This is a genomic window from Hymenobacter seoulensis (assembly GCF_054780535.1).
Genome location: NZ_BAAGWD010000004.1, coordinates 112463 through 469514, shown reverse-complemented (window position 1 = coordinate 469514; position 357052 = coordinate 112463). Strand labels below are relative to the sequence as shown.

The following is a 357052-nucleotide window of genomic DNA, read 5'->3' as shown; positions in this document are numbered from 1 at the left end:
GGGGCTGAACCCCTGCCGCGTTCCGGTTTGGGAGTGCAAAAGTGCACGGTCGAAAGTTAACTTCCAAACCTACGTTCCATCTTTTTCGTTTAAGGCCACCTTACGCTTTACTCGTCCCTAATACTTCTACCACTTGATCAGGCAGTTACTATAGCTAATTATCTGCAGTCAAATCTCATTTTATTACTTCTGAAGTCAGTACCTCTGATAGTACAGGAGAGATGGTGCGTGGCTGTTGCAACTCATAGCGGTATACAGCTTTGCCCAGAGCAGCTAGAAAGGGCATTCCGACAGATTCGTATTCATATACTCCATCATTGATGATGTTGTCGCTGTTGACATACAAAACAGCGCTGAGCATGAATTCTGTGCTGTTTTGTGGGTCGGCGAAATAGGCTACATCGGCCAGGTACCCGTGCGACATGCCTACCACATTATATATAGAGAGGTTGGTTGATGTAGCACTCTTCGGGTTACGGCCATAATAGAGGTACTTCTTATACGCATCAAAGTAGCGAGGTGAGGTATAGAGAGTATAACCAGCGCTGTGGGGCGTATTCCGAAGGTAATAGCGGAGAAAGGCATAGTCATCGGGCGTAAGAGAGAAGCGCTTCTCTGGGCCTACAGACTCCGGGAAGAGAACAGCCTTGAGCATATCGGTGCTATTCTGCAGCGGTAGGTAGTTAGCCGTAGTGAAGTCATAGGGGCCTGGCACTATGCGCCCACCTGCTTGGTGGGCCTTTCCCTTCCGGATGGGACCTAGCGGAAATGAAAAGGGCTTTGAGTTTACGGCAGCAGGTTGCTGATAGCATATAAGGCTACTGGTCGGGTTCCGGAATTCTATGGGGTTGGTGTAGCGGTTAGCTCCTGTGTCGCAGGGAGCGAAACGGCGCACGATTCGAGCATCGGGATACCCTAGGAAGCTGAGGCGTTCATTGAGGGGCCGCTGGCCTAGAAACTCATACAGCCGGTTGTAGGCTTGGTTGTCGCTGACCAGCAACATCCGCTTGATATGATTACCGACGGTGTTTATTCGATCGGAGTCGGCGGACATGATGTAGGGTGCGGCCGTCTGGCATCGAAACGCTACCCCAGTAGCCATGGGCGAGCGGCGGGTAAGGCCAGGCCGACGTAGCGTATTTAGCTTTTCGAGGGCTAATGCGGCAACTGGCAGCTTAACTAAACTGGCCGGATTGAAGTACTGACGCGCATCGAGGCGGAAATCATGCTGCACGAAATGCGGCTGTTGCTGCGCATCGCGGTTGATTTGGGTATAGATGATTTGCAGCTCGTAGGTAGCGGCCCGCGTTGCTACTGGCAGAAGCTTTGGGTCGCTGCGAAGCAGGCTATCAAGCAAAGGGCTATTGGGAACCCGCCGATTGAGGGGAAGTGGATCTTGTGTCCGGAATCGTAGGCTGGTAAGACCAGTTCCGAGCAGTAGTGCCCCTAGCAAATACAGGAAGGCTTTTCGCTTCATACTAATAAGGTAGCAAAATCACCTCTCCCCTACCCTTTCTGCACGCGTGAAGTCTTTGTTACAAAAGGGTAGCTACTATTAGCTTGTGGTAGCCAACACCAACAATTACTCTTGTAGCAGGCTAGCGCGCTGGGCCAGCAATAGGTTAGAGTCATTCTGCCGCCAGTTGTAGCCGGTGCCGAAGGGAAGAGGCCGGGGTTTGCTCACTGAATCGAGGTAGGCTGTGGTGAGGGCAGGTTGATAGAACTTGGCGAACAAATTGATGGGGCGCTTATAGGTGCCGTAAAACGTAAACTGCCAATCGGTGGGCTGGAAGTACTTCATGGCAATACCCGAGTCATCTTGCAACACGTAGTTGCTGCGTTCCAGAATCAGGTTGCGGACTTTGCTGAAGTAAGGCTTGTGCATAAGATAAGTGGCCGACTTGACATAGGTAGTCAGGGGGCCGAGGTTGCGCACGTAGGTAAGCGCCGCTTCTTTGGTGGTGCCCAGCTTCCAGTCGCTGAGGTCGGCAGAGAAATATACCAGCTTCTTTTCCTGGCCTTCCTTGGTTTTTAGCTTCAGCTCAACCCCCGGAATCACTTTTGGGCCCGGCTTGCGAATGAGAGCCGTATCGGCATCGAGGATTTCGCCGGCCGGTGAGAGCTGCACGTAACGCACCGCGGCGACCTGATGGTTGGTGCGCGCCGCAAACAGCATTAGGAGTGGCAAGGCGCCATCTAGCTCCACTGATTTGAGGTTAACAGCCATATCATTGGTCCGGAAAAAGCTGAAGTTCAGCACCGACCAAAGGGAGCCTTTCAGTTCCGTGAACAGTTTCGGATTGGCCAGGGCTTCCTGAGACGGCAACGTGCCCACTGGTTCCAGCCCAATCAGCACATACGTACTGCTTTCCGGAAACATGGTGGTAGCATTCAGGAAATCAGGCCCACTGAACGGGTAGAAAATAACCGGACTAGCCTTCTGCACAGCGGCAAGCTCCGATTGCGCCCAGCTTTCAATTTTAGCGGTCCGGCTGCTATGGTAGGTAGTCCAGCTTTTATCCGCGTCGGTGGCGTACGCTTGCCAAGCGGGCTGGGCCGTAAGCTCCTGTACGCTTTTATGGCTGGAGGGGAGGCCGGCCAGGTACGCGGCTACCGCCTGGGTAGTGGACGTATCTGCCGCAACCTCGGCTTTGGGGGTTGGGGCAGGCGCGGTGCCTAGTGAATCTGTAGTGGCGGCTGGAGCGGTTGCCGCAGGCTTTTCAGTTTTTGTGGAAGACTCGGAGCAGGAGGCCAAGCAGGCAACCAGAACCGGCAACAGAAACCGGACAGCAGAAAAACGCATATCTATTCTAGAGTTGAGAAGAGGCGAAAGTAAGCACCTATCCGGATGATGCGAGTGCATCGGGCTGGTGGCAGCAGAATTCCGTGACTAGGGCATCGTTTCAAGCAAAGCCACTGAGCGACATCAAATGCAGAAAACCGGGCAACTATATACTAGGGTACCAACTGCCCTGAAGTGCGGCTACGCGGCTGCGCGAGGCCGTCGGAAAACGTACTGACTTACAAAATACACTACCAACCCCAACGCCAGCGTGCCCAAGCCATACAGCGTTTCGAGTGGCTTGTCTTGGGCAATAAACCGGAGCGTCCAGCCATTCAGCAGTAAAAACAGCAGAGGGGTGATGGGGTAGCCCCAGGCGCGGTAAGGGCGCGGCAGATCGGGCCGGCGTAAGCGCAGCACAAACAGTCCTAGCACCGTCAGGAATGTGAACAGGCTCAGCACAAATCCCGCGTACAGCAATACCTGCTCGAACGTAGCCGTCAGGATAAACACGAGGGTAAGTAACGTTTGAAAGATGGTGGCCCGCACCGGAATGCCCTTGGAGCTACGCTGTGCTAGGGGCCGCAGGGCCGGCAAGTCCTCGCCCATTACCTGCACAATACGTGGCCCCGCGAAAACCATGGAGCTGACTGTGGAGACGAGCAATACGGCTATGGCGCCGCCCATTAGCCGACCGGCCGCCGAGCCGAACAGCTCAGAAGCTACCACAAAGCCCACTTCTACCTGACCAGCCAGCTTAGGAAGAGGCGTTGAATATAGAAAGACGAAGTTGAGCGCTATATATAATAAGAGTACGATGGCCGTGCCCGTCAGCAGGATGCGTGGCAGGTTTTGTTGGGGCCGCGCCACCTCACCCGTGAGGTACACCGCTGCATTCCAGCCCGAGTAGGCATACGACACATACACCAACGAAACCGCAAAGGCAGGGCTGAGGAGCTGTTGCCAGTCGGAGGGGGCGTGGGGCAGAAAGGACAACGGTTGCGGAGTAGCTACCAGCAGCCCAGCCCCCACAAAGGCCACCAACACCACTACCTTAATACCGGTTATAAACACCTGCACCCGGCTTCCAACCAGCCGATTAGTTGAGTGCACCACAGCCAGCGCCACTACCACGGCAACCGACAATGCCGGCGCCGAAACAGTTGGCCACACACTCTGGGCATAGCGCCCCAGCGCCATAGCTGCTAGGGCTGTGGGAGCCGCAAACCCCACCGTAGCCGAAACCCACCCCGACAAAAACCCAACGGCCGGGTGGTAAATCTGGGAGAGGTAATGATACTCGCCACCCGAGCGGGGCATAGCAGCGGCCAGCTCGCCGTAGCTCAAAGCGCCGCACAACGCAATAAGGCCGCCAACAGCCCACAACATAAGCAGCGCAAAACCACTCTGAATGCTCACTACCTGAAATCCGAGGCTAGTGAAAACTCCTGTTCCCACCATATTGGCCACCACAATGGCAATGCCCGCCAGAACGCTGATTTTGTAGGTAGAAGCAGAATTTTGAGCCATGCGGAAGAGGTATTGAGGGCTAAAGATGCAGCTATTGCCTGCAATACTAGCCTTCCTCTCATGCAAAGAGCCTCACCAGGCAAAGCAAACCCATCAGATCTCTGACAGACCGCTCTTCCCGATAAGGCTCTTTCGCGGCCCTAGGCACGCCAGAAGCCGGAAGTGTTACTATAGGTGTTTACGCCTGCACCACTTTAGGGCGCTTATACAGCGGCACGGTGCTGCATGGCTCGCCATACATAATACTACTCGCAACAGGGAGTAGCTTTTGCATGATGGCCACATATGCGTAGGTAGGCACGGGTTTGTCGCCGCAGCCTTTTACTACCAGCTTAGCATCCTGATACTGCTCCGGGTCAATGGCAGCAATGGCTTCATGAAACAGCTCCTGCTCCAGCGCTTCTAGGCTACCAAAGGTGTACCGGTGGGCGTGGTTTTGCAGCTTACTGGCCAGCAGCATATAGGCCCAGGTGGGCACAATAGCATCTGCCGAGCAGATGATGGCCACGTTCTTGCCATCATACTGGCTCCAGTCGTGGGTTTTAATGAACTCGCGGAAATCCTTCTCACGCAGCATCAGGCCGTGGAATAAGTTTTCCTTGATGTCGTACACTACCCGCTCGCCCGGATGGATAAAATCCTCTAGGTTAAGTGTGGTAAGGGCGCTTTGGGCTACGCGGTTAACAAATTCTTCCATGATGAAGTAGCAGTAAAAAGCTTGGGGCGTAAAAGATGAGCAGACAAATCAATGCTCTAGCCCGCATGCATTAGGTTCTTGGTTTAGGAGTAGTTGTGTATACTTCCTTGAGGTAAAACGGCTCGTAGTACGCTACGCTGCGGAACTCCTGCCGCTTATACGCACCCAACGCCAGCGCACCTACTGATACGGCCGAAGGCTCAATACCAGCAAGAAAGCCCGCTTGAGCAGATGCGTTTACCAAAGGCTGAAACTTTGCCGCTCCGTTTCCAAAGAATAACACCGAGTGGTGGGCCAATTGTTCGGCCAGGGTGTGCTCATCTAAAAGCAGGGGCGTGGGAGCTAGCACTTCAGTGCTGTCGTGGCGGTAGAGGCCGGCGTATACTTCCATCCGGCGAGCATCCAGCATGGGGCAAAACAGAAACTGCTCTGGCCGCGCCGTAACGGCAGCTACTTGGTGGGCAAGACTTTGCAGCGTACTTACAGCTAGTAGCGGAATATCCAGCGCATAACACAAGCCTTTCGCGGCGGCAGCCCCAATGCGCAACCCCGTGTACGAGCCCGGCCCATCAGAAATAGCTACGGCTGCTAGGTCCGGTAGCGTATGCAAGCTGTTTTCGAGTAGCTGATGTACTAGCACGCTCAGGTGCGAAGAGTGCGACTTCTCCAGCCGCAACTCCGACTGGCCCACTAGTTTTCCGGTATCAATACGGTGCAGGGCAACGGAGCAGACAGGCGAAGACGTTTCGAGGGAAAGTAGCAGTGTGGGCATACAGCAAAGGTACGGCTGCCACGCAGAAGCTACTTTCTACTGCGTAATTTTCTCACTGCTGCTGCCTCCACACCTTATTCAAGCGTGGCTGAATAAACCACAAACCAATAGGCCAGAATAAGAACAATATCAGAGTGCCGAAATAAAATCCGAACTCAGGTTTGCGTTTTTTTTCAATAGCAACAAGAGATACGGCGAGAAACCAAGGTACATGTATCATGGCGAAGAAAAAGTAGAAACCGGGAAGTGCTTCTACACCTTGTGCATGATAAGTATGATTTCCCATCAGAATTGCTGAAGAAGCACAACTAACAGCAACCAGGAATATATTGATCAAAAACCACGTCAGGCTATATTCTATTTCACGCGGCATATGCGAAAACAGAGTATTACCCATTACAGCAAACCAAACGAAGTAAAGGCAGTAACCTATAGCACCGACTATCCCTGTAAGCAATGCGGAGTCCTCGATGGTGAAATTCGTCAAAAACAATGCTACCACTGTCATCAGGAAAACTTGCCAATGCTTCGCACGCAGTATAAAATCACTCATCTAAACCCAGGTTAAACAGAAAAAGCAGCCCGAAGATGAGGCTGCTTTCTCTGTTTTCAATACTAGGGGTCCTACTTACCGCCGGCGGTGCTGCGTTTCGCTTCCGGGCGCGTCTTGGCTTCTACAGTACCCGGCTTGAGCAAAGCGGCATAGCGCGATTGATCGTTGAGCACGTTCATGGCCATCAGGATGTTGGGGTCGTCATCGAAGCTAGCCTCTACGCTTCCCTTCTGGAAGTAATAGCGCGACACGATTTCCTGCTCCAGCAGCTCCTTAATTTCGGGCTTGAAGCGCATCAGGTCATTGGCCTTGTTAGTGGTTACCTTTTTACGCATGGCTTCCAGCTCAGCCTTTACATCGTCGTAGTGCTTTTCTTCCTTCACTTTCTTAGAGAGGTCGGCTAGCGCTTTTTCGGCGTCGGTGCTGTAGTTGATGTCTTTGCCTTTGAGGTAATCAACAAACTTCTGATAGTCGGCTTCCGTGAGCTTGAATTGCCGGGCAGCGGCAATGGTTGGGTGCTCAGCCCGGTACCGGGTAGCATAGTCGAAGAGGTAGCTCTTCTGCAAAATCACGCGAGTAACGTCGGCAATTTCCCGGTCCTGCACCTCTACGTCAGGTGCTACTCCTCCCCCATCGAATACAGTGCGGCCAGCCAACGTTTTGAAAGCCGTACGCAATGAGTCGGGCACTTTGCCTAGGGTGCCATCATCGGCGCGGTGCGTGTAATCTATTTCTTGAATGCAGCGTCCGCTCGGAATGTAATACTTAGCAGTAGTTACTTTCAGCTGGGAGTTGTAGCTCAGCGGACGGGTAGCCTGCACCAGGCCTTTCCCAAACGTCCGCTCTCCCACCAGCACGGCCCGGTCGTAGTCCTGTAGCACACCCGACACGATTTCAGAGGCAGAAGCAGAACGGTTGCTGGTGATAACCACCATCGGAATCTGGGTGTCCAAGGGAGCATCCAGAGCCTTATAAGTCTTATTCCAGTCCGAAACTTTGCCTTTGGTGCTCACGATATCCTTGCCCTTGTCCACGAACAGGTTGGAGATATTTACGGCTTCATTGAGCAGTCCGCCGGGGTTATCCCGAATATCAAACACCAGCTTTTTGGCGCCTTGCTCCTTGAGTTTGGCCACGGCCAGCCGTACTTCCTTGCCGGCATCTACCGTAAAGCCTGAGAGCTGAAAGTAGCCAATTTCGGGCGTCAGCATGCCGTAATAGGGCACATTATCTACCTGAATCTTGTCGCGGGTGATGTTGATTTCAACGGGCGCATCCTGGCCGTAGCGCGTTACCATCAGCTTTACCTGAGAGTTGGCCTGGCCTTTCAGCAGCTTGCTAATGTCGGCGTTGGTTTTTTTATCAACCGCAACGCCATTAATGCTCAGAATTTCGTCGCCGGGTAGCAGTCCGGCCTTCTGAGCAGGGTAGCCCTCATATGCCGATTGCACTACCGTGCGGCTGTTGCGCTTCACTACTACCGCGCCAATGCCGCCGTACTGCCCCGTCGTGAGCGTACGGAAATCCTCAATATCGTCTTCGGGAATGTAATTGGTGTAGGGGTCCAGCGACTTGAGCATCGCATCAATACCCGTCTTCACCATTTTTGCGGGCGGCACCTCGTCTACGTAATACGTATTCACTTCCTTGAACAGGGTAGCGAAAATGTCGAGGTTCTTGGCTATTTCGAAATACCGCTCATTATCACTAGCCGAGCGGAACGATACGAGTAGAGCAGCCCCACCTAGCAAGGCAGTAGCTACCAAAGATTTTTTGCGCATAAACGGGGCTGAAAGCAACTAAACGACCCTACAGTTTGCCTCGCTGCCGGGTTCCACTTTCAGGTGAACCTTCCGGACGACGAGCCATTTGTACCTAAGAACCGGCAGCTCGCTCAGGAGTTGCACCAGTCTCGGTGAGCAAACGCTCTAGCCCTGAAATTAATTTTTTTTCAACCAGCGTGAAAGGCTTTTTTTCCTTTCCGGAATAGATAATTGCCAACTGCCCAATACGGTGTCCACCGGCAGCTTCTACTAACCTATATTTATTTAGGCGATACGCCTCGCGCATCAGGCGCTTAAGATAATTGCGGTCAACGGCGCGCTTAAAACTACGCTTGCTGACGCTCACCAGCACCTGCGGCGGCGCGGTGCTGAACTCCGCTGCTGGTAGCCATACCAACCGCAGGGGGTATAAACCAAAAGAAGAACCCCGGCCGAAAAGCTCTTCAATAAGCTTTTTACGACACAGATGTTCTTCTTTCGGAAACGAGTAGGAGCGCGCCCCCAGCGTGGTGTTCATCGGCGGGAGCGGCGGCTGCACAGGCGCCGGCAGCGGCTTAGCGCTTATGACGACCTTCGTCGGATACGGTCAGGCGCTTGCGGCCTTTGGCACGACGACGAGCGATTACGCTACGGCCGTTAACGGTCTCCATACGCGAGCGAAAACCGTGCTTGTTGCGGCGCTTGCGCTGCGAGGGCTGAAAAGTACGTTTCATGATATTGTTAAGTGACTCAGTGACAGGTAAGGCCGGCAAAGGTAACTGTATGATTTGAAAAAGGCAATGCCTTGGGCGGCTTTTTATGGCCTAATGTGTTTCGGGTCACCGCAAATCGGCCCGCTGGCTTCGGTGCTTTTCTGCCTAATAACGTAGGGAAACCAACGGGCGCGCCCCCGCAAATTCGTAGCTTTACGTCAGGTTTACCGGCCTCTGCCGCCCCACGCTTCCATGATTCACTACCACGTTTCGTTTGAGAACCCGCTTACCTTCTACGTTCAGCTTCAAATGACCTTTGAAGTGGCTTCATCGGCCACAGAGGCGCTGGAACTACAGCTTCCGGCGTGGCGCCCAGGCCGCTATGAGCTTCAAAATTTTGCGCAGAAGCTGCAACATGTGGTGATTGAAGATGCGGCTACCGCGCAGCCCTTTAGTACCCGGAAGGTAACCAAGGACCGGTGGCAGGTAACGGGGGCAGCCGGGCGTACGGTGCGCGTGCGCTACAACTTCTACGCCCACCAAATGGACGCCGGCGGCTCGTGGCTGGATGAAACGCAACTATATCTGAACCCGGTGCAGGGCTTCATGTATGTGGAAGGCCGCCAGCAGGAAACCTGCCAACTGACGCTGGATTTGCCCGATGGCTGGCAGATTGCCTGCGGCCTGCCCCAAAGCGGACCCAACACGCTGCAGGCCCAAAGCTTCGACCACCTCGCTGACTCGCCGCTGATTGCCAGCCCTACACTGCAATACCGCAACTACGAGGTAAAGGGCCTGCCTTTCTACATCTGGATACAGGGCGAGTGCCCGGTTGACTGGGCGCAGCTGGTGCAGGATTTCCGGGCCTTCAGTGCCGAGCAGCTGGCCTTATTCGGCTCTTTTCCGGCCCAAGACTATCATTTTCTCAACCAAATTCTGCCCTACCCTCATTACCATGGCGTAGAGCACCTGAACTCAACAGTTATTACGCTAGGCCCCGCTGAGTTGCTCATGACGGAGGGGCTGTATAAGGAGTTGCTGGGTGTAAGCTGCCACGAACTGTTTCACGCCTGGAATATCAAAAGCATCCGGCCCGCCGAAATGCAGCCGTACGACTACGCCAGGGAAAACTACTTCCGGACGTGTTTCATTGCAGAAGGTATTACTACCTATTACGGCGAGTATCTGCTAGCCCGCGCGGGCGTGCGAACCGTCGACCAGTATTTTCAGGAGCTGAACACGGTGCTGCGCAAGCACTTTGATGACTATGGCCGCTACCACCTTTCTGTAGCTGATGCCAGCATGGACTTATGGCTAGATGGCTACAAGCCCGGCATTCCAGACCGGAAGGTGTCAGTGTATCATAAAGGAGCATTGGTAGCGCTGCTACTTGATTTGACATTGCGTCAGTTGTCCAACCACCAGCGCAGCCTTGATGATGTAATGCGCCGCCTCTGGGAGGAGTTTGGTCAAACTGGCATCGGGTACACTGAGGAAGATTATATCCGCATTGTGAACGAAATCGCCGGGCGCGACATGCAGGCGTATTTTGATAAGTTTATTTACGGCACAGCTCCGCTGGAAGAGCCCCTGAATCGGGTGCTGGGCTTTGTGGGCTGCCGGTTGCAGATAGAGGAAAATGCCTCGGCTTCGGAAGGTACATATGGCTTCCGCACCAATGTCAAGAATGAGCGGACGCAGGTGTTAAGCATTCTGCCTGACTCGCCGGCGGCCTTGAGCCTGACGGTTGATGATGAGATTGTAGCCGTGAATGGACGCCGGGTGGATATGAACCTGCACAACCTACTCAGCGACGGAGCCGACCAACACGAAATAACGGTGTTTCGCCAAAACCGGCTGGTAACGGTGCCGCTGGTAGCTGACCCGGGGCATCGGTTCTGGCAGAAGGTGACAGTAGAGAAATTGGCCGTTACTACTCCAGAGCAGCAAGCCAGCTTCCAGCAGTGGATCAAGCAGGACTTCTAGCCCTGCTGGCCTCATCTGCCTTTTCACGTTGCGCTCCGGTCTGGCCCGTTACTAGCCTTGCCTACACCACCAAGCCTCCTTCTCAACCCAGCCCAAATGAATACCCCCAGCGCCTGGTCAGGGCGAAATAAACAACCCCTGTGCTCGGAATTCCGCGTAAATTCATGAAGAGCGGAACTCTATTGCTGCATTTTCCTTTTCGTTCCCTGTCCACCAGACGTCACGCATTTCGAATCAAGCCTACCCTACTCATGTTTCGGTTTCGTACCGTGGCGGCCGTGTTGCCGCTGGTCGTGGCAATGCCAGCCTGTTCGCTGCGCATGCAGCCGGCTGAAAAGCCGCGGCCAAATATTGCGGTGCAGCCTTTGCCGGCGCCAAAACCTCCGCGCATCTACCGCCTTGAGCACCTAGACACCCTAGTGCAGCTGCCAGGCCGAGTGCTACGGATATATCCGGCGGCCCGGCCCGTATATGAAAAGCTGCCTAGCCCCACGTGGGTGCTATCCGACCCGGCATCGGCAGCGGAGGAAGAGTCGTTTCTGGATTTTGCGGCCGAAGAAAAGCGCCGCCTCATTAAGGCAGGCCCGCGGGTAGTACGCACCGGACGGGCTTTGCGCCTGCGCCCCACGGCCGCCGCAGAAGTGCGCCTCGTAAATAACCCCGTAGAAGACGAGCGCAATGTGGCTTTTGAGTACCTAGCTACACTGCCCGAAATAAAGCAGTGGCTTATCTCGGTGCACTTATACGAGGGTGGCTACTACCTGCTGGTAGACCAGCGGACTGGCCGCCGAACGCAGCTCATGGCCCCGCCCGTAATAGCGCCCGATGGCCAGCATTTTGTGTGCGGCAACTCCGATGTTCTGGCCCGTTTTGAGCCTAGTGGCCTGCAGCTATGGTCGATGGATGGGGGAATGCCCCACTTGCTATGGGAACGCCAAACCGAATGGGGCTGCACGCAACCTCGCTGGCTCGACAACAAAACCATCCTGTTTGAGCAAGACTTTTTCGATAAAGGCGATGTGGACACCCGGGTGGTACGGCTGAAGGTGGTTCCCTAGCCCTCATCTATTCCCAAACCTGTTGTACGTAAAAAAGCCCTCCCACTTGATGTGGAAGGGCTTTTTTGCTTTGTGCTTTATTTACTTCTGATTTTGCTGACTTGGATTCGGGTTGTGGCGGGGCTTGTTCGCCTGCGTGGTCCGCTCTTTTTCGCTGTCGCCGCCACCGGGGGCATTATTCCGGGTGTGGTTGCCCGCCTCATCGAGGCCGTTCTGGTTGCTGTTCTGAACCTGCGTGCCGCCGCTGTTAGAGTGGCTGCGGGTTTCCGGATCTACGGGCGCGGCGTTGGGTTGCATAGCGTCGGGGCCCTGAGGTGTATTCTGCTTTTTATCGGAAGGCTTGTTTTGCTGATCTTTCATGGCGGTGGGTGCTTAAGTGAAAAAATCTACTCACTTGTACCCGCTTGCCTACCACAAGGTTGCGAGAAGCTCCACCTTCCGCGCTGCGCCTTCCTAGGTCGTCTGTCTTCTCCAACCCATACCATACCTACGTGTATGGTTTAGCTTAGCCGTACCCAACACCAGCCAGCATATTGGCCAAAAAAAACCCTGACCGGTTTATGGTCAGGGTTTTATAAAAAGCCGGTTACTACTTATACGTTCTGTACGGCGGTGGCTGGAACCACAGCTACCAGATCAGCAAACTGCTGCTCGCGGGCCTCAATTTCTTCCTGTGACAAGTTCAGCAACCGCTCGGTGCCGAATTTCTCTACGCAGAAGGAAGCCATAGCCGAGCCGTGAATTACGGCGCGCTTCATGTTCTCAAAGCTGATGTCGTCGGTGGCGGCTAAGTGGCCGATGAAGCCACCCGCAAACGTGTCGCCGGCGCCGGTGGGGTCAAATACTTCTTCCAGGGGCAAGGCGGGCGCATAAAACACCTTATTCTTGTGGAACAGCAGGGCACCGTGCTCACCTTTTTTGATGATGAGGTACTTCGGCCCCATATCCATGATGATTTTAGCGGCTTTCACCAACGAATGCTGGCCGGAAAGCTGACGGGCTTCTTCATCGTTGATGCTAAGCACATCCACCATTTCAATGGTAGTTTTCAGCTCCTCCATGGCCACATCCATCCAGAAGTTCATCGTGTCCATCACGATAAGCTTGGGGCGGTTGATGAGGCGCTGAATCACGAGGCGCTGAATCTGGGGCGTGAGGTTGCCCAGCATCAGGTATTTGCAATCCTGGTAAGAGTCCGGGATGATCGGGTCGAAATCGGCCAGTACATTCAGCTCGGTTACTAGGGTCTCGCGCGAGTTCAAGTCGTTCGCATACTTACCCGACCAGAAAAACGACTTCTCCCCTTCCTTGATCTGCAGGCCTTCGGTATCAACGCCGTGCTCTTGCAGCAACAGAATATCAGACTGCGCAAAGTCGTCGCCGACTACTGCTACTACCTTCACAGGTTTCACGGAGTAGGAGGCCGACAGGCCAATGTACGTGGCCGCGCCACCAACAATCTTGTCGGTTTTGCCGAAGGGCGTTTCCAGGGCGTCGAACGCCACGGTTCCGATAACAACCAGACTCATAGGTCAGAGAGGTAAAAGGTGATTCATGCACTACACTGTTGCCGCTGCAACACCACAAATATCCAAATCCTTCCGGAAAGGCCGGAAAAAGAGCCTGACATGCAGCAATCAGCAAATAAAAAGGCCTCTACTGTGGAGCAGAGGCCTTCTTGATGGGTAAATAATGGGGCTCGAACCCACGACCTTCGGAATCACAATCCGACGCTCTAACCAGCTGAGCTATATCTACCATGTTGGGTATTGGAGTCACAAAAGTAGCGCCCAGCCGCTGATTTGCAAAAAAATGTGCGAGTTTTTTTGTGTTAGCGCTGTAAGTAGCTGGCACGCTGAGTTTCCTGCTTGCTAGCAACCGCACGCTGTTCTGCTAGCGTAGTTCTCCGCCTTGAATGGCTACCCGAACTGTGGTAACTTCCCTAGGTCCATTTTGTATTTGAACTTCCGCCGCCGGTATTCCCCGTACCTTTGTGGTTCGTAATACCCTTTTGTCATGTCCGATACGCCGCAGTCCGTTTCCTTTGCCGATTTTAAGCTCAACAAGCAACTCCTCACTGCCGTGGCAGAAGCGGGGTTTGAGCAGCCCACCCCTGTGCAGGAGCAGACGATTCCGCTGTTGCTGGCCGGCCATGATGTACTAGGCATCGCCCAGACCGGAACCGGCAAAACGGCCGCGTTCGGACTGCCCCTGCTCATGAAGGTGAAATACGCCCAGGGTATTCATCCGCGGGCCCTTATTCTGGCCCCCACGCGGGAGCTGGCCATGCAGCTAGAAGCCCATATCAAGAAGCTGGCCGTGTACACCGATCTGCGCATCTTCGCCATTTACGGTGGCCTGGGGCCCAAAACCCAGATTGAAACCATTGCCAAAGGCGTTGATATCCTGATTGCTACGCCGGGCCGACTGATGGAAATTTATCTGCGCGGCGACTTGGTGCTGAAAGAGCTCAAGACGTTGGTGCTGGATGAGGCCGATAAGATGATGGATATGGGCTTTATGCCCCAGATCCGGCGCATTTTGGAGGTAATTCCGCGCAAACGGCAGAACGTGCTGTTCTCGGCCACTATGCCCGATAAGGTGACTACCCTGAGCGAGGAGTTTCTGGAGTTTCCGGTGCGCGTGGAGGTAACGCCGGCCGCTACTTCGGCCCAGAACGTGAGCCAGACCTTGTACGAGGTTCCGAACCTGATTACCAAGATCAACCTACTGGAGTACCTGATGCTGGACTGGGACACGTTCCACCGCGTCATGATTTTCACGCGTACCAAGGAGCACGCCGATAACGTAGCCAGCTTCCTGCAGCGCAAAGCCCACGGTGAGGTGCGGGTTATTCATGGTAACAAAGGCCAGAACGTGCGCATCAACGCCATGGAAGCCTTCAAGACTGGTGAAATTCGCTTCCTGGTTTCTACCGACGTAGCGGCCCGTGGCATTGATGTGCCCCAGGTAAGCCACGTTATCAACTTCGACGTGCCGCTGGTGTATGACGACTATGTGCACCGCATTGGCCGCACGGGCCGGGCCCAGCACACGGGTGCGGCCATCACCTTCGCCAATGAGGCCGAAATGCACCACATGCAGCAAATTGAGGAACTGATTCGGCAGCCAATTCCGCTGCTGCCCTTGCCCCCGGAGGTAGTGGTAGTAAAAACCTCTTTCGATGAGCAACAGGGCATGGACCGGGAAAAGGACGAGCGCCGCAAGCGCGAAGACCCCAACTTCCAGGGCGCCTTCCATGAGCGCAAAGAGTGGATTAAGCCCGGCGTGACCATTGACAAGCGCACGGGCAAAGAGTTTATGGCCGGACCTAACCGCAGCAAGAAGGGTAGCAAAGCCAATCCGTCGAAAGGCAAAGCATCTTCGCACTCTTCTAAAGCTTTCCGCGCCGCTCAAGGCCGCGCCCGCAGCCGCCGGAGCAAGTAACCCATTCCAACAGTACAACGCCCTAGTAAAACCCGATGCCACGTGTAGGCAGGTTTTACTAGGGCGTTTTCGTGCTTAAATCGAAACGGTTCAGAAGCTATGGAGGCCTAGTGAAAGGCGCTTAGCGGTAGTGGTCGAAGATGGGGAGGTGGCTGAACTTGACGGCCAGCAGCGTGAAGGTGATGCCCCAAAGTGCCGCACTCCAGAGCATGTGCACCAGAATACGCCAGCGCGGTACGTGCAGCTGGGTGGCAATAACGGTACCTCCGATAGGACTGAACAGGATGGGTGTGAGAAAGGCAATGCCTACCATCCCGAAACGGCGGTAGATGCGCACAATGCCCCGGCTGCGACGGTTGAAAAGTGGCTTGCCCTTTTCTTCCCGCTTACGCCGCAAATGCAAGGCCCACACCCGCCCGATTCCGGAAATCAGAATTACCGTCGTCATCATGCCGGCTACTGAGAGACCCCAGATCAGGCCTATTGGCAAGCCCGCTGCTACGCCCGCAATGGGCGCGGCCACGAACTTGAACATGCCAATGGCGAAAACTGAAGCGTATTTGAGCAGGGCAGGCAGCACGATGAAAAGTCAGATAAACGAAACGCTAGTGCATGAACGCACCAGTAAGGCGAACAGGTTCAGAACAGCTGGTCCGTAAAAATCAGATGTTTAGGAAAAACAAGCAACTTGATTAGCTACGTAAGCCTAGTAACCCTACAGTTTGCTGCCGTATGACAGGTCACCGGCGTCGCCGAGGCCGGGCACAATGTAGGCTTGGTCGTTGAGGCCTTGGTCGATGGCGGCTACCCACAAGGTGGCTTCCGGCACTTCGCGCGTTACGTACTCCACGCCCTGCGGACTGGCAATAACGGCCGCTATATGTACTTGCCGGGGCGTGCCGAAGCGCAGCATGGCCCGGTACGTTTGCACCAACGACTTGCCCGAAGCCAGCATGGGATCTACCAGAATCAGGACGCGTTCATCCAGACTAGGGGCCGATAAGTAGTCAACCTGCACTTGTACTTGGGCGGTACCCTCGATGCGGTATGCGGCCGCAAATGCCGAAGGCGACTGATCAAAATAATTCAGAAAACCCTGGTGAAACGGCAGCCCGGCGCGCAGTACAGTGGCCAGCACCGGAAAATCGTGGAGCAGCTTGCCGCTCGACTCGCCCAGGGGCGTCCGCACGGTTTGGTCGGTATAGCTGAGCTGGGAGCTGATTTTGTAGGCAATGATTTCGCCGAGGCGCTGCAGGTTGCGCCGGAAGCGCAGCGAATCCTGCTGTACGGTCACGTCGCGCAGCTCCGCCAAAAAGTGGTTGGCAATAGACGGCTCAGCGCATACCTCGTGAACGCGGCTATAGTCAGCAGCGGTGGCAGATGGGTTAGTCGGGTTAGGAGTCAGCGCATCCATTTCAGATACCAGGGGCGTTTGGTGAAGGATAAGGCCACGTACGGAACGGGCGCGGCCCCGAAATTGGCGAAAAAACGAGCAATCGACGGTATCATTCCACCTTCAAAATCAAGAATACTCCCAGGGGTGCCGGCATAGCGCCAGATTAGGTGGTCGAGGAGCAGCAATGGGGCATGCATCTTTTTGCCCGCCACCGAAGCGCCCGCAAATAAGTAAATGACACCTCCGGCGTGCAGCACAAACACCGCCCCGGCCAGCAGCTTTTGGGTGCTAGGGTGGCGCACCTCAAGTATGCTGATGGCATTTCGCTGCTGAAGCGCAGCCACCAGGCGCCGCAGCTGTTGGTAATGACGACTCCTTAAGCCAGCCGCTTTTCCTGTCTGCTGCCGAAACAAGCTGATCAGATCATCCGCCTGCTGCGTTTCCGCAACCTGCAATGGCTGTGTTTGTCGTTGGTTTAAGCGCAAGCGGCGCCTGTAATCAGGCGTGTAGCCCGCCCACAACTCTGCATACTCAGGGCCCAGGCTAAGCTGATATGTTACTCGCTGGGCCGCGGCAAAACCGGCGGGCGGCGCTACTAGGGTGTTGGCCGAGTTCAACTGCAGAAACAGCCTAGTGAAATGCCCGGGCAGTAATGCTAAGTACTCTGAAAGGACCTTGTGTTGGCTTAGAGGGGTAGTAAATAGCCCCAGTTGCTGCGTAAAATGAGGCTGCACTACTTCTCGGCCCCAAAGGCGGCGCTTGATGGGCAGCGGTAATAGGGAGAGGTAGTGGCCTGTAGCGGTGTCCTGCTCCACCACGGCGTCCCAGCGGCCAGCCGTGGCCGCCAGCCACCACGAATACGCGTAGGGCACCTTTTGCTGGGCTTCGGCTACGCAGGCATCCCAGGCATCCAAATCAAGCTCATGGTGGCGAAGCAGGTGCAGCGGCATGCAGCAAAGGTAGAAGTGCGCTTCACCTTTTGATGCCCAGGCAACGCACCCGACCTGGCAACGCGCCACACCATAATTCATCAACCGGCGTTACTAGGCCACACGCCCCCGCAAAGCCCTTCAGTACAAGCGAACTGCGCCGGTAATGCTGGGAGTAGCACCTAATCTTGTGGCATCTGCGTAGGTTTGCCTACCCATGCGCCAGATTTGGCGTACACGGCTCTGCTTATGAGAAAATCCTACCTACTCACACTCTTACTATCGGGCCTGCTGGCTACTACTGCCGCGGCCCAAACTACCCCTACACCACCCGCCGACGGACTGGGCAACTGGCGCATATACAACGAGCCGCCAAAGCCAGAGTCAGCGCCTGAGCCCAAAACTACCATGGGCACCACCTTTGTGCCTTTGGATGCGGATGTCTATCGGCTGATCGACCGGTATGTGATCAAGCTCGGGCCCGATTCGCTGAGCGACCCACACACTTCCGTGAGGCCGTACACACGGGCCGCCGTGGCCCGGCTGGCCGAGCGCATTTTGCAGGACTCAGCCGCGGGCCTGTCGCGCCAGGATAGGTTTAACCTCCGCTACCTGCTGCGCGACAATTGGCACAATACGCAGCAGGCTACGGAAATCAACCAGCGCGAAAAGCCGATTCTGAAGTATTTCTATCAGCGTCCTTCCGACCTGTATAGCGTCGAGACGCCTGACTTCACGCTGCGCATAAACCCAGTACTCGGGCTGGGATTGGGCAATAATGATGGCTCTAAGAACTACACCTTCCTAAACACGCGCGGCGTACAGGTAGAAGGTACCATTGACGAGCGGCTGGGCTTCTATACCTTCTTGGCCGATAACCAGATGGCTGTACCGCTGTACGTACAGAACCGCATTGAGCGTGACTTGAATGTACCGCACGAAGGCTTCTGGAAGCCGTTTAAAAACCAAAGTGGCCAATACGACTTCCTGTCGGCGCGAGGCTACCTTACATATGCGGCCAGCAAGCACATCAGCCTGCAGTTCGGTCACGACCGCAACCAAATCGGGAACGGCTACCGCAGCCTGCTTCTGTCCGATTACTCAGCGCCCTACCTATTCCTGAAGGTGAACACGCGCGTCTGGAAGTTCCATTACCAGAACCTGTTCACCCAGATGGTGGCCGACGACCCCAGCCGTGATGATTCCTATGAGCGGAAATACATGGCCATGCATCACCTCAGCTTCGATGTTATGCCAAACCTGAATGTGGGCGTGTTCGAAAGTGTGATATTCAGCGGTTACAAGGAAGTAACCGATTATGTGGATCATGACCTTCTTCCAAACACAAAACCAGTAGCCCAAACTAGGCAGCGCCGGCGCGGTTTTGAGCTGCAATACCTAAACCCGGTTATCTTTTATCGGCACGTCGAGCAAGCAATCGGATCTGAGGACAATGCATTGCTAGGCCTTGATTTCAAGTGGAACATCAAGAACCGCGTGCAGCTCTACGGCCAGCTCATGCTAGATGAGTTTAGAATCAATGATATCCTCAGCGGTAAGGGCTCGTGGGCCAACAAACAGGCCTTCCAGCTGGGCGGTAAGTACGTGGATGCCGTCGGCATCAAAAACCTTGATCTTCAGGGCGAATTCAACTATATCCGTCCCTACCTCTACCAACACCAAGATAAGTACCGCAACTACCAGCACTACCAGCAGCCTATGGCTCACCCCATGGGTGCTAACCTCTGGGAGCTGATTGGCATTATGAGCTACCAGCCCCTACCCCGCCTGAACCTGGTAGCCAAGGGTTTCTTCATTAAGCAAGGCCTCGACCCCGAGGGTCAGAACTACGGCTCGAATGTGCTGCTGCCCTACACCAACCGCCCCCTCGATGCCAACGGCAACATCCGGGAAGATGGGTTTGTCATTGCCAGCGGCCCTACCTCCTACCTGTTCCACGGCGACCTGACGGGCAGCTGGCAGGCGGCGCACAACCTCTGGCTCGATGGCAAGGTGGTGTACCGTAACCGCACTCTGAATCAGGCGGTACCCTACTTCACAGAAAGCAGCGGCGTGCTGGCTTCCGTAGGGCTGCGCTGGAACATTGCCCAACGCCTCCACGAATTTTAACCCAAGAGTCTGCTGCCGTACTGCGCGCTACAGCACTAGGCTCCGCGACCCCTGCAACCGTTTAGGCGGCTTAGGAGCTTGCGGAGCCTAGTGCGTGTAAAGCAGTTGTTTTGAACTACCGGGAAAAGCAGTAACCTTCCGCCGCAGGTTTGTGCCACCAGCTGCCATCGGTCCCTGAACCCTCAACTGTACATAGGGCACCATTCTTTCATACCTTCTCGCTACCCCCTTATGCGTCATGAACCGGCTGCCGTGCTTCTGTATCGCCCAGTCAATCAACAGGAGTTAGATCTGATTGCGGCTTCAGGATGGCTGGAGTTTCCGCCGCGCCTGCCAGAGCAGCCATTCTTCTATCCAGTAATGAATGAGGCGTACGCCACGCAAATTGCCCGCGACTGGAACGTGCCTTATTACGGCGTGGGCTATGTGTTGCGGTTTGCCGTTGAGGCCGACTACGCTAGCCTGTTCCCGGTGCAGAACGTGGGTGGCCCGGTGCATGATGAATTATGGGTACCGGCTGAAGAACTAGCCGAATTTAACAAGCACATCATGGGGCAAATTGAGGTGGTAGGCGTTTTTAAATCAGAGTAAAAAACAAGACCAAGGCTACCGATAGAGCATAAAGGCCACGCATCAGGTACCGATGCGTGGCCTTTATGCTTGTTAGGGGGCTAGTAAATAAGCCCGTTTTAACGGGTTGCTGTGCTAGCCCGCCGGATGCCGTACCTTTGCGCCTTCCGATGAAGACCTACCTCCGCATTCTGCAATACGCCCGCCCGTGGGCTGTCTTTCTGCCGCAATACCTGCTGTATACGGTCCTGACTATCCTGTTCAGTATTGCCAACTTTACCCTCATCATTCCGCTGCTGAAGGTGCTGTTCGACAAAACGGATACCGTAAAGCTGCAAGCTCCCCCTCAATTGCCGGCATTCCAGCCAACAATTCAGTGGGTGACAGATACGTTTTACTATTTCTTCGCCGATGTCTTGAACGCGAAAGGCAAACTAGGAGCCTTGGCGTTTGTGTGCGTGGTAGTAGTTGTATCGGTGCTCTTGAGCAATGTATTTCGATACCTAAGTCTGCGGCTGCTAGCTCAGGTACGGTCTCGCGTTATCCGGAACCTGCGTCGCGACTTGTATCACCGCATTGTAGGGCTGCAACTAGGTTTCTTCAGCAACGAGCGGAAAGGTGACCTGATGTCGCGCTTTACCTCCGATGTACAGGAAGTGGAAACCTCAGTGGTCAATACCATGACGGCGGTTATCAAGGAGCCCCTGACCATTATTGCCTACTTCGCGGTCCTGTTTCACATTTCCGTACCCCTGACGCTGTTTACCTTGATTTTGCTCCCGATTTCGGGTGGCATTATTGCCACGGTAGCCAAGCGCCTGCGCACGCAGGCCAAGCAAAGCCAGAGTACCTTGGGCACTATGCTTTCCGTGATTGATGAGACCCTGGGCGGCATTCGGGTTATCAAGGCCTTTAATGCGCAAGACTACATCAAAGGCAAGTTTGAAGACCAGAACGACCAATACGCGCGCACTTCCCGCGCCATTGATAACACCCGCGACCTGGCCTCGCCCTTCTCGGAGTTTGCCGGCGTATCGGTAGTAGCGGGGTTGCTGTATTTCGGTGGCACCCTGATTTTGGGTGGGCAGTCGAACCTAACCGGCGAAACGTTTATCGGCTACGTGATTTTGTTTTCGCAGGTACTTACGCCAGCCAAAGCCCTGTCTGCCTCCTTTGGCAACATTCAGCGCGGACTGGTAGCCGGCGAGCGGGTGCTTAGCATTATTGATACCGAGCCCCTGATTCGAGACAAGCCCAACGCTAAAACACTCCCCCCCTTCGAGCACCAAATCGAGTTGCGCAACCTGCAGTTCGGCTACGGCGATACGCCCGTGCTCCAGGATATCAACCTAACCATCAGGAAAGGCAAAACCGTGGCACTGGTAGGGCCCAGTGGCGGCGGCAAAAGCACCCTCGCCGATTTACTACCCCGCTTCTACGATCCAACCGGCGGCCAGCTGCTTATTGATGGCCACGATGTGCGGGAGTGCACCATTCACTCCGTCCGCGACCAGATGGGCATTGTCACGCAGGAAAGCATTCTGTTTAATGATACCATCTTCAACAACATCCGCTTTAACACCGAGGCCACCGAAGCAGAAGTGATAGAGGCCGCCCGCATTGCCAATGCCCACGATTTTATTACGGCTACGCCGGAGGGCTACCACACCGTCATTGGGGACCGGGGCAGCCGGCTTTCGGGTGGGCAGCGGCAGCGTCTGAGCATAGCGCGCGCCATCTTGCGCAATCCGCCCATCCTGATTCTGGATGAGGCCACCTCCGCCCTCGATACGGAAAGCGAAAAACTGGTACAAGAAGCCCTGACTCGGCTGATGCAGAACCGCACCTCGCTCGTTATTGCCCACCGCCTGAGCACCGTACAGCATGCCGATGAGATTGTGGTGCTGCAGCACGGCCGCATTGTGGAGCGCGGTACCCATGAGCAGTTGCTCCGCAACGAGCGGGGCCTCTACAAACGCCTGAGCCTGATGCAGACGTCGAATGCGGCCCTGGTGTAGCTTGGCCGACGTTAGCACCTAGGGTAGCAAACCCTGCTACCCGCTGTAAGCTGAGTGGTAATTACCGCTTTCCCATATCCAAAACACTATATTTAGTCCACTTATCCGGCGCTATCGTATGAGTGCCTGACGAATTTTTCACCACAACCTGCTCTCATCATGCTTGCCCTCAAACGTCTGGTTACAATTTTGGTAATGGTATTCCTGTTGCTTGCGCTGCTGGTATTGCTGTTGCCATCCGTACGGAGCAGCTTTAGCAGCATGGCCGGCTCTGAGCAGGCATTATATTTCGGCTTGTTGCTGACGGCCGTAATACTGATGGCAGCTCAGCTGATTACTGAAAACCTGGATAGTGTGCTGCTGCGCCGCGAAGTAGCCCTTCGGGAGGCTAAAATCAACGAATTGAAAGCCCGCCTCTACGATTTTCAGATGGAGCAGCGCACGCCCTCTGATCGGGCCATGGGCGCCCCACGCACTGGCACCACTACCCTCCCCGATGGCTACGTTGCACCGGCTTCCAGCGTGCCCCCCACCGATGCTTCCGGCCAGCCGCTGACCTAATATTTTCTTTTGTATCGTGTCTTCTCTTTCGCTTACTGACCAAATTCAGGCCGAGTTAACCGAAGCTCAGGCTGTTCTGAACCGTTTTTTACAGAATCCGGCCAACCTGGAGGCCATTGCGCAGGCTGCCCGCCTCATGGCCGACTCCTTAAACCAGGGCGGAAAAATCTTGACCTGTGGTAATGGCGGCTCGCTCTGCGACGCCCAGCACTTTGCCGAGGAACTCACGGGCCGCTACCGCGAAAACCGGCGCGCCCTAGCCGCGCTGGCTCTCACCGAAGCCTCCCACATGAGCTGCGTAGCCAACGACTTCGGCTATGACCACGTGTTTGCCCGCTTCGTGGAAGGCCTAGGCCGCCCAGGCGACGTACTCCTGGCCATTAGCACCAGCGGCAACTCACCCAATATTCTGCTAGCTGCCGAAGCGGCCAAAACGGCCGGCATGAAAGTAGTAAGCTTAACCGGCAAGGATGGCGGCAAGCTCGCCTGCCTCAGCGACGTGGAAATCAGAGCCCCGCACAGCGGCTACGCCGATAGGATTCAGGAAATTCACATCAAAGCTATTCACATTATGATCATGCTCATTGAGCAGTTAGTCAAATAGCTTTCTTACGCTCTAAACGGCGCACAAAAGGCCTTTTCACGGAAAATCGGGTAGCCAACTTATCAGGCTCCCGGTTCCGGAAAAGGCCTTTTGTATAGCTGAACAGTAGGACAAAATAAAGAATACACCGTTCGAAGTGTGTAACTTCATCCCCTAGTTAGGGTATTTTGTTTCATTCTGATTCGGGCTTGCTGTTATGCTTACCAAAACCTTTGGCTCCGCAGTACAAGGAGTTAATGCGTATACTATTACCATTGAAGTTGTTGTATCACAGGGCACTGGCTTTTTTGTAGTAGGTCTGCCGGATAACGCCATCAAGGAAAGCCAGCAGCGAGTAGAGGCGGCTCTGAAATTTCGTGGCTATCGCATGCCCCGCACGAAGGTGGTAGTGAACATGGCCCCCGCCGACATCCGGAAGGAGGGCTCTGCCTACGACTTGCCCATTGCGATTGGCATCCTGCACGGCTCGCAGCAACTGACCACCGAGCGGCTCTCCGAGTATGTGCTGATGGGTGAACTCGCCCTCGACGGTGCTCTAAGACCCATCAGAGGCGTGCTGCCCATTGCCATCCAAGCCAGGAAAGAAGGGTTTAAGGGCTTTATTCTGCCCCGCGAAAACGCGCAGGAAGCAGCTATTGTGAATAACCTCGACGTGATTCCGGTAGATACCATGCAGGAAGCCGTTGATTTCCTGGAAGGCCGACTGGAGATAGACCCCGTGGTTATTGATACCCGCGACGTATTTCAGCACACAGCCAACCAATACGCCGCCGATTTTGCCGATGTGCAGGGCCAAGAAAACATCAAGCGGGCCTTGGAAATTGCCGCGGCCGGCGGTCATAACGTAATAATGATAGGCCCGCCGGGTGCAGGCAAGACCATGCTAGCCAAGCGTCTGCCGAGCATTTTGCCGGCCCTGAACATGCAGGAGGCGCTGGAAAGCACCAAAATTCACTCGGTGGCAGGCAAGTTGGGCGCTAATGCCTCGTTGCTGAATACGCGGCCCTTTCGGTCGCCGCACCATACTATTTCTGATGTAGCCTTGGTGGGTGGTGGCGGTAATCCGCAGCCCGGCGAAATCTCGCTGGCCCACAATGGCGTGCTATTTCTGGATGAGCTGCCGGAATTTAAGCGCACCGTGCTGGAAGTGATGCGCCAGCCCCTAGAAGAGCGCCGCGTAACTATATCCCGGGCCAAAGTCAGCATCGATTTTCCGGCCAACTTCATGCTTATTGCCAGCATGAACCCGTGCCCGTGTGGCTACTACAATCACCCCGAAAAAGAGTGCGTGTGCGGGCCGGGCGTGGTACAGCGCTACCTCAATAAAGTAAGCGGACCCCTCCTCGACCGGATTGACCTGCATGTGGAAGTGACGCCCGTAACGTTCGACCAAATGACGGAAACGCGCCGCTCCGAGGATAGCCGCACTATTCAGGAGCGCGTGGCTGAAGCTCGGCAGCGGCAAGCGGAGCGGTTCCGGGAGTTTCCGGAAATACACTCCAATGCCATGATGCCCTCCCAGATGGTGAAGGACATCTGCCGCATCGATCAGGCGGGCCTCACACTGCTGAAAACGGCCATGGAACGCCTCGGACTGTCGGCCCGCGCTTATGACCGCATCCTGAAAGTGGCGCGCACGATTGCCGACCTGGCCGATGCCGAGGATATTCAGCTACAGCACCTGGCCGAGGCCATCCAGTACCGCAGTCTAGATAGGGAAGGTTGGGCGGGCTAGCAGTAGTGAGCACCAACGGGTTTTGGGGGTTGAGAGGCCTAGTAAAACAGCCGCGGCACACACGGCCTATTTTGCCATCTTTGCAGCGCCATGTACAAAGCCCTGCTTAAACCGCTGTTTTTCCGGCTGGATGCTGAGAAAGCGCATCATCTGGTGTTCGATAACCTGAAACGCGCGCACCGCCTGCCAGGCTCAGCGGCCCTGTTTCGGACACTTTACGACTTTCAGCACCCTAGTCTGGAGCAGGATGTGTTTGGGTTGCGGTTCCGGAACCCGGTGGGCCTAGCCGCCGGCTTCGACAAAAACGCGGAACTCACCGATGAGCTGGCCGCGCTGGGCTTTGGGTTTGTGGAAATCGGGACGGTGACGCCGCGCCCGCAGCCGGGCAACCCCCAGCCGCGCCTGTTTCGGTTGCCGCAGGATGAGGCCCTAGTAAACCGCATGGGGTTTAATAACTACGGTGCCGAGGCCGCCGCTATCCTGCTCCGCCAGCGTCGCAACAAAGACCTGATTATTGGGGGCAACATTGGCAAAAACAAGGATACACCCAACGAGCTGGCCTCGCACGACTACGTTGCCTGCGTGGAAGCGCTGCACGAGGTGGTCGATTACTTCGTGGTGAATGTGTCGTCGCCGAATACGCCCAACCTGCGCCAGCTGCAGGAGCGCGAGCCACTGATTGAGCTGCTGCAGCAGGTGCAGGAACGTAACCAAACGCTGCCCACACCCCGGCCGCTGCTACTCAAAATTGCGCCAGACCTCACCGATACCCAACTCGACGATATCCTGCTCATCGCCCGAGAAACCTATCTCAGCGGCCTGGTAGCTACCAACACTACCATCAGCCGCAGCGGCCTCACAACACCCGAGGCGCAGGTAACCGCGCTAGGCGCGGGGGGCCTGAGCGGCAAGCCGCTGCGCCAGCGCGCCACAGAGGTAATTCGTTACCTCAGCCAGCGCAGCCGTGGTAATCTGCCCATCATTGGCGTGGGCGGCATTCACTCCGCCCAAGATGCCCGCGAAAAACTGGAAGCCGGAGCCAGTCTGGTACAGCTGTATTCGGGGTTCATCTACGAAGGCCCGGGGCTAGTAAAACGTATCAATCAGGCACTTGCTTCAGCTTGACAATGCCCCTAGCCCTAGTGTAGAGTAGAAGTGACATTCTTCACCTTCTACTCTACACTAGCATGGGCAAAGGAGATATCAAGACGAAACGAGGTAAGCGCAGCAATGGCAGCTTCGGCGTGCATCGCAAAAAGAAAAAAGCCGGGAAAGCGGCAACGCCCAAACCAACCGGTAAAAAGTAACTCTTCAGCCCCGAGCCTCACATAGGTTCGGGGCTTTTTATTGGTATGCCCTAGCCCCTCTCTGAGCTCAAACCAGCCGCTACTAGCCTACAGCCTCAGGCCAACCCGCCACTCAATTACATCGGCGGCGCCGCGGTGCACTTTCAGGTCCAAGTTGCCGAAAAGGCGTTCCGTGAAGTGGTATTTCAATCCTATCCGCTCGTAATAGAAGCTGTTAGACTTGTAGGGATTGTAGAGGTACACGCCTAGGTGCGATACTACCGACAACCGCCCAAACAGCAGCTCATGCCCAAAATAAGCACCCGCCTTTTTCACGTCGGGTAGTTGGTCGGAGGTGCGGGCCGTATCCTGGAGTTGGGCGAGCAGGCTCCGGTCGTAGAACCCCTCCAGGCCAGCCACTAGGGCACTTTTGCGGTTAACCCGGCGTCCAACGGCTAGCGTTACGGAATTGACAAGGTAACGCCGCAGGTCGCTTTCGTTGCGCTGCTTCCATCCTACCGTCGTGCTTAGGTTCAGGAAGGTGCGGCCTACATCGGTCGGCTCCGGTGTGGGCGCGGTATCCAAAGGCCGAAATGGACGCTGTTGGTGATAGTTCAGGCCTAGCAGCACCGTGGGCAGGTTAATCCCGAAGTTGGGCTTGGTGGTGGCCCCGTTGGAATAATGATTAAGCCCTAGCCCCAGCAGCAGCCCCACGTGTTGGGAAAGAGCTACATCATACTCCAGGCGGGTTTGCAGCGTAGCGTTCAGCCGCGAGCTGACGATGGTATTTTTGTGGTTGACCACTGGCTCGAAGCGCACCGGAAAATATCCTAGCCCCGTCCCGACGCGGAAGCTCACCTCCTGCCGCTGTGTGCGCCAAATAGCCTTGTTGATGTACACACTGGCCGTGTACGACTTGCCGAGCACCGGATTATGGTAGTCATAATACACCAGCGCCAGCCCCACTTTAGGGTAGCGGTACCAGGCGTGCCACGGTTCAGAGCCGTTGGTTTGCCGCTGCAGATTCAGCTCCAGCCCTGTGGGGTGCGACACGGCCAGGTGCTTGATGCTGGGCGTGTGCGCAATGATAAAGCTGCCCTGCGCATAGGCGCCCACCACAATGGGCCCCGGCGTTTCGGGCGCTTGGGCGCGGGCCGCATTAGTACCAAGAAAACTCCCCACTACCAGGGCACTAGCAGCCCAGCAGCATCGTCTATTTTGCATATCTCTCAGACAATCAGCCCGTCCCATTTTGCTACAGAGGCCCGCGGTGGTAACCAGAAACTTATCATAGCGTACTTACTTCAAAACACCTGACCCTGTGGACACTGGCGGAAACTGGGGCGTGGGCTCAAAGGTAAATCTTTCCGCTAACGCAACATTTCTGGCTCCAGCGCGCTAAGTATGCCTGCTTCCGTTACCCAATCGGAACCGAATGTATCTTTTCACTCCACCCGAGTAACTCAGAATTGTTATGAAAAAAATTGCAGCACTTACCCTTGCTTTGGCTTCGGCCGCTTCGCTTGCTCACGCTCAGGACGCCGGCGGCTTCCGTATTGGCCTGAAGGCTGGTGCCACTTACTCCAACATCTCCGGCGACAACGTTAACCAGATTACCGGCCCGAACTACAGCACCGACCTAGGCGACTACAAGCTGGGCTACAATGCCGGCGTAGGCCTCTCTATTCCGATCAGCAGCGACGGGTTCTTCTCGTTTGCTCCGGAGTTGCTCTACAACCGCAAAGGCTACGAAATTAAGTCGGAGCAGACGACTGGTTTGCCTTCCGGCGTATCAAAGGTAGAGCTGGAGCAGCAGCGCGTACTACACTACCTCGATGTACCACTGTTGGCTAAAATCAATGCTGGTGGCTTGTTCTTCGAACTGGGCCCGCAAGTAAGCTACCTCTTCGGCTCAAAAAATAAGCAGGAGAGCACCACCAAGTTCACCAACGGTGAAAAAGACAGAGTTGAAAGCAACGGCGGCTTCCGCGACTACACCGGTGTAAGCCGCGACGAGGCGTACAAGTCTGACCTTGCCCAGTTCGACCTCAGCGGCGTAGCCGGCGTTGGCTACATGACCGAAGGCGGCCTGAGCCTGAACCTGCGTTATGCCCGCGGCTTCAACTCCCTCATTGACAGCAAAGACCAGGACAACGAGCCGAAAGCGTTTAACAACGCCTACACGCTGCAAATCGGTTACCTGATTCCGACACGCTAGTCGGCTCCACGCGTGCCCGATGAATTACTAGCGGCCTTCCTTCCGGAAGGCCGCTTTTTTTCTACCTGGTTTATATGCCTTTGCCCCCACTCCTGCGTTTAAGGCGCTAACCTGGCACATTTTTCTCGGGCTGCTCCCGAGTCTGTATTTCTTCTTTCCTACCAATCTTTCTGCTCTCGTATGAAAAAGTCACTTTTCGCTGCTAGTGCTTTGCTGGCGGTTGTGTCGTTTGCCTCTTCGCAGGCGCTTGCGCAGGGTGTGCGCCTAGGCATCAAAGGGGGCGCAAACCTTTCCAACCTTTCCGGCGACCTGAACAACAAGGATGGCTACGACAACAAGCTAGGGTTTCATGGCGGTGTGATGCTGAACGCCGACGTAACCGGCGACGGCTTTTTCTCTATTCAGCCAGAGGTTCTGTTTTCGCAGAAAGGCTTCGATTACAATGAAAGCTCGGCTTTTGGCGTGTACAAAAACACGGGCAGCGTAACCTATAACTACATTGATGTACCGGTGCTGCTCAAAATAAACGCCGGCGGGCTGTTTTTTGAAGCGGGCCCACAGTACAGCTACCTGCTAAAGGTAAAAGACGAGTCGACGCGCACGCTTAATGGCAACATCATTGCCCGCACCTCCGGCGAGGCCGACCTTGACGATGTAAACCGCAACGAGATTGGCTACGCCGCCGGCCTAGGCTACCAATCAGAGATGGGGCTGCTGCTGGGCTTGCGCTACAACGGCAGCTTCACTGACTTCGCTAAAAACGACAGCTACCGCAACGGCGAGTTGGCCAACGCCCGCAATTCGGTGTTTCAACTGTCATTAGGCTACCTCATCCCTAGCAAGTAATACAGCACTAGCTGGCTTGTGTGGCCCGGCTCCTGTATTGGGGCTGGGCCACTTGCGTTCTATCTCATTAATGGTCAGCGGCAACTAGCTAACTGGCAGACTTGGAAGGCATGTTCGTCCGCTGTAAAGGCACTTTAAAAGGAAAATTTGGCACACTTTTCGATTTGAGCGGAGCTACGTGCACTCACTCTTTCCAACTAATTTCTGTTGCACTCATGAAAAAGCTTCCCCTCGTATTCGCCGCTGCTCTGGCAGCTACTTCTTTTTCGGCCGCTCATGCACAAGGTGTGCGGTTGGGTCTGCGCGCTGGTGCTAACTACTCTAACCTAGCCGGCAACATTCGCAACGAAAGCACTTACAACAACAAGGTTGGTTTCCTGGGCGGTGTGATGCTGAATGCCGACATCACCGGCGACGGTTTCTTCTCTATCCAGCCGGAGCTGCTATACTCGCAGAAAGGCTTCGATAACAAGCCCGACGAATACAGCCAAACGGTGGGTGGCCTCGGCTACACCTTCAAGCGCGAAGGCCAGGTAAACTATAATTACCTCGATTTGCCGGTACTGCTGAAGGTAAACACCGGCGGTTTTTATGTAGAAGCTGGCCCGCAAGTGTCGTACCTGCTCAGCTCCAACAACGAAACCAAAACTACCCGCACCAACACGGTTTCTGGCAAAGTAGAGACGTTTGAAGATCAGAATAAATCGGATGTGAGCGGCCTAAACCGCACCGAGTTGGGCTACGCCGCCGGCCTAGGCTACCAAGCCGACAACGGCCTGAGCCTGGGCCTACGCTACACCGGCGCCTTCAGCGACTTCGTAAAGAGCGACAACGGCTCCTACTTCAATGGCGACCTACAAAACGCTCGTCACTCCGCGTTCCAGCTTTCGCTCGGCTATCTGATTCCGAGCAAGTAACCTCCCTTTCTCTCCCTAAAAAGACCCGCTCTGGTTTAGAGCGGGTCTTTTTTATGCCGTTCACGTGCCCCATTGCATTTCCGTGTAGTTTCGCGTCTTCAACACACGCTACTGATTTTTCTTCTGTCTCTATGAAAAAGCTTCTTCTTTCAGCACTAGCCGTGGCAAGTCTGGCAAACGTAGCCGCCGCCCAAAATGTCCGTTTCGGAGTGAAAGCCGGAGCTAGCCTTACCAATCTGGAAGGCGACAATGCCGGACTGAATGGCAATAAATTTGGCTTTCATGGCGGACTGCTAACCAACATCGGTATTAATGATGCTTTTTCGGTGCAGCCTGAACTGCTGTACTCCCAAAAAGGCTCGAAGTACACGGTTAATGGCAATGATGTGATTAACCGCTTCAACTATGTTGACCTGCCGGTTATGTTCCGGGTAAATGCGGGCGGCTTATTCTTTGAGGCCGGCCCTCAGCTTGGCTTCCTAGCCTCTGCCAAACGGGAAATCGGCAGCACTTCTGTTGACATCAAGGACGGCTACAACACCATCGACTTTGGCTATGCGGCAGGCCTAGGCTATCAACTGTCGAGCGGCCCCGGCATTGGCCTGCGCTACAACGGCGGCCTGACGAATATTCCGCAGAAGAATACGGTTGGCAACGTGACTACTCAGGCCAAAATCCATAACACCGCATTTCAGCTGTATCTGAGCTACGTGTTGGGTAGGTAAGTGACCCTAGCGCATAAAAAGAGCGGCCTCCACTACCGGAGGCCGCTCTTTTTTATTGGTTTTGCTTGTGCTAGCCTTTCATGGCAGCCGCATAATTGCGGTAGAAATACGGAATGGTCTCAATGCCTTTCAGGAAGTTGAACACGCCGTAGTGTTCATTAGGCGAGTGGATGGCATCCGAATCGAGGCCGAAGCCGAGTAATACGGTATCCAGGCCCAGCTCCGATTTGAACATGGCTACAATCGGGATGGAGCCGCCGCCGCGAGTAGGAATGGGGCGCTTGCCGAAAGTGGTTTCCATAGCATCGGCGGCCGCTTTGTAGGCTACTGAATTAGTAGGCGTAACGACGGGCTCGCCGCCGTGGTGGGGCCGCACTACCACCGTTACACCGGCTGGTGCAATGCTGGTGAAGTGCTTCTGGAAGATTTCGGTGATTTCCTCGGAGGTCTGGTGCGGCACCAGGCGCATCGAGATTTTGGCGTAGGCTTTGGAGGCAATAACCGTTTTGGCGCCCTCGCCGGTGTAGCCGCCCCAAATGCCGTTCACATCCAGGGTAGGCCGAATGCCGATACGCTCCACGGTGGTGTAGCCTTCCTCGCCGTAGGTAGCGGGCAAACCGATGCTCTGTTTAAACTCCTCATCGGAGTGCGGCACGCGATTCAGCTCGGCGCGTTCTTCGGCGCTGAGCACGGCTACGTTGTCGTAGAAGGCGGGGATGGTGATGTGGTTGTTCTCATCGTGCAGGCTAGCAATCATCTTGCAGAGCACGTTGATGGGGTTTGCCACGGCACCGCCGTAGAGGCCAGAGTGCAGGTCGCGGTTGGGGCCGGTTACTTCCACCTCATGATAGCTCAAGCCGCGCAGGCCCACCTCAATGCTGGGCTGGTCGTTGGCGAGCATGCCAGTGTCCGAAATCAGAATGACGTCGGCCTTGAGCTTCTCCTTGTTTTCGCGCACGAAGATGGCCAGGTTGTTCGAGCCAATTTCCTCTTCGCCCTCAATCATCACCTTCACGTTGCAGGGCACGCCACCTTCTTGGTTCATCATCTCGAAGGCCTTCACGTGCATGTACACCTGGCCTTTATCATCGCAGGCGCCGCGGGCGTAAATCTTACCGTCTTTAATAACCGGCTCGAAAGGCCCCGACGTCCAAAGCTCATACGGGTCGGCGGGCTGCACGTCGTAGTGGCCGTACACGAGTACCGTGGGCAGGCTGGGGTCAATGATTTTCTCGCCGTATACGATGGGGTTGCCGGCCGTGGGGCATAGCTCCACATTCTCCAGGCCTACTTCCTGGAAACGGGCTTTGAGGTACTCGGCGGCACGCAGCACGTCGCCATGAAACTTAGGATCAGCAGAAACCGATGGAATACGGAGCCAGTCCATCAATTCATTCAGAAAACGTTCTTGGTTCTGTTCGAGGTAGGAAGCCATGCGGCGGTGGGGTTGGTTGGAAATGCGAGGGTAAAGGTAGCAGGGCCAGCCTAAAATAGCGCCTAAGCCTGTATTCCAACTGTGCGACTTTCAGCTATAGACTCTATAGAGGCTTCCAATTTCCTTTGGTGAAAAACACATTGCCGAACCTAGGCGACTCGAACACCAGATAGAAGTTACCGTTGTGCCGGTAAACCGTAGGGTTGGAAGCGAGAATATGGTGCGTTGGCTGCTTCATACTTACCACCAGCCGGTGTGAGCTGTACGGTTTTACAGTAGAGATAGTACCGTAATATGTCTGCACACTAGCACTTCCATCCATGACATGGAAAGCGATACGGTCGTTGCTGGTAATTTCGAAACGAAAGGTATTGAACTGCCAATCGGCCTGCTTTCCGGGAAATTTACTCCGGTCGATAATGTAGCTGCCATAATAGTCGGCCTTCTCTAGCTCATTGCTTGGCATGAGGGCCTGAGCTAGCCATGCCGTCCCGACCAAACCAAATACTCCGGCCCATACACCGCCTAGCAATTTTAGGAAAAAAGTCTTTTGAGTTAGAACAGCCAGCAGCACTAGCAAAGCTGAACCCGGCAATAGGATAAAGATGAAGAACATATTGAACCCGAAGCCCATAGGTTTGGCTCCGTCCAGAGCCTAGTGTGAACCAGCTGTTTGGATTCCGCATTTACTTCTTATCCCAGGGCATGGGCACGCGGCTTTCCGTGCCGGCGCGCAGGCGCCCGATGTTGGCGCGGTGCGTGTATACAAGGAGCGCGGCCAGCACAAACCCAAACCACAGCAGCAACGAGTTATCGGGCCGGAACTGAGGCACCAGTTGGAGCAGGGCAAACGCCACCCCGGCCGTCATGGAAGAAAGTGACACGTAGCGGCTGATAAGCAGCATGACGATAAACACTAGAATGCAGATACCTACTACCCCCGGCGCAATGGCCAGCATCATGCCCAGCACCGTTGCTACCCCTTTGCCGCCCCTGAACCCTGCCCAAACAGGGTAAATGTGTCCGACTACGGCCAACACTCCGCAGGCCAGCTGGTAGTACAAGAGCTGCTCAGGCAGAATAGCGCCCTGGTTGAGCATGATTTGCGCCAGCGACGTGGCGGCCCAGCCCTTCAGCACGTCTACGGCCATTACAAACGAGCCGGGCTTTTTACCCAGCACCCGAAAGGTGTTGGTAGCCCCCGAGTTGCCCGAGCCGTGCTCCCGAATATCAAGCCCAAAGAACAGACGCCCGACCCACAAGGCCGTTGGGATGGAGCCAATGAGGTAAGCGGCCACCAACAGGCCGAGCACTAGGGGGAGGTTCATGGAGAAAGGGCGGGTAGCGTTTTGTCGATATAGCAAAGATACGGGCCTAGCCTTCCGGCGTTCATAAAGTGCGGCAACAACCTGCTACACTTTAGGGCTCAACTGTACCTAGTAGCCAAGGCACCATACGAAAACTGCCCCGCCAGAAGCTGGCGGGGCAGGTAGGTTATTCGTCGGCGAAGGGGTCGTTGGCGTCCTTCTTCTTTTTCTTTTTGGATTCCTTTTTCGGTTCCTCAGCCGGAGCCGCTGCAGGTGGGGTGGCTTCTACCACTTCATCCTTTTTCTTCTTTTTCTTGCCATTGTCTTCCGCCGGAGCGTCAGCGGCCGGAGCGGTTTCTACTACCTCGTCTTTCTTCTTTTTCTTTTTGGTAGTAGGCTCTTCCTCGGCCGGAGGGGTAGCGCTAGGGTCCGACTGCAACGCCTCCTCTACTGGGTCCTTCTTCTTCTTTTTCTTCTTGGAGCCTTCTTCCATGAAGTCGAAGTTGCCGGAGCTGACGGGCTGCGTGGTGTTGATTTTACGCTTCGTCAAATCCTTGAGGTAGTCTTTGCGGAAGTGGTTAAGGAAGGTTTGCACTTCCATGTCGTCGCCGAGGTAGAAGCCATACTGGGTGGCCGTGTTGTAGTCGCCCTTGGCTTTCAGACCCACAATTTCATCGAAGGAGCCGTGCTGGGCCTTGGCCAGCAGCACATTGTTGGAGTACTTGAGGTAGTACCACGTCTGGGGCTCGGCCTCCAGGTACAGCTCCACGGCGTCGCCGGTGCTTTCCTTTTTGATTTCGATGTAGCCATCAATCAGGGCGTTGATGTCTTTCTTGCCTACGCTTACTAGGCCAATTTTACCCACCGAGTACCAGGCACGAAGCTTTTCATTCCAGCGCAGGTTCACTTGGCTGAGCACCACCGTGTGCAGGAACTTAGCCGACACCTTTTGCAGCGGCACATAGCCTCCTTTGCGGGCGCTGTATTCCTGCACCGTTTTGTTACCCACAAACTCAGCCATCTTATATAGCTGCGCCTGCGAGCCGGTCAGTGCTTCTGGGGCTCCTTTAGCGTTCGTAGCCAAGTCTTGGCCCATGGCCTCTACGGCTTTCTCCGGCAGGTTAATGTCGAAGGTCATGAAGGTATCCAGGTCGTAGAGGGCGCTATCGGGCTTGGCATAGCCTAGGCCAGCGGCCGTCAGGTTATAGTCCTTGTTGGAGTTGATCAGGTTGAGTTTACCCCGGAAGTTAAGCGCGCCGGTTGAGTCCGTGAGGGTCATCACCGAGCCCTCGTAGATATCCGGGTTGCTGGGGTCGTGCTGGCTGATAGTATACAGGCGCTTTTTCAAGTCGTAGCGCAGCATCCCGTCCACCGTGAATAGGTTCATGTCCGTTACGCCCGGCTTGGGCGCCACAAACAACGGGTACACCTTGCCCGTGCCTTCGGCCAAAAACAGGCCCGAGAGCATCGGCGTGCCATCATCAGACTTAGGCTCATTAAGCTTAATGCGGATGCCTTTGGGGTCAATGGTATCCTGCACGGCAAACCACTCCGAGGCCGTCGTCGACTTCACGAAGTTCAGCTTAGCCTGACCATCGAACGTAAAGCCTTTCTTCTGAGAGCTCATCTTCACGCCACCCCGATACGCAATGCGGGGCGCCAAGTGAAACTTATCGGTAGCCTGAATGCTGGCCACCGCCAAGGTAGGCGGCGAAACCGGCGCATCACCATCTGGGCCGCGCTTCAGCAGGCTTTTCACCCCGCCTTTAGCGGCTCCGGCTTTACCCAACGAGGCCGTTGCCGTCGCCATAGAGTCGACGTGGAAGTTGGCGAACTTGATGGCAAAGGAGTCGGCAGAGGCGTTCTTATAATTGTAAAGCGCATTGCCGGAGAAAGCCGTACGCGAGAGCACCCGGATTTCGCCTTTGTACAGGTTGTGGAACTTGCGCAGAGTGTCCATCACGATGCCGGCATTCTGGAAGCCCCGCATTTCGGCGTTGGGCAGAATGTACACTTTGCTCGAGTCGGGCATAATCCAGGCATCGGCGGAGGAAATGCGCGGCACACCACCAGCTACCAAACGGTAGCGGCTCAGGTCGTACTGGCCGGTAGCGGCCTGGAACTTCAGGCCGTTCTGCTCAGGCTTGGTGCTATAGAAGTAGGAGCGCGACGAATCGGCACCGGGGGCCACCCGCAGCTTCACGAACTTCTTCTTGAAGTCCCAGTTACCGCCCGACAGCGTAGTGCGGTACTGCGAGTACGGAAGGTCGATGCTGGATTTGTTGTCGCCTTCTTCTCTGGAAAAGTCGGTGTTGCCGGCCTTCAGATCATACGTAAACGACACGTTGTTCGCCGTAAGCGCCGGCTTGTTTACTTCTGCCGATTTAATGTTGAGCGTAGCCTTTTTACCTGTGTAGCGGGTAGGCTTAAAGGCGAACTGTGTAGAGCGAATAAACGACTGCGGACCATCTACGCGGCCGTCGCCGTAGAGGCCGCCAGGCGTGTAGGTCATGGTGCCTTTGAAGGCGTAGGTATTATCGTACACCTTAAAGCCTTCGCCCTGCGGCTGGGTGGTCAGGTACATCGAGTCCTGCTTCACGGCCCACTTCATCTGGTAGCCCGGCAGGAAGGTTACTTTGGCAAACTCAGTACCGTTGAGCGGACCCGGCAGGATGGTAGCGGTTTTGCCCACCGTTACCACTGAGTCCTTGTAGAAGATAAACTGGTCGCTGTTGAAGTCGCCGGTCAGGTACTTGATGTTGCCGATGCCCTGCAAGCCTCGGTTGCTCATGCTCACCTTGTTAAAGATGCGGCCTTTGCCCCCGTAGAGTGGGAAACCTTCCTTGGGCACGTTGTACACAAAACCCAGGGCGCCATCTTCCTGCATGCTCAGCTTGGTGTTGAAGTTTGGCATGATGCCGCCCGAAACGAAGGTACCCTTGAAGCCCACCGCAGCGCGGTTCTTATTATTCAAGGAGTCCAGTTTGAAGGGCGGAATATCGAAGTACATGGTGGTATCATAGGCGCCACCTAATACTTCCGGCTTATCGAAGTACACGTACGCGCCGGTACTAGCATCGAAGGTGGGGTAAGCCCCTAGCTTCTTCCGGCCCGACTTATTGTTGGGATGGTTGATGTAAAGCTTACCGGTCGAGGTCTTTTTCTTGTTGGTCAGGGTCCAGTCCACATCCTTGCGGGCTTTCATCACGGAGCCTTTCGAGCCCTTACCCTTCACAATGATGGAGTCAATCTTGGCCAGGTCAATAAAGAAACCGTCGTAGTCGAACTTGAACTCCTTGCCCTTGAATACAAAGGCCGAGGCCACTACCGTACCATTGAACAGTACGCCGCGGTTTTTCTGAATGCGGATAATGCTGGAGTCGGGCTTCACGAACACCGTGACGGAGTCATCGGAGAAGTTGAAGCGGTCCACCCCACGCACAATCAGGTCGTTGGTGTTCAGATCGAGGGTAGCGTTTTTGCCCGAGGGCGACAGGCTCTTGATGGCAATGTGGTCGTAGTCTTTTTTGCCCCGCGAAGAGTTCACGTAGTGCAGCGCTTTCGGCAGCAGCACCACTTGGTCGGTTTGCGGGTACCACGCTACGTACCCATCCTGGGCCAGGCCGGCCACCGCCGAGCGTACATTTTCGGGCTTTAACTTGCGGAACGTAGCTACCTCCTGAATGGTGAACAACCGCTTATTGCCGTTTTCCATGCTGTAGCCCACCACCATTTGTAGTGGGTGCAGCTTGTTGATGGCCTTAATTTGCTGGTAGCGCGTGTTGGTATAAAACTCCTTCGACTCGAAGTTGGCCGTAACCTGGTTTTTCGCCGTCAGGATAGAGAAATCGATGTAGGGCGTACGTACGGGCCAGGTCAGCAGCTCCGTCGAGACCTCCATTTGGTGGTAAGAGTCGTGGTAGGGCGTGGTTTTGTACAAGCCTTCCTCACGAGCGAGCTGGAGCAGATGCTTGGGCTTGTTATACTTGAACTTAACGCCTGGGTGCGTCAAGGAGTCCTGCTTATCCTGGAAGATGGTAACCGCTGCGTGGGCCGCCGTGATAACGGAGTCGCCGAGCATATACACCTGCGACGACGCCCGGAACTTGGGCTTGCCATCTACGTCTACGATAATACGCGACAAGGCTCCGTCCAGCGAAGCCGACAGCGCCCGCGTACCGGAAAGCGAGAAGCCCCCGAAGTAGCGGATGTTTTCGCCAATGTTCTTTACCCGCGCATCGTTGGTATTGGAAATAAAGCGAGGGTAGGGAGACTCCTTTACCCCGGGTTTGCGCTGCACGCTTTTAAAGGCCAACCAGCCCTGAATGGGCGCTTCGAGCACGGCAGGATAGGTCAGGGTAACGGGCTGAGCGGTGAATTCGGCTTTGGTTATGTCGAAATCATAGGTAGTGAGGGCGGCAGTAGCCGGATTGGTACCCACCTGCCAGGCAAATTCACCGCCGTAGCCGACGAAGCGGTTTCGCGATGCTACTACCGCGCCGCTGGTTCTGCGGATAAAAACGGAATCGGAGGAGGTTTTGAGCAGCAGATCAGCCTCTTTTAGCATGAGCACCGGCCCACGGGTGGGCGGCGTGGCGTAGCTGTTATAAGAGGGCGCGGGCTCAAAGGTTGCCTCCTCCTTTTTAGCACCAGCAGCCGTTCCCGACTTGGCTTTGGAGGTGCCCCAGCCATCGTCGTCGCCCCAACCACTATCCCAGCCTGCCGGCGCTTTTTTAGGCGAGGCTTTGGTGTTGAGCGGCTTGGTTTCGATGGTAGCGGGCGCCGGAGTAGGCGGTGCTGGCGGGGCCATAGAAGGCAGATCGGTTTCGTTGTAGGCGAAGCTGAACGTACCGCCTACCACCCGCAAGGTGCTATACCGGGAGCGATGCAGATACCGGGTTTCCAGGAAGTCGGCGGAGTTCATCAAGAACTTTTCCACGTCGGGCGCCTGCTCGCGCTCCAGCGCTTTGCCCACCACATTCAGTAACTCGGTGGTTTGCTGGTCGGAGAAGTTCTGCACCAGTACCCCAGCCGTAATGGCTTTGAAGAACGCTTCAAAATGGGGCTTAGCCTTGAACTTACGGGCCAGCATCCGCTGGCTGAGGGCCACAATCTGGCCTTGCTGGCTGGCCGTGAGCCGGTTGCTAGCCCACAGCTGCTGCAGGCGGCTGCCAGTAGCTTTTGCTGCTGCATTGTTGGTAGTAGCCATCATCGACTGCACATCTACCATAAACTGCTGGGGCTCTGTGCTGAGCTTACCCGTAAACCTGGGCAACGCCGGAGCAGCCGGAGCGGCACCCGCAGGTTGCTTCGTGGGCTGGGGCTTTTGCTGCGCCCAAACTGGGGCTCCAACGCCCAGTAGCAACGCGCAAACCCACCCAAAAACAGTATGCTTCATATCAAATTCGTCAAAGCCTGGTTAATCGCCTACAATTTCGGCAAATCCCCGCACATATTAGGCCGCTTTACGCACCGCCTCGCCACAATCATAAGGCAGCCTATTTTTGTACCATTCTGATCATCAGCGGCGTCTGGCTAATTTTCTTCCTAGGCTCGTCATTCAGATCATTCCTGCAAAACGACGCCGCCCAAACAACCTAGGTTGCTTGGGCGGCGCAGTGGGCACTTCACAGGAAATGGCTACCTAGGCGGGCTGCCGAAACACGGCCGAAACCCAATGATTTTGCACTAGGTGACTTTCATACGTAAACCCAGCTTTTTCCGCGGCGGCTTGAATCAGGGGCAAATCGTCTTCGTAAAAACCCGAGAACAGAATGGGGCCGCCGGGCTTCAAGTAGCGGGCGTAGGCACCCATATCCTCAAGCAGGACGTTGCGGTTGATGTTGGCCAGAATAATATCAAAGGGCTCCTCCCCTTCCAGGGCGGTCACGTCGCCGAGGCGGGCTTCCACTTTGTCCTGCACGTTATTTTCGGCGGCATTGTCGGCGGCGTTTTCAGCGGTCCAGGGCTCCACATCAATAGCCAGCACGTAGTTGGCGCCGAGGTGCACGGCCATAACGGCCAGAATACCGGTACCACAACCCATATCCAACACACGCTTGCCTTGGTGGTCGATGCCAAGTTGGTTGGTAATCATCAGGGCCGTGGTATCGTGGTGGCCGGTGCCGAAAGACATGCGCGGCATGATCACGATTTCGTATTCTAGATCGGGCCGCGCCTCGTGGAAGGGAGCCCGCACCGACACTTTATTGGCAATAACCAAGGGCTGGAAGTTCTTTTCCCACTCGGCATTCCAGTTCTGGCGGGTGATAACGCGGTGGCTGAACTCCAGCTCGCCGAGGCCCTCGTAGCGGCTCATCACCTCGGCCACGGCATCAGCGGAAAACTGGTCTTCATCGATGTAGGCGCAGAAACCTTCGTCGTTGTCTTCGAAAGTATTGTAGCCTACTTCGGCCAGCTCGGCCACTAAAATATCCGCCAACTCACGGGGCGCTTGCACGCGCAGCTCAACGTAATCCATCAGGAAGGGTAGTTAAATCCAAAAAACCGGACGAGCCGGGGCGCAAAGGTCGCAGGAAAACTTGGCGCTTGGATGCCCGGCCGTTTGAAGCAAAGGTGTATTAAAGTATCCTTATATAAATATTTACTTTATTTGCCGCCATCATCCTACTTTTCCTTAATCCTTCATCCCCTCTATGAAACACGCTTTTCGTTTGTTAGCTACTTCTGCCTGCGTGGCGACTCTTCTTTCTGCTTGCGGCTCCAAGGACGCCACCACCGCAGAAACCACTAGCACTAGTACTTCCGAAACAGCTTCCACTACTCCTGCCGTTACCACCGAAACCACACCCGCGGCTACCCCAGTTACTGAAACAGTTAGCACCACCGAAGCGGCCGCCTTTGATATAAACTCGGTGCCGGTGTCAAATGTGACCCTAGGTGCCTTTCCGTACCTAACCTCCTTGCAGGGCTACCGCACCCGCTACGACAGCGACAGCACCGGCTTTGACTTTGACCGGGTGTACATCTACGACGGCAAAAACATTGTGCCTGTGGAAGGCAAAGTGGTATTTCGTCAGTTCCGCCCCGTGGATTCCAAGAAGGCGGCTTCTGAACTCATGATATTGCGCAACTACGAAAACCTGGTGAAGAACCTAGGCGGCGTAAAAGTGTACTCGGGTGAAATTGACAAAGACGTGCTGAAGAAGTTCGGGGAGGCCGAATACGACAAGCACAGCGGCTCCCTGCGTTCTTACTTTAGCACCGACACCTACGTTATTCGGCAGAAAGACAAAGAGGTATGGGTGCAGGTGCAGGCCCACGATAATGACTATCGGTTAAGTGTAGTAGAGCGAGCCGCTATGCCCCAGCAGGCATCGGTTATGCCGGCCACTGAGCTAAAAAAAAACTAGATACAGAAGGCCATGTGGCCCTCTACGTGAACTTCGACACCGACAAAGCCACCATCCGGCCTGAGTCGGAGCCGACGGTGCTGGAGGTGCTGACCTTGTTGCAACAGTACCCGCAGCTACAGCTAGCCGTGCAGGGCCACACCGACAATGCCGGAACTCCGCAGCACAACCAGCAGCTCTCGGAGGCTCGGGCGTCGGCTGTGGTAGCTTCGCTTACTAGGGCCGGGATTGACAGCAAGCGCCTGCAAGCGGCCGGGTTTGGCCAAAGCAAACCCCTAGCTGATAATGTTACTGAGCAAGGCAAAGCCCAAAACCGTCGGGTAGAACTCGTGAAGCGGTAGTCCTTTCAAGACCACATATAAAAGCCTGTTCTGAGCTCAGAACAGGCTTTTATATGTGGTCTTGATTATAGGAGATAACGCTCATACCGGTTACTGCCTATTAGGCTCCTAGCGTGCGCCACAACTGGCGGCGTACAGGACCATCATTGCGCAGAATTTTTCGCACAGGTATCCAGGCGGTTAGCGCAATCAGGAGGGCTAGTGCGATGCGGGCCCACCACCACGGGAGCAAGTACAAGGCGCCCGCTGAGCTGAGGGTAAGCACGCTCATGAGCGACGAGGTATTGTTGCGCAGATTGGTAAAATCGATGTTTTTATGGATGGCTTTGGCTTTGTGCAGGCTGCTCCACAGCCCCAGTGACAAAAATGTGAGGGCCGACAGTGGCAGCAGGCCCAGCAGCTCCCACTTCTGGCGCGGAAACATAGTGAGCACTACCACCGCCGATAGCAGGCAATCCAGCAAGACCACGGGCACGGCCAGCCGCAGATACAGGCGCAGCAACCGGGGCGTTAGTCCCAGGCGGCTCAGCTCATTGGCCGTAATGGGCCACAAGTACCCAAACAGGTTATTGTTGACATACGTGAACCCGATTACCGGCATAAACGACACGTAAAACATGCCGGCCATCATGTCCGTGTGGCCTCGCATTGTCAGGATGCCGCAGCCTACCAGCAGTAGGGTTTTAAACACGAGCCCCATCAGGAGCGGCACCCAGGTTTTGCGCAGGTACGATTTGCCTTCCGGCGAGAAGCGGGCCAGCAACTGGCTATCAGAGTAGCCATCGGGGCGGCGCGTCAGGTTGCGGCTGCTGAAATACGGGCCGATACTACCCAGCGCAACCGCCCACAGCACTAGGGGCCCGGCTACGGCCAACCCTATCAGTCCGGGCACGCTGCCGGCCGGAACGGCCCCCAGGCTAGCACTAAGCCAACCAGCGGCCGCCACTAGGCACAGCCCATTCAGCAGCACCAGCACATGGCGCCATCGGCCCAGAGACAATAGCAGCCGCAGGTTAAAACTAGCCGTGGAGGCGCTGAGCAGTACGGCCAAACTAAGCCCCAAGGAAGGCCAGAAGCGCGGCGCGCCCAGCAACGCCACCACCAGAAACAACAGCAGCAACAGCCGCCGCAGGGTAATCAAGTCCAGCAGAAAAGCCGTCAGAACGCTAAGCCGCGCCGGTACCGGATAATGATCAGGGAACAGAGACTGCACCGGGCGGTACGTGGGCAGAAAGTCGACCAGCAGCGTGGTGAGAAACAGGGTACTGTTGAGCCCTGCCAGCATGGTCCGTATCTGACCAGCGTGATTGGGCTCGGTATGATTGAGCAGGTACGCCAGACCACATCCGTAGAGCACGCCTAGCGCCCCGATAAGCAGCCGAATTGCCTGCTCTCCTCCGGCATTCGGCCAAACGGTTTCCCGCAGCCGACGACCTAGTACATACGGCAGAAAATGGCCTAACGCGCCGCTGTGAGCCATGTCAGGTCTTGTTGGGTAGTGGTGGCCGGGTGCAGCAGGTGCAACAGGGCTTCGTTCAGGTACGTGGTGCGGCCCTGCACAAACTCATCCATAGTGCCCCAGTATTTCACCTCGCTTTCATCCAGAATCAGCAGATGAGTGGCAATTTTCTCAATATGCCCCAGGTTGTGCGACGAAATGAAGGTGAGGGCTTGGGCGCGGTAGCTACCTAGCAGCTCCAGCATGCGCTCCGCCGAAAACACATCAAGGCCATTGAGCGGCTCGTCCAGAATCAAGAGCTCAGGCCGGTGCAGCAGGCAAGAAACCACGGCTACTTTCTGCTTCATGCCTGTTGAAAAAGAGCTTAGTCGTTTGTGGCGTACGGTGTCAAACTCTTCCAGCAAATGGCGGAGCAGGCTTTCGATTCGGGGGGCGGCGTCGGGCAATTCGTAAATGCGGGCCACAAACTGCAGGTATTCTTCGGCGGTGAGTTGCTCTACCAGATGCCCTTGGTTTACTAGCGCCCCAATCCGGCGCTTTACTTTCACCGGGAAGGTTTCTCCTAGCGGCACCCCATCCAGCAGCATGCTACCTGAAGTAGGCAGAAGCGCATTGGTCAGCAGGTTAAATAAGGTGCTTTTGCCGGCCCCATTCCGCCCCAGCACTCCCACGCAATAGCCGGTGGAAGCGGTCAGGCTCAGGTTGCGCAGCACTGTTTTGGGCCCGAATGATTTGGTGAGCTCGTGTAAGGTTAACTCCATGTGCACTTCATCACGTACATAGCGCTGCCTGCTTCCAGGACTAGCCTTTCAGGTAGCAAGATAGGGTTTTACCTCGGCCGTAGGCTAGTAACTCAGCCCACAAAAAAGCCCTCCCGAGCACGCTCGAAAAGGCTGAACCAACACCTGAACGGCGCTAGTACGGAGCTACTGCCGGCGGCAGCCAGCGTGGGAGCGGACTTTGGTGTACTGAAAGGCGAAGTCGGCGAGGTTGCGGTTATCGGTGACGAAGAGCACGTAATCGGCGAAGTCGCGCGAGTCGGTCAGGGACCAGAGGCCTACTTTATCGGCGAAGAGCTTGTTGGTTTCCTGGTACACTAGCACATCAGCAAATGCTTCTTCGGTTTCCTGATACACAACCCCAAAGCATTGGCTGCGGCGCCGCGGATCTGTTTCCAGGTACACCGAGCCAAAAATCCGGCAGGGGTCCACGGAGACCACCGCAGCAGCGGCCAGTGGCACACGCGGAGCCGGCTGAAACGGATTCAGGGCCAGCATTCCGGCAGCAAGCAGGGTTGAGAACATGGGTAGGGGTAGCAACAAAGGATAAAAAGGGCCTGTCATCTGGCGGAAAGAAACGATCAGCCACGTGGGTAAGAGCTGCCATGGCAACTTTCGTTCCAGCGCGGCGAGGTTCTTTCTTCGTCAGATGACAGGCCCTTGGTACCTAGGCCCTGGTGAGGGCTAGAACGACTTGATGATGTCGGTGAAGTCGCGGGATTTCAGGGAGGCACCGCCAATGAGGCCACCGTCTACATCGGGCTGGCTGAACAGCTCGCGAGCGTTCTGCGCATTCGCTGAACCGCCGTACAGAATAGTAGTGTTCAGGGCCGCTTCGGCGTCGTAGGCGCGGGCAATCTGCTCCCGAATGAAGGCGTGCACCTCCTGGGCCTGGGCGCTGGTAGCGGTTTTGCCGGTGCCAATTGCCCAAATGGGTTCGTAGGCAATTACTACCTGATCAAACTCCTCGTTGGAGAGGTGAAACAACCCGTCTTTCAGCTGCTTGCTGATGTAGTTGAAGGTTTCGTCGGTCTCGCGGGTTTCCAGGCTCTCGCCCACGCAGAAAATGGGTTTCAGGCCAGCCGCCAAGGCAGCTTTCAACTTCTGGCTCAGCAGTTCATCGTCTTCACGGAAATACTGGCGGCGCTCTGAGTGGCCCAGAATCACGTACTCAGCCCCTACCGACTGCAGCATCTTGGCCGATACTTCGCCGGTGAACGCGCCGGATTCCTTCTGGTGGCAGTTTTGCGCGCCCAAGTGAATGCGGCCGCCTTCGGGCAGCTGCTTGCCAATGGCGGTCAGGAACGGGAAGGGCGGACACACCACTACCTCCACCTGGGAGCCAGTTACTTCGTCCTGCACCATGTTCACGATTTCGGAGATGAGCGCCTGACCGTCCTGGAGGGTAGTATTCATTTTCCAGTTGCCGGCCACAATATTCTTACGCATAGCGGAAAGGGTTGAGGTTGGGAGTTGGGGCGCAAGTTAGCAGGATGCACCGGGCTCATGCAGCTAGCCTAAAGTTTGTGGCGTTTCAGCGGTCAGTTGGGTTTGCCGTAGGCTGAGGGCTAGGCCGGCCCCGGCCACCAGCACAGCAGCACCTAATGCACTCCAGGCCAACAGCTGTGCATCAGCTATTCCCTTGCGCGCCACCCAGATGCCTAGTAAACCCCATGCCACCGCCGCCGGATACGCCAGCTCCCGAAAACGGTTAGTAACACCCAGCGCAATGAGGGTCGTAACTCCCACCAACACTGTGGCAATGGCCATGCCCGTAGCCGCGGAAACCTGCCAGAGCGTCCCCAGCGTGAGCGTAACATTCACAACGGTTGCCACCGAAATCCAGCCTAGGTACAGGCCAAACGGCACGGTGCTGTACCAGGGTGCCGCACCCTGTTGTACCAGCCGCCGGCTTCGGCCATACACGAGGGCTAGTCCGGCCAGAATCAGTAGCATCACCAGCATACTAGGCACCAGCAGCTCGTAAGCAAACACCACCAGCCACAGCCCCGTCAGCACGTTCACGAACACAAGCGGCTTAGCTACTGCATCGGGCAGCGGATTGCGGCGCTGGGCCGGCAGCAGCTGCCACACCGCGTAAGCCAGCAGGCTCAGAAAAATCAGGCCCCAAATACTGAAGGCGTAGCCAGCCGGTGTAAGCGGCGTCGGGTATTTATATGATACCTGCGCGTTGGTCTGCCCATTAAAAGGATAACGCTGCGAAACGTAGTTCAAGCCAATGTTGCCTACAATGGCCGCAGCAGCGGCCCAGCGCCATACACGGCTTGCAGATGAAACAGTATAGGCGGCAGAAGCAGCAGGTTGCGGGGCAGCGGAGTGCATAGGGAGAAAAAAAGCAGGTGAGTGTAGCGTACTTCTAGCACAACTGTACGCAGCGGTATGGGTTGCCGGTTACTGCTTACCTAGTATCGTCGCGGATGCCGTGCTGCCTGTAGCGGAAGTTCAAGGTAGCCGATATGCTGAACCGATGCCGTCCTACTTCCGCCAGCCGGTCGCCGCCAAACCGAAGGTTGTAGCCATACAGCAAGTTTACGAATCCGCCTGCCCCTACTCCCAGCGCCGGCGTCAGCACCAACTGGCCTTTGGTAAAGTTGGTGTAGTAGGCGGCCGATAGGTCGCCGCCCAAGGCCATAGCTCCAAACGAGTAACCGACTTTCGGGCCGATCAACAGCTTATCTTTTGTAAAGCGAAAATCAGTAGCTACGTACGGGCCGCCACTTGCCACGCCCAGCGCCTGCCACTGCACCCGGTGCCGAACTAGCCCGATTTCCAGCCACGACTTTGGTTGAAACGCACCACCCACCCGCACCACAGTACGCGGCGGCGCGTGGTAGCGGGCCCGTTGGTGGCTGGCCAATGAGTCGGGAGTTTGCGCCTGCAAGATGTTTGTTATCAATGCGCCGGCAGCCACCAGCCCCAGCACTCTGCGGATATGCATAAAAAAAGAGGCGCCCGTTACAGGGCGCCTCTAATCTAGAGGATAGTTTGCATACTAGGTCTTGCCGGAGGTGCAAATGAGCTTTGGCCTACTTGGCAGCCTAGTAGCTTACAGCTTTTCGGCCAGGAACCGCGCGGTGTGGTTGGTGTCTTTAAGCTTCACCATTTCTTCCGGCGTGCCCTCGAACAGCAGATGGCCGCCGTTGATACCGCCTTCAGGCCCCAAGTCAATTACCCAGTCGGCGCACTTGATGATATCCATGTTGTGCTCGATGATGAGGACCGAGTTGCCTTGCTCCACCAGCGCATTTAGGGCCGTCATCAGCTTATTGATGTCGTGGAAGTGCAGGCCGGTGCTGGGTTCGTCGAAAATGAACAGGATTTTATCGTTTTGCAGCGTGTTACCCTTGGTAAGGAACGAGGCCAGCTTCACGCGCTGGGCCTCGCCGCCGGAAAGCGTATTCGCCGACTGGCCTAGGCGGATGTAGCCTAGTCCTACATCGTCCAGAGGCTTGAGGCGCTCTACAATTTTGGGCTGGCCTTTGAAGAAGTCGATGCTGTCTTCAATGGTCATCTCCAGCACTTCGTTGATGCTTTTCTCCTGAAACTTCACGTCCAGAATATCCTGCTTGAACTTACGGCCCTCGCAGGCTTCGCAGGTCAGGTAGATATCGGCCATGAACTGCATTTCAATCTTGACCTGGCCTTCGCCCTGGCACACTTCGCAACGGCCGCCATCAATATTGAAGCTGAAGTGCGAGGGTTTGAAGCCGCGGGCTTTGGCTAGCTGCTGATCGGCGAACAGGGCTCGGATGGCATCGTAGGCCTTCACGTAGGTAACCGGGTTCGAGCGGCTGCTTTTGCCGATGGGGTTCTGGTCTACGAACTCCACGTGCGTTACCTGCCCGTTCACGCCCATCAGGCGGTCGAACTTGCCGGTCGCTTCGCCGGCCCCGCCACCCAGCTGCTTGAGCAAGGCCGGCGCCAGAATCCGCCGAATCAGCGTAGACTTGCCCGAGCCCGACACGCCCGTCACTACCGTCATCACGTTCAGCGGAAACTTCACCGATACGTTTTTGAGGTTGTTTTCGCGGGCGCCGGTCAGCTCCAGGGCGTTGCGCCAGGGGCGGCGGGTTTTCGGAACCACTACCTCCATTTTCCCGCTCAAGTACTGACCGGTATACGTGTCGGTGTCCTTTAGAATCTCCTCGTAAGTGCCCTGGAACATCAGGTTGCCGCCGCCGCTACCGGCCTCGGGGCCGATGTCGATGATCTGGTCGGCTTCTTCCATGATTTTCTCCTCGTGCTCCACCACAATCACGGTGTTGCCGAGTTGCTGCAAGGAGCGCAGCACGCCAATCAGCTGCTCCGCATCTTTGGGGTGCAGGCCAATGCTGGGCTCATCAAGAATATACATGGAGCCGACCAGGGCTGAACCTAGAGAGGTAGCGAGCGAAATCCGCTGGCTTTCACCGCCGGAAAGCGTGCTGCTCAGGCGGTTCAGGGTCAGGTAGCCCAGGCCCACCCGGTTTAGGTACTCTAGTCGGTTCGTGACTTCCGTTACCAGGCGCTCAGCTACCTTGGCTTCGTGCTCGGGCAGCTCCAACGTCTGGAAGAACTCCAAGGCCCGACTTACGGGTAGCAGTACGAGGTCCGTAATGCTCTGCTCCTGGATTTTGACGTACTGCGCATCCTTGCGGAGGCGCGTGCCCCGGCAGTCGGGGCAGGTGGTGCGGCCCCGGTAGCGGCTTTGCAGCACGCGGTACTGAATTTTGTGGGTCTGCGAGGCCACCCACTTGAAATAGGCGTCGAGGCCCTCGAAATACTTGTTACCTTTCCAGAGCAGCGTGCGCTCGGCTTCGCTTAGCTCGTTGTAGGGCCGGTGAATCGGGAAATCGAAGCGGATACCGTTTTTGAGCAAAGGCTTCAGCCACTCGCTTTGCTTGTCGGTGCGCCAGGGAGCAATAGCGCCCTCATACACCGTCATGCTTTTGTCCGGAATTACTAGGTCTTCGTCAATGCCCAACACCGAGCCGAAGCCTTCGCAGGTCTGGCAGGCACCATAGGGGTTGTTGAAGGAGAAGAAGTTAACGCTGGGCTCCTCGAACACCTCTCCGTCGAGCTCAAAGCGGTCGGAGAAGATGCGCGTTTCATTGTCGAGCTTTACAATGCAAGTGCCGTGGCCCTCGAAGAAGGCCGTTTGCACGGAGTCGGCGAGGCGGAACGTCAGGTCTTCGTCGCCGGGCTGAATGGCGGCGCGGTCAATCATGATGTGCACGTCGCCGGTTACTTCGGGCTGGCCTTCGGCAATGAGTTCCTCAATGAAGGCCGTTTCGCCGTTCACTACCACGCGGCTGTAGCCTTTCTGCAAAAGCAAATCCAGCTCCTTGCTCATGGGACGGCCATCGTCGGCGGGCAGCAGCGGCGAGAGCAGCATCACGCGCGTGCCTTCGGGCAAATGCATGAGGTAGTCCACCACGTCGGCCACGTTGTCTTTGCGCACTTGCTCGCCGCTGATGGGCGAATACGTGCGGCCTACGCGAGCGAAGAGCAACTTGAGGTAATCGTAAATTTCGGTGCTGGTGCCTACCGTAGAGCGGTTGTTCTTGATGCTAACCTTCTGCTCAATGGCAATGGCCGGCGAGATGCCCCGGATGTAGTCCACATCGGGCTTATCCATGCGGCCCAAAAACTGGCGAGCGTAGCTGCTGAGGCTCTCCACGTACATGCGCTGGCCTTCCGCATACAGCGTATCAAACGCCAACGACGACTTGCCGGAGCCCGACAAGCCCGTAACGACAATGAACTTGTTGCGTGGCAGCGCTACGCTGAGGTTTTTGAGGTTGTGAACCCTAGCGTTTTTTATCAGGATAAACTCGCGCGGGTCGAGCTGGTCAATCGGATCAGCCGCGGGGGCGGCTACTTGCAGAGCGGAATTGTCGGCCATAGGTCAGTAAACAGCCGCGGGCTAAGGTTTGGTTTCGTTTAGAGTAAGGCTGCCTAATTCGAGGCTACGAAGGTAGGACAATTAGCGCGAGCAGGGTGGATTGGCTACGTCAAAGGCCTAGTACAACCCAGCCCGATTCGCCACATCGTGTTGCTTACCCTCTGCTACGCAAGCACCGCCCGGAATGACTTGGCTTGTGGCATCTTTATCGCCCTGAAGAGGCTAGTGCGAGGCATTAGGTTTACTGCATTCCGCGCATAAAGGCCGCAATAGCCTGGCAGACTACGTGCACGTGATCCTCCCGCATACCCGGCCACAGTGGCAGGCTCAGGCAGGTCTGGGCTATTTCGGTGGCGATGGGGAAGGCACCAGTGGGAATCTGCAAGGCGGCGTAGGCATGCTGCTGGTGCGGCGGCACGGGATAATGGATGAGGGTGCCGATGCCTTTTTCGGTCAGATAGCGTTGCAGCGCATCCCGCTTTCTGGTGCGGATTACATACAGATGATAGACATGCGTGGCCCCGGGAGCTGTTGCCGGAAGTATAACCTCGGGAACGTCAGCCAAACGCGCATCGTACCACGCCGCAATCTGCTGGCGTTGCCGGGTCCAGTCGGACAAGTGGGGCAACTTCACGCTCAGCACAGCAGCCTGTAGCTCATCCAACCGCGAATTGTAGCCGATTACCTCGTTGTAATACTTGCGGTCAGAGCCGTAGTTACGCAGGGTGCGCAGCGTGGCGGCTAGCTGCTCGTCGTTGGTGGTTATAGCGCCGGCATCCCCTAGGGCGCCCAGGTTTTTGCCAGGATAAAAGCTAGTGCCATTCGCGTGGCCAAAGCTGCCGGTTGGCTGCCCATAGTAGGCCGCACCCTGGGCTTGCGCGTTGTCTTCTACCACCCATAAGTTATGCTGCTGTGCCAGTGCCATAAGCGGCTCCATCTCGCAGGCCTGCCCGTACAGATGCACCGGCATAATAGCCTTGGTGCGGGGCGTAATAGCTGCTTCAACCAGTTCCGGGTTGAGGTTATAGGTGGTCAGGCGAGGCTCTACTGGCACCGGCGTAGCCCCCAGATAGGACACGGCCAGCCAGGTAGCAATGTAAGTGTTCGACGGAACAAGCACCTCGTCTCCGGCCTGAATCCCCAGCGCTTTAAGTGCCAGAAACAAGGCATCGAGGCCATTGGCCACCCCAATGCAGTGCGTAGTACCGGAATATATGGCGTACTCGCGTTCAAACTGCTTTACTGCTTCTCCCAGCACATACCACTGCGAATCGTATACCCGCTCCATGGCCTGCAACACCTGCGCGCGTACCGCCTGGTTTTGAGGGCCAAAGGAAAGAAAGGGTATATTCATCTTATAGGGGGGCCAGATGCTAGCCCGCCGGAGCCGGGCAACCTACCTTTTGCGACGGAAAGCCTTTTTATTAAGCAAGGCCAGTGGCTTGGTAGGGTTAGGTTACGGGTGGGGTCATCTTCCGAAACTCCTCATACTGCCGAATGTAGTCGGCCTCCTCATACGGGCGAGAGGCCAGCACCAATTGTACCGCATTGCTGGAGTACTGCATGGTATGCCACACATAGGGTGGAATGTAGATACCTGTGCTAGGGTCTTCTAGCCGGAAAGTAGCTAGTTCGCCGCTCACCGTTTCGGTCATAACGATGATGCGCCCAGCCACGGCCACTAACACTTGGTGGGTATGATGGTGGGCATGCCGGCCGCGCACAATGCTTTCCGGCGTGTGATACGTCCAGAAAACGCGCTGCACTGCAAATGGAACTGCTTTCTGCTCTTCAACAACCGAAATAAACCCAACCTCCGGCTCGCCTATCTTCGGAAATTCTATGAGATGCGGACGGTTCATGGATTGGCGGTGGAAAGCACCCTAGTAGGCAAACGAAGGTAGGCAGTAAGTTTTTCTCTAATGCGCCCCGCAGCTACAATTACTAGGCCTTGTCTCGTGAGAAACCCACACATTGCTAGGGCAGTTGGGTTTGGGAAGGCCAAAGTAAGCGGGTAGTTATAACGCGCGAAACAAGCAGCCGGATAATCGCCAAATGGCGCTTACAAATTCTTAACATTGTAAGACGCCTGCTAACTATTCAAAAATGCCTGTCTCTAGCCCATTAGCTTCGCTTGTTACTGTTCTACAAACCGTACTTTCCAGCGCGAAGGGAAACACTGACTTATTACGCAAAAACGAAGCTGCCACCCGCGCCGCACTGATTGACCCTATCTTGCGCGCACTTGGCTGGGATACGGCCAACGTGCAAATGGTGGAGCCGGAAAAAACCATCGGTGGCGAGCTAGGGTGGATTACTTGCTCCATGATGCGGCTAAAAAACCTCGGCTGGTAGTAGAAGCCAAAAGCCTGGGTGCCAGCCTCGACAAGCACGGCTATGTAAGTAAAGTGTTGGGTTATGCGCTGGGCTTCAAGGTACAGACAGTGTTTATTACCGACGGACTGAACTGGCATTGTTACTCCAACCTGCACAAAGGCAACACGGAAGCCACCACTTTCACCCTCGCTCAAGACAACCTGCTTTATGCTGCTCTCCAACTAGTTCAGTGGCTGGATGCAGCGCACAGCGGTCATGGCCTAGGTAGTCCAGCAAGCCCAACAGCCCAACCTACGGCAACTCCCTTAGCCGTTCCAACAACTCAGAAACTGAAGCAGCCAGTTCTGCGGATTGAGAGACCTAGTGAATCTAGCAAGGAAGAGTTTGTAGAGTTGACGCAGATCAAAACACTACAGCTAAAATCAGATCAGAAGCCCAAGAAACTACGGCTTCCTGATGGCACAGTTGTTCCTCTCAAGACTTGGAAGGATATTTTGGTACACAGCAGCTTATTTGTCTTAGAGCATAATAAGCAAGTGGTGGTACCCTATTCTGATAAAGCAGGCAAGAAGAAGTTTCTGTTAGATTGGCACAAGCCTGCGGCAGGTATTGGTTACAAAGAAACTAGCCTGAATGGACAGGCACTATTCATCTACACCAATTATAGCGCTTCTGATTGCGTTTCAAACGCGCTGCACGCTTTAACCCTTGTTCCGGCTGCGCTTCAGAAAGTAAGCCCTGCAGTAAGTTTTTAACCGTCCATTTCCTCTACCGCGCCAGATACGGCGCCAGCGCCCGGGTCCAGATATCGTAGCCAGTGCGGGTCATGTGCAGGCCGTCTTCCAGATACAGCTCCGGGCGCGGCTTGCCGTTGGGGCCGAGCATGGGCGTACTCACATCCACGAAACGCAGGTGCTTAGGGTGCTGCTCAATATATTGTTGGATGAGGCGGTTGGCTTCCTGCATTTGCGGATACAGCGCCCACCGGGCCAGACTAGGCTTAATCGAAAGGAAAACCACCGGTGTCTGGCGCAGCTTCTTGTTTTGTCGCATTAGCTTCTCAAACGCCAGAAACGATGCATATACCTGTTGCGGGGTAGCACCAGCCGCAATATCGTTGTCGCCTTCATAGAGCACTACTTGGCGCGGCTGGTACGTTGTCACCAACTGCTCAAACAGCGCATTAGCATCAGGAAAGCGGGAGCCCCCAAAGCCGCGGTTCAGAACGGGCCGACCCGGGAAATCAGTGGCCAGCGTTTGCCACATCCGGATAGAGGAGCTGCCATAAAACAGGATGGGCTTTTTCGGCGGTGGCACTAGCTTATCCTGCCGCGTAAAGCCCGCCAATTCAGCGCTCCATTGAGCCGGGTTAGAGGCAGCGGGAGGACTAGTCTGGGCAAAGCCGCGCAGGCTTATCAGCAGTAGCAACAGCCCTATACTGGCGCGAAGCAGGCAAGTATATCGCATAAGAAATAGAACCTCAAAAAGCCATTAGATGACTATGTTCAGGCAAAGTAACAGTTCCGGCTCAGGAAGCACCACCAAAGAGGCTGCATGTATTGAGTACAGGCCAGTTGCTACATCCGCTTTCCTGTTCTGTTGGGGCTAGCGTAACTGTTTGCTAAAATATTCAACCAACTCTATATCATGGAGCCGGACAATGGTCTGGTTTTTTTCATGTTTTTTAGGCCGTAGCGTATCCTCTTTCGCCCTTCTTAAGTTAGAGGCAACACGGGCGCTGGTTTGTGTGCGCTAAGTTTAATATTTTCAGACTCCGCGGGGCTTTAAAGCGGTAGAATATCACTGTTGACTTTCATTTTATGAAGAAACGCATACCCTCGTTTTTACTGGTTTGGCTTTTGTGCTGTCTACCGTGCCTAGCGCTGGCAGCAGGAACGCCACCGCTTGTGCTGAACGGACAGTGGAAAGGCCCTTTAAAGGTACCTGGAGGGCAGCTCACGCTCATTATTACGGTGGTTCCGCTTTCCAACGGCTCGTATTATGCAGCCCTCGATGCGCCTCAGCAGCGCATTAGCCGCATGCCCGCCGAGGTAGAAATCAAAGGCCTCGACATCTCGATAAGTATAGAGCAGGCCGGCAGCCGCTTTGTAGGCAAGATCAAAAATAACGGCACCCAGTTTCAGGGTACCTGGACGCAGCCTGGCCTCAGCGCCCCGCTTACGCTCACGCGCATGGCGCCAACCAAAGCCGTAGCCAGCACCGAGAAGCCCCGTCTCACGCCGCCCTACCGCGAAGAAGAGGTGATGTTCACGAATCAGCAGGCCCAAATCCGGCTGGCTGGCACGCTTACCACCCCCGCCGGCCCAGGTCCTTTCCCGGCTATGGTGCTTCTCTCAGATAATGGCCCGCAAAACCGCGACGTAGAGCAGCAAGACTACCGCATGTTCGGGATGCTGGCCGACTACCTCACCCGGCGCGGTATTGCCGTACTGCGGTTTGATGACCGTGGCGTGGGCAAATCACAAGGCAACAACTCATCTACTACCGCTGAGCTGGTCGGCGATGCGCAGGCAGCCATGGTGTTTCTGCGCAACCGCCCGCTTATTGACCAGCGCTACATTGGCTTACTGGGACATGGCGAGGGCGCTAACGTAGCCCTATTGGCGGCCGCTGAGCCAGCGCCCACTACGCCAGCTTTTGTAGTGTCACTTTCAGGCTACGGCCTCACGGGCCGCGACGTGATTATGCGCCAGCAGTTGGAAATTATGCGCCTCATTGGTTCTAACCCCTCGCAGGTGAAAGCAGCACTGGAGCTACACAAGGAAATGGTGGAAATCATCCGTCAAACGCCTAACGACAATCAGGCCCGCGGCAAAGTAGCCGCTACGCTGCGCTTTAATAACACTGACCTAGACCCGCACATGGCCCGGGCCCGGGCCGTTCAACTCACCTCGCCCTGGTCGAGATACTTCCTTGATTTTGACCCTACTCGCACGTTGCCCGCAGTAAAATGCCCGGTGCTGTTGCTAAGTGGCTCCAATGATTTGCTGGTTGATCCGCGCCAGAACATCGGCCCGCTGAAAAAAGGGCTTAAGAACGCTAAAGTAAAATCGATGCGGTTATCAGGCGTGAATCACTGGTTCCAGCCTGAAATGAAAGACTGGCCACTCGTAAACGGCGAGCAGCAGCCCACGTTTTCGCCCAAAGCCCTGAATACAGTTCGCGAATGGGTATTTGATAACACCACCCAGCCGTTGCCGCTGCCTACCTCCGAAAAGCCGGCTCCTTCCTCTCGCTTCAGCCTGCGGAAAACCACTAAAACAGTGCAGGCCAGCCGCTAAAAAAAGGACCGATGAAGTAGCTTCATTGGTCCTTTTTTTAGCGGAGTTACTTCCACGGGAACCTGCGGGCCGGCATTCGGTTTGTAGCCTACTATGCCGCTTCTCTGCTCTGATCTGCACGACCTACTTTCCTTCGGGATGCTGAGCCGGCATACCCTGGATATAGTTCGGCATAAGCACGGGGCTAGTGAAGGCGAGCTGTTTTCGGCGCTGATGCAGGTGCTGCGCGAGCAGCGGGTGGCTACCGACCAGTTTGCCACTAGCCCTCGCTCGGGCTTCAACCCTTTGCGCTGCGGCCCCGATGAGCACGTGTGCCGGCACTGCGGCGAAATCCTGCGAAAACGGGACGCCATGAAGCACCTTTGGCAAGCTCATGACCTAATAGTGCGCCGCGCGCCCGAAACCCATTATACTGCCGATGTGCGCCTGGCTGCCCTGTACCAAGAAGCCCGAGCGGCCGGCACCGACCCACGGCCGTTGGTAGTAGCCTGGGAAGCCACCCAGCAGTTTGAAGCACGCTTTACACCGCTGCAGCAGTCGGGCTTGCGGCGCTACCTAGTGCGGCGCAGGGGGTACACTATTCTGGTAGTAGGGGCAGCCTCCCTCAACGGTGCTTACCTGCAGCACGACCTGAAGCAGGACAATCAACGACGCGGCTTTGCTAAGTGTTTGCGTGGTACGTTTTTGCTGGTGCCCATGCGAGCCTAGCAGAATGGCCTGGGCATTTGCCATAATTTGTGTATAAGTAGGCGGTTATCCACATAGTTATACACATTTGCTACTGGTTTCCGGTGTTTAGCTGAGCATTTCGTATCTAATGGGGCGGAGCTACGTAGGAAATCAACCGCCTACCTCCTCCATTTATGATGACTTTACCCCGCCTAGTATCGGCTTCTTCCCTACTGATTATGTTGGCAGCCTGCCAGGGCCGCGAGCAGCCTTTTGGTACTGGCTCAGAAAATACGGCCACCGATAAAGATGCGGGGGCTGCTACCCTGCCGCTAGCTGCTGTGTACGCCGATACCATGCCCTGCAACGACTGCCAGGGCATTGTAACGCGCCTTGTCTTAAAACCCGACAGCTTATATGAGCTGCAGGAAACATACCTAGGTCGCAATGAGCCAGCAAACTTCCGCCGGGGCCCTTGGCGGGTACGTGGCCAGGTGGTTACGCTGGAGCCCAGCGGTAATGCCTCGGTGCGCCGCTACACAGTCGAAGCTGATCAATCGTTGCGCCTGCTGGATGCCAATGGCGACCCCATGCCCGCTGATCAGTTAGACTATACCCTCGACCGGGCAGGCGACGGCAACTTAAACGAAGCCGGAACCCGCCGCGAGTTTACCGGCCGATACACTGCCGATGGTGCCGTATTTATTGAGTGCGGCTCTGATAAGCGCTACACTATTGCCCAGGCCGGAACCAGCCCTGACCTGATAAAGCAGTATGGTACTTCCCGTAAGAAAGCCGGGGAGCCCGTGTTTGTGCGGGTAAGCGCTACCCTCCGCAACGCAACCAACTCCTCCGCGGAAACGCTGGAAGTGGACAAAATCCTGGAGATGAAGCCCGACCCGATTTGCCCTCAGGCCCAGAAGCAGGCTTTCCAGAAATAAATACCCTAGTACAGGAGTCGGCCCCAACGAAACGCTATTTCGTTGGGGCCGACTCCTGTACTAGGGTATCAGAAAAGCTAAGCCGTCTGAGGCTTCGGCGTCAGGTCGAGATGGCGCAGTTTGTTAGCCCGCCACGAGGTTACGCCGACAACTACTAGGGTCATGGCGCCGCCAAACACTACCGAGTTAACCACACCCAACAACTTGGCCGCCGCCCCCGACTCGAAGGAGCCGATTTCGTTGGAGGAACCGATAAAGATGTTGTTTACGGCCGAAACGCGGCCTTTCATATGTTCGGGCGTGAAGGTGTGCAGCAGCGTGGAGCGTACAATAACCGACACGGAATCAAACACACCCGTCAGGAACAGCAATCCCAGCGACAGCCAGAAGCTAGTGGACAGCGCAAACCCAATAGTAGCCAAACCAAACCCCGCCACGGCCCACAGCAGCTTGCGGCCCGCCTGCCGGCGGATAGGGAAATACGTCAGGCCAATGGCCATCAGGACGGAGCCCACGGCGGGTGCGGCCCGCAGGTAGCCTAGTCCTTCGGGCCCAACCTCCAGAATTTTATCGGCGAAGATGGGCAGCAGGGCTACAGCACCCCCAAATAGCACGGCAAACAAATCCAAGGACAAGGCCGCTAGCACTAGCTGGTTGCCGAAGATAAACTGCACGCCGCTCAGCAGGCTTTCCTTAAGACCGAGCTTGTCGCCTTGCCGCTCCGGAAGCGGCCGGCCGGCTATGCTGGTGAATATGCCTAACGCCACCACCATTAGCACGGCATCTACGGCATAGGCCGTAGAGATACCGGCATCAACTTGGCTTTTACCGGCCAGGCCCACAATCAAGCCACCAATGGCGGGCCCAATTACCGATGAGGCTTGCCAGGTAGTACTGTTCCAGGTTATGGCGTTGGATAGCTTTTCCCGGTCGGGCAGCAACTGCGGCATAAACGAAAACAACGCCGGCCCCAGAAAACCACGAGCAATACCACTTACAAAGATGACTGCATACAGCGGCAGCGTGTAATACGCGTCCTTCTGCAGCAGCGCCAAGCCCGCTGGCCGGGAAAGCAGCCACAACGACACCGAACACAGCATCAAAACCGAAACGGCTGCCACCACAATGTTTTTGCGCCGCACTGAGTCGGCCACGTGCCCGGCATACAATGAAACCACAATGCTGGGAATGGCCTCGGCCAGCCCAATCAGGCCCAGTGCCAGCGGGTCGTTGGTGAGCTTGAACATCTGCCAGCTGACCACGACGCCCTGAATCTGGGTGGCCATAACCATGCAGGCCCGCGCTGAAATCAGGCGGCGGAAGTCGGGAATCCGGAGAGCGGCGTAGGGGTCGTGGCGAGGGGAAGCAGCGGAATCGGACATGGAACAGGATACGGAAAGAAAAAGAGCAGGCAGCGCAAAGGTAGCGGAGGCCGGCGGGCCCTAAAGCTCAGCAACCGTACTTTCGCGGGCTCCACTGTGTAAGCCCAACGCCCAATGCAGCTAATAGTTTAACGTTGCGGGTCTGCCCCCGAAACCATATTTGAGAAAGCCGCGGCTATAGGATGCTCGTACATAACTAGGCACCTTGCATAGCAGCTATTTCGTACAGCCAATACCTGTTAGCTGAGCACATCCCTCCTTTTTGCCTTTGCCTACTCGCCTATGCCTTCATCTGCCTCCAATAGTGCGCCTGATTATGTTGAGTTCCGGCACCGCGACGAGCTAGGAGTGCTAATGGGGCGCTGGCTTCGCCCGGTTACGGCGGCGGAGTTAACTCACAGCTATCAGGCAGCCTTATCGGCCGCTTTGCCCACTCGCACCCGCTACTGGCTGCTTGACCTGCGCGGCCGCGGGCCAGCCAGCGAAGACGACACCCATTGGGTTCTCACTGAGTTTGTCCCGACGCTTTCGGCGCAGCTTGGGGGACGCGCTTACTTGGCTTTTGTAGTAGCCGCCAGCCAGCTAGGCCCGGAAGAACAGGAAACCGGCTCGCCCATGGTACTGGATGAAACCGCCCACGTTCGGCTTTTTGCCGCCGAAGAACCAGCCTTGCGTTGGCTGAACGGCCGCCAGCATCATGATAGTGCGTAGAAGTTGCCAGCAGGTTTGTATCCTAGAGGCCACCTCTCTACGTACGTAGCAACGTTTCCTAAGCACCTACTTTTTCTCTGCCTACTTCCTATGTCATACGTTGTCTCCTATGCGCGCGCATTTGCCTTAGCGGGCGTTTTGTTGAGCGCTACAGCCATTTCGTCCTTAGCCCAAACTACTCCAGCCCCAGCTGCTGCTGCCCCGGCTGCTAAAATTGTTCCCCTGAAAGACGGTGCCTTCCGTCGCAACGGCAAGGTATTTCGGCTGCAGGCCGGGCAAGCCTCGCCCCTGTCGGCGCCCATGCGCTTTAGCAACGGGCTCACACTCCGGCCCGATGGCATCCTGATTAGCAAAAGCGGTACCCGCCAGCTGCTAGGCAATGGTAAAGCCGTAAACATGCAAGGCGACGTGGTTATTTACCGTGACGATATGATGTCGCCTCAGGCCATTGAGCGCTATGATGAGAAAACTACCGGCGCCAAGCCTACCGTAGTTGAAATTCCGGCGGCCGTTAACATGGCGGCCTTGAATACGGAATTGCAGCGCACCGCCCAGCGCCTCGAGCAGCTCCGGCAGCTTTCCAATCTGCTAGCTGAGCGCACCACGGCGGCCTCTACATCAGCCCCTAGTACCGTAACCGAGCAGCAAATCAAAGAGCTTAGCCAGCAACTCGCTCCTTAAGCACGATTTTTGCTAGTATCTTCCGAAAGCCTGCTATCATTTCATAAACCAGATGATAGTAGGCTTTTCTGCTTTCAAACGGCATTTCTGCAAGAAACACAACAACATAGTATTAGGTATTGGGTATGTACGATACTATGGTTTCAAAAAAATTTTGGCATTCGTGCAACTGAGGCATTGTGATTCGCGTGCCGGTTGTCTACATTTGGTTTAAGCGAGTACTTCATTTTTTCTTCATTCTCCTAGTTTTCACCGGCAACAGCACTCTATGGCCTAAAGCTCTACGTCCCCTAACACCGTAGTCTTTATGGAAACCATGCAGCCGAGCGATTCCGCTCTTATATCGCTATACATTGCCGGCCAGGAAGAAGCCTTTGCTCAATTGCTTGAGCGGCATAAGGCCCGTGTCTTCACCACCATCATGCTCATTGTGCGCGACGAAGACGTGGCCGAAGACCTGCTGCAGGATACTTTCATCAAGGCCATTCACACCATGAAGGGTGGCCGCTACAATGAAGAGGGGAAATTTTCGTCCTGGATTTGCCGTATTGCCCACAATCTGGCCATTGACTGCTTCCGGCGTGAAAAACGTAGTCCTTTATTGAATCTTGACACAACAAGTCATGCCTTCAATTCGTTGTCGTTGGCAGAAGAGGGGGCCGAAGCTGCGCTTACCCGTGAGGAAACTCATGCGCAGCTCCGGGAACTGATTCAGGAGCTGCCCGCGGCGCAGAAAGAAGTCCTGATCATGCGCCACTACGGCGACATGAGCTTTCAGGAAATAGCCGATGCAACGGGGGTCAGCATTAATACAGCGTTGGGGCGCATGCGCTACGCGCTGATTAACCTGCGGAAAAAAATGGCCGCACAACCCGTTTTCTATGATCAAAACCTTTACCCACGAGAAGCTGCTCCGGTACGTGTACAACGAATTGCCGGCTAAAGAACAGCAGGAGATTGAGCAGGTTCTGGCCCATGATGCTGACCTGGCTGCTACCTGCGCCGATCTGCTACTAGCTCAGCGTGCGCTCAATACCGTCAGGAGTACGCCTAGCAAGCAGGCTACCGATGCTATTTTGCAATACTCGCGCACCTTTCTGCCAGCGGGTAATTAGGAACACATATTTCGTTTGGCGAAGCGCCGCAGAGGTACCCATCTGGTAACTTTGCGGCGCTTTGTTTTTGCACCGGTTGAGGCGTCCTCCTTTTGCTGAGGCGGCAGCCCTCCCCCTTCAGATTGCTACTCCATGCGCAAGCCCGAGCGTTTTCGCCTCTTCCTCGATTACTTCACCACACACTTTCCGGAGCCGGAAACGGAGCTGGTATATTCGAACCCCTATGAACTAATTGTGGCCGTGGTGCTCAGTGCCCAGTGCACTGATAAGCGCGTAAACCAGGTAATGCCGGCACTGCTACAACAGTTTCCTACCCCCGAGCAGCTAGCCGCCGCCTCCGTGGAGGAGATTTTTCCCTTTATCCGTAGCGTATCTTACCCTAACAACAAGGCCAAGCACCTGGCCGGCTTGGGTCGCATGCTGGTGCAGGATTTCGGCGGGGAAGTACCTAGTACCATTGAGGAGCTGCAACGCCTTCCGGGCGTAGGCCGCAAAACGGCTAACGTGGTGGTTTCGGTGATTTATAACCAGCCCGCCATGGCTGTGGATACGCATGTATTCCGGGTTTCGCACCGTTTGGGCCTGGTGCCCCGCACGGCCACTACGCCTTTGGCTGTGGAAAAGGAGCTAGTGCGCTACACGCCGGAACATCTTATTCCGAAGGCGCACCACTGGCTTATTCTGCACGGCCGCTACATCTGTGTGGCGCGCCAGCCTAAGTGTGAAATCTGCCCCTTGAAAAGCTGGTGCAAGTACTACGCTGATGTGGTCATGAAGCAGGAAAATGCAGCTAGCAAACCCAAAAAGCGCCCTTCTGATTCAAATAGCCCCTTACTAGGCACAACTTAGTATATAAGTAGTTTAAACAGGTTTATAAAGAAAATGAACTAGTGCACAGCGGATTCCAGAGCTAGCTGAATGGTGGCGCCAATCTTTTTTCGGTCGAACTCAGTGGCTGCTACTTGGCGCCCAGCTTCACCGGCGGCCAGTAGTTGCTGAGGGTGTTGAAGCACTTCTGCTAAGCAATTGCTTAGTGCCTCGGCCTCACCAGCGGGCGAATACCAGCCGCATCCATACTGCTCCACCAATTTTCTAGTCCAACCGTTATTCGTGACGACCACGGGCGTGCCCACGGCCAGACTATCGTAAAACTTGGCCGGCGAATTGGCATCGAGTACCGGTAGGCCCAGAAACGACACGACGGACACATCAGCCAGTTTAAACCACGTGAACACGGCGTGGCGCGGTTGCGGCGCCACCACCCGGATTGCGGGGCAGCGCGCGGCTGCTTCGCGCAGCAAAGGCTCATCATAGCCCAGGCCCATAAACAGCCAAGTTACATCAGCTAAGCGGGATGCTAGCTGCTCTGCGGCGGCTACCAGCGTTGGGATGTCGTTGGCCCGCCCGAACGTACCCGCATACAGCACCACGCGGCGCCCTGCTAGGCCTTGTTCCTGCCGCAAGGCCGCCACAGCCTCGTTGGTAGCGCGGGCAGCCAGATCGAGGTCGGTACCGTTCAGGACGGTTGTCAGCTTGTGTTCTGCAATACCGAGTTGCTGCACATACGCTGTCATATCAGGCGAAAGGGGCAGGATGTGGCGGGCAGAGTGGTACAGGCTTTTCTCGAGTGCATACAGCCCGTGTTGCGCCAGTTTACTGGGCACGGCCCCCATAGCAATTGGGAAAGAAGGCCATAAATCCTGCACCTCAAACACCCAGGGCACCCGCCGCAGCCGCGCCACTTGAGCAGCGGCCCAGGCAGCCGTGAGCGGCGTACTGATGCCCCAAATAACGTCGGGCTTGTCAATCCGTAATCCTTCGCGCAAGGCATAGGCCGCATACTGCCCGAATGAAAGTACGCGGCGCGCTACCCCCATCTTGTTTTCATACCGCACCGCGGCGGCGCGCATTTCCACGCCAGCTGGCAGCCACGGAAACTCCTGCGTCAGGCGTTGCGGCTCCCACGTGCGGGTGGTAATAAGCGTTACGCGGTGGTGTTGCGCAATCTGGGCCAGCAACGAGTAGTGCCGACTGGTTGCTGGGCAGTCGGGGTTGGTGTGGTACTGGCTGAAGACGGCAATGTGCATAGGAAATTACCTGATCGGGAGCCGGTTGGGGAGCAAAATGGCCCTAGTGCCCGGGCACTTCAGGGGTTTGCGCTTGGCGCAGGCCTAGTAAAACGGGGCTAGTCGCCGAGGCGGCCGCGGTTTTTCTTGGGGCGGTAGTGCGAGTCGTTGAGGATGCGCTGCAGGTTTTTCTCGGCCATGAGCTGCTTGAGCGTGACATTCGGATGATCGGCCATGTACTTGCGCACAATCTGCCAGCCTACCCACGCCCCTACCCTGCCGGGGCAGGTTTTATCGATTTCCGGAATATTCGGCCGCTCACCAATGTATTTCTGAATGGTAAACGGGGCCGTGTTGTACAGCAGGTTCTTCTCCAGAAAATGCGCCCAAATTTTGCCTTCATTAAACACGACGCCAGCCATTTCCTTATCCGTGTAGCCGATCAGCAACGAGTCGGGGGTGCAGGGCAGCACCTTTTCGGCAAAGTACAACGACTTGCCGAACTGAATCATCTCGCCCAGCATGGTTTGGTTGGTGAGCTGCTTTTGGTTGTACTTGCTGCTGATGGCTAGCGCGGCCGTGGGCACGGCGTGGTCCTTGGTGTAGCGCCGCAGAATGTAGCCGGGCACGTTGGGCCGGTAGGCGGCTTTGGGGCCCACAAAAAAGTCGGTGCTGATAACCAACAGGCTGTCGTTCACAAACAAATCCTGGCTCAGGCCACTCACAAACGTTTTCACCGGCGGCACTTTAAACTCAGGGAAGTAGTAGCGAATGTGCTGAAACATGGGTTTCAGCTGCTGCTGTAGCTGCTCGGTCCGAAAGGTGGTGTCGGCCTGGGCGCCCAGCTTCTGCAGGCCCGCGTTGGTGGCCAGGCGCGCCAGTGTTGCTCCCAGCACGCTGGGCGGGTACTGCCCGCTTTGCAGAAACTGCCGGGCAAACAAGCCGTGTTCCCGCATAAAGCGCTCGGCATCGGCGGCGGTCTTTATCTGGAAGAAAGGCTTTTCGAGCCGCTCCACCGTTACGGGCGCTTCTACTTTTGCTATGGCCGGATCTATTTCACAGGTCTGTTGGCCCTTGTTACAGGCAGTCAGCCCGGCTCCAACAACCAATAAGGCCGCTACCAGGGTACGCATACGGGCAGTAATGTGCATCACGCTTTTATCTTTGAGGCGAAATTAGCCAAAACGAAACGGCGCACCGCCGTAGCTTCGTGTTTCTATTCACCGTAATTCCGCAATTGCCATGAAAAAAGCTCTGCTTGCCCTTTTGATCAGCGGTGCCACCATCGGCGCGGCCTCGGCCCAGGTTGAAATCGGCCTGAAAGTATCTCCGTCTATCACGCACCTGCGCGCCGACTCTCCTTCTGATTATGGTTTCCAGAACGAGAAGGCGAAGCTTGGCATTAGCGGCGGCCTGGTGGTCGACTACTTTTTCGGACAGAACTATGCCTTCAGCACTGGCCTGGAGCTAGCCGGCAAGGGCGGCACCGTCAGCTACTTCGACACGGACCTGGGTCAGCGCAGGAATATGAAAATCGGACTGCAGTACCTCCAGATTCCGGTTACGGTGAAGCTGTTCACCAACGACGTTGCCACCGATACCAAACTGTATTTCCAGCTGGGTGGCTCGCTTAACGGCGCCATCACGGGCCGGATAAATGGCGACAAGCGCTACATCGACCCCGCCACGTCCGAAGAAACCAAAGCCCTTAAGCACGTTATTATTCCGGATGTGGGTCTGCGCGCGGGCTTTGGCGTGGAGTACCAGCTAGGCCAAAGCACCAAAGTGCTGGCCGGTCTGAGCTACCACCGCGGCCTGCTCAACATTGATAACTATTTCGAGGATGAGCGTGGCTTCAAAGATGTAGAACTGAAAAACAGTGAGTTCGCGCTTGATCTGGGTATCAAGTTCTAAATTACTAGCCCTAGTAAGACGCAAAACCGCCCGTATGCACTTAGCACACGGGCGGTTTTGCTTGTATATGATATCCGTGGGGCAGAAACGGCGGTTTGGCTGGCTTTGAAGCCTAGTGTTTTACCAGCTCTCTTACATCACTGATCAGCAGGTTGGCTACCGGCTGCCGCTCCTCCAGCCAATGGAAAGCGCTGTACTGGCCGGGCGTCAGGATGCGCATCATGGCCAGCTCGTATTGCTTTGCTACGGGCATGGGGCCGGCCGCTACTAGGTTGTTTTGCTGCACCAACTCCAGTAGCGTAACGCGCCGAACTTCGCTGGCCTGTTTGCGCGTAAGGCGCAGCACATCGGTGAAAAAGCACGTCAGCTGCAGGGCGCGGTCGTTGAGTGGCTGCACGTACTGAGCCGGAATGCTTACCGCTTTGGCCGGCCGACGATGCGCATTTCGCTGGTACGGATGGGCCAGCGCGCTGGTAACAGTCAGAAACGAAACGAGGAGCAGAAACATCAACTTTTTCATGAGCGCAGGTGTGTGACAGTGGGTTAAACCAGATTGGCTTTGAAGACGAATCAAACCTAGTGTACCGTTGGGCTTGTCACTGGTTTATTATCTGAACACCGCCGTATCCTGAGCAGAGGCCTAGAAATTCTTTCTCAGTCATTCAATCTACTATGAAGCATACTTCGTAGGTCCTCACCTTTGTTTCCGTAGAGTTTATCTACAGCCGGCCCCTGTTCATCTAATAAATGTTGAGCTTGTTTCCTGTGGTAGCTAGGTTTATACCCGATTCCAGCCTCCAGGTCCTGTTTCAGGCAGGAAGAAAGCAGCATTGCCTCCACACCTCCCCTTGCTCGTATGCCCGCACCTATTGCCTGCGTCATTGTCGATGACAACGAAATCAACCGGCTCACCCTAGAACACATGGTGGAGCTTACACCTGAGCTAGAGCTAGTAGCCTCCTTGCCGGGCAGCCTAGAAGCGCTACAGTATTTCAGGCAGGGTGGGAAGGCCGACGTGCTGCTTCTTGATATTGAGATGCCTCATCTTTCGGGGCTGGAGCTGGCGCGCCTGCTGCCCGACCCGCAACCGGCCGTGATTATGGTAACCACGCACCGCGACTTCGCCGTGGATGCCTTCCAGTTGCGCGTTGATGACTACCTAGTAAAGCCAGTTGAATTTCCCCGATTCACCCAAGCTGTTCATCGGGTTCTGGAACGACGTTCGTCAGAGAATGTAACGGTGTCGGAACCGGAGCCCCTTAGCCCGGAGCTATTCGTGAAGGTTGGCTCGCGCATGCTCCGCCTCAACTTCGACGAGGTGCTGTTCATCGAGGCGCTTTCTACCTATTCCATTCTGGTTACTAAAACGCAGAAGCACATTGTGTACCTCACGCTCAAAGCCCTCGTCGAGCGCCTGCCGTTTGCGCATTTCGTGCGGGTGCACCGCAGCTACATCGTGAACACGCAGCGTATTGACAGCATTGAGGAAAACATGCTGGTGCTGGGCAGCTACGAGGTGCCCGTCGGGAAATCGTATCAGGAGGCGTTCTACCGCAGCTTGCCCGGCTTGTAGCCACGGCGGAGCCTAGTATTAGGTAAGCTCCCGGGGCAGCTCGGTCAGGGCTTGCTGAATGCAGCGCACAATCTCGGTCACTGCAGCCTGCCTGATGTGCGTATCCGCCTCCAGGCCCGCTGAATCCTGCTGCAACTGCTGCAGCGCATCCGCTACGCCCCGAACCCCCAGTGACTCTACGCCGGGCTTGATATGGTGAATCACAGCGTTTACGCGTACCCAATCGTGAGCCGCAGCCGCTTCTTCTAGCTGGCTTAGGCTTTCTGGAATGTGCGTCAGGAAGGAGCGAATGATTTTCTCAACGAAGGCGTGCCGACCGTGGGCCAGCGCTTGCAGCTTCGTGAGGTCGTAGCTGCTGCTAGGGGCGGCGTCCGCAACGGCGGGCTTCTGCAGTAGCTCAGTAATGCGGTTGTATAGCTCCTCTTCTTCAAAGGGCTTGGTCAGATACGCATCCATACCGGCTTCGAGGTAGCGCGTACTATCGGCCCGGAACGCATTGGCGGTAAGCGCCAGAATAGGCACATTGGCCCGGGTCGCGTCGGGCATGCGCCGGATAATGGCCGTTGCCTCCAGCCCGCTCATGCCCGGCATCTGAATATCCATCAGCACCACATCATAGGGGCGCTGCCGGAGCAGCTCTACACCTTTAGCGCCGTCTTCTGCTTCATCAACCAGCACCCCCCATTCATCCAGCAGCATCCGGGCCACGTCGCGGTTGATTTCGTTGTCCTCCACGAGCAGTGCCCGCCGGCCGCGCAGCTTTCCGGTATCGAAAGAAGGTGCCGCGGCAGCAGCCGGAGCCAGTGCCGCAGTGCGCGGCAGGGTGAGCACAAACCGGAACGTACTGCCACTGCCAAGGGTGCTTTCTACCTCTAGCTGGCCGCCTAACTGCTCTACAATAGCTTTGGAAATACTCAGGCCCAGGCCCGTCCCGCCGAAGCGGCGCGTGGTATCAGCGTATGCCTGTGTAAACCCTTCAAAAATACGGTCTTGCTGCTCTGTCGGGATACCAATACCGGTGTCGGAAACGCTAAACTCAATCGTGAGCGTTTGCTCAGTAGATGCTACCTGCCGGCTGATGACCGTGATGTGGCCGCCGGGCTCCGTGAACTTTATCGCATTGGCTACTAGATTGATTAACACCTGATTGATGCGATACGGATCGGTAATAACCCACGGCAACGGACATGACTCCCGCAGCGCGGTGCCTGACACTGTTATGCCTTTCTCAATGGCCTGCAGCACCAGCGGCTGCAGCGCTTCGCTCATCGAATCGCAGAGGTTGAAAGCGGCCTGCTCCAGCTCCAGCTTGCCCGAGGTAATCTTGGCCATATCCAGCACATCATTGATGATGTTGAGCAAGTGCTGGCCCGAGCTGCGGATAATGCGCACCAAGCCCTGCTGATGCGTATTAAGCGGCGTTTTGGTGAGTTGAGCGGCCATGCCCAGCACTCCGTTCATCGGCGTCCGGATTTCGTGGCTCATGTTGGCCAGGAAGTTTTCCCGGGCCCGCACAGCCGCCTCCGCTTCATCTTTGGCCCTGTTGAGTTCCTGCTCGGCCAGAATGCGCTTGGTTACATTCACCAGGTAAATGTTGGCGTACCCCTCTTCGCGGAAAGGCGCCACAAAGGCCGTATGAAAGCCCGCCCCTATCGAAATATCTACTTGCCAGGCCTGGTTGTGCTCCAGGGCCGTAGCGGCCAGCCGCTGGGTTTTAACAAGCAAACGGCTTTGATCTTCCTCCTCCAGGGACTGAAACAGCACATTGGTTGCCGTGTTCGTGTACAGGATTTGGCCGCTCTCGTCCAGCCGGAACATTGGATTCGGGTTCTGCCCCGAAATACTAGCCACGGAGCGCAGTTGCTCTGTAGCCCGGTGGTAGTCGGTGGTGTCCCGCATGCACACCAAGAAATTGGTAGTGGTTGAGTCTACCCCTTTCACGGGCATAAAGTCCCGTTCCAGCACGCGGCCGCTTTTCAGCTCAATAATCTCTTTATAAGCTGGCAGGCCTAGTTGGCGTACCTGCTTTATATTCTGCTCGTAATTAACCGGGTCGGCGGCCAGAGGAATCATTTCGGCAGCTAGGTTGCGCCAAGGCTGCCCTATCCAGCGGGTAGCCGGCAACGGCAGCTCCCAAAGGTTGCAGAACGGGTCGTTGATCAGCACGATACATCCTGCTTCATCGGTCAGCATGATGCCTTCCTGCAAGTGGTTCATGAGCTGGCCCAGGCGGCGCGCGGTAAGTTCTGCCTTGTAGGTTGCTTGTTGCAAGGCCGCCTCCAGTTCCTGAATACGCAGGTTGGCCTGCTCTATTTCTGAATACTGGTCGGACAAAGCAAAAGAAGGTGAAGTCATGAACGGAAAGCACGCGCTTCTCCGAAACTACAACCTAGGCGGACGAATGGACCTTGATTCTGGATGAATGCAGCTTTTTTCCCGGTCAATATTCGCTAGGCATCTGTGAACAGCAAACCGGTTCCGGCCGCTACCAGGCCTAGCAGATACCAAAAAGCCCACCCTGCTATCAGCAAAGTGGGCTTTTCTTCTATCAGGAGGAGTTTTCTCGCAGAAAAAATCCGTCAGTCAGTTATTTCCAATTCCCGGTCCTGCAACCGGCTCATGGCCGCCGCGGCCGAATGCAGCTCGATTTCCTCGCCGTATTCGTCCTCGATGCGGTATTCAGTGAGGCCCAGACTGGTGTCCTTCATCACCTTTACCCACTTATAATACTTCAGGTACCACTTCATCTGCCGGCTTACCAGGCCTTTGGTATAGTAAGCATGCAGGAAAGGATGCACCGAAAGCGTAATACCCGACTGGTTTTGGGCCACCAGCAGGTCGTCAATGCTGTTGTCGATTTCGTCCGTCACGAGGATGGAAGCTGAAATCTTGCCGGTTCCGCCGCAGGTAGGGCACACCTCGCCGGTAACAATGGCTTCGGCCGGCCGCACACGCTGCCGGGTAATCTGAAGCAAACCAAACTTGGTAATCGGCAGAATGGTATACCGGGCTTTGTCCAGCTTCATAATGCTGTGCACGGCATCTTCTACCTTTTTGCGGCTCTCGCCCGACTTCATATCAATGAAGTCGACAACGATAATACCGCCCATATCGCGCAGCCGAAGCTGGCGGGCCACCTCTCGGGCGGCGGCAAGGTTCACGTGCAGGGCCGTGGCCTCTTGGTCGCCTTCCTGGTTGCTCTTGTTGCCGGAGTTCACGTCGATGACGTGCAGGGCCTCCGTATGCTCAATAACAAGGTAACCACCTCCGGGCACCGTTACGGTTTTGCCAAACAGCGTTTTCAGCTGCTTTTCAATTCCCAGGTGCTCAAAGACTTTGGCCTTGCCGGAGTGCAGCTTCAGCAAACCCAACTTATCGGGCGCAATCTGCTGCAGGTAGCTGCGCATTTCCTCATACATCGGCGCCGAGTCCACGGTAATGGCATCGAACGACTCGTTGAGCATGTCGCGCAGCATGGAGGACGTGCGGCCTAGCTCGCCCAACACCTTATCGTTGGGTTTGCCGGTGCGCAGGTTCTGGAACAAGGTGTTCCATTTCTCCACCATGCTTTGCATATCCTTGTCGAGTTCAGCCACCTCGCGGCCTTCGGCCACAGTGCGGATGATCACGCCAAAATTATCGGGCTTAATGGAGGCAATCAGGCGCTTTAGCCGCTCCCGCTCCGTTTTGCTGACAATTTTTTTGGATACGCTGATGGTATTGGAAAAGGGCACCAACACCAGGTAACGGCCCGCCATAGAAATATCCGTGGACAGGCGCGGGCCCTTGGTAGAAATGGGCTCCTTTACAATCTGAACCAGCAGCTGCTGGCCCTTCTTGAGCGTGTTGTCGATCTTACCGACTTTGTCGAGCGTTCCGTCAAACTGGAAGGTTTTCAGGGGCCCAACGGTGATTTTCTGCGATTGTACGCCTTTGCCCCACTTGACCAGGGAAGGAAAATTTTCCCCTAGGTCGCCGTAGTGCAGAAAGGCGTCTTTTTGATACCCGATGTCAATGAACGCGGCGTTCAGACCGGGCATAACTTTCTTGACCGTGCCCAGGAAAATATCACCCACCGAATAGGCCGTATCGTTACGGTCGAAATGATATTCGATGAGGCGCTTGTCCTGTAGCAGGGCAATCCGTTCTCCGTCCTGAGTAGAATTAATGATTAATTCGTTACTCAATGGATTAAGCGGTTAGAATAGAATCTCTGGAAAAGAAGCCAGTTACTAGGTCTACTACCCCCCGAAACCCGCAAAGGGAAGCCAGCGCGAATGCGCTAGCTTCCCTTTCAAGCCACGGGGAAAGCAAACTTCTGGCCACTCTCAGAGAACCTAAGTGAGAGATAAGCGGATGGCTTTTCAGCATAGAAAAGCCCCGCCAGCAAACCCCGAAGGGGCTTACTTCTTCTTGTGACGGTTCTTGCGCAGACGCTTCTTCCGCTTGTGAGTGGCAATCTTATGACGCTTTCTCTTTTTACCGCAGGGCATGAGTTGAAGTGGTTAAGGGTTGTAAAAAAGTACTTAGTTCAGCTTTTGGAGTTGCTCATCCACGGAGGCCGCCAATGACGGGTCGGGGCTGATGCTCTTGGCCTTCAGGAAGGCCTTCCGGGCTTCTTCTTTGGCCCCGGTTTGGGCTAAAGAGACGCCAAGATAAAACTGTCCGTTGACGTTTTCGGCGTTGACCTTCGCCAATTCCCGGAAACGCTCTACGGCCTTGTCGTATTGATTGCTCTGAATAGCCAGTAAACCAAGGTTATACAGGGCTTTCTCGTTGCGAGGATCAGCTGCTAAAACTTCGCGCAGCAGCGTAATCCCCTGCACCGGATTGGTGCCGGCCATGTACGCCATGCCTAGATTGGTTTTAGCATCCAGGTTGTCGGGGTTGTTTTTCAACACCTTCGCGTACAGTTCCTGGCACTTGGCCCCTAGCAATTTCTGGCGCTCCTCAGTCGTAGCGAAGCTGTAGGCTTCAAAATATTCGTCAGCCGCACGCTTCCATGCTTGTTCACCAGGGCGTACCAGAGCAACCTGCTCAAAATAATACCCGGCGCTGTCGAACTTCTCTACTGCTTTGTACTTCGCTGCCAACTCCTGAGCCAGCCGAAGCTTGCCCTGTAAATCGACTCCGGAAGCGTTGAACTTCGCCAGCAAGGCGTTAATCTCGGTGCGCTGGGCAGCCGGCACGGTCATGTGTGGCTGCTCGGCAGTGGGCTCGTGGCTACCCGCCGGGTGCCCATGCTCATCTAGGCCGCTGCCGGCCGTAGAAGGAGCCGCAGCACCATTGTCGCGGGTAGCAGTACGGGCTGCCTGCGTGAGGTCTCCCTTGTCCTTTTTGGTTTGCACAAGTACTTTCGGCAGCACAAACAACCCAGCAATAAGCGCAACGGCTATAGCCAGAATCAGAAGTTGATGCTTAGAAGTGTTGTTGACCATCAGAAAAGGAAAAAAGCAGGCCGCCGGGCTTCCCTAACAGGAATTCCCAGCGGCTCGCCAGCAATATTACGACAACAGGTGGTTAAGCAGCCAGTTCTTTGATCTTCTTGCTGTTCTTGATCTTGCCAATGAAGGTCTTAGACGGCTTGAAGCTCGGGATGAAGTGCTCGTCGATGATGATCGACGTGTTTTTCGAAATGTTACGGGCTACTTTCTTCGCGCGCTTTTTGTTAACGAACGAGCCAAAGCCGCGCACATAGATGTTGTTGCCGTCGGCCATCGAATCCTTCACTACTTTGAAGAATGCTTCTACGGTTGCCGAAACGTCTGCCTTTTCAATGCCGGTCTTGTCGGCAATTTCGGCGATTACTTCTGCTTTAGTCACGCTGGTAAGTGTACTAGGGAGTGAAAAAAATTAGGTTGGCAAATTATGCCGTCCTCAAAACGTAAGCACTTGCTCGGTAAGAGTTTGCCTACGTTTTGAGGGGCACAAAGGTAGTCCCCTTTTTTGGTTTTACAAATGGTTTTCCTGCATTCCGATTGCGTTCCCCGGTTGCATCCAACTTATTCTTTCTCAAAGCCTTGACTTTCGTCTCAACTACTTCCTCAGCATCGTGGTTTGCTAATACTCTGCTCAGTTGGTATCCGCGGCACCGCCGCGACTTGCCTTGGCGCCACACTCGCAACCCATACGCCATCTGGCTGTCGGAGGTGATTCTGCAACAAACTCGAGTGAAACAGGGGCTCCCCTACTACCTCGATTTTATTTCCAGCTACCCCACGGTACAAGACCTGGCTGCTGCCCCGCAGGATGAGGTGCTCCGGCACTGGCAGGGCCTAGGCTACTACTCGCGAGCCCGCAACATGCACCACACCGCCCAGCAGGTGGTAGAGGAGTATGGCGGCCTGTTTCCGGGCTCTTATGCTGAGCTGTTAAAGCTACGCGGCGTGGGTCAATACACTGCGGCCGCCATAGCCTCGTTTGCCTATGATGAGCAGGTGGCCGTGCTAGATGGCAACGTGTTCCGGGTACTAGCCCGAGTCTTCGGGTTAACCCAGGATATTGCCGCGCCGGCTAGCCGCAAGGTATTTCAGCAGCTAGCCGACACCCTTATTCCGGCCGACCAGCCCGCCGAGTTTAACCAAGCCATTATGGAGTTTGGGGCCATTCAGTGCACACCGCTAAAGCCCGACTGCCTGTTTTGCCCGCTTCAGAGCCAATGCTACGCCTTCCAGCATGGCATGGTGCAGGAGCTGCCTGTGAAAAGCAAGGCCAAGGCGGCACGCACCCGCTACTTCCACTACTTGGTACTGCGCCACGCCGATACACTTTATATGCGCAAGCGTGGGCCTAAAGACATCTGGGAAGGCTTGTACGACTTTGTCCTGCACGAATCCGATTCGGCGGAGTTGCCTGCGCTGGCCGTGGTTGATGCCGTGCACTTACTAGGTGGTCAGTTTGCCGCAAGCCAGGTAGCAGAGCCTGTGCATAGCCTGCGCCATATCCTGAGCCATCAGAAGGTAGAAGCCAAGTTTCATCCGGTGGAACTGGCCGAGCCGTTGTCGGCGGAAGCGTTGATAACAGCGGGCGGATTGGCCCCGTACAAAACAGCCGAAATCGAAAGCTTACCAAAGCCTGTTTTGATAACTAACTATATTAGTAAAATAGGGTTTTAATTGCCAACAAATTTGGAATGTAAGAGGTTTATAGCTATATTTAAGCTAGTAAACCTCTCCTTTTTTTCAATTGCATTCCACTAACCATCAAGCATATGGCTGGCGTAAATAAAGTTATTCTAGTGGGCAACCTCGGCAAAGACCCGGAGGTTCGTCATCTGGAAGGGGGTAGCAGCGTGGCTCACTTCACCCTGGCTACCAACGAGTACTACAAAGACAAGCAGGGCAACCGCGTAGAGCGCACCGAGTGGCATAACATTGCCGCTTGGCGCGGGCTGGCCGAGCTGGCCGAAAAGTATCTGCGCAAAGGGCAGCAGGTTTACGTCGAAGGAAAAATCCGGACCCGTCAGTATCAAGACAAGGACAACCAAACGCGCTATATCACGGAAATCATAGCCGATGAAATATCGATGCTTGGCGGTCGGCCTCAGTCGGCGGAAGGCAGCGGCAGCCAACCTGCTGCGGCTACAGAAGCGCCTACTACCTTTCGGCAGGAACCAGAGCTAGACCAACTGCCGTTTTAACGGCAGCCGGCTCTCACTACCTTAAAGCCCCGGTTTTGCCGGGGCTTTTTTGTGTTTACTTTCCCAGCTAAAGGTGCAATTGTGCCCGGAAAGCGCTGAAAAGAGGCACGCGCGGACGCTGGTTTCTTAGTTACCTTTGATACTTCATTTGTTTTGCTTCGCATGGCCATTTCTCAACTGCTGCGCGCCGGAGGCGCGATGTTAAGCCTGCTGACCCTGGCCGCGGGGTGCACCTCTAGCCCTGATTTCACGCCCAAGCCGAAGGGGTATAATCGTATTGATTTGCCGCCGCATGCCTACCAGCAGCTGGCGCCCGGGCATCCGTACCGGTTTGAGTACTCGCGCTACGCCAAGGTGCTGCGCGACTCTTCGTACCTGGCGCAGCCGCACTGGATCAACGTGTACTACCCCACGCTGAAGGCCAATGTGCAAATCACCTACGCCAGCCTGGCCGGCAAGCCACAGCTCTACAACAAGATGCTGGAAGACGCCCGCAAGCTCACGAGCAAACACGAAATCAAAGCCACGGCTATCGACGAAACGATGCTGAAAACGCCCAACGGCATGCGCATCTCGGTGTTTGAGTTGCAGGGTGAAGTACCCAGCCAGTTCCAGTTTTATACCACCGATAGCACCAAGCATTTCTTCCGCGGCGCCCTGTATTTCCGTACTGCCACGGCCAACGACTCGTTGGCCCCCGTGATTGAGTATGTAAAGCAGGACATTGTGCAGATGCTGAATACCCTGAAATATCAATGAGTGATGAAGAATGAGCAATGAAGAATGGCCGGACGGTACAGTTCATTGCTCATTCCTCATTCTTCATGCTTCATTGATCTATGAGTACTTTCTTTCAGACCAAACTTGAATACCTGCGCGGAGTAGGCTTGCAGCGGGCCCAGCTGTTGCAGAAAGAGCTGGAACTGTTCACGTATGGCGACTTAATTCAGCGCTACCCATTTCGCTACCTCGATCGTACGCAGTTTTACAACATCTGCGACCTGCACGATGACCTACCCTATGTGCAGATTAAGGGCATTTTGCGCAACCGAGAGGTAGTAGGCGAGGGCCCTAAGAAGCGCATGGTGGCCAAGGTAGCCGATGCCAGCGGCGAGCTGGAAGTAGTGTGGTTTAAGGGCGTTAACTACCTAGAGAAAATCATCCGCAACCACCAGGAGTACATCGTATTCGGGAAACCTACGATGTTCAACGGGCGCCCCCAGATGGCCCACCCCGAGCTGGAGGAAGTAACGGAGCAGAAGACTGGCCAGAGCTACTTGCAGCCGGTGTACAACACCACTGAGAAGCTCAAGAACTACCATCGCGTCGATAGCAAAGCTATTGCCCGGATGGTTTCTGATCTGCTCAAGATTGCGCTGCCCCATGTGCATGAAAACCTGTCGCAGGACCTAATCCGGCAGTACGGACTCATGGACAAGGCTACTGCCTATCAGCAGATTCACTTTCCGCAAAGCACCGATTTGCTGCAGGCGGCTCGCTTTCGGCTTAAGTTCGAAGAGCTATTTTATGTGCAGCTGAAGCTGCTACGCCAGCGCGACCAGCGCAAGGTGGAGCTGGCAGGCCAGATCTTTAAGGAAGTGCCGACCCTAGTGCATTTCTATAAGAACGTGATGCCTTTCGATCTGACTGGCGCCCAGAAACGGGTTATTCACGATATCTACAAGGATTTCTGCGCTGGCAAGCAAATGAACCGCCTGCTGCAGGGCGACGTGGGCTCGGGCAAAACCATTGTGGCCTTCATCAGCATGCTCATGGCCGCCGATAACGGCGCGCAAAGCTGCCTGATGGCGCCCACTGAAATCCTCGCTGACCAGCACTACGTGGGTCTCAAGCAGTTTGCCGATTTGCTAGGTCTGAAAATTGGCAAACTCACGGGCAGCACCCGCACCGCTGAGCGCCGCGTGCTGCACGAGCAGCTTCGATCAGGCGAGATGCATATGCTAGTAGGCACGCACGCCCTGCTTGAGGATGTGGTACAGTTCCGGAACCTGGGCCTCACCATTATGGATGAGCAGCACCGGTTTGGCGTAGCGCAGCGCTCCAAGCTCTGGCAGAAAAACCCACACATCATTCCGCACGTGCTCGTGATGACCGCTACGCCTATTCCGCGCACGCTGGCCATGACGCTGTACGGCGACCTGGATGTGTCGGTAATTGATGAGCTACCGGCCGGCCGCAAACCCATCGTCACGGTGCACCGCTTTGATTCTAACCGCTTAAAGGTGTTCCAATTCCTGCGCGACCAAATTAAGCTGGGCCGCCAGGTGTACATCGTGTATCCGCTCATTGAGGAAAGCGAAGCCATGGCCGATTACAAAGACCTCATGGATGGCTACGAGAGCATTGCCCGCGCCTTTCCCGAGTTCCAGATCAGCATTGTGCATGGCCGCATGACGGCCGGCGAGAAAGACGCCGAAATGCAACGTTTCGTGAAAAACGAAACCCAGATTATGGTGGCTACCACCGTAATTGAGGTGGGCGTGAACGTACCCAACGCCTCCGTAATGGTGATTGAGAGCACCGAGCGGTTTGGCCTTTCGCAGCTGCACCAGCTGCGCGGCCGCGTGGGCCGGGGCGCCGACCAGAGTTATTGCATCCTGATGAGTGGTTATAAGCTCAGCAAAGACTCGCGCACCCGCATCGAGACAATGGTGCGCACCAACAACGGGTTTGAAATTGCCGACATCGACCTGAAACTGCGGGGTCCCGGCGACCTAATGGGCACCCAGCAAAGTGGCGTACTTGATCTGCTGATTGCCGACCTAGCCAAGGACGGGCGCATCCTGACGGAAAGCCGCGCCGCGGCGCAACAACTGCTGCAAGAGGATCCTAGCCTCGCTAAGCCCGAAAACCTACCTATTCGGCGCCACATTGAAAGCCTGCCTGCCACTGCTGTGAACTGGAGCCGCATCAGCTAGGCGCCTACACCCGACAAACCCTGGCTACGGCCAATGAAAAAACGAGGGCTAACCAACCAGCACTGCCGGTTGGCTAGCCCTCGCCATTTATAGAGGCAGGAGCATAAAAAAGGCGACTTCTAGAAAAGTCGCCTACTGCGGTGCTACTCTAATGTGGTACTAACGGTGGTGGGGGCAGTGGATTGCCAAAAGTGGCTGCCGCCGCCCTGTGTTACCTGCCGCTTAAGTGGCGGCTGGTTATGGAAAAATGAAGCACTACGAACTGGTATTTGCCAAATCGTTTTGGTAGCAGCGGCCTGAACAGAGGACTGCTCTCCCTGTTTAGTAAACTTACCAGCAACGATAAGTCCAATCATAAGAAACAAACGCAGTAAAGATTTCATAGCAACGTAGAAGGTTGAGAACGGCTCTGGGCCCTAACAAAATTAAAGCCAACTCTCCGGCGAGAGGGTAATTTCAGAGCAAAAAATGAGCATAAACTGCTTTATAGGGTTAACTAAATGAAAGGGGCAGCATCTACGGGAGAAGCATATAAAATTTATATTTTACTATACATCTCCTCCTAATAGCTGCGGTCCTTACCGGCAGTTTTATCTCACTTTTCGATTGCAAAGATCGGGAGAGCAATTAATACTATCGGCTTCTGCACGTTAAGAAAGGATGAATAGTTTTGCAGAAGCCCCAACGCAGCCTCCCTCCATCGTTTTGTGCAGACTCCTGCTGAAGTTGGATACCTTTGGAGAATGCATTTTTGGGTTTCGGCCTATTTGTTAACCTAACTGCTTTCTTCGTGCGTTTCTCCTTACTCCTTGCCACTGGAATAGCTCTGGTTGGCACGTTTACGAATCCGGTGCTGGCTCAACGCGTGAAGTCGAGCTCCTTTAGCTACCTCCCCGAGCAGACAGAAGATCGGTACAACCAGCGGGTAGCCACGAAAACTTTCCCGGTCTCGACGGGTGGCTTTATTATTCTGGCTCATAAATCACCGACGGAGTATGCCGTCGAACGCTATGATGCGGAACTGAAGCGCCTGTGGAGCACCTCCCTACCCCTGGCCGCCGGCGAGTCGGTAGATGGGTTTGCCCGTAGCAGCAGTCACGCCACCGTAGTCACGCATCTTACCACCGGAGCCGCGCAGCAGCTATCCGCCTATAGTATCGACCTAGGTAGCGGCCAGAAAACACCGGCTAAAAAGCTGCTTGATGCAGGGCTGCGCGACCGGCGCCCTGGCACGGCCTTCTCCCCCGACGGCACCAAGCTGATTGTGTGGCGTTACCTCAGCCGCGCCGAGCAAATCCGGGCTGTTGCCGCCACCATCTACGACGAAAACTTACTGAAGCTGAAAGACCGCTCCTTCGATTTTCACGACCAAGGCGCGTTATTCTCGACGACCATTCATGTGGGCAACGATGGCTCTCAGTTTGTAACGCTGGTGAGCGACGGCATGAAAAAGATGACCGTTCGCCGCTACCGCAACGACTCGCCTGAAGTAAAAGTGATGTCGGTTTCCGTAGGCGGTACATTCGGCGGCAAGGAGGTCAACGTATTCGACTCGCGCTTTGCCCTTCAATCCGACAATACACTCTATGCTGCTGCTATCTGCAACGAGCGCCTGAGTGGCCTGTACCACAGCCTGAAGGTGATTAAGTTTGATTTCACGGGCGAAGGCGACATGAAATTCGCCCCAGAGGTAAAGTTCACCCCCGAGTACCTGGCCGAAGTCAACAAAGCCACAGCTGCCACCGCCAAACGCCTGGAAGATGTATATCTGACTGATTTGCTGCTTACTGATGAAAAGCAGCTGGTAGTACTAGCGGAAAAGAAGTATGAGGAAGGCGGCGACAACTCTCCGGGCCACACCCGGGAGCTGCACTTATTCGGGTACAATGAGTTTCAGTCGCCTACGTGGCACACCATTATTGCCAAAGACCAGGTAGCACCCGCCACGGAAGGCTTCAGCAGCATCGGGTACCGCGCCACCATCACCGGATCAGAAATACAACTGGTTACCTGGGAAAAGCTCAAAAACAAATCCGACCTGTACCTGCGCCGGGTTAACGCCCTGACGGGGGTAGTACAGGCTCCCAAAGGATTGGGCCTGCACGTTGCATCGGATCAAAACCCCTCGTACGTGAAGGACTTCACCACGTGGCTGGACCCCAAGACACTTATCGGGGTTAGCCGACCTAGTAAAAAATCGGCGGCGCTGATGCTGAACAAGATTGTAATGAAGTAACGGCCTAGTAACGGTAACACTAGCCCTTATTTTCGCAGAAAGGCCGCCCCCAAACTGGGGGCGGCCTTTCCGTTTAATGGTGTTTGATCTATCGGCTTCCTTATGGAAAGATACCTAGCGACTGGTAGCTTACGCCAATCTTCTCGATAGCGCTGTAAAAAGCCGCCGTGCGCAGATCCGTAATGCCCTCTACCTCATCCATCACCTTCCGTATAGACTGATACGCCGTAATCATGGTGTCCTCTAGGCCAGAGCGCACGAGGTCGATTTCATCGGCGCCGTGCACGATTTGCTGGCGTTCTTCCGGCGAAATGGTCTTGCCCGTAGTCCGCTCAATGGTGGCTACCAGGCGGCGCATGGCGCCTTCTTCGGCCCGCTTGCCCATTCGGCCGAAGCGTACGTTGGACAGGTTTTTCAGCCACTCGAAGTACGATACTGTTACGCCGCCTGCGTTCAGGTACAGGTCGGGTAGAATGATGACACCTTTCTCGAGTAGAATTTTCTCGGCACCTTGCGTCGTAGGCCCGTTCGCACCTTCTGCAATAATTTTCGCCTTGATCTTGCCTGCGTTGCCTTCGTGAATCTGGTTTTCCAGCGCGGCCGGAATCAATACGTCGCACTCGTATTCCAGCAAGTCCAGTGACTCTGCAATATCCTTTGCGCCGGGAAATCCCAGCACGGAGCCTGTTTCCTGGCGATGCTTGAACACAGCGGCCACATCTAGGCCACTCTCGCTGTAGATACCACCTTCGCGCTCGGCAATACCGGTTATAATGCCGCCATCAGCCTGACAGAAGTGCGCGGCGTAGTACCCAACGTTACCTAACCCTTGTACAATAATACGCTTGTCGGCGACGCCACTGGTCAAGCCCACTTTTTTAAGCATCGGCTCATCTAGCAGCAACTCGCGAAGGCCATAGAACACGCCTAGGCCAGTTGCTTCGGTCCTGCCCCGAATGCCGCCCTGGCCTACCGGTTTGCCGGTTACACAGCCAAGAGCACTGGTATCGCCGTACTTGAAGGTCATATAGGTATCGGCAATCCAGGCCATTTCGCGGCCGCTGGTACCGTAGTCAGGAGCTGGCACATCCATACCGGGGCCAATCAAGTTCTTCTTGATCAGCTCTGTAGCATAGCGGCGCGTCACGCGCTCCAGAATGTTCACGGGAGTAGTGCGCGGGTTGATTTTCACGCCGCCTTTAGCTCCACCAAACGGCACATCTACTAGGGCACACTTGAAGGTCATGAGTGTGGCCAGGGCCATTACCTCCTCCTCATCTACATACACGCTGTAGCGGATGCCACCTTTGCTAGGCAGTTTGTGGTGGCTATGCTGCACCCGAATGCCCTCAAAAACCTGCACGTGGCCGTCTACTTCTACCGGAAAGTTGACCTTGTAAATGCTGTTGCAGGCCCTAATTTGGGCGATAATACCGGGGTCCAGTTTCGAGAAGCTTGCCGCGTGGTCGTAGAACCGCAGCACACTCTCATAAAAGTCTTTTCCCTGTACCTGTTCGTTAGCCATACCTAGTGGGAGTTGAAGGTGGAGTATCTGCTAGCAAACGGCGGATATAACTGCTGCGTTGTGTAAACGCAACAAAGCCGCTCCCAAGCATGGAAACGGCTTTGTTGAATTCAAGTACCTAGTGTATTTGGCTGCTAGGCCACCTCAGACCTAGTAGGTGTACTCGTTGGCGGCAATCAGGTGGTCGGCAATGCGACGACGGGCTTCCTTGGCGTTGTAGAGGTCTGCCTTGGTGAAGCGCTTCAGGCCCATAGCCAGCAGGCGCTGCTCGTCGCCCTCGGTCATGGTGCCGATGGCGTCTTTGCCGAACTTGTTTACCTGGTCTACGGTGTCGTAGAGGTACACGCGGGCAATGTCGATTTGCGTCGAAACTGCCTCTTCGCCTTTCACGCCGGCTTCTTTTTCCACGCGCAGAATGGTGCTCTCCGCGGTGTAGACCTTGATAGCCATGTCGGCAATGTTCATCAGTACTTCCTGCTCTTTAGCGAGCGAGTTCATGTACTTCTGCACAGCCGTGCCAGCTACCATCAGGATGGCCTTTTTCAGCTTGGCAATGGTCTTTTTCTCAGCAGCAAACAGGCCGGTTTCTTCTTCTAAGTTGAAGTCTGGAATAGCCATCAGCTCCTGCTGCACGGCTTGGGCGGGGCCCATTAGGTCCAACTCGCCTTTCATGGCCTTCTTCAGGATCATGTCGACGGCCAGCATGCGGTTGATTTCGTTCGTGCCCTCGAAGATGCGGTTGATGCGCGAATCCCGGTACGCACGGTCCATGGGGTAGTCGGCCGAGAAGCCGTAGCCACCATACACCTGCACGCCTTCATCCACCACGTAGTCAAGCACTTCGGAGCCTTCTACTTTCAGAATAGCGCACTCCACGGCAAACTCACGGGCAGCACCCAACAAGGCTTCGTTGTGGCTCTGGCCTTTGGCCAGCAACTCCTGCTCCATGCGGGCAATGTCCATACCGGCGCGGTAAATAGCCGACTCTACGGCATAAATACGCACGGCCTGCTGGGCCAGCTTGTACTTGATAGCGCCGAACTTGCTGATGGGCAGCTTGAACTGCACCCGCTCGTTGGCATACTTAATGCTCAGCGTAGAAGCCATTTTGGTAGCGCCCAAGCAAGCAGCGGCCAGCTTAATGCGGCCAATGTTCAGGATGTTGAAAGCAATGAGGTGGCCTTTGCCAATCTCACCCAACACAGCCGACTTCGGCACTTTCACATCCGACAGGAACACCTGACGAGTCGAAGAGCCTTTGATGCCCATCTTGTGCTCTTCGTTGCCGAGGCTCAGTCCGGGCGTGTTGCGCTCCACAATGAAGCCGGTGAACTTGTCGCCGTCAACCTGGGCAAACACAATGAATACGTCGGCGAAACCACCGTTCGTAATCCACATTTTCTGGCCGTTCAGCACATAGAACTCGCCGTCTTCGGTCGGAATGGCTTTGGTTTTAGCACCTAGTGCATCCGAGCCCGAACCTGGCTCCGTGAGGCAGTAGGCACCCATTAGCTCACCGCTGGTTAGGCCGGGCAGGTACTTGGCCTTCTGCTCCTCGTTGCCGAAGTACAGAATGGGCAGCATAGCAATACCCGTGTGGGCCGCGAAAGCAACCGGGAACGAGTGGCCACCACCTACGCCCTCGGTCACGCGCAGGGAGGTAGTGAAGTCCATGTCCAGTCCGCCGTACTGCTCCGGGATGCTTACCCCGAACAGGCCTAGCTGACCAGCTTTCTCCATCAGGCCGCGCATCAGGCCTTCTTCGTGGTTATCGAGGCGCTCCAGCAGGGGCTGCACTTCTTTTTCCACGAAGTCCAGAGCCGTCTGGTGCATCATGTTCTGCTCCTCCGAAAAATCGGCGGGGGTAAATACGTCCTGAGCGTCGGTTTCCTTGATGATGAACTCGCCGCCTTTCACAAGCTTGTTGGTTACTTCCATGACCGGGTGAGATGTTGGGGTTGGAAAAAAATCGATGTCGAAAAGAGAAAGAAGATGCTCGGCATACCTACTACTTGGCTGCCACTAGCCCCTTCAGTGTGGGATACCGAAAGATAGTAAATTATGTTATGCTTGCCGAGTACTTTCTGAAAAAGAAACCCCGAGTGCCGGGGTTCCTAATCTTTAGAAGCAGAACCGTTTACCTAAGTATCTGGTTCTGAAATCGGAGCATATTCGGTGGTCGGTGTCGTGGGCCAGTTGAGTTTTCCAGTGGAAAAACGCTGCCACGCTTTCCGGCGGCGCACGCCACCGACCCCCAAATACGCTACCGGCTTATTTCAGCAACTCATAGATGCCAGCTACGCCCTGGCCACCGCCCACGCAGGCGGTTACCATGCCGTACTTCTTGCCCTGCGCCCGCAGCTCGTGGAAGAGCTGAATGCTGAGTTTAGCACCGGAGCAGCCCAGTGGGTGGCCTAGGGCAATGGCGCCACCATTCACGTTTAGCTTGCTTTCGTCAATGTCCAGCTCGCGAGTAATGGCAATCGACTGCGATGCAAAGGCCTCGTTCAGTTCAAACAGGTCGATGTCCTGGAGCTTCATGCCTGCCTGGCGCAACGCCTTCGGAATAGCCTTGATCGGGCCCATGCCCATGATGCGCGGGTCGATACCTTCGGTAGCGTAGGTAATCATGCGGGCAATGGGCTCCAGGTTCAACTCCTTCACCATGCGCTCCGACATTACCAGTACGAAAGCTGCGCCGTCAGAAGTCTGCGACGAGTTACCAGCCGTAACAGAACCGTTAGCGGCAAACACCGGACGCAGTTTGGCTAGTGCCTCAATGGAGGTATCAGCCCGCGGGCCTTCGTCGGTATCTACTACGTAGGAGCGGTTTTTCTTCTTGCCGGTAGCCTGATCGAGGTAGGTTTCTTCTACTGTGATAGGCACAATCTGCTCCTTGAACTTGCCTTCCTGAATGGCTTTGATAGCCTTCTGGTGCGAGTTGTAAGCAAACAGGTCCTGGTCTTCGCGCGACACTTTATAGTCCTGCGCTACAGCTTCGGCCGTGAGGCCCATGCCGAGGTAGTAGTCGGGGTGCTGCTGCGCGAGCTTGTAGTTAGGCACCGTTTTCCAGCCAACGGTAGGCACCATGCTCATGCTCTCGGTGCCACCGGCCACGATGCAGTCGGCCATGCCTGCCGTGATTTTGCTGGCGGCCATAGCAATGGTTTCCACGCCGGAACCGCAATAGCGGTTCACGATGAGGCCCGATACGTTCATGGGCAGTGCCAGGAGCGAAATCAGACGGCCCATTTGCAGGCCTTGCTCTGCTTCCGGTACCGCGTTGCCTACCATCACATCGTCGATGCGCGTGGGGTCGAGGGCGGGCACGGAGGCTACCAGGTGCTTGATGACGTCGGCGGCGAGGTCATCGGGGCGGGTGAAGCGGAAACCGCCGCGGGTGGCTTTGCCAACGGCCGTGCGGTAACCAGCTACGATATATGCATTCATTGTAGTGAGTCTTGAAGAAAGTAGTGGGATTAGAGCTAATCTTGGCCTAGCTCCCCTCCTCAGCTGAGGAGGGGTTGGGGGTAGCTGATCAACCGTTGAACATCTATTCGAGATAGGTTCGTTCTAGGCCAGTCAACCACCCCTAACCCCTCGCCGCTTGATGCACGGAATCATCTGAGGAGGGGAACTAGTTTTTAGCTCTAGTTTCTCAAGGGTTTGCCAGTGGTCAAGATCGACTGGATACGCTCCAGCGTCTTCCGCTCACCGGTGAGGCTGAGGAAGGCTTCGCGCTCCAGGTCTAGCAGGTACTGCTCCGATACTTCAGTGGGGCTGCTCAGGTCGCCGCCGCACATGATGTAGGCCAGTTTGTTGGCAATCTTCACGTCGTGGTCGGAGATGTAGCGGCCTTCCTTCATGGCATGTACGCCCGTTAGGAACATGCCCAGGGCGCCTTTACCCTGCACCTTGATATTGGTTTTCTGTACCGGCTGGGTGTAGCCATCTTCCGCTAGCTCAATGGCAGCGGCTTTAGCTTGCGCGATGACGCGGTTGCTGTTTACCACTATCTCATCGCCACGGCGCAGGAAGCCCAGATCGAAAGCCTCAGCCGCGGAAGTCGAAACTTTGGCGGTGCTGATGGTCATGAAGCTGTTGCGAAGCAGGTTGTACTCGGGCTCCCCTTCTTCATACTTGGCCGCGGTGCGCAAGGTCATTTCCTTGGTGCCACCACCGCCAGGAATCAGGCCTACGCCAAATTCTACGAGGCCCATGTAGGTTTCAGCAGCTGCTACTACCCGGTCGCAGTGCAGGTTCAGCTCGCAGCCGCCGCCTAGGGCAAGGCCGTGCGGAGCACCGACTACGGGAATGCTGCTATAGCGCATTCGCATCATGGCCTGCTGGAACTGGGCAATCATCAGGTTCAGCTCGTCGTACTCTTGGTCTAACGCGAACATGTACACCAGGCCTAGGTTGGCACCAGCCGAGAAGTTCGGTGCGTCGTTACCGACTACCATGCCGCGGAAGTCCTTTTCGGCAATTTCCACGCCCTTCATAAGGCCCTGAATTACGTCGGAGCCCAGCGCATTCATCTTGCTGTGGAACTCTACGTTCAGGATACCGTCGCCGAGGTCGAGCACCGAAGCACCTGCGTTTTTCCAGATGACCTTACCCGTGGCGCGCAGGTTGTCGAGGATGATGAAGTTCTCAACGCCCGGAATGGCTTTGTAGGCCTTCGACTCGATGTCGTAGAATTGCTTCACACCCTGCTCGCTCACCTTGTAGAAAGTAGCGTTGCCAGCGGCCAGCATTTCCTGCACCCACGGCGCTACGGTTTTGCCTTCAGCTTGAGCCAGTTCCAATCCTTTCTGAACGCCTAGGGCATCCCAGGTTTCAAACGGACCCATTTCCCAGCCGAAACCAGCACGCAGGGCATCGTCAATCTTAAACAGGGAGTCGGTGATTTCCGGAATGCGGTTGCTCACGTAGGCAAACAGGCCGGCGAAGGTCTTGCGGTAGAAGTCAGCGGCTTTGTCTTTGCCGGCTACCAGCACCTTGAAGCGGTCGGCCAGTTTTTCAATTGGCTTCGTGCTTTCCAGCGTGGCAAACTTTACGCGGGCGCTGGGCTTGTATTCCATCGTATTCAGGTCGAGGGCCTGAATCTCCGATTTGCCGCCTTCGCCTTTTACTTTCTTGTAGAAGCCCTGGGCGGTTTTGTCGCCTAGCCACTTGTTCTCGGCCATCTTCTTGATGAAGTCGGGCAGTTGGAACACCGCTTTAGCTTCGTCGTTCGGCAGATTTTGGGCTAAGCCGTTGGCTACATTAATCATTGTATCCAGGCCTACCACATCGGAAGTCCGGAAGGTAGCCGACTTGGCGTGACCGATAACCGGACCAGTGAGCTTATCAACTTCTTCTACCGACAGGCCTAGCTGGCTCATCACCTGTACCACATCCATGATGGCGAAAACGCCCACGCGGTTAGCAATGAATGCGGGGGTGTCTTTGGCGAGTACGGTGGTTTTGCCCAGGTACAGGTCGCCGTAGTGCATCAGGAAATCCACTACCGACTGGTCCGTGTCTGGGGTCGGGATGATTTCGAGCAGCTTCAGGTAGCGCGGCGGGTTGAAGAAGTGGGTGCCGCAGAAGTATTTCTTGAAATCGTCGGAGCGGCCCTCCGTCATCATATGAATCGGGATGCCGCTGGTGTTGCTTGTAATCAGCGTGCCGGGCTTGCGGTATTGCTCCACGCGCTCAAACAGGCTCTTTTTGATATCAAGGCGCTCTACCACTACCTCAATCGTCCAGTCGCAGGTCGCAATGTCCTTGAGGTTGTCGTCGAAGTTACCGGTCTTAATGCGGCTAGCATCGGCCTTGCGGTACAGCGGCGACGGGTTAGCCGCCACGGCTGCCTGGAGGGAGCTGTTTACGATGCGGTTCTTCACCGCCGGGTTGTCCAGCTTGAGGCCTTTGGCTTCTTCGGCAGGTAGCAGCTCTTTCGGCGCGATGTCGAGCAGCAGTACTTGCACACCGATGTTGGCGAAGTGGCACGCAATGCGCGAGCCCATCACACCGGAGCCCAATACAGCTACTTTTTTGATGGTACGATTCATTCGTGGGGGAATGAGTGGGTGAGAAATGAAAGAATCAGAAAGGATAATACTGTTGCCAAACTACTCGTCATGCCGAGTTCTTGGCCGAAAGAAAGCCCCAGGTTTGGGGAAATCCGGAGCAGTAAATAGCCCCGAGCACTGGCCTAGGCCGGCGACTCGGAGCGCAAAGGTTTCAGCTTGAAATCGTCGTAGAGGGTTTTGCCCTCAATCATGCCGGTGATCTGGCCAACGACTTTGAAAAACACGTTCAGCTCGCTCTGCGGGATTTTCTCGCGCACCTTCAAATTGAAGTGGCGCACCGTTTGGCGGGATATTTCTTTGCCGCGCAGGCCTTCTTCCGTCAGGAAGATGCGCACTGAGCGTTTATCCTGAGTATCAGCTTGTTTATAGATTAGACCTTTCTCTTCCATGCTGCGTAGAATACGCGTTAGGGAGCGAGTTTCTAAGCCAAGCAAAGGCGCTATTTTGGTGGCAGGAGTACCGTTTTCCTGGTCGATGTTCAGCAGCACGAAGCCTATGCTCGTGGTGATGTCGTGCTTGGCCGCTTGCGTATTGTACATACGCGAAATGGCGTGCCAGGCAACTTTAATGTTATAATCGACGGTTTCTTCGGGTGTCATGGGTGAGGGCAGCAAGTCCGGTAAACATACAGAAATATGTTATGCTTGCATACTAAGTTAGGCAAAAAAAGTTTGTCTTTGCTGCTTGTGCCATCCTACTATACTGTTGTTCGTGTGCCTTCACTCATAGACACATGGTAGTACTACCTCTACTGAAATTTGATGATCTGGCTGCGTCAGAAAAGTCGTTTTGAATATTTAAACGGTCATGCTTGGTCTGGCGTCCGCGCAGCCGGAGCATCCCTACTTCCTCGTTATATCGTCGCTGGGCCCACTAACTAGTCAGCGTAACAACGATTCGGATTTGTTCAGCTTGACGTTCTAAAATTTTTAGCCCAAGCTTAAAAACCACACGAAAATCATTGGAGGCTTTCAGCTCTGATATAGGCTAGTAACACAAACGGCCCCACTGTAACAGCGGGGCCGTTGTATGAAAATCTTGAAAACTAGCGTACCGCATCCTGATTGTAGAGGCTCTCAATTACCGATTTATTATTCTCAGTAATGGCTTTGCGCTTCACTTTCATGGTAGGCGTCATTTCGCCGGTTTCCACGGTCCAGAGCTGAGGAAGCAGCACGATTTTCTTTACCTGTTCCCACTGGGCGAAGCTGCTGTTGTACTTGTTTACCAAGTCCTCGTACATCTTCACTACCTTCTCATTCTTAATCAACTCCTCGTTTGAGCAGTTGCAGTCCACATCGTTGCGCTTACACCAGCCTTTGAGGTCATCGAAGGACGGAATGACGAGCGCGGATGGAAACTTCTGGCCGTCGCCGACTACCATGCACTGCTCTACCAGAGGCGACTCTTTGAGTTTGCCTTCCAGCACCTGCGGGGCAATGTACTTACCGCCCGAGGTTTTGAACATCTCCTTCTTGCGATCGGTGATTTTCAGGAACTTGCCATCCACGATTTCTCCGATGTCGCCGGTGTGGAACCAGCCTTCGGAATCGAATTCCTTGGCCGTCAGTTCTGGCTTGTTGTAGTAACCCTTCATCACCGACTCCGACTTGGTCAGAATCTCGCCGTCCGGGGCAATTTTCACCTCGGTGTTGTCGATGATGGGGCCCACGGTGCCAATCATGTTGTTTTCGGGCTCGTAGCCGCCTACCGCAATTACCGGCGAGGTTTCAGTGAGGCCGTAGCCTTCCATCACCCGGATTCCGGCCGACCAGAACACCCGAGCTAGGCGTGGCTGCAGGGCGCCGCCGCCACTCACGATACAGCGCAGGTTGCCTCCCAGGGCCTCGCGCCACTTATTGAAGATGAGCTTATTCGCCAGGGCCAGCTGCGTGTTATAGAAGAAGCCGTGGTCTTTCTGGTTGTCATACTCCAGGCCCAAGTTGAGGGCCCAGAAAAACAGCTGCTTTTTTACGCCTTCCAGGGTGTGGCCTTTAGCTACAATTTTGTCGTACACCTTTTCCAAGAGGCGCGGCACGGTGGTGAAGATTTCGGGCTTCACTTCACGCAGGTTGTCGGCAATGGTTTCCATGCTCTCGGCGTAGTAAATGCTCACGCCGTTAATGAGGTACAGGTGCGTCACCATGCGCTCGAAGATGTGGCAGAGCGGCAGAAAGCTCAGGGCCTTGTCATCTTTGGTAACTGGTACGAAGCGCTGGGAGTTGCGGCAGTTGCTGAGCAGGTTGTTGTGTGTCAGCATTACGCCTTTGGGCTGGCCCGTGGTGCCGGAAGTATAAATCAAGGTAAGCAGGTCGTCGGGCTGTACGGCGGCTTTCAGCGGCTCCAGGTCGGCGGGGTTGCCTTTTTTTCCTAGGTCCAACAGCTCCTCAAAGTGTCGGGCACCTTCAATCTTATCGAAGGTGAACACGTTTTCCTGCGGAATATTCAGCCCTTGGGTGGCTTCGCGCACCTTGTCGAGCAGCTTGGCATCCGCCACGAAAATCGCCTTTACGCCCGCATCCGTGAAAATGTACTTATAATCCTCTACCGTGATGCTGGGGTACATGGGCACGCTGGTAGCCCCAAGCTGGGCAATACCAAAATCGGCGTACATCCACTCCGGGCGGTTCATGGAAATAATGGCCACCTTATCATCTTTCCCGATGCCCAGAGCGCGCAAGCCCAGGCTCACCTGGTTTACTTTTTCAACCACCGTATCGGTGCTGACAGGGGTATACTGGCCGTTTATTTTGGCAGCGAAGCAGTCGGGTTTATTGTACTTCTGCTGCAGCTGGGGCAGAATATCGAAGGTGCGACGAATGTCCATAGAGAGAGTGGGCACTGTGGTGGGTTGGCAACGTGAGAGGCGAAGATGTTCCTGCTAGGTCTCAGTAGAGAGCAAGCCGAACAGGAACGGCTGCTTAAATAACTACTTTTTTCGCAGGAAAGCACGTAGCGGGCCAAAACACGGTAGGGCTGTGCCGGGCTTTTGCGTAGCTTTGTCAGAGCCTGCTCCCTCTGTGCACGATGAATCTGGCCATCTTTTTTGATCCGCTTTCCGAAGAGCTGACCGGTCTGGCTACGGCCCCGACTACGCTGGCTGCCTACGTCACGCCTTTTCTGGATACGTTCCCGGACTGGCGCGCGGCTGATCTGGCCTTGATTGGGCTGGATGAATGGCGAGGAAGCGCCGCACCAGCTCCCGAGCAGCACGGCGCCGATACGGTGCGCCGCCGCTTTTATCAGCTCCAGAAGGGTACCGGCCCGGTGCGGTTGGTAGACCTAGGCAACCTGCGGCCCGGCCTGACCCTGGAAGACACGTACCAGCGCCTACGCGAAATTATTGCTGCCCTGCTCGACCAGAATACCGTGCCTATTCTGCTGGGCGGCTCCCACGACCTTGACTATGGGCAGTTCCTCGCTTACGAGACCTTAGACCGGGCCGTAAGCTTTGCCACCGTAGATGCGCGCGTAGACATGGCCGAAGTGGAGGGCTCACGGCCCGAAGACAGCCACTTGCGCCGTATGCTGCTGCACGAGCCGAGCTTCTTGTTCAACTTTGCGCAGTTGGCGCACCAGCAGTACCTAGTAGCCCCCGATGTGCTGGCGGCTCTGGAGAAACTGCACTTCGAAACTCTGCGCTTGGGTGCCATTCATGCTGATGTTCGCCAAGCCGAGCCGCTGCTGCGCCAGGCCGATTTTATAAGCTTTGATGTAGCTGCCCTGCGTTGGAACGATGCGCCGGCGTATTGGCCCGCTAACCCGTTTGGCCTGAGCAATGAAGAAGCGGCCCAGCTTGCTTGGTATGCCGGCCACAACGATACCCTGACTTCCTTTGGCCTCTACGGCTACCGTCCCAACCATGACCCGCACGGACTAGCTGCGGCCACCCTGGCCACCATGCTCTGGTATTTTGTGGAAGGCTATTATCATCGGCGGCAGGAAACCGATTTCCAGAGCCGCCGTTTCATGCGCTACGCCGTGGGTCTGCCCGGCACGCCGGCCAAGCTGGTATTCTACAAAAGCAAGCGCACCGAGAAGTGGTGGTTGGAAGTAGAAAGCCTCGCCGACAGCGACATAAAGCGCATTGTGCCCTGCAGCTACCAGGATTACTTGCGCGCCGCCCAGGGCGACTTACCCAACCGCTGGATTCTGACCCAGGCCTTACTAGGCTAGCCACAGGAGTAAGGCCGGTTTGCGAAGAACGATACCCTAGTACATGAGCCCGACGCCAGAGTTGCCTACCGAACCCCTGAAAACGTATACCAAAGCCCAACTGGCCTTGCGCAATGGCCAAGACCGGGACGAAATTTGGGTGAGCTACAAAGGCCTGATTTACGACGTAACCCGCTCCCGCCTCTGGAAGCGCGGCAACCACTACGAGCACTGGGCCGGCCAAGACCTGACGCAGGAACTGGAACGAGATGCCCCGCACACACCCAACGTTTTCGACAAATTCCCGGTTATCGGTCAGCTAGCGTAACGCAACGCCCTAGGCAGTTCAGGGGCCGTAAGCCGTATTAAGCATGCACTTGCTTCTGTGCCAGGCATCATCACTACCTCTCTTCATGAGCACAACTGAAAGTTCTTCCCATTTTCATAACCTCGAAACGCTTTCAACCCGTGAGCTGCTGGCTGGTATCAATAGTGTTGATCAGACCGTTCCGCTGGCTGTAGCCAAAGCCTTACCCCAAATTGAAGCGTTGGTGGAAGCTACCGTAGCCCGGCTCCGTGCAGGCGGGCGCTTATTCTACATTGGCGCGGGCACCAGTGGCCGCCTAGGAATTCTCGACGCTTCGGAGTGCCCACCTACCTTTGGCGTGCCGCAGGGGGTAGTGATTGGCCTGATTGCCGGCGGCGACACCGCTATTCGGAAGGCCGTAGAAAACGCTGAGGATGACGCCGAGCAAGCCTGGCTGGATCTGCAGCAACATGCCATTACTGCCCAGGATATTGTGGTGGGCATTGCTGCCTCGGGGCGCACACCCTACGTAATTGGAGGCCTCGAGCAAGCGCGCCGCCACGGCCTAGCCACTGGCTGTATTGTGTGCAATGCAGGCTCAGCCGTAGCTGCCGCCGCCGACTTTCCGGTGGAAGTAGTTACCGGCCCAGAATTCGTGACGGGAAGCACGCGCCTGAAGGCGGGCACGGCCCAAAAGCTGGTGCTGAACATGCTTACCACGGCTACCTTTATTCGGTTGGGCCGCGTGAAAGGCAACAAAATGGTAGATATGCAGCTCAGCAATGCCAAATTGGTAGACCGCGGCGAGCGTATGCTGATGGACGAGCTAGGCATCTCACAGCCCGAAGCCGCTACCTTGTTGCTGCAGCACGGCTCAGTACGAGCTGCCCTCGAGGCTCGGCAGTAAGCCAGTTAGTAGGTTCACGGCCGCAGGGTACCTAGCCGGTTAAGCTGCACCGTGAATTTCTATTCTACCGCTACTGGGAAACCCACTGCGTTTGTTCGGAGTTAAGGCAGAGAGTGAGGCACTACCCGCTTCACGCTGGTTCAGCACAAGCCCAGGCGTGTGCTTTATTTTTCTTCCTTATGCACACCATTGAGCCGCACTACGCCTGGCTGGAACAATATTCAGCCTCCGAAGACCCCCGCTCCCCCCTGTTTGAAGCCGAAAACAGCCTCGACAGCTATGTAAATACCATTTACGGCTACTACATCCATCCGCAGTGGGACAGCCTTGATTCCGAGACGCTGTTCCTGAAAATTCTGTTTGTGGATTATGACCAAGGCATTGCCATCATCGAATTTATCGGGGAGTGGAATGATGCCATCGAAAACGACATCATGCACCTCAAGCGCAACATCATTGATTTGATGACGCATGAGGGCATCCGCAAATTCATCCTGATCGGCGAAAACGTGTTCAACTTCCACGGTTCCGAAGACGACTACTACGAAGAGTGGTTTGAGGACGTGGAAGACGGCTGGATTGCGGCTGTCAACTTCCAGGAGCACGTCATTCGGGAAATGCGCCAGTATAACGTGGATACATACATCAATTTTGGCGGCCAGCTAGATGAGTTACCCTGGCGAACTTATCCGCCCCGCAAGCTCTTTGAGGTAGTTGATGGGATGTTGCAGCGGCGCCTAGGGTAATTTCAGCCGCCATGTGTTCCTAGCAATAAGGCATAAAAAAAGAGGCTCTCCATTGCGGAGAGCCTCTTTTTTACGTCTAAGACGCAGCTAGAATTACTGAGCTGGAGTCGTAGCGGGAGCTGGAGTAGCCTGGCTTGGGTTAGCGTCAGCTGCATCTTCCATTACGTCAGCCTTAGCGTCAGCCGAGTCACGAACTGCGTCAGCCTGCTCTTCCATAGCGTCAGCTTTCTGCTCACCAGCAGCTTCTACGTTGTCAGCAGTGTTTTCCTGAGCGTTTTCAGTTTTGCTGTCGCAAGAAGCGAAAGAGAACGAAACAGCAGCCAGGGCGAGGAACAATACCTTTTTCATGATGGGGAAATTAGAGAGTGTTGAAAAGTCGTTTTAAAAATCTGCTTCTCTCCAGGTTGAACAGAAGCTAGATTCACGACTTTATACTCAGCAGCTAAGAAGGTAACCCTGCTGAGCTTAATTTTTTTTCTGGTGTTTGCGTCTGCCCTTAAAACGCAACAGCCCGCTAGCCATAAAAGGCCAGCGGGCTGCAAACTGGGCGAAAGCCCGGCTATTTCTTCCGGAATACGATACCGATTGGTACCCCCGTGAAATCGAAGTTTTCACGCAGACGGTTTTCCAGATAGCGCGTGTAGCTTTCCTTCACGTACTGCGGCAGGTTGCAGAAGAACGCAAATACCGGGTTGTGGGTAGGCAGCTGCGTTACGTACTTAATGCGCACCAGCTTGCCCTTCTGAATGGGCGGCGGATACTTCTCAATTTCGCGCAGCATTACCTCGTTCAGCTCCGAAGTCGGGATTTTCTTGCGCTTGTTTTCGTACACCTGAATGGCCGTTTCAATGGCTTTGTGCACGCGCTGCTTGGTCAGCACCGAGGTGAAGATGATAGGCGGATAGCTGATAGGCGCAATCTTTTCGCGGATTTTGTCCTCGAACTCCTTGGCCGTGTTGGTTTGCTTGTCCTCAATCAGGTCCCACTTGTTGACCAGAATCACGATGCCCTTGCGGTTTTTGTCGGCCAGACCAATTATGTTCAGGTCTTGGGCTTCCAGGCCGCGGGTCGCGTCTACCATCACGATGCAGATATCCGACTCCTCTAGGGCCCGGATGGAGCGCAACACCGAGTAAAACTCAACGTCTTCGTGCACCTTGGTTTTGCGGCGCAAACCCGCCGTATCTACTAGGATGAATTCCTGACCAAAGGCATTGTAGCGCGCCTGGATAGAGTCGCGGGTAGTGCCGGCAATGTCCGTTACAATGCTGCGGTCAGTGCCGAGCAGCAGGTTTACAAACGACGATTTACCTACATTCGGGCGGCCTACTACCGCAATCTTCGGAATGCCCAGGTCGGGCTCTTCCACGCCTTCTTCCGGAAAGTGGCTGATGACGGCATCCAGCAGGTCGCCAGTGCCCGAGCCGCTCTGGGAGCTGATTGGATAGATTTCGCCGTCGCCGAGGCCTAGGGCATAAAATTCGCCAGACGCATGAGCGCGAGCGTTGGTATCGGCCTTATTGGCTACGATGTAGATAGGCTTTTTGCCCTGGTAGCGGCGCAGTACACTGGCAAACTCTTCGTCGAGCGAGTGCAAACCGGCGTCTACGTCCACCATAAACAACACTACATCGGCTTCCTCAATGGCCAGCTTTACCTGCTTGTTGATTTCACCTTCGAAGATGTCTTCGGAGTTGTGCACGTACCCACCCGTGTCGATAACGGTGTAGTACTTGCCGGTCCAGTCGCCGTAGCCGTAGTGCCGGTCGCGCGTTACGCCGGACTCATTGTCCATGATGGCTTTGCGCTGGCCTACGAGGCGGTTAAACAGGGTAGACTTGCCCACGTTGGGGCGGCCCACAATTGCAATGGTATTTTTCATGTGTCTGACTCCAGCCGCCGGCCCGACCAGTTTCGGCAGTGCCCGGAGTAGTTATGTGAAGTATGGTCGGAAGAGGTGAAATTGTGAAAGGTGAAGTGGTAAAATGAAGTTCAGCAGGCCTAAGAGACGCCGCTAGACTATGAATTCACAACTTCACCTTTCACAATTTCACTTATTGATTATAGCCGAAACGGCTCAGAGCTTTAGGATCAGTGCGCCAGTTTTCGTTGACTTTAACGTGGATTTCGAGAAACACTTTCTTCTGAAAGAACTTCTCCATTTCCTCGCGAGCCCAGGTGCCTACTTTCTTTAAAGCAGCGCCTTGCTGGCCAATGATGATTCCTTTCTGGCTAGCCCGCTCCACGTAGATAATGGAGCGCATCCGGATGATGTCTTCTTCTTCCTTGAACTCTTCAATTTCTACCTCACAGCTATAAGGCACTTCTTTCTTGTAGAGCTTGAAGATTTTCTCCCGAATCATTTCGGCGGCGAAGAAACGCTCCGGTTTGTCGGTAAGTTCATCTTTGGGGTAATACGGCGGATGCACCGGCAGGTAACCCAAAATCAGATCAAGCAACTCGCCGGTTCCGAACTTCTCCAACGCCGAAATGGGCAGTACGCGGGTAGCATTTGGCAAATGCTCACGCCAGTACTCCACCTTAGCCTCCACCTCGGCTTGGTCAGCCTGATCAATTTTGTTGACCAACAGCAGAATAGGCGTATCCACCATTTTGCGCAGGCGCTCAACCACCGGCTCCTCATCGTGCTTTTCGTAGATATCCGTCACGAACAGAATCACGTCGGCATCTTCCAGGGAGCTGTACACAAACGACATCATGGCGTTGTGCAGCTCGTATTTGGGCTGAATGATGCCGGGCGTATCGGAGTAGACCAGCTGAAAGTCGTCGCCGTTGAGGATGCCCAGAATGCGGTGGCGCGTGGTCTGGGCTTTGCTGGTAACGATGCTGAGCCGCTCGCCCATCAGGGCGTTCATCAGCGTCGACTTGCCCACGTTGGGTTTGCCGATAATGCTCACAAAGCCAGCGCGGTGCGGAGTAGGTTCGGGATTCACAGTATTTTCGAAATAAGTCTGCAAAGGTACCGCTTTACTACCAGATGGGCATTGTGTCAGATAAAATCAAGCAGGTAAGCGGGTTGAGTGCACGCCAGCAGGGCTTTTTGCCGATTGATAAGCTAGTGCGGCAGAAAAATACAGGCTTCTCTTCAAACCCTGAAGGCCCTACCTTTGTCTTCGGACGGACGACCGTTCTTTCTTCTATGCCCACTTCTTCTGCTTCGCAAGGCCGCATTGGCGTCCTGCTCGTGAATCTTGGTACTCCCGACTCGCCCCAGACCGGCGACGTGCGCCGCTACCTCAACGAATTCCTGACCGATGCCCGCGTAATTGATATGCCGGCGGCGGTGCGCTATCCGCTGTTTCAGGGCCTGATTGTGCCCTTACGAGCCCCCAAATCGGCCAAAATATATCAGCAGCTCTGGACGGAACGCGGCTCTCCCCTGCTCTACCACGGGCTTGATCTGCAGAAGCTAGTTCAGGAGAAATTGGGCAAAGACTACCTCGTGGCATTTGGCATGCGCTACCAGAACCCCAGCATTGAGAGTGCGCTGGAGGAACTGCGCGACGCGGCTGTGGACCGCATTATTGTACTACCCCTCTTCCCGCAGTATGCTTCGGCCAGCACCGGCTCGGTACAGGAAAAAGTAATGGAGTTGGTGAGCAAATGGTGGGTAGTGCCCAGCATCAGCTTTATCAGCAACTTTGTGGATGAGCCGGGCTTTGTGGGCACGTTTGCTACGCTGGCCAAAGAGGAAATGGCCAAGCACGACTACGACCACTTTGTGTTCAGCTACCATGGCATTCCGGAGCGGCACGTGCTGAAAGGCAGCCACAAAGGCTACTGCAAGCTGGGTAGCTGCTGCAACAGCTACAATAAGAACAACCGCTACTGCTACCGGGCGCAGTGCTTCGAGACCTCACGGCAGCTAGCAAAAGCCCTCAACCTGGCGCCAGAGCAGTACACCACCACCTTCCAAAGCCGCCTACAAAGCCGCCTCCGCGACCCGTGGCTACAGCCGTACACGGATGAGGTTATCAAAGAATTCCCTGCCAAAGGCATCAAAAGCGTGTTGGCCTTCTCTCCCGCTTTCGTGGCCGACTGCCTAGAGACGACTATTGAAGTAGGGGAAGAATTCAAGGAAATGTTTGAGGAAGCCGGTGGAGAGCACTGGCAGCTGGTTCCTTCCCTGAACTCACACCCGCAATGGGTAGATGCCGTAGCTGACATGATTCGGCGGAACTAACGAATAGCCTTTTCCACACAACACTAGCCCCGCTAGAGTCAGCAACTGCTTGACCTCCTAGCGGGGCTAGTGTTTTTATGGGAGAGGTGGTTGCTGCTGTTGCCTACCCTAGTCGGCGGCGTTGATAAAACGAGGCGTCGTCGTAGCCGGGCTGGTTATAGAAGTCGCGCTCTGGAGCCTCGGGCAGCGTTAAGTTGAGGGCACGCAGCATGGCCTGCTCATAGTCGCGGGTTATCTGAATCTCAACGTGCGGCGGGTATTCCAGCACCGTTTGAGAAGTAAGCGAGGGCACAAACACGTTGTCGCCCTCTTCATCCAAAGCCGCTACGCCAATGGGCAGCAGAATGTGCCGGTCGCGCTCATTGATGTGCAGGTTTTCCGAAAGCTCGATATCGAGGTAACGCACTTTCAGCGCCTCCACATCCACAATCAGCTCGAACACCTGCCCAAACTGCCGGCCGTCGGCGCCGCGCACCGACCAGCCGCGCACATCCGGGTTGCCGTCGGCCACTTCAAACTCTTTTAGATCGTTCAGGCGCCGCAGGTGCATACCTTGGGCGGAAGGAATTGGGTCAGTGAGAGGCTCCATTGCAGAGAAACTGAGTAGCAGGTTTAAGAGAAATAACGACCTAGCGAACCGGCAGTTCGTTGAGGCTGGAAACCAAGCGGGCGGCCCGCGTGAGGTAGTCGCGTAGCTGTTGCTGGTCTTCTGGAGTAGCAGAGCGGCCACTCAGGCTCGAGGCCTGTATGGTAAGCTGGTTGGCCTCGTTTTCCAGGGTAGGCGCCACTTTTTGCTGCATTGCCTGCAACAGGGCCGCACTGGCTACATACCCCGGCCGCAAGCTGGAGCCGGCTTCATCAATCCGGTTGGTAGCGCTGGTGAGGTCGTCGCGGCGAGTTGCAATGGCCGCATCTCGCAGGTCGTCGCGGTCGGCCAGGCTAACAAGGGTAGCAGTGAGCAAGCGTAAGCCTTCCCGGGCATACTGGGGTTGGCTGGCATCACCCTGGGCAAAGGTGGCCAAGGCCTCAGGAGTAGCCTGCGCAACCGGATCTGCGCTTTCGGCGGCCATATTCCCAACAGCATCAGCAGCAGGCTTCGGACCGGTTTCAGCACCTGTGGCACTATCAGGAGGAGTCGGAATGCCCGAGCCGGCCGGAGCGGGCACATCAGTAGGCGGCGCGTTTTCGGCCCGAAACAGAAAGTAGGCACCTACCCCAACCACTGCTAGTACCAGCAGAATCAGAAGCCAGGGGCTCGGAGAAGATTTTTTGCGTTGAATGTTGATGTCGGCCATAGTGCGCAGAGCAGAGTGTGGGCAATCCTTACGAATGCGGGCCAAAATACGATGCGCTCAGCCTTTATCTGTACAAATGCATTTCGTCTACTACGGTTTACCCACACCAGGGGCCTAGTACATTCTACCCGCAAGACCTGGACTCACGCCCAAGTATTAGCCCTACATCCGAGCGCAACCTCCCAAAAACAAATGGCCCGCTACCAGAAGCAGGGGGCCATTTGTGTGTATAAAAAGTCAGGCGAGTTATTAGATGCTAAGCGGTTCCTTGCGGTACATCTTGGCCAGTTGCTCCACGGCATAATCTACCTCCTCGGCTGTGTTGTACTTGCTCATCGAGAACCGAATTGTACCGCGGTCAGGGTCAGCATTGAGGGCGCTGAGTACGTGCGAGCCGGCATTGGCGCCGCTGGTACAGGCTGAGCCTCCTGATACCGACACCTTATTGATATCCAGGTTAAACAGCAGCATCTCATTCATTACAGACGGCGGCAGGCTTACGCTGAGCACGGTGTAGAGGCTTGTCTCGGCATCAGCAGAGGTGCCGTTAAACTGCACGTCCTCGATTTCGGCCCGCAGCTTCTGGATAAAGCGGTCTTTCAGCTCTTGAATATGGCGCTGGTGCTCTGCCATGCCACGGCAGGCAATTTCCAGGGCTTTAGCCAACCCAATGATGCCGTACACATTCTCGGTGCCCGCGCGCTGGTTGCGCTCTTGCGAGCCGCCATGAATCAGCGCATCCACCAGCAAGCCCGAGCGGCGGTACAGAAACCCTACCCCCTTCGGCCCATGAAACTTATGGCCCGAACCCACCAGAAAATGTGCTTTCAGCTGCTGCACATCATGCTGGTAATGCCCCATAGTCTGAACCGTATCAGTGTGGAACACGGCGTTGTGCCGCTCGCATATCTCACCAATGGTCTTGATATCGTTGAGATTCCCGATTTCGTTGTTGGCATGCATCAGGCTCACAAACGTGCGCGGGTTGGTAGCCAATAACTCCTCTAAGTGCTCCAAATCTAGCTGGCCTTTAGCGTCGTGCCGGAGGTAGCTAAGCTTGATGTCGCCGGCTTTTTCCAGCGCGTGCATGGTGTGCAGCACGGCATGGTGCTCCAGCGGCGAGGTTATGGCGTGTTTCAACCCTAGGGTTCTCACGCTTCCAAAAGCCGCATAGTTGTCGGCTTCTGTTCCGCAGGAGGTAAACACGATTTCGGCCGGCGCAGCATTAATCAGATGCGCAATAGTCTTGCGGGCGTTTTCAATAGCGGCGCGTACCTGTCGGCCGTGGCCATGAATGCTGCTGGGGTTGCCAAAATGGTCCCGCATAAAGGGCAGCATGGCGTCCAGCACTTCGGGGTCCAGCGGCGTGGTAGCGGCGTTATCGAAATACACGTTCATGAGCAAGGCAAAACGTAAGCAGTGGATAGTTGAAGGGAAGGCGCTACAAAAATACAGGATTCCAGCGGGGTAGCCGGAATCCTGTACGTTTACAAGTAAATACCAACCGCCCTTAATGCGGGAATCAGTCTTTATTGCGTGATAATTTCCTTGATGTCGCCAATGATTTTGTTCGCCAGATGGTCGGCCGTGGCGTTTGAGTCCGATTCGGCATAGATGCGGATAATCGGCTCCGTGTTCGACTTGCGCAGGTGCACCCACTCCTTATCAAACTCGATTTTCACCCCATCAATTGTATTGATAGGCTGCTTGGCATAACGTTCCTGCATTTGCACCAACACTTGGTCGGTGTTGATTTCGGGCGTTAGCTCAATCTTGTTTTTCGAGATGAAGTAGCTTGGGTACGAAGCCCGCAGGCGCGTCATGGTGAGACCAGTTTTGGCCAGATGGCTTAAAAACAGCGCAATGCCTACCAAGGAATCACGGCCGTAGTGTAGCTCAGGGTAGATAATACCGCCGTTGCCCTCCCCGCCGATTACGGCATTGGTTTCTTTCATTTTGTTCACCACGTTTACCTCACCTACAGCCGCAGCGGCGTAGCTGCCGCCTTGCTTCTCGGTTACGTCGCGCAGGGCACGGGTGCTGCTCAGGTTACTTACCGTGTTACCGCCGCCGTTTTGCTGCAACACATAGTCGGCTACAGCTACTAGGGTGTATTCTTCGCCAAACATTGTACCGTCCTCATTCACCAGAGCCAAGCGGTCCACATCGGGGTCTACTACTATACCTAGGTCGAAGCTGCCTTTTTCCAGCACGCGCGCTATGTCGCGGAGGTTTTCGGGCAGAGGCTCCGGGTTGTGCGCAAAGTCGCCGGTTGGCTCGCAGAAGAGCTTTTCAATTACTTCTACCCCTAACTGCTCAAGCAGCATCGGCACAGCAAAACCGCCCGTAGAGTTGACAGCATCTACTACTACTCGGAAGTTTTTGGCCTTAATAGCTGCCTTATCCACTAGCGGCAGCGCCAGTATAGCGTTGATGTGTTCTTGCAGGAACGTGTCATCGGTCGAGTACTTTCCTAGCTTCGTTACCGGAGCAAAGTCGAAAGCCTCAGAGTCGCCGAGAGCCAGCACGCGCTGCCCATCGGCATCAGAGATAAACTCGCCCTTATTGTTAAGGAGCTTAAGCGCATTCCACTGCTTAGGGTTATGCGAAGCCGTCAGTATAATGCCTCCGCCGGCATTTTTGGCGGGCACAGCCATTTCTACGGTTGGCGTGGTGCTAAGGCCTAGGTCGATTACATCAATACCTAGCCCCTGCAGCGTAGCCGAAACCAAACGGCTCACCATATCGCCGGAAAGGCGGGCATCGCGGCCGATGACAATTATATTGTTCTGCGTTTCTTGCAACACCCACGTACCGAAGGCGGCGGCATATTTGACCACATCAATGGGAGTCAGGCCTTGGCCCGCAGCCCCCCCGATTGTTCCGCGAATGCCCGAAATGGATTTAATCAGTGCCACAGTGCTGTCAGTATTTAGAGGTAAGCGAAAATCAAGTAAAGAGGGTGCAAAAGTAGGCAACTACCCCTGCTTTCCCTACGCGGAAATCAGAAGTCCGGACGTTAGCTCTGCGGCGTAGTGAGAAGGCCTTTGGAACAGAAAATAACCGCGCACTGTATATTTGACTGCATGGAAAACACTATTGACGCTCGCCGTACCGCACAATTGGAGGCATTCGGACGCCTGCTGGACGTGCTCAACCGCCTGCGGGCCGAATGCCCCTGGGACCGGAAACAAACCCTGGAAAGCCTGCGTCATCTCACCATTGAGGAAACATATGAGCTCAGTGATGCCATCATTCGCGGCGACCTTCCGGACCTGAAAAAAGAGCTCGGCGACGTAATGTTGCATCTCATCTTTTATGCAAAAATCGCCAGTGAGCAAGGCGCCTTTGACATTGCAGATGTGCTGAATGCCCAGTGTGAAAAGCTGATTTTTCGTCATCCGCACATTTATGGCGATGTAAAGGCCGATAGCGAAGAAGATGTGAAGCGTAACTGGGAGCAGCTGAAACTGCAGGAAAAGGGTAACTCCTCGGTACTAGGCGGCGTACCTACCTCGTTACCGGCCTTGGTGAAGGCCATGCGCATCCAAGAGAAAGCCCGCGGTGCTGGCTTTGATTGGGAAAAACCCGAGCAGGTATGGGAAAAAGTGCAGGAAGAGCTACAGGAATTTCAGCATGAGTTTGCGACTCCCCACCCCTCAGAAATAAATACGGAAAGAGCAGCCGAGGAATTTGGCGACCTTTTATTTTCCTTAATCAACTTCGCTCGGCATGCCGGCATTAACCCTGAAGAGGCCCTTGAACGTACTAACCGTAAGTTCATTAGCCGTTTCCAGTACCTTGAAACCCAAGCCACCCAGGACGGTCATCAACTTCATAACCTAACTTTAGCGCAGATGGACGTATACTGGGAGCAGGCTAAAAAACTAGCTGCTTCTGGAGTTGAAACCGGACAGCAGAAATAGCCTTTTTTTGTGTTGCAAATGGTTTTAGAGCGTTTAAACCCATTTTCTATTTGGCGGCACACATGTTTTTACTTAGGTTTGCCAAGGCTAGATATCCTTTTGGACTAGGCCCCGCACACGAGCAGACCCACGCTAAGTAGCCTTAACTGGCGGCGTGCGGGTGAGCGGGGCTTCTCTGTCTTCACGGTTATCTAGTCTACTAGTCCACATTTTTTACGTTCAACTTCAACCTTTCACCAACAACCCACTAATTCTCCGGAACAATGGAACAAAAGAATGCCATGAACAAGCCCGCGGCTCGGCCCGCCGCTGCTGCAGCGCCTAAGGGCGAAGCCAAGGGCGGTGGCTCGTCCCTGTTTGCCATTCTCGCCATCGTCTTGGCGTTTATCGTAAGCGTAATCATCTACAAATTCGTTTTAGGTGATGGCAGCCACTTCCAAGGCGGCAACAACGAAAACAACCCGGTATCGGGTGACTACTTTGGCGTAGTATACAAAGGTGGTCCTATCGTACCAGTGCTGATGACGATGTTCCTGTGCGTAATCATCTTCTCGATTGAGCGCGCCCTGACCATTAGCCGTGCTAAAGGCAGCAAAAGCATTGAGTCGTTCGTTCGCACGATCCGTCAGAAGCTGAATGTTAACGACATCACCGGTGCTATTGCCGTTTGCGACCAGCAGAAAGGCTCAGTAGCTAACGTAGTGAAAGCCGGTCTGGGCAAATACCAGGAGATGGCTCGTGAGCGTAACATGGAGAAAGACCAGAAGATCTTGGCCATCCAGAAGGAGATCGAAGAATCGACTGCTTTGGAACTGCCAATGCTGGAGAAAAACCTGGTTATCCTGTCCACGCTGGCGTCTATCGCTACACTGGTAGGTCTGCTCGGTACCGTATTCGGTATGATCAAGGCCTTCTCGGCTCTGGCACAAGGTGGTGCTCCTGACGCAGTAGGTCTGGCTAACGGTATCTCGGAAGCACTGATCAACACGGCTCTGGGTATCGGTACTTCGGCTCTGGCTATCGTAGCCTACAACTTCTTCACCAGCAAAATTGACGAGCTGACTTACAGCATCGACGAAGCTGGCTTCAGCATCATTCAGACCTTCGCTGCTCAGCACGGCGAAACCGAACACCACGCTGCTTAATTTTTAGTGCCTACAGCACTAAAATACAGCCACCTTCGTTTCTGAATTACGCTAACCAACTACACCAGCAATGCCTAAAGTAAAGCCTCATAGAACGTCGCCATCGTTGGACATGACCCCGATGGTTGACCTGGCCTTCCTGCTGGTGACTTTCTTCATGCTCACCACTAAGTTTGCCCCGGAAGAGGCAGTAGTGGTTGATACGCCTTCTTCTACCTCGGAAATTCGCCTGCCAGAGTCTCACGTAATTACCATTGCAGTAGACAAAGACAAGCGTGTATTCTTTGGTGTAGATGATGACGCTATCAAAGCAGACTTGCTGAAGCAGGTAGGAGCCAAATACGGCGTGAGTTTCACGGCGGCACAGGTTCAGGCCTTCAAAGGCGTTGCTTCGAGCTTCGGTACCCCTATTGAGAAACTGCCTGCTCTTTTGAGCCTAGACAGTGAACAGCGTAAACTGGTGAAGCAGGAAGGTGTTCCTGCTGACTCTACCAACAACCAGTTTATTGAATGGGTACAGACAGCTCAGCAGCTTAGCCGCAAGTCCGCCTATGGTAAGGCAGCGTACGTTGCTATTAAAGGCGACGGTAACGCAGACGTACCAACGGTGATGAAAGTCATTAAACTGATGCAGGAGAAGAACATTAACCGGTTCAACCTGATTACCGACCTCGAAACCAAACCGGTGGCCGGTAACTAACCCGCACAGACATGGCAGAAATACAACAACAAGCTGACTCCGGTAAAGGAGGTAAGAAGCGGGCCAAAAAAATGTCGACCAAAATCGACATGACCCCCATGGTTGATTTGGCCTTCCTGCTCCTCACCTTCTTCATGCTCACGACTACATTCAGCAAGCCTACCGTAATGGAAGTGGCTATGCCTGTGAAGCCGAAGCCTACTGATCCGGAGCCCCCAGCAATTAAGGCTTCGAATGCCCTAACCTTGCTGTTAGGTGAGAACAACAAGCTGTACTATTACGACGGCCTGCTGAGTAGCACTACCAAACCTGAACTAAAACTTTCCGGTTACGATGCCAATGGCATCCGGAAGGTGCTACTGCAGCGCAGAAGCAACAAGGATCTGGTGGTACTGATCAAGCCCGACGAAAAGTCCAACTACAAGAATATGGTCGATATTCTTGATGAGATGAACATCACCGAGACTAAAAAGTACGCGTTGGTGCCCATTGCCAAACCTGACCAAGAACTCATTAAATCTTCTGGATTATGATGGACAACGCACAGTTGGCCAATGCTTCCCTCGACGATATCGTCTTCGAGGGTCGCAACAAGGCCTATGGAGCCTACGTCATCCGGCGGGTATATGGTAAGCACGTAACCAGAGCAGTTCTTATCGCAATTGCCATCTTCGCTGTCATGATTGCTTTCCCTTTGGTGGCACGCATGATGAAGAAAGAAGAGGTGGTTGTTGATGATAAAATGCTCAAAGTAAACCAGCTTGAGGCTCCCCCGCTGGATGCTACCAAGCCGCCACCACCACCACCGCCGCCACCAGACGCACCGCCGCCACCACCGCCAAAGCTCTCCACGGTTAAATTTGTACCGCCCGTCATCAAAAAGGACGAAGAGGTACAGAAGCAGGAAGAAATTCCTGACCAAGAAGAGCTGAAGGATAAGGTTGTAGCAAACGAGACTGTGAAAGGCAACACCGACAACCCAGCAGACCTTGCTGGATTGGAACCCGGTGAAGGCACGAAAGCAGTTGAGGAGGTTGTAGAAACCAAGCCATACACGTACGTAGAACAGATGCCGGTATTCCCCGGTGGACAAGAAGCGCTACTGCAGTACATTGCCAAGAACATTAAGTATCCGGCAATGGCCCTGCGTAACCAAGTGGAAGGCCGCGTTTTTATCAAGTTTGTAGTAGGTCCTGACGGAGCGGTTACAAACGTGGAAGTGCAGAAAGGTATTGGTGCCGGTTGCGACGAAGAGTCGATGCGGGTAATCAAAAACCTACCTCGCTTCACTCCTGGTAAGCAGAATGGCCGTGCTGTATCAGTGTACTACACTGTTCCGGTAACCTTCGCTATCAAATAGTACGGTTAGCAACTCAGTTGCTACCATCTTAAACCCCGAATCGGATACTCTCTGGTTCGGGGTTTTGCTTTATATCCTTTTCGGCCCTAGTAATTCCTAGGTTCTTTCTTCTGATCAAGTAGGACCCGCTTAGAGGAAAAAAGGATGGTAGTAGCTGTGGCTTCTTTCTGTTATCTGCTTAAGGATAAAAAATATAGTCGGCGCGCATACTATCGCATTCCGATATAGCGTTTACTTGTTGAAAGCCGGCAGGAAATAAGGATAGAGGCGGAAGCAGGCTTGGAAATTAGGTACTGAATCGCATTCCGTTCACTTAATCCTATATCCCATGACCGCAGCCGCACACACCTCCCTCCCCTCTCTCGATGATATCGTTTTCGAGGGACGCAATAAGGCCTATGGAGCCTATGTATTGCGGAAAGTATATGGCCGTCATATTGTAACGGCGGTACTGATTTCAACTTCCTTAGCAGCTTTCCTGATAGCAGTGCCGTTGGCTATACAGCGGTTCTGGCCATCGGTTGTTGAGGCCGCTCCTTTGGTGGATTTAGGCGATGAGTCAGTTATTAAGCTGGAGGATGTAAGATTCGAGCAGCCAAAACCAGCAACTGCGGCGGCGTCTGCGGTAGCGCCTGCACCACGCCCTGCTACTCCAGTAAAGGTTGTACCCAATGATCAGGTGAAAGCAACGCCACCATCAACTGCACCTGAAACTACCGTCGATGGGCCCTCAATGGAAGGCCCAGTGGCCGCAGGGGATATGGAAGTTGGTGTGGGTGGTGGCAGCAGCCATGATACTGTTGAACTGCCTGCAGCACCTTCAGTAAACCAACCCTTTGTGCATGTAGAGGTGATGCCAGAATTTGCCGGTGGAGTAACTGCCTTAACAAAATACCTGCAACGTCAACTTCACTACCCCCCGCAAGCGCTTAAAGCGGGCGTAGAAGGCAAGGTTTACATTTCGTTTACGGTGAATGCCGATGGCAGCATTACCGATGTAGACGTGTTGAAGGGCTTGGGCTACGGCACTGATGAGGAAGCATCACGCGTGATTCGGCAGATGCCCGCCTGGAAACCTGGTTACCAGAACAATCATCCGGTTAGGGTACGTTACACGCTGCCTATCACCTTTCAGTATGAATAATTACTAAGTTCAAGCATCATTAACAGAGTGATTTTGCTTCGCAAAAACTGAAACACAACTGGCTTTAGACAGGCCAGTTGTGTTTCAGTTTTTGCATATAATTGCCCTAGCGAGCTATTCGAGGGAATTGAATAGATACAAATAGCACAACCTGTCTACCTACTTTCGCGTCATATATAAAAATCACTATTATGGCCTAGGAAGCCTAGATTTGGATGTAAATTGAGCCGATTCCAGAAAATCGAACAAAATTTCTGTGTTTTTGCGTTTAGTTTATAACCATCTGCTTTGAGTCTGCATGCTTGAACGACCTACTACTGAAGAACGGCTCGGGAACCGGAAGCCTTCTTCTCTGATCCGGTACTTTACCTTGATCATGTCGCTGCTGTACGCTGGCATAGGTGTTTATCTGTGGCTAGCCCCTGAAGGCGCCTTAAGCCTGCCCCTCACAGCCCGACGACTGCTGGCTACCGTCTTCGTATTTTATGGAATCATTAGATTTGTCCGCACATACCAGCAACATTTCAAAAAAAATCAGGATGCCGAGCTTTAAACAATGGGGAATCGGGACTTTGCTTGCAACCAGCGGCCTCGTGATGAGCTGCGGGAATAGCAACAATTCTGGTACCCAAGCTACTGACACGCCTACCAGTGGTAAGATCAGCATTGCGGTCGATGAGACGTTTGAGCCTATCCTGAAATCACAAGTCGACACCTTCCAAAAGCTTTATACCGGAGCCCAGGTACGGGCTGTGTACAAGCCGGAGATTGATGTCATACAGGCTTTCTTAGCCAGTGATAGTGTGCGGCTAGCTGTGGTAGCACGTGACCTAACTCCACAAGAGAAAAGCCGCTTAGAACGACTGAAGCTTGCTCCCCGCTCCCTGAAAATTGGGGTCGATGGGGTTGCCATTGTTGTGCACCCTAGCAACCCTGACTCTTTGCTGACAATAGCGCAGCTGAAGGGCATCTTCACGGGTCAGCAGCAGCAATGGTCTCAGTTGAATAGCAAGAATAAGACTGGGGACATTACGGTAGTGTTCGATAATAATAACTCCAGCACCGCTCGCTTTGTGTTGGATTCCGTTACCCGCGGGACTGCTCTGACTAACAGGGCCTTTGCATCCAAATCGAACCCTGCGCTACTAGATTACGTTGCTACTCATCCGAACGCTATTGGTGTAATTGGAGTGAACTGGATCAGTGACCAGGATGATGCCTCCGTACAGAAGTTTTTGAAGCGCGTCCGGGTAGTAGGTATCAGCCCCAAATCTTCGGGTTCTACTCCTGAAGATTACGTTCAGCCATATCAGGCTTATCTGGCTCAGAAAACATACCCTCTGCGCCGCGAATTATACGTTATCAGCCGAGAAGCGCGCGCCGGACTTGGCACCGGTTTTGCATCCTTCGTAGCAGGTAACAAAGGGCAGCTTATCATGCTGAAGTCAGGACTGATGCCGGCCACCGGCCAAGTCCGCCTCGTTGAAGTAAAGCCCCAGTAACCGTACTTTCCCTTTCCTAATACGCATTTCCACTAAACCTTTTGCTCATGAACCTCAAGCCCTGGAAGCTCACGCTCCTCGCTGCTTTGTCTGTTTCCGGCTCTGCCGCCCTTGCCCAAACTTCGGGTGCTCAAAAAGCCATTGAGTTGGAGCGTTACAGCGAAGCACGCGCTGCCCTACTCCGTCAGGGCCAGTCGAACGAAGCATCGTTTGAATTAGGCCGTTTGTATCAGCTGCGCGACATGCCTGATTCGGCTGCGTATTATTTTAATCGGGTCACGCTGGATAAAAAAGATCCGATGACCATGGTTGCCGCCGGGCGTGCTGCCTTGGCGCAAGGCAAAGCAGCCGAAGCTGAAATTCAGTTCGACAATGCTGTGAAAGCCTCGAAGGGCAAAGATGTGAAGGTGTTTACAATGATTGCTCAGGCCTATGCCGAGTCAGACATTAAGGACACTAGCAAAGCTTTGGCCTATGTAAGCGCTGGTGAAAAGCTGGCGAAAGGCAAGGACGATCCTGCGCTGATGATTGCGCGTGGCGACTTGTACCTGAAGTCGGAAACCGGCGGTGGTGAAGCTATGAACAGCTACGAGCGCGCTTCGCTTGCCGATCCAAACAATGCGCAGGCATATGTACGGAAAGGCCAACTGAACATGCGTGCCCGTACTTACAACGAAGCCAAAACCAATTTCGACAAGGCCATCAGCATTGATCCGAACTATGCTCCGGCTTACAATGCCTTGGCCGAGACCTACTACTTTGCTGGTCGCTACGATGACGCGTTGGCACAGTTTCAGAAGTATTCTTCCCTAGCAGAGAAATCTTCTACGACGGATGCCAAATACGCTTCGTTCCTCTATCTGACGAAGAAGTATCCTGAGGCACTGGTTGAGATTGAAAAGGTATTGGCTAAAGAGCCAAAGAACCTTACCATGAACCGTCTCAAAGCGTACACCCTGTACGAAACCGGCAAGAACGACGAGGCGCTGGCTGCTATGCAGCAATACATGCAGGCTGCTCAGGCTGAGAACAAAGTAATTACCGAAGACAACGTGTACTACGGTAAGATGCTCATCAAAGGCGGTAAGACCAGTGAAGGTGCTGCCATCATTAAGAAAGCAATTGACGCCGACCCCAAGAAGGCGCCTGAGTTGCAGAATGAGCTAGCCCAGGCTTACCTATCGGCCAAGGATTATCCTAATGCCATTATTGTTTACAAAGCCAAAATCAAGGCTAACAATGGTGCTGACCTCACGGATAAAGTATACCTAGGCCGGGCATATGAGATGAATGAGCAATTTGCTCAGGCTGATAGCCTATACGGCGTTGTTCTGACAGAGCGCCCAACGTATGTACCTGGCTACCAGATGCGTGCTCGTGCCAATGCCAACATCGATAAAGACTCGAAGAAAGGCTTGGCTAAGCCATACTACGAGAAATACATAGAAGTAGCAGGAGCCTCTGCGGATGCCGCTAAGTACAAGACTGGCCTGATTGAGGCCAACAAGTACCTTGGCTACTACTACTATCAGAAGGGTGATAAGACCTCTGCCCTGCCCTACTGGCAGCAGGCGCTGGCGCTGGATCCCAATGATCAGCAGGCTAAAACGGCCATTGCCGAGATTACAAAGCCTAAAGCTGCCCCTAAGGCTGCCGTCAAGCGCAAGTAGTTTTCAGCAGTAGTCTGATCAGAATTCAAAAGCCCCCTACTGTGGTAGGGGGCTTTTGCTGTTTTAAGGACCTAGGAAGCGTTACTCTTCGTTACTTGTGTACTTGTCCCATTCTGCTAGCACGGTTGCAAAATCGAGGGGTAATTCGGCTTCAAACTGCATGTGTTCGCGCGTGACGGGATGCTCAAACCCTAGGGACTTTGCATGTAGCGCCTGCCTAGGCATAAGGGCCAGCAATTTCTCTGCAAACGTCTTGTAAGCACCCGTGCGCTGGCCATACACAATCTTATCGCCGCCATACGTAGCATCACCAAACAAAGGGTGCCCAATATGCCTCATATGCACCCTGATCTGATGCGTACGTCCCGTTTCCAGATTACACTGGAGCAAGGCTACCTTACCAAAAGAGCGCAACACTTTATAGTGCGTTACGGCGTGCTTTCCATGGTCGCCTTCCGGGAAAACAGACTGCACCTTCCGGTCCTTCAAACTACGGCCTACGTTGCCACGAATAGTCCCGGTTTCTTCTTTGGGTACGCCCCACACTAACGCCAAATAGGTGCGCTCAATGGTATGATGGAAAAACTGGTTAGACAGATGGGTCATGGCCCACTCGGTTTTACCCACTACCAGCAGCCCGGAAGTATCCTTATCGATACGATGCACCAATCCTGGCCGTATTTCGCCATTGCGCCCTGTTGGCAGGTTCTGCAAGTGATGAGCTAGCCCATTAACTAATGTGCCATGCCAGTTACCAAACGCCGGGTGCACTACCAGGCCAGCCGGCTTATTCACAATGAGCAGTTCGGCATCCTCGTAGCGGATGTCCAAATCCATGGGCTCAGGCAATACCCGAAAGTCAATCGGCGGCTCAGGTAGCGTGACGGTAATAACATCAAACGGCTTAACGCGGTAGTTAGACTTTACGGGCTGGTCGTTTACTTGCACAGCCTCGGCTTTAATAGCCGCCTGAATACGGGTGCGCGACGTGCTATGCAGCCGATTCAGCAAGAATTTATCTAGCCGTAGCAGTACCTGGCGTTTGTCGGCACGGATGCGGTGGTGCTCATATAGCTCATCACCTTCATCCGTTTCTTCCTCCTCCGGCTCAGTGGGGTCAGAGGGTGGCAGGTAGGTAGGCAAATGTGCAGTAACTTCTTCTTCAGGCTCCAACATAAAGCACACAAAAGCAGCAAAGGTTAATTTTCAGGCTGACTAAGGCTGTAGCCACCAACGACCCTAGTCGGTCGCCAAGGCTGACAGGCGTCTATAAAACAGCAACAGCCGAGGCATAGGCCTCGGCTGTGCAGTGAATACGGGCAATGCCGCGTATATCAGATTACTTCTTGGTCTTCGTCTTGGTTTTTGAAGCAGCCGGAGCTGCGGAAGTAGCAGCCGGAGCGGAAGCCGCAGGCGTGCTGATTTTGGCAGCAGCTGCACCAGGCGTGATACCCATTTTCTTCAGCACCAGGTCCGACACGTCACCTTCTTTGGGACCGTGCAGCAACACTGGGCTAGCGCCATCAGAGTTCAGAATGTAGGTGTAGCCGTTTTCCTCAGCTACAGCATCAATGTTCTTCTGGAGCTTGTCCAGCGCTGGCTTCAGCAGTGCTTGCTGCTTTTGCTGCAAAGAGGTCTCTGCGTTCTGCTGAAACTCCTGAATTGACTGCTGCAAGTTCTGCAGTTCTTTCTGCTTATCGGCACGAACTGGGTCAGACATGGCCGTAGCACCTTTCTGGAAAGCATCAGCTTTCGTCTGGAACTCGCTGTATTTGGTATCGAGCTGGTTTTTAAGCTGAGCGCTGTAGTCTTTCAACTGCGACTCAATTTGCTTGCTCTCGGGCATCTGGCTCAGCACGTACTCCACGCTGGTGTACCCGATTTTCAGCGGTGCGGCCGTCTGGGCCATCGAAACCGTAGCCGTGGTGAAAGTAAGGGCGGCAGCAGCCAGCGCAACGCGGAATTTGTTCATGGTGGTCATCAAAAAGGGAAATATCAGAGAGTTAGATGCGCAAAGTTAGTTTTTTCGTGTTGCCGGACGCGTAGTAGTGCGGGTCGGCTGCTTGGTACGGGCAGGAGCAGGCTCATCGTCTACAGCAGCGCTTCCTGCAGGCGCCTGTGGGGTGGTCACCGTCCGGACAGCTCCTTTTTGGGCGGGCTGGTTACGGTCTTCGGAGGCCAAGCCTAACTCTTCCAACACAAACTCCGTGTAATCGTGCACAGGGTTAGTATAGAGCATGGTCAGGTCGCCGGACTTATCAAAGACGATGGCCAGTTGTTTTTTCTTAGCCACTTTTTCAATGGCTTCAAACACCTGATCCTGTACCGGCTTAGTTAGCTCCTGGCGCTTCTTAAAGAGCTGGCCTTCAAAGCCGAATATCTTGTTCTGATAATCCCGAATGTCCTGCTCCTTCTTCAGAATCTCATCCTGCCGCTTCTTCTTCATCGGCTCTGTAAGAACCACTTCTTCGGCCTGATAATTCCGGTAGAGCTTATCTAAGTCTTTTTTCTGACTCTCGATATCTTTTTGCCAGTTGCTGGAAAGCGTATTCAGTTCCTGTTGGGCTTGGGCATACGCAGGGAGCTTGCTCATCAGAAATTCTGAATCGACATAGCCGAACTTCTGCGCCAGCAGGGTTTGCGGCAAAAACACCCCTAGCAACAGCATGGCAGCTGCTACCCACGAAAACATCTTGTTCATAGTAAAAAAAGATGAAGTGCTGCCGGCCGCACCGCCGGGCTTAACGGAGCTGCTGACCAATGATAAAGTGGAATATGCCCTTCTGCTGGTTCTGACCGGTGCCAGGACCCGGCGGTATTTTGTCGAAGCCCCAGCCGTAATCAAAGCCTAGCAAACCGAATGCCGACATGAAAATACGGGCGCCTACACCAGCTGATCGGTACAGTTTATAAGGGTTGTAATTACTGTACGTTTCAAAGGAGTTGCCTGCCTCAGCGAAGCTAAGTACATACACCGTCGCGGCCGGGTTCAGGCTGACCGGATACCGCATTTCCAGCACAAACTTGTTGTACGCAACGCCACCCGTAGAAGACTGGCGAGAAGCCGGTAGCGAGTTGGGGTCATTGGGGTCAGCATAGCCACGCAGACCGATGTATTCAGTACCGGCTAGGAAGTTAGCAGAGCCGCCGTACCCTAGTCCGGAGCCGCCCAACTTAAAGCGTTCAAAAGGACCGATCTGGCGGCCGCCTCCGTAGCTGCCAATAAAGCCGAAGTGGGCGCGGGTATTCAACACCAGCTTGCCTACCACCGGCGAGAACCACGAGGCATCAAACATCCATTTGTGGAATTCAACCCACTCATTCACATTTGGGTGCGCCCCCGGAAATACAGAGTAAGGAGGCGTCAGGTTAACGCTCAAGGCCAACGATGAACCACGCCGCGTGAACGTTGGGTTGTCGATGCTGTTTCGGGCTAGGGTTGTGTTGAAGGTAATGTTGTTAGCATTACCCGTTCCGCCCGCGAAGAATGCCTCAAAGCCAGGGTACTTGTTGAGCTTATACTGCGTTACCGATAAGGCATTGCTCAGCGTGAAGTAGTCATCAGGCCACCGCAGACGACGGCCTAAGCTTACGCTACCTCCATTGGTTTTAAGGAAGCTTCCGGTAGACGCATCGAAGTTAGTACCGATGCGGTAGATGGTTTTGGTTAAACTCACCGACAGCGAGTTCGGCTTACGCCCACCCAGCCAGGGCTCCGTGAAGGAGAAGGAATAAGCTTGGTACTGCAAGCCGTTCGCTTGTACGTTCAGCGCCAGACGCTGTCCATCACCTGAGGGAACCGGCGTCCAGTTACGCAGCGTACCAGCTTTCCGCAGGGAGAAGTTGTTAAACACTAGGCCCACTGTACCGATAAAGCCGGCATATCCACCCCAGCCTCCAGAGAGAGTAATCTGGTCGGAGGGCTTTTCTTCAACGGTATAGTTGATATCCACCGTACCATCAGCCTGATTCGGCACGGGGTTCAACCCAATTTTTTCGGGGTCAAAATAGCCTAGCGTAGCAATTTCGCGCTGGCTACGGATCAGCTGTTCACGGCTGAATTTGTCGCCGGGCAACGTGTACAAGGCCCGCCGAACCACGTGGTCCGAGGTCTTGGTGTTACCTGCAATATTTACATCCTTAATACGAGCCTGCACACCCTCCGTCACGCGCATCTCAATATCAATTGAGTCGCCTTCGACTTTAGTTTCAACTGGTTCGATCTGGAAGAAGAGGTAGCCGTCGTTCATATAGAGCGAGGTTACGTCTTGGCCGGTCGGGTTATAGTTCAGGCGCTTATCCAGCGTTTCTTTACTATACACACTACCCTCCTTAATGCCCAGAACCGATGCCAGCGTGCGGTCATCGTAGAGGTAATTACCCTTCCAGCTGATGTTGCGGAAGTAATACTTGGGGCCCTCATCAATCTTAATGGTCAGGCGCAACGCATCACCAACCCGCTCCAGCGTATCCGACAACACAGTCGCGTCGCGGTAGCCTTCGCTGTTGTAGAAGTCGAGGAGCTTTTGCTTATCGTCAGAAAACTCCTTCGGCTGAAACTTACCGGAGTTGAAGAGCTTCGGAAACTTCTTTTCCTTCGTTTTCTTCAGTTTGCCCTTGAGCTTGCTGTCTGAATACGCGGAATTGCCTTCAAAGACGATGTCATTAATCTTGATCTTCGAGCCTTTGTCAACGTTGATGTTCAGGACAACGCTATTCGAAAGCGACGAATCCGGCAGCTGCGTAATATTGACCTTCGCGTCTAGGAAACCCTTATTGGTATAGAACTTCCGCACCTGCGAGCGAGTATTGCTCAGCAGCGCATCCGTCACCACTTTGCCCCGGATCAGCTTGATCTTGTTTTTCAGTTCATCAGCTTGGCCCTTGCCAATGCCCGAGAACTCAAATTTGGATAGCCGGGGCCGCTCCTTCAGATTAAAATCCAAGAAAATTCGCGTACCCTCGGTGCGGGCAATGCTTACGCTTACATCTCCCAATATGCCCTGATCCCAGAGCCGGCGGATAGCCTTACCAATTTCCTCCCCCGGAATGGTAATAGGGTCGCCTATTTTTAACCCAGTCAGGCCAATAAGCGTATTAGGATCCAGGTAGCGCGCACCACTGACCGTGACGCCGCCCAACGTATACCGTTGTGGTTGCTCACCAGCTGCCGTGGCAGGCTGCGTTTGCGCCAGAAGTGTGCCAACCGGAGCTGCCCCTAGAGTTAAGGCAAGAGCAGCGGCCGGAAGTATTTTATGGTAGGAAGAACTCATGTTCTGAGATTACGAAACGGTTAGCTGCTCACTGGTTTTTCCAAACCGACGCTCGCGCTGCTGATAGGCCCGCAAGGCGTCGTAGAAATGCTCCCGACGGAAATCAGGCCACAGCAGCTCTGTAATAAACAATTCAGTATAGGCCAGCTGCCACAGCAAAAAATTGCTGATGCGCTGTTCACCACTCGTCCGGATTAGCAAGGCTGGGTCCGGTATACCCGCGGTGGTAAGGAATCCAGCAATTGTCTGCTCCGTTATCTGCTCTGGCTGCAGACGACCGGCAGCCACCTCAACGGCCATGCGCTGCGAAGCCTGCGTCAGATCCCAGCGGCCACTGTAGCTCAAGGCTAATATCAGTGTGGTGCGGGTGCCACCTTTGGTAAGCTCAATGGCCTCCGCCAGCTCCTTTTGGCAAGATTTCGGTAGGTTTTCAATCTGCCCGATAGCCTGCAGCCGAATGCTGTTCTTGAGCAGTGTAGGCGTTTCCTGCCGAATGGTGTGCACCAAGAGTTGCATAAGTGCCATCACCTCGTGCGCCGGCCTCGACCAGTTCTCGGTGGAGAAGGCATATAAGGTTAGGTACTGCACACCTACCTCGGCGGCTGCCTCCACAGTTTCGCGCACCGCCGTAATGGCGCTTTGGTGCCCGAAAATGCGTAGGCCACCCTTCTGCTTGGCCCACCGGCCATTACCATCCATGATAACAGCTACGTGGGCAGGAATATTCTGGGAATCTATCTCGGACCGGACGGCCATTGGTACTTTTTGCGTAAAGAGGCCGCAAGTTACGCAAATGGTTGCATTCCCCTCTGCCTGATAATCAGTTGTGCTTGGCTGCTAAAATACGAACAGCCCTCCGCATTTAGTATGCGAAGGGCTGTGAACCGCTAAACAATCCGGCACTTCGTTTAGTAAAGGCGGCTAGTGCCGCCTTTACTACTCCTTCCTGCCCTTTTCCATATTCTTATCGGGGCAGCGAATTTTATAGAACGTGTACGAAACACTCACGCCGTTATAGAAATACCAGTCCTGATCGTGTGGATTACCACGTACCTCATCCTGGCTCCCAGACGATGGCAAGTCTTTCCCATAGCCATCCAACTTATCCGTGAATGTTTTCCTAGCCCCTGCTTCCAAGCCAAGGTTCCAATGCTTCGACAAAGCATACTTCAAGCCAAGGCCAGCAGGTATTGCTACCCCAAAATTTCCTTGGTACTCTCCTGAGTTACCGCCTTCTACTCCCATTTTGGTATGGGCATAAAATCCAGCCACTCCCACAAATACATACGGAGTAAGATGGACTTTGTCGTGCCGGTCGTGGTAGTCGAAGAAATTATACTCCATCACCCCCGACACTTCTAACAAGCTACCTTTCATATAGGAGTTCCGATAAGCAGCCAAAGGGGCTGGAGTACCGTTCACACCTTTCACAGTCTGGTCAGTAGCCCGCAGCATTCCGCCCGTTAGGCCTGCTCGCAGAGTTACCGGGGCGGAAATGTCTTTCCGATAGAAAGCCGTGAAGGCCGGGCGGTTGTTGCGGAATTGATACGAAGGAGACAACTCGCCTTTGTATGTGAGTCCGCCTAATCCTACGCCTATTTCGCTGGTATTTTGGGCGGTTGCGGTAGGGGCAAAAAAAACACTCCTCACCGGCAGCAAGCCGATCAGGAGTGTTTTGAAGAGAGTCGATTTGGTCATCAGACTGACTGTTGGTGAAATATAACAGCCAGTTGCTGCTGGCTATCGGAATTTGGGGCTTCTTACTCGCGGAGCGAGGATATAGTTTAGCGATACACCCAATGTAGTGTACCAATCTTTCTCATTGCTCTTACCACGCTGGTAGCCGCTCTGGTTTTCGCGGTTCCAAGTACCTGGGAAGTTACGAGTGATATCCCAGCCGAAGTACTGAGCATCACCAGCAGCTAAATCATTTCTCGAGCTAACGTAGTCGGTGCTTACATCGTCTAAGTAGTCAGTAAATGTTTTGCGGAAGCCTAGCTCCAAGCCAATGTCAAACTGACGGTTGAGCTTGTACCGGGCACCAGCGCCGAAAGGAATTACAAATTGACCCAGGCTATACGCGCTAGACTGACCTTCAGTACGCAATGGCTGAAGAGCAACATAGTCACCGCTGGCGTTCAAGCCCTTAGGATTGTGACGAATTACGCCTACACCACCAAACACGTATGGAACGAAATCAGGGCGTTTGATATAGTTGTTCCGGTTTTCGATCAGGTCGAAGATACCTGTAGCGGCAAACTCCAGAATGTCATTCCGGAAGTTCATGTTACGGTTGTAACGGAATTTTGCGTCACCATCGTTCTGATCAGCTGCTTTAGAGTCCTCGCCCGTGATGCGGCCGTATGACAAAGAAGCACGTGCAGAAACACGTGGAGTGAAACGACGGGTGAACGTTAGACCTAAGTTAGGACGGGTAGCACCGGCACGAAAGCTAGGAATGCTAGGTTTAGGTGTGATGTCGCCGAAGTAGTTCATGGCGTTCAGGCTCACACCTACGGAATTGTATTGCTTCCGCTTGCTGAACTGCTGCGCACTGGCCTCAGACGCCACCAGCGCAAGGACTAGTAACAGGGCAATAGTGTGGGTGAAGAGTTGCTTCATATTAAGCGAATGTTAAAAATATTGCGATTTCGGAGGCGAACAAAAGTGTATGGACACGGTCGCAGGTAGCGACAAAAGTAGCAGATGCCGTGAACTTTAAAAACAATTAATAGAAAAACCCTATGCTCAAACAGGTATCCCAGCAGGGTTCCGGCGGTCCAGGCCCCAGTTCAATTTGCTACGCAAGGTACTTAGGAAGTTAACATGATTAAGCTTTACTAGGCGAGCGTTAAAGTTTTCGCGGCGAACCGCAATCTGAATTCCGGCTTCTACTGTCATTGACCGCGAGTCGAGAGAAAGCAAGAAATTATTGCTTCTACCTTCAATCTCGAAGGAAATCACACTCCGGTCTGACACGATTAGGGGCCGCACGTTCAGATTGTGGGGACATACGGGAGCTATGATAAAATTGTTTGTTTGAGGCAGCATAACTGGTCCGCCACAGCTTAGCGAATAGCCCGTTGAACCTGTGGGTGTAGCCACAATCAGCCCATCGGCCCAGTAGGAATTCAAGTACTCGCCATCGATATAGGTGTGGACCACAATCATGGAAGAGGTATCCCGTTTCAGGATACTGAACTCATTGAGGCCGAAGTTGATACTACCAAATGTATCGGGATCGGTATCAACCCGGATTAGGCTTCGGTCTTCGAGTACAAAGTGCCCCTTGAACAGCGCATCAATGGCCGGCCCAATTTTGTCTGGAGAAATGGTAGCAAGAAATCCGAGACGCCCTGTATTGATGCCTAGGATGGGAATTTGCATGGCGCCCACATGCGTGACAGTGTCCAGTAGAGTCCCATCACCACCGATGCTGAGCACAAAGCGGGTACCTGCCAATGAGTCGCCGCGGCGGAAGGTGGTGATGCAGTCCGGTAGCTGTATATGCTGGCTTAAGTACTCATAAAAAGATTCTAGTATGCTTACCTCTGCCTGACGACGAATCAAATCGTCAATCATATCCTGCAGAAAAGCGGTTTGATGCTCGCTGAAAGGCTTACCCAGAATGGCAATTTTCATAACAAAAACGTAACCCGGCCAAAGCCGCGAGAAAGAACTCAGATGGGAAACTGAGTGCGAAAAAAGAAACCACCTTGTCGCTGAAGAGTCTGAGCGTACTCTAGGGTCAAGACCCAGTCGTAGTAAGTAACTAGGTGCAACGCTAGGCCTGCTGAAGCCAGCAACCGATTGGGAAGGCTGTTAGTCTCAATAACGATTGGCTGCCGGACGTAACCCATATCTACAAAAGTATTTAAATAAAATACCAGTGGTATGGTGTTGAACCGACGACTACGCAGGCCATTGATTTGCAGTTGGCCTACATCCAAGAGCCGGTACGTGAGCCCTTGTTGCAACAGCCCGAAGTGCTGTCCTTCCACCACATATCGGTCATAGCCGCGCACAAGTACATCGTAGCCAAAGGCCCTACTATCGAGGTACGAAAGCTGACGAGAAAAACGCATCTGCCCTAGTGCACCAACACTATAGTAGAAGGGGCCACCTAGGGCCATATACCGGGCGTACCGGCCACGCAGGGTGATAATATCTGGACTGCCGCTGGTTAAGAAAGTGCGGTATGAGAGCGTAGCCTGGGCAAACTGCCCGGTAAGGGGGTAAGCGAAGGTGTTGCGCTGATTTAAGGTGCTAGTAAGGCTGAAATCAAGGTACCGGCGCTGGGAGGCATGCAGAAAATACGTTGGATTATAGTACCGTACGGAATCCGATATTCGCTCCTGGTGGTAGGAAATATCTAGCGCCGTAAGGTGCTGCACTGTCCGGCGCCAGCGCAGGCCGGCCGTAGCATATTGCCGCTCAATAGGAAAATCATTCTCCTGGCGCAGGTTCCGAAGCTGGTCGTTGGCAGTAGTATAGTCGAGCGCGTGACTACGGTAGTAGGAATAGCCGCCCCCGAACCCAATACGCCGCTTTTGGCCGTAGCCGGGCGCTTCATAGAACAGCTCGTATTTGCGGTTGAAGCCTAGCTGCAAATTGGCCAGCAACTGCTCGTTGCGGCCCCGGAAGTTGCGGCGAACGAGGTGCAGGCCGTAATCTACGCGCTGCCACCGGTCGGGCCGGTCAAGCCAGGAGCGAAAGTTGCGGTCGGCCAGGGACAGGATAGGCACTGGGAATGTATACCAGCGCTCTTGCAGGCTGTAGAGGATAGTCAGCTCTCCGTTGCGACAAACCGCCTGGACGAGTACTTGATGAAAGAGCTGCAGATTGAACAGTCGCCGCCGGTTCAGCTCCAACCTGCGGGCAAGCGCCTCGGCTGGCATAGTGTCGCCTTCCCGGAAATCCAGCTCGGCCCGCAACACCGGCTCCTTGGTGACTTTGTTGCCTACAAACAGAATGCTGGCAACCCGCAGCGTGGTGTAGCCGAGGCACTGCACCTGCAGCAGGCTGTCAGTGGTGGCGCGGCGCACGGAGTCGGGGATTACTACCGCGCTGGTAGGAGGAAGTGGTAAGTTGGGGGGAGTTGACGCCGGAAACAGACCTAGCAGCAACGTCAGTAAGCAAATCAGCACTACAGCAACGGGCTCAAATGTTGAGGTAGCGCAACAAGGCGCTGTAGCGTTCTTGTTCGTCTTCGCCTACCTCCTCAGTACCGCTGAACTGCGCCGTAATAGAATAGCCAAACCGCTCCAGCGTGGCAATAATGCGGGTAATATTGGGCGTATTGAGTTTAAGCGTAAGGCGAATCCTATACGGATCATGCTCATCCTGCGCCACATGGGAGCTGATGATTTTGGCGTTGTTCTCTTCTACGTAACGGCTGATTTGGGTAAGCGAGTAGTCACGCTCCTCCATGGCCAGTACAATAATGCCTTGCTGATGGCTGGCAACGGGTACTTTCCCAAAAGCCGCCAGCGTATCACTAATGGTTACCACGCCCAGATATTCATGCTGGTCATCCAGGACGGGCACCAGCTGGATTTTATTTTGTACGGCCAGCTCGATAATGTTGTAGAAATGCTGGTCCCGCTGCACATGCACGTTACCATATTTCAGCGCCATCTTGCCTAGCTCCTGTTCGGTGGCTTCCTGGTCCAGCAGGTCGGCCTCAGTGATAAGGCCTAGGTACTGGCGGTTGTTGAGAACGGGCAGCTGGCTCACGTGAAACTCATCCAGCCAACGCGCCGCCTTCTCGGTTGAGTCGGTCGCTTTCAGCGGCGGAATCATTTGATTCAGTAGATCTTCGGCAATAATAGAGTTCATCAGAAACAGCCAGATAGCAGAGCGAAAGGAAGCCAGTGGGGCACTATAAGCGCCAGGACCAAAGGAAAGTTTTTCTGGTACTACTTACGTACTAACTAGCCGTAAGGGCGGCACCACTAGGTCAATAGTTGCACCCAACCGATGAAGGCCCAGTTTCGGCTGCCTTAGCTCTCAACCGGCAGGCTAGTGCGCACCAGAAACTGTTGGAGCAGGTGGTTGAACTCAGCGGGGCGCTCCATCATGGGTGCGTGCCCGCAGTGGTCCAGGAAACGCAGTTCCGAGCCGCGGATCAGGCGGTGAAACTCGTGCGCAACCATCGGGGGGGTGATAGTATCGTTCAGGCCCCACACCAGAAGCGTAGGTACCCGAATGTTGTGGAGCTCCTTGCTTAAGTTGTGCCGCTGGGCTGATCGCGCAATACTAATGATGCGCAGGCACTTGGCATTAGAATTCGTGACGCTGAACACTTCATCTACCAGCTCTTGGGTAGCTACTGCCGGATCATAAAAGGTGTAGGCTACGCGCTCCTGCACGTAGGCATAATTACCGCGCTTGGGGAAAGAGCCGCCCATGCTGTCTTCAAACAGGCCGCTGCTACCCGTAAGGACCAAGCGCGCTACCTTGGTTGGGTTGCGCAACGTGAATACAAGAGCAATATGCCCGCCCAAAGAGTTGCCCAATACCGTTGTAGCTTCGGAGAGGCCGATTTCTGCCAGGAAGTCTTCTACAAAGCCCACCAGGCCTGGCACGCCGGCCTTCAGCAACGGCATATCGTAAATAGGAAGCAGCGGGATGATGACGCGGTGGCTTGAGCTGAACTTCGCTACCACGTCGTGCCAGTTGCTGAGGGCCCCAAAAAGGCCATGCAGCAGCAGCAGCACCTCGCCGGTGCCTTCATCTACGTATTGAAATCCGTTTTTTTCCTTGATCTGCAACTCCATTGTCTCAGGATATAGTCAGACCGGTTGGGCTAGCCGGATCGGTCTGTGCAATGATACAATTCTTCACCCAATTGCCTAGCAATGCCAATCCATACGGAGTTAGCAGGGCTTCGGGGTGAAACTGCACGCCATATAGCGGCAGCGTGCGGTGACGAAGCGCCATTAGCTCGGCGGTGGCGTCGGCCGTAACCGCTAGGGCACTTAACGTGGGCGGCAGCTCTTTTAGCACAAGCGAGTGGTAGCGCGTAACCGGCATATGCGCCGGCAGCCCGGCCCACAACGCATCGGGCTCTGTCCAGCTTACTTCCGAGACTTTCCCGTGCATGGGCTTTGCACTGCGCACAAGGCTAGCCCCAAAAAACTCACCAAGCGCCTGATGACCAAGGCATACGCCCAGCATGGGCACCTGCCGATGATACCGCGCAATTACCGCTGGCATATTACCGGCGGCCGCCGGCGTGCCTGGCCCCGGCGACAGTACAATGGCATCAAACGGCTCCTGTTCCAGCTGCGGTAAGGCTACATCATTGCGCCGTACCAGCACTTCGCACCCGAGCTGCTGAAAGTAATCCAGCAGGTTATAGGTAAACGAATCGAAATTATCGAGCAGTAACAGACGCATAAGTGGTAGAGTAAGGCAGCCCAGAAACACGTCAGCAAGGCCAGCAAAGGCTTCCTCGCACTATTTCAGGCTTCTTGCCCTTGTCTAAAATACTTGCCGCAGCTTTTCCAGCAAGGTATCGGCAAAAGGCATTACGAAGCCGACAATGCTCAGAGCCACGGGCGTAGCCTCACGCACCACGGGCAGCACCTGTGACTCGGCCAGTAGCTGAGGCGAAATCAGCTGCAATCCCGCCATACCAATACCGTGTAGCAGCAAGCTCAGGCCAAGCACCCATTTCAATACGCCGCTTACGGCCCCGCCTATGCTATCCAAAACCCCTAGCGGTGTCAGGTGCACGGCTGTCCGGATAAAGTTACTGAGCAGATGCACGCCCCACACAATGGCCGCAAACACCAGCACGAACGCCACCAGCGGCAACATACCGAAGGCCTCGCCAACGTAATGGCGTACCAGCGGAATAGCATCATTCAGCAATACCAGCCCGCCTATTACCCCGAGCACAAAGGCCAGCAATGAGGCCACCTCCAGCACTAGTCCGCGGCGGTAACCTTTTACGGCACCAATACCGAGCGGAATTAGCAGGAGAATATCAAAAGCGGACATGCGTAATGCGGAAGAAAGCACCCAAGCCGGCGCCGTACGGGGTTTGCTGTTCGGTTTGCCCTAGGCCACCCAGACCATCAAACCCCATGCGACGCCGGCTGAGTTGTACGCTTTTAGAGGTTAGTGTTGTTGAGCAGGTTGTTGACGGCCTGCGAAATCTGGCGGCCATCGGCCTGGCCTGACAGCTCGCGGGCTGCTACCCCCATTACCTTGCCCAAGTCGGAAGGGCCGGTGGCACCTACGCGCTGGATAATGTCAACCAGCTTTTCTACCAAATCAGCCTCGGAAAGTTGCTGGGGCAGGTATTCTTCAATGATGGCAAGCTCTGCCAGCTCAATTTCCTCCAGATCGGAGCGGAACTGCTTCTGGTACATCTCGGCGGCCTCGCGGCGCTGCTTAGCCGATTTGGTCAGTAGTTTCAGCTCGGCCTCGCTGGTGAGGGCTGCGCCGTGCTGTCCTTCGGCAGTTTCGGCCAGCAGAATCTGGGATTTAATGCTGCGCAAAGCCGTCAGGCGTACTTTGTCTTTGGCCAGCATAGCCTTTTTTATATCGGCGTCGATGATTTCTTTCAGGACCATAGTCAGGAGGGATAATGAAGGTGCAAGATTACAGTTTTTTAAGGCAACAAGCCCCTTTCTCTACCCTCAGGCCAATGCCAAAGCCTGGCGGAAAGCAGCGGGCTGATCAACGTAAAGCGCCAACTGCCGCACCGGCCGGCTGATTCCGTACGGCCCGGCGGCCAGAAAAGGCTGCTCGAGAGTAAGCAATACGTTGGGCGGGGTAAGCAGCGGACCTGCCAAGTTAAGCAAGCCCACCGCTGGCTTCGGTGCATCTATGAGGGGTTGGCACGCTGTAATGGCAGAAGCCGGCAGGCGCACGAGCCAGAAAAATCCTGTCCGCAGCACTAGCTCCTGGTTTTCAGTAAACCGGATGGGCCGCAACCGCACGGCCCGGCTATGAGCCAGCAGCAACATCAGCCCATACAGGTGCAGCGCCAGCCCAATCCACGCGGCCGTGGGGCTCCAGCGCACCAGCAATACATGAGCGGCGCCCATTTCTGCCACTGACAGCAAGCCGACAGTAGCCATGGTGGCGGTGAAAGCCGACTCGCGGTACGAGGTAAACACGGTGTCGGGGGCATCTACTTCTGGCCGAGCACGCCAGCTCAGCAGTGCATAATAAAACAGGCTGATTTCCGACACGAAAACTCCCATGACCCGCCCAAACACGCTGCGGAAAGCCGTAGTAAGGTTGGCTACTACATCAATATCTGTAAGGCGAGCCGCCAGGTAAGCTTGGCGCAGGCGGCGCAGGTTTACTAGGGCCATAGCCAGAGCAAAGACCTCTACCCCTGCCAGCGCCCGCGAGGCCAAGTGCACATATTGCTGCTGCGGCACCGGAATCAGCCAGGTAGCTAGGGCCACCGCGGCCACAAACGCCCCTACCACCGACGTAGCCGGCAGCTGGTAGGGCCGCACCACCAACCAGTAGTACAACAGCGGCAACCCCAGCAGCACATCAGCGGAAACCGCCGCAGGCAGCAAGGGCCTACCAGTGAACTCAGGCCGTCGGATTACTAGCAACTCCACTCCTACCACCGCCAGCACCAGCAGGCAGAAGAACACAGCAGGGCGCCAACGAATAGTAGAGGTGATGGTCATGATGAAAAACTGAAAAGAGCGGCTGGTGGTTTAGGTGCGTATCTTTGACAATGTACCACCCCTCAGCCCGCCTTTCTAATGACGAAGCTTAGTGTAAACATAAATAAAATAGCCACCCTGCGGAATGCACGCGGCCATAACCGCCCCGATCTGCTGCAAGCCGCTCGCGACTGTGAGCGATTTGGAGCCCAAGGTATTACGGTGCATCCGCGGCCCGATGAGCGCCACATTCGCTACCAGGATGTGCGCGACCTGAAAAAGGTGGTGACCACGGAGCTGAACGTGGAAGGCAACCCCACGCCAGATTTCATGGATTTGGTGCGCGAGGTGCGACCCGAACAGGTTACGCTGGTGCCCGATGCCCCCGATGCCATTACCTCCAATGCCGGTTGGGACACCTCCAGGCACCAGGAGTACCTGCAGGATATAGTAAAGGAGCTGAAAGGATTGGGTGCTAGGGTCAGCATTTTCCTAGACCCCGTACCGGAACTGGTTCGGGCAGCCGCTAGCACCGGCACCGACCGGATTGAGTTGTACACGGAGGAATATGCCCGCCAGTTTCATGCCGGGCGCGAAGCGGCCATCCGGCCCTACCGCGAAGCCGCTGAGCTAGCGCAGCAGTTGGGCCTAGGCCTGAACGCTGGCCACGACCTCGACCTCGACAACCTAGCGTACCTGCACCAGAACTTACCTGGCTTGGCAGAGGTTAGCATCGGGCACGCCCTGATTTGTGATGCCCTGTACCTGGGGCTCGAGAATACCATTCAGCTGTATCGGCGGCAGCTGCAGTAAGGCGCTGGCTTCCCGGCCGCTTTCTTTCCTTTTTTCCTGACCGGGCCAACTGCCTTCCAGTCCTTTCCTTCTATGCCTCGTCTTTCCCTTCCTGACTTTCTGCAAGGTCCTTCTGATATTCCCATTCTGGATGTACGCGCTCCTGTTGAGTACGCCCAAGGGCATATCCCGGGGGCACTCAGCTTTCCGTTGTTTTCTGATGAGGAACGCGCCAGCATCGGAACCACCTACAAGCAAATAAGCCAGGACCGGGCCGTGCTGCTAGGCCTCGATTTTTTTGGGCCCCGCATGAGCCAGATGGTAAAGCAGGCCCAGAAGCTGGCCCCGCACAAACAAGTGCGCGTGCATTGCTGGCGCGGCGGTATGCGCAGCGGTGCCGTGCTGTGGCTGTTGGAGCTGGCTGGCTTTCAAGTGAACCTGCTCGATAAAGGCTACAAAGATTACCGCCATTGGGCCTTGGCACAGTTTGCCACAACTCGCCCGTTGTGGGTACTAGGCGGCCTTACTGGCTCGGGCAAGACAGATGTACTGCATGCCCTGGCCGCGCGCCAGCAACCTGTGCTGGATCTAGAAGGACTAGCCAGCCACAAAGGCTCTGCCTTTGGCAGCATTGGCCAGAGCGTCCAGCCTACGCAGGAGCAGTTTGAGAACAATTTGGCCCTAGTACTAGCGGCCTTGCCCGTAGCTGCGCCTGTTTGGGTAGAGGATGAAAGCCGCACCATTGGCAGCATTCATGTGCCGCCGCCGCTGTTTGCCCAGTTGCGGTCGGCCCCGCTGGTGGTGCTGGAAATTCCAAGAGAGCTTCGCGTGCGCAAGCTGGCCGAAGAATATGGCCGCCACGATCCGGCGGCCCTGGCTACTAGCGTGCTACGCATCCGCAAGCGCCTAGGCGGCTTGATAACCAAAGAGGCCCTAGCAGCTATTGGCGAAGACGACATGGAAAAGATGGTGAGCCTGGTGCTGGATTATTACGACAAAACGTACAGCCACGGCCTCGATGACCGCTCCGTAGTGCGCGTGCCCTCCACTACCTGCGACCCAGATGTGAATGCAGAGCTGGTGCTGGAGGCCGCAACCAAGGCCGGCTTGTCGGCTCTACCTCAGCCAGCCACGCATGGTTCCTAAGCTACGGGTAGCCCGGCCTACCAACAACTTGCAGGCGCTGCTCCGTTTTTACCGCGACGGGCTGGGCCTGACGGTACTCGGCTCCTTTACCAACCACGATGGCTTTGATGGCCTAATGCTGGGGCACCCGCAGGCGCCGTATCATCTGGAGTTTACTTCGCAGCGCGGCTATACGGCCGTTGGGGTGCCGTCGGCAGAGCACCTGCTGGTGTTTTACGTACCCGATGCCGATGAGTGGCTACTAGCCGTGAACCGAATGCGGGAAGCAGGCTTTGAGTCGGTTTCGGCTCACAATCCGTACTGGAATCAGCACGGAGTTACTTTTACTGACCCCGATGGCTACCGCGTGGTGCTTCAGCAAGCCGCCTGGGATTTCTAAACTTTTGCCTCTAGTTCTTATGTCTCTCGCTCCTGACCCCGCCACCGACCAGATTCGCCTTACCCAGTACAGCCACGGCGCCGGCTGCGGCTGCAAAATAGCGCCCAAAGTCCTGGATCAGATTCTGCACACCAGCATTCCGCAACCGCACGATGAGAAGCTACTGGTAGGCAACTCCTCCCGCGACGACGCGGCCGTGTACGATATTGGGGGCGGCCAGGCCCTGATCAGCACCACCGACTTTTTCATGCCCATCGTAGATGATGCCTACGATTTCGGGCGCATTGCCTCGGCCAACGCCATCAGCGACGTGTACGCTATGGGGGGGCGCCCCGTCATGGCCATTGCGGTGCTAGGTTGGCCCATTGATAAGCTGGCCCCGGAAGTAGCCCGCCGCGTAATTGAAGGCAGCCGCAGCATTTGCGCCGAAGCCGGTATTCCGCTGGCCGGCGGCCACAGCATTGACTCCCCAGAGCCCATTTTCGGGCTGGCCGTAACGGGCTTACTCGATATCCGCAACCTGAAGCAGAACGACACCGCCACCGCAGGCTGCGAGTTGTACCTAACCAAACCCCTAGGGGTCGGGATGCTCACAACCTCGCAGAAGCGCGGCATTCTGCGCCCCGAACACGAGCAGCTGGCGCCCGGCTACATGATGCAGCTCAACAAAATCGGGCAGGAACTGGGCCAGCTTAGCGCCGTGCGGGCCATGACCGATGTTACGGGATTTGGATTGCTTGGTCACCTTTCCGAGGTATGCGAGGGTAGTAACCTCACGGCTGAGGTCGAGTTCAGCAACGTCCCTCTGATTCAGGAAGCCGAAGAATACCGAGCCCAAAAAGCCATTCCGGGCGGTACGGTGCGCAACTGGGATTCGTATGGCCACAAGGTAGGCACCATCACCGATGAGCAGCGTCACTGGCTCTGCGACCCGCAAACTTCAGGCGGCTTGCTCGTTTGCGTAGATCCTGCTGGTCGCGCAGAAGTGCAGGCCGTTTTTGAAGCGCACGGCCTAGCCCTGGAATCATTTGGGCGGCTGCGCGAGCACCAGGCCGGTGAGCCCTGGATTCTGGTCCAGTAAGCCTTTCCAATGAAGTTGTTGCCATTCTTGCGGCCGCTGCTGGAAGCAGCGGCCGCCATTACCGTTATGGTTGTCAGCCTGCGCATTGTAACGGGCTTTTTCACCCGCAAAAGCCGGGTGTATCGGCCTACGTTTCTGCGGCAGTTTGCTTTGCTGTTCTGGCCGTTGCTGTGCCTGGGAGTGGGGCTGCCTTTCCTAGGGTCTTTCTTCTACGCAACCAGTTTGGCCAGCTTCGAGCTGGTATTACTTTCGGCCCTAGCCGCCGTGATACTAGGGTTTTCGATGCCCGCTTTCGTACTCCACAGCCAGTACTATGCGCGTAACCTGACTACTACCCTGGTCTTCGACCCCAAGCAGAACACCTTGGAGGTATATGAGGGCCGGGTACGCATCCCTTTCGCTAAAAGCGACTTAGTGCGGGTTGAGTACGTTACCTGCAAGTCGCCGAGGCTGTTTTGGAGCCATTATGAGTACCTGAAGCTGCATTTGCGTACGGGCGAAGTACTAACGCTTACGTCTCTTTTGACCAAGTTAGGTCCTGTAGCCGAGTTCCTGCGCAACACGCCCTTGGAGCATCGGCAACGGTGGTTTTGCTGGGCATAGGGGGTGCATTTGTAAGTATTTTAGGCTCAACGGCCTTTTCAACTCGTTGAACTGCTTATTTATCCTGTTCAGAAGGCACAAGTCTCCTCTATATTTGGTAATTACGCTTTCCATATTCCCAACCGCGTCCTTGTCTCTCTACCGTTGCTCTTATAAGCGCGGCTATCGCCTATTGCCTTTCCGTTGCTCATGCGACGTTTGTTGCTTGTCTGTTTGCTTGTCTGCTGCGCCTGGAAGGCAAGGGCGGCCCCCGAGGTCACGCCCGCTACCCTGCTGCGCCAACTAAAGACCCAGTCTGCCGATACCGGTCGGGTACGGCTCCTGACGGCGCTTTGCTATTTGCTGCACGATGACGCCCCCACCCGCGCCCTTATCTACGGCGAGGAAAGTGTGGCGCTGGCACGGCAGCTCCCCGACCAGAAAAGCCTCCTTCAAAGCCTGCTCACCCTTGCCAGCTGCTACGCCAACCTAGCCGATGGCCCACACGCCCTGCAATTGCAGCAGGAAGCCTTGCAGCTAGCCCGCCACCTGCAAAATACTGATGGAATTGTGCGCAGCTATACCGGCATGGGCGGCGTGCATCATGAGCGCAAGGACACAACGGCGGCCCTCCTGAATTACAAACGAGCCTTGGCACAAGTGTATCGGCCCGGAGTACAAGTGCGCACGCAGTTATTGCTGTTTGGCAACCTAGGCAGTCTGTACTTTTACCTAAAGCGTCATCAGGAAGGCCTGACGTACACAAGGCGAGCCTTGCAGTTGGCCCGCCGCAGTGGCGACCAAGTGGGCGAAACGCTATATATGGCTGATTTGGGGTCGTTTTATATGCGCATGAACCAGCTAGATACGGCCGAAGGCCTTATCCGTCAGGCCATAACCTTGGTAGAGCCGCTAAAAAGCCCCCGTTTCGAGGCCGGACACCTGGAGCTGTTGGCCACGGTGCTGGTGCTTCGAAATAAGCTAACCGAAGCCGAAGCACTAACCCACCGGGCCTTGCAGCTCGCGCGCCAAAGCAATTACCAAGAACTGGCTCTTGATGCCTATAACCTGCTGGCCGAAATCAACTTCACCCGTGGCCGGCATGAGCAGGCGTATAAGTGGCAGCTTCGGTTCCGAGACCTAAATGACAGCCTTAACAGCCGCTCCCGCCTGCAAACCCTCACGGCGCTGCAAACCCGCTACGAAACCGCAGACAAGGAAAATCAGATTAGGCGGCTGACGGAACGCAGCTTCGCCTCACAGCAACGCACCAGGGCGCTGTGGGGCGCTATTGCGGCTTTGTTGCTGGGGCTTGGCGGCATGGCGCTACTCTACGCCAAGCTGCGCCGTAGCCGGGCCGCGTTAGCCTCCAACCACCAAGCGCTGGAAGCAGCTACCCAGGAACTGCGGCAACTCTCGGCCTCCAAAGACCGCCTCTACGCCATTATTGCGCACGATTTGCGGGGCCCGGTTACTTCCTTTGCAGGCGTTACCGAGCTCATTGACTTTTACCTAAAGCAAGGCGACGAGCAGGGCTTGCGCCGCCTCCCCGACCTAGTGCGCCAGTCGGCTTACCAGCTCAACCACCTCCTGGACAACCTGCTGAGCTGGGCAGTAAGCCAGACCGGCGAACTGGCTTATTACCCTGAGCCACTGTTAGCGGCGGATCTGCTCAAGCAAACGGCTGAACTCTACTCTACTTCGGCCGAAGCCAAACAGCTTACCATTCAGCTGGCAGCAGATCCGAAGGCAGCCGTGTGGGCCGATGCGCACATGACCCAGACCATTCTGCGCAACATTGTAGGTAATGCCTTAAAGTTTACACCGCCAGGTGGCACCATCCGGCTTTGCGCCCACCCAGCACCTAGTGGCGGCGTTCAATTCCAGATAACGGATACGGGCACTGGCATGTCGCCGGAGCAGATAGAGCTGCTTCTCACGCCAGAGGCCGCTACACACCCGGCCCGCGGCCCCAGGTCCGGCACGGGCCTGGGCCTGATGCTGTGCCGGGCTTTTGTGCAGCGACAAGACGGAACCATGCGCATAGAAAGTACTCCCGGCCACGGCACTACCCTATCGGTAACGCTACCAGCGGCCCGGGCGTAAGGAACAAGGAGCGGCCTGAGCACCTAGGCCACGCAAGGCACTGAACCTGCCGGACAGAGCTTGCTAGGCCTAAACTTCCCATCTTTGCCCCCGTTATGCTGCAACTACACTTCCGCGAAATGGGGCAAGGCGCCCCACTGGTTATTCTCCACGGTCTGTTTGGTACGCTTGATAACTGGCAGACGCTGGCTCGCCGCTGGGCCGATGCTGGCTACCGCGTCATCATTGCCGACCTACGCAACCATGGCCGCTCGCCTCACGCACCCGAGCACACCTATCAGCTCATGAGTGAGGATGTGCTGGGGCTATTTAACGAGCTACAGCTGGGCTCCGATACCACGCTGTTGGGCCACAGCATGGGCGGCAAAGTAGCCATGCGCTTCGCTCTCGACCTTCCCCAGCGCCTGGGCAAATTAGTAGTCGTGGATATTGCCCCGCGCTTTTCCGATATGAACCATCAGGATGATATTCTGGCGGGCCTAAACGCGGTACCTCTGGCTACGCTTGAGAGTCGGCAACAAGCCGATGACGCCCTAGCCCAACACATCCGGCAGCCCGCCGTGCGGCAATTCCTGCTCAAAAACCTGTACCGCCGCGACGATAACAGCTTTGCCTGGCGCCCCAACCTGGCCGCTCTGACGGCCGAGATGGAAGATATTGGCGAGGAAATAACGGCCGAACAGCCTTTCCTGAAGCCTGCTCTTTTTATCCGGGGCGGCAAATCAGACTACATCACGGCAGAGGATAAGCTCTACAGTATCCCTACCCTGTTTCCTAACTCGCAGGTGGAAACCATAGTGGATGCCGGCCACTGGGTGCACGCCGAAAAGCCCGATGAAGTATTTGAATTGGTGCATGCCTTTGCCAGCCAGGGCTAACCTAGCACTACTTTTCTTCCTCCTTCCTTTGCATAACCCTCGCACTCCTTGAAAGGCACGCTTTACCTCATTCCCACCATTCTGGCCGATGACACGGCGGCGCAAGTGTTACCGCCACAAGTAGCTGGGCAGGTCGCGGGCCTGTCGTATTTTCTGGTAGAAAATGCCCGCACGGCCCGGCGCTTTATTAAAAGCGTGGCGCCGCAGCATGTCATTGAGGAGCTCCGTATCAGCGTCATTGATAAGGACAGCACCGAAGCTCAGATTCAGGCGGCACTGGAGCCGATCGTCAACGGCCAGAACGCGGGGGTAATTTCGGAAGCCGGCTGCCCCGGCATTGCTGATCCAGGGGCAGAGTTGGCGCGGCGCGCCCACCAGCTTGGGGTGCGGGTTGTGCCGCTAGTAGGACCTAGTAGCTTGCTGCTGGCACTGATGGCATCGGGCATGAATGGGCAAAGCTTTGCGTTTCATGGCTACCTACCCATTGAGCGGGCCAAACGTGTGGCAGCGCTGAAAAAGCTGGAGCAACAAGCTCTGCAGCAACACCAAACGCAACTGTTCATCGAGACGCCTTACCGCAACATGCAGTTGCTGGAAGACCTGCTTAGCACACTGCACGCAGGCACCCGCCTGTGCGTAGCGGCCAGCCTCACAGCCGAACATGAGTACATCCGGACTGATACGGTAGCCGGTTGGAAAAAGGCCCCGCTCCCGGAGCTGCACAAGCAACCTGCCGTGTTTCTACTCGGCAAGTAAGTACGTTATATCGGCATTAGGAATGTAGGGTCGGATGTTGGTAATTGCCTCATCCCCAAGCCCCCTCTCCTGCAGTGAGGCAACGTCTGATAGGCCCTGCCCCCATAATGACTGTGAGTGGTCGGATACACGTCAACTACATATACAGCCTATATGAAAGCAGGTATACTGGATGAAAACTCCTTTACTCAGGTTCGTATCTATTGTACCGCCCTCGTCCTGGTAGGGAGTTGGTCTCTGTTGGCGTGGAGTTATTTTCATGGCGGGGTGCCCAGCCATCATCTTCTCGCCGATAAAGACCTGCCTTCGGTTTCTAATTGGTGGGGCGGGCTCATAGTGCCGCTGCTAACCTGGTTGCTGCTGTATCGCCTGCATCAGCGGATTCGGCACTCCCAACAGCAGCATACGCAGCCCCTACCCTACCAGCGCCAGATAGTATACGGGTTCGTTGGCGCCTTACTCTTTGGGATTCTGATTTCTATCTTGTTTACGTTCAACTACACTGATCTAGCGGGGTATCTGCTGTTGACAATTTTCTTCCTCGCCTTCTTTTTCCCGCTGTATCGGGCTGAGTGTCTGCTAGGGTTTGTCCTAGGCATGACGTTTACCTTTGGCGGAGTGTTGCCAACGGGTATCGGCGCTATACTAGTGGTAATAAGCGCTGTGCTCTACCTGCTTGTACGACCTGCACTGCTATATACTGTCTCCACCCTTGCACGGGTCGCCTCATTCTCTAAATAGAGAAGTTTATAGCTGGCTAACAAACTGCTTACCTAGTTATTTTGGCAGGCATCTCGCCCTTGGCCTGCCTCCTATTCAGAGAGGAGAACCGGTCAGATCAAGTGCCTGAAACAGCTTATAGATACATTGAAAGCGGCGTCTATTGTTTGGCCCAGTGGACTAAACGATAGACGCCGCTTCTGACTAGCTACTAGCCTGTCTTACTTCATGATCTGGTACACCAGCAACGAAGATACGTAGGCCAGGCCTGTCATGTAGAATAGCTGAAGTAAGGGCCATTTCCAGCCTTTGGTTTCGCGGTAGGTGGCAGCTAGCGTGCTCATGCACTGCATGGCAAACACGTAGAATACCAGCAGTGAAAACGCTCTGGCTGGTGTAAAAAACGGATTTCCATCGGCGTCTTTTTCAGCTGCCAGCTTCTCCTGCACCGTCTGCTGATCGGCATCCTGGCCCACGCTGTAAATCGTGGACATAGTGCCCACAAACACCTCCCGCGCAGCAAACGAGGTTATCAGCGAGATGCCAATCTTCCAGTCGAAGCCCAACGGCCGGATAGCCGGCTCCAGCACGTGACCAAACATGCCAGCGTACGAGTTTTCTAGGCGCTCCGAAGCCACCCGAGATTCGGTTTGGGCGGCCGTGAGTCCTTGGGTGGTAGCAGTAGCTCGGGCCTGGGTTTCGGCTTTATCGAGGGCGCCGGGTGGGCCGTATGAAGCCAGAACCCACAGGATGATAGAAATGGCCAGAATAACTTTACCCGCCTGAAATACAAAGGCTTTCACCTTCTCCACGATGGTGATACCCACGTTTTTCCAGCGCGGCCAGCGGTACACCGGAAACTCCATAATAAAGTAGCTCCGCTCCGTAGTTTTCATCAGCAGCTTCATGGCCCACGCTGATAAAATAGCCGCAAAAAAGCCCAGCAGGTACAGCCCCATCAGGGCCACGCCGCGCAGGTTAAATACGCCTAGTACCGGTTCGTCGGGCACCACCAGCGCAATAAGCACCGTGTACACCGGAATGCGAGCGGAGCACGACATAAGCGGTGTAACGAAGATGGTAATGAGCCGGTCCTTGCGGTTTTCGATAGTACGGGCACTCATAATGGCCGGCACGGCACAGGCCACCCCCGAAATAAGCGGCACTATGCTTTTACCGTTCAGCCCGAACCGCCGCATAATGCGGTCCATCATGAAGGTAACCCGGGCCATGTAGCCAGTCTCCTCAAGCACCGCAATAAAGGCAAAGAGCAGGGCAATCTGCGGAATGAAGATAAGTACCCCGCCCAAGCCGGCCAGTACGCCTTCAGTAAGCAGGTTGATCAGCGGCCCATCAAAGTTGGTTTGGATGAGGCTGTTGATCCAAGCAACACCTTGGTCAATCAGCTCCATGGGGTAGCTGGCCCAGGCAAACACCGCCTGAAACATCAGGAACAGGACGCCGAAGAAAATGAGGTAGCCCCAGATCTTGTGCGTCAGCACCCGATCAAGCCGGTTGCTGTACGGCTCGTTTTTCTCTGTGCGGGTTACCGAGACACAGTTCAGCAGAATCTCGTTGATGCGCCCGTAGCGGTCAATGGTTTCTTGGGCCTGGCGCGCGGTAGGCTCAAAGCCATACTGCTCGGTCAGTTCCTGAATATACGCCCGGTCATCAGGCGACAGGAAACTGATATGGCGGTACTGGTGCGCGTAGTGCAGCGCCAGATAGTCGTTATGCAGGTTGAAGTAGTAGCGGATCTGCCGGATCATGGGCAGCAGCTCTTCGTCCGGCTGATAGAAATTAGCGGTGGGCGCATCCAGCGTCTGCGCCATCACAATTTTGAGGGCTGCAATGCCTACGCCTTTGCGCGCATTCATCGGAATGATAGGCACCCCCAACTCCTCTTGTAGCGCAGGCACGTCAATTTTTATTCCGTGCTGCTCAGCCACATCCATCATGTTCAGCGCCAGCACCGTGGGCAAGCCCATGTCGGCTAGCTGTGTAAACAGCAGCAAGTTACGCCGTAGGTTGCTGGCGTCAACGGTTACCACCACAAAGTCAGGATACTGGGAGCTGGTCTGGTCGTAGAACAGGTCCGTAATTACCTTTTCGTCGAGGCTTTTGGGGTAGAGCGAATATGTGCCGGGCAGGTCAATAATCTCAGCTCGGTGCTGCGAGGTGAGCTGGCTGATGCCCGTTTTGCGGTCGACGGTTACGCCCGGAAAGTTGCCGACCTTCTGGTTCAGGCCTGTCAGCTGGTTGAATAGCGAAGATTTGCCAGAGTTTGGATTGCCTACCAGCGCTATGCGCGTGAGGTCTCCTGGATGACGCTGAGCGACGCTTTCTAAACGGGCTACTGATACCCCCGCGCCGGCTCGGCCGGAAAGTAGTTGCCCGCCTGCCATGTACTCGTGTTATTTCAGAAGGATCGTCGCTGCTTCACTAACCCGCAACGATAAGGTGTAATCTGCCATGTCGCCTACCACTACCGTGATGGGGCAACCTAGTGGCGCACGGCTATTCAGGCGCACCTGCGTGCCCGGAATGCAACCCATTTCCAGCAGCTTAAGTGCCATCTCCGGATCTTTCAGGCAGCAAATAGTACCGCTTTCCCCCAACTGGAGGTCTTTCACGCTCCGGGGCGTGACCGATATGGGGGAAGGGGCAGATTGCTTGGACACGGGTGGGGTTATTTAGATTTACTTCAAACAAAGGTACCACCCTTTTATGTTTCAGCCAAAATTCGCAAACAGCGCTTTCGTTGTCTTACTCAACAGTTAAGTATTTGATTTGTAACTATTCCGAAATCAAATTGCATCATTATAAATATTCTGGGATGACTTGCTTGTGATGCCCATTTTCATTGTAATTTTGGCATATACATTAGTCTGCCTGCATATGCTCAAACGCGTACTCACCCTTATCTTCTCGGCTTTACTTCTGCCAGCACTGGTGTTTGCTCAGGAGAATAAAATATCGGGCCGGATCGTCGATGAAAAGACGAAAGAACCTATTCCGTTTGCCTCTATCGGGCTGAAGGAAGAGCAAACCGGTGCTCTAACCAACGAGTACGGCTACTTCCAGTTGGCCATGCCCGAGAAAAACCCTCAGGACTCCCTGATGGTTGTGGCACTCGGCTATTTCAAGAAAGCGGTTCTGATCAAGCCCGGCATTAAGGTGCAAGACATGATCATTGAAGTGCCCAAGCGTGCTATCGAGCTGAAAGAAGTTAAGATCCAGGGCGGCAAGGTGAAAGACCTGGCCTTGGGCTCGAAGTCGAATACGCCGGGTGAAGGTATGATTCAGGGTATGCCTGGCAGCCAGTATGCATTCTTCGTGAAGAATGACAAAGGCAAAAAGCTAGGCAACGTCCGCTCGGTGTCGTTCTACATTGGTGAGAACGGCTTCCCCCGGGAGCCTTTCCGCGTGCGCCTTTACAAAGCCGACGGTAACTACAACTCGCCGAACTCCGACTTGCTCACCGAAAACATTGTGGTTTCGGCCCCCAAAGGCGGAGAGTGGTACACCGTAGATCTGACCCAGTACAACATTGAAGCGCCGGTTGAAGGATTCTTCGTAGCCATGGAATGGATTGTGAGTGGTGACAAGTTCTACACCACCAACTTCATGGATAACTACACTCCCTACGGCCAGATTCTGCGACCCACGTTCGAATTCAAGGAAGCCCGTACCTGGAACTACACTATTGGCCGGGGCTGGAGCCTAATTACGCTTGCGAACAACGGCATGCGCTACAACGCCATGATCCGGGCAGAAGTAGACCAGATTAAAGACTAATCACAGATTCATCGGATTGTTCGGATACGGTTACGTAGCCTTACTGCTAACAAAAAGCCCGCTTAAACAATGGTTAAGCGGGCTTTTTGCTGTCAAGCAGGTTTACACCTCAGGGAGGCCTAGTGCATTCGATGCTACTTCATTGAACGCATTAGGCCTACAAACTACTTACGCACGGCAATTTCTACCCGGCGGTTTTCCTGGCGGCCGGCAGCAGTAGCATTAGAGGCAGCCGGAGCGCTTTCGCCCATGGGCTCGATGCTTACTTTATCGGCAGCTACTTGGCCGTTTTTCACCAACCAGTCTTTCACGGCGGCAGCACGCTTGGCGCTGAGTTCCCGGTTGTAGCTCTTGTCGCCGCGGGAGTCAGCGAATCCCATCACTTGCACCTCCTTGCCACGGTAGCGACGCGCAATAGATGCGCTGATTTCCGACAGAGCCCGCGTAGCGGTGGATTTGATTTCGGCTTTATCCGTGTCGAAAAGCACCTTTTCTTCGAGACCGTATACGTTGTAAGTGTCATCGCCTCGCACGCTCACTTCGGGCAGATCAATTTCTTCCAGCTTCACGTCGGCGAGCTTGGCTTTGGTCATGTCCCAGGCGCTGCTCACCGCAGCTCCGGCTTTATCGGCTGCGTTTTCGGTGGCATCGGCTACCGTCTGACCATCACGGGCTACCACAGCCGTATCGGCAGTGGCTTCCTGAAGCTGGTCTTTTTCTTCCGGCTTTTTCAAATCGGAGCAGGAGGCTAGCAGCGCAGTGGCCGCGAGCAGGGAAAACAGTTGCTTTTTCATAGGAATGGGGGAGTTGGTTGTGGGCAGAGGTACGAAGAATATCACGTAATGTTAATATCTGCCGCTTATTCTGCCACAAACACCCGCTTCACCCGCTCACTCACGTTGGTCAGCAGCTCGTAGGGAATGGTACCAATGCGGGTTGCCAGCTCCGTGAGGGGTAGTAGTTCACCAAACACCGTAGCAGCGTCGCCGGCCTGGGCCGCCGGGATGTTGGTTACATCTACCATGCACATATCCATGCACACATTGCCCACCAACGGCGCGCGCTGCCCCCGAATTATCACCTCTCCCACCCCATTGCCAAAGCGCCGGTCGTAGCCGTCGGCGTAGCCAATGGCCAGCGTGGCAATACGCCGCTCGTGGGTGGCAGCCTGCCCGCGCCGGCCATAGCCTACGGTAGCGCCGGCAGGCAATGTTTTGATTTGGGATATGGTGGTGCGCAACGTACTCACGGGCTTAAGGGCATCTTGTTCTTGGCCACTGGCTTCTACCCCATATAGCCCAATGCCGAGGCGCACCATATTATGCTGCGCCTCGGGAAAGCGCACAATGCCGGCGGAGTTAAGCGCATGTTGCAGGATGGGGTAGCCGAGGGTGGATTCCAGCTGCGGCGTCATGCGCTGAAAAGCGGCTAGCTGCTGGCGGGAAAAGTCGTTGTGCTGCGCTTCATCGGCGCCGGCTAAGTGCGTGAGGGCGCTGGCTACGCGCACTAGGGCCGCATTCTCGCGCAAGGTCTGGCACAGCTCCGGCAAATCTTCTTCCGCAAACCCTAGGCGCCGCATGCCCGTGTCAAGCTTCAGGTGGATAGCCGGCATAGCCTGCTGGCGGGCGGCAGCAAGGTAGTCGTGCAGGCGCTCAAAGGAGTAGATTTCCGGCTCCAGGTGGTACTGGCGCAGCTTCTGAAAGGCATCCGGCGAGGGGTTCATCACCATTATCGGCAGGCTGATGCCGTGTTGGCGCAGCTCTACGCCTTCGTCGGCATAGGCCACCGCCAGGTAGTCGACCCGATGAAACTGGAGCAGATTGGCGACCTCATAGGAGCCGCTACCGTAGGCAAAGGCTTTTACCATCACCATTAGCTTTACCTCAGGCTGCAGGCGGCGGCGGTAAAAGTTGAGGTTATGCACCAGCGCATCGAGGTTGACTTCCAGCACGGTACCGTGGATTTTCTGCTGAAACGCGGCTACAATTCGCTCGAAGCCATAACGACGTGCCCCTTTTACTAGGATGGTTTCGTGCCGAAACTGGTCGGGTTGGAAATCGGCCAGAAAAGCTTCAGTATTGGGGTAAAAGGACGTGGCAAGGCCAGTGAAACTAGCGGCAAACTGACTGATATCGGGGCCAATACCTATCAGGCGGTCGACGCCGTGGGCAGGCAGCAGGGCCGCCGTGCGGGCGTACAGCTCCGCCCCCGACAGGCCCGATTCCAGCACATCGGACAAAATAAGGGTACGGCGGCCGCGGCGGGGCTGGCGCGTGAGGGCATCGAGGGCGAGACGCAGGCCGGCCAGATCATTATTATAGGTGTCGTCGAGGACGTAGCAGTCGTTGAGAGCCTGCTTCATTTCCAGGCGCATGGCCACTGGCTGCAGGCGGTCGAGGCGGTGCTGAATTTCGGCGGGCGCTACTTGGCGCCATAGTAGTACGGCCAGGCCATGTAAGGCATTCTCCACCGAGGGCTCATCGGCAAACGGCAGCGTGAACGTAAACTCCTGCGGCCGGGGCCGTGCCCGCTCCACCCGCACTACCGTGCGCTCGGCGGAAGCATCGTGCACTATTACTAGTAAATCAGCCTCCTGGGCATCGTAACGGGCGCGCTGGCGCGTCCAGGCATACAGTGTGGTGCGCTGAGGGAGCAGTTGCTGACGAGCAGCGGCGTGGATCAGAGCATGGTCGGCGCAGTAGAAAAGCGTTTCGATGCCTTCGAACAGCCGCATTTTTTCGGTTACCTTCTCCATGTGAGAAGTAAAGCCGGCATCATGGGCGGTACCTAGGTTGGTGAAGATGCCGAGGGTAGGCTGAATGATGCGGGCCAGCTTTTCCATCTCGCCGGGCTCCGAAATGCCAGCTTCAAAAATGCCTAGGGTGTGCGTTTCGTTCAACTCCCACACGCTCAAGGGTACGCCTACCTGCGAGTTATAAGAGCGCGGACTTTTGCAGATCAGCTCATCGGGGCTTAGTAGCTGGGCCAGCCACTCCTTTACAATGGTTTTGCCATTGGAGCCTGTAATACCAAACACCGGCAGATGAAAACGGCGCCGATGATGGGCAGCTATGGATTGCAGAGCCGCCAGCGCATCGGGCACCACCAGAAAACCCGCTTCTGGAAAGGCACTTACCCCACCCGGAATACTACCTACCTCCGACACCACAAACAGCCGTACACCAGCCTGGTAAAGCTCCGGTAGGTAGCGGTGTCCGTCGTGCTGCGGGCCGCGCAGGGCAAAAAACACGCTGCCCGCGGGGGTAGATACCTGCCGACTGTCGAGGAGCAGGCGATGAACGGGGGCCGCCGACGCCGGCAGTTGAAGCAAGGTGCCGCCCGTGAGGGCAGCCAGATCAGAGAACTGAAGCATAGCAGGGCAAAGGTACGGCAGGAGGAAGCCACGGACACTAGGCCCCGCAGGACCGCAAACCGCTGAAGGCCGCGAATAGTACAAGCGAAGAAACAGCGGCGCGGTATCTTTGTGCAATTACTAGTACTCTTTCCGATTTTGAAACTTTCGCGTCATCACCTGGCCGCCCTAGCGGCTTTTCTTGTTTGGGGCTTTTTCCCGATTCCGTTACGCTGGCTGGCCGGCTACGCCAGCGGCCAGATTCTCTTTTTCCGCATTCTGCTTTCCCTGCTGCTGTTGGTACTCATTCATGGCCTAGGGCGCCGAGATGCCGTGCGGGCCTTGTGGGCCCAGTGGCAGGCAGCACCAGCCGCCGAACGGCGCGGGGTTGCGTTCAGCACGGGCCTGGGCGGCATATTGCTTACTTCTAACTGGCTGCTCTTTATCTATGTAGTCAACCAGGTAAGCGTGCAGGCCGGCTCCTTTGCCTATCTTATCTGCCCCATCCTGACGGCTTTGCTCGGCTTTGTCGTACTCAAAGAAACACTGCGCCCCAACCAATGGCTGGCTATTGGCCTCAGTGCCCTAAGCTGCGTGCTACTAGGGGTCGGCGAAGTTAAGACCCTCTTGATGAGCTTAGTGGTAGCATCCACGTATGCGGCGTACCTCATCAGTCAGCGGAGGTTGCAGGGCTATGATAGGCTAGTACTCCTGACGGCCCAACTCTTGCTGGCGGCGCTGCTTATTCTGCCCTTGGCGCCGCTGTTGGGCGCGGAACCTGTGGCAGGTTTTCAGGATACGCACCTGCTGCTGGTAGCAGGCTTGTTGAGCGCCGGCTTCACGGTGCTGCCGCTTTTTCTGAATTTATATGCCCTGAATGTGCTGCCTTCGGGCACGGTGGGTATCCTGATGTACCTGAACCCGGTGGTGAGCTTCGTGCTAGCGTTTCTGTATTTCGGGGAGCGGGCCACTACCATCCAAATGGCTGCCTATGGCGTTATCTTGCTGTCGGTGGTGCTGTATAATCTTTCGTTCCGGCGCCGGCCACAACCAATAAACGCCTAAAAACGGATACCTTCGGGCTGTCTGGCCGGGTTAAAAGCTCGGGGCAGATGGTTTTCCGACTTGTTTTAAGCCGAATGACAACTCCACTCCGTCCGGCCACTGCGCCGCTCTGGCGCCGGGTGCTTCCGCACCTGCTTGCCGTCCTATTTTTCTTGGTGCTGGCCGCCGTCTACTTCTCTCCCATCCTGTTTGATGGCAAAACGCTAGCCCAGCACGACATCGTGCAGTTTAACGGTGGTGCCCACGAAGCAGCTCAGTACCGGGAGCAAACTGGCCAGGAAGCCCTCTGGACGAACTCCATGTTCTCCGGCATGCCTACTTACCTGATCAGTACCCGCTTTCCCGGCGACCTGAGCATTTACCTGCACAAGCTCTTTACGCTGGGCCTGCCAGCAGTAGTAGCTAACCTGTTTCTGGCGTTGGTGTGCGGCTATGCCCTCTGCATTGCCCTAGGCCTCTCGCCGCTAGTAAGTGTGGTAGGCGCCGTAGCGTTGGGTTTCACTAGCTACAACCTTATTATTCTGGCGGCCGGCCACAATACCAAAAGCCTTTCATTGGCCTATGCACCGCTGGTGCTGGCGGGGTTGCTGGTCACGTTTCGGCGAAATAAGTGGCTGGGGACGGCACTCTTTGCCTTGGGACTGGCCATGAACGTGCGTTCCAATCACCTTCAGATAACTTATTACCTGCTGCTGTTGGTGCTGATTTTTGGGGTAGTAGAGTTGGTGTTTGCTTTCCGCGAAAAGCGCTTGCCCGACTTCTTTACCCGCACGGCCTTGCTGGCACTGGCAGCGGTGCTGGCGGTGGGCGTAAGCTTTGGCCGCCTGTACACAACGGTGGAATATGGCAAGTACAGCATCCGCGGCAAATCGGAGCTGACGACGCCGGCTCCCGCGTCGGCGGGCCAGCCCGCGGCTTCCTCCGATGATGTGGTGGGCTCGGGCCTTGATCGGGACTATGCCTTTGGCTGGAGCTACGGCGTGGGCGAAACCGCCACGTTGCTCATCCCGAACTTCTACGGCGGCGCTTCCCAGATGAAGCTCAGCGAAAACTCAGAAACCGGAAAGGCCCTGGCGGCCGCCGGCGTGCCACCCGTGCAGCTCACCGATTATCTGGCGCAGATGCCTACCTACTGGGGCGACCAACCCATTACCAGCGGTCCGGTGTACGTGGGCGCAGTGGTGTGCTTCCTGTTTGTGCTGGGCTTGCTGGTGGCAGATCGGCGTACCCGCATCTGGCTGTTGGTTGGCACGCTGCTTTCCATTGTGCTGGCCTGGGGCAAGAACTTCGAGACCTTCAACTACTTGATGTTCGATTACTTTCCGGGCTACAACAAGTTCCGCTCGGTGAGTATGGCCCTGGTAATTGCGCAGCTGGCCATGCCGCTGCTGGCCGTGCTGGCATTGGCCCGGGTACTACGCGCCGCCCCAACTACCACACCTGTTGGGGCTAGTTCACACCCTAGTCTTGCTGCCTTAGCCGGCCCTTCTGCCGATCATCCGGATACCGCGGCCATGAAGCAGCAGGTGCTGCGGGCCCTGGGCATCACGGCCGGACTGTGCGCTTTGGCTTTCCTGGCGGGTTTGGTGGCCGATTATGCGGCGCCGATTGATGCCCAGTTGCAGCAGCAGGGATTCCCCCTGGATGCCATCCGGGCTGACCGGGCCTCGTTGCTGCGCACGGATGTATTCCGCTCCCTGGCCTTTATAGCTGCCGCTGGCGCAGTGCTGTGGTTTTTCCTGCAACGCAAGCTCTCAGCTGGCTCAGCGGCTGCGTTGGTAGGCTTGCTCACGCTGGTTGATTTGTGGAGTGTGGATAAGCGCTACCTCAACAACGACAACTTCCAGCGGGAAACCGTGGCCGAGCAGTTTGTACCCTCGGCAGCAGACCAGCAAATTCTGCAGGACAAGGACCTGAGCTACCGGGTACTGAATCTGCAAAGCCCCTTTAATGAAGCCAATACCTCCTACTTCCATAAGAGCATTGGCGGCTACCACGGGGCCAAGCTGCGCCGCTACCAAGACCTGATTGAGCGGCAGATTATGCAGAACAATACGCAGGTGATTAACATGCTGAACACCCGCTATATCATCATGCCCGGCCAGCAAGGCCAGCCGGAACAGGTGCAGCGTAATCCCGGCGCCCTAGGTAACGCGTGGTTTGTAAGTGAAGTCCAGAAGGTGCAGAACCCCGATCAGGAAATAAACGCCCTAACCAAGCTGAATACGGCTACTACCGCCGTAATTGACGCCTCGAAATTCTCCGTGCCCAAAACCACGTACGCAACGGCCGGTTCCAACATTGCCCTGACCAAGTACTCGCCCGACGCGCTAACGTACCGGGCCAATGCGGCGCAGGATGGCCTGGTAGTGTTTTCGGAGATTTACTACGCCGATGGCTGGAATGCCTACCTTGATGGCAAAAAAGTGCCCTACCTGCGCGCCAACTATGTACTCCGCGCATTGCCCGTGCCGGCCGGCGCACACACCATTGAGTTTAAGTTTGAGCCTAGCGAATACGCCCTCGGCAACACGATTTCTCTGGTTTCATCGATTCTGCTAGTTGCGGGCTTATTGGTTGCGCTGTTTTATGCCATCAAGCACCGCCCGGAGCCTCACTCTATACAGGACACGCTGCTGGCAGCCTAACGCGCTAGGTTCCTTTCGGGCTTTACCCGTTATCCGGCAAAAAAGCACCGCATGTTTCTGCTGTCAGTAAGCCGTTAGTTTAGGGCTTGGGCAGCAGAAACGTGCGGTGCTTTTTCACAATACAATGCGCCTATCATTCTTCTCATCCCTCGTTGTTTGCCATGGTACTGCAGGAGCTTCAGGAGTCCATCGCCCTTCAGGCCGGCGTACGGCTTCTGCTGCTGCGCGACGATTTAAATCATCCTGAGCTGCCTGGCAATAAGTGGCGCAAGCTGAAGTATAATTTGCAGGAAGCGCAGCGCATGGGCCACAACACGCTGCTTACGTTTGGGGGTGCGTACTCTAACCATGTGGCGGCGGTAGCCGCTGCTGGCCGCCTCACCGGCCTGCGCACGGTAGGTGTTGTGCGAGGTGAAGAGCTGCGTGATAAACCGCTTAACCCAACCTTGGCCCAGGCTCGCGCCGATGGCATGGAGCTACACTTTGTAGACCGCATTACCTATCGGCGCAAGCACGACCCCGAGGTACTAGGTGCCTTGCTGCACGAAACCGGCCCGGCTTATATCTTACCCGAAGGCGGCACCAACGCCCTGGCGCTACCGGGCTGCGCGGAACTGGTGCCCGAGTTGCTGGCCCTAACTGATTTTGATACGTTGTGCGTGGCCTGTGGCACTGGCGGCACCCTAGCAGGCCTGATACTGGGCCTCAATGGCCAGCGGCAAGCGCTGGGGTTTGCGGCGCTAAAAGGAGCCGACTTTCTGCGCCAAGACGTGCAAGAACTGACGCAGCAGGCGGCTGGCCACACCTTCCCGAACTGGCAACTCCGCACCGACTACCACGGCGGCGGCTATGCCCGCCTGAGCCCGGAGCTGCGGGTATTTATTCAGGAGTTTCAACAACGGCACAACGTACTGCTCGATCCTATTTACACCAGCAAAATGATGTGGGGTATTCTGGACCTTATGGCGCGGGGCTACTTTGCGGTAGGAAGCACGGTAGTGGCAGTACACACAGGCGGGTTGCAGGCTTGGGCTGGTTTTGAATCCTAGGAAGCTACCTGCGCCGGGACTTGCCGTTGGCGTTGGGTTAGCCACTGCCCTACACCTAACCCAGCCAACGCAAATACGCACGGTAGCAGAGGCAGCAGAAAGCGTACGTCCCAGTCCTCTACGGTCATCATTACTACCAGTCCCTGCAACAAAATCATGCTGGCCAGGAACACCCGCGCCGGCAGCCATACCGCACTGGTCCGCAGTCCGCGCAAGGCCAGCCAGTAGCACGGATAAATGAAGAGCACAATCAGGATGCTGTGCGTCCAGGAGTAGTAAAATTTAACGTAGCTGAAGAACAGTCCACCTTTCAGAGCCGCTAGTTTGGCAAAGTACACGGGGTTCGCCAAGATAAAATACCCTAGGCGGAATACCGGCGGCAAGCCATCGGGAGGGAACAGCATTGGCTCGGTGGGCTCCACTACCCAGGGCGTATAGCCATAGATAATTTCTCCGCGCAGGTAGGTTTCAACCAGCGTGAAGGTGAGCAGCAGCTTGTTCAGGATAATCCACCACACCGGTGACAGCAGCACCAGTGCCAGCAGGGCCTGATGATATGCCTTCCGGCCGGGAAGTTGGCGCAAACCGGCCAGCACCGCTACAACCGCCGCAGCTGGCACCACAAATCCGTTGGGGCGCACAATGCCGGCCAGCACCACTAGCAGCCCAACTGCCAGCCAGCGGCTGCCCGGGCCGCGCCGGGCGCGTACTAGAGCCCAAAACGACAAAATAGAGAGGCTAGTAAATAACGACTCCGTAAGGATATACACGTTGAATTGCTGGGCATCGCGCCAGCCAACCAGGGCGGCGGTAGCCAGGGCGGCAGGTCGCCAGTCATCCGCAGCGGGAGTGAGCCGACGGATGGTTTGGTAAAAGGCGCGGGCTGCCACAGCACTAATCCCCATCTGGCCCAGCACAATACCCCAATACCCCGTGCCCAGCTTCAGCCAGAAACTTACAAACAGTGGATAGCCGACGTAACGCAGGTTATGGTCGTGCTCGAAGTACCACTCCTGGGCAATGCGGGTGCCGTAGGCCAAGTACCGGCCACTATCGTTCACGTACCGGGGGCCATGGTGCTGCCATAGCAAAGATACCTGCATCAGCACCCAGAGCCCGCCCAACAGCCACACGTGCCACGTGCGCAGCCACGCCGGGCCAATCTCGCGGGTGGCTATTACACTAGGAGCCGGAAGACGTTCAACTGTTAGCATCAACCACAAAGATAGGGCTGGAACTGCGTAAGGCTGCAGAAATGAGTACCATGCGAAGCCCTTCTTCAGTTGCTTCTCGGCGCAAAGCACAACGCTACGAGCCTACTCTTCGTCTTTAGAGTACGCTTCTCCCATTTTTCGCTTCTTACCCTACATGCCCTATTTGCTGCGTCGCTTACTACCCTTTGCATTTTTAGTAGGCCTCGGCTGGTTTCTCTGGACGAAGGTTCGGCCTGCTTTAGCAGAGCTCGAAAATCCGCTTTCCACTGCCCCGCGCATCACCGTCACGCACAACACCGTGCTTGAAAAGGTAGAAGCGCTCGGCCGGATGGAGCTGGTGCGCTACCAATTTAAAGATGTAGTAGAGTACAAAAAAAGCACCTACCGCTTTCTGCCCGATGCCAAGGTAGCCCTTATTGTAGCCGGCCACGCCGTGGGTTGTCTCGATTTGCGCAAGGTCCGCGCCCAGGATGTGGTGCTAGAGGGCGACTCCGTGCTGCGGCTGGCCTTGCCGCCGGCGGAGCTTTGCACCTGGCAAGTCGACCACTCCAAAAGCAAAGTATTCAGCGTCGAGAACGGCTTTTTTCAGGATGCAGAGCTAGTAGATGCCGGCTATAAATACGCCGAGGCTAACGTGCGCACGGCCGCCCTGCAGTCGGGCATTCTGGCCCAGACGCAGCAGAACGCCGAGCTTATCCTGCGGCCCATGCTGGAAACCATGACGGGCCGCCAGGTTATCCTCACGCAGCAATTGGTTAATCCGCAGCTACCGGCCCGCCGCTAGGCCCTCTGGTTGCGCAAACCTCTTGCCGGCTTTGCTCCAACCACTAGGCTAGTCCTCGTCGTCGGGCTCCGGCACTTTGCCCAGCTCATCGAGCGCCATTTTTACCAGGTCCTGCTCGTAGCCTTTGCTTATCAGAAACAGTTGAATTTTCTGGCGGCGTATGCGGGGGTTGCGCTCCTTTTCCAGCCGGTCCTTTTTTTCCAGCAGGTTCACCAGGTTCTGGTAGTACTCGTCGCCGTCTATTTCCTTTAGCCCCGATTTGATGCAGTAGTCGGAAATACCCTTTTGCTTTAGCTCTTGCACAATGCGGCGGCGGCCCCATTTTTTGTTGCGATGATGGCCGCGCACATACGCCTTGGCGTAACGCTCCTCATCCAGCAGCTTTTCGCGGCTGAGCCGAATGATAATTTCGCCGGCCTCGTCCTCATCCAGGCCGTACTCACGTAGCTTGCTTTCCACCTCCTTCTGGTTGCGCTCTTGGTAGGCGCAGAAAGCAGCAATTTTTAGTAGGGCTTCGGCGGGGGTATAGAATTTCTTTTTAGGCGCCTGCATAAAAGCGGGAAGGGGGCTTGTACAAAGAATGGCAATCAGAAGTCAACAACCAGTTGCTACCCTTGATTCCGGAATGAACTACGAGGCGTGACATTTCGGGTTCGGGCCGGTTTTTGGGGTAGTACGGCGCGCAAGCTACATCCGCTGGCCGCTTCCTAAGAAAGGCCTTACGCCGTTTCCTACCTTTCCCTGCCCTCTCCATGAAGAACAGTATGGGTGTACGGTACATGCTGTTGAGCACGGTATTTTTTGCCCTGCTGAACGTGAGCGTGAAATTGCTGCACCACTTGCCTCCGCTCGAAATCATCTTTTTTCGTTCGGTAATTTCCTTGCTTTTTAGCTACAGTGCCTTGCGCCAGCAACGGGTAAGCCCCTGGAGTACGCCCGACAAACGGTTTTATCTGCTTTCCCGCGGTGTTACGGGGGCGCTGGCCATTATTCTGTATTTCTACACGCTGCAAACCCTGCCCCTCGCTACGGCCGTTACCATACAGTACCTGGCACCTATTTTCACGGCTATTCTGGGCATTTTTCTGGTAAAGGAGAAAGTAGCCGGCTGGCAATGGCTATTTTTTCTGGTGTCGTTTGCGGGGGTAGTGGTAGTAAAGGGCGTTGATACGCGGGTGGAGCCGTTGCAGCTGGCGCTAGGGGTTGCCTCGGCCATAGCCGCGGGGCTATCTTATAACTCTATCCGGAAAATGGGCGGGCAAGAACACCCCTTGGTGATCGTGCTGTACTCGCAATTGGTAGTAGTACCCATCAGCGCCCTATACACCGGGCTGAACTGGGTGGCGCCGCTGGGTTGGCAGGAATGGGCTTTGCTGGCACTTACGGGCGTGTTCACGCAGCTTTCGCAGCTCTACAAAACCAAGGCCTACCAAGCCGGGCCGCTGGCCAGTATCAGCAGCCTCGACTACCTGGGCATTGTGTATGCGGTGGGGCTGGGCTTCGTATTTTTTGAGGAGAGCTTCGGGCTCCCCTCTTACCTAGGGATGGCGCTGGTGCTGCTGGGTGTGAGCCTAAACACCTGGTATCTGTTGCGCCAGCGCCGAGTGGTAGCACCGCCGCGAGCCGCTGAAGAGGTGCCTGCATAAGTAACCCGCGTGTCATTTTTAGCGCAAAACCAACCATTGGCGGCGGTATTTCATCTATCTTGAAACTCCTCGTGACTTTACCCCAGATGCCCCGTTATTCTCTCGCGCTATTTCTATTTTTTTCGGTACTGACATCAGTGGCCCAGGCAGGCATTGTGCGTGGGCGTATTGTGGATGTAAAAGGCGCCCCGCTGGCTTTTGCCAACGTAGCCGTTCGCAATACCACCACCAGCACCGCCTCCAATGAGCAAGGCAACTACCAGCTGCGCTTGCCGGCCGGCACCTACGAGTTGGTGTTTCAGTACGTGGGCTTTAAGCCGCGCCTCGAAACGCTGCGCGTAGCCGGCGGCGACACGGCCACCACCCTCAACGTAACCCTGACGCCGGAAAACTACCAGCTCCGCGAAGTGGTAGTGCGCTCCACTGACAAAGACCCGGCCTATGCTATTGTGCAGCAGGCCATGCAGTGGCGCCGCTACCACCAGCGCGAGGTGGCCGCGTTCAAAGCCCGCACCTACATCAAAACCCTAGGCCGCTTTACGGATGTACCAGGCAAGATTCTGGGCCTAGTGAAAGTAGGGCCCGACATTAAGCCCGGTATTTTTTACCTCTCTGAAACGGTGTCGGAAATGAGCTTCCGCCAGCCCAATGTGGTCCAGGAGCGCATGATTTCCTCCCGGGTAAGCGGCGACACGAAGGGCATCAGCTTTAACCGGGCCAGCGCGGGCCGGGGCCTCAACTTCTACCAGAATGTACTGAAAAGCGGCTTTTCGGAGCGGGGCTTTGTGTCGCCGATTGCGGCCAACGCCCCGTTGTTTTACCGCTACGAGCTGGAGGGCAGCACCCGCCAGGGCGCCCTTCTTATTCATAAGATACGCGTGACGCCCCGCCGCCGCACCGATCCGGTGTTTGCTGGCCACATCTATATTGTGGATGGCACATGGCGCCTGCACTCAGTGGCGCTGGACCTAAGCAAAGACGCTCAGCTCGACTACGTGGATAACCTGCACATTGAGCAGATTTTCTCGCCGGCGCCCGGCCCTTCCGATGTATGGGTGATGCAGTCGCAGAAAGTGACGGTGGGCTTCACGGCGTTTGGGTTTAAGGGCAATGGCTACATCACGGCCATGCTCTCTAACTACAAGGTTACGCCCACCTTCCCGAACCGCCCGGCGCCCACTACCCCTGCCCCCGCTGCCAACCCCGACGCGCCGGATGACGCGCCGGTTACCCGCGAAACGGTAGCCCAAGTCAAGAAACAGAAGCCCAACCTAGCGGGCCTGACCAAAGCGGTGCGCCGCCAAAGCCGCCAGGCTGAGCCGCGCGACACCACGGGCCTGAGCATAGGTAAAATGAAGCGCGGCGAAGTGATGTTGGTAGAAAAAGGCGTGAATGAGCGTGACACCAGCTACTGGGCCGACATCCGGCCAGTGCCGCTTACGGAGGAAGAGCAGAAGGACTATCAAGTAAAAGACAGCACCGAGGGTATCCGTAACTCCCGGCCCTACCAAGATTCGTTGGACCGCAAGCGCAATGAAATTGGGGCTGGAAAGCTGCTGGTTACCGGATATGTGCACAGCAACACCTTCCGGAAGCGCCAGTGGTTTATTGCCCCAGTATTCAACATTCTGAACTATAACACGGTAGAGGGGCTAGTAGTAAACCCCGAGGCAACCTACACCCAACGCACCGACGACCGGCGCATGTGGTCCGTGACGCCGGCCCTGCGTTACGGCTTCAGCAACGAGCTGCTTAGCCCCAGCGTGGCAGCCTCCTGGCAGCTGGATGCGGTGAAGCTTTCCCGGGTGAGCATCCGAGCTGGTCGTATTATTGAAAACTTTGACCCAGGTAGCCAGCTTACGCCCTTCATCAACACGTACTACACTCTGCTAGAAAACCGCAATTATGCCAAACTCTATCGCCGCGATGGTGTGCAACTAGGCTACGAGTGGGAACCGGTGAATGGCCTGACGGTGGAAGCCAAAACCAGCTACTTCACGCGCCATGAGCTGGAAAACACTACCTACAAGTTGCTGCTAGACCAAAAGGGCCAGGCTTTCACCCCGAATGCCCCCGTGAATGCCGAGCTACCAGGCGGTACCAGCTTTGGCCGTAATCAGGCCCTCACCACGGAGCTAACGGCTTCCTTCCGGCCCGGCCAGCGCTACATTACCCGCCCCGATGGCAAGTTCAACTTAGGCTCCAAATACCCCACGTTCCTGTTCACATGGCGGCAAGGGGTAGGTGGGCTACTAGGGTCCGATGTGCGCTATACCCTGCTGGAAGCCGGCATTCGGCACTCCGTAAGCTTGGGGCTGCTGGGCACTAGCAATTATCGGGTGGCGGCTGGTTTCTTCCCGGGTTCGCCGCGCCTCTCGTTCATGGATTTCCGCCACTTCAGCGGCAACCGCACTTACCTCACCGAGGACTTCGCCAAGTTTCAGCTGCTGGATTATTACCGCTTTAGTACCCAGGACCAGTTTTTGGAAGCCCACTACAACCACCATTTCAATGGGTTTTTGCTGAACAAGGTACCACTGCTGCGCCGTCTGCACTGGCAGGAAGTGGCCTCGCTTAACTATCTCACTACCCCTACCGCCAACCACTACCTGGAACTGGGGGTGGGCGTAGAGCATGTGCTTAAGTTTGGCCGGATTGACTTTTTCACCAGCCTACAGTCAGGCAAGCGCGCCGGCACCGGTATCCGGATGGGTTTCGGCTTTTAACTACGCTAGTACCATGCAAAAGCGGCTGTTGCGCGGAGTACACCTCCTAACAACAGCCGCTCTTTCTTTATGATCTGGGGCTATTTCAGCTCCTCAAAGTCAACGTACTCACCACCCGTAAACTCTTTTGGCTTTTTGGGTTTCTGGCGGGGCGGGACATAGTCGACGTTTACCTCGCCCGTGTTGGAGGCACTTGAAGCGCGGGGCTCAGGACGCGGGGTTTCAAAGGGGGCGCCACCAAACTGCTGCCCAAAACGCTGTGCTTGTTTCTTAACCAGTTTGCCGACGACTATCCGGAGTATCACGGGCAGCACAAAGCGCATGATAAGGGACAGAACCAGCAGAATGAGCAGGAATTTAACCATTAGCGAAGCTCAGAGGAAGAGGGCGATGAAGTGGGTTGAAAGTAAAAATCGGCCGCAACGGCGCTGGTGAGCTGCGCTTCGGAACACGGTATGAGCTCAAAACGCTCGGAAAGCACAAATGGTTTATAGCCGAGCTCTGCCAGCAAGGAAGTCACGGCCCGGCGGTTTTCCAAGCCATTGAGCTCCGTCTGGATAAGGGGCCGGAAACGGCGCAGCGTGGCTTGCATGTGGCGAAATACTTCGTGCTCAAACCCTTCCACATCGCACTTCACAAAATCAAGCCGGGGCAGGCTTGCAAACAACGTATCGGGCACGCGCATGGGCACCTCGTAGGTGCGGGCATAGTGTTCATGGGGGTTGCTGGCAGCCACCTTGGTCATGCCGTGGTGCAGCAGGCCATTGCGCTCCGGCGTGCCCATTTGTACCATGGTATCGGAGCCGCCAAGCGCATAGGGCAGCAAGGTCAGGTTCCGGACGCCGCTCAGCTGCACATTGTCTTTCCAGATGGCCTGAAAATCCGGAATGGGCTCCACGGCCAGCACTTGCCCCTGTGGGCCAGCCAGCCGAGACAGGGCCACGGAGTAGTAGCCCAGGTTGGCGCCAATATCCAGGCACACAAATCCGGGCTTGATAATCTGTTGCAGGAAAAACAGCTCGGGGTACTTCTGGCGGCCCCAGCCCGCTTCTACCAGCCGCAGGTACACCCGACTTACTAGCCGGATGTAGCGCTCAAAACCCAGTGTGCGGACCAGCAGCTTGCGCAGTTGTTTCATCATAACACCGCAAAGATGCCGGAAACCGAGGAAATCAGAATTCTCAGGCTCTTAAATCAGAAATAGGCAAAGAAACCTCACGCCACAACGTGCCTGCTATTTACTAGGTACCCAACTTGGCCCGAACCTACTTACTGCACCAGAGCACGCATTTTTGCAGTTATCTACTCTCGAGCTAGCTGCCGACTCCAGAGCTGCGACACGCTTGCGGCCACTAAGCCGCCTAGTAGGTACCATGCCACCGTCATGGCCTTGGTTTGAGTGGTTCGGTTGCTTGGTCCGTCGCCGAGGCCTAGTGGCCCGGGCAGCACCACACCCCCAACGCCGGCAGCCAAGCCCAAGGCCGCACCACGCCACCATACCCCAGCGCCCGTGCCTACTAAGCTGTAATACAACCCGTTGCTCACTAGGTCGCCGAGCATGGTAAGGCCATAGGCCGTATCTGCATCGGGTTGCGGAGCGTTGGCTTTGAACAGAAGCTTGCGCAAACCTCGCTCACCCAGAATATCCATGCGCGGCGCATCAATGGGGCGCACTTGCCGCATGGTTTCGTGTACCAGAGTCAGGACCAATGCGCCGGCAAAGCCGCTGCCTACTGCTTGGCCGAGAGAAGAAATTGAGGTGGAAGAGTGCATAGCGGATAGATGAGTAACGAGTGATGAATACGGTTTGACTGCTGAAATACGGGGTTTGGTAAAAAATTACCCCTAGGGTTTGCACGTTGTTCGGTGGGCTTTCTATCTTTGCTGCCCCTACCGGATTAGCTGGTTCGGAAATGCCTCTTTAGCTCAGTTGGTAGAGCAGCTCATTCGTAATGAGCAGGTCGTTGGTTCGAGTCCAATAAGAGGCTCTCAAACGCCGCTTTCCTTTTCAGGGAAGGCGGCGTTTTTTTATGGCCGTTGCTACACACAAAAGCGGGCGGAAAGATGGGTATCTCTCCGCCCGTTCTGGCGTTTAAGGCAAATTTGAGGTTGGCTTACAGATCGGTAGCGTAGTCGTCCTCGCCGTACGTGCGCGACGTGGTGCCGCGGTATACTGACTCGCTGGAGCTATTCCACTTGTCTGAGCTTTTCTTGTCGGCGCTGTTCCACTTCGAGCTTTTGTCGCTGCTGTCAGCGGAGCCGCGGTACGAACGGTAGGTTTCGCCTTTTGAGCTGCTGCTCTTCGAGCGCAGCGCCAGCCAGCTTAGGCCGCTTACCAGCAGGGCGCCTCCTACCACTTTCTGGGTAGGCGACAGGCGGTTAACCTGGTCAATGGCTTTCGTGCCTAGGTCCTTTACTTGCTTTAAGTCGATATTTTTCAGCCACTGCTGCTGATCCAGCCACGAGTTTTGCTGGCCCGACTGGCTAGAAGAGTTCGAACGGCCTTGCGATGAAGCACCCGATGTCTGCGAGTTGGAGCGGCTAGCCTCGTTGTAAGCCGAAGAAGCCGTGTTATCCGCATTTTCAGCGGAGCCGCTGGCGCCTTGGTTGGCCTCGTTGGCAGGAGTGAAGGTTACGTGCTTATGGGCGGGAGCGCCGGGTTGGTTGGGCTTTTGCGTGCTCATAGAAAGGGAGGTTAAGTAGTAGAACTAGTTGATATCAGGCGATTAGCCGATTTCTATCCCCTATTCGTGAAAACCCTTCCGAAGGTTATAATTGTTCTAGTAAAATTTATCAAATATTAGCCTAATCCAACTTAATTCTCCTTTTCGAGCTTGCAGGCGGCTCCCAATTGGTAGCTGGTGTATACCACGAAGGCTAGTAATTGAAGTGCGCTAGGCTAGATGCACATGGCGTGTGCTATAAAACAGGCATGAGGTTTTGGGCAATTTCTGCTCTCCGCTCAAGCAGAACGGTACTCCGGCTATTTTCGCTTACCTCTACTTGCCTCAAACTTCCGTATTCTGGCCTTATACCAGCCGACCGAACCAACAATCAGTGGCCTGTTCTGTTGGTTGCCAGCATCTACCCTACCTGTACTGCCATGCCATTTTCCTCTGTGCCCGACCGTAACAAGCGCTTCCAACACAAGATTTGTCTGGTGACGGGCGCTACCTCGGGTATTGGTCGGGCCGTGGCCATCCGGTTGGCCCAGGAGGGCGGCAGTGTGGCCGTACTAGGTCGTGATGCGGAAGAAGGCAAGGAAACGGTTCAGCTTATTCAAAAAGCGGGCGGCAGTGCCCTGTTTATCCGGACGGATGTAGGCAAAGACAGCCAGCTAGTGCGCGCCGTAGAGCGTACCATAAAAGAGTGGGGCCGCATCGATGTATTCATCAACGACGCCGGCATGATGACCTTTGATTCCATCCAGAAACTAGACCCCAAGCACTGGGATGAGCTGATGCAGGTAAATCTGCGGCCGTTGTTTCGGCTGACCCAGCTCTGCCTGCCTCACATGAAGCACGGTGCCATTGTCGCTGTCAGCTCGGTGCACGCGGCGCAAACTACGCCCAATGTAGTACCCTACGCCGCCAGCAAAGGCGCCACGGAAGCCTTTGTGCGCGGCCTCAGCCAGGAAGTTCCGCATACACATGCGCGCATCAACGCCGTGGCCCCCGGCGCTGTGGATACGCCCATGCTCTGGAATAACCCCAACGTAAAAAACGGCCACGAAAAAATTACGGGGCAGGTAGGTACGCCCGAAGAGCTAGCAGCGGCTATCTGCTTTATGGCTTCACCTGAGGCTAGCTTCATCAATGGCACAACCCTAGTGGTAGATGGTGGCCGCTTGGCGGCACTCTAGGCAGCTACTACCGGTGGCACCATAGGGTTTGGCCTACCTACATACCTAGTAAAACAACCTATAGCGGTAGTCTACGCCTTGCCCTGCCTGGCTTTGGGTGTGGGATGGCGCTCGGCTTCAGTTGGCAATGGTAGCCCTTGCGCGTACAGATGGGCATTGAGCTCGGCAGCTTCGCGGGCAGCTACTTCAAACGGGATGTTATAATAGCCGTGGCGCATCCAGTCGAGGAGGTAACGCGCCAAGAAGCCTAGCCGACCAAACTGCCGATACTGCTGGATGTGCTCCATCTCGTGCGCCACCCAAAACGGGTCGCGCAGAAACTCCTCTTTGGAAACCCCGCTCAGGTGAATACTGGCGCCGAGCACCATGGCCACATTGCCCGCCCCGAGCTTTAAGCGAGCGAGGCGGGCCAACGGGGAATTCTCAACAATACGGGGCAGCTCCATAAGCAGGTAAAAACGGGCCGGAGTATACGCAGACGGTTTGAGACCAGTTGGCTTTTACGCCATGATTTTTTCAAAAATAACTTGACTCCTAAGAAGAACTTTCACCTGAAAAGGTACCAAAGCTTGGTGCTTCCGGAAATTTAGACCTAGCTTTAACCACTGGCCATCGAACTGGACTACTGGTTTGGCGACCAAAAAGACCTTTTTTGTTTCTCTTTTTGCTATCCGGACTGCCCGGTTGCCTATCGAATAAAGGAAGTACGCCTACGCTATCTGGTTGCCCCCGATAGTGCTTTTGACACCCCTCGACGGACAATGAAAAACAGCATACTGTATTGCCTCGCCGCGGCCTCGATGGTCCTCTCTTTTTGCTTCGAATCCAATCCTACGGCTGCTTCCTCAGCCACAGCTGCCCAAGAGGCATCTTTCTTTAGCACGCTGCTCTCCGGCACGGATGAGCCCCGCCTGCTTACTTCTTCTGATTCTCTGGCCTACGATAAAGTAGCCCATAAGCTAGGCATCGATGCCAGCTATACCGAAGACCAGTCATTGCTCGAAACTGTGGTTTCCTGGCTCGGCACCCCTTACCGCTACGGCAGCAACAGCAAAAGCGGCACCGATTGCTCTGGGTTTGTAACCCGCGTTTTCAAAGAAGCTTACGGCATTACCCTGCAGCGCAGCTCTCGCTCCATGTTCAGCAGCGTGAAGCATGTGCAGAAAAGCGAAATGCAAACCGGCGACCTGGTGTTCTTCCGTCGCGGCCCAGGCCAGCCCATCTACCACGTAGGTATTTATCTGAAAGATGGCAAGTTTGTGCATTCGGCCACCAATGGCGGCGTGATGGTAAGCTCACTAAACCAGGCCTATTACAGCCGCAATTTTTATGCTGCTGGTCGCGTAGACCGCTAGGCCCCTTACGCGCAGCAACCGATTGTAAACGCTTCGTTCAGCAGAACGAAGCGTTTTTTGTTTTTTTGCAGCTTTCTACCCGCTTAAAACCATTTTGCTCCAACGGAGTATAGCACCACGTTGGAGCATTTGTCTGCTCCTGCCACCATTCTCTCTCCTACCGCTCCATGGACAAGCAAAACCCTAAAGGCGAACATATTGCCTCTTCCCCCCTCTTCAAAAAGTTTGTCGGCAAAGCTGAAGAGTACATAAAAAAGCCCACGCGCATGAAGCAGCTGCTGAATGACGCGTACCAGAAGGCCAGCGACAAAAACGACGTGGGTACCATTGCCCACGAGGCTTGGGAAACGCTCCAGTCGTTGTTCCGCCTCATTCGCACTTCAGTTTCCGGCGAGTACACCGGTCTGCCCACTTCTACAGTAATAGCGGCGGTGGCCGTCACCATTTATTTTCTGAGCCCCATCGACCTGATTCCGGACTTCATTCCGGTACTAGGCTTGCTTGATGACGTAGCCCTAGTGGCCTGGTTCAGCACCACTATCAAAGAAGAAATGGACAAGTTTCTGGAGTGGGAGAAGACCCGCCCCACACTGGTAAGTGACGCCGTCATTGTGGAAGACAAGGCAGCTCATTCGCCTTCTATCGACCCCGTGGAAGCACCTGCTGTTAATCGCTCGGCTTCTTCTAACACCGATTCCGGCATCAGCTCGCCTGATAGCAGCAAGCCTGCTCCGACCACTATTACTGACCCAACTACTCCGGCTGATGCTAAGCCGCACGCTGATGCTGCTGCCAACACCACGGACAGCAGCCGCGAGCCACGCCTCAGCGCCGACTCCGGCCGGCCCAGCGGCGGCGACGCAGGCGGCAACGTTCGCTAGCCGTTCGTAAGCACCCAAACAAGCCAAAGCCCCTGCAGCCAGAATGCCATTCACATGGTACTCTGATTGCAGGGGCTTTGGCTTGTTTGGGTACCTAGTAACTCTTAAGGAGAGAAACATAGCACAGCACCAGTTGGGCGGTTGCTACGCCTGCAGCTACTAGGCTGCTTTTGCGTGCGAAGTCACGTAATCAACAAAGTCGCCGATGGTAGCCAAAGGCACTTCATCGGGGATGGTGATATCAAAATTACGCTCCAGCTCCAGAATGATATCGACCACATCTACGGTGTCGAAGCCCAGCTCCTGGCTGAGGTTGCTGCCAATACGCAGGCGCCGGGCCTTTATAGCCTTGCGCTTGCTGATAATGCGCAGCACTTGCTGCTGAATGGTTTTGGGGTCGGTAGTCGTTGAGAAATACATAAGAGAGAACGACAGGGTACGAGATGCTACTAACACGGGTGGGCCTGGTCCGTCAGACGTTCCCTCGCCCTTTCGGGCGGAGGAGTACTGTGGGCAACAAAATGGTTGCAAGGCCTCCCAGAAAAATTGCACTAGCCGCTTGCGCTGAGCTCTTTCCCCTGGCAAACACGGCCAGTACCTCAAGGATACCAAGCCAATGTTTGCCAGGGTTTGAGCTGAAAGCAAGCCTAGTACTCAGCCAGCACGGGCGGGCGAGCGGCCTCTACTTCTTCGGTAGATACCGGAGACTCCGGATTCTTATTCAGACGCAGTTTCAGGCTTTCGGTGAGCAGGTACATCACCGGCACCACCAGCAGGGTAATTCCGGTGGCAAAAACCAGTCCGAAGATGATGGTCCAGGCCAGCGGGCCCCAGAAGGTTACGGATTCGCCGCCGATAAAGAAGTTGGCGTGGCCCGAGTTGAACAGCTCGTAGAAGTCGATGTTCAGACCGATTGCCAGCGGAATCAGACCTAGGGTGGCGGCCGTAGCTGTCAGGATTACCGGGTTCAGACGCGTCCGGCCGGCCAGCACAATGGCCTCCCGCAGCGGCATGCCTTGCGAGCGAAGGATATCCGTGAATTCCACGAGCAGAATACCGTTTTTCACCACAATACCAGCCAGTGCAATTATACCCACGCCCGTCATTACGATACTGATGTTCATGCCCGTTACGGCCAAGCCCAGCATTACCCCAATAATCGAGAAGATAATCTCGGTCAGAATCAGGATGGGCTTGCTCACGGAATTGAACTGCATCACCAGCACCAAGAAGATAAGGGCAATAGCGCCAACGGCCGCCACTCCCAGGAAGGAGCTGGTTTCCTGCTGATCTTCCTGCGCGCCACCCATTTTAATGGTGTAGCCTGCCGGCGTTGGGTAAGCTTTCAAGGCCGTTTCAATCTGGCGCACCACATCGGGCCCGGTAAAGCCGCTGAGCACGTTAGACGAGATAGTAATCACCCGCTTCACGTCTTTGCGCTTGATACCGCCATAAGTAGTGCCGTAGCGGACGTTGGCCACCGACGAAATCGGAACCTGCCGGATGGCGCCGGTAGCGTCGCGGAACGTGAGGGGCGAGTTCAGGATGGCATCCACATCGGAGCGGTAAGGCTCGGCGTAGCGCACCTGAATTGGGTACTCGTCGTCGGGGGTCTTAAACTTGCTGGCCTCAGTGCCATAAATGGCCGTCCGAACTTCAGAGCCGATCTGGGCCGTGCTGATGCCTTCGCGGTTAGCGCGCACCCGGTCAATGTCTACCGCAATTTCGGGGTTGCGGTCTTCCAGGTTCGAGCGCAACTGCTCCACGCCGCCAATCTTCAGCGAATCAATGTAGCGGGTTACTTTCTTGGAGAGCTTGGCCAGGGTCTGGTAGTCGTCGCCGGCTACTTCAATGGCAATGGGCTTACCCGTAGGCGGTCCGCTCGATTCCTTGTCTACAGAGATTTCCGCGCCGGGAATGCCTTTCACTACCTCCCGGATTTTGTCCATGTAAGTAAGCGTCGGCGGGCCCGTACGCTCACTCATCTCCTTGAACGCCACGGCAACCTTAGCCAGATTCGACTGCGACGTACCAGAAGCCGAAGCCTCGCCGGGGTCGCTGGCGCCAATGGCCACGTTTGTGATGATGGATTCTACGTCGGGGTTATTCTCCCCTACTACGCCATTAATCCGCTTTTCCAGCACCCGGGCAACCGAGTCAGTAACTTCTACGCGCGTACCTACCGGCATTTTCAGGTAGGTGTACACAAATTTGGGGTCGCCGCTAGGGAAGAAGTCTACTTTGGGGCTGCGCGCGCCCACCGCAAAAATCGACACGAAGAACAGCACCACCATGCTTATCATCACCAGCGCCGGGTGACTGATGGCCCAGGTTACTAGGCTGGCATAGCCGTTCTGGAAGCGGGGCAGCACCTTGGTCTGGAACGCGGCAATCATGTGGATGAACACGAACTTATCCAGGAAGCAGAGCACGATGAGAGTCAGCGTTAGGTTGCCCACAAACGTGGAGCCGGCCACGTAGCCAATCACGGCAATCAGCGTCAGCACACCCATGGCTATCAAGAAGTTCTTGGTCAGCTTGGGCTTGTTGTCTTCGGCGTGGTGATCTTCGCGCTCCATGAACGACACGGCAAACACCGGGTTCATGATGAAGGCCACAATCAGCGACGACATCAGGGTCAGGATCAGGGTCACGGGGAGGTAGAACATGAAACTACCCACAATTCCCGGCCAGAACATCAGCGGCACGAACGGCGCCACCGTAGTGAGCGTACCAGCCAATACCGGGATAAACACCTCGCCGGCAGCATACTTGGCAGCTTGCGCCGTCGTCAGGTTGGGGTGCTCGTGCAGCAGGCGGTGCGTGTTTTCGATTACAACAATGGCATCATCTACCACAATACCCAGCGCCAGCAGGAAGGCGAAGAGCACAATCATGTTCAGGGCAAACCCGAAGCCCGGCAGCAGCACAAAAGCCAGGAACATCGAAATCGGCACGGAAAGGCCCACAAACAACGCGTTGGTGGTGCCCATGAAGAACATCAGAATCAGCGTTACCAGAATAAAGCCGATGATGATGGTATTGATCAGGTCGTGCAGCGTAACGCGGGTATCGTTGGAGGTATCGCCGGTTACGGTTATGGTCAGTTCCTTGGGTAGCGTTTTCTTCGACTCGTCGATGATCAGCTTGATCTTGTCGGAGGCGTCGATCAGGTTTTCGCCCTGGCGCTTAATCACGTTCAGAGTTACAGCCGTTTTACCATCGAGGCGAGCGTATGATTCCCGGTCTTTGAAGGCGTCGGTTACGGTTGCAATGTCACCTAGGCGCACAGCCGAGCCGTTTAGGTTTTTCACCTGAATGTCGGCAATGTCGGCGGCGCGTACATACTGGCCGGCTACGCGCACGGCCCGCTTCTGGGAGCCGACATCCACAGAACCACCGGAAATGGTGATGTTCTCACGGGCAATAGCAGCGCTGATATCACTGAAGCTCAGGCGGGAAGCCCGCAGGCGGTTCAGGTCCACATCCACGTTCACCTGCTGATCCAAGGCCCCGATGATATCCACGCGGGTAATTTCGGGCAGGGCTTCAATCTTATCCTGGAACTCGTCGGCAAACTTTTTCAGCTGGCTCACGGGCAGGTTGCCGGCCAGGTTCACGTTCATAATCGGCAGCTCCGAAAGGTTTACTTCCTGCACGGTAGGTGGCGAAGGCAAGTCGTTGGGCAGCTCATTCTGGGCCTTATCAACGGCGTCCTTGATGAGCTGCTTGGCGTACTGCACGTCCACGCCGGAGTCAAACTCCACGTCCACGATGCAATAGTCCTGGTTGGAGGTAGAACTGATTTTCTTTACCCCGTTTACGCTCTTGATTTCCTTTTCAAGTTGACGCGTCACCAAGTTTTCGATGTCCGTGGGTGAGGTTCCGGGATAAATAGTAGCCACGATGATACGCGGAATCACGATATCCGGAAACTTCTCTTTTCCTAGCTTGATGTAGGAGAAGATACCCGCCACGCACAGCAGCAAGGTGATAATGTAAATACTGGTTTTATTATCAATCGACCAGGAGGTCGGCTTGAACTCTTTCTCTAAATCCTGCATGAGTTCTGGTTTTGACGTTCTGGTGGTAGCGGGGCTTCCTAGCTTGCCCAGACGAGCAAACCGGCAGCACCTACTACAAACTCACCACTTGGCCTTCGTTCAGGTTTTGGTAGCCTGCTGAAATCACCTGGTCGCCGTTCTGCAGGCCACCGGTTACTTCTACCTTACCGTTGTAAGTATTGCCGGTCTGGATGATGCGCTTGGCGGCCACTTTCTGACCACCTTTCTCGCTCACTACCAGCACGAAGCTGTTTTGTTCATCCTTCTGCACTAGGTCAACGGGCAGCACCGTGGCATTCGGGCGGTCGTAGTTCTGAATGCGCACGTTCGCCACCATGTTGGGGCGCAGCTGGCCGGCTTTGTTGCCGTTCAGGCGCAACTCCGTGGTGAAGGTGCGGCTGGTAGGGTTGATGGTGCTGGTTACAACGCGTACAGCAGCAGTCATTTCCTCCGGGCCTAGGTCCGGAATAGACACCAAGGCCTTGTCGCCGGCCTTGATGCGCGAGGCGTAGGCTTCTGAAACATCCACCACAATTTTACCGGTACCGCTGCCGCTCAGCAGTTTCGCCACCGGCGAGCCAGGTGCTACGGCTTCGCCCAGCTTGGGCAGCACATCATCTACAGTACCCGCGAAAGGAGCCACCACGCTGTACAGGGCACGCTGCTGGTTTAGCGTAGCCAGGTTGCGCTGCAACGCCTGGTAGTTGTTTTTGGACTGGAGGTATTGAATTTCAGTACCGATTTCCTGTTTCCAGAGGCGCTCCTGCTTTTGATACACCACACGGGCTAGGTCCATGCGGGTGCGCAACTCAGCAATACTGGCATCAAGTACCGAGGCATCAATGGTAGCCAGGGTCTGTCCTTTGCTTACCCGGTCGCCGCGCTGTACGCGCAGGCTGGTAAGCGTACCGGCCGCGCGGGCCGCTACGGTAGCATTCTGGTCGAAATCAACCCGGCCTTGTACTTCCAAGTAGCTTTTAAAGCTTTCGGGAGCCACGCTGATAACGGAAACGGGAGTAGCCTGAATGGCCGCTTTTTCACCGGTAGCACCGGCTTTGGCTTCCAGCTCAGCAATTTTGGCTTGGTTAGAAGCTTGCTCTTGCTTCAGCTTGGCCAGTTCAGCTTTCGGATCTTTCTCGCCGCAAGCAGTGAGCAGGCCCAAGGTTAGCAGAAAGGCGGAAGTAGCGTATTTCATGGGGAAGAGGGTAGTCATAAGAGAGGAAAGCAAGAGCTTACTTTTTCGCCTGGCTGTATAGCTCGCCAGTGGCTTTATCACGATCGACTTTAGCAACCAGCACATCGTAGAGGGCGGCGTAGTAGTTGGTTTGCGCCTCGCGCAGGGAGGTTTCGGCAGTTACTACCTCCAGGTTGGAGCCCACCCCTTCCTTAAACTTGATGCGCGATACGCGGGCTACCTCATCGGCCAGCTCCAGGTTGGCCTTCTGGTTATCCAGCACATCCAGGGCGTTGATGAGAGTAGTGCGGCTCTGGGCATCCTGCAGGTCAATGCTCTGGCGCAGTGTCTCGAAGCCTTTCTCGATGGTCTGCTGCTGAATGCGGGCCTGCTGCACCTGGTACTTGCGGCGGAAACCATCAAACACCGGAATCTGTAGGCTCAGGCCCACGTTGCCGAAACCAAACCAGTTCTGGTTCGGGAAGCCGTTGGCCGCCCGGGAATCAGGTCCGCGGAAAGCAAACAGGTCGCCGCGGGTGTTGGCCGAGCCCGTGAAACCGTAGGCCGCCGTAGCCAGCAGGCGCGGATAAGCACCCGCCCGACGGTTGGCCAGGTCGAGGCCGGCCAGGGCCTGCTGGGTTTCCAGGGTTGAAAACTCGATGCGGTTGTTGTAGTTGAAAGTAGCCGACAGCTGCCCCGTGCGGCCTCCGCTGAGGGCCGTCTGCTGGTCCTGGCGATTTTGCTCGGTAGCGTTGCCAGTGGTAGGCGCAGGTGCGGAAGGCACGCCGCCCAGCCCACTTACGCCGCCACCAGTTGCGAAGTCGGCGGCACCTAGGCGCTGGCGCAACGCGCCGGCATCTACCACAGCCGAGCTAAGCGAGTCGGTTAATTGCACGGTTTGGTCCTGGGGCAGGCCCATCTGAAACTTCAGCAAGGCTACGCTCAGCTCCGTGAGGCGCTGGGCTTTCTGCTGCTCCACTACTAAGTTGTTGCGCTGCACCTGTAGGCGCTGCACGTCCAGCTTCTCGGCAAAACCAGCCTTAAAGGTTTCGTTGGTTTGGTACAGAATGGTATCGAGGCGCTGCACGTTGCGGGCCAGCAGCTGCAGCCGCTCGCGAGCCACCAGGGTGCTGTAATACGCCTTGCTCACCTGCTCTACTACATCAATTTCAGCCTGCTGGGTTTGCTTCTGGGCCAGCTGCTCGTACACTTTGGCCGCTTTCAACCCGATAAGGTAAGACCCATCAAAGAGCAGCTGCGACACCGAGGCACTGGTGTTGCCGGCGTGCCGCAACCCGAAGGCAATAGCCTGCGGGGGCACTGGGTCGGCGGGCAGCGTAATGGGTTCAATGTTCACCGTTTGGCCGGCCTGAGCCGCGGCAATATCGGCGGCCGTCAGGGGCGTGGCGGTTTTGCCACCGGCAAAGGCGCCAAAATCTACTAGGCTTTTCTGGAGCTTGAAGTTATCAGCCAGGTTAGCGGCTACGTTTACCTGCGGCAGGCCCGCCGCCCGGATTTCGCCCACCCGCGCGCGGGCCGTCTGCTCGCCCAAGCGGGTGGCCAGCAGCGAAGACTTGTTCTGGATAGCGTACTCAACGGCCTGCTGCAACGACAGTGGCAGGTTGCCGGTTGGGGCCGCCTGGCCGGCTAGGGCCGGGCGCGCCGCAGGGGTCTGCGCCAGTGCGGCACCTGCGGGGGCCAGCAGGCCCGGCCCGGCGGCCAGCAACAAAACGCGGAGGTTATTTTTCATATGCAAAAAGCGAGGAATGGAGCTTATTCTTCTTCCGTCACATGACGGTACTCGTTGATGAGCTTGTGGCCTTTGAGCGTTACCATACCTAGCAAAAAGTGCTCATTGCAGGCCATTTGTACCCGGCTCTGATTGAACTGAGTATGCGGGAAGAGCGCGGGGTCAAAGAGGATATCAATTTGGGCCAGGCGCAGGCGCGAGAGAACTTCGATATCCAGATCGGCGCGGTAGAGGCCTTCGGCTACACCGCGGCGCAGGTTGTCCTGAATCTGGCTGAGGATGTACTTGTTCTTGTGGGCGTGAAACAGGTTCCAAGCCTCGGGGTAGTATTTGCGCAGGTCATGAATGGCGTTGGGGTTTACCTCGGCAAACTGACGTTCTGCCCAGTCCATCATCTGCACCATCTCGTCCACCGCGTTCTGGGTTTTGCCGATGATGCCTTCACACTCCCCTTGCACACCGTTCAGGTGGTTGGCAATAACCGCCGACACAATCTGGTCTTTGTTTTCAAACCACTTGTACAGAGTCTTTTTGGAGATGCCTAAATGAGTAGCAATGTCATCCATTGACACGCTCTTGATGCCGTTGCGGGTAAAGAGCCCCAGGGCCGCTTGCAGGATTCTATCTTTCACTTCCATTACTTCGTGGGCAAAGGTACTATGGAAACTTTAAATGATTCCTAAGTTTCCATTAGTATTTTGCTATCAATTTCCAGCGGTCGATAGTTCCCTACTTTCCCTGACGATTAGCAAAGTCATATACTTTAGCCAGGCGCAACTTTTTTTGGGTTTGCGGCGGCGTATGGCCTAGTCCGCTGCGTTGGTGTACCTTGCCACTCTGTTCCCCAAACTTTTGCTTTTATGAAAATTCGTACCGGCTTCGGCTACGACGTGCACCAATTGCGGGAGGGCCTGCCCTTCTGGCTCGGCGGCATTCAGGTACCGCACACCCACGGCGCCCTGGGCCATTCCGATGCCGATGTGCTCATCCACGTTATCTGTGATGCGCTACTGGGCGCGGCTAACCTGCGCGACATCGGCTTCCATTTCCCCGACACCGACCCGCAATACAAAGGCATCGACTCGAAGCGCCTGCTGGCGGAAGTTGTGCGCCTGCTCACGGAGCGGGGCTATAGTATTTCCAACATCGATTCCACCATTTGCCTGGAAGCGCCGAAAGTAAATCCGCACATTCCGGAAATGCAGCGCGTACTGGCCGAGGTAATGGGCATCGAGGAAAACGACATCAGCATTAAAGCTACTACTACTGAAAAGCTAGGCTTTGTAGGCCGGCGTGAAGGTGTGGCCGCGTACGCGGCGGTGCTTATCATGCAACCCTAGCCTGCAAACCGGTGAATTTGTGACAGGCGCCGCTGCGTTGCCGCAGGCATTGTGCGGGCCACAATCCCTAGGTCCTGTTCCCCACCCAACCCACCCACGCTCATCCCCTACATTCCTTACTGTATGCAGAAAACTTCCTTCCTGGCTCTGCTGCTGGCGGCCGGTATGGCCACCTCGGCCGTGGCCCAGCAGAAACCCGAGAAAACCAAAGTCAAGGTAAAGCGCAAGTCCAAAACGGAGATGCCCGCGGCCGCTGAAGCCACCCCCGCTCCGGCCGCCCCTGCCACCGACTTCGCTCGCACCTACGCTGAAACCATCACGCAGGCCGATTTGCGCACGCACCTGACGGTACTAGCCTCCGATGCGTACGAAGGCCGTGAAACCGGCGAGAAAGGCCAGAAAATGGCCGCCGAATACATTGCCAACCGCTTCAAGGAACTAGGCCTGCAAGGTCCGGTGCAGGGCTCCGACAACCCGTATTTGCAGCACTTCACCATGGTGCGCAGCACCTGGGCCGATGGCGCTACCCTGAAAGTGGGCGGCCAGAGCTACAAGTGGCTGACCGATTTCTACGCCTACGGCAACACCGGCTTCGCGCAGGAAACCGCCGTGCAGCCCGTATTTGCGGGCTACGGCATTGAGCAGGATGGGTACTCCGACTACGCTGCCCTAGGCGATGTGAAAGGCAAAGACCTGCTGATTCTGATGGGCGAACCCCAGACCGATAAAGGCACGGCGCTGCTCGGCAAAGATGGCCAGAACAGCAAATGGGGCCAGGATTTCCGCGCCAAACTTCAGCTGGCCAGCCAGAAAGGTGCCCGCTCGGTATTCTTTGTGGACTTCAACCCGAACAGTAACTTCCAGAAGCTGGCTGCGCGCATGACGCCCTACATCAGCCGCCCCAGCATTGCCTTCAAAGACGCCAAACCCGACGGCAACCGCGCTACGGCCTTCTTCGTGTCGCCGGCAGTAGGCTACAAGATGCTGAGTACTACCTCGGCCGCTGTTACCAAGTACACCGCTGGCATCAACAAAGCCGGCAAGCCCGTAGCTGGCACCTTCAAGCCCGCCAAGACCCTAGTAAAAGCCGCCAAGAAAACCGAGGACTTCACGACTGAAAACGTGCTGGGCTATCTGGAAGGCACGGACCTGAAAGATGAAATCATGGTGCTTTCTTCGCACTACGACCACATTGGTGTCATTAACGGCGAAGTGCACAACGGTGCCGACGACGATGGCTCCGGTACGGTAACGGTGCTGGAAATGGCCGAAGCCTTCGTGAAAGCCAAAGCAGAGGGGCACGGTCCGCGCCGCAGCATCCTGTTCCTGACCGTAACGGGCGAGGAAAAGGGCCTGCTCGGCTCCGAATATTACACCGACCACCCCATTTTTCCGCTGGAGAAAACGATGGTGGATCTGAACACCGACATGGTGGGCCGCACGGATAAGGACCACGAAGGCAAAGGCGACTATGTGTACGTCATTGGTTCCGACAAGCTTAGCTCGCAGCTGCACCAAGTGCTGATAGCGCAGAACGAGAAGTACACCCAGATGGACCTCGACTTCCGCTTCAACGACCCAGAAGACCCCAACCGCTTCTACTACCGCTCCGACCACTACAACTTTGCCAAGCACGGCATTCCGGTGGCCTTCTTCTTCAACGGCGTGCACGATGACTACCATGGCCCGGGAGATGAAGTAGACAAGATTGAATTCCCGAAAATGGAGAAGCGCGCCCGCCTAGTGTTCTACACTGCCTGGGAGCTAGCGACTCGCGACCAGCGCATTGTAGTTGACTCGAATAAGAAATAGGTAATTTCTTCTCTGATTCTTCCTACCTTCAAAAACCCGTCGAACCCAATAGGGGGCGGCGGGTTTTTATATTTGCTGACCTTTGGGTCAACCTGCTGCCTGCCATGAATCCGACGACCACTACCCCCCTTGCCCCTACCAAAGCCGCTCAGTTCCTCACCGACTCTGACCGCAAAGCCTTTGACCTGGAGCATCGGCGCAAGATTCGCTTCAACATCGGCAAGTATAATGCGGCTGTGCAAACGGGGCTAGGGTTCTATCAGGATCATGAGCTAGCGCGGGCGCGGGCCTCGTACCTCAAAACACAGGTTATCAACCGCCTAGACGAATACCTGCTGCAATTTGAGCAGAACTTCACGGCGAAGGGTGGCAAGGTCATTTGGGCGCAGAACGCCGAGGAAGCGCTGTTTGAGGTGGGCAAGATTATGGAGCGCCGCAAGGCCCGCACTGTGGTGAAAGCCAAAAGCATGACCACCGAGGAAATCCACCTCAACAAATACCTCGAAAAGCGCGGCATTGAGTCGGTAGAAACGGATTTGGGCGAGTTTATTGTGCAGCTGAACGGGGAGCGTCCCTACCATATCGTGACGCCAGCTATGCACCTGAGCAAGCTCGATATTGCCGATATCTTCGTGAAGCACCTCGGCATTGAGTACACAGATGATGCGCAGAAACTCGTGCTCACGGCCCGTCACCTGCTCCGCGACAAGTACACCGCTGCCGAGGTAGGCATTACGGGTGGCAACTTCATTATTGCCGATACCGGCGCTATTGCCGTCACGGAGAACGAAGGCAACGCCCGCCTTTCAGCCACCTTTCCGCAAACCCACATTGCCATTGTAGGCATTGAAAAGGTAATTCCACGCCTCCAAGACCTAGATTTGTTCTGGCCGTTGCTCAGCACGAGCGGTACCGGCCAGCAAGTAACCGTGTATAACACCATTTACACCGGGCCGCGCCAGCCGCTGGAAAAGGATGGGCCGGAAGAAATGTTCGTGATTTTGCTGGATAATGGCCGCACCAACCTGCTGGCCCAACCCGACAAGCGCGAGGCCCTGAACTGCATCCGGTGTGGCGCCTGCCTGAATGTATGCCCCGTGTACAAGAACATTGGTGGCCATACCTACGAGGCCACGTATTCTGGCCCTATCGGCTCGGTTATTACGCCGCACCTGAGCGGCATGGCCGAAAATAAGCACTTGAGCTACGCCAGCAGCCTATGTGGGGCCTGCTCCTCGGTATGCCCCGTCAAGATTCCTATTCACAATATTCTGCTCAAAAACCGCCAACAGAGCGTACAGGAAGGCCTTACAGATAAGGAAGAGCGCCGGGCTATTGCCTTGTGGATGCACGGTATGAAGCGCCGCTGGGTGTGGGATTTGGCACCGGCTTCAGCCAAAAACTGGGTGCTGAGCCGCTTGCTAGGCGAAGTAGGCTGGAGCAAGCGCCGCGACGCCGTACAGGTAGCGCCCAAAACCTTCCGGCAATTGTGGAAGGAACGCAAGTAACCGCACCTCAGCTTCTTTCCCAACCTCATTTCCTATAACCAAGTACAAGGCAAGCGCGGCAGTTCAGCCGCGGATGGCTACGTATGCATGCTGAATAGTGGTATTAACGCGCTGGTTTTCTCCATTGGCGCTTTTATGGTGGCCTACACTGTGTTGTCGGCCATTCGTTCGTTTGTATTGCCCCGCAATGAGTCGGTGCTGCTTAACAACTGGGTGTTTCAGGGCATCCGAAAAGTATTCGAGGCCATGGCCTCCTTAGGCAAAACTTACGAGCAACGCGACAAGGTAATGGCCTTGTACGCTCCCGTAGGCCTAGTAGCATTGCCTATTGCGTGGCTGGGAGTGGTCAGCTTTGGCTACACCATTATCTACTGGGCTCTGGGAGAAGGCGATTTAGAACGCTGCTACCGCATTAGCAACAGCTCCTTACTTACCCTAGGCTCAGAAGAGCCCAGTAAGCATGGGCTGGCTAACATCATGTCGTACTCAGAGGCTACGTTGGGCCTGCTGCTGCTCACGCTGCTGATTTCTTACCTGCCTACCATTTACCAGGCATTTTCGCGGCGGGAGCTTACGGTAGCCCGGCTTGAGTTGCGGGCCGGCCCTAAAGCTTCGGCCGTGGAGCTGCTAGTGTGGCTTCATGAAGCAGAGTTGCTTCACCACGGCCCGCAGTGGCAGCATTGGGAAGAGTGGTTTATTGAGATTGAAGAAACCCACACTTCCCTGCCTATTCTCTCTTTTTTCCGTTCTCCGCAGCCGGGGCGCTCCTGGGTAACGGCCGCCGACCTTATCTTGGATGCCGCCTCGCTAATTATCAGCACCGTAGACCTAGCCCGCGACCCGCATATGGTGATGTGCCTAAAGGCAGGCAGTGTGGCTATCAACCGAGTAGCACGCTTTTTTGAGGTATCAGCGAAGACAAAAGCGCCCGATTCTCTCAGCGACTATCAGCCCGATAATAACCCGCAGCATGCTGACTTCCGCGACGCTTGCCAACAATTGTCCCAAGCTGGGATTCCGCTGGTAGCCGATGAGGAAGCCGCTTGGAAGAAGTATCAAGAGCTCCGCTCCCATTACACGCCTGCCATCATGTACCTAGCCAAACTGACCATGGCGCCCGAGATAAAGCCCATTTAGCTTACCCTACCCTTCTTTAAGCCAGTGAATATCATTCATTCGGGGCACTAGGCAGAAACGAGGAGCCGGGGCTTCCTGGTAGGCTAGCTCCTATACTCCTCGCTTCTAATCGAAATGTAAAACCTACGTTCTATTGCTGGTCTTCGTCGGGCAAAATGTGCACGTCCTGCACCAGCACCATCTTTTCTATTTCGCGGCCGCGCTTTGTGTTGGCCAGTCCACCTAGCGCGGTTTCCTTGTAGCGGGTTTCCATGCTCTGGCCTACTTCGCCCAGCGCCGCCACGCACTGATCTACAGGAATTACGGGATCGACGCCAGCAATGGCAATTTGAGCGGAGCTGAAGGCAATGGCCGCTGCCGAGGCGTTGCGCACCACGCAGGGCACTTCTACGAGGCCCGCTACCGGGTCGCAGACGAGGCCCAACATACACTGAATGGTGATGGCTACGGCCGCAAAGGTTTCTTCTACGGAGCCTCCTAAGCAGTACACAATGGCACCCGCGCCCATGGCTGCCGCCGAGCCCGTTTCAGCCTGGCACCCACCTACGGCACCAGCCAGGGAAGCATTCTGCTCAATAATAAGCGCTACCCCCGCAGCCACCAGCAACCCTTCCAGAATCGCGCGGTCTTCGAGCTTATGAATATCCTGGAGCGTAACCAGCACGCCGGGCAAAATACCCGAAGCGCCGGCCGTAGGAGCAGCCACCACCCGGCCCATGCAGGAATTCACTTCCTTCGCTCCCAAGGCGCGCGTTACGAGCTGCTTAAACTCCGGCGACAGAACGGTTACGGGCGAGGCCGCAATCTTCTTGGCTCCGTTGTTTACCATGCCCGAGCGGGAGGTCATGTTTTGGGTAAGGCCCGTATGTACGGCGTCGCGCATCACATCGTAGGCTCGTTGCAGGCCCGCCCATATTTCTTCTTCTGTGCGACCCTTTTGCTCTATTTCATAAGCTAGTACGGGTTGGAACAGAGGCTCCTGGGTAGCGGCGCAATGCGCCTGCCAGCTGGCAAAATCGGTGAAGAGCAGAGACATGGGTGGGGTAGGAAAAGAGGGTGGGAAAGGCTCGTAACACGGGCGGTTGCCCCCGGGTTCAGGGCAGCGGGGCTACAAAAATCGGGATAAAAATCACAGGCCCAAGATGCCGGCCACGTCTGTTTTCGGCTTTGCTCCGGTTAGGACCCTAGCATATACGCAAAAGGCTCCTTTACCGCAGCGGTAAGGAGCCTTTCAACCACAACTAGACCTAGCGGGCTAGCTTACTTTTTCTGCTTCGGTTACCAGCTTAATGGAAGCCGAGTTGATGCACAAACGTAGGCCGCTCGGCGGCGGACCATCGGGGAACACGTGCCCCTGGTGGGCGTCGCAGACGTTGCAGAGCACTTCCACGCGCGTCATGCCATAGCTGGTGTCCTTCTTGTAGCGAATGGCGTTTTCTTTTACTGGCTGCGTGAAGCTTGGCCAACCCGTGCCTGATTCAAATTTGGTGGTCGAATCATACAGCGGCGTACCGCAACACACACAAGCATACAGACCTGCTTCGTGAGCCTCGCAGTATTCACCAGTGAATGCCCGCTCGGTGCCGTGCTGGCGCGTTACGTGGTACTGCTCAGGTGTCAGCTGGGCTTTCCACTCAGCATCGGTTTTTTCTACTCGTTTATCGGGAGCCGGGCTGCCGTGGTTGGCCAGCCGGATGACGTCGTTCCAGGTTTGCATGAGGTATAGAAAATTAGTGCAGAAGTCGAATAGCTACAAACGCGACAGGCTAGCCGGAAGTTTAACTTTACTTCATAGGGCTAACTCCAATGCCATACGAGCTTAGTGCCTTGTTTTTTTGCTAGAATATTGCCGTAGTTGATTAGCCTATCAGTATAACTACATTATGAAAATACTCTCCGCTGCCCAGACTCGTGCTCTTGACCAGGCTACCATTCAGAGCCAGGGTATTAGCTCCGCCGACCTGATGGAACGGGCCGCTACGGCGGCAACTGCCTGGCTTTTGGATACGCTGCAGCCGGCCTATAGTATTGAAATACACATCTTCTGCGGCACTGGCAACAATGGCGGCGACGGGTTGGCCATTGCCCGGCAGCTATACGAGGCTGGCTATACTCCGCAGGTGTGGCTGTTACCGGCCGCAAGCTATTCCGCTGACTACATGCATAATCGGGAGCGGCTGCCCACGGAAGTTTCTTGCCAGGAACTTACAGCCGGCAACTTCCCACCATTACACCCGCAAGCACTGGTGCTTGATGCCCTATTTGGCACGGGCTTGAGCCGGCCGCTAACGGACGCCGCCGCTACTTTGGTACATCACCTGAATGCTTCTCAGGCAGCTATTGTAGCCATTGATATTCCCTCCGGTTTGTTCGCTGATACTGCACAGCCTGCTGATAGCGCTATCGTGCGGGCCCGGTTCACGATAAGTTTTGAGCTGCCTAAGCTGGCTTTCCTGTTGCCGCAACATGCCGAGTACGTGGGTAACTGGCAGGTACTTCCCATCGGGCTCGACCCTGAGGTTATCCACAGTACTACTGTGGATAACTACTTTATGGATGATAACTTTATCCTAGGCCGCTTACCGGCCCGAACCCAATTCAGCCATAAAGGCACTTTTGGCCACGCGCTATTGCTAGCCGGCAGCCGAGGTAAAATAGGCGCAGCAGTACTGGCGACACAAGCTTGCCTACGGGGCGGCGTAGGTTTGCTCACGGTACGGGTACCAGCAGTAGGCTATACCATCCTGCAAACCTCTGCTCCCGAGGCCATGGCTCTCACGGACCCCGCCACCGATTTCGTAACGGAGCTGCCGGAGCTAGGACCGTATGCGGCTATTGGTATCGGGCCGGGGCTGGGGCAGGAAGATGCTACCTGCGACGTACTGCGGCAGCTTTTACGCAAAGCCAAAGTACCGCTGGTGCTCGATGCCGATGCGCTGAATATTTTGGGAGCTTATCCGGAGTTGCTCAAGCTGCTGCCCCCGGAGTCGTTGCTCACACCACACCCCAAAGAGTTTGAACGGTTGGTTGGAAAGCCGGCGGCTCATGATTACGAGCGGCTAGAGCAGCTCAGGGAATTTGCTCACACCTACCAGTGCTTTTGCGTACTCAAAGGCGCCTACACCGCGCTGGCTGCCCCTACTGGCCAGCTTTACTTTAACAGCACCGGCAACCCCGGCATGGCCACCGGCGGCAGTGGCGATGTGCTGACGGGTCTGCTGCTGGCTCTGCGGGCCGATAAGCGTCTGGCGCCGCTTGATGCGGCTATCCTGGGGATGTATGCCCACGGCCGCGCTGGCGACTTGGCTGCGCAGCAAACCGGCGAAGCAGGCCTTGTGGCCGGTGACATAGTGCGTTTCATTGGTCCGGCGCTGCAGGAGCTAACGGCCGTTGCTCCGAAGCTGTAGACACGGTCTACCACGCACCAGCACCTAGTAAAACCCTACGGCCTCGCCGCGACTGGCCCACCACACCGCCAGAAACTGCACCAGCATCACGCCATCCGTCAGCAGCGCGAAATAATAGTCGGGGCGCGACTCCTCGGCAAACCATATGACGGTTGCGGCCAACGCGAGGGGTAGTAGCAATACTAGCTCATGTGCGGCGGGCGTACCGGGCGGAGTGAGCACAGCCGCCGCCAGCAAGGCCACCAAAGCTATTAGCTTGGTATTTCGAATGCCAAACACGCCCGGAAACGTACGCGTACCTGTCAGGCGGTCTTTGGTGTAGTCGCGGATGTCGAACACAAACGCTAGGGCCAGAATAAAGAGAAACCGCCGCGCGAACAGCACCAGCACCACCTGTTCTGAAAGCCCGCGGCCGAGGTACAACGCCGGAATCCAGACTGTAACGGCTGCCCACACATACGCTATCAGAAACACCTTGAGCAGCGGCAGGTCGCGCAGGGCCCACCAACGGCCGCCACGCTTCACGAGCGGCATGGAGTAGAGCACGGAAATCACGCCCAAGTGCACCAGAAACAGCGTCAGGCTCAGGTGGGCATCGGTTAGGAAGAGTAGGCCAGCCACTACTCCCGCCACCAGCGTCAACCCCACCAATTCTCTCCGATGGCCCCGCATCCATTGCTTGCGCTTCGAGAGGCCAGGCTGCTGCGCTTGTTTATAGGGCAGCACACTGTCGAGGTTGTACAAGAAAAGAGTGGCCGTAAAAATCAGGCCACCCAGGTGACTCGGAATATGTACTCGCCAGAACAGAAAGGTCGCCCACATCAGCCCCAGCGCGGCCAACGACAGCCAGACGCTGCTATACAACACGGCATCGAGCAGGAGCTTCAGACTAGCCCCCAGTGAGCGTAAAAGCGCAGGCAATGAACGGGCGGATAGCATAGGCGCAACTTACGGGCGAGGCAGCACCAGCCCCTTCCCGGCAGCGCGAATATACTGCACGGCTACCCGCCGGTTTCGCTGTTCGCGGCATCCACAGGCTTTGACTCCGGCGAACCATGCTGCCGCAGAAATATCGACAGCCCGACGATGGAAACGATAGATAGAAACTCGCTTTGCCAGTTCTGGAATGACTCAAACCAGAACCGACTGGTAGCCATATACCCTAGCACATCTACTGGAGGCTTTCCCTGCTGCACCTGCTCGATGCTGTATACCTCTGCTCCGCCTTTTGCGTGCAACCAAACGGAGGCAAAGAACAACACGAAAAAAGCAATGCTCAACGACCGGCGGTACAATGCCAGCTGCCAACCGCCGCGCTTTACCGGGCCCGGCGCGTCTTCTTTACTAGGGTCCGGTTCTTTGTCAACCTCTTCTTCTTCATAGAGCTTTTTAGATTCCGACGAACCCCGTTGGCGCAACCAGATGGTGAGCACCACATACAGGCCCATTTGCAAAAACTCGCTTTCCCAGTTCTCGAAGGTTGCTTCCAGAAAATGGCCCGATTGGGCGTATTGGCCCATTGTAAGGGGTAGTAGTTTCAGCTCCTCCAAGTCGGCATTGTACTCATGCCAGCCGGTAAAGAACTGGCCCACTAGGGTGCCCAGCACGAGCAACCCACCCAGCAGCAGCAGGCTGTTTTCGTAGAGGAACTTAAGAAACCTGGATTTAGGCGGTTGTTTCAGCATACACAGCCTCATACGCCATGCAGCACCCAAAAAGATGCTACGCTTGTGCTTGCCACCTGCTGCAAAACACAACAGCCCCCGGCGCCAAAAGACGCACGAGGGCTGTAACGGTGTGTGGTACTAGGGACGAAATTAGCTCAGGGCCTCTTTTACGTCTGCAACATCCTGCGGGTTGCCCTTTGGGAAAGTTTCTTCGTACAATTTGATGCTGTTTTCGATGATGCGGTACGCATCTTCGCGGCCCATGAAGCGCTCAACAGATACCTGCTTGTGCTCCAGTGCCTTATAGTCCTCAAAGAAACGCTGCATTTCCAGCAGCGTGTGCGGGGGCAGGTCAGAAATATCGTTGAAGTGATTTACCGACACGTCGTTGGCGGCTACCGCAATGATTTTGTCGTCTTCTTCGTCCTGGTCAATCATCTGCATCACGCCAATCACCTTGGCATCTACTAGGCACATCGGTACGATGTCAACGGAGCACAACACCAGAATATCCAGTGGGTCTTTGTCGTCGCAGTACGTCTGCGGAATGAAGCCGTATGCGGCCGGATAATGCACTGCCGAGAACAACACACGGTCCAGCTTTAGCAGGCCGCTATCCTTGTCTAGTTCGTACTTGCCTTTCGAGCCTTTCGGGATTTCAATGATACCGTTTACGACTTTAGGAGCGTCTTCGCCACGCTCTACGTCGTGCCAGGGGTTAAAATGAGCCATGAGAGAAAAATGTTGGGGCAGGAAATAGCCGTGCCCGCTAGTCGTGGTAAGTAAACGTGTGTGCGATTTAAACGGCAACCCGCTGATTTGGATGCTTTTCCCAACCAATGGAGCCTAGTAATTTCGGATTGCCAGTGGCTACCAGCCCAGCACCTCGGCCAGCGGCTGCCCCGTGCAGCCATCGGGCTCCTGAATATGCAGCCAGCGGGCTATCGTGGGCGCAATATCGGTAATCTTTGCCGGAGCTGACGACTGTCCGTGCTTGACCTGCCAACCCCAGAACACTACCGGCACGTGCGTATCGTAGTTGCCCGAGGAGCCGTGGGTAGTGCCCTTGTTCACCGGGAACTGGTAGGACTCCAGCCAACCCGGCTCCAGCACCACCATTACGTCGCCGCTGCGCTTCGGGAAGTAGCCGTTTTCCAGATACATCAGCATCCCGCTTTCCCAATGTGATTTCTGCACATCCTCGGCGGCCAGTGCCCGCGTTACGCCCGCGTACGTGAGCATAATACTGGCCACTTCGCGCTGCATCTGATACAAGTCCAGCTTTTTGCTTTGTATCAGGGGGCGGTTGAGGTACACCTGCTGGTTTTCGTAGCTCATCACCCAGTTGCCCGGGCCGTGTAGGCGCACCAGCCGCTGCTGCAGGGAGTCGCGCATCAGGCCTGGGCCCACAGAACCCGCCGGAATCTTTTTATCGATAAGGAAATTGGGCGAATGCGCTGCCCCGTGGTCAGAGCTCAGGAACACCAGAGCCTGCTTTTTCCCTACCGCTTTATCGAGGTAGGCAAAGAGGCGCTCCAAATCCCGGTCGAGGCGCAAATAGGTATCCTCCACTTCAATGGAGTTGGGTCCGAACTGGTGCCCTACGTAGTCGGTGCTGGAAAAGCTCAGGGCCAGAAAATCGGTCTGGCCGCGCTGGCCTAGTTGCTCGGCCCGCATTGTTTCCAGCGCGAAATCCAGCGTCAGGGAATTGCCAAAGGGCGTGGAGCGAATCAGGTCCAGGTTGCGGGGCGTGGCAACGGGTGCTTTTTCGCCGGCTGCTTCCATATTGCCTTTCACCGCCGTGCTTGGCGCTGCACTTAGCGTTGGTAGGTCGTGCGGGAATACGGGCTTGGTCTCGCCCTTAAACGCGCCTTCCCAAGGCGCATCATCCGGCGAGCTTTCAGTGTACTGCGCAATCGGCAGCAGCGTGTTCCAGGGCTTGTCGAGGTACTGCGCGGCGCGATTTTCGGAGTTGAATTTGGCAACCCAGTCCGGCAATTGCTGTGTGTAGAAAGTGCTGGTGATAAACGCTCCATTGGTGCCATCATACCAATATGCGGCATTGGCCGCATGGCCTGCCGGCAGAATAGAGCCCCGGTCCTTAATGCACACCCCAATTACTTTGCTTTGGAAATTGGTGGCCAGGCGCAGCTCATCGGTGATGGTGGTAGTTAGCATATGGCGCGGCGATTGTTGCCCCGCAGCCTTCGAACCACCCACTGGCTCCACGGTCTTATCCTCCGTCACGTAGGTTCCCTTGCCTTCTTCGCGCACCAGCCAATTGTTGCCCACAATGCCGTGCACCGAAGGGGTAGTACCGGTATAGATGCTGGCGTGCCCCGGGCCGGTATAGGTAGGCACGTAGTTGTAATGTGCGTTTTCGTAGCTGAACCCCTCGCCCAGCAACCGCCGAAATCCGCCCGCGCCGTACTTATTCCAGTAGCGGTACAGATAATCGTAGCGCATCTGGTCCACTACAATGCCTACTACCAGCTTGGGGCGGTCAAGAGGCTTACCAGGTTTCTGGGCGAAGGCGGGCGCGGCCAGTGTAGCCGCCAGCAACAAACTCAGACGAATTTTCAAGGCAATTGAGAAAGGATGAAAGGCAGCTCAGCGCCTCAATAACAGCGTACGCGGCCGTAAAGATAACCGGCTTGATTCGGAGTTGCGTACTAGGGAATCTGCCTACCCTCCCCTTACCTGATCTAGCATGGCTACTACCCTCCCCTATGCGCTCATCTTTGATATGGATGGCGTACTGATTGACAATACGCGTGAGCAGGCCAAGGCCTTTCAGCTGCTATTCAGGGATGTAGGCCTGACTACCAATGCGCTGGGCTTGCTTAAGCGGCTTAATGGCATGCCCGCTTCCAAAATCCTGGAAACCGTTTTCACTAACCCCGTTCCGAAGAAAAAGTTGGAAGAGTACGCAGCTCAGCGGGAATTGCTGTACCGCGTGCTATACTGGAATAAGCGCCGGGAAGTACCCGGCCTGACTGATTTTCTGCAACAGGCCCGCGCCGCTGGCTTCAAAATTGGCCTCGGCACCGGCTCAGCTACGGATACCATTAGCTACATCGTAGACCATCTGGACTTGCGCCGCTACTTCGACGTGATTGTAGGAAAAGATGATGTTGACCGCGGCAAGCCACACGCCGACACCTATACCGCAACAGCGCGTGCGTTAGGTCTTCCGCCAGAGCGGTGCTTAGTCTTTGAAGATGCCCTGATGGGCGAGCAGGCCGCGTATAAAGCCGGCATGCGCTGTATTGGCCTTACCACCACGCTACCCCCCAAATCGTTTCAAAGCCCCCTAGCGCTCATCAAGGACTTTACTGAACTAACGCCTGAGCGAGTACTGGAGCTATTGGAAAAGAACCCTGTCACCCCCAAGCCGAACAAACAACTAGCCAAGCGGCAGTACATGAAGTTGTAAACCAACTTACTAGGTCCTATCAAGCAACAAGGCCCGTCTCCTCACGGAAACGGGCCTTGGCATTTCATTCTGAAAAGGCTTAACCTAGCGGCTGGCAGCCAGCGCTTCAGCACCACCCACAATTTCGAGAATCTCGGTGGTAATGGCCGCTTGGCGCGTGCGGTTGTACGTGAGCTTCAGCTGTTTCAGCAGTTCACCCGCGTTGTCGGTAGCTTTGTCCATGGCCGTCATGCGGGCACCATGCTCAGAAGCATTGCTTTCCAGCACCGCCTTGTACAGCTGCACCTTCAACGACTGTGGAATCAGGGTACGTACGATTTCCTCTTTCGAAGGCTCAAAAATGTAGTCTACGTTGGCAGTAGCCGGCGCATTGGCCAGCTGCTCTGCGGGCACCAGCGGCAGCAGCTGCTGGGTGCGCACAATCTGAGTAGCTACGTTTTTAAACTCGTTGTACACCATCACTACCTCATCGTACTGGCCAGCCCGGAAGCCGTCCATGGCTTGCTCAGCGGCCTCCCGAACAGTTTCGAAAGACAGTTTGCCGAATACGTGCTGGTAGCTACCTAGCAAAGGCAACCGCTTACCGAAGTACTCGTGTGCTTTGCGGCCAATAGCCATTACCGTGATGTTTCCAGCCGCAGCCTGTGCTGCGTAGCGCTCCTGCAGCACAGCATTCACCCCTTTAAAGATGTTGCTGTTGAAAGCACCCGCTAGGCCACGGTCAGAGGTAATAGCAATGATCAGCACGCGGCGTACATCACGCTGCTCTGCATACTCGCTTACTACATCCTCACCAGCCAGAGCCGTCAGATTGCCCAGAATACTATTGAGCCGCTGCGCGTAAGGGCGCATACGCAGGATATTATCCTGCGCCCGACGCAGCTTAGCCGCCGCCACCATTTTCATGGCTTTGGTGATTTGCTGCGTGCTCTGCACCGACGTAATGCGGCTCCGAACTTCTTTTAAGCTAGCCATAGGGTATGGGTTGCCAGTTATCGGTTACCAGTTGCCAGCTGTCTGCTACCCTTGCTCGAAGAACAAACCGGTAACGGACAACTGGCAATTGATACCTTCAAACTGATTACTTATTGGCGTAAACCGCCGACAGATCTTTGGCGACCTGACGGATGGCACCGGTGATTTCATCATCCAGCTTGCCAGCCTTCAAGCCTTTCAGAACCTCCGGATGACGCGAATTCATCACCTGGGTAAATTCTTTCTCGAACTCACGCACCCGGTTTACAGGTACCAAGTCAAGCAAGCCGTTGGTAGCAGCATAGATTACAGCTACCTGATCTTCTACCTTCTGTGGCGAGAACTGAGGCTGCTTCAGGATTTCGAGGTTACGACGGCCGCGCTCAATAGTGAGTTTGGTCGAAGCATCGAGGTCGGAGCCGAATTTGGCGAAAGCTTCCAGCTCGCGGAACTGAGCCTGGTCGAGCTTCAGCGTACCAGCCACCTTCTTCATCGACTTGATCTGGGCGTTACCACCTACGCGCGATACCGAGATACCTACGTTAATAGCCGGACGCACACCTGAGTTGAACAGGTTGGTTTCCAAGAAGATCTGACCATCCGTAATCGAAATTACGTTGGTTGGGATATACGCCGAAACGTCACCGGCCTGGGTCTCGATGATTGGAAGTGCCGTCAGCGAACCACCACCTTTCACGAGGTGCTTGATGCTATCGGGCAAATCGTTCATGTCGCGAGCAATGGCATCGGAAGAGTTGATCTTCGCGGCACGCTCCAACAAGCGGCTGTGCAGGTAGAATACGTCGCCGGGGTATGCCTCACGTCCGGGAGGACGACGCAGCAACAGCGACACTTCGCGGTAAGCCACTGCTTGCTTCGACAAGTCATCGTATACAACCAGCGCCGGACGGCCCGTGTCGCGGAAGAACTCACCGATAGCAGCACCCGTAAAAGGAGCGTAGAATTGCAGCGGAGCAGGGTCAGCGGCCGGAGCAGCTACTACCACCGTGTAATCCATGGCGCCACCTTTGGTCAGGGCCTGCACAATCTGAGCGATGGTGGAAGCTTTCTGGCCAATAGCTACGTAGATGCAGAATACTGGCTGACCAGCTTCATAGAACTCGCGCTGGTTCAGGATAGCATCAAGGGCTACCGTCGACTTACCCGTCTGACGGTCACCGATAATGAGCTCACGCTGACCGCGGCCAATCGGAATCATGGCGTCGATAGCCTTGATACCCGTCTGCATAGGCTCGTTTACTGGCTGACGGTAGATAACACCCGGAGCTTTGCGCTCCAATGGCATATCGTAGGTTTCGCCCTGGATAGGACCACGACCGTCGATAGGCTGACCAAGCGTGTTCACAACGCGGCCAATGATACCTTCACCTACCTGAATAGAGGCAATTTTATTGGTACGACGTACCGTTGCGCCTTCCCGGATTTCAGAGTAGTCGCCGAGCATTACGGCACCTACGTTATCTTCTTCCAGGTTAAGCACGAGGGCTTGGAGCCCGTTTTCAAATTCGATCAATTCCCCTGCTTGGGCTTTGCCCAGGCCGTAGATACGGGCTACACCGTCGCCAACCTGCAGAACCGTACCAACCTCTTCGAGTTCGGCTTCGGTTTTGAAGTTGGACAGCTGCTCCCGCAGAATGGCGGATACTTCATCCGGACGTACTTCTGCCATGGTGGGTTATAGTTGGGGTTGGTAGGGATTCTTCGAGAATTCGTTGCGCAGCTTGCGCAAGCGGTAGCTAACCGAGTCGTCGATGAGCCGGTCGCCAATCCGCAGCACGAAACCGCCAATGAGCGAAGCATCTACTTTCTCGGTGAGCGAGACATCGGCTAGGCCGGATTGCTGGCGCACCATTTGTTGCAACTGGGTGCGCAACTCAGCAGACAGTGGCATGGCAGTGGTAACTTCTGCTACCTGCATACCGCGCAATGAGTTGTACTGGGTCAGAAATTCGGAACCGATAAACTCCAGCGCGCTTTCACGGCTGTGCTGGGTAACAATAGAGAAGAATTTCTCCGTCATTGCCGACACTTTACCGTTGAAAATAGCCCGCAGGATAGCCAGCTTCTTATCGTGCTTTACAATAGGATTGCGAAGCAGCAGACGCAGGTCACGGTTTTCTTCCAGCGTTTTGCTGAACAGATCCATGTCTTGCTTTACTACTTCCAGCTCGCCACGTTCCTGTGCCAGATCCAGCAACGACTTCGCGTAACGGGAGGCAACTCGTATTTCAGACATTCTTATAGAAGTTGAGAAGCTAGGAGCCAAAAACCAGCAATGCACTCACGTAGGCGAGTACCACAGCTACGCTTTTAACTTCTGGCGCCTTAGTTCAATTTCACTTCTTTCAGATACGAGTCCACGAGTTGCTGCTGGGCCGGTTGATCGGTCAGTTCGCGGCGCAGAATGCGCTCGGCAATATCGATGGAAAGCTTGGCAGCGGTGTTTTTCACCTCAGCCAGAGCAGAGTTTTTCTCGTTCTGGATGGCTTCGCGGGCTTGCATAATCATGCGGCTGCCTTCTTCCGTTGCCTTGTCCTTAGCCTGCTCAATGAGCTGGTTAGAAATATCGGTGGCTTCCTTCAGAATACGGTCGCGCTCCATGCGAGCTTCAGCCAGCAACTTTTCGTTACCAGCTTTCAATTGCTGCATTTCCAGCTTGGCTTGGTCAGCCATGCGCAGGGCTCCTTCGATGGAGCTTTCCCGCTCTTTCAACGAGCTCAGGATGGGTTTCCAGGCAAATGCGCGCAGCAACAGCAGCACGATGCCGAAAATCACTAGCTGCCAAAAGATAAGGCCTAATTCGGGCGTTACAATTTGCATCGTAGAAACTGATAGGGGATGAGTAATGGGTGGAGACCTACACAGCAAAGGCAGACAATCTGCTTTCTACTGCTTGAGTGGCTAGGCCCCAGAAAAGCCAAGACAGCCCGCTACGCCGTGCGCTGAAGCGACGCGCGCAGCGGGCTGCTTTTGTACTACCTCTATCCCTAGAGTTTAAACGAAATCAGCAGGCAAACTACTACTGCGAACAGCGCCAGACCTTCGATCAGAGCGGCTACAATCAGCATAGCAGTTTGAATCTTGCCTGAAGCTTCTGGCTGACGACCGATGGCTTCCATAGCCTGGCCACCGATACGACCGATACCCAGACCAGCGCCCAGAGCAACTAGACCAGCACCGATAGCGGCACCAAATACAGCCAGACCAGCGGCGTTAGCAATCTGCAACAACAGAGAAAGAAGCATAAAAAAATGGTTTGTGGGGAGTGAAAAACAAAAAAATCAGGGGGTGTGAAAGCTTAGTGCGAGTGCGCTGGCTCAGCGCCATCGCCACCGCCCATCTGGTAATCAGCGTCGTGGTGTTCTTCCACTGCACCACCGATGTACATTGCTGTCAGCAGGGTGAAGATGTAGGCCTGCAGAATAGCTACCAGCAACTCAAGCATGTTGATAAACAAGCCGAAAGCCAGCGTTACGGGTGCAACACCAATATTGCGGAAGATGAAGATGAGCGAGATGAAGCTCAGAATTACAATGTGACCGGCCGTGATGTTAGCAAACAAACGCACCATCAGGGAGAACGGCTTTACGAAGATGCCGATGATTTCAACCGGAATCATGATGGGCAGCAGAGCCTTCGGTACGCCAGGCGTAGCGAAGATGTGATGCCAGTAGTTTTTGTTTGAGCTGAACAGGGTGATGAGCAGCGTCAGGACAGCGAGGGTGAGCGTTACGGCGATGTTACCGGTGAGGTTAGCGCCACCGGGTACTAGGCCCAGCAGGTTGTTAAACCAGATGAAAAAGAACACCGTCAGCAGATACGGCATGTAGCGCTCGTACTTCGGGCCGATTGACTTTTTGGCTACCTCATCGCGGATGAATACGATGATTGGCTCGAAGAAAGACTGAATGCCCCGGGGAGCACCCGTGCCACGCTTGGCATATCCACGAGCTACTGCTGTGAATACAAGCAACAGAACAATAGCGCTCAGCATCAGCGAGGCAACGTTCTTGGTAATGGAGAAGTCATAGACTTTGCTGCCATCCTCTGATACCAGATGCTCATGCTCCAGCTTCAAGCCTTGGTATTCTTTACCTTCAGCCAAATGTGAAGATGAGAATACGCTTAGGCCTTGCGAAGGGCGGTAAGCAATTACTGGCAACGGAAGCGTCAGGTGGGTACCGTGCGCTTCATCGCCTAGCGTGGCAAAATGCCACTCGTGCGCATCACCAATGTGATGCAAAATCATGTCGCCGGGGCTGAAGGCCTCCTTATCAGTGGCTTCCTCCTGCGTTGGAGTCGGTTCGTTGGCGTATACCGAGAACGAGAACAGGCACAAGAGAGCTAGAAGTAAGCGCTTCATTCAGAGTGGTTTAGGGACATCTTCACAAAATCTTCATTTTGTGGGTTCACCCGGTTTTGAAAACGGGCGCAAGTTACTCAGAACGCTCCAGACTTCAAACCCGGCAAAAAGAAAATACAGGAGAAAGAAGCTTCCTAGAAATGCCCACTGCCCGTCGCCCTCGCGACCGCCACCTAGAAAAAGGTACACTAGCACCACTGTAAGCGACAAAAGCAGGCGTGCAACCATTGACCCAAAGTACGCGACCATAAAGTTTTGCGCATTAGCCTTTACTATTTTAGCGGTAATCCAATACGTGAGCAACGTCAGGAGCGCGAAGAAGCTGAAGGTGTACACCGTGAACGGATGAATAATGCGCGGTCCGAACTGTGAGTAGAGCGCGTAGAGTACAAAGCCTGTCAAAAGGCAGAAGATCAGATAGGGGCGAAGAAAGGACTTCAAGGCTACGCAGGGGCTAGTAAATGGGGCAGATGAAAAATGGCCGGTGAGCACCAGCCCTTATTGCTCTTTCGTGACGGAGCGAATGACATTATATAAAGCCGCAAACAGGCCTAGCAACATCAGACTCAGTGTAAACCACGGCGTTTTGGTTTGAAAGTGCCCATCCAGCCAATAACCAGCCCAGGTACTCAACCCAATGGTCACCATCATTTGGGCGGCAATGCCGGAGTAGCGCGCCACAGCACGCATCCGGTCGGAGTTGCCTTCGGGGTCGGGGCGGCGAGGAGGGGTAGGGCTTGACATGAGGGCAGGCGCGGCGGTGGAAAAAGTAAAATTACACTACCAAACGTTAGCAGCTGGGCACTATGTTTACCCAGATGGTGTGTCCGGGTGGAAACCTGTACTTTTACCTATTGCGCTACGTTGAGAGACAGAAGCCGGCCGAACGATTCGGATTGGCATTCGTGTTTTCTCTCCGCCCCCTTTCGCCCTGAGCTTCCCGCTGCTTTGACGACGACAAATTTTTCGCTTTTACGCCTGCTGACTGCCCCTGGGGCCGCATTACTGCTTGTCCTTGGTATGGCGGGCTGCGCCTCTGAGCGTCCTTCTATGCTTGGCCACGCGTATGACAACGTAGTAGCCCGCGACAACGCCTACTTTCTGGCCCGGGAAAAAATGCGTGCGACGGAAGCCACTTTATATCAGGCCCGCATCAACGACTACAACCGGGTACTCCCCCTCTTCCCTACCCTCGATGATGCTACCGTAGCCCGCGTAACGGCCGACTTAGAGGATATTATTAAAAAAGCGTCGCTACCGATTCAGCACCGGCCGGGCTCTGACTGGACGGATGACAGCTATATCTTGGTTGGCAAGGCTCGGTATTATAAAAGGGAATTCGAGGATGCAGCGAAAACCTTTCGCTACGTTAACTCCATCGGTAAAGAGCCCAACACCCGGCACGAAGCCCTGATTTGGCTGATGCGCACGTTTCTGGCGACGAAAGAGCTGGAAAACGCGGCCGCCGTCTCCGACTTACTTGATAAAGAGCAGGGCACCGAACTGAATGCCCGGGAGCTATTCCTAACTCGCGCCGACTTCTTTCTGCAACGTGGAGAGCCAACTCGGGCCATTGAGAATCTGGAAAAGGCTATTCCGTATATCGAACCCAAAAACGAGCAGTCGCGCACGCGTTACATCTTGGCTCAGCTATACCAGGCCCAGGGCGAGGATAAGAAAGCGTATGCACAGCTGAATCAGATTTTAAAGAAGAATCCGCCCTACGAGCTGGATTTCTTTAGCAAGCTGCTGCTAGGGCAGGTATCGGACTTAAACCAGACTGACCGAGCCCGACTGGACAAGTACTTTGCTAAGCTGCTGAAGGACACCAAGAACAAGGAGTACCGCGACAAAATATATTACGAGATGGCGCGGCTGGAATATCGGCAGCAGCGCTATTCTGAGGCCCTGGCTTTGTTGCAGAAGTCCGTGCGAACTCCGTCTACTAACCAGGCCCAGAAGTCCTATGCCTATCTGCTGACGGGGCGGATCTATTACGAGAACCTGCAGAAGTACCGACTGGCAGCGGCTTACTACGACAGCACAGTGCAGGTTCTGCCCAAAGAGCTGCCGGAATACGCCACTATTTCGGAGCGGGCGGCCATCCTGAAAGACTTTGCCCAGCAAATCACGGTAGTAGAAACTCAGGATAGCCTGCAGGCCCTAGCCCGCCTTGACTCCGCAACCCTGCGCACCCGCCTCACGGCGTATGCCCAAGCCGAGCTGGAAGCGCAGCGCAAGGCCGCCGAGCTATTAGCCACCCAACAGGCCCGGGAAGCACAACGCAATGAACAGCAAGCTAACTCTGGGCTCAGTAACTCGCGTGATCTGCAGCCTGGAATAAATACCGAAGACTTCATTGCCGGCAACACGGGCGTGAAGTGGTACTTTGATAACCCAACCGCTCTGGGCACAGCCCGCAACGACTTTATTCGGAAGTGGGGCGACCGGCCGCTACAGGATAATTGGCGGACAGTAAGCCAGACCAGTAGCTCGCCGGTTACGGCGCGCGGCGGTAATGTGCCCGTGAGCATTGCCGGCAACAGCAGCACTGTGGTAAATGGAAGTGGGAGCACTACGCCGGGCTCGGCTCAGGCTTCTGACCCGGCCACGCAACTGCGTACTTTGGTAGACAGCTACCGCCAAAACATCCCTCTGTCGGAAGCCCAACGGCAGCAATCGGATGCACAAACCGAGGAAGCCTTATACCAGTTGGGGGGCATCTATAATCAAGAGCTGCGCGAGAAAAACAAAGCAGTCGAAACCTATGAAACCCTCCTGACCCGCTATCCGCAGGGCAAGCACACTCCCGAGACTCTTTATATTCTGTATCTGCTTCACAAAGAGCAGAACAACCTAACCAAAGCGGAGGGCTATGCCAACCGGCTGCGGCAGGCGTATCCTACTACCTCGTATGCCCGTTTGGTAGCTGATCCGGAGTATCTGCGCCGCACGTCCGAAGCTACCGCGAAGGTGGCTGTGTTAGTAGACTCGGCTTTTACTTTTTACAAAAACCAGGAGTTTAAGAAGGCAACCGCTGTGCTGGCACGTAGCCAGAAGCAATATCCAGAGAATGACCTCAACGACCGAGTGGCTTTCCTGAACACATTGCTGACCATCCGTACGCAGCCGCCGAACACGGCCAAAGCAGCCGTAGAGAAATTCTACAAGGAGTATCCGCAAAGCCCCTTGGCACCTCAGGCTGCTACCTTGCTTACTACCTACAAGCAGCAAGCAGAAGGCCAGATTACCGGTGCGCTAGCCTCCACCGACAAGCCGGTCGTTTCGATGTTTAAACCTGGGGAGGTTGAAAACAGGATGCGTATTTTCTATAAAGAAAATGAGTCGCCGGCCGCACCTGCTACTCCTAAAGCAACTTCTCCGGCTACCCTCACACCGGCACAGCCGGGAGCCACATCGGCTACTACCCCTGCTATTGCTCCAAACCCAACCGCACCTACTGCCACAACGGCGGCTCCTACAAGCGCTGCAACTTCTGACACTACTATGGCCCCAGCAACTCCAGCTTCAGCGCCCATTGTTGATGAGGCAAAGGCAGCGCGGATGGCAGCAGCACAGGCCCGGGCCCGTGGCAAGAAGCCCGCAACCCCACCCAAGAAATCAGCTACCCCCTCTCCTACACCTCAACCGCAGCCAGCAACCACGCCCCCTGCCACTGCGCCAAGCACTACTCCACCGGCACCAGTTACGGCCCCTGCATCAGCACCTGCCCAAGAGGCCCCCGCAACTACCAGTACACCTATTAGCCCTGCCCCCGTCGCAACCCCTTATAAGGCAGAGGTGAATGCGCCGCACTTGGTAATACTCGTATTTAATAAGGATGCTGCTGCGCTACCGAATATCCCTGCTCAGCTGACTGCGTATCACACCCGTTACTACAAAGCCAGCAACCTGCAGGTACGCCAGCAGACTCTTGGCAGCACTCAGGAATTAGTGGTAGTAGAATCGTTGCCCGGCTCGAAAGTTGCTCAGAACTACGCGCTGAAGCTACGCGGCCCCCAATCGCCACTGAGCAAGTTGCGCGGAGCGGGTTACCAGACGATCATAATTGGTATTGATAACTTGCCGTTGCTTTTGCAAAGCCAGAACCTGGAGGAATACCAGCGCTTCTATCAACAGAACTACCTTAAATAATTAACTACGAGGCAGTAGGCTTGCCACCTTGCACTACCCTAGTGTTTGATCTGGCTGCCTTTCCTAGCTTCCTGCTTAATTCTCAATTGAAGAAATGGCCCACCCTGCCACCAAAAAGAAAGCTTCTTTTCGAAAAACCAATCAGCCCGGACGCTACACAGGCCTGACGCGTGCCCTGTGGCTGCTGTTCGGGGCTGGCATCGTCGGGATGATCTTGTACGTGCTGGCAGTTAGTGTCAACTTCCTGAACTTGTTTGGGCGAATGCCCAATCTGAAAACGCTGGAAAACCCACGCAGCGAACTAGCCTCCGAGATATACTCGGCCGACAATGTGTTGATGGGCAAATATTTTCGTGAAAACCGTACGCCCGCGGAGTACGAAGACCTTCCCCAGCACCTGGTAGATGCCCTGATTGCTACTGAAGATGCTCGCTTTGAGGAACACTCCGGCATCGACCCTAAAGCAACTGGCCGGGTGGCGGCTGGCCTTCTGACAGGGGGTAGTGGCGGCGGTGGCTCTACGCTCACGCAGCAGCTAGCCAAGGTATTGTTCCGTACCCGCGAGGACCTGAACGACGGCAAGCTCAACGACGTGCCCGGCATCCGGATGCTTATTACCAAAACCAAGGAGTGGATTTTGGCCATCCGGCTGGAACGCAGCTACACCAAGCGCGAAATACTGCGCATGTACCTGAACACCAACGACTATGGCTCCAACGCGTTCGGCATCAATACCGCTTCCAAAACCTTCTTCAGCAAGAAGCCCAAAGAGCTTACTTTGCCTGAAGCTGCTACCCTAGTGGGTGTACTGAACGCCCCTACCCGCTTTAGCCCCAAGTATAACCCGGGCCGCTCTAAAAGCCGCCGTAACTGGGTACTGCGCCAAATGCAGAAGTACGGCTACATTGATGCCCAAACCCTGCAGCGCGATACGCTAAAGCCTATTGCCCTCCGCTACAACGTAGAAAATCAGAATGAAGGTATTGCGCCCTACTTCCGGGTAGAGGTAAGCAAGATGCTGCGGCAGTGGGCCAAGGAGACCGACCACGACCTGTACACCGATGGCTTGAAGATCTACACGACCATCGACTCGCGCATGCAGAAGTATGCCGAATCGGCGGTAGCGGAGCACATGAAGCTGCAGCAGAAGTGGTTTGATGCGCACTGGAAAGGCCAACAGCCATGGCGCGATGAAAACGGCCGCCTGATTCCGAACTTCCTCAGCACTTCTATTCAGCGCACCGAGCGCTACAAGTCGCTTACCGGCCGTTTCCCCGATAATAAGGATTCCGTGAAGTACTATCTGAACAAGAAGTACCGGATGAAGGTGTTTACCTGGAATGGCGGCGAGAAAGAGGTGCTTATGTCGCCGATGGACTCCTTGGCGTACTATAAGCGCCTGTTGCACTCCGGCTTTATGGCCATGAATCCGTTAAATGGCCAAGTGAAGGCCTGGGTAGGCGGCATCAACTTCAAGTACATTAAGTACGACCACGTAAAGCAAGGACGGCGCCAGCCAGGCTCCACCTTCAAACCGTTCGTGTACGTAGCCGCCATCGACCAGGGCTACTCTCCGTGCTACCAGCGTCCTGACGTAGCCACTACCTTCCCGGCCGAGCGTGGTAGGGCGGCGTACACGCCCCGCAATTTCGAAGGCAGCTATTCCGGTCGGGTGTTTACCCTGCGGCAGGCTCTAGCCCGTTCTATGAACTCCATCACGGCTTGGCTGGTCCAGAAGCTAGGCCCAGAAACGGTGGTAAGCTACGCCAAGCGCCTTGGCATTACCTCCCCAATTGAAGCCGTGCCAGCAGTAGGCTTTGGCTCTTCTGATGTTAGCGTGTACGAACTAACCGGTGCCTACAGCACCTTCGTGAACAAAGGCATCTGGACGGCCCCAATGATGGTTATGCGCATCGAAGACAAAAACGGTAACGTGCTACGGGAGTTTGTGCCCCAAACCCGCGAAGCCCTCAGCGAAGAAACCGCATACCTGATGACCCATATGTTGCGCGGCGCTACTGAGGAGCAAGGCGGCACTAGCATTATCCTGAAGGGTGGTTTCAAGTTCCCGTATGAAATGGGCGCCAAAACCGGCACTACCTCCAATTACTCAGATGGCTGGTTTATGGGCCTTACGCCCGACTTGGTGTGCGGTATGTGGGTAGGCGGTGAAGACCGGAGCATTCACTTCCGGACCGGGGCGTATGGGCAGGGCTCCCGCTTAGCACTGCCTATCTATGGCGTGTTTATGCGCAAAGTATACGCCGACAAAAGCATTGGCATCAATACTGGCCCATTCCCGAAGCCTACGCAGCCGCTCAGCATCGAAATTGACTGCTCCCGCTATTATAATGGGGCCAGCCTGCGCGACACCATTCCTTCTGATCAAAAGCTCAACCAGGTCGAGCTGCAGGACCTAAGTGGTGAGGACATTTAGCCCGTTACTTAGCTACATCACTAGGTGCCACACAACGCTGAACTGATAACTTTCCAGAACGTGGTTGGGACTTCCCGGCCACGTTTTTTGTTACACTAATCTCGCAAAACCAGCGCCGAATCTGTATCGGTGCACGCTGCGTATTCCCTTTGTATTTACTGCTGCTCTAGCAGCAATTCTTTTGTCTCCTGACCTTTCTATGGCTGCTACCGCCCACCTGCAAGAACAGATCCGCCAGCTTCCTCATCGGCCGGGGGTATATAAGTACTTCGGCGATGAGGATACTATCATTTATGTCGGCAAGGCCATTGACCTCCGGAAGCGCGTCAGCAGCTATTTTACAAAGCAGGATCATAATAAAAAGACGCAGCAGCTGGTCAAAAACATTCGCCGCATAGAGTTTACTATCGTTGACTCAGAGTCGGATGCCTTTCTGCTCGAGAATAACCTAATTAAGCAGCATCAGCCCAAGTACAACATCCTGCTAAAGGATGGTAAGACGTATCCGTACCTGTTGCTCACTAATGAGCGGTTCCCGCGTCTTATTCCTACGCGCAACAAGCGCCCCGGCGATGGGCGCTACTACGGGCCTTATGCGAACGTCACGGGTATGAACCTGCTCTTGGAGCTGATCCGGGCCTTGTATCCGCTACGCACGTGTACCTATAACCTGTCGCCCCAAAACGTAGAAGCTGGCAAGTTTAAGGTGTGCTTGGAGTATCACCTGGGCAACTGCAAAGGCCCTTGCGAAGGCCTGCAGGACGAGGAAACCTACCAACAGTACATCCAGCAGATCCGGCAAATCCTGAACGGCGACCTGCGTCTGCCAAAGCAGTACTTTCGCGAGAAAATGATGCTAGCAGCGCAGGAACAGCAATACGAGCTGGCCCATCAGCTCAAGCAAAAGCTCGATAAGCTGGACGAGTTCCAGTCTAAGAGTACCATCGTGAATGCGGCGCTTTCCAATATTGACGTATTCAGTATTGCTTCTAATGAAAAGTCGGCCTTCATCAATTACCTCAAGGTGATGAATGGCAGCATTATCCTCACTCAATCGGTGGAGGTACAGAAAAAGCTCGACGAGCCGGATGATGAGATTCTGGCCCCCATGATTATGCAGATGCGGGAGGAGTTTGAAAGTCAGTCCAAGGAAATTCTGACCAACGTAGCTATTCCGCCGCTTCCTCTACCGGGCGTTGCCATCACGCAGCCGCAGATAGGCGACAAGCGCAAGCTCATGGAGCTCAGCATCAAAAATGTGCTGTACCTGCGCAAGGAAAAGGAAAGCATGAATGACCGCAGCAAAGACCTGAATGAGGTCCGGATCATGGAAACCATGAAAAAGGATTTGCGCCTTACCGAGCTTCCTAAGCACATCGAGTGCTTCGACAACTCCAACTTCCAGGGCGATATTCCGGTGGCAGCTATGGTGTGCTTCCGCAACGCTAAGCCCAGTAAGAAGGACTACCGCCACTTCCATATCAAGACAGTAGTAGGACCAAACGATTTCGACTCCATGTACGAAATCGTGACGCGGCGCTACCGTCGCTTGCTCGATGAAGGGGCTACCTTGCCCCAACTCATCATCGTCGACGGTGGCAAAGGCCAGTTAGGCATGGGGGTTAAGGCCCTGAAGGACCTAGGGATTTGGGGACAGGTGCCTATCATTGGCATTGCCAAGCGGCTAGAGGAAATATACGTTCCCAACGACCCGCTCCCCCTGTATATTGACAAGAAGAGCGAAACCTTACGCCTCGTCCAGCGCATGCGCGACGAGGCACACCGCTTCGGCATCACGTTCCACCGTAGCCGCCGCGATGCAGCTACCCTCAAAACTGAACTCACCGACGTGAAAGGCTTAGGCCCTGTTACGGCTGAAAAGCTCCTCAGCAAATTTAAATCTGTGAAGAAGATAAAGGAGCTCACCGAGCTGGAGCTTATTGCAGAAGTAGGCAAAGCCAAAGCCCGAGTATTGCTTAACTACTTTGCCGAACAGGAGCAAACTGATACGCTTTTCAGCTAACAGGCTACCTAGTTTTCTTACTCAAAGCCTCTTGCTAAAAACAAAAAGCCCCTGCCAATTTAGGCAGGGGCTTTTTGGTATTCGAAAAGCTAATTATAAACCTTTAAAGGACTTATTAGAAGCTCCACAGGTTGTATTCGTACTCAATCAGGTCAGCGGCAGCTTGCTGGGAAGCAAGAATACCCTGCTGCTGGCTACCATAGATTTCATCCAGACGCGAATCATTCGGGTTAGAAACCTTCACGATGTACGAGTTGAACAGCCACAGTTCGAAGGCATCAGCCAAATTCTTGTGCTGGGCATCGTTCTGGGGATTGAACCAGATAGCCTTGTCAGGATTGGCACGGAATACACGCACAAGGTCGCTGTATTTGAACGTACCGATGACTTTTTCAATGCCTGCGGTGTTGGAGCTCAACGTAGAAGGCACCAGCAACGTGATGGTTTTGATATCATGATACATCCGTGACCGTTTCTTGTCAAAGATCATATCCTCCTTCAGTTCCATCTGATAAAGGTCCTTGTAACGGTATTCGTTAGCAGCAGGAGCAACTGGCTTGGCCGCAACCGCCTTTTTGCCTTTACCTTTTTTTGCTGGAGCGCCCCAATCATCCACACCTCCACCTAAGTCGCTTTCAGAGAAGCCGGCGGCTTTCTCCTCGTCGCTCAGGCCAGCCATAGTTTCCGTATAGGACGTATTCGACAGAACCTCGGTTGACGAAAATGTGCTCGTCAGAGAATCGTTTTTATACGCCTGCAGCTCACCACGCTTTACTGCTTCGAGAATCACTTTGCTGATTTCCTTGCCTTCAGCGAACATGGGTTTGTTCTGCTTTTCACGCAGGTCTATCGCGCGCCAAACCGTCTTCCGGAACATGATGTCCGAGTTCGGAATCGGGCGATACGAGCCGTTGCTGCTCGCGGTGGTTGCTTGTTCCTGAGCTGAAGCTGCCACCGACAGCGTTAGGCCGGCCGCCAAAGCGGCGAAGGAAAGGAATTTGTTCATACCGTGATAATCGAAAAAGCGTAGTACTTAGTTCAGGCAACCAACGCTTAGATCAGCGGAATATTGAAAGTTTTCGAAACGTTTACCTGTTCAGTGTTGCCTTGGAAGTTCATACGCTGAACCTCTTTCACTTCAATGTACAGACGGTCACCTTCACGAGCGGCATTAACCACGTCCGTCAAGTTGGCTTCTGGGCCGTTGATAGTACGGGTTGGGATAGCCGGACGCTTACCACGAACCAGGGTGATTTCGTAGCGCGTTACCCGGTAGCGAGCATCCTCAGGCAGGAAGGTAGCAAAGCCAGCATCAGCAATAGCACGCAACTGCATGTTACGAACCGCCGTGATTGGAGTGCCTTGCTTCTCGTTGGCCTCACGACCACCTACTACGCATTTGATATCTGGTTTCGGAATTGGGCGCACCTGGAAAGTCTGTGAACCGATGGGGTTGCCACCGCTGCTTACGCTCAGGGTTACTTCACGTGAGTTAGGCACCAGAGTAACTTCACCCTTCGATGAGCCTTTGATGGTAGAAGCACCCGAAGCCGAGAAGCTTGGATCGTACTGGGCACCTAGGGCAGGCACTTGTACGCTTAGCTTGTTACCGCACTTGAAATACAGTGCCTGTACCGAAGCAGACTGGATCTGCATCACGGGCTTGGTTACCGTGTAAGGAACTGTTACGTTGAAGGTAGTGTCACGGCCATTCTGCTTAAAGCGAATGGTGCCTTTCCAGCTAGCCTTAGCATTGCCTGAAGCATCAAATGCGCCAGGACGAGCAGTGAACTCCACTTTGCCTTTGCCATCTGGTCCAACTGACAACGGCGAACCGTTTAGCGTCATGGAAGGGCGTAGATCAGAAGCAGAAGCCGTCAGGAACAGTTCAGCCTTGTATTTGGTACCAGCTGCTACTGTGTTCGACTCAGCACTTGCGAAAGCACCGATTTTATCGAATACAATAGTTTGAGCACCTACCTGATTAGCAAGTTTAGTTAATGCGTCAGCTTCGTACTTTAGTACTTCCGTCTCCTTCTGAGAAAGAACAGCTAGTGCAGCTACTACTGGGGTATTCTCAAAGTTCAGCTGAGCGAAATCTTTGCTCTTCTGATCAGCGGTTACACCTGGGTCATCCTTAGGATCTAGTGCTAGAGCAGGCGCCGTGAAACCCGGAACCATTTTCTGCAGATCAGAAGCGTAAGCGTTAAGCTCATCCTTCATTTTGTAGCCGAGGCCATTGCGGCTACCAGCACCACCAAGCATCACGTTAGCTACCTTGTCAGAAGCTTCCATGTTCTTGTATTCGTTCTTGTTCTGGTTCTCCGTTTTCTCAAGCAGTTGAGTACGGATGTCACGCAGATAAGCGACCATCTTCGAAGTGCGCTCCCGAACACTTTCACTTTGCTTCAGGATAGCAATATCCTTTGCTTGGTTCCGGTTACGGGCTACTACTTCCTGAATGCCTTTTACAGCACCTTGGTTGGTTTTAGCAGTCTTTTCGTTAACGCCGAGCAGACTATCGTCTAGGAATTTAAATTTCAGCAGAATGGCTGAATTTACTTGTAGGGCCAGAAGCGCAGTCAGTACTAGGTACATCATGCCAATCATCTTCTGCCGCGGAGTCTCTTTTGCTCCCGCCATCGTATCTCTCTGTGTCTATAACTGCTGTGTAGGAAGAAGAGCACTTGGGGCTTACCCAAGTGCTAGCATTACAAACCTGACAAATTAGTTGGTAGCGCGCATTGCGTTCAACATGTTGCCGTACACGCGGTTAAGCGAGCTGAGGTTCGAAGTCAAGCTGGTTACTTCCTGCTTGAACTGGTCGGTTTCTTTACCGGCTTCGGTCAGGTTCTCCATGGCCTGAGCTAGGGTGCCATAGAATTTGTTCATCGACTTGAGGTGCGTGTTAGCATCCTGCAGTTCCATTTCGTAGACAGCATTCAGAGCACCCAGGTTTTTGGTCACATTCTGAACCTGAACATGGTACTCACGAGCGTCGTTAGTAGCATCAGCCATGGCAGTCATAGCCAATGCAGTCTGCGAATACGACTCATTGATACGCTCCAGCGACTGTGCAGCCGAGCGCACTTTCGTCGTGTACTCGTCCGTAGCGTTAGTAGCTTCACCCAGCGAAGAAAGTTGCTGAGTAGTCGTGCTCAGACGATTCAGGCCCTGGCCCAGTGAAGCAATAGCCTCGGGCGTTACGTTAGCATCTTTCAGCATATCATCCAGCTTGCGGGTCAGGCCCGTGCCAGTGTTTTGCTCAACGAATTTGTTGCTGTTGGTAGATGGGTCATAACCTTCGCTCAGTTCTGGGTACACCAATGACCAATCGACTTCTTTGGGGTTAGGCTGGAATGCACTCAAGAAGAAGATGATTGCCTCTGTACCCAGACCTACGATGAGCATTTCATCAGCACCCTTCAAGTGAAGGATTTTGAAAAGTGCCCCAATAATTACGACTGCTGCGCCGATGCCGTAAATCTTCGGCATTACCACATCGTAGAAAAAGTTACCGCCTTTTGCTGCCATGTTGTAGAAATTTGTAAAAAGTAATTGTTGTGAGTTGAAAAGCAGAAGTAATTAAAGGAAAGCCGCAGCGGGCGAAACGGTCAAAGATTAGTTCAAACCGCTATTTGTTCCCATGCCAATCTGAATCATGGCAGTGCGGAAACCGATATAAGAGCGGGCTGAATCCTGATATTCAAAATTGCGAGTACCAGTCTCAAGGAAGTAAGCAATGTCTTTCCATGAACCGCCACGAACAACTTTGCGGGGCTCATTGTCATCGGGGTTAGTTGGGTTCATATCCCATACTACCGGCACCGATGCTTCCATATAGGCATCATCACACCATTCTGCCACGTTACCCGACATATCATACAGGCCAAAATCGTTGGGGAAGAAAGCCCCTACTGGAGAAGTGTATGCATAACCATCGGAGGCGTAGTCACCACGGCCGGGCTTAAAGTTAGCCAGCATGCAGCCTTTGGAGTTACGCAGGTAAGGACCGCCCCAAGGATATGTAGCGAGGTCACGACCGCCACGAGCAGCGTACTCCCACTCAGCTTCGGATGGCAGACGGAAGTTTGGAGTTGGAGCCAAACCAGCCTCTTCGTTAGCAGCGTTCTTGTTTTTCGTGCGCCAGTTGCAGAAGTATTTTGCAGCGAACCAGTCAACACCAACTACTGGGTAGTCATCAAATGCTGGGTGAGTGTAATAGTACTCCATGAGCGGGTCGCCCATGTGATACGTGAAGTCACGTACCCACACCGTTGTATCGGGGTAGAGTTCAGTCATGACGTACTCTTCGCCCAAGACATCAATAGAGTCTTGACGAATAGCATTCATAAACTGACGGTATTCATTGTTGGTAATTTCCGTCTCGTCCATGTAGAAGCCGGCGATAGTCACCTGCTTGTTCATGTTCACCATAGAGGCTGATATATCCTGGTCCGTCTGGCCCATATGGAACGTTCCACCGGGGCAAGGCACCATGCCATAGGGAACTTCCTGGGGGTTAAACTCCGGACGATCTTCCGCCCCTACCAGGTCGCCTTGTGGTGCATTACCGAAACCACAGCCTCCCAGGATAAGCGTCGAAAGCGCGATGAGAGGCAATACGAGAAACTTGTTCATGTGAGAAAGAAAAAGACTGTCGAGGCGGCGATACCCTAAGATTACAATTTTATGAGCTGGCAAATCTAGTGAATCCTGTGTTCGCAAACAAGCTAGTCGGTCAACACTAAAAGTTTGTCTACGAATCAGTTTCACAACCAGTTAAACGAAAAAGGTGACAAGTTAAATTCATGACTAGGGGTAGCACAACGGTTAAGCAATTGTTTCTACCCTTCTTCTGATTCCTACTACCCTTAAATTAGAAGCTATAACGAGGAGTATGGATGGCAGGCCGTACTCTCAAACCAGGTTTTGGCAACCGATATCCCAGCATTATCTCGAAGGAACTAGCCGCCTTAGCATCTTGATTAAATGCAATAAAGTCATATGCTAGTCCCAACCTAAGTGAGTTATCTTTTGCAAAACTCACTCCACCCAAAGCCGTGAATGCGTCACCCGACCGATATCCCAATCCTCCCCAAAAACGGTCGTCAAAGGTAGCCCTCGCCCCCAGCTCATATGAGTTGTTTCGGAGAGAGAATTTACCATTGTCGCCAAACTCACCCGGTAGTACCATCTTCACTAATGCAGTGGGTGTTAATACAACGGAAGAAGTAAGTTCGATATTGCTACTTACAGTCAGGTAAGCATGGTTCTCGTTCAAATATTGAGCCGAATTACCACTAGCGGCTACCTGACTATTAAATTTATAACTGGAGCGAAGCAAATTATTTACGCTCAGGCCTGCATACAGCTTAGGCGCCTCATACCAAACTCCCGCTCCCATGTCCAACTTTCCATCTGATCCTTCTCGGGGCACATAAATATCCGACTCATCATTCGCCCGATACTGCCCCTGATAAATATTGTTAAAAATACCTTGTATACCTAATCCCAGCGTACCTTCTCCAATGGTTATATGACGAGAGTAGGATACTTGAACGTTGGTAGTATTGAGTTGAGCTATTTTATCCCGATAGATGCCGATGCCGATGCCTCCGGCAAGAATTGGCACTGGTAGAGACGCAGTAATAGAAGCAGTTGCAGGGGAGCCACCATCATCGAAGGTGGCGTTGTAACCGAAATACTGAATGCGGCCTAGAGCTGTAATTTCACCATATCCCTTAATACCAGCATACGCTGGATTTAAGTTCAACCCGTTGAAACCATAATGGCTGAACTGAGGCTGTTGCTGAGCAGCGGCTTTGCCCATCAGCAAAACAGCGCAAGCACAGAGTACACTTCTCTTCATAGCTATTAACGATGGGCCAGGGATAGGTGAAAAGCGCAGGCCGGACGTTTTCAAATGTAACGAAAAAACCACCCCTGCCAATTCACGGGATATACGCAAGAGGAGCAGTAGTAGCTGCTCCTCTTGCTCTATAACTTAGCTAATTTTATTTACTATTTTTCTTCTCCTTTGCCAACTCTACTCCGTGATGATGACGGATGTAGGCTTCAATAGCTCCTGTCATCGATGGGGCGTTAGGTTGCGGAGCTTCAATATCTAGTTCAAGACCGGCTTCCAGAACGGCTTTTGCCGTTGTTGGGCCGAAAGCGGCAATGCGCGTACCGTCCTGCTCGAAATCAGGGAAGTTGATGAACAGCGAGCTAATGCCAGATGGGCTAAAGAAGGCAATGCAGTCATACTTCACGTCGGAAAGGTCCGACAAGTCGCTAGCTACGGTGCGGTAGATAACCGCTTCCGTAAACTTGAAGCCATTGGCCCGCATGAACTCCGGGATGTCGTCTTTGCGGATATCAGAGCAAGGGTACAGGAACTTCTCCCCCTTATGCTTCTTGATAACATCAAACAGATCGGCGGCTGTGCGCTGGCCCACAAATAGCTTGCGTTTGCGCAACACAATGTACTTCTGCAGGTAGTTAGCTGTTTGCTCAGAGATGCAGAAATACTTCATCTCGGCAGGCATCTCCAGCTTGGCTTCCTGGCAAATCCGGAAGAAGTGGTCGACGGCATTGCGGCTAGTGAAAATCACGGCCGTGTGCTCCAGAATATTGACCTTCTCTTTGCGAAAATCCTTATAGGGAACCGGCTGCACATCGATAAATTCCCGAAAATCGACCTTAATACCATATTTCTCGGCAATCAAGAAATAAGGCGAGATGTCATTTGCGGGCTTTGGCTGGGTGACAAGAATGCTGGAGATACGCTTGGCATGACGGCCCGTCCCCGGTTTGTCTTTGCTCTCGGCCATAGGGTGGAAAAAGTAAATCTAAAGCGATAAGGGGAAGTTGAAGCAGCGCCGGCAGTTGGCCAGAGAAGAGGTATGTCAGTAAGTAAAAACGATCAGCTTTAGCAGAATGACTAGGGGAATCACTTCTGTGGCGCAAAGGTAGGAAAACAAATGCAGATTTAGCAGGGAGGCCTTACGATGGAGCGTTCTTCCGACTCGGATGACGGTACCTACCAACAGCAAGGAAACCACTCCGTTGGATACCCAGAGCACCGTTTCGGGCAGCTGTTGATTGAGGCCTAAGTAAAGCAGCATCACTGCGGGCAGGAACAGGCCCATAAAGAGGATGGTGCGAATAAATTCGCGGTACTGAATCGTGACCAGATCGGTCAGGTCAAATATATAGCCCATCAACTCCAGGAACAGATATTTCCCCACCACAAAGGCGGTAACTAGGCTCGTGTACAGAAGCACCCGCACAACAATGGCCGATTCTGGCACGTCGAACAGGCGCCGCAGGATTACGATAGTCTGGATATTGGTGTGGATGGCAACCAACAGTAGCGCGAAAGACAGCGCGAAAAGCAGCACCAGAACCAGGTTAAGCCACGTAAGCGTTGGCTTAATCAGAAAGTCCTGCTCGGCCGGGCTTTTGCCCCACAAGCCTTCAAGCTGGTAAATTCGGGCGAAGCCGGGCTGATAGGTAGCACGCAGCGCGCCGTACCCTAGGCCTATCAGAAGTAGGAACCCAACAAATACATTCTGGCCCTGGTGGCCTCGGGGCCGAGGCTGAGCGGTAAAAGGTGCGGGGGCAATCTGCTTTCCGGTAGGCGTAATTACGGCCGGTGTAGCATTTGTGAAAGACGGCAGATTCGGCATGGCATCGGGCTGCCACACACATAATAAGTGCGGGCCCGGCGTACTGCCTGTTGGCAGCAATTTAGCCAGATCAACGGTGAAGGATGCCGGCGCCTTGGCCGTGAATACAAGCCTATTATCGAGAAATAAGCTTAAGTTCTCGCGGGCAGTGAAGCTGATAGGCAAGGGCTTACCGGGCCGGATGGTCAGCCACTGGTAGTAAGCATGCGCCGGCGCGTGGTAGTCGGGCAGATATAGCACGAGGCGGTTGCGACCCTCATCATGAATCAGCCAATCGGAGGTGAGGCCGGCGCGCGGTGCTGGGGGAAAGGGTCGGTACTCTGCAGCAGCCACGCAAAAGGGGAGCAAGCTCAGGCCAATCAGCCAGAACAACGTCCTCATTTGCCGGAAGCTGCCAGTACGCACTAGGTGGTAAGTTGTTAGGAAGCGACGCGCTGCCGCTCGGCTCGGCTATGATATACTCCCAGAAATACACTGAGCAGCAGTGAGAAAGCTACTAGCCCCACAATGAGCAGCGTGTTGCCGAGGTAAGCAAAGTTGATAACAAACAGAATCACGAGCACATTCAGCAAGCCCAGCAGCAGCACCGTGCTAATCTGCTGGAAGCCCATAGCCAAGATGCGGTGATGCACGTGGTTTTTATCCGGCGAGAAAGGCGAACGGCCCGCCATCATCCGGATAATGAACACGCGCAGAGTGTCAAACAGGGGAACAAATAACACGCCTGCGGCTACTGAAGGTGCCGAAGAGGCAAAGGGCTGGCCCACCTTCAGTCCCATTTCAATGAACTGAATGGTGAGGATGGAAACAATGAAGCCACATACCAACGAGCCCGTGTCGCCCATGAAGATGGTAGCCCGATGGAAGTTGTAGCGCAAGAAGCCTAAAATGCCGCCAATGACACACACCGATACGAACACGTAGTTCTGGAAGTACTCTCCACCGTACCGATAGAAGTAGTAGCCAAAGGTGCTAACAATGATCAGCACAATGGTGCCGGCCAATCCGTCGAGCCCATCAATTAGATTGATGGCGTTGGTGATGCCTACAATGGCAAAAAAGGTAAAGGCGTAGCTGATGCCGATTGGGAGCTCCTGAATGCCTAGTATTCCTTGAAAACTTGTGAGGCGTACATCGGCCATAATCATGACGATGCCGGTAGCCAGTAGCTGGCCCACGAATTTTTTGGATACCGAGATGCTCACCAGGTCATCTTTCAGCCCCACAAAGAACAGCACAATACAGCCGGCCAGCAGCTGCTGTACGCCGTTGTTCAGAGGAGCGAAAATGGTGAGGGCCGACATGAAGCCAGCAAACACTGCAACGCCCCCCAGGCGCGGAGTGAGTGATTCATGCACCGTCCGCACGTTAGGCGTATCGAGCATGTTTTTCAGGTGAGCGATATAAATAATGGACGGGACGGCAAATAAGGCCACCAGAAACGCCCACAGGGAGGACAGGCCCAACTGAATTCCGAGTGCATTCATTGCGGTTCGGCTCTTACGGTAAGTATGCCCCGTACCGGGACATAGGTTGAAGTGCAAAGATACGGTTAACTATGCAGCACACCGGGACGGTCGAGCAAAGCAATGTGCGTTAAATTGTCCGTAATAATAGAGTCGGGCACGAAGATGAACTTCTTGTCGAAGATCTGGGAGCCAACATAATAACTCACCCAGTACTGATTGTTCAGATGAAACAGCGCCGGATCAATCGGCTCAATTGGAACAATGGCCTTGGGCTCTATCTCCAGCAGAGAATGGCGTAGCGTGGAGGTCCGGATAGGCTCGCCTTCGGGGCTAGTACCGTAGCCGTTTGAACTTACAATGACATTCTCTAAGGGAAAATCATTGTGGTTAAGCAAGTATACCTGCCAGCCGGGCTGCCCCTCGGTGGTAGAAACCGAATCATCGGGTACTATGGCAATCGAAACCCCTTCAACAGGGTCAAACGCAATATCTTTTTTCATAATGGAGAGGTTTCATCCAACTCAGCACCTAGTAACTGGGCTAGGTGAGGTAGCAGGCGCTCCTGTACATCGGTTACCGATACAGGGCGGCCTAGTTCTTTTTCCAGCGAGGTTACCGCTTTATCGGTAATGCCGCAGGGTACTATGTGACCGAAGTACGAGAGGTCAGTAGATACGTTTAGGGCAAAACCATGCATAGTCACCCAGCGGCTGCACTTTACGCCCATCGCGCAGATTTTCCGGGGATTGGCAGCACCTTCCTCAAAATCAAGCCACACACCCGTAAGGCCATCAATCCGGCCGGCCCGCACCCCATAGTCGGCGAGGGTGAGGATAACTGCTTCCTCCAGAATGCGGAGGTAGCGGTGGATATCGGTGAAGAAATTGTCGAGGTCGAGAATAGGATACCCTACCAGTTGGCCGGGACCGTGGTAGGTAATATCACCGCCGCGGTTGATGCGGTGGAAACTGGCTGCATGCGCTGCCAGGCCGGCTTCATCGAGCAACAGATGCTCGGGCTTACCGCTTTTGCCCAGCGTATATACGTGCGGATGCTCACAGAGCAATAGGTAGTTTGCCGTTGCCTCGAGGGGTAGTCCGGCTTCTTGTGCTTGCCGGTTGCGCACCTTCACGGCTAACGTATCGGCGAGCAATTGCTCCTGCAAATCCCAGGTGGGCTGGTACTCAACTAGGCCTAAGCGCCGCACCTGAAGGCGACGATGCTGGCCAGCACTAGCTGCTTCTGTAGGAGGAAGTGCAGCCGCAGGCACCGGAGTTACGCAAGCGGAGTATGTTGTCATGGCAAAAATTAAAAGGAGCGTTGCACTTCATACTTCCAGCACTCAAGCAAGCGACCTGCTGGTGCCTGATCGGACATATGCATTAGTGTTCAGCTTACTTTACACTGGGCCTTTTGCAGCCCTTCTTCCGGCACTTGGTCAGCGGCGCTTTCTAGGCAAGAAGAGGTGCAAAGGTACTAGATTTAGTGCCACGGCAGGCTACACTTAGCTGAGCTAGCCGTAAAGCACGTAGCATAGTCACTTCCATTTTAGCACTTGAGTATATGCTGCTTCCTGCTCATCAGCTTGGCCGAGAGGGTGAAGATGCTGCGTTACGCTACCTACTAAGCCAAGGCTACGAACTAGTGCACCGCAACTACCGCTACCGCCGGGCCGAGGTAGATTTGGTGGTGCGCCTTGACGAAGAGTTACTGGTGCTCGTGGAAGTGAAAGCGCGTTCTACTGCTCAGTATGGCCACCCAGAAGAATTCGTGACGGAACGCAAACGGCAACTCCTACGCCTAGCCGCCGAGCAGCTGCAAGAGGAGCTGCCATGGCGCGGCGATATTCGGTTTGATATCATGGCCCTCTCCCCTACCGCCACCGGGTTTCGCATCGAGCACTTCGCCGATGCGTTTTACTAGGCATACTTCGTGGCCAAACCCTGCATGGGCGCCGGCCCCTTATCAAGCCCTACAGCAGAGTTACTTTTTCATACCTGGGCGGGCGGTGTCGGGTTTGTCGCGGTTATCGAATTTGTCTTTCTCGAAAATAGCCACGCCGTTGCGGTTGTACTCCTTTGTCATCACCGGCTCGGTTACCTCGGGGTCGTAGCCGGTTTCGCCGTACTCGTACTCATAGCGCAGGCGGTTGCGGGAATTCCGGAAGCCCCAGTACTGGCTCCAGGTGCCTACGCGTTTGCCATTCTCAAACTGCCCTACCCACTCCAGCTGACCGTTCTCGTTGTAGCGCACGTAGTCGCCTTCCAATTTGCCATTTACGTAGGGCACTACCTCCTTGAGCTGCTTCTGTGCCGCATCATAATAGGTGATGTTGGCATCACGCGGGAAGCCCATTTCGAAATGGCTTTTGCTGAGCAGGATATTGTCGCGGTTGAAAGTTTCCCAGCGCAAATGGCGCGTCCCGATGGCGTAGAAACCGGTTTCAATCACTTTCCCGCCCTGAAGCTTTTTATACGGGCCGTGCAGCACACGCACTTTACTAGGGTCCAGTTCGCCGGGAGGTGCTTTCACTACCCGGTGGCGTTTCAGATCGAACACATAACGGGCCGGCGCATAGGGGTTGGGTTGCTGAAAAGTTCGGAGGTAGTAGAAAATTTCCATTACCTGATTTTTACCCTTCGGGCCCGACTTTACATAGCCCTTCTTGATTCGCTCTCCGAGAAAGATGTTCTTCTTTTTCTTGGGCTTTCGTTGAGCGGCTTTCTCTTTTTCCTTGGCAGCCCGCTCCTGCTCCTTGGTCATAACGACCTGCTTGGCTTCTAGAGACGGAGCCTTGGTAGTATCGCTAAGGGTAGCGAGGGTGTCCGCAACAGCTAGGCTCCCAATCGTCTCGGGGCGGCTATTAAAGGAAACCGTCTTTTTAGAGCAGGCGCCGGCCGCTAATAGCAACGCAGGCACCCACAGCATATACAAACGAAACGGGCGCATGAAAGTGTCGGGCAGGATTCGCAGCATCGAACGTAAATATAAAGGGATTTGGTGCCCACCCTGCAGGCTTTGCTAAGCAACCAGGCCTAGGTACTTGGCCGCACTAGGTCTGCAAAAACATAAAACCCTGACAGCCGAAGCCATCAGGGTTTTATACTTGTTTGTACTCTTAAGACTTTCTAAAACTACTCAGCAGCCAGTAAATCGGCGCTGCGCTTCACAAAGGCCGTTAGGGCCTCGCCTTTCAGCATCCCTTGGGCTAGTAGCGCTAAGTCAAATGCCTGGCGTGCCAGCTTGGAACCAGCCTCCCCCTCTGCTTGTAGCACGCGTTGAGCTACTGGGTGGTTAGCATTCACGCTCACAGTGTAAGAGTCAGGCAAGGAGCCGAACATCTGCATGCCACCGCCGCCACCAACGCGCTGCATGTCCTTCATGCGGCGCATAAACTCGGGCAGCGTAATAATAACCGGCGCATCCTGCGGCGACAAGGCCTCTACCTGCACATGCATGTGCTCGTTGCTGATGGCCTGCTTAAACACATCCTGCAGCTTGGTTTTATCATCGTCGCTGAGTACGCTTTCCGTGGTTTCATCCTTCTCGATGAGTTTGCCCACGGTATCAGCATCCACCCGCTTGAAGGTAGTTTTTTCCAGCTTCTGCTCGAGCTGCCCAATGAAGTGAGGATCCAGTACGGCGTCCAGCTTCAGCACGTCGTAGCCGCGCTCCGTAGCCGCCTGCACATAGGCGTGCTGGGCCTCGGGGTCAGTAGTGTACAGTACTACGGTCTGCTCGTTCTTGTCCTTCTGGTTGGCCTGCACGAACTCTTGGTATTCGGGCAGCGTGAAGTATTTCTTGGCCGTGTTCTGCACTAGGGCAAAGTCCTTGGCCTTCTCGTAGAACTTCTCGTCGGAGAGCATGCCGTACTTCACGAACAAGCCGATATCCGACCACTTCTCTTCAAAGCCCGTGCGGTCTTTACGGTACAGCTCCGCGAGCTTATCGGCCACCTTCTTGGTGATGTAGGTGTTGATTTTGCGCACGTTGGCGTCGGCTTGCAGGAAGCTGCGCGACACGTTCAACGGAATGTCCGGCGAGTCGATAACGCCGTGCAACAGCATCAGGAACTCGGGCACCACGTCCTTCACTTCGTCGGTGATGAACACCTGGCGCGAGTACAGCTGGATTTTGTTGCGCTGGAACTGTAGCTCGTCCTTCACCTTCGGGAAGTATAGGATACCCGTCAGGTTGAAGGGGTAGTCCACGTTCAGATGAATCCAGAACAGCGGCGGCTCCGAGAATGGATACAGTTCCTGATAGAACTTGGTGTAGTCTTCGTCGGTCAGCTCAGCAGGTTGCTTCGTCCAGATAGGCGCGGTTTGGTTGATAACCTCGCCTTCAAACTCAATTTCAACCGGCAGAAACTTGCAGTACTTGTTCAGGATGCCTTTCAGGCGGGCTGCTTCCAAGAACTCGTCGGAGTCTTCGGCTACGTGCAGCACAATGTCAGTGCCACGGTCGGCTTTGTCGGTCGTTTCGAGGCTGAACTCGGTGCTGCCGTCGCATACCCAGTGAGCGCCTTCGGTGTCTTCTTTGTAGCTTTTCGAGAAGATTTCTACCTCCTTGGCTACCATGAACGCCGAGTAGAAACCCAGGCCAAACTGACCGATAATCTGGTCTTTGGCAGCAGCATCCTTCTCCTTGTACTTCTCCACAAACTCGGTGGCGCCGGAGAAAGCAATCTGGTTGATGTACTTCTTGATTTCCTCGCCCGTCATGCCGAGGCCGCGGTCGGAAATGGTGATGGTGCGGGCTTCCTTATCCACGCTCACTTTCACCTTCAGGTCGCCCAACTCGCCCTTAAACTCACCGAGCTGGCCCAGGCTTTTCAGCTTTTGGGTAGCGTCCACGGCATTGCTTACCAGCTCACGCAGGAAGATTTCGTGGTCGGAGTACAAGAACTTCTTGATGATGGGGAAGATATTCTCGGTATGAATCGAGATGCTACCTTTCTCTTGCATAGCAGGTTAGAAAAGATGAGTTAAAACAGAAACCGGACTATTTGCCAGCCCTAGGGCTAGGTAAGTGCGTCGGTTCCGGAATTTCAAACCTTGTTCCACAACTGCTGTGGCTGTCATCTTGGCAGCGCGCCAGTACCCGCGCTTACTAGGCCGCCACACTCGCTGAAAGCCCTGCGGCCCCGGCAGCGGCCTGCAAAGCGGCCGAACTGCGCAACCAATCGAGAGCCGTGTCAGCGTCGTCAAATACCTGAATTTCAAACGCGGGCTGACGTAGGCTGACTTCCAACAGCATTTGGTGCTGGGTATGCGAGGTGAGCACCAACGCCAAGTGTTGCAACGGCAAATTTGGGAGCCCCGCTAGGCAGCGCACCTCCAGCCAGTACTGGTCCATGGCCGAAAGATCCGGCATTCCGTCTAGGTCAAGCAGCAGCCCCTGAATCTGCTCTTTTTGCAGCCGCTCCAATACATCTGGCACGCATTGCTGTATCTGGTAAAAGGAGGACAGCGCCTGCCAGTGCAGCCGCAGCAGGCCGTGCTGTGGCTCGTACCAAATCTGGAAACAGGGAGATTTTCCGGACATATTTAGCGGCTCCTTCATAACGCTTGGCATATCACTTACCAGTAATTGGCAGGTATTGACCAATGATAGAGCCCCTCTTTTGTCTTGGGATACTAATTCGGCCAGCATAGCATAGCTACCGGCCAACTACCTATTCTAACAGACTAAAAGCAGCCTCCTGTTGGGCTAGCAGTAGATAGAGCGTTGTACATACCTGTATTCCCAATTTGGGGAAGTGTATGGTGCTATGCAGTTTAGCCAATAGTGATGCCTAGCACCTTGGAAGTAGGTTTGGCACCCTCCTCTACTCAGCCGTACAGGCTTTGGGCAATAGTTTCCCGGGTTTACTTTGCGCCTGTTGCCACTCCTGCTCTACGCCGCTGATGACGAGTGCAGAAGGCAAAAGCCAATCAAGCGCCCCCGCACTATCTGAGAAAAACTGCACATCGGCCCGGACTTGCCGACAGCCATCGGCTAGCAAGTTTTCCACTACTAACTGGTTATGCAGGCCGGCGGGCTGGATCAGGGCCAGGTGGCGTACCCGTAACGAGGCAAACTGTGCCAGCCATACTTCACTAAGCCAGGCCTGCTCATCGATACCCACCGGGGGCATGTGCGATGTATCCGCGAGCCACCGGGTAATGCCGTGTTTCTCGCTGCATCTGATCAGCTGTGTAAAAGCTTCCTGAAATCCGACAAACGAAACAGGGCCACGCCATTGCCAGCGCAACAGGTGCCCAACCGGTTCTACCTGAACCAGTAAGGAACTGAACTTATAAATCATGAAAAAATCCTAAACAACACGCCGCATACAGCTGACTACCACGAAAGTACCTTACTACTTTCTGGTTTCAGTTGAGTTTCGCTGGTTCAGGTTCTTTGCTCGACAAAACAGCGCTTTAGCTAGGCCGCCGCCCGATAAACTGGCTCTAAGAGCTTATTCTGAATTACTGGTTGGGTTGGTTCAGCAGATGAGGAACGGCGGAGTGCTTGCTGGCCGACAGAGCCAGCACGGTAGCCAAAGCGTTGAGGCTTGTAGGAGAAGGGCCGCTTGGCGCTACCGCTCATACAAACAGCGCTTCTGTAGTGTTCACTGCATTTTTCTTGAGCTCTGGCCGGAGCTTTTTGGCTAGTCGGCGCAACATTTTTACAGCAATACTCTTCATAAGAGTGGTTTGTTGATTTAACATGCCCAAAGGTCAGGAAGCGGTATTGCCTTAAAGTGTGTAAAGCGTTATGATTGTGTGACTGCTTTTCATTCCCTTGAACCTGAAGGCAGAAGGAATTAAGAATTCCTATTACATTTGCCCTGTCTGCTACAATGTTGCAAATGCGTACTCTTCGTTCCCGTCTGGCCCTTGTGCTGCTCCTGTGCTTTGTGCGGGTGCTGCTGCCCGACGCGTGGGTACTGGCCTTGCACGCACACGAGCACACGACCGAAGAGCCCACGCAGGCTACCAGCTGGCCAAAGGGCAAGGTGCTGCTTTCCGCTAAGCACCAGCACTGCGACACCGATCAGTTTTTTAAATCGGCGTTTGAGTTAGCGCCTTCCCTAGCCGTAGCAGCCCCAGCAACCGGGCATTTTGCCATTCCAACTGCTACTGCCCTCACGGGCACATGGCACCTAGTACCAATTGTTACGGCCGATTTGCGCGGCCCTCCTGCCCAGAGCTAACCCTAGTGCAATCCGCTGGAGCTGCTTCTGCTGTCTTTTAGCGCGGAGTTACGCCTTGCTGTAGATAATGTGGTGTTGAGTACCGGGGTGCTGCCTGCCCCGGCGACAGGTAGGCTACAGCGGCTGGTTTAGATTTTTTCGGCAGACCTCCCTCCTTTCGTATGTTTTTCTGTGCTCCGGGCCTTCGCCGGAGCCGCACGACCTGGCGCTGGCTGGGGCTGACGCTATTTTGCGCGTTGCCTCAGTTGCTAGCAGCTCAGTCGTCGGCTCCGGTGGGATGTGCCCTGCTGCTAAGCGGCCGCATTCAGGACCATGAGTCCCGCGATGCGCTGGCTGGGGCTACGGTGGTGATATTAGAAACCCAGCAGGCCACTCAAACCGAGCCTGATGGCCATTACCACCTCGACCTCTGCCCTGGCCTCTACCATGTGCAGGTTAGTTTTGTGGGCTTCACCTCCGAAACGGTAGAGCTGCGCGTAGCCAATTCCGTGCTGCGCGACTTCCAGCTGCACCCGAATGCCATTGCCCTGAAAGGCGCAGTGGTAGAAGGGCAACACGTGGAGGCAACCAACCCGCAAGCCACAGCGACGTTGAGCGGCCAGGCGTTGCAGCAAACCCGCGGCCAGGCCTTAGGAGAGGCACTGCAAAAGATATCGGGCGTAACGGCCATCCAGACGGGTCCGAGCATCTTCAAGCCTATGATTCATGGGTTGCACTCTAACCGCGTAACCATTCTCAACAACGGCGTGCGGCAGGAAGGCCAGCAGTGGGGCCAGGAACACGGCCCCGAAATCGACCCGTTTGTAGCCTCTCAGCTCACGGTAGTGAAAGGAGCAGCCAGCGTGCGCTACGGTTCCGATGCCATTGGGGGGGTAGTGCTGGTACAGCCCAAACCTTTGCGCGACTCCGTGGGAACGGGGGCCGAGCTGAACCTAGTGGGCATGAGCAACAACGGCCTGGGGGCAGCCTCGGGCACCGTAGAGGGCAACCTGCGTAGCCTGCCGGCGCTCAGCTGGCGCGTGCAGGGCACGGCCAAACGGGCCGGCACGATGCGGGCGCCGGGTTACTATCTCCAGAATGCAGGCTTCGAGGAGTATGACTTCTCAGGGGCAGTAGGCTGGCGTAAGGTGAATTACGGCCTGGAGGTATTCTATAGCCAGTTCAATACCAAGCTGGGCATTTTGCCGGCGGCCCATGCCGAAAGCCCCTCGGATTTGTACGCGGCTATTGCCCGCCCTAGGCCCCTAGAGACGTCCAACTTCAGCTACGACATCAACCGGGCGTATCAGCAAATCAGCCACGACCTGCTGAAGGTCACGGGGTTTGTGCGCACGGGCACAATAGGAAAGCTGACGGCCACTCTGGGCCAGCAAACCGACTTCCGCGATGAATACGACCGATTCAGTGCCCGCAACGCCGACCGTGCCGCCCGCAACCGTCCGGCGCTGAGCTACTCCAACCGCACCACTACCGGCGAGCTGGTGTGGGAGCATAAGCCGCTGGGGCACTTCACGGGCAGCGTGGGGCTAGCAGGCACCTATCAGTTCAACCGCTACGCTGATGGTACCCGCGGCTTCATTCCGTTCTATAACAACACCATTGCCGGTGCCTTTGCCATCGAAAGGTGGCAGCATGGCAAGTGGCAGCTGGAGGCTGGCTTGCGGGCCGATTACCGCACCCTCAGCACCCGCCGCGGCACCCGCGATACGCTGGGCGTGTATTACGTGGACCGCCGGCAGTTCACCTATATAACCCCGGCTGCTTCCCTAGGTGCCATTTATGACGCTACCCCTCACCTCACGCTAAACCTCACCGGCAGCCTTACCCAACGGGCACCGGCAGCCAATGAACGGTTCAGCGACGGGGTGCATAATGCGCAGTATGAGCTCGGCTACGACCTAGTACCCGGCAACTCGGCATTGGGCCCCGAAACAGCATACCACACGGCCCTGACCGCCAGCTGGCATGACAATCCGCGGCTCAATGGGGAACTCACCATTTACCAAACCACCATCAGCGGCTACATCTACCAGCAGCCTATTTTGCCGCCTGTCATCAATATTCGGGGCACGCTGGTTAGCTGGCAGTACATGCGCACCAACGCCACTTTGCGTGGCCTTGACCTGGGCGCCACGTACCGGTTGGGCCCACAGTGGGAGCTAAGCGGCAAAGCTTCGGTGCTGCGCGGCCGCGATACGCAGCAGAACGAGTGGCTGTTTTTCATGCCTTCAGATCGGGCTGAGCTATCGGTGCGGCACGCGGTGCCGGAGCGGGCGGCCAGCCGCCTAACCGGGCGCTATGTGCAGCTGGGCTCCTATGCCGTTGCCCGCCAGCGCCGCGTGCCCACTGATTACGCCGCCAAAGATTACGCCTTGCCCCCGGCTGGCTACGTGCTGCTAGGCTTGGAAGCCGGCGCAACCGTGCACTGGGGCCGCCTGCCGCTGGAAGTAAGCCTGGCCGGCTCCAACCTGCTCAACACCCGCTACCGCGACTACCTCAACCGCTACCGCTACTTCGCCGATGAAATGGGCCGCAACGTGACCCTGCGCGTGCGCGTGCCGCTAACCTTCAGCCCCCGCCGGCCCTAGCCTCCTCTGACTTTTCAATTCTTCATTCCTTTTTCCAATCCTCATGAACAAACCTTCTTTCCGCCCCTTTCTGCTAGCCCTTTTGGCTTCTACAACCCTTTTGGCTGCTGCGTGCAGTGATGATAAAGAGGAGCCCACCCCCGATGAAGACAACGAGCAGATTACGACGGTAAACTACACCCTCACACCAGTGGGCGGCGGCACTCCCATCACGGTGCAGTACCGCGACATAGACGGCGACGGCGGCGCGGCACCTACCATTGGCACCCTCACACTAGCCCCCAACACCACCTATACCGGTGCCCTCACGCTGCTCGACGAAACGAAAACTCCGGCCGAGAACATTACCGCCGAAATTCAGGAGCAAGCCGATGAGCACCTTTTCCTTTTCGAACCCGCGAATGTGAACCTCACCGTCACGCGCACCGACAAGGACAAGAACAACCTGGAAGTTGGGCTGACGACGCAAGCCGTTACAGGCGCCGCCAATGCTGCTGGTGCCACCGGCACGCTTAAAGTCACGCTACGCCACCAGCCAGGTTCCAAAAATGGCACCGCTACGCCCGGCAGCACCGATGTAGAAGTAAGCTTCCCGACGGTAGTGCGCTAGGCATTTCGCATTCAGGTGAACGGGGGGGAAGCAGGGAGTTTGGAGCCATATACTATGCGCGCCCTAGTGCGGCCGCTGCACGGTTGGTTTCCTACTTCGCTGCTTGTCTTTCACCTGCAGAGAGGCTGGCTGCAACCGGCCTCTCTATTACCTTTTCTCCTGTTTTGGTTGTGGAGAAACTCCAGGAAGGTGCCGGCCAGTGGTCGGCATTTTCTTTTTAGTAGCAGCCGCTGTGCAGCCTTTTCGGGGCGCGCTCCGTTCATTGGCTTCGTGTAATTTGCACTTCTATGTCCCGACTCCCACTAACTGCCGGCCTGCTACTGCTTTCCGGGAGTATTCTTGCCCAAAACACTACCCCTGCTCCTGCGTCAAACCCTCCGGCACGCACTACCCGCACGGCAGCTCCGCCCGTTACGGGCCGAGTTACGGATGCGGCTACCGGCGAAGTACTGCCCGGCGCCACCGTGGTTTTTCCGGATCTGAAACAGGCCACCGCTACTGCCGCCGACGGCACCTTCCGGTTTGCCAATTTGCCGCGGGGCCGGTTTCTGATGCAAGTGCGCTTTGTGGGCTACACCACCGTAGTACGCACCGTAGACACCAGCACTGGCCAGCCCTTAGCGGTAGCTCTCACGCCCGCCGAAACGGAAATCGGGCAGGTAATTGTCACGGGCGTTTCGGCCAGCACCGAGATGCGCCGCTCGCCGGTTCCTACTAACGTAGTAGACCAGACGCGTCTGCGCCAGACCTCCGCCACCAATGCCGTAGATGCCATTGCGCACACGCCCGGCCTCAACCAGATTACCACCGGAGCCGCCATCAGCAAGCCGGTTATCAGGGGCCTGAGCTCCAACCGCGTTATCACCCTGAACAATGGCGCCAAGCAGGAAGGCCAGCAGTGGGGCGATGAGCACGGCATCGAAATCGACGAGTACAGCATCGATAGGGCTGAAATCATTAAAGGCCCGGGCTCCTTGTTATATGGCTCCGATGGGCTAGCTGGCGTCATCAATTTCCTGGCGCCCGACCCCGTTGACGATGGCCGCATTCTGGGTTCCGTCACGGCTAACTATCAAACCAACAACTACCAGCAGGGCTACTCGCTTTGGAACGCGGGCAACCTCAACGGCTTCAACTGGCAGGTGCGCGGCTCGGGCAAAGTAGCTGCCGACTACCGCAACCGCTACGATGGCCGCGTGTACAACTCGGGGTTCCGGGAGCTGAACGGCAGCGGCTACGTGGGCTTCAACAAAAGCTGGGGCTACTCACACCTCACCGTCAGCAGCTTCAACCAGATTTTGGGGCTGATTGAAGGCGAGCGGGATTCGCTGTCGGGGCGGTTTCTGAAAACCAACAGCCTAGGCGAAGAGGAAGTGGTGATGGGCCGCGGCTTCTCGGGCTACGGCCTCGATGTACCGCGCCAGCAGATCAACCACTTGCGCATCGGCACCGATAATAACTTCATTCTGGGGCAGCACCGCCTGACGCTTAATGTGGGTTGGCAGCAGAATTTGCGCCGCGAGTTTGGCAACCCCGCTGACTATTACGAGAAGTCCCTGTTTTTCCAGCTCCGTACCGTGGATTATGCATTGCGCTGGTTTCTGCCGGAAGTACAGGGCTGGAACACCACGCTGGGGGTAAGCGGGATGCAGCAGGAAAACCAGAACAAGGGCGTCGAGTTCCTGATTCCGGCTTACCGGCTGTTGGATGGCGGCCTGTTTGCCGTCACGAAAAAGAGCTTCGGCAACCTCGACCTGAGCGGCGGCCTGCGCTACGACCTGCGCCGCATTACTGCCGATGCCTTGTGGCTAAATGAAGACGAGCAACCCGTTCCCAATGGCCTGGGCGAAGAGAAATTTCCGGGCTTCCGGAGCACGTTTCGCAACGTGAGCGGCAGCGTGGGCGGCTCCTATAGCCTGGGCGAGATGTGGCTGCTGAAAGCCAACGCCGCCCGCGGTTTCCGGGCCCCTAACATTGCGGAGCTGGGCTCCAACGGCGTGCACGAAGGCACTACCCGCTACGAGCTGGGCGAGCCGAATCTGAAAGCTGAAACCAGCTTCCAGCTCGACGGGGGCATCAACTTCACGTCGGACCACCTAAGCGTATCAGCCGACGTGTTCCGTAACCGCATCAGCAACTACATCTTCCCGAGGCGCATTGCCGCCGCCAATGGCTCCGACTCACTATCGGCAGATGGCGACCGGGTATTCCGCTACGGGCAGGGCGATGCGCGCCTGGCCGGCGGTGAGGTCAGTGTGGATATCCATCCGCACCCCCTGGACTGGCTGCACTTCGAAAACTCCTTCTCGATGGTGCGCGCCCTGGAATTCGATCAGCCCGAAGGCCAGAAAAACCTGCCGTTTATTCCCGCCGACCGGCTACAGTCGGAGCTGCGCGTAAACTTCCGGAAGGTGGGTGCGTCGCGGCTGCACAACTTGTTTGCTAGGGCTACCATGGAGCACAACTTCGCCCAAAACCGCATCTTCTCCGCCTACGACACCGAAACGCCTACTCCGAGCTACACACTGTTTAATGTGGGGTTGGGCACGGATGTAGTGACGGCTAAAGACCGGACGCTGTTTTCGGTGTATTTGGCGGCCAACAACCTGTTTGATGTGGGCTATCAGAATCATTTGAGTCGCCTGAAGTACACGGCCGTAAACTACGCCACGGGACGCACCGGCGTGTTCAATATGGGCCGTACCATGAGCGTGAAGCTGGTAGTGCCGTTGAGTTTTAAGTAACTTCTCGCTTCCTAGCCCCTGTGCTACCTGAAACCCTTCTCCGGATGACTGTGGTTTACTAGGGTACGTATCAGCTCCAACCCCTTTTTTGAGCTATGGCCCACCACCACTCTCACGACCACGCCCATCATCATGGCCCGCCCGCCGACGGCAACTTCGGGCCGGCGTTTGCCTGGGGTATTGGGCTGAACCTGTTGTTTGTGGCCGGCGAGGCAGCGGGCGGGTTGTGGGCTAACTCCTCGGCGTTGCTTTCCGATGCGGGCCACAACCTTTCCGATGTGTTGAGCCTGGCGCTAGCTTGGGGCGCTACGCTACTAGCCCGGCGCCCGGCTTCAGAGCGCTACACCTATGGCTATAAAGGCGCTACTATTCAGGCAGCCTTGCTGAATGCGGCGCTGCTGTATTTGGCGCTGGGCTTTATCCTTTGGGATACCATTGACCACTTGCGCCACCCCGAGCCGGTAAATAGCCTAGTAGTTATGGCGCTGGCCGGACTGGGAGTACTCATTAATGGCTTCACGGCCTGGCTGTTTCGGCATGGGCAGAAGGGCGATGTAAACGTGCGCGGCGCCTACCTGCACATGCTCACGGATATGCTCGTGTCGGTGGGGGTAGTAGTGGGTGGTGCGGCGGTGTACTTCACGGGCTGGACCTGGATAGACCCCATCATCAGCTTTATCATTTTGGGCGTGGTAGGTGTGGGTTCCTGGAGCTTGCTGCGCGAAACAGCGCAGCTTAGCCTGCACGCGGCCCCCGCATCCATCGAGGTGGGTGCCGTGCGTCGTTTCCTGCTGGCTCGGCCGGGCGTAACGAGCATTCATGATCTGCACATCTGGCCCCTGGGCACCCAGGATACTGCTCTCACAGCGCATGTAGTGCGGCCCGGCGGCCAGAACGGCAATGTGTTTCTGCGCGAGCTACAGCACGATTTACTACACGAGTTCAACATCAGCCACTGCACCATTCAGCTGGAAGATGATCTGCCGTTGATGGGCGCCCACGGCTGCTGCAACGAGGAGGTCGCGTAGCTCCCACTAGGTCTGCTGTACTGGTATAGTCAATGAGTATTCCATCCAGTGCCGGAAATTGCGTAATCTGCAGTTCCCAATTTCCACCGCATGCAAACTGTTACTCCCTCCTCTCCTACCACCCGCACCACCGGGCTGCTTAGTGCCATTGTAGTGGTAGCCGCCTTGGGCTACTTCGTTGACATCTACGACCTGATTCTGTTCAGCATCGTGCGGGTGCAGAGTCTGAAAGACCTGGGCATTACGGCCCCCGAGGCCGTAACCAACGAAGGGCTCTACCTCATCAATATGCAGATGGGCGGGATGCTGCTCGGCGGTATTCTGTGGGGTATTCTGGGCGATAAGCGGGGACGCCTGTCGGTGCTGTTTGGCTCTATCCTGATTTACTCACTAGCCAACCTGGCCAACGGCTTTGTCCAGACGATTGAGCAATACGCCTGGCTGCGGCTGATTGCCGGCATTGGCCTAGCTGGTGAGCTGGGCGCGGGTATTACGCTGGTCGCGGAAACGCTGCCCAAGGAAAAGCGCGGCTACGGCACCATGATTGTGGCCACCGTAGGCGTATCGGGCGCCATGCTAGCCTACTGGGTGGGCGAAGCGCTGGGCTGGCGCAATGCCTATTTTGTGGGTGGCGGCCTAGGGTTGGCGTTGCTGGCGTTACGGGTAGGGGTATATGAGTCGGGTATGTTTGAGCAGGCCAAAAAGAGCGAGGTAGAGCGCGGCAACTTTCTGGCCTTGTTCACCAACCGCGCTAGGCTCTCGCGCTACGCCAAGTGCCTGCTGATTGGCGTGCCCCTGTGGTTTGTAGTCGGCATCCTGATTACGCTAGCCCCCGAGTTTGGCAAAGCCCTCAGCATAACGGGCCCCGTTACGGCGGGGCTGGCCGTGTTCTGGTGCTATTTCGGGCTGGTGTTTGGCGATTTTGCCAGCGGCACGCTTAGCCAATTGCTACGTAGCCGCAACCGCGCCTTGCAACTGTTTCTGGTGTTTTGTGGAGTGCTGGTAGCCGTGTATCTGTTTGGGATGCAGGGCGCCTCGCCTACTGTGTTTTATACTGTGTGCTTTGTATTGGGGCTTTCGGTGGGCTTCTGGGCCTTGTTCGTGACGGTAGCGGCGGAACAGTTCGGCACCAATCTGCGGGCCACGGTAGCTACTACGGCTCCCAACTTTGCGCGGGGCTCCGTGGTGGTGCTGGTACCGCTGTTTCAGGCACTGCGGGCGCCTTTTGGCATCATTGGTAGCGCGGCGATATTGGGGCTGGTGTCGTTGCTAATTGCTTTTTGGGCCGTAACTACCCTGCCGGAAAGCTTTGGGAAAGAGCTCGACTATGTTGAGGAATAACACCTTAGGTTTAACTTTCAGAATTTCAAACAATTACATTAGTCGTTACCTACTAAAATACGTACTAGAGGATGGACATTAATCCACCCTCCCCATGAAAAAGTTTCTAACCCTTGTCACGTGCGCTGCTCTTTTCAGCTGGCATACCACACAGGCGCAAACCGTTGACTCGACGCAGATACGCCTCCAGATGCAGCAGCAACGTGCCGATGAGGCAAAAGCAGCACTAGGCAATAAAAAGCAGGAAACCGCCGCCACGCGCAATAACGTTGATCAAAGCAAAGGTCAGCTCCGCGACCAGCAAAACGCCATGCGCGAGCAAAAGCGCCAGCTGAAGGAGCAGAAAATAGAGCTTAAGCGCCAGCAAGCAGTGGCTAAGGAAGCACGCCGTCAAGAATCAGCCGCGCATGAACTGGCCCGCGCCGAAAAGCGCAAAGCCAAGGAAGCCCGCAAAGCCTCCAAGATGTAGCTGTACTTCTCTGCGCTTATTTGATGTAGTATGTAAACTCCGGCTTCTGGTCGGAGTTTTTCGTATCAGCACCTCACCATTCCTTCCTTACCTCCTTTACTACCCCCTGTATGTCGGCAAAGCCTACCAAAAATACTCCGATGCTTTATCCCTGGCACCATTTCGTTCTGGTACCGGCGGCCTTGGTGCTCGCCTTGTATAGTATCCGGCGCTATATAGCGGTGGCCGGCAACGACTCGGAGATTTCACGGCTGTGGTTTACCGTGATGCTGCTGGCCGTGGTAGGGCTCGGGGCTTTGGTGATGATGCGTCAGCACTACGCCCTCACGCTCCAGGACCGCCTGCTACGGTTGGAAGTGCGCCAGCGCTACTTTGAAATTACGGGCCAGAGTTTGCGGCCGCTTGAAGACCAGCTCACGCTCAGCCAGATACTAGCCCTGCGCTTTGCTGGCGATGCGGAGCTGCCGGAACTCGTGCAAGTCGCCATCCGCGAAAAACTCTCTTCCAAAGACATTCAGGCGCGTATCACCGACTTTCACTTCGATCATATGCGGGTCTGAAGCGCAACAGTACCTAGGAAAGCGCTAGGAGCTTGGATTTTTTGGCCGACTTTTGCGTTGTAGTATTCTGCCAACTCAGAAGTACTCTTCGCTTTCGACCTCACGACCCAATTATATGATTCTCTACAACGTCACGACCAGCCTTGATCCGGAAATTGCTGACCAGTGGGTGGAGTACATGCGCGACATCCACATGCCCGACGTCATGGCCACCGGCTTCTTTCTCAAAAGCCAGCTTTGCCGCATGCTGAACGAGGAGGATAACGGCGTTACCTACGCGGCTCAGTACTACTGCGTCAGCCTGGAGCAACTGGAAGAATATCAGCAGCTAGCTGCCCCGGCCCTGCGCGAAGAAATTGAAAAGCATTTCGGGGGCCGTTACGCTTCCTTCCGCACCATGCTGGAAGTGGTAGACTAACCTCACCTAACACAAGTTAAAAGCGCAAGGCTTCATCCTGATAGATGGGGCCTTACGCTTTTTAGAGGGGTAGTGAAAGTACAGGAAGCGTGGTGCTAACTGCTGGTCACGATGCGCTCAACGGTTGGGTCGCAGGCGTAAGCTAGTAGCTGCTCTTCGGAGAGGTTGCCGTTGTGCCACTCAGGGTCGAGGGTGGCCCCGATTTTTTTGTAGAAGCCAATGGCGGGCTCGTTCCACTCCAGCACCTGCCATTTCATGCGGTGGGCGCCCGTGTGCCGGGCCTCTGCTACTACGGCATCAAACAGGCGCTTGCCAATGCCGCTGCCACGCAGCTCCTCCGTTACCACCAGGTCTTCGAGGTACAGCATCCGGCCCTTCCAGGTGGAGTACGCCGTGTAATACAGTGCAATTCCCTGAATTTTGCCCTCAGCCTCCTCTTCGGCCACGAAAAACTTGAAAATAGGCTCTGGCCCGAAGCCGTCGCGCTGCATGTCTTCCAGGGTGTTGGTTACCTCATGCGGGGCACGCTCGTACACAGCCAGCTCCTGAACGAGGGCTAGCACCTGGGGCAAATCGGCCTCTCGGCCTCGGCGGATGGTCAAACTCATGGGTAAGGATGTAAAAACAGCGGGGATGTAAGGTAGCGCATCGGCCCTTAAAAAAGAATGAGCAGCGGCGCATCGGCCACTGCTCATTCTTTGGTACTGAGTAGGCCGGGCCTACATCACAGGCTGCATCTTTTTGATGTCCTCGGTGGCGTTTACCGCGTTGATTTCGCGAGTAGCAGCGTTTTCAGGGGCTGTTTTGCCACCAGTAGTGTCAGGAGCAGCCGGAATGGGGGGCAGCGGCTGGCTAGCCACATCTTCGTCCGACTTCACATCGGGGTTGCTGCACGAGGTAGTAGAGAGCAGCAGCGAACCGGCCAGCAGACCGAACAGGAGCATTTTTTTCATATAGCAATCAGAAAGTCAGAAGCAATTACGGGAGTTGCGGCCGCGAAGATACGGCAAATCAGTTGTCAGTCAGCAGTAGGCCGTTGATAGTTACTGCCGGCCACCACGGGGCTTTCCTTTTCGGCGGGTTTCAGGTAACACGGCACCTAGTACCTTTTACTAAACCACTTACTTACGGTACGGATTCACACCCATATTCTGGTACGCAAACGCCCACACATCGGCCCACTCTTCAATCTGGAGCTTGGTGCTTTTGCCCGCGCCGTGTCCCGCATTTACATCTACCCGAATGAGTTGAGGGCGAGGACCGGCATCGGCGGCTTGCAACGCGGCGGCAAACTTAAAGGAGTGCGCCGGCACCACCCGGTCGTCGTGGTCGGCAGTGGTGATGAGGGTAGCAGGGTAGCTAGTGCTGGGATTCAGGGTGTGCAACGGCGAGAAGCGGTACAAGTTCTGGAACTGCTCATACGTATCGGAGGTGCCGTATTCGGGGGCCCAGTTCCAACCAATAGTAAACTTCTGATAGCGTAACATATCCATGACGCCTACCGCCGGCAGCGCCACCTGGCAGAGGTCGGGGCGCTGGGTCATGGTAGCGCCCACCAGCAAGCCGCCGTTCGAGCCGCCGGCAATGGCTAACTTTTCGGTGCTGGTGTAGCCCTGCACTTTCAGGTAGTCGGCGGCGGCAATAAAGTCGTCGAAAACATTCTGCTTGTTCGGCGTCATGCCGGCTTGGTGCCACTCCTCGCCGTATTCGCCCCCGCCGCGCAGGTTCGGAACAGCCAGAATACCACCATTTTCCAGCCACAGCATGCGGGCTACACTAAAGGCTGGCGTGAGCGAGATATTGAAGCCACCGTAAGCATACAGATACGTGGGGTTCTGCCCATCCAGCTTTAGGCCTTTCTTGTGCGTGATGAACATGGGCACCTTGGTGCCGTCCTTGCTGGTGTAAAACACCTGCGTGGTCACGTAGTCATTGGGCTGCACATCTACTTTCGGCGCCCGGAACACGGTGCTAGTATTCGAGGCTAGGTCGTAGCTATAGATGGTGGTGGGGTACGTGAAGGAGGTGAAGGCGTAATACACCGTTTTGGCATCTCGGCGGCCACCAAAACCGGCAGCGGTACCAATGGCCGGCAGGGCTACATCGTGCTTAAACTTGCCCTTCTCGGTGTACACTTTTACTAGGCTGCTGGCATCCTTCAAGTAGGAAGCCACTAAGTGGCCGCCTACCTGCTCCACGCCCTCCAACTTGTTTTCGGTTTGGGGCAGCACTTCCTTCCAATTGGCTTCCTGCGGCTTTTTGGGGTCGATGAGCACAACGCGGTAGCGCGGCGCTTTGTAGTTGGTGTGCACCAGCAGTTGGCCGCCCACGTTGCCGACTACCGAGTTATTGAACTCGTAGCTATTAATGAGGGGCGTAAACGTGTTGGCCTGCTTTGGGTCGGTTAGGTCGCGCACGGAAAGGCGGTTGCCATCGGCTTTACCATCCGTGAGATAGAGCACCAAAAACCGTTCGTCTTCGGTAGTACTTACCATCCGGAAACCCAACGGCATTTTGCGGTCCTCATACACTAGCTTATCGGCGCTTTGCGGCTTGCCAAGCTGGTGGTAATACACCTTGTGGTACTCATTTTTGCCGGAAAGTTGGTTTTCGCCAGCCTTGGGCGCATCGTAGCGACTGTAAAAAAAGCCATCCTTATACCACGCCGCCCCCGATACCTTCACCCACTGTAGCTCATCGACTAGGGGCTTGCGGGTGTTCAAGTCCAGCACGTGCATCTTCTGCCAGTCGGAGCCGCCACCGGAGGTAGCGTAAGCCAAGTAGCGGTGGTCGTTGGAGAAGTAGGTGCCGGCCAGAGCCGTGGTGCCTTCTTTGGAAAACTTGTTGGGGTCGAGCAATACATCGGGCTGGCTTGCTTGGTCGTTGCCCGATTGCACGTACAGCACCGCTTGATTTTGCAGGCCGTCGTTTTTGCTGTAGTAGAGGTGCTTGCCTTCCGGCTGCGGAATACCAAACCGCTCGTAATTCCAGATTTCTGTGAGCCGCTCCCGTATTTTATCCCGAAAGGGAATCTGCTCGAGGTAGCCAAACGTGACCTTATTTTCGGCTTCTACCCAGGCTTTGGTTTCCGGTGAGTCCAAGTCCTCCAGCCAGCGGTACGGGTCGGCGACGGAAGTGCCAAAGTAATCGTCTTTATGGTCGCCTTTCTTGGTTTCGGGGTAGCGCACAGAAGCAGTGATTTTAGTTGCAGTAATGGGGGTGCTGGCCGCTGGCGAGTCGGTTTGGGAAGATCGGCAAGCGGCTAGCGTGGCTAAGGCTAGTACGGGAATAGCAAGTTTATGCATATCAGGGGTAGGGCGGAAAAGGCCGAAGATAAGGCGCAGTTCCTGCCTAGCCCCTCAGGGAAGCCAAAGTACCCTGGCAGCATCGCCTTACTGCATCCGGCCCACCTTCGGAATCACCTGAATGAGAAAGCGCTTGTTGTCGCCTTCGCGGCGGCCTTGGTAGCGGCCGGTACCATAAAAGCCACTACCCCCAATAATGAGCTCAATCCCCTTGTCCTGCCCGAAGTTGAGGCCATTTTGCTTCCAGAGGTTCAGCAGGTTCAGGGCGCGGCGGTAGCTAAGTTGGTAGGTAATTTGCTCCTCGCGGGCGTTACGGGGGTCGCCTTGGGGGTAGCGCGCGGCCATGCCTTCCACAATCACGAGGTAGCGCACCGGCTGGTCGGTTTTGATGTTTTTGAGCACCGAGCGCAACGTACGACCTGCTTGCAGCAAAGCGGGTTTATAGGCTTCCTGAATTTCGTCGCGACCGGCTTTGAACTGCACTGGCACGAGCAACTCGTGCCGCTCGTTGGCGGGGTCGTAGCGGAAGTATTTGCCCTCCAGCTGCTGCAAGGAGCGCCGGATCTTACTGATCTGCTCCAGTTCAGCGGCTTTCACTTTCAACTCGCCGTTGGCCTGCTTTAGTTCTCCTTCCCTATCCTTAAACAGCTTAAAACTGTACACAAACAGCACCAGCATCACCACAAACAAGGACGTCATCAGGTCCACGTAGCTGGGCCAGAAGAAGTCGTCGTTTTGGCGGTTGTTGGAGGTGGAGTTGTTCATGTATGATTACATCAAAAATTGCCATCCTGAGCGAAGCGAGGGACCTTTTCCGTCTAAACGACTATCTACAGAACGGTTTCGTTCTAAAGTAATAAGGTCCTTCGCTCCGCTCAGGATGACAAACAAATTTTGGTTACTGCGGCTGCACGCCGCCGAATAGCTTGTCCATAAACCGCTGGAAACGGTTTTTGGAGGTGGCTTTTACTAGCACCGTATTCAGGTTGGACAGCTCCGAAAGCAGCTTGGCCTGAATCTGAGAGTCTAGCTCTACTTTGCGCAGCAACTCGCGCTGGGTAGCGGTTACGTCGCGGCTGAGGTCGGCTTGCTGCACGTTGAGGTTCTGGAAAGGCTCCAGTTGCTTCAGCAGCTTATCGAAGACGTTATCAGCGTTAAGCTTCTCGAAGTATTGCTGCCATTTCTCATAGGCTAGCTGTGCTTGGCGCTCGTTCTGGGCCTGGCGCTGGGTCATGATATCCGCCAGAGAAACGCCCGCTTGGTCGATGTGCTGCTCGGCCCGGTCACGCAGGTTGCGCAGCTCCACTTGGTGCTTCTGGAAGAAATCAAGCATCAGCTGCACCGAGTTGTTGTTACCTCCGATGTACTGGCCGAGGTCATTGATGCCTTTTTCAAACCCGCGCAGCCGGTCCAGGATGTTGTTCACGCTTTGCGCCGACTGGTAGCCGTTGGCCAGCATATCATTCAGTTTCTGCTGGTAGCCCGTAAAGGCCGCGAACATCTCCGCCGACTCGCGTACTTTCTCAAATACAGCAATGTTAGCGGCGGCCATTTTATCGTAGCCAATGGTATCCAGCCGCTCCAGAAAGTCGCTCTGCACCCGAATGTTCTCGGTTACCTTGTCCATCAGGGGGTTGAACAACTCCACCTGACCCACAAACTGCTGGTTAAAGGCATCAAGTACCGACTTCAGATTGCTCAGGCTGCCGGCCATATCAGAGTGCAGAATGGGTAGCAACCGCGCTTGCAGGAACGTGTAGTAATTGTTCTGCAGCATATCGAGGCGGGCCCGGGCTTCGCGTAGCAACCCATTCCCGAGCAGCGTCAGGAGCAGGCCCACGAAGGAGCCCGTCATGGCAATGAGCACGCCGGTCAGGAAAGGTGTGAGGGCGTTGTCATCCGAAACGCCGTTGCGGGCAATGCCTACTAGGCCCAGAATCACGCCCAGGAATGTACCTAGCAAACCCAAGTACAGCGGTGTCGAGACGTTGGCCTGCACCTCATTGTCGAGCACCTGACTACGCCGTTCCGATATGTCTTTCAGGATGTTGAAGTCGGCCGCAGCGCCTTTGTTGTGGCGCAGGTAGTCGTTGGTATCCAGCAGGATTTCCGCAAACTCCGGCGAGGCTTGCTCCGACTTGATGAGGGTAGCCGCATACGAGTCGGCTGGCGCATCAGCGGCATAGTCGGGCAGGTCGCGACCATCGGGCAGCACTAGGCGCGATTCTACTCGCAACTGCTCCCGCATCGGGTACATCTGGCCTAAGCGGTGCGTTTGGGCGCGCGTCCGCAAAAACGTCCGGATCTGGAGGCCGACCACGATGGCAACCACTGCCACTTCAAGTATAATTTCAAGCATAACATCACGAAGCTAAGGCTAAAAGCCAGTTCCCCTCCTTAAAGGCAGAAGGGTTAGCGGTGATTGACGGACCTAGAACATGCATTAGAGTTGCTTCTAAAAACTGTTCTCGCTTATCAACCACTCCTAACCCTTCTGCCTTCAAGGAGGGGAACTAGTTCTCAGACTTTGATTTACTCAAATCGAATAGATGCCTTTTGTTCAATCTGCCAGGCTCCGGCCATTTTGCGCAACACACCTTCTTCTTCCGTCACGATGCGTGTAACAGGGCTACTAGGCTGCTGATACTTACAAGCCTCCCGCAAGGAGTATTGCGCGCTCTGAATGGCGTAGGCATGCACTGCAGAGTTGGAGGTTACACTGAAGGTCGCCAACTCCGGCCACTGCGGATCCAGGTGAATCTCATAAATACTGTCGTGCTGCGGCTCATCACTGAGGTCATACTCATTGAAAGCGCCATTTACGGGTACTTTCACGTAGCGCGTCTGGGGCATGGCAGCCGCTGGAGCCGCAGGTGTTGGCAGTTGTACAGGTGGCACTAGGTTCTCAAACTCATCATGCGGCGTAGCCGTTTGCAGGTTAGCAGGCATAACGGGAGCTACTACCGGCACGTGCGTTGGTTGAGCAGGAGCCGTATATACGTCAGCCACAGGAGCCGCCACGGGTGTTACTGGTTGCGACGAAACACTAGGGGTAGTAACTGCCGCAACCGGTGCTACTGACTGCTGGACTGGCATTGCCGAAGTTGGCGCTCCTCCTGAAGAGGCGGCTGAAGCAGCCTTGAATTGGCTACGCAACTTCTTGATTTCTTCTTCTACTCGCTGATTCACTAACTTTTCCACTTCCCGCTGTTGGGCGGGCGTCAGGCGCTCAGCTGAAGCAGAGCCCGACGACTTCGCACCGCTGCTACCAGCTGGCGCATTTTGAAGCGCTAGTATCTCATCGCGACGTTTATCGATACGGGCACTCAGCTCCTTCTGGAAGGCGCCGATATTCTTACGCATCAAATAATACAGCACTAAGCTCAGCAAAGATAAAATCAGGGCCAAAGGAGCAAAGAACTTGTTCATAAGGCTTTCGCCGACGCCGGTGCTGGTGGGTGTGGCTGTGCTGGCTACCCCCGCTTCGGCTAAGCCTGCATCTCCAGTAGAGGTATCCAATTCTTGGTCTGGAGTGGCGGTGGTGTCCGGTACCTCTGTGGCTAGATCCGTATTGCTCAGCTCACCAATAGGCGTACCGTTTTGCACGTAGTTGTTCAAAGCCGCCTCCAGCGTGGCCAGGCGCTGCATCCGGGCTGGGTTGGCCCTCCGAGCTGGTGAAGACTTCAGCCGAGTAATAATTTCCGTAGTCAGCTTCTGCAGCCGCGACGGATTGGAGCCCAGTCCCTTGTACATTACTCCCCTACCCTCCAATGGCTGGTAAAGTGCCGAATATACCCGCTGGCTATCCGCCTTAATGCTTGCTTCAAATGCCTTCAACGAGCTTCCGCAGTTTAGCTTACTCTTCAGGTTAGAGCGCCCGTTATCATCATAGACATAGCGAGCCGTAGCACACCAAATTTGCACCTTCTGCTCATCCAGCGTAGGCTGGCCTAGCGGCGTTTGGGCACGAGCGCCCGCTGCCAGAAGCAGTAGGCCAGCAAGCAAAGAAGCAGCGCGACGGAAAAGAGTCATAGGGTGTTCGGGTAGGAAGTGCGGAATGAAACTAGCGTTGAAATCCAGTTCCGATCAAGAATGGCTAAACGTACTTAACTATTTTATACCCACAAGTCGCTGTCATACTGCGAATGTCGAAGCATCTCTACTACAGTACTAGCTTACTAAGTAGCTCCAGTAGAGATGCTTCGACAAGCGCAGCATGACAACGACTCTTCGATGTGTTCTACGACTGCAGCTCGCGGCTCAGGTTATAGAGGGCCTGTTTCAGCGGCAGGAAGAACAGGGTTTCCGGCAGCGTTTCGTCGGAGGAAAGCTGGCGCTGGAACTGGTGCAGGCCTAGGCTCAGGCTGTCCTCAATTTCACGCTGCAGAATGTCCTTCACGCGCTGACGGTCTACGTCTACACCTACTTCGCGCAGGTAGGGCGCTACTTCGTCGCCTTCGAGTACGAGGGTGAGGTAGTTGCGCACGTTTTCCAGCACGGTGTCTTTCAGAGTAGCATCAACCTGGTTCAGTTTCAGGCGCTGCTGGTTGAGTTCGGTGCCTTCTACGGCGCCGCTGTATTTCACCGGCTTGATGCTGTCGTAGTCTGATGTGTTGGTCTTTTCCTCAAAGAGCACGCCGCCGTTGGTGGTAGCTTCTTTGGGGTTGTCGGCCAGAATAACGCGGAAGTTGTGCGGTGGCTCGGTGCCAGTTACGGCCTGGAAGATGGCTTTCGTAATCTTCTCAATGGCTACCAGAGAGCTACCACCAGCTAACAGACGCAGGTAGAGGCTGCCTTTACCGGAGAAGCAGAGGTAGCGCGGCGTTTTCAGACCGAGGTGCTTCACCAACTGTGCCGTGTGGTAGATGATGCTGGTGTAGTGCAGGTAGAACAGCACCCGCAGTTGTCGGCCTTTTCCTAGGCCTAGCGCCTGGGTAAAGCGCAGCGCATCGTCGTACTTAAACAACAAGCTGGTCACGTCGGCAGAGCCGAAATCGGTGTTGCTGAGTGCGGCGCGCAGGTAGCCTTTATACTCCTGGTTTTGTTCAGAGTCAGGCAGGCTTTCTACGTGGCCTACGCCTAGGCGGAGCAAACCATTTTGCTTGGGTGCACCCTGCACGCGGGCATAACCGTCGCCCCACAGGTCGTCGCCGGCAAAGCGAAACGAGGTGCTGTAGGCTGGTTTCTGGTCAGCGAAGAGCAGCAAGTCGGTAGTACCGCCACCGATGTCGATGTTCACCACGTTTTCGTCGCGGTTGGGCACTACTTGGTTTGTAGCGGTGAGGTAGTAATACGGCGCTACCGATTCGGTGAGGCAAATGGTGGGGCGCTTGGCCTTGAACACCTGCTGGAACGACTCGTCCCAGACCTGCTGGAACTGGTTGCGCAGGAAGCCATCAAAGCTCAGGGGCGCAAACCATACTACACGGGTATCTTCCAGAATACCGCCGTGTAACGCCGCTTTATGGCGCAACAGCAACAGAATTTCTTTGAAGAAAGCCTCAATGCGCGACACGCCCTGCGGGTCCAGCTCCGCCGACCACTTCAGGTTGGTGATGAAGCGGTTCTGGGGTAGCTCCGAAGCATTTTCGGTGTTGATGCTGAAGCCGATGTTGATGTTGCTGAGCACCTTAGCGGGCTCGTTGGCAAACGATGTGGTTTCGCAAACGGCCGTCCGAATTGGAAACTCATACACCGAGCCACCTTCACCCAGGAACGAAGGCACAAACTCGCGGTTCTGCAGGGTAGCAATATAGGTCCAGATTTGGCCGGCGCCGGTGCGGTAGCGCTGCGCGGCCGACAGGCCTGCATCGGCCACCGGAGCATGCAACCATTCCACCTGCACATCGGCCTCGCCAATGGTCAGTGGGCGCGGGTGCGCGGTGGGCGAATCGGCATAGGCAATGTGGGTGTTGGTGGTACCAAAGTCCACCGCAAACGTGAAGCGGCGGGTACCCCGGTCTAGCTCGCGCCAACGGGGCACAAACAGGCCGCGGGCCGGCTCGGCGCCAATGGTAGCGGGCGGGCAGGTAAGCTCCACTAGGTCGAAGTGGGTGCCGGTAATCTCATAGTAGGTACTACCCGCAGTAGCCATGCTCTTCTGGGTGCGCTCGTAGCGAGTGGCGCGACGGGCAGCGCCCTGGTCCGTAATTCGCTCCCCGTTCACGAAGAACTGCAGGTCGTAGCGGCGGCTGAGCATGGTGGGCGAGTTGTCAGCGTCCACCAGCATTACCTTGTAGAGGTCGTTGTACTCGGGCTGGTAGCGCACCTTGTAGAACGGGAATACGCCCACGCCTACGGTAGCCTTCACAATGCGACCTTTCTCCAGAATCTCTCGCCCTTGGGCATCCTTCGGGTTCTGTGGATTGGTGTAATAGCTGCGCTCGAACGTAATGAAGCGACCGGCCTGCACCGGCACCCGCAATTGCACGCGCACGTGGCTGAGGTCGATGGTGAAGGTGAGCAATTCGGCTAATTCGTTCTCGGTGAAGTATTCGAAGAACGCCTGTTTCAGCGGCAGCAGATACGGGAAGCGCGCCCGGCCTTGCCCATCGGCACCGTACTGAAACGTGACTTTGCCGGTGTGGAAACGCTGGGTGTTCAGCTCGTAGGGCAGCTCCACAAGAGAGTCTTCCAGCAAGTCACCTACCGTGAGGTATGGGTACTTGAAGCCTTTGCCAGGCAGCACGCGGCTTTCCAGCGCTACCTCATCATAGTAAGGAACCGGCGTGCGGTCGTCCCAGGGCTGACCGTTGAGGTAGTTGGCGCCGGGCATCGTCAGGTTGGGGCGCAGCACCAGGGGCCTAGGCCGACCCGAAATGGCTTCCCGCGTGGGCTGAATGAACAGGTCGGAGCTGGTTACGGCCGACTGATCGGCGCGACCGGGCAGCGGCACGCCTTTTACGCTTACCAAGTTACCCTGTACATCAGTTAGAGCCGGGTAGCGGGTGGCAAACTGCTGCGCGCTCCGGTCGCCCTGCATCTGGAGCTGATTGATTTTCGAGCGGTCGAGGCCGGCGTACACGCTGCCAGCAAACTCGCGGCGCTGCAGCTGCGGGTAGGCCAGGAACAGCTCGTACACAAACTCGCGGAACTGCGGGTCACGGTCTTCGAGCAGCACAGTTTGCTTATCGAAGTAGTGGCCACGAGCCTGCGGGCGCTCTAAGTCTAAAGGCGTCACGGCCGGACCGGTGAACAGGATAGTTAGCGGCGAAGTCCCCCCTAGTAGGCGCGTACCACCCGCCAATTCCGGCGACTCATAATACACCAGATACATATCAGTAAAGTCGCGGAAACGCTCATCCTGCATGTACAGCTGCAAAGTTTCGCCCAGCAGGCGCGTGCCTTCGTCCTGCCGCATCCGGCGGATTTCGGCCTCCGCATTCCAGCGGCGCAGCGTGATTTTGCGGCCAGCCTGGGTGTAGAGATGGTAGTTATAAAGCAACTCCAGCAAGTCCCAGAAGTGGGTCGTCAGCTCGTGGTACACCGAGCCGGGGTTGCGCTGCCCTTCGCGGGCCAGGAAGTCGAACGCCGTTTCAAACAGGTGCATTCGCGCAAAGGGCGTCGGGATGCTCACGGCCAAGTTGCGGGACTTGCCCCCGGCCGGGTCCGTAACGGTATTGATTTCGGTGCTCGTTACCGGCGCCGTTTTCTGCCAGCCTTGAACCTGCTGGGAGCCATTATTATGTAAGCGAAGGACTTTGGCCATGTGCTGCTGAAATCTATTCTAGAAAGCTAGTACTAGTTCCCCTGCTTGAAAGGGAGGGGTTATGGGTGGTTGACTGGCCTAGGGCGTTCTTCTCAGGCCGTCATGTCGAGCTTGTCGAGACATCTCGCGTGCTGATGTTGCTAGGCCAGTGCAACGATTCGAGCGAGATGTCTCGACAAGCTCGACATGACGTTCCTAATTAATCGTTCAGGCTAAATAACATCAGCAACGGGGCCAAACACCCCAGTTCAGCCTTGCGGCTGAGCGTCCCCTCCTCAGCTGAGGAGGGGATTTTTCGTTCTTATCCTCTACCTAGACCACCTTCACCTTCTCCTCAAACGCCTTGTCCGTCACATCATAGAACAGCTCCAGCATCTTGCGGAAGTTGTCGGGCTCCTGGATGGACTTCTCGGTTTTGTTGAGGTTGTCGAGGAGGTAGTTGTGGCTGAGGCCTTTGTTGAAGAAGTCGTTCCACTTCTTTTCGACGGGCTTGCCGAGAATCATGGCATTGAAGTCGTCGGTCTGCAGGTCGAAGGGACGGAAAGAACGACGGTTCTGAGCCAGTTCCTGCAGCCACTGATCCACGCCGGAGTCGGGGCTATGCAGGAAGGTGTTCAACTCCCGGAAGATGGGCTCGTTGCGCATGGCGTAGTCCAGCTTCAGGTTGTCGGCGTACGGCGCTTTGTCGGTGGGCAGGTGCTGCTTGTGGTAGCGCGTGAAGTACAGGAACTGTGTGAGCTGCTTGGCAATGATTTCACGCGACTCCTCGGGCAGATGGCTGAACTGAATTTCCGGCGCGTCGGCCTGTAGGCCATACTCGTGGAAATGCGGGCCACCGGTGCGCAGCTCAGCGGGCGAGTAGCGCATGAAGTCCACGATGCTCAGGGCCGCCAGCAGCTCAATTACGTGCGCTTTGTTCTTCTGCTGGGTGCCGCCGGGCTGGTTTTCGTAGGGCGTGTCGGGGGTGTCGGCGAGGTAGTACAGCGCGTCGAGGCCCTGAAGGTTGTGCTCGTAGTAGCTAAGCGCCGCCTTGGTTTTCGTCAGGAAGTTGTTGGAGTCGATGACGGCATTGTCTTCACTCTGGAGAGCGAAGTAGGGCATCACCGTTACGGCGCCAGTGGGCGCGTCGCGGAGGTAGCGGGCGTTGCTGAGGCGCGTGTTGGTGTCCTTCAGGTTCTTAAGCATCAGTGGGAAACCCGCCGCGCCCGTACCACCGAAGATGCTCGACACAAAGAAAACCCGGTCACCATCCTGGAAATTATCAGCAAAAAACCGCATTTCGGGGCTTTCCACCAGCTTGTTCAGCACGATACTGCCCACGTTTGGAGAACCGCGGAAGCCGATGGTCAGGGGGCTTTCCAGGTTGTCTTGGGTGAAGAGCAAATCCACGAGGCCCTTGGAGTCAACCGACAAACCATCGTAGCTCAGGTACTGTCGGAAGCTCTGGTTGATGCCGCCGAAATCGAAAATGAAGGTATCCTTCACCGAGCCGTTCACGTCCTGCGAAATACCGCTTAGCGTACTGATATCGGTTTTGAAGAAGCCTTCTTCGCGGGGGCCAAGGCGCTTATAAATCTGCTGGTAGCTCTGCAGCAGCTGCACTGTGCGATTCATGTCGCCATTGTGGGCGTCGGGGTCGATGATGATGGGTACTACCCGGTCGCAGTTGGGCAATTCTACGCCCGCGGCCAGCAGCATGGTGAGCGAGCGAATGACGCGGGAGCCCGTGCCGCCAATACCAAATAAAAAGAGTTTAGCCATTATGGGAAGGAAGAGCTGAGAGCTAAAAAAGTAAGAGTGGAAAGTGAGTGCAGCCTAAGCCGTGCTGTTAGAACGATGCTTTGTTTCAGGCTTTCACTCTTACCTAAGGTGTATTAAAACGGCGTGGTGCTGGCGTTGGTGGAGCCTTTCCGCAAAATCAGGGAGAAGATGAAGAACCAGAACAGACCTAGCACGGCGTTCCAGGTAGCCAGCCAGTAGATGTAGCTGTGCTCTGTGACTTGCTGTGCATCGGCCTGCCAGATGGCTACTACGAAGGCAATTAGGGCATTCAATACCAAAAAGATGGACCAATGGCGCCCTTTGTTAAAGGTAGCCACGCCCATAGCGCGGTTGATGAGGTAGTAAAAAACAAGTACCAGCGCCAATGAAAAACCCAGATTAAGCAGCCCGATGTTGGGGAAAATCACGTCGCGGTAGACGGGCGTATCGGCGGGAGGTTGCGGAGCGCCAATGATTTCGTAGATGGAGCGGAACAGTGCTTTCATGGAAGGAAGTAACGCGAAGTTTCGCTTCGCGATGTGATGAACGATACGGGTAGGACGAAATTGTGGGTAGCGCCGGTAGGTTTGCGGCGGCAAAGCAGCTAGCGATTATTCATTGAACGAAAATCGTTCCAACTAGTACACCGCCAGTTACTAGGCATTGCCTGAACGCAAACATGGCCGCTGCTATTCAGCGGGTTGCAGTGTAAGTGGCAACTCAAAAATTGGTTTTTTCTCACCCCCCTGCTGCTCTAAGCCATCGAGCAGGGAGCTTAAGGCAAAGGTTTTAGGAGCAGGCGTAGCATCGTTTTTAGTGGTCCACTGGGCAACCCAGGCCGGGCGCTGATCCTGCAGGCGCAGCACAAGTGGCCTAGCGGCCTTGGGCTGCTTGGTCAGGTGTACTTTGGCGTAGTGAGTGAACTTACTTTCGGGCCCGCTGCTGGCGCGATTCTGGTCGGTGGCGGCAAACACATCCAGCAGCTTGGCATCGGTGTCGGTGCCTTGTAGTTTCAGATTCTGCTTGAGGTAGGCTACGTCGCGGTACTGGCCGGGCAGAGCTGCTAGGTCCAACCCGACTACAAACTCAATGGGTTGCTGCGCCGAAGCTTCGCTGACGGAGATGACGCGGTAGGTGTCAGCGTTGCGCTTGCTAGCGCCGGCATCACCGTAATACCAACTGCCTTTATTCTGAAATTTGTTGAGCAGCGAGTACGTGGGCTGCGGGTACGTTACGCCGAAGTGTGCTTGCTTGGCCGGCTGTTTTTCCAGCAGGGCGGCATCAAACTGGCGCACGGCAGCGGCGGGGCCTACTACCCAGATGTAGTACGGAATTTCGGTGTCGCAGCAGTTCGTTTTCTTGCCTGAAGCAACCAAGGCCGGATAATAGGTGCCGCGAAAATCCGAGGTGTAGCCGTACACCGACACGGCCAATTCCTGCTGTTCACCGCTGCGGGAAAGCGCGTCGGCAATGTCGGTTTTGATGTAGGGAATGGCACCGGTGTTTTTCGGCGAGTAGATAAAGTCTGAGATGAGCACGTTCACGGTACCGGGTTGGTAGTAGTGACTCATGAGCGTATCGAGCACCGAAGGAATGTCGGTGCTTTTAGCGGGCTGCTGTATACCACTGCGCACTGTGCCGGAAATGCCTTGGTACGAATCCTTGTAAGGCTTTTCCTTGATGCGGTAAAACGCTTTCTGGCGGGCGGCACCGGTGCGGTTCACTTCTGAGAGAAACTGCGCCACATGCTGCTGAAACTTTGTATTCTCGCCACTAGCCCCGGTTTTAGGCATAAACCCTTCCATGGAGCCCGATACCTCCAGAAACACATTTACGGCATTCAGCGGCTGCGAGGGGGTAGCAGCTTCTGGGGTGGCGCCAGCTTCGGGTTTTATGGGCACGGCACCGGGCACCTCAGTAGGTGGCACAGCCTCAGGCATTTCACCGGCTTCCTTTTTCGTTTTGATATCGGAGCGGGAGTAGCAGCCGGGTAGCAGAAGCAGAGACAAGCCCAGCACGGGCAACAGGCGGGGAAAGGAGGTCAGGTAGCGCATCGGGCTAAAGTAACGACAATCTGCCTGCGCCGGATACATGTTGTGCGTGAGAAGTTACAATCACCTGCGTTGAGGCACGCTTACCAAGCGCTGGTGCTATGCAGGTGACGCGTAATTACGTACTCATTTCTACCTCATCCCACTGGTACTGGCTGTTGTATATCCACTCCAGGGCTTTCCGCCGCTCATAAACCAACGACTCTGATACAATGGGTGCGCGGCCGTGTATGCGTTCATCCACACAATACCAGTGCAGCCGGTAATAAAAGTCTAGCATTCGGTACAACTCCGCTGCTTGCCGCAAGTTCTGGAGCCCAGCTAACTTTTCATTGTTCTGCCCTTTCTCCAAGTTGGGCAGCAACGATGCCATATTATCGCCACACCACTTCACTGGGTCTAAGTCGTGGATCATCCGCGTAGCCCACATCATCGCCCACAAGCTTTCCAGGTTCCAGCGCAGATTTGTCAGCTCCTGCTCCGTCAGTTGCTCATCCTCCTTTGCTAATATGGCCGCTTCTTCCGCCGACAAATAAGCCAGCAGATTCTCTTGCGTAAGCCAGTCTCTGATAACGGCAATGGACGCCCGAAAGGAAATATTGATGAGTGCATTCAACACACTCATTCTACCCCGAATTTCTTCTACTCCGCGCAACTCTGGAGCATCTAGCAGCGGCAACCAGTCGCAGATACGCCCATCAAGCGCCAACACCTTCGCTTCGGACTCTGCTTTAATGCGTTGGCGAAATTGCTCGGTAATGGGCTCCTCCTGCAACGTAACAGGCTGGTGATTTGATGAGCTGATTTCTGATAACCCAAGTAGTTTCCGCAGGGAGTCGAACAAAGCCATGTATCTGTTTGGGAGGCGGTTTTAGCTGTAGTCGATTTCGGTGTTGTCGCCGATGTTGAGGCTGTGGCGGGTGCCTTTGAACAGGGCATCAGAACCGACGATGCAGTCGTGCATCACGGCCGAGCGCAGCTCGCTGTACGAGCCGATAATGGACTCGCTGAGGATAGTATTCTTGACGATGGTCCGGTCGCCGATGGCTACGTTGGGCCCGATGATGGAGCCGCTGATCTGGCAGTCTTTCCCGATGCTGACGGGCGGAATGATAATGGTGTCCGGAAACTCAGGAAACTCGCGGCGCTTCAGAAACTCGGGACGGTTGAGCAGGCGGGCGTTGGCTTCGAGCAAGCTGTCTTTGCGGCCGCAGTCAAACCAGTTATCAACGGCAGTAGTCACCATTTCGGCCCCGTCCTGAATCATGAGCATGAGGGCGTCCGTGAGCTGAAACTCGCCGTGGGTGCGCTGGTCTTGGTCGATGATACGCTCCAGGGCCGAGGCGAGCCAGTCGGGGTTGGCAATTTTATAGAGCCCCACCAAAGCATAGTTCGACTTAGGGATGCGCGGCTTCTCCACCACTTTCGTGACGCGGCCGTTGGGCCCGGTTTCTACCAGCCCGAACAAAGAAGGGGTTTTCACTTCTTTTATGGCTAGTACGTTGCCAGGCGTAGCCATCATGGCGGGCAAGTCGATATCGACGATGGTATCACCTAGTAAAATCAGGATGCCTTCCTGCTCGTGCCGAAATTGCTCTCGGGCCAGCCACAACGCGTGGGCAATGCCTTCGCGCGGCTCCTGAATCACGAAGCTGGAGCGCAGCTGGGGATACTCGCGGCGCACATAGCTTTCCACTTTCTCGCCTAGGTAGCCGATGATAAACACAAACTCCTGGACGCCGGCTTCCACCAGCCGGTCAATGATATGCCCCAAAATGGTGTTGCCCGCCACAGGCACCAGGGTTTTGGGTTGGGTGTGCGTATGCGGCCGCAAACGCGAACCAATACCGGCAACGGGAATTACTGCTTTCATGCGAGAGAAAAATCGGGATGCACCGAAGCGCAAAATACGGAATCAAGCTGGAGCTTGCAGTAGCACAACCGCTCTGAGTTGAATTCGTACTTTGCAGCGCAGCACTTCTTGCCGCCATATCCGTAGCTTCCGGCAGATTTAAACGTATCAGCAAGGCGGAAAGTCAATTTTGCGCGTATAGTGCTGCGCTACTCTTCCCGAAAATATCTTTCTTCTCTCCCTTCCCATTTTTTTCAACTTCATCATGAAACGTTTTCTGCTGTACTTCGCCGGACTGGTGCTTTTACTTTCCCAGTCGTCTTGTGGCTACAACTCCATGGTCACCAAAGACCAGGCGGTAAAAGCCCAGTGGGCCAATGTGCAAAGCGCCTACCAGCGCCGGTCTGACCTGATTCCGAACCTAGTAAATACGGTAAAAGGTGCCGCCAACTTCGAGAAATCGACCCTGACGGACGTAGTTAATGCCCGCGCCAAGGCTACCAGTGTGCAGCTGAATGCCGACCAGCTGACTCCCGAAAACATTCAGAAATTTCAGGAAGCCCAGAGCCAGCTCAGCAGCGGTTTGGGCCGCTTGCTGGCCGTATCAGAAAACTATCCGGAGCTGAAAGCCAACGCCAACTTCCAAGAGTTGCAAGCTCAGATTGAAGGCACCGAAAACCGCATTAATGTGGAGCGTAACAAGTTCAATACCGTTACCAACGACTACAACGGGTACATCAAGAGCTTCCCGAATAACTTGTTTGCCGGCATGTTCGGTTTTGCTGAGAAGCCTTACTTCGAGGCTGATGCCGCTTCGCAGAAGGCACCAACTGTGCAGTTTTAATTGAGTGTTGCCCAGTGCCGGTTGCCAGTTGCCAGTGTAGTTACTGCCGCTGTCAGCTGGCACTAGGCAACCGGTAACCGGTACCTGATATGACTAATCCTCTCACCCCTGCCCAGGAAGCAGCACTGGTAGCAGCCATCCGGCAGGCGGAGCTACGTACTTCCGGCGAAGTTCGGGTTCATCTGGAAGACACCTGCCCTACTCCTGAGCCCCTCGACCGGGCTGCTCAGGTTTTTGCGGAGCTAGGCATGCACCGCACCGCTCAGCGCAACGGGGTCCTGTTTTACCTGGCCTGGGAAAGCCGGCAGTTTGCTGTAATCGGCGACGCCGGCATTAACGCGGCTGTTCCCGATGATTTCTGGGAAACCGTGAAAGAAACGGTGCTGCAACACTTCCGGGCCGAGAAGTACGTGGAGGGGTTGGACCAAGGGGTACGGCTAGTGGGCGAACAGCTGCGCCGCTACTTCCCTTACGATGCCGCCACGGACCAAAACGAGCTCGACGACTCCATTTCGTTTGGCAGTACGCCACCCCCGCGCACATGAAGCCAACACACCGCGTAGTTTTTCATCCGTATACCGCGTTGCGAACAGGGATACTAGCCCTCTTGCTGGTGCTAACCCACCTAGTGGCGCTGGCCCAAAACGTACCGCCCCGCCCCAACCCACCCCGCCTCGTAAACGATTTGGCTGGCATGCTGAGCCCCGATGAGGAGCAGCGGTTGGAGCAGAAGCTGGTGGCGTACAACGATTCTACCTCTTCGCAGATTGCCGTCGTGACCGTCAATACCCTCGGCGACTACGACATTTTTGATTACGCTCAGCGACTGTATGAAACCTGGGGCATTGGCCAGAAGGCCAATAGCAACGGCCTGCTGCTGCTGGTAGCCAAGCAAGAGCGCAAAGCTCGTATTCATACCGGCTATGGGCTGGAAGGCGCCATTCCGGATGCCTTGGCCAAGCGGATCATTTCCAATACCATTGTTCCAGCTTTCAAGCAGGAGCAATACTACGCTGGCCTCGACCGGGCTACGGACCAGCTGATTGCCTTGGCCAAAGGCGAGTACAAAGCCGATCAGACCACCCAACCCCGACCGCGCAGCTCCGATGACTCCAGCGGCTCCGGCTGGACGTTCTGGCTAATTATTGGCATGCTGATTCTGTTTATTCTGCTCCGTAACCGGGGCGGAGGCAGCAGCGGCGGACGGCGGAATCGGGGATTTGGCGGTACTATGATTCCGCCCCTCATCTTCGGCGACTTCAGCGGCGGCCGCGGCGTGTTTGGCGGCGGGGGAGGCTTCGGCGGAGGCGGTGGTGGTGGCGGCTTTGGCGGCTTCGGCGGCGGTAGCTCCGGCGGCGGCGGTGCCTCCGGCGACTGGTAACCCCTAGTGCGTATCGCTTTTTCATCCACAAAAAAGGCCCGACTGCTCGTCGGGCCTTTTTTGTGGGCAATTCAGTACCTATACCTGTTTGTATACCGGCATATCATAGAAGGGGCGCAGCAGCTGCACGACATCCAAGGCATCGGCCACGGCTTCGTGGGCTACGGTATCGTCGGCAAAACCGGCCCTAGCTTTACAGATTTGCATGGTGGGCAGGCGGGAATCTTTGCGCCAGTTAAGATAGAAGGCAGCGGGGTCGAGCATGGCTGGCTCAGCGCGTACTAGGGTGCCATAGCCGGGCAACTCTCGCAGAAACCCTAGGTCGAAGGAGGCTATGTTTTTCCCAGCCATCGTTACCGTGATGCAATCATGCTTGTCGGGCCTGAAACCGTGAGCCAGCAGAAACTCACGCAGCTGCGGCACTAGCTCCTCCGGCGTGCACAACTCTGGGTTATCCTCCTTACGGGCCAGTTCCTCTAGCAGGCGGGCATTGAGGGCCAAGGCACCAGCCGTGCCTACATACTCCGGATGGCGCACTACCCTCCGAAACACCGGCAACTCCGCTAACGGCCGCAGGTTTTTGGTATCTTCTATCACCGCTGCTAACTCCAGAATCTGGTGGCGAAGCGGACGACCTCCGGTAGTTTCAAGGTCAAGGGAAATGTAGCGCATGTCACGCTGTACGGCCGCCTGAGGTGTAGGTTGATGAGCGGGGGCCGTCTACACTTCAGCTTAACAGCGAGGGTAGCACCTATTTTAGTTATGTTTGCATCCCAGCCAATCGGGGGTATAATTACCTGCCATGCAGCCTTATTCATTCCGGGGCTGTCTGTCTATTGTCGCGCTCTATCCTATCCTTTCCTTGTTGATTATGAAATTAGCTCAAGCTACTGCTTGGCTCGCTTTTGCGGGCGTTCTGCTGAGCCAGCCAACGCAAGCCCAAACCGTTCCCACTGACTCCACATTCCTGTCAGCCGCCAAAAAGCAGGTAGAGCAGCGCTACGCCCAAGCCATTCAGGATCAGTCGCAGCTTTACAACGGTGCAGAGTATTTCAACTACACGCGTTACTACCAAGAGGTGCGCGGCCATCAGTTTTTCATGTCCCCTACGGAGCAGCCCGGCTCGGTGTATTATGGCGGGCACCAGTACGCCAACGTGCCGTTGCTCTACGACATTCGGCTTGATCAGGTAATTATCAAGCAGCCTACCAGTTCCTTTAGCCTAAAGCTAGTTGATGAACAGGTAAAGAACTTTTCTATTCACGGACACACCTTTATCCGGCTAGAAAAAGACAGCGTGGCAAACCAGAATATTACGCCCGGCTATTACGATTTGCTGCTTGATAAAAGCATTAAACTTTTAGCGAAGCATACCAAACGGATGCAGGCGCAACCAAGCCAAAATACTACCCGCGCAGAATTCACGGCAGCTGATCGGTATTTCATCCAGAAGGGTAATACCTACTATGCTATTAAAAGCAAAGGCTCTATTATTTCGCTATTTCCTGAGAGCAGAAAGCAGCTGCAGAAATTCGCACGCACCAATAAGTTAAGTTTTAACAAAGAAACCCGCGAGGCAGATATTATTCAATTGCTGCGTTACTACACCACCTTATCTCCTCAGGAAACCCAAGCATCAGCTACTACCCCGTAATTATTTTATCAGCCTGCTACTATTTTCTTAAGCCGAATTACTCCGTGTACATGAAGCACCTTTTCACCTTATTTTTCTTGGTTTTGCTTGCCTGCACGGCTCAGTCAGTGCGTGCGCAGCAGACAGAGCAACCAGTCATCAGCGGTACTTTTCAGCAAGTGCCGTTTGAGCAATTTGTAAAGGAAATTGAATCGAAAACACCCTTTCGTTTTTTTTATACACCCGCCGCGGTAGACAGTGTTACCATCACACTTCAGGTAACAAACAAGCCCGTACGGGAGGTAGTACAGCTAGCCCTGCAGAATACGCCTCTGCGCTTTGCGGTAGATGAACAAAACCGGATATACATCACAACGGGCGCTGCCATCCAGACGGAGCTGACGGAGAGCTTTTTTCAACCTGAATCGGCAGGCAGTATGGCGAGTGGCCAAAACCCGAACGCCGACCAAGACATTAAATCGACTAAAAGCGCTACTACCAGCACCTCGGCCCTGAAGCTGTATGAAATTGGGGCAGCCGGAGCTGCCCCCGCATCTGGCAAAGCGACCCTAGCCGGCCGATTACGCGAAGCAAACTCAGGCGAGCCGGTAGTTGGTGCCACGGTTTACATTGAGTCGCCGAGCATTGGTACTAGTACTGATGAGTTCGGCTCCTACTCCCTAACGCTGCCTGTAGGGCGCCATACGCTGCTTATCCGCGGCATCGGCATCAAAAGCACCCGCCGCCAAATTGTGCTTCAGGCCAATGGACGCCTCGATATCGAGACGGAAGAAGATGTAAATACGCTGCGGGAGGTGGTAATTGAAGCGGAGAAGGACCGGAACGTAGCGGGCATGCAAATGGGCCTGGAAAAGCTCGACATCAAGACGATGCGCCAGGTTCCCACGGCTTTCGGCGAAACCGATATTCTTAGGGTAGTGCTCACGCTGCCCGGGGTGAAATCAGTGGGTGAGGGCAACACAGGCCTGAACGTGCGCGGCGGCGCTACCGACCAGAACCTGATCTTGTTCAACGACGCCACCCTCTATAACCCCTCACACTTATTTGGCTTTTTCTCGGCGTTCAATCCCGATGTTATTAAGTCGGTGGAGCTATATAAGAGCGCTATTCCGGCCAAATACGGTGGGCGGTTGTCGTCGGTACTGGACATTACGACCCGAGACGGCAACAAAAAGAAATTCTCAGCCTCCGGCGGCATTGGCCCGCTTACCAGCCGTCTGACACTGGAAGGCCCAATTATTAAAAACAAGACGTCCTTTATCATTGGGGCCCGCAGCAGCTACTCCGACTGGATACTACGCCTGCTACCCAATGAAAGCTTCAAGCAAAGCTCCGCGTCATTCTCCGACGTAAGCGCCCACATCAGCCACGAGATTGACGAGAACAACACGCTTTTCGCCACCGGTTACCTCAGCTCCGATAAGTTTCAGCTGGCCAGTGACACGGCGTACAAATACCTCAACCGCACGGCGAGCGTTAAGTGGCGGCACAACTTCAACAACAAGCTGTACGGCGTACTCACAGGCGCTACCAGCCACTATCAGTACGACATTACCAGCAAACGCGACGCCTCCACCGCTTCCAAGCTGAACTACGAAATCAACCAGTACAATGCGCAGGCCGACTTTACGTACTCGCACAACCCAAAGCACACCTTCGATTTCGGTGCCAGCTCAATTCTGTACCACGTTTCGCCGGGCGGGCTAACACCCTCAGGCTCCGAGTCGTTGATTGAGGCTGATGTTCTCCCGCGGGAGCAAGGCTTAGAAAGTGCCGTGTATGTTTCAGATAGGATTGAGGTTTCGCCGCGCTTGTCGGTTTCGGTGGGGCTGCGGTATTCCTTTTACAATGCTCTAGGGCCACGCGAGGTGTACAACTACGTACCGGGCCTCTCCAAGTCGTTGAATACGATTACGGATACGGTAGCATATGGCTCGGGCAAGGTCATTGCCACCTATCATGGCCCAGAGTACCGACTTTCGGCGCGCTATTCCCTCACCGATAATACCTCAGTAAAGGCCAGCTTTAACCGCACGCGGCAATATATTCACATGCTTTCGAACACCACGGCCATGTCGCCGACGGATATCTGGAAGCTCAGTGACTCCAACGTGCGGCCCCAGGTAGGCGACCAGTACTCCATTGGCTTCTACCGGAACTTCCGCTCCAACACCATCGAGACATCGGTGGAAACCTACTACAAATCGACCAAGGATTTTGTGGATTACAAGGGTGGTGCTACCCTCATCCTGAACCGCCACATTGAAACCGATATTGTAAATGCAGTGGGCAAGGCCTACGGCGTGGAGGTAATGGTGAAAAAACTGACCGGCAAAATCAATGGCTGGGTTAGCTACACCTACTCCCGCTCTCTGGTACAGGTAAACCAGGGCACTACCTCCGACATGGTAAACGGAGGCCGCTACTACCCCAGCAACTTCGACAAACCCCACGACTTCACTCTGATTGGCAACTACCGCTTCAGCCGCCGCATTAGCGCCTCGCTGAACTACACCTACAGCACCGGCCGCCCCATTACGCTGCCACTGGCCAAGTATTACGTGGGCAACGCTACTCGCGTGTACTACTCAGAGCGCAACGCCTACCGTGTACCCGACTACTACCGCGCCGACCTGGCCCTGAACCTGGAAGGCAACCACAAGGTGAAGAAGCTGGCGCACGGTTCCTGGACCTTTGGGGTATACAACCTAACGGGCCGTAAGAACCCGTACTCGGTGTATTTCAAATCAGTAGGTGGCCAAATTAAAGGGTATCAGCTCTCAATTTTCGGCAACCCCATCCCGACTATCACCTACAACTTCAAGTTTTAGCAGGTTGTGCCATGGTACGTTTTATACTGCGCTTGCTGTGTTGGGGAATGGTGATGGGTGCGAGCGGGTGCGTGCAGGAGTATTTGCCTGAGGTGGTAGAAGCCGCCAATAACTACCTAGTAGTCGACGGTTTTATTAACGGTAGTGGTGTTACCACCATCCGGTTAGCTCGCAGTATCAAGCTAGGAGCACCTAGTAGTTTCCCGCCCGAGGCTAAGGCAACAGTAGTTATTGAAGGTAAAAGTGGCCTGCGCTACTCTCTTTCTGAAACAGCCTCTGCCGGAGAATACACTTCCGTCAGCCAGGAATTGCCGGCTGGCCAGCAGTACCGCTTACGTATCCGCACCAGCCAGGGCCGCGACTACGCCTCCGACTATGTGCCGCTCAAAGCCACGCCCGACATCGACAACTTTGAAGGCCGGCCTACCCCCAATGGCCTGCAGCTCTACATCAGCGCCCACGACGAGAGTAACCAAACCCAATACTACCGCTGGCAGTACTCCGAAACCTGGGAATTTACCTCGGGGCATTGGAGCCATTGGCGCTTCTCAAAGGGTACTCCTGACCGACGGCCTTATTTCCGGCGGGCGGAGGACATATATCACTGCTGGCGCACGGAGGTTTCTACCGCCATTAAAACGGCTTCTACCGTGCGGCTAAGCCAAGATGTAGTGCGTAATCAGCGCCTGTTGTTTATTCCGTCTTCTTCTGGCCGGCTGCAATCTAAATACAGCATTTTGGTGCGGCAATACGCCTTGTCGCAAGAAGAGTTCGACTACTGGGAAGCCGTGAAGAAGAACACGGAAAACATTGGCACCCTGTTCGACCCCTTGCCCAGCCAGATCCAGGGCAACGTGCACTGCCTGAGCGATGAGCAGGAACCCGTACTAGGCTTTGTGGGCGCCACAACCGAAGTCAGCCAGCGCATTTTCATTGATCGGCTGAAGCTGCCTAATGATTGGCGACCTATCAATGAAGGATATGAAAAATGCGAGGGTACAGGTGTCATCATACATGATTCTATCTTCAAAGGCATCAATATGTACGAGGAATTCGCTGATACCACGTATCGTACCCCCCTCACCGAAGTAACCACTCCCGACGGTAGAATTATAGGGTTCAATTACCAACTAACTCCCTGCGTAGACTGCCGCCTGCGAGGCACCAATGTAAAGCCGAGTTTCTGGCCCTAAGCCAAAACTCCGCTATGTACTTCTAGTCTTCTATCTAACATGCATTTATTCACTCGGCCGTTACTGTGGTTTTTGCTTCTGCTACTGAGCAGTTGCGTACAGGAGTATCTGCCCGAAGTGATAGATGCGGCCAATAACTACCTAGTGGTCGATGGTTTTATTAACGGAAACGGCACCACTACTATTCAGTTGGCTCGCTCTGTAAAGCTCTCAGAAAAGAGCTCGTATCCGGCTGAGACAAATGCGGCAGTATTTATTGAAAACCAGGCTGGCCGACGCTACCCCTTGCAGGAAGTTAAACAGGGTATTTACACCTCCCCCAGTCAGGAGCTGCCATCGGGGCAAAACTACCGCGTACACATCCGCACCCGCCAGGGCCGCGACTATGCCTCCGACTACGTACTGCTCAAACAGACACCGGCGATTGACCAAGTAGAAGGCCGATTGCAGCCCGATGGGGTGCAGATTTACCTTTCGGCCCACGACGAGAGCAACCAAACCCAATATTACCGCTGGCGCTACGAGGAAACCTGGGAGTTTACCTCTGCTTACGAGAGTCGGTACCGGTACATCGGCAATAATACCGTCGTTCGGCGCACGGATAATGTGTACAACTGCTGGCGCACGGAAATTTCCACGGCCGTTACCACTACTAGCACCGTACGGCTAAGTCAGGATGCTGTGCGCGACTTCCGCCTGACGTTTATTCCATCGAATGCAGAACGATTCAAGTCGAAGTACAGCATTTTGGTGCGGCAGTACGCCTTGTCACAAGAAGAGTTCGACTACTGGGAAGCCGTGAAGAAGAACACGGAAAACATTGGCACCCTGTTCGACCCCTTGCCCAGCCAGATCCAGGGCAACGTGTACTGCCTGAGCGATGAGCAGGAACCCGTACTAGGCTTTGTGGGCGCCACAACCGAAGTGCAGAAGCGCATTTTTATTGGCCGCAATTCGTTGCCATTTGAGTGGCGGGTGCGGGACGAAGCCTACAAGCACTGCACCGGCCTGGATACATACCCCAATGCAGACAAATACTCCGGCTACACCATCGATGATATTTTCGGCGACTCCGTGTATCGGGTTCCGGTTGGTAGGTTAGCAGGTTCCGAAGGATATACCATCCAGACCCTTAATTGCGTCGACTGTCGCCTGCGTGGCAGCAACGTAAAGCCAAGCTTTTGGCCCTAAAGTATCTTAATTTAAAGATGTTATTTTTTACTCTGTTCTCTCTTTCATGAATACGCCTACACGTTCAGCTTTTTGGAGCCTCTTGCTGGCGCTGGCTCTTGTGGCAGTTGGCTGCGTGCAGGAATACCTGCCCGAGGTGATTACCTCCGATAATAATTTTCTGGTAGTAGATGGCTTTATCAATGGCAAGGGCGCTACTACCATCCGTCTTTCCCGGTCGGTGCAACTATCTGCTAAAGTGACTTTCCCAGCGGAAACCCGGGCCACCGTGAGCATTGAAAGTCAAGCTGGCCCAGCGTATAAGCTGCAGGAAACAGAACCAGGGGTATACACCTCGCCTAGCCAGGAGCTGCCCGCCGGCCAGCAGTACCGCTTACGCATCCGCACCAGCCAGGGCCGCGACTACGCCTCCGACTATGTGCCGCTCAAAGCCACGCCCGACATCGACAACTTTGAAGGCCGGCCTACCCCCAATGGCCTGCAGCTCTACATCAGCGCCCACGACGAGAGTAACCAAACCCAATACTACCGCTGGCAGTACTCCGAAACCTGGGAGTACACCTCCGCCTTCCGGAGTGGCCTTACCTTCGATGGAACCCGGGTAGTGCCCCGCTCCGAGAACATCTATAACTGCTGGCGTACGGAAAACTCCACCGCTATTGCTACCACAAGCACCGTGCGCCTCACCCGCGACGCCGTGCGTGATTACCGCCTCTTGTTTATTCCCTCCAACTCAGGCAAGTTGCGCATTAAGTACAGCATTTTGGTGCGGCAGTACGCCTTGTCACAAGAAGAGTTCGACTACTGGGAAGCCGTGAAGAAGAACACGGAAAACATTGGCACCCTGTTCGACCCCTTGCCCAGCCAGATCCAGGGCAACGTGTACTGCCTGAGCGATGAGCAGGAACCCGTACTAGGCTTTGTGGGCGCCACAACCGAAGTGCAGAAGCGCATCTTCATCGACCGCCTCTCGTTGCCATTTGAGTGGCGAACCAACCTTGATGGCTACGAGAAGTGCATCGGCTTGGACACTTTTCCTAGTGATAGGTGGAAAGGCCTAACGCTGCAGGAGTACTTCGAAGACCCTACGCAGCGCATTCCGGTTGGCGTATCAGGCGGGTTTTACACCTCTCAAAGCCCTGATTGCGTGGATTGCCGCCTGCGTGGCACCCCGGTAAAGCCCGAGTTCTGGCCCTAGGCCGGTTGCATCCTCCTTCTGCCTTTCTTTCCAACGTGTATGCCCAGCTCTATTTCTTTTATGCGCCTATCCTTCTTTCATTATCATGCGGTCGGGGCCTTACTAATAGGGCTGGTTAGCGCCCAAACCGTTCAGGCCCAGTCCGATTCGCTGCAAAGCTTAGCCCGCCGGTTTACGCAGTATCAGCAGAAGACGCTTCAGGAAAAAGTGTTCCTGCACCTCGACCGTCCGCTGTACCTCAGCGGCGAAACCATGTGGTTTAAGGTATACGCCACAGATGGCACCTATGCCAAACCGCTGCCTTTGAGCACGGTAGTGTATGTAGAGGTGCTAGACAAAAACCAGCAGGCCGTGCTGCAAGGCAAAATTCCGCTGAAGAATGCTACTGGGCAGGGCTCGTTTCAGTTGCCCTCGTCCCTTAACTCCGGCAGCTACACGGTGCGGGCCTACACCAGCTGGATGAAGAATTTCAGCCCTGAATTCTACTTCCACAGCCCCGTAACGATAGTAAACACGTTCCGGGCCTCCGGTGTGGTTTCCACCCTCGATACTTCGTCGTACGACGTGCAGTTTTTCCCGGAAGGTGGCCACTTAGTAAAAGGGATACCTAGCCGCGTGGCATTTAAGGTGACGGATAAAAATGGCAAGGGCGTGGCGGCTGAAGGCACGGTGCTCGATACCAACGGCAAACCGCTGAGCAACTTCAAAACTCTGCGCTATGGCATGGGCTCGTTTCAGCTTACTCCTGCTCTCGATAACTACGCCTACACCGCCGCCGTGAAGCTGCCCAACGGACGCGTAGTGCCTAGCCGCCTACCCCTTGCCCAGCCCCAAGGCTACGTCATGCGCCTTTCAGACAACAAGTCCGAGCAGCTTACCATTTCAGTACAGGCCGGCGCGGGCCAAACAGCTCCCGAAACTATTTTTCTGCTGGGCCACGCACGGCAGCAACTCTCGGTGCAAGCCAGCGCTATCCTGACACAGGGCCGTGCCGAGTTTGTGATCAATAAGAAGGAGCTACCGGAGGGAATTTCGCACTTCACTGTTTTCAACGCCAGCCGCCAGCCGGTGTGTGAGCGGTTGTACTTTGTGCAGCCTAAGCAAAATCTGGTCATCAACGCCAAAACCGACAAGCTCCAGTACGCCCTCCGCGACAAAGTGAGTGTGCAGGTAGCCACCACTACCTCCTCCGCTACGGTCCAACCGGCTAACCTTTCAATGGCGGTATATCGGCTTGATTCGCTTTCGGCCGTAGCGAACCCTAGTATTTTGAGCTACCTCTGGTTAGCCTCTGACTTGAAAGGCGCCGTGGAAAATCCCGATTACTACTTCACCAACGCCAGCCCGGAAGTAGCCGAAGCCACGGAAAACCTGATGCTGACGCACGGTTGGAGCCGCTTTCGGTGGGAAGATATGCTCTCGAACAAGCCACTGAACTTCCAGTATCTGCCGGAGCTGAGAGGCCATCTAATTCGGGGCCGGATAACGCAGAAAGGGACGGGTAAGCCCGCCGCCGATATTCCGGCCTATCTGGCGTCGCCCAGCCGCCTAGTTCGGCTTAGCAACTCTATTAGCGCGGCCGATGGCAGCGTGCAGTTTGAAATGAGCGACTTCTACGGCGCACGCGACATTGTAGTCCAGACCAATACCCAGCGCGACAGCACGTACCAGTTGGAAATATTCTCGCCGTTTTCAAAGCAGTATGCGGCCACTACACTCAGCCGGCCGTTCATGCCGTACCCGCGCTTTAAAGCCGACTTTGCCCAGCGTCACGTGCAAACACAGGTGCAGAATGCGTATTTCCGCAAATACAACTCCCTCTACACCCTGCCCGTCACCGACAGCGTCGCCTTCTTTGGCAAGCCTGATGAAAGCTATCGGCTCGATGACTACACGCGCTTTAAAGTAATGGAGGAAGTAATGCGCGAATACGTACCGGGCGTGAAGGTGCGCATGAAAAAAGACGGCTTTCACTTCACGGTGCTCGATAACCCGAACCGCACAATTTTCACGGATCCGCCGCTGGTACTGCTCGATGGCGTTCCGGTGTTCAACACCAATAAAATCATGGCCGTTGATCCGCTCAAGATCGAGAAATTGGAAGTACTTGACAGCCGCTATTTCCAGGGCCGCCTGATGTACAGCGGTATCGTGAGCTTTACCACCTACAAAGGCAATCTGCAAGGCTATGAGGTAGATCCGCGGGCCCTGATTCAGGAGTATGAAGGCGTACAGTTGCAGCGCGAGTTTTTCGCGCCGCGCTACGATACGCCCCAGGAAAAGCAAAACCGCCTCGCTGACCAGCGTAATTTGCTGTACTGGAACCCCAACGTCACCACTAGCAATGCTGCACGTACCCTCGACTTTTACACTTCTGACCAAGCCGGCACGTACTTCGTCGTCTTTCAGGGCCTAGCAGCCAATGGCCTCGCGGGCAGCACTAGCCTCACATTCCAGGTAAACCAGGCGTTGTAACCGTTTGGTTTACTAGCCTATCTCATGGCTGAAAGCTGCTTTGGGTATAACCTCCGGTATGGCATAAAACAATAATGTATTAAATGAATGCTTGTAAAATGATTATAAGCATTCATTTAATGAAAATATATTTTTTCAATAGTTCAATCGAATAGACAAAAAACACAGGGCTTAACACCAAAATAAGGCCTATAACAATTACAAATAATCTACTTGATTTATTATACACATTTTTCGCATTTGTTACTTCTTTTAATATACTTTTTATTTGATTTCTTGTAATAAAATAAACAACAAACCCATACATAAGTGTAAACAATAGGCTTGTTTTAAGCGTCACTAATCTCAGTATAAAATAAATAACAGGATAAGAATAAAATACCACAACAAAAGTTGAGATTCCCACTGCGTGCTCTCGTGCACTTTCTTTAGAATCGTAGTTGGAAACCTGGATTCTGTACGCAATTCTATAAATGGCGTGAATAATATTCTTTATTAACATAAAATGGCTTTTATCTGATTTTCACTGTAATTTTTTAACATTATCGAGCAGACCGACAACCTCCGCAAGTCTATACGCTCCTAAAGCAACTCTGAATTAAAGGCTTGAAGTGACTTTCAGCCATATGAGGACCTAGTGGTCGTGCATTACACCGGCCTGAATGGCCACAGGCAAGCGGTTTTCGGGGGGAGGCACAGGGCAGGAATATTGGCCGCCGTAGGCACAATAGGGATTGTATGCGCGGTTGAAATCTAGTACCAGTTTTCCGTCCCGGATTTGGCCGCGGCGCAGGTCGAGGTAGCGGCCACCGCCGTAGCTGCCGTGGCCATTGGTGCGGTCGGTAAAGGGCACAAACAGGTAGTCGCGGTACTCAGGGTTGCTTTGCAAATCCAGGCTTTGGTATACGGTCAGCTTGTGCTTTTTGCCTTGCAGTTGGAAGTGTAGCTCGCCGTATTTGCGGTACAGCGGGCGGCGAGCGGTGCTAGTTTCCATGCTGAAGGGCGCCCCCAACGAGTCAGGGATGAAGCGAGCCTCTACGCAGGCGCTGTAGTTGATGGGGTAAAACGGCAGCCCCGTGAAGGTGAGGCGCACCGGGGCCGGTAATGGCGATTTAAGCGAATCCTGGTACTCAGCGTTCAGCTCCTGCTGAAATGCCGCTACTAGTTTGGCGTGCTCCGCCATACTAGGTCGCGCGGAAGCGGTAACCGCCTGGGCCCATGCCCCATGAAGCCCCGAAACAAGCAAAACCCAAAGAAGCCAGATAGTTTTCATGCTGCAAAGTACGCTTGCTTCGCGCTGCCCAGCACTTTCAACGGAACATGGGGCGGCCAGCCGCGTTTACAGTAGCGCGCCTCTCCTGCTACCCCCTATCTTCCGCCCAATCCTCTTCCGTACCTTCGCCCTCCTATGACTCCTGACGCCTCCGCCGCTAACCAGCCCCACAAGCTTTTCCTACTCGACGCCTTCGCCCTGATTTACCGCGCGCACTTTGCCTTCAGCAAAAACCCGCGCGTGAACTCCAAAGGACTGAATACGGGGGCCATCTTGGGCTTCACGAACACCCTGGTAGAAGTGTTGCTGAAGGAAAAGCCGACCCACATTGGCGTAGCCTTCGATGCCCAGAAAAAAACCTTCCGCCACGAGCAGTTTGCCGAGTACAAAGCCCAGCGCCAGGCTATGCCCGAGGATATTGGGCTAGCCATTCCCTACATCAAGAAAATCATCAAGGCCTTCAACATCCCAATTCTGATGGTGAATGGCTTTGAGGCCGATGACGTAATTGGCACCTTGGCCCAGCGCGCTGAAAAACAAGGCTTTGGCGAGGTGTTTATGATGACACCCGACAAAGATTACTGCCAGCTCGTGACGGACTGCATCAAGATTTACCGGCCCGCTTTTATGGGCAATGCGGCGGAGGTACTGGATGTGAAGCACGTGCTGGAGCGCTTCGAGATTGAGCGCGTGGAGCAGGTAATTGACATTCTGGGGTTGCAGGGCGACGCCTCCGACAACATTCCGGGCATTCCGGGCATCGGCGAAAAAACCGCCAAGAAGCTGGTGCAAGAGTTTGGCTCCGTTGAAAACCTGATTGCCAACGTAGATAAGCTCAAAGGCAAGCAGCAGGAAAACGTGCGCAACTTCGCTGAGCAGGGCCTGCTAAGCAAAGAACTGGCAACTATTCACCTCGACGTCCCGATTGAGTTTGAGGCCGACAAATTGGTGCTGGAAGAGCCCAACGCCGAAGAACTGCGCCAACTGTTTGATGAGCTGGAGTTCCGGCAATTGGCGGCTCGGGTGCTGGGCGGGGGTAGCGCGGCCGGTACCAGCGCTGCCCCAACCCCTAGGGGTGCCCGCCGGCCTAAGGTCACGGAAGGCCAGGGCAGCCTGTTCGGGTCTTCGGCCGATGCGGCCGTGGCTATTGCCACCGAGGAAGGCGAAACCGGCAGCTTTGGCGCTCCCTCGGGCCCACGCCGCACCCTGCAGGATGTTCCGCACAACTATCACCTCATCGATACGCCCGAGCTGCGCCAGTCTTTACTAGGGTTCCTGTTGCAGCAAACCGAGGTCAGCTTCGATACCGAAACTACTGGCCTCGATACCATGACGGCGCGCCTTGTAGGTCTGTCGTTTTGCTGGCTGCCCGGCGAGGCGTATTACGTGCCCGTCCCGACCGATGACCAGGAAGCTGCGCAGGCGTTGGTAGATGAGTTCCGGCCCTTCTTCGATGCCGAGCATATTCTCAAAATCGGCCAGAACATCAAGTACGACCTGACCATACTGAAGCACTACGGCGTGCAGATGCGCGGCCAGCTCTTCGACACTATGCTGGCCCACTACCTGCTAGAGCCCGACATGCGCCACAACATGGATGTGCTGGCCGAAACCTACCTGCACTACACGCCCGTCAGCATCACGGAGCTCATCGGCCCCAAAGGCAAAAAGCAGAAAACCATGGCAGATCTGCCACCGGCCGAAGTATCAGACTACGCCTGCGAAGATGCCGACGTGACCTTGCAGCTCAAGCACGTATTCGAGCCCTTACTCAAGGAAGTAGGCTTGCTGAATCTGCTGAACGAGGTAGAAAATCCGCTCGTGCCGGTGCTAGCCGACATTGAGTATGAGGGTGTGAAGATTGACTCCGGCGCCATGGGCGAATATTCAGCCGAGTTGCAGGGCTACATCCAGGAAATGGAGAAGCAGATTTTTGCCGAAGCCGGCCAGGAATTCAACATTGGCTCGCCGAAGCAGCTCGGTGAGGTGTTGTTTGATAAAATGGGCCTAGGCGGCGGCAAAATCAAGAAAACCAAAACGGGCCAGTACGCTACCGGCGAGGAAATTTTGAGCCAGCTGGCCGCCGATGCGCCCATTGCCAGTCTCATTCTGGAGCACCGCCAGCTAACCAAGCTGCGCTCTACCTACGTGGAGGCGCTGCCCCAGCTGGTGTGCGAGTTGGATGGCCGCGTGCACACCAGCTTCAACCAGGCCGTAACCGCCACGGGCCGCCTGAGCTCCACCAACCCCAACCTCCAAAATATCCCCATCAGGACAGAAAAAGGCCGCGAAATTCGCAAGGCGTTTGTACCCCGCGATGATAAGCACGTGCTGCTGGCCGCCGACTACTCACAGGTGGAGCTGCGCATTATGGCCGACTTCTCGGGCGACAAAACCATGATTGAAGCCTTCCGCCAGGGCCTCGACATCCATACCAGCACCGCCAGCAAAGTATTCAAAGTGCCCCTCGATCAGGTGGACAGCGAAATGCGCCGCAAGGCCAAAACGGTCAACTTCGGTATCATCTACGGCATTTCAGCCTTTGGCTTGGCCCAGCGCATCGGCATCTCGCGCAAGGAAGCCACCGAAATCATCGACACGTATTTCGAGGAGTTCTACTCGGTGAAGAAGTTCATGGACGACAGCATCAACAAAGCGCGCGAGCTGGAATACGCCGAAACGCTACTAGGGCGCCGCCGCTACCTCCGCGACATCAACTCGCGCAATGCTACCCTGCGCGGCTACACCGAGCGCAACGCCATCAACGCGCCCATACAAGGCACCGCCGCCGACATCATCAAGAAGGCCATGATCAACATCCACGACTGGCTGATTGAAGAGAAACTGGGCACCAAGATGATTCTGCAGGTGCACGACGAACTGGTGTTTGATGCCGTGCAGGAAGAAGTGGAGTTCATCACGCCCAAAATCAAGGAGCTGATGACTACGGCCCTGCTCCTGCCCCACGGTGTGCCCTTGGAGGTAGAAGTAGGCACGGGCCGCAACTGGCTGCAAGCACACTAACCTGGGTATCCGGTCCGGCCGGGGGGCCGTATACCCCACGGCTGGGCCTTTCCCAGTGCCCTTTGTATGTTAGAAAATACGCACACTACTACCTTACAAAACATTGCTCGTGGCCTGCTAGGCACCTTTATGGTCGTTGCCGGCACCGGACACCTCACGTTTGCCCGCCAGGAGTTTCAGGCTCAGGTACCCGACTTTATTCCGCTGGATAAAGACAGTATCGTTTTGGCTTCAGGAGTAGTGGAAATTGGATTGGGACTGGCTTTGCTAACCTTAAAAGGGCGAAACCGAATACGTATGGGCTTAGGGCTAGCAGCATTTTATGCAGCTGTATTTCCGGGCAACGTTCACCAGTACACGCACCACATTTCCGCTTTCGGCCTGGATACGGATGCGAAGCGGCTAGGTCGGTTATTTTTCCAACCCGTGCTGATGGGCTGGGCGCTCTGGTCCACAGGAGCCCTTCGCGCGCTAAAACGCCGGTAACATCGGAACAGAAGCCTGGCTACAGCAACAGAGTTTAAACTCTCATGCCTCTCGTCGGTAGTATAGCATATGACAACAAATTCTCGCTTCGACGTAGTTGTAATCGGGGCCGGGCCGGTAGGGCTGGCGTGTGCCATTGAGGTGCAGCGGCGCGGGCTTACGGCTTGCGTAGTAGATAAGGGTGCCCTCGTGAACTCCATTATTGGTTACCCTACCAATATGGAGTTTTTCTCGACGCCAGAGCTGCTGGAAATTGGGGGGCACCCCTTCCCCACCAGCCACTACAAGCCCTTGCGCGAAGATGGCCTCGACTATTACCGCCGCGTGGCCTTTGCCGAGAACTTACACCTGCGCCTCTATGAGCGGGTACTAGGCCTCGAAGGCGACCCAAGCCGTTACGAGGTAGTGACGGAGAAAGGCCGCATCAGCTGCCGCTTCGTGGTGGTGGCCACGGGCTTTTACGATGTGCCGAACTACCTGCAGGTGCCCGGCGAAGACCTGCCCCACGTCAGCCATTATTACAAAGAGCCGTATGCACACACTGGGCAACGGGTAGTAGTAATTGGCGCTAAGAACTCCTCTGCCAAAGCCGCACTCCAGCTGCTGCGCGCCGGCGCCGATGTCACGATGGTCATTCGGGGCGAGGACATCAGCCAGTCGGTGAAGTACTGGATTCGGCCCGACCTAGTAAACCGTATTAAGGAAGGCCGCATCAAGGCGCTTTTCAATACCACAGTGCAGCGCATCACGCCCGAAACCATAGAGCTGCAAACTCCGGAAGGCCCCTTGGCGCTACCCGCTAGCTACGTGTACGCCCTCACCGGCTACCACCCCGACTTCCGCTTCCTAACGGCCCTAGGCATCACGTGCCAAACCGATGCCGCCCAAACCCCTACCCACGATGCCGACACGCTGGAAACCAACCTACCCGGCGTGTACCTGGCCGGCACGGTATGCGGCGGCCTGAACACCAGCCGCTGGTTTATAGAGAATGGGCGCTACCACGCCCAGGTAATTGCGGCCCGGCTGGCCGGCGAGCCTTCTCCAGAGCTGCCCGAAGTGTTGCAGCCAGTTCAGCTTTCCTAACGAAATTATAAGCAAAAGAAAAGCCCTCTCCTACTTGCAGGAGAGGGCTTTTGCATACTAATAACCCTAGTACTACTGCGGGAAGTCGACGCCGCGGTAATCGTTCGGGTTTACCTGAGGAACACCAGCGTTGTATTTGGTATTGATGGCCTTAATCATTTCGTTGGCGATAATGGCGTAGCCACGAGGCGTGGGGTGCACACCATCCAGCGAGAACAAGTTGCCGCTGATAAAGCCAGCAGTGTTGTTTACGCCGTTCGTAAATATACCAGACGTTGCTACGCGCGTGAAGAAGCTGTTGGCATCAAAAACTGCCAAGCCTTTTGCAGTCGCAGTGCTCGTGATAACCGTATTCAGCGCGTTGGTGCGGCTGGTCACGGCAGCTACTTCCGTAGCATCCAGCACCAGAGAGCTTGGCAACGCATTGGAGAGGTTAGCTAAGGCACCAGCAACAGGAGCCGGAGCATCTGGAATTACCAGACCAATACCGTTAGGGAATGGGCTGGTTGCCGATGGCGTATTGATAACCGAGCGAGCCGTTAGCACCAGCAGGTCATTGGCAGTAGCTTCCCGCTTAACGGGAGCGGCAGCGGTGCCAGTGGTAACGTACAGGCCAAAGCGGGTGCCGGGAGGCAGAGGGCTACCTTCTGGCAGACCTAAGGCGGCCACTATAGTAGGCACCAAGGCTGGCGGAATAGGAGTAGCTCTTACTTGGGCAATAACGGCAGCCGTAGGTACAGTAGTAAAGTAAGGTACGTTGGTTACGCTCGGAATGGTAGCTACTACTCCTTTGGCGCCATTAGCCGTCAAAGCATCTACTACCTGATTGTATTTGGCAGTAAAATCAGCAACGGAAGTCAGCGGTGCACCGGTGCCGCCGGAAGTGGCGTAACCTAGTACATCGTTGTTACCCAGCCAGTTGCTGAAGAAGGTGGGCTTTAACGTGCTTACACGCTCCTGTACATACTGCAGGTATGAAGCTGGTGAGGTGCCCAACAGGCGCTCGAAGTAAGGGTTGAAGCCAACAGGGTTATCCAGACCGTAACCGGCCGTGGTAACATCGGCCACCCGGATGCCGGGTACGCCCAGGTTTTGGTTATCGGTGCCCGTGTACTTAGCTAGTAGGGGCGTTTTGCCATCGGCACCAAGACCTACAACGGCATTGGGGGCTACACTACCAATCTGAGGGTTGCCGTTGCTATCAAAGCCGGTCAGCCGCAAATAGCCGCTGCCGTTGCTCTGTGCTGCCGTGAAGAGAGGCTGGACGAAATTGCCACCGCCTACCTTCTGGAACTGCATGGCCAGAATAGCCGGATACGACTTTTGCTGTCCTTCCAGATATAAGCCATTGTCAGAGAAGCCGGCCGTAAGGGAGTTACCTACGGCAATGTAGGTAGCGAAATTAGCCGTGCCGCTGCTGGGCTTGAAATCGTCTTCTAAATCAGGCTGGCAGGCAGTAAAGCCCAGCCCGAGCAGTGCAGCGAAGGGCGAAAATTTGCGAAACAGGGAAGTATTCATGGGTCAGAGAGCGAGTCGCAATTAGAAAGCGTAGGTCAGGCCGATGCCCGGAATAACGATGTTGGTTTTGTAGGTGCCGGCTACACGGTCAGTAGTGTTATTGTTCACTAGCTGCTCCTGCGTTTCGGTCCGCTTCCGGATACCCACATACTGCACCGACAAGTCGACGCCAAATTTGCCGAAGGCGTAGGTAGCACCGGCCGTGCCGCTGAGGCGGTCGTTATCGGGCGTTTCGGGCGTTACAAAACCGTCTCTCACCGGCGTCTCGTCGTAGGCGCCACCGGCACGCACGGTCAGGCCCTCGGTGAGTTTGTACTGGCCGCCGAGGCGGAAGGTCAGAGCATCTTCGTAGTTGCGCTTCGACTCACTGAATGTAGCGCCATTGATTTGCTGGTCGAAATCAAAGCGCAGAGAACGGTACTCGCTCCAATGGGCCAAGTTCACGTCAAAGCCAATGGTCAGCTTATCGTTAGGCATGATGCCAATACCCACGCTGGTAGTAGCAATCAGGGGGAGCGTAGCACCAAACTTGGTAGCCTGGAAACGTGAGGTGAACGTGGCCGGAATGCCGGAGAACGTTACGTCGCCGTCTTTTACCTGCGCGTCAATTTTCGAGCGGTAGTTGATGCCCAGGGTAAACTTCTCGGATGGCTTAAAGAACAGGCCGGCGTTGAAGCCCAGCTTGGTTTCGGCTTTACCATCCAGCTCAATGTGCCCGTAGGAATCAGGCAATGGAATATCGCGCTGCAGGTTTACGGCTCCGTATGCCAACACTACTAGGCCGGCGCCCACGCTCAACTGGTCAGTAATAGCGTAGCTCACGGTGGGCTGCACAAAAATCGACTTCAGATCGATGTCCGTGAGAGCCGTACGGCCTTCCCAGCCCTCAGCGTACTGCAGCTGGCTACCGAAAGGCGTGTATACAGCAATACCAGCGCGGAATTTACCTTCCGTAGGGCCAAAGCCAGCATACACGTTGAAGGGAGTAGTTACGGTGTTGCGCAACTCCCGCTGCTGGCTGCCGCCTTCGGCCACAAACGCGCTGCGGGCCATCGTAGCATTCACCCCTATCTGCACGCCGCGGTCCTTTACCATAGCCAATGCGCCGGGGTTATAGAACATGGCCGCCTGATCCAGCGACAAGCCTACACCTACACCGCCCATGCCATTATTCTTCTGGCCCGAGAGGGTTACCTGATAGCCACCCGCCGAAGCCGCTGTTACCGAGAGCAGCGCCCCTCCCGTGAGGAGTAGATATTTTAAATTCATACGGAGAAAGAGATGAGTGAGAATTGAGGGTTATAGGCCTAAATGTAGGGAGAAAAATGAAGGTTTAGTCGGCTTGCCGACTAAGTTTATTATTTGTTTTTTCGCGCCTATGGCCACTTTTTGCAAGTACTAGGTCTGTTTGGGCACCAAACCTAGCACCTACACACCTTGCTTTTTCATTGGGCTGGCAGTAAGTAATTACTCACGGCTAGCCAGCACCTCACGCGAAGCTAGGTTCAGGTGCTGACCCGCTACCAGCAGGTGCACCCGCAGATCCTGCCCGCTTACGGGCTCGCCCTTTCCTACTTTTCCGAGATTACTACCCCTTAAATGGTGTCCATCTACCACCATCACTACCCCATCGCCAAACACCTCGGCCTCCTGGCCGCCTCGTACAATTATACCGGTTTCTTCGGCCAGCCCGATGCCCAGGCACATAGGATGGGCTAGCAGCGCATGGGCTAATCGCCCGAACCGCCCGCGCTCAATAAAGTGCTGATCAATAAGCAGGCGCGGCAGCAGCCCCAAGCCCGATTCGGTACGGATGCCGCCTTTGCGCAGAGCGCGCCATCCGTAGCCATCTACCAGCATGTATTCCGTGAGGGCAGCGGCGCCAGCACTAGTGCCCGCCACTATAAAGCTGGGCTCCGTGTAATAGCGCTCATGCAGTACCCGCAGAAACTCGGTACCCCGCAATACCTCTGTAATAAGCTCTTGGTCGCCGCCGGAAAAGAACACGAGGCCGGCCCGGCGCAGGCGGCGCAGCGTGGCGGGCGCATCAGCGGGGTGGTGCTCACTGATGGGCAAGTGGTGGGCGGCCGTGCAGCCTAGCTCGCGCAGTGCTTTCTCATAGGCTGCGGCCGTGGCCTGCGAATCGCGCGGTGATGCTACCGTCAGAATTTCAACTGGGGTGCCGGGGCTGGGCAGCATGTCGCAGAGCAACGCCAGTAGGTTATCATCATCGCCTCCACCAAGGGCAATGAGAGTACCTAGGGGCAGGGCAGCAGACGGCGACGACTGGGACATAGAGCAGAGACAAGGACAGATCGGGCCAAAAGTAGCAGATAGGCCGGGTATGGAACTGCCTGCCGCGAAGTAAGGTTACGGCGGAGCTTGCAAACGCAACCGCTCCGGTAGTTACCCATCATGGCTTCCGGCGCTGGTGACCCCTAGTAACCGGCCCGGATAAATATATTGCACAGGCCACTTATCGGACCGAAAAGAGGTACTTTTGCGCGCCGGTTCGGCATGTCTCACCAACTCCCTTCTGCCTAGCGAAAAACCTCCTCTTGCCGTACATGAATCAGCACCCCACTACCGACCATATTACGTCCCTGATTCAGGAGGGCGAGTTTTTCAAACTCAAGGAAGTGCTCAAGCGCTTTGAGCCCAATGAGGTAGTAGAACTGATTGAACAGGAAGAAGAGCGCGAGCAGCTGATTATTTTCCGGCTGCTGCCGCTGAGTTTGGCCACCGAGGTGTTTGAGTACCTCGACCTCGACATTCAGAAGCACTTTCTGGCCAACCTCTCGCAGGATAAAATTGCCGACATCCTGAACGAGATGTCGCCCGACGACCGGACGGCGCTGCTCGAGTTTCTGCCCGATGAGCTGGTGCGGGAGCTGATCCAGACGCTGTCGGAGCCGGAGCGCAAAGTGACGCTGGAGCTGCTGGGCTACCCCGAGTACTCGGTGGGCCGCCTGATGACGCCCGACTACATTGCCATCCGGGAAAGCTGGACGGTGCAGCAGGTGCTTGATTACATCCGGCGGCACGGGGGCCAGTCGGAAACCCTGAGTGTGCTGTACGTAACCGATGAGCGTGGCGTGCTGATTGACGATATCCGGATTCGGGAGCTGTTGCTGGCTGACCCACAAAAGCGCGTGGGCGACATGATGGACCGCCGCTTTGTGGAGCTGAACATCATGCAGGACCAGGAGGAGGCCATTGAGGTGTTCCGGCGCAACGACCGGGTAGCGCTGCCCGTGGTAAACGACGAGGGCGTGCTGTTCGGCATCGTGACCATTGACGACATCCTGGATATTCGGGAAGAAGAGGATACCGAAGACATACAGAAGCTGGGTGGCTCGGCGGCATTGGATGAGCCGTATCTGGCCACGTCTATCTGGGGCATGGTGAAGAAGCGGGCCGGCTGGCTCGTGATTCTGCTGCTGGGCGAGATGCTGACTACCTCAGCCATGCACCACTTCGAGGACGATTTACAGAAGGCGGCCGTGCTAGGCTTGTTTATTCCGCTGATTATCTCGGCGGGTGGCAACGCCGGCTCGCAGGCTACTTCCCTTATCATCCGGGCCATGAGCTTGGGCGAGTTTCAAATAGCTGACTGGTGGCTGGTAATGCGCCGGGAGCTACTCTCGGGTTTGCTGTTAGGTTTGATTCTGGGGGTAGTAGGCTCGTTGCGCATTGTGCTGTGGGCCACCGTTATCGACCCCGGCTACTTCGGGCAGTACTGGCAGCTGATTTCCATCACGGTCGGCTTCTCGCTGCTAGGCATTGTGCTGTGGGGAGCCTTGGCTGGGGCTATGCTGCCCATGCTGCTTAAGCGCCTGGGCCTTGACCCCGCCACTGCTTCGGCGCCGTTCGTTGCCACGCTGGTAGACGTAACGGGCCTGATTATTTACTTCTCGGTGGCCACGTTCGTGCTCAGCGGCACGCTGTTGTAAGCGTAGCCCAGAACCTAACGTACTACCCCTGTTATTCGGGCCAACCGCTTCAAGCTAAAAATCGAGCTTGCCGCGGTTGGCCTTTTTTTCGCCGTGCTTTTTCTTGGACTCCAGGCGCTGGCGCACGGCGCCTTTGCTGGGCTTAGTGGCTTTGCGGGCCTTGGGCTTGTGCAGGGCTTTCTGGAGCGTTTCATGAAATTTGCGGAGTGCCGTTTCCTTGTTGCGCAGCTGGCTCCGGTCTTCCTGCGCTGAAATCAGCAACTCGCCTTCCGTGGTCAGGCGTGAGGCCAACTTTTGCAGTAGTGTTTGCTTTTGCTCCTCAGTAAGCAGCTCCGATTCCGGAATGCGAAAGCGCAACTCTACTCTTGACTCTACTTTGTTTACGTTTTGGCCGCCGGGTCCACTGCTGCGGCTGGTTTGGAAAATGAGTTCGGGCAGAAACGCGTCGGCGGGAGGTAGCATGAGGCAGAAAACGGAATACAGGTTGGGAGGAGGTTTGGGCCGAGCGGAGGGGTAGTAGCGGACGGGCCGCTCAAGAGCCCACAAACTTCAGCATTTTCCAGAGCAGCCACCCCAGCCAGCCGGCCCGAATCGTCCAAGCCACGGTGCGGGCCCAGTTGGTGCGCACTAGCCCATCAATGGCCACATAGTCGTAGCCCTGCGCCAAGCGGTTATGGAAAGGCACGGAGATGAAAAAAGTGGCCGCCCACACAAAGAGCACCAACGCTAGCTGCCACCACCGGACCAAGCCCAGCTCATGCCCCTGCCAGGCCAAGGCGCACGCCAGCAACAATTCCAGCACCATGGGGCCCATCACTACCCACCCAATACGGGTGGAGTGCTGCTGATGAAACTCCGGAAATGTGTCGGGGTTAGCCTGGGCAAAGCCGGGGTAATGCACCAGCTGCACCGTCCAGATTACGCCGGTTAAGTACACCGTTACCAGAAAGTTAAGGAGAGTAAGTTGGGGCAAATCCATAGGCAGGCAACGAGGACAGCAGAATAGCTGTCTTTGTGCCTACGTGAAATACCTGGTTCGCGCTACATTCGCCTGCTTATCTGTTTTCCCACTTCCTTCATGCACTTCTTCCCTTCTCTGCGACCCTGGCTGCTGGCAGCCTCTGTTCTGGGCCTTTTTCTAGGCAGCTGCAACTCCGGCGGCAAGTCCGGCGCGGCGCAGCCCGACCTGATTCAGGCCAACCTCGATACCACCGTGCACCCCGGCGACGACTTTTACCGGTACGCCAACGGCACGTGGTTTAGCCAGCACCCCATTCCGGCTTCTGAAAGCAACTGGGGCATCGACAAAGAGGTACAGAATGAAGTGTATGACCGGCTGCGTAAGCTGAACGAAGACGCCGCCCGGGCCAATGCCGCAGCTGGCTCGGTGCAGCAGAAAATTGGGGATTTCTGGGCCACCGGCATGGACTCTGTAGCCCTTGCCAAGCAGGGAGCCGCGCCCCTAAAGCCGGAGCTGGACCGGATTGCGGCTATGCAGTCAGTGGCCGATGTGCAGGCTGAAATTGCACGCCTCAAACCGCTGGGCGTGAATGCGCTCTTTGGCAGCTACATCGGGCAAGACGCCAAGAACAGCGACAAGATGGCCCTGCAGCTGTATCAGGCTGGCTTGGGCCTCCCAAACCGCGACTACTACTTCAACAAAGACGCCCGCACCAGCAACATCCGCAAAGAATACAGCCTGCATTTGGCTAAGATGTTTGGGTTGCTAGGCCAGGATGCGGCCACAGCCCAGGCCAACGCGGCCCGCGTGGTGCAGCTGGAAACCAAGCTAGCCGCTGCCTCGCGCAAACTCGAAGCCCTGCGCGACCCCTACGCCAACTACAACAAAATGACCGTGGCGGGCCTCGATAAGCTCACGCCCGGCCTCAACTGGAAAACGTGGCTAGGGCAGCTTGATCTAGCTAAGGTAGATACCGTGATTGTAGGCCAGCCGGAATTTTACCGCGAAGCAGGCCGCCTGCTGCAAACCGCTCCGCTTGCCGACTGGAAAGCCTACTTGCAGTGGCACCTCGTGAATGCCTATGCCGGCACGCTCAGCCCAGCTTTTGATGAGCAGAACTTCTACTTCTACGGCACTATTCTGCAGGGCGCCAAGCAGCAGCGGCCCCGCTGGAAACGCGTGCTCGATGCCGAGGAAAACGCCATGGGCGAAGTGCTAGGTCAGCTTTTCGTGAAAGAGTACTTCCCGCCCGCTACCAAAGAGCGCTATGAGAAGCTAACTGAAAATGTAGTAGCCTCTTTCCGCGAGCATATTCAGAAGCTGGACTGGATGAGCGATTCTACCAAGCAGAAAGCCCTCGTGAAGCTGGGCAAAATCACGCGCAAGGTGGGCTACCCCGAGAAATGGAAAGACTACTCCTCGTTGAAGGTTGACCGCAGCTCCTACGCCCAAAACGTGATGCGCGCCAACGAGTGGGCCTACCGGTACAACTTAAGCAAACTGGGTAAGCCTGTAAACCGCCAGGAGTGGGAAATGACGCCCCAAACCTACAACGCCTACTACAACCCCAGCAACAACGAAATTGTACTGCCAGCGGCCATATTCGCCATTCCGGGCCTCGTTGATGCCAACGCCGATGACGCTATCATTTATGGGTACGCGGGCGCCAGCACCATTGGGCACGAGCTTACGCACGGCTTTGATGACGAGGGCAGCCAGTTTGATGACCGCGGTAACCTGCGCAACTGGTGGACCAAGAAAGACCGCCAACTGTTCCAACAGCGCGTAAATGGCATTGTGCGTCAGTTCAATGGCTACACCGTGCTCGACTCCTTGCACATCAACGGCAAAGCCACCGCTGGTGAAAACATAGCCGACCTAGGCGGCATCGTCATTGCCCTTGATGCGTTTAAGAAAACAGAGCAGTACAAGAAGGGCGAGAAAATCGGCGGCCTTACGCCTACGCAGCGTTACTTCCTGGGCTACGCGCTGGGCTGGCAGGTGCACCAGCGCGATGAGCGCCTAGCCCAAGCCATCCTAACCGACGTGCACTCGCCGGCGCAGTACCGTATCAACGGCCCCTTCGCCGATGTGCCGGAGTTTTACGAGGCCTTCAAGGTGAAGCCCGGTAACAAGCTTTACTTGCCTGATTCGGCCCGCGTGAAAATTTGGTAACACCTAGCGTGCACTAGGTAGCTCAGCCTCTTAAAGCCTCGGCCCCATGGCAATGGTTTCTCGCGAAACTGTTGACATGGGGCCGATTGGCAGTGGCAGCATCCTGGGTAGTTACTAGGCATCAGGAGTTCTCGGACCCTAGGTCTGCTGTTGCCTGCAACTGCTTTACGCACAGTATTAAGAGTTTGCGCACCGACTATTTAGTTCTGATTATATAGACGCCGAACAATTGTTTTGTGCAAACGGGCAACCCTTGGCGGGCGTGCTCCATCTTATACGCTGACATCCACCTTTAATGTGCTCAGTATCATGAAAATGCTTCGTTTACTTGTACCCGGCTTGCTGCTGGCCGTACTACTGTTGTCGGCCTTTCGGGTGGCTGATACGCGCGAAACGCGCTCCGTAGGCGCTTTCACTTCTGTGGGGTTGGGCGGCTCGATGAAGGTAGTGCTGCGCCAGGGCAGCCCGCAGAAAGTGGAAGTAGTAGGCAACTCCGAGGACCTGGCCCACCTCGAAACGAAAGTCACCAACGGCCAGCTGCACATCAATACTAAAAAGGAAGGCTACTTCAACTCGTACCGCTACAAAGACAATGTTACGGTGTTCGTGACGATGCCCACCATTAAAGCGCTAGGCGTAAGCGGCTCGGGCACCATCAAGGCAGCGGACCCCATTAAAGCCAACAACTTGGACCTGGCGGTGAGTGGCTCGGGCGGTATTGAGCTTACCAGCGTAACGGCCGATAAAATCAGTTCGTCGCTTTCGGGTTCGGGTACCATTGCGGCATCGGGGGCAGCGCCATCGCATGATATTAGCGTGAGCGGCTCGGGCGGCGTGCAAGCTCGCAATCTGAAAAGCAAAACCTGCAGCGTAAGCATTAGCGGCTCCGGTGATTGCCGGGTACAGGCTACCGACCGGCTGGAAGCCAGCATTGTAGGCTCCGGTGATGTGTACGTAACCGGCCACCCCCAAATCAAAAGCTCCGTGGTAGGCAGTGGCCGCGTTCATCAGCAATAGCTACAGTTTTTACCGAAGCTGTAGTAAACCCAAAGCCCCGGCTGCCATGGCAGTCGGGGCTTTGGGTTGTTTAGGACCCTAGGCAAGTGGCCGGCCCTCGAGAGGCTAGCGGCGTATTTCCAGGCGCTGTGTTACGATGCCTTTGCTTGAAGCCAGCCGCACCATATACACGCCCGGGGCCAGCTGGCCGGGTCGCAAGGTGTGCTCGGTACTGCTGCTGGCCGGCAGTTTCTGGGCGTAAACCACGCGGCCCGTCAGGTCCAGCACCTGCAGTTCCGCAGCCTCGGCCGTGGGCTGCTCCAACCGAATGGTGCAGGCGCCATCGGGGGTTGGGTTGGGGAAAAGGGCTAGGCGCATACCCGCGTTGGCTGCTCCTTCCTTCCGGACAGATACTACTTCCGAGAAGCGCGCACTGCCATCCAGATCAACCTGGCGCAGGCGGTAGTAGCTCAGACCGGCAAACGGCGTGCGGTCAAGGAAGGAGTACACCTGCTGGCGCTGCGAGTTACCAGCCGCCGCTACCTCCCCTACCGGCTCAAACACCTGGCCGTTCACGGAGCGCTCAACCACAAAGGCGGCACTGTTTACTTCCTGGGCAGTTTCCCACCGAATGGCTACCCCAGCCGCCTCGGCCTGTGCTCCAAAGCGCGTGAGCGTAACTGGTAGAGGCGCATTGGAGGTGGAGGTACACAGTCGGCCCGCCGGCACCACCTGCCGTGCAATGCCTGCCGCCGTGTTCGAGTATTCAAGCCGCAGCACATTCAGCCCGCCGTCATCACCATACACTATCAGAACATCGTGTAGGCCCGCCGTAAGGGTTACGGTTTTAGACACTGTTTCTTGCAAGTGCTGACCGCCATTGTCGATAAATGCGTTGCCGGCAGTAGGATTGTTAGCAATTGCAAAATTGTCGAGCCACATATACGAGGCGTCGTCTGAAGTCAGGTAGAACGTGTAGGTGCCATCAACCGGTATAGAAATGCGGCCTCGGAAACGCACCGTGAAGTCGTCGGGGCTTCCTTCCGTTGAAGTGCTGGTGGCAATTCCCGTCAGGTCTCCCCAGCTACCATCGTTCGTGTAATTGAGGGCCTGCGTAAGCCGGGTCTGGACGGGTGCTGGATTATTGTTAAAGAAATTGAGCTTATCGAAATACCCTTGAAAAAACTCGGCATATAACCCCGACGAGGCGCGGCCGCCGCCGGCATCAAGCCCGCGGCATTCCAGCGGTGCTACGGCTACCACCTGCACCGAATATACCTGGGCAAACACGGCAGTTCCACCACCATTGCGGGCGGCCACATCAATAGAGTAGGTTCCTTCCGGCACGGTAGTGCCAATAGTCAGGCGGCCGTTATCAGGGTTGATGGTAATGCCGGCGGGCAAAGCAGCCGCGTTGGCAATGGTATACTGTACCACTTCCGATGCGCTGGTAGTAGTAGGCAAACCTGAGTTGACGGCCCGGCCTACTGGCATGCGCAAGGTGTTGGGGACGTACGTCAGGGCTGAAGCTAGGGCCTGTAACGGCTGGGTAGAGCTACAGAAAACACTGGTGGGCACTACCTGCCGCGCAATGTTCAGGCCGGGGCTGGCATACTCCAGCACTAGCTGGTTGTTTACCTCCAAATCGCCGTAGAGAAAGGCGATGTTGTGCAGGCCGGCGCTGAGCTTTAGCGTAACACTTCTCTCTTCGGGCAAGTGCAAGCCACCGTTATTGATGACGGCTTCATTTAGCTTTAGTACGGGCTCAAGGGCGGCGTTGTCTAGCCACATGTAGGCTGCGTCATCGGCCGTGAGGTAGAAGGTATAGGTGCCGGTAGCCGCCAGGTAAATGCTTCCGCGTAGGCGTACACTAAAGTTTTCGGGATTGGCTTGGGTGCCCTCAGCCACCGGCAGTAGGTTGCCAAAACTATCATCTTCTGAAAAGTTTAGCTGCACTTCGGTGCGGATGATACCGGGGGTTTTACCCGTAAAGAAAGCCGGATTATCGGCATAGTAGCCAGCGAAATACTCGGCGTATAATCCGGCGGCTGTGGGCTCTCCGCCGGGGTTCAGGCCGCCACAGCCGCTAGGGAGTGGGGTAGTTACCTGAAAGCGGAACGCGTTGCGGAAGGTGCTGGTGCCCACAGCATTGGTCACGGCCACATCAATATTGTATTGTCCCTGCGGTACGGTAGCGGTAGCGCTGATCACGCCAGAAGTAGCATTGATGCTGATACCCGCGGGTAGCGTGGCGGCATTGGCCAACGCATAACCCGTAACGGCTGAACTTCCATTCTGGACGGTAGGGGCAGCTGAAGTGCCGGTACCTCCGCTTGGGAAAGCGCGCTCCAACGGGCTGTAGGTAATGGCGCGCGGCGTAAGCGGAGCCGATACCTGTGCGGTGCAGAACGCGGCCGATGGAATTACCTGCCTGCTGATGCCGGGCCCGGAGTACTCCCACACCAGCACATTGTCGCAGCAGTCGTCGCCGTACAGCACCAGTACATTGTGGCGGCCGGCCGTGAGCGTAATCGTTCTTTCTCTGGTTTGGCTGGTATGGTTTCCGCCATTGTCAATTAGGGCCGTGCTAAGAGTAGGCGGTAGCAACAGCGCCTCGCCATCCAACCAAATATATGCGGCGTCGTCGGAGGTGAGGTAGAAGGTGTATTCGCCGGTAGTAGGAATCAGCACGCTGCCCCGCATGCGGAGGCTATAGCTGTCGGCGTCCGTTGCCGAGCCCAACGACACCGCTAGCAGATTGCCGAAACTGGCCGCATCCGGGAAGTTCACCTGAGATTCAATCCGGGTGATACCAGCGGGGTTGCGGTTATCGGAGAAAAACCCCAGGTCATCATTAAAATATCCGGTGAAGTACTCAGCGTACAGGCCCGTAGCAGCAGGCTGCCCACTAGGGTCATTGCCGGTACACGCCTGCGCTGAAGCCGACGAAACCTGAAGCAGAAGTATCCCAAACAACACGAAACCCAACCAAACCAATTTACTTGTAGAGGAGCAGTTTTTCATGCTGTCGAGATTTATTGTAATTAAGACACTATGCACTACGTACTAAAGGTAAAATAATACATACAAATTGCAACATTCTGTTTTTATATTGTATTAATAATATTATATCACTTTCACTATTCTAATATTATTTCCTTTAGTCCCACCGGTTAACATATTATAACAACCTGACCTTCAATTATTCATATATATTACTATGAACAAAATTTTGTAATTAGTTGAGCTCATAGTACTTCTGATGCTAGTTGAAGTCAACTGTTCAAGACCCCACCCGATTATCAAAACTAAGGACAATATCAACTCCAACTATTTGATATTTAGACATATAAGCCAACCAGCCCGCAGCCGTCAGAGCAATGCTCTGACGGCTGCGGGCTGGTTGGCTTATACAAATTGAGAGCTGCTGAGCGCTACCAGTCGAACAGGCCTCGCCGGGGTGCTTCCTTCGATTTCCTTTTTTCTTTTTTCTTGTCTTTTCCGTCCCCAAACAAGCCATTCAATAGGCCCGTGTTCTTTTCTTTTACTAGGATGTAGCGTACCGACAAGGCCGTCGGAAAGCGGGCCCAATCGTCGGAGTTGAACTCAACTGTTGGCTTAAAATCAAGGCTCAGCACGATTGGCGTAAACGCTACTTTGTACTCTACCCCTGCTAGGGCATCGAGGCCGCCAAAGCCGCCCGTGTCTTTGTTGTTGCCTACATGGCCACCCGCCCCGAAATAGTAGTTGAGGCTAGGCCCCAGAATACCGAAGTGACGCTCAGCTAACACCGTGGCACTCACTTCTCTGGAGCCTACCAGGGCCAACCCTTCCAGAGTGGTTTTCTCGAAGATCTTCTGCTGAATGGTGAGCCCGTAGTTGTTTTTGCTGAGGCGCAGGCCAGCAGCAGTGCGGTATTTTTGTGCGTGCGCATCGGAGGGTGCCAGCAGGGCAGCGGTCAGCATTCCGATGACCGAGAGCCCTCCTGCACGGAGTATCTGTGAGAACATCATAATCTTTTAAGAGCGGCTTTGAACCTGAGCAGCAGCTACGCGTTCAACGAACAGTACGGATGCAAAGTACGGGCCCGGTTCGGAAAAGCCGTCAACTTGCCACCCAACGGTGTACCTTGCCACCGTTTTCGCTTTGCTCCTAATTCCTCTTTCACGCCCGTGTACATTCATCAGGTGGCGGCTTATCTGCCCGCCGAAATCATTCATAACGAACACTTCACCCGTCTGAACGGACTTTCTCACGAGTGGATTACGGAGCGTACTGGCATACAGGCGCGCCGCAAGGCTGGCCCCGGCGAAAACACCAATACCATGGCTCTGGAAGCAACGCGCCGGGTTATGGCCCAGACGGAAGCCTTCCTGCCCGCTGAAGTTGATTTGATTGTAGGTGGCACCTACACTCCCCACGACACCATTTATACGGTAGCGCACGCGGTGCAGCGCGAGCTGAACGTATCGGATATTCCGGTGGTCAGCATTTCGTCGGCCTGCTCTTCCTTGCTGAATGCGGTAGAAATTGTGGAAGGCTATTTTGCCTTGGGCAAAGCCAGCCGGGCCCTGGTAGTGGTAAGCGAGCATAACACAGCCTACAATAATGAGCACGACACTATAGCCGGCCACTTGTGGGGCGATGGGGCCTCGGCGCTGCTTATTTCCAAAGAGCGACTAGCTCCCACTGACCTGCATATACGCTCGGTGCTTACCGGCGGCGCCGGCAACATAGGCAAAGCCGACATTGCCGTGACGCTGAAGCCCGTGGAAAAAGGCATTGTAATGCCGCATGGCAAGGATGTATTTCTGCACGCCTGCACTTACATGACGCGGGTAACTCAGCAGATTCTGGAGCGCAATGGCCTTTCCGTGGCCGACGTAACGTACCTGATACCGCACCAGGCCAATTTGCGCATTACCAAGAACGTGTTGCAGCAGCTAGGCCTCTCCGAAGACAAAGGCATATCCAACATCGAGCAGCTGGGCAACACGGGTTGCGCCGGCGCAGCCATTGCCCTAGGCGAAACCTGGAACCAACTGGAACCCGGCAACAAAATTATCGTGACGGTATTTGGCGGCGGTTACTCGTATGGCGCCATGCTGCTGGAGCGCTAACTCCAAACGGTTTATGCCCCAAGCCGAGGTAGCAGCATTTGCTAGGCCTCTATGTAACGCAAACCGCCCCGCTCGTCCGCCATCAGGCAATGCGAGCGGGGCGGTTTGCGTTACATAGAGGCCTAGTCCAGACGAATGAAGGGGGTAGTGCCTTTGGCGCCGTTGGAATCGGTCCAGCGCACTAGGTAGTAACCAGGGCGCAAGTCGGGCGGAGTCACGACCAACCGGTTAAGGCCCAGTTGATAATCGAGCAGGGAACCGCCCAGGTACCGCCCCACCGCATCATAAAAGCGCACCGTGAGCGAGCCATTGGCCGTTCCCAGGTACTGCAACCCCAGCGGCCCGCCTTCACCCGTGACGGGGTTCGGGAATATCTGGAGCGTATTTACGGCGGTGGCATCGTCGGTGACGCCTACTGGCGGGCTGGTATCGAGGCTGTTATCGGGCCGGCGCACTCGCACACGGTAGTAAAGCAACCCGGTGGGCGCTTGTGCATCCTGGAAGCGGTATTGGCCGGTGCCGTTTCCGGCGGCCACGGTGCCTAGCGTTTGCCACCCCCTAGTTGTATCGGCGGGGGCGCGCTCTACCACAAACTCGGTTACAAAGCACTCGTCGCGGGTGGCCCATTGTACCGTTACGCCCAAGCCAGCGGCAAAAATGGCGTTCTGGCTTATTAACGGGGCAGGTAACATGGCGGGCTCACCACAAATCGGGATGTTGAAGCCGCGGGTGCGGAGCACGTAGCGGCCGCCCGCTATATCACTTATGGCCGCTAGCTCCCGGCTTCGTTGGCCGCGGGCTATGGCGTAGTGCATTACGGCGGTGGGCAAAATCAAGTGGGCAAGCTGCTGGGCATGGCCTAGCTCGTGCACCGCCACCGACTCGAAGTCTATCTGATTAACGCTGGGGTTAGCAGGCCCGTACTGCCAATTCACGTCATCGTCGAACTGCATGTCCAGCTCCTGTACATAAAACGATACGTTGCCGTTTGGCAGGTAGCAGCCCAGGTAGTAGCTAGTAGTGCGGCCCAGCACGCCCGCCGGCAACTCGCTACTGCCATCGAACCCAACAGCATTCTGCTCATCTTCGTCGGCGCCGCTCTGGGTGCGGGTGGGGCCTACTTCCCAGTTGATGCCCGTTTGGCAACGCCAGCTTGCAAGGGCCCGCTGCCACGAGGCAGTTGCGGCTGCATTGGAAGCAAAGCTTGGATCGAAGCGGAACGTGATACCGCCCGAGCTGTTTTGGTTACGGTGCCCCGGCACGCCGCGCTGCTTGGTGTTGGTATCCTCTACGTTGGCAGCCGCATAAATTACCGTGATGGGCAGCGGGCTTATGCCCTGCACCTGCTCGGAGGTAGATACGCGCACGGGCCCAGTGCCGGCTGGGTTGCCGGTGGCACTATGCGAAGGTACGCGCACCTGAATGCGGGTAGCGCTCCAGCTAACGTAATCATCTTCGTTGGCCTTGGTATAGCTGGCACCGCCGTCATCGGCATTCCGAAACTCCACGTAGCCCGTGCCGCGGGTAGCGCCAAAGCCGGTGCCCGAGATAGTAAGCACTGCACCCGTTCCGGCCGGCAGGCTCAACGGCGACAAGCCCGTAATTACGGGTGCCAACCCGCGAGCCGCTACAGGTGCCGCCTGGCGGGCCAAGGCCTGCTGCAATGCTTGGTTGGGGGCAATTTCCCGCGGAGCGGCCGCTGCTACTTTCTGGTAGAAAGCCGCATTCAATTGCTCATAGCGCCGAAAAGGATCGGTAGCCGTGGCCGTGCTCAGGTCATACTGCACAAAGCCTTGCTGGCTGGCATACACGGCCCAGTCAGAAGTGCTGCTCAAGCCTTTGAAAGCCGCTTTCTCGAGAAAGAAGACACCTTGCTGCCCCAGTGAAAGGGAAAGCGTATTAGTTAGCTGCTGGCGTTCCAGGCCTACGGTGCCGCCTTCCGTTAGCACAGTTAGCGTGGCGGGCGCTAGGCCTTTGAGTTGCTTAAACACCCGCAGCTGATGGCGGGTAAAAATTCGCCCACTTGGCGCTCTAAAACTCTGGGCGGTAACTACCTCAGCCTCTACAATGAGTGCGGCGCGGGCTGCGCGCACGGCGGGGTCAATGGGCAGCAACAGGCAGTGGGTTTCCGGAGCAGCAGCCAGTAGCGGGCTGGCAGGGTCACTAGATTGCGCCTGACCACGAGGTGAGGCCAACAGGCACAACGCCACAGCTGACAGCAGGCGGGGTATAAATTTCATAGAATAGAAACGGTCCGTGGGCTTTTAGTAAGGTACTGGTTTTGGCTACCGAAAGATTGGGAGGCCCCGTATTTTTTACTTGGCTTGCTTGCGGCCACCGGTTTCTGTGGCCGCAACCCAGCACACAGTTCGAGAGCCTATAAGGCCTAGTAACTTACTAGGCTGCCCCTACGCTCAAACCATTAAAACAAGCTCCCCTGTACTGGTTGCGGAATTACGCGCGGTGGCTGCACGGCCATGCCGGTAAGCTCGTGCAGGCGGCGCAGAAAGTGCTCAGCCCAAATAGGCGAGTGCATAATATCTTTCTGATGGATGAACACATAGGCCGTATGCAGCCCTGCTTCCAGCCACGCCGCAATGCGCGCCGCCCAATCATCAGCCCTCCGGAAGTCAGAGTCGATAAGGCTGTGGCCGTTCAGGCGCAGGAAGGCAACGGGCGTAGTCAGGCGCATGTGCAGCACGTCGCGGCGGCCGGCCACATCACTTAGCACGAGTGGCTTGCCTAGGGCCTCCAGCATGGCCGTTACGGAGGCAAGTAACTCCGGATCAGCAAACCAAGCCGGATGCCGCAGCTCTACGGCCAGCGGCACAAAGGCCGGAAAATCGAGCAGGTAGCGCTCCAGGCGGGGCAAGTGCTCCGGACCAAACGTAGGCGGCAGTTGCAGAAACGTGTGGCCCAGGGTTTCGCCCAGCCCCTCAATAGCTCGGCAGAAGCTGATGGTAAGGTCATCGGCGTTGTACAGGGCGCGGTCGTGGCTGATTACCTGGGGCAACTTGGGGCAAAACCGGAAGCTAGCGGGCACCGCCTCGCGCCAGCGTCGCACGGTAGTCGCGTCCGGAATGCGGTAGTGCGTGGTGTTCAGCTCAATGCTATTGAACTGCCGAGCGTAGTGATGAAGGTAGTCAGTTTCCCGGATGCCTTGCGGAAAATAGCTCCCTAGCCAAGCCTTATTGGTCCAGATGGGGCAGCCCACATACACGGTAGGAGGTGCGGGCTGCGCTGGCAGCGCGCGCGCCAGCAGACTGGGAGTTTCGGGGTGGTCCGGAGGAAGCCGAAAATTAACGTAGCGCAGGTCGGAAAGGCGGCCAAAATCCATAGCCGAAGGTACGGCAAAACCAGCTCCCGCCGTTACACTTCAACCAGAGCCTGAACCGTCTATCTGCTTACTGGTCTTAGCATATTTCCGGGACATTTGCAACCTGCCTGCCCGAGCTTCTAATTCAAAAATGACAAAATTTTATTAGCCGCCGATTGTCTTATTTCTGCATGTCCCTACAACATGTATAAAAAGAGTACAAAAGTCGTCTTAACGAAACACAATCAGGCATTTTAGGCTCTTACGCCGGATTATTTAAATACAATAATTATAAAAAAAGGTCAATTATAGAGTAGTGGTAAGTCTGCATACGTACGTGGCAAAGGTTGTGGTTTGGCTAGCCCTTCTAGATTTGTCTGACTCACCAACCAGGAAAATGTATGAAGTTTGTTACACGACTACTTTTCTCGGGCTTGATGATGGCCACGCTCTTTGTGCTCCTGACGGCCTTCTCGGCTTCAGCCCGTACGCTGCGCGTAAGTGATGATGAAAAAGCCCCAGCCGGTGCCGCTAAAAAGGCAACCGTATTACGTGGCCGCGCCTCTTGGTACGGCCGCGAACACCAAGGATTGCGCACCAGCAGCGGCGAACGATTCGACCGGAACAAGTACACCTGCGCCCACAAGACCCTGCCCTTCGGCACTCGCCTGCGGGTTTCCAATCCTGAAACCGGTAAGTCGGTGGTAGTGCGGGTTTCTGACCGCGGGCCGTTCCGTCATCAGCGCATCCTCGACCTCTCGGAAGTTGCGGCCCGCCCTTTGGGCATCGTTACGCATGGCGCCGTGTCGGTGGTAGCCGAAGTGGTGAGCCCCGAAACGCCCCTTGGCCCTACGGATGCTCCCGAGAACCTAGCCGTGCTGGCTGAAGACTCAACAGTTGAGGTTGAACTCCACACCGATATACGCTCTGGCTCTACCGAGGCAGCCGATGTAGCCCTCACGGCTGAGCCTTCGGCAACTTATGTTATTCAGGCCGGTACTTTCGGCGACGTACGCAACGCTCAGGCCCTGATGGATAAGATTCAGAGCTCAGAGCCCAAGCTGCTCGTGACTAGCATTGCTACCGCTTCGCCCGAAGGTAAAGCCCTGAACCGTGTGGTAGTAGGGCGCTTTGCCACGCCCGCCGAAGCCGATGTAGTTCGCCAACGCCTAGCCCGGTTAGGTATTGCCGGCTTGGTTCGGCAGGGCGAAAACCTGTAGCAGATTCCTTTTACCTTACAAAAAGGCCGTTCCCGTTCCGGGAACGGCCTTTTTTGTTTCAAGCAGGGTATAACTCTTTATTGAATATTTATTCTATTCTATGCATAAATGGCATCTATTGGAGTTCGTTGATCATCTTTGACTCAACAATTCATTTATTCTTTTCTACATGTTAAAAACGTATTGCCTTCTGGCACTCGGCTTCACTGTATGTACTGCCAGCACGGCTCTGGGTCAAACCACAAAGGGCACCACGGTGCTAGGTCTGAGCGCTGGAAACATTAGCTACCAAAAAAATAACGGCTACCGTCAGATTAGCGCACAGCTTGCTCCTTCCATTGGTACGTTTGTGGCCGATAATGTAGCGCTGGGCATTGCCGTACCTGTTCGTTACTCCTCCATGAAGTCGCCGTATAATTTCGGCACCAGCCGAGGTCTGGAATTGGGTCTTTTGCCGTGGCTCCGTTACTACCTTCCTTCCAGCAGTAAACACCGGGTATTTGGTGAGTTAAGCGCAGGAGGAGTACTGGATAGCTATCGGACTGAGAGGGATGGCATCACTTTCAAAGGCAACGATGTTAGCCTGCTGGCCAGCCTGGGGGTAGGATACAGCTATTTTATCACGCCGAATGTGGGTCTGGAGGCATTGGCAAAATATGCTACCAACACAGGCAACTCAACCGTATTTGGCAAGGGCTACCTTGACATCAACCTGGGCTTCCGGGTGTACCTGCCGCAAGGCGGCGCTGCTTCGGTTCCGGCAGAGTAAGGGGGTAGGCCTCACTAGCTAACAATAGAATACGAAGCATTTACTACCTTCCGGGCTCCTGCTCGCTGGTTCTGTATGCTTCGTATTCTTAAGGCTGCCTTCGCTTTACTTATCACCCTTACCCTCACGTGGGTACTGAACACCAAACAAGGCGATGTACCGCCTGTAGCGCGGCTATTGAGCCCCTACCAGGGCTTTTGGCGAAATGGCGAAACGCCCGATGACTTTCCCGAGCAGCAGACCCTAGCGCTGCCCGGTCTGCACCAGCCCGTACGCGTGCGCTTCGATGACCGGCGCGTGCCGCACGTTTTTGCCGAAGACGAGCACGACCTCTACTACACCCAGGGCTACCTCACGGCCCGCGACCGGCTCTGGCAGATGGAGTTCATGACCCGGGTAGCGGCCGGCCGGATTTCGGAAGTAGTGGGACCAAAAGCGCTAGAGTACGACCGGTTTCAGCGCCGCATGGGCCTAGCATACGGCGCCGAAAACTCCCTGCGCGAAATGCTGCGCAACGATACCACCAAGCTGATTCTGGAGTCGTACTCGGCGGGCGTGAATGCCTACATCAGCAGCCTTTCGCCGAAAGACTACCCCTTCGAATACAAGTTCCTCGACTACGCCCCGGAACCCTGGCAACCGCTTAAGTGCGCCCTGCTGCTGAAGCTGATGGCCTGGGACCTGAGCGGCCGCTCCGATGACCTGCGCATGAGCAACATCTTGGCCAAGTACGGGCCCAACGTGGTGCAGGACCTGTTCCCGGATTACCCCAACCGCGAGTACGCCATTGTGCCGCCGGGCACGCCGCGCAACTTCACGCCGGTGCCGGTGCCTCCTACCCCTCCCTCCTTTGCCGCGACCATGTCGGGCAAAGTGCCGGCGCGGGAGCCGGATGCCGAGCTGGGCTCCAACAATTTTGCCGTAGCAGGCAGCCGCTCAGCCTCCGGACTGCCACTGCTGGCCAACGACCCGCATTTGCAGCTTAACCTGCCCAGCATCTGGTACCAGATTCAGTTGCACGCTCCGGGCCAGAACGTGTACGGCGTAACCATTCCGGGGGCGCCGGCTGTCATTATTGGCTTTACTGAAAACGCGGCTTGGGGCGTTACCAACGTGGGCGGCGACGTACTCGACTGGTATCAACTCAAGTTCCGCGACTCAACCAAGCAGGCCTATTGGCACGATGGCCGCTGGAAGCCCGTGCGCCGGGTGGTGGAGCGCATTGCGGTGCGCGGCCTCCCCGACCGGCTCGACACGGTACTCTATACCCACCACGGCCCGATCGTGTACGACCAGAACGAGAAGGTTTTTAACAAGCAGACACCCGTGCGGCACGCCATGCGCTGGACGGCCCACGATGGCGCCAACGAGGTGCTGGCCTTCTACCGCCTCAACCACGCCCGCTCTCACAGCGACTACCGCCGCGCTCTGCGCACGTACGGCTCACCGGCCCAAAACTTTATCTTCGCCGATAACCAGAATGAAATTGCCATTCAGCCCAACGGCCGCTTTCCGCTGAAGTGGCCCGACCAAGGCAAGTTTATTCTGGATGGCACCGACGCGCGCCACGACTGGCAGGGCTGGATTCCGATGGAGCAGAACCCGCACGTGAAAGACCCGGCCCGCGGCTTCGTGTCGTCGGCTAACCAGCCCTCCGCTGGCCTCGACTACCCCTACTACCTGGGCTGGGACTACGCCCCTTCTGACCGCGGCCACCGCATCAATGAGCGCCTAGGCCGTATGCAGGGCGCAACCCCCGACAGCCTGCGGTTGCTGCAGAATGACAACCTAGGCGTGAATGCTCGCCAGATGCTGCCCTGGATGCTGACCACTGCGGCTGGCACCAAGCTTACAGACCGCGCATATCCACCTCTTGCCCCTAGTACTCCGGAAGGCAAAGTACTAGACAAACTCCGGCTCTGGAACTACCAGTACAGCGCCGATGCCGTTGGCGCTACCGTGTTCGAGCTATGGTACAATGACTTGGTGAAGCGCCTGTGGGAAGATGAGTTTGGGGCAGGCACGGGGCTAGAAATGCGCTACCCCAGCCGCGCCCGCACCAATCAACTGCTGCTTCAGGAAGCAGGAACGTCTCCGTGGGTGGATAACCGCAGTACGCCGAAGCGCGAAAACATCCAGGACCTGCTGAGAGCTTCCTTGCACTTCGCCGTCGATTCCTTGACCCGCAAGTTTGGGCCGCTGGGCCCAGAATGGGCGTGGGCCAACCAGAAAAGCACCGACATCAACCACCTGGCCAACCTGCCCGGTTTTGGTCGCCAGGATATTGAGTGCCCCGGCTCGCCCGGCTCCGTGAATGCCACGGGCCCGCGCAACGGCCCCTCATGGCGCATGGTGGTAGCGCTGGGCCCACAGGTGAAGGCGTACGGCATATTCCCCGGCGGGCAAAGTGGCAATCCGGCCTCGGCGTATTATGATGACATGATTGAAAGCTGGCGGTTGGGCAAGCTCGATGAGCTAGTATTTCTGCGGGCCGCCGACGAAAACCACCCGCGCCTGCAAGCCGCCTGGCGGCTGGAGGCGGCTCAGTAACTGATTTTCTTTTCTATTTATCTGTTCTATGATGTACTTATCCCGCGCTGTTCTGGCGGCCTCCTTAGTACTAGGCACCTATTCCGCAGTAGCCCAAAATCCTACCCCCGTCCCGATGCCCACCGTTCCGGGCCCACCTGCGGCCAGCCGCGTGCAGGCCTATACCTATGTGGAGCAAATGCCCGCTTTCCCAGGTGGCAAGGAGGCCCTGCTGGCAACCATCCAACAGAACCTGCGCTACCCCGCCATGGCTCCGCAACGGGGCTTGGAGGGCCGCGCGTTTGTGCAGTACATAGTGCTCCCCGATGGCAGCCTCACCCAGATTGAGGTGATAAAGGGCCTAGGGGCTGGTTACGATGAAGAAGCCATTCGGGTGATGGAAAGCCTGCCCCGCTTCAGCCCGGGCCGGCAGAATGGCCGCGCCGTAGCCGTCATCCAAACTATTCCTATCATTTTCAAAAAGCCCTAATTGCCCACGTATGGCTCGTTTCTGGCTTCTGCTTTTCCTGATTGCCGCCTTGACTTCGGTAGCCCAACTGTTTCTGCCGTGGTGGAGCTTGGTGCCTGTTTGCCTGCTGCTGGCCGCGTGGCGAGGCAGCTCGGCTTGGCTGGCATTTCTGGTCGGACTGTTGGGCACGGGGCTGAGCTGGTGGCTGCCAGCCTTTTGGTTTACCACCCACGGTGCTGAGCGGCTGGCCAGCCGGTTGGCCTCTCTCTTCCCCCTAGGCGGCAATGCCTGGACGTTGGCGTTACTGAGCGGGCTGATAGCTGGGCTGGTAGGTGGGCTGGCGGCTCTTACTGGCTACTGGGCCCGCCAAGCACTAGCCCCTGCCACGGCGCCTACCCCGGTTTCATCGAAAATCTAACCTAGTAAGCAACCACAGAAAAGGCCGCGCATCCAAAGGATGCGCGGCCTTTTCTGTGGTTGCCTCACTCCGACTAATACTGTGAGATAAACGCAAACGCCTGGAGCGTGTAGTTGGCTACCGAGGTAAAGTGGTTACCGCCCTGAATGGGGCGCAGCTGCACTTGGGTGGCGCCGCGGGCCCGCATGGCGTTGTAGGCATCTTCAGAGTTGAAGAATGGCACGTAATCATCGGCGGTGCCATGGAAGAGGGCTAGTGGCGCTACGGGCTTCCAGTCATGCAGGTCGTTGCTGCGGAAGGTGGCGCTCAAGGCTGCGTCGGAGCTAGTAAGCACGGCCTGGCGGAACGGCTCAGCAAAAAGCTGTTGGGGCCGACTAGGCACCGCTCCAAACGGATTGGCTTGCAGCTGCGCCGCATACGGCTCCTTAAAGTACGCCGACAGCGGCCGGTTTAATCCATACACGCTGTTGTATGTCGTCAGGACCCACACGTAAGTGCTCAGGAAATTCAACGACTGCTCCGACTTCATGATATACTGCGCAAAAGCCGTTTTGTGGTAGGCACCGGCCCCGGGTGCACTTGCCGTTACGGGTAACTCGGTGGCGTATTTTTCTTCCAGCAGCTTGTGCAGCGCCATGGTAGCATAGCCGCCTTCAGAATAGCCCAACAGGAAGTTTTTCTGGTTTACGGCCACGTTTTCCTTTTTCAAGAATTCACGGGTTGCCCGCAGCATATCCGCTGAGGCCGTGGCAAGCGAAGGGCCGTGCTCATAGGGGTGTGGCAAGGCCTTAGAGGCGCCGTAGCCAATGTAGTCGGGGGCCGAAACCACGTAGCCCGTAGCTGCCAGCACCGATACTACCGACCATAGCTCGCTCCCGGAGTTGTAGTACGAAGGCGCCCGGTTTTCATCTTCGGGCCGCAGGGTGCCGTGCTGGTAGCTGATAACTGGCAGGGCCTGAGGAGTTACCGGAACCAGCACCGCACCGGAAGCCGTAACGGCCTTTCCATCGGTGTTGGTGGTGGCATAGGTGAGCCGGTACACCTTAATGGGGTAGCGAGCCAGGGCACCCACCAGCGGAATCTCGTTTACCCTGCCGGCCAAGGCAGTTGTGCTGTATTCGCCGATTAGGGTACTGCCCACCAGCACCGCTTTGGGTTCGGGCGCTACGGGTGGGGTAGCAGTAATAGGGGCAGCTGGCTCCGGCGAGTTGCTTTTGCAGCCCGGCGCGGCCGTAAGCAACACGAGCAGGCTCAGCAGCCAAGTGGCAGGTATGCGGGCAGAGGACCGACGCAGATCAGGTAGTTGCACAGAAGACAGAATGAAGGACGTAACCATGTGACGGGCCTAACACCGGAAACGATAGGTCGCGTTCCGCACCCAAGTCGCTCGGCTGCTGGTTCGGGCCGCCTAGTAGGTTCAGGCTATGCATCACCCTAGTAACCGCCGGCACCTCAACCTGGCTACAGTCAGAATATTTTATCATTTTATCTAAGGAATTAGTTGAATAACTAATTTATTAGTTATACATTTATCTTCATCACCCCTACTTCTATGTCTGATTCATCATTTCCCGAACTCACCCGCGCTGAGGAGCAAGTAATGCAGGTGCTTTGGCAGCGCGGCCCTTCCTTCGTGAAGGACGTGGTGCCCGAGCTGCCGGCCCCAACCCCGGCCTATACCACAGTGTCCACCATCATCCGCATCCTGGAGCAAAAAGGCTTCGTCGACCACGAGGCGTTTGGCCGCACCCACCGCTACTTCGCGCTCGTTGGCCAGGATGAGTACCGGAGCTTTTCGCTGCGGAAGCTGCTGGGCGGCTATTTCGGCGGCTCGTTTAGCCGGTTAGTTTCCTTCTTCGCCAAGGAAGAAAACTTGAACACGACACAGCTCGACGAGCTCCTCCGGCACGCCCAGTCATCACCTCCTACCCCACCCACTGATGCTGACCTCCCTACTTCCGACGACCCTTCCCGCCCTGTGTAGCTGGTTGATTCAGAGTACCCTGCTGCTGGGTGCTGGCTGGCTGTTTTACCTTCTGGTACTGCGGCAGGAGCGGTGCTTTCAGTATAACCGGCGCTTTCTGCTGCTGGCACCTTGGTTGGCGCTGGTATTACCTCCGTTGCTAACCCTAACCATCCCCTGGCTTCAGGCAGTGATACTGCCGTTAGGAAGTATATCGGGCAAGGGGGCCTTCCTGAGTGCTCTGCTGCCGGAAGTACAGGTTACAGCCAACGGCACAGTACCTGTGGGCGGGCTGGCTATAGCCGGGGGGTTGCCACTGGTGTATGGGGTAGTAATGCTGGCGCTACTGGCTCGGCTGGGGGCGCAGGTACTGCAGCTCTGGCTTACTACCCGCTCCTGGCCCCGCGAAAGCCGCACGGGGTACACCTTGGTATTCACCGGAGGCCGGCGCCCGGTCAGCTCCTTTGGCCGGTGGGTTTTCTGGGACGAAACCAGCCACCTCACGCCCCCAGAGGCGGAGGCAGTACTGGCCCATGAGGTGGCGCACGTGCGCCAGGGCCACACCCGGGCGCGTCTGCTACTGGAGGTAGCACGGGCACTGCTTTGGGCCTGCCCTGTTGTGCACTTCTTCCCAAGGGCGCTGGAACTAACGCATGAGTTTCTGGCCGATGCCGCTGCGCTGCGCCCTACGGTTAGCGCACCGGAAAAGCCGGCCGAATCTTATGCGGCGCTACTGGCCCGCCTGGCGCTGCGCCAGCTTCATCCTGAGTTACCGCTTACGCATTCCTTTACTAATTCTCTTACCCTTACCCGTATTCGTATGCTTACCTCCCAATCTCCTGTTCGCCGCTGGAAGCAGTGGCTGGCGCTGCCGCTCAGCGTGGTACTACTCGGGCTACTGGCCTGCGAGAAGTCTGCCGAGCTTTCGCCCCCGCCCCCGCCGCCACCCACTCTCATTACTACCAATGATCAGATAGCTCCTCCTCCCCCACCCCAGCTGGTGTATACGTATGTCGAGCAAATGCCTGAGTATGCCGGCGGCCAGGAACAGCTCCTGCGGGATATCGCCAAGCAGGTAACGTATCCGGCCGCTGCCAAAGCAGCTGGCCTTGAGGGCCGCGTATTTGTAAAGTTTATTGTAGCTGAAGATGGCAGCATGCAAGCGGTACAACTCCAAAAGGGTATCGACTACAAAGTGCAGATTACCTACCCGGACCGCACCGGACAACGGCTCACGAATATTATCACGCCCGATGCCCAATCCCTGCATGAAGCTGCCCTCACCGCTGTACGCAACCTACCGGGCAAATGGAAGCCTGGCAGAAAAAATGGCCAGCCCGTTCCCGTTTTCTATACGGTGCCTATTACATTTTCTCTTCAATAATTCCTTCTAGCATAGGAGCTGGTCGAGCCCAACTTCCGAATCATCCTGACCACCACACCGCCCCTCAGCATTGCCTGAGCGGCGGTGTGGTGCTTATGTTCTATTAGATTAAAAACAGGTTAAAACACCGATTTTCTTCCAGTAACCAGAACCAGCTATTCCACTTTTCGTTCGGAAACCCGCTACCTTAGAGGCACCATTCGCTTTCAATTCGTTTTCTTTCAGTGACTTATTTCCGGACTTTCACCCGCTTGGCGGCCCCTGCGCTGGCTTCTTTGGGCCTTGCTTTTACCCTCACTACCCTGCCCGGCTGCGGTTCACGCTCCGCCACCGACACGGAAACCCCGGCTACCCTCGCCGACACCGCCAAGCCAGTAGTAGTTGATACGCTGGCCCTGCAGAAGCAGGCCATGCGCCGCGACTCGCTTAAGGCCGACTCTATTGCCAAGAAAGATGGCCAACTGCCCGGCGCTATTCTGCCTGGCCACCGCATTATTGCCTTTTATGGTAATATCCGCTCCAAGGGCATGGGCATTCTGGGCCGCGAGCCAAAGGAGCAAATGTTCCGCAAGTTTAAGGGCGTGCTGAAAGAGTGGCAGGATGCCGACCCTTCCATTCCGGTGCAGGCTGCGCTGCACAACGTAACCATCACGGCCCAGGGCACGCCTGGCAAAGACGGAAAGTGGCGCCTGATGAACTCCAAAGCTACCATCGAGGAAGTGTTGAGCTGGGCTAAGGAGCACAACTGCATTTTGTTTCTGGATGTGCAGCCAGGGCACAGCACTTTGGAGGCCGAACTGCCCAAGCTGGAGCAGTACCTGAAAGACCCCATTGTGCACCTGGGCATTGACCCAGAGTTTTCGCTTTCCACGATGCCCGGTGTGCGTCCTAACCAGAAAATCGGCACCCTAGATGCTAAGGACGTAAACTTCACGGTGAACTTCCTGGCCCGTATCGTGAGCGAAAACAAGCTGCCGCCCAAAGTTCTGACGGTGCACCGCTTCACGCGGAAGATGATTACCAACTACAAAAACATCAAGCTTGACCCCCGGGTACAGATTGTGATGCACATGGACGGCCACGGCGAGCCTACCCTGAAAAAGGACTCGTACCACGACTACATCCAGACTGAACCGGTGCAGTACACAGGCTTCAAGCTATTCTACGAGTACGATGCACGCCCTAAGCCGCACCACATCATGACCCCCACTGAAATCCTGACGCAGCTTACGCCCAAGCCGTTGTACATCCAGTATCAGTAAGCTGTCTGCGCTAGTTTTATCAGAAAAAGCCCCACCAATCCTGATTGGTGGGGCTTTTTCTGTTCTGGCCTCCCGCCACCGGAGCCCGGGCTGGCAATGAGTTTATGCAATACCGTCTGGTATTCGGCCAGTGTAACTTGTCATTGGCAGGCAAAGCACTCGCATGCAGCGTGTGGTTAGTATCTTTAAAAAAATGGAGGCTAGTGCATTTCGCCCATAGGTGTACTCGGCACGCTTCCTTAGCCTCCTTGGTATGCCCTCTTTCCCACCCCTGTCCGACTATCTGAGCCTGTTTCGGCATCTGCCCGGCAACTTTTTGCTGATTACCCCCGATGCAGACTACACCATTGCGGATAACACCGATGGCCACGCGGCCGTCTCGTTTAAGCACCGTGAGGAGCTAGTAGGGCGCCCTTTGTTTGAGGCGTTTCCGGCAACCAACCCGGAGGCCCACCAGATTATGCTGGCCTCTTTGCGGCAGGTGGAGCAAACCAAGCAGGCGCACACCATGCCCCGCATCCGCTATGATTTGGAGCGGCCCCTGGAGCAAGGAGGCGGCATGCAGGAGCTGTACTGGCAGGCAACGCATTATCCCATTCTCAATGAGCAAGGCGGCCTAGGCTACATTCTGCAGCAAACCGAGGACGTAACGCACCAGCAAGTAACCGAGCAACAGCAGTTGCAGGTGCAGCAGGAGCTAGCCGAAAGTCAGCAGCAAGCCCGCTTTTTGCTTGAGGCCTTGCCCCTTATGATGTGGACCACCCAGCCCGACGGCTCGGCGGACTACCAAAACCCGCGCTGGCTGGAGTTTACGGGCCGGCAACCCAATGATGTAGCGGGCAAGAGCTGGCTGGAAGATATGTATCCGGCCGACCGGGAGCGCGCGCAGGCGGCGTGGGCGCAGGCCCAGGCAAGTGGCCAGCCCTATGAGGCAGAGTACCGGTTGCGCCGCCATGATGGAGAATACCGCTGGATCCTGAGCCGCGGGGTACCGCGCCATAATGAGGCCGGAGAAATAATTGGCTGGGCCGGCACCGGCACCGACATTCACGAGCAGAAGCAAGTACAGCAGCAGCTAGCCGAAAAAGACCGGCAGCTGCACCAGATTTTGCAGCAGATTCCGGCGCATATTGCCACCCTCAGCGGGCCCAACCATGTGTACACCTTCATGAATACACGCAGCGAGCAGCTGTTTGGCGGCACAGTGCAGCTAGGCGTGCCCGCGGTACAGGCCCGGCCAGAGTTTGCCACCAACGGCTATCTGCAGCTGATCAACCATGTGTATGAAACAGCGGTGCCCTTTGAGCTCTCCGAGATGCCCATGGAGCAGCCGCCAGCCCCCGATGGCTCGGTGAGTACGCTGTACTTCGACGGCAGCTTTCAGCCCCTCACGGATGAGCAAGGCCAGACCCAGGGCATTCTGGTGTTCGGGCTTGACGTGACGGAGCGGGTAGTAGCCCGCCAGCGGACCGCCGAGCTGATGGAGGAAATTCGGCAGCAAGATGCGCAGTTTCAGACCCTGGTGGAATCACTACCCCTGCTGATTTCCATAACCGATGCCGAGGGTAACGTACTGTACCTGAATCCGCAACACTACGCCTACACGGGCCAGCCAGCTACCGGCGGGGCCGAAAAATGGAAGGATGCCGTTCACCCAGACGATGTCGAAAATTTTCAGCAGGCGTTTGCCCAGGCCCGGGCGCAGGAAAAACCCTGGTCGATGGAGCTGCGGTTGCGTCGCCACGACGGCCAGTACCGCTGGCAGCTGTTGCATTCCGTTCCGCTGCTGCACCCCAGCAATAACACCATTACACGGTGGTATGGCTCCAGTAGCGATATTCATGATGCCAAGCTATTTCAGCAGCAGCTGGAGCAAAAAGACCAGCAACTACTCCAGATTCTGAGCCAGGTACCTGCCTACATTGCCACCGTAAGCGGGCCCGAGCACCGATTTACCTTCGCTACGCCTAACTACAATACCCTAATGGGCGGGCGCGTGCAGCTAGGCCAGCGGGCAGCCGAGCTATTACCGGAAGTAGCGGCTCAGGGCTTCATTGACCTGCTTGAAACCGTGTACCGCACCAACCAACCGCACATTGGCCACGAGAGTCCTATTCAGCTACTGGACCCAGAAACCGGAGGCACCCGGGAACACTACCTCGATTATGTGTACCAACCGCTCTACGATAATCAGGGCGAAGCGCAGGGCATTTTGGCGTTCGGCATTGATGTAACTCAACAAGTACTGGCCCGGCAGCGGGCCGATAGGCTGGCGGCGGAAGTTCGGCGCAGCGACGAGCGGTTACGACGCATGCTGGATGCGCTGCCCAACATCACCTATATCAATGAGGCCTCCGGCGACGGGCATTATGTAAGTCCGCAGTGGTACGCTTATACAGGCCTGCCGGAGGGCTCCAGCATTGCCCAGCATTGGCGAGACGTCACGCACCCCGATGATTTGGCGCGGGTAGAAAACCACTACCAACAAGCGCGGCAGCAGAAGGGCGGCTGGAGTTTCGAGGTGCGGTTTCGGGGAGTTGATGGCCAGTATCGGTGGTTTCTGAACCAGGCCCAACCCGAGCTGGACGCGGCTGGGCAGCTGCTGCGGTGGTACGGCTCCAACACCGATATCCATACCCAAAAGGAGCTTACGGAAGCCCTGCGCCAGAGCGAGGAATACTTCCGGTTCCTTTCAGAAAGTGTGCCCCAGATTATCTGGACAGCGGAGGCCGATGGCCAGGTAGACTACTTTAACCAGCGGCTGCTGGAGGTAACTGGGTTGCGGCCCGAAGACTGCCTAGGCTTTTCGGCCTGGGCAGCCCTTTTGCACCCCGATGACGAAGCCCGCTCCTTGGCTACCTGGCAGGCGGCTTACCAGAATGGAACTCCCTATGAAATAGAGTACCGCTTTATTTCGCGCACGGGCGGCTACCGCTGGTTTCTGGGCCGGGCCGAGCCACTCCTCAACGAGGATGGCCACGTCATTCGGTGGTTTGGCTCCTGCACGGATATCGACGAGGTAAAGCAGAACCAGCAGCTGATGCAGCTGCAAAACTCGCAGCTCACCCAAATCAATCAGGCCCTTGACAACTTCGTGTACACTGCCTCGCACGATTTAAAGCAGCCGATTACCAACATGGCGGGTATTTTTGAGGAGCTCAAGCGCAACGTTACCTTCCATGACCAAGATGCCGCGCAGCTCATCGGAATGTTCGATGATGCGCTGCAGCAGATTAACGTCACCATCCGCAACCTTTCCGATGTGGTTCAGGTGCAGCGCCAGCACGATCAGCTGCCAGCGGAGCCCATTGAGCTGCTTGCGTTTGCCCAGAACATCATCCTGAGCTTGCAAGACCAGGTGGAGGAACTGCACGCCCACTTGGAGCTAGCCATTGATCCGGTGCTAACCGTGCTGGTAATACGGCCCAACCTCCAGAGCATCTTGTTTAACCTGCTCGGCAACGCACTTAAATACGCCGTGCCGGAACGGCCACCCCATATTCAGGTAACGGCTACCACCGAAGAAAACTGGCTGCTACTCAGTATTCAGGACAACGGCTTGGGTATTGACCTAGACCGCTACGGCCAACAGCTCTTTCAGATGTTTCGGCGATTCCATTACCATGTTGAAGGCTCAGGTATGGGCCTATACCTCGTCAACCGCATTGTGCAGCAGTCGGGCGGACGGTTGGAGGTAGAAAGTGAGGTAGGGCGAGGCACGTTGTTCAGAGTACACCTCCCGCTCCCTATCAGCTAACACACAACAGCCGCTGACCCATTGGCTCAGCGGCTGTTGCAGTAAGTTGAGTGCCTGAAGTAGGCTAGTGCGCCGCGTTCAAATCGACCTTTTCGCCGGGGCGTGCGCGCTGAATTAGGAGAATCAGCGGCAGGCACAGCAGGAAGAAGGCGCCAATCATCAGGAACGTTTGGGCGTACGTAATGATGGACGTTTGCTTCATGATCATGCCGCTCAGAGCCGCGTAAGCCTGCTGCTGCGCATCAAGGAAGCTGGCGCCTTTGCTCATGAAGCTGGCGGTAAGTCCCTGGAGGCGCTGCTGCGTTTCGGGGTCGTAGAGGGAAACATTGGAGGCAATGCCTACCCGGTTCTGGGCAATGGAGCGCTCCAGATAGGTACCCACCAACGCTACCCCAAACGAGCCGCCCAACTGACGAATCATGCCAGTAAGGCCGGCGGCCTGCCCCGCATCTTTGCCGCTAATGCCTGACAGCGACATGGTAGTGATGGGCAAAAACAACAGCGCCAGCCCAAAGCCCCGCAGAATCAGTGGCCAGAAGAAGTCACTCTCACCAGCCGTGGGTGAAATCTGGGTGCTCATCCAGTAGGAGAAGAAAAAGAAGGTAGAGAAGCCTACTGGCAGAATATACTTCTGCGGCACACCGCCCTGAATCATCTTACCTACCACCGGCATCATAAAGCCCGAAAGCAGTGCGCCAGGAAGCAGGATGTAGCCGGTTTGAGCCGCCGAGAAGCCTAGTATACGCTGGCAGAAAATTGGGAAAACGAACACCGAGGCAAACAACCCGAAGCCCAGAATAAACGACAGGAAGGCGCCAATGGCCAGGTTTCGGCTTTTCGTAAGCACCCGCAAATCCACGATGGGCTGCTTGGCCGTAAGCTCGCGCCAGATGAAGCCTACTATTCCTATCACAGCCAAACCCGTGAAGAAGGTGATGTAGAGGCTTTCAAACCACTCTTCGGTTTCGCCCTGCTCCAGCACCAGCTGCAACGAGCCCACCCCCAGAATCAGCAGGAAGATGCCCGCCCAGTCGATTTCTCGAAGCGGCCGCGGAATAGCGTTCCGGATGCGCTCAGGGTCGCGGATAAACAGGATGGTAAAGATGGAGGCTAGTACACCGACAGGCACGTTCACATAGAAAATCCAGGGCCAGTCGTAGTTATCCACAATGTAGCCGCCCAGGGTGGGGCCGATGGTTGGGCCGATGATGACGCCCATGCCAAACAGCGCCTGCCCAAGGGCCAGCTGCTTGGGTGGAAACGTATCAATCAGGATGGCCTGCGAGGTAGCCATGAGGGCACCGCCGCCAATACCCTGAATAAAGCGGAACCCCACCAGTTCCCAAATATTGGTACTCTGGCCGCACAGCATAGAGGCAACGGTGAACAGTATCACCGAGAACAGGTAGTAGTTACGGCGGCCAAACTGCTCAGCCAGGAAGCCCGTCATCGGAATCACAATCACGTTGGCAATGCCATACGAGGCCACAACCCAGCTTACTTCCTGTTGTGTGGCCGAGAGGTTACCCATCATCTGGGTCAGGGCCACGTTTACAATACTGGTATCAATAAGCTCCAGCAAGCAGCACATCACCACCGTAACGACGATGATCCACTTGGTAAATCCGGTTTCCATGAGGTGAAATTGTGAAGCTGTGAAGTTGTGAAATGGCCAGCTTTTGTAGCTTAACAATCCATCTCTACTACACACTATGTTATGGATAACGAGTCGCTGCAATCCTCCACTCAATTATCTTTCAATGAAGACATTCGACTTCGGACTAAGCAGGCCTCGCTACGTATAATTCGGTTATTTCAGCAGTTGCCTCGCACGGGCGAGGCGAGTGTGCTTGGCAAACAACTGTTGCGCTCTGCTACCTCTGTAGCTGCTAATTTTCGGGCCGCCTGCCGGGGCCGTTCCTCAGCGGAGTGGTATTCTAAACTCTGCATTTGTGTGGAGGAAGCTGATGAAGCCCTATTTTGGCTGGAGCTCCTCGGCGACGCTGATATTATAGCCAAGACGCGTTTAGCTGACCTAGAGAAAGAATACAAAGAGATTGTATCAATTCTTGCTTCTGTTCGCAAAAAGGCAAAAGCTAACTTGTGAAAGGTGAAGCTGCTTTACTTCACAACTTCACCTTTTCACAAGTTCACTACTTAGTTTTCACCGTGGCTGTTACGCTCATGCCTGCGCGCAGCGGGTGCTCGGGGTCAACTTTATCAAGCACGATTTTCACGGGTACGCGCTGGGTTACTTTAACGAAGTTGCCGCTGGCGTTATCGGGGGGGAGCAAGGCAAAGCGGGCACCCGTTGCTGCCGACAGCGACTCAATTTTGCCGGAAAATTCTTCGTTCGGGTAGGCGTCTACCTCCACTTGCACGGGCTGACCTACGCGCATATTCTCCAGCTGGGTTTCCTTGAAGTTGGCTACCACCCACGTCCGCTCCGAAGCTACAATGCCCATGAGCTGCTGGTTCGGACTGACTACCTGGCCGGGCTGCACGTTCTTTTTGCTCACGATACCGTTGCCGGGCGCCGTGATGGTGGTGTAGCTCAACTGCAGCTTCGCATTATCTAAGTCGGCCTGGCGCTGCTTTACGACGGCTTCGGCAACAGCAATCTGCTGGCGGGCCGCCGCTACCTGTTGCTGGGCCACGCGCACTTGCTGCTGAGCCGTAGCACGCTGGGCCGTCGTCGATTTCAGGTTGGCCTGCACTGCATCATACTCGCTCTGCGGGATGATATCTTCTTTGCGCAGAAACTCGCTGCGCTTTAAGTCTTTCTGGAGGCGCGCCTGGTTGGCATCACTCACCCCAATAGTAGCTTGGGCCGAGCTTACGTTGGCGGAAGCAGTACCTACAGCGGCACGTGCTGCTACCACATTCGCTTGGGCGGCAGCCAACGCAGCTTCGGCAGCATTTATCCGCTGCTGATAGTCAGCGGGGTCAACAGTTACCAGCACATCACCTTTCTTCACGGGCTGGTTATCTTCTACTTTAACTTCCAGCACGGGGCCGCTCACGCGGGGCAGAATCGGGTACACGTCGCCTTCTACCTGCGCATCGTCGGTTTCTTCGTGCGTTTGGCCAAACTGGTAGCGCTGCCATCCAAAATAGCCGCCTACCAGCAGCACCAGGGCCAGAATAATAAAGATAAGAGGGCGCTTGGAGCGGCCTTCGGGCTGTTCGTCCACAGTTGGCTCGTAGGCCGAGTTGTGGTGGTGTGCTACGGCCGAATCGGGTTGAACGGGAGTTGCCATATGAGGTACTAAATAGTTCGTTGTCGGTGGTTGAGAGAGATTACTAGAAGTTTCGAGCGAAAGCAGGGCTAGTAAGCGGAATATGTTACGCCGATTGGCGGTAGGCTTTCGGGCAGCCGGGTTTCACCAGCAATGTCACGCAAGGCGCGGCGCGCACTACGGTTTCGGCAGTGCTACCCATCAGGAAGCGGGTAAGGCCCGTCTGGCCGTGCGCTCCAATCACGATGATATCGGCCGGATGCCGACGGGCTTCTTCTACGATTTCGTGGGCAGCATTGCCGGAAATAATGGCGGTAGTTACCTGCGCGCCAGCTGCCTGCGCTGCCTCGCGGTGCGCGGCCATATGGCGAGCCAGGGCCACATCGGAGTTGGGTGCCGTGGTAGCCGTAGGTTGGGGCTCCAGCACGTGCAGCAACCGTAGTTCGGCGCCCGTACCGGTAGCCAGAGCTGCCGAGTACATCACCAGGGCCTCCGTGGCGGCAGAAAAATCAATCGGGCACAGGATGGTCATATAGTGAGGTAAGGAAATGGCAAAAGAGAATGTGGCTTGTTCCGCTGAGGTTTGAGCTGGCCGCTGACCTAGTAAACTCAGCAAGCAACCCGAGCCTCGGCAGATCAGGACCTACCAAATTTGCTCGCCGGTAGCCCGCTTCAGCTGGTACTGGCCCAGGGTGTAGTTATAAATAGCCTGCAAGCGGGCCAAGCGCGCCTGCGACAAGGAGGTTTCCGCATCCAGCACATCTAGGTTGTTGCCTACGCCATAGCGGTAGCGGGCCTGCGCGCGGGTAAGCGCATCCGAAGCCTGGCTGATTTGCTGCAGAGCATTGGTGTAGCGCGCTGAACTCGACTCCAGGTTGTTGGCGGCCTGGCGCACATCGGAGCGCACTAGCTCCTGCGTGTCCTGAATCCGGGCCTGGGCCCCACGGATGTTGGCGGTTGCCTCTACCCGCTGGTTCTTGTTCTTGTTGCCATCATAAATCGGCACCGAAAGCTGCGCTACGGCCACTGAGTTTGGCCGGATACGGTTTAGCTCAGGCTGATAGCCGTTCTTGGCACCGAGCTGAGCTCCTACCCCGAACGTAGGCGTGTTGGCACGCTCAATCATTTTCAGGTTCAGGGTGGCGGTTTGCTCTGCGTCGCGGGCTAGCTTCACTTCCGGGCGGCTCTCCACTGCTTTCGCCAGAGCTGCATTTACATCTACTGTCTGGGGCTGATAGGCAAACACCCCGCGCACCGGCACCTCTACATACTCAGGCTTGTGCAGCAAGCGGGCCAGCAATACCTGCTGGTTGCGCAACTGATTTTGCAGGTCGATTTTGGTGTTTTCGGCCTGCGTGATGCGCACCTGAGTGGTAGTAACATCAAAGCGGGTGCTCACGCCACCTTCCACGCGCTTTTCCATTTCGCGCTGATGCTGCCGCAACGAAGCAATCTGGGCATCCTGCACCTTAATACTTTCGCGCACAAACAGAATGTTGTAGTACGCCTGCACGGCGGAGTAAGCCAGGTCGCGGCGCGTTACATTAATCTGGTCAACAGCAGATAGCCTCCGGCTTTCAGCCAGATTGTACGATGCCTCCTTTTTGCCGAAGTCCAGCAGCCCGTATTGCAGGGTAATGTGGGCATCGTAGTTGTTGTTGGGCGCCAACTGAAAAGCAGGCGCATCGGGCGTAATCTGCAGCTTTACCACCGGGTCAATGCGGGTGTATGTAGCAGTGCCAGTAATTTGGGGCAGAAACCCACCCCGCGTTTGGCTAACCCGGCTGGTAGCTGCGTTCACCTCTTCTTCGAGGCTAGTAATAGCCGGATTCGCATCCAGCACGGACCGGATGGTACCATCCAGCGTCAAGGAATCAGAAATAACAGGGCCTTGTTGGGCAAAGGCCGTTCCGCCTGCAAAGACCCCTAGGGCCACGAGTGGTACGGCTAATTTTGGTCGGGAAAGCATACGTGTGTACGACTTGGTAGTGCCCGGCCTTATCCTATTCTTGTGCCAACTGATTAAAAAATTCTTAACGCACCCTTAAAACCGCCTTTATGATCTATAAACGCGTAAAATAATTTTACCTATCACCTGTCCAATCTTTCATGACATCAGAATTATCCCTGATATATCAGGATATCCTAACTATTATTCCTGATATTTAAGAAAAATCGTGCCTTAGCTCCTCCCCGTTAGTTCTATGCCAGATCAGGACGACTCGTTGCTTTTGTATCTTAATGATGCCATTGCAACCACCCGTAATAAGGAAAATTTGTTTCGCAGCATAACGGAAAAGCTCCGGCTGATTTTCCCGTTTGATGCTATTACAATCATGGTTATCGATACGGAACATCAATATCGACAGGTGTTCCTGCGCGACTACCTAGGCGAAGTACTATTGCCCGAAAAGCCTAATGAGCAGACCCAACGGACGTCCATTGAAGGCACTCCAATTGAGCAATTTATCCGGCAACCGCGCTTGCAGCAGTATGAGCTCGAAGACATCGTAAAAGAATATAGCACCTCGCTGACACTAGGTGCTTTACTGAAGCAAGGCATGCGCTACCTCACGGTGGTACCGCTACGCACCGGTGGCACACTCATCGGGTTGCTTTCCCTGGTAGCGCGGCACCAACCGAAGTTGTCGGAGATGGACGCGGACCTGCTGGAAAAGATTGGCAGCCTAGTGGCCGTGGCCGTAACCAACACCTTGGCATTTGAGGCCATTGCCCGCCGCGAGCAGGAAAAAACTATGCAGCTGGCCCTTAACAATGCCTTGCTTAGCATCAAGGAGCGCGAAAAGCTGTTCCGGGCCATTGCTACTGAAATTAACCGCGTAGCCCCGTTCGACTATTTCGGAGTGCGCGTGCGCTCGGTTAATTCGCCGGTCCGGGCCTTTGCCGAGTTTTCCAAGCAGCCGGATGGCTCCTTTATCGTGCTTGACGAAAACCGCTACGATGAGCTGCCGCAGTCCGAAGCCGACCAGCAGGCAATGGCCGAGCTTTTTTCGCGGCCCGGCGTGTATACCGGTCACGATTTCGAGACCTTGGCTAAAAACCACGCCTTGCTGCGCTACATCCGGGAGCAGCGGGGCACCCAGTCTATTTTGTGCGTGCCAATGGACCTCGACGACAAGCAAACGGCTGCGCTGGTGCTGGCCAGCCATCAGCCGCTGGCGTTTACACAGGTTACCCTGGAGCTGATTGAGAGCCTAGTCCCTCAGATTCAGCTGGCCGTACAAAATGTGTTTGCCTTCGAGCAGATTGACACCCTACGCGCGCAGCTGGAACGGGAACGCACCTACCTCATCGACGAAATTAATACCACTGCCTCGGCCCGGCTTGATGACTTTGTGGGGGGTAGCGGCGTGATGCAGCAAGTGTACACGCGCCTTTCGCAGGTGGCGCCCACTGACACCACAGTACTGATTACGGGCGAAACCGGTACGGGCAAAGAGCTAGTGGCCCGGGCTCTGCACAACCTCTCACCACGGCGCGAACGGGCCCTGATTAAGCTAAACTGCGCAGCCTTACCGGCTCAGTTAATTGAGAGTGAATTGTTCGGTCACGAAAAAGGTGCCTTTACCGGGGCGCACGACCGGCGCATCGGGAAGTTTGAGCTGGCCGATGGGGGCACTATTTTTCTGGATGAAGTGGGTGAGCTGCCGCTTGATTTACAGGCCAAGCTGTTGCGCGTGCTCCAGGAAAAAGAGTTTGAGCGTATTGGCGGCCGGCGGGTTATTCGGGCAGATGTGCGGGTGATTGCGGCTACTAACCGGGTGCTGGAAGATGAGGTAGCCACCGGGCATTTCCGCGCCGACTTATACTACCGCCTGAACGTGTTTCCCATCCGGCTGCCCGCGCTGCGCGAGCGGCCCGAAGACATTGAGCCCCTGATGCGCCACTTTCTGGAGCGCTTTACCAAGCAAATGGGCAAACCGGTGCGTGGTCTGCGTGAGCGGGATTTGCGGGCGTTGCAGCAATACGGCTGGCCGGGCAATGTGCGGGAGCTGGAACACGTGCTGGAGCAGGCCGTTATCGTGAGCCAAGGGCCATTTCTGGAATTCGCGGGCTTTTCGGCAGTTGCTTTGGCCACACCGGCAGCAGCAGCAGCCGGCGGGCCCATCAAAACGCTTAAAGACCAGGAGCGCGACCATATACTGGCTGCCTTGCGCCGTACGGGCGGGCGCGTAAGTGGCCCAAACGGAGCCGCTATTCTGCTTGATATCAACCCCAAAACCTTAGAGGCTCGCATGAAAAAGCTAGGCATTCAGCGCACAATAACTGCTGGCGACTAGTAACTCACTAGGACAGTTTACGGGAGTAACCTCGAGCGTGCGGCTTTTCATTGTGCACAGCACTTCCTGAAAGCCTTCGGCAGGTTTGCCTTGTTTTTTGCCAGCACTACGGCTTTCTGCTGCGGGCTTCGGCGTTCAGGCGCAGCAGGTGGGCCAGGGTAGTGTAGTAACAAGTGCCATAAAACAGCAGTAGTGTAGTTAGCCGAATGTACACACTAAGCCGGCAGAGGGCTCTGAAGAGAAAAGTTCGTGGCCCTTTATTGCACAATACTTCGGCATTTGTCTCCCTGGCGTTAGCTCAGACGTAAACAGTGGTATCCATTCATTTACGACTCCATACCATGGCCCAGCCTACCACCACGCCCCAGCATACCGATCCTGCTACCAAAACCCAGGAAAAGAAGAACGAGGAGACCATCAAGGACAAGCCCGGTGGCAAGAAAAAGACTACTCAAAAAGGCTAATACCGCCTCTTGAAAAAAAGCCCGACCGCCCAGAAGCGGTCGGGCTTTTTTTAGTGGCCCAAGTCCCGCTCGGGAGCTAACTGTACCGCCAACGGTGTTTTGACCGTACTTTAGAACCGAATGCCAGTTCCCGACCTCGACCCCACCCTCCTCACCCGCGACCAAGTGCTGCGTGCGCTTCGCCAGCTCGACCGCGAAGGCCCGCGCATGCCTTTGAGCACCGTATATGACCTCGTGTTTAAAGGCCGCCGGTACGCGCCCCGGGCTGTGGCGCAGCTGGCCTTTCGGTTGGCCACCGGGGAGCCCGCCGCCAAATGGCCTTTAGCCGCGGGCGCGCCTACCAACCGCGTACTGGAGCAGCTCGATTTTACCATTGCCACCAAACGGCCAACCCTGGAAAACTCCCCGCTATTGGATGGGGATGTAGCTGCGCAGGAACAAATGCAGGGCCTATATACTGGCTCGCCACGCGAAGCGCAGCCCGTCAAGCCTAAGAAGTCGGGGAGCACTAGGCCTTCAGAAGCCGTTAACCCTCCCCCAGCAGAGGTAGAAATACCAGTAGCCCACGAGCCGGCCCTAGCCTATGAACGGCCGCCAACCGAGCCCTATACTAAGGAAACGGCATTAGCGGAGCTGTTCATTTCAGAGGAAAAGCTAGTAGCGGCGCAGGCTGCCTTGCAACGCCGCCGCAACCTTATTCTGCAGGGGCCGCCGGGCACGGGCAAAACGTTTCTGGCGCGGCGGTTGGCCTGGCTAGCCCTGGGCGCTACCGACGCCTCTCGGGTGGAGTTGGTACAGTTTCACCCCAGTTACAGCTACGAGGATTTTGTGCAAGGTTTCCGGCCCGATGCACAGGGCACCTTCCGGCTGCAGAATGGCATTCTGGTTGACTTTTGCCACCGCGCCGCCCAAGACCCCGAGCGGCCATACTTTCTGCTCATTGATGAGCTGAACCGGGGCAACGTAGCGCGCATTTTTGGGGAGCTTTTGTTGCTGCTCGAGGCCGACAAACGCGGGCCTGGCCACGCCGTGCGCCTACCCTACTCTCCGGCCGGAAGTGCCCCTTTCTTCGTGCCCGAAAACCTCTACCTCATCGGCACCATGAACCTAGCCGACCGTAGCCTGGCTCCCTTGGATTATGCCTTGCGCCGCCGGTTTGCCTTCGTGAGCTTGGAGCCGGAGTTTGGAGAGCCGCTGCAAGCGTTTCTGGCGGCCCGCAACGTGCCCACTGCCGTTAGCGCGCGCCTTACTAGCCAGCTCACTGACCTGAACCAGGTGATTAGCGACGACCCGGAATTAGGCCCTGACTTCTGCATTGGCCACAGTTACTTCTGCCAGCCGCCTACTACCCCCTCGGAAGCACCCAAGTGGCTACACCTGATTCTGGAGCAGGAAATTGCCCCTTTGCTTGATGACTACTGGCTCGACCAACCCGCGAAGGCCGCGCAGCAAAAAAAGAAGCTGCTGGGCTGAGGCGGATGATACCGATTCATAACCTATACTACTTGCTCTGCTATGCCTGGAACCGGCTTCCGGAGCGAGCCGAGCTGCTGGCAACCCACGCCGATGCTTTTCATCGTCCGCTAGAGCTGTTGGCGCACGTTCTGCTCACGGCTACCCGGCGGCAGTTGCGGTTGGGGCTGCCCGTGGCCTACACCGAGCGCACCGAAGAACTCCCGGAGCTGCGCGGCCGGGTGCAGCTGGCTCCCACCCTCAGCCGCGACTTACTGCGCCAGGGCCGGGCCGTGTGCGCCTATGATGAGTTGGGGGCTGATACGGCCCTAGCCCGCCTATTACTCGGAACCCTGCAGCAGTTGAGCCGCACCCGCAGCTTGCCCATGCCGCTGCGCCAGGAGATACGCCTGGTAATGCGGCGTTTCCCAGCTGCCGTTACGCCTGCGCCACCGAGCGTGGCTGGCCTCCGGCACGTACGGCGGCTACGCCCCAGTGGGCTAACGGGCTTGCTGCTGAACATCTGTGAACTGATTTACCAAAGCGCGCTGCCTAGCCCTGATGCAGCCGGCGCTACGCGCTTCCGCGATTTTCGGCGCGACGAGGCCCTCATGGCCCGCATCTTCGAGCAATTCATACGCAATTTTTACCGCCTTGAGCAGCGGCGCTACCGGGTACTCAGCGAAACTATTCAGTGGCAAGCTGAGGCTGACACCTCGGATACCCTTGGCTTGCTGCCAGCCATGATTACAGACACAACGCTGGAAAGCCCGGAGCGCAAAATTATCCTCGATACGAAGTACTACGCGGCCGCCCTGCGGCAGCGTTATAACCAGCAGAAACTGATTGCCCCGCATCTCTATCAGCTGTACGCTTACCTCCAAAATCAGCCTACTACCCCAGCCCAGAAGCTGGAAGGTATTCTACTGTATCCGGCTTCGGCTCAGGCTATTGATGTACGCTACAGCTTGGGCGGCCATCCCATCCGCATCGTGACCATTGACCTAGCTCAGCCGTGGGAGCAGATTGCGGCCGGTTTACTGGCACTGGTTGCCTAGTAGAGTAGCGAGTACCTGCCTAACTCCTGGCAAAAACGAAACGGGTGATATTTTGGCATTTGAGCCTAAACCGATAATTATTTCATCTATTTAGGCACTTGTTTGAAAAAATGCAGCCTCCTTACGGCAATTGCGTCCATAGGTTGCAATTGGCAGGGCTTCTGCCTAAACTTCCTTCGATTTCCCTTCCTCCATCACCCAAACCTTTACTTTCTTGAAACGACGCGACTTTGTGGGGCTGACCGGCCTCGCTACCGGTGCCCTGTTCTTGCCCACCGTTCCGGGCTTTGGCAGCGACCTAGTAGACCCCGCCCGCCTACTCGAGCAGGTGGACCCGGCCATTAAAAAGCGCCTAGCCGACGCGGCCTTGAACGCGGCCAAATCGGCCGGGGCGTCTTACGCCGACGTCCGCATTGGGCGCTACCTCAATCAAAGCATTTTCACCCGCGAAAAGCAGGTGCAGAACATTGCCAACGGCGAGAGCTACGGGGCCGGGGTACGCGTTATTGCCAACGGAACGTGGGGCTTCGCGGCTACCAACACCGTAACCGAAGCCGGCATGGCTAAGGCCGCGCAGCTAGCCGTGCAGATTGCCAAAGCCAACTCCAAGGTGCAGAAAGAGCCTGTAAAGCTCGCGGCACAAAAAGGGCAAGGCGAAGTAAGCTGGAAGACGCCCATTCAGGTGAACTCGTTTGAGGTGCCCATCAAGGACAAAGTAGAGCTACTGCTGGCCGCCAACGCCAAAGCCCTCGACAACGGTGCTTCGTTTGTAAACTCGGCGTTGTTTCAGGTAAACGAGCAGAAGTACTTTGCCTCCACCGACGGCTCTTACATCGACCAGGACGTGCACCGTATCTGGCCGAACTTCAGCGTTACGGCCATTGACCGGGCTAGTGGCAAGTTCCGCTCCCGCGAAGCCCTCAGTTCGCCTATGGGCATGGGCTACGAGTACATGCAGCCCAAAGCCCAGGACAAAATTGCCGGGCCTGCCGGCACGGGCCTGATAGGCTACAAGTACAGCTACGATATGCTGGAAGACGCCACACTGGCGGCTAAGCAGGCCAAAGAAAAACTCACCGCCAAGAGCGTTACGGCCGGTAAATTTGACTTGGTACTGGACCCTAACCACTTGGGCCTGACCATTCACGAATCCGTTGGTCACCCCACGGAGCTAGACCGTGTGCTGGGCTACGAAGCCAACTACGCCGGTACATCCTTTGCGACCATGGAGTGGAAAGCCAAAGGCCAGTCGTATGGCTCGAAGCTTGTGAATATCGTGGCCGATAAACGCCAGCCCGGCTCCTTGGGTGCTGTGGGCTATGATGACGAAGGCGTACCCGCGAAAGAGTGGAACCTGATTGAGCAAGGCAAACTCGTGGATTACCAGAAAACCCGCGACCAAGCCCATATCATGGGTCAGAGCGAGTCGGATGGCTGCTGCTACGCTGACTCCTGGAGCACGGTGCAATTCCAGCGCATGCCCAACGTGAGCCTGAAGCCCGGCACTGAGAAACTGAGTGTGGACCAGATGATTAGCGCCGTAGACAAGGGCATTTACATTGCCGGCCGCGGTTCGTTTTCTATTGACCAGCAGCGCTACAACTCGCAGTTCGGGGGCACCGTGTTCTACGCCATCGAGAAAGGCAAGATTGCCGGCATGCTCGAAGATGTGGCTTACCAGACCAACACGCTCGAGTTTTGGAACTCCTGCGCGGCCATCTGCGACCAGTCGGATTACCGCTTGTTCGGCTCGTTCTTCGATGGCAAGGGCCAGCCCTCGCAGGTGTCAGCGGTAAGCCACGGTTCGGCTACTACCCGCTTCAACTCGGTGAACGTCATCAATACGGCCCGCAAAATCGGTTAGTGACGGTTTGCCCGCCCGCCAGGCCTAGCGGCCGGCTGGCGGGCAACTGGTCCTTCAACTACACAGCATATCAACCCATATGGCAATTCTTTCCCAGACCGAAGCGCAGGCTATCCTGAAAAAGGTACTGAGCTTCAGCAAGGCCGACGAGTGTGAAGCCACACTCAATGGCCAAACGGGCGGCAACGTTCGTTCGGCGCGCAACGCCATCAGCACCAGCGGCGGCATCGATAACGTGGCACTCACGGTAGAGTCGCGGTTTGGCAAACGCTCGGGGGTAGCCACCTGCAACCAGTTCGACGACGCCACGCTGCGCAACTGCGTGCAGCGGGCCGAAGAAGTAGCGCGCTTGGCCCCCGAAAGCCCCGAGTACATGCCCCTGCTCGGTCCCCAGAAGTACCTAGCTTCGCCCCAGAGCTTTGCGAAAAGCACCGCCGACATCACGCCTGACTACCGCGCCACTCAGGTAGGTGCCAGCATGAAGCTCTGCGACGAAAAGAAGCTTAGCTCGGCAGCCTTCCTGAACGACTCGGCGGGGTTTGTAGCCAAGCGCAACAGCAAGGGCCTGGAGGCCTACCAGCAGGTGTCGGGCCTAGAGTTTAGCATCACGGTGCGCACGCCCGATGGTACTGGCTCCGGCTACGCTACCGCCGACTACAACGACGCGAGCAAGTTTGACGCCCGTCGCCTCACCCAGATTGCGGCCGACAAAGCCGCTGGCTCGCGCAACGCCCAGGCCCTAGAGCCCGGCAAGTACACCGTTATTCTGGAGCCCGCTGCCCTAGTCGCCAACACCGATGCCTCCCTGATGCAGGCGCTGATGGGCGCTTTGGAGGCCCGCAATGCCGATGAAGGCCGCTCTTTCCTGAGCAAAAAAGGCGGCGGCAACCGCAAAGGCGAAAAGCTGTTCGATGAGCGGGTAACCATCTACTCTGACCCTACTAACCCCGAAATTGCCGACCTGACATTCAGCGGCGACGGCCGCCCACAGCAGAAGATTACCTGGATTGAAAAGGGTGTGGTAAAAAACCTGTACACCTCGCGCTTCTGGGCCCAGAAGGCAGGTATTCCGGATATTCCGCGCCCCGGGGGCTGGATTATGGAAGGCGGCACTCAAAGCACCGCCGACCTTATTAAGGGCACACAGCGCGGCATTCTGGTCACGCGCTTGTGGTATATCCGCCCCGTTGACCCCCAGACGCTGCTCTACACGGGCCTCACGCGCGACGGAACCTTCTACATCGAGAATGGCAAAATCAAGCATCCGGTGAAGAATTTCCGTTTCAACGAGTCGCCGATTATCATGCTCAACAACCTGGAAGCCATTGGCAAACCAGTGCGGGTGGGCGGCAACCTGGTGCCCCCGCTCAAGATTCGGGACTTCACCTTCACTAGCCTCTCCGACGCGGTATAGCCTAGCGGCTGGTAACCCGGGCGGCAGGCGTGCCACACGCGGCCCGGGTTATACTTACTTATCTCACGTTTCAGAATCCTACCCTTACTATCTACCTAAAACCAGATTAACAGCCCTGTATTTATGCCCGCAATCCGCTTTTACATTGGCATAGGGTTGCTGCCCTTCCTTGGCTTAAATGCCCGGGCACAGGGCATTGCAGGCAAGGTGGTTGATGCCAAAACGGGCCAAGCAGTGCCGTACGCCAGCGTAGGAGTACTAGGTACCACGAAGGGCACAACCGGTAATGCCGAAGGCGAGTTTGTGCTATCAGCAGCAGGCCCGCAAAGCCGGCTGGTGGTTTCTGAGCTCAGCCACCGCCCGGATACGGTGCAGGTTACCGGTTCGCAGCCGCTCCTGATACGCCTACAGCCCGCAGCCGTAGAGCTACCCGACGTGCAGCCGGGCGCTTATACCGCTGAGCTACTCAAAAAGGCTTACCGCCACCTGCAACACGCCAACCGCCCGCGCTATGGCCAAGCCTTCTACCGCCAGACAACCCAACTCAATAACGACCCGACGGAAGTGCAGGAGATGGTGTGGCACACGAAGGCCAGCGGAATTGGCATAGAGGAAACAGCACCTTATCAGGGGCGATACGCGAAGAAAAAAGCTGTGTTGAATTTTAAGGACTTTTCCGCCTTCACAAAATCAGTCGTTATTACTTCTCTCGCCGCCGATTCAACTACCTCTACCTTATTGTTGAGCTTAAACCCTAACGCCGCCAACACCCTACGCCTACTAGGCATCAGGCAGGACGGCGACCGGGAACTGGCCGAGATTGGCTTCGCGGATAAAGCCAAGCCGGAGCAGAAATATGGCAGCTTTCTCATCGATGTCGCTACCTATCAGATTCTCCGCTTTCGGGTAACCGGACAGTTTATCAATGCTTCTGCCTCACGCTCGGCTTACGAGTTTGCGCAACAGAGCACGTCGGCAGAATGGGTTTTTCATCCGGCAGACAATGGAAGCACCGTGCTCAGCTATATCAAGGTTGACTACCAAAGCACCTTGCAACAGCCGCGAAAACCGGCTGTTGATGTGCATGTTTCGGCGTTTACCGTTTTCTACGACGACCAAGCCGCGCCCGCGCCCGGCATTACCTACCGCCCTTACAAACCAGGCGCCTCCGACTTGCAAACCATAAAAGAGCTGGCCTACGACCCCGTTTTTTGGCAAAACAACTCGGCTGTAAAGCGCACCCCGCTGGAAGAAGCTACCATCAAAGCCTTTGAGCAGAAGGGGGCTTTCGGGACAATGCTTACTCCCTAGGCCCGCGTATTCACCTCCTCTACCCTACCTACTTACCTCTAACCTCTACTCCCTTGAAAAGACGTGATTTTGTGGGCCTTACGGGCCTCGCGACGGGTGCGCTGTGGCTGCCCTCGCTGCCTAGCTTCGGCGGCAACCCGGTTGATCCGGCCCAACTCCTGGAAGGAGTAGACGTGGCCGTGAAAAAGCGTATGGCCGATGTTGCTCTGAACGCGGCTAAGTCGGCCGGCGCTACCTATGCTGATGTGCGCATCGGGCGCTACCTCAACCAGGGCATCTTCACCCGCGAAAAACAGGTGCAGAACATTGTGAACTCCGAGAGCTACGGGGCCGGCGTGCGCGTTATTGCCAATGGCACGTGGGGCTTCGCGGCTACCAACCAGGTGACGGAAGCAGGTATTGCCAAGGCCGCCCAACTCGCCGTGCAAATTGCCAAAGCCAACTCCAAAGTGCAGAAGGAGCAGGTGAAACTAGCCCCCCAGAAAGGCTACGGCGAGGTGTCGTGGAAAGCGCCCATCAAGCAGAACGCCTTTGAGGTACCGATCAAGGACAAAGTAGACCTGCTGCTGGCCGCTAACGCCAAAGCCATGGACAATGGCGCCAGCTTCGTGAACTCGGTGCTGTTTCAGGTAAACGAGCAGAAGTACTTTGCTAGCACCGACGGCTCCTATATTGACCAGGATATCCACCGCATTTTCCCCACGTTTGGGGTTACGGTGGTGGACAGGGCTAGTGGCAAGTTCCGCAGCCGCTCCGCCCTGAGCGCTCCGATGGGCATGGGCTACGAGTATATGCAGCCCAAAGCCGAAGACAAAGTAGCGGGCCCCGCCGGCACCAACGTGATAGGCTACAAGTACAGCTACGACATGCTGGAAGATGCCGCCAGCGCCGCCAAGCAAGCCAAAGAGAAACTCACGGCCAAGAGCGTAACCGCCGGCAAGTATGACCTCGTACTCGACCCGCACCACCTGGGCCTGACCATCCATGAGTCGGTAGGTCACCCGCTGGAGCTGGACCGCGTGCTGGGCTACGAGGCCAACTTCGCGGGCACATCATTCGCGACGATGGAGTGGAAAGCCAAAGGTCAGCCCTACGGCTCGAAGCAGGTAAATATTGTGGCCGATAAGCTGCAGCCCGGCTCACTGGGCGCCGTGGGTTACGATGACGAAGGCGTGAAAACCAAGGAGTGGAACCTGATTGAGCAAGGAAAGCTCGTGGATTACCAGAAAATCCGCGACCAGGCGCACATTGTAGGCCAAAAGGAATCCGACGGGTGCTGCTACTCCCAGTCGTGGCAGGATGTGCAGTTCCAGCGCATGCCCAACGTAAGCCTGAAGCCCGGCACCGAGAAGCTGAGCGTAGACCAGATGATTTCGGGCGTGGACAAAGGCATTTACATCGCCGGCAACGGCTCGTTCTCCATCGACCAGCAGCGCTACAACTCGCAGTTTGGCGGCCAGGTATTCTACGCCATCGAGAAAGGCAAAATTGCCGGCATGCTCGAAGATGTGGCGTACCAGACTAACACGCTCGAGTTCTGGAACTCCTGCGCCGCCGTCTGCGACCAGTCGGATTACCGGTTTGCGGGCTTCTTCAACGATGGCAAAGGGCAGCCTAGCCAGAGCTCCGCAGTGAGCCACGGCTCCTCTACTACCCGCTTCAACTCGGTGAATGTCATCAACACGGCTCGTAAAATCGGATAAGCAACATGGCTATTCTATCTAAAGATGAGTCGCAGGCCATCCTGAAAAAGGTCATCAGCTACAGCACCGCCGATGAGTGCCAGGCCAGCCTGCAGGGCCGCACCATCGGCAACATCCGCTACGCCCGCAACTCGGTGAGCACCGCTGGCGGCGCCGATAACGTGTCGTTGGTGGTGGAGTCGAGGTTTGGCAAGCGGGCAGGGGTAGCAACCTGTAATCAGTTCGACGATGCTACGCTGCGCCGGTGCGTACAACGCGCCGAAGAGGTAGCCCGCCTAGCGCCCGAAGACCCGGAGTATATGCCGTTGCTAGGCCCCCAGCAGTACCTAACCCCAGTTAGCTACGCGGCGAGCACCGCCGCCATCACGCCCGACTTCCGGGCCCAGGTGGCCGGCGACAGTATTGCCTTGTGCGCGGCTAAGCAGCTCACGGGCGCCGGCTACCTCGAAGACGGCGCGTACTTCATAGCCTTGCGCAACAACAAAGGCCTAGAAGCTTACCAGCAAAGCACCAGCGTTGATTTCTCCGTGACGGTGCGCACGCCCGATGGCACGGGTTCCGGCTATGCCGTGGCCGACTTCACCGACGTGTCGAAGTTCAATGCCAAGTCCCTCACCCAGATTGCGGCCGACAAAGCAGCAGGCTCACGCAACGCCAAAGCCCTGGAGCCTGGCAAGTACACCGTCATTCTGGAGCCAGCCGCGCTGGTTTCCGATGAAGGCTTGCTCAACAACCTGGTGTACAACTTCGGGGCTCGCGAGGCCGACGAAGGCCGCTCCTTCCTGAGCAAAAAGGGCGGCGGCAACCGCATGGGCGAAAAGCTCTTCGACCCGCGCATTACCATCTACTCTGACCCACTCAACCCCTTAGCTCCTAGCGGCGTGTTCGACGGCGAAGGCCTGCCGGCCAAGCGCATCAACTGGGTGGAGAAAGGCGTGGTGAAAAACCTGTACTACTCGCGCTATTGGGCCGATAAGAATAAGGTGCAGCCCACCGCCTTCTCCGGTAACTTCATCATGGAAGGTGGCACCCAAAGTGTGCAGGACCTGATTAAGAGCACGGCCAAAGGCATTCTGGTCACGCGCCTGTGGTACATCCGCGACGTGGACCCGCAAACGCTGCTCTACACCGGTCTGACGCGCGACGGAACTTTCTACATCGAGAACGGCAAAATCAAGCACCCAGTGAAGAACTTCCGCTTCAATGAAAGCCCCGTGATTATGCTCAACAACATCGAGGCCATTGGCAAACCGGTGCGGTTGGGCGGCAACCTGGTGCCCCCGCTCAAGATTCGAGACTTCACTTTCACTAGCCTCTCCGATGCGGTATAAGTATCCCTGACTAGTAAAAAAGCCTGTATCCTTTTGCGGATACAGGCTTTTTGTATGAAGGCGTATTACCTCAGTTTTTTCCAAAGAGGTAGCCTACTGAAAATTGAAAAACGCGGTTATGTATCCCTCCCATACCATCTAGCTTGCGGGCCCGTTGGCTATCAACATTATTATTAATATCGCTTATGCCGTAGTTCAACCGTGTTCCTATGGTTAAGCCATTCTTAAAATCAACTCCGAGGCCTCCACACAAGGCAAAGTCATTGCTATAATCCTTCTTAACATCCTTTTCATAAGCAATTTCCTTCTGAGTAGAACCGTCATTATATCTGGATTCACCCTTTACATTTCCGCCCAGTAACAAGCCAAACTGCGGACCAACTTCCAGGTAAAAGATTGATTTTATATAAACTTTGGACATGATAGGCACTGCCAGATACGTGAGCCTAGTACTTTGCTTACCTGAATTGGTACTATAGCTCCACTGTCTCCTCATTCCTTGGCCCGAGATGAGTACTTCTGGCTGAAAAGCGAATACCTGATCCGAACGCAGCCGTAAAAATACGCCTCCAACAGGTGCTATTCTAAACTCAGGATCCACGTTGACGAGCCCATCAAGTATGGCCAAATTGGCTCCTCCTTTAACGCCAAATTTGATTCCCATCTTCTGAGCGTGGGTGACATTACTAAGCAGAACGGCTCCTAGTAACAGAATAAATACTTTGTGCATTAATTAGAAAAGAGCGAATACTGGACGAATCGCTGATTGAGATAAACTAAAACTATATCGGGATACTACTTCCCAAACTGCAAGGCAATATAGCCTTGTATCACGCGGTTGCGCAACCGGGAATCGTTGGCGCCGCTGAGGTTTTTGGCATCGTTGATGTCGTTGAGGCCCGCGTTTAACCTAGCGCCTACCAGAAAGTTGCTCAGCTTGAGGCCAGCACCGGCGGCTAGGCTCAGGTCGCCGCGCTTGTAGCTGCTGTAGGGGCCATTTCCGGTAGAAGAAACGGTTACCTCGCCGCTCTCACTTTTGCTCAGGAGTAATCCAAACTGCGGGCCGGCTTCCACGAATACAGGACCTAGCGTGACTTTGGCCAGCACCGGCACATTGAGGTAGTGCAGCTTAGCATCGTAATTCCCTACGGCATCTTTAAAAGAACTGCCCTGCAAGGAGTACAACACCTCCGGCTGAATGGACACGGGCCCGATGAGCTTGGCCTCGTAGAAAATGCCGGCGTGATAGTAGGTTTTGTAGTCGGTGGAGGTGGAACCCAGGTTTTCGCCATCCAATACGGCGGCGTTGATGCCGGCTTTCACCCCGAGCTGGGCGTGGGCAGTGGCAGCCAGCAAAAAGGCCAGCAAAAAAAGCAAGGCATGTTTCATAGCGCAGGTAGTGAGTTAGTTACAGAAGATCGACTAGCAGAGGCTAACGAAATTGAGCGCGGAGGGTGTATGTTTAAGCGCGTCAAAATCATGGCTCCCTGTGTAGTCTGCCGAAAAAACTGCTAGGGTTTGTGCTTCCGTAAGCCACCTATGCGGCGGTAGTGGTGTCCTTTCGCCGTTTCCTTCCTTCTTACAAGCTTCATGCCTGCTCCTTTCACCTTCGTGCGTCTGCAATACCGCTCCGGCGACTGGGATGCCGTAGATGAACGCATGCCTGCCAACCTGCTGCACTCCTTGGTGCAGTATACCAAAGTGCCGGTGGTGGCCAAAGAGAAGGTAGTGGCCCTCGACTCGGCGGAGCTGTTTCGCTACCCCTTCTGCTACCTCTCAGGCCACCGGCTGGTGCAGTTTTCGGGGCAGGAAAAAAAGAACTTTGAGCAGTACGTGCGCGGCGGCGGCTTCGTGTTTGTAGACGATTGCAACCACGACATCGATGGCCTGTTTGCCCGCTCTTTTGAAGAGCAGATGCGCGTATCGTTTGGGGCCGGCGCGCTGAAAAAGCTACCGAAAACGCACCCCATCTACTCGCAGTTTTTCAAGTTTCCGGATGGCCCACCGAACACTGGCTTCGAGCTGAACGGCTGGGGCGATGACCTGGTGCACGACTACCTGAAGGGCATCGAAATTAATGGCCGCCTGGCGGTGCTCTACTCCAACAAGGACTACGGCTGCGAGTGGGACTATGATTTCCGAAACAAGCGCTTTCTGGCCGAAGACAACACCAAGTTTGGTGTAAACATCATCCTGTACGCCCTTACGGCCTAGTACCTACCTAGTACTTCACCATCAACTTTCCCGCTAGTTTCTGCGACAACACTTACCCTGCATGACCGAACAAGACGTAACTCGCCTGCTTCAGAAAATACCGCAGCTCAAACAAGAAATCGGGAAGGTGATTGTGGGCCAGCAGGAAGTGCTGGAAGAAGTATTGGTGGCGTTGCTGGCGGGCGGCCACGCGCTGCTAGAAGGGGTGCCTGGCTTGGCCAAGACCCTGTTGGTGCGCACCCTCGCGCAGGCTACTGACCTGCCCTTCCGCCGCATCCAGTTCACGCCTGACCTGATGCCGACGGACATTCTGGGCACTGAAATTCTGGAAGAAGACCACGGCACCGGCCACCGCTCGTTTAAATTCAACGAAGGGCCCATTTTCGCCAGCCTGGTACTAGCCGACGAAATCAACCGAACCCCGCCCAAAACGCAGGCGGCTTTGCTGGAAGCCATGCAGGAAGGCCACGTAACGTACGCCGGCCAGGAGCACGCGCTGCCGAAGCCCTTCTTTCTGCTGGCTACCCAAAACCCCATCGAGCAAAGCGGCACCTACCCCCTGCCCGAAGCCCAACTCGACCGGTTTCTGCTTTACATCCGCATTGGCTACCCCACTGAGCAAGAGGAACTGGCCGTGCTCAGCGGTACCACGGGTACGGTACGCCAGGAGGTGCAGCCCGTTTTGGGGGGTGAGGACGTACGCCAGCTTCAGCAGCTTACGCGGCAGGTAAGCATCAGCCCCGAGCTGCTGGCCCTTGTAAACCGTCTGGTGCGGGCTACGCGTCCGGCTACCTCAGAGGTGAAGTTTATTCGAGAATACGGCCGCTGGGGAGCGGGCCCGCGCGCCGGCCAGGCCCTGATATTGTGCGCCAAAGCGCGGGCCCTGCTGCACGGCCGTTTCGCCGCTACTCTTGATGATTTGCACGCTCTGGCCCCAGCCGTGTTGCGCCACCGCATTCTGCTCAATTTCAACGCCGAAGCCGAAAACCTAACCGCCGACGATGCTGTGCGGGAGTTGCTGAAGGTAGTACAAGTTTAAGGTACCAGTATCTCGTTGCCAGCTCGTTTTTATTTACAGCCAGCAGCTCGCTCATTTTCACCTATCACTGGTAGCCTATTCCTGGCAACTCGCCCCGCAACTGACCACCAGCAACTGAACGATATGCTTACGCCCGAACTCCTGCACTCCTTGCACAACTTGCCGCTGGCCGCCAAGCGAGCCGCCGAAGGGTTGCTGCACGGCGCCCACCTAAGCCGGCGGCGCGGCGCGGGGCTGGAGTTCAGCCAGTACCGCCCCTACCAGCCCGGCGACGACCTGCGCCGCCTCGACTGGCGCCTGGCAGCTCGCTCCGATAGGTATTATCTGCGCGAATCAGAGGTAGACACGAGCCTAGTGGTACACTTGGTTTTAGATGCTACGGCCAGCATGAACCACCGCGACGATAATGGCCTGACCAAGCTGGAGTATGGCCGACTGTTGTGTGCGGCGCTAGCCTACGTAGCCACCCAGCAGGGCGATGCCGTGGCCCTGACCATACTGCACCCGGCGGGGCTGCGCCACCTGCCGCCGCGCTCCGATGCCCGCCAGTTGCCGCGCCTGTATCATGCCCTGGAAACGGCGCAGGCCGCGGGTAGCTTTCCGGATGCCGCTACCCTAGCACCCCTCACGGCCCGACGCCAGCCAGCCCTGACCATTTGCGTTAGTGATTTGTACGAAGAAGACGGCGAGATTGAGCGACTCCTGACTCGGCTGCGGGCAGCCTCTGGCGAGGTATTACTGCTGCACCTGCTGGCTCGCAATGAACTGGAATTCACGTTTCGGGGGGCGGTAACGTTTGAGGATCTGGAAACGGGACGCACCCTGCAGCTCGACGCTGACCAGCAGCGCCGTACCTGGCAGCAGCACCTGCAGCAGTGGCTGCGCGAGGCCGCTCAGCGCGCCCGCACCCATGGCTTCGATTACTACCAGCTCAATACGGCCGAACCGCTCACCACTGCGCTGCGCGAATTTCTTCGGCGCCGAAGTCAGGGCTAGGCTGCTAGCTCCTCAACTCGGCCAAGTATTTGCTTTACCTGATATTCCTTGCTTTTTCTATTCAGGTATGAAGCAGTATCTCTTGGTGGCGGCATTTCTATTGACTACCCATTTTACCTATGCCCAGCACGTGCTGCCCGTCCGGCCACTGCCCATTGTGCCTGTTGACAGCAGTACGCAGCGTATCTCGTACCGCGGCAAGGTTGCAGCACCGGACTTGCTCGCAGCTGAGCTATATGGCCGCGCCCAGGAATGGGTAGCGCTGCAGTTTGAGCAGTATGAGTCGGTAATACAGCTAGCAGATGCCGGGCGTGGCGTGCTGATAGGCAAGGCCATGACGACAGCCTCCGCTCCGGCCCTAAGAAACCAAGATGCAAAGCAGTTCAACCTACTTTTTCGGTTCAGCTTACGCATCCAGGCCGGCGTTTTACACTACGAGTTTACCGACATAAGCTATCCTGATTATCCTGCTACCAGCGCGATTGGGAATTCGAGCAACGCCATGACCGCCGATGCCTTAGTAGAGTGGCTTCGGCGGGATGAGTATTCCCACATCAGCACCGTGCACTCGCAACGGTACCGCCAACCTGTAGAGCCTCAACTACGAGATAATACTCAGTACACCGATAAAGGCGAGCCCCGGCCGCGAATGCTGCAGCAATGCCTAGGCATAGAGCAGGCCATGACAGCGCTAACTAACTCGTTGCAGCAGTATATGGTAAAGCCACAAGTGCAATAATGAGCGCCGACGGAGCAAGCAACCACGAGAATTTGAAGGGTAGCGCCGCAACGCCGGCCGGCTAAGTTGTGTCTGTGTTTCGGATTTGCCTACTTTCCCGTGGGAAGCAGCGTGTTCCGGCCGCTCGCCTCTTGTTACCTGAAACCTGCGCTTTTACTTGCCCTCCATCTTTTTTCAACACGCCACCATCGGCTGGCTGGCCCTGCTAGGGCTGGCGGTACCGCTGGCTATATATCTCTGGAACCGTAAGCCGGGCCGAGTGGTGCAGGTGGGCAGTTTGCGGTGGCTGGAAGCGGCCGCCAATCGGCGGTTGCGCAGCATCAAGCCTGAGCAGCTGTGGCTTTTTTTGCTGCGGGCCGCAATTGTAGGGTTGTTTGCCCTGGCTTTGGCCGAACCCAACGAGCTGCTCCCCCCGCCACCCCGCCGCGGCCAGGTGCTACTAGGCCCCGAGGTGACGGCAACCAGCTTAGCGCCCGTGCGGCCGGTGCTGGACTCGTTGCGGCGGCAGGGGTATGAGTTGCGCCAATTGCGGGCGGGCCAACCCCTAGGTCCCGCGTTACCCTGGACTGCGGTAGGTTTTCAGGACCCAAATGCGGAGGCAACTCCTGCTACGGATACACTTGCTGCCTCTGATGCTGGGCAGTCGCTCAACCTCTGGAGCGCCGTGCGGCAAGCGGCTGACTCGTTGCCTGGTCGGCCCTTGGTTGTGGTGGCTACTCCCAGCCTGGCATCCTTCTCAGGCAGGCGGCTGCCGCTGCCAGCCGCGGTGCGCTGGCTCCCACTTCCGGGCCCCGATTCACTTATCTGGCCCGTAGCCGCCTGGCAACCCCGGCCTGATAGTTTGGTACTGCTCATTGCCCACGGCTCCGAAACCGGCATTACGCTGCGGCAGGTGCGCCGGCGCTGGCCAGCTACCAGCGGTACGATACCAGGGCTGGGCTTACCAAATGAGGTTCAGCTTGACCTTGCTGCCAGGAAGCTGACGGTGACAGAAAATGGCCAGCAGCGGGCGCTGCCAGTGCTGACGCAGCCGTTGCGGCTGGCTATCAGCTTTGATGCCACCCATGCCGCCTCGGCTAACGTGCTGGCAGCAGCGGTGCGCGCCGCCGGCTCGGTACTACCCCTTGCTCCGCGGCTAACCGTTTCCTCGGCGCTACCTTCCTTATCAGACTCGCTGGATTGGCTTTTCTGGCTTCGGGAGGCGCCGCTGCCAACTTCCTGGGCTCAGCGGATAGCTAGCCAAGGCATACGAATATGGCAGGAAGCTCCAAACAAAACACCCAAACAATCAGCCACTAGCTTCCTGATGGCGGGCAGCACCGGGCCAGTAGCTATCCTGCGGCTCGATACCACGACGACTCCGGTGGCAGCAACTTCCTGGTGGCCCACGGCCACGGGCCAGCCGCTGCTTACCTCGTACCCAGAAGGCGCCGGGGTACAGTATCAGTTTCGCACCCGCCTTGATCCGGCCTGGAGTGCGCTGGCCGAAAGCCCCGACCTGCCGGCTCTGCTGCTACCCCTGCTCCTGCCGTCAACCTCTGCTGCGGCCCCCGGCCCCGATCCTCGCCTACTTGACCTCGCCCAACTACAAGCCGGGCTAGTGGCCGCTGCCGCTCCGGTCTCGGCCTCCGCACCGCACCGCGACCTTACCCCGTGGTTTGTGCTAGCGGCCGGACTGCTGTTTGGGGCCGAACGCCTGCTGAGTGCCTATCAGAACCGTCGGACTGCTGCACCGGCCGGCAGCTAACGGCCCTTCACCTCTTACCTTGTGCTATGCGCCTCCTGACCGCCACCCTTGCTACTACCGAAGCACCGCTTTCCGCGGCTCGCCGTGCGTGGGCCGGGCGGCGTACTGTGGCCGTGCTGCTTCCGTTGCTGGCTGGCTTGGTACTGGCGTTGGTGCTTGCCTTAGGCTGGCCCGCGTGGCAAATCATAGCTGTAGTTGCCGCTGGGCTAGGTGTACTGCTGGCAGGCTGGCTTCTGTGGCGCGTGTGGCAAACGCCCGCCAGCGCCATAGCCCAGCGCCTCGACCGGCTGTATCCGGAGTTGGAAGACAGCTCCGGCTTGCTGCTGCAGCCAACAACGGAGCTGAACCTGCTGGGCCAGTTGCAGCAGCAGCGCCTGCTAGCCCGTTTGCCCGAGCTAACCACAGGCCCGCTGCTGCCAGTAGATTTCAAGCGGCCGCTACTGCTCACGGGCTTGCTGCTGTTGCTGGCAGGCCTGGCCTGGTGGCAGCGCCCCTCGGCCCAAGCACCACATTCCGCCACTGCCGATAAGCCGCTGCAGCTGCGCTTTGAGGCACCAGTGCCCCCACCTGCTTCGGCTCCCCGCATCCTGGAAACTCGCCTGCGCGTAACGCCGCCGGCCTATACGCGCCGCTCTTCGTTTTCGCCAGCCGAAGGCTCATTCCGCTGCCCCCAGGATAGCCGAGTGCGCTGGACGGTTCGGGTGAGTAAGGGGGCTAGTCAGCCTCCAGTGCTAGAGTTAGGCACGCAGAAGCTACCATTGCGGGCCGTAGCCGGCAGCCCCGGGGAGTTTGTTCTTGAGCAAGCCCTAGGCGCCTCCAGCTTATACCGCATCCGGTTTGCGGGGCAGGTTTCTGAAGACTATGCCATTGATGTACAGCCCGATCAGGCCCCTGCTATCCGCATCATGGCGCCTAAGGCGTACACGCTGGTTGAGTTTGGGCGCCCACCGCAGGTAGCCGTACGCATGCAGCTCACCGATGACTATGGCCTCACCCGCGCCCGGCTGGTAGCTACCGTTGCCCAGGGCCAAGGCGAGGCAGTGAAGTTCCGGGAAGTAGCCACCGACTTGAGTGCTGCCCTGCGAGGCCAACCCGCCACGGCCAGCCTGCAGCACCTGCTGCGCCTACCGGCCCTGGGCCTCACCTACGGCGACGAAGTGTACTTCTACCTCCAGGCCTGGGATAACCGCCAACACCTCACCCGCTCCGATACCTATTTGGTGCAGTGGGAAGACACCACCGTACAGGAAAGCTCCCTCGATGTGTCGTTGGGCGTGAATACCAAGCCGGCGTATTTCCGCAGCCAGCGCCAGATTATCATTGACACCGAAAAGCTGCTGGCTGAGCAGAAGAATCTCTCGGCGGCTACCCTGCTGGAACGCTCCAACTCCATTGGGTTTGATGAGAAGATTCTGCGCATGCGCTACGGCAAGTTTCTGGGCGAGGAAGCCGATGAAACTATTGGCGGCGCTACCCTACCGCCCACTGCTGATGAGCCGGAAGAAGAGCCCGGCCTAGGCTCGGTAGTAGCCGAAGATCACACGCCTGATCCGGCTCCTGCCCCGAAAAAAGAGGAACACACCGCTGATGATGGGCACGACCACGGCCATGCACCGCCCGCTGCGGATGCTGCTCCCGGGGCCGCTCTTACTGCTGAGCTCATGGAGCCCTACATCCACCGCCACGATGACTCTGAAACCGCCGATTTCCTGGAGCCAGCCGTGAAAGCCAAGCTGCGGGGCGTGCTCAACGAAATGTGGGAAGCGGAGCTGCGCCTGCGCACAGGCCGGCCCCGCGAGGCCCTACCCTTTGAGTATCGGGCGCTGCGGCTGCTGAAAGAAGTACAGCAGCAAACCCGCGCCTACGTCAAGAAAGCCGGCTTCACGCCGCCTCCGATGCCCGAAGCCACTACCCGCCTTACCGGCGACCTAGCTGGTGCTGCCGCGCCGCGCCGCCAACAGCAGCTGGAAGCTCCGCCACGGCAACCCGTACTGCGAGCCGCCTTGCGCGTACTCACGCAACTCCGCGAGCAGCCCCACCCGCCCGCTGGTGCCGCCGCGGCCCTGGAGCAAGCTGGGCAGGAGCTGGCTCGGGCCGCGCTGCAAAAGCCGGGCGCCTACCTCTCGGCCCTGCGCGAAGTGCGGCGCCTCTCTGCTAGCCTGCGTGCCGGGCAGCCACCGTCGTTAGCCGCGCTGCTGGTGCTGGAGCGTGCCTTCACCGACCTGCTGCCGTCTACGGCCCCAACTCCCGGCCAGGCACCTATTCCCGCTAACCGCTTGGCCCGCCGCTACTTTCAGGAGCTAAGCCGCTAGGCCCCTCCTAGGTCCCAGCCTGCCACCAATCCACCTGGTTTGAATTCGCAATTGTTCTTTTAGATGCCCTACGCCCTCGCTCTTTGCCTTCTGCTAGCCGTGATTCTGACGGTAGTTGCCCTGCGTCGGCCGGACCAGCGGCGGCGGGGGTTGCGGGTTGGAGCCGGGCTAGTGGCCGTAGCGGGCGTGTGGCTGGCAGCCTTCCCGCCAGCCAGCTCCCATAAGGTACCTACGCCGCAGGCGGCTATCCTGCTCACTGATGGTTACTCGCCGGACTCCCTGCGGCACTTGCTCCGGCGCCTAGGAGCCAGCACTCCACTCTGGCGCTATCAAACAACCGCTACTTCTACCGATACTCCCATGCTCAGCAACCTGGCTGCCCTGCGCCAGCAGCTGCCCGCCTTGCAGCGTTTGCACGTGGTAGGGAACGGGTTGCCGGCTGCTGATGCCCTAGCCCTACAGGGCTTAAAGGTGGTTACGCACACTTCGGCAGCTAGTGGTTTTCAGGCCGCTACCTGGAACCGCCAGCCCGAGCTTGGCCGGCCTTGGGCCGTGGAAGGCGCTTTTGCACATGCTAGCGGCCCTATCTGGGTTAGCCTGCACGCAGCCGGCGCCCCCCGTGACTCGGTGCGGCTTGCCTCTGGCCACGGCAACTTTCGGCTACGGTTCACTCCAAAAGCAGAAGGGCGGGCCGTGTATTGGCTGGAAGCGCGACGGGAAGGGAAGCGAATTGCCCGCGAGCCGGTACCGCTAGAGGTGCAGGCCACCCGCCCACTACGGGTGTTGGTGCTGGCGGCGGCCCCTTCTTTTGAGGTTCGCTTTCTGAAAAACTATCTGGCTGCACACCAACACAGCGTAGCACTGCGCACCGGATTAAGCCGTGGCCTTACTCAAACCGAGTTCCTGAATGTTTCGTCGCCTCCTGATTTAGGCCGCCTCACGCCGGCCTTGCTAGCCCGTTTTACGGTGCTGGTCGCTGATGCGGGAGCCCTGGCTTCTTTATCGGGGGCGGAAGCAGAGGCCTTGAGCCGGGCCGTGCGGGCTGGCACCTGCGGGGCCTTGCTCCTGGCCGACTCACCTACCCTCCCGCGCCAGCTGCCGGGCGGCACGGCATTCCAGCTCCAAGCCCTTCCTACCGCCGCTGTTACTACGCAGCCGGTGCGCTGGCCCGAAGCGCCTGGGGCTGCCGCTACCTTACTATCTGCTACCCTCCGCTCGGGTCCAAACCTCCGCGCCTTGGTTACTGATGCCCGCCAACAGGCCGCGGCCGTTGTTCGTCGGGTTGGGATGGGACAGGTGGTAGTAACTACGGCGGTCGAAACGTTTCCCTGGCTGCTACAGGGGCAAGCAGCTACCTACCAGTCGTACTGGAGCCAACTCCTAACGGCCGTGGCCCCGCCCCAGTTGGCCGCAACCTCCATTTCCCCCCTAGACGCCTGGCCTCACCCGCATGCTCCGCTAACGCTACGGGCTACCGGCCCCACCTCCAACGCACTTACCCTCACCGAGCCCGCCGGCCCTACCATACGCGCTGCACAGCAACAGGACCGCTACCTCCCGGAGTGGGCTACGGCTACGTACTGGCCTAGTGCGGAGGGCTGGTACCAAGCAAGCAATGGCACCGCCAAACACTGGTTTTACGTGTTCGGGGCCAAGCAATGGCAGGGCCCGGCCCGGCAGGCGTGGCAGCAGGCCGTAGCTCAGCTTACGCCAGATAAGCAAGCGGCTCCGGCTGTCGTTGCCCGCACCACCCGTACCAGTTGGCCGCGGTGGTGGGGGTATGCCCTATTTTTGCTGGCGGCCGGCCTGCTGTGGCTCGAAGAAAAACTCTAGCTGCTCTCGCCGCTTTGTAGCCAAATAGGTAGGCAGTTTGGCACCAATCACTTTAAGCCTGTAGTGGGGCTAGCAGCAGCACCTTACCTCCCGGCAAAATGCAGGCACAAAAAAAGGTCCAAGCTCCGCTGTGCGGAACCTGGACCTTAGCAATAACGTACCGGCCAAACCGGCGCGTAATTACTTAACTTCGGTGGTAGCTTGCGTGGTGGTAGTTGCTTCCGTAGTAGTGGTAGCAGCAGGAGCAGCAGCAGCAGTAGTGTCAGCAGCAGGAGCAGCAGCAGCCGTGGTGTCAGCAGTAGTAGCAGTAGCTTCTACCGAGGTAGCCTCGGTGGTGGTGGTGGTTTCCTCAGCAGTCTTCGACTCGCAAGAAACGAGGGTAGCAGCGAAAACAACGGCCAGAGCGGATACCTTCAGGAGGTTCTTCATTTTGATAGTAGGTTTGAGAAATTTTGTCCAAAAAACGTCCTTCATACCGTTCCTGACGAATGGTAACCCAACCTTGGAAAATATTTTTTTACTGGGTTACCAACCGGACGCCAACGTATTAATCAACAAAGCGAATGGGTAAGGGACAACCTTCCTACACCGACGAGGAGTTTGTGGCGGCCATCCGCCAAGACGACGACCGGGCCCTGGCACAGCTCTACCGGCTGCATTTTCCTATGATTTCGCACTACGTGCTGCAAAACAGCGGCACCGAGGACGAAGCCAAGGATGTGTATCAGGAAGGCGTGATGGTATTCTATGAAAAGGTTCGTGACGGCTCCCTGGAGCTAAGCTGCCAAATCAAAACCTACCTCTACGCCGTGTGCCGTCGGCTCTGGCTGAAACGGCTCACCGAGAAAACCCGCTTCGGCGGCCGCCTCGATGATTATGAGCCGTACCTCGAAACCGGTGCCGAGGCCGATCTGGAATTGGCTGAGGAACGGGACCGGCGACTGGGCACTATGGCTCAGGCGCTGGATCAGGTAGGAGAGCCGTGCCGCTCGCTTTTAGAAGGATTTTACCTGCTCGACAAATCGATGCAGCAGCTTACGGCAGAGTTTGGCTACACCAATGCCGACAATGCCAAAAACCAGAAATACAAGTGCCTGGTCCGACTCAAAAAGCTATTTTTCAGTCAGTACCAGGAGCTTACTTAGATGATAGAGGAACGGAAATAGAGCAGATAAATAGCAAAGCCTATCTGCAACCTGGCCTGTTCTCGCTTTCAGATACGAGATGAAAACCGAAGCTGATTATTACGCCTTATTTGAAGCCTACCGCTCCGGCGAGCTGGCCCCAGACGAGCGGGCTGATCTGGAGCGCCGCTTGGCTGCTGACCCTGGCTTGGAGCGCCAGCTCCAGGAGTTTGAGGCGCTGACTGGCACGCTAACGGCTTATGGCCGCCGCTTGGCCTTGCGGCGTAAGCTGCACGCCATTCATGCCGATATGGATGCGGAGCAGGCCGTACGGCTTACCCCGCTGGCCAAAGCGGCCGACGAAGACGAGCGTCACGAGCGGTTTGCAACCGGGCAGGCGCCCCGCCCGATGTTGCGCATATCGCGCACCGAGGAAAAACTCCGCGACTTCTGGAACGGCCACCGCGCCACCATGATGGTAGCCGCCTCCGTAGCCGTGCTCGCGGTGTTTGCTACGCTGCTAGGCCTTGAAATGTATAGAGCCGCCCAAAAGCCCTCTTTGTATGGCTACACCGTACTGCGGCGGGAGGTAGAGCGCATCAAGCAAACCCAGCGCTCTATGAATCGCACGCTCAACCAGATTGACGCGCAGCCAGAAAAAGCTAACCCAGGAAAATTCAGCGGCACCGGCTTTGCCCTTACGGCTGATGGATACCTAGTAACCAGCTACCACGTGATTCAAGGTGCCGACTCCCTACTGATTGAAGGCCGTGACCGGCAGCGCTTCCGGGCCGAGCCGGTTTTCACGGACGTAGCCCACGATTTGGCTATTCTGCAAATCAAAGACCAGCAGTTTAAAGGTTTCGGGCGCTTGCCTTATGCTTTCAAGCGCGGGCAGTCTGACTTAGGTGAGCGGGTGTACACGCTGGGCTATCCGCGCGAAGACCTGGTGTTCAACGACGGCTCCTTGAGTGCTCGTTCGGGCTTTGAAGGCGACACCGGCTTCTACCAGATCAGCATTCCGGTAAACCCGGGTAACTCCGGCGGTCCGCTCCTCGATGATAAAGGCAACCTGATTGGCGTGATTAGCGGCCGGCAGATGGATGTACAGAGCGCCGCCTTTGCCACCAAGTCATCGTACCTGATGCGCCTGGTAGATTCGTTGAGTGCGGCGGGCGCGGGCAAACCCTATAACATGCCCCGCAACAACCAACTCAGTGGCACCTCGAGGCCCCAGCAGATCCGGAAGCTGCAGGACTACGTTTTCGTGGTTAAGGTATACGAATAAGCAGAGCTCAATTACTATTACAGAAAGCCTTGCCTTTGCCGGCAGGGCTTTTTTGTGACTAAATACCTGGGTAGTCGGGTCAAGCTCAGGGTTTAACTAACGCGTGGGCCTAACTCCACATATCAAAATTCGGCTTAGCTCCGTAGAGAGGGTTCAGTGGTCGTATTCCCACTATTCCAGACTCTTCCTTCACTGTTTTATTTGCCTGCTATGAGCACTCACCTGCCAAAAGAAATTGAGAAAATTGCCCCTGACGAGATTATTAACGCCCTGCAAGCAGGATACAAAGTATTCAAAGGGGAGCAGGATCAGCTAGATGATTTCCTGAAGCACAGCGGGCACTTGTTGCGCAAAGCCTCGCAGCGCTTCACTACCACACAGCTCATTGTAGGTATTGCGGTGGTGGCCAGCCTTGCTATTATAGTAGCTGCCAAAGCTGCTGAAGCCGCCGACGACACGGAATAAGCTTTCCAGCGTAGCTCTCAAAGCTCCTTCACTATGTGAGGGAGCTTTTTTTATGCAAAAAATCTAGTATAATATTAACAATAATAAATTTAACATATACTTGCAACAACACAACCTAACCGCAATAACATGACAACAGCCACACTCCTTATCACTGGGCTTACTTTATTGATTGGAACAGAAGTAACAGCCATGCCCGCTGTAACAATGGCAGATGCTACTACCGAAACTGTACGCCCAAATCCGAATAAGTACAAGAAAGGCGGCTTATTTAAACGCAAGAAAGCACACAACTCAACCCGTGCTTATCGGCGTGCGCATCATCGCAGATAAGCTGATTTTCAAACTCATAGCTGCATCTCCATTTGATGCCGCTTCTCACTTGGGGCCCGTCGTAAGCGATGGGTCTCTTTTTTGTACAGAATAGTTACATATCATATATACTTATTACAAAATAATTGATTAGCATTGTATTCGTATAAAATTGCACAATCACCTATTCCAATGAAACACTTTGCTACTATAGTTCTGCTACTGGTTGGTAGTGCAACTTGTGTGCCTCTGGCCGGAAAGGCTGCTCAACCAGATCCAAAAGCGGCCGCTACCCGCCTACCAGCCAAGAAGAGCTTCCTTGCGAAACTCCTTCCTAAAAAAGCTGCTGGCGAGTCGCGTTATGCCCGCGCTATACGGCGCAACGAGCTATTCCGCGCACCACAGGCACCTAGCCGCTAGCCTGCATTTTACGCCAAACCTATTGGCATGACTGGCCTAGCTGCTTGCTATAGTGCCCTTAGTGCCTTCAGTGTTAAGCCGCTGGGGCCAATACAGCCGGCTCATTATTCGTCGGTGAGTTCACGAGCGTTGAGACCTGATATTCCTGCATAGCCTTGGCAGAAAAAGGCTGCAGCAGCGCCTGGTGCTGCGCTAGGCCTACGCCATCATCAAGCCAGGCCAGCTCCGCCTCCCGGTTCGCAAGCAGCACCGGCATACGGTTATGAATAGGGGCCATCAGACTGTTTGGTGCAGTGGTGATGATGGTAAAGGTTGGCTTGATTTCGCCGGTCTGTTTATCTACCCATTCATCCCAGAGGCCCGCAAACGCAAAGGGCTCTTTGTTTTGCAGCAAAATCCGGTGCGGCACTTTGCCGTGGTCAGTAACTTGCCACTCATAGAAACTATCAGCCAGCACCAAGGCCCGCTTCCGCTGGAGTAGCGTCCGGAATGAAGGCTTTTCAGCTAAGGTTTCGGCCCGCGCATTAATGGGGCGGGGCGCTTTCTGCACCTCTTTTACCCAGCCTGGTATCAGGCCCCACTGCAGCAGCTGAATGCGGCCGGGCTCCGTGTTCAGAATAACGGGCAGACGCTGAGACGGCGCGGCATTGTAGGTAGGCAGCACGGGGTCACCGGCAAAGGAAGCATCAAAACGCGCCTCAAGCGCCGCAGCAGGAGGCGTAACAGTATAACGGCCGCACATAATGGTGGTAGTTGGTACAGGTCCTTGTACGAAACAGGCGCTGTTGTAGTCATCCATCACCCGCCTAATGGTCCACCACGGATGAGCAAGCCCGTCGCCACGCCCCTGCTACCTTATGAACCTTTGCCGGGACCAGTAGCAGTCAACTAAGCAGCCTTCGTTAGGGTTTACGCCTTACCAGGGGCTAGGCTGGCTCGGTGCGGGGCAGCGCAATGAAGAACGTAGTACCCTGGCCTTCTGCACTCTCAAACCAAATACGGCCCTGATGGAGCTCAACTATGGTTTTGATGATGGACATGCCTAGTCCGGTGGTTTTTTCTCCGCGCAGGCCGGTGCGGCGAGCGGGTGTAAAGCGCTCAAAAAGCGTGTCTTGAAACTCGTCCGGAATTCCGATGCCGTTATCTGCCACGGTTATCAGTACCTGATCAGGATGCTCCTCTAACCCTACCCGAATGCGGCCACCGTCGGGCGTAAACTTGATAGAGTTGCTCAGCAAGTTATTGATTACCTGCATGAACTTGTTGTGGTCGAGGACGTGAAAGAGCTGCTCCGGGCCTTTGTAAGAAAAATGTTTGGCAATATCCTCAGCCGACTTCTGATACTCTGCTACCATCTCCCGCAGTTCCAGGGCCAGATCGGCGCGCTCTACCTTCATCTGTACATTTGACGACTCCAGGAACTCATTGTCCACAAAGTCCCGGATCAGGTTGATGCTGTCCTGGCAGGTGTTCTGCATGATGTGGAGCAGGTGGTTTAGCTGCGAGTCGTGGAGGCTTTCCACCTTTTCCGTCACAAACCCGGCTACCTGCTTGATCATGGCAAAAGGCCCGGCAAGATCATGCGACAGGATTTCGAGGGTAGTATTTTTCTTCTTGTTGAACTTGTCCACATTGTCGAGGTACTCGCGGTTGCTGGTAATATCCTGTACGGTACCGCTGAGGTAGGTGTGACCCGGACTTTGCTCTACACGTCCGGCCGTTACATAGAGCCACTGCACCGGCCCGTTTGGGTCGTTTTCGGGCACCAGCCGCACTTCCACATCTTCCACAAACTTTCCTCGCATCAGGTGCGCCAGGCGCGCGCCCACAAAATGGTGGTCATCGGGGTGTAGCCGACTGATAAGGCGCGGCAGCGCCGCAGTTGCCTCGGCGCATGGCTGGCCAAATACCGTTTCATACGCCGGACTCACGAAGTGAAACTGCCTGGCTTCCAAGTGGTATACAAAGTACACCACTTGACTACGTTCAACTAGCGGACGGAACAGGGCAGCGAAATCTAACATTAGGTGGCAGGTGGAAGGCAGATTGAATACGCAACACTAGGTGGTATGTTTCCGCGCGCTTCGCGCTCAATCATAAGCTTGCCTCTGGGCCCTAGCTGAAGTAGTAACGTACGGCTGAAATAACAAGTAAATAATATAAAACCTATTATATATTTACTTCATACCACACCTCCAAAACATTGATAAATTGCATATTAGCTTTTTCTAAGCACCTCCGTTAGTGGCCCGTGGTTTTGGCTGCGTATAAGAGACGGAAGATGTGCTTACGTTCGAAGAATTACTGTTCGGGTCGGTGTGCCCGTGGGTTAGCCCATCTGAGCAACCTAGGCAGTCGGCACCTCTTTACTTACTCCACTGATACTCCGTTGGCTATATGACGTACCGCCCCGCTCTGTATATAGGTCTTTTCTGTGTAGTAGCCGGTGCCTGTGCCTTCACATGCTGGCATTATCCGGAGGCCCGGAAGCAGGGTGGCCCGGCCGCTTCTGTAGTGGCCAACCAGGCCAAACCAACGCTGGTGGCGCGCCAGTTTTCCTTCACGGAGGGCCCCGCAGCCGACAAGGCGGGCAACGTGTATTTCACTGATCAGCCCAATAACAAAATCTGGAAGTACAGCACCGAGGGCCAGCTGACGGTTTTTATGGAGCAGGCCGGCCGCGCCAATGGCCTGTATTTCGATAAAAAAGGCAACCTGGTGGCCTGTGCCGATGAACATAACCAGCTCTGGTCAATTGATGCCACAGGCACACCCAAGGTATTAGTGAAAGATGTACAGGGCCACCGCCTCAACGGCCCCAACGACCTCTGGATTAATCCCAAAACCGACGGCATCTATTTCACGGACCCGTACTACCAACGCACTTACTGGAAGCGCAACGCCCCCGACCCAGGCCTGGGCGGGCAGAAAGTGTACTACCTGCCGCCGGGTAAGCAACCGATAGTGGTAGATGATCAGCTCCAGCAACCCAACGGCATTATCGGCACACCCGATGGCCGCCAGCTCTACGTGGCCGATATTGGGGCTAATAAAACCTACCGCTACCAGATTAGCCCCGACGGGCACCTAGTAGGCCGGCAGCTGTTTGTGGAGCAGGGCTCCGATGGCATGACCATTGATGCGGAAGGCAACGTGTACTTGACGGGAAAAGGCGTAACGGTATACAACCCGGCGGGCCAACAGATTGAGCACATTGAGGTACCGGCTGACTGGACCGGCAACGTCTGCTTTGCGGGTAAGAACCGTAACATCCTGTTTATTACGGCATCAGAAGGCATATACACCTTACCCATGCGCGTAAAGGGGGTATAACAACCGCGCCACCGCTACTAGCCCGGGCTTCGGTGGCAATCGTTTTGCTAGGGTGCGCCGGGGCGCAAACCCTCATCGGTTGGCGGGAATAAGGACCCTAGTAAAAAGCGCGCCTAGTTAGCTTCGGGCGGCTTGCTGCTGAAGCCATACGCACGCGGAAGCCACATCATCAAAGGTGCCAACCACGGGCCGCGAAATTAGCTGGAGCCTGCCTTCAGAAGCTTGGCGGGCCGTAAAGTGGTGCGAAAACACCCAGGCAATGTGCTCAAGGCCCGCCCGCTGCATTTCATCCAGCCACCAGATGCCCCACTCACTGAGCTCGGCTGAAGTATGCGTGATGCTTGAATTATCGTTGAGGATTTTGCTGCATGGCCATGCTCGCAGGCTTTCCAGCATCAGCATGCATGCCTTCCGCGACGACTCCTGCGTGTGCTCGCCGTGCCAGTCGGCATACAGCCATTGGTTATCTGAGTCGTAGCCAATAGCCAGGCCGGGCATTTCAACAACAGGATGAAGGTGCATACTTACACTCAGGAGCCGAAGCTTCTGCTCACTATAAATAAGTACTAGCGGTCTGGTAGGCTTACCGCTGGGTTCGTTTTGCGGCCACTGCTTGGTCGTGGAGTTGGCAACTGGCCAGCCAGGTCATGGCGTGGTGTTCATCAGTGAAGCGCTGCACCTGATAAGGGCGGTCATCAAAATAAGAGAGGGGCGGCACCGAGGCATCAGCCTCCAAATCGGCTAGGTGCGCGGGCGAGAACAGATACGCCACGTACGTTGGGCCGCCAAGTTGCGCGGCCACTGCCGGAAAAAACGTTTCCATCATCCAGGGAGTGCCTTGCTGGTTGGCGTTGTCGCGCCGCCGCACATCTATCAGCCAATAGATATGGTGCCCTGCTACGGCCAAAGCCAATATCTGCCAATAGCCTTCCTGCAGTTCTGGCGGGGTAGGCTGCCGCTGCCAGCGCGCCACCAGCACCCGCAAATCGGGGCGGTAGGTTAGGCTTAAGTAGTCAGAAGAAGGCAGCATAACAGAAAGCGAGCAACAAGAAGTAGACAAGATAATCTACTTTCCCTTCAGACCCTACGCCTAAGGCCCTGCTGCACTGCATGTATTTGTGATCTTAATTATTATTATATTTAATATTCATAAAATACTTTTTATTAGGTATCTTAAGTGCGTTCCGCTCTATACTATCCCCTTCGGGCTTACCTATTGCTGCCAGTGAAATTAGGGTCGTAATGTCCTTACGCAACAGCCTATGTGTGCCTATCCTACAGCCGTATTGTTAGTTGCCTCCCCGTCATTACACCGCCAGGGGCTATTGGCTACCCTCCACGACGCGTGGCCGGACTTACCTATTACGCTTCAGCTAGATGCCGCCGAGCTTCCCCGGATGCTCTACCAGCATGCGTACGCGGTACTTGTTCTCGATTGCGCTTTGCCCACGGAGCCGCTGCTGCCGTTTCTGGAGTCGCTATATACAATTCGCAGCGGCCAGCCCGTGGTGCTACTCACCGGAAACCGCCTTTCTACCAGCCTGCGACAGTTTCTGGCCGACCGGGATACGCACACCTGCTTGCCCCACCACGCTGCGCCGGCCACTGTACTTTCCCTGTTTCAGAGTTACTTGCTTCATGCTTCCTCCGCAACTGCTGGGCAGCCCATGCTGCCTCACCGGACGCTAGCCCCACCTACACCCTTTAGCCGCCGTGAGCTGGAGGTGCTGCGGTTGGTAGTACACGACTATTGCAACCAGGAAATAGCTGACCATCTGTGCCTTAGCGTGCGTACGGTGGAAAGCCATCGGCGGGCGTTGCTTCAGAAAGCGGGAGCCAGAACGCTGGTTGGTCTGGCGGTACAGGCCGTGCGCGAAGGATGGGTAACGACTTGACGAACTTACTAGCCCCTACCCGAGCTTAAAGTGGCCCAATAAAAAAGCCGCTGCCTGAGGCAGCGGCTTTTTCCATCGCATTGACCGGCAAATTTCATTCATCCACCCTACTCCTTTTGCCGGTGGTCAATACTTCGCGGTGAGCGCCTTCCTTTCCATAGGACCCACTCGCGCTAATTCTTTATTAAGTCAAAGGTACAGAGTGGGATAGGCGCGATGCTGGTTTACTAGGCCAACGGGCCATCTTTCGCAACCAACGCCCTATTCTGCTGGGCGAAGGAGCAGAAAACCCGGGTAGCGTGCTTCACAGCTGAGCTTTTGGTATTCTTGCGCCTAGGCTACTATTTGCCCGCAACCGTTGCTCCACCCGGCCAGCCTTCTCAATTTGCCGGAAGCCGCAGCCAGGCCGGTGGAGCCGGCCATTTCGTTACTGACTCCTGCCGCGGGCAGCCCGTCTTTAGTTTCTCTCTTCTGATGCACGACACCACGTTACACGAGAATATTCTGCTGGTTCTGGGGCTGCTGTTTGCCATGCTGCTGCTCGTGATGCTGGGCCAGAAGCTGCGTATTTCCTACCCTATCTTTTTGGTGCTGGCTGGTTTGGCCCTGGGTTTCGTGCCGGGCTTACCTGCCATCAGTATTGATCCGGACCTTATTTTCCTGATTTTCCTGCCACCCTTATTGTACCAAGCGGCCTGGGAAACCTCATGGCAAGACTTCTGGCGCTGGAAACGGCCCATTGGGTTGCTGGCCTTTGGGCTGGTATTTTTTACTTCTACCATCGTGGCCTACGTGTCCAGGGCCATGATTCCGGGGTTCACCCTACCGCTGGGCTTTCTGTTGGGCGGTATTATTTCGCCCCCTGATGCTGTGGCCGCTACCTCGGTGCTGAAGGGCGTGAAAGTGCCGCGCCGGGTAACCAGCATTCTGGAAGGGGAAAGCCTGATCAACGACGCCAGCAGCCTTATCGTGTTTCGGTTTGCGCTGGCAGCCGTGATATCTGGCACGTTTACGCTGCAACAGGCTGCTTCCAGCTTCGTGTTGGTGAGTTTTATGGGGCTAGTGGTGGGCTTGGTAGTCGCGCATTTTTTCTACCTCATTCACCGCTACCTCCCCACCACCCCCAGCATCAACACGGTGCTTACCTTCCTTGCGCCCTACGTGATGTACCTGCTGGCTGAAGAATTTCACTTCTCGGGGGTGCTGGCCGTGGTTAGTGGCGGGCTGCTACTCTCGTTTCGGTCGCATCGGGTATTTGATGCCGATACGCGTCTGCAAGCTAACAGTGTGTGGGCCAGCGTTGGATTTGCGCTGAATGGTCTGGTCTTTATCCTGATTGGGCTGGAGCTGCCCGTGGCGGTAGAGGGGTTGGGCTCGTATTCGCTCCGGCAGGCTATTATGTACGGCCTCATTATCAGCGTCATTGTTATCCTGATCCGGTTGTTGTGGATGTTTCCGGCCGCGTTTGTGCCCCGCTGGCTAAGTCGTACTATCCGCACTTCTGAAACCAGCCCCGGCTGGCAAGGGCCCCTGATTATCGGTTGGGCGGGTATGCGCGGGGTAGTGTCGTTGGCGTCGGCGCTTTCCGTACCGCTGCTATTGGCCAACGGGCAGGAGTTTCCGCAGCGTAACCTGATTCTGTTTATCACCTTCGTCGTGATTTTGGTTACGCTGGTATTTCAGGGCCTCACGCTGCCAGCACTCATTCGCTTTACCGGTGTGGCACATATTGAAGAACGCATGCCCACCGATGCGCAGGAAGCAGGCATTCGGCTTCGTTTGCGCCAAGTGGCCCTGGACCATATGGGCCAGCATTACCTCCCCGATATTCAGGAAAATGAGCTCATTAGAGCCCTGCAGCAGCGCATGCACGCGGAAGCCCAACGCACCGAAAACCTGCTGGAAGCGCTGGACTACGACGAATCGAAGCGGTTGGCGCTGCAGCGCTACCACCAAGTATTGCTGGATGTGCTGCGCGTGCAGCGCGAAGAACTGTTTGTGCTGCGCCGTGAAGACGTATTCGAGGAAGAAATGCTCCGCCACCAAGAAGCCCAACTGGACCTTGACGAAGCCAAAATCAGCCACATGCCGCATTAAGCCGGCAGCCAGTATCGGTGCGGCTTTACAACACGACAGCCTTCCCTATCTGCGGATAAGGAAGGCTGTCGGTTTGAGCGGTAATACTACCTAGGGAATTACCCCAGGCTGCGGTAGCGCACGCGCTTGGGCTCCACGTCGCCAAGGCGTTTGCGCTTGGCTTCTTCGTAGTCGGTGAAGTTGCCTTCGAACCACACTACCTGCGAGTCGCCCTCAAAAGCCAAAATGTGCGTAGCCAAACGGTCGAGGAACCACCGGTCGTGGCTGATGATAACGGCGCAGCCCGCAAAGTTCTCCAAGGCATCTTCCAGCGCCCGGATGGCATTCACGTCCAGGTCGTTGGTGGGTTCGTCGAGCAAGAGCAGGTTGGCGCCTTGCTTAAGGGTAGTAGCGAGGTGCACGCGGTTGCGCTCCCCGCCCGAGAGCGAGCCCACTTTCTTTTCCTGGTCGCCGCCGCGGAAGTTGAAGTTGCTCACGAAAGCGCGCGAGTTCACCTGGCGGCCCGCCAGCAACATGGTTTCCGTGCCACCCGAAATGGTTTCGAACACCGTTTTGTTGGGATCCAGCGTGTCGTGCTGCTGATCAACGTAGGCGGTTTGCACCGTGGGGCCCACTACAAACGTGCCCGCATCGGGCTGCATTTGGCCCGTGATGAGGCGGAACAACGTGGTTTTACCCGCGCCGTTCGGTCCGATGATACCCACAATGCCGCCCTGTGGCAGGTTGAACGAGAGGTTCTCAAACAGGAGTTTGTCGCCGAAGGCTTTGGTCAGCCCTTCGGCTTCAATCACCTGGGAGCCTAGGCGCGGCCCGTCGGGAATGAACAGCTCCAGCTTCTGCTCTTTCTCCTTGGAGTCCTCGTTCACCATCTTATCGTAGCCGGCAAGGCGGGCCTTGCTCTTAGCCTGGCGCGCTTTCGGGGCCATGCGCACCCACTCCAGCTCGCGCTGCAAGGTTTTCTGACGCTTGCTTTCGGTTTTCTCTTCCTGGGCCAAGCGGTTTGATTTCTGCTCCAGCCACGAGGAGTAGTTGCCCTTCCACGGAATGCCTTCGCCCCGGTCAAGCTCAAGAATCCAGCCGGCCACGTTATCGAGGAAGTACCGGTCGTGGGTTACAGCTATTACGGTGCCTTTGTATTGCTGCAGGTGCTGCTCCAGCCACAGCACGCTTTCCGCATCCAAGTGGTTGGTGGGTTCGTCGAGCAGCAACACATCGGGCTCTTGCAGCAGCAGGCGGCAGAGGGCTACGCGACGCTTCTCACCACCCGAGAGGTTGCCGATGATGGCATCCGGGGCGGGCGTGCGCAGGGCATCCATGGCGCGTTCCAGCTTGCTGTCGAGGTTCCAGGCGTCGAGCTGGTCGAGGCGCTCCTGCACGGTGCCTTGGCGCTCCAGTAGCTTATCGAAGTCGGCGTCTTCGGCCCCGAAGGCTTCGTTGATTTCGTCGAATTCCTTGAGCAGCGCTACGGTTTCGGCTACGCCCTCCTGCACCACTTCCAGCACGGTCTTGGTAGCATCAAGGTGCGGCTCCTGCTCTAGGTAGCCCACGGAGTAACCCGGCGACCATACTACGTCGCCCTGAATCTGCTTATCAACCCCGGCAATAATCTTCAGAAGCGACGACTTACCCGAGCCGTTCAGACCGAGTACGCCGATTTTGGCCCCGTAGAAAAACGAGAGGTAAATGTTTTTAAGAACCTGCTTTTGCGGAGGATAGACTTTCGTCACCCCCGCCATTGAGAAAATAATGGTGGGTTGGTCGCTCATACAGAGAGTTCGGAAACGTGAAGGGCCTAGGGCCGTGAAGGTACATGTACTAGGGTGCCGGGGCGCTCAAACCGCCGGCAAGCTTGTGAGTTCGGCGCAGGTTTCTATTTTGCGGTATCATACGGCAGCGGGCCGTACGGGCAGAACGGGCCAAACGTGGTTTATTCTGCTTTTTGAATACATACATAATAACCGCGCTGGCTGTCCGTTCGTAGCTCCTCCCACTGAGTAACTACCTGGGCACCGGCGCTAGTAAACCTGCGTTGTGGGCCGGAATGCCAAAGGTAGGCAGCTCCAGCAAACATTCCGAAGCCTGGGCCGGGCAGAAGAATTAGTCAACAACCCGTAAACTTGTTCATATTTTTGGCCTGAACCTCGACCTTTCCACCTATTCGCTCCCCGCTATCTGATTATGGAAGAACAAGACCACTTGCTGGCCGAAGCCCGCCGTTATGGCTACATTGAGGGCGACCAGGTGTGGCTTAGCCCGCTATTAGACCTGCCCGCCCGCCAAGTTGGCCAGGTCAAAGAATCTGCTGATGCTTCGCTGATTTATTTTGCCCAACGCTTCAATCTGTTTCGCTCCAAAGTAGAGGACCTGCTCCAGAAAATTGAGGAGTCGGACAACAAAGGCTCTTTCCTGATGAAGGCCCTGCACCTAAAGGAGCAGGTAGCCAGCTACGACGCCCTCGGCGACTTTGAGAGCCTGTACAACCGGCTCACGGAAGCCGAAGAGTCCATTAAAGTTACCATTAACCGCAACCGCGAAAAAAACCTCGCTACCAAAATCAGCCTGATTCAGGAGGCCGAGGCCCTGCACGACACCATTGACTGGCAGGGTGGCAGCGACAAGCTCAAGGACCTGCGCCAGGGCTGGATTAAGACTGGCCCCGTAGAAAAGCACCTCACCGACGAGCTGGAAGTGCGCTTTCAGGCCGCCGTAGATGCCTTCTTCGCCCGTAAAAAGGATTTCCTGGCCGAGAAGAAGGCCATGACCAACCGGGTCTACGACCAGTACAAAGACCTGATTCACAAGTCGGAGGCTCTACAAAACTCCACTGAGTTTGAAGAGACGACCCGCAAGCTCAAGCAGCTGCAGCAGGCCTGGAAAGAAATAGATGGTACGCTGCCCCGCAAGCAGGCCAACGACCTCTGGACGCGCTTCCGGGCCGCCCACAACCACTTCTTTGAGCGCCTGAAGGTGCACATTGAAAGCAAGCGCACGGAGCCGGCTATGTCATCGGCCGGAGAGGATAACTTGAGCCGTAAGCGCGCCTTAGTAGCCGAGGCGCAAGCCCTGCTCAGCCAGCCCATGTCGCAGGCCGTAGCGCGGGCCAAGGAGCTGCAAGCAGCCTGGAAAAAGGTAGGGCCCGTACGCGGCGAGGAATCAGACCGGGTGTGGGAGCAGTTTATCCTGGCCTGCGATAAGGTGTTTGAAATGAGCGCCTTGGAGCACTATATCCGCAAGCGTTTGCCGGCTGGCCCCGAGGTCAGCTCGTCCCGCGACCAAGCCACAGTACGCATCCAGGCCCTGCGTGACTTTATCAAGTCAGACAAACAGGAACAGGAAGTACTGGAAGAAAACCTAGGCAAGCTCAACGACTCGCCGGGCAATGAAGCCTTCCGGACCATGTTGCAAGGCAAAATCAAAGCATTCGATCGAAAAATCAGAACCAAGAAGGATTTGATTGCCATGTTTGAGCAACGCCTGACTAGCTAAGCCAACTTTACCCACTATTTTACGTTGTCGACAGCGAAAAGCAACCCTGAGTCGGTAATGGTGTCATGCCCCCACCGACGGCTAGGTTTTTGCTGACGAGATTTACCTTTTTGACCACTTTTTAGTAGCACACACGACTATGTACTGGACCCTGGAACTTGCTTCGTACCTGGAAGACGCACCCTGGCCTGCCACCAAGGATGAGCTCATCGATTACTCTATCCGCTCGGGTGCCCCGATGGAAGTGGTAGAAAACCTTCAGGCTCTGGAAGACGATGGTCAGCCCTACGAAAACATTGAAGAAGTATGGCCGGATTATCCGACCAAAGAGGACTTCATGTTCAACGAGGACGAATACTAAGTGAGTTACCAGTTGCCCGTTACCTGTTGCCGGTATAGATGAACACACTCACTGGTTCCACTGACAACGGGCACCTAGCAGCTGGCAATTCCGTTCTGCATATTGAACACCTAATTGCGGGGTATGGACAGCGCGTCCTGCTCCGCAATTTGTGTTTTACGGTACCTGAGCCCGCTTTTGTAGCCGTGGTAGGCCACAACGGCTGCGGCAAAACGACGTTGCTCCGGGCCCTGACCGGCCAGATTCCGTACCAAGGCACCGTGCTGGTGCAAGGCCAAGACTTGCGCACTATTAAGCGCCCAGCGGCCAGCGGCCTGCTAGCGCATTTGCCCCAGCGCGGTAGCGTAGAGTTTTCGTTGCCGGTTCGGGAGTTGGTTGTGATGGGCCGATTTCGACACCACCGTTTTTTAGGCGCCTACTCCGCCCAGGATTATGCACTCGCGGAGGCGGCCTTGGCTCAGGTAGGAGCGGTGCACCTAGCTAACCGGGATTTTACGCTGCTTTCCGGTGGCGAGCAGCAATTGGTGTGGCTGGCCCAGCTCAGTTTGCAGGATGCCGCGCTTTACCTCTTAGATGAGCCAACCCAGCAGCTAGATGTGTATTACCGGCGGCGCGTCTTCGATTTGCTTCACGCTTGGGTGCGGGAGCAGCAAAAAACGATTCTGTGCATCACGCACGACCTGGAAAACCTGCCGGCCCTGAGTGGCTATCTGCTTAATCTCTCCGCACCCTCCCCTATTTTGGAGCCACTGAATGAGGCATCCGTTCGGGCAGCCCGAGAATACTTAGAGAGTGAAGAGAGCCTAGTGCAGAGAAGGTAGCTTGGCTCATGTTACTAGTCGCGCCCTAGGTCCATAAGCCCATCAAATCCTATGCAGCTAGCTGGTTACGCTTGCCGTTGTCCAGGTTTTCGGCGCACCACGTGCCAGATGGATTGCAGAAAGGGCCACGGCGTCACGGAGTTCATAATCTGGAAGTTTTCCCAGGGTGAGGTCCGCTCGTCGAGGAAATCAAAGATGCGCTCCACGGGATTGTTCCGGAAAAGCTCCGAGAAGATAGTGCGCGTACGCTCTCCTTGGCGCTGCATAATATCCAGCAGCAACGTATCGAACAGCTGAAACTGCCACTGGTCGCCGGTGGGGTTCTGTGGAGGCTGGCCGGTAGCGGCCAAGCTGGCAACCAGCCGGGCTGAGTGCTCCTGAATCCGCTTGAAGGCGTAGCCGGTGCTGGCTTTGGCGCGGCCGGCGCGTGTTCCTAGGTTGAGGATATGTGCGCCGTCGCGGCCGGGCAACGGATGGTCCGTCATCGGAATGGCGCCTACTTCTTCGGTCTCAATGCGGAAAGATTCCACTCCGAGCTGCTCCTTTAGGTACTTCCGAATTTCTGCCTCATAGGCTTCTTTGGGCAAGACCTCCGCCGAAAACAACGTGTATTCTACTAGGGCTCGGCGCGGGCTAAAGGGTAGCACGTACATAAAACGCGCCTCCTGGTGCTGGGCGCCACGAAAGTCCATAAACTCTACCGTAGCGGGGTCGAACACATCCTGCTCCGTGACCACCTCCCACCCTACAAAGTGCTGCAGCAGATACCGATGTTTGGCGGGCTGCCTCAGCTTGGCTAGGTGTGGCGGCCTACTATCAAAAGCAAACCGGGCCTTGAACTCCCCGACAGGGGTAGTAGCCCGCGCGCCATCTGGCAGGTTTGTCAATGAATCGACCCTAGTCTGACGCCAGATAAACTGTGGGTTATCAGCCAGCGCGGCTCGTACAAACTGGTAAAAATCCAGCCCCCGAATCATTTTGTAGCGGTGACGCGCTAGGTCAAATACCCGCTCAAACTCCGGGCCGCGGAAAGCCAGCCGCTGCCACTCGTGGGCCACAATGCCGTCAAAGAGCATCGGCTCATCGGCCCAGAACGACCACGTGCGGTCATTCTGATCTTTGACTTCAGGCTCCAGTACGAGCACCCGTTTCTGGGACAACCGAGGCTCCTGGCTGATGTGGTAAGCTAGGCTCAGACCGGCCGCCCCGCCTCCCACAATGAGGTAGTCATAAGTTTCCTGCACGGAGTTGGGTTCTGCAGATGGCACGGAGTAAGGCAACTTCTTGGCGAACGGGACAGGTATGCAACAAATAAACACGAAAAAAGCCGCTCCTGGCAGAGCGGCTTTTTAAGATCAGACCGGTTTGGCACTCACAGCAGGCTAGTAAACCGCACGGTGAGCTGCCTTTCCAGCAATGATTTAGAAGTTTGGCGAGAGCAAGTAGCGGCTGTAGAATTCGTCGATGATTTTCACCGCCGATTCTGCGTCGTCTACTAGCTGCACCAGGTTCATATCCTCCGGCGAAATGTTCTTCTCGTCTTCGAGCATTACCTGCTGAATCCAGTCAAACATGCCCTGCCAGTAGCGCGTGCCTACCAACACGATAGGGAAACGGCCGATTTTCTTGGTCTGAATCAGGGTAATAGCTTCAAACAGCTCATCGAGCGTGCCAAAGCCGCCGGGCATGCCAATGAACCCCTGCGCGTACTTCACAAACATCACCTTCCGCACAAAGAAGTAGTCGAAGTTGATGATTTTATCGGGGTCGATGTAGATGTTGTTGAACTGCTCGAAGGGCAGCTCAATGTTGAGGCCCACCGAACGGCCGCCTTCGGAGTGCGCGCCTTTGTTGCCGGCCTCCATGATGCCGGGGCCGCCGCCCGTAATTACGCCATAGCCGTGGCGCACCAGCTTAGCCGCAATTTCCTCGGCCATTTGGTAATACGGGTTGTCGGGCTTGGTACGAGCCGAACCGAAGATGGACACGCAAGGCCCAATTTTGCTCATCTTCTCAAAGCCTTCCACGAACTCGGCCATCACCTTGAAGATCTGCCAAGAGTCGGCAATCTTGATTTCGTTCCAGTCCTTATCAACGAAGGCTTTGCGAATGCGCTGCTCGTCGTCTACCTGCACGGTCCGCTGGCCATGCGTTTGCTCGCGGATATCACTGATGGTCTTAACCTTATTGTCGTTGATATTGGGCTGAACGATGGTCTGGCCGCTGCCAGCATTCAGTACTTCATCAGCTACTTTAGTCCGACTGGTTTTTTTAAGCTTTGACATAAAAGCTACGCTAAAATTTGGACGCGGATAGCCGACGGGCCCGCAGGCTTCGGCCAGGTGGGAATGATCCGCCCCAGGTAAAAAATTAAGAAAAGGGCAAAAAGAAAGCCGCCTCACGGAAGGAAGGCGACCCAAGGTAGTGACCGGCAAGTTAACAATTTGTTAACATTACGCTAAGAAATCTTACTAGGGTGGCTTGACCTGTAAAGCAACCCTAGTAAGATATACTGTCCCTTATTACTGAGCCCGTATGGCAATAACGGGGTCGAGGTTGGCGGCCATTACTGCTGGAATAATACCGGCTAGCACCCCAATCACGACGGACACGGTGAGGCCTAGGGTGATATTGCTCCACGAGAGCAGCAGCGGCAGAGATTCCTGCGGAATCAGGGTAATTAGCCACACCAAGAAAATGCCAGCTGCTCCGCCCAACAGGCACAGGAACACCGCCTCAAACAGAAACTGGAACAGGATAAAGTAGTTCTTGGCTCCTAATGACTTCTGAATGCCGATGATGTTGGTGCGCTCCTTCACCGACACGAACATGATGTTGGCAATACCGAAGCCACCTACCAGCATGGCAAACGAGCCAATGACGGCCCCTGCTACCCCAATAACCGAGAATAGTTTCCCGATCATGTTAGCAAACATTTCGGGGCGGTTCAGGGCAAAGTTGTCTTCTTCGCGGGGCCGCAGGCTGCGGATGTTGCGCATCAGGCCGCGCATTTCATATTCCAGGTCCAGCAGCCCAGTATCTTCTTCCCGGCCTTTCACGGCAATAGTAGGCGTGATGCCAAAGCCATTGCCGGTAGTAAGGGTGAACATGCGGGTAAACGCCCCGAACGGAATTACCACGTTGTTGTCGTTGCTAGGGGTATCAATTAGCTTTTTGCCTTCCTTCTGCACTACGCCAATGACCATGAACCGCTGGCCCTTGGCTTTAAACTCGCGGCCCAGAGCTGACCCATTCGGGAACAAACTGGTGGCAATATCAGCCCCAATGATGGCCACGTTGCGGGCCGCCTCCACCTCCTGCGCCGTGAAATATCGGCCCTCGGCAATAGGCAATTCCGAGACATTCCGGAAATCGTAGCTCACGCCTTGTAAGGCCACGCTTTCAATGCTGTTGTTGCCGGCCCGCAATGTATTACCGCCGCTGCTGGCAAATACAGCCACACCTTTGTTGTTTTCGCTCAAGGACTTGCGCAGGGCGTTATACTCCCGCACTGTAGGTACGGGGCGGCCAAAGTATTTCCACCAGGGGTAGTCAGGCTGGTCGAAAGTCCAGGGCATCTTCATCACGTAAATCACCTTGTCGCCCACGAAACTCATGCTTTGGCGCACATTGGCTTCGAGCGAGTCGACGACCGTAAACACGGCAATGATGGCGAAGATACCTACCGTTACGCCCAGCAGCGAGAGAATAGTACGAAGCAGGTTGGCTTTCAGGGCTTGCCACGCAAAACGGAAACTCTCCAGCGTAAGGCGTATAGCTTTCATAGGAAGGAGGTTCGACGAAGGGGCGTAACGTGGACGATAACCAGATTTCGGGCGAAAAGTAACGATTTATCCGTGGTAAGTACGTACTTTTGCACTTCGATTTTTTCCTTAGGTTCCCCTCCTATTGCCTTGTCCAGCCCATGAAACTTTCTGAGTTCAAATTTGACTTGCCCGAAGGCCTGCTGGCACAGCACCCCGCCAAGAACCGCGACGAATCGCGCTTGATGGTGCTGCACCGCGACAGTGGTAAGATTGAGCACCGCGTGTTCAAGGATATCATTGAGTATTTTGGGGAAGGCGACGTTTTTGTAGTCAACGATACCAAAGTATTTCCCGCGCGCCTCTACGGTAACAAGGAGAAAACCGGAGCCCAGATTGAAGTATTTCTGCTCCGCGAGCTGAATAAGGAAATTCACCTCTGGGATGTACTGGTTGATCCAGCCCGTAAGATTCGGGTGGGCAACAAGCTGTACTTCGGCGAGTCGGATATGGTAGCGGAGGTAATCGACAACACCACGTCGCGCGGCCGCACCATCAAGTTCTTGTTTGATGGCTCCGACGAGGAGTTCTATAAAGCCCTGCACGACCTCGGCGAAACCCCGATTCCAAAGGAGTTTATTCCTCGCGAGACTGAGGCTGCTGATAAAGAGCGTTACCAGACCATCTATGCCAAGCACACGGGTGCTGTGGCTGCCCCTTCGGCCGGCCTGCACTTTACCCGCGAGGTAATGAAGCGCCTGGAAATCAAAGGCGTAGATGTAACTCCGATAACGTTGCACGTTGGCCTAGGCACCTTCCGCCCCGTAGATGTGGAAGACCTGACCAAGCACAAGATGGACTCGGAAAACTTTGTTGTGCCCGCAGAAACGGCCAAGATTGTGAACCGCGCCCTGGATGCCAAAAAGCGCGTGTGTGCCATCGGTACTACCTCTATGCGCGCCATGGAGTCGTCGGTTTCGGCGCATGCTCGCCTGAAAGCCACCGAGGGCTGGACTGATAAGTTTATCTTCCCTCCCTACGAGTTCAAAATCTCTAACGCCCTGCTCACCAACTTCCACACACCGGAGAGCACCCTGATGATGATGGCCTCGGCCTTTGCTGGCCATGAGTTGCTGATTGAAGCGTATCAGTTGGCTATTAAGGAGAAATATAAGTTCTTCAGCTACGGCGATGCCATGCTGATTCTCTAGTATCAGAGACCTAGCAAACAGAGAATGGCGGCCTGCCGCTTTTTCAGAAGCTTGTAACAAGAAGGCCCAGTTGCATATAGCAACCGGGCCTTACTTTTGCGCTTTACCTAGCCCCTTGCCCGTATGCCAACTTCTACTTACCCTCGCTTTGCAATTTTGGTAGCTGGCGGCAGCGGTACGCGCATGGGTGCCGATCGACCCAAGCAGTTTCTGCCCCTGGCCGGCGAGCCGGTGTTGGTGCACACCCTCCGAAAATTTGCCGATGCCAGCCTGAGTGTGCAGGAATGCGTGGTAGTACTACCCTCTGACCAGGTAGAAACCTGGCAACGGCTCTGCCAGAAGCATGAGGTAACCTTTCCGCATGCCCTAGTCACGGGGGGTGCAACGCGGTGGGCTTCGGTCCGGAACGGGCTGCTGCATCTTGCAGGGCATACGGCCGGCGTAGTAGCCGTGCACGACGGCGTCCGGCCGCTTACGCCGCTGCACGTTATTGAGGCTACTTACGAGGCGGCCCATAACCACGGCGCAGCTATAGCTGCCGTAGTACCCAAAGACTCGGTGCGCGGCCTAAACCAGCAAGGCTCCTATGCGCTGAACCGGGCCCGGCTGCGACTAGTGCAAACACCCCAATGCTTTGACCTGGAGCTGCTTCGCAGGGCCTATCAACTTCCTGAGCTTACTACGTTTACAGATGATGCCAGCGTAGTCGAAGATCTGCACCCCATTCACTTGGTGGAAGGCGACTACCGCAACCTAAAAATCACGACGCCGGAAGATTTGCTGGTGGCGGAAGCCTTCCTGGCAAACCCGTAGCCGGCCAGCATTCCTTCCGCAAGTAGCCAAACCAGAATAACAGGGTTTACACAGAAAAGGCAGGTAGTAAACCACTACCTGCCTTTTCTGTGTAAACCCTGCTGCTACCTATAGCCCTCGCCCCACACGGATGGTGCGCGTGTTCCCATTGATAGTGATAGAGGCTAGGTTGTCGCAGGCTTGAGTACCCGTTGGATCGTAGTTCAGTAGCAGTTCTTTCTCATTCGAGGTGAGCACTTGTACGGTGCCGGCCACAAACGTGCGGGCGCAACCCGCCTGAAACTTCTTGATAAGCGGCTGCTGAATGGTGGCCGTGTAGCTTATGCCCTTGCGGTTGGTGCCAGTGGCCTGGCCTGTCACGCTGTACGTATCATCCTGAATAGTGCGGGTGCCAAAGCCTGCGGTACGGGTGTAGGTTCGTTGCGAAGTCCAGGAATGCGTTCCTACTGAAGTTGTTATGCTGGCATTCTGCACCTCTAGCGTCCAGGATCCGTTGCCTAGGGCAGTAATGATTCGGGTGCCGGCGTGCAGGTTATCGTTGCGGTAATACTTTACCAGCGTGATGGTTACCCTAGCCCCCACTTGGCGATAAGGCCCGCTGAACACAGCTACAATTTTGCCCCGGCGGGCCACTCCATTGGGGCTTACACAGTTGGTAGCACCAAAGTCGAGCGTGAGCGTGCGAGTGGCGGCATCATACGTACGGGTAAAGCAGGTGCCCCCTACTCGGCTTATATCAGTAGGCTCGGCGGCGGGGCTGCCCGTTACCGCCGCATCGGTAGGCGAGCCAGCCTCCACTACATCGGCCAGGAAGGCATTCTCCTCCTCAGCTACGCTTTGATCTTCGGCTGAAACAGCTACGTCGGGTGTGGCTTGCGGATCCGTGGCTTTGTCGCAGGCGCCTACTAGCAGGCTGCCAGCAGCTAAGGCCATCAGGCTGAATGTGCGCAGGGTACGGGTAGTCATGGTTGGAAGTGTGAGGGTTGACAGAGAGGTGTATGGCCGTTAGAGTGCTAGCCTGAAGAAGAGTTTAATTCGGGAAGGGAACTTTTTTCAAAATACTGAATCAGAACCTCATCTAGCAGGGCGCGTATAGCCTCACATATCTGATATAAGATCCAACCGCCTGACCTCATGCTATTTTCCTTGCGCACTTGTGCCGTGTTATTTCTTCCGTTCGCGGTGGCTTGCTCGGCGGGCGAGAGTAACAAAGACCCCGTTGCGGAGGCTAAATTTCAAAATGAGAAACGCATCGGCGATGAGGCCATTACCAAGCGCCAGATTCAGGATGCGGAGTTTGTAGTGGGCGCTGCCAGCCGCCACATGCAGCTGCTGGAAACCAGCCAGCTCGCTCAGCGCAAAGCTACTTCCCCCGATGTTCGCCTAGCCGCTCAAAACGCCATAACCCAATTCAACGGGCTGCAACAGGAGCTTAGGAACTTGGCTCAACAAAAGAATCTAGTACTCCCAACCGGCCTTGGCGCCGATCAAGCCCAGCAAATAGGTGAGCTTACGGCCCTGAACGGCGCGGCTTTTGATCAGAAATATACGGAGCTGCTAGGTCGGATTCTGGCTGAAGATGAAGATGCGTACGATGATTTGCGCGATGATGCCTACGATGGCGACATCCGGGCGCACGCCGCGCGGTATCTGCCCCTGATTCAGACCCAAACCAAAGCCCTTGACGACCTGAGCGACAAGCTCAAACCCTAATACATTCCGCTCTACTTTTCACTTTTCCAAAACCCGAATGAGAACTCGCCTTCTTCCCTTTCTAGTACTGAGTGCCGGCCTGATGCTGGCTAGCTGCAATAATGCCGAAAAACGCACCGATGGCACGGCCGGTGAAGCGGTAAGCGACATGGACCAAGCCGCTGACGATGGAGGCGTAAAAGCTGATGCAGTAGTGATTGATAACAACGCTGGTCCGACCGTAACCGCCGACGCCGACTCGGCAGCTGCCGCCGACTCTACGGCCCAGTAGTTTCTCCCGTTCGTCTCCGCTCTCTCACATTCACCTTACAATCCTTCTCACTATGAAACGCATTCTGTTATCCGTCTCCTGCATTGGCCTACTGAGCCTGGGAGCCTGCAGCAACTCTGCCACCGAAACCGATACTGCCTCTACGGATGCCACCTCGGCTACCGCTGACGCTACCATGGACACGGCCTCAGCCAGCATGGCCACCCCCGATACGGCTATGGCAGCTTCAGGCGGCGCGGCTATGGGCGACCCTAATGGCCCCACGGCTCCGCACAAAGACGATGCTGAGTTCATGAAGTCAGCCGCCCACAGCGACCAGAACGAAATTCAGCTCAGCAAGCTAGCGTTGGAAAAAGGGGTAACGGGTATGGCTAAAACGCACGCCGAAATGATGGTGCGCGACCATACTAAATCAACGGCCGACCTGAAAGCTATTGCCCAGAAGAAGGGTGTGACGCTGCCCACTGACATGGACGCTGAGCACAAGACCATTGCGGCCGATATGCGCAAACTTTCTGGCAAGGAGTTCGAGAAGAAGTTCATGGATCAGATGGTAGTTGACCACCAGAAAACCTTGAACACCATGGCAGCTCACCAGAAGATGACCCAGGATGCTGACCTGCAGGGCTTTATCACGAAAACCACACCGGTAGTTGCCAACCACCTTGATATGTCGAAGAAGCATGCAGGCATGATGTAAATCTGCCGAAGTGCCCCCTAGTAACAAGAAAGCGCCTGCCTCAACTGTGAGGCAGGCGCTTTCTTGTTACTAGGGGCAGTGTATAGCCAATGCGTTGACTAGGCACCTAGTATCTTATATGGTATTGGTATGGGCGATTAACGCCTGGTAATGCTGATGGAAGTGGTTGCGCCAGGGGTGCGCTGGTTTTCGGAAGCTACACTGGTTTCCGGGCACTCACTAGTAGTGGAGCAGTGCTTAGTTGTTGATGCAGGCGCTACTATGCTGCTTGTGCTGGCTTGAGCTGAATTTCTAAGAGGCTTGGGAGGTGCCGTGGCAATAGCTACTGCAAGTAGCGCCGGGAATACGAGAACTTTCATAAAGCAACTGGTGTGGGAGAGCCCGTTAAAATAGTAAAAGCTCCATGCTTCCGCGAATATTTTTCAATGTTTCGCAAAAACAGGAAGCTTTTACCTTTCGCCTTGGCAGCTTTACACCGTTTCTTTTACGTTTTCCTCAGCGTACTTACTGGTGCGTAATTCCTCGGCCAGGAAGCGGCTCGTATGGCCTTTTCCTGACTTTGCTACTTGCTCCGGAGTACCTTGGGCCACAATATTGCCGCCCGCCCCGCCGCCTTCCGGTCCGATATCGATGATATGATCAGCCACCTTGATCAGGTCCAGGTTGTGTTCTATGATGAGCACGGTGTTGCCTTTATCCGCCAACTTGTGCAGTACTACAGCTAGGTGGTTAATATCCTCAAAGTGGAGGCCGGTGGTAGGCTCATCCAGGATATAGAACGTTTTGCCAGTATCCTTTTTGCTAAGCTCAGTGGCCAATTTTACGCGCTGGGCTTCGCCGCCTGAGAGCGTGGTGGCTTGCTGCCCGAGCGTGAGGTAGCCTAAGCCAACCTCATTCAGCGTCTGTATTTTGCGCAAGATGCGGGGCTGGAATTCGAAAAATTCTACGGCCTTCTCCACGGTCATGTCCAGCACATCGGTGATGGACTTGCCTTTGAAGCGCACTTCCAGCGTTTCGCGGTTGTAGCGGCGGCCTTTGCAGGTTTCGCAAGGCACGTGTACATCGGGCAGGAAATTCATTTCAATGGTGCGCATGCCGGCACCTTCGCATGTTTCGCAGCGCCCACCCTTCACGTTGAACGAGAACCGGCCCGGCCCATAGCCCCGAATTTTGGCTTCCGGCAACGACGAAAACAGCTGGCGTATTTCAGTGAACACACCCGTATAGGTAGCTGGGTTAGAGCGTGGCGTGCGCCCAATCGGTGACTGGTCGACCTCAATTACCTTGTCAATAAACTCCAAGCCTTCGATGGTGCCATAAGGCAGCGGCTCACGCTTGGCGTTAAAGAAGTGTTGGTTCAGAATCGGGTACAGCGTGTCATGAATGAGCGACGACTTGCCCGAACCGGAAACGCCGGTTACGGCAATCAGCTTGCCTAGTGGAAACTTAGCGGTTACGTTCTTGAGGTTGTGGCCTTTCGCGCCTTTCAGCACCAAGTCGTTGCCCTCGCCGGCGCGCTTCTTCTTGCGCAGCTCAATGTGCTTTTGCCCGCTTAAATACTGTGAGGTAAGCGAGCCGGAGCTGAAGATTTCGGTGGGAGTGCCCTCTGCTACAATGTGGCCCCCATGAATGCCCGCGCCCGGACCAATATCCAGCACGTGGTCGGCGTGCATGATCATGTCCTTGTCGTGCTCCACCACAATTACCGAGTTTCCTAGGTCACGCAGGTGCTGCAAGGCTTTGATAAGGCGCTCGTTGTCGCGCTGGTGCAGGCCAATGCTAGGCTCATCCATGATGTAAAGCACCCCCACCAGCTGCGTACCAATTTGGGTGGCCAACCGAATCCGCTGCGACTCGCCGCCCGAAAGCGTGCGTACTGAGCGGTGCAGATTTAGGTAGTCGAGGCCAACTTCCAGCAGGAACCCAATGCGTTTGCGGATTTCCTTGAGCAGCTCACGGGCAATCAGGTTCTGGCGCTCCGAGATGCGGCTTTCCAGTCCTTCAAACCAATCGGCTAGGTCGTTCAGGTCCATCACCGACAGCTCGCCGATGTGCTTCTCGTCAATCTTGAAGTGCAACGACTCCTTTTTGAGGCGGTAGCCGTGGCACTCGGGGCACTCCTGAGCCTGGGTGTACTGCTGAATCCACTCCCGTATGTTTTCCGAATCGGACTCCATCTGGCGGCGCAGGAACGGAATGATACCTTCAAACGGCTCACTGTAGTTCGCCTTTTTAGGGTCGGCATCCTCATCTTCGGGCACACCGTATAGTAGCCGCTCCACTAGCTCAGCCGGCAGCTTTTCAATGGGCGTGCTCAAGCTGGCCTTGTTTTTCTTAACGATGAGACCAAGCTGCTGAAAAATCCAGATGTCGCGGTACTCGCCCAGCGGTGCAATACCGCCGCGGCTGATGCTCAACTTCTTATCTGGCATCACCGAGTCTTCGGTGATTTCCTGCACTTCCCCCAGGCCGTTGCAGGTGGGGCAGGCACCGTAAGGCGAGTTGAAGGAAAACGTATTTGGGGCCGGATCATCGTAGGCGATGCCGGTGGTGGGGTCCATGAGGAAGCGCGAGAAGAACTGGGTCTGCTTGTCGGCCTTCTTCTCGTCGGGGTCCAGCACCAGCATAGTGCCTTTGCCGTGGGTAAGCGCACTTTGCACTGAACCCGAGAGCCGGAACCGGTCTTCTTCCTTCACCACCAGCCGATCGATGACGATTTCGATGTCGTGGATCTTATAGCGGTCCACCTGCATCTTGGGCGTGATATCGAGCAACTCGCCATCAACGCGCACCTTCGTGAAGCCTAGCTTGGCAATCTGCTGAAACAGCTCGCGGTAATGCCCCTTGCGGCCTTTCACTACCGGCGCCAGCACTACCAGCTTTTTACCGTCGTACTGCTTCAGAATATAGTTGATGATCTGGTCATCGCTCTGCCGAATCATCTTCTTGCCCGTGGCGTAGCTGAATGCCTCGGCGGTGCGGGCGTAAAGCAGGCGTAGGAAGTCGTAAATCTCGGTGATGGTGCCCACCGTGGAGCGGGGGTTGCGCGAGGTAGTTTTCTGCTCAATGCTGATAACCGGCGACAATCCCTCAATCTTATCCACGTCGGGGCGCTCCAGACCGCCCATGAAGCTACGGGCGTAGGCCGAGAATGTCTCCATGTAACGGCGCTGCCCTTCGGCGTAGATCGTGTCGAATGCTAACGACGACTTGCCCGAGCCGGAAATGCCAGTAAACACCACCAACCGGCCGCGCGGAATGCGCACAGAAACGTTTTTGAGGTTGTGCTCCCGGGCGCCATACACCTCAATGTAGGGTGCTTCCAGATCGGCCGGGCCTAGTAGCTGCCCGGCGGTAGCACTAGCTGCTACTATCTCAGCAACCTGCTCTACACGGGCCACAGCCTGTACGGCCGCCGTGGTGTGGTTTTCAGCGTTGTCGGCCACAGCAGCGGCCGTTTTCTTGGGCTTCGGGGCATTGGTTACTGGAGCAGAGGTTGCCTTAGCAGCACCTTTGGCCGCTTTAGCCGGGCGGTCGGCCGTAGCCACCGATTTCGGCTTTGCAGCGGGAGCAGGGGTAGTAACAGGAGCAGCGGTTGTTTTTTTGGCCATGCAGCAGCGAAGCGAATAAGTCTGCAAAGGTACGCAAATCAGGCCCCAACGGCTACGCCCACTAGCTTATTTGCTAAGCCGATGAGCGAGGAATTGTAAGCGCAGAAAAGCGGGCAGATGGGCTATAACACACAGGGTTGGGGAAATGTCCCGGGCGGAACAAAACTTCTTTTAAACCTAGCGGCGCATTTCCATCTAAGCCTTGAATTGTGGTGTGGCTTTTGCGTTATAAGTAGCGTCTCCCTTTTACTTTCTCTACCATGAAAACGCTGCTTAAATCAAGTCTGGTGCTGGCACTTGGACTGCTACTGTATGGTAGCAAGGCCCAGGCGCAGGTTCAGGTTTCTTTCAATACACCCTACTGGGGCCCAGCGGTAGGCCCAGATGTGCAGTACTACTATATTCCGGAAATAGACGGCTACTATGACTTGTACTCGGAGTCGTATCTGTTTTATGATCCGGTATACGGCGCTTGGGTTAGCTCGCCGGTACTGCCTAGGGCCTACGCCAGCTACGACCCCCGCTTTTTCCACCCGGTAGTAGTGCAATACGTGGGCCGGCAGCCGTGGGGCTACCTGCGCGACCACCGGGCGTATTGCGGCCGCTGGGGCGTAGTGCCGGGCCGCTATTACGGAGCCAACTGGCCCGGCCGGGGCTATGTGGTGGCCCCACGCCCCAACTACGAACCTAACGGATACTATAATCACCGGCCAAACCACCCGGGCCCCTACGCCCGCAACGACTACCGGGACGACCGCGACTATCGGGGTAACTACCATAATGGCTATGACCGTCGCAGCAACTACGGCGGGGGATATGACCAACGCGGCAACCAAGGAGCCTATAATGGGCGCCGTGATGATGCCCAAACTCAACAGGGCGGCTACAGTGGCCAGCAAGGCGATACTCGTTACGGAAACTCCGACCGCACAGAGCGCGGAGGCAGCAACGCCCCTGGAGCCTCATCTCCTCAGCCTAACTCCCGCACCGGCGGCCGCGGCCGTATGGGACAATAAGTGAGCTAGCACTTCTTTTCGTTGAGAGGCCTTCTATGTAAAACTAGGAGGCCTCTTTTCATTTGGGTACTATGGTGCCCTAACACGTTTCGCATATCTGCGTTAAGGTCGGCAGGTGCTTTCTGTTCAGTTATGATGCTCCGCCTGACCTGGAGTTGGCCTTGTTCTTGCAAAGCCCATGTTGTTCCTACCTCTTAACTCAACCCACAACCATGCAACTTCTGCCCAAACTTGCTTTATCAGGCCTGCTGGCTCTGTCGCTCTCTAGCTTCGCGCAGTCAGCGCAGGCGCAGGTAAATATCAACGTGAACCCGCCTTCCTGGGGCCCCGCCGCTCCGGCCGGCACCCAGTATTACTACATTCCGGAAGTAGGCGGCTACTATGACCTGCGCGACAAGAACTATGTAGTGCAGCGCGACGGCAAATGGGCCCGCGTAGCCAATGTGAGCGGCTACTCGCCCAGCTCTTATCACCCAGTAGTAATCGACTACGTGGGCGCTCAGCCCTGGGGCCAGATTGGCCGTCACCGTCAGCTGTATCCGGCCAGCTTGCCCCCTGGCCAGGTAAAACGCCTGCAAAGTGGTAAGCCTCTTCCCCCTGGCCAAGCAAAAAAGCTAGGCTATGGTAACGGCCCAGGCAATGGCCAAGGCCGCGGTAACGGGAATGGAAACGGAAACGGAAATGGAAGAGGCAAGGGCAAGCACTAAGCGACCCTGTTTTCTGACAACTATATTTTGAGCCTAAAACGTGGCCCCTTGTTTAGCAGGTGGCCACGTTTGTTTTACTGAGTGACCTAGTAACTGCCTGTATTTCACTTCCGGAACCAAACCAAGGCCTAACGGCTTTCCGTAGCTCCTGTCCTACACTGTATCTTTTTTAGTACCTGATCCGTTCAGCGCGCTATGCCTGTTACTACCCCCCTATTGCGCCCCAAACTCCCCGATATGCTTCGGGCACAGCTCAAAGGTGGGCGGCGGTGCGTGCTGGTGTACCGCACCCCAGGTACATCCGCTGAGTTTAGTGTGCGGGGTAGTGTGCTGGGGATTCAACGCCGAGACCAGATAGATTACTTATGCCTAGCGGAAGGCTGTGAATTGCGCCTTGATTGGCTGGTATCCGTGGACGGCCAGTTGGTAGAAGCCTCGGAGCCTCATCTTTAAATGGGGGTTTGGCGTAGGAAGGGGACCTAGTACTTCTACCCCACCTCGTATGCCTGACTCAACCTACCGCCCCATCAACTGCTCCTTCTACGATGAGCTGGAAGCCCGTGCTACCACTGGCCAGCCGTGCACCCTCACTTACCGCACCGAGCCCGACACGCCTCCTAGTACTTACCACGGCACCATTCAGGACCTATTCATCAAGGATAAGGTAGAATATCTGCGCCTCGCTGACGGCTTCGAGCTGCGGTTAGACGCCCTAGTTGCCGTGGACGACAAGGAGCTGCGAAATTATTGCTGAGGCCTATTATAATGAACAACGGCAGCCCCTATTGGAGGCTGCCGTTGTTGCTGTGGCGGCGTTTATCGTAGAGGGAAAGCCGGGCCTAAAACTCTGCGCTTTTGGGAAAGCGGGGGAAGGGAATCACGTCGCGGATGTTGGACATGCCGGTCACGAACAGGATGAGGCGCTCAAAGCCCAGGCCGAAGCCAGCGTGGGGGGCGGTGCCGTATTTGCGCAGCTCCAGATACCACCACAGTTCGTGTTCCGCAATGCCCATATCGGCCATGCGGGCCTTCAGCTTCTCCAGGCTTTCTTCACGCTGCGAGCCCCCGATGATTTCACCGATGCCGGGGAACAGCACATCCATGGCGCGCACGGTTTTGTCGTCGTCGTTGAGCTTCATGTAGAAGGCCTTGATATCCTTGGGGTAATCCGTCAGGATAACGGGCTTTTTGAAGTGCTTTTCAACTAGGTAGCGCTCATGCTCGCTCTGCAGGTCGGTGCCCCAATCCACGGGGAATTCAAATTTCTGCTTGGCAACTTTCAGAATTTCAACGGCCTCGGTGTAGGTCAGGCGCTGGAAGTCGTTGTCGACTACGAATTGCAGACGGCCTAGTAATTCCTTGTCGTAGTGCTCGTTGAGAAACTGCAGATCATCTTGGCAATTCTCGAGGGCGTAGCGAACCAGGCTGCGCAGGAAATCCTCCGCTAGGTCCATGTTGTCCTGCAAGTCGTTGAAGGCCACTTCGGGCTCAATCATCCAGAACTCCGCCAGATGGCGCGCGGTGTTCGAGTTTTCGGCCCGGAACGTGGGGCCGAACGTGTATACTTTGCCCAGGGCCATAGCGGCTACTTCCGCCTCCAGCTGCCCCGAAACCGTGAGGTTGGTTTGCTTGCCAAAGAAGTCCTGCTTGTAATCAACGCCTGATTTGTCTTCGGTGAGCGGCGGGTTTTGGTCGGGCAGCGTCGTTACGCGGAACATCTGGCCCGCGCCTTCGGCATCGGAGCCGGTTACGATGGGCGTATGGACGTAGTAAAATCCTTTGCTGTTGAAGTAGTTATGTACCGCAAATGCCATGGCGTGCCGAATGCGCAGCACCGCCCCAAATGTGTTAGTGCGGGGGCGCAGGTGCGCAATTTCACGCAGGAATTCCAGCGTGTGACCCTTCTTCTGAAGCGGATACTCGGCCGTATCAGCGGAGCCGTACACCGTAATTTCCGTGGCTTGAATTTCAACCGTTTGTCCTTTGCCCTGCGAGGCAACTAGCTGGCCGCGCACGGCAATGGCAGCGCCATTTTCAACACCATCGGCCTTCAGCTTTTCCTCCGGGAACTGCTCGGCATTGGCTACCACCTGAATGGAATTAAAGCCAGAGCCGTCGTTGACAGCAATGAACTGCACGTATTTGTTGCCGCGGCGGGTGCGCACCCAGCCTTTTACCAGCACTTCGCGGTCCAGGTCGGTGCTGCGGAGCAATTCCTGCACGCTGGTTTTTCGGAGGTCGGACATTAGGAGGTTGTGTTCGTACTAGAAGGAGAATAACTAAGAACGGCAAAGGTAGAAGTTTTAAGGGGTGAAAACCGTGCTACTAGGGGCCAGAGTAGCGCAAAGCCTTTGGTACAGATAGCTTTCGGGCCCGCGCCACGCTTTGCTACGGTTCAGCCTCCCCCTCCTGGCCCAACATTTTACCCCAAACCCAAGTACAGAAAGGGCTATATTTGGCCTAACCACCCCGTGCAGAAACCGGCGGGGCGTACGCGTTTTTGAGTATGCAACGACTGGACATGAAACAGCTTCTCTCCCAGAAGCTGTCACCCCAACAAATTCAATTTATTAAGCTGCTGCAGATTCCGACGGCAGAGCTGGAAGCGCGCATCAAAGAAGAGCTGGAAGTAAATCCGGCCTTAGAAGAAGGCGACGACCAGGAAGAGGACTTCGAGGACCAAGACCGTGACGACTCCAGCGACTCGGACGAGGATTTCGACAACGACCCGGATGCGGAGTTCGATAACCCCGATAATACGCTGGACGAAGACTTTGACAGCGGCCAGAGCGAAGAACAGCCGGAAATAGAGCTGCCCATCAAAGACGAGCCCGCCGATACCAAAGAGTCGTCGGACAACGAGGATTTGGACCTGAGCGACTACCTCAACGACGACGAAATAGCCGGCTACAAGATGCAGGGCGACGGCCCCGGCGAGGACGAGGACGATCGGGAAATGCCCCTGGCCGACACCAGTGGCTCGTTGATGGACAACCTGCTCGACCAGCTTGGCTTTGCCAATCTCGATGAAAAGCAAGAAGCCATTGGCCGCCAGTTAATTGGCTCCATTGATGGCGACGGCTACATTCGCCGCGACCTGTCGGCCATTGCCAACGACCTCGCGTTTTCACAGAATATCGAAACGACAGTACCGGAGGTAGAAAGCGTGCTGCACGTAATTCAGTCCTTCGACCCCGCTGGCATTGGCGCCCGCGACCTGCAGGAATGCCTACTGCTGCAACTAGAGCGCCGCCCCCAAGACGAAGCGACGGAGCACGCCGAGCAAATTCTGAATGAAACCTTCGACGAGTTTACCAAGAAGCACTACCCTCGCATTCAGCAGAAACTCGACCTGGAGGATGACGAGCTCAAGGAAGCCATTGCCCTGATTCTCAAGCTTAACCCCAAGCCCGGCGGCACAGGCCCCGTGGGCATGGGCAAGGTGCAGTACATTATCCCCGACTTTATCCTGACTTCTGACAACGGGCAGTTTAACCTCACGCTGAACTCGCGCAACGCGCCCGATTTGCGCGTGTCGCCGGCCTACACGGAAATGTTTCGAGCTTACGACAAAGCCTCGAAGAAAGACAAGAAAATGAAGGAGGCCGTCACCTTCGTGAAGCAGAAGCTGGACTCGGCCAAGTGGTTTATTGATGCCATTCGGCAGCGCCAGAACACGCTGCTGCGCACCATGGACTCGATAGTACGCTACCAGAGTGAGTTTTTTCTGGAAGGCGACGAGAGCAAGCTACGCCCGATGATTCTGAAGGACATTGCCCAGGAAATTGGGATGGACATCAGCACCGTGAGCCGGGTAGCTAACTCCAAATCCGTCCAGACGGAGTTCGGCATCTATCCACTCAAGTACTTCTTCTCCGAAGGCATTGCCACCGACTCGGGTGAGGATGCCAGCAGCCGGGAGGTAAAGCACATTCTGAAGGAAATCATTGAGGGTGAGCAGAAAAACAAGCCCCTCTCCGATGATAAGCTGGAGAAGATGCTCAATGCCCGCGGCTACAACATTGCCCGCCGCACAGTGGCCAAGTACCGCGAGCAGCTTAACATTCCGGTAGCTCGCCTGCGCAAAGAGCTGTAGGCTAGGTACTAGGTCCATCTAAAAGCGAAAGTCCTCGGTACCGCCGGTGCCGGGGACTTTGCGTATACACACGGCCTAGTGAGAGGGCGGTGCCGAAGCACTGGCACTGTTGTATCTTCGTTGGGTTCTGCCCTAGCCCTGCCTATTGTGTCGCGTGCCCTTGCTACGGCGCTGTCGGCGGTATTTCATCCGCTGCTAGTTCCGTCTTATCTGTTCTACATCGTCTGCTATCAGCTGCCGGGCGCCGTACTGCTGCCGCCACTGCCTGATCGGTGGCTGGTGCTGGCCGTGGTGTGGGGGTTCACGTTTGTACTACCCTCCTTGGGCACGCTAACTCTGGTGCAGTTCGGATTTGTTGATTCTTTGGAGCTAGCCAAACGCCAGCAGCGTGCTTGGCCCTTGCTGCTGGCGGCCGTCAGCTTTGGGGCGGCGGCGTGGCTATTACATCGGCCCCGGTTGTTTGATGCGCTGCTGCCCCAGATGATGATTGGCATGACCGTGGCCGTGCTGCTGACCTTCCTGATTACGCTGCGCTGGAAGATTTCGGCGCACGGGGTGGGCATGGGCGGCAGCGTGGGGTTGCTGGCGTTGTTGCACCTAGGCGGCATGGCCGGGCCGGGTGCCGTGGCGTGGCTGGCCGGCACCATTATGGTAGCCGGCGCCGTGGGCAGCGCCCGCCTAGCCCTGAACGCGCATACTGAAGCGCAGGTGTGGGCCGGTTTGGCCCTGGGTGCGGGGCTAGTGCTGGGGTTTGGTGCGGGCCTGCTATTGGGCTAGCGCTCAATCGTTGTGTATCTTTAGCCAGCACTCATTATAGTGCCCGGAGCGGTAGCGCCCGACTTTCTTCCTCCTGCACAGGTTGTGTTGTTTCGCGTATGCTTTCCTCTCCCGATCCTGCCTCTGAGCTAGCCTCCCTTACTGCCCAACTTCAGCAGGAACGCCGCGAGCGGCTGGCCGCCGAGCAGCAGGTTCAGAACCTGCGCCGCCAACTCACGACCAGCCAACGCACGGCTACCCGCCTCACCGACAGCATTACGCGCCTTACCCAAAACCTGCGCGTAGCGGTGTTGGTAGCCCACCAAAGTGGGCTGGTGGCGTTGCTGAATCAGGAGTTTTGCGACTTATTTGGGGTAGAAGGCCTTTCCCTGGGCATGCTGGGCCAGCAGGTGGCGCCCGTACTCGAGGCCATTATTGCCCAGGCGGCGCGGCCGGAGCAGGCCCGGCAGCGGCTGCACAGCATGCAGCAAGCCAACCAGCGGGTGTTGGGCGAAGACTTGGAACTAGCCGACCGCACTATTCTGGAGTTCGACTTTATCCCGTTGAGCGGCCCCGATGAGCTAGTGGCAGCCGGCTACATGCTTTCCTTCCGCGACGTAACCCAAACCCGCCGGGCCGAGGAGTACATGCACTCCCTCTCGCGCATACCCGGCCAGAACCCCAACCCGGTTGTGCGCTTGCACGCCGATGGGCGCTTGCTCTATAGCAACCCCGCCGCCGACGCCCTGCGCAAAGAATACCTCAACCCTCAGGAAGAGCCGGCGTTTGCCCTTCAGCTTTACGAAGCTGCTACTGAGGCACTGGCCGCCGGCGAGCTGATCATTCGGGAAATATGCTTCCAAGAGCTGTGCTACCAGCTAGCCATTGCCCCCTTCATCGATGACCAGTACGTGAACCTGTACTTCACCGATATTACTACCCTTAAGCAAGCCGAAAAGCAGTTGGTAGATCAGCGGGAGTTTTATGAAACCGTACTCAACCAGCTGCCCGCCGATGTAGCCGTGTTTGATACGGAGCACCGCTACCGCTTCGTGAACCCGGCCGCCATCCGCGACCCGCACCTGCGCCACTGGATTATCGGCCACGATGACTTTGAGTACATGGCCTATCGGGGCCGCCCCGCCGCCCTAGCCCACAAACGGCGCGCAACCTTCGAGCAAGCCATCCGGCAGCAGGGCGTGCTAGCCTGGGAAGAAGCCATTCCAACCCCCGAGGGCGACACCAGGCTGGCTTTGCGCCACATGCAGGCCGTATTCAATCCCGAAGGCGAGCTACGCATGGTTATCGGCTACGGCATTGACATTACGGAGCGCCACGCCGCCGAAGAAAAAGTACGCCAAAGCGAAGCTCAGCTGCAGGAACAGCAGAAGTTCACCCGGATGGTAGTCGACTCCACCCCCAATATTATTTGGGTGACCGATGGCCGGGGCCAGGTATTGTTCAGCAACCGCGCCTTCGACGAGTTGGTGGCCCAAAGTGACCACCGCAACGTGGATGTGCTAGATCCGGACAGTGTAGTGGCCGCAGAGGCTCGTGAGTTCAGCACCACCGATGAGTATGTGCTGACGACGGGACACGAGCTGATCAACGAGACCACCTACACCCTGCGCGACGGCCGCACCATGTGGCTTCAGACGGTAAAACGCCCCTTGTTGCGCGCTGATGGCAGCGTGAACGTACTAGGGGTCAGTACCGACATAACCGAGATGAAGCAGGCGCGCCAGACGCTGGAGCGCAGCACCAAGCAGTACCGCGACCTGATGCACTACTCGCAGGCGCTTATCTGCACGCATGATTTAGATGGCCTGATTTTGTCGGTGAACCCGGCGGCGGCGCACCTGGTGGGCGTGGTGCCTGAAATGCTGGTGGGCCGCTCGCTGTTCGATGTCATGACCCCGGATCTGCACCCGCAGGTGAAAGCCTATTTGGCGCAGGCCCATCATCAGCAGGAACTCACCGGCCTCATGACGTTGCGCGGCCTTAATGGGCAGGCCCACCACCTGATGTACAATAATTACCGCGTAGAGGAGCCCAACGAGGTGCCCTACGTAATTGCGTACGGCCAGGAAATCACGGAACGGATTCAGGCTGAGCAGCAACTCGTGCGGGCCAAAGAAACCGCCGAGAACATTGCGCGGGCCAAGGAAAACTTCTTGGCCAACATGAGCCACGAAATCCGGACGCCGATAAATGGGGTGCTGGGTATGGCCGGCTTGCTGGCTAAAACGCCGCTTTCTGAGTCGCAGCAGGAACACCTGCGGATTCTGCGCAACTCGGGGCGCCACCTGCTCACTGTCATCAATGATGTGCTGGACGTGGCCAAGATGGAAGCCGGCAAGCTGGAGCTGGAGCAAGTGCCCTTCGACATTGCGCAATCGGTGCAAGATGCTGTGCAAAGCCTGGGGTTCCGGGCCGAGGAAAAGGGCATCACGTTCCGCTTGGTGCCGTTGCAACTGCCTCACCCCTTCGTCATCGGCGACCCGGGCCGCATCAACCAGATTCTACTCAACCTGCTCAGCAACGCCATCAAGTTTACCGACCAGGGCACCGTAGAGCTTGGCAGCCGGCTTTTACGAGAAACCGACACGGAACTGGAGCTGGAGTTTTACGTCCGCGATACGGGCATTGGCATTTCCGCTGATAAGCTGGAAACCATCTTTGAGAGCTTCTCGCAGGCGTATGCTGATATTTCGCGCCGCTTTGGTGGCACCGGACTAGGTCTCACCATCAGCCGAAGCCTAGTGCAGCAGTTGGGGGGCCGCATGTGGGTAGAAAGCGAGTTTGGCAAGGGTAGCACGTTCTTCTTCTCGCTCACACTCACCAAGGCCGGATATGCCTTGCCGGAACCAAGCCAGCTCCCGCCACCTAATTACGAAAAGCTGCGGGGCAAACGGGTACTGCTGGTAGAGGACCACCCCGTAAACCAGCAGCTAGCCGCTATGATTTTGGAGAACTGGGAGGTAGAAACGCACCTAGCTTCCGATGGTAACGAGGCGCTGGCCCAACTGGAAGCCCGACTTTATGATGTGGTATTGATGGACATTCAGATGCCGGGTATGAGTGGCCTCGATGTGACGCACCGCCTGCGCGAACACCCGGACCCGCTGCGAGCCAACACGCCCGTTATAGCCCTCACGGCCAACGTAATGCGCTCCGATGATGAAATCTACCGCGCCGCGGGCCTCGACTACCTTTCCAAGCCGTTTGAGGAGGATGACTTGTTCCGGAAGCTGGAAGCCAACCTGCGGCCAGTGCCGGTAGCGGAACTGGAAGCTGGCACCCCAAATCCCGGTAACACGGCTTCCGGAACAGCCGCCGAGCCCGCACTTAAGCAATCCACTTCTCAGTCCACCGAAGAGGCGCCGCTCTACGACCTAACCCGGCTTCGCGACACGGCCCATGGCAGCACCATTTTCATGCAGAAGGTAATCGGCTCTTTTCAGGCGCACACCCCGGTGGCTATAGCGCAGCTGCGCGAAGCCGCCGCCGCTGCCGACTGGCCTACCGTGGGGGCCCTGGTGCACAAGCTGCGCCCCTCACTGCAGTTACTAGGGGTGCACAGTGTGCAAATTGCCGTAACGGTGTTGGAGCCACTCTCAAGGCCTGAATCAGGGCCGGTGAGCGTTTCCACCGCTGAGCTGCGGGTACAGGTAGAGAGCCTGACGGCCAGCCTGGAGGCTACCGTGGAGCAGCTTGCCAGCGCCTCCATCGAGTAAGAACATACAGACGAAACCGGCCGGCGCAGATGCTACAGTAGCACCCGCGCCGGCCGGATTTGGTAGCAACACTCAGGTTAAATGCGGTTCAGCTTCCGGAAGAAGGCCTCCTGATACGACTTCCCGATGGGCACATGCTGGCCGCCCGGCATTACCGCTGAACCATCCTCAATGGCCTCCACGCGGCGCATGTTCAGGATATAGGAGCGGTGCACGCGTATAAAATGGTCGAAGGGCAGGCGCGCGTCCAGGGCCTTCATGGTGGTGTACACAATGTATTTCTGCTTGTCCGTCACGATGATAACGTAGTCCGACAGGGCCTCGATATAGATAACCTCATCGAAGTTGATGCGCACCATCTTGTTGTTCACCTTCACGAACAGGTCGCTGTCGGGCGGGGCGGTGGGCGCCGGGGCAGCCGCGGCCAGGGGCGCGGTGTGTTGCTGCAAGGCCCGCTGCACGGCCCGGCTGAAGCGGGCGTAGTCGAAGGGTTTTACTAGGTAGTCCGTCACGCGCAAGTCAAAGGCATCCACGGCAAAATCCTCGTGGGCCGTGGTCAGAATCACGATGGGAGGATCGGTGAGCACGCGCAACAAGTCCAGGCCGTTGAGTTCCGGCATCTGCACATCCAGGAACAGCACATCTACCCGGTTACCGGCCCGGAAGTAGTTCAGGCCCTTCAAGGCATCGTCCATGGACGTGACCAGCTGCAACGAGTCGGTCAGGGAGATATAGTGCTCCAGCGTTAGCCGGTTGATTTCCTCATCATCAATAATAGCACAAGTCAGGACAGGAGCGGTAGACATAGAATGCAGAGCAGGGCAGGGAAAGGAAGGGCGGGAACTAGGTAAAATACCGGACCGGACAGCAGGCAGAAGCTCGACAGCCGCTCTCAACTATAAATTTACCAATTTAATTGGGTAGCTAAACTAAACTACTTACGTCAGTCAACCAAGTTAATTCTGCAGCTCAACAGTATCCATTCCGGTTCTGGGAACATGGCAGCAACTGGCAAATGGCAAGGGCACCCAGTTTACTAGGCTCCGACACCTAGTAAACCGCCCCACCAACCTCCCCTCCTAAATTGGGAGGCACGCAAAAATGGGGGCGCGCTATTCTGAACGGCGCGCCATTTCGGCGGCTACCAGCTCCTGTACATCTGGGCGCTGGTAATCCGCTTCCGACTTGATGTAGGGCATGATGCGCTGCATAATCCGTTCCTGCTCCTGCCCGTTCGCTAGGGCCTCGGCGTAAGGCAAGTGCGAAAACGTAACCTGCGAGTACAGTGGCAGCCACTTACCCGGATACTGCGCCGAAATCAGGCCTTCAATTTTCTTTTGCAGCAGAAACCGTGGGTCGGCTACCCGGTCGCGCATTTCCTCGAAGTTATACACCGCCAAGTCGGCCATGGCATCAGTATCGGGCTTGCGCATCACCTGAAACTCCCGGAAAATAGTGGTCCAGTCGGAGCCATGGGTGCCCAGCAGCTCATTAAGTACGGTACAATCTTCGAAGCCCGCATTCATGCCTTGCCCATAAAACGGCACAATGGCATGCGCCGCATCCCCTAGCAGCAGCACATCATCTTCGTGCGTCCAGGGGTAGCAGCGCACCGTTACCAGGGAGCTGGTTGGGTTTTCGAAAAACTCGGTTTCCAGGTTCGGCATCAGGGGCACAGCGTCCGGAAACACCTCCTCGAAGAAGGTGCGCACCTGTGCCGGGGTTTGCAGCGCCGCAAAGGAAACGGGGCCCTCAAATGGGAAAAACAAGGTGCAATTAAACGAGCCGTCAAGGTTGGGCAGGGCAATCATCATGTACTGCCCACGAGGCCAGATGTGCAGCGCATGCTGATCAATGGCCCATTCTCCGTTGGGCTTGGCCTCAATGGTTAGCTCTTTGTAGCCGTAATCGAGGTAGTGTTGCGAGTAGTTGAACCGCTCCGTGCGCTGCAACGCCCCGCGCACGGCCGAGTAGGCGCCATCTACCCCAAACAGGCGCCGGAAAGGCACCGTGCGGCTCTCGCCCGATTCGGTATCGAGCATTTCCACTGTTTGTTGGGGTAAATCAACGCGGCGGCACTGTTGGTTAAACAGCACCTGTATGCGCGGCTCCTGCTCCACTAAATCCAGCATCCGCCGGTTTAGCCCGGCCCTCGACACAGAAAAAATGGATTGCCCCTGCTGGCCGTAGGGCTGAAACGTGAGCTGGCCTTTGATATCGTGCATGACGCGGCCATGCATGGGAATGGATACTTCCCGCACGGAATCGGCAATACCTACCCCCTGCAACGCCCGCCACCCCCGATCCGACAAAGCCAAGTTGATGGAGCGGCCTTCTACGTTGCCGGCCAGCCGAATATCGGGGCGGCGCTCAAACACCTCCACCTTATGGCCATGCTGCGCCAGATACAGGGCCAGCAGAGACCCCACCAGTCCTCCTCCCATTACGGTTAGGGTTTCGGGATCAGCAGAAATAGAAGCAAACTCGGCCATAGGGCACACAAAAGGTAATAACAACGAAAAGCGCGGGCGAAAGGGCGAAAGTAACCGATTCTGTTGGCATCGATTGATCGAGCATTACACAAGCTTCGGCAGGGTGAAGGCTATGCTTGGTCGTAATGTGCATAATCAGAAAACCAGGCGCCTTTAAATTTGAACTTTTAGTTGATCCACTTATCCTAATTTATGTCTTGTATGATCTTGGCCTCGCAAGCGCTTATACTAGGTGCCTCCCGCCAACAGCATCGTCATCGGCGGCGCAAGGCACTACCTATCCGTTTTACTCCAACCTCCCACATATCCTATCGGCCAGCTGGTATGGGCAGCGCTGTGCCTGGCCCTCGGTTCAGCCACCTACGCTCCGCCGCAGCTACGCTGCCTAGCACATTGCAATGTGGCCCCTATGTAGTGGGAGAGGCTGATTGCCTGTATCTGTATGGGCCCTCTGACCTCCGCTACTAAGCCTGAGCAGGTTATCATCTACGGCGGAGCTTACGTTTCAGCATGATTTGCGTCTCTTCTAAATACCATTTTTCGCACCCAATAAGCAAGTGGCTATCAGTTGCTTATCAGTTGCGTAATCAGCCCGCTTGACCTACCTTTGCAGCCCCTTTCCTGACATGTTGGGGTATTTTTAATTTTTTGCAGTTTTCTAGTATGAGGAAACATTACCGTTTTCTATTTTTTTTCTTGGTATTTCTGCTGAGCCAGGCCGTTACCGGCTGGGCCCAGAACGTGGGAATTGTGGCGGGAGCTGTAGAAACAGCTACCGGTGAACCACTACCGGGTGCCACCATTTTTATCCGGGGCACCTTCATTGGTACTAGCACTGACCGAGACGGTAAGTTTAGCCTGCGTGCTGACTTCACTGAAGGCCCCGTGGTGCTGTCCATCTCTTTTGTGGGCTACGAGAGCCGCGACGTAACCCTGAGCCAGCCCGACAACACCGTGAAGGTGCAGCTCAAGCTTAACCTGACGCAAACCAACGAGGTAATTGCCTCGGCATCGCGCGTAGAAGAAGGCATTCTGCAGGCACCGGTAACGGTGGAAAAAATTACCTCGCAGCAGGTTTCACGCCTCCCTCCCCCCGATGTACAGGTGGGCCTGAACCAGTTCAAGGGCATCGACGTGAACAGCACCAGCATGCTCATGAACTCCCTGAGCACTAGGGGCTTCAACTCCGCGAAGTCGGAGCGCCTGATTCAGCTCACGGACTATTTTGACACGCAGTCGCCTTCTCTGAACATCAACGCCGGTAACCTCACGGGCCTGCCTGAGCT

General features: G+C 55.7%; 301 protein-coding genes, 2 tRNA genes and 1 pseudogene (1 of these 304 only partly in view). 148 read left to right on the top strand and 156 right to left on the bottom strand.

Annotated elements, in window-relative coordinates:
* Positions 1-175 precede the first annotated feature (175 nt).
* The 9 genes from ACYVHC_RS17970 to rpmH all read right to left on the bottom strand — a co-directional run bounded on the left by ACYVHC_RS17970 (position 176) and on the right by rpmH (position 8831).
* Positions 176-1477: a serine hydrolase gene (locus ACYVHC_RS17970; RefSeq protein ID WP_460615172.1), complete on the bottom strand. Its 1302-nt coding sequence runs from the start codon at positions 1475-1477 to the stop codon at positions 176-178.
* 105 nt (positions 1478-1582) lie between these two features.
* Entirely contained in the window at positions 1583-2803 is a 1221-nt protein-coding gene (locus ACYVHC_RS17965) for a hypothetical protein (protein WP_460615171.1), read from the bottom strand.
* A 180-nt stretch (positions 2804-2983) separates the two neighbouring features.
* The gene (locus ACYVHC_RS17960) at positions 2984-4312 is read right to left on the bottom strand and encodes an APC family permease (RefSeq protein ID WP_460615170.1); all 1329 of its coding nucleotides are present in this window, start codon (positions 4310-4312) and stop codon (positions 2984-2986) included.
* Positions 4313-4490: 178 nt separating this feature from the next.
* Positions 4491-5009, bottom strand: a complete 519-nt coding sequence (locus ACYVHC_RS17955; protein WP_460615169.1) for a DUF2480 family protein — start codon at positions 5007-5009, stop codon at positions 4491-4493.
* 70 nt (positions 5010-5079) lie between these two features.
* Positions 5080-5781 carry a tRNA threonylcarbamoyladenosine biosynthesis protein TsaB gene (gene tsaB, locus ACYVHC_RS17950; RefSeq protein WP_460615168.1) on the bottom strand — a complete coding sequence of 234 codons (702 nt, stop codon included), beginning with the start codon at positions 5779-5781 and terminating at the stop codon, positions 5080-5082.
* A gap of 52 nt (positions 5782-5833) precedes the next feature.
* Positions 5834-6334: a hypothetical protein gene (locus ACYVHC_RS17945; protein WP_460615167.1), complete on the bottom strand. Its 501-nt coding sequence runs from the start codon at positions 6332-6334 to the stop codon at positions 5834-5836.
* A 71-nt stretch (positions 6335-6405) separates the two neighbouring features.
* The gene (locus tag ACYVHC_RS17940; RefSeq protein WP_460615166.1) at positions 6406-8115 is read right to left on the bottom strand and encodes a S41 family peptidase; all 1710 of its coding nucleotides are present in this window, start codon (positions 8113-8115) and stop codon (positions 6406-6408) included.
* A 94-nt stretch (positions 8116-8209) separates the two neighbouring features.
* Positions 8210-8635 carry a ribonuclease P protein component gene (locus ACYVHC_RS17935; protein ID WP_460615165.1) on the bottom strand — a complete coding sequence of 142 codons (426 nt, stop codon included), beginning with the start codon at positions 8633-8635 and terminating at the stop codon, positions 8210-8212.
* 37 nt (positions 8636-8672) lie between these two features.
* Positions 8673-8831: a 50S ribosomal protein L34 gene (gene rpmH, locus ACYVHC_RS17930; RefSeq protein ID WP_044000868.1), complete on the bottom strand. Its 159-nt coding sequence runs from the start codon at positions 8829-8831 to the stop codon at positions 8673-8675.
* Positions 8832-9062: 231 nt separating this feature from the next.
* Here rpmH and ACYVHC_RS17925 point away from each other — a divergent pair, with 231 nt between their 5' ends.
* A complete protein-coding gene (locus tag ACYVHC_RS17925; RefSeq protein WP_460615164.1) occupies positions 9063-10796 on the top strand; it encodes a M61 family metallopeptidase in 1734 nt (577 codons plus the stop codon).
* A 251-nt stretch (positions 10797-11047) separates the two neighbouring features.
* Positions 11048-11854 (top strand): hypothetical protein, encoded by an 807-nt coding sequence (locus ACYVHC_RS17920; protein WP_460615163.1) that lies wholly within the window; start codon positions 11048-11050, stop codon positions 11852-11854.
* Between the two features lie 81 nt (positions 11855-11935).
* On the opposite strand, the gene ACYVHC_RS17915 is transcribed toward ACYVHC_RS17920, so the two are convergent.
* From ACYVHC_RS17915 to ACYVHC_RS17905, 3 genes are all read right to left on the bottom strand, one after another.
* A complete protein-coding gene (locus ACYVHC_RS17915) occupies positions 11936-12214 on the bottom strand; it encodes a hypothetical protein (protein ID WP_460615162.1) in 279 nt (92 codons plus the stop codon).
* A gap of 233 nt (positions 12215-12447) precedes the next feature.
* Positions 12448-13383 carry a carbohydrate kinase family protein gene (locus ACYVHC_RS17910; protein WP_460615161.1) on the bottom strand — a complete coding sequence of 312 codons (936 nt, stop codon included), beginning with the start codon at positions 13381-13383 and terminating at the stop codon, positions 12448-12450.
* A gap of 155 nt (positions 13384-13538) precedes the next feature.
* Positions 13539-13612, bottom strand: a tRNA-His gene (locus tag ACYVHC_RS17905).
* A 258-nt stretch (positions 13613-13870) separates the two neighbouring features.
* Here ACYVHC_RS17905 and ACYVHC_RS17900 point away from each other — a divergent pair.
* Positions 13871-15301: a DEAD/DEAH box helicase gene (locus ACYVHC_RS17900; protein WP_460615160.1), complete on the top strand. Its 1431-nt coding sequence runs from the start codon at positions 13871-13873 to the stop codon at positions 15299-15301.
* A 121-nt stretch (positions 15302-15422) separates the two neighbouring features.
* Here the strand turns inward: ACYVHC_RS17900 and ACYVHC_RS17895 are convergent, their stop codons facing one another.
* The 3 genes from ACYVHC_RS17895 to ACYVHC_RS17885 form a co-directional block, all read right to left on the bottom strand.
* A complete protein-coding gene (locus ACYVHC_RS17895) occupies positions 15423-15881 on the bottom strand; it encodes a hypothetical protein (protein WP_460615159.1) in 459 nt (152 codons plus the stop codon).
* Between the two features lie 135 nt (positions 15882-16016).
* The gene (gene upp, locus ACYVHC_RS17890) at positions 16017-16715 is read right to left on the bottom strand and encodes a uracil phosphoribosyltransferase (protein WP_460615158.1); all 699 of its coding nucleotides are present in this window, start codon (positions 16713-16715) and stop codon (positions 16017-16019) included.
* Positions 16703-17647 (bottom strand): GNAT family N-acetyltransferase, encoded by a 945-nt coding sequence (locus ACYVHC_RS17885; protein WP_460615157.1) that lies wholly within the window; start codon positions 17645-17647, stop codon positions 16703-16705. The genes upp and ACYVHC_RS17885 overlap by 13 nt, the downstream gene beginning before the upstream one ends.
* A gap of 228 nt (positions 17648-17875) precedes the next feature.
* Here ACYVHC_RS17885 and ACYVHC_RS17880 point away from each other — a divergent pair, with 228 nt between their 5' ends.
* From ACYVHC_RS17880 to ACYVHC_RS17845, 8 genes are all read left to right on the top strand, one after another.
* A complete protein-coding gene (locus ACYVHC_RS17880; protein WP_460615156.1) occupies positions 17876-19756 on the top strand; it encodes a hypothetical protein in 1881 nt (626 codons plus the stop codon).
* A 231-nt stretch (positions 19757-19987) separates the two neighbouring features.
* Complete coding sequence (locus ACYVHC_RS17875; protein WP_460615155.1) at positions 19988-20347, top strand: hypothetical protein; 360 nt, start codon at positions 19988-19990, stop codon at positions 20345-20347.
* 149 nt (positions 20348-20496) lie between these two features.
* The gene (locus tag ACYVHC_RS17870) at positions 20497-22344 is read left to right on the top strand and encodes an ABC transporter ATP-binding protein (RefSeq protein ID WP_460615154.1); all 1848 of its coding nucleotides are present in this window, start codon (positions 20497-20499) and stop codon (positions 22342-22344) included.
* 159 nt (positions 22345-22503) lie between these two features.
* The gene (locus ACYVHC_RS17865; RefSeq protein WP_460615153.1) at positions 22504-22905 is read left to right on the top strand and encodes a hypothetical protein; all 402 of its coding nucleotides are present in this window, start codon (positions 22504-22506) and stop codon (positions 22903-22905) included.
* Between the two features lie 13 nt (positions 22906-22918).
* A complete protein-coding gene (lpcA, locus tag ACYVHC_RS17860) occupies positions 22919-23509 on the top strand; it encodes a D-sedoheptulose 7-phosphate isomerase (protein ID WP_460615175.1) in 591 nt (196 codons plus the stop codon).
* Positions 23510-23705: 196 nt separating this feature from the next.
* Positions 23706-25244 (top strand): YifB family Mg chelatase-like AAA ATPase, encoded by a 1539-nt coding sequence (locus ACYVHC_RS17855; RefSeq protein ID WP_460615152.1) that lies wholly within the window; start codon positions 23706-23708, stop codon positions 25242-25244.
* Between the two features lie 90 nt (positions 25245-25334).
* A complete protein-coding gene (locus ACYVHC_RS17850; RefSeq protein ID WP_460615151.1) occupies positions 25335-26369 on the top strand; it encodes a dihydroorotate dehydrogenase in 1035 nt (344 codons plus the stop codon).
* A 62-nt stretch (positions 26370-26431) separates the two neighbouring features.
* Complete coding sequence (locus ACYVHC_RS17845; RefSeq protein WP_460615150.1) at positions 26432-26551, top strand: 30S ribosomal protein THX; 120 nt, start codon at positions 26432-26434, stop codon at positions 26549-26551.
* Positions 26552-26638: 87 nt separating this feature from the next.
* On the opposite strand, the gene ACYVHC_RS17840 is transcribed toward ACYVHC_RS17845, so the two are convergent.
* The gene (locus tag ACYVHC_RS17840) at positions 26639-27754 is read right to left on the bottom strand and encodes an acyloxyacyl hydrolase (RefSeq protein ID WP_460615149.1); all 1116 of its coding nucleotides are present in this window, start codon (positions 27752-27754) and stop codon (positions 26639-26641) included.
* Between the two features lie 250 nt (positions 27755-28004).
* Here ACYVHC_RS17840 and ACYVHC_RS17835 point away from each other — a divergent pair, with 250 nt between their 5' ends.
* The 4 genes from ACYVHC_RS17835 (at position 28005) to ACYVHC_RS17820 (ending at position 31236) form a co-directional block, all read left to right on the top strand.
* Positions 28005-28748, top strand: coding sequence for a porin family protein (locus ACYVHC_RS17835; protein ID WP_460615148.1), 744 nt, complete (start codon positions 28005-28007; stop codon positions 28746-28748).
* Positions 28749-28928: 180 nt separating this feature from the next.
* Complete coding sequence (locus tag ACYVHC_RS17830; protein ID WP_460615147.1) at positions 28929-29594, top strand: porin family protein; 666 nt, start codon at positions 28929-28931, stop codon at positions 29592-29594.
* Positions 29595-29809: 215 nt separating this feature from the next.
* Positions 29810-30511: a porin family protein gene (locus tag ACYVHC_RS17825; protein WP_460615146.1), complete on the top strand. Its 702-nt coding sequence runs from the start codon at positions 29810-29812 to the stop codon at positions 30509-30511.
* 131 nt (positions 30512-30642) lie between these two features.
* Entirely contained in the window at positions 30643-31236 is a 594-nt protein-coding gene (locus tag ACYVHC_RS17820; protein WP_460615145.1) for a porin family protein, read from the top strand.
* 70 nt (positions 31237-31306) lie between these two features.
* On the opposite strand, the gene ACYVHC_RS17815 is transcribed toward ACYVHC_RS17820, so the two are convergent.
* The 5 genes from ACYVHC_RS17815 to prmA form a co-directional block, all read right to left on the bottom strand.
* The gene (locus ACYVHC_RS17815) at positions 31307-32671 is read right to left on the bottom strand and encodes a M20 family dipeptidase (RefSeq protein ID WP_460615144.1); all 1365 of its coding nucleotides are present in this window, start codon (positions 32669-32671) and stop codon (positions 31307-31309) included.
* A gap of 103 nt (positions 32672-32774) precedes the next feature.
* Complete coding sequence (locus tag ACYVHC_RS17810; RefSeq protein WP_460615143.1) at positions 32775-33287, bottom strand: hypothetical protein; 513 nt, start codon at positions 33285-33287, stop codon at positions 32775-32777.
* A gap of 70 nt (positions 33288-33357) precedes the next feature.
* Positions 33358-33999, bottom strand: a complete 642-nt coding sequence (gene plsY / locus ACYVHC_RS17805) for a glycerol-3-phosphate acyltransferase (protein WP_460615142.1) — start codon at positions 33997-33999, stop codon at positions 33358-33360.
* Positions 34000-34165: 166 nt separating this feature from the next.
* Positions 34166-39376, bottom strand: a complete 5211-nt coding sequence (locus tag ACYVHC_RS17800; protein WP_460615141.1) for a hypothetical protein — start codon at positions 39374-39376, stop codon at positions 34166-34168.
* Positions 39377-39622: 246 nt separating this feature from the next.
* Positions 39623-40459 (bottom strand): 50S ribosomal protein L11 methyltransferase, encoded by an 837-nt coding sequence (prmA, locus tag ACYVHC_RS17795; protein WP_460615140.1) that lies wholly within the window; start codon positions 40457-40459, stop codon positions 39623-39625.
* Between the two features lie 175 nt (positions 40460-40634).
* Between prmA and ACYVHC_RS17790 the strand changes: the two genes are divergently transcribed.
* Together ACYVHC_RS17790 and ACYVHC_RS17785 are read left to right on the top strand one after the other, a co-directional pair.
* On the top strand, positions 40635-41351 hold the full coding sequence (locus ACYVHC_RS17790; RefSeq protein WP_460615139.1) for a hypothetical protein: 717 nt from the start codon (positions 40635-40637) through the stop codon (positions 41349-41351).
* A gap of 14 nt (positions 41352-41365) precedes the next feature.
* Positions 41366-41692, top strand: a complete 327-nt coding sequence (locus tag ACYVHC_RS17785) for an OmpA family protein (RefSeq protein WP_460615138.1) — start codon at positions 41366-41368, stop codon at positions 41690-41692.
* Positions 41693-41792: 100 nt separating this feature from the next.
* Here ACYVHC_RS17785 and ACYVHC_RS17780 read toward each other — a convergent pair whose 3' ends face one another.
* From ACYVHC_RS17780 to ACYVHC_RS17740, 9 genes are all read right to left on the bottom strand, one after another.
* On the bottom strand, positions 41793-43172 hold the full coding sequence (locus ACYVHC_RS17780) for a hypothetical protein (RefSeq protein ID WP_460615137.1): 1380 nt from the start codon (positions 43170-43172) through the stop codon (positions 41793-41795).
* Positions 43151-43912: an ABC transporter ATP-binding protein gene (locus ACYVHC_RS17775; RefSeq protein WP_460615136.1), complete on the bottom strand. Its 762-nt coding sequence runs from the start codon at positions 43910-43912 to the stop codon at positions 43151-43153. The genes ACYVHC_RS17780 and ACYVHC_RS17775 overlap by 22 nt, the downstream gene beginning before the upstream one ends.
* 165 nt (positions 43913-44077) lie before the next feature.
* Entirely contained in the window at positions 44078-44455 is a 378-nt protein-coding gene (locus tag ACYVHC_RS17770; RefSeq protein WP_460615135.1) for a DUF6150 family protein, read from the bottom strand.
* Positions 44456-44614: 159 nt separating this feature from the next.
* Complete coding sequence (gene tpiA / locus ACYVHC_RS17765; RefSeq protein ID WP_460615134.1) at positions 44615-45379, bottom strand: triose-phosphate isomerase family protein; 765 nt, start codon at positions 45377-45379, stop codon at positions 44615-44617.
* A 63-nt stretch (positions 45380-45442) separates the two neighbouring features.
* Positions 45443-46273, bottom strand: coding sequence for a hypothetical protein (locus ACYVHC_RS17760; RefSeq protein WP_460615133.1), 831 nt, complete (start codon positions 46271-46273; stop codon positions 45443-45445).
* Positions 46274-46349: 76 nt separating this feature from the next.
* On the bottom strand, positions 46350-46889 hold the full coding sequence (locus ACYVHC_RS17755; protein WP_460615132.1) for a hypothetical protein: 540 nt from the start codon (positions 46887-46889) through the stop codon (positions 46350-46352).
* A gap of 108 nt (positions 46890-46997) precedes the next feature.
* A complete protein-coding gene (gene uvrA, locus ACYVHC_RS17750) occupies positions 46998-49835 on the bottom strand; it encodes an excinuclease ABC subunit UvrA (RefSeq protein ID WP_460615131.1) in 2838 nt (945 codons plus the stop codon).
* 241 nt (positions 49836-50076) lie between these two features.
* A complete protein-coding gene (locus ACYVHC_RS17745) occupies positions 50077-51189 on the bottom strand; it encodes a DegT/DnrJ/EryC1/StrS family aminotransferase (RefSeq protein WP_460615130.1) in 1113 nt (370 codons plus the stop codon).
* A 97-nt stretch (positions 51190-51286) separates the two neighbouring features.
* On the bottom strand, positions 51287-51697 hold the full coding sequence (locus tag ACYVHC_RS17740; RefSeq protein WP_460615129.1) for a sugar 3,4-ketoisomerase: 411 nt from the start codon (positions 51695-51697) through the stop codon (positions 51287-51289).
* A gap of 447 nt (positions 51698-52144) precedes the next feature.
* Here ACYVHC_RS17740 and ACYVHC_RS17735 point away from each other — a divergent pair, with 447 nt between their 5' ends.
* A complete protein-coding gene (locus ACYVHC_RS17735; RefSeq protein WP_460615128.1) occupies positions 52145-52927 on the top strand; it encodes a hypothetical protein in 783 nt (260 codons plus the stop codon).
* Positions 52928-52940: 13 nt separating this feature from the next.
* Here ACYVHC_RS17735 and ACYVHC_RS17730 read toward each other — a convergent pair whose 3' ends face one another.
* A complete protein-coding gene (locus tag ACYVHC_RS17730; RefSeq protein WP_460615127.1) occupies positions 52941-53639 on the bottom strand; it encodes an SGNH/GDSL hydrolase family protein in 699 nt (232 codons plus the stop codon).
* 353 nt (positions 53640-53992) lie between these two features.
* On the opposite strand from ACYVHC_RS17730, the gene ACYVHC_RS17725 reads away from it, so the two are divergent.
* From ACYVHC_RS17725 to ACYVHC_RS17715, 3 genes are all read left to right on the top strand, one after another.
* The gene (locus ACYVHC_RS17725) at positions 53993-55474 is read left to right on the top strand and encodes an alpha/beta hydrolase family protein (RefSeq protein ID WP_460615126.1); all 1482 of its coding nucleotides are present in this window, start codon (positions 53993-53995) and stop codon (positions 55472-55474) included.
* Between the two features lie 93 nt (positions 55475-55567).
* Positions 55568-56182, top strand: a complete 615-nt coding sequence (locus ACYVHC_RS17720) for a hypothetical protein (protein WP_460615125.1) — start codon at positions 55568-55570, stop codon at positions 56180-56182.
* A gap of 155 nt (positions 56183-56337) precedes the next feature.
* Complete coding sequence (locus ACYVHC_RS17715; protein ID WP_460615124.1) at positions 56338-57084, top strand: copper resistance protein NlpE N-terminal domain-containing protein; 747 nt, start codon at positions 56338-56340, stop codon at positions 57082-57084.
* A 77-nt stretch (positions 57085-57161) separates the two neighbouring features.
* Here ACYVHC_RS17715 and ACYVHC_RS17710 read toward each other — a convergent pair whose 3' ends face one another.
* A complete protein-coding gene (locus ACYVHC_RS17710; protein ID WP_460615123.1) occupies positions 57162-58466 on the bottom strand; it encodes an MFS transporter in 1305 nt (434 codons plus the stop codon).
* Between the two features lie 282 nt (positions 58467-58748).
* Between ACYVHC_RS17710 and ACYVHC_RS17705 the strand changes: the two genes are divergently transcribed.
* The 5 genes from ACYVHC_RS17705 (at position 58749) to nth (ending at position 61822) form a co-directional block, all read left to right on the top strand.
* The gene (locus ACYVHC_RS17705) at positions 58749-59177 is read left to right on the top strand and encodes a hypothetical protein (RefSeq protein WP_460615122.1); all 429 of its coding nucleotides are present in this window, start codon (positions 58749-58751) and stop codon (positions 59175-59177) included.
* 90 nt (positions 59178-59267) lie between these two features.
* Positions 59268-59858: a DUF6799 domain-containing protein gene (locus ACYVHC_RS17700; protein WP_460615121.1), complete on the top strand. Its 591-nt coding sequence runs from the start codon at positions 59268-59270 to the stop codon at positions 59856-59858.
* A 307-nt stretch (positions 59859-60165) separates the two neighbouring features.
* On the top strand, positions 60166-60801 hold the full coding sequence (locus ACYVHC_RS17695; protein ID WP_460615120.1) for an RNA polymerase sigma factor: 636 nt from the start codon (positions 60166-60168) through the stop codon (positions 60799-60801).
* Complete coding sequence (locus tag ACYVHC_RS17690; protein WP_460615119.1) at positions 60740-60973, top strand: anti-sigma factor; 234 nt, start codon at positions 60740-60742, stop codon at positions 60971-60973. The genes ACYVHC_RS17695 and ACYVHC_RS17690 overlap by 62 nt, the downstream gene beginning before the upstream one ends.
* Before the next feature lie 132 nt (positions 60974-61105).
* Entirely contained in the window at positions 61106-61822 is a 717-nt protein-coding gene (gene nth, locus ACYVHC_RS17685) for an endonuclease III domain-containing protein (RefSeq protein ID WP_460615118.1), read from the top strand.
* Positions 61823-61860: 38 nt separating this feature from the next.
* Here nth and ACYVHC_RS17680 read toward each other — a convergent pair whose 3' ends face one another.
* The gene (locus ACYVHC_RS17680; RefSeq protein ID WP_460615117.1) at positions 61861-63060 is read right to left on the bottom strand and encodes a glycosyltransferase family 4 protein; all 1200 of its coding nucleotides are present in this window, start codon (positions 63058-63060) and stop codon (positions 61861-61863) included.
* A 98-nt stretch (positions 63061-63158) separates the two neighbouring features.
* On the bottom strand, positions 63159-64172 hold the full coding sequence (gene gldB, locus ACYVHC_RS17675; protein ID WP_460615116.1) for a gliding motility lipoprotein GldB: 1014 nt from the start codon (positions 64170-64172) through the stop codon (positions 63159-63161).
* Between the two features lie 109 nt (positions 64173-64281).
* On the opposite strand from gldB, the gene ACYVHC_RS17670 reads away from it, so the two are divergent.
* Entirely contained in the window at positions 64282-64953 is a 672-nt protein-coding gene (locus ACYVHC_RS17670; RefSeq protein WP_460615115.1) for a porin family protein, read from the top strand.
* Between the two features lie 112 nt (positions 64954-65065).
* Here ACYVHC_RS17670 and ACYVHC_RS17665 read toward each other — a convergent pair whose 3' ends face one another.
* Positions 65066-65473: a hypothetical protein gene (locus ACYVHC_RS17665; RefSeq protein WP_460615114.1), complete on the bottom strand. Its 408-nt coding sequence runs from the start codon at positions 65471-65473 to the stop codon at positions 65066-65068.
* 336 nt (positions 65474-65809) lie between these two features.
* Between ACYVHC_RS17665 and ACYVHC_RS17660 the strand changes: the two genes are divergently transcribed.
* Positions 65810-66526 carry a LytR/AlgR family response regulator transcription factor gene (locus tag ACYVHC_RS17660; protein WP_460615113.1) on the top strand — a complete coding sequence of 239 codons (717 nt, stop codon included), beginning with the start codon at positions 65810-65812 and terminating at the stop codon, positions 66524-66526.
* A gap of 18 nt (positions 66527-66544) precedes the next feature.
* Here the strand turns inward: ACYVHC_RS17660 and ACYVHC_RS17655 are convergent, their stop codons facing one another.
* From ACYVHC_RS17655 to ACYVHC_RS17640, 4 genes are all read right to left on the bottom strand, one after another.
* On the bottom strand, positions 66545-68881 hold the full coding sequence (locus ACYVHC_RS17655; RefSeq protein ID WP_460615112.1) for a hybrid sensor histidine kinase/response regulator: 2337 nt from the start codon (positions 68879-68881) through the stop codon (positions 66545-66547).
* Positions 68882-69105: 224 nt separating this feature from the next.
* A complete protein-coding gene (locus ACYVHC_RS17650; RefSeq protein ID WP_460615111.1) occupies positions 69106-70713 on the bottom strand; it encodes an Rne/Rng family ribonuclease in 1608 nt (535 codons plus the stop codon).
* A gap of 339 nt (positions 70714-71052) precedes the next feature.
* Positions 71053-71964, bottom strand: a complete 912-nt coding sequence (locus tag ACYVHC_RS17645; protein ID WP_460615110.1) for a tetratricopeptide repeat protein — start codon at positions 71962-71964, stop codon at positions 71053-71055.
* Positions 71965-72046: 82 nt separating this feature from the next.
* Positions 72047-72349, bottom strand: coding sequence for an HU family DNA-binding protein (locus ACYVHC_RS17640; protein WP_044000827.1), 303 nt, complete (start codon positions 72347-72349; stop codon positions 72047-72049).
* Between the two features lie 197 nt (positions 72350-72546).
* Here ACYVHC_RS17640 and mutY point away from each other — a divergent pair, with 197 nt between their 5' ends.
* From mutY to recG, 4 genes are all read left to right on the top strand, one after another.
* Positions 72547-73641, top strand: coding sequence for an A/G-specific adenine glycosylase (gene mutY / locus ACYVHC_RS17635; RefSeq protein ID WP_460615109.1), 1095 nt, complete (start codon positions 72547-72549; stop codon positions 73639-73641).
* A 95-nt stretch (positions 73642-73736) separates the two neighbouring features.
* A complete protein-coding gene (locus ACYVHC_RS17630) occupies positions 73737-74165 on the top strand; it encodes a single-stranded DNA-binding protein (protein WP_460615108.1) in 429 nt (142 codons plus the stop codon).
* A 162-nt stretch (positions 74166-74327) separates the two neighbouring features.
* Positions 74328-74924, top strand: a complete 597-nt coding sequence (gene gldD, locus ACYVHC_RS17625) for a gliding motility lipoprotein GldD (RefSeq protein ID WP_460615107.1) — start codon at positions 74328-74330, stop codon at positions 74922-74924.
* 80 nt (positions 74925-75004) lie between these two features.
* A complete protein-coding gene (gene recG, locus ACYVHC_RS17620; protein ID WP_460615106.1) occupies positions 75005-77104 on the top strand; it encodes an ATP-dependent DNA helicase RecG in 2100 nt (699 codons plus the stop codon).
* Positions 77105-77247: 143 nt separating this feature from the next.
* On the opposite strand, the gene ACYVHC_RS17615 is transcribed toward recG, so the two are convergent.
* On the bottom strand, positions 77248-77487 hold the full coding sequence (locus ACYVHC_RS17615; RefSeq protein ID WP_460615105.1) for a hypothetical protein: 240 nt from the start codon (positions 77485-77487) through the stop codon (positions 77248-77250).
* Positions 77488-77894: 407 nt separating this feature from the next.
* Here ACYVHC_RS17615 and ACYVHC_RS17610 point away from each other — a divergent pair, with 407 nt between their 5' ends.
* Entirely contained in the window at positions 77895-79340 is a 1446-nt protein-coding gene (locus tag ACYVHC_RS17610) for a hypothetical protein (RefSeq protein WP_460615104.1), read from the top strand.
* Positions 79341-79440: 100 nt separating this feature from the next.
* On the opposite strand, the gene ACYVHC_RS17605 is transcribed toward ACYVHC_RS17610, so the two are convergent.
* From ACYVHC_RS17605 to ACYVHC_RS17580, 6 genes are all read right to left on the bottom strand, one after another.
* Entirely contained in the window at positions 79441-80865 is a 1425-nt protein-coding gene (locus tag ACYVHC_RS17605; RefSeq protein ID WP_460615103.1) for a Glu/Leu/Phe/Val family dehydrogenase, read from the bottom strand.
* 150 nt (positions 80866-81015) lie between these two features.
* Positions 81016-82803, bottom strand: coding sequence for an acyl-CoA dehydrogenase family protein (locus ACYVHC_RS17600; RefSeq protein WP_460615102.1), 1788 nt, complete (start codon positions 82801-82803; stop codon positions 81016-81018).
* A gap of 333 nt (positions 82804-83136) precedes the next feature.
* Complete coding sequence (locus tag ACYVHC_RS17595) at positions 83137-84315, bottom strand: acetyl-CoA C-acetyltransferase (RefSeq protein ID WP_460615101.1); 1179 nt, start codon at positions 84313-84315, stop codon at positions 83137-83139.
* Positions 84316-84515: 200 nt separating this feature from the next.
* Positions 84516-86924: a 3-hydroxyacyl-CoA dehydrogenase/enoyl-CoA hydratase family protein gene (locus tag ACYVHC_RS17590; RefSeq protein WP_460615100.1), complete on the bottom strand. Its 2409-nt coding sequence runs from the start codon at positions 86922-86924 to the stop codon at positions 84516-84518.
* A gap of 143 nt (positions 86925-87067) precedes the next feature.
* Positions 87068-87544: a MarR family winged helix-turn-helix transcriptional regulator gene (locus ACYVHC_RS17585; protein ID WP_168682170.1), complete on the bottom strand. Its 477-nt coding sequence runs from the start codon at positions 87542-87544 to the stop codon at positions 87068-87070.
* Positions 87545-87990: 446 nt separating this feature from the next.
* On the bottom strand, positions 87991-89787 hold the full coding sequence (locus ACYVHC_RS17580; RefSeq protein ID WP_460615099.1) for an AMP-dependent synthetase/ligase: 1797 nt from the start codon (positions 89785-89787) through the stop codon (positions 87991-87993).
* Between the two features lie 185 nt (positions 89788-89972).
* Between ACYVHC_RS17580 and ACYVHC_RS17575 the strand changes: the two genes are divergently transcribed.
* The 4 genes from ACYVHC_RS17575 (at position 89973) to ACYVHC_RS17560 (ending at position 93060) form a co-directional block, all read left to right on the top strand.
* A complete protein-coding gene (locus tag ACYVHC_RS17575; RefSeq protein ID WP_460615098.1) occupies positions 89973-91121 on the top strand; it encodes a formimidoylglutamase in 1149 nt (382 codons plus the stop codon).
* Positions 91122-91164: 43 nt separating this feature from the next.
* Entirely contained in the window at positions 91165-91428 is a 264-nt protein-coding gene (locus ACYVHC_RS17570; RefSeq protein WP_460615097.1) for a cytochrome b5-like heme/steroid binding domain-containing protein, read from the top strand.
* An 85-nt stretch (positions 91429-91513) separates the two neighbouring features.
* A complete protein-coding gene (gene murQ / locus ACYVHC_RS17565) occupies positions 91514-92314 on the top strand; it encodes an N-acetylmuramic acid 6-phosphate etherase (protein WP_460615096.1) in 801 nt (266 codons plus the stop codon).
* A gap of 179 nt (positions 92315-92493) precedes the next feature.
* A complete protein-coding gene (locus ACYVHC_RS17560; RefSeq protein ID WP_460615095.1) occupies positions 92494-93060 on the top strand; it encodes a hypothetical protein in 567 nt (188 codons plus the stop codon).
* A gap of 93 nt (positions 93061-93153) precedes the next feature.
* On the opposite strand, the gene ACYVHC_RS17555 is transcribed toward ACYVHC_RS17560, so the two are convergent.
* The 3 genes from ACYVHC_RS17555 to era form a co-directional block, all read right to left on the bottom strand.
* Positions 93154-93408: a hypothetical protein gene (locus ACYVHC_RS17555; protein ID WP_460615094.1), complete on the bottom strand. Its 255-nt coding sequence runs from the start codon at positions 93406-93408 to the stop codon at positions 93154-93156.
* A 211-nt stretch (positions 93409-93619) separates the two neighbouring features.
* A complete protein-coding gene (gene der, locus ACYVHC_RS17550) occupies positions 93620-94942 on the bottom strand; it encodes a ribosome biogenesis GTPase Der (RefSeq protein WP_460615093.1) in 1323 nt (440 codons plus the stop codon).
* 172 nt (positions 94943-95114) lie between these two features.
* Positions 95115-96014, bottom strand: coding sequence for a GTPase Era (gene era / locus ACYVHC_RS17545; RefSeq protein WP_460615092.1), 900 nt, complete (start codon positions 96012-96014; stop codon positions 95115-95117).
* A gap of 206 nt (positions 96015-96220) precedes the next feature.
* Here era and hemH point away from each other — a divergent pair, with 206 nt between their 5' ends.
* The gene (hemH, locus tag ACYVHC_RS17540; protein WP_460615091.1) at positions 96221-97264 is read left to right on the top strand and encodes a ferrochelatase; all 1044 of its coding nucleotides are present in this window, start codon (positions 96221-96223) and stop codon (positions 97262-97264) included.
* A gap of 103 nt (positions 97265-97367) precedes the next feature.
* Here the strand turns inward: hemH and ACYVHC_RS17535 are convergent, their stop codons facing one another.
* The 4 genes from ACYVHC_RS17535 to glmM form a co-directional block, all read right to left on the bottom strand.
* Positions 97368-97853, bottom strand: a complete 486-nt coding sequence (locus tag ACYVHC_RS17535; protein WP_460615090.1) for a YlmC/YmxH family sporulation protein — start codon at positions 97851-97853, stop codon at positions 97368-97370.
* Positions 97854-97893: 40 nt separating this feature from the next.
* Positions 97894-98559 carry a hypothetical protein gene (locus tag ACYVHC_RS17530; RefSeq protein WP_460615089.1) on the bottom strand — a complete coding sequence of 222 codons (666 nt, stop codon included), beginning with the start codon at positions 98557-98559 and terminating at the stop codon, positions 97894-97896.
* 249 nt (positions 98560-98808) lie between these two features.
* Entirely contained in the window at positions 98809-99957 is a 1149-nt protein-coding gene (locus ACYVHC_RS17525) for a cysteine desulfurase family protein (protein WP_460615088.1), read from the bottom strand.
* Positions 99958-100088: 131 nt separating this feature from the next.
* Positions 100089-101477 carry a phosphohexomutase domain-containing protein gene (glmM, locus tag ACYVHC_RS17520; protein WP_460615087.1) on the bottom strand — a complete coding sequence of 463 codons (1389 nt, stop codon included), beginning with the start codon at positions 101475-101477 and terminating at the stop codon, positions 100089-100091.
* Between the two features lie 168 nt (positions 101478-101645).
* Between glmM and mazG the strand changes: the two genes are divergently transcribed.
* The 8 genes from mazG to ACYVHC_RS17480 all read left to right on the top strand — a co-directional run bounded on the left by mazG (position 101646) and on the right by ACYVHC_RS17480 (position 110006).
* Positions 101646-102485, top strand: coding sequence for a nucleoside triphosphate pyrophosphohydrolase (gene mazG, locus ACYVHC_RS17515; RefSeq protein WP_460615086.1), 840 nt, complete (start codon positions 101646-101648; stop codon positions 102483-102485).
* 281 nt (positions 102486-102766) lie between these two features.
* Positions 102767-103630, top strand: coding sequence for a MotA/TolQ/ExbB proton channel family protein (locus ACYVHC_RS17510; protein WP_460615174.1), 864 nt, complete (start codon positions 102767-102769; stop codon positions 103628-103630).
* A 70-nt stretch (positions 103631-103700) separates the two neighbouring features.
* Positions 103701-104330, top strand: a complete 630-nt coding sequence (locus ACYVHC_RS17505; protein WP_460615085.1) for a biopolymer transporter ExbD — start codon at positions 103701-103703, stop codon at positions 104328-104330.
* Between the two features lie 11 nt (positions 104331-104341).
* Positions 104342-104863, top strand: a complete 522-nt coding sequence (locus ACYVHC_RS17500; protein WP_460615084.1) for an ExbD/TolR family protein — start codon at positions 104342-104344, stop codon at positions 104861-104863.
* Positions 104860-105690 (top strand): energy transducer TonB, encoded by an 831-nt coding sequence (locus ACYVHC_RS17495; RefSeq protein WP_460615083.1) that lies wholly within the window; start codon positions 104860-104862, stop codon positions 105688-105690. Before ACYVHC_RS17500 ends, ACYVHC_RS17495 begins: the two co-directional genes overlap by 4 nt.
* Positions 105691-106018: 328 nt before the next feature.
* Positions 106019-106834 (top strand): energy transducer TonB, encoded by an 816-nt coding sequence (locus ACYVHC_RS17490; protein WP_460615082.1) that lies wholly within the window; start codon positions 106019-106021, stop codon positions 106832-106834.
* 485 nt (positions 106835-107319) lie between these two features.
* Positions 107320-108336 carry a PstS family phosphate ABC transporter substrate-binding protein gene (locus ACYVHC_RS17485; RefSeq protein WP_460615081.1) on the top strand — a complete coding sequence of 339 codons (1017 nt, stop codon included), beginning with the start codon at positions 107320-107322 and terminating at the stop codon, positions 108334-108336.
* Positions 108337-108383: 47 nt separating this feature from the next.
* The gene (locus ACYVHC_RS17480) at positions 108384-110006 is read left to right on the top strand and encodes a tetratricopeptide repeat protein (RefSeq protein ID WP_460615080.1); all 1623 of its coding nucleotides are present in this window, start codon (positions 108384-108386) and stop codon (positions 110004-110006) included.
* A gap of 81 nt (positions 110007-110087) precedes the next feature.
* Here the strand turns inward: ACYVHC_RS17480 and ACYVHC_RS17475 are convergent, their stop codons facing one another.
* The 15 genes from ACYVHC_RS17475 to ACYVHC_RS17405 all read right to left on the bottom strand — a co-directional run bounded on the left by ACYVHC_RS17475 (position 110088) and on the right by ACYVHC_RS17405 (position 124947).
* Positions 110088-111182: an RluA family pseudouridine synthase gene (locus tag ACYVHC_RS17475; protein ID WP_460615079.1), complete on the bottom strand. Its 1095-nt coding sequence runs from the start codon at positions 111180-111182 to the stop codon at positions 110088-110090.
* Positions 111183-111345: 163 nt separating this feature from the next.
* A complete protein-coding gene (locus tag ACYVHC_RS17470; protein ID WP_460615078.1) occupies positions 111346-111978 on the bottom strand; it encodes an OmpH/Skp family outer membrane protein in 633 nt (210 codons plus the stop codon).
* Positions 111979-112023: 45 nt separating this feature from the next.
* Positions 112024-112707: an OmpH/Skp family outer membrane protein gene (locus ACYVHC_RS17465; RefSeq protein ID WP_460615077.1), complete on the bottom strand. Its 684-nt coding sequence runs from the start codon at positions 112705-112707 to the stop codon at positions 112024-112026.
* 40 nt (positions 112708-112747) lie between these two features.
* Positions 112748-115279, bottom strand: a complete 2532-nt coding sequence (gene bamA, locus ACYVHC_RS17460) for an outer membrane protein assembly factor BamA (protein ID WP_460615076.1) — start codon at positions 115277-115279, stop codon at positions 112748-112750.
* Between the two features lie 9 nt (positions 115280-115288).
* Positions 115289-116035 (bottom strand): undecaprenyl diphosphate synthase family protein, encoded by a 747-nt coding sequence (locus tag ACYVHC_RS17455; RefSeq protein ID WP_460615075.1) that lies wholly within the window; start codon positions 116033-116035, stop codon positions 115289-115291.
* A gap of 180 nt (positions 116036-116215) precedes the next feature.
* Entirely contained in the window at positions 116216-116977 is a 762-nt protein-coding gene (gene porG, locus ACYVHC_RS17450) for a type IX secretion system protein PorG (RefSeq protein ID WP_460615074.1), read from the bottom strand.
* A 42-nt stretch (positions 116978-117019) separates the two neighbouring features.
* Entirely contained in the window at positions 117020-117901 is an 882-nt protein-coding gene (locus tag ACYVHC_RS17445; RefSeq protein ID WP_460615073.1) for a DUF6089 family protein, read from the bottom strand.
* A gap of 126 nt (positions 117902-118027) precedes the next feature.
* Positions 118028-118921: a diacylglycerol kinase catalytic domain-containing protein gene (locus ACYVHC_RS17440; RefSeq protein ID WP_460615072.1), complete on the bottom strand. Its 894-nt coding sequence runs from the start codon at positions 118919-118921 to the stop codon at positions 118028-118030.
* A gap of 38 nt (positions 118922-118959) precedes the next feature.
* Positions 118960-120426, bottom strand: coding sequence for a BamA/TamA family outer membrane protein (locus tag ACYVHC_RS17435; RefSeq protein WP_460615071.1), 1467 nt, complete (start codon positions 120424-120426; stop codon positions 118960-118962).
* A gap of 13 nt (positions 120427-120439) precedes the next feature.
* A complete protein-coding gene (locus tag ACYVHC_RS17430) occupies positions 120440-121117 on the bottom strand; it encodes a CBS domain-containing protein (protein WP_460615070.1) in 678 nt (225 codons plus the stop codon).
* Positions 121118-121281: 164 nt separating this feature from the next.
* Positions 121282-122058: an alpha/beta fold hydrolase gene (locus tag ACYVHC_RS17425; RefSeq protein WP_460615069.1), complete on the bottom strand. Its 777-nt coding sequence runs from the start codon at positions 122056-122058 to the stop codon at positions 121282-121284.
* A 4-nt stretch (positions 122059-122062) separates the two neighbouring features.
* Positions 122063-122680, bottom strand: a complete 618-nt coding sequence (locus tag ACYVHC_RS17420; RefSeq protein ID WP_460615068.1) for an anthranilate synthase component II — start codon at positions 122678-122680, stop codon at positions 122063-122065.
* An 84-nt stretch (positions 122681-122764) separates the two neighbouring features.
* Positions 122765-123286: a CvpA family protein gene (locus ACYVHC_RS17415; protein ID WP_460615067.1), complete on the bottom strand. Its 522-nt coding sequence runs from the start codon at positions 123284-123286 to the stop codon at positions 122765-122767.
* A 113-nt stretch (positions 123287-123399) separates the two neighbouring features.
* The gene (locus ACYVHC_RS17410) at positions 123400-123864 is read right to left on the bottom strand and encodes a GatB/YqeY domain-containing protein (RefSeq protein ID WP_460615066.1); all 465 of its coding nucleotides are present in this window, start codon (positions 123862-123864) and stop codon (positions 123400-123402) included.
* A 66-nt stretch (positions 123865-123930) separates the two neighbouring features.
* Positions 123931-124947: a hypothetical protein gene (locus ACYVHC_RS17405; protein WP_460615065.1), complete on the bottom strand. Its 1017-nt coding sequence runs from the start codon at positions 124945-124947 to the stop codon at positions 123931-123933.
* A 78-nt stretch (positions 124948-125025) separates the two neighbouring features.
* Between ACYVHC_RS17405 and ACYVHC_RS17400 the strand changes: the two genes are divergently transcribed.
* From ACYVHC_RS17400 to ACYVHC_RS17365, 8 genes are all read left to right on the top strand, one after another.
* Positions 125026-125739: a pyridoxine 5'-phosphate synthase gene (locus ACYVHC_RS17400; protein ID WP_460615064.1), complete on the top strand. Its 714-nt coding sequence runs from the start codon at positions 125026-125028 to the stop codon at positions 125737-125739.
* Between the two features lie 72 nt (positions 125740-125811).
* Positions 125812-126864 carry a tRNA 2-selenouridine(34) synthase MnmH gene (mnmH, locus tag ACYVHC_RS17395; protein WP_460615063.1) on the top strand — a complete coding sequence of 351 codons (1053 nt, stop codon included), beginning with the start codon at positions 125812-125814 and terminating at the stop codon, positions 126862-126864.
* The gene (locus ACYVHC_RS17390; RefSeq protein WP_460615062.1) at positions 126854-127243 is read left to right on the top strand and encodes a VOC family protein; all 390 of its coding nucleotides are present in this window, start codon (positions 126854-126856) and stop codon (positions 127241-127243) included. Before mnmH ends, ACYVHC_RS17390 begins: the two co-directional genes overlap by 11 nt.
* A gap of 19 nt (positions 127244-127262) precedes the next feature.
* Positions 127263-128324 carry a selenide, water dikinase gene (selD, locus tag ACYVHC_RS17385; RefSeq protein WP_460615061.1) on the top strand — a complete coding sequence of 354 codons (1062 nt, stop codon included), beginning with the start codon at positions 127263-127265 and terminating at the stop codon, positions 128322-128324.
* Positions 128325-128333: 9 nt separating this feature from the next.
* Positions 128334-128927 carry a hypothetical protein gene (locus tag ACYVHC_RS17380; protein WP_460615060.1) on the top strand — a complete coding sequence of 198 codons (594 nt, stop codon included), beginning with the start codon at positions 128334-128336 and terminating at the stop codon, positions 128925-128927.
* A gap of 189 nt (positions 128928-129116) precedes the next feature.
* The gene (locus ACYVHC_RS17375; protein ID WP_460615059.1) at positions 129117-131012 is read left to right on the top strand and encodes a sensor histidine kinase; all 1896 of its coding nucleotides are present in this window, start codon (positions 129117-129119) and stop codon (positions 131010-131012) included.
* 95 nt (positions 131013-131107) lie between these two features.
* On the top strand, positions 131108-131890 hold the full coding sequence (locus tag ACYVHC_RS17370) for an alpha/beta fold hydrolase (protein WP_460615058.1): 783 nt from the start codon (positions 131108-131110) through the stop codon (positions 131888-131890).
* A gap of 48 nt (positions 131891-131938) precedes the next feature.
* Positions 131939-132646: an SAM-dependent methyltransferase gene (locus ACYVHC_RS17365; protein ID WP_460615057.1), complete on the top strand. Its 708-nt coding sequence runs from the start codon at positions 131939-131941 to the stop codon at positions 132644-132646.
* Positions 132647-133587: 941 nt separating this feature from the next.
* On the opposite strand, the gene feoB is transcribed toward ACYVHC_RS17365, so the two are convergent.
* On the bottom strand, positions 133588-135771 hold the full coding sequence (gene feoB, locus ACYVHC_RS17360) for a ferrous iron transporter B (protein WP_460615056.1): 2184 nt from the start codon (positions 135769-135771) through the stop codon (positions 133588-133590).
* A gap of 9 nt (positions 135772-135780) precedes the next feature.
* The gene (locus ACYVHC_RS17355) at positions 135781-136047 is read right to left on the bottom strand and encodes a FeoA family protein (RefSeq protein ID WP_460615055.1); all 267 of its coding nucleotides are present in this window, start codon (positions 136045-136047) and stop codon (positions 135781-135783) included.
* 217 nt (positions 136048-136264) lie between these two features.
* Here ACYVHC_RS17355 and ACYVHC_RS17350 point away from each other — a divergent pair, with 217 nt between their 5' ends.
* Positions 136265-137164 carry a carboxypeptidase-like regulatory domain-containing protein gene (locus ACYVHC_RS17350; protein ID WP_460615054.1) on the top strand — a complete coding sequence of 300 codons (900 nt, stop codon included), beginning with the start codon at positions 136265-136267 and terminating at the stop codon, positions 137162-137164.
* 164 nt (positions 137165-137328) lie between these two features.
* On the opposite strand, the gene ACYVHC_RS17345 is transcribed toward ACYVHC_RS17350, so the two are convergent.
* A complete protein-coding gene (locus ACYVHC_RS17345; protein WP_460615053.1) occupies positions 137329-137958 on the bottom strand; it encodes an OmpA family protein in 630 nt (209 codons plus the stop codon).
* Between the two features lie 65 nt (positions 137959-138023).
* The gene (locus ACYVHC_RS17340) at positions 138024-140537 is read right to left on the bottom strand and encodes a bifunctional UDP-N-acetylmuramoyl-tripeptide:D-alanyl-D-alanine ligase/alanine racemase (protein WP_460615052.1); all 2514 of its coding nucleotides are present in this window, start codon (positions 140535-140537) and stop codon (positions 138024-138026) included.
* A 138-nt stretch (positions 140538-140675) separates the two neighbouring features.
* Here ACYVHC_RS17340 and ACYVHC_RS17335 point away from each other — a divergent pair, with 138 nt between their 5' ends.
* From ACYVHC_RS17335 to ACYVHC_RS17325, 3 genes are all read left to right on the top strand, one after another.
* On the top strand, positions 140676-141581 hold the full coding sequence (locus ACYVHC_RS17335; RefSeq protein ID WP_460615051.1) for an EamA family transporter: 906 nt from the start codon (positions 140676-140678) through the stop codon (positions 141579-141581).
* Between the two features lie 74 nt (positions 141582-141655).
* Complete coding sequence (locus ACYVHC_RS17330; RefSeq protein WP_460615050.1) at positions 141656-144229, top strand: YfhO family protein; 2574 nt, start codon at positions 141656-141658, stop codon at positions 144227-144229.
* Between the two features lie 161 nt (positions 144230-144390).
* Positions 144391-145278 carry a 1-aminocyclopropane-1-carboxylate deaminase/D-cysteine desulfhydrase gene (locus ACYVHC_RS17325; protein WP_460615049.1) on the top strand — a complete coding sequence of 296 codons (888 nt, stop codon included), beginning with the start codon at positions 144391-144393 and terminating at the stop codon, positions 145276-145278.
* Here the strand turns inward: ACYVHC_RS17325 and ACYVHC_RS17320 are convergent.
* Entirely contained in the window at positions 145275-146492 is a 1218-nt protein-coding gene (locus ACYVHC_RS17320) for a hypothetical protein (RefSeq protein WP_460615048.1), read from the bottom strand. The two genes, ACYVHC_RS17325 and ACYVHC_RS17320, sit on opposite strands and share 4 nt — an antisense overlap.
* A gap of 154 nt (positions 146493-146646) precedes the next feature.
* Here ACYVHC_RS17320 and ACYVHC_RS17315 point away from each other — a divergent pair, with 154 nt between their 5' ends.
* Positions 146647-147276, top strand: coding sequence for a DUF4230 domain-containing protein (locus ACYVHC_RS17315; protein ID WP_460615047.1), 630 nt, complete (start codon positions 146647-146649; stop codon positions 147274-147276).
* A gap of 48 nt (positions 147277-147324) precedes the next feature.
* On the opposite strand, the gene ACYVHC_RS17310 is transcribed toward ACYVHC_RS17315, so the two are convergent.
* A complete protein-coding gene (locus ACYVHC_RS17310) occupies positions 147325-147828 on the bottom strand; it encodes a regulatory protein RecX (protein ID WP_460615046.1) in 504 nt (167 codons plus the stop codon).
* 200 nt (positions 147829-148028) lie between these two features.
* On the opposite strand from ACYVHC_RS17310, the gene ACYVHC_RS17305 reads away from it, so the two are divergent.
* The gene (locus tag ACYVHC_RS17305; protein ID WP_460615045.1) at positions 148029-148922 is read left to right on the top strand and encodes a DMT family transporter; all 894 of its coding nucleotides are present in this window, start codon (positions 148029-148031) and stop codon (positions 148920-148922) included.
* Positions 148923-149008: 86 nt separating this feature from the next.
* Positions 149009-151648, top strand: coding sequence for a DUF5686 and carboxypeptidase regulatory-like domain-containing protein (locus tag ACYVHC_RS17300; protein WP_460615044.1), 2640 nt, complete (start codon positions 149009-149011; stop codon positions 151646-151648).
* A gap of 80 nt (positions 151649-151728) precedes the next feature.
* Here ACYVHC_RS17300 and ACYVHC_RS17295 read toward each other — a convergent pair whose 3' ends face one another.
* The 3 genes from ACYVHC_RS17295 to ACYVHC_RS17285 all read right to left on the bottom strand — a co-directional run bounded on the left by ACYVHC_RS17295 (position 151729) and on the right by ACYVHC_RS17285 (position 153421).
* A complete protein-coding gene (locus tag ACYVHC_RS17295) occupies positions 151729-152013 on the bottom strand; it encodes a DUF4834 family protein (RefSeq protein WP_460615043.1) in 285 nt (94 codons plus the stop codon).
* The gene (locus tag ACYVHC_RS17290; RefSeq protein ID WP_460615042.1) at positions 152013-152789 is read right to left on the bottom strand and encodes a class I SAM-dependent methyltransferase; all 777 of its coding nucleotides are present in this window, start codon (positions 152787-152789) and stop codon (positions 152013-152015) included. Before ACYVHC_RS17290 ends, ACYVHC_RS17295 begins: the two co-directional genes overlap by 1 nt.
* Before the next feature lie 161 nt (positions 152790-152950).
* Positions 152951-153421: a hypothetical protein gene (locus ACYVHC_RS17285; protein WP_460615041.1), complete on the bottom strand. Its 471-nt coding sequence runs from the start codon at positions 153419-153421 to the stop codon at positions 152951-152953.
* Positions 153422-153563: 142 nt separating this feature from the next.
* On the opposite strand from ACYVHC_RS17285, the gene ACYVHC_RS17280 reads away from it, so the two are divergent.
* Positions 153564-153636, top strand: a tRNA-Thr gene (locus ACYVHC_RS17280).
* A gap of 126 nt (positions 153637-153762) precedes the next feature.
* On the opposite strand, the gene ACYVHC_RS17275 is transcribed toward ACYVHC_RS17280, so the two are convergent.
* The gene (locus ACYVHC_RS17275) at positions 153763-154332 is read right to left on the bottom strand and encodes a hypothetical protein (RefSeq protein WP_460615040.1); all 570 of its coding nucleotides are present in this window, start codon (positions 154330-154332) and stop codon (positions 153763-153765) included.
* Positions 154333-154751: 419 nt separating this feature from the next.
* Between ACYVHC_RS17275 and ACYVHC_RS17270 the strand changes: the two genes are divergently transcribed.
* Positions 154752-155510: an SDR family NAD(P)-dependent oxidoreductase gene (locus ACYVHC_RS17270; RefSeq protein ID WP_460615039.1), complete on the top strand. Its 759-nt coding sequence runs from the start codon at positions 154752-154754 to the stop codon at positions 155508-155510.
* A 71-nt stretch (positions 155511-155581) separates the two neighbouring features.
* On the opposite strand, the gene ACYVHC_RS17265 is transcribed toward ACYVHC_RS17270, so the two are convergent.
* Positions 155582-155956 carry a hypothetical protein gene (locus tag ACYVHC_RS17265; RefSeq protein ID WP_460615038.1) on the bottom strand — a complete coding sequence of 125 codons (375 nt, stop codon included), beginning with the start codon at positions 155954-155956 and terminating at the stop codon, positions 155582-155584.
* Between the two features lie 315 nt (positions 155957-156271).
* Here ACYVHC_RS17265 and ACYVHC_RS17260 point away from each other — a divergent pair, with 315 nt between their 5' ends.
* On the top strand, positions 156272-156865 hold the full coding sequence (locus tag ACYVHC_RS17260) for a C40 family peptidase (protein ID WP_460615037.1): 594 nt from the start codon (positions 156272-156274) through the stop codon (positions 156863-156865).
* A 167-nt stretch (positions 156866-157032) separates the two neighbouring features.
* Positions 157033-157386, top strand: a pseudogene (locus ACYVHC_RS17255) (YkvA family protein); the annotation flags it as partial.
* A gap of 519 nt (positions 157387-157905) precedes the next feature.
* Here ACYVHC_RS17255 and ACYVHC_RS17250 read toward each other — a convergent pair.
* From ACYVHC_RS17250 to ACYVHC_RS17230, 5 genes are all read right to left on the bottom strand, one after another.
* Positions 157906-158166 (bottom strand): acyl carrier protein, encoded by a 261-nt coding sequence (locus ACYVHC_RS17250; protein ID WP_460615036.1) that lies wholly within the window; start codon positions 158164-158166, stop codon positions 157906-157908.
* Between the two features lie 227 nt (positions 158167-158393).
* The gene (locus tag ACYVHC_RS17245; RefSeq protein WP_460615035.1) at positions 158394-161810 is read right to left on the bottom strand and encodes an efflux RND transporter permease subunit; all 3417 of its coding nucleotides are present in this window, start codon (positions 161808-161810) and stop codon (positions 158394-158396) included.
* Positions 161811-161883: 73 nt separating this feature from the next.
* Positions 161884-163023 carry an efflux RND transporter periplasmic adaptor subunit gene (locus ACYVHC_RS17240; RefSeq protein WP_460615034.1) on the bottom strand — a complete coding sequence of 380 codons (1140 nt, stop codon included), beginning with the start codon at positions 163021-163023 and terminating at the stop codon, positions 161884-161886.
* Positions 163024-163042: 19 nt separating this feature from the next.
* On the bottom strand, positions 163043-164734 hold the full coding sequence (locus ACYVHC_RS17235) for a TolC family protein (RefSeq protein ID WP_460615033.1): 1692 nt from the start codon (positions 164732-164734) through the stop codon (positions 163043-163045).
* 23 nt (positions 164735-164757) lie between these two features.
* Positions 164758-165372 carry a TetR/AcrR family transcriptional regulator gene (locus ACYVHC_RS17230; RefSeq protein WP_460615032.1) on the bottom strand — a complete coding sequence of 205 codons (615 nt, stop codon included), beginning with the start codon at positions 165370-165372 and terminating at the stop codon, positions 164758-164760.
* A 222-nt stretch (positions 165373-165594) separates the two neighbouring features.
* Here ACYVHC_RS17230 and ispF point away from each other — a divergent pair, with 222 nt between their 5' ends.
* From ispF to ACYVHC_RS17210, 4 genes are all read left to right on the top strand, one after another.
* The gene (ispF, locus tag ACYVHC_RS17225; protein WP_460615031.1) at positions 165595-166074 is read left to right on the top strand and encodes a 2-C-methyl-D-erythritol 2,4-cyclodiphosphate synthase; all 480 of its coding nucleotides are present in this window, start codon (positions 165595-165597) and stop codon (positions 166072-166074) included.
* A gap of 123 nt (positions 166075-166197) precedes the next feature.
* On the top strand, positions 166198-167886 hold the full coding sequence (locus ACYVHC_RS17220) for a M28 family peptidase (protein WP_460615030.1): 1689 nt from the start codon (positions 166198-166200) through the stop codon (positions 167884-167886).
* Positions 167887-167990: 104 nt separating this feature from the next.
* The gene (locus ACYVHC_RS17215) at positions 167991-169394 is read left to right on the top strand and encodes a lactate utilization protein B (RefSeq protein ID WP_460615029.1); all 1404 of its coding nucleotides are present in this window, start codon (positions 167991-167993) and stop codon (positions 169392-169394) included.
* A gap of 87 nt (positions 169395-169481) precedes the next feature.
* Complete coding sequence (locus ACYVHC_RS17210) at positions 169482-170531, top strand: hypothetical protein (protein WP_460615028.1); 1050 nt, start codon at positions 169482-169484, stop codon at positions 170529-170531.
* 130 nt (positions 170532-170661) lie between these two features.
* Here ACYVHC_RS17210 and sdaAA read toward each other — a convergent pair whose 3' ends face one another.
* Positions 170662-171567, bottom strand: coding sequence for an L-serine ammonia-lyase, iron-sulfur-dependent, subunit alpha (sdaAA, locus tag ACYVHC_RS17205; protein ID WP_460615027.1), 906 nt, complete (start codon positions 171565-171567; stop codon positions 170662-170664).
* Positions 171568-171786: 219 nt separating this feature from the next.
* Complete coding sequence (gene msrB / locus ACYVHC_RS17200; RefSeq protein ID WP_460615026.1) at positions 171787-172248, bottom strand: peptide-methionine (R)-S-oxide reductase; 462 nt, start codon at positions 172246-172248, stop codon at positions 171787-171789.
* Positions 172249-172414: 166 nt separating this feature from the next.
* Between msrB and ACYVHC_RS17195 the strand changes: the two genes are divergently transcribed.
* Entirely contained in the window at positions 172415-173938 is a 1524-nt protein-coding gene (locus tag ACYVHC_RS17195) for a bifunctional ADP-dependent NAD(P)H-hydrate dehydratase/NAD(P)H-hydrate epimerase (RefSeq protein ID WP_460615025.1), read from the top strand.
* Positions 173939-173962: 24 nt separating this feature from the next.
* On the opposite strand, the gene ACYVHC_RS17190 is transcribed toward ACYVHC_RS17195, so the two are convergent.
* The 4 genes from ACYVHC_RS17190 to pafA all read right to left on the bottom strand — a co-directional run bounded on the left by ACYVHC_RS17190 (position 173963) and on the right by pafA (position 178188).
* On the bottom strand, positions 173963-174877 hold the full coding sequence (locus ACYVHC_RS17190) for a UbiA prenyltransferase family protein (protein WP_460615024.1): 915 nt from the start codon (positions 174875-174877) through the stop codon (positions 173963-173965).
* Positions 174878-174939: 62 nt separating this feature from the next.
* Complete coding sequence (locus ACYVHC_RS17185) at positions 174940-175623, bottom strand: DUF6766 family protein (RefSeq protein WP_460615023.1); 684 nt, start codon at positions 175621-175623, stop codon at positions 174940-174942.
* Positions 175624-175755: 132 nt separating this feature from the next.
* Positions 175756-176337 (bottom strand): inorganic diphosphatase, encoded by a 582-nt coding sequence (locus ACYVHC_RS17180; protein ID WP_460615022.1) that lies wholly within the window; start codon positions 176335-176337, stop codon positions 175756-175758.
* A gap of 138 nt (positions 176338-176475) precedes the next feature.
* Positions 176476-178188: an alkaline phosphatase family protein gene (gene pafA / locus ACYVHC_RS17175; RefSeq protein ID WP_460615021.1), complete on the bottom strand. Its 1713-nt coding sequence runs from the start codon at positions 178186-178188 to the stop codon at positions 176476-176478.
* A 127-nt stretch (positions 178189-178315) separates the two neighbouring features.
* Between pafA and ACYVHC_RS17170 the strand changes: the two genes are divergently transcribed.
* Positions 178316-179041, top strand: coding sequence for an HAD family hydrolase (locus ACYVHC_RS17170; protein ID WP_460615020.1), 726 nt, complete (start codon positions 178316-178318; stop codon positions 179039-179041).
* Positions 179042-179125: 84 nt separating this feature from the next.
* Here ACYVHC_RS17170 and atpG read toward each other — a convergent pair whose 3' ends face one another.
* The 8 genes from atpG to ACYVHC_RS17130 form a co-directional block, all read right to left on the bottom strand.
* Positions 179126-180016, bottom strand: coding sequence for a F0F1 ATP synthase subunit gamma (atpG, locus tag ACYVHC_RS17165; protein ID WP_460615019.1), 891 nt, complete (start codon positions 180014-180016; stop codon positions 179126-179128).
* Between the two features lie 106 nt (positions 180017-180122).
* Positions 180123-181706: a F0F1 ATP synthase subunit alpha gene (gene atpA / locus ACYVHC_RS17160; protein WP_460615018.1), complete on the bottom strand. Its 1584-nt coding sequence runs from the start codon at positions 181704-181706 to the stop codon at positions 180123-180125.
* Between the two features lie 6 nt (positions 181707-181712).
* Entirely contained in the window at positions 181713-182273 is a 561-nt protein-coding gene (gene atpH, locus ACYVHC_RS17155) for an ATP synthase F1 subunit delta (protein WP_460615017.1), read from the bottom strand.
* Positions 182274-182362: 89 nt separating this feature from the next.
* Positions 182363-182857, bottom strand: a complete 495-nt coding sequence (locus tag ACYVHC_RS17150; RefSeq protein WP_460615016.1) for an ATP synthase subunit B family protein — start codon at positions 182855-182857, stop codon at positions 182363-182365.
* Positions 182858-183024: 167 nt separating this feature from the next.
* Positions 183025-183282 carry an ATP synthase F0 subunit C gene (gene atpE, locus ACYVHC_RS17145; protein WP_044000749.1) on the bottom strand — a complete coding sequence of 86 codons (258 nt, stop codon included), beginning with the start codon at positions 183280-183282 and terminating at the stop codon, positions 183025-183027.
* A 53-nt stretch (positions 183283-183335) separates the two neighbouring features.
* Positions 183336-184400, bottom strand: a complete 1065-nt coding sequence (gene atpB / locus ACYVHC_RS17140; protein ID WP_460615015.1) for a FoF1 ATP synthase subunit a — start codon at positions 184398-184400, stop codon at positions 183336-183338.
* Positions 184401-184433: 33 nt separating this feature from the next.
* Entirely contained in the window at positions 184434-184841 is a 408-nt protein-coding gene (locus ACYVHC_RS17135) for a hypothetical protein (protein WP_460615014.1), read from the bottom strand.
* 57 nt (positions 184842-184898) lie between these two features.
* On the bottom strand, positions 184899-185144 hold the full coding sequence (locus ACYVHC_RS17130) for an AtpZ/AtpI family protein (protein ID WP_460615013.1): 246 nt from the start codon (positions 185142-185144) through the stop codon (positions 184899-184901).
* Between the two features lie 276 nt (positions 185145-185420).
* Here ACYVHC_RS17130 and porW point away from each other — a divergent pair, with 276 nt between their 5' ends.
* From porW to uvrC, 3 genes are all read left to right on the top strand, one after another.
* Positions 185421-188555, top strand: a complete 3135-nt coding sequence (gene porW / locus ACYVHC_RS17125; RefSeq protein ID WP_460615012.1) for a type IX secretion system periplasmic lipoprotein PorW/SprE — start codon at positions 185421-185423, stop codon at positions 188553-188555.
* 94 nt (positions 188556-188649) lie between these two features.
* Positions 188650-190992, top strand: coding sequence for a PBP1A family penicillin-binding protein (locus ACYVHC_RS17120; protein WP_460615011.1), 2343 nt, complete (start codon positions 188650-188652; stop codon positions 190990-190992).
* A gap of 199 nt (positions 190993-191191) precedes the next feature.
* Positions 191192-193015, top strand: a complete 1824-nt coding sequence (gene uvrC, locus ACYVHC_RS17115) for an excinuclease ABC subunit UvrC (RefSeq protein ID WP_460615010.1) — start codon at positions 191192-191194, stop codon at positions 193013-193015.
* Between the two features lie 115 nt (positions 193016-193130).
* Here uvrC and porN read toward each other — a convergent pair whose 3' ends face one another.
* The 10 genes from porN to lipB all read right to left on the bottom strand — a co-directional run bounded on the left by porN (position 193131) and on the right by lipB (position 203478).
* The gene (porN, locus tag ACYVHC_RS17110; protein WP_460615009.1) at positions 193131-194021 is read right to left on the bottom strand and encodes a type IX secretion system ring subunit PorN/GldN; all 891 of its coding nucleotides are present in this window, start codon (positions 194019-194021) and stop codon (positions 193131-193133) included.
* A 47-nt stretch (positions 194022-194068) separates the two neighbouring features.
* Entirely contained in the window at positions 194069-195658 is a 1590-nt protein-coding gene (porM, locus tag ACYVHC_RS17105; RefSeq protein ID WP_460615008.1) for a type IX secretion system motor protein PorM/GldM, read from the bottom strand.
* A gap of 84 nt (positions 195659-195742) precedes the next feature.
* Positions 195743-196549 carry a type IX secretion system motor protein PorL/GldL gene (gene porL / locus ACYVHC_RS17100; RefSeq protein WP_460615007.1) on the bottom strand — a complete coding sequence of 269 codons (807 nt, stop codon included), beginning with the start codon at positions 196547-196549 and terminating at the stop codon, positions 195743-195745.
* Positions 196550-196636: 87 nt separating this feature from the next.
* Positions 196637-197656 carry a T9SS ring complex lipoprotein PorK/GldK gene (porK, locus tag ACYVHC_RS17095; RefSeq protein WP_460615006.1) on the bottom strand — a complete coding sequence of 340 codons (1020 nt, stop codon included), beginning with the start codon at positions 197654-197656 and terminating at the stop codon, positions 196637-196639.
* A gap of 238 nt (positions 197657-197894) precedes the next feature.
* The gene (locus ACYVHC_RS17090) at positions 197895-198986 is read right to left on the bottom strand and encodes a PorP/SprF family type IX secretion system membrane protein (RefSeq protein ID WP_460615005.1); all 1092 of its coding nucleotides are present in this window, start codon (positions 198984-198986) and stop codon (positions 197895-197897) included.
* A gap of 46 nt (positions 198987-199032) precedes the next feature.
* Complete coding sequence (locus ACYVHC_RS17085) at positions 199033-199851, bottom strand: uroporphyrinogen-III synthase (RefSeq protein ID WP_460615004.1); 819 nt, start codon at positions 199849-199851, stop codon at positions 199033-199035.
* Positions 199852-199926: 75 nt separating this feature from the next.
* Positions 199927-201090, bottom strand: coding sequence for a DUF4271 domain-containing protein (locus ACYVHC_RS17080; RefSeq protein ID WP_460615003.1), 1164 nt, complete (start codon positions 201088-201090; stop codon positions 199927-199929).
* 38 nt (positions 201091-201128) lie between these two features.
* Positions 201129-202196 carry an MraY family glycosyltransferase gene (locus ACYVHC_RS17075; RefSeq protein ID WP_460615002.1) on the bottom strand — a complete coding sequence of 356 codons (1068 nt, stop codon included), beginning with the start codon at positions 202194-202196 and terminating at the stop codon, positions 201129-201131.
* A 65-nt stretch (positions 202197-202261) separates the two neighbouring features.
* Positions 202262-202678 carry a hypothetical protein gene (locus tag ACYVHC_RS17070; RefSeq protein ID WP_460615001.1) on the bottom strand — a complete coding sequence of 139 codons (417 nt, stop codon included), beginning with the start codon at positions 202676-202678 and terminating at the stop codon, positions 202262-202264.
* Positions 202675-203478 carry a lipoyl(octanoyl) transferase LipB gene (gene lipB / locus ACYVHC_RS17065; RefSeq protein ID WP_460615000.1) on the bottom strand — a complete coding sequence of 268 codons (804 nt, stop codon included), beginning with the start codon at positions 203476-203478 and terminating at the stop codon, positions 202675-202677. Before lipB ends, ACYVHC_RS17070 begins: the two co-directional genes overlap by 4 nt.
* Positions 203479-203741: 263 nt before the next feature.
* On the opposite strand from lipB, the gene ACYVHC_RS17060 reads away from it, so the two are divergent.
* Entirely contained in the window at positions 203742-204101 is a 360-nt protein-coding gene (locus tag ACYVHC_RS17060) for a YraN family protein (RefSeq protein ID WP_460614999.1), read from the top strand.
* A 60-nt stretch (positions 204102-204161) separates the two neighbouring features.
* Here the strand turns inward: ACYVHC_RS17060 and ACYVHC_RS17055 are convergent, their stop codons facing one another.
* From ACYVHC_RS17055 to ACYVHC_RS17040, 4 genes are all read right to left on the bottom strand, one after another.
* Positions 204162-205154, bottom strand: coding sequence for a toxin-antitoxin system YwqK family antitoxin (locus ACYVHC_RS17055; protein WP_460614998.1), 993 nt, complete (start codon positions 205152-205154; stop codon positions 204162-204164).
* Positions 205155-205312: 158 nt separating this feature from the next.
* Positions 205313-207145: a heat shock protein Hsp90 family protein gene (gene htpG, locus ACYVHC_RS17050; protein ID WP_460614997.1), complete on the bottom strand. Its 1833-nt coding sequence runs from the start codon at positions 207143-207145 to the stop codon at positions 205313-205315.
* A 145-nt stretch (positions 207146-207290) separates the two neighbouring features.
* Positions 207291-207725 (bottom strand): STAS/SEC14 domain-containing protein, encoded by a 435-nt coding sequence (locus ACYVHC_RS17045; protein ID WP_460614996.1) that lies wholly within the window; start codon positions 207723-207725, stop codon positions 207291-207293.
* A gap of 283 nt (positions 207726-208008) precedes the next feature.
* Positions 208009-208317 carry a hypothetical protein gene (locus ACYVHC_RS17040; RefSeq protein ID WP_460614995.1) on the bottom strand — a complete coding sequence of 103 codons (309 nt, stop codon included), beginning with the start codon at positions 208315-208317 and terminating at the stop codon, positions 208009-208011.
* A 717-nt stretch (positions 208318-209034) separates the two neighbouring features.
* On the opposite strand from ACYVHC_RS17040, the gene ACYVHC_RS17035 reads away from it, so the two are divergent.
* From ACYVHC_RS17035 to ACYVHC_RS16995, 9 genes are all read left to right on the top strand, one after another.
* On the top strand, positions 209035-209379 hold the full coding sequence (locus tag ACYVHC_RS17035; protein WP_460614994.1) for a hypothetical protein: 345 nt from the start codon (positions 209035-209037) through the stop codon (positions 209377-209379).
* A 161-nt stretch (positions 209380-209540) separates the two neighbouring features.
* Positions 209541-211967 carry a TonB-dependent receptor gene (locus ACYVHC_RS17030; protein ID WP_460614993.1) on the top strand — a complete coding sequence of 809 codons (2427 nt, stop codon included), beginning with the start codon at positions 209541-209543 and terminating at the stop codon, positions 211965-211967.
* 43 nt (positions 211968-212010) lie between these two features.
* A complete protein-coding gene (locus ACYVHC_RS17025) occupies positions 212011-212577 on the top strand; it encodes a hypothetical protein (protein ID WP_460614992.1) in 567 nt (188 codons plus the stop codon).
* Positions 212578-212864: 287 nt separating this feature from the next.
* Complete coding sequence (locus ACYVHC_RS17020) at positions 212865-215321, top strand: TonB-dependent receptor (RefSeq protein WP_460614991.1); 2457 nt, start codon at positions 212865-212867, stop codon at positions 215319-215321.
* Positions 215322-215416: 95 nt separating this feature from the next.
* A complete protein-coding gene (locus tag ACYVHC_RS17015; RefSeq protein WP_460614990.1) occupies positions 215417-216349 on the top strand; it encodes a cation diffusion facilitator family transporter in 933 nt (310 codons plus the stop codon).
* 90 nt (positions 216350-216439) lie between these two features.
* A complete protein-coding gene (locus ACYVHC_RS17010) occupies positions 216440-217690 on the top strand; it encodes an MFS transporter (protein ID WP_460614989.1) in 1251 nt (416 codons plus the stop codon).
* 94 nt (positions 217691-217784) lie between these two features.
* Positions 217785-218159 carry a hypothetical protein gene (locus ACYVHC_RS17005; RefSeq protein WP_460614988.1) on the top strand — a complete coding sequence of 125 codons (375 nt, stop codon included), beginning with the start codon at positions 217785-217787 and terminating at the stop codon, positions 218157-218159.
* Positions 218160-218269: 110 nt separating this feature from the next.
* Entirely contained in the window at positions 218270-218719 is a 450-nt protein-coding gene (locus ACYVHC_RS17000; protein WP_460614987.1) for a DUF6526 family protein, read from the top strand.
* 115 nt (positions 218720-218834) lie between these two features.
* Complete coding sequence (locus tag ACYVHC_RS16995) at positions 218835-219137, top strand: DUF4286 family protein (protein WP_460614986.1); 303 nt, start codon at positions 218835-218837, stop codon at positions 219135-219137.
* Positions 219138-219232: 95 nt separating this feature from the next.
* On the opposite strand, the gene ACYVHC_RS16990 is transcribed toward ACYVHC_RS16995, so the two are convergent.
* The 12 genes from ACYVHC_RS16990 to ACYVHC_RS16935 all read right to left on the bottom strand — a co-directional run bounded on the left by ACYVHC_RS16990 (position 219233) and on the right by ACYVHC_RS16935 (position 235835).
* On the bottom strand, positions 219233-219745 hold the full coding sequence (locus tag ACYVHC_RS16990; protein WP_460614985.1) for a GNAT family N-acetyltransferase: 513 nt from the start codon (positions 219743-219745) through the stop codon (positions 219233-219235).
* A gap of 111 nt (positions 219746-219856) precedes the next feature.
* Positions 219857-220090 carry a hypothetical protein gene (locus ACYVHC_RS16985; protein ID WP_460614984.1) on the bottom strand — a complete coding sequence of 78 codons (234 nt, stop codon included), beginning with the start codon at positions 220088-220090 and terminating at the stop codon, positions 219857-219859.
* A 168-nt stretch (positions 220091-220258) separates the two neighbouring features.
* Positions 220259-222442, bottom strand: coding sequence for a prolyl oligopeptidase family serine peptidase (locus ACYVHC_RS16980; protein WP_460614983.1), 2184 nt, complete (start codon positions 222440-222442; stop codon positions 220259-220261).
* Between the two features lie 87 nt (positions 222443-222529).
* The gene (locus tag ACYVHC_RS16975; protein WP_460614982.1) at positions 222530-223207 is read right to left on the bottom strand and encodes a hypothetical protein; all 678 of its coding nucleotides are present in this window, start codon (positions 223205-223207) and stop codon (positions 222530-222532) included.
* 133 nt (positions 223208-223340) lie between these two features.
* A complete protein-coding gene (locus ACYVHC_RS16970; RefSeq protein ID WP_460614981.1) occupies positions 223341-224801 on the bottom strand; it encodes a hypothetical protein in 1461 nt (486 codons plus the stop codon).
* 173 nt (positions 224802-224974) lie between these two features.
* A complete protein-coding gene (locus ACYVHC_RS16965; protein WP_460614980.1) occupies positions 224975-226474 on the bottom strand; it encodes a hypothetical protein in 1500 nt (499 codons plus the stop codon).
* Between the two features lie 208 nt (positions 226475-226682).
* The gene (locus ACYVHC_RS16960; protein WP_460614979.1) at positions 226683-230150 is read right to left on the bottom strand and encodes a hypothetical protein; all 3468 of its coding nucleotides are present in this window, start codon (positions 230148-230150) and stop codon (positions 226683-226685) included.
* A gap of 312 nt (positions 230151-230462) precedes the next feature.
* Positions 230463-231911: a hypothetical protein gene (locus tag ACYVHC_RS16955; RefSeq protein ID WP_460614978.1), complete on the bottom strand. Its 1449-nt coding sequence runs from the start codon at positions 231909-231911 to the stop codon at positions 230463-230465.
* A 113-nt stretch (positions 231912-232024) separates the two neighbouring features.
* The gene (locus ACYVHC_RS16950) at positions 232025-232417 is read right to left on the bottom strand and encodes a hypothetical protein (protein WP_460614977.1); all 393 of its coding nucleotides are present in this window, start codon (positions 232415-232417) and stop codon (positions 232025-232027) included.
* Between the two features lie 183 nt (positions 232418-232600).
* Positions 232601-233965 carry a hypothetical protein gene (locus tag ACYVHC_RS16945; protein WP_460614976.1) on the bottom strand — a complete coding sequence of 455 codons (1365 nt, stop codon included), beginning with the start codon at positions 233963-233965 and terminating at the stop codon, positions 232601-232603.
* Positions 233966-234080: 115 nt separating this feature from the next.
* Positions 234081-234812 carry a DUF4272 domain-containing protein gene (locus ACYVHC_RS16940; RefSeq protein ID WP_460614975.1) on the bottom strand — a complete coding sequence of 244 codons (732 nt, stop codon included), beginning with the start codon at positions 234810-234812 and terminating at the stop codon, positions 234081-234083.
* Between the two features lie 21 nt (positions 234813-234833).
* A complete protein-coding gene (locus ACYVHC_RS16935; RefSeq protein ID WP_460614974.1) occupies positions 234834-235835 on the bottom strand; it encodes a sugar phosphate nucleotidyltransferase in 1002 nt (333 codons plus the stop codon).
* Between the two features lie 244 nt (positions 235836-236079).
* On the opposite strand from ACYVHC_RS16935, the gene ACYVHC_RS16930 reads away from it, so the two are divergent.
* The 3 genes from ACYVHC_RS16930 to ACYVHC_RS16920 all read left to right on the top strand — a co-directional run bounded on the left by ACYVHC_RS16930 (position 236080) and on the right by ACYVHC_RS16920 (position 238039).
* The gene (locus ACYVHC_RS16930; RefSeq protein WP_460614973.1) at positions 236080-236658 is read left to right on the top strand and encodes a LemA family protein; all 579 of its coding nucleotides are present in this window, start codon (positions 236080-236082) and stop codon (positions 236656-236658) included.
* An 89-nt stretch (positions 236659-236747) separates the two neighbouring features.
* Positions 236748-237203, top strand: coding sequence for a TPM domain-containing protein (locus ACYVHC_RS16925; protein WP_460614972.1), 456 nt, complete (start codon positions 236748-236750; stop codon positions 237201-237203).
* Positions 237200-238039 (top strand): TPM domain-containing protein, encoded by an 840-nt coding sequence (locus tag ACYVHC_RS16920; RefSeq protein WP_460614971.1) that lies wholly within the window; start codon positions 237200-237202, stop codon positions 238037-238039. The genes ACYVHC_RS16925 and ACYVHC_RS16920 overlap by 4 nt, the downstream gene beginning before the upstream one ends.
* 78 nt (positions 238040-238117) lie before the next feature.
* Here ACYVHC_RS16920 and ACYVHC_RS16915 read toward each other — a convergent pair whose 3' ends face one another.
* Complete coding sequence (locus ACYVHC_RS16915) at positions 238118-238711, bottom strand: 3'-5' exonuclease family protein (RefSeq protein WP_460614970.1); 594 nt, start codon at positions 238709-238711, stop codon at positions 238118-238120.
* 199 nt (positions 238712-238910) lie between these two features.
* Here ACYVHC_RS16915 and ACYVHC_RS16910 point away from each other — a divergent pair, with 199 nt between their 5' ends.
* From ACYVHC_RS16910 to ACYVHC_RS16885, 6 genes are read left to right on the top strand one after another with little or no spacing between them, the layout of a single operon-like run.
* Positions 238911-239693 carry a hypothetical protein gene (locus ACYVHC_RS16910; RefSeq protein ID WP_460614969.1) on the top strand — a complete coding sequence of 261 codons (783 nt, stop codon included), beginning with the start codon at positions 238911-238913 and terminating at the stop codon, positions 239691-239693.
* Positions 239694-239743: 50 nt separating this feature from the next.
* Entirely contained in the window at positions 239744-242524 is a 2781-nt protein-coding gene (locus ACYVHC_RS16905) for a TonB-dependent receptor domain-containing protein (protein WP_460614968.1), read from the top strand.
* 11 nt (positions 242525-242535) lie between these two features.
* On the top strand, positions 242536-243717 hold the full coding sequence (locus tag ACYVHC_RS16900; protein ID WP_460614967.1) for a DUF4249 domain-containing protein: 1182 nt from the start codon (positions 242536-242538) through the stop codon (positions 243715-243717).
* Between the two features lie 39 nt (positions 243718-243756).
* On the top strand, positions 243757-244908 hold the full coding sequence (locus ACYVHC_RS16895) for a DUF4249 domain-containing protein (protein WP_460614966.1): 1152 nt from the start codon (positions 243757-243759) through the stop codon (positions 244906-244908).
* 46 nt (positions 244909-244954) lie between these two features.
* Positions 244955-246106 (top strand): DUF4249 domain-containing protein, encoded by a 1152-nt coding sequence (locus ACYVHC_RS16890; RefSeq protein WP_460614965.1) that lies wholly within the window; start codon positions 244955-244957, stop codon positions 246104-246106.
* Positions 246107-246145: 39 nt separating this feature from the next.
* Entirely contained in the window at positions 246146-248581 is a 2436-nt protein-coding gene (locus tag ACYVHC_RS16885; protein WP_460614964.1) for an MG2 domain-containing protein, read from the top strand.
* 634 nt (positions 248582-249215) lie between these two features.
* On the opposite strand, the gene ACYVHC_RS16880 is transcribed toward ACYVHC_RS16885, so the two are convergent.
* The gene (locus tag ACYVHC_RS16880) at positions 249216-249854 is read right to left on the bottom strand and encodes a DUF1684 domain-containing protein (protein WP_460614963.1); all 639 of its coding nucleotides are present in this window, start codon (positions 249852-249854) and stop codon (positions 249216-249218) included.
* Positions 249855-249989: 135 nt separating this feature from the next.
* On the opposite strand from ACYVHC_RS16880, the gene polA reads away from it, so the two are divergent.
* From polA to ACYVHC_RS16865, 3 genes are all read left to right on the top strand, one after another.
* Positions 249990-252878 (top strand): DNA polymerase I, encoded by a 2889-nt coding sequence (polA, locus tag ACYVHC_RS16875; RefSeq protein WP_460614962.1) that lies wholly within the window; start codon positions 249990-249992, stop codon positions 252876-252878.
* A gap of 66 nt (positions 252879-252944) precedes the next feature.
* Entirely contained in the window at positions 252945-253364 is a 420-nt protein-coding gene (locus ACYVHC_RS16870) for a DoxX family protein (RefSeq protein ID WP_460614961.1), read from the top strand.
* Positions 253365-253433: 69 nt separating this feature from the next.
* Complete coding sequence (locus ACYVHC_RS16865) at positions 253434-254450, top strand: YpdA family putative bacillithiol disulfide reductase (protein WP_460614960.1); 1017 nt, start codon at positions 253434-253436, stop codon at positions 254448-254450.
* Between the two features lie 72 nt (positions 254451-254522).
* Here the strand turns inward: ACYVHC_RS16865 and ACYVHC_RS16860 are convergent, their stop codons facing one another.
* From ACYVHC_RS16860 to ACYVHC_RS16850, 3 genes are all read right to left on the bottom strand, one after another.
* Positions 254523-255968: an SGNH/GDSL hydrolase family protein gene (locus tag ACYVHC_RS16860; RefSeq protein WP_460614959.1), complete on the bottom strand. Its 1446-nt coding sequence runs from the start codon at positions 255966-255968 to the stop codon at positions 254523-254525.
* A gap of 21 nt (positions 255969-255989) precedes the next feature.
* Positions 255990-257237 carry an OmpP1/FadL family transporter gene (locus ACYVHC_RS16855; RefSeq protein WP_460614958.1) on the bottom strand — a complete coding sequence of 416 codons (1248 nt, stop codon included), beginning with the start codon at positions 257235-257237 and terminating at the stop codon, positions 255990-255992.
* A 198-nt stretch (positions 257238-257435) separates the two neighbouring features.
* The gene (locus ACYVHC_RS16850) at positions 257436-258263 is read right to left on the bottom strand and encodes a cyanophycinase (RefSeq protein WP_460614957.1); all 828 of its coding nucleotides are present in this window, start codon (positions 258261-258263) and stop codon (positions 257436-257438) included.
* A gap of 272 nt (positions 258264-258535) precedes the next feature.
* Between ACYVHC_RS16850 and mgtE the strand changes: the two genes are divergently transcribed.
* Positions 258536-259921 (top strand): magnesium transporter, encoded by a 1386-nt coding sequence (gene mgtE, locus ACYVHC_RS16845; RefSeq protein ID WP_460614956.1) that lies wholly within the window; start codon positions 258536-258538, stop codon positions 259919-259921.
* Between the two features lie 54 nt (positions 259922-259975).
* Here mgtE and arfB read toward each other — a convergent pair whose 3' ends face one another.
* Together arfB and ACYVHC_RS16835 are read right to left on the bottom strand one after the other, a co-directional pair.
* A complete protein-coding gene (arfB, locus tag ACYVHC_RS16840; RefSeq protein ID WP_460614955.1) occupies positions 259976-260383 on the bottom strand; it encodes an aminoacyl-tRNA hydrolase in 408 nt (135 codons plus the stop codon).
* 70 nt (positions 260384-260453) lie between these two features.
* Entirely contained in the window at positions 260454-260900 is a 447-nt protein-coding gene (locus tag ACYVHC_RS16835) for a hypothetical protein (RefSeq protein WP_460614954.1), read from the bottom strand.
* Positions 260901-260999: 99 nt separating this feature from the next.
* Here ACYVHC_RS16835 and ACYVHC_RS16830 point away from each other — a divergent pair, with 99 nt between their 5' ends.
* Both ACYVHC_RS16830 and ACYVHC_RS16825 read left to right on the top strand, forming a co-directional pair.
* On the top strand, positions 261000-263057 hold the full coding sequence (locus tag ACYVHC_RS16830) for a M13 family metallopeptidase (protein WP_460614953.1): 2058 nt from the start codon (positions 261000-261002) through the stop codon (positions 263055-263057).
* A 315-nt stretch (positions 263058-263372) separates the two neighbouring features.
* Positions 263373-264074 carry a head GIN domain-containing protein gene (locus ACYVHC_RS16825; RefSeq protein WP_460614952.1) on the top strand — a complete coding sequence of 234 codons (702 nt, stop codon included), beginning with the start codon at positions 263373-263375 and terminating at the stop codon, positions 264072-264074.
* A gap of 105 nt (positions 264075-264179) precedes the next feature.
* Here the strand turns inward: ACYVHC_RS16825 and ACYVHC_RS16820 are convergent, their stop codons facing one another.
* Together ACYVHC_RS16820 and ACYVHC_RS16815 are read right to left on the bottom strand one after the other, a co-directional pair.
* Positions 264180-267077, bottom strand: a complete 2898-nt coding sequence (locus tag ACYVHC_RS16820; RefSeq protein ID WP_460614951.1) for a PA14 domain-containing protein — start codon at positions 267075-267077, stop codon at positions 264180-264182.
* A 410-nt stretch (positions 267078-267487) separates the two neighbouring features.
* Positions 267488-268018 (bottom strand): hypothetical protein, encoded by a 531-nt coding sequence (locus ACYVHC_RS16815; protein ID WP_460614950.1) that lies wholly within the window; start codon positions 268016-268018, stop codon positions 267488-267490.
* A 207-nt stretch (positions 268019-268225) separates the two neighbouring features.
* On the opposite strand from ACYVHC_RS16815, the gene ACYVHC_RS16810 reads away from it, so the two are divergent.
* The gene (locus ACYVHC_RS16810) at positions 268226-269173 is read left to right on the top strand and encodes a 3-oxoacyl-ACP synthase III family protein (protein ID WP_460614949.1); all 948 of its coding nucleotides are present in this window, start codon (positions 268226-268228) and stop codon (positions 269171-269173) included.
* A gap of 122 nt (positions 269174-269295) precedes the next feature.
* Here the strand turns inward: ACYVHC_RS16810 and ACYVHC_RS16805 are convergent, their stop codons facing one another.
* Positions 269296-271413: a matrixin family metalloprotease gene (locus ACYVHC_RS16805; protein WP_460614948.1), complete on the bottom strand. Its 2118-nt coding sequence runs from the start codon at positions 271411-271413 to the stop codon at positions 269296-269298.
* Positions 271414-271595: 182 nt separating this feature from the next.
* Positions 271596-272510 carry a DUF72 domain-containing protein gene (locus ACYVHC_RS16800; RefSeq protein WP_460614947.1) on the bottom strand — a complete coding sequence of 305 codons (915 nt, stop codon included), beginning with the start codon at positions 272508-272510 and terminating at the stop codon, positions 271596-271598.
* Between the two features lie 380 nt (positions 272511-272890).
* Between ACYVHC_RS16800 and ACYVHC_RS16795 the strand changes: the two genes are divergently transcribed.
* The 5 genes from ACYVHC_RS16795 (at position 272891) to ACYVHC_RS16775 (ending at position 277894) form a co-directional block, all read left to right on the top strand.
* Positions 272891-273709 carry a septal ring lytic transglycosylase RlpA family protein gene (locus ACYVHC_RS16795; protein WP_460614946.1) on the top strand — a complete coding sequence of 273 codons (819 nt, stop codon included), beginning with the start codon at positions 272891-272893 and terminating at the stop codon, positions 273707-273709.
* Between the two features lie 169 nt (positions 273710-273878).
* Complete coding sequence (locus ACYVHC_RS16790; protein WP_460614945.1) at positions 273879-274478, top strand: hypothetical protein; 600 nt, start codon at positions 273879-273881, stop codon at positions 274476-274478.
* Between the two features lie 75 nt (positions 274479-274553).
* On the top strand, positions 274554-277028 hold the full coding sequence (locus ACYVHC_RS16785; RefSeq protein ID WP_460614944.1) for a penicillin acylase family protein: 2475 nt from the start codon (positions 274554-274556) through the stop codon (positions 277026-277028).
* 28 nt (positions 277029-277056) lie between these two features.
* Entirely contained in the window at positions 277057-277497 is a 441-nt protein-coding gene (locus ACYVHC_RS16780) for an energy transducer TonB (protein ID WP_460614943.1), read from the top strand.
* Positions 277498-277507: 10 nt separating this feature from the next.
* Positions 277508-277894, top strand: coding sequence for a hypothetical protein (locus tag ACYVHC_RS16775; protein WP_460614942.1), 387 nt, complete (start codon positions 277508-277510; stop codon positions 277892-277894).
* A gap of 73 nt (positions 277895-277967) precedes the next feature.
* Here ACYVHC_RS16775 and ACYVHC_RS16770 read toward each other — a convergent pair whose 3' ends face one another.
* Positions 277968-279230 (bottom strand): alpha/beta hydrolase family protein, encoded by a 1263-nt coding sequence (locus tag ACYVHC_RS16770; RefSeq protein WP_460614941.1) that lies wholly within the window; start codon positions 279228-279230, stop codon positions 277968-277970.
* A gap of 216 nt (positions 279231-279446) precedes the next feature.
* On the opposite strand from ACYVHC_RS16770, the gene ACYVHC_RS16765 reads away from it, so the two are divergent.
* The 4 genes from ACYVHC_RS16765 (at position 279447) to ACYVHC_RS16750 (ending at position 286260) form a co-directional block, all read left to right on the top strand.
* Positions 279447-279878, top strand: coding sequence for a BlaI/MecI/CopY family transcriptional regulator (locus ACYVHC_RS16765; protein WP_460614940.1), 432 nt, complete (start codon positions 279447-279449; stop codon positions 279876-279878).
* On the top strand, positions 279835-281241 hold the full coding sequence (locus tag ACYVHC_RS16760) for an energy transducer TonB (protein WP_460614939.1): 1407 nt from the start codon (positions 279835-279837) through the stop codon (positions 281239-281241). The genes ACYVHC_RS16765 and ACYVHC_RS16760 overlap by 44 nt, the downstream gene beginning before the upstream one ends.
* 224 nt (positions 281242-281465) lie before the next feature.
* Positions 281466-282503, top strand: coding sequence for a hypothetical protein (locus ACYVHC_RS16755; protein ID WP_460614938.1), 1038 nt, complete (start codon positions 281466-281468; stop codon positions 282501-282503).
* Between the two features lie 253 nt (positions 282504-282756).
* Positions 282757-286260 carry a PAS domain-containing protein gene (locus tag ACYVHC_RS16750; protein WP_460614937.1) on the top strand — a complete coding sequence of 1168 codons (3504 nt, stop codon included), beginning with the start codon at positions 282757-282759 and terminating at the stop codon, positions 286258-286260.
* A gap of 64 nt (positions 286261-286324) precedes the next feature.
* Here the strand turns inward: ACYVHC_RS16750 and ACYVHC_RS16745 are convergent, their stop codons facing one another.
* Positions 286325-287896, bottom strand: coding sequence for an efflux MFS transporter permease (locus ACYVHC_RS16745; RefSeq protein ID WP_460614936.1), 1572 nt, complete (start codon positions 287894-287896; stop codon positions 286325-286327).
* Positions 287897-287977: 81 nt separating this feature from the next.
* On the opposite strand from ACYVHC_RS16745, the gene ACYVHC_RS16740 reads away from it, so the two are divergent.
* Complete coding sequence (locus tag ACYVHC_RS16740; RefSeq protein WP_460614935.1) at positions 287978-288367, top strand: four helix bundle protein; 390 nt, start codon at positions 287978-287980, stop codon at positions 288365-288367.
* 46 nt (positions 288368-288413) lie between these two features.
* Here ACYVHC_RS16740 and ACYVHC_RS16735 read toward each other — a convergent pair whose 3' ends face one another.
* The 3 genes from ACYVHC_RS16735 to ACYVHC_RS16725 form a co-directional block, all read right to left on the bottom strand.
* Complete coding sequence (locus ACYVHC_RS16735) at positions 288414-289520, bottom strand: HlyD family secretion protein (RefSeq protein ID WP_460614934.1); 1107 nt, start codon at positions 289518-289520, stop codon at positions 288414-288416.
* A gap of 85 nt (positions 289521-289605) precedes the next feature.
* Entirely contained in the window at positions 289606-290031 is a 426-nt protein-coding gene (locus ACYVHC_RS16730) for a universal stress protein (protein WP_460614933.1), read from the bottom strand.
* 111 nt (positions 290032-290142) lie between these two features.
* Positions 290143-291468 carry a TolC family protein gene (locus ACYVHC_RS16725; RefSeq protein ID WP_460614932.1) on the bottom strand — a complete coding sequence of 442 codons (1326 nt, stop codon included), beginning with the start codon at positions 291466-291468 and terminating at the stop codon, positions 290143-290145.
* Positions 291469-291703: 235 nt separating this feature from the next.
* On the opposite strand from ACYVHC_RS16725, the gene ACYVHC_RS16720 reads away from it, so the two are divergent.
* The 9 genes from ACYVHC_RS16720 to ACYVHC_RS16680 all read left to right on the top strand — a co-directional run bounded on the left by ACYVHC_RS16720 (position 291704) and on the right by ACYVHC_RS16680 (position 304397).
* Positions 291704-293800 (top strand): sigma 54-interacting transcriptional regulator, encoded by a 2097-nt coding sequence (locus ACYVHC_RS16720; protein WP_460614931.1) that lies wholly within the window; start codon positions 291704-291706, stop codon positions 293798-293800.
* A 341-nt stretch (positions 293801-294141) separates the two neighbouring features.
* Positions 294142-294264, top strand: a complete 123-nt coding sequence (locus ACYVHC_RS16715; RefSeq protein ID WP_460614930.1) for a hypothetical protein — start codon at positions 294142-294144, stop codon at positions 294262-294264.
* Between the two features lie 120 nt (positions 294265-294384).
* Positions 294385-295737 (top strand): AAA family ATPase, encoded by a 1353-nt coding sequence (locus ACYVHC_RS16710; protein WP_460614929.1) that lies wholly within the window; start codon positions 294385-294387, stop codon positions 295735-295737.
* A 5-nt stretch (positions 295738-295742) separates the two neighbouring features.
* Positions 295743-296774: an McrC family protein gene (locus ACYVHC_RS16705; RefSeq protein WP_460614928.1), complete on the top strand. Its 1032-nt coding sequence runs from the start codon at positions 295743-295745 to the stop codon at positions 296772-296774.
* A gap of 214 nt (positions 296775-296988) precedes the next feature.
* Complete coding sequence (locus ACYVHC_RS16700; protein ID WP_460614927.1) at positions 296989-298638, top strand: TldD/PmbA family protein; 1650 nt, start codon at positions 296989-296991, stop codon at positions 298636-298638.
* 79 nt (positions 298639-298717) lie between these two features.
* The gene (locus tag ACYVHC_RS16695; protein ID WP_460614926.1) at positions 298718-300052 is read left to right on the top strand and encodes a TldD/PmbA family protein; all 1335 of its coding nucleotides are present in this window, start codon (positions 298718-298720) and stop codon (positions 300050-300052) included.
* A gap of 123 nt (positions 300053-300175) precedes the next feature.
* On the top strand, positions 300176-301363 hold the full coding sequence (locus ACYVHC_RS16690) for a carboxypeptidase-like regulatory domain-containing protein (RefSeq protein ID WP_460614925.1): 1188 nt from the start codon (positions 300176-300178) through the stop codon (positions 301361-301363).
* A 53-nt stretch (positions 301364-301416) separates the two neighbouring features.
* Positions 301417-303066, top strand: a complete 1650-nt coding sequence (locus ACYVHC_RS16685; RefSeq protein ID WP_460614924.1) for a TldD/PmbA family protein — start codon at positions 301417-301419, stop codon at positions 303064-303066.
* Between the two features lie 5 nt (positions 303067-303071).
* Entirely contained in the window at positions 303072-304397 is a 1326-nt protein-coding gene (locus ACYVHC_RS16680) for a TldD/PmbA family protein (protein ID WP_460614923.1), read from the top strand.
* A gap of 70 nt (positions 304398-304467) precedes the next feature.
* Here the strand turns inward: ACYVHC_RS16680 and ACYVHC_RS16675 are convergent, their stop codons facing one another.
* Together ACYVHC_RS16675 and ACYVHC_RS16670 are read right to left on the bottom strand one after the other, a co-directional pair.
* Positions 304468-305127, bottom strand: coding sequence for a porin family protein (locus ACYVHC_RS16675; RefSeq protein WP_460614922.1), 660 nt, complete (start codon positions 305125-305127; stop codon positions 304468-304470).
* Positions 305128-305192: 65 nt separating this feature from the next.
* On the bottom strand, positions 305193-305786 hold the full coding sequence (locus ACYVHC_RS16670) for a porin family protein (protein ID WP_460614921.1): 594 nt from the start codon (positions 305784-305786) through the stop codon (positions 305193-305195).
* A gap of 201 nt (positions 305787-305987) precedes the next feature.
* Between ACYVHC_RS16670 and ACYVHC_RS16665 the strand changes: the two genes are divergently transcribed.
* The 7 genes from ACYVHC_RS16665 to ACYVHC_RS16635 all read left to right on the top strand — a co-directional run bounded on the left by ACYVHC_RS16665 (position 305988) and on the right by ACYVHC_RS16635 (position 315277).
* Positions 305988-306611: a DUF4159 domain-containing protein gene (locus ACYVHC_RS16665; RefSeq protein ID WP_460614920.1), complete on the top strand. Its 624-nt coding sequence runs from the start codon at positions 305988-305990 to the stop codon at positions 306609-306611.
* A 61-nt stretch (positions 306612-306672) separates the two neighbouring features.
* Positions 306673-307650: an AAA family ATPase gene (locus tag ACYVHC_RS16660; protein WP_460614919.1), complete on the top strand. Its 978-nt coding sequence runs from the start codon at positions 306673-306675 to the stop codon at positions 307648-307650.
* Positions 307651-307773: 123 nt separating this feature from the next.
* A complete protein-coding gene (locus ACYVHC_RS16655; RefSeq protein WP_460614918.1) occupies positions 307774-308646 on the top strand; it encodes a DUF58 domain-containing protein in 873 nt (290 codons plus the stop codon).
* A 67-nt stretch (positions 308647-308713) separates the two neighbouring features.
* Positions 308714-309385 carry a DUF4468 domain-containing protein gene (locus tag ACYVHC_RS16650; RefSeq protein ID WP_460614917.1) on the top strand — a complete coding sequence of 224 codons (672 nt, stop codon included), beginning with the start codon at positions 308714-308716 and terminating at the stop codon, positions 309383-309385.
* Between the two features lie 157 nt (positions 309386-309542).
* The gene (locus tag ACYVHC_RS16645; protein ID WP_460614916.1) at positions 309543-311132 is read left to right on the top strand and encodes a BatA domain-containing protein; all 1590 of its coding nucleotides are present in this window, start codon (positions 309543-309545) and stop codon (positions 311130-311132) included.
* Positions 311133-311158: 26 nt separating this feature from the next.
* Entirely contained in the window at positions 311159-313444 is a 2286-nt protein-coding gene (locus ACYVHC_RS16640) for a hypothetical protein (RefSeq protein ID WP_460614915.1), read from the top strand.
* A gap of 63 nt (positions 313445-313507) precedes the next feature.
* Positions 313508-315277, top strand: coding sequence for a hypothetical protein (locus tag ACYVHC_RS16635; RefSeq protein ID WP_460614914.1), 1770 nt, complete (start codon positions 313508-313510; stop codon positions 315275-315277).
* 180 nt (positions 315278-315457) lie between these two features.
* Here ACYVHC_RS16635 and ACYVHC_RS16630 read toward each other — a convergent pair whose 3' ends face one another.
* On the bottom strand, positions 315458-315706 hold the full coding sequence (locus ACYVHC_RS16630) for a hypothetical protein (RefSeq protein ID WP_460614913.1): 249 nt from the start codon (positions 315704-315706) through the stop codon (positions 315458-315460).
* 134 nt (positions 315707-315840) lie between these two features.
* Here ACYVHC_RS16630 and ACYVHC_RS16625 point away from each other — a divergent pair, with 134 nt between their 5' ends.
* From ACYVHC_RS16625 to ACYVHC_RS16615, 3 genes are all read left to right on the top strand, one after another.
* Positions 315841-316422 carry an RNA polymerase sigma factor gene (locus ACYVHC_RS16625; protein ID WP_460614912.1) on the top strand — a complete coding sequence of 194 codons (582 nt, stop codon included), beginning with the start codon at positions 315841-315843 and terminating at the stop codon, positions 316420-316422.
* A gap of 79 nt (positions 316423-316501) precedes the next feature.
* The gene (locus ACYVHC_RS16620) at positions 316502-317689 is read left to right on the top strand and encodes a trypsin-like peptidase domain-containing protein (protein WP_460614911.1); all 1188 of its coding nucleotides are present in this window, start codon (positions 316502-316504) and stop codon (positions 317687-317689) included.
* A gap of 210 nt (positions 317690-317899) precedes the next feature.
* On the top strand, positions 317900-318154 hold the full coding sequence (locus ACYVHC_RS16615) for a hypothetical protein (RefSeq protein ID WP_460614910.1): 255 nt from the start codon (positions 317900-317902) through the stop codon (positions 318152-318154).
* Between the two features lie 805 nt (positions 318155-318959).
* On the opposite strand, the gene ACYVHC_RS16610 is transcribed toward ACYVHC_RS16615, so the two are convergent.
* Entirely contained in the window at positions 318960-319628 is a 669-nt protein-coding gene (locus tag ACYVHC_RS16610; RefSeq protein WP_460614909.1) for an SOS response-associated peptidase, read from the bottom strand.
* 184 nt (positions 319629-319812) lie between these two features.
* Entirely contained in the window at positions 319813-320910 is a 1098-nt protein-coding gene (locus ACYVHC_RS16605) for a PAS domain-containing sensor histidine kinase (RefSeq protein WP_460614908.1), read from the bottom strand.
* A gap of 373 nt (positions 320911-321283) precedes the next feature.
* On the opposite strand from ACYVHC_RS16605, the gene ACYVHC_RS16600 reads away from it, so the two are divergent.
* Complete coding sequence (locus ACYVHC_RS16600) at positions 321284-322219, top strand: SMP-30/gluconolactonase/LRE family protein (protein ID WP_460614907.1); 936 nt, start codon at positions 321284-321286, stop codon at positions 322217-322219.
* A 117-nt stretch (positions 322220-322336) separates the two neighbouring features.
* Here the strand turns inward: ACYVHC_RS16600 and ACYVHC_RS16595 are convergent, their stop codons facing one another.
* Positions 322337-322741 (bottom strand): hypothetical protein, encoded by a 405-nt coding sequence (locus ACYVHC_RS16595; RefSeq protein WP_460614906.1) that lies wholly within the window; start codon positions 322739-322741, stop codon positions 322337-322339.
* Positions 322742-322802: 61 nt separating this feature from the next.
* A complete protein-coding gene (locus ACYVHC_RS16590) occupies positions 322803-323249 on the bottom strand; it encodes a hypothetical protein (RefSeq protein ID WP_460614905.1) in 447 nt (148 codons plus the stop codon).
* 256 nt (positions 323250-323505) lie between these two features.
* Here ACYVHC_RS16590 and ACYVHC_RS16585 point away from each other — a divergent pair, with 256 nt between their 5' ends.
* On the top strand, positions 323506-324114 hold the full coding sequence (locus tag ACYVHC_RS16585) for a helix-turn-helix transcriptional regulator (protein ID WP_460614904.1): 609 nt from the start codon (positions 323506-323508) through the stop codon (positions 324112-324114).
* A 474-nt stretch (positions 324115-324588) separates the two neighbouring features.
* Positions 324589-326211 (top strand): cation:proton antiporter, encoded by a 1623-nt coding sequence (locus ACYVHC_RS16580; protein WP_460614903.1) that lies wholly within the window; start codon positions 324589-324591, stop codon positions 326209-326211.
* Positions 326212-326309: 98 nt separating this feature from the next.
* Here the strand turns inward: ACYVHC_RS16580 and ettA are convergent, their stop codons facing one another.
* Complete coding sequence (ettA, locus tag ACYVHC_RS16575) at positions 326310-327977, bottom strand: ABC transporter ATP-binding protein (protein ID WP_460614902.1); 1668 nt, start codon at positions 327975-327977, stop codon at positions 326310-326312.
* A 412-nt stretch (positions 327978-328389) separates the two neighbouring features.
* Here ettA and ACYVHC_RS16570 point away from each other — a divergent pair, with 412 nt between their 5' ends.
* The 3 genes from ACYVHC_RS16570 to ACYVHC_RS16560 all read left to right on the top strand — a co-directional run bounded on the left by ACYVHC_RS16570 (position 328390) and on the right by ACYVHC_RS16560 (position 330879).
* Complete coding sequence (locus tag ACYVHC_RS16570; protein WP_460614901.1) at positions 328390-329697, top strand: DUF349 domain-containing protein; 1308 nt, start codon at positions 328390-328392, stop codon at positions 329695-329697.
* A gap of 139 nt (positions 329698-329836) precedes the next feature.
* Complete coding sequence (locus ACYVHC_RS16565; RefSeq protein ID WP_019948259.1) at positions 329837-330058, top strand: DUF2795 domain-containing protein; 222 nt, start codon at positions 329837-329839, stop codon at positions 330056-330058.
* Between the two features lie 38 nt (positions 330059-330096).
* Positions 330097-330879 carry an ABC transporter ATP-binding protein gene (locus ACYVHC_RS16560; protein WP_460614900.1) on the top strand — a complete coding sequence of 261 codons (783 nt, stop codon included), beginning with the start codon at positions 330097-330099 and terminating at the stop codon, positions 330877-330879.
* A 65-nt stretch (positions 330880-330944) separates the two neighbouring features.
* On the opposite strand, the gene ACYVHC_RS16555 is transcribed toward ACYVHC_RS16560, so the two are convergent.
* The 3 genes from ACYVHC_RS16555 to ACYVHC_RS16545 all read right to left on the bottom strand — a co-directional run bounded on the left by ACYVHC_RS16555 (position 330945) and on the right by ACYVHC_RS16545 (position 334664).
* Positions 330945-332147, bottom strand: coding sequence for a lycopene cyclase family protein (locus ACYVHC_RS16555; protein WP_460614899.1), 1203 nt, complete (start codon positions 332145-332147; stop codon positions 330945-330947).
* Between the two features lie 153 nt (positions 332148-332300).
* Positions 332301-333164 (bottom strand): LOG family protein, encoded by an 864-nt coding sequence (locus ACYVHC_RS16550; RefSeq protein WP_460614898.1) that lies wholly within the window; start codon positions 333162-333164, stop codon positions 332301-332303.
* A 237-nt stretch (positions 333165-333401) separates the two neighbouring features.
* Complete coding sequence (locus ACYVHC_RS16545; RefSeq protein ID WP_460614897.1) at positions 333402-334664, bottom strand: ABC transporter permease; 1263 nt, start codon at positions 334662-334664, stop codon at positions 333402-333404.
* 140 nt (positions 334665-334804) lie between these two features.
* Between ACYVHC_RS16545 and queA the strand changes: the two genes are divergently transcribed.
* Together queA and ACYVHC_RS16535 are read left to right on the top strand one after the other, a co-directional pair.
* On the top strand, positions 334805-335854 hold the full coding sequence (gene queA, locus ACYVHC_RS16540) for an S-adenosylmethionine:tRNA ribosyltransferase-isomerase (protein WP_460614896.1): 1050 nt from the start codon (positions 334805-334807) through the stop codon (positions 335852-335854).
* A gap of 123 nt (positions 335855-335977) precedes the next feature.
* The gene (locus tag ACYVHC_RS16535; protein ID WP_460614895.1) at positions 335978-336667 is read left to right on the top strand and encodes a 2-C-methyl-D-erythritol 4-phosphate cytidylyltransferase; all 690 of its coding nucleotides are present in this window, start codon (positions 335978-335980) and stop codon (positions 336665-336667) included.
* A 108-nt stretch (positions 336668-336775) separates the two neighbouring features.
* Here the strand turns inward: ACYVHC_RS16535 and ACYVHC_RS16530 are convergent, their stop codons facing one another.
* Positions 336776-337633: a hypothetical protein gene (locus ACYVHC_RS16530; protein WP_460614894.1), complete on the bottom strand. Its 858-nt coding sequence runs from the start codon at positions 337631-337633 to the stop codon at positions 336776-336778.
* 195 nt (positions 337634-337828) lie between these two features.
* Here ACYVHC_RS16530 and ACYVHC_RS16525 point away from each other — a divergent pair, with 195 nt between their 5' ends.
* Genes ACYVHC_RS16525 through ACYVHC_RS16515 form a run of 3 tightly spaced genes read left to right on the top strand, consistent with a single transcriptional unit; the run spans position 337829 to position 339351 of the window.
* Positions 337829-338380, top strand: coding sequence for a DUF4142 domain-containing protein (locus tag ACYVHC_RS16525; protein WP_460614893.1), 552 nt, complete (start codon positions 337829-337831; stop codon positions 338378-338380).
* Positions 338381-338417: 37 nt separating this feature from the next.
* The gene (locus tag ACYVHC_RS16520; RefSeq protein WP_460614892.1) at positions 338418-338651 is read left to right on the top strand and encodes a hypothetical protein; all 234 of its coding nucleotides are present in this window, start codon (positions 338418-338420) and stop codon (positions 338649-338651) included.
* Positions 338652-338703: 52 nt separating this feature from the next.
* On the top strand, positions 338704-339351 hold the full coding sequence (locus ACYVHC_RS16515) for a DUF4142 domain-containing protein (RefSeq protein WP_460614891.1): 648 nt from the start codon (positions 338704-338706) through the stop codon (positions 339349-339351).
* Positions 339352-339821: 470 nt separating this feature from the next.
* On the opposite strand, the gene uvrA (ACYVHC_RS16510) is transcribed toward ACYVHC_RS16515, so the two are convergent.
* Positions 339822-342962 (bottom strand): excinuclease ABC subunit UvrA, encoded by a 3141-nt coding sequence (gene uvrA, locus ACYVHC_RS16510; protein WP_460614890.1) that lies wholly within the window; start codon positions 342960-342962, stop codon positions 339822-339824.
* 260 nt (positions 342963-343222) lie between these two features.
* Between uvrA (ACYVHC_RS16510) and ACYVHC_RS16505 the strand changes: the two genes are divergently transcribed.
* From ACYVHC_RS16505 to ACYVHC_RS16490, 4 genes are all read left to right on the top strand, one after another.
* Positions 343223-343978, top strand: coding sequence for a hypothetical protein (locus ACYVHC_RS16505; RefSeq protein ID WP_460614889.1), 756 nt, complete (start codon positions 343223-343225; stop codon positions 343976-343978).
* A gap of 212 nt (positions 343979-344190) precedes the next feature.
* Positions 344191-344685 (top strand): hypothetical protein, encoded by a 495-nt coding sequence (locus ACYVHC_RS16500; protein WP_460614888.1) that lies wholly within the window; start codon positions 344191-344193, stop codon positions 344683-344685.
* A gap of 195 nt (positions 344686-344880) precedes the next feature.
* Complete coding sequence (locus ACYVHC_RS16495; protein WP_460614887.1) at positions 344881-345138, top strand: hypothetical protein; 258 nt, start codon at positions 344881-344883, stop codon at positions 345136-345138.
* A gap of 49 nt (positions 345139-345187) precedes the next feature.
* Positions 345188-345439 (top strand): hypothetical protein, encoded by a 252-nt coding sequence (locus tag ACYVHC_RS16490; protein WP_460614886.1) that lies wholly within the window; start codon positions 345188-345190, stop codon positions 345437-345439.
* Between the two features lie 85 nt (positions 345440-345524).
* Here the strand turns inward: ACYVHC_RS16490 and asnS are convergent, their stop codons facing one another.
* Positions 345525-346931, bottom strand: a complete 1407-nt coding sequence (asnS, locus tag ACYVHC_RS16485; RefSeq protein WP_460614885.1) for an asparagine--tRNA ligase — start codon at positions 346929-346931, stop codon at positions 345525-345527.
* A gap of 260 nt (positions 346932-347191) precedes the next feature.
* On the opposite strand from asnS, the gene rpoN reads away from it, so the two are divergent.
* The 3 genes from rpoN (at position 347192) to ACYVHC_RS16470 (ending at position 353274) form a co-directional block, all read left to right on the top strand.
* Positions 347192-348781 carry an RNA polymerase factor sigma-54 gene (gene rpoN / locus ACYVHC_RS16480; RefSeq protein ID WP_460614884.1) on the top strand — a complete coding sequence of 530 codons (1590 nt, stop codon included), beginning with the start codon at positions 347192-347194 and terminating at the stop codon, positions 348779-348781.
* 147 nt (positions 348782-348928) lie between these two features.
* Positions 348929-349558 carry a hypothetical protein gene (locus ACYVHC_RS16475; RefSeq protein ID WP_460614883.1) on the top strand — a complete coding sequence of 210 codons (630 nt, stop codon included), beginning with the start codon at positions 348929-348931 and terminating at the stop codon, positions 349556-349558.
* Positions 349559-349656: 98 nt separating this feature from the next.
* The gene (locus tag ACYVHC_RS16470) at positions 349657-353274 is read left to right on the top strand and encodes a PAS domain S-box protein (protein WP_460614882.1); all 3618 of its coding nucleotides are present in this window, start codon (positions 349657-349659) and stop codon (positions 353272-353274) included.
* A 77-nt stretch (positions 353275-353351) separates the two neighbouring features.
* Here the strand turns inward: ACYVHC_RS16470 and ACYVHC_RS16465 are convergent, their stop codons facing one another.
* The gene (locus tag ACYVHC_RS16465; protein WP_460614881.1) at positions 353352-354080 is read right to left on the bottom strand and encodes a LytR/AlgR family response regulator transcription factor; all 729 of its coding nucleotides are present in this window, start codon (positions 354078-354080) and stop codon (positions 353352-353354) included.
* Positions 354081-354386: 306 nt separating this feature from the next.
* The gene (locus ACYVHC_RS16460; RefSeq protein ID WP_460614880.1) at positions 354387-355766 is read right to left on the bottom strand and encodes an FAD-dependent oxidoreductase; all 1380 of its coding nucleotides are present in this window, start codon (positions 355764-355766) and stop codon (positions 354387-354389) included.
* A 663-nt stretch (positions 355767-356429) separates the two neighbouring features.
* Here ACYVHC_RS16460 and ACYVHC_RS16455 point away from each other — a divergent pair.
* On the top strand, positions 356430-357052 hold the start of the coding sequence (locus ACYVHC_RS16455; protein ID WP_460614879.1) for a TonB-dependent receptor. The gene runs 2011 nt beyond the window's last position; 623 of the gene's 2634 nt are visible here — the first part of the coding sequence; it begins with the start codon at positions 356430-356432; the stop codon falls past the right edge of the window.

Excerpts from the sequence above, each read along its gene's own strand:
- ACYVHC_RS17970 (WP_460615172.1), bottom strand. The coding sequence starts at position 1,477 with ATGAAGCGAAAAGCCTTCCTGTATTTGCTAGGGGCACTACTGCTCGGA.
- ACYVHC_RS17965 (WP_460615171.1), bottom strand. The coding sequence starts at position 2,803 with ATGCGTTTTTCTGCTGTCCGGTTTCTGTTGCCGGTTCTGGTTGCCTGC.
- ACYVHC_RS17960 (WP_460615170.1), bottom strand. The coding sequence starts at position 4,312 with ATGGCTCAAAATTCTGCTTCTACCTACAAAATCAGCGTTCTGGCGGGC.
- ACYVHC_RS17955 (WP_460615169.1), bottom strand. The coding sequence starts at position 5,009 with ATGGAAGAATTTGTTAACCGCGTAGCCCAAAGCGCCCTTACCACACTT.
- tsaB (WP_460615168.1), bottom strand. The coding sequence starts at position 5,781 with ATGCCCACACTGCTACTTTCCCTCGAAACGTCTTCGCCTGTCTGCTCC.
- ACYVHC_RS17945 (WP_460615167.1), bottom strand. The coding sequence starts at position 6,334 with ATGAGTGATTTTATACTGCGTGCGAAGCATTGGCAAGTTTTCCTGATG.
- ACYVHC_RS17940 (WP_460615166.1), bottom strand. The coding sequence starts at position 8,115 with ATGCGCAAAAAATCTTTGGTAGCTACTGCCTTGCTAGGTGGGGCTGCT.
- ACYVHC_RS17935 (WP_460615165.1), bottom strand. The coding sequence starts at position 8,635 with ATGAACACCACGCTGGGGGCGCGCTCCTACTCGTTTCCGAAAGAAGAA.
- rpmH (WP_044000868.1), bottom strand. The coding sequence starts at position 8,831 with ATGAAACGTACTTTTCAGCCCTCGCAGCGCAAGCGCCGCAACAAGCAC.
- ACYVHC_RS17925 (WP_460615164.1), top strand. The coding sequence starts at position 9,063 with ATGATTCACTACCACGTTTCGTTTGAGAACCCGCTTACCTTCTACGTT.
- ACYVHC_RS17920 (WP_460615163.1), top strand. The coding sequence starts at position 11,048 with ATGTTTCGGTTTCGTACCGTGGCGGCCGTGTTGCCGCTGGTCGTGGCA.
- ACYVHC_RS17915 (WP_460615162.1), bottom strand. The coding sequence starts at position 12,214 with ATGAAAGATCAGCAAAACAAGCCTTCCGATAAAAAGCAGAATACACCT.
- ACYVHC_RS17910 (WP_460615161.1), bottom strand. The coding sequence starts at position 13,383 with ATGAGTCTGGTTGTTATCGGAACCGTGGCGTTCGACGCCCTGGAAACG.
- ACYVHC_RS17900 (WP_460615160.1), top strand. The coding sequence starts at position 13,871 with ATGTCCGATACGCCGCAGTCCGTTTCCTTTGCCGATTTTAAGCTCAAC.
- upp (WP_460615158.1), bottom strand. The coding sequence starts at position 16,715 with ATGGATGCGCTGACTCCTAACCCGACTAACCCATCTGCCACCGCTGCT.
- ACYVHC_RS17885 (WP_460615157.1), bottom strand. The coding sequence starts at position 17,647 with ATGCCGCTGCACCTGCTTCGCCACCATGAGCTTGATTTGGATGCCTGG.
- ACYVHC_RS17880 (WP_460615156.1), top strand. The coding sequence starts at position 17,876 with ATGAGAAAATCCTACCTACTCACACTCTTACTATCGGGCCTGCTGGCT.
- ACYVHC_RS17875 (WP_460615155.1), top strand. The coding sequence starts at position 19,988 with ATGCGTCATGAACCGGCTGCCGTGCTTCTGTATCGCCCAGTCAATCAA.
- ACYVHC_RS17870 (WP_460615154.1), top strand. The coding sequence starts at position 20,497 with ATGAAGACCTACCTCCGCATTCTGCAATACGCCCGCCCGTGGGCTGTC.
- ACYVHC_RS17865 (WP_460615153.1), top strand. The coding sequence starts at position 22,504 with ATGCTTGCCCTCAAACGTCTGGTTACAATTTTGGTAATGGTATTCCTG.
- ACYVHC_RS17855 (WP_460615152.1), top strand. The coding sequence starts at position 23,706 with ATGCTTACCAAAACCTTTGGCTCCGCAGTACAAGGAGTTAATGCGTAT.
- ACYVHC_RS17850 (WP_460615151.1), top strand. The coding sequence starts at position 25,335 with ATGTACAAAGCCCTGCTTAAACCGCTGTTTTTCCGGCTGGATGCTGAG.
- ACYVHC_RS17845 (WP_460615150.1), top strand. The coding sequence starts at position 26,432 with ATGGGCAAAGGAGATATCAAGACGAAACGAGGTAAGCGCAGCAATGGC.
- ACYVHC_RS17840 (WP_460615149.1), bottom strand. The coding sequence starts at position 27,754 with ATGCAAAATAGACGATGCTGCTGGGCTGCTAGTGCCCTGGTAGTGGGG.
- ACYVHC_RS17835 (WP_460615148.1), top strand. The coding sequence starts at position 28,005 with ATGAAAAAAATTGCAGCACTTACCCTTGCTTTGGCTTCGGCCGCTTCG.
- ACYVHC_RS17830 (WP_460615147.1), top strand. The coding sequence starts at position 28,929 with ATGAAAAAGTCACTTTTCGCTGCTAGTGCTTTGCTGGCGGTTGTGTCG.
- ACYVHC_RS17825 (WP_460615146.1), top strand. The coding sequence starts at position 29,810 with ATGAAAAAGCTTCCCCTCGTATTCGCCGCTGCTCTGGCAGCTACTTCT.
- ACYVHC_RS17820 (WP_460615145.1), top strand. The coding sequence starts at position 30,643 with ATGAAAAAGCTTCTTCTTTCAGCACTAGCCGTGGCAAGTCTGGCAAAC.
- ACYVHC_RS17815 (WP_460615144.1), bottom strand. The coding sequence starts at position 32,671 with ATGGCTTCCTACCTCGAACAGAACCAAGAACGTTTTCTGAATGAATTG.
- ACYVHC_RS17810 (WP_460615143.1), bottom strand. The coding sequence starts at position 33,287 with ATGTTCTTCATCTTTATCCTATTGCCGGGTTCAGCTTTGCTAGTGCTG.
- plsY (WP_460615142.1), bottom strand. The coding sequence starts at position 33,999 with ATGAACCTCCCCCTAGTGCTCGGCCTGTTGGTGGCCGCTTACCTCATT.
- ACYVHC_RS17800 (WP_460615141.1), bottom strand. The coding sequence starts at position 39,376 with ATGAAGCATACTGTTTTTGGGTGGGTTTGCGCGTTGCTACTGGGCGTT.
- prmA (WP_460615140.1), bottom strand. The coding sequence starts at position 40,459 with ATGGATTACGTTGAGCTGCGCGTGCAAGCGCCCCGTGAGTTGGCGGAT.
- ACYVHC_RS17790 (WP_460615139.1), top strand. The coding sequence starts at position 40,635 with ATGAAACACGCTTTTCGTTTGTTAGCTACTTCTGCCTGCGTGGCGACT.
- ACYVHC_RS17780 (WP_460615137.1), bottom strand. The coding sequence starts at position 43,172 with ATGGCTCACAGCGGCGCGTTAGGCCATTTTCTGCCGTATGTACTAGGT.
- ACYVHC_RS17775 (WP_460615136.1), bottom strand. The coding sequence starts at position 43,912 with ATGGAGTTAACCTTACACGAGCTCACCAAATCATTCGGGCCCAAAACA.
- ACYVHC_RS17770 (WP_460615135.1), bottom strand. The coding sequence starts at position 44,455 with ATGTTCTCAACCCTGCTTGCTGCCGGAATGCTGGCCCTGAATCCGTTT.
- tpiA (WP_460615134.1), bottom strand. The coding sequence starts at position 45,379 with ATGCGTAAGAATATTGTGGCCGGCAACTGGAAAATGAATACTACCCTC.
- ACYVHC_RS17760 (WP_460615133.1), bottom strand. The coding sequence starts at position 46,273 with ATGCACTCCGCTGCCCCGCAACCTGCTGCTTCTGCCGCCTATACTGTT.
- ACYVHC_RS17755 (WP_460615132.1), bottom strand. The coding sequence starts at position 46,889 with ATGCATATCCGCAGAGTGCTGGGGCTGGTGGCTGCCGGCGCATTGATA.
- uvrA (WP_460615131.1), bottom strand. The coding sequence starts at position 49,835 with ATGGCCGACAATTCCGCTCTGCAAGTAGCCGCCCCCGCGGCTGATCCG.
- ACYVHC_RS17745 (WP_460615130.1), bottom strand. The coding sequence starts at position 51,189 with ATGAATATACCCTTTCTTTCCTTTGGCCCTCAAAACCAGGCGGTACGC.
- ACYVHC_RS17740 (WP_460615129.1), bottom strand. The coding sequence starts at position 51,697 with ATGAACCGTCCGCATCTCATAGAATTTCCGAAGATAGGCGAGCCGGAG.
- ACYVHC_RS17730 (WP_460615127.1), bottom strand. The coding sequence starts at position 53,639 with ATGCGATATACTTGCCTGCTTCGCGCCAGTATAGGGCTGTTGCTACTG.
- ACYVHC_RS17725 (WP_460615126.1), top strand. The coding sequence starts at position 53,993 with ATGAAGAAACGCATACCCTCGTTTTTACTGGTTTGGCTTTTGTGCTGT.
- ACYVHC_RS17720 (WP_460615125.1), top strand. The coding sequence starts at position 55,568 with ATGCCGCTTCTCTGCTCTGATCTGCACGACCTACTTTCCTTCGGGATG.
- ACYVHC_RS17715 (WP_460615124.1), top strand. The coding sequence starts at position 56,338 with ATGATGACTTTACCCCGCCTAGTATCGGCTTCTTCCCTACTGATTATG.
- ACYVHC_RS17710 (WP_460615123.1), bottom strand. The coding sequence starts at position 58,466 with ATGTCCGATTCCGCTGCTTCCCCTCGCCACGACCCCTACGCCGCTCTC.
- ACYVHC_RS17705 (WP_460615122.1), top strand. The coding sequence starts at position 58,749 with ATGCCTTCATCTGCCTCCAATAGTGCGCCTGATTATGTTGAGTTCCGG.
- ACYVHC_RS17700 (WP_460615121.1), top strand. The coding sequence starts at position 59,268 with ATGTCATACGTTGTCTCCTATGCGCGCGCATTTGCCTTAGCGGGCGTT.
- ACYVHC_RS17695 (WP_460615120.1), top strand. The coding sequence starts at position 60,166 with ATGGAAACCATGCAGCCGAGCGATTCCGCTCTTATATCGCTATACATT.
- ACYVHC_RS17690 (WP_460615119.1), top strand. The coding sequence starts at position 60,740 with ATGATCAAAACCTTTACCCACGAGAAGCTGCTCCGGTACGTGTACAAC.
- nth (WP_460615118.1), top strand. The coding sequence starts at position 61,106 with ATGCGCAAGCCCGAGCGTTTTCGCCTCTTCCTCGATTACTTCACCACA.
- ACYVHC_RS17680 (WP_460615117.1), bottom strand. The coding sequence starts at position 63,060 with ATGCACATTGCCGTCTTCAGCCAGTACCACACCAACCCCGACTGCCCA.
- gldB (WP_460615116.1), bottom strand. The coding sequence starts at position 64,172 with ATGCGTACCCTGGTAGCGGCCTTATTGGTTGTTGGAGCCGGGCTGACT.
- ACYVHC_RS17670 (WP_460615115.1), top strand. The coding sequence starts at position 64,282 with ATGAAAAAAGCTCTGCTTGCCCTTTTGATCAGCGGTGCCACCATCGGC.
- ACYVHC_RS17665 (WP_460615114.1), bottom strand. The coding sequence starts at position 65,473 with ATGAAAAAGTTGATGTTTCTGCTCCTCGTTTCGTTTCTGACTGTTACC.
- ACYVHC_RS17660 (WP_460615113.1), top strand. The coding sequence starts at position 65,810 with ATGCCCGCACCTATTGCCTGCGTCATTGTCGATGACAACGAAATCAAC.
- ACYVHC_RS17655 (WP_460615112.1), bottom strand. The coding sequence starts at position 68,881 with ATGACTTCACCTTCTTTTGCTTTGTCCGACCAGTATTCAGAAATAGAG.
- ACYVHC_RS17645 (WP_460615110.1), bottom strand. The coding sequence starts at position 71,964 with ATGGTCAACAACACTTCTAAGCATCAACTTCTGATTCTGGCTATAGCC.
- ACYVHC_RS17630 (WP_460615108.1), top strand. The coding sequence starts at position 73,737 with ATGGCTGGCGTAAATAAAGTTATTCTAGTGGGCAACCTCGGCAAAGAC.
- gldD (WP_460615107.1), top strand. The coding sequence starts at position 74,328 with ATGGCCATTTCTCAACTGCTGCGCGCCGGAGGCGCGATGTTAAGCCTG.
- recG (WP_460615106.1), top strand. The coding sequence starts at position 75,005 with ATGAGTACTTTCTTTCAGACCAAACTTGAATACCTGCGCGGAGTAGGC.
- ACYVHC_RS17615 (WP_460615105.1), bottom strand. The coding sequence starts at position 77,487 with ATGAAATCTTTACTGCGTTTGTTTCTTATGATTGGACTTATCGTTGCT.
- ACYVHC_RS17605 (WP_460615103.1), bottom strand. The coding sequence starts at position 80,865 with ATGGCTAACGAACAGGTACAGGGAAAAGACTTTTATGAGAGTGTGCTG.
- ACYVHC_RS17600 (WP_460615102.1), bottom strand. The coding sequence starts at position 82,803 with ATGGAAGTAACCAACAAGCTTGTGAAAGGCGGCGAGTTCATCATCAAG.
- ACYVHC_RS17595 (WP_460615101.1), bottom strand. The coding sequence starts at position 84,315 with ATGAATGCATATATCGTAGCTGGTTACCGCACGGCCGTTGGCAAAGCC.
- ACYVHC_RS17590 (WP_460615100.1), bottom strand. The coding sequence starts at position 86,924 with ATGAATCGTACCATCAAAAAAGTAGCTGTATTGGGCTCCGGTGTGATG.
- ACYVHC_RS17585 (WP_168682170.1), bottom strand. The coding sequence starts at position 87,544 with ATGACACCCGAAGAAACCGTCGATTATAACATTAAAGTTGCCTGGCAC.
- ACYVHC_RS17575 (WP_460615098.1), top strand. The coding sequence starts at position 89,973 with ATGAATCTGGCCATCTTTTTTGATCCGCTTTCCGAAGAGCTGACCGGT.
- ACYVHC_RS17570 (WP_460615097.1), top strand. The coding sequence starts at position 91,165 with ATGAGCCCGACGCCAGAGTTGCCTACCGAACCCCTGAAAACGTATACC.
- murQ (WP_460615096.1), top strand. The coding sequence starts at position 91,514 with ATGAGCACAACTGAAAGTTCTTCCCATTTTCATAACCTCGAAACGCTT.
- ACYVHC_RS17560 (WP_460615095.1), top strand. The coding sequence starts at position 92,494 with ATGCACACCATTGAGCCGCACTACGCCTGGCTGGAACAATATTCAGCC.
- ACYVHC_RS17555 (WP_460615094.1), bottom strand. The coding sequence starts at position 93,408 with ATGAAAAAGGTATTGTTCCTCGCCCTGGCTGCTGTTTCGTTCTCTTTC.
- der (WP_460615093.1), bottom strand. The coding sequence starts at position 94,942 with ATGAAAAATACCATTGCAATTGTGGGCCGCCCCAACGTGGGCAAGTCT.
- hemH (WP_460615091.1), top strand. The coding sequence starts at position 96,221 with ATGCCCACTTCTTCTGCTTCGCAAGGCCGCATTGGCGTCCTGCTCGTG.
- ACYVHC_RS17535 (WP_460615090.1), bottom strand. The coding sequence starts at position 97,853 with ATGGAGCCTCTCACTGACCCAATTCCTTCCGCCCAAGGTATGCACCTG.
- ACYVHC_RS17530 (WP_460615089.1), bottom strand. The coding sequence starts at position 98,559 with ATGGCCGACATCAACATTCAACGCAAAAAATCTTCTCCGAGCCCCTGG.
- ACYVHC_RS17525 (WP_460615088.1), bottom strand. The coding sequence starts at position 99,957 with ATGAACGTGTATTTCGATAACGCCGCTACCACGCCGCTGGACCCCGAA.
- mazG (WP_460615086.1), top strand. The coding sequence starts at position 101,646 with ATGGAAAACACTATTGACGCTCGCCGTACCGCACAATTGGAGGCATTC.
- ACYVHC_RS17510 (WP_460615174.1), top strand. The coding sequence starts at position 102,767 with ATGAACAAGCCCGCGGCTCGGCCCGCCGCTGCTGCAGCGCCTAAGGGC.
- ACYVHC_RS17505 (WP_460615085.1), top strand. The coding sequence starts at position 103,701 with ATGCCTAAAGTAAAGCCTCATAGAACGTCGCCATCGTTGGACATGACC.
- ACYVHC_RS17500 (WP_460615084.1), top strand. The coding sequence starts at position 104,342 with ATGGCAGAAATACAACAACAAGCTGACTCCGGTAAAGGAGGTAAGAAG.
- ACYVHC_RS17495 (WP_460615083.1), top strand. The coding sequence starts at position 104,860 with ATGATGGACAACGCACAGTTGGCCAATGCTTCCCTCGACGATATCGTC.
- ACYVHC_RS17490 (WP_460615082.1), top strand. The coding sequence starts at position 106,019 with ATGACCGCAGCCGCACACACCTCCCTCCCCTCTCTCGATGATATCGTT.
- ACYVHC_RS17485 (WP_460615081.1), top strand. The coding sequence starts at position 107,320 with ATGGAATCATTAGATTTGTCCGCACATACCAGCAACATTTCAAAAAAA.
- ACYVHC_RS17480 (WP_460615080.1), top strand. The coding sequence starts at position 108,384 with ATGAACCTCAAGCCCTGGAAGCTCACGCTCCTCGCTGCTTTGTCTGTT.
- ACYVHC_RS17475 (WP_460615079.1), bottom strand. The coding sequence starts at position 111,182 with ATGTTGGAGCCTGAAGAAGAAGTTACTGCACATTTGCCTACCTACCTG.
- ACYVHC_RS17470 (WP_460615078.1), bottom strand. The coding sequence starts at position 111,978 with ATGAACAAATTCCGCGTTGCGCTGGCTGCTGCCGCCCTTACTTTCACC.
- ACYVHC_RS17465 (WP_460615077.1), bottom strand. The coding sequence starts at position 112,707 with ATGAACAAGATGTTTTCGTGGGTAGCAGCTGCCATGCTGTTGCTAGGG.
- bamA (WP_460615076.1), bottom strand. The coding sequence starts at position 115,279 with ATGAGTTCTTCCTACCATAAAATACTTCCGGCCGCTGCTCTTGCCTTA.
- ACYVHC_RS17455 (WP_460615075.1), bottom strand. The coding sequence starts at position 116,035 with ATGGCCGTCCGGTCCGAGATAGATTCCCAGAATATTCCTGCCCACGTA.
- porG (WP_460615074.1), bottom strand. The coding sequence starts at position 116,977 with ATGACCAAATCGACTCTCTTCAAAACACTCCTGATCGGCTTGCTGCCG.
- ACYVHC_RS17445 (WP_460615073.1), bottom strand. The coding sequence starts at position 117,901 with ATGAAGCAACTCTTCACCCACACTATTGCCCTGTTACTAGTCCTTGCG.
- ACYVHC_RS17440 (WP_460615072.1), bottom strand. The coding sequence starts at position 118,921 with ATGAAAATTGCCATTCTGGGTAAGCCTTTCAGCGAGCATCAAACCGCT.
- ACYVHC_RS17430 (WP_460615070.1), bottom strand. The coding sequence starts at position 121,117 with ATGAACTCTATTATTGCCGAAGATCTACTGAATCAAATGATTCCGCCG.
- ACYVHC_RS17425 (WP_460615069.1), bottom strand. The coding sequence starts at position 122,058 with ATGGAGTTGCAGATCAAGGAAAAAAACGGATTTCAATACGTAGATGAA.
- ACYVHC_RS17420 (WP_460615068.1), bottom strand. The coding sequence starts at position 122,680 with ATGCGTCTGTTACTGCTCGATAATTTCGATTCGTTTACCTATAACCTG.
- ACYVHC_RS17415 (WP_460615067.1), bottom strand. The coding sequence starts at position 123,286 with ATGTCCGCTTTTGATATTCTCCTGCTAATTCCGCTCGGTATTGGTGCC.
- ACYVHC_RS17410 (WP_460615066.1), bottom strand. The coding sequence starts at position 123,864 with ATGGTCCTGAAAGAAATCATCGACGCCGATATAAAAAAGGCTATGCTG.
- ACYVHC_RS17405 (WP_460615065.1), bottom strand. The coding sequence starts at position 124,947 with ATGACCATCACCTCTACTATTCGTTGGCGCCCTGCTGTGTTCTTCTGC.
- ACYVHC_RS17400 (WP_460615064.1), top strand. The coding sequence starts at position 125,026 with ATGACGAAGCTTAGTGTAAACATAAATAAAATAGCCACCCTGCGGAAT.
- mnmH (WP_460615063.1), top strand. The coding sequence starts at position 125,812 with ATGCCTCGTCTTTCCCTTCCTGACTTTCTGCAAGGTCCTTCTGATATT.
- ACYVHC_RS17390 (WP_460615062.1), top strand. The coding sequence starts at position 126,854 with ATGGTTCCTAAGCTACGGGTAGCCCGGCCTACCAACAACTTGCAGGCG.
- selD (WP_460615061.1), top strand. The coding sequence starts at position 127,263 with ATGTCTCTCGCTCCTGACCCCGCCACCGACCAGATTCGCCTTACCCAG.
- ACYVHC_RS17380 (WP_460615060.1), top strand. The coding sequence starts at position 128,334 with ATGAAGTTGTTGCCATTCTTGCGGCCGCTGCTGGAAGCAGCGGCCGCC.
- ACYVHC_RS17375 (WP_460615059.1), top strand. The coding sequence starts at position 129,117 with ATGCGACGTTTGTTGCTTGTCTGTTTGCTTGTCTGCTGCGCCTGGAAG.
- ACYVHC_RS17370 (WP_460615058.1), top strand. The coding sequence starts at position 131,108 with ATGCTGCAACTACACTTCCGCGAAATGGGGCAAGGCGCCCCACTGGTT.
- feoB (WP_460615056.1), bottom strand. The coding sequence starts at position 135,771 with ATGGCAGGCGGGCAACTACTTTCCGGCCGAGCCGGCGCGGGGGTATCA.
- ACYVHC_RS17350 (WP_460615054.1), top strand. The coding sequence starts at position 136,265 with ATGCTCAAACGCGTACTCACCCTTATCTTCTCGGCTTTACTTCTGCCA.
- ACYVHC_RS17345 (WP_460615053.1), bottom strand. The coding sequence starts at position 137,958 with ATGAAAAAGCAACTGTTTTCCCTGCTCGCGGCCACTGCGCTGCTAGCC.
- ACYVHC_RS17340 (WP_460615052.1), bottom strand. The coding sequence starts at position 140,537 with ATGCTTCAGTTCTCTGATCTGGCTGCCCTCACGGGCGGCACCTTGCTT.
- ACYVHC_RS17330 (WP_460615050.1), top strand. The coding sequence starts at position 141,656 with ATGACAACTCCACTCCGTCCGGCCACTGCGCCGCTCTGGCGCCGGGTG.
- ACYVHC_RS17325 (WP_460615049.1), top strand. The coding sequence starts at position 144,391 with ATGGTACTGCAGGAGCTTCAGGAGTCCATCGCCCTTCAGGCCGGCGTA.
- ACYVHC_RS17320 (WP_460615048.1), bottom strand. The coding sequence starts at position 146,492 with ATGCTAACAGTTGAACGTCTTCCGGCTCCTAGTGTAATAGCCACCCGC.
- ACYVHC_RS17315 (WP_460615047.1), top strand. The coding sequence starts at position 146,647 with ATGCCCTATTTGCTGCGTCGCTTACTACCCTTTGCATTTTTAGTAGGC.
- ACYVHC_RS17310 (WP_460615046.1), bottom strand. The coding sequence starts at position 147,828 with ATGCAGGCGCCTAAAAAGAAATTCTATACCCCCGCCGAAGCCCTACTA.
- ACYVHC_RS17305 (WP_460615045.1), top strand. The coding sequence starts at position 148,029 with ATGAAGAACAGTATGGGTGTACGGTACATGCTGTTGAGCACGGTATTT.
- ACYVHC_RS17300 (WP_460615044.1), top strand. The coding sequence starts at position 149,009 with ATGCCCCGTTATTCTCTCGCGCTATTTCTATTTTTTTCGGTACTGACA.
- ACYVHC_RS17295 (WP_460615043.1), bottom strand. The coding sequence starts at position 152,013 with ATGGTTAAATTCCTGCTCATTCTGCTGGTTCTGTCCCTTATCATGCGC.
- ACYVHC_RS17290 (WP_460615042.1), bottom strand. The coding sequence starts at position 152,789 with ATGATGAAACAACTGCGCAAGCTGCTGGTCCGCACACTGGGTTTTGAG.
- ACYVHC_RS17285 (WP_460615041.1), bottom strand. The coding sequence starts at position 153,421 with ATGCACTCTTCCACCTCAATTTCTTCTCTCGGCCAAGCAGTAGGCAGC.
- ACYVHC_RS17275 (WP_460615040.1), bottom strand. The coding sequence starts at position 154,332 with ATGAGCACGCAAAAGCCCAACCAACCCGGCGCTCCCGCCCATAAGCAC.
- ACYVHC_RS17270 (WP_460615039.1), top strand. The coding sequence starts at position 154,752 with ATGCCATTTTCCTCTGTGCCCGACCGTAACAAGCGCTTCCAACACAAG.
- ACYVHC_RS17265 (WP_460615038.1), bottom strand. The coding sequence starts at position 155,956 with ATGGAGCTGCCCCGTATTGTTGAGAATTCCCCGTTGGCCCGCCTCGCT.
- ACYVHC_RS17260 (WP_460615037.1), top strand. The coding sequence starts at position 156,272 with ATGAAAAACAGCATACTGTATTGCCTCGCCGCGGCCTCGATGGTCCTC.
- ACYVHC_RS17250 (WP_460615036.1), bottom strand. The coding sequence starts at position 158,166 with ATGTATTTCTCAACGACTACCGACCCCAAAACCATTCAGCAGCAAGTG.
- ACYVHC_RS17245 (WP_460615035.1), bottom strand. The coding sequence starts at position 161,810 with ATGCAGGATTTAGAGAAAGAGTTCAAGCCGACCTCCTGGTCGATTGAT.
- ACYVHC_RS17240 (WP_460615034.1), bottom strand. The coding sequence starts at position 163,023 with ATGACTACCCTCTTCCCCATGAAATACGCTACTTCCGCCTTTCTGCTA.
- ACYVHC_RS17235 (WP_460615033.1), bottom strand. The coding sequence starts at position 164,734 with ATGAAAAATAACCTCCGCGTTTTGTTGCTGGCCGCCGGGCCGGGCCTG.
- ACYVHC_RS17230 (WP_460615032.1), bottom strand. The coding sequence starts at position 165,372 with ATGGAAGTGAAAGATAGAATCCTGCAAGCGGCCCTGGGGCTCTTTACC.
- ispF (WP_460615031.1), top strand. The coding sequence starts at position 165,595 with ATGAAAATTCGTACCGGCTTCGGCTACGACGTGCACCAATTGCGGGAG.
- ACYVHC_RS17220 (WP_460615030.1), top strand. The coding sequence starts at position 166,198 with ATGCAGAAAACTTCCTTCCTGGCTCTGCTGCTGGCGGCCGGTATGGCC.
- ACYVHC_RS17215 (WP_460615029.1), top strand. The coding sequence starts at position 167,991 with ATGAATCCGACGACCACTACCCCCCTTGCCCCTACCAAAGCCGCTCAG.
- ACYVHC_RS17210 (WP_460615028.1), top strand. The coding sequence starts at position 169,482 with ATGCTGAATAGTGGTATTAACGCGCTGGTTTTCTCCATTGGCGCTTTT.
- sdaAA (WP_460615027.1), bottom strand. The coding sequence starts at position 171,567 with ATGTCTCTGCTCTTCACCGATTTTGCCAGCTGGCAGGCGCATTGCGCC.
- msrB (WP_460615026.1), bottom strand. The coding sequence starts at position 172,248 with ATGCAAACCTGGAACGACGTCATCCGGCTGGCCAACCACGGCAGCCCG.
- ACYVHC_RS17195 (WP_460615025.1), top strand. The coding sequence starts at position 172,415 with ATGAAAATACTCTCCGCTGCCCAGACTCGTGCTCTTGACCAGGCTACC.
- ACYVHC_RS17190 (WP_460615024.1), bottom strand. The coding sequence starts at position 174,877 with ATGCTATCCGCCCGTTCATTGCCTGCGCTTTTACGCTCACTGGGGGCT.
- ACYVHC_RS17185 (WP_460615023.1), bottom strand. The coding sequence starts at position 175,623 with ATGCTGAAACAACCGCCTAAATCCAGGTTTCTTAAGTTCCTCTACGAA.
- ACYVHC_RS17180 (WP_460615022.1), bottom strand. The coding sequence starts at position 176,337 with ATGGCTCATTTTAACCCCTGGCACGACGTAGAGCGTGGCGAAGACGCT.
- ACYVHC_RS17170 (WP_460615020.1), top strand. The coding sequence starts at position 178,316 with ATGGCTACTACCCTCCCCTATGCGCTCATCTTTGATATGGATGGCGTA.
- atpG (WP_460615019.1), bottom strand. The coding sequence starts at position 180,016 with ATGGCTAGCTTAAAAGAAGTTCGGAGCCGCATTACGTCGGTGCAGAGC.
- atpA (WP_460615018.1), bottom strand. The coding sequence starts at position 181,706 with ATGGCAGAAGTACGTCCGGATGAAGTATCCGCCATTCTGCGGGAGCAG.
- atpH (WP_460615017.1), bottom strand. The coding sequence starts at position 182,273 with ATGTCTGAAATACGAGTTGCCTCCCGTTACGCGAAGTCGTTGCTGGAT.
- ACYVHC_RS17150 (WP_460615016.1), bottom strand. The coding sequence starts at position 182,857 with ATGCAAATTGTAACGCCCGAATTAGGCCTTATCTTTTGGCAGCTAGTG.
- atpE (WP_044000749.1), bottom strand. The coding sequence starts at position 183,282 with ATGCTTCTTTCTCTGTTGTTGCAGATTGCTAACGCCGCTGGTCTGGCT.
- atpB (WP_460615015.1), bottom strand. The coding sequence starts at position 184,400 with ATGAAGCGCTTACTTCTAGCTCTCTTGTGCCTGTTCTCGTTCTCGGTA.
- ACYVHC_RS17130 (WP_460615013.1), bottom strand. The coding sequence starts at position 185,144 with ATGTCAAGCCCTACCCCTCCTCGCCGCCCCGACCCCGAAGGCAACTCC.
- porW (WP_460615012.1), top strand. The coding sequence starts at position 185,421 with ATGGCGGGCTGCGCCTCTGAGCGTCCTTCTATGCTTGGCCACGCGTAT.
- ACYVHC_RS17120 (WP_460615011.1), top strand. The coding sequence starts at position 188,650 with ATGGCCCACCCTGCCACCAAAAAGAAAGCTTCTTTTCGAAAAACCAAT.
- uvrC (WP_460615010.1), top strand. The coding sequence starts at position 191,192 with ATGGCTGCTACCGCCCACCTGCAAGAACAGATCCGCCAGCTTCCTCAT.
- porN (WP_460615009.1), bottom strand. The coding sequence starts at position 194,021 with ATGAACAAATTCCTTTCCTTCGCCGCTTTGGCGGCCGGCCTAACGCTG.
- porM (WP_460615008.1), bottom strand. The coding sequence starts at position 195,658 with ATGGCGGGAGCAAAAGAGACTCCGCGGCAGAAGATGATTGGCATGATG.
- porL (WP_460615007.1), bottom strand. The coding sequence starts at position 196,549 with ATGGCAGCAAAAGGCGGTAACTTTTTCTACGATGTGGTAATGCCGAAG.
- porK (WP_460615006.1), bottom strand. The coding sequence starts at position 197,656 with ATGAACAAGTTTCTCGTATTGCCTCTCATCGCGCTTTCGACGCTTATC.
- ACYVHC_RS17085 (WP_460615004.1), bottom strand. The coding sequence starts at position 199,851 with ATGGCCGAGAGCAAAGACAAACCGGGGACGGGCCGTCATGCCAAGCGT.
- ACYVHC_RS17080 (WP_460615003.1), bottom strand. The coding sequence starts at position 201,090 with ATGAGGACGTTGTTCTGGCTGATTGGCCTGAGCTTGCTCCCCTTTTGC.
- ACYVHC_RS17075 (WP_460615002.1), bottom strand. The coding sequence starts at position 202,196 with ATGAATGCACTCGGAATTCAGTTGGGCCTGTCCTCCCTGTGGGCGTTT.
- ACYVHC_RS17070 (WP_460615001.1), bottom strand. The coding sequence starts at position 202,678 with ATGAAAAAAGATATTGCGTTTGACCCTGTTGAAGGGGTTTCGATTGCC.
- lipB (WP_460615000.1), bottom strand. The coding sequence starts at position 203,478 with ATGACAACATACTCCGCTTGCGTAACTCCGGTGCCTGCGGCTGCACTT.
- ACYVHC_RS17060 (WP_460614999.1), top strand. The coding sequence starts at position 203,742 with ATGCTGCTTCCTGCTCATCAGCTTGGCCGAGAGGGTGAAGATGCTGCG.
- ACYVHC_RS17055 (WP_460614998.1), bottom strand. The coding sequence starts at position 205,154 with ATGCTGCGAATCCTGCCCGACACTTTCATGCGCCCGTTTCGTTTGTAT.
- htpG (WP_460614997.1), bottom strand. The coding sequence starts at position 207,145 with ATGCAAGAGAAAGGTAGCATCTCGATTCATACCGAGAATATCTTCCCC.
- ACYVHC_RS17045 (WP_460614996.1), bottom strand. The coding sequence starts at position 207,725 with ATGTCCGGAAAATCTCCCTGTTTCCAGATTTGGTACGAGCCACAGCAC.
- ACYVHC_RS17040 (WP_460614995.1), bottom strand. The coding sequence starts at position 208,317 with ATGCCCCCGGTGGGTATCGATGAGCAGGCCTGGCTTAGTGAAGTATGG.
- ACYVHC_RS17035 (WP_460614994.1), top strand. The coding sequence starts at position 209,035 with ATGCGTACTCTTCGTTCCCGTCTGGCCCTTGTGCTGCTCCTGTGCTTT.
- ACYVHC_RS17030 (WP_460614993.1), top strand. The coding sequence starts at position 209,541 with ATGTTTTTCTGTGCTCCGGGCCTTCGCCGGAGCCGCACGACCTGGCGC.
- ACYVHC_RS17025 (WP_460614992.1), top strand. The coding sequence starts at position 212,011 with ATGAACAAACCTTCTTTCCGCCCCTTTCTGCTAGCCCTTTTGGCTTCT.
- ACYVHC_RS17020 (WP_460614991.1), top strand. The coding sequence starts at position 212,865 with ATGTCCCGACTCCCACTAACTGCCGGCCTGCTACTGCTTTCCGGGAGT.
- ACYVHC_RS17015 (WP_460614990.1), top strand. The coding sequence starts at position 215,417 with ATGGCCCACCACCACTCTCACGACCACGCCCATCATCATGGCCCGCCC.
- ACYVHC_RS17010 (WP_460614989.1), top strand. The coding sequence starts at position 216,440 with ATGCAAACTGTTACTCCCTCCTCTCCTACCACCCGCACCACCGGGCTG.
- ACYVHC_RS17005 (WP_460614988.1), top strand. The coding sequence starts at position 217,785 with ATGAAAAAGTTTCTAACCCTTGTCACGTGCGCTGCTCTTTTCAGCTGG.
- ACYVHC_RS17000 (WP_460614987.1), top strand. The coding sequence starts at position 218,270 with ATGTCGGCAAAGCCTACCAAAAATACTCCGATGCTTTATCCCTGGCAC.
- ACYVHC_RS16995 (WP_460614986.1), top strand. The coding sequence starts at position 218,835 with ATGATTCTCTACAACGTCACGACCAGCCTTGATCCGGAAATTGCTGAC.
- ACYVHC_RS16990 (WP_460614985.1), bottom strand. The coding sequence starts at position 219,745 with ATGAGTTTGACCATCCGCCGAGGCCGAGAGGCCGATTTGCCCCAGGTG.
- ACYVHC_RS16985 (WP_460614984.1), bottom strand. The coding sequence starts at position 220,090 with ATGAAAAAAATGCTCCTGTTCGGTCTGCTGGCCGGTTCGCTGCTGCTC.
- ACYVHC_RS16980 (WP_460614983.1), bottom strand. The coding sequence starts at position 222,442 with ATGCATAAACTTGCTATTCCCGTACTAGCCTTAGCCACGCTAGCCGCT.
- ACYVHC_RS16975 (WP_460614982.1), bottom strand. The coding sequence starts at position 223,207 with ATGAACAACTCCACCTCCAACAACCGCCAAAACGACGACTTCTTCTGG.
- ACYVHC_RS16970 (WP_460614981.1), bottom strand. The coding sequence starts at position 224,801 with ATGCTTGAAATTATACTTGAAGTGGCAGTGGTTGCCATCGTGGTCGGC.
- ACYVHC_RS16965 (WP_460614980.1), bottom strand. The coding sequence starts at position 226,474 with ATGACTCTTTTCCGTCGCGCTGCTTCTTTGCTTGCTGGCCTACTGCTT.
- ACYVHC_RS16960 (WP_460614979.1), bottom strand. The coding sequence starts at position 230,150 with ATGGCCAAAGTCCTTCGCTTACATAATAATGGCTCCCAGCAGGTTCAA.
- ACYVHC_RS16955 (WP_460614978.1), bottom strand. The coding sequence starts at position 231,911 with ATGGCTAAACTCTTTTTATTTGGTATTGGCGGCACGGGCTCCCGCGTC.
- ACYVHC_RS16950 (WP_460614977.1), bottom strand. The coding sequence starts at position 232,417 with ATGAAAGCACTGTTCCGCTCCATCTACGAAATCATTGGCGCTCCGCAA.
- ACYVHC_RS16945 (WP_460614976.1), bottom strand. The coding sequence starts at position 233,965 with ATGCGCTACCTGACCTCCTTTCCCCGCCTGTTGCCCGTGCTGGGCTTG.
- ACYVHC_RS16940 (WP_460614975.1), bottom strand. The coding sequence starts at position 234,812 with ATGGCTTTGTTCGACTCCCTGCGGAAACTACTTGGGTTATCAGAAATC.
- ACYVHC_RS16935 (WP_460614974.1), bottom strand. The coding sequence starts at position 235,835 with ATGAAAGCAGTAATTCCCGTTGCCGGTATTGGTTCGCGTTTGCGGCCG.
- ACYVHC_RS16930 (WP_460614973.1), top strand. The coding sequence starts at position 236,080 with ATGAAACGTTTTCTGCTGTACTTCGCCGGACTGGTGCTTTTACTTTCC.
- ACYVHC_RS16925 (WP_460614972.1), top strand. The coding sequence starts at position 236,748 with ATGACTAATCCTCTCACCCCTGCCCAGGAAGCAGCACTGGTAGCAGCC.
- ACYVHC_RS16920 (WP_460614971.1), top strand. The coding sequence starts at position 237,200 with ATGAAGCCAACACACCGCGTAGTTTTTCATCCGTATACCGCGTTGCGA.
- ACYVHC_RS16915 (WP_460614970.1), bottom strand. The coding sequence starts at position 238,711 with ATGCGCTACATTTCCCTTGACCTTGAAACTACCGGAGGTCGTCCGCTT.
- ACYVHC_RS16910 (WP_460614969.1), top strand. The coding sequence starts at position 238,911 with ATGAAATTAGCTCAAGCTACTGCTTGGCTCGCTTTTGCGGGCGTTCTG.
- ACYVHC_RS16905 (WP_460614968.1), top strand. The coding sequence starts at position 239,744 with ATGAAGCACCTTTTCACCTTATTTTTCTTGGTTTTGCTTGCCTGCACG.
- ACYVHC_RS16900 (WP_460614967.1), top strand. The coding sequence starts at position 242,536 with ATGGTACGTTTTATACTGCGCTTGCTGTGTTGGGGAATGGTGATGGGT.
- ACYVHC_RS16895 (WP_460614966.1), top strand. The coding sequence starts at position 243,757 with ATGCATTTATTCACTCGGCCGTTACTGTGGTTTTTGCTTCTGCTACTG.
- ACYVHC_RS16890 (WP_460614965.1), top strand. The coding sequence starts at position 244,955 with ATGAATACGCCTACACGTTCAGCTTTTTGGAGCCTCTTGCTGGCGCTG.
- ACYVHC_RS16885 (WP_460614964.1), top strand. The coding sequence starts at position 246,146 with ATGCCCAGCTCTATTTCTTTTATGCGCCTATCCTTCTTTCATTATCAT.
- ACYVHC_RS16880 (WP_460614963.1), bottom strand. The coding sequence starts at position 249,854 with ATGAAAACTATCTGGCTTCTTTGGGTTTTGCTTGTTTCGGGGCTTCAT.
- polA (WP_460614962.1), top strand. The coding sequence starts at position 249,990 with ATGACTCCTGACGCCTCCGCCGCTAACCAGCCCCACAAGCTTTTCCTA.
- ACYVHC_RS16870 (WP_460614961.1), top strand. The coding sequence starts at position 252,945 with ATGTTAGAAAATACGCACACTACTACCTTACAAAACATTGCTCGTGGC.
- ACYVHC_RS16865 (WP_460614960.1), top strand. The coding sequence starts at position 253,434 with ATGACAACAAATTCTCGCTTCGACGTAGTTGTAATCGGGGCCGGGCCG.
- ACYVHC_RS16860 (WP_460614959.1), bottom strand. The coding sequence starts at position 255,968 with ATGAATACTTCCCTGTTTCGCAAATTTTCGCCCTTCGCTGCACTGCTC.
- ACYVHC_RS16855 (WP_460614958.1), bottom strand. The coding sequence starts at position 257,237 with ATGAATTTAAAATATCTACTCCTCACGGGAGGGGCGCTGCTCTCGGTA.
- ACYVHC_RS16850 (WP_460614957.1), bottom strand. The coding sequence starts at position 258,263 with ATGTCCCAGTCGTCGCCGTCTGCTGCCCTGCCCCTAGGTACTCTCATT.
- mgtE (WP_460614956.1), top strand. The coding sequence starts at position 258,536 with ATGAATCAGCACCCCACTACCGACCATATTACGTCCCTGATTCAGGAG.
- arfB (WP_460614955.1), bottom strand. The coding sequence starts at position 260,383 with ATGCTACCTCCCGCCGACGCGTTTCTGCCCGAACTCATTTTCCAAACC.
- ACYVHC_RS16835 (WP_460614954.1), bottom strand. The coding sequence starts at position 260,900 with ATGGATTTGCCCCAACTTACTCTCCTTAACTTTCTGGTAACGGTGTAC.
- ACYVHC_RS16830 (WP_460614953.1), top strand. The coding sequence starts at position 261,000 with ATGCACTTCTTCCCTTCTCTGCGACCCTGGCTGCTGGCAGCCTCTGTT.
- ACYVHC_RS16825 (WP_460614952.1), top strand. The coding sequence starts at position 263,373 with ATGCTTCGTTTACTTGTACCCGGCTTGCTGCTGGCCGTACTACTGTTG.
- ACYVHC_RS16820 (WP_460614951.1), bottom strand. The coding sequence starts at position 267,077 with ATGAAAAACTGCTCCTCTACAAGTAAATTGGTTTGGTTGGGTTTCGTG.
- ACYVHC_RS16815 (WP_460614950.1), bottom strand. The coding sequence starts at position 268,018 with ATGCTGACCGCTGCCCTGCTGGCACCCTCCGATGCGCACGCACAAAAA.
- ACYVHC_RS16805 (WP_460614948.1), bottom strand. The coding sequence starts at position 271,413 with ATGAAATTTATACCCCGCCTGCTGTCAGCTGTGGCGTTGTGCCTGTTG.
- ACYVHC_RS16800 (WP_460614947.1), bottom strand. The coding sequence starts at position 272,510 with ATGGATTTTGGCCGCCTTTCCGACCTGCGCTACGTTAATTTTCGGCTT.
- ACYVHC_RS16795 (WP_460614946.1), top strand. The coding sequence starts at position 272,891 with ATGAAGTTTGTTACACGACTACTTTTCTCGGGCTTGATGATGGCCACG.
- ACYVHC_RS16790 (WP_460614945.1), top strand. The coding sequence starts at position 273,879 with ATGTTAAAAACGTATTGCCTTCTGGCACTCGGCTTCACTGTATGTACT.
- ACYVHC_RS16785 (WP_460614944.1), top strand. The coding sequence starts at position 274,554 with ATGCTTCGTATTCTTAAGGCTGCCTTCGCTTTACTTATCACCCTTACC.
- ACYVHC_RS16780 (WP_460614943.1), top strand. The coding sequence starts at position 277,057 with ATGATGTACTTATCCCGCGCTGTTCTGGCGGCCTCCTTAGTACTAGGC.
- ACYVHC_RS16775 (WP_460614942.1), top strand. The coding sequence starts at position 277,508 with ATGGCTCGTTTCTGGCTTCTGCTTTTCCTGATTGCCGCCTTGACTTCG.
- ACYVHC_RS16770 (WP_460614941.1), bottom strand. The coding sequence starts at position 279,230 with ATGGTTACGTCCTTCATTCTGTCTTCTGTGCAACTACCTGATCTGCGT.
- ACYVHC_RS16765 (WP_460614940.1), top strand. The coding sequence starts at position 279,447 with ATGTCTGATTCATCATTTCCCGAACTCACCCGCGCTGAGGAGCAAGTA.
- ACYVHC_RS16760 (WP_460614939.1), top strand. The coding sequence starts at position 279,835 with ATGCTGACCTCCCTACTTCCGACGACCCTTCCCGCCCTGTGTAGCTGG.
- ACYVHC_RS16750 (WP_460614937.1), top strand. The coding sequence starts at position 282,757 with ATGCCCTCTTTCCCACCCCTGTCCGACTATCTGAGCCTGTTTCGGCAT.
- ACYVHC_RS16745 (WP_460614936.1), bottom strand. The coding sequence starts at position 287,896 with ATGGAAACCGGATTTACCAAGTGGATCATCGTCGTTACGGTGGTGATG.
- ACYVHC_RS16740 (WP_460614935.1), top strand. The coding sequence starts at position 287,978 with ATGGATAACGAGTCGCTGCAATCCTCCACTCAATTATCTTTCAATGAA.
- ACYVHC_RS16735 (WP_460614934.1), bottom strand. The coding sequence starts at position 289,520 with ATGGCAACTCCCGTTCAACCCGATTCGGCCGTAGCACACCACCACAAC.
- ACYVHC_RS16730 (WP_460614933.1), bottom strand. The coding sequence starts at position 290,031 with ATGACCATCCTGTGCCCGATTGATTTTTCTGCCGCCACGGAGGCCCTG.
- ACYVHC_RS16725 (WP_460614932.1), bottom strand. The coding sequence starts at position 291,468 with ATGCTTTCCCGACCAAAATTAGCCGTACCACTCGTGGCCCTAGGGGTC.
- ACYVHC_RS16720 (WP_460614931.1), top strand. The coding sequence starts at position 291,704 with ATGCCAGATCAGGACGACTCGTTGCTTTTGTATCTTAATGATGCCATT.
- ACYVHC_RS16715 (WP_460614930.1), top strand. The coding sequence starts at position 294,142 with ATGGCCCAGCCTACCACCACGCCCCAGCATACCGATCCTGCTACCAAA.
- ACYVHC_RS16710 (WP_460614929.1), top strand. The coding sequence starts at position 294,385 with ATGCCAGTTCCCGACCTCGACCCCACCCTCCTCACCCGCGACCAAGTG.
- ACYVHC_RS16705 (WP_460614928.1), top strand. The coding sequence starts at position 295,743 with ATGATACCGATTCATAACCTATACTACTTGCTCTGCTATGCCTGGAAC.
- ACYVHC_RS16695 (WP_460614926.1), top strand. The coding sequence starts at position 298,718 with ATGGCAATTCTTTCCCAGACCGAAGCGCAGGCTATCCTGAAAAAGGTA.
- ACYVHC_RS16690 (WP_460614925.1), top strand. The coding sequence starts at position 300,176 with ATGCCCGCAATCCGCTTTTACATTGGCATAGGGTTGCTGCCCTTCCTT.
- ACYVHC_RS16680 (WP_460614923.1), top strand. The coding sequence starts at position 303,072 with ATGGCTATTCTATCTAAAGATGAGTCGCAGGCCATCCTGAAAAAGGTC.
- ACYVHC_RS16675 (WP_460614922.1), bottom strand. The coding sequence starts at position 305,127 with ATGCACAAAGTATTTATTCTGTTACTAGGAGCCGTTCTGCTTAGTAAT.
- ACYVHC_RS16670 (WP_460614921.1), bottom strand. The coding sequence starts at position 305,786 with ATGAAACATGCCTTGCTTTTTTTGCTGGCCTTTTTGCTGGCTGCCACT.
- ACYVHC_RS16665 (WP_460614920.1), top strand. The coding sequence starts at position 305,988 with ATGCCTGCTCCTTTCACCTTCGTGCGTCTGCAATACCGCTCCGGCGAC.
- ACYVHC_RS16660 (WP_460614919.1), top strand. The coding sequence starts at position 306,673 with ATGACCGAACAAGACGTAACTCGCCTGCTTCAGAAAATACCGCAGCTC.
- ACYVHC_RS16655 (WP_460614918.1), top strand. The coding sequence starts at position 307,774 with ATGCTTACGCCCGAACTCCTGCACTCCTTGCACAACTTGCCGCTGGCC.
- ACYVHC_RS16650 (WP_460614917.1), top strand. The coding sequence starts at position 308,714 with ATGAAGCAGTATCTCTTGGTGGCGGCATTTCTATTGACTACCCATTTT.
- ACYVHC_RS16640 (WP_460614915.1), top strand. The coding sequence starts at position 311,159 with ATGCGCCTCCTGACCGCCACCCTTGCTACTACCGAAGCACCGCTTTCC.
- ACYVHC_RS16635 (WP_460614914.1), top strand. The coding sequence starts at position 313,508 with ATGCCCTACGCCCTCGCTCTTTGCCTTCTGCTAGCCGTGATTCTGACG.
- ACYVHC_RS16630 (WP_460614913.1), bottom strand. The coding sequence starts at position 315,706 with ATGAAGAACCTCCTGAAGGTATCCGCTCTGGCCGTTGTTTTCGCTGCT.
- ACYVHC_RS16625 (WP_460614912.1), top strand. The coding sequence starts at position 315,841 with ATGGGTAAGGGACAACCTTCCTACACCGACGAGGAGTTTGTGGCGGCC.
- ACYVHC_RS16620 (WP_460614911.1), top strand. The coding sequence starts at position 316,502 with ATGAAAACCGAAGCTGATTATTACGCCTTATTTGAAGCCTACCGCTCC.
- ACYVHC_RS16615 (WP_460614910.1), top strand. The coding sequence starts at position 317,900 with ATGAGCACTCACCTGCCAAAAGAAATTGAGAAAATTGCCCCTGACGAG.
- ACYVHC_RS16610 (WP_460614909.1), bottom strand. The coding sequence starts at position 319,628 with ATGTGCGGCCGTTATACTGTTACGCCTCCTGCTGCGGCGCTTGAGGCG.
- ACYVHC_RS16605 (WP_460614908.1), bottom strand. The coding sequence starts at position 320,910 with ATGTTAGATTTCGCTGCCCTGTTCCGTCCGCTAGTTGAACGTAGTCAA.
- ACYVHC_RS16600 (WP_460614907.1), top strand. The coding sequence starts at position 321,284 with ATGACGTACCGCCCCGCTCTGTATATAGGTCTTTTCTGTGTAGTAGCC.
- ACYVHC_RS16595 (WP_460614906.1), bottom strand. The coding sequence starts at position 322,741 with ATGCACCTTCATCCTGTTGTTGAAATGCCCGGCCTGGCTATTGGCTAC.
- ACYVHC_RS16590 (WP_460614905.1), bottom strand. The coding sequence starts at position 323,249 with ATGCTGCCTTCTTCTGACTACTTAAGCCTAACCTACCGCCCCGATTTG.
- ACYVHC_RS16580 (WP_460614903.1), top strand. The coding sequence starts at position 324,589 with ATGCACGACACCACGTTACACGAGAATATTCTGCTGGTTCTGGGGCTG.
- ettA (WP_460614902.1), bottom strand. The coding sequence starts at position 327,977 with ATGAGCGACCAACCCACCATTATTTTCTCAATGGCGGGGGTGACGAAA.
- ACYVHC_RS16570 (WP_460614901.1), top strand. The coding sequence starts at position 328,390 with ATGGAAGAACAAGACCACTTGCTGGCCGAAGCCCGCCGTTATGGCTAC.
- ACYVHC_RS16565 (WP_019948259.1), top strand. The coding sequence starts at position 329,837 with ATGTACTGGACCCTGGAACTTGCTTCGTACCTGGAAGACGCACCCTGG.
- ACYVHC_RS16560 (WP_460614900.1), top strand. The coding sequence starts at position 330,097 with ATGAACACACTCACTGGTTCCACTGACAACGGGCACCTAGCAGCTGGC.
- ACYVHC_RS16550 (WP_460614898.1), bottom strand. The coding sequence starts at position 333,164 with ATGTCAAAGCTTAAAAAAACCAGTCGGACTAAAGTAGCTGATGAAGTA.
- ACYVHC_RS16545 (WP_460614897.1), bottom strand. The coding sequence starts at position 334,664 with ATGAAAGCTATACGCCTTACGCTGGAGAGTTTCCGTTTTGCGTGGCAA.
- queA (WP_460614896.1), top strand. The coding sequence starts at position 334,805 with ATGAAACTTTCTGAGTTCAAATTTGACTTGCCCGAAGGCCTGCTGGCA.
- ACYVHC_RS16535 (WP_460614895.1), top strand. The coding sequence starts at position 335,978 with ATGCCAACTTCTACTTACCCTCGCTTTGCAATTTTGGTAGCTGGCGGC.
- ACYVHC_RS16530 (WP_460614894.1), bottom strand. The coding sequence starts at position 337,633 with ATGACTACCCGTACCCTGCGCACATTCAGCCTGATGGCCTTAGCTGCT.
- ACYVHC_RS16520 (WP_460614892.1), top strand. The coding sequence starts at position 338,418 with ATGAGAACTCGCCTTCTTCCCTTTCTAGTACTGAGTGCCGGCCTGATG.
- ACYVHC_RS16515 (WP_460614891.1), top strand. The coding sequence starts at position 338,704 with ATGAAACGCATTCTGTTATCCGTCTCCTGCATTGGCCTACTGAGCCTG.
- uvrA (WP_460614890.1), bottom strand. The coding sequence starts at position 342,962 with ATGGCCAAAAAAACAACCGCTGCTCCTGTTACTACCCCTGCTCCCGCT.
- ACYVHC_RS16505 (WP_460614889.1), top strand. The coding sequence starts at position 343,223 with ATGAAAACGCTGCTTAAATCAAGTCTGGTGCTGGCACTTGGACTGCTA.
- ACYVHC_RS16500 (WP_460614888.1), top strand. The coding sequence starts at position 344,191 with ATGCAACTTCTGCCCAAACTTGCTTTATCAGGCCTGCTGGCTCTGTCG.
- ACYVHC_RS16495 (WP_460614887.1), top strand. The coding sequence starts at position 344,881 with ATGCCTGTTACTACCCCCCTATTGCGCCCCAAACTCCCCGATATGCTT.
- ACYVHC_RS16490 (WP_460614886.1), top strand. The coding sequence starts at position 345,188 with ATGCCTGACTCAACCTACCGCCCCATCAACTGCTCCTTCTACGATGAG.
- asnS (WP_460614885.1), bottom strand. The coding sequence starts at position 346,931 with ATGTCCGACCTCCGAAAAACCAGCGTGCAGGAATTGCTCCGCAGCACC.
- rpoN (WP_460614884.1), top strand. The coding sequence starts at position 347,192 with ATGCAACGACTGGACATGAAACAGCTTCTCTCCCAGAAGCTGTCACCC.
- ACYVHC_RS16470 (WP_460614882.1), top strand. The coding sequence starts at position 349,657 with ATGCTTTCCTCTCCCGATCCTGCCTCTGAGCTAGCCTCCCTTACTGCC.
- ACYVHC_RS16465 (WP_460614881.1), bottom strand. The coding sequence starts at position 354,080 with ATGTCTACCGCTCCTGTCCTGACTTGTGCTATTATTGATGATGAGGAA.
- ACYVHC_RS16460 (WP_460614880.1), bottom strand. The coding sequence starts at position 355,766 with ATGGCCGAGTTTGCTTCTATTTCTGCTGATCCCGAAACCCTAACCGTA.